The sequence below is a fragment of the Aeromonas sp. 95A genome (genome assembly GCF_051919235.1).
In the GTDB taxonomy this organism is placed as follows: Bacteria; Pseudomonadota; Gammaproteobacteria; order Enterobacterales; family Aeromonadaceae; genus Aeromonas; species Aeromonas veronii.
In genome coordinates this window covers 4,310,500-4,686,291 of sequence record NZ_JBQBFC010000001.1, presented here as the reverse complement: position 1 = coordinate 4,686,291, position 375,792 = coordinate 4,310,500, and the positions used below count along the sequence as shown (strand labels likewise).

Genomic DNA, 375,792 nt, shown 5'->3' with positions numbered 1-375,792 from the left:
AGCTCTTCCCACTGCACCAGACAGGCCAGCACCATGCCGATAGCCAAGGTGAAAGCGACGGAGCAGGTTGAGAAGATCACGGTCCAGATGAAGATCTGCAGGAAGGGTGACTGGATGCCCGGATCGGTGACGATGCGCGCGAAATTCTTCCAACCGACGCTCACCACAAAGCCCGGAGCAATGCCCTTGCCGACAAACTGACCCTGTTCGTCGATGTACTGATAGAAGCCGGTCTCACCATTGGGCAGCATCAGCTCGCCATTCTGGGTATCACGCAGCAGGTTGCTGTCTTTGATCACCACGCCGGACTTGAGCACGGCACCATCCATCAGACGGGTGTAGTGCTGCTTCTGGGCGGCAAACTTGCGCAGACTGCTCAGGGTCAGGTGGGTACCGCCATCCGGCAGTACCAGATCAAGGTCACTCAGATGAGTACGATGCTCAACAATGGCGCGGATCGGTGCGGCCTTGCTGGCAGCTTCGCCAGTGAAGGGCTGCAGCTCGACCACTTGCTGGGTGTTCTGCACACGGCCCTCGCGGGACGCCAGCTCACGGGCCTTGTTGGTCATCAGGGAAACAGGTTGGCTGATAAAGGATTGATCATCCTGTGTCAGCAGCAGCTGGAACTGGCCATTGTCGCCACCCAGCAGGGTAAAATCGAATTCACCGCCCGCCACCTTGTAGGTTTTCTTCAGGTGGTAGTCCCGCGCCTGCTCCACGGAGAGCAAGTTGGACCCCGAATAGTTGGTGAAGGCAATGCCAATGGTGTAGGCAAGAGGGAAGATGATAAACACAACCATGCCCGCAACACCCGGAAAGATGTAGCGATGGGCATAGGTCTTCTTGTTCATGAAGACATACAGACCGACGGAAACCACCACCAGATCCAGCAGCGCGAATACCCACTCGCCACTGGCGTACATCATCACGGCTGCGTAGCCGTTGAGGATGGCAACCAGGGCCGCTATGGTCCACTTAAGCCAGGTGTGCTTATCCTTCGGACCGGCATAGGACTCAACAGAAGGTACTACTTCCATGCCAATTAACCTTTATAACGCCAAGAGAGATTTGAGAGAGTGGGAGGCCATGACGGCCTCCCGGGTAGTGCGTGCTTACTGAACGATACGCTTGGCAGCGGTATCCAGAGCTTCGTCAACACCCTGACGGCCGGAGGTCACGTTCTTGAGGGCAGTTTCGAAGGAAGACCAGAAACGGCTCATCTCGGGAACGGATGGCATCGGCTCGCCAGCCTGGGCGTTCAGCATGGTGGCCTTGATGTGCGGATCGGATTCCAGGGTCTTCTGGAAGGATTTCAGCGCAACGGCACCCAGCGGCTTGTCGGCGTTAACCGGCGCCAGACCGGCATCGGTCAGCAGGTAGTTTTCCAGGAACTCGATAGCCAGATCCTTGTTCGGGCTGGCGGCGTTGATGGTGGCACCCAGTACGCCAACGAAGGCTTTGGCCGGCTTGCCGTTCAGGGTCGGCAGCGGCGCTACGCCGTACTTGATGCCGCTCTTGTCCAGGTTGCTCCAGGCCCAGGGACCGTTGATCATCATGGCCACTTCGCCCTTGTTGAACTTGGCGTCCATCACACCGTAGTCGATGCCTTTTTCCAGGTGACCGGACTTGATCATCTCGGAGATGTAGCCCACGCCCATCTTGGCACCTGCGTTGTTCACGCCGGTATCTTTGACGTCATAACCGGTAGCGGTTTTCTTGAAGGCGTAACCACCGTTGGCAGCCACCAGCGGATAGCTGAAGTACGGGGTGTCATAAGCCCACATGATGGCGCGCTTGCCGTTTTTCTTCAGAGTCTCGTCAATCTTGGCGATCTCTTCGAAGGTTTTCGGCGGCTCGGGCAGCAGGTCCTTGTTATAAATCAGGCTGACAGCTTCCATGGCAACCGGGTAACCATAGGTTTTGCCATCAACAGTCATGGCATCCCATGCCAGCTGTTCAAATTTGCCTTTGGTGGCAGCGTTCGGCGTTACCGGAACCAGCAAACCGGCTTTGACCCACTCACCGTAACGGTCGTGAGCCCAGAAGAAGATGTCCGGGCCGTTGCCAGTGGCGGCGGCTTGCTGGAATTTCACTTCAACCTGATCCGGGTGAGCCACAGTAACCTTGATGCCGGTTTCTGCTTCAAACTTCTTACCCACTTCAGCCAGACCGTTGTATCCCTTGTCACCGTTGATCCAGATGGTCAGCTGGCCTTCATCGATGGCAGCAGTAGCAGAGCAAGCGACGCCAAGAGTGGCCAGACCGATCAGGGATGACAGCAATTTCTTTTTCATGAGCCTTTCCTTGTATTAGTTCCGCGCTGTAAGAGCATTGTGTGCGAGATGAATATTATCCCAAGCGGCAAACGGCTCACATGACGCAACTCGCATTTTTGAAATGCAATTACGTATTTCCTTCCAGAAAGTTTTGAAAACATTTTCTTATTTCAGGGAATTACGGCCATTTATCGGCTTAATTCCAGACAACCACAGAATAATAATTACCAAAATGAAATAAAATTTCACGAGTGAAAGGGTTTTCACCTCAATGAAAACCCTTTCAGATGGTTTATTTTGTTTGATTTGTTAACAAAGTACCGCGCCAGTTTCGAGGTCTGCCCGGCGCAATAAAAAAAGAGACCCCGCCGGGGCGGAGTCTCTTTTTGCGAGAAATGACGACCTGATCACACTCGGGAGCATGACTACGACTGGCGCAGCAGCTGATCCTTAAGATTGGGCGGCACACCCTTGATGGTCAGGGTGTCGGTCTGAGGGTCGTAAAAGATCCGGCTGTTCAGCAGCTTTGCTCAAAGCTCAGAGTCAGACCGCCGCCGGAGCCAACAAACTTGGTCAAACCACGCAGGGTAGAGCGATCCGCCGGGAAGCGCTCTTCCAGCTCATACTCCTGACCGATAAAGCTGTAAAAATCGAGGTCACCGTCGCCAGGCAATTCTGCAGACAACTCCTTGATTTCGATCTCTTCACCGGCACTCGCCTGTTCGGTGCAATATTTGAAGACCTGCTTTTTATAGTCATTGCGCTCGGTCGGTTCGAGCTGACGACTGTCGCAATAATCTTCGACCGCCTGCAGCAAGCCTTTATTTTGTACCTTGGCATCCATGCCCTCGCGGGCGCCCAGCAGATCCATAAAGAAGTCGCCCAGTTTGCGACCAATGCGCCCCTTGCTGAAGGTGATATAACGGCGCGAATCAGGTTGGGTTTTCCATTCGGTCAAATCAATGCGGGCCACCAGATTGAGTTTGCCGATATCCAGATACTGGATATGGCGCAATTCCAGCGCTTCGCTGACGGTGACGCTCTCCTTGCCCTCCAGCAGGGCAATCAGCAGATAATCGACCCCGACGTAGTTATATTTGGCAAACAGCAGCACCCCTTGCTCATCGAGGGCGTGCTCCACCAGCTGCTTGACCAGCATCTGGGTCACGGTGACCGAGAAGGGAACGAATTCGGTCTGCTCGTCGAGCAGCTGTTCGAGGGCGATACGAAACGCGGGTGAAGGCTGCTTGGGAGCCTCTTCACCGTCGGCCAGCTCGGCGACGGCGGCCTCGGGGTCAGCAAAGAAGCCAAAGCCCTTGCCACCCTTGCCGTTGTAGATCCGATGCAGTTCCGCCATCAGTCCCTGTACCGCCTCATCAGGGAGCAGGGTCTGGCTGCGGGTATCGGCGTGGGGTTGACCATCGCCGCCCTGGCGCAAGGAGTGAAGAATGATCTTGTCGATATCGAGACTCATGTCACAAAGCCATAGTGTTAGCCGAAAGGGTGAAGTATTATAAGGCGCTTTGAACCGAGATGAACTGAAGATTATGCCTATCGTATCAAAGTACAATAACGAGCAATTTGACGCCCTGATGAACGACCTGATCACCGCGCTGGAAAAGCATAAAGCGCCGGTAGATCTCAGCCTTATGGTGCTTGGCAATCTGACCACCAATATCATCAACGGTATGGCACCGGCCCAGCGCCAGGCCATCACTGAAAAGTTTGTCCAGGCCCTGACCGCATCGGTCGATAATCGCCACGACGCACACTGAGTCCCCGACTCTGTTGATTTGACGTTTCTCAACGCAGATGGATCACTATGGTCGAAACCGGTAACCCCTATCGTGATAATGTCTCTCGCCTGATCACCTGGGGGCATTGGTTCTCCTTCTTCAACATTATTCTGGCCATGCTCATCGCCACCCGTTATCTGGGTGCCATCAGCTGGCCATCGACCACGCTTGGCGTGATCTACCTCGTTGTAAGCTGGATTGGCCACTTTTCGTTTCTGAGTTTTGTCACCTACCTGTTGACGATCTTCCCGCTCAGCTTCGTGCTGCCCAAGGAGAAGTCGTTGCGGTTCATCTCGGCCATCATCGCCACCCTGGCGCTGGTGCTGCTGCTGATCGACACCCAGGTATTCCGGCTGTTCAAGTTCCACCTCAACAGTCAGGTATGGCAGTTGCTGCTGGATCAGGCGCAAACCGAAGAGGGCTCAATCTGGAGCATCATCTTCGTTGCCGTGCCCACCATCTTCCTGCTGCAACTGCTGCTGTCGGCCTATGTCTGGCGCAAGATCAACAAGCGCAAGCGCCGCCAGTACGGCAATCAGGTGGGGCTGGCCCTGCTGATCTGCTTTATTCTAACCCACGTGGTCAACAGCTGGGCGGATGCGACCCTCTATCAGCCGATCACCATGCAGAGAGCCAACTTCCCCCTCTCCTACCCCATGACGGCCCGCTCCTTCCTGGCCAAACATGGCTGGCTGGATCTGGATCAGTACGAGAAGCAGGCGGCCTCCCAGGGGGATAACAGCGACAGCCGGATGCACTATCCGCTGCGCCCGCTCAACGTCAACGCCCCCCTGACTCACAACAATCTGCTGATTGTGGTGGTCGATTCGCTGCGCTTTGACATGCTCAACAACATCAACATGCCCAATCTGCAGCGCTATGCGGATCAGCATCTGACGTTCCGCAATCACCTGAGTGGCAGCAACGACGACCTGATGGGCATGTTCAGCCTCTTCTACGGGTTGCCCGGTCACTACTACAAGGACATCAGCAGCGACAAGCGTCCGCCGGTGCTGTTCGATGAGATGCTGCGCCAGGATTACCAGTTCGGGCTGTTCGGCGCGATGGAAGATGCCCAGAAGTATCGCAAGAGCATCCTCGCCGGTCTGCGCAAACAGGTGTTTGTCTCAGAGCAGAGTGACGATGGCAAGCTGCTGACCGACTGGCAACAGTGGCTGGAGAAGCGCTCTCCCGAGCGTCCCTGGTTCTCGCTGGTCTATCTCTCGAGCCCAGGCGACTACCAGTTACCCGCCACCATGAAGGGGCCGTTCCAACCGGAGCTCGCCAACTTCAATCCGGCGACCGCCTATCGGGCGGAGAACCTGCAAAAACTCGAGAACCGCTACAAGAACTCGGTCTTCTATACCGACCAGTTGCTTGAACAGATGCTGACCAAATTGCAGTCGCAGGGGATGGACAGCAACACCATCGTCGTCATCACCTCCAACCACGGTCAGGAGTTCAACGACACCCGCAGCAACAGCTGGGGCGCAGGCAGCAACTACTCACCCTATCAGGTGCAGGTACCGCTGGTACTGGCCTGGCCGGGGCGCGGCAGTGACGTTCGGGAGCAACCGAGCAGCCATTTCGATCTGGCGCCGACCCTGATGCAGGGGATGCTGGGCGTGCGCAATCCGGCGCGCGATTACAGCGTTGGCCGCTCGCTGTTTGATACCAGCCCGCGCAACTGGCTGCTGGCCGGGGATCAGAATGACTTCGCCATCTATGAAGGGGAGACCATCACCCACTTCAACAAGCAAGGTGACTTCGAACTGCTGGAGCGCAACAGCTATCGCCCGATCAAGCACGGCACCCCGGATATGGGCGCCATGATCCAGGTGATGAACGAGCTGAACCGCTTCTATCGCAACCAGTGAAGCGCCCGTTGATGGCTTGATACCATAAAAAACGCCCCGAATTCGGGGCGTTTTTCGTTGTATAGCCGGCCACGTTCACGACAGTTAGCCACCCCACCCTTGCGGGTACTTGTAGCCGACGAAACGCTTGGCTGCATAGGCTTTGAAAGCCGCCGAGTTGTAGGCTGCCGCCACATCTTTGGCAAACGGCTGATCCGCATCTGCGCTTTTCACCACCACCCAATTGATAAAATCGTAGCTGCGCTCCAGAAACAGTCCTTCAGTGAACGGGATTCCGCTGGAGGCGGCAAAATTACCGTTGATCACCGAGAAGTCCACATCCTCGCGCGAGCGGGGCAGTTGCGCCGCCTCCAGCAACACCAGCTTGAGATTGTGCGGATTGTTCACCACATCAAACTCGCTCGCCTTGAGCGGGTTGATCCCCTCCTTGAGGGTCAGCCAACCGAGATCCTGCAACATCAGCAGAGCCCGCGCCTGATTGGTGGGATCGTTGGGGATGGCCACCGTGCTCCCCTTTTTCACCTTGTCGAGTGCCGCCAGCTTGCCGGAGTAGAGCCCCATCGGGCCAGTTGGCACTTGGGTAATGGGTGCCAGCGACAAGCCGCGATCTTTGGCAAAACTCTCCAGATAAGGTTTGTGCTGGAAGCAGTTCACATCCAGTGATCCGTCAGCCAGAGCAATATTGGGAGTCACATAGTCGGTGAACTCCACCAGCTTGACCTTATACCCCTTGGCCTCCAGCTGCGGCTTGATGGAGTCGGTCACCATGTCGGCAAAATCCCCCACCGTAGTACCAATCACAATCTCCTGTTTGGTCGGCAAGGACGCATCGGCGGCAACCGCGGAAAAAGAGAGGCTCCCGACCGCCATCGCGGCAATAAAGGTGCTGGCGCCAGCAGTGGCACGCAAGGAAGCAGTGCAAGAAGAAGGTAAGAAGGAACGAAACGGCATAGGGACTCCCTGTCAGGTACGCATCAAGCTATGGGCCTGCGGCGGGGCCGCCCTCAGAAGTAACGCCCTTCACACCGCAGCAATCTAGCCATCCAAACGGCCATTTCAATTACCATAACAGAGCCATCCACCGCCGCCAAGCAATAAACTGCTGGTTCCACCTCATCACCCTTGCTGTCATCCCCGAATGCATAGCGGCTCTCACGTTGGCACACACAACCATGCCGCTCACGTTCAAGAGCGCACGAGCTCCCCTCGGGATTGTCCCGAATCGGGATGGCTGCGGCGAAGGAGAGTCGCGAGAGGAGTGAATTACAGATAAAAAGATCAGTAGTGGGCGGTGAGAACCATTCTCAATAGAACACATAACCAGCGTCATTGGAATACCTACCATAAACCAGATCGGATTTCTTTGAACCTCATTGCGTTTTTTGAAAATGGCTCTTTTTGAACCCCTGCCACCCGTGTATAGATTTCCGTCGCACTCAGGATGGTGCGATCCAAGATGGAGTTAAAAAAATAATGAAGCAAACATCGTTAGCACTGGCGATCACAGCACTGCTGTCGACCCTGCCCAGTGCGCTCGTTCAGGCAAATGAAGGTTGTGCGCCGCTCACCGGCAAGGAGAGCGGCATGGATATCGGACGCAGCAGCACCGAGCGCTGCCTGCCAGGTGCCAATCCCCTGCAGGATCAGCAGTGGTATCTGCTCAACAGCGGCCAGGATGGATTCAGCGCCCGTGGCGGTATAGCGGGCAATGATCTCAACCTCTGGTGGGCTCATCGCACCGGCGTGCTGGGCCAGGGAGTCAATGTGGCCGTGGTGGATGATGGTCTGGCCATCGCCCATCCGGATCTGGCGGACAACGTGCGTCCGGGTTCGAAAAACGTGGTGACCGGCAGCGATGACCCGACACCGACCGATCCGGATACGGCCCACGGCACCTCGGTCTCCGGCATTATTGCGGCGGTGGACAACGCCATCGGGACCAAGGGGATTGCCCCGCGAGCCCAGTTGCAGGGTTTCAACCTGCTGGATGACAACAGCCAACAGTTGCAGAAAGATTGGCTCTACGCCCTTGGCGACAGCGATGCCAGCCGCGACAACCGGGTGTTCAACCAGAGCTACGGCATGAGTGTGGTGGATCCCCGCTCTGCCAACTCTCTGGATCAATCCCAGCTTGATCGCCTGTTTGAACAGCAGACCCTCAAGGCGCAGGGCGCGGCCTATATCAAGGCTGCCGGCAACGGCTTCAACAAGATAGCGGCGGGCGGCTATGTGCTTAACCGCACCGGCAATGGCCCCAAATTGCCGTTTGAAAACAGCAACCTCGATCCCTCCAACAGCAACTTCTGGAACCTGGTGGTAAGCGCTCTCAACGCCGATGGCGTCAGATCCTCCTACTCCAGCGTCGGCAGCAACATCTTCCTGAGCGCGACCGGCGGCGAGTACGGTACCGACTCTCCGGCGATGGTGACCACGGATCTGCCCGGCTGCGACATGGGTTACAACCGCACCGACGATCCCAGCACCAACCGGCTGCACGGCAACCCGCAACTGGATGCCAGCTGCGACTACAACGGCGTGATGAACGGCACCTCCTCCGCCACCCCCAGCACCTCCGGCGCCATGGCGCTGCTGATGTCCGCCTACCCGGATCTGTCGGTACGTGACCTGCGGGATCTGCTGGCGCGCAGCGCAACCCGGGTCGATGCCACACAGAAACCTGTGATGGTCAGCTACACCAGCAGCACCGGCAAGGTGCGTGATGTGAAAGGGCTGGAAGGGTGGGAGCGCAATGCCGCCGGCATGTGGTTCAGCCCCACTTACGGTTTTGGTCTGATCGACGTCAACAAGGCCCTTGAGCTGGCTGCCAATCACCAGCCCCTGCCCCCGCTGGTACAGCTGCCATGGCAGAAGATCAATGTCACCGGCAGTGCCGCCGCCATTGCGGATGTGGGCAACAGCCCGACCAGCTCAACAACCCGCATCGCGACACCATTGACGGTAGAAGCGGTTCAGGTGATGGTGAGCCTGGATCACCAGCGTCTGCCCGATCTGCTGATCGAACTGGTCTCCCCCGCCGGCACCCGCAGCATCCTGCTGAGCCCCTTCAACAGCCTGGTCGGCCAATCTCTCGACCAGCAGCAGCTGGGCTTTGTACGAACCAAGGGATTGCGCGACATGCGGATGCTATCCAACAAGTTCTACGGCGAATCGGCGCAAGGCACATGGCGACTGGAAGTAACCGATGTTGCCAACGGTACCCGTCAGGTCTCTCTGCTCAATCGCGAGACTCGTGAGCGTACCACCCTGACCGAGCGCAACAATCGCCAACCGGGCAAGCTGATCTCATGGTCCCTGCGGGTCCTGGGTCACGATGCCAACCGCAGCTAACACGCTAGGAGTATTACCATGAACAAACCTGTTACCTTGCTTCTGGCAACCCTGCTGGCCCCCCTCTCGGGACAGCTCTGCGCACAGGAGTCCATCACCATGGATGGCAAGCAGTACAGCACCATAGAGGTGAACGGCCAGACCTACCTCATTCCTGACAACGGCAGCAAGAAGCGGGTCGCCCGCAGCCTTGACAGCAAGGTCCCGCAACAGACCCTGCGCCGCGGTGACGTGTTGATGCAAGGGGCCGCCAGCCCGGAGCTGACTGTAAGCGGCACCCTGCTGGTGGAAGCTGACGATGCCAGCGCCAAGGCGCTGGCGACTCGCCACGGCTTGAACTTCAAGCAGAGCAGCGGCGGCATCGCCCTGCTGGAGGCCAAATCGGGCACCGATCTCAACGCCATCGCCACCAAGCTCAAGAGCGAAGGGGTGAATGTGCAGATCGAGCTGTCAGGGGCCGAACAGCAGCCAAAATAGGCAAATGATGGAAAATACGAAACCACTTTGATGTCTGCATCTATATCTAAAATATCGAGGGGGCTTGAAAGCCCCCTTGTCATTACTGATATCACTCTGGTCCCTAAAAGCGCCAACTTAATACATCCGTGAAGACTGTCGATCTCGCCTGAATGGATAAAAAGGCCCCTATCGGGGCCATTTTCAGCATTTAGTTCAAGATAATGGGAAGGCAGGATGAACAAATCCCTGGTAACCATCGATATGCAACTTGGAAAGCAGTTCCACTTGATGTTGATCCTCGACACGGGTCGCAATGGTGGTCACACCGGCATTGTGTGCGGCGCGACACACTGCTGCCAGGAATGAGGTGTCTGCCCCCGGCTCCATGACCTGACTGGTATAACCGTGATCGACCTTGACATAAGCAGGCGACAACTCCTCCAGATAGCCCAGAGACTGGAAGTGACGACCATAGTGGTCAACCCCCCACTGGAAGCCATGAGCTTGCAAGGTGCCCACCAACGCAGCCACGTTGTCTTTATGTTTCATGATGGCAGCTTCAGGTATTTCAAATAACAACCGCTCTTTGAGCTCTGCATGTTCGGTCAGATAGCGCGTCAGCCAGGTTAAAAACTCATCCGAGCAGAGCGAGCCAGCAGTGATGTTGATCGCCAGTACCAGATCAGACTGTTTTTGCAGTAATGGAACGCAAGCATCAAGCACCGCCTGGTCAAACTCGCCCCCCAATTTGAACTGTTCAATCGCGGGCAAGAACTGACCGGCAAAATAATCTGTGCCATCCCGAGAGATAGAAGCAAACAGCTCGGCATGCAACCTTGCTCCATTATCAAACCGGCAAGCTGGTTGGGCTTTGAAGCGCCAAAGTTGACGTGAAATGGCATCTTGTACCAGATCTCGCCAGGCCAAACGCCCCATCAAACCTTGCTCAGTCCCCCCTTCCATCACCACAGCACCGCGGCGTTCATTGCGCGCCTTGCCAAGCGCATTATCGGCTTTGGTCAACAAGGCAGAGAGATCATCATTGCCATCACGACCGGCAATACCAATGACGGAGAGCGCATCCCCTTCGCCCATTGGATTCACCACCAGATCAGCAATGCGGCTATTAATCACTTCAGCCAACTCTTTTAGCTGAGTCAGATCGTCAGTTGGACAGAGCAGCGCATATTCCGTCGCGGAGATCCGTGCCAAGGCGGCGCCATCCCACCCTTTTAATTGCTCTTTCAAAGCCTGAGCTATCGATTTGACCATGTTGTCACGGGCAGCAAAGCCTTCATCGCGATAGATATCATCCAGCATGTCGACCGCAACCAGCATGACGCCACCTTGGCCAGCCTCCGCTATCCATGCGTTTACCTGACCCACAAAATAGGCTCGGTTGCCAAGCCCCGACACGGCATCGACATAAACCCGCTCACGCAATTTCTCGGCCTCATCGGCTTGCTCTTTGAACTGCAACGCCAACTTGCTTGAGAGGGTGTTGATCGCCTGAACGACCTGCTTCAATTCATGAGTTTTAGGCTCCGGGATCGTATGACCGAAATGGTGCAGCTCGATCTCTACGGCTTGATCACAGATCTGTTTGAGTGGCTTGAGCAAGTAGTTGAGTGCTCTCATCAACAAAATGGTGGTGATCAAAAAGCCGACCAGAAACCAGCTCGCCAGCTCACTCATCCCACGCCACAACTCGTAATAAGCCTGGCCGGGGTGACCCACTACTTTTAATTTTCCAAGCTGCAACCAGCCAGACGTCAGAATTGACTCGTTAGATACCTCAGGAAACAGTCCCAATTTCACAAACCACTGCGGCACCCCCTGAATATTGTTGGTATTTTCCTGCTCGATGACATCCTTTGATGCCAGCAGATCAAGGCGAACCAGTCGATAATAGCCACCATCAAAAATGGCCTGGATCACCGACTCGGCACCAACCTTGTCACCGTTTTCCAGATAGGGGGTGAGCGCAAGCCCCAGTGAGGTTGCCGTATTGATGACCGTTGTTTCCTGTTGCTGCGCCAGATAAGTGCGGGTTGAATTGAATTGCACCCAGTATGTGGCCGCAAATAACAATCCAAACAGCAGCAGCATAGTGGCTAATAACTGTCGATAGAGCGTCATAGGTTAATCATCCAAATTCACCACTGGCCGAGCCAATCGCCCCGAGGTCATGCGATTGCGTAAATCATTCCATAATCCCAAGCGGGATGATTGACCAGCCAGTTCCCCTTGGCCTCGTGCCTTCATCAACCACAAGTGACTACCGTTAAAACTGTAAATAGGCACCAGATCACGCCGCTGTGTGGCAGGGCGAATCGAGCCTATCAAATTATCCAAAATCACCGGAACGGAAGAGGGTGTCTCATAATATGCCACCACCATGTGAAACTGGTTGTAATCAAGAGCCTTGACGTACACCATCCGCATTTTATCATCCGGGATCCCAAGCTCGAGCAGCGTAGAGTATTTGGCGATACTGAAATCTTCACAGTCTCCCCCGGCGGCTCCCAAAAATTCCAGCGGGGTTGCCCAATAATCCTTTTTGCGCCACAACTTGATATCGTCAATAAAACGCATCCGATTGAAAAAATTATTAACCCGCTCAAGCTTTTTTTCTTCGCTCAGGGCCCTGCCCTTCGTCTCCATGACCAACATACGCCAACTGGTTACACGCTTGCCGGCTCTGGCGCCATAGGTCTGCTCCGCCCGCTTGATCAAGTTGAGATCTTCCTGTGGCAGAGGCTGACTGGCACAGAGCAGAAGTGAGAAGGGTAACAGCAGGATCCATAAGGAGTGGCGCAAAGCGCGTAGCGATCGGTATCTCCATTCATTGAGAAGATAACACCATCGGCTACCGGTACCACGCTGGAGTGTCACGTCATATTCCTGCTGCATTATTACTACTGCACTCCTCAAAGCCCGTACAACAACCTGCGTTAGCCAAACATGGTGACTGCCAGCAGCAGTCACCATGTTGGCGTTCATGATCCCTGCGGGATCATGAACAAACGGTTATTGCCTGGCCTGCCATTCAGCGGGTTGTTTGACGCTAAATGCATTGAGCAAGCTGCCTGTCGCGTTGAGAATGCGATAGTCCGCCAGCAGTGCATCATACTCGGCAGTGATATAGCTGCGACGCGCCTCAAACAGTTCGTTCTCGGTGTTCAATACGTCCAGCAATGTCCGTTGACCCAACCCAAACTGCTTCTTGTACGCCTGTACGGTGTCATAGCTGGCGTCAACATGCTCTTTCAGGAAGGTCTTTTGCTTGGCCAACGACTCTTTCGCGTTCCAGGCCAGACGAGTGCCTTCCTCCACTTGGCGGAACGCATTCAAATGAATGTCTTTCGCCTGAGAATAGAGCGCCGATGTTGCATTGCTCTCTGCCACATCAGAACCGCCACGGAACAGGTTGTAACGCATCCGCACCATTGCGGTCAGATCATCGTTGCGCCCTTTTACCGCATCGATATCCTCATTCCAGTTCTGATCGACCTCGAATGTTACATTCGGGTAGAAACCGGATTTGGCGCCTTCATGTTGATACTTGGCCGCTTCGATATCCTGCAGGGAAGAGAGCAGGGTCGGGTGGACTTCGGTCGCCGTTTTCAGCGCACTATCGAGGCTGGTCGGGATAAGTTCGGTATTGGGAACCGGCTGAACCAGATCTTTGGGCACCTCGTTCACGACACGAATAAATTCACTCTCTGCGTCGCGATAGTTGTTTTCAGCCGCAGCCTGATTTGAATAGGCCCTGGCAACACGACCTTCAATCTGGGTCTGATCCGCAGTAGAGCCAAGCCCTGAATCAGTCCGCTTGCTGATGTCGCTGCGGATCTGTTCGTGGGTTTCCAGGTTCTGTTTGGAAAGCTCCAGGATCTCCTGCTGACGCAGCATATTGAGGTAGACCTCAGCTACTCGAAGCGCGGTATTCTCTGCTTCAGAGATCATCGCCAGACGCTGGGCATTGGCTTCTGCTTCGGTTCTGGAGACGTTGTTGCTGACATCAAAGCCATCAAACAACATTTGCCGCAGGCTGAGTCCAGCCTCTTTGCGAGTCAACGAGTCATCACTAGTTGGATCACGACGCGTTGAAGGGCTATCAGTTTTTTCATAGCCTACGCCGCCACGCAGATCGATCGTAGGATAATAGCCACCCTTGGCTCCATCATGCTGATAGAGTCGTGCCTGATACAGATCAAACGCTTCCTTTATCTTGGGATGCGTAGCAAGTGTCTGTGCCACCGACTCTTCCAGAGTCTGGGCCTGACCCAAACTCGGGATCAGGATGCAGCCACTGACCAGCATGGCAACAATCGTTTTTTTCATGTTATCTCCAGTCATGTTTTGTTTTTAGATTGTTGGCTTATCGTTCTCTCAGTGCCGACTGCTTTGCCCGTAAAATCGGCTTAAGCAAATAGTCTAGGACACTTTTTTTACCAGTAATGATATCAGCACTGGCTAACATACCGGGGATGATGGGAAGTGCGTTAAGCTCATCGCCCAAGTAACTCTTCTCTGTTCGAACACGAACCAGATAAAAGGAGTTCCCCTCCTCATCCTGGATAGAATCCGCACTTATCTGTTCAACCTTGCCATGCAATCCTCCATAGATTGTAAAGTCGTAGGCAGTAATCTTGACGATGGCATCCAGCCCCGGTCGCAGGAAGGCGATATCTTTCGGTGACACCTTGGCTTCTACCAGCAAAGTATCCTCCAGCGGCACAATCTCCATCAGATCCATGCCGGGCTGAACCACGCCGCCCAGGGTGTTGATCTTGAGCTTCTTGATGGTGCCCTTGAGCGGTGCAATCACGCTGGTCCTGTCGACCCTGTCTCGCAAGCCAACCTGCCCTTCTGACAACTGGCCAAGTCGCCCCTGCTTCTCGTTCAGTTCAGTCTGGGAGTCTGCTCTGAATTTTAGCGCAATATCATTACGCTTGGAGATGGTCTCACGCAGTACCGAATTGAGTTTTGGGATCAGCAGACGGTTGCTCTCCAGCTCCCCCTGCATCTCGTTGACCTGCCGCTCCAGCTTGATTAGCTCCACTTGAGGCACTATACCTTCTTTCGCCAACGGGCGGCTAATATTCAGTTCCTGTCTGGCCAGATCCACACTGCGATTCACGGTGCGGATCTTGGCATTCAGTTCAATCAGCTCCTGCTCTTTCTGTTCGATTTGCTGACCAAGAATATAGAGCTGGTTCTTCAGGTTATTGAGGCGATCCCGCTGTACAGACCGCTCACGGTGTGCGTATTCGGCAAAGACGGTTTCATAACCATCGGGAAACTGGATTGGCGCTTCACCTACCACGACCTGTTCACGCCACCCCAGTGCCGGGTCGTTTTTCACCTCGACGCTGGCCATCTCGGCGCGCAGACGGGCCACATCCCCCTTCAGGGTGACGACCTCTTGCTCCCGTTCTCTAAAGTCGGAGCGGAAACGGGTGTCATCAATGCGCAGCAGCGGCTGCCCCTTTTCGACGATATCTCCCTCTTTGACGAAGATCTCTTTGACGATCCCCCCTTCCAGGTTCTGGATCACCTGCAGCTGACGGGATGGAATAACCTTGCCCTGACCCACGGTGACTTCATCCAGTTCGGCCCAGGCCGCCCAGACGATGGCACTCATGAAAAAGAGGAAACAGCACCACAACAGGATGCGAGCTCCGGTCGGCGTGGTCAGCAGTACAGCTGCCGCGCCGTCATCGACAAACTCCAGATGCTCGGGTGCTGGCAATACCTCGCCGGAAGGCATCTTTTTGCTGCGCTTGAACCAGTCCATGAGCCCCTTAACCATGGGACACCTCCTGCACGCGCACCTTGCCTTCCTTCAACTGCTGCAACACCACCTCTTTGGGGCCATCAGCAACGATCTGCCCCTGCTCGATAACGATCACTCGCGATGCCACATCCAGCATCGAGGTTTTGTGAGTGATGAGGATCAATGTGGTTTCCGGGCCCAGTCTGGCGAGCTCCTGTTTGACCTGCATCTCGGACTGGTTGTCCATGTTGGAGGTCGGCTCATCCATCACCAGAATGGGGGGATCATTGAGCAGGGCGCGTGCCAGCAGGATCGACTGACGCTGGCCACCGGATAGCTGACGGCCACCCTCGCCTATCTGCCGATCCAGCCCGTTAGGATCCCGGTTGGTAAAGTTGGTGACACCCGCCCGCTTGGCTGCGCGCAAGACTCTCACATCATCCACCAGCGGATTACCCAGCATGATGTTGTCCCGCACCGATCCGAAAAAGAGAATGACATCTTGCGGAACACAGCCGATATTGCGACGGATCACCGCAGGTGGCAGTTGATCGAGTTCAAAGCCGTCGATACGTACCGAGCCATCGGTCGGTCGATACAGTCCCATCAACAACTTCTCGAGGGTCGTTTTACCCGCCCCAATCCGGCCGATAATCGCCACCTTTTCGCCCGGCTGAATGCGCAAATTGATATTGTGCAGAGTGCTGGTTTCCATTCCCGGATATTTGAAGGATACATTTTCAAATTCAATGCGACCGGCAATCACCGGATGATGGATATATTGCTTGCCCTCCTCCTGCTCCCCCGGGGTTTGCATGATTTTTTCCAGAATATCCAGTGCTGACTTGGCCTGGTTATAACGGGTCGACAACACGGAGAGTTGCACCATGGGCGCAATGGCGCGGCTGGAGAGCATCACGGCGGCAATCATGCCCCCCATGGTGACCAAACCTTCTGAGATCTGGTAAACACCGACGATCACCAGACCGACCGTCACCACCTGCTGGATATAACTGGCTAGCGAGGACATGGAGTTGGTAATGCGGCGGGTCTGTACGCCCCAGGTGGAAATATGGGAAACGGCCTGTTCCCAGCGATGCTGGAACATGCTCTCGGCGCCGAAAATCTTGACGGTTTCCAGCCCGGAAATACTTTCAATCAGGTTGGCGTTCTTCTGGGACGCAAGGCGCGACCCTTCTTCGATGGACTGCTTGAGGGGCTCCTGAATATAAAAGCTGTAGGCGATGAGGATCAGCATGGCGACGATGGGAACCACCACCATTACGCCTGCAAACATCCAGATAATAAAAAGGAAGAAGACGGCAAAGGGCAGATCGATAAGAGTAGAAACCGTTGCGGAGGTGAAAAACTCCCGCACCGATTCAAATTCCTGCAGATGTTTTGCGAACGCGCCAGTGGAAGCGGGACGAGACTCCATCCTCATGCCCATCACCTTGGCGAAAATCTTGGCGGACAGTAGCACATCAGACTTTTTGCCAGCGATATCGATAAAGTAACTGCGCAACTGCCGCATCACAAAATCAAAGGTAAAGACCACCATAGCCCCGACCGCCAGCACCCAGAGTGAATCAAACGCCAGATTGGGCACAATCTTGTCATAGACGTTCATGGTGAAAAGAGGGCTGGCGATGGCAAACAGGTTGATCAGAATGGAGGCGATCAGCACATCGCGATAGATGCCGCGGGATTCGAACAAGGTGCTCCAGAACCAGTGTCCATCACGGGTTTCAAGCACCTTGGGCGAGCGTTCGTCAAACTTGAACTGCTTCTTTACATAGAAGAGGCGCCCCAGATACTCATCACCCAACTGGGCTGAAGTCAGCCATTGCGCGGCATCACCGGCCTGCGGGAAAATCACTTTCCCCTGGCTGCGATCTTCGTTCCACTCCAGCAAAATGCAGGCGCCACCACTGCGCATCTGCAATACACAAGGCAGCAGCAAGGGAGAGATATCAGCCAGTGGCTGTATCACTTCACGGGCGGATAACCCGCCCCGCTCGGCAGCACGGCAAAAGAGTGCGGTTGTCAGGCGTCCGGAGACCAGTGGCAACCCGGTCGTCAGGGCATCCTGACTGTTGGGCACACCATAAAAACGGGTCAAGAAGACCAGACACTCCAATAACTCATCAATACGACTTGTTTCTGCTTGCATAGCATCCTGTCACTGCATAAATGAGGTAGATAAGAGCGTTCATCGCTCATATTTCCCTGCTATAGCCACGCTAAAACCGAGTGGCCTTCCCGCTGATGAGACTGATCAGGGGATAAACCTGTCCAGATAGATCGCGACACTCATCGCCAATTTCCCGGCACAGCAGCAATGGCGGCATGATTCGTTATTGGTAAAAATAATCGGCTCATCAATACCATGCTAACACTGCAATCAGGGTGAATGTCGGAGTTAATTGATAATGACATTTATTATGGCGCACCACTATATCAACCGGCACGTACCAAAACTATAGTTTAGGGTATGAAGTTTTTTATATAACCCTATGTTTTACGTGAAAATAATAATCTGGTGCTCAATTATAGGTCAGGAAGTATGAAGGGTCTGCCCAACGCGTGACCTTGCGGGCCGCTCAATGAGAGTGCTTTGGCAATATCCGCCATGGCCGTCCAGCGATTTTCACACCAGGCTGGCGCCAACAGAGTTGGACGGCGCGCGGAGGCCGAAATCCGGTGATACACCACCTCGGGCGGCGTGTGCTGGATCATGGCGACAGCGGCTTCCACATACTGCTCCAGCGTCAATACCTCAAGGCGCCCCGCCTGCCACGCCTTGCCGAGAGTACTGCCCTCTACCACATGAAGCGGATGCAACTTGATCCCCTCAACACCGGTCTCAACGATGCGATGCAGGGTATCGAGGCTGTCCATCGGCACTTCGCCCGGCAGGCCGACGATCAGATGAGCACATACCTTGATGCCGCGCTGATGGGCACGTCTTACCGCATCCTCATAGGCGGCATAACCATGGCCGCGGTTGATCCGTTGCAGAGTCTTGTCGTTGGCGCTTTGCAGCCCGAGCTCCAGCCACACCTCGTAACCCCGGGCCTGATAGCCCGCCAACAGATCCAGCACCGCATCCGGCACGCAATCGGGACGAGTGCCCACACAGAGCCCCACCATATCGCTCACTGACAGCGCCTCTTCATACATCCGCTGCAGATATTCGACCTCGGCATAGGTGCTGGTATAGGCCTGAAAATAGGCAAGATAGCGCTTGGCACGGGTGACTTCGTCCCGGCGAGCCAGCAGTTGTTGCACCACGGAGAGTTGCTGAGCCGACTCGTCAGCAAAAGAGGATACGTTGCAGAAGGTGCAGCCACCACGGCCCAGGGTGCCGTCACGGTTCGGGCAGGTGAAGGCCCCGTGGATGGAGAGTTTGTGGATCTTCTGACCATGACGCTGCTTGAGATCCTGACCGAATGTATTGACGAGTTCGTGTAACTGCATGACACCTCCGCTAAAGGAGCGCCATTGTACGAGCTTGCGCAAAACAGGGGCTGAGCTGGATCAAGCTAGCGGAGAGGGGAAAACATATAAATACCCGACCAATTTTGAATAAATATAGAGAAAAAGCGCAAAAAAAGGATTTTTACAGTTCTTTGACGATTCAAACAGTAAACATCCATATGAAAATGAGACCTGATAACCCACTGTTGAACAATGAAAAATTCAAAGAGACCCGACAGCACACAATTGCAAGCATGGGATATTGAAAATGTGATCCCTTCCGCTGTCGGCCACATCGGGTTGGTAAAATTACTACATTCGCCCATCGTCGCCGAGCGCACCATTGAGCCCGTCAATGGCGATATATTTAACCAACAAAATCAAGCAACACAGAATAAATACTCCATAACTGCGAGCGAATCCCCCTAACCCGACATTTTGTTATGCGAATGTAACCATGAAGACAAACCTGACCTGCGATTGACCTCGCCAGAAAATCCCATTAGTTTGGAGATTCGCCACGTCAGGCAGACGGAACCACAAGAGCCAATCGCAATTTATGCAGTCAGGTGATGACTGTGCGATGCAAGGCCGAGCAAGGGAGAAATGCAATGTCACTATATGATCCAAAGCTGGAGAGGGATAACTGTGGCTTCGGCCTGTTGGCCCACATGGAAGGGGAAGCCAGCCACAAGCTTGTCCGTCTCGCGATGTCAGCATTGGCTCGCATGCAGCACCGCGGCGGGATCTCCGCCGATGGCAAGACCGGCGATGGTTGCGGTCTGCTGCTGCAAAAACCGGACAGCTTCTTCAGAGCTGTCGCCGAGGAGAAGGGATGGCACCTTGGCCGCAACTATGCGGTCGGCATGCTGTTTCTCAACCCTGACCCCGTATTGGCCCAGCAGACCCGCGACATCATCGACGAAGAGCTGGAAAAAGAGACCCTGAGTCTGGTCGGCTGGCGCAAGGTGCCCGTCGATACCAACGTACTGGGTACTATCGCAAAAGCCTCCCTGCCCAGCATTGAACAGGTCTTTGTCAACGCCCCGCCCGGCTGGGTCGACAAGGATCTCGAGCGCCGCCTCTATATCGTGCGCCGCCGCATCGAAAAGCGAGTCAACGACGACTACTTCTATGTGGTCAGCCTCTCCAACCTGGTCACCGTCTATAAAGGACTGTGCATGCCGGTGGACTTGCCGCGCTTCTATCTGGATCTCGCCGACATCCGTATGCAGGCGGCCATCTGCGTCTTCCACCAGCGTTTCTCCACCAACACCAGCCCGCGCTGGCCGCTGGCCCAGCCGTTCCGCTATCTGGCCCACAACGGCGAGATCAACACCATCGCCGGCAACCGCCAGTGGGCCAAGGCACGCAGCTACAAGTTTGCGACGCCGCTGATCCCCGATTTGCAGGAAGCGGCTCCCTTCGTCAACACCACCGGCTCTGACTCCTCCAGCCTCGACAACATGCTGGATCTCTTCCTCGCCGGTGGTATGGACCTGTTCCGCGCCATGCGCCTGTTGATCCCGCCTGCATGGCAAAAACACCCGAACATGGATGACGACCTGCGCGCCTTCTACGACTTCAACTCCATGCACATGGAGCCGTGGGATGGCCCCGCTGGTATCGTCATGACCGACGGTCGCTACGCCACCTGCGCACTTGATCGCAACGGTCTGCGTCCGGCCCGCTACGTCATCACCAAGGACAAGTTCATCACCCTCGCCTCCGAGGTCGGCACCTGGGACTACACCCCGGACGAAGTGCTGGAGAAGGGCCGGGTCGGCCCGGGCGAGCTGTTCGTGGTGGATACCAGCAACGGCAAGGTGTGGACCAGCTTCGAGATCGATGACGATCTCAAAAACCGCCACACCTACAAGCAGTGGATGGATAAACATTGCCGCCGACTGGTCCCCTTCGAGCAGATGGACGACAGCCAGACCGGTAGCCGCGAGTTCTCCGACGACCAGCTGAAAACCTATCAGAAGCTGTTTGGCTACTCCTTCGAGGAGCTGGATCAGATCATCCGGGTGCTCGGTGAAAATGGTCAGGAAGCGGTGGGCTCCATGGGGGATGATACCCCGATGGCGGTGCTCTCCTCCGGCCCGCGTACCCTCTATGACTACTTCCGCCAGATGTTTGCCCAGGTGACCAACCCGCCCATCGATCCGCTGCGGGAAAACCACGTGATGTCGCTGGCCACCTGTATCGGTCGCGAGCAGAACGTCTTCAACGAGACCTTCGGCCACGCCCACCGGGTGCTGTTCCAGTCGCCGATTCTGCTCTACTCCGACTTCCACCAGCTGCTGGCACTGGAAGGTGAGTACTACCGTCATCAGGTGATCAGCCTCAACTTCAAGCCCGAAGAGGGGCTGGAAGCGGCCATCGTGCGCATCTGCAACGAGGCCAAAACCGCTGCCAGGAGTGGCACCGTGCTGCTGGTGCTGTCGGATCGCGATATCAGCGCCGACACCCTGCCGATCCCGGCCGCCATGGCGGTGGGTGCAGTGCAGCGCACCCTGGTGGACAACAACCTGCGCTGCGACGCCAACATTCTGGTGGAGACTGCAAGCTGCCGCGATCCGCACCACTTCTCGGTGCTGCTGGGCTTTGGCGCGACCGCCATCTACCCCTATCTGGCCTACGAAACCCTGGCCAAACAGGTTGAAGAGGGCGTGCTCACCATGTCCCTGCGCCAAGCCATGGTCAACTACCGCAGCGGCATCAACAAGGGGCTCTACAAGGTGATGTCCAAGATGGGCATCAGCACGGTCGCCAGCTACCGCTGCTCCCAGCTGTTCGAAGCAGTGGGTCTGGCCAAATCGGTGGTCGATACCTGCTTCCGCGGCGTATCGAGCCGTATTCAGGGTGCCGATTTTGCAGACATCCAGCAGGATCAGCACAATCTGGCCCGTCAGGCATGGCTGGTGCGCAAGCCCCTCCCCCATGGCGGCCTGCTCAAGTTCGTCCACGGCGGCGAGTACCACACCTACAACCCGGATGTGGTGCAGACCCTGCAAACCGCGGTGCGCTCCGGCAACTATGCCGATTACAAGGAGTACGCCCGTCTGGTGAACGAGCGCCCGGTTGCCACCCTGCGCGATCTGCTGGCCCTGAAGAAAGTCGACAATCCGGTCGCGCTGGATCAAGTGGAGCCGGCCGACAAGCTGTTCCCCCGCTTCGACTCCGCCGCCATGTCCATCGGTGCCCTCGGCCCTGAGGCCCACGAGGCGCTGGCTGTCGCCATGAACCGCCTCGGTGGTCAGAGCAACTCCGGCGAAGGGGGCGAAGATCCCAAGCGCTTCGGTACGGAGAAGAACTCCCGCATCAAGCAGGTGGCTTCCGGCCGCTTCGGTGTCACCCCCCACTACCTGATGAACGCAGATGTGGTGCAGATCAAGGTGGCGCAGGGGGCCAAGCCCGGCGAGGGTGGCCAACTTCCCGGTGACAAGGTCACCGCCCAGATCGCCCAGCTGCGCTATTCCGTGCCCGGCGTGACCCTGATCTCGCCGCCGCCGCACCACGATATCTACTCCATCGAGGATCTGGCCCAGCTCATCTTCGACATCAAGCAGATCAACCCGAGCTGTCTGGTGTCGGTGAAACTGGTCTCCGAGCCTGGCGTCGGCACCATCGCCTGCGGCGTGGCCAAGGCCTATGCCGACTTCATCACCATCTCCGGTTATGACGGCGGCACTGGCGCGAGCCCCCTCACCTCGGTCAAATATGCCGGCTCCCCGTGGGAGTTGGGTCTGGCTGAAACCCAGCAGGCGCTGGTCGCCAACGGTCTGCGCCACAAGGTGCGGCTGCAGGTGGATGGCGGTCTCAAAACCGGCCTCGACATCATCAAGGCGGCCATCCTCGGCGCCGAGAGCTTCGGCTTTGGCACCGGCCCCATGGTGGCGCTCGGTTGCAAATACCTGCGTATTTGCCACCTGAACAACTGCGCCACCGGCGTTGCCACTCAGGATGAGAAGCTGCGTCGCGAGCACTTCACCGGCCTGCCGGAGATGGTGATGAACTACTTCAAGTTCATCGCCGAAGAGACCCGCGAGCTGATGGCCCAGCTCGGCGTCACCCAGCTGACCGACCTGATTGGCCGCACCGATCTGCTGGAAGCCCTGCCCGGCCTCACCGCTCGTCAGGCCAAGCTGGATCTCTCTGGCATTCTGGCCCGTCCGGTAGCACCAGCAGGCTCCAGCCTGTTCAGCCAGCAGCACAACCCCACCTTCGACAAGGGGCCGCTCAACCTCAAGATGGTGGAAGATCTGCTGGAAGCGGTGGAAACCTCAAGCGGTGGCGAGTTCCGCTACGACATTCGCAACACCGACCGCTCGGTGGGTGCGCGCCTCTCGGGCGAGATCGTCAAACGTCACGGCAATCAGGGGATGGCGGCGGATCCGGTCAAGGTGCACTTCAACGGTACCGCGGGCCAGAGCTTCGGCGTCTGGAACGCGGGTGGCCTTGAGATGATCCTCACCGGTGACGCCAACGACTACGTGGGCAAGGGGATGACCGGCGGCAAGCTGGTGATCAAGCCCCATGTCGGCGTGGCGTTCAAATCCCATGAAGCGGCCATCATCGGCAACACCTGCCTCTACGGCGCCACCGGCGGCAAACTCTACGCCGCGGGCACTGCCGGCGAGCGTTTCGCGGTGCGCAACTCAGGCGCCCTGGCGGTGGTCGAGGGAATTGGCGACAACGGTTGTGAATACATGACCGGCGGCATCGTCACCGTGCTCGGTCAGACTGGCGTCAACTTCGCGGCGGGCATGACCGGCGGCTTTGCCTACGTGCTCGACGAGTGCGGCAACTTCGCCAAGCGCACCAACCCCGAGCTGGTGGAACTGCTGGACGTGGCGGATCTCGCCATCCATCAGGAGCACCTGCGCGGCATCATCACGGCGCACCTCAATGAGACCGGCAGCTCGCGCGCCGAGGAGATCCTGGCCAACTTTGACTCCTATGTGCCCAAGTTCAGGCTGATCAAACCCAAGTCCAGCGACGTGAAATCGCTGCTGGGTCACACCAGCCGTTCCAGTGCAGAACTCAGAATCCAGGCGCAATAAGGAGGGAACCCTATGAGCCAGAACGTATTTCAGTTTATCGATGTCCAGCGGGTCGACCCGCCCAAGAAGCCGCTCAAGATCCGCAAAATCCAGTTTGTGGAGATCTACGAGTCCTTCAATCAGCCGCAGGTACAGATGCAGGCTGATCGCTGCCTCGAGTGCGGCAACCCCTACTGCGAGTGGAAGTGTCCGGTCCACAACTACATCCCCAACTGGCTGAAACTGGCCAAAGAGGGGCGCATTCTGGAGGCGGTGGAGCTCTCCCACCAGACCAACAGCCTGCCGGAAGTGTGCGGTCGGGTCTGCCCGCAGGATCGCCTCTGCGAGGGCTCCTGCACCCTCAACGATCGCTTCGGCGCGGTGACCATCGGCAACATCGAAAAATACATCACCGACAAGGCGTTCGAGATGGGCTGGAAGCCCGATCTCTCGAACGTGGTCAAGACCGGCAAGCGGGTCGCCGTCATTGGTGCCGGCCCCGCGGGTCTCGCCTGCGCCGACGTACTGGCACGCAACGGCGTCACCCCGGTGGTGTTTGACAAGTATCCGGAGATCGGTGGCCTGCTCACCTTCGGCATCCCCTCCTTCAAGCTGGAAAAAGAGGTGATGCAGCGTCGCCGCGAGATATTCCAAGGGATGGGCGTGGAGTTTCGTCTCGAGACCGAGGTGGGCCGTGATGTCACCTTCGCCGATCTGCTCGGCGAGTTCGATGCGGTCTTCCTCGGGGTAGGCACCTACAAGTACATGAAGGGCGGCTTTGCCAACGAAGAGGCGCCGGGCGTCTATGATGCCCTGCCCTACCTCATCGCCAACGCCAACCGGTTGCTGGGGTTCGAGAAGGCGCAAGCCGACTATATCGACTTCGCCGGCAAGCAGGTGGTGGTGCTGGGCGGTGGCGATACCGCCATGGACTGTGTACGTACCGCCATCCGTCAGGGGGCCGCCAAGGTGATCTGTGCCTATCGCCGCGACGAGGAGAACATGCCGGGTTCCAAGCGGGAGGTGAAAAACGCCCGCGAGGAGGGGGTTGAATTCATGTTCAACCTGCAACCGGTAGCTGTCGAGCTGGATGCCCATGGTCGCACCGTCGGCATCAAGGTGGTGAGCACCGAGCTGGGTGAACCCGACGCCAATGGCCGCCGCAATCCGGTGATCATCGAGGGCTCCGAGCAGGTGCTGGCTGCCGATGCGGTGGTGATGGCGTTTGGCTTCCAGCCCAACCCCCAGCCCTGGATGGCGGAGTTCGGCATCGAGCTCGACAACCGGGATCGCATCAAGGCCCGCGAGCAGGCGGAGTATGCCTTCCAGACCAGCAACCCCAAGGTGTTCGCCGGTGGCGACGCGGTACGTGGCTCCGATCTGGTGGTGACCGCCATCTACGAAGGGCGCAAGGCGGCCGAAGGGATCATGGACTATCTGGCGGTCTGATCCGACCGGCCAAGACCGTGATGCACTTTCACTATCAGCCCCGCCAATGCGGGGCTGATTTCTTTGACATGCCGCCAGTGAATAGCGATGGCTAACTCTTTGGCATCGGACAAACCCAAGAACTGCGCCATTCTGGCGCGGCATACTCATCGGGCCAATACTCGGTCTGCTGTTGAATTTTACCTTCCGCAACATGGTGAAATGTGATGGCGCGAGCATTTACGACCCCATCGCTGACCAGCACCTCACTGACCACCTCACTCCCTTGTGCCAGAAGACGGACAATCTCGAAGCGCCACAGGCCAGCTGCGGGGTAGCGACGATTGATCTTGATGAAGTTCTCTCGCCCCACAATCCGTTCTCCCGATTGGGGCCAGTCACAGAAAAAATCATCTCCCAGCCAGCTTGCCGCCTTCGCAAAGTCATTGCTCTGCATCTCCTGCCAATAGGCCTCTACCACTGCTTTTGGCTCCATGGTGTTCAATTCCATACTCACTCTCCCTACACACGCACCACCAGCCACTCCCCCTTGCCGACCGGCACCAGCGAGGTGGCAAAGGCCGGATCCTGCCCGACCTCGTTCATCCACTCCACCATCTCGCTGCGATGGGAGATGGCGTTGTCGACCACCAGCAGGCCACGGGGTGCCAGCAGGCGGCGGATCTGCGGCCACCATGCCCGGTAGTGCTGACGATCCGAATCGAGGAAGATGAGCTGATAGCCGCCTTGCGGCAAGGTCGGTAGCAACTCGCCCGCATCCCCTGCCAGCAAGGTTACCCAGGGGGCCAACTCTGCCTGCTGAAAGTTGTCATGGGCCAGCACGCGCTTATCCTCATCCAGCTCAATGGTTGTAACGTGCCCCTCCAGCCGACGCACCGCTTCTGCCAGCCAGAGTGTGGAGTAACCATTGGAGGTGCCGATCTCCAGCACCGCCTGCGCCCCACGGGTCTGCACCAGCACTGACAGCAACTCCCCCGTGTCGCGGGTGATATTGAGCAGCTTGCGGTGGCGTGCCTGCTGCATGCTGTCATTGCGCTCGCCAAGCTGCTCCAGCTGGCGTTTTAACTGTTCCAGTTCCATTGATATCCCTCTCGTCCTTGCCCAAAACCGTTAGCCCACACCTCCAAGCTTGGCATTTGGGAGTCAAATGATTGCTTTCAACCGCCATTCACACCACAAAGGATGAGAAAAGGACAACCATTTGAGGCAGAATTTGTGACGTCTATCTGTTACACTTCGCGCCCGCCATTTTCCGGCTCACTCTCTGACTTGATGTCAGGCGCAGCCGTCGGTGGTTACAACCTCCGTCTCGCTCATGCCGAGCTAACCAAGCCAAACACAGCCCAGCTGGAACACAGGAACCCATTATGAGATTTGAATCGTTCGATTTTGCCCCCGAGATTTTGCGTGCTGTCTCAGATTGCGGTTATCAGGAGATGACCCCTGTGCAGCAACAGGCGATCCCGGCCATTCGCCGTGGCCGCGATGTGCTGGCCAGCGCCCAGACCGGTACCGGCAAGACCGCCGCCTTCGCCCTGCCCATCTTGCAGCGTCTGGTAGACAATCCGGCTCCGGTCCAGCCTTCCAACGCCCGTGTGCTGATCCTGACCCCGACCCGCGAGCTGGCGGCTCAGGTGGCGAGCAACATCAATGACTTCGCCAAGTATCTCGATATCACCACCATCACCATCGTCGGCGGTGGCAAGCAGGACGTGCAGGCCAAGAAGCTCAAAGCGGGCGCTCACATCATTGTGGCCACCCCGGGCCGTCTGCTGGAGCACCTCACCGCCTGCAACCTCAGCCTCTCTGGCGTCGAGTGTCTGGTGATGGATGAAGCGGATCGCATCCTCGACATGGGCTTCAGTGCCGATGTGCAGAAGATCCTGCAAGCGGTCAACAAGACCCGTCAAAACCTGCTCTTCTCCGCCACCTTCTCCGACGCGGTGAAGAAGCTGGCCAACCTGATGCTGGATCGCCCGCAGATCGTCAGCGTCAACAAGCAAAACTCCACCGCCGACACCGTCAGCCACACCGTCTATCCGGTCGAGCAGAAGCGCAAGCGCGAGCTGCTCTCAGAGCTGATTGGCAAGCAGAACTGGCAGCAGGTGCTGGTATTCGCCAGTACCCGCGAGAGCTGTGATGTGCTGGTCGAGGAGCTGAACCTCGACGGCATCAAGTCCGCCGTTGTCCATGGCGAGAAGGCCCAGGGCAACCGTCGCCGCGCCCTGCGCGAATTCATGGAAGGCAAGGTACGGGTACTGGTCGCCACCGAAGTGGCCGCCCGTGGTCTGGATATCCCGAGCCTGGAATACGTGATCAACTATGATCTGCCGTTCCTGGCGGAAGATTACGTGCACCGCATCGGTCGTACCGGTCGTGCCGGCAAGCGCGGCATGGCCATCTCCTTCGTCAGCCGTGAAGAGGAGCGTACCCTGCTGGAGATCGAGGCCCTGATCGGCCAGAAGATCCGCCGCATCATGGTGCCTGGCTATGAGGTGAGCAGCCGTGACGAGCTGATCAAGCAATTGCAGGAGCGTCGTCGCTTTGGCAAGCGCCCGCAGCGTGAAGATAACGCCGTGGCCCAGGTGATGGCCGAAGCCAAGCTGCAGGGTCAGCGCCTCAAGCGTCTGGCTGCAGCCAAGAAGCCCCGTCAGCCGAAATAAGGCGGGCCGTTGCTCTATTGAACCGCAAAGGCGCCACTGGCGCCTTTGCCATCTCTGTCATCGGTGTTGGCCCCAGGTGGTCAACTCAAGGATTGCTTATGACCTCTCCTACCTACAATCAGGCCCTGCTCGAGATGGCCACCCAGAGCCTGGCCGAACTGGCCCGCACCGCCGAGCAAAAGGCGGGCAAGCGCACTCCGGCGCAAGAGAGCCACTTTCTCTGCACCTGGATGGCCGACTCCCTCAAGGAGAAGCGCTTCTCCCGTCTGGTGATGGAAGATTTGAAAGCTTGGGTGCAGCTTGGCCGCACTCTGGGTGCGGGCGCCGATCTCAAGGGATTGCTGGAGCGCATCGCCTTCCAATACCAGTGCGCCATGACCAATCCGCAGCAACTGGGGGCCAAGCTGGCGGCGCTGCTGGAGGAGCTCTCAGCGGCAGGCTGGCTGGTGCTGACCGAGAGCGAGGTGAACGCCAAGCTGCGCCTGCAATCGGGCGGTCAGGCGAGTCTGGTGGTAAGCCATAGCGAATATGAAGGCCATATCGAGGACGGTGAGCTTGTCAAACCCCTCACCCTCTATGTGCGCGGTGACGAGAAGGTGCTGGCTGAGGCGGCCTTCAAGCACGGCCTGCTGCTGAGCCAGGGCAACAAGAAGACCACCCTGGTCAAACATCACAAGGCCTACCGGCTGATGCCAGACAACGCCCAACCGGCGCTGGCACTGCTGGGCGAGGCCCGCCAGAGCGCCTGATCCCGCCTGTCTTCAGCAATAAAAACGGCAGACCCTCATTTAATGCAGGGCCTGCCGTTTTTTATTGTTCGCTCTTTGGTGATGAGGTCTGGTAGTCGTTTAGCGGATCTTGATGCCAATCTGGCCCGCGTCACACCACTCGAACATCACCTCCTCGCTCTTGCCGCAGCAACTGCCACCACAAACCCGACTCTCGCGCTTGATGACCCGCCCCTTGCGCATCCAGACGCCGAGCATGGCCTCCACCGCATCTTCCGAGGTGTGGAAGTGGCGAGCCAGATCACGCCGGCTCACCTTCTGCTGCGCGGCGAGGTAATCCCCCAGCTCGCGCAGGATCATAAGGTCACCACCTTGCGGGCGACGATGTCACCGTGACGGCGACCGGCCCACCAGAGCAGTACCAGAGAGAGGCCGTAGCTGACGATCCAGAACAGGCTCTGCTCCGGATGAGCGGCAAAGGTCGCGATCTGATAGAAGAGGGTGGCGCACATAAAGGCCATGTAGTTGCACCATACCGCCGTCATCAGCGCCCACTGGCGACCGGTTTCCCGCACCAGCGCGCCCATGGCGGCGGCGCAGGGCATGTAGAGCAGCACGAACAAGAGGTAGGCAAAGGCACCGGCCGCCCCGTCGAAGTGAGTCTGCATATTGCCGTAGGTGGAGACATCCACCTCCTGCGCCTCGGCGGCAGCTTTCTGATCGTCGAGGTTGCCAACATCAAGCCCCATGGGGTCGCTCGGGTTGATCTCCGCCAGATTGGCCGCCACGGCATCGATCGCCTCGTGGAAACTGGCCACCAGCGAGAACTCGCTCGCCTCCTCTTCATCTGCGCCACCACCGGCGTAGAGGCTGTTGAGGGTACCGACCACCGCCTCTTTGGCGAAGATACCAGTGACAATACCGACCGTGGCTTGCCAGTTGTCATCGCGCACACCGATGGGGTGCAGCACCGGCGTGACGGCCTGGCTGATTTTGCTCAGCACCGAGCTCTCCTGCTCCTGATGGCCAAAGCTGCCATCGGTGCCGAGCGAATTGAGCACGCTCAGCACGGCAACCACCAGTACGATGGTTTTACCGGCGCCAAAGACGAAGGATTTGAGCTTCTGCCAGGTCTTGATGGCAACGTTGACCGGACGCGGCCACTCGTAATCCGGCATCTCCATCAGCATGGAGTCGCTCTTGCCCGGCAGCAGGGTGCTACGCAGCAACAGGCCGGTGAGCACCGCCACCAGAATGCCGATGAGGTAGAGACCGAACACCAGGTTCTGGCCAGACTCGGGGAAGAAAGCCACCGCAAACAGGGCGTAAACCGGCAGACGGGCACCGCACGACATGAAAGGCGCCATGGCGGAGGTCATCAGCCGCTCCCGCTCGGAGTTGAGGGTACGGGTCGCCATCACCGAGGGGACGGTACAACCAAAGCCCATCAGCATCGGCACGAACGCCTTGCCCGGCAGGCCGAGGCGGCGCATCAGGGCATCCACCACGAAGGCGGCACGGGCCAGATAGCCGGAGCTCTCCAGCACCGCGAGGAAGAGATAGAGGCAGCCAATCACCGGAATAAAGGTGGCCACGGTCTGCAAGCCAACGCCAAAGCCATCAGCCAGAATGGCGCCCAGCCATTCGGGGGCATTGACCAGCCCCAGCAGGTGATGCACCCCATCGACAAACAGGGCGCCACCCATGATGTCGAAGAAGTCGATAAAGGCGCTGCCGACGTTGATGGCAAACAGGAACATCAGGTACATGACAAACAGGAAGAAGGGGATGCCAATCCAGCGATTGAGCAGCACCCGATCCAGCCACTCGCTCTGGGCCTCGGTGAGCTTGCCCTTCTGCTGACGAGCCTGTTGTACCCACTGGTGGATATGGCCGTAGCGAATATCCGCCAGTTGCAGGTCGATATCCTGTCCCTGATGGGCGCGAGCCACTACATTAGCTGCGGCCGCCTGCTGACCGGGCAGCAGGGTCTCCTGCATCACCGCATCCTCTTCCAGCAGGCGCAGGGCGCGGCCACGGGTAGTGAGGTGATGCGGGGCGAGCAGGGTTTCCAGCTCCGCCAAATCGGTTTCAAGCGCGTGGCCGTAATCGAGCTGCAAGGCGGCTTGCGGCTGACCGATAAACTGCCGGATCTGCTGCTTGAAGGCGGCAACCTGCTTGCTGTTGTGGGCAGAGAGGGCCACCACCGGGCAACCGAGGGATTTGCCTAGCTTGCTCTCGTCGATGACGATGCGGCGCTTTTGCAGGATATCCAGCTTGTTGAGCACCACCACCATGGGCAGGCCCAGTTCGCGCAGTTGCAGCGTGAGGTAGAGGGAGCGCTCCAGATTGGCGGCGTCGATGACGTTGAGCAGCAGGTCGGGTTGTTGGCCCTGGGCAAAGCGGCTGGCGATCTGCTCGTCCAGACTGCCATCCTGACTGGCCAGGCTATAGATGCCGGGCAGATCCATCAGCTTGAAGTGATGCTCACCCGCGCTGAACTCACCCATCTTCTTGTCGACGGTGACGCCACTCCAGTTGCCTACCTGCTGGCGGGCGCCGGTCAGGGCGTTGAACAGGGAGGTCTTGCCGCTATTGGGGTTACCTACCGTTACCAGAGAATAATTCATACCAGCTCTACCTCTATTTTCTTCTGAACCCGCCGCGTGTGTGGCAAGCCGCTTTGCAGGTTCGACTTCTTGTCTCTGAACCGCTCCCGGTGACGTTTCTTGACCGGAGCGGTAGCCGAGCAGGGGGTTATACCGGCTCGACTTCTATTTGCTGGGCCAGACTCTTTTGCATGGAGAGACAGATCCCCTGGCACTGGATCTGGAGCGGGTCCCCCAGGGGGGCGGAGCGCAGATAGATGACTTCAGTCTGGGGCAACAGGCCCATCACCATCAGTTTGCGGCGCAGCGGCCGGGCGAGCTGATTCATATTCTTGATGCGAGCACTCTGTCCCGGTGACAACTGCGTGAGTACCATGACTGACTCCTGAAGTTAAACAATAATAATTCGCTTTTACTTGGGGCATTATAAGCTGTGTCTTCAACTTTTATTTGAGTAAAATCAAACTCCGCTTAGCTAACCCATAAAGTATTGCCATGAGTCACGACAACAACAGCCGCCTCGTTTACAGCACAGATGGCGGCATGATCAAGGAGCAGAGCGCTCCCCAATCCGCCTCCCCCTTCCCCACCGACGGCACCGTGCGCATTCGCCGCGAGACCAAGGGGCGCAAGGGCGCCGGGGTGATCACCATTCATGGCGTACCCGCCGATCAGCAAAAATCCCTGGCCACCCTGCTCAAGAAAAAGTGCGGCACCGGAGGTGGTATCAAGGAGGGAGTGATCGAAATCCAGGGGGATAAACGGGACCTGATCAAAACCGAGCTGGAGAAAGCCGGTTTCAGCGTCAAGCTGGTGGGTGGCTGATCCCCTTGTCACTCATGCGGTTTTTCCCTAGAATGCCCGCTCCCATCGAGGGGGAGTAGTCTCGCACGCCGGTGCCATCCATTGCATGAATACCGGTTTGCGACCCTGATCAACATACTTGGTGCCAAATCACCATGGTCAGGGTGATCCATGCCAACCATGGATTTGACAAGACCTTTGACGGGCCAGTGCCAATACCGGGGACGGATGGCGCAGGCTTGTCTTTGGTTTATAACAATTCCGTCCCCCGGTCATTTTTATGGAAGCCTTGTTAACCTCAACCCTCAGCGTCGCTATTGCCGAAATCGGCGATAAAACCCAGCTGTTGGCGTTGCTGCTCATCTGCCGTTTTCGCAAGCCCTGGCCCATCATCGCCGGCATGCTGGCGGCTACCCTGCTCAACCATGCGGGCGCCGCCTGGATTGGTGAGTTCATCAGCCGCTGGCTCGATCCCAAGATAATGACCTGGCTGGTCGCCATCGCCTTTATCGCCATGGCTATCTGGATTTTGGTGCCGGACAAGATGGATGACGAGGAGAGCTCGCTGGATAAATACGGCCCCTTTATGGCCACCTTCGTGCTCTTCTTTATTGCCGAAATTGGCGACAAGACCCAGATTGCCACCGTGCTGCTGGCCGCCAAATATGACTCGCTGGTGCAGGTCATTACCGGGACCACCCTCGGCATGATGCTGGCCAACGTGCCTGTGGTGCTGATCGGCAAGCTGGGGGCAGACAAGCTGCCGCTCAAGGGGATCCGCATCGCCTGCGCCATCCTCTTCGTCGGCCTCGGGGTGAGCACTCTGATCTTTGCCTGATCGCCTTTTCCGCTGCTCAAGCCCTCCCCTGTGGAGGGCTTTTTTGTTTGCTGCTTTGTTTGCTACGTAATCCGCTGTCGCAACCACCAGCCGCAGAGCCAAGGGACAGTGCACGGTTGCGGGTGCCTCATGCCATAATGGGGCAAACCTCGTGGAGTCCCCCCATGCACAACGTATCAAGAGAGACGCTTCTCGAATGGGTCAAACAGGGACGGCTGGCGCCAGAGAAGCTGGCGGACGCCCTGACCCTCGCCGATCTTCCCCCCATCCGGCGCGCTGGCAGTGGCTGTTTGACCGGCTGCTGCTCTGGCTCGGCGCCATCTGTATCGGGGCTGGCCTCATCTTCTTCGTCGCCTTCAACTGGCAAGAGCTGGGCCGGGTCTCCCGCCTCGCCCTGCTGGAGGCACCGCTGCTCGCCATGCTGCTTCTGCTGTGGCGCAAACCGCTGGGGGATACCCCCCGTCAGGCGCTGCTGCTCGCCATCGCCCTCAATATCGGCGCCCTGCTGGCGCTGGTGGGTCAGACCTACCAGACCGGCGCCGATCCCTGGCAGCTGTTCGCCACCTGGGCGCTGATGCTGGTGCCGCTGGCGGTATTTGGCCAAAGCCCCCTGCTCTGGACCTTAAGCTGGCTGCTCGGCCAGCTGGCGCTGGTGCTCTACTGGCGGCTCGGTTTGTTCACGCTCTTCTTTACCTTTGATGAAGAGGGATTGGGCTGGTGCCTTACCCTGCTCAACGCCGCCCTCTGGGGTCTGCTTCTGCTGGCGCCAAACCGCTGGCGCCTGATGCCAAGCTGGCTGGCGGGTCTGGCTGCCGGTCTGGGGGCCACCCTGCTCACCCTGCTGGCGCTGTTTGATGCCGCCTCCCCGCTGGTGTGGCCGCTCTGGTTTGGCTGGCTCGCTGCGGCCTATGCCCTGTGGCACCACAAATTTATCGCCGGACTCGCCATGGGGTGCCTCAGTCTGATTGCCGTCATCCTCGCGGCGCTGGGCAAGTGGATGGAGCCCGACATCAACGGCTTCTTGCTGCTGAGCCTGATTGCCATCGGCCTTTCGGTCACCGCCGCCCGCTGGCTGCAACAACAACGGAGGTCTCATGAGTGATCTGACCTTTTGGCAAGCACTGCAACAGGCCAATCTGGTAGAAGGGGAGATGCCCCGCAACAACCAGCCCCACTGGTCGAGCCGCTTTCTGCTGGGGCTGGTGGGCTGGATTGCCGCCCTGTTCCTGCTCTTTTTCCTGTTTCTTACCTTCGAACAGCTGACCCGCGAGGCCAACAGCGCCCTGCTGCTGGGGGCCGTGCTGCTGGCGGGGGCCTACGCCCTCAATCGCAGCCAAAGCGGCGATCTCTGGGATCAGTTCGTGCTGGCCCTCACCCTGGCGGCTGATGCCTGGCTGCTCTATGGCCTGCTCGATCAGCTGGACCTTCATCACGCCCTGCTCTGGTTTGGGTTGTGCCTGCTGTCCCTTGCCATCGCCGTGCTGTTCGATCACTGGCTGGTGCGGCTGTTTCACAGCGTGGCGGCGGCCCTGCTGCTCACCCTTGGCCTCGCCTGCCTCGGGCTGCAACTGCTGGCCCTGCCGCTGGTGATGGCGGCCATCACCTTCTGCTGGCTGCGGGCAGATAGGGATCCAGAGCGTCACCAGCTCTACCACTCCATCACGTTGGGGCTCGCCCTCTCCCTGCTGGTGCTGGGCCGTCTGCACCACCCGCTCTGGGACGGCGGCAGCAGCATGCTGGACGAACTGGGGCTGTCCCGCCTGCCGCTCTGGCTCAATCCCCTGCTCTGCGCCGCCCTGCTGCTGGCGGTGATGGTGAAACTCAAGCTCCCCCTGCTGTTTGGCCTGCCACTGGTGCTGATCAGCGCCGTTATCCCCGGCATGGGGGCAGGCGCACTGGTGCTGATCCTCGGGTTTTATGCCGGCAGTCTGGGGCTGATGACCCTCTCGGCCCTGCTGCTGCTCGGTTATGGTTCGCTCTATTACTACGATCTGGGGCTCACCCTGATGACCAAATCCTGGCTGCTGCTGGGCTCCGGCATCCTGCTGCTGGGGGCCCGCCAACTGCTCACCACCTTTGCGGCAAGGAGCGACTCATGAAACCTGTCACCCGACAACTCGCCCTGTTGCTGAGCGGCCTCGCCATCCTGGCAGGCATCAATGCCACCGTCTGGCGCTATGAGCACGCCATGAGCAGCGGCGAAGTGGTGCTGCTGCGGCTCGCTCCGGTCGATCCCCGCTCTCTGATGCAGGGGGATTACATGCGGCTGAACTACGAGATTGCCCGCGAGCTGACCAGCCGCGATGCCCGTGCGACTCAAAACAAGGGCAGCGATACCCTGGTGATCCGCCTCGATGCCCATCAGGTAGCCACTCTGGTGGCCGCTGGCAAACCGGATCGACTCGCCAGCGATGAGCGGCTATTGCAGGTGCACCAGAGCGAGCGGCAGTGGCAGATTGGCCCCGATGCCTACTTCTTTGAAGAGGGCACGGGGGGGCAGTACGAAAGAGCCCGCTACGGCGAGTTCCGGCTGCAGGCGGATGGCAAGACCCTGCTGGTGGGGCTGCGGGATGAGGCCTACCAACCCATCGGGCAGATCCGCGCCCGCTGGTAACGGCAGTGAGTGGCTATTTACGCTGTTCATGGTCACACTCAAGAGAAGGTTGATCGCTAAGGATGTTCCCAATGAGGATATGGCTGATCTGTCATCTGTTGCTGCTCTGCTGGGCCTCGACGGCCCGGGCTGATCTGGGCAAGCTCGAGTACCTCACCGAAGAGTACCCCCCCTACAACTTCAGCGATCCGCAAGGCCAGCCCACCGGCCTTGCGGTCGATCTGCTGCAGATGATCTGGCAACACAGCGGCATGACACCCCAGCCGGTGCGCATCCTGCCCTGGGCGCGAGGTTATTACTTGCTAACCCAGAAGCCCAACGTGGTGCTCTTCTCCACCGCCCGCACCCAGGCGCGGGAGGATCTCTTCAAGTGGGTCTGCCCCATCGGCTACTCGGAGTACATACTGCTCGGCCGCAAAGCGCAAAACATCACCCTGACCGCCTTCGAACAGATGAGCCAGTACAAGATCAGCGCGGTGCGCTCGGACGCCGCCGAGCAGTTGCTGCTCAACAACGGCATGGATGACAACAACATCATCCCGGCCAACCGCCTGTCGCAGGGGTTGAAGATGCTGCTCTCCGGCCGCGCCGACCTGCTCGCCACCAGCAAGCTGGCGGGATATGACGCCATCCGCGAACTGAAGCTCAATAGCGACGACTTCAACGTGGCCATGGTGCTGAGCGCCGAGCAGCTCTGCTACGCCTTCAGCCGTCAGGTGCCAGACAGCGAGATCACCCTCTTTCAGCAGGGCCTGACCCGCGCCCTCGCTTCGGAGGAGTTTCGCAAATTGCAGGCCAAATACCTGCCGGTGCGCTGAGCACTCACCCGATGGGCAGCAGTTCGCTGCCCATTTTATTGATGAAAGATGCAATAGAGGTGGCTAGCTATTCCCGCCGCAAGCAGTCAAACTGGGCTACATAGTTGATTGCGAAGGATCTTTCCCGTGCGGACATGGCACCTACCTCATCTGCTACTGCTCTTGTGGGCCACCTTCGCGCAGGCCGATCCGGGCAAGCTTGAGTATCTGAGCGAAATCTCTCCCCCGTTTAATTTCAGCGACCAACAAGGGATGCCGACCGGATTGTCGGTGGAGCTGATGCAGCTTATCTGGAAAGCGCGGGGCGTATCGCCCCAGCCCATCCGCATTCTGCCCTGGGCCCGGGGCTACAACCTGCTGCAACAAAAACCCAATGTGGTGCTCTTCTCCACCGCCCGCACCCCGCAGCGGGAGGCGCTTTTCAAGTGGGCCTGCCCCATCGATCACTCGGAGTTTGTGCTGCTGGGGCGCAAGGCGGACAACATCACCCTAGGCTCCGTGGCCGAGATCAGCCGCTACAAGGTCGGCGTGGTGCGCTCTACCGTCTCCAGACAGCTGCTGCTCGAACGCGGTATCGATGAGCGCCAGCTGATGCTGGCCAACCGCCTCACCCAGGCGGCCAAAATGCTCACCTCAGGTCGCGCCGATCTCTTTGCGACCAACAAGCTCGCGGGCTATCAAACCCTGCAGCAGCTCGGCTTCAAGCCGGATGACTTTCATGTCGCCTTCGTGCTGGATGCCAGACCGCTCTGCTACGCCTTCAGCCGTCAGGTGCCCGACAGCGAGGTCGCCCTCTTTCAGCAGGCGCTGACCCAGGTCGTCGCCTCGGCAGATTTCTCGGCCCTGCAAGCCAAATACCTGCCACTGCGCTAACGCCCTGATCGCCGCCGACACAGGGCGCAAGATGGCGGCCGCCCCTCGCGCTTTTTTGCCAAACATGCTCCATCGCCTTGGCGAAATCGGCCAGCTTGGTCACACTTGAGCAGATATTCCCTTGATCAGGATGGCAAAAATGAAACCATGGATTGGATTGGCCGGGGCGCTGCTGGCCACCCTCGCACAGGCGAGTCCTGAGCTCGGCAAACTGCACTACATCACCGAAGAGTACAAACCCTACAACTACGCCGATGCCAGCGGTGCCCCCACCGGCCTCGCGGTCGAGCTGCTGCAACTGGTGTGGAAAAAGACCAATACGCCGGCGCAGCCCATCACCATCATGCCCTGGGCGCGCGGCTACTACCTGCTGACCCAAAAGCCCAATGCGGTGCTCTTCTCCACCGCCCGCACCCAGGCGCGGGATCCCCTGTTCAAGTGGGCCTGCCCCATCGGGTATGCCGAGATCGTGCTGGTGGGGCTGGCCGATCGCAATATCACCATCACCAAGCTCGACGATGCCAAGGCGTTCAATATCGGGGCGGTGCGAGCCGATGTGGGGGAGCAACTGCTGCTCAACAACGGCTTTGACGAGACCAAACTGATGGCCGCCAACCGGCTGGCACAGGCGCTCAAGATGCTCACCTCAGGCCGGGTCGATCTGGTCTCCACCAACAAGACCACCATGGAGCAGCTGATCGTCGAACAAAAACTCGATCCCGCCCGCTTCAAGGAGCAGTGGGTACTGAGCTCGGAGCAGTTCTGCTTCGCCTTTAGCCATCCGGTGAGCGACGAGCTGGTCAAGGAGTTCCAGACCGGCTTGACCCAGGTGCTGGCGAGCAGCGAATACCCGCTTCTGCACAGCAAATACTTCCCAACCCCTACCGCCAAATAGCGGCGCGGAGTCGAGCGCCAACAACAAGGGGCCCATTGCGGGCCCCTTCGCTTTTTCCGTTTGCGCTCCCCTCTTTTTACCTTTTGCGTCCCCCTCGCGGCGTCATCCCACCGCCCCGCTACGACCAAACCCCGACAATCATCAACTAATCGCGAATTAATAAAAGTTTGTGCCAGCGCAAAAAATCACTCTTTTCTGATAGTTAGCTCATCAAAACCATAGATAAGACCACTCTGGCTCCGTAATATGGCGACGGGCGTCTGTTGACCCCTTTTCCGAGATCAATGGTCAACGGCGCAATCTGGTAGCGAGAGTCAGGGGCGGTAGCCACTTTAACGTAGGGTCGATTAGCGAAGCGTAATCGTCCGCGGTAACCGTCCCCTCTCCCCTTGCGGGAGAGGGCTAGGGTGAGGGGGGTCGGTAACGTCATTACATGGCGGAATATCGCCAGCCTAAATGGCATGGCTTCGCCATGCAGGACACGAGGACTCCGTCCTCGATGGGGTTTCGCCGCCGCTGCGCGGCTTGGCGAGTGACTTTTCTTTGCGTGGCCAAAGAAAAGTCACCAAAAGAAAGGCCACCCCCACTTGTTCGCCCTCCTACGGCGGGTTCCCTCGGTTCAGGCAAAAGGTTGGCGGAACGACACAGACGGTACATCCCTGTACCGCCTGCGTCTGCGCCGTCGTCCATGACGGCGCTCCTGACCTTGTGCCCTCACCTCGGCGAACAACAGGGGGCAACACCCAACCCGCAGCACCGAGGCCAGTTAACAAGCGTAGGGTGCAATAAGCGCAGCGCATTGCACCGCGCTAACACTTCCCTGCCTATTCGGGGCAAAGATCGGGCGGGTTGTTATCTCGCAGCCAACCCCTAGCCCACCCCATGGCGAGAGCAGATTGTCGCAGCTATGCAACAAGCACCATCGACATGATTGCATAGGTGAAAAATCATATTGGGTACAGTACAAGTGGCATACATCTCTATCGGGAAACAGTTTTTATTGAAGGCCCGATAGTGAGTGTTTAGTAGTGATAACGACCTTATTTCTCGAACGTTCTAATCGAACCTACGACCCTGAAATAATATATAACAATATATTAGGAGAGATTACAGTGTATTTAGAGAGCCTTAAAATTGAAAACTACAGAAAGTTTCGAAACGAAAACAATCTTGTGAGATTTGTAGAGCCAAGTAACATTACTACTACGCAACAAAATGTAGATAACCCCAAATCAGTTATTGGCCCATCTACAACGCTTATCATTGGTAAAAATAATGCTGGCAAGACAACTATAGCCAATGCATTAAAACTAATACACGAGAATCGGCAACCCCGCTCTACCGATTTCAATAATAACTACTTATCAGAACTACACGATCAATACCTTACTACAGACGATGTAAACATTAGCCTGCCAGAGTTAGCTTTTACTATTAAAGTCGTGGTCGACATGGATAAAAACGACCTTATGTCTGGCTTAATAGAATTTGCCCATACACAAGCTCGCACTGATGGATTGAACAGTATTTTAATAAAAATAAGAATAGAGATTACTGAAGCATCAGTTTATAAAGATGCAATAATAAAACTGGTTGAATACTCCAAGAGGCATAGTTTAAGCCGCAATGAAAGCATTCAATTATTTTACGAGTTATTAGATCAATCATCTGATTTTCTAAATCAGGACTCTGAGAAAAAACTTTTCACTATAAAATACTACAATTCTAATGGACATGAGGCAAAAAAGTTTTCATTAAAAGAACTAATTAACCTTAGAGAAATTAAAGCTAACAGGCATTTAAAAGATGGTGTTTTAAGTGAGGTTTTCAATAAAATTATTAAATTCCAGTTTGACAATGATTTAACTAACAAAGGGATTTTGAAAACGGAAGTCAGTGGTATAAACCAAGTATTAACAGAAAAAATAAAGGCAAAAAGTGATAATGTTTCATCTGTGCTCACACAAATAGAGGATAAAAACCATGTCGACTTGAATTTAAGTGGCAACGTTACTTATGATAAAGTCGTGAAAGAACTAATAAAGTATAATTTTTCTGATAATGGCGATTACATACCTGAAAGTCAGTTTGGACTAGGCTACATCAATCTTTTAAACATTATCGGCGAGATTATTTACTATGTTGATAGTTATAAAAAAGATAGCCAAAACAGTTCTATTAATTTACTGTTTATAGAAGAGCCAGAAGCATTTATGCATCCTCAGATGCAAGAGTTTTTCATCAACAGAATTGATAATGCAGTACAAAAGGCTTTGGAAATTTCTAAAGGCTCTGATGAGGATAGCAAAATATTAAATTGCCAAATAGCTATAACTACCCACTCATCTCACATTGTCAATAGTAAGATACATAGCAGCAACTCGTTTAATAATATTAACTATCTCAACATTATAGATAAATCAGCCAACGTTATAAATTTAAATGATGATGTTATATCAGCTGATTTAGATGATAGCAAAGATCTTAAGTTTATTAAAAAACATATAAAATATAAAGTTTCCGAGCTATTTTTCGCTGATGCAATTATTTTTGTTGAAGGTGCAACTGAAGAAACCCTTCTTCAGTTTTACATAGATAAAGACCCGATTTTAAAAAATAGCTACATATCTATTTTTAATATAAATGGAGCGCATGGGAAAGTTTATTTCCCATTAGCAAAAAAGTTAAAAATCCCATGTTTAATTATCACGGACTTAGACATTAAAAGGTCTCCCTGTCAAAAAAACAAGCCCCATAATATATCTGATGACGATTGTATAATTTGTGGGCATAAGAAAGACATTGCTGACACCCCTGAAATTAAAGAAAAAATAAATTACTCTCAGATAAAAGATTTGGATGGATTCCAGACTACAAATGCAACTATAAAATTTTTCATGAGCAAAAAACCTTCTGTATCTACAGAAAAAGATCTGAAAAACATAGACTATATTAATGATGAAAATATTTTTGTTGTTTTTCAGAAAGACATAATCAATGATTATTATGCAACTAGCTTGGAAGAAGCATTTATACTTGAAAACTTTAATAACTCAATCCTAAATTCAGCTCTAGAGTCCTGCAAGCCACGTACATATCATCAGATTGTAAAAGCTAAAAGCACTAAAAATTTCGAGGCATTGAAACACAGGTCGTTTGAAATTCAACGTGCACTTTCAGATAGTAAAAGTGACTTTTCTGGTGAGTTACTCTATCAATCTATCATTTCAGACGACAATAGCTACCCAACACTACCTAGATATATTTTGGATGGATTTGCTTGGGTAAAAAATAAATTATCAGAATAGCCTTATATGAGGTTGGCAATGTCCAATAAATTAATAGATGAAGCTCAAGTCACTCAGACCTTATTTGATACCATAGACAGAAATGATAGTTTCATATTTAGTGCCGGTGCAGGTTCAGGAAAAACCTACGCATTGATAGAATGTTTGAAATATATACTAAGGAATAACTTTGAACGCCTTCGCAATAATAATCAACAAATGGTATGTATTACATATACTAACGTTGCTGTAAATGAAATAAGAACTCGACTCGGAAATTCAGATACTGTTATAGTTTCAACAATACATGAGATGCTCTGGTCAATTATTCAAAGATTTCAGTCAGAGCTTGTCTTGATTCATCTTAGCAAGATCAGTAGCGAACTAGAGAAACTAGATGCGGAGTTATCGAGTGATCCAAATGACAAACTTGGTTTTTTTACTTTTTTATCACTAGAAGAGCAAAATTCTTGTATCGAACTAATCAGAAATACCAAAGAAATTTATTATGCACATCAGAACTCAAATTCAGCAACTTTCAAAGCCGCTTATACACCTTTTGAAGATAAGTACGGTAAAAGTAAAATCCATTCATGGCTAAGGAACTACAAGGTATTTCAAGAAGTAGCAAAGCGCATATATAGAAAAGATCGATATACTCAGTGCATTGAAAATATAAAGTCATATAAAAATGGCTATACAGCGGTCATTTACGATAATAAGTTTAACGCAGATAGATTAGATAAAATGAGATTTAGTCACGATACTTTATTAGAGTATTCCTATAGCCTCATTAATACTTATCCATTGCTAAGTAGATTGATTATTGACAAATATCCATATTTTTTCATTGATGAATACCAAGACACTAATAAACATGTAGTGAATTTGATAAGGCTAATATATGACTTCTCTATCAATAATAAAAGGGATTGGTTAGTAGGATATTTTGGTGATACTGCTCAGACCATCTATCCTGATGGCATAGGCATTAAACTTGAAACTATTTATAGCGATTTAAAAACCATAACCAAAATATATAATCGCCGTTCACATCTACAAATCATCGATACAGCTAACGCAATAAGAAATGATGATATATCTCAAGTCCCAATCAATGATGGCAGGAACCAAGGAAATGTCATATTTTATTACGCACCACCTGAAAATGATAAGGCTAGAGTTGATATAGCAAAGAAATTTATAGAGAAGTATATAGTTCAAGTCGGAGATGATGATGGTATTGACTGTTTGGTACTAACAAACAAATTAATGGCTGAGATGAATGGATTTGGTGATATTTATCATGCATTTAAACTGGCAGAGAATATATATTATGATGATTTGAACACAAAATTATTATCCAATGAACTTGATAAATTAGACCCCACCATACGAATCATATATAAGATAGTCAATCTTTATTTATTGGTTAATAATCATAATTCAACATACTACGAACTTTTTGGTGATAAGGGCAGAATAGTTAAGTTTTCGGAAGCTAATGATTTTCTAAAAAAGATGCGTGCATTTAAAGCCATAACATTAGGTGACTTCCTATCTGAAATTTCAAACTACTATATTGATAGTCCCAATCCCCCCCCTTTAAATATTTTTATAAATTCTTTTTTGGGTTCAAATTTTGATGATGTACTGAAACATAAAAATATTCAATCATTTATAAAGTATTTACTGAAAGAACTAATGTTGCCCCGTAGTGAAGGCGGGCATGAAAATGATGACCTAGAGATAGCAAGAGTCGACAACATTCTAAATATCAGACTCGAAACATGGGCCCTCTGGGTCAATTATATTAACGAAACTATTCCTGGCCCTATAAGATATCACACATACCACGGAACGAAAGGTGAAGAATATAGTAATGTAGCTATTATTATGGAACATAGCTTTGGTCGAAATAGTAAAGGGAGGGATAAATTTAAAAAATTTTTCTTATACAGAGCATCAACAGATGAAACTACCTTGCCCACCCCTGATGATGATGACATTTTCAATACTAGAAATTTAATTTATGTTGCGTGCTCAAGGGCGATTAAAAATTTATGGGTTCTTTATTTAGATGACATTAATGAAATAGAAGGTGGTCTAAATAAAATTTTCAAAAAAATTGAACCATGGAAAAATTCATAACCTATGGCGATTGAATTCGCCAAACACGCTTCTACCCCCACTAAAAAACTATTTCGTCAACCCCTTGCACCGCTCTTCCCCTGCGGAGTAATAAACCATCGACCAGAAAAATAAAACCACGGGCGGGCACGGTATTGGTTCCCCCTTCAAGCCGCTTGGTCGAGTTCAACGGGTCAGGAGCGCCATCAGGGATGATGGCGCAGCCGCAGTCGGCATATGGGCCAAATCGGATCAGGGCGAGCACTGCTCGTCCCCGATTTGGCGCGAGAACAAGGAGGTTCGAAGCGGGCTTTGGTCGAAGCCAGGGATGGCGTAGGACAAAGTGCAGTCTGCGGCGACCCGTTGGACGAGACGAGGGAACCCGCGAAGCGGGCGGTTTACCGGGGGAAAAGACTTTTGGTGACTTTTGGTCTTTCAAAAGTCACTCGCCCCAGCCCGAAGGGCGGGCGAAACACCTTCGAGGGCAGCGCCCTCGCATCCTGCATGGCGAGGCCATGCCATTAAGGCGTAGGACGATATTCAGCCGAGAAATGACGTTAGCCCCCTCACCCTAACCCTCTCCCACAAGGGGAGAGGGGATCAGAGCCTAGGCCACCGAGGCTTAAAAGGTGTCTAGGGAAAAGACAAACAAAAACCGCAGCCCTAGGGCTGCGGTTTTTTATTGGCTCAACCTGTTGGCACCAGACGCCAACAAGGCCAACCGGCCTTAGGCACGGCGCCAGCTGGTCTTGCCGGCGCTGTCTTCCAGCACGATGCCCATCTCGGTGAGACGGTTGCGAGCGGCATCGGCAGCAGCCCAGTTCTTGTCGGCACGGGCCTGATTGCGCTCGGCGATCAGGCGCTCGATTTCGGCAACCTCTTCGTCCGCTTCGTCACCCTTGAGGAAAGCCTCGGGGTCTTGCTGCAGGATGCCGAGCACGGCGCCCAGCTCGCGCAGACGGGCGCCGAGGCCAGCGGCGACAGCGATGTCTTCACCCTTCTGGCGGTTGATCTCGCGCACCAGATCGAACAGGGCGGAGTAGGCTTCCGGGGTGTTGAAGTCGTCGTCCATCGCTTCCTTGAAGCGAGCCACCTGCTCGTCACCACCGGCAGCCGCGGCTACCGGCAGATCGCGCAGGGCGGTATACATGCGCTCCAGCGCGGCGCGGGCTTGCTTCAGGTTATCTTCCGAGTAGTTGAGCTGGCTGCGGTAGTGGCCAGACATCAGGAAGTAACGGACGGTTTCGGCGTCGTAGTGAGCCAGCACATCGCGGATGGTGAAGAAGTTGCCAAGGGATTTGGACATCTTCTCTTTATCGACCATCACCATGCCGCTGTGCATCCAGGTGTTGACGTAGTCGCCACCGTGGGCGCAGCAGGACTGGGCGATCTCGTTCTCGTGGTGCGGGAACTGCAGATCGGAGCCGCCGCCGTGGATGTCGAAGTGGTTGCCAAGGTGCTTGGAGTTCATGGCGGAGCACTCGATGTGCCAGCCAGGACGGCCCGGGCCCCAGGGGCTTTCCCAGGTCGGCTCGCCGGGCTTGGACATCTTCCACAGCACGAAGTCGAGCGGGTTGCGCTTGGCATCGACCACGTCAACGCGGGCACCGGCTTGCAGTTGTTCCAGATCCTGGCCGGAGAGCTTGCCGTAGTCGGCGTAGGATTCGACGATAAACATCACATCGCCGTTATCCGCCACATAGGCGTGCTCTTTTTCCAGCAGGGATTGCACCAGCTCGATGATCTCTTCGATGTGCTGGGTGGCGCGCGGTTCGATATCCGGGCGCACCATGCCGAGGGCGTCGAAGTCAGCGTGCATGTCGCCAATCAGACGCTCGGTCAGCTCGTCGCAGGTGACGCGGGTTTCAGCGGCGCGCTTGATGATCTTGTCATCCACGTCGGTGATGTTGCGCACGTAGGTGAGGTCATAACCGGCGTAACGCAGGTAGCGAGCCACCACATCAAAGGCGACGAAGGTGCGGCCGTGGCCGATATGACAGTGATCGTAGATGGTGACACCACACACATACATGCCCACCTTGCCCGGGTGGATAGGTTTGAATTCTTCTTTTTGACGAGTGAGTGTGTTGTATATCTTCAGCATCTTCTAACCACTGCCTGTGAGTAAAATGGTTGGTCATAATACCCCGTTCAGGGGCAGAAAACGAGGCAGAAAAGAGGGCCAATCCCGCCTGCCAGCACGGTTACGGCGCCAGAGAGACTATGCCGCCAGCCCCTGATGGGCTAGAATTGCCACCACTTTATGCCATACACCTGCGGGCACTTCGTCGTCCGCATCAAATGAAAGGACATATCATGGTCACTCTGCACACCAATCACGGCGACATCACCCTCACCCTGAATGCTGAAAAAGCCCCGGAAACCGTGGCCAACTTCCTGCAATACTGCCGTGACGGTCACTACGACAACACCATTTTCCACCGCGTCATCGACGGCTTCATGATCCAGGGCGGCGGCTATGCCCCGGGCTTTGAAGAGAAAGACACCCGCGCCCCCATCAAGAACGAAGCGGCCAACGGTCTCTCCAACAAGATCGGCACCATCGCCATGGCCCGCACCATGGAGCCGCACTCTGCCAGCGCCCAGTTCTTCATCAACGTGAACAACAACGACTTCCTCGACTTCAAATCCGCTACCACTCAGGGCTTCGGCTACTGCGTATTCGGTGAAGTGACTGCCGGTATGGACGTGGTCAACAAGATCAAGGGCGTCAAGACCGGTAACTACGGCCGCATCCACCAGGACGTGCCGGTAGAAGATGTAGTGATCACCAAGGTGACTCTTGCTGACTGATCTCTGCCGACTCGGCACTGACAAAACTGCGGCCCCGGCCGCAGTTTTTCCATCTGCCTCGCCCACAGCCAGTCCGAACTGGCGCCGCCTCGACTATCTGGCCCACGGCAACCCGCGTCAGCGCTCGGCCCATGCCCTGCTCACCGCCGGTGTGTGGGATGATCTGGCAGCGCAGTGCGCCGATCTGGCGCTGGTAAGCACGCTGGCCATCGGCCTCGATCGGCCCGGCAGCGATCTCGATATTCTCTGCCAGCATCCCGATCCGGCGGCATTTGCAGCTACTTTTGCAGAGCAAGGCTGGCAGGCGAGCCCCAAGGGCGACAATATCTGGCTGCTGGAGCGCACCTTTTCCTGCCTCGACCAAAAGAGCATCGATAGCGATTGCTCCAAGAGCGAGGCCCGCTGGCCGCTGGAGCTCTACGTGACCCCAGCTCCCATCGAGACGCTGAACGGCTGGCGCCACCTCACCCTGATGGCAACTTTGCTCGAGCGGTTTGGTGATGCCTTCTACCGCGAAGTGCTGCGCCTGCGCCTTGAAGATGGATTGAAAGGGGAAGCAGCCATGTGCCGGTTGCTGGGGCTGGCGGGCGATCCTTATGAAGCGCTGCTGACGCTGGAGGGATGCAATCTGGCCGAGCTGTCATGGCAGCCGCCATCCCGTGACGATATCCATACCTTAACTGGCGCGATGGCGCCCGCAGCGCACTATTCGTCCGCTGTTGTTTCTACTACCTCTGCCACCCCCGTTTGCCCTGTTTCGACCGAGAGCCCGACCCCCACATCATGAGCACCCTTTTTATCAGTGACATTCACCTCTCTGCCCAGCGGCCCGATATGACCGCGGCACTGGTGCGCTTTCTCGAGCACGACGCCCCCGGCGCCGATGCCCTCTATGTGCTGGGGGATCTCTTCGAATTCTGGATTGGCGATGATGACCCCAATCCGCTTCATCAACAGATGGCCGATGCCTTCTTGGCCCTGAGCCAGCAGAACGTGCCCATCTACTTTATCCACGGCAACCGTGACTTTCTGCTGGGGCAGCAGTTTGCCAAGCGCGCGGGGATGACATTGCTGGGTGACCCCTGCGTCATCGACCTCTATGGGGAGCGGGTAGTGCTGAGCCACGGCGATCTGCTCTGCACCCTGGATGAGGGGTATCAGAAGTTTCGCCGCATCACCCAGCTGAAATGGCTGCGCTGGCTCTTTTTACGGCTGCCGCTTGCCCGCCGTCAGGCCATCGCCTGCAAGATGCGCGGCCAAAGCCAGATGGAGAACGCCCACAAGAGCCAGATCATCATGGATGTAACGCCCGCGGCGGTGGACGACACCCTGCGCGCCCACGACTGCCGGATGATGATCCACGGCCACACCCACAGACCCGCCATCCACGACTTCACCCTTGATGGCCAGCCCGCCCGCCGCATCGTGCTGGGAGACTGGTTCGAGCAAGGCTCGGTGCTGGTCTGTCGCCCCGGCGAGCAGCGGCTGGAAATGCGGGCGCTGGCAGAGGCTTGATAGCCCGCCAGTCCGGTTGACCACCAAGCGCCGGCCCCCCATCACTCCCCATCGTTCGCGCTATCCGGTTCACAGCGCATCAGGCGCGAGCGAATAAGTGGTGATCGCTCACAGATCAGCAAAGCAAACCTGCACTCCTCCTTCAGTCCCCGGGTTGTGTGAACCCCGTCACCTTGCCCCTTGCCAATTGAGAGGATGATGGCGCTCAGGCAGAAACATCTTTCTCGCCAGCTATTTCAACAAGTTGAGGTTTATATGCCTGACAGCAATGCGGTCGCTCACCCGTTCGATGCCAAGAAGATCAATGTCAACGATCCCTATGAGATGAAGCAGTGGATCAAAATGTTCGAGTGCACCGAAGTCCAGCTGAAACGGGCGGTCAAGGCAGTCGGCACCTCAGGCAAGGCGATCAGAAAATACCTCAAGAAGTGAGGGGGCAACCCCGTCACAAACCCGGCCCCGCTCGCGGGGCTTTTCTCATCTTGGCCTTTACGTGGGCCATCCCCGCCCCTGTTTGGCGGCGCACATACCGCCATTCAACCTCTCATAACCGGACTGTGCAGCCCGACCAGCGCCGGCCGCCGTCCGACAGCTTGTGACCAGCCAGCGCCGTCCGGCCCTTCGCATCCCGGCATCCCTGCCTATAATGCGGGCTCAAACACACAGAGAGGATTAATCCATGGGCTTTATCAGCTGGATCGTATTGGGACTGTTGGTGGGTATTCTGGCGAAGTGGATCATGCCGGGCCGCGATGGCGGTGGCTTCTTCATGACCGCCCTGCTGGGGATTGTCGGTGCCATGGTTGGCGGCTATGTGGGTACCCTGCTGGGGCTGGGCTCGGTGACCGGTTTCAATATCCCGAGCATCGCGCTGGCGACCGTGGGTGCCCTTATCGTCCTGTTTGTCTTCAACAAGATCCGCAGCTGACCCCCAACGCCATCTATGTGTAGATAAACAGGGCACCGCGAGGTGCCCTCTCTTTTTTATCGCCCTCACGATGTTGCCAGCGGCAAGATCAGCCTCACCTGCAAGCCCCCCAGCTGGGTCGCTGGCAGCAACACCACTTCGCCGTGGTGGTAGTGGGCGATATCGCGCACCAGCGCCAGACCAAGCCCCGCTCCCGGCTGTTCGCTCCCCTGCTCGAGGCGCTGGAACGGCTGCCAGACTCGCTCCGCCAACTCGGGGGCGATGCCGGGGCCGCTATCCTCCACCTCCAGCCAGATCTGCCCGTGGCTTCGCACCACCCGCGCCGTCACGGTGCCGTGGGGCGGGGTGTATTTGATGGCGTTGTCGAGCAGGTTGGCGCAAAGCTCCCCGAGCAACAGCGGCTCCCCCGCCACCATGATGGCGGACTCCTCCCCCTCGTAACCGAGATCGATTCCCTTGCTGCGGGCCTGCGCCAGCCGTGACAGACAGGCCTGCTGCACCAGCGCCGTCATCTCGATGGGCTCACGCTGGCGCAGCCCGGAGCACTCGTCCGATTTGAGCCGGGCCAGCAGCAGTAACCGCTCGGTCAGGGCAATGGTGTGATCGAGCAGTACGGCCATGGCATCGAGACTTTCGCTCATCAGGACCGGATCGCCACTGCCGCGCGCCACCTCAACTTGGGTTTTCAAAATGGTGAGCGGGGTGCGCAGCTGATGGGCTGCATCGGCGCTAAAGCGCTCCTGCCGGGCCACCAGCTGGCGCAATCGGGCCAGCTGGCGGTTGAACGCCTGCACCAGCGGCCGGGTCTCCTGCCAGGGGAGCAAATCCGGTAAGGGTGCAAGATTGGCGGCATCGCGGCGCAAGATTTCCCGCGACAAACGGCGCATCGGGGTGAGCAGCCGCTTGAGCAACAGATAAGCGAGCAGCAGGGTGAGCACCACCAGCGCCCCCTGTGTCAGCAGGGCCGACCAGAGCAATTGCTCCGCCAGTTGCTGGCGGCCGAGCAGGGTTTCCGCCACAGTGATGCGGGCCATGCCGTTGACGCCCCCCTCACCTACCGGTTGCAGCAGCATCACGGCACGGATCGGCGCCTCCTGATAAAGCCCGTCGTAGAAGTAGGCGAGCGCCGGATAGCGGTCGGTCAGCGGCGTACCCTCCGGCATGGGGGGCAGATCGTCAAAGCCGGAGATGACCCTATCGTCGATGCCGCGCACCTGATAGAAGAGGCGATCGCGCATGTTGCGCTCGAAGCTGTCGAGCACCACGTAGGGCACATCCACCCTGAGGCTGCCTTCGGCTGCCGTCAGCCGCTCGGCGACGGTGCGGGCCGAAGCGAGCAGGGTGCGATCATAGGCCGAGGTAGCCGCCGCCAGCGCGCCGTAGTAGCTGTACCAGGCCGAGGCAGCCCAAAGGATCAGCAGGGGGCCCCCCAGAAACAGCAGCAGTTGATGGAGCAGGGAGCGACTAATGGGAGGCCTCCGGCGCCGCTTCCAGCAGATAGCCCAGCCCGCGCAGGGTGGTGATCGCCACCCCGCTGCCCACCAGCTTTTTGCGCAGCCGGTGGATATAGAGATCGATGCTGTCGAGCCCCACCTCGTCATCGAGGTTGAACACCTGCTCGAACAGCTGCCCCTTGGCGACGGGCCGCCCGTGGCGATACATCAGCGCGGTCAGCAGCGCCAGTTCGCGCGGAGTCAGGGCAAGGCGGGCATCGGCCAGCAGAAAATAGCCGTCGGGGTGCAGGGTCAGGCGCCCCAGCCGCAGCTCGGCACCACCGCTTTCGCTGCGCCGCAGCAGGGCTCGCAACCGGGCATCCAGCTCCCCCAGATCGAACGGCTTGGCCAGATAGTCATCGGCACCGGCATTGAGGCCGCAGATCCGCTCCTCCACCGCGCCGCGGGCGGTGAGCAGCAGCACCGGCACCCCCTGCCCCCTACTGCGCAATCGGCCGAGTACCGCCAGCCCGTCGAGCTTGGGCATCTCGATATCGAGCACCGCCAGCGAGTACTGTTCGTGGCGCAGCAGGTGGTCAGCCTGAGCCCCGTCAGCCACCCAATCCACCGCGAAACCGGCGGTGGTGAGTGCCCGCGACAGCCAGTGGGCCAGTTCGTGATTATCTTCCGCCAACAGCAAGCGCATCCCTCTCCCCTTGTTCCTAACCACGGCATTCAGCCGCACTGCTTCAACTGCATCCCTTCGTCACTGCCATTGCGGGAGAAGGTGCGATCAGGGTCACACTCCCGGCTCTTGGTCAGTGATTGAAAGGTGAATGAAAGGTTGTTGTTTTAACAATTTCGCATCACTTCGTCTATCGACGGAGTCACACCCAGGAAAAACAACGACAAGATGGAGCACACAACCATGAAGCAACGCACACGTCATGCCCTCGCCCTGCTGACCCTGCTCGGCGCCCTGCCACTGCAGGCGGCCGAAAGTGCCACGACCCCGAGCCGTACCGAATGCATCGCACCGGCCAAACCGGGCGGTGGTTTCGATCTCACCTGCAAGTTGCTGCAGGTGAGCCTGCAGGAGACCGGCACCATCGACAAACCGATGCGGGTCACCTATATGCCGGGCGGGGTTGGCGCCGTGGCCTACAACGCCATCGTGGCCCAGCGCCCCGCCGAGGCGGGGACTGTGGTCGCCTTCTCCGGTGGCTCCCTGCTCAACCTCTCCCAGGGCAAGTTTGGCCGTTACGGGGTGGACGATGTGCGCTGGCTGGCGGCGGTGGGCACCGATTACGGCATGATTGCGGTGCGCCACGATGCCCCCTATCAGAACCTCAAGGAGCTGGTGAGCGCCATGGAGCGCGATCCCAACAGCGTGGTGATCGGCGCGGGTGCCTCCATCGGCAGTCAGGACTGGATGAAGACGGCTCTGCTGGCCAAACAGGCCGGGGTTGACCCGCACAAGATGCGCTACGTCGCCTTTGAAGGGGGTGGCGAGCCGGTCACCGCGCTGCTTGGCAACCATGTGCAGGCGGTCTCCGGCGATCTGAGCGAGATGGTGCCCTATATCGGCGGCGACAAACTGCGGGTGCTGGCGGTGTTCTCTGACGAGCGGCTGCCCGGCAAGCTGGCCACTATCCCCACCGCCAAGGAGCAGGGTTATGACCTGGTGTGGCCGGTGATCCGCGGCTTCTATGTCGGCCCCAAGGTGAGCGACAGCGAATACCAGTGGTGGAAGCAGACCTTCGATCAGCTGGTGAAGACCGACACCTTCAAGGCGCAGCGGGATCTGCGCGGCCTGTTCGAGTTTGACCTCACCGGCGAGGCCCTCGACAGCTACGTCAAGGAGCAGGTGGCGCAATATCGCGAGCAGGCCAAAGCCTTCGGTCTGGCCAAATAGGAGCCGCTGCTATGAGCGATCGCATCTTCGCCGCCATCTGGCTGCTGCTCTGTCTGGCAGGCGCCGCCATCGCCTGGCAGATCCAGAGTGAATACAGCTATGAGCCGCTGGGGCCACGCCCCTTCCCGCTCGGCATCATCGGCCTGATGGCGCTCTGCGCCCTGTTGCTGCTGCGCCGCCAGCCGGACACCGTCAGCTGGCCGCCGCTGCGTACCCTGCGCCACCTCGCCATCATGGTGGTGGCGCTGGCCGGGTACGGTGCCAGCTTCGAGTGGCTGGGCTTTCCGCTGGCCACCACCCTGCTCACCTTTGTACTGGGGCGCCTGTTTGGCGCCTCTGCCAAAGCCGCCCTGCTCTCCGGCGTCGTCGGCGGTCTGGTGCTCTATCTCGCCTTCGACCGGCTGCTGGATGTCACCCTGCCCCTCGGCGTCTGGTTCTCTTAAGGAGTCAATATGGATACCTGGATGTACCTCTCCCAGGGCTTTGCGGTGGCACTCACCCCGGAAAATCTGGTGATTGCCCTGATCGGCTGCTTTGTCGGCACCGTAGTCGGTCTGCTGCCGGGCCTTGGCCCCATCAACGGGGTCGCCATCCTGTTGCCGCTGGCTTTTGCCCTGAAACTGCCCCCCGAATCGGCGCTCATTCTGCTCGCCACCGTCTACATAGGTTGCGAGTATGGCGGGCGGATCTCCTCGATCCTGCTCAACGTGCCGGGGGATGCCGCCGCCATCATGACCGCGCTGGATGGCTACCCCATGGCCCAGCAGGGCAAGGCGGGAGTGGCCCTCTCCATCTCGGCGGTCAGCTCCTTTGTCGGCTCCATGCTCGCCATCGGTGGGATCATTCTGTTCGCCCCGGCGCTGGCGCGCTGGTCCCTCGCCTTCGGCCCGGCGGAGTATTTCGCCCTGATGGTGTTCGCCATCGCCTGCCTCGGCAGCATGATGAGCCAGAACCCGCTCAAATCCTTTATGGCGGCGCTGATTGGGCTCGGGCTCGCCACCGTTGGAGTGGATGCCAACACCGGCGTCTATCGCTTCACCTTCGACAGCGTTCACCTCTCGGACGGGGTGCAGTTTATCGTGGTGGTGATCGGCCTCTTCTCGGTGAGCGAGATCCTGCTGATGCTGGAGCACACCAGTGGCGGCGGCAAGCTGGTGCGCACCACCGGACGGATGCTGTTCAACTTCAAGGAGCTGGTCCATTGCACCGGCACCATGTTGCGATCCTCCACCATCGGCTTCTTCGTCGGCATTCTGCCCGGCGCCGGTGCCACCATCGCCAGTGCCATCACCTACATGACCGAGAAGCGCCTGGCGGGGCCCAATGCCAAATTCGGCGAGGGGGACATTCGCGGCGTTGCCGCACCGGAGGCGGCCAACAACGCCTCAGCCTGCGGCTCCTTTATCCCCATGCTGACACTGGGAGTGCCGGGGTCGGGTACCACAGCAGTGATGATGGGGGCGCTGACCCTCTATAACATCACCCCCGGCCCCACCATGTTCACCGAACAGCCCGATGTGGTGTGGGGACTGATCGCCGCCCTCTTGCTGGCCAACGTCATGCTGCTGGTGATGAACATCCCCATGGTGGGGCTCTTTACCCGCATGCTCTCCATCCCGCTCTGGTTTCTGGTACCCGCCATCGCCAGCGTCTCGGCGGTGGGAGTCTATGCGGTGCACAGCACCACCTTCGACCTGTTGCTGATGGTGGGCCTCGGGGTCTTTGGCTACCTGCTGCGCAAGATGCACTTCCCCATGTCACCGCTCATTCTGGGCTTCGTGCTGGGTGAAATGCTGGAGCAGAACCTGCGCCGCGCCCTCTCCATCAGCAATGGCGACACCGCCATCCTGTGGAGCAGCGGCATCAGCAAGACCCTGCTGGTACTGGCCATTGCAGTGATCACCCTGCCCCCTCTGATACGCCTGCTGCGCCGCCGCAAAGCCGCTCCGCTGATCCCGGACGCCCGCCCGGAGCAGGGAGCCTGACCTGATAAGACAGAGATGACGGGTTTATTGATACAAAAGGGCGAGATCTGAACGATCTCGCCCTTTTTAACAGACCGCATCCATCTGTCACTGACGATATAAAAACACCCAACATATCAACACTAATCGCCCCGCTTTCTCTGACACTTCAAGAGCCTCAAATTGACGTCATTCAACAAGTGTTATGAGCAAGCTGAAACGTTGCACGGAGGAATTCAAACTGGCCGCAGTATCCCTTGTACTCGCTCTGTATTCCCCACCGAGTCAGGAGGTGGGCAAGCCTGATAGTGAGCTTGAGCTGGCAAGTAAAAGCCGCAGGCTCTACCGGACTACACCTGTGTGGCTCAAATGTGGACTCGGAGGAAAAAGAAAAAGGCCACTATTTCTAGTGGCCTTTCGTAACTCTTTGATTTTAATGGTGCCCGAGGCCGGAATCGAACCGGCACGACGCGAACGTCGAGGGATTTTAAATCCCTTGTGTCTACCGATTTCACCACTCGGGCACCGCAATCGGTATCAAGCTCGCGTGGCGGGCTTGTCAATATGGAGGCACGTTCCGGAGTCGAACCGGACTAAACGGATTTGCAATCCGCTGCATAACCGCTTTGCTAACGCGCCATGCAAAAGAGAGTTGGCTCTCTATTGTCTGAATTTGGAGCGGGAAACGAGACTCGAACTCGCGACCCCGACCTTGGCAAGGTCGTGCTCTACCAACTGAGCTATTCCCGCATTGGTCTGGCTGACTGCCTGACTACGAGGACGCATTCTAGCGATGTTCCTCGTCCAGTCAACCAGAAATATTTAATTACCTGATCGTTCGGGCATTTTTTGCCCTTTTTGAACAGTTTTAGCGCCTTTGCTCATTTCCTGTCTCAAATCAGCGGAAACCTCACCTTGCGGCGCAAGTGACTCACAGGTTGGCGTGGTGGGTCAAATCGCCCCAGGCGGCCTTCATGTACTGGAACATCGACCAGAAGGTGAGCACGGTAGCGACATAGAGCATCACATAGGCGAGCCACACCATCCAGACGTTGTATTGCCAGATAAGACCGGTGAGCGACACCATCTGGATCATGGTCTTCCACTTGCCAATCCAGCTGACCGCCACCGAGGAGCGTTTACCGAGCTCGGCCATCCACTCACGCAGGGCGGAGATGATGATCTCGCGGCCAATCATGGTCATGGCGGGGATAGTAACCCAGATGGTGTTGTAGTGTTCGACGATGACCACCAGCGCGGCGGCAACCATGATCTTGTCGGCAACGGGGTCAAGGAAGGCGCCAAAGGCGGTGGACTGATTGAGCTTGCGAGCCAGATAGCCATCAAACCAGTCGGTGGCAGCGGCCAGAATAAAGATGATGGCGGCAGCCAGATAGGACCATTGATAAGGCAGATAGAACAGGATGACGAAGACGGGAATGAGCAAAATCCGGAAAAACGTCAACAGGTTAGGTATGTTTGTCATTATTTTCAGCCACTTCTTGTACGTCGCTACATAGTGCGCCAAAGCCGATTTGCGATGCAACCGCACTGGCGCCCGTCTTGGTCTTTTTAATCCATCAATCTTCTCAAAATGCGAGGGCCATTATGGCATTTACGGCCCCCCCGCGTCACGGCTCTTGTGCATCAAGGAGTTAGCGATTTTGCCATGCCGCTAACCCTGCTCAGGCGCTGTGCAAGCCATCGTGGATGGTCTGGGCCAGCTCCTGACTGATGCCGGGTACCTTGGCCAGTTCATCCACGCTCGCCTTTTTGACCTCCTGCAGGCCGCCCAGATATTTGAGCAGCGCCTGCCGCCGCTTTGGCCCCACCCCCGGAATATCCTCCAGACTGCTACTGGTGCGGGCCTTGGCCCGTCTGGCCCGGTGGCCAGTAATGGCAAAACGGTGGGATTCATCGCGAATATGCTGAATAAGGTGCAAAGCGGGCATATCTGCCGGCAAATGCAGCTCTTCGTGGCTCTCCCCCATGATGAGAGTTTCCAACCCCGCCTTGCGGGTGACCCCCTTGGCAATCCCCACCAGCAGCGGATATTTGCCGCCGAGAAACTCCAGCTGACGGGCCAGGATCTCTTCGGCGCGGCGCAACTGGCCGAGGCCACCATCAATAAACAGCACATCAGGCACCTTGTCCGGCTCCTGCTGCTTGCCAAAGCGGCGCTCCAGCGCCTGCTCCATCGCCGCGTAGTCATCACCGCCGGTGATGCCGTCGATGTTGAAACGACGATATTCCGATGAGAGCGGCCCCTCCCGGTTGAACACCACGCAAGAGGCCACAGTGCGCTCCCCCATGGTGTGGGAGATATCGAAACACTCCATGCGGGCGATGGGGCGCTCCAGCTCCAGCAGCTCTTCCAGCTGGTCGTAGCGGGCGGTGATGGTGCTCTTGTGAGCAAGCCGCGAGCGCAGCGCCGTCTCGGCATTGATGGAGGCAAGCTTGATAAAACGGGCCCGCTCGGCGCGAGTTCGGCTCACCACCCGCACCTTGTAACCGGCGGTCTGGCTCAGGGTCTCGGCGATGACGCTCTCGTCCTCCAACGCCACGTCGAGCAGCACCTCGCTCGGGATCTGCCGTCCCCCCTGCCCCGACAGATAGAACTGCAGCAGGAAGGATTGCACCACCTCGTCGAGCTGGGTATCGGCCGGCACTTTCGGGAAGTAGCTACGCGAACCCAGCACCTTGCCCTGACGAATAAAGAGCACGTGGATGCAGGCCGCACCTTGCTGGAAGGCGACCCCCACCACATCCAGCTCATCCAGCACGTTGCCGCTCACCGACTGCTGCTCGGTGACCCGGCGCAGCGCCAGGATCTGATCCCGATAGCGGGCCGCCTCTTCAAAGCGCAGATCACCGCTGGCGGACTCCATCTTGCCCACCAGTTCGCCAATCACCTGCTGGTTCTTGCCCGCCAAAAACAGCTTGGCCAGCTCCACCTGCTGGGCATATTCGGCTTCGCTCACCAACCCGGGCACGCAAGGACCGGCGCAGCGCTTGAGCTGATAAAGCAGGCAGGGACGGGTGCGGTTGGCATAGACCGCATCCTCGCACTGGCGCACCGGAAAAATCTTCTGCATCAGATGCAAACTCTCGCGCACCGCACCGCCAGAGGGGTATGGGCCGAAGTACTCTCCTTTTATCTTGCGGGCACCGCGATGCACGCCGATGCGTGGATGCTGGTGCGCTGTGATGATGATCCAGGGGTAGGATTTGTCGTCCCGCAGCAGCACATTGTAACGGGGTTGGTACTGCTTGATCAGGTTGTGCTCGAGGATCAGCGCCTCAGTCTCGGTGTGGGTGACGGTGACCTGAATATCGGCGATCTGGCGCACCAGAGTGCGGGTCTTGATGCTGTCGACGTTGGTGCGAAAGTAGGAAGCGAGCCGCTTTTTCAGATCCTTGGCCTTGCCCACATAGATCACGGTGCCACCGCTGTCATACATGCGGTAAACGCCGCTCTGATGGGTGACGGCGCTCAGAAACGCCTTGCTGTCGAAGAGAGGTTCGGGAGAGAGGGTCATCAGCTACTCGGCTCACACAAAGGCAAAAATTAACGGGCAGAGCATACTGCCCTCGCAGCCCGAAAAGCAAAGGGGCAGAAAAGCAAAAAGGCGGCACTCGCCGCCTTTGTGACCACACGCCACCCGATTAGAGGGTATCGGCATCCAGCATGCCATAGCGAATGGCCAGATGGGTCAGTTCCACGTCACCGTTGATCCCCAGCTTGCTGAACAGACGATAGCGGTAGCTGTTGACCGTCTTCGGGCTCAGGTTGAGCTGCTCGGAGATATCGGTCACCTTCTGCCCCTTGGTGATCATCATCATGATCTGCAGCTCGCGCTCGGAGAGGGACTTGAAGGGATTCTCGTCAGCGGAGGCAAACTGGCTGAGGGCCATCTGCTGGGCAATCTCCGGGGAGATGTAGCGCTGACCGGAGTGCACCAGCCGGATCGCTTGGATCATCTCGTCGGGGGCTGCCCCCTTGGTCAGGTAACCGGCGGCGCCCGCCTGCATCACCTTGGTGGGGAACGGATTTTCTGAATGAATGGTCAGCACTATGATGCGCACATCGGGGCGGATCCGCAGAATTTTGCGGGTCGCTTCCAGACCACCAATACCCGGCATGTTCATGTCCATCAGGATCACGTCCGGATGGTGTTGGCGACAGAAAGTGACTGCGGTCTCGCCGCTCTGTGCTTCGCCCACCACCTTGATCCCGCGCACATCTTCAAGAATGCGTCTTATCCCTGTACGCACCAGCTCATGATCATCGACCAGGAATACATTTATCACCCAAACACCCCGTTTTATCTCGTTTTAGCCGCCCGGTTAGGGTTAACAGGGCGTCTTGCATCATAACCAAACTCGTCGCTTTGGCAAACCATGCACGCCAAAAGTTTGAGAAAACCCATGTTTAGCGTTTAAAATCAAATAATTATATAAATTTTCAAAACAAAAAACGGTGCCTTGCGACACCGTTTTTCATGACGTTAGTGCTGTGGCCATCACTTGGCCAAAAAGGCCCGCACCTTCTCCAGATCGGCCTGGGTATCCACCCCGACCGGCGGCGCTTCAAGGGCCTGGGCGACGTGGATCTTCTCCCCGTACCAGAGCACCCGCAGCTGCTCCAGCGCCTCGACCTGCTCCAGCACGCTCGGTGCCCAGTCTACGTAACGCTGGATAAAGCCGGCACGATAGGCATAGATACCGATATGACGCTGGTAGTGGTCACCAATCTGCTCGTGGCTGTTGGCAAAGCGATCCCGATCCCAGGGGATGGTGGCGCGACTGAAGTAGAGGGCGTAGCCATCCTTGTCAGTCACCACTTTCACTGCGTTCGGATTGAACGCCTCTTCGGCATCCTTGATCGGCACCGACAAGGTCGCCATCGGCGCCGTGGCGGCGGCCAGATTATCCGCCACCTGACGAATGATGGCGGGCGGAATGAGCGGCTCATCCCCCTGCACATTGACGATGATGGTATCGGCGGCAAAGCCGTAGTGACGGCACACCTCGGCCAGACGCTCGGTGCCGGACTGGTGATCCGGTGAGGTCATGCACACCTCGACGCCGGTGCTCAGCAGTGCCTGCTGTACCCGGGCATCGTCAGTGGCGACGATCACCCGATCGGCCCCCGATTGCAGGGCTTTCTCCACCACGTGCTGCACCATGGGCTTGCCATGGATATCCGCCAGCGGCTTGCCCGGCAGACGAGTTGACGCATAGCGGGCAGGAATGACGACGACGAAACTCATGACGGCAGCTCATCGCTGTTGAGCGGACGGGCACGGTTCTCCAGCAGCACCGGGATCCCCTCCTCCAGCGGATAGGCCAGCTTGTCAAAGCGGCAGACCAGCTCATGCACGGCCTTGTTGTAGTGCAGCTTACCCTTGCAGACCGGGCAGGCGATGATGTCGAGCAACTTGATGTCCAAAGCCAAAACGATACTCCTTCAACGATGTCGCGCTGGCGGCTTCATCACGCCAGCGATGGATGTCGAGCAACCAGATATTCCATGCGGGGCATATCAAGCCCCTGCTCCCCCGCCGAGGCGAGAGAGCTTAATCTTGCGCCCTGGCCGCGCCCTTTGCCTTCGCCCCCAGCTTGTGCAGCAGGGCATCGAGCAGGGAGGCGGGCAACTCGGCGCTGACCGGCAGATACCACCAGTTATCGAGGGCAAACGCGCGGCACTTGACCGCATCCTTCTCGGTCATCAGCAGCGGCTTGCTGGCAAAGCGCCCCACCAGCTCATCCCGATCGAAGGGGTGATGATCGCCGTAGGCGGCCTGCTGATCCAGCTGATAGCCGAGCCCTTCCAGGGTGGCAAAGAAGCGGGGTGGATGACCGATCCCCGCCAGCGCATCGACCGGCCCCGACAAGGGGGCAGCCAGCGGGGCATCGTCGCGCACCCGGCGCGGGGTGTCGGCGACCAGTTGCATGGGGTACTCCCCCTTGCCCGGCTCGCCGCCGTTGCAGATGATGGCGTCCACCCGTTTGAGACGAGTGATCGGCTCGCGCAGCGGCCCCATCGGCAGCAAGCAGGCGTTGCCGAAACGGCGCGCTCCGTCCACCACCACCAGCTCGATGTCGCGGGCCAGCGCATAGTGCTGCAGACCGTCATCGGTGATGATGATATCCACCTCACCGCTCTGCTCCAGCAGTCGTACCGCGTCGGCCCGTTTTGGGGCAACCACCACGGGGCAGCCGCAGCGCCGGGCAATCAGCACCGGCTCATCCCCCGCCTGCGCCGTGGTGCTGGTTTCATCCAGCCGATAGGGGTAATGGGGCGCCTTGCCACCATAACCACGGCTCACCACCCCGGGGCGATAGCCGCGGGCTTGCAACTGCTCCACCAGCCAGACCACCACCGGCGTCTTGCCGTTGCCCCCCACCGAAATATTGCCCACCACGATCACCGGCAAGGAGGCGCGATACCCCCTGCGCCAGCCATGACGATAGGCGTAGCGGCGGCTGCCGCTGATAACGGCGAACAGCAGGGCAAAGGGGGCCAGCAACCAGCGCCAGCCACTTTTGCGATACCAGAGCCGTTCCAGCATCAGGCCTTGCTTCCCGCGTTGCCAAACTGAATGGCGCGCAGCTGGGCATAGGTGCCACGCTGCTCCATCAATGCTTCGTGGTTACCGCGCTCGACGATATGACCTTCGTCGATCACCAGGATCTCGTCCGCCTTCTCGATGGTAGAGAGACGGTGGGCGATCACCAGCGAGGTACGCGCCTTGCAAAGCTCGTCGATAGCCGCCTGAATGTGGCGCTCGGATTCGGTATCGAGGGCCGAGGTGGCCTCATCCAGCAGCAGAACCGGTGCATCGCGCAGCAGGGCGCGCGCAATGGCAACACGCTGGCGCTGACCGCCGGAAAGGGATGCACCGTTTTCGCCAACCACAGTGTCATACCCGTTGCTCATCTTGCTGACGAACTCGTCGGCGTGAGCGATACGGGCGGCCTGCACGATCTGGTCGCGGCTGTATTTGTCTTCTGCCGCGTAGGCGATGTTGTTGGCCACCGAGTCATTGAACAGGTGGACATGCTGGGAGACCAGCGCGTACTGCTTGCGCAGCTCGCTCAACTTGTATTCGCGGATGTTGATGCCGTCCAGCAGGATCTCGCCCTGATCGATGTCGTAGAAGCGGGTCAACAGGCTGGCAATGGTACTCTTGCCAGAGCCGGAACGGCCCACCAGCGCCACCGATTTACCCGCCTCCACCTTGAAGCTGACGTTGTGCAGCGCCGGGGTATCCTTGGTCGGGTAGGTGAAGGTGACGTTGCGAAACTCGATCTCGCCGCGAGCACGCTCCAGAGTACGGGTGCCGGTATCCTGCTCCGGCTCGGTGTCGAGCAGGCCAAACAGGCTGTGGCAGGCGGTGATGGCACGCTGGAACTGGTTGTTGACGTCGGTCAGGCTTTTCAGCGGCTTGAGCAGCATCATCATGGAGGTGATCATGACGGTAAACGTACCGGCCGTCAGAGTTGACTTGACGCTGTCAATGGTCGCGACGTAGAGGAAGGCCGCCAGCGCGATGGAGGCCACCATCTGCACCACAGGGCTGCCGATGGCATCGGCGGCGACCATCTTCATGGTCTGCTGGCGCATGTTGTTGCTGACCTGGAAGAAGCGTTTCTCTTCCACCTTCTGGCCCCCAAACATCAGCACCTCTTTGTGCCCTTTGAGCATCTGCTCGGTGGAGGTGGTGATATCCCCTACCGCCTGCTGGATGTGACGGCTGATCTGGCGGAAACGGCGGCTGATAAGGCCGATGATGATGCCCACCAGCGGGCCAACCACCAAAAAGATCACTGACAGCTGCCAGGAGTGCCAGAACATCAGGCCGAGCAGACCGACCACGGTCGCCCCTTCCCGCACCAGGGTCACTAGCGTGGTGCTCGCCGCCGAGGAGACCTGACTGGCGTCATAGGTCACCTTGGAGAGCAGATGACCGGTGTTCTGGCGATCGAAGAAGCTCATCGGCATCGCCACCATGTGATTGAACACCTGCTGTTGCAGACGCATCACGACATGGTTGCCGACCCAGGCCATGCAGTAGTTGGAGAGAAAGTTGGCGACACCGCGCAGGGCCACGATGCCGAGGACGAAGAAAGGCATCCATTTCAAAACGGTGCTGTCGTTGCCATTGATGCCCTGATCGATCAGCGGCTTGATGGAGTAGACAAAGGTGGTATCCACGGCGGCGTAGCCCAGCATCCCGATGATGCCACCGACCAGGCCCAGCTTGCGATCACGGACATAACCGAGCAGGCGTTTGAATACTGGCCAGCTCTCTTGTGAGGTTTCTTGTTGCATGAATAGCCGTTAGTAATGGAAATGACGGGCTATTCTAGCCAAAGCGCAGGCTTACACCAAGCGCCGCCACCTATATCGCATTCCTACACGGCAGAAATGGCCGATTATTGCTCAAACCACACTCGCGGTCGCCACCACTCACCACTTCGTCGATACCAGGGCCCCAGATCTCGCTCGGCGGTGACGCTCAAGCCCGCGGCGGTGGGTTCGACCAGCATCGCCCCTTGCTGACCGGTGATCCACTGGCGGGCATCCCGATAGCGGGCCACCACATCGGGACGGGGAAAGCCCCACTGATTCATAAAACCGGCGCTGTGGATCACCTCCTTTGCCGCTACCGCCGCAACAAAAGGGGGCGTGGAGGAGGTGCGACTGCCATGATGGGGGCTCACCAACAAGGTACTGGCCAACCCCTCCCCCTCCAGCGCCACTAGCCGCTGCTCGGCCTGCCGCTCGATATCTGCACTGAGCAGCACGCTGCGCTGCCCATCGCTGATGCGCACCACGCAGCCATCGTTATTACGCCCGCCACCGGGGCGCTCGGGCCAGAGCACTGCAAACGAGAGCCCCTGCCAGCGCCACTGTTGCCCACGCTGGCAGAGCGTCGTTCTCTCACTGAAGGGGTAAGAGGATAGCTCGTGACGCACCGGCATGGCGCTGAGCAGTCGCTTGCGATTGCCTGCATGATCCCGATCCTTGTGGCTGATGATGAGGCGATCGATGACCCGGATCCCCAGATGGCTCAGCTGGGGCAGGATCACCGCATCCGCCATGTTGTAGCCTCCGGGATAACGATCGCCGGTGTCATAGAGGATGGCTCGCTCCCCCTTGCTGATCAGCACCGCTAACCCTTGCCCCACATCCAGCACCCGCAGTTGCCAGCGGACTGGCGTTGGCCAGAGCGCCAACAACAGCGCACACAGACCCGGTAGCCAGAGCCAGCGTGCCGGGCGCCACTGTGCGGCGAACCAGAGCAGCAACAGCAAGGTGCAGAGTGGCAGCCACCAGGCGGGTAGTGGCCACCACAGTTGCAGTTGATCGGAAAGCCAGCTCAGGATCGTCAGCACCCACCCGAGCCCCAGATCCGCCAGCCAGAACAGGCCGTAGGCGAGCAAAGTGGAGATCGGCGCCAGCAGCACCCCAATCAACGCCAGCGGTATGATGGCGATACAAAAGAGCGGCACCGCCAACAGGTTGATCACCATGGCAAGGGGCGCTATCCCCTCGAACAACGCCAGTTGCAGCGGCAGCAGACCGAGCAGCAACCAGAGCTGGATCTGCCAGAGCCCCGGCTTGTCGTGGACATATCCCACTAGCAGCAAGATGGCCACCGCCAGAAACGAGAGCCAGAAGCCGGCCGAATAGAGGGCGAATGGATCCCAGAGGGTCAATACCACAAAGGCCCACAGCCAGATGCGCCAGGCCGGCCACTCTCGCCGGCTCCAGCGCAATACACTCCACACCAGCACCATGATCAGGGCCCGCTCGGTGGCCACCGCAAATCCGGCCAACGCGCTGTAGACGGCGGCAAACAGCAGGGAGGTGATGATGGCGCCGCGCAGACCAAACAACCTGCCCAGCCACCATCCGAGCACCGCCACCAGCGCGATGTGTTGCCCTGAGATGGCGATGATATGGGTCAGGCCGCTGCCGCGAAACAGCTCCCACTGGGCATCCGTGATGCCGCTCTGCTCGCCAAAAGTGAGCGCCGCCAGCAAGGGAGCATGATCAACCGGACGCCAACTCTCGGTCGCGGCCCCCAACCAGCGTTCGCGCCAACCCGCAGGTACCTGTTGAATGTCGATCACCCGCCGCAGATTGCCGGTGGCGGTGATCCCCTTGCCCAGCAGCAGACGCCGCCCATCCAGCCCCGCCTCGTTGGCCAGACCGTGAGCCGGTTTCAATGAGGTCACCAGGGTGATCCGGCTGCCTACTGTCATGGCGGGCAATGCCTGATAGGCATTGACCCGGATCAGGGGCTCAGGTGTCACCGGTTGCTCGTCGAGGGTGCTCACCCGTAGCAGCAGCCGGACAAATTTATCCCCCTCGGGCTCTGCACTTTGCAGCTGTGCGGTTATCATGTGGCTCGTCTGATCGCCCAACCGCTCCAGCCAGGCCAGCCGATAGGCAAGATTGGCCTGCATCCAGAGGATGCCGAGCAGGAGAAACAGCCACCGCCAGGCACGGCAATATGCAAGGGGGATCAGCAGGGACAGCAACAGGCCCCCCCATGCGAGTGAAGGTAACCATGGCCAGAGCAGTGAGGAGCTTGCCCCTAGGGCAAACGACAACAGACGCAGATCCATGGAGCAAGTATTTAGCAAGGTTTCAATATGCCCAAACGACTCATTAAACGCTGGATGCCCGATCAGCAAACCCTGAAAGAACACAAGCACCTGCGGCTGTTCGGCAAACTGCTGCTCGATGCCAACCTCTGGCACCTCAACCGCCGCTCGGCAGCCGGGGCATTTGCGGTGGGCCTCTTCATGGCCTGGGTGCCGCTCCCCTGCCAGATGCTGCTGGCCGCCGGTGGCGCCATCCTGTGCCGGGTCAATCTGCCGCTCTCGGTGGCGCTGGTCTGGCTCTCCAACCCCTTTACCATGCCGCCCCTGCTCTATGGCGCCTATCTGGTAGGTTGCCAGTTGCTGGGACATTCGGCGCAGCAGATAGAGATTGAGTTCACCTGGGAGTGGCTGGTCTCGGTACTGGGCACAGTGGCACCGCCGCTGTTGCTGGGCTCGCTGATCCTGGCACTGCTCAGTTCCCTTATCGGCTACACCCTGATCCGCACCTTCTGGCGGATCAGCACGGTGCGCCAGTGGCAAAAACGCAAGATGGCCCGCCCATGCTGAGTCGCTGGTTTGCCCGCTTCAAGCTAGATCCCGACACCCTGCGCCAGCAGAAGTGGTTTGCCCTGTTTGGTGAACGGCTGCTTGCCCCCGCCCTCTGGCAAGGGGGCACCCGCGCCCTGAGCGGCGCCGTAGCGGCCGGGATCTTCGCCTGCTGGTTCCCCATCCCGATGCACTCGCTCATCGCAGTCGGTCTGGCGCTGGCATTCAGCCTCAACCTGCCACTGGCGCTGCTGGCGGTCTGGTTCAACAATCCGCTGACCCTGCCGTTCATGTATCTCTACGCCTATCGCACCGGTTGTCTGGTACTGCACCAGACGCCGGAGCCTTTCCACCTCAGCTGGACCCTGCACTGGCTGGAGCAGGAGGCTGCCACCCTGGTGCCTCCCTTCCTGCTCGGCAGCCTGCTGCTGGCGGTACTCACCGCCCTGAGCGGCGGCGCCCTGACCGCGCTGCTGTTGCAACTGCGCAAGCTGTGGCAAGGTGCCCGCCACCACTGAGTCGCCCTTACCCTTGTTTGGCGATCAGCCGTTGGCGATCAAAAAAGCCCGTCACCAAGGTGACGGGCTTTTCCATGGCATAGAACCAGAGCGCAAGGTGATGCGATTACAGCACCTTGGCAATGGCCTCGCACAGGGGATCGATATTGGCGCGGGTAATACCGGCTACGCTGATCCGGCCGGAGCCGACGATGTAGATGGCAAATTCGCTCTTGAGGCGCTCCACCTGATCCTTGGTGAGACCGGAGAAGGAGAACATGCCGTTCTGCTCGCGGATAAAGCTGAAATCCTGGCTCACGCCGAGGGCCGCCAGCTTCTCTACCAGCAGCTCGCGCATCTCGCGAATACGCACCCGCATGGCGGCAACTTCTTCGACCCACTCGGCATAGAGAGCCGGATCGCTCACCACGGCGGTGACCACAGCGGCGCCATGTGACGGCGGGTTGGAGTAGTTGGCACGAATGACGGTCTTGACCTGGGTGAAGGCCACATCGGCGATCTCCTTGGTCGCGCTCACCAGCGTGAAGGCGCCGACCCGCTCGTTGTAGAGGCCGAAGTTCTTGGAGAAAGAGCTCGCCACCAGCAGCTCGTCATGGCACTCGGCGAAGATGCGCAGGCCTTCGGCATCCTCTTTGATACCACGGGCAAAACCCTGATAGGCGAAGTCAAACAGCGGCAGCCAGCCGGCGGCAGCACTCTGCTTGGCCAGCGCGCGCCACTGATCGCTAGTGGGGTCGATACCGGTCGGGTTGTGGCAGCAACCGTGCAGCAGCACCAGCTCACCCGGCTGCACTTCGGCCAGCGAGGCCTGCATGGCGGCAAAGTCGAGTCCCTTGGTGGCGGCGTCGTAGTACTTGTACCACTTGACGGTCAGGCCCGCGGCCTGGAACACGCTTACGTGGTTGGCCCAGGTGGGATCGGAGATCCAGATGGTCTTGGCCAGACCGTTGCGCACCACGAATTCGGCCGCGATACGCAGGGCACCGGTACCGCCCGGCGCTTGCGCGGTCTTGGCGCGGCCACTGGCAACCAGCGCAGAGTGCTGCCCGAACAGCAGTTGCTGCACGATGCGGCCATATTCGATATTGCCTTCAATACCGAGGTAGTTCTTGGTCTTCTCGTCGGTCAGCAGCTTCTGCTCGGCTTTCTTGACGCAGTGAAGAATGGGGGTGGCACCGGACTCGTCCTTGTAGATCCCTACGCCCAGATTGATCTTGTGGCTGCGAGAGTCAGCGCGGAAGGCTTCGGTCAGGCCCAGGATCGGATCCGCTGGGGCGGCAACAACCTTTTCAAACATGGTATTCCCTGTATTCCGTTGAGTTCGTTGGGTGGCAAAGCGGCTTGATAAACAAAAGCGCTCATCTGGCGAGCGCTTCGTCAACTCTTTATATCACCGCGTTCAATGGGGGAAAACCGCTTTTTGCCTCGCTTTCAGGCCAATTTCAACCAACGGCATGCCACGCTGGCGCCAGCGCACACACCTCGGCCGACAAGCCACCATTGGACTCAACCAAACCGCTACAAACTGCTAACAATGGCTTGGGGATCCGGCTCGGCTCCCAGGGCCGAGCCTCAGTCAAAGGCTGGGCATACGCGCTGAGGATGGGGGCCAGATCACGGGGCAACCACCAGCTGGCCGGACGACCCAGCCGCTGGGCCAGCGCCTGCAGCCGATCCACCCCGGCAGGGTCGAGGGCGGTGAGATGACTCCACAGCACATTGGGGGGCAAGGCGGCCACCACCTGCTGCAAGGCTAGAGGAGCCGATGGGGGGGCCCACACCAGCAAGGTGCCGGGTTCAAGAGGCAGCTCGGCAAAGGCGCCAACGCTGTCGGTGGTGATCACCCGCTCGATACTCCCCTCCCCCCACAGGATCTTGCCAAGACCCGCCAGAGTGCGCTCGGGTAGGGCCACCTCCCCCAGCGTCTGCAACCAGGGGGCTGCGTCGATCAGGGTGCCGCCGCTAAAAAAGAGGCTGAACGGCTGGGCGGCGCGCAAGCGCAAAAGCTGATCGGCGCAGAGCCGGATCCCCTTGTCCTCGAAATCGATCTGCTCGTTGGGGGTGAAGTTCACCTCGCTCTTGCGATAGAGCGCCGCCAACACTCGCTCGTTGACCTGCTCCCCCAATTGCCAGCCCTGAGCATGCAACCACTCCTCAGGCTCGGGGGGGGCAGTTGCGATCTCGGCCAGCATCAGTTCGCGGGTGAGATAGCGCCGCCCGGCCGGGGTGAGCTCATAGCTGTGGCTGCCATGGGCGAGCAGCAGCTGGTTATCCTTGAGCAGGCCCACCAGCGGTTGCCACTGGCGGCCACGGATCACCACAGGTGAGTGGCTCAGCAACTGCTGCGCCAGCGCCCGCCATTCGGGGTGACTAAAGTCGATCAATTACAATCCATCCCTGTCAGTGCTCAATCGGATAAACAAACAGCCTGAAAAGGTACCGTTACAGACCGATGACGCCAAGCCTCCCGCGCCAATTACGTGACCTCGCTCCCTGCAATATTCCCCAAACAGAAGAGCCCACCGTGGGGTGGGCTCTTCCTTGGATCACACTCGATGCTTATTCGATGTTGAGGCGCAGCTCGGCATCGTGCCAACCCAGTGGCAGGGTCAGCAGCTGATCGATTAGCTCCCGGCGATCGGATTTCTCCAGATAGGCAAGATAGAGCGGACGGCTCAGCGGCTGGCCCCCCTCCACCAGATGGAGCGCCCCCTTCTCGAGGAAGGGGCTGACCATCCGCCGTGGCAGGTAGGCAGCGCCACCGTTGGCCAGCACGAACTGCAACGCCATGCTGGCGGAGCTGGAGTGCAGCACCGGGGTCTTTTGCAGGCTCTGCAAGCGGCTGGGTTGCGGCTCGAAGCTGGTGCCCCAGTCGAGGTGGATGTGCGGCATCTGCATCAGGTTGTCGGCATTGGCGGCCGGATCCCGGCTCACCAGCTCGAACACCAGCTCACCGATGGGATGCAGGGCAATCTCGTCGATCTTGGTGGGCTCGGAGAGCAGGGCCAGATCGAGGGAGCGCTCCAGCAACTGGCGGCAGAGATGCTCGCGGGAGGCTGTTTCCAGCCGCACCGCCAAACCGGGCGCCAGCGCATAGATGTGATTGAGCCAGTCGTTGAAATCGAGCTCCCAGAACACCGCGGGCGCGCCGATGGCCAACTGCTGGCTGAATCCTGGCGAGAGCGCCACATCCTGCTTGGCACGACCAAGGGTGTGCAAGATGGCGTCTGCGTAGGGCAGCAGACGCTCACCGGAGGCGGTCAGGCGGATGTTGTTGCGATGACGGGCAAACAGACTGACACCCAGTTGCTGCTCTAGCTGGCGGATCCGGAAACTCACCGCCGACTGGGTCAGGTAGAGATTTTCAGCAGCCCGGCCAAAGTGCCGGGTCTTGCTCACCTCGATAAAGGTCCGAAGCAGCTCGGTATCCATTAATCGATGGACTCGTCACTGCCACCGCCGCTGCCACCACCGACATCAAAGCTGCCGCCACCGCTGCTCTCTTCGCTGGCGCCGCCAACGACGGTGCAGAGGCGATGAACGCGCTTGGGACCGATCACCTTGAGGTATTTGAACCACACCTTGGCATGGGGGTTGGCACCGGCTTCGCCGGATTTGACCTGCTCGACGAAGGCGGACTCGACATCGTCACGGGGTGCAAGGTTGCCCTGGTAGAGTGCCAGCATGGCGGTACCATACTTTTCCAGACTGTCCGCTTCGGCCACAGTGAATTCGCCACTGCGACGCAGGCCACGGGGAAAATGTTTGAAGTCGTTGAAACGCTTGTCTGATTCGAAGCTCATAGTGCTCTTTTTTCTGGTTAGTTTGACCTTTGCGGGCAAGTATCATCAGGCCATCGCCGAGTGCAAAATCAATTTTCTCACTATGTTAATAAATATCTTTTATCGAAGTCACTTTGCCCCATAGCTGACGCCGATTTTGTGGCATAACACACAAAAAACGTTGACAAATAATAAACTTATGTAAACGTGCAGCCAATTTGCACGTCACTTTTTGGACTGTGCAGGCAAAAATAAAGCGCCATACGGCGCTTTATTTATCACATCAGGTGAACCAGCTGAACCTTTGGTTCAAACATGCTTACTCAATCATGGCCGGTTGGGCCAGGTTGTCGGCACGCCACAGACGGTAGCGCACTTCATACTCCTGCGGCACGTAAATCACGAACGGCAGTTTTGAGTTGTAGTTCACGAAGAAGCCCTGACCGTAGATCTGGACGAAGGTTTCTTTCTGCTGGTTATCCGGGCACATCATCAGGGTGCTGATGGGGTCGGAGACTTTGCCCAGTTTCAGGTAGTTGTAGCCCCAGCCTTTGACGCTGTGCTGTTCCAGGTTGCCTGCAAAACGCGGTACGTTGCAATCAACCATCATCTTTTTGCCGACCTGCAGCTCGACCATCATGTCGGCTTCTTTCTCGACTTCAGGCAGGCGGATCACCACACGTTCCTGATTCACGTCAGCGGCTGGGAACATGCTGATATCAAATTTTTTCGGCTCGGCGGCGAAGGCATGGCCACCCAGCAACAAGGCGCCCAGCAGGCTAAAACGCAATACGGTTTTCATCTGTACCTCATGGGGTTGGTTCAACGCCGCTAGACTAACCGCTCTGCCGATTTCATGCCAGCGATCTGCTACGTAAAAACTGCGTAAAATGATGCAGATCCGGCACACCATGACGTGAACTGGCTATTTTCTGACAGGGCGCACACTCCCATTACGGGAACCTGAAACAAAAAGCGAGGCCAATTGGCCTCGCTTTGCATTCAAATGGCGCCAGAGTGCTATTTAGCCGCCTCTTGATGGGCCTTGATGACGGCAACCGCCTTGTCGGGGAAGTCGCTGAACACCCCGTCCACATCGGCCTGATAGAGGAAGATGTTAAGGAGGTCGGTGAAGTCCTTGGCATAGGCCGGGATCTGCCCCTCATCCTGACGGAAGGTATAGGGGTGAACTTTCAGGCCCGCCGCATGGGCTTCTTTTACCATGCCGGTGAAGACCGGCTTGCCCAAAGTGCCAGGCTCGGTGACGATCATCGGCTTCCACGGGCCAATCCCTTCGGCATAGCTGGCGATGGTTTTCATCGCCCCCGGCTTGAACATCCAGTCATAGTTGTAGGGGGTCGCCTTGCCCTTGGCGTCGTAGACCATGGTCTCGTTCCAGTCGGTCTCGGCCATCAGCTGCACCAGTTTCAGATCCATACCCATGGCGGGCATCAGTTCGTTGTTGATGCGCTTGAGTTCATCGGCATCGAAGCACTGCAGATAGACCTTGTCATCCTTCCCGGTGTAGCCGTACTCCTTGAGCACCTTCAGCACCGCCTTGGAGATATCCTTGCCTTCGTGACGGAACAACCAGGGCGCCTTGATCTCCGGGTAGATGCCGATGTTCTTGCCGGTGCTCTTGTTGAGCCCCTGGATCATCTCGATCTCCTCCTGGAAGGTATGGATCTTGAAGTCTGACTTCCAGAGCGGGAAACGGGCCGGATAGACCGGCACCTGCTTGCCATCCACCAGCTGGAACGGCTCGGTCATACGCAGGGAGCGCACCTCGTCCAGGGTGAAATCCACCACATAATAACGGCCGTCCGGACGGGCACGGCCGGGGAAGCGCGCCGCCACATCGGTGATACCGTCGAGGAAGTGATCGTGCATCACCACCAGCTGGTCATCCTTGGTCATCACCAGATCCTGCTCCAGATAGTCAGCCCCCATGCCATAGGCCAGCGCCTTGGACTCCAGAGTATGCTCGGCCAGGTAGCCGGAAGCGCCACGGTGGGCGATAACCACCTTGCCTTCATCGGCAGCCAACACGGGTAATGAGAGGGATGCCCCAAGGCTCAAGGCGATGAGGGAAACGGCGAGTTTTTTCATATGTGATGCTCTTTATTATTGTGTGTAGGTAATTGTTCTATCAGAGGTTTGTTGCATATTTACGGTGGAAAGCGGTGGGCAGCAACGCACTGCCCACCGTCACTCATCAGCTCGCCTTGCGCAGAGCCAGATGGTATTGGTCGAGCCAGACCTGCAGCATCTGCTGCTCTGAGTCGTTCAGGCGCAGCCCCAGCTTGCTGCGGCGCCAGAGGATATCGTCCAGTGAACAGGCCCACTCCCGCTCGATGAGATAGCGCACTTCCGACTCGTAGAGACCGCCACCGAAGTGAATGCCGCGATCCTCTTTCAGCCAAAGACGGGCATGGGCGCCATAAGCTTCGGCAATGCGCAGGGCGCTGCGATCATCGAGCCAGTCAAACTCCAGCGCAAAGGCGCGGGCCAGCTCGCGTACCGAGCAGTCAAACTCGCCACCTGGCAGCCGGCTGGTCGCCGTCCAGTCATCCCCCATCTGGCTGAACCAAGGCTTGAGCTTGTTGCAGGCGGCCTGCGCCAGCTTGCGATAGGTGGTGAGCTTGCCGCCAAACACCGACAAGAGCGGCGCACCGTCAGACTCGCCAGAAAGTTCGAGGGTGTAGTCGCGGGTCACCGCCTGCGGCGAGTCTGACTCGTCATCACAGAGCGGACGCACCCCGGCATAGGTCCAGATCACATCTTGCGGCGCAATTTGGCGAATGAAGTGGGCGTTGACCACCTTGCACAGGTAGGTAATTTCGGCCTCGCTGATCTTCGCTTCCCGCGGGCTGCCGTGGTGCTCCACATCGGTGGTGCCGATAAGGGAGTAGTCCTGCTGATAAGGGATGACGAAGACGATACGGTTATCTTCGTTTTGCAGGATATAGGCCTCTTCGCGCTCATGGATGCGCGGCACTATCATGTGGCTGCCTTTAATAAGGCGAATACCACGGGGTGATTTCTCGTGCAGGCTCTCGTCGTAGAAGGTCTTGACCCAGGGGCCCGCCGCATTGACCAGACCACGGCAGGTGATGGTGAACTGCTCGCCCCCTTCACGCTCCAAAGTGAGCGTCCAGTGTTTGGAACCGCGCACCGCCTTGATGCAGCGGGTGCGGGTCTGCACATCGGCCCCCTTGTCACGAGCCATCATGGCATTGAGCACCACCAGCCGGGCGTCGTCGACCCAGGCGTCCGAGTATTCAAACCCCTTATTGATCCCCGAGCTCAACCCATCTTGCGGCAGGAAGCGCACGCCACAGCTCCCCTTGAGCTTGTCGCGCTTGGCCAGATTGTCATAGAGGAACAGACCGGCACGGATCATCCAGGCCGGACGCAGGTGCGGGCGGTGCGGCAGGCGAAAACGCATGGGACGGGCGATGTGGGGCGCCATACCGAGCAGCACCTCACGCTCCGCCAACGCCTCTTTCACCAGCCGGAATTCGTAATGCTCGAGATAGCGCAAACCGCCGTGGATCAGCTTGCTGGAGTTGGACGAGGTGGCAGAGGCGAGATCTTGCGCCTCAAACAGGGCAACCTTCAGACCCCGTCCTGCCGCATCGGCTGCGATGCCGACCCCGTTGATGCCGCCACCGACGACGACCAGATCATAATGTTCGCTCATGTTCACCTACTTTCATTTTTATGATTGCTATAACAGCAATGTTTGATTTCGCTCATTTTAGAACATGAAAATACAACAAACGAACATTTTATGATGAAAGTGTGATCGCCACAGCCCGCCAGAGGTGGCAAAGGGGACAGGTCAGCGGAGCAAATGGCGTCGGGCCAACATCGGCGAGTTAATAGCCAAAAAAGCCAGATTGAATAGTGGTTTTGGCAATACCTATAAAGGGGTGAGATGGTTGCAGGGATGGGGGAGAGAAAGAGAAAGGAGGCCGCCCTGACGGGCGACCGGCACAGCCTTGGCGTGTTTCGCCGTCAGCAGATGTGGCAGGCTATCTGGTGTTGCGCCATCAATCGCGTCAGCTTTTCCGGTGGCTCCTGATCGGTAAAGAGGGCGTGGATCTGGCTGAGATTGCCCAGATTGACCATGGCATTGCGACCGAACTTAGTGTGGTCGGCGGCCAGGAACACCTGACGGGAGTGAGCGATGATGGCCTGGGCAATCTTCACCTCGTGATAGTCGAAATCGAGCAGGGAGCCGTCGTTGTCGATCCCCGAAATCCCGATGACACCATAGTCCATGCGAAACTGACCAATAAAGTCGCGGGTCGCCTCCCCCACGATGCCGCCATCGCGGTTGCGGATCTCGCCGCCGGCAATGATGACGGTGAAGTCATCCTTGGCCGTCAAAATGCTGGCTACGTTGAGGTTGTTGGTGACGATGCGCAGCTCGCGGTGATCGAGCAGGGCACGGGCAATGGCTTCGGTGGTGGTACCTATGTCGATAAAGAGCGATGAGCCGTCGGGAATATTGGCCGCTACCTCGCGGGCGATGCGCTCTTTCTCCTTGAGTTGCATCACTTTACGGGCGCTGTAGGCGGTATTGACGGTACTCGAATGCAGGGAGGCACCGCCATGATGGCGCCGGATCTTGTTCTGTTCGGCGAGATCGTTCAGATCCCGGCGAATGGTCTGGGGGCTGACGTCAAAGTGGGTCACCAGATCGTCGGTCGAGACAAATCCCTGCCGCGTCAGGACGTCCAGGATCTCCAGATGTCGTTGGGTTTGCTTCACGCTTGCACTCCGATGATGAGACAAAAAAAGGCCCCGGCAGATGCGGGGCCTTTTGGCAGTTTACCTGATCCCCTTTGGGATCAATAAGCTGAGGATCACGTTTTATGCCTTATGGGCAGCCGCTTTCTTGGCCGCAACGGCAATGTTCTCATGCTTGAGGGTCATCGCCAGCAGGATGATGGAGAGCACACAGGAGACGGTCAGCACCATGAAGCCGCCATCCCAACCGAAGTGGTCAACGGTATAACCCAGCATGGCGTTGGCTGCCACGGCGCCGCCCAGATAACCGAACAGACCGGTGAAACCTGCCGCAGTACCGGCTGCTTTCTTCGGTGCCAGCTCAAGAGCATAGAGGCCGATCAGCATGACAGGGCCGTAGATCAGGAAGCCGATCGCCACCAGCGCCATCATGTCGATGGTCGGGTTGCCGGCCGGGTTGAACCAGTAAACCAGTACAGCCAGGGTCACCAGCACCATGAACAGGATACCGGCCGGTGCACGGCGGCCCTGGAACATCTTGTCAGAGATCCAGCCACACAGCAGGGTGCCCGGAATACCGGCCCACTCGTAGAGGAAGTAAGCCCAGGAGGAGTTGTCGACGGTGAAGTGCTTGGCCTCTTTCAGGTAGGTTGGCGCCCAGTCCAGCACACCGTAACGAATGAGGTAAACGAAAGCGTTGGCGATCGCGATGTACCACAGCAGTTTGTTGTGCAACACGTACTTGACGAAGATCTCCTTGGCGGAGAACTCCTGCTCGTGGCTCTCGTTGTAATCCTTCGGATAGTCGTTCTTGTACTCCTCGATGGGAGGCAGACCGACCGATTGCGGGGTATCACGCATCACGAAGAAGGCGATCACCGCGATGGCGGCCGCCGCTGCCGCAGGCACATAGAAGGCGCTGCGCCAGTCGTTGAACCAGCCCATCCCGAGGATAAACAGCGGGCCAATCATGCCGCCACCCACGTTGTGTGCCACGTTCCAGACCGCAACCACTTCGCCGCGCTCTTTCTGTGACCACCAGTGCACCATGGTGCGACCGCAGGGCGGCCAGCCCATGCCCTGTGCCCAACCGTTCAGGAACAACAGCACAAACATGATGGCAATGCTGGAGGTGGCCCAGTGCATGGTACCCATCATGAACATGATGGCAGCCGAGAGCAGCAGACCGGCGGAGAGGAAGTAACGGGCGTTGGAACGGTCAGAGACGTTCCCCATCAGGAACTTGGACAAACCGTAAGCGATGGAGACCCCGGAGAGCGCGAAACCGAGATCACCACGGGAGAAGCCCTGCTCGATCAGATAGGGCATCGCCAGACTGAAGTTTTTCCGTACCAGATAGTAGCCGGCGTAACCGAAGAAGATCCCGAAAAACACCTGCCAACGCATGCGTTTGTAGAAGGGGTCGACCTTGTCAGCCGGGAGCCTGTCGATGTGTGCCGCAGGCCTGAAGAGACTAAGCATGTTCTGCTTCCTTATTGTTGTTATGGGCGGTTGAGGATGCCCTGACCATTCCGACGAATCATGTGAGTCCGCTGATTCGCAAGCGAGCCTATTGTGCTCATATGCGCTCATTTAATCTGTGATGCATGCTCAAATATTGCAGTTTTATTACAAATAAAAGCTCCAAATGAGAAATCACTCAGCAAGCGCCAGCCCTTGTGTGGCAAGGGTTGCAAGCTACCCCCTAAGTGGTAACTGGCGGTTATCAAGATGCTTTACGTCACATTTTCTTAGCAATGAGTGGGATCTTGTCCACATTTCCTATGGAGGGGGGATGGTGAAATTATTGGGAAGGGTTATTTTCTGTCACGACCGATAACGAGCGCAAACGAGCGTAACGTTTGCGCAAGACGCAAAAACAACAAGGAAACGTTTTCGGCGGCAACGGATAGACACAAAAAGATAAAACGGAACATCAAACCTCTACGGGTGGATATAAGGAACAAAAGTATGAGCATACAAAGACCCAATACCCTGCTTGGCGAGTGCATCGCCGAGTTTATCGGAACCGGCCTGCTGATATTTTTCGGCGTCGGATGTGTGGCGGCACTGGTGCTGGCAGGCGCCAACTTCGGGCAGTGGGAAATCTCCATTACTTGGGGTCTGGGTGTGGCCATCGCCATCTATGTGACCGGCGGCATTTCAGGTGCCCACCTGAACCCGGCTGTAACCTTGGCGCTGATGACCTTCTGCGGGTTCGACAAGCGCAAGGTGGTGCCCTACATCATCGCCCAGATGGCCGGAGCCTTCTGCTTCGCGGCCCTTGTCTACTTCCTTTATGGTAACCTTTTCACCCAGTGGGAAGTGACCCATAACGTGGTGCGCGGCAGCGTCGAGAGCCTCGGCACCGCCGGGATCTTCTCCACCTACCCCAATGCCCTGCTGACCAATATGCAAGCTTTTGCCGTCGAGCTGGTGATCACCGCCGTCCTGATGCTGGGCATCATGGCGCTGGGTGACAACAACAACGGCGCCCCCAAAGGTTTCGCTGCCGCTCTGCTGATCGGTATCCTGATCGCGGTGATCGGCGCCTCCCTTGGCCCGTTAACCGGTTTTGCCATGAACCCGGCCCGTGACTTTGGTCCGAAACTGTTCGCGTTCTTTGCTGGCTGGGGTGATGTTGCCCTGACCGGTGGTCGTGACAACCCCTACTTCTGGGTTCCGATCCTTGGCCCCATCGTTGGCGCCCAGATTGGTACCGCTCTGTATGTCAAAGTGCTGGCTCCCTGCGTCCCGGGCAACCGTGTCGTCACCACTGAGCAAGCGACCCAAACCGCCAAAGAAGAGGCTGCCGCATAAGAGCGGCCCCCTCCAACGTATAAAAACGTGGAAAATAGAAACGTGGAGAACATCATGTCTGCTGAAAAGAAATATGTCGTCGCTCTGGACCAGGGAACCACCTCTTCCCGCGCTATCGTGTTTGATCAGGATGCCAACATTGTCGGTACCTCCCAGCGCGAATTCACCCAGCACTACCCGAAAGCGGGCTGGGTAGAGCACGATCCGATGGAGATCTGGGCAACCCAATCCTCCGTCTTTACCGAAGTGCTGGCCAAGACCGGCCTGCGCAGCGAAGAGATCGCCGCCATCGGTATCACCAACCAGCGTGAAACCACCGTTGTCTGGGAAAAGGCCACCGGCAAGCCCATCTACAACGCCATCGTCTGGCAGTGCCGCCGCACCGCCGCCATCTGTGAAGAGCTGAAAGCGCGCGGTCTGGAAGAGTACGTTCGTGAGAACACCGGCCTGGTGCTGGATGCTTACTTCTCCGGTACCAAGGTGAAGTGGATCCTCGACAATGTGGAAGGTGCCCGTGAGAAAGCGATGAATGGCGAACTGCTGTTCGGCACCATCGATACCTGGCTGGTCTGGAAGATGACCAATGGCGAAGTGCACGTCACCGACCCGACCAACGCCTCCCGCACCATGCTCTACAACATCCGCGAGCTGAAGTGGGACGAGAAGATGCTGGACGAGCTGGGCATCCCCATGTCCATGCTGCCGGAAGTGAAACCCTCTTCCGAAGTGTACGGCTACACCACCCGTGGTGGCGGCTCCCGCATCCCCATCGCCGGTATTGCCGGTGACCAGCAGTCTGCCCTGTTCGGCCAGCTCTGCTTTGAAAAAGGGATGGCCAAGAACACCTACGGTACCGGCTGCTTCATGCTGATGAACACCGGCACCGAGCCGGTTCGCTCCAGCAACGGCCTGCTGACTACCGTTGCCATCGGCCCGAAAGGGGAAGTGAACTACGCGCTGGAAGGTGCAGTGTTCATGGGCGGCGCCACCATCCAGTGGTTGCGTGACGAGCTGAAGATCATTCACGATGCCCGCGACACCGACTACTTCGCCTCCAAAGTGGGCGATACCAACGGCGTCTATCTGGTACCGGCCTTCGTCGGTCTGGGCGCTCCCTACTGGGATCCGTATGCACGCGGCACCATGGTCGGCCTGACCCGCGGCGCCAACCGCAACCACATCATCCGTGCCGCGCTGGAATCCATCGCCTATCAGAGCCGCGATGTGCTGGATGCGATGCAGCAGGACTCCGGCATCAAGCTGGCAGCCCTCAAGGTAGACGGTGGCGCGGTAGCCAACGACTTCCTGATGCAGTTCCAGTCCGACATGATGCACACCCCGGTGGTGCGCCCGACCCGTATCGAGACCACCGCTATGGGTGCCGCCTTCCTGGCAGGCCTGGCCGTCGGCTTCTGGAAAAGCTCGGACGAGCTGGAAGACAAGTTCAGCGTGGACCGTGAGTTCATCCCGCAGATGGACCGCGACGACCGTGCCAAACGCTACAGCGGTTGGAAGAAAGCGGTCGAGCGTTCACGCCGTTGGGCTGAAGAGGATTGATCGGGCACCCGACATTCCGTTGAGATAAACACCAGAGAGGCCGACCGCAATGTCGGCCTCTCTTTTTATGCTTTCCCTTGCCGCTTTCTGCCCCCTTCCCCGCTCATTGCTCCCTCCTGTTTTTCTGCCGCCCTCTGTTATCACCATCCGCCACAACGCAATTGAGTTCTCTATCTATAATCATCATCTGGGTCGCATATGCGACCTTATTTATGAGGAGAGCGATATGGAGAGGGCGATACACCGTTTTACACTGCACTCACTCTGGTCAGGGCTCGGGATCCGCACCCGGATCCTCGCTGGCGTGGCGATACTGATGGCCATCGCCATCAGCTGCATCACCTTGATCCTCGAGCAGATATCCCACAGTCAGGCCCAGCAGCGGGTCGAACGCTACGAGCTGCCAAGCAGCGTGGATCGCATTGCCAACCAGCTGACAGCCCAGCTTATCCAGCACCTGACCGAAGCGCAGGCGCTGGCCAGCAACCGTTTTGTCATCGACTGGCTGACCGCTGGCATGCCAGAGCAAGAGTGGCCCGCCATGGAGCGCTACTTTCAGGATCTGCAACGGCGGATCGGCGGCAACGTCTTTATCGCCCCCCGCCAGAGCAACACCCTGATCAACTTCAGCGGCGGCCCAACAGCCCAAAAATCACTGAGCGAATCAGACCCGAAAGATGGGTGGTTTTTCGGCTTTCTCAAACGCAGCAAACCCTATGAGCTGAACCTCGACATCTCGGATTTTGACAAGCGCGCCTCCCTCTATATCAACACCGCCGTCACCCACGAGGGCAAGACCCTGGCGGTGGCTGGCACCTCCATCGATATGAGCGCCCTGAGCAAACTCATCAGCGGCTACCGGATCGGCAAGAGCGGTCAGGTCTATCTGGCGGATATGGAGGGCAATATCGAGATCCACCCAGAGCAGGAGGTGGAAGGCGCCGCCCACCACCAGCAATCTTTCCTCGATACCGTCAAACGGCTTATTCCCAATGCCCGGGAACAGGTGGCCGTAGAGGCGTTAACACTGGAGGGGCAAACCTACCTCATCGCGGTGCGTTACATCCCCACCCTCAACCGGCTGCTGATTGGAGAGATCAACAGCGCCGAGCTGGAAGAGGGACTGCAGGAATCCCGCCAGCTCATCATCATGGTCTCGCTCGCCATCGGCGGGATCGCCATGCTGGCCTCCGCCTGGCTGGCTCACTCCATCAGTCGCCCGATTCGTCAGGCAGCCGATGGCATGCACCACATCACCGCCGATCGGGATCTTGCGACCCGCCTCGACTTCTCTGACGAGTCGGAGCTGGGCATGATGGCCCAGAGTTTCAATCGGCTGATCCAGAGCCTGAACCAGAGCTTCTCCCGCTTCCAGCAGTCGGGCAGCGCCCTCTCCGCTCAGTCGTCCCAATCCATGCAGCAGGCCCAGGCACTGGCAGGAGAAGCGTGCCAGCAGGCCCAGAGCATTCAGGAACTGACCACTGTAGTCACCACCATCGGCGACAACGCCGAGCAGATCGCCAGCCGCTCTGAAAGGGTCAACGACGTAACCCAACGCATCGCCAACCATATGCTCAGCATCGAGCAGGATGTGACCCAGAGCGCCGCGCAACTCGACACCTTGCGCAGCAGCATCGGCAGCTCCTCGGCCCTGCTCGATGAAGTGGTGAAAGACAGCAACAACATCACCCAGATCATGAACCTCATCCGCGATGTCTCGAACCAGACCAACCTGCTGGCCCTCAATGCGGCCATCGAAGCGGCCCGTGCTGGGGATATGGGACGGGGCTTTGCGGTGGTGGCCGACGAGGTACGCCAACTGGCGGTGCGTACCCAGACCGCCACCAAGGATGTACAGGATCTTATCTTGCGCCTGCAGGAGGGAACCCGGCAGGCCAGCAGCTCGATGGCAGACTCCCGCAACCTGAGCGAAGAGGGATACAACCGGATGAATCAGGCCAGAGAGGTGCTGGTGGATGCCACCAGCCAAATCAACCAGACCGCCCTCGAGATCAACGAGATCAGCTCACTGGCGCAGGCACAGAATCAACAGATGGGGCAAGCCAGAACGGCGCTTGACGAGCTGGCCATGGTGGCCGAACACCAGCGGGAACACGCGCAGGAGAGCAATGCCGCCAGCCGCGAACTGTTCGAACTGGCCAAAGCCATCGACGAGCAGATCCGCCAATACAGGATTGGCTAGACCCGGCGCTTCCACCTCTCCCTCTCAATAACCAAGACGCCACCACCGGGTGGCGTTTTCATTTTGCAAATCATTTTGCCTGCGCTATCGAAACGGGAATGACGAAAAAACTCGCAAGATATTGATAATTAACATGAAAAAATGTGGAACGGCCATTGCTTAGTGATATCAGACTCAACAGAGGGATATCGCCATGAAACCGACCACCACTCAAGCGCCCCTAGCCCACGTCGCCACTCAAAAAGAGACACTGACCCCCCGCGAAGGCACCTTCCTGATGATGGTGGCGCAGCTGGTGGTGCTCACCTGCATCGTACTGGCCGCCACCGTCGGCGGCCTCTCCTGGCAGTGGACCCTGCTGCTGGCCATTCCGCCGGTGATCGGCGGCGCCCTGCTCAGCCGGGTATGGGGCAAAGTGCCCCGCTAACTGCGCTTCACCTCACACACCTTCCCGAACCGGCGGCCGACCCTCAAGTCGGCCGTCTGTTTATCTGCCACCAGGCTAATGCTGATTGGCCGCAACGAAGGCGCGGCTTGTTCTTCGCCAAGCAAACCGCAGCGACGAACCGTTCAAACAAACCGTACAAACCAACCTGCACTACAGGGTATGGCTGCCAAGCTGCTCTTTAAGAAAGTCGAGCCAGACCCGCAGTCGGATATCCCGCTGGGCATCGGAGTAGAAGACTGCATTGATGGGGCGCGAGGCGCCGCTGTTACTGCGGGCCAGCACCTCCACCAGCGCGCCGCTCTCCCGATCCGGCCCGGTCATGAAATCCGACAGACAGACGATCCCCTGCCCCGCCAGCGCCAGCTGACGCAAGGTTTCACCGCTGCTGGCACGCAGGCTGGGGGTGATGGCAAAGCGATCCCCCTGCTCGGCACTGAGCAGCGGCCAGTGGTTGAGGTGATCGGGATGCAAAAAGCCGAGCAACTCGTGACCGCTCAGCAGATCCACCGGTTGGCGCGGGGTGCCGCGCTCGCTCAAATAAGTGGGGGAGGCCAGCAGCCGAAGCCGCGAACGGCCAAGGGGCAGCGCGCGCAGAGAGGAGTCGGTCAGCTCGCCGATGCGGATGGCCATGTCCACCCGCCGCTCCATCAGATTGATAAAGCCCTCCGAGCTGTGCAGTTGCAGCTCGATGGCAGGATAGCGACGTCGAAACTCGCCGATAATTGGCACCAGCCGGTGCAGAATAAAGGGGGTAGCGGCATCTACCCGCAAGATCCCCTCTGGTTGCTCCCGGCGCATCAACAGATGCCCCTCCGCCTCGCTCATCTCGGTCAGGATCTTCACCGCCCGCTGATAGAACCAGCTCCCCTCCTCGGTCAGGCTGACCCGGCGGGTGGTGCGATTGAACAGCACGGTGGAGAGCTTCTCCTCCAGCCGCTTGATACCGCGACTCACCACCGAGTTATCCATGCCGAGGTTCTCCGCCGCTTGGCGAAAACTGCCCGCCTCCACCACCGCCACAAACAGGGTCAGTTCATCAGAATGGGTCTTCATTGCTGTTATCCGGACAAGAGTTATGGGCCTTTATAGGCGTAGCTGCTGTGGATTGGCAAGCGTGCGGTGAGGCCAGTTCTTTTTTTCTACAGAGAAAGAACGTGACCGCGAGCCCACATCATACCCGCGATTTGTCAGTACAATGCAGCCAGAAAAGCACCGTATGGCACCACTTATTTCACAAGGATCAATACCATGACATTTGAAGAACGGCTGGCCGCCGCCCATCAGGAGCTGGCTAACAAAGGGGTATGGCATGCCAACTACAATCCACCGCTGTGCAGACTGCTGCGCAGGTTCGGTTATCCCGTCAAACCGCCTCACTATGAGGGTTGGCTAACCAACGTTCTGGTATTCGGGGTAGGCATTGGTCTGGTATGGGGCATGGCGATGTGGTTTTTCAGTTGGCACCCCAAGGGGATAGATCCGCTATTTGCCCTGCGCCAAACAGCCCTGTTTGCGGGATTCTTCGGCCTGACCATGGCATCTTGGCTCTGGCTACGGCGCAAGCAGCTTAAACTGACCCCGTGGGAGCAACTTGCTGAACCCACCGATGCTGATGATGAGGGAGAAAAACGGCATTAACATCCATGAAAAACTGAACTATGTGGAGTTTTCTGCGCGGGATCTTGCGGCGACTAGGCTGTGCCCCTAGTGTAATTAAAATATCAACTTAAAAACTTAAATTTTTCAAAGGTTTAACGCCAGCACAGTGTCCGGATTTAGTTGGCAACGACAAATTGACCAATACACCATGAGGACTCATCGTCCCCCCCTTATTTCTACCTCACCGCATAAGCGATGAGGTATGAAAAGCTGGCGGGAAGTGTTGCTGCATTTATCCAGCTGACTTTCTGCATTCATTACCTATAGAAACTATTGGTAGACAGAAAACCAGCATTTTGCGAACGCAGCCTAGGGGTCTCTATCGCATCAACCAAGCGACGCTGGCGCTGGGTCGATGGCGATACAAGAAAGGGGCCGTCAATTGACGGCCCCTTTCTGTTGCTGATGGCGATGAGAGTGATGGCCTGGTGGGCTCAGGGATAGATGCTCACTTCTATCAGGTTCTGGTCTGGATCGAGAAAATAGACAGATTCTATCGGCCCGCAGGCGCCGCTTTTGGTCACCGGCCCCTCGACAATCTCCACCCCGTGGCAGGCAAGCTGGGCCATCACCTGCTCCAGCGGCCAGCGGGTGATAAGGCAGACATCCCCCGACCCCACCTGCGCCCGATTGCGCGGCTCCTGCCCAAGCAGTTGCAGATTGATCTTCTGGTTGCCAAACCCTACCGCCCGGCGCCCCGCACCGAAGGTGATGGCCTCCATATTGAGCACCGAACTGTAAAACGCCACGGCCCGTTCGATATCACTGACCGTCAATACCAGATGGTCGATATGGCTGATCATGGTTACCTCCTGGTGGTGATCTGGCTGATGTGACCGACATATGCCCGCAAACATCCGACTGTTGCCGCTACAGCGGGCTACCCCATCATACCCGGCAAGGGGAAGCCCATGTGTGCCGTGGCGCGCAAAGCGAGCGCAAATGTTCTGGTCAGATAAATTCGCGTTACTGCACCGCTGCGCACGCTTTGTCACGCTGGGCCAGCAGGGCTTCATCGTCACTGTCCATTGCCGCCAGAATCGCCTGATTGCAGGCACGCTCCACCAGCTTGGCAGGACTCTGCTTGGCATCCCCAATCTCTGCAATCATCGGCCGATAACTGATGGCAGCCGAGCAGTACATGGTGCGAAATTTGGGCAGTTGCCAACTGCTGTCATCCTGCTGGGTCAAGTCATCACACAGCTTGTGAAAAAGGGCGGACGCCTTGACCGTGCACTGGCTAAAACGCCGAACATCCTGCTGGTAGGGACGACAAACGCTCGGCTGCTGGATCTGCCACAGCTGAAAAGAGAACGGGACCGACTCCCCCTCATACTGCACCACCAGCGTCTTGGCCTCGGTGCCATAGATATCCGCAACCTGCTGCTGTACCAGATTGAGGTAAGCCGAAAAAAGATAGGAAACCGGATCCATCACCACCTCCCTGTGGTTGTTACTGCCGCGCTCTCTTACCGAAAACCAGGGCGATCTTCAAACGAGTAACAGGCGACAACAGCTTACTGATTTGGTTGGAAAAAATGATACTCTTCTCGCCACCCTCATGTACAACGTTCAAGGCTAAAGTGCGATGCAACAATGCGGTATTTATGAACAGCTCATTACTCAACTGCTGACATCTCGACTCGACCGCGCGCGCTTTTACGTAGGGGAACGCCAACTTGAACCTGCCGAAGCGGCAGTTTGGTTATCCAGATTTCTGAGCCGGGTTTTGGAATATGCGGTGGGTTCGGTCACTGGAGAGGATCAGCTGCAACGGCAGATCGAGCTGGCTAACCAGTTATTGCTTTGGCTAAAGGATCGCACCCAAGACCCAGACTTTATTGGCGAGAACCTCATCGATAGTCAGGGGAAAATTCTGACCGCGCTCTACCAGTTGGATAACCCCATCTCCGCCAATTTAAAGCAATATGCCGAGGATATTTTCCCTCTGACAGGTCTCACTCAGAGCGAACTGTTTTGTGGCAGCAATGCGGGTTTGTCGATGGAGTCGGAGATTAAACGGGAGATATTATCTGCAGATAACATCTGCTGGCTGGTCTCATTTATCAAATGGGCAGGTATCCGGATTTTCCGTCATGAGCTGGAAGAGTTCACTCGCAGCGGCCGCCAATTAAAAGTAATTACTACCTCTTATATGGGAGCGACCGATGCCAAGGCAGTTGAATTTTTAGCCAGCCTCCCAAATACCGAAGTCAAACTCAGCTATAACACCCAGCGCGAGCGGTTGCATGCCAAGAGCTATCTCTTTTGCCGAAATACCGGCTTTCATACCGGCTATATAGGTTCCTCCAATCTCTCTCACTCTGCCCTCACCAGCGGCTTGGAGTGGAACCTAAAAATCACCTCGCAAGAGATCCCTCATATTATCGAGAAATCCCTGAGTACCTTTGAAACCTATTGGGAATCCGATGATTTTGAGCTGTTTGATGGCAAGCTCGAAAGCCGTACAAAATTGCAGCATGCACTGCAAGAGGCGCGTGGGGATGGGGACAAAAATAGCCCTGCCTATTTCTTTGATATCACGCCGTTTCCCCATCAACTGGAGATCCTTGAACAATTGGCGATGGAGCGCGCTTTACACCAGCGCTTCCGTAACTTGGTGGTTGCGGCCACCGGTACAGGGAAAACCCTGATCTCCGCTTTTGATTTTGCGCGTTTTCTGAAAACCAAACCCGACGCCAAGTTCCTGTTTGTCGCCCACAAAGAGGAGATCTTGCGCCAAGCATTGGCCTCATACCGCGGAGTGCTTAAACAATCCAATTTTGGCGAACTCTTGGTCGGCGGCGCCGTGCCGACCCACTACCGTCAGCTATTTGCCTCGGTGCAATCCTTAAATAACCAGCTGGCTACGTTGCGCCTTAGCCCAGACTATTTCGATTACATCGTCATTGATGAGGTTCACCATATTGCGGCGGCCAGTTATCGCGGTCTGCTCGCCGCCTTTGAACCTCACATTCTGTTGGGATTAACCGCAACGCCAGAGCGCCATGATGGCGGTGATATTCTTGCCGACTTTTGTGGTGTCATCGCAGCAGAGATCCGCTTGCCCGAGGCCATCAATCGTCGCCATCTCTGTCCGTTCCAATATTTTGGTATCGATGATGATACTGACTTGCGCCAAGTGGCTTGGAAAAATGGCCGTTATGACATCACTGAACTCACCAATATCTATACCCACAATCAGCAGCGAGTACAGAAGATAGTCCAGAGCCTCAATGAGATCGTCACCGATATTACCAAGATCAAAGCGCTGGCATTTTGTGTGAGCCGTGAACATGCCGACTTTATGTGCAAGGCATTTTTATTGAAGGGCATCAAGGCTGACATCCTCACCAGCGATAATCGAGACGAGCGGCATAGTAAACAACAAGATTTGCGCACTGGGGTTATCAATATTCTCTGCGTGGTGGACATCTTCAACGAAGGGGTTGATATCCCGGAAGTCGATACCTTGCTGTTTTTACGACCAACGGAAAGTCTCACCATCTTCTTACAGCAATTAGGGCGCGGCCTGCGGCTGGCGAGCGATAAAGAGTGCTGCACCGTGTTGGACTTTGTTGGCAATGCCCGCGCGGAGTATGACTTTGCCCAGAAATTCCGGGCTCTGGTGGGCAAAACCAACAAGGCGATCAGCCACGAAATCAAACAGGGCTTCCCTCACGCCCCCTTGGGCTGCCGCATCGAACTCTCAAAACAAACCCAAGAGTTAATTCTGAGCAATATCAAAAAGGCGACCCTCAATACCTCACGCCTCATGGGCCTGATCCGCCGTTTCTCACAGGACTGTGATTTACCACTGACGCTGGCGAACTTTTTGAAGTTCTACCCTCACATCAGCCTTGAGGAGATCTACAAGCGCGGCAATTGGAGCACCTTGGTCAAACAGGCCCGCAACCATACCATTTCTGAAATGAGCGATGAGAAGTTGTCGACTCTCTACACCCGGGCCATCAAAACCCGGCTATTGGGCTGCGATGCGCTCCATTACTTGAACTTCTTACAAACCTTGGTGGCAGACGCATTTACCTTAACGGCCAAGCACGATGCACGCATGGCCTTGATGTGCTATTACGACTTCTGGCAACAAAGCGGCCCTACTGCTGGCTTTAGCTCCTTGGCGCACAGCCTGAAACAACTCAATCAACCTGAATTAAGGGCCGAGCTGGCAGATCTGTTGCCCATGCTGATCAACCGGGTGCAACACGAACAAAGCGCCATGCCAAACCTTCCCGGTAATCCGCTGCAACTGCATGCTCGCTATGCCAGAGAGCAGGTGCTGGTTGGCTTTGGCGCGACCACCTTCGCGCAGCAACCCACGGCTCGTGAAGGGGTCTATCTCATCGCAGAGCAAAATATCGAGTTGCTGTTCGTGACCTTGAACAAAACGGAACAGCACTTCTCCCCCACTACCCGTTATCACGACTACGCCATCAACGAGTCGCTGTTTCATTGGCAGAGCCAAAACAGCGCTCGCCCAGAACGGGGTAAGGGGCTGAGTTACATAAACCACAGAGCAGAAGGTAAGCGCTTGTTTCTGTTCGTCCGCGAGCAGAGCAAAGATGAATTTGGCCGCACCCTTGGCTTTGTGAACTTTGGTGAGGTGGAGTACGTATCCCACACAGGCAGCCAACCGATGAACATAAAATGGCGTCTCACTACTCCGATGCCGCCATTTATGTGGAAAGAGGCCGCCAAACTAGCTGTTGGTTAGTAAGGCTTCTCACCCGGTGAGGATATGACACAAAACCCACCGGAATATTGCCCAAAACCCCGGCTAAATTATCCAGTTGCATAATAACCATGCGGCCTTGCGGTTGTTTAACTGGCCCTAACGTCAGATAATACCGCCCGCCTTCAAACCCCGATAACCCGACTTTCAGTGACGGTAATTGATGACTGAGTACCTGCTTTTATTGATCGGCACCGTGCTGGTTAACAACTTCGTGCTGGTGAAATTCCTCGGCCTCTGCCCCTTTATGGGGGTCTCCGGCAAGCTGGAAACCGCCATCGGCATGGGGCTGGCGACCACCTTCGTGATGACCCTTGCCAGTGCCAGCTCCTATCTGGTGGAGCACTATATCCTGCTGCCGCTGGATATCGCCTATCTGCGCACCCTCGCCTTTATTCTGGTGATCGCCGTGGTGGTGCAGTTTACCGAGATGGTGGTGCGCAAGAGCAGCCCGACCCTCTATCGCCTGCTGGGGATCTTCCTGCCGCTCATCACCACCAACTGTGCGGTGCTCGGGGTGGCGCTGCTCAGCATCAATGAGCGACACGACTTTATCCAGAGCGTGATCTACGGCTTTGGCGCCGCCACCGGCTTCTCGCTGGTGTTGATCCTGTTTGCCGCCATGCGCGAGCGTCTGGTCGCCGCCGATGTGCCCGCTCCGTTTCGCGGGGTGTCGATTGCCATGATCACCGCCGGTCTGATGTCGCTGGCCTTTATGGGCTTTACCGGCCTTATCAAGATATAACCATGATCCATATTCTCTTTGCCATTCTGGTGCTCACCCTGCTGGCGCTGGCGTTCGGGATTATCCTGGGCTTTGCCGCCGTGAAGTTTCATGTGGAAGCAGACCCCATCGTCGATCAGCTCGATGCCCTGCTGCCGCAAACCCAGTGTGGCCAGTGCGGTTATCCCGGCTGCAAACCCTACGCAGAGGCGCTCGCCAACGGCGATCAGATCAACAAGTGCGTACCCGGTGGCGAGGCCACCATGCGCAAGATTGCCGATCTGATGGGGGTCGAGCCCCAGCCGCTGGGGGGCAGTGACGAAGCCGCAGTGCCGGTCAAGAAGGTCGCCTTTATCCACGAAGATCAGTGCATCGGCTGCACCAAGTGCATTCAGGCCTGCCCGGTGGATGCCATCGTCGGCGCTACCAAGGCGATGCATACCGTGATTGCCAACGAGTGCACCGGTTGCGATCTCTGTGTCGATCCCTGCCCGACCGACTGCATCGAGATGATCCCGGTGCCCACCACGGTCGATAACTGGAAGTGGGATCTCAATAACGTGCATGTTCCGGGCAAGATTCCGGTCAAGATAGTGGAATAAACAGCGGAGCAACCATGCATTCCTTACTCGAACGTATCAAAGCCGGCACGCTCTGGGACTTTCACGGCGGCATTCACCCCGCCGACAACAAGCTGCAATCAAGCCAGAGCCCGGTGGTAGACGCCGGTCTGCCGCCGCGCCTCATAATTCCGCTGCGCCAGCACGCAGGCCCCGCCGGCGATCTGCTGGTGCAGGTGGGCGACAAGGTCAAGAAGGGTCAGCCGCTGACCCGTTATGCCAAGGGGCGGGTCGTCCCTGTCCATGCCTCCACCTCGGGCACCATCACCGAGATTGGCAACCACACGGTTGCCCACCCCTCCGGACTCGGCGATCTCTGCGTCATCCTCACCCCGGATGGGGAGGATGAGTGGGGCGAGCGCAATGGCAAAGCCGATTACTGGAATCTGGAGCGGGGCGAGCTGCTCGAGCGCATTCAGCAGGCGGGGGTAGCGGGCCTTGGCGGCGCCGTGTTCCCGACCCACAGCAAGCTCGATGGCCGCGGCCAGCTCACCGAGATCCTGATCGTCAACGGGCTGGAGTGCGAACCCTATATCACCACCGACGATCGGTTGATGCAGCAGTACTCGGGCGAGATCATGGATGGCATCCGGGTGCTCAAGCACCTGCTCAAACCGAAACTCACCCTGATCGGAGTGGAAGACAACAAGCCAGAGGCAATCGAGCAGCTGACCCGCCACGCCACCGACGAAGATGTGCTGGTCAAGACGGTGCCGACCAAGTACCCCTCGGGCGGTGCCAAGCAGACCATCGAACTGCTGACCGGCCGTCAGGTACCCAAGGGGGGCCGCGCGGTCGATATCGGCATCATGGTGCTCAACGTCGCCACCGTGTTTGCCATCAAGCGCGCCATCATCGACGGCGAGCCCCTGATCGAACGGATCGTCACCCTCACCGGCGACAGCTTCAAAAAACCCGGCAACGCCTGGGTGCGCCTGGGTACGCCGGTACGCTGGCTGTTGCAGCGTTTCGAACTGCAACCGGAAGCAGAGCAGCGGGTGATCATGGGTGGCCCCATGATGGGCTTTACCCTGCCCCACGCCATGGTGCCTGTGGTCAAGGCCACCAACTGCCTGCTGGCGCCGACGCAGGCCGAACTGCCCGCCCCCGGCCCGGAGCAACCCTGCATCCGTTGCAGCGCCTGTGCCGACGCCTGCCCGGCCACTCTGCTGCCGCAAGAGCTCTACTGGTACAGCCGGGCCAAGGAGTATGACAAGGCCGAGAAGCTCAACCTGATGGACTGCATCGAGTGCGGCGCCTGCGCCTGGGTCTGCCCAAGCGAGATCCCGCTGGTGCAGTACTACAAGATCGCCAAAGACGACATTCGCGAAGCCCGTGCCGAGGCCGAAAAAGCCGAGCGCGCCAAGCAGCGTTTCGAGGCCAAGCAGGCCCGTTTCGAGCGGGAGAAAGCGGCCCGCGAAGCGCGCCACGCCGAGGCCGCCGCCCAGCGCCGTCAGACCATGACGGCCGCAGGCGGCGAAGATCCGGTGGCAGCCGCCTTGGCCCGTATCAAGGCCAAGCAGGATGCCCCCATCACTGCCATTACCGCCACCGCCGAGGGCTTGCCTGACAACAGCGCCGTGATTGCCGCCCGCGAAGCCCGTAAACGGGAAGCGGAAGCGCGCCGCGCCGCCAAGCTGGCGGAGAGCGCAAACAGCGACACTGCCGCCGCAGCGCCGCGATCCGCCGAGGCGGTTGACCCCGCCAGCGATCCCAAAAAAGCAGCCATCGCCGCCGCACTGGCGCGCGCCAAGACCAAGAAAGCCGCTCAGGCTGGCGATAGCGCCGAGCCTGTGGCTGCCGAAACCGCTGCTGCCCCTGCGGTAGATGCTGATCAGCAAAAGGCAGAGGTTGATCCGAAAAAAGCAGCGATTGCCGCCGCCATTGCCCGTGCCAAAGCCAAAAAGGCCGAAGCCAGTGGTGAGCCGGTAAGCGCAGCCAACAGCGCGGTAGCAGACGCAGACTCGCAAGGCGATGCGCCATCTGCTGCCAGCGAAGCAGTTGATCCCAAGAAAGCGGCTATCGCTGCCGCCATCGCCCGGGCCAAAGCCAAAAAGGCCGCCCAGCAGGGTGACAGCGCTGAGGGCGATCTGACTGCAAATGCTGGCGCCAGCGAATCCGCTGCAACCCAAAGTGATGCGCCATCTGCGGCCAGCGAAGCGGTTGATCCCAAGAAAGCCGCTATCGCCGCTGCCATCGCCCGCGCCAAGGCCAAAAAGCTGGCCCAGCAGGGCGAAAGTGCCGGTGCTGAGGATGCGCAGAGTGAGCCAGCTGCCAGCGCACAGACCCGCGACATGACGGTAGCCAAGAGCGAAGTAACCACCAGCCAAAGCGATACAGCTGCAAGTGAAGCGATCGATCCCAAGAAAGCCGCTATCGCCGCTGCCATCGCCCGTGCCAAGGCCAAAAAGCTGGCCCAGCAGAGCGCAAGTACCAGTGCTGAGGTAGAAAATGCCGGTGCTGGGGTAGAAAGTGCCGGTACTCAATTAGAGAGTGCCGGAACTGAGGGTGAGCGCGCGCCGGCTGAGCCGATGCAACACGATGCAGCCAGCAGTGAGCAACCACTTGCCGTCACTGCCACGCCTGAAGCGAGCGCCCCTGCGGCTGATGCCCCGGTTGATCCGAAAAAAGCGGCCATTGCGGCTGCCGTGGCCCGCGCCAAGGCGAAGAAGCTGGCGGCCGAGGCAGCCAGAGCAGCAGAGACCGCCGCTGAAGATGCCCCGTCAGCCGACCGAACAACCACAAGGTAATCGACAGACTCATGTTCAATATTGCGACTGCGCCGTTTGCCCATAACCGCAAACAGACCCGAACCCTGATGCTGCTGGTGATCCTGGCCTGCGTGCCGGGCTTGCTGGCCCAGACCTGGTTCTTCGGCTGGGGCTCCTTTATCCAGATCCTGCTGGCGCTGGTCACTGCGCTGCTGTGCGAGGCGCTGGTGCTCAAGCTGCGGGGCCGCGCCATCAAGCCAGCCCTTATGGATGGCAGTGCGGCGCTCACCGCCGTGCTGATCGGTCTCTCCCTGCCGCCGCTGCTGCCGTGGTGGATGCTGGTGGTGGGCACGGCCTTTGCCATCATTGTCGCCAAGCACCTTTACGGCGGACTGGGCCAGAACCTGTTCAACCCGGCCATGGTCGCCTATGTGCTGCTGCTGGTCTCCTTCCCGGTGCAGATGACCAGCTGGCTGCCGCCGGAGAGCGTGCGCGCCTACAGCCTCGGCTTTGGCGATGCCGCATCGGTGATCTTCACCGGCTTTAGCCTCGACGGCTACAGCATGGCGCAGCTCAAGCAGGGGGTGGATGGTCTCACCATGGCGACCCCCCTCGATACCCTGAAAACCGGCCTGACTCAGGGGCTCACCACCGGCGAGATCCTGAGCGGCCCGCTGTTCGAGGGTTGGGGCGGCATCGGCTGGAGCTGGGTCAACCTCGGCTACCTGCTGGGCGGCCTCTTCCTGCTGCAACAGAAGGTGATCAACTGGCGCATTCCCACCGCCATTCTCGGTGCCCTGCTGGCGGCCTCCACCATCGGCTATCTGGTGAGCCCGGATGCGACCGCCACGCCGATGTTCCATCTATTCAGCGGCGCCACCATGCTGGGAGCCTTCTTTATCGCCACCGATCCGGTCAGCGCCTGCACCACGCCGCGCGGCCGACTGGTCTATGGCGTGCTGATCGGGGTGCTGGTCTACATCATTCGCCGCTTTGGCGGCTATCCCGATGCGTTCGCCTTTGCCGTGCTGCTGGCCAACCTCTGCGTACCCTTTATTGACAGCCTGACTCGCCCGAAAGTGTATGGAGCCCGTCGCCAATGATGTTTCTGCCCTTTTCCACCATCACAGCTGACGGAGCCCGGACATGTTAAAGAGCATGCGCAAGAACGGCCTTATTCTGGCGATGTTCGCGCTGGGCTGTACCGCGCTGGTGGTACTGACCAACGAGCTGACCAAGGATAAAATCGCCCACCAGCAGCAGCTGGAGAAGCAGCAGACCCTCTCGGTATTGCTGCCGGAGGGGAGCTATGACAACGATCTGGTGGCCAGCTGCAAGCAGGTGACCAGCAGGAAGTATCTCGGCAGCGATCAGCCGCAGGCTCTCTATACCGCCAGCAAAAATGGCGTGGTGACCGGCTATGCATTGGAGGCGATTGCGCCGGATGGCTACAGCGGGGCGATCCGCATCGTGGCGGGTTTTGATGCCAAGGGCACCATCACTGCCGTGCGCGTGCTCGCTCACAACGAGACCCCCGGCCTTGGTGACAAGATCGAGCTGAAGAAATCGGACTGGATCAACAGCTTTGCCGGAAAATTCCTGACCCATGACAACGAGCCCCAGTGGGCGGTGAAGAAGGATGGCGGTGAATTCGATGCCTTTACCGGCGCCACCATCACCCCGCGAGCCGTGGTCAAGGCGGTGAAGAACCTGCTTAAACTGCAGCAGGAGCAACCCGAACTGCTCAGCAACGCCCCGGCTTGTCCGGCGGCGAACTAACGGAGTCGAGCCATCATGAACCAGATGGAACAGATTGAAACGGGCGCAACCCCGATTGCCGAGCTGGAAAGCCGCAAGGGCGAGCTCAAGGAGCTGATGAGTCAGGGGCTGTGGAAGAACAACCCCTCGCTGGTGCAGGTGCTGGGGCTTTGCCCGACCCTTGCCGTCTCCTCCACCTTCACCAACGCGCTGGGGCTCGGCCTTGCCACCATGGCGGTGCTGGTCTGCTCCAACCTCGCCGTCTCGCTGGTGCGCAACTGGGTGCCGAAGGATATTCGCATCCCGGTCTACGTGATGATCATCGCCTCGCTGGTGACCAGCGTACAGCTGCTGATGAACGCCTACACCTATGGCCTCTATCAGGCGCTCGGCATCTTTATCGCCCTCATCGTCACCAACTGCGTCATCATCGGCCGCGCCGAGGCCTATGCCTCCAAGAACCCGCCGCTGCTGGCGGCCCTCGACGGCCTGATGATGGGCCTTGGTTTTACCCTGGTGCTGCTGGTACTGGGCGGCATGCGCGAGATCATCGGCATGGGCACCCTGTTTGATGGCGCCGAACTGCTGCTGGGCGAGTGGGCCAAATCCCTGCGCATCGAGCTGTTCCACGCCGATGCCAGCCTGCTGCTGGCGATTTTGCCGCCGGGCGGCTTTATCGGGCTGGGGCTGCTGATCGCCGCCAAGAACGCCATCAACGACTGGCGGGACCGCAAACAGGCCGCTACCGTGGCCCACTGCAACGTTGCCCCGGCCCGCGTCCGGGCGACCGAACTATGATCGGACGCAAGGCATGAACAACCAGAAACGCAGAGAGATCCTCGAGCGACTGCGGGAAAACAACCCCCACCCTACCACAGAGCTCAACTTCAACTCGCCGTTCGAGCTGCTGATTGCCGTGCTGCTCTCGGCACAGGCGACCGATGTCAGCGTCAACAAGGCGACCGACAAGCTCTATCCGGTGGCCAACACCCCGCAAGCGATGCTGGAGCTCGGGGTGGACGGGCTCAAGGAGTACATCAAGACCATTGGCCTCTTCAACACCAAGGCCGAGAACGTCATCAAGACCTGCGCCATCTTGCTGGAGCGTCACGGCGGCGAGGTGCCGGAGAACCGCGAAGCGCTGGAAGCCCTGCCCGGCGTCGGCCGCAAGACCGCCAACGTGGTACTCAACACCGCCTTTGGCTGGCCCACCATCGCCGTCGATACCCATATTTTCCGGGTCTCGAACCGTACCGGTTTTGCGGTGGGCAAGAACGTGGATCAGGTGGAGGAGAAGCTGCTCAAAGTGGTACCCGCCGAGTTCAAGCTGGATGTTCACCACTGGCTGATCCTGCACGGGCGTTACACCTGTCTGGCTCGCAAGCCCCGTTGTGGTTCTTGTATCATCGAGGACTTGTGCGAATACAAAGAGAAGGTCTATCCAGAGAGCTGAATGACTGGGCGCCACAACCGTCCTACCTGTCTCGCTCGCAAACATCCACTGCAGTGGTTCCTGTATCATCGAGGACTTGTGCGAATACAAAGAGAAGGTCTATCCAGAAAGCTGATGGCCTCGCAACCGAGATTGAAAGCAGTACACATCACCAACCCGGAGAACTGAGCAATGAGAATTCTGCATACCATGCTGCGTGTCGGCGATCTGCAACGCTCCATCGACTTCTACACCCGCGTCCTTGGCATGAAGCTGCTGCGCAAGAGCGAGAACAGCGAGTACAAGTACACCCTGGCTTTCGTCGGTTACGGTGACGAGAAGGATGAAGCGGTGATCGAGCTGACCTACAACTGGGGGGTGAGCGAGTACGAACTGGGCTCAGCCTATGGCCACATCGCGCTGGAAGCGGACGACATCTATGCCACCTGCGATGCCTTGCGCGCCGCCGGTGCCAAGATCACACGCGAACCGGGCCCGGTCAAGGGCGGTACCACCGTCATCGCCTTCGTCGAAGATCCGGACGGTTACAAGATTGAACTGATCGCCAAGAAAGATGCCGGTACTGGCCTCGGTGACAGCTTCTAAGCTGCCCTAATCTCACGGCCTAATGGCAGGATCAAAAAAGAGCGCAGATGCGCTCTTTTTTATATCCGGCTGCCGGGGACGGCGCTAGATCTCGCCATTGCGCCCCATGCTGATCACCACCCGCCGGTTCTTGGCACGACCCTGCTCCGTTTCGTTGGAGGCAACGTGCTGCTTCTCGCCATGCCCCTCCACCGAGATCTTGCCGGGATCGATCCCCAGATCGACAAACACCTTCTTGATGGCATCGGCCCGTTTCTCGGAGAGTTTCAGGTTCGGCCAGCGGCCGCCATAGCTATCGCTGTAAGCATCGATCACCACCACGTCGATGCTCTTGTCCGCCTTGATAAACTCGCTGATCATCGCCAGCCGCCGCTTGGAGGGGATGGAGAGCTGATCGCTGTTCTTGTCATAGGTGAGCACGCTAAAGGCGATATCGTTGAAGCTGTAGGGCAAGAGCCCGCTCAGACAGTCGATAAAGGCCTGATATTTGACCCGAAAGTTGACCGACGAGAGAGACACTCGCACCGCGCGGTTCTGGCGATACCAGTCCCGATACTGGAAGGTCGGCATCCGCCCCCCCTCCAGCTCGTCGAGCATGGTCCAGGCGGTTTGCCCCTCCACCAGCCCATCGAACTGCTGATAGAAACGCAGTTGACTCACTTCTCGCCCGGCTATTCCCGGGCGCCATACCGGCGGCATGATGCCAAGACTCACCGTCTGGGTCTGGGCCTGCGGCCGCTTGCCCTTGAGCTCAAAGTCGAGGTTGATCTTGCGACCGGCACGACTGACAAAGGCCCCCGTACCCCAGTTGGGGATCGGGTGCTCGAGGCGACACTCAATCTGGGTATCGGAGGTCAAACGCCAGACGGATTGATCCAGACCGGCACCAAATTCGGTGACCCCAGCCTGTAACTGCATACTCACGGATATGCTGACCAACCCCAACACCCAAGCGTTCAATTGCTTGCCCTCCACACGATCTCACAAGAGATATCGGCGGCAAGAGGCCAAGCTTTAGCGACAAACTGCAAAGACGTGCCGTTGGTGTGGCAAAGGCTTGCCCCTCAGCGGCAACCGACCGCAAGCGGCGCTTATTCCCCCCCTCTTAGCTCCGTGCCAACCGGCAGGAAGCTCGCTACAGTAAAGCCAGGGCAATCAGACGCCGCTTATCGGGAACCACACTCATGCACAGCTCTTGCTTCTCTTTATGGCAGATGTTGTTGCCAATGCTGCTGGCGCTATCCGGCGGCGCCGTCAAAGCCGCAACACAGGATCAGGAGTGGGCACAGGAGCGCGCCAATGCGGTGCTCTCGCTGATGACCTTCACCGTGGTGCCCGACATCACCGCCAGCAACCTCGATATCGGCAGCGGCACCAATCAATCTGCCGCCCTCAACATGACCCAGATCGGCGGCGGCGCCACCATGAGCGAAGCCGTGCCCATCTATCTGGAAGGGGCGATCGGCTTTAGCCGCTACGATCCCCAGTTTGTGGTGAGCAACGGCACAGAGAGCCGCACCCTCCCGACCAAGTGGAACAGCCTGACCGCCTCTGGCGGGATCGGCTGGGATATCGCCCTCCATGAAGACCCGCGCGGTGGCCACTGGGTGCTGCGCCCCATCGCCAACGTCTCGCTCGGTACCATGGCCAGCGATCTGCGGATCGGCAACTGGCTGCTGGAGCGAACCAAGGGCTATTCGCTGGATTTTCTCGATGGTGGACAGCTCAATATGTACGGACTGGGGGGCTCGCTGATGCTCGACTACGAGCTCTTTTCAAAGACGCAGGATATCGATATCGAAGTGCGCTACTCCTACCAGCACCTGCAGAGCTTTGGCGGCACTTCGACCAGCGTCCGTGGTCACGCCGAGGCGGAGAACCTCGGCCTCTATCTGCGCCGCCGGGCCCCACTGTTTGACTGGACACTGCTCGACAGACCGGTGCGCTATGTACTGGAGGGGGCCCATACCGCATATCTGGGGGAGCAGCGGGGGTTGCTTGGCTTTGACTCCCTCAACTCTATCGGCGCCGGTCTGGAGCTGGACAGCAGCAAATACGACATCATAGTCACCCGTACCCCTCAGAGATCCCCTCATTTTTAGAGACTCAAATAATTCCAAGTGTGCGGGTATATAAGCGGTGTTGCTTCAGGTAGTAGATAAATTTATCCATCAACAAGACCGCATTGGCTTCTTTCATTTTAGGTAACAACTGGTAATAGATGACCCCTTGCCGAAAGAACGAATAGGTTCGGCTCTTGCTGGTATTGACCTTGATCGTTCTCTCTAGACCGACACTGTCTCCAGCCTTACCCAGCAGCGTCAGCAAGACGATGGCCAGGGCACTGAATAAAAACAGTCGGTCGCGCCGGACCGGATTACTGATGTGCACATCTCCCATACCCATGCCGAATTTGTAATCTTTGATATCACGAAAACTGGTCTCGATACCCCAGCGCTGGCCGTATAGTTGCAACGCCTTGGCGGCGCTCAGGTCGGTCCGGTTACTGGCCAGAAACCACGCGTCTTTCATGCCACTCTTATGACAACAATAGACCCGTTCGACAGGCTGTCGCTGCCCAGTTAGCTCCACCGCTTTGAGGGTTCGGGTGCGCCCGGTCGGCGTTAGCCAGTCCCGAGCTGGAACCTGCTCTACACCAGGGTAACCAACCAAAACATTTCCTTTAAATCTAATGAGATAAGCAAAGCCTAGCTCTTGCTCCAGGCGTTCGAACAGCTCCATGTAACCAAAGCCGCGGTCAGCTACTACCGTCACGAAGATACCCTCTGGCAACGTCTGCTTGAGCTTGGTGAGCAGCTCTTTCTCATGGGCATTGCGTTGCCCTTTGAGCAACGATTTCCGATGGGTTTTCCACAGCAGCGGAGTACTGCGACCGTGGTTGGTTTGCAGGCTGATAACCAAGGTACTGTGATCATCGGCATCGAATTCGGTCCAGTCCATGGAGACTACGATCTCGGTACGTTCACCGACCACATAGGGCACCCAATCGTCAAAGAGGCTCCAGACATTGAGCTTGGTGTTAGTGAGCAGGCGATCCACCTGTTTAACCGCATGTTTACGTTCGAGACCGTTGGCCAAGGAGAGGCCACTACCGATGGCGTGGATGGCCAGTGAACCTGACTCGATAACCCCGAGGGTAGCATTGGCGAGGGAAAGAACACGCTTAGCATGCATGTCCTGTCCAAATATATCGTCGATGTGGTTGAGGATTAGTTCGTGGTTAAACATGGGGATAGTCTGTTGGGTATTAGCTGGTCAAGGATGGCGATCATACCTCAGAAGCCGCGCCACGCCTCGCTCATATGAGGGGATGGTTAAGCCCGTACCCGGCTGGTTGCCCGCTATATGTTCAGCCACAACACCAGCGGTTATTCCATCGGGTTGGCCATGAGTTTCTAAGTCGTTATATTTTCCTGCCACGAGTGGGCAATCCTCAGAGAAAGCACAGTAACACTCCAGATAATTATGCCCGTATTGATGGAGGATTTATTGATCTGCCCCCTTTCATATTTCTCACGTTCCAGTCATATCAGGTAAAAATATCTTCCTGCTGGCAGGCCAAATTTTCCACCCTCACACACAGAATATTGGAGTTTTTATCTGTATATTTACGGTACGCAATGGCTCAGTGGCCCAGTGATGTCGCCAGCCTGCGCCCGCTTGCAACAGAAAAAATACCAAACGCCCGACATCACTGACCGATGGCCAACCTTATCGATGCCCATAAGGAACCAACCCGGAGGTCCCCCATCTTTTGCACAGTGACTTGAACAGCACCTAAATCATTGTTTTAAATGATTTATAGTTTTTCATATTTTATGAATCCAATTAATCCTGTTTTATTTTACTTAGATCACCCGACTGCTAAATTTGGCGTCATCCCGGCAGGACGAGGCGCACTGAAACGACTGACTGCGGGCTACCGATAACAGGTGTGCAATGAGCACAGAAATAACGTTCAGGCATAGCAACCGTTATTTTGACGACATCACACTTGCTGATCCTTGTTGATTTGAGGTTATCTGATGAAAAAAACGCTGCTTGCTCTCTCTGTATTGGTCATGACCGGAACCGCATATGCAGGGGTGCCTGATTTATCCGCCAGCTGTCCTGGACATATTAATCTTCGCGTCGAAGATGGCACGGCTTATATCAATAACCAGCAAGTTCCACTTAAAAAAGTGAATTCAAATTTCTACGAGGCGAGCAAGGGGCGCACCACCCTCTCCATGGTGAAAAATGGCGACTGGGGCATCACCTATTTTGTCAAAAATGGCGACAGCGGCGCCTGCCAGCTCAATGACGATGAGAACGATGACGACGGCGATGGTGAGAGCGCCAGCAGCAGTGCCTACAACGGCAGCACTGCGCAAACCAAGGTTGCCGAGAACGCCTGCATGAACGCCGTCGCCAGAAAAGCGGGCGTCAGCCGCAGCAAACTGACCCTCGACTATGTGGCCGACTCCCAGGCGGGGATGATGATTGATATCAAGGGGCCCCATGACCGGCTCTGGCACTGCCTCACCGACGCCCGCGGCCATATTTCTGGCATCAATCAGGACTGATTTCGAGCCACGGCTCAACGGGGCCCACACCGACCGTGGGGGCTCCACCCCTTATCCATTGCAATTATTTGATACAGGTAAATGAAGATGAAATCCAAACAGACTCTGCTCAATATCACCCTCGGTTGCCTGCTGGCGGTCGGTATCTCCGGCTGCGCCGTGGCCAAAAGCCATCACGGCCACAAGACCCATGCCCAAGAGCACGCTCAGGAAGGGGCCGTGCAGTATGGTGACGAGAGCCCGTGGGCTGGCAACTATAAGGCGGTCACTGACGATGGCCGCACCGTGGCCGAAATTCACGTCGATACCACAGGGGAGACCTATATCGATGGCAATCAGGTAAAACCAAGCCACAGCGGCAGCGACTACCTGAAATTCAAGCAGGAGACCATCACTTACACCCTGCGCAAAAGCGGTGCCAGCTGGAAAGACAGCGATGCCGGCACCAGCGGCCGCATCCTGTTCGATTGATAACCCCGACACCGGCCTTGCCAGACACCAAGCCCCACCAAGGGGCTTTTTTGCACCTGTGATTTACCATCCCGCCCCAAAAAATCCAGCCTTGTCACAGAGTTAGTGCAATCTGTCACATATTCCTGTTGATGAAATTGTTAGGATGGCTCAATTCGGCACCTCATAGCCCAATTCCAAAGCGAGTTGAAATGGACTTCACACCCGTTATTGCTGTTCTGCTAGACCAGTTCTGGTATCTGCTGCCCCTGTTGTTGATTGCCACCCTGATCAAAACGCCCAGGTTCAAGGGGATGGTTGGGGAGACATTTATCAACTTGGGCATCCGGCTTTTTCTCGACAAGCGGGAGTACCACCAGCTCAAGAACGTGACCCTACCGAACCCGCAGGGTACTACCCAGATCGACCATGTGATCGTCTCGCGCTTCGGGCTGTTTGTGATCGAGACCAAGAACATCAAGGGGTGGATATTTGGCAATCCGGCCCATAAGAGCTGGACCCAGCAGCTCTATCGCCGCAGACATACCTTTCAAAATCCCCTGCGCCAAAACTATCTGCACCTGATGACGCTCAAATCCTTGCTGGGTCTTGCTGATCATCAGCTCCATTCGATTATCTACTTTATTGGCGACTGCACCTTTAAAACCCCCATGCCGGATAACGTGATGAACCGTGGGCTTATTCGCTATATCAAGAGTAAAACCACGCAGGTGTTGACCCCTGTCGAAGTCACCAGAGTGATCGACACCATCCAGCGGGGACGACTGGCCGCCAATTGGCAGACCCATAAACAGCATGTGGCTCAGTGGAAAGCACGTCACAGCGAGGTTCCCCGCCCGCCTTTATCCGTAGCTGCAATGCCTGTGGTCAATCAGGTGGTGAACGCCGCGCCAACCATCACCGAATCGCTCACCCAAGCAAATCCACTATGGCCCAGATGCGGCAACCCGATGGTATTGCGTACCGCCAAACGGGGGGATAACCGAGGCAATCGGTTTTGGGGATGCAGTAGCTATCCAACATGTCGGGGGATTACACCACACCAATAAACATACCGACCTGAAGTACGGCCAAAACCATAAAAGGTTCACCCATATTCACAAACCAAAACACATCTATTCAAAGGGAGTTGATTAATGAACATCAAGAAAATGTCGGTATTAGCAGTAGTGGCCAGCATCAGCATGCTAATGACAGCTTGTGCATCACCACCACAACCGACATGGAAAAAAGAAGGTGTTACAGATGACGATACCCTCACTGCATTATCTCAATGCAGATATGAGATACGTCTTAACGATATTTCTGCCGAAGAAAAAAACGAAGTAATCACGGATTGCATGCAAGCGAAAGGCTTCCGTTGGAGGGTCTATTAAGCATGCGTGCGGGTTGCCATTAACAATGGCAACCCGCTTTGCAACTAGTCTCGAAGCAAATCCAGTCCTACCTAATCGTCGCCATCTGCCGCACACATCGCTGCTCTCTGTCATCCACCCGCTTGGCAAACCAGGCGGTGGTGAGGTTGCGGGTAATTTTCGGGCTCTTTAGCTGAATGCCGGGCAGGATGGCGCGGGGCAATCGCTTGCCCGCTTGCTTGTCGGCCAGAGTAAAGATGCGATGGTAGAGATCGGTCTCGGCAAATTCGGCGGTATCCCCTTTGCGCAGGCTCTGGTGGATCGCCTGTTTGCTCATATTGACCCGGTTGGCGAGGGTGTAGACGGCAAGCTCGGTATTGCCCGGCAGATCCGAGTCATAGCGGATCAGATCCCCGTCCAGCGCCAGAGTTTTGCCACTTAGGCGGCTGACGGCGGCCTGAAAAGCAGCATTGCGACTGGCGTACCAGCCGGCGTTGAAATCGGCAAAGCGGTAGAGGGTATCCGGGTAGTCGGCGGGATAACCGAAGATATGTTTGGTGCCAAACCAGATGCCGCCGCGACGGGTAAAGACTTCGTGGCGGATGGAATCCTTGATTGGATAGGGGTAGCCACGGGCGTTGGCCTCTGCAAAGGCGATGCTCACCTGCATCGGGCCGCCAGTATGCACCGGGTTGAGGTTGCCAAACAGCGTCTTGCCCATCGGCAGCATGCTGATCATATCTTCGAAGATTTCACTCATCTCCCGTTCGGTACGCAACTTGTCGATGCGCTCGGCATAGCTCTTGCCGGTGGGCGAGTTGATGGAGAGCGCGGCCCGCACCATAAATTCGGGGATCAGCAGCTTGGCTGCCCGTGAGTTGATCTCTTTCCAGGCGATCTTGCCAAGGCCCGGCACCACGGGGTCGGCCTGATAAGTGGCTTCCTGCTCCGCCACCGCCAGCACGCTACAGACATTGTGATCATTCACCGTCACCCCCTGGGTGGTGAGCGCCGTCACCACGTCGTTGGCCCACCCTTGTTTGTCAGGCACCTGACGGGGCAAGAAGCGCACGATGCGGCTCTTCATATCCGCCGGTTTGCGCGGCTGCATGGCAGGCGGCGTTTTGGGGTTGCTCACGCTCACCTCTTTGGCAGGCGCGGAGGCGGGATCACTGGCACAACCAGCCAGCAGCAAGGCGGAGCAGAAGGCAAGAAGACGACAGGAAGGCAAAGCGGTCATAAGCATGTCCATTTTTTGTTGGCCAGACAGGCAGCGCCGCTGGCACTGCACTGACAAGCAAAGTGGGGCCATTGTAGAGGATTGCCTGCTGCAGTTGAAACCCGCGCTCGCAGCGTCCCCTCCCCTTGCCAGCTTTTGCCACCCCACGCGCCATCCGTTGTCTCCGATGCGGAACTCATGACCTTCCTCAATGACTCACCCGGCCCGAACCGAACGCTTAGCGACAGATAAAAAGAAACCCCCGCCATCGCTGGCGGGGGTTGGGCGTCTGGCAAGTCGGGCTGATGCCCGCTGCAAACTCTTAGCGGTTTTTCACCTTCTGGTGCAGCTCCTGCACCGAGTTGACATTGGCGGTGGCATCCACGCTGATGGCCATGCAGGTGGCAAATGCCTCATTCATGGTGGTGGTATACGCCACCTTGTTCTGCAAGGCTGCGCGACGCAGCTGCTTGGAGTCCTGGATCGCCACCCGCCCTTCGGCGGTGTTGACGATGTAGGTGTACTCGCCATTCTTGATGCGGTCGAGAATGTGCGGGCGACCTTCGTGCACCTTGTTGACCAGGCGCGGGTTGATGCTCGCTTCACCCAGCGCGACCGCGGTGCCGTGAGTGGCATCCAGCTCGTAGCCCAGCTCCAGCAGCTTGGCAGCCAAATCGACCACCTGAGCCTTGTCACTGTGACGCACAGACAAGAGGGCACGACCCTCTTTCGGTACGGCGTGGTTGGCACCCAGCTGCGCCTTGGCATAGGCCTCGGCAAAGCTGCTGCCCACTCCCATTACCTCACCGGTGGAGCGCATCTCTGGCCCCAGCAGCGGGTCAACTCCCGGGAACTTGGCGAACGGCAGTACCACCTCTTTCACCGAGTAGTAGGGCGGGATGATCTCTTTGGTAAAGCCCTGTTCTTGCAGCGACTGGCCGGCCATCACACGAGCGGCAATCTTGGCCAGCGGGGCACCGGTCGCCTTGGAGACGAACGGCACGGTACGGGCGGCACGCGGGTTCACCTCGATGAGGTAGATGTCATCGCCCTTGACCGCGAACTGCACGTTCATCAGGCCGATAACGCCGAGCTCCAGCGCCAGCTTGCGCACCTGCTCGCGGATCTCGTCCTGAATCTTCCTGGACAAGGTATAGGGAGGCAGGGAGCAACCGGAGTCACCGGAGTGGATACCGGCCTGCTCGATGTGCTCCATGATGCCGCCGATGACCACATCGGTACCGTCGCAGATAGCATCCACGTCCAGTTCGGTCGCATCGTCCAGGAAGCGGTCCAGCAGTACCGGCGATTCGTTGGAGACGCTCACCGCCTCGGCGAAGTAGCGACGCAGATCCTGCTCGTCATAGACGATTTCCATGGCGCGGCCACCCAGCACGTAGGAGGGGCGAACCACCAGCGGGTAGGTGATACGCTCGGCCAGCAGCACGGCCTGCTCCAGCGCGGTGACGGTGCCATTTTCCGGCTGCTTGAGGCCGAGGCGCTCGACAGCAGACTGGAAGCGCTCGCGGTCTTCGGCGCGGTCGATGGCATCCGGGCTGGTACCGATGATCGGTACGCCGTTGGCTTCCAGTGCACGGGCCAGTTTCAGCGGGGTCTGGCCACCGTACTGGACAATCACGCCCTTGGGTTTTTCGATGCGCACGATTTCCAGCACATCTTCCAGGGTCACCGGCTCGAAGTAGAGACGATCCGAGGTGTCGTAATCGGTAGAGACAGTCTCCGGGTTGCAGTTGACCATGATGGTCTCGTAACCATCTTCGCGCAGGGCCAGCGCCGCGTGCACGCAGCAGTAGTCGAACTCGATACCCTGACCGATACGGTTCGGGCCGCCGCCGATGATCATGATCTTGTCGCGGTTGCTCGGGGCCGCTTCGCACTCCTCGTCATAGCTGGAGTACATGTAGGCGGTGTTGGTGGCGAACTCGGCGGCGCAGGTATCGACCCGCTTGTAGACCGGGAAGATGTTGTGACGGGCGCGCAGTTTGCGCACTTCCCCTTCGGCCACACCGAGGATCTTGGCCAGACGGGCATCGGCAAAGCCTTTGCGCTTGAGGGCACGCAGGAAGTCGGCATCGAGACCGGCCATGCCGCGCTCTTTCACCTCTTCTTCCAGCTTCACCAGGTCTTCAATCTGTACCAGGAACCAGGGGTCAATCTTGGTCAGCTTGAAGATGCCGTCCATGGAGAGACCGGCGCGGAACGCATCGGCGATATAGAAGATACGGTCGCTACCGGCGTCCTGCAGCTCGTGGCGGATGCGGGTCAGGGAGTCCGGGGCATTGAGGTCAACCATGGGGTCGAAGCCGGTTTTGCCGGTTTCGAGGCTGCGCAGCGCCTTGTGCAGGGACTCCTGGAAGTTGCGGCCGATGGCCATCACTTCACCGACCGACTTCATCTGGGTCGTCAGACGGTCGTTGGCACCGGCGAATTTTTCGAAGTTGAAGCGCGGCACCTTGGTCACCACGTAGTCGATGGCCGGCTCGAAGGAGGCCGGAGTGCGACCACCGGTGATGTCGTTCATCAGCTCGTCCAGGGTGTAACCGATGGCGAGCTTGGCTGCGATCTTGGCGATGGGGAAACCGGTCGCCTTGGAGGCCAGCGCGGAGGAGCGCGACACCCGCGGGTTCATCTCGATGATGACCATGCGGCCATCTTTCGGGTTGATACCGAACTGGACGTTGGAGCCGCCGGTCTCGACGCCGATTTCGCGCAGCACCGCCATGGAGGCGTTGCGCATCAGCTGGTACTCCTTGTCGGTCAGCGTCTGGGCTGGTGCGACCGTGATGGAGTCACCGGTGTGAATACCCATGGGGTCGAAGTTTTCGATGGCGCAGACGATGATGCAGTTGTCGTTGCGATCCCGCACCACCTCCATCTCGTACTCTTTCCAGCCGATCAGCGACTCGTCGATGAGCAGCTCTTTGGTCGGTGAGAGATCCAGACCGCGCTCGCAGATCTCGACGAACTCTTCGGTGTTGTAGGCGATGCCGCCACCTGAACCACCCATAGTGAAGGAGGGACGGATGATGCAGGGGAAGCCCACCATCTGCTGCACGCCCCACGCCTCTTCCATGTTGTGGGCGATGCCGGCACGCGGGCACTCGAGGCCAATGCTGCGCATCGCCTTGTCAAAGCGGGAGCGATCTTCGGCCTTGTCGATGGCATCGGCAGTGGCACCGATCATTTCGACACCGAACTCGGCCAGCACGCCATGCTTCTCCAGCGCCAGTGCGCAGTTGAGTGCAGTCTGGCCGCCCATGGTAGGCAGGATGGCGTCCGGGCGCTCTTTCTTGATGATTTCGCGCACTACTTCCCAGGTGATGGGCTCGATGTAGGTGGCGTCCGCCATCTCCGGGTCGGTCATGATGGTGGCCGGGTTGGAGTTGACCAGAATGACGCGGTAGCCCTCCTCGCGCAGGGCTTTGCACGCCTGGGCGCCGGAGTAGTCAAATTCGCAGGCCTGGCCGATGACGATGGGGCCGGCGCCGAGGATCAGGATGCTCTGAAGGTCGTTACGTTTTGGCATGAAACTCTTTCCTCTATTTCTTAGGCGCGATACTGCTTAATCAATTCAATAAAGTGGTCAAAGAGACCGGCACAATCGTGCGGGCCCGGGCTCGCTTCGGGGTGCCCCTGGAAGCTGAAGGCCGGGCGGTCGGTGCGATGGATACCTTGCAGGGAACCATCGAACAGGGAGACGTGGGTGGCGCGCAGGCAATCCGGCAGGCTGTTCTCGTCTACCGCAAAGCCGTGGTTCTGGGCGGTGATCATCACAGTGTTGTCATCAAGGCTCTTCACCGGATGGTTGGCGCCATGGTGGCCAAACTTCATCTTGACGGTCTTGGCACCGGAGGCCAGACCCAGCAGCTGGTGACCCAGACAGATACCGAACACCGGCGTGTTGGTATTAAGGAAAGCCTTGATGGCCTCGATGGCGTAGTCGCACGGCTCGGGGTCGCCGGGGCCGTTGGAGAGGAAGATGCCATCCGGGTTCATAGCCAGTACCTCGGCGGCCGGGGTCTTGGCAGGCACCACGGTCAGGCGGCAGCCACGGTCAACCAGCATCCGCAGGATGTTGCGCTTGACGCCAAAGTCATAGGCTACCACGTGGTATTTCAGCTGGTCGGCATCCGGGGTGACGTGCCCCTTGCCAAGCTGCCAGCTCCCGGTCGTCCAGTTGTACGCCTCACCAACCGTCACCTCTTTGGCCAGATCCATCCCCTTCAGACCGGGGAAGGCGCGGGCCTGTTCGAGAGCATAGGCTTCATCGACCTGTTTCCCGGCCAGAATGCAGCCAGCCTGAGCGCCTTTCTCGCGCAGGATGCGGGTCAGTTTACGGGTGTCGATGTCGGCGATGCCAACGATGTTGTGAGACTTGAGGTATTCGGAGAGGGATTGCTGATTGCGGAAATTGGAGGCAAGTATCGGAAGGTCCCGGATGATCAATCCCTGAGCATGGATCTGACTGGACTCTTCATCTTCGCTGTTGGTGCCGGTGTTGCCTATATGGGGGTAAGTGAGGGTGACGATCTGACGGGAATAAGAGGGATCGGTGAGGATTTCCTGATAGCCCGTCATCGACGTATTGAAAACCACTTCACCAACGGAACATCCCTCGGCGCCTATCGACACGCCTTTGAACACAGTTCCATCTTCCAGCACTAGCAATGCAGTGTGATTCAAGACAACCTCCAGTTATTTAGCTTTAAATTCAGCAATTTACCTGGGTATTGCGGGCTCGGTTCCGGTCTTGGACAGGACTCGAACCCGGCAGATTTCTGGCAAATTGGGCGCATTCTACTTAAAAAAAGTGGCATTTCAACGTCTTTTCTCAGATGAAATGCATCTAAATTCAATAAAAAAGCAACATTACCCATTATCTATGCACTTAATCGCTTTGCAACCCCCTCCCGCGAAAGAAAAGGAAAAACCACCACCAAAAGATGCCACCAAGCCAGAGATAACGACAAAAACAAACAAAAAAACCAATTAAAACAATGGCATTTATTTTTACACAAAAAACATTAATGACAAATTTAACGCTTTTACGATGACAAGAGTGAACATGAAAAATGGAAAACGTTTTTCCTCATTTGAATTTTTAGTCTTTTTCAGCCCATGTAAAAAAATGGCTTTATCCGCCATAAAGATGCTCAAATCTGTTACCTGGTGATGACATTCAGGAAGGGAAAATCTGGTAGATAACACAATAGTGTGATTTATAAGGCGTTCAGTTAAAAATTGCAGGCAGCGTGTCTTTTTACACAAACTCTGGCTGACTGACAGCAAAAACCCCGGCAAGCCGGGGTTTTTCACTGGATAGCAGTAGTACGAAAGTGCCGCTCAGAGGCATCACTTGAGATTGAGCACATCCTGCATGTCATAAAGGCCGGCACCCTGCTGACCAAGCCACTTGCCCGCCCGCACAGCACCGTTGGCGAAAGTCAGGCGACTTGAAGCTTTGTGGCTGATCTCCACCCGCTCGCCGATATCGGCAAACATGACGGTATGCTCCCCCACCAGATCGCCGGCGCGAATGGTGGCAAAGCCGATAGTGTTGCGATCCCGCTCGCCAGTGATCCCCTCGCGACCATAGACGGCACACTCCTTGAGATCACGACCCAGCGTTTTGGCGACCACTTCACCCATGGAGAGCGCAGTACCGGATGGCGCATCTACCTTGTGGCGATGGTGGCCTTCGATGATCTCGATGTCGGTATAATCCCCCATCACCTTGGCGGCCTGCTCCAGCAGCTTGAACACCAGGTTGACCCCGACCGAGTAGTTGGAGGCAAACACGATACCGATCTGCTTGCCCGCCTCTTTCAGGGCGGCCTTGCCTGCATCGTCAAAACCGGTGGTGCCAATCACCATCTGCTTGTGGTGGGCCAGCGCAAAAGCCAGATTGGCAAGGGTCACCTCGGGGCGGGTGAAGTCGATGATGAGATCAAACTCATCGCGCACCTTGTCCAGACTATCGCTGATGGCCACACCCAGATGGCCCAGCCCATTGAGCTCACCGGCATCAAGGCTGATCACCGCCGAACCCGGCCGCTCCAGCGCGGCACCGACCACTACGCCATCGGTGTTGGTGATGGCCTCCAGCAGCACCTTGCCCATACGACCATTACAGCCCATCACGGCCACACGGATCGGATTGTCCATCTCCACCCTCTCATCTCTTTTAATTATGGAAAGAGACCGTTTTACCAGCCCGCGCCGGGTTTGAAAAGCCATGATGCCACCACTCCTTACTGCACTCGCCAACGGCAGCGCCCGCTGGCTGGCCAAGAACTTCCTTTTGGTCACAGGCCGTTTTTCATCGTCTCACTCCATCATTTGGCAGACCGGGTGCCATCTGATAGGTTCGAACGAGTGAAATGCCAGCATAAGCAAAATCAGGGCAACGCCCGTGTCGATATCAAATGAGGTGCAAGGATGAGCGCAGGATTGCTGTTTGCTGTGGGGTTGATATCACTGACCCTGGTCATGCTGGCCGCGGCTCTGCTGTTTGGCGGGCCGAGTCCGGCACCGGCGATGGCCAGCATCAACGACCCTTTCAAGGGGAGTGACTGGAGCAACATGCCACCTCTCTCAAGATACCCGGCGCATGACGGCACACAGTTGGCCTATCGGCACTATGGCGCAAAGGAGCACGCAGAGAACAACAAGGTCAAGGGCAGCGTGGTACTGGTTCACGGCTCTTCTGCCAGCAGTCAGAGCATGCACAAGATGGCGAGCGCCTTTTCGCAAGCGGGATACGACGCCTACGCCCTCGATATTCGCGGCCATGGCGCATCGGGCAACAAAGGCACCATTGCCTACATCGGCCAGCTTGAGGACGATCTGGAAGATTTCATCAAGTCGGTAGCCCCCGACAAGCCTGCAACACTCGTCGGCTTCTCGTCAGGGGGTGGCTTTGTCCTGCGTGTTGCTGGCAGTGCGCGACAAACTCTGTTCGAGAGCTATCTGCTGCTCTCCCCCTATCTTGGCCCCACCGCCGCCAACTACCGGCCCAACAGCGGTGGCTGGGTGCGTGTCGGCTTGCCTCGCCTCATCGCCCTGAGCATCCTCAACGGTTTCCATATTTCCGCACTCAACCATCTGACCGTGCTGAACTTTGCCCTTAATGATGAGGCGAAATCCCTGCTGACCCCATCCTACTCCTTCAACCTTGCCTCGAACTTTCAGCCAGAGCGCGACTATCAGCAGAATTTGCGCAATGTGCAACGCCCCTGCGCCGTGATCGCAGGTGCAAATGACGAAGCCTTCCAAACAGATCAACTTGAACCTGAGTTAAGACGTCTCGGCATCTCCTGGCCTGTCACCCTGCTGCCCGGAATTGGCCACATTCCGCTGACGCTGGAACAGGACGCCATCACAACAGCCGTTCAGGCGGTGGAGAAATTGACACAGTAACCACACAGCCCAGGTCTTGTGTCCACGCGTTCTGGGAATATCCTCACCATGCTCACGTAGAGATAGAGAGAGGTGCGGCTGACGTTTAGCAGCGGGAGAAATCCCCAAGATGGCATGCAGAGATCTTATCGTTTACCTCTTTCCTTATTAAAGGCACGCGATACCCCCAGATACCCGCGGACTGCGCCAGAACAGCAATGAACAATAAACAACACCAACTTCTTTTTCCGAATATTCTTTGGATATCTCAATAACACCAGAATCATCAAACAAAAACACCTATCCATCTGGACGTCTATCTTGACCAAGCGAGGTTGACTCACTACTGTGGGCACCCCAATGCGGCAGGATGCCCGCCCTGTTTTCCCCCTATCCCTATCCGATACAGGTTCAAAGCAGTTTATGACAGGAGGTCATTGTTCAATTTCAGAGGAACACATGATCCAGATCCAACCCAGTGCCAGGGCCTTGTTGCCACTTCTGGTTTTTCTCGCACTCTTTATCGGTACCGGTACCTGGCTGACCCTGCAGGGGGTCGAATTCGCCTTCTATCAGCTCCCCGCTCCGGTTGCAGCCCTGCCTGCGGTGATGCTGGCCCTGCTGCTTGGCAAAGAGAGCTTCAACAGCAATCTGGAGACCTTCTTCAAGGGGGTCGGCCACAGCAATATCATGGCGATGTGCCTTATCTATCTGCTGGCGGGCGCCTTTGCCAGCGTGGCCAAGGCCACCGGCGGCGTTGATGCCACCGTAGCGCTGGGTCTGTCGCTCATCCCCGGCTGGGCGCTACTGCCCGGACTGTTCCTCATCTCTGCCTTTATTGCTACCGCCATGGGCACCTCCATGGGCACCATAGGTGCCGTGGCGCCGGTGGCCCTCGGTGTGGCGCAGGCGGCCGGTATCGATCCGGTGCTGATGGCAGGTACCATTCTCTCCGGCGCCATGTTTGGCGATAACCTCTCCATCATCTCCGACACCACCATAGCAGCAACCCGCAGCCAGGGGTGCGAGATGAAGGACAAGTTCCGCGAAAACTTCAAGATTGCGGCCCCAGCTGCCATCGCGGTGATCCTGCTCTATCTGACCCTGGGGTCAGTGGGTGAATCCCCTGCCAGCGGCAGCGCCATCGAGCTGTTCAAGGTGATGCCTTATCTGCTGATCCTGGGGCTGGCGCTCGCCGGAGTGAATGTGTTTGTGGTGCTGGGGATCGGCATTCTGGCCGCCGGAGTGGTGGGCATGATCAACGGCTACGCCATCGGTCAGTTCAGCAAGGATATCTATCAGGGCTTTACCGGCATGCAGGAGATCTTCCTGCTCTCCATGCTGATCGGCGGCCTCGGCGCCCTGATGGAACGTCAGGGTGGACTGGCATGGATCAGCGAGCGCATCAGCGCCCTGATTGCCCGTTTCACTCGCGAGCACAACGGTGAACAGAACGAGAAAGCGGCCGAGCTCGGCATCGCCGGGGTGGTGAGCCTCACCAACCTCTGCACCGCCAACAACACGGTGGCTATTATCGTCGCCAGCAAGGTAGCCCGGGATCTGGCCGAACACCACGGTGTCACCCCGCGCCGCGCCGCCTCCATGCTCGATATTTTCTCCTGCGTGGTACAGGGTCTGATCCCCTGGGGCGCACAGGCGCTGCTGCTGGGCTCCATCTTTGCCCTGTCACCGCTGGCGGTAGTGAGCATGAGTTTCTACCCGATGGCACTCGCTGTAGCGGCACTCATTGCAGTGTTTGTGAAGCACCAGATGCGCGGCAAAGCTGACAAGTAACAGACCAGAGGCTGGCGCGCCGACATGCCATCAACAGGGGCCACCCCCTGGCCCTTGTTGACTCACTATCGGATCCGCCAGCATTTATCCCACCGTCCCGGGCATCAGCCGTCCGGGACGGGGTTTCCCTGCCCCCCTTAACGTCAAGAGTGAATGTGCTAAGGTAGAGCGCGTTCAAGCCATCGATGCGCAGCTATACCAGAGGTTCCCCATGCATGAGTCCCAACCCGAACGTCAATCCCTGCGCCAACTGGTTCGTCAACGCCGCAAAAATCTGAGTCCGGCCGAGCAGCAAGCGGCGGCCCAACAGCTGCTGGCCCAGTTCAAGCAACACCCCGAGATCCTCGCCGCCAAACGCATTGCCCTCTATCTGGCCAATGACGGGGAGATCAACCCCTTGCCCACCATCCATTGGCTGTGGGCCCAGCACAAAGAGGTCTACCTGCCGGTGCTCCACCCCTTTACCCCGGGTCACCTGCTCTTTTTGCGCTATACCGCCACCAGCCCCATGGTACGCAACCGCTACGGCATCGAAGAGCCGGAGCTGGATATCCTGCAGGTGGTGCCCCACAGCACGCTCGATCTTATCTGCACCCCGCTGGTCGCCTTCGATGCCCAGGGTAATCGCCTTGGCATGGGGGGCGGCTACTACGATCGCACTCTCGCCATCTGGCATGAGCACAAGCTGGGCCCCAAGCCGCTCGGCATTGCCCACGACTGCCAGCAGGTGGATGCCGTCCCGCAAGAGGAGTGGGATGTGCCGCTGCCCCAGATCATCACCCCGAGCCACTGCTGGCGCTTTGAATAGGCTGTTTTTGGCCGGCAATCCCGGCTTTGTGCGCGCAAACGCAGAATAAACAGGCAAACGATTTACAAAGTCCCTCTTTTTGCCCAGGAACGTGAGCAACAAGGTCGCGATGGGGTACCGGGTTGGATATAATGCGCCCGCTTTTTTCTTAAGGAACGATCATGACTCAAGATGAAATGAAGAAGGCGGCCGGTTGGGCTGCGCTCAAGTATGTGGTTCCCGGCACCATCGTCGGGGTGGGCACCGGCTCTACCGTCAACCACTTTATCGACGCGCTGGCGACCATGAAGGACGAGATCAAGGGGGCGGTATCCAGCTCCGTGGCCTCTACCGAGCGCCTCAAGGGCTTCGGCATCACCGTATATGATCTCAACGAGATCGACGCCCTCTCCGTCTATGTGGATGGCGCCGACGAGATCAACGCAACCCGCGACATGATCAAGGGCGGTGGCGCAGCCCTGACCCGCGAGAAGATCGTTGCCGCCGTCGCAGACAAGTTCATCTGCATCATCGACAACACCAAAACCGTCGACGTGCTGGGCCAGTTCCCGCTGCCGGTGGAAGTGATCCCGATGGCCCGCGAATACGTGGCCCGTGAAATCCGCAAACTGGGTGGCAACCCGGTGTGGCGTGAAGGGGTGGTCACCGACAACGGCAACCACATTCTGGATGTAAAAGGCATGGCCATTACCGACGCCAAGGCGCTGGAAGTGCGACTGAACGCCATTGTTGGCGTGGTCACCAACGGCCTGTTCGCCGCCCGCGGCGCCGATGTTGTCCTGATCGGTACGCCGGACGGCGTGATTACCCAGTAATCCCGACACCGGCAGCACAGTGCAGCGGCATCCTCCCTCGCCCGCCAGCGCCACACTGCCAGCCCTGACGCAATAGCGGCGTTGATTGAGCCCCGGGATGGGATATGACCCAAACATTGCACTGTGAATAAATGACGGCGCCTGATGGCGCCGTTTTTATTTATCCCTCAACAAGTTGCATACGGATGTTTACAACATTCGTTGATAACTTCAAAGAATTTGACTTTCGTCACAAATATTCCCTCTCCCAAACGTTTTTGCTACTTTACGGTTTTCTTCGCACACCAAATCTGCACTTACGTTTGCACATACAGAGGGATCGTCATGACTGCCAAGTTTTCGTTGGACAAGGATAAAATCAAGGTTCTGCTGCTTGAGGGGGTTCACCCCAACACCGTAGAGACCTTTCGTGCCGCAGGTTACACCAGTGTGGAGTATCTCAAGACCTCGCTCTCCGAAGAGGAGCTGATCGAGCAGATCCGGGACGTGCATTTCATCGGGCTGCGCTCCCGCACCCAGATCACCGAGAAAGTCCTCGACGCCGCCAACAAGCTGGTCGCCATCGGCTGCTTCTGCATCGGTACCAACCAGGTCGAGCTGGAAGCGGCCCAGATCCGCGGTATTCCGGTCTTCAACGCACCCTTCTCCAACACCCGTTCGGTCGCCGAGCTGGTTCTGGGCGAGATCCTGCTACTGCTGCGCGGCATCCCCGAGAAAAACGCCAAGTGCCATCGCGGCGTGTGGGAAAAACTGGCCAACCGCTCGGTGGAAGCGCGCGGCAAGAAGCTCGGCATCATCGGCTACGGCCACATCGGTACCCAGCTTGGCATCATCGCCGAAAGCATCGGCATGAAGGTTTATTACTACGATATCGAGAACAAGCTCTCGCTGGGTAACGCCATTCAGGTGCCGAGCATGGTCGAGCTGCTCAATATGTCTGACGTCATCAGCCTGCACGTGCCGGAGACAGCCTCCACCAAGAACATGATCGGAGCCGAGCAGCTGCGGATGATGAAACCGGGCGCCATCTTCATCAACGCCGCCCGCGGTACTGTGGTGGATATCGACGCCTTGGCTGACGTCATCAAGAGCGGCCATATCGCCGGCGCCGCCATCGACGTCTTCCCGGTCGAGCCCAAGTCCAACGACGAGGAGTTCCAAAGCCCGCTGCGTGGGCTGGAGAACGTCATCCTGACCCCGCATATCGGTGGCACCACCCATGAAGCGCAGGAGAACATCGGGCTGGAAGTGGCCAACAAGCTGGTCAAATACTCCGACAATGGCTCCACCCTCTCCGCCGTCAACTTCCCGGAAGTGTCGCTGCCGGGCCATAAGGGCTCCAGCCGCCTGCTGCACATTCACCGCAACCAGCCGGGCGTGATGAACCAGATCAACCAGATCTTCGCCGAAGAGGGGATCAACATCGCCGGTCAGTACCTGCAGACCAGCAGCCATATCGGTTACGTGGTGATCGACGTGGAGACCGAGCACAGCGAGAAGGCGCTCGCCAAGCTCAAGGAGATCAACGGCACCATCCGTGCCCGCATCCTCCACTGATAGCCCCTTATCTGCGCAGTAAAAAGCCCGTCGTGATGACGGGCTTTTGTATGAAGCAGAACCTCAAAGCAGCGTGATGGCTTACCACCACCCCAACAGGTTGCGGCCCACCAGTGCCCCCCACACCAGGGCATTGAGGGCCAACGCGATAAAGACGGCGGCGGAGCCCAAATCCTTGGCGCGACCGGAGAGCTCATGATGCTCGGAGCCAACCCTGTCTACCACAGCTTCAATGGCGGAGTTGAGGATCTCGACGATCACCACCAGCCAGCTGATGACGATAAGCAGCAGGATCTGGTTGAGAGAATCCCCCAGCCAGAAGGCAAGTGGCATCAGCAACAGGATCAGCATCAGCTCCTGCCGAAACGCCGCCTCGTTAATCCAGGCTGACTTGAGCCCCTTCATGCTGTAACCGGTTGCGTTGATGATGCGGGTGACCCCGGTTGCCCCTGGCTTTGCCACGCTAACTACCTCATTTGGAATCGATTTTGGCCTCACATCCTATCAGAGCCCCCCAAGGTTTCAATCAGGGGACTTTTGCTTTATTTTATCTCTTTGCTTTTTCGCCCCTTGCGGCTGACACCACCCACTCGAGACTTGAGTTGTATGTCCATTCACACAGATGAATTGCGCACCCGTCGCCTGGAGTCACTGATCACTCCGAGCGAGCTTGCACACGCGTTTCCGATCACCGATACCATTGCCCAGAATCTGCTGGATGCCCGTCGCGAAGTGGAAGCCATTCTGGCCGGAGACGATCAGCGCCTGCTGGTCATTGTCGGCCCCTGCTCTATCCATGATCCCGCTGCTGCTCGCGAGTATGCCCAGCGCCTCAACGCCCTGCGCGAGCAGTATAAAGAGAGCCTCTGCATCGTGATGCGCACCTATTTCGAGAAGCCGCGCACCATCGTCGGCTGGAAAGGGCTCATCAACGATCCGCGCCTCGATGGCAGCTTCGATGTCAACGAAGGGCTGAAACTGGCGCGCAAACTGCTGGTCGACATCAACGAGATCGGCATGCCAACCGCCACCGAATTCCTCGATATGGTGACTGGCCAGTATATTGCCGACCTCATCACCTGGGGCGCCATCGGCGCACGTACCACCGAATCCCAGGTACACCGCGAGATGGCCTCGGCTCTCTCCTGCCCGGTCGGCTTCAAGAACGGCACCGACGGCAATACCCGCATCGCCATCGATGCGGTGCGCGCCGCCCGTCACAGCCACATCTTCTATTCGCCAGACAAAGACGGCAAGATGACCATCTACCGTACCGCCGGTAACCCCTTTGGTCATGTGATCCTGCGTGGCGGCCACCGACCCAACTACGACACCGCCAGTGTCGATGAAGCCTGTGAAGCGTTGGCCGATGTGGGCCTGCCGGAGCGTCTGGTGGTCGATTTCAGCCACGGCAACAGCATGAAGGATCACCGCCGTCAGCTGCTGGTGGCGCAAGATATCTGCGATCAGCTGCGCCGCGGCCGTACCGGCATCGCCGGCATCATGGCAGAAAGCTTCCTGGTGGAAGGGCGTCAGGATGTGGAGAACGGCTGCGCCGCCACCTTTGGCCAGAGCATCACAGATGCCTGCCTGTCATGGAGCGACACCGAAACCCTGCTGGCGATGCTGGCAGAGGCTGCACTGGTACGCCTTGCCAAGCGGCAAGCCTGAGCCCCGATGACGAATATCGGCTGGCAAATAGTCCCCCTCGACGAGACGCTGCTGGCGCAGTGGGCAACCCTGCGCCAGCAGCTGTGGCCACACCACGCACTTTCGGCCCACCTGCAGGAAGGGGTTGAGATGTTGGCCAATGCACATCTCAACGCCTTTCTGGCGCTGGATGAACAGAGTCAGGCGGTAGGCTTTGCCGATGCAGCACTGCGCCACGATTACGTGAATGGCTGCAACAGCAGCCCTGTGATGTATCTGGAAGGGGTCTATGTGCAACCGGCCTCGCGCCAGCGTGGGGTGGCCCAAGCCTTGATCGCTCAGGTGGCGCAGTGGGGCCGCGAGCTGGGTTGCCAGGAACTGGCCTCCGATGCCGCCATTGACAATCTTGACTCGCAGCAGATGCACCAACAACTCGGCTTTGCCGAAACGGAGCGAGTCGTATTCTTCAAAAAGGCCCTCGGCTGACGCCAAGGGCCTTTCTTGTTTCTCACAAACTGGGCATAAACCACACGCGCCCCGCAGCTTCGATGCGGTCGGTGCGGATCTGGAATACCTGTGCCAGCAGCGCCTCATCCACCAGCTCGACACCCCCTTCGCGCACCACCGAGCCCTGTTGCAGGCAGAGAATGCGGTCGGCCCAGTCGATGGCCAGATTGATATCGTGGATGGCGAGCACCACCAGCAAGCCTTGCCCGGCCAGGGTTTTCAGCAAGCGCAATAGCGCCAGCTGGTGATGCAGGTCGAGCCCCGCCAGCGGCTCGTCCAGCAGCAGCACCTTGCTGGTCGGATTGAGGCCCGGCCACACCTGCAGCAGGGTGCGGGCAATCAGCACCCGCTGCTGCTCGCCCCCCGACAACCGGCTGAAGTCCCGGGCCAGCAAAGCTTCCAGCTCCAGTGCCTCGCACAATGCATTTATCGCCTCGTTCTGTCTGGCGGGCGCAACCGCCTCATCGAGCCCCAGGCTCAACACCTGAAACACCGGAATATGAAACAGCTGGGGCTGACGCTGGGGCAACATGGCGCGCCGTTTGGCAAGCTCGGGCCAACTCATGTCAGTAAGCACGTCCCCCCCCAGCAGCACTGTGCCATCGGCGGGTAAAATCCCCGCCAGCGCCCCGAGCAGAGTCGACTTGCCACTGCCATTGGGGCCAAGCAGCGCCACCAGCTGGCCGCCATGCCAGCGGATATCTAGGGGAGAGAGCCGTCCGGCAATGGCGAGTGCGCTCGCCTCCAGCAGCGGCGCAGCAGCACGAGAAGAAACCGGCATGGGATCAGCGGGTGACATCGGCATCTTGCCTCAACAACGGGTAAATAAGGAGACTGCGCGCCCCGACCAAATCATGCAGATATTTATGCAGCACCATCGGCAGTTTGCCTCAATAGCAGGTAGATAAAGAGCGGCGCCCCCACCGAGGCGGTGATGACGCCGATAGGCAACTCCCCCGCGCTCAGGGTGGATCGAGCAACCAGATCGGCCGCCAGCAGCAGGGCCCCGCCGCCAAGCGCCGAGGCAAGCAGCAGAAAGCGCTGATCGCTGCCACCGCAGAGCCGCAGCAGATGGGGCACCACCAACCCGACAAAACCGATCACGCCGCACAGCGACACCGCCACACCGGTCAGCAGACAGACCGCCAGCACCAACCGCACCCGCATCCTGTCGACATCCATCCCCATCAGGCGGGCCTGGGTCTCCCCCAACAACAACTGTTGCAGCGCCTTGCCCTGCCAGCAGAGCCAGCACAGGGTGAGCGGCAGCACCTGCCACCACCAGCCGAACTGCTGGCTGCCGTAAGAGAGGCTCCCCATCATCCAGAACATGAATTCACGCAAGGAGCCATCGTCGGCAAAGTACATCAGCCAGGTCATGGCGGCATTGGTGAGAATACCGATGGCGACGCCAAACAACAGCAAGCGGGCATGGCCGAGGCGTGCCCGGCGAGCCAGCCGAATGAGCAGCATGGTCACCAGCAGGGCGCCACCGAAGGCCGCCAGAGACAACCCCCAGCCGGGCAGATAGAGGCCGAGGGACTTGGCCACCGCCATCGCCACCATGGCAGCCAGTCCTGCTCCGCTCGAGACACCAAGCAGCCCGGGTTCGGCCACCGGGTTGTGCAGCATCACCTGCAATACGGCGCCGCCACAAGCAAGCGCGGCGCCAGCCAAGAGGGCCAGCAAGGCACGCGGCAGACGCAGCTCCAGCAGGATGCGCTGTTCGAGATCGCCAAGGGGCTGCCAGGGCAGCAGCACAAACTCGCCCCAGACGAGGGAGAAGAGAAACAGCAGCAGGGTCAGCAGCGTCAGGCCACAGAGCCAGCGCCGCTGCCAGCGCTGCTGGCGGGCGATAAGGGAGAGGTACAAGGAGGATCCCCGACAATAACAAGGCTTCATCCCCGGCCCTGTCGCAGCGCCGGGGGAGAAGCAAGAAAAGGGCATGATAACAGTGGCTTGCCACCCAAGGTCAAGGCTGGTAACGCTTGGCCATCACCCTTATCTCGCCGCTGGCCACCAGATTTTGCAGCGCCACCAGCAAGGGCTGGCGCAGCGACTGGTGAGGTGAGTGCTTGCTCATCCCCAGATAGAGGGTCACCGGCGTGGCGGGGCGGTAGTCCGCCTTGCCTATCCGGCTGGCATCTCCCTGACTCAGGGCATAGTCCACCTGACAGTCGGTACCAATCATCAGCGGCAGGTGACCACGCTGCACCATGCGCAGCAGCTGATCTTCGGTGGGTACTCCGTGCTTGTCGAGGCGGCTGTCAGAGTTGAAGGGCTCAAAGTAGGCGGAGTTGAGCACATAGCCCACCTTCACCCCCAGCAGATCGCGGTATTGGTGGATCCGGGCCACATTGACCGGCTGACCATAAAACGCGGGCCAGCACTGGTAGTAGGCAGGCTGCAGATAGTCGATAAACTGCGCCCGCTCGGCGGTATAGGCGAGGCCAATCATCAGATCGACCTGACCGGTCTGCATCTGCTTGAGCGCCCTGCCCCACGGCATCCGTCGTACCTGCAACTCAATGCCGCTCGCCTGTTGCAACCGGCGCAGGATGTCCATGTCGAGCCCCTGCAACCGGCCATCCGCTTGCAGGATGCGAAATGGCGGCCACAGATCGGTGGCCACCGTCAGCGTCGGGGCCGCACGCACCGGCATGGCAAATAACAGTAACAACACAATCCCGCATAACTTGCCCATCCCGTCGCATACCTCGCACGGCTTATCCTGTTGGTTAAAAATACCCTCCCGCACCACGTATGAAAACCCGTGGTTCAGGGATAAAATGCGCCGGATTTTCAAGGAGAACCCTATGAACCCGATTTTCACCAGTATCGGTCTGCTGCTCTGCAGCAACGTCTTTATGACCTTCGCCTGGTACGCTCACCTCAAGAGCATGAACCATAAACCCTGGATCATTGCCGCCCTGGTGAGCTGGGGTATCGCCCTGTTCGAATACCTGCTGCAAGTGCCCGCCAACCGCATCGGCCATACGGTGATGAGCGTGGGCCAACTTAAAATCCTGCAAGAAGTGATCACACTCACCGTATTCGTCCCCTTCTCTATCTTCTATCTCAAGGAAGATCTGAAATGGGACTATCTCTGGGCAGGGCTCTGCATTCTCGGTGCGGTCTTTTTTGTCTTTCGCGAGAAACTGACCGGCGCCTGAGGCTGTACACTCAATATCATCCCGCTCATGGCATCTCATTGATCGAAGAGGCAAAAAAATGGAATTGCGAGACATGTTACAGATCCTGGCCAAGCAGGATGGCTCAGACCTCTATCTGTCGACCGGCGCGCCCCCCTGCGCCAAATTTAACGGCGGCCTGCGCCCCCTCAACGAAACGCCGCTGGAGCCGGGTGAAGTGGCGCGGATCGCCGCCGAGATCATGGATGGCGAGCAGAAGCAGCAGTTCGAGAAGGATCTGGAGATGAACCTCGCCATCTCCCTGCCCCAGATCGGCCGCTTTCGGGTCAACATCTTCAAGCAGCGCAACGAAGTCTCTCTGGTGGCCCGCAACATCAAGACCGAAATCCCCCGCTTTGAAGATCTCAAACTCCCGCCTGTGTTGCTCGACACCATCATGGAGAAACGCGGTCTGGTGCTGTTTGTCGGCGGTACCGGCTCGGGTAAATCTACCTCGCTGGCGGCGCTTATCGACCACCGCAACCGCAACAGCGGCGGCCACATCATTACCATCGAGGATCCGGTGGAGTTCGTTCATCGCCACCGCAAGAGCATCATCAACCAGCGGGAGGTGGCGTGGATACCCGCAGCTTCCACGCCGCCCTGAAAAACACCCTGCGTCAGGCGCCGGACGTCATTCTTATCGGCGAGATCCGCGATCGCGAGACCATGGAACATGCGCTGGCCTTCTCTGAAACCGGCCACCTTGCCATCTCCACCCTGCACGCCAACAACGCCAACCAGGCGCTGGATCGCATCATCAACTTCTTCCCCGAGGAGCGCCGTCCACAACTGCTCAACGATCTGGGCAACAACCTCAAGGCCTTTGTCTCCCAGCGATTGGTGAAAACCACCGATGGCGGCCGCCGGGCCGCAGTGGAGATCATGCTCGGCACCCACACCATCCGCGACATGATCAAGCGCGGCGAATTTGGCGGCCTCAAAGAGGTGATGGAAAAATCCAAGGCCCTCGGCATGGTCACCTTCGACAGCGCCCTGTTTGATCTGGTGGTGGAAGGGGTAATTGAGGAAGAAGAGGCGGTGAAAAACGCCGACTCGGCCAACAACCTGCGCCTCAAGATCAAGCTGTGGAAGGAGAAGGGACAGATTGCCAGCAGCAGCGATGCCACCGGCTGGAGCCTCGAACCCACCAAGGACGAGAAGGGCGATTTTTTCTAACCTGTCCCTTGAGAACCCCGGGCCAGCCCGGGGTTCTCTTTATCCAGCACGGCTGGCCCGACTTATCCCTCAGCTCACGAAGATCACTGCCAGTCAGCACCAACGGCGAACGCGCTGGCAATACGCCACATACTCGTCGCCGAAACGGGCGCGCAGCAGCCGCTCCTCCGGCATGATCTGGAAGCGAGTCAGCCAGGCCACCAGCACGATTGGCCCAACCCAGACCCAACTTCCACCAAGATAACAGCCCCAGGCGGCCAGCCAGCAGAGCAGCCCCAGATACATGGGATTGCGACTGACACGATAGACGCCACAGGTCACCAGACGACTGGTGTGCTGAGGTTTGGTGGGGCTGACCGTGGTCTGGTGGTGACGAAATCGTTGCAGTGCCCCAAAGCCCATGATGGCCCCCGCCACGACCAGCACAGCCATCAGCGCCATTGCCCAGATGCCGGGCTGGCTCTCCCCTCTTAGCCACCACATGGCCCCGGCACAGAGCAGGAAGATCAGCGGTGGTGGCAAACGTAACTCAAGATTGACCATTTTATTCCCCTGACGAGTGTCGGCCGAACCCGTGTTGCGGTAGACTCCCAACCAGTCAGCGCCTGTTGAGAGTGACAAAGATCATAATAATAACAACAAGTTGTGGTTAAACCACCACCAATGTGGCCGACCCCGTCCAAACTATCCAACGCGAACAACAAAAAGGAATCACCATGCACAAGAAAACTCTGCTGGCTACCCTGATCTTCGGCCTGCTCGCGGGCCAAGCCGTTGCGGCTCCCTATCTGCCCCTTGCGACGGATCATCGCAGCGGCCAGGAGCAAACCGCCAGCAACGCCTGGTTGGAAGTGGATCTGGGCGCCTTTGAACACAATATCCAGACCCTCAAGGATCGCCTCGGCGAGAAGGGCCCGCAGATCTGCGCCATCATGAAGGCCGACGCTTATGGTCATGGCATCGACCTGCTGGTCCCCTCCGTGGTCAAGGCCAATATCCCCTGCATCGGCATCGCCAGCAATGAAGAGGCGCGCGTCGCCCGCGAGAAGGGCTTTACCGGCCGTCTGATGCGGGTGCGTGCTGCCACCCCGGATGAAGTAGAGCAGGCCCTGCCCTACAAGATGGAGGAGCTGATCGGTAGTCTGGTGAGTGCCCAGGGCATCGCCGATATCGCCCAGCGCCACCACACCACCATTCCGGTGCATATTGCACTCAACTCCGCCGGCATGAGCCGCAACGGCATCGACCTGCGTCTGGCCGATGCCAAGCAGGATACGCTGGCCATGCTCAAGCTAAAGGGGATCACCCCGGTCGGCATCATGACCCACTTCCCGGTTGAAGAGAAAGAGGACGTCAAGATGGGGCTGGCCCAGTTCAAACTGGACTCCCAGTGGCTGCTGGAAGCGGGCAAACTGGATCGCAGCAAGATCACCATCCACGCCGCCAACTCCTTCGCCACTCTGGCCGTGCCGGACGCCTACTTCGACATGGTGCGCCCGGGTGGCCTGCTCTACGGTGACTCCATCCCCTCCCACACCGAGTACAAGCGGGTGATGGCGTTCAAGACCCAGGTCGCCTCGGTCAACCACTATGCAGCGGGCAACACCGTCGGTTATGACCGCACCTTTACCCTCAAGCGTGACTCCTGGCTCGCCAACCTGCCGCTGGGCTACTCCGATGGCTATCGCCGCGCCCTCAGCAACAAAGCCTATGTGCTGATCCAGGGTCAGAAGGTACCGGTGGTCGGCAAGACTTCCATGAACACCATCATGGTGGATGTGACTGATCTGAAAGGGGTGAAACCCGGCGACGAGGTGGTGCTGTTTGGCCGTCAGGGTGAAGCCGAAGTGAAACAGGCGGATCTGGAGGAGTACAACGGCGCCCTGCTGGCGGACATGTACACCATCTGGGGCTACACCAACCCCAAAAAGATCAAACGCTGATCACGCGATATGAAAAAGGGCTCCCGCGGGAGCCCTTGTTGTTATTGCTTAATTGTCTGCCGCGCTCAAGCGGCCTTTTTACGGGTCACAAACAGACTCAGCCCCATGGATGCCAGCAGGATCAACGCGACTACGCCCAGTGCTATGCCGGTCGGGATCTTGAAGATATCCAGCAGCAGCATCTTGACCCCGATAAACATCAGGATCAGCGCCAGACCGTATTTGAGCAGGGCGAAGCGATCAGCCACACCGGCCAGCAGGAAGTACATGGCACGCAGACCCATGATGGCGAAGATGTTGGAGGTCAGCACGATAAAGGGATCCGTGGTCACCGCGAAGATGGCCGGGATACTGTCCACCGCGAAGATGAGGTCGCTCACCTCCACCAGCACCAGGATCAACAGCAGCGGGGTGGCATAGCGCACACCGTCACGCCAGACGAAGAACTTCTCCCCTTCCAGGGTCTCGGTCACCTTGAAACGACGGCGCATCCAGCCCAGCAGCGGGTTGTTGGCGAGATCAGGCTCCTTGTCGGCCGCCCACAGCATTTTGGCACCGGTCAGCAGCAAGAAGGCGCCGAACAGATAGAGGATCCAGTGGAACTGCTCGATGAGCCAGCTACCCGCGAACACCATACCGGCACGCATCACGATGGCACCCAGCACCCCGTACAGCAGCACCCGGCGCTGCAGCTCGGCCGGAATGGCAAAGTAACCGAACAGCATCAGCCAGACGAAGACGTTGTCCACTGCCAGCGCTTTCTCGATGAGGTAGCCGGTGAGGAACTCCAGCCCTTTCTGGTTGGCAATCTCACGGCCCGCGCTGTGATCGAGCCAAAGCCAGATGGCCAGGTTGAAGAGCAGCGCCACGCTGACCCAGATGAGGGACCAGACACCCGCCTCTTTGAGGGACACCTTGTGTGACTTGCCGCCACCGACAAAGCGTATGTCTATCCATAACAGGACCAGCACTATGCTGAAGAAACCGGTCCACATCCACCATTCACCCATGTTCACTTCTCCCAAAAACGACAAAACCCACGACCGAGAGGCGTGGGTTTGCGTTTGGAGCAGATACACCTTGCCTCTCGGCAAGGTCTCACTTACAGCTGATTTGCATCGACTGCCCGGCTGCCGGGTGCACTGCAGGAAATGGGTGCACCGTAATGACGACAAACCGGCGAGAAGTTACTCCCCTTGTTGCGCGGATAGTAGCAGCGGTAAAAGATAACGCCAAGAGGCATCTTCACTGCCGTCAAAAATAAATCGGGGCCCCATTAAGGAGCCCCGCAAACAGGTTCAACACATCCCCATCAGAGCGGATCGACCTTGAGGCAGGAGACCGCGTGATCGAAGTTCCCCTCCAGCACAGGGCGGGTCTTGGCGCACTCGGGGCCAGCCACCGGGCAGCGGGTGCGGAACACGCAACCGGACGGCGGGTTCATCGGTGAGGGCAAATCCCCCTCCAGGATCTGGATCACCTTGTTGCGCTCCAGCTCAGGGTCCGGGATCGGCACCGCTGACATCAGCGCCTTGGTGTAGGGGTGCAACGGGTTGGCGAAGATCTCCTTGCGGGTCCCCAACTCGACGGCGTTGCCCAGATACATCACCAGCACCCGATCGGAGATATGCTTGACCACCGACAGGTCGTGGGCGATGAAGATGAGCGACAGCCCCATCTCCTTTTGCAGGGATTTGAGCAGGTTGACCACCTGCGCCTGAATGGATACGTCAAGCGCCGAGACCGGCTCGTCGCAGATGATCATCTTGGGCTCGAGGATCAGCGCCCGGGCAATCCCGATCCGCTGGCACTGGCCGCCGGAGAACTCGTGCGGATAGCGGTTGACCAGGTTGGGCAAGAGCCCCACCTTGCTCATCATGGCGCGCACCTTCTCCTTCACCTCTTCCCGCGGCAGGTTGGGGTAGAAGGTGATGAGCGGCTCGGCGATGATGTCGCCGATGGTCATGCGCGGGTTCAGAGAAGCCAGCGGGTCCTGGAAGATCATCTGGATCTCTTTGCGCTTCTCGCGCAGGGCATTCTGATCGAGCTTGGTAAGATCGTCACCCAGCCACACCACCTTGCCATCGGTGGCAGGTACCAGACCAATGATGGCGCGGGCAAAGGTCGATTTGCCGCAGCCGGACTCCCCCACCACACCAAGGGTTTCACCCTCATAGAGACGCAAGGTCACCCCATCGACCGCCTTGAGATCGGACGGTTTGGCCCAAGGCCACGCCTTGCCACTCTTGATACTGAAGTGGACCTTGAGGTCAGACACTTCCAACAGCAATTTTTTGTCGGCACCCATTTAGTTGGCCCCCTTGTTCATGGCATCCGAAACCCAGTGACAAGCACGCTCCCGACCGTCGTTGAACGGGGTCAGGATCGGTGACTGCTGGCCGCAAATCTCGCTGACCCGGTGGCAACGCTCCTGGAAGGGGCAACCGGTGGGCAGACGCAGCAGGTTGGGCGGATTGCCCGGGATGGTGGGCAGCACTTCCCCTTCGGTATCGAGACGAGGAATGGCGCGCAGCAGGCCTTCGGTGTAGGGGTGGCTCGGGCGATAGAAGATATCGTCTACCTTGCCGTACTCCATGGTACGACCGGCATACATCACCAGCACCTTGTTGCAGATACCGGCGACCACGCCGAGGTCGTGGGTGATCATGATGATGGCGGTGTTGAACTCGCGCTTGAGCTCGTTCATCAGGGTCATGATCTGGGCCTGTACGGTCACGTCGAGCGCGGTGGTCGGCTCGTCGGCGATCAGCAGTTGCGGCCGGCAGAGCAGCGCCATGGCGATCATCACCCGCTGGCGCATGCCGCCGGAAAACTCGTGGGGATACATGCCCATCCGCTTGCGTGCTTCGGGGATCTTCACCGCATCGAGCATCCGTACCGACTCTTCGAACGCTTCCGCCTTGCTCACCCCTTTGTGCAGCATCAGCACTTCCATCAGCTGATCCTGCACCTTCATGTAGGGGTTGAGCGAGGTCATGGGGTCCTGGAAGATCATGGCGATCTTCTCGGAGCGGATCTTGTTGAGCTTGGACTCCGGCAGGTTGAGGATCTCTTCGCCCTGAAACTTGGCGGAACCGGTAATAATGCCGTTTTTGGCCAGCAGTCCCATGATGGCAAAGGCCGTCTGGGATTTGCCGGAGCCGGACTCGCCGACGATCCCCAGAGTTTCACCCGCAGAGAGAGAAAAGTTGAGGTCGTTGACCGCCACCACATTGCCGTCCGGGGTCTTGAACTCGACCCGCAGATCTTTCACATCCAGTAACTTCATATAAAAACTCCTTATCGATCTTTCGTGATGCTTTCCTGTCGACCCGATGCTCGATTAACGATCTTTCGGATCGAGGGCGTCACGCAGACCATCCCCGAGGAAGTTGAAGCAAAACAGGGTCACCACCATAAAGCAGGCGGGAAACAGCAGTTGCCAGATGGCCACTTCCATCGACTTGGAGCCTTCATCCAGCAGGGCACCCCAGCTGGTCATCGGTTCCTGAACCCCAAGGCCCAGGAAACTCAGGAAGGATTCAAACATGATCATCCCCGGCACCAGCAAGGTGGCGTAGACGGCCACGATACCGAGTACGTTTGGTACGATGTGACGGGTGATGATCTTCCACTTGGAGACGCCACAGACGTGGGCTGCCTCGATAAACTCCTTGCTCTTGAGGCTGAGGGTCTGACCGCGCACGATCCGCGCCATGTCGAGCCAGCTCACCGCCCCGATGGCGATAAAGATGAGCGCCAGATTGCGGCCAAAGAAGGTGACCAGCATGATGACAAAGAACATGAAGGGGAAGGCGTTGAGGATCTCCAGTACCCGCATCATCAGACTGTCGACCCGCCCGCCGATAAAACCGGAGGCCGCGCCATACAAAGTACCGATGATGACCGCCACCATGGCCCCCATGATGCCGACCATCAGGGAGATGCGACCGCCCAGCAGGGTGCGCACGAACAGATCGCGCCCCAGACTGTCGGTTCCGAAGTAGTGACCCGCTTCCATATCCGGCGGCGACTGCATGGCGCCCCAGTCCGGATCGTCAAAGGTGTATTGGGACAGATGGGGGCCAAAGATGACCGCCAGACCGATGATGGTCAGAATGATCAGGCTGGTCAGGGCCGCCTTGTTGCGCAGGAAACGGCGACGGGCATCCTTCCACAGGGAGCGCCCCTCCACCACTTCCACTTTTTGCGCGAACGCCTCGACGGCATCGCGTTTTTCAGTTGAAACAACCATGATGAACTCCCGAATTAGTAACGGATCTTGGGATCGATAAAGGCGTAGAGAATATCGACCACAGCGTTAAAGGTGATGGTGAGGGCGCCGACCAGAATGGTCAGACCGAGCACCATGGAGTAATCACGGTTAAGAGCACCGTTGACGAACAGCTGACCGATCCCCGGCAGGCCGAAGATGGTCTCGATCACCACGGAACCTGTGATGATGCCGACAAAGGCCGGGCCCAGATAAGAGACCACCGGCAACATAGCCGGACGCAGCGCGTGTTTCAGGATGATGTGGCGCAGCGGCAAGCCCTTGGCACGGGCGGTACGGATGAAGTTGGAGTTCATGGTCTCGATCATGCTGCCCCGCATGATCCGCGAGATGGCAGAGATGTAGTACATCATCATGCCGAACACCGGCAGCACCATAAACTGGATGCCACCCCCCTGCCATCCACCGGCAGGGAACCAACCCAGATGAATACTGAAAAACAGCACCAGCAAGGGCGCCAGCACAAAGCCCGGGATCACCACCCCGGCCATGGCCGACGACATCAGTAGATAGTCGATGATGGTGTTCTGTTTCAGTGCCGCTATGGTGCCGAAAGTGACCCCCAGCAGCACGGCGAAGAAGAAGGCCGTGGTCCCGATCTTGGCGGAAACAGGCAGCGCCTGGCTCACCAGATCATTGACGGTGAAATCCTTGTATTTGAAAGAGGGGCCCAAATCACCCTGCACCAGGTTGCCCAGGTAGGTGAGATATTGCATGCCAATGGGTTTGTCGAGCCCGTATTTGGCCTCAATGTTGGCGATGACTTCGGGGGGCAGTGAACGCTCGCTGGTAAAGGGGTTACCGGGGGCGAAACGCATCATGAAGAAAGAGACGGTGATCAAGACCAGCAGAGTCGGGATCGCTTCCAATAGCCGTTTAAAAATGAATTTCAACATAGACATTTCCTGTCCTGTACTGCTTCCAAATGGTCGCGGTTGTAATAAAGGCCCGCCGTCCGGCGGGCCCTGCTTGTTATGCGACTTGTTGCTTTAAATCAGTGAGCAATGATGTACATATCTTTGCTGTAGAGGTTATCCAGCGGGTTGGCCGGGTAACCGCCTACATAGGGTTTGACCATACGGGCAGTCACGTACTGGTAGATGGGGGCAATCGGCATGTCCTTGGCCAGGATCTCTTCAGCCTGGACGTAGAGCTTGTTGCGGGCAGCCACATCGACCTGATCACGGGACGAATCCATCAGCTTGTCGAACTCCGGATTGGAGTACTTGCCGTCGTTGTTGCCGTGGGTGGTCTGCATCAGATCCAGCATGGAGGAGGCTTCGTTGTAGTCGGCGATCCAGCCGGCACGACCTACGTCAAACTGACCCTGTTTCTTGGTTTCCAGGTAAGTTTTCCACTCCTGGTTGACCAGGCTCACCTGCACGCCCAGCTTCTTCCACATGGAGGCAACGGCCACAGCCACTTTCTTGTGGTTGTCGTCGGTGTTGTAGAGCAGCTCGAACTTCAGCGGTTTGCTGGCATCGAAACCGGCCTCTTGCAGCAGCGCCTTGGCCTTGGCATCACGCTCGGCCTGGGTCATCTTCGACCACTCGGGGGCGACCGGCTTGAAGCCATCGACGAAGTCCGGCACCAAGGTGTAACCGGGCGTCTGACCCTGACCCATCACCTTGTCGGCGATCACGTCGCGATCGATGGCATAGGAGAGCGCAGTACGGACACGCACATCGTCAAACGGCTTCTTCTTGACGTTGTACTGGTAGTAGTAAGTACCAACATAACCGGTCACTTTCAGCTCGTCCGGCTTCTCTTTCTTCATCTGCTTGAAGCGCTCGATGGGCATCTGATAGGTGATGTCCACTTCGCCCGCCAGATAGCGGCTCAGGTCAGCGTTGGTAGACTGGATGGGCAGATAGACCACCTTGTTGATGACGGTCTTGCCATCGTTCCAGTAGTGCTTGTTGCGCTCCACTTCGACGCGCTCGTTCACCACCCAGTTCTTCAGGGTATAGGCACCGTTGGATACCATATTTTCCGGCTGGGTCCACTTGTCACCGAACTTCTCGATCACCTTCTTCGGTACCGGATAGGTGGTGGTGTGGGAGAGCATGCTGACGAAGTAAGGGATCGCTTTCTCGAGCTGCACTTCGAAGGTGTAGTCGTCGGTCGCCTTCACGCCCAGCGTATCAGCCGGCTTTTTACCTGCGATGATCTCGGAGGCATTGGCAATGGTCGGGATCTCCAGATACCAGGAGTAAGGAGAGGCGGTTTTCGGATCAACGGCACGCTGGAAAGCAAAAACGAAATCGTGGGCAGTGACCGGGTCACCGTTGGACCACTTGGCATCTTTGCGCAGGTGGAAGACGTAGTGCTTGTTATCCTTGGTTTCCCAGGATTCAGCCACAGCCGGGAGAATTTCCCCTTTCGGGCCGGAAGCAACGAGACCCTCGAACAGGTCGCGCAGGATATTGGATTCGACCGTTCCTTCGGTCTTGTGCGGGTCAAGGGTCGCAGGCTCGGAGCCGTTGCCTTTTACCAGTTGCTGGACTTCAGCCAGCTTGGTTCCCGCCGGGACATCGGCAGCCTGAGCCACATTTACGCCACCAAACAGTGCAGCCACCAGCAATGTGTTAATCATTGTTTTTTTATGAGTCATTTCCCTACTCCAACAAGAACATTCCATGCGTTTTTAAAGTGACGGGGTTAAAACCCGCTCCCAGCATAATTCCCTGCCAATTCCGATAATGCAATAGATATTGTCAGGGTAATCGTCATTTTCTGGTCAAAAAATCAGCTAGCATGCGCTTTTTCAGTATTAAAACACCAGCAAAGCGCTCATTTTTCACACAAACGACCGATTCTAGAAAAGACCGGGCAAAAAGCAACCAATAAAAAGCCGGTCACGAGGACCGGCTTTCATAAAGCGGAGCTGGCTCACATCAGGCTGGGGAAAACCCCCTTGATACCGGCCACCATGATCTCGATACCCAGCGACATCATGATAAGACCCATGATACGGGTCACCACGTTGATGCCGGTGTTGCCCATGATCTTGAACAGCAGCGGCGCGGCGCGGAAGATGAGCCAGGAGCAGAAGGAGAAGACCACGACAACCACTGACATGCCGAGCAGCTGCTGCCAGTGGCTCTGGCTGGCGTAGACAATCACCGAGGAGATGGCACCGGGACCAGCCATCAGCGGCAGCGCCAACGGCACCACGGCGATAGACTCGCGCACAGCCAGTTCACCCTTCTCCTGTTTGTTGTGCTTCACCTCGCCCAGCTTGCCCTGCAGCATCGACCAGGCAATCAGGGTAATCAGCGACCCACCGGCAATACGGAACGATGCCAGCGAGATGCCAAAGCCATCGAGGATCAGCTGCCCCATATACATGGAGACCAGCAGGATCACCATCACCGCGATATTGGCGGTGGTATTGGTTTTCATCCGCTCGGCCTGGGTATGGTGGCTGGTCAGGCTGACAAACACCGGCAACAAACCAAGCGGGTTGATAATTGCGAACAAACCGACAAAAAACTTCAGATACAACGAGACGTCAATTGCTGCCATAGGCGCCTTCCAATAGAGTTTCGGGCCCAGCGGGCCAGTCCATTAATTTCGTGCGTAAATTTACATCATAGCCAGAGCGGGCACCAATCAAATAATCTCACCATTTTGAGGGTTTTTTAGTTAGTTCATCTAATGCATCCGCGCTAACTGGCATAAACCGATGCCAAAAGCCCTTTCTACCGCCCGACACGCGCCAGAAAAGTGAGCGCAAGCCTGCTTAATCATGACCAGAGAGTCCGACGATGACTGACCGAATGACCAAGCGACTCGAGAGAATCCAAGCTTTGCCTTCCTACTATTTCAGGCCAGACATCACTTCATTGACTCGGCAATAGAGCCACAATGCAAAAACCGGGAAAGGGGGCAGAAATGGCCCCCTTGGGGAATAAAGCGGATTAGTCATGGATTAAAACAACAATCATTTTTGCAACAAACGCTGGAATAAAGTGCGTTTGTCGGTGATTTTGAAACCAATTCACTCATATTTGCTAACCTATACCGCCACAATAGCTCTGTAACACTATGGCTGAGTGCAATTAACCACTTGATAAATGTGGTTTATTGCACTGCATTAACAAGTCTCTCACCTTTCCCTTTGATGCACATTCCGATAACATCAGTCAAACAAGGATTGTGAAATAAAATTTCTTTTGTTCTTTTGTTACACATGATCCAGATCAAGTTTTTCTGAGTCAGCCCCGCTCTATAATCGACTCAGAAAGCGATTTAGTAAGGCATGTGAAAAAGCTGTTGCAACGATACCGTCTTGACAGGGCGACTATAATTGCCGGGCATTGCCAACGTCTTACTAAACAGTTTTCAAATAATCAGGAGATAAACATGGCAGTAACCAATTTGGCTGAACTGGATGCACTGGTCGCCCGCGTTAAGGAAGCCCAGCGTGAATTCGCCAGCTTCTCTCAAGAGCAGGTAGACAAGATCTTCCGTGCCGCCGCCCTGGCCGCCAACAACGCCCGTATCCCCCTGGCCCAGATGGCCGTGGAAGAGTCCGGTATGGGTATCATCGAAGACAAGGTTATCAAGAACCACTTCGCCTCCGAATACATCTACAACAAGTACAAAGACGAGAAGACCTGCGGCATTCTGAGCGAAGATGATCAGATGGGTACCATCACCATCGCCGAGCCGGTAGGTATCATCTGTGGTATCGTTCCGACCACCAACCCGACCTCCACTGCGATCTTCAAATCCATGATCGCGCTCAAGACCCGCAACGCCATCATCTTCTCCCCGCACCCCCGTGCCAAGAACTCCACCAATACCGCTGCCAAGCTGGTACTGGATGCAGCTGTTGCCGCTGGTGCACCGAAAGACATCATCGGCTGGATCGACCAACCGTCTGTTGAGCTCTCCAACGCCCTGATGAAGCACGAAGACATCAACCTGATCCTGGCCACCGGTGGCCCGGGCATGGTGAAAGCAGCCTACTCCTCCGGTAAGCCTGCTATCGGTGTGGGTGCCGGTAACGTACCTATCGTTATCGACGAAACCGCCGACGTGAAGCGTGCCGTTGCCTCCATCCTGATGTCCAAGACTTTCGATAACGGCGTGGTCTGTGCTTCCGAGCAGGCAGTCATCGTTGTTGATGCCATCTACGACCAGGTTAAAGAGCGCTTTGCATCCCACAAGGGCTACGTGCTCTCCAAAGAAGATGCTGACAAGGTACGTAAAGTCATCCTGATCAACGGTGCCCTGAACGCCAACATCGTTGGCCAGCCAGCCACCAAGATTGCCGAGATGGCAGGCGTAACTGTACCGGCTGATACCAAGATCCTGATCGGTGAAGGCGTCAAGCTGTGTGCAGAAGACGAGTTTGCTCACGAGAAATTGTCCCCGCTGCTCGGTATGTTCCGTGCAAGCAGCTTCGAAAACGCCGTTGATATGGCCTGTGACATGGTCAACATCGGTGGTATCGGCCACACCTCAGGTCTGTACACCGACCAGGACCGCAACGCTGACCGCATCAAGTACTTCGGCGACAAGATGAAGACCGCGCGTATCCTGATCAACACTCCGTCTACCCAAGGCGGTATCGGTGACCTGTACAACTTCGCAATGGCTCCGTCCCTGACCCTGGGTTGCGGCTCCTGGAGCGGTAACTCCATCTCCGAAAACGTGGGTCCGAAGCACCTGATCAACAAGAAGACAGTCGCAAAACGGGCAGAAAACATGCTGTGGCACAAACTTCCGAAATCCATCTACTTCCGTCGTGGTTCCCTGCCGATCGCTCTGAGCGACCTGGAAGGTAAAAAGCGTGCCATGGTCGTAACTGACCGCTTCCTGTTCAACAACGGCTACGCCGATGAACTGGTCAGCCTGCTGAAAGCACAGAATATGGAAGTGGAAGTGTTCTACGAAGTAGAAGCTGACCCGACCCTGGCTGTGGTTCGCAAGGGTGCCGAGATGGCCAACTCCTTCAAACCGGACGTTATCCTGGCGCTGGGCGGTGGTTCACCGATGGATGCGGCCAAGATCATGTGGGTGATGTACGAGCACCCGAACACTGCGTTCGAAGATCTGGCCATGCGCTTTATGGATATCCGCAAGCGTATCTACAAGTTCCCGAAAATGGGCGTGAAGGCCGAACTGGTCTGTATCACCACCACTTCCGGTACCGGCTCTGAAGTCACTCCGTTTGCAGTAGTAACCGATGAAGTGTCTGGTCAGAAGTATCCGCTGGCTGACTACGAGCTGACCCCGAACATGGCCATCGTTGATGCCAACCTGGTCATGGGTATGCCGAAGTCCCTGTGTGCATTCGGTGGTATCGATGCCGTGACTCACGCCATGGAAGCCTATGTTTCCGTACTGGCTAACGAGTACTCCGACGGCCAGGCGCTGCAAGCCCTGAAAATGCTGAAAGAGTACCTGCCGTCCAGCTACCAGAACGGTGCCAACGACCCGATCGCTCGTGAGAAGGTGCACAATGCTGCCACCATCGCCGGTATCGCGTTCGCCAACGCCTTCCTGGGTGTGTGCCACTCCATGGCTCATAAACTGGGTGCCGAGTTCCACATTCCGCACGGTCTGGCTAACGCTCTGCTGATCAGCAACGTCATCCGCTACAACGCGAACGACAACCCGACCAAGCAGACTGCGTTCTCCCAGTACGACCGTCCGCAGGCTCGTCGTCGTTACGCCGAAGTCGCTGACCACCTGGGTCTGACTGCTGCCGGTGACCGCACCGCAGCCAAGATCGAGAAGCTGCTGACCTGGCTGGACGAGCTGAAGGCTACCCTGGGTATCCCGGCCTCTATCCGCGAAGCTGGCGTAACTGAAGCTGACTTCCTGGCCAAGGTTGACCAGCTGGCTATCGAAGCTTTCGATGACCAGTGCACCGGCGCCAACCCGCGCTACCCGCTGATCAGCGAGCTGAAGCAGGTTCTGCTGGACTCCTACTACGGTCGTCCGTTCACCGAAGCCGCTCCGGTAACTGCTGCCCCGGTTGAAGCCAAGGTTGAAGGCAAGAAGAAATCCAAGGCCTGATAACCAGCCCTGAGATAACAAGCCCGCGCACTGCGCGGGCTTTTTTTTATCTGCCACTTATCACAGAGCTCCTCTCTCCACCCGATTGCGGTAGTGCAGCCCCTAACGTCCCAACCAACCAACCAACCAACCAACCAACCAACCAACCAACCAACCAACCAACCAACCAACCAACCAACCAACCAACCAACCAACCAACCAACCAACCAACCAACCAACCAACTCGCCCCAGCCAATCCGTTATCGACATCCCAACCTGTGACTCTGTATTGATGGGCACCTCTGATAACAAGAGCACGCCCCATCACCTCCTCTCCCCTACCCGCAACGCAATTACCCTGACGGGCAGATGTGAGCAGTCAACGCAATCTCAAGAGCTAAAGGTGTGATAAACAGGATAAGCGGAGCCTCGCTAACGCAACGCAGCAGAACTGCGACTGGCGTACGTGCAGGGCCAACCGACTGGCAGGGACAGAGCAATGATAATGCGCAGAGAAAGCGGGAAAGACTGTCAGGGAAGAGAATTGTTGCACCGGATGCTCAACTGACACATCAGCAGTTGCCACGATGCAAAGATAAAAAAATGGCAGCTATCAGGCTGCCATCGGGAGAGCACAATTCAGCGATCAGAGGGTCGCAGCGACTTCATCGGAGATGGAGCCGTTGTGATACACCTCTTGCACGTCGTCCAGATCTTCCAGCATGTCGATCAGACGCATCAGCTTGGGTGCAGTTTCTGCATCCAGCTCCGCTTCGGTGGAGGGGATCATGGTCACTTCGGCGCTCTGGGCCTTGAAGCCGGCAGCTTCCAGACCGTCCAGCACGGTACCGAAGTCGTTCGGGGTGGTGTACACCTCGATGGTGCCATCCTCTTCGGTCACCACGTCATCGGCGCCCGCTTCCAGCGCGGCATCCATCAGGGCATCTTCGTCTACGCCCACGAAAGTCAGCAGACCTTTCTTGCTGAACAGATAGGCAACGGAGCCGTCGGTACCCAGGTTGCCACCGCACTTGCTGAAGGCGTGACGCACTTCGGCTACGGTACGGTTACGGTTGTCGGTCAGGCACTCTACCATCACGGCAGAGCCAGCCGGGCCGTAACCTTCGTACACGATGGTCTCGAGCTGTTCGCCATCGCCACCACCGGCGCCACGCTGAATGGCACGGTTGATGGTGTCGCGGGTCATGTTGTTGGTCAGGGCGGCAGTCACCGCAGCACGCAGACGCGGGTTGTTGGCCGGATCGGCATCACCCAGACGCGCGGAGGTAGTGATTTCGCGGATCAACTTGGTGAAGATCTTGCCACGCTTGGCGTCCTGAGCGGCCTTGCGGTGTTTGATGTTGGCCCATTTACTGTGACCTGCCATAGAGACTCTCCGTTATTTTTTAAATGTCAGTAACACTGATCATGACTAACCCAAGGGAAACACAGAGGCCGCACGGCGGCGGCCTCCGGTGCCGGTATCGGCTTACTCGTCGCCCTTGACGGTGGTTGCAATCGCCAGCTCACCCAGTTGGGCGGCATTGGCAAGGCTGGGGGCGTCTGTCATCAGACAGGCAGCCGCGGTCGTTTTCGGGAAGGCGATGACATCCCGAATGTTTTCGGTGCCGGTCAGCAGCATGCTGAGACGGTCCAGACCGAAGGCCAGACCGGCGTGCGGCGGGGTGCCGTACTTCAGGGCATCCAGCAGGAAGCCAAACTTCAGGCGTTGCTCGGCCGGGGTGATACCCAGGATATCGAACACGGTGGATTGCATCTCGCTGTTGTGGATACGGACAGAGCCGCCACCCACTTCGTAGCCGTTGATCACCATGTCGTAGGCGTTGGCGTAAGCACCCACCGGGTTGGCTTTCAGCTCGGCCGGGCTCATGTTGCTCGGCGCGGTGAACGGGTGGTGCATGGCGGCCAGACCACCTTCACCATCTTCCTCGAACATCGGGAAGTCGATGACCCACAGCGGTTTCCAGCTGTTCTCCAGCAGGCCCAGATCGCGACCCACTTTCAGACGCAGGGCGCCCATAGCATCGCAGACCACTTTCTTGCTGTCAGCGCCAAAGAAGATGATGTCGCCGTCGGCAGCGCCGGTACGAGCCAGGATCTCGCGCACGATGGCGTCAGAGAGGAACTTGGCAACCGGAGACTGCACGCCTTCGATGCCGTTGGCGGCTTCGTTGACCTTCATCCAGGCCAGGCCCTTGGCACCGTAGATGCCGACAAACTTGGTGTATTCGTCGATCTGCTTGCGAGAAAGCTCGGCACCGCCCGGGACTTTCAGGGCAGCCACACGGCCTTTCGGATCGTTGGCGGGGCCCGCGAACACGGCGAACTCGACAGCAGTCAGCAGATCAGCCACATCAACCAGCTCCATTGGCAGACGCAGGTCCGGCTTGTCGGAGCCGTAGCGACGCATGGCTTCGTCGAAGGTCATGATCGGGAAGTCGCCCAGATCCACGTTCAGGATGTGCAGCCACAGTTTGCGGATCATCTCTTCCATCACTTCACGCACTTGCGGCGCGGTCATGAAGGAGGTCTCCACGTCGATCTGGGTGAATTCCGGCTGGCGGTCAGCACGCAGGTCTTCGTCACGGAAGCACTTGACGATCTGGTAGTAGCGATCGAAGCCGGACATCATCAGCAACTGCTTGAACAGCTGGGGTGATTGCGGCAGAGCGTAGAACTTGCCCTTGTGCACGCGGCTCGGCACCAGATAGTCCCGGGCGCCTTCCGGGGTGGCCTTAGTCAGCATCGGGGTCTCGATATCGAGGAAGCCGTGCTCGTCCATGAAGCGGCGTACGAAGGCGCTGGCCTTGGCACGGGTCTTCAGGTACTTGGCCATCTCGGGACGACGCAGATCCAGGTAGCGATACTTGAGGCTGATCTCTTCGCTGTTGACCTGATTGAAGTCCAGCGGCAGCGGCTCGGCACGGTTGATGATGTTGAGTTCGTGGGCGAACACTTCGATGGCGCCAGTGGCCATGTCGCTGTTGCGCTGGGACTCGGGACGGGTGCGCACCACGCCGGTCACCTGGATGCAGAACTCGCCGCGCAGCTCGGAGGCCAGGGCGAACGCGTCCGGCTTGTCCGGATCGAAGAACACCTGAACGATCCCTTCCCGGTCGCGCATATCGATAAAGATCAGACCGCCGAGATCACGACGACGATGAACCCAACCGCACAATGTAATGGTCTGCCCTGCATGGGCCTCATTGACCTGTCCGCAATAGATAGAGCGCATGGACTTCTTCCTTCGAAATTGTAGAGAGACGGTTAACCTTGGGCCGCCGGGCACGACTGGCAAGCACCGTCTGTCTCACAGCTGGCCAGATTCTTTTTCTTACCCGGTTTGAAATCAGTCTCGTACCATCCGGTTCCCTTGAGCCGGAAGCCTGCCGCCGATATCAGCTTGACCAGATTCGGCTTGCTACAGGCCGGACAGTCGGTCAGGGGGGCATCGGAAAGCTTTTGCAGTTTTGCCAATTCATGGCCACAGACGTCGCAACGATATTCGTAGATAGGCATGGGTCACAAGAAATTGAAAAACAAAAGGGCTGGCATTATAGAGGAAAACCCCCTTTTGGGTAAAATGGCCAGCAGCCTCCTTTCGCCAGTTTTTTGCGCTCGATGGCAAAAAGCGGGCAAAAAATCGGCACGAATGCACCAAGAGCGAAGAGAATAGCCATCATGAGCCTCTATTTGGGCCTGCCACAGTGGTCCCACCCCAGCTGGCCCGGCCAGTTGCTAGGCCTTGGCGCCAAGCCTGCTGAACACCTCGCCCACTACGCCACCGTGTTCAATTCGGTGGAGGGCAATACCACCTTCTACGCCCTGCCGACCCCCGATACGGTACAGCGCTGGGCCGATGCGGTGCCCGATCACTTTCGTTTCAACTTCAAATTTCCGCAAACCATCAGCCACCAGAGCGATCTGGTGAGCGCAGACAAACAAGTCGCCGACTTTATTCGCCTGCTCGCCCCACTGCACGACAAGCTGGGGCTGCTCACCCTGCAGTTGCCCGCCCGTTTTGGGCCAGAGGGGCTGGCCAGACTGGCGGCCTTCATCGATCGGCTGCCGCGGGCGTTTCGCTACGCCCTCGAAGTGCGCCACCACGACTTCTTCGCCAAGGGGGAGGCCGAGCGGGCATTGAACCGACTGCTGATGGAACAGGGTGTGAACCGGGTGATGCTCGACAGCCGGCCACTCTTCTCGGTGCAAGCAACCACGCCAGCCCTTGTCGATGCCCAGGGCAAGAAGCCACGCCTGCCGGTACATCTGCTGGCCACCGCCAACGCCCCCATGGTGCGCTTTATCGGCCTGCCGGATCCGGCGGCCAATCACCCCTTCCTACCCAGCTGGTTCCCCCACTGGCGCCAGTGGCTCGCGGAGGGCAAGGACCTCTACCTCTATATACATACTGCCGACAACGCCCAGGCACCTGAGCTGGCCCGTCAGATCACCCGCTTGCTGGAGCAGGAGATGGCCCCCTGGCCGGGGGAAAACGATCGCGCACGGCAGGGAGTGCTGCGCTTTTAGCCAACCCATTCTGCGGCCATCGTTTCGCTGCAAAAAAAGTGCTTTTTTGTGGCGTGGCAAGCCCTGGCGTCAAGACAAACGGCCATCAATCCTCTACACTACCGCCCCAAGTAAGGGTCCGGAACATGGCCCGTACGAACAGGAACGGTCCAAAGGATTTCACGACCAGCCACCCCGTTCGTAAACAGGTGATAAATCTACTCTGATGGGTGTCACCCAACGACTCAATTGAACAATACAGCCGGGTGATGTCCCGACTGTCAGGTTGCGCCAGCATGCATACCAAAGATCAAATTTTTGCCGCCCCGATCGCCCGATTGGGAGACTTCTGTTTTGACGAACAGGTCGTCGACGTATTTCCCGATATGATCCAGCGCTCGGTGCCGGGTTACAGCAACATCATCTCCGCCATCGGCATGATGGCCGCCCGCTACGCCCAACCCGAGAGCCGACTCTATGATCTCGGCTGCTCACTGGGCGCCGCGACCCAGGCGATGCGTCGCCATGTCAGCCAGTCCGGCTGCCGCATCACCGCGGTGGATCTCTCCCACCCGATGATTGAGCGCGCCCGCGCCCACCTCTCCGGTTTCAAATCCGAGGTGCCGGTGGAGCTGGTGGAAGCAGATATCTGCGACATCGAGATCGAGAACGCCTCCGTGGTGGTGCTCAACTTCACTCTGCAATTTGTCGAGCCAGAAAAACGGGCCGCCCTGATCCAGCGCATTCACGATGGTCTGCGCCCGGGCGGGATCCTGATCCTGAGCGAAAAGTTCCGCTTCGAAGATGAACCGGTCAACGAGCTGCTCATCGATCTGCATCTCGACTTCAAGCGGGCCAATGGCTACAGCGAGCTGGAGATCAGCCAGAAACGCACCGCCCTTGAGAACGTGATGCGCACCGACAGCCTGCCGGTGCATCAGGCCCGTCTGCGGGATGCCGGTTTCGTCCATCAGGATCTCTGGTTCCAGTGCTTCAACTTCGGCTCCATGATTGCCATCAAATCCAGCGACGCCCAGCCATGATCGACTTTGCCAATTTCTATCAACTGATTGCCAAAAACCGGCTGAGCCACTGGCTGCATACCCTGCCCGCCCAGCTGCACGCCTGGCAACATGACAACCAGCATGGTGACCTGCCGCGCTGGAATCGCGCCCTCAACAAGCTGCCGCAGGTGGCTCCCGGCAACATCGAGCTGAAAAGCCGGGTCGAGATTGGCTCGGCCGAGAGCCTTGGCGAAGGTGAGCGCAAGAAGGTCGAGAGCCTGCTGCGCCACTTCATGCCCTGGCGCAAGGGGCCGTTCACCGTGCACGGCATCCATATCGATACCGAGTGGCGCTCTGACTGGAAGTGGGATCGGGTGCTGCCCCATATCAGCCCGCTCGAAGGCCGTTACGTGCTGGATGTGGGTTGCGGCAGCGGCTACCACCTCTGGCGCATGGTGGGTGAAGGGGCCAAGCTGGCGGTCGGCATCGACCCTAGCCCGCTGTTCCTCTGCCAGTTCGAGGCCATTCGCCACTTCGCAGGCAATGATCAGCGCGCCCACCTGCTGCCGCTCGGTATTCAGGAGCTGCCGGAGCTGCGTGCCTTTGACACCGTCTTCTCCATGGGGGTGCTCTATCACCGCAAATCCCCCATCGAGCACATCGAGCAGCTGCGCAATCAATTGAAAGATGATGGCGAGCTGGTGCTGGAGACGCTAGTGATTGACGGCGGTGTCAACGACGTGCTGATGCCCACCGATCGTTACGGCAAGATGCGCAACGTCTGGTTTATTCCCTCAAGCCACGCCCTCAAGCTGTGGGTCGAGCGCTGCGGCTTCACCGACGTGCGGATAGTAGACGAGAATATGACCAGCACCGACGAACAGCGTCGTACCGACTGGATGATTAATGAATCCCTGAGTGACTATCTGGATCCAGACAATCCGGCACTCACGGTAGAAGGACACCCGGCGCCGAAACGTGCCGTACTGATTGCCCGCAAGGCCAAAGACTAGCCGATGGCGATTCAGGAAGTTACACTGACCCAATTCCAGGAAGCACAGTTAAATGAATGACATGAAAAGCAAATTAAAAGGAATGACCCTGCTCTCCCTGCTTAGTCTCGGCGGGTGTGTCAATATGGAAAAAGCGCCTCAGGTCCCTGCTCTGACGCTGGCCGAGCTTCGTAGCGAGCTGAGCCAGAGCGAGCAACGCCTGCAAACATCCATGGAACAGCAACAGAAGCAGTATGTGCAGCAACAGCACCTGCTGGTTCAGCTCAACACAGATGTCACCAATATGAAAGAGTCCGTCAAGCAAGTAGACCACAAGCTCGCCACCCTCCCCTCCGAGCCGCCCAAGCCGATGGCCATCCCCACCGAGAAGTGCCCGGCCCCCAATCAGGGTCACACCATCGATGGCAAGCTGATGGTCGGTGAAGCCGAGTGGATCTGGGTTGATGCGGCCAACGACGCCTTCCAGGCGCGGGTCGATACCGGTGCGACCACCTCCTCCATCAGTGCGCAGGAGATCACCATTTTCGAGCGCAACGGCAAAAACTGGGTGCGCTTCTTCCTAAGCCATCAGGAAGTGGACGACAAGATCCAGATCGAAGCGCCGCTGGTACGCCATGTGCGGGTGCGTCAGGCCTCTGCCGACGATCTGGACCGCCGTCCGGTAGTGCGTCTGGCCGTGCGCATTGGCGACATGACCGAGAAAGCCGAATTTACCCTGAAAGACCGTAGCGACATGACCTTCCCTGTGCTGCTGGGTCGCGAATTTTTGAAAGACATCGCCGTGGTTGATGTGGCCCGCGAATATATCCAACCCAAACCCAAGCTCAAGGATGTGAAATAATCCATGGTTTCCCGTAAGCCGTTCTATTTGCTGGTAGCCCTGCTGTACATTGTCGGCCTGGGGATGACGATCTATCACCATATCGCGTTGGATGTGCCGCTGACGCCCGGTGAAAAGCGCCAGATCTGGTCCATCGAAGCCAAGCTGGAGTTTGAGGCGACCGGTGAGCCGGTGATCGCCTCCCTGGCCATTCCGGGCACCCAGCCCGGTTTCACCCTGATGAACGAGAACGCCGCCAGCCCCGGCTACGGCCTCTCCTTCGTCGAGAAAGATGGCGATGCCCGCGCCGAGTGGTCCATCCGCACCGCCTCTGGCCGTCAGGAGCTCTACTACCGCGTCGACATGATGGCGGATGCCCATGCCAAACCGGCCGCCAATCCGCAGCCGCCTGCCATCGAGAAGCAGATCGAGAGTGAGCCTTACGCCACCGCGATGAAGCAGATCCTCGAGCGGGCACAGGAGCGCTCTGCCGACGGCTACACCCTGACTCGCGAGATCATCAAGGAGATCGAGAAGCAGGAGCAGAACGCCGAGCTGCTGAAAAAGCACAAGAGCCGCGCCAACCTGATCGCCGAACTGCTCAACAATGCTGACGTCCCCACCCGCGTGGTGCATGCCCTGAATCTGGAAGATGGCCGCCGTCGTCAGGAGCTGGTGGATTACCTGCAGGTATTCAACAGCCCGACCGACTACAAGCTGTTCAACCCGCAAACCGGTGAACAGGGTCGTCCGGCCAACCTGCTGCTGTGGGAATACAACTCCGGCGCCCTGCTGGACGTAACCGGTGGTCACAACTCCCGTGTCAGCTTCTCGATGATCGAGCAGGAGCAGCCGGTGAGCGTTGCTCTCGCGCAGAAGTTCGAAAAATCAGAGATGATGAACTTCTCCATCCACAGCCTGCCGCTGGAAGAGCAGACCCTGTTCAAGGGCTTGCTGCTGATCCCGATCGGCGTGCTGATGGTGGTGTTCCTGCGGGTTCTGGTGGGGATCAAAACCTCCGGTACCTTTATGCCGGTGCTGATCGCGGTCGCCTTTATCCAGACCTCGCTGGTCACCGGTCTCATCGGCTTCCTGCTGATCGTCGGTACCGGTCTCATCATCCGCTCCTATCTGTCGCGGCTTAACCTGCTGCTGGTCGCCCGAATATCGGCCATCATCATCATGGTTATCTCGATGATCGGTATCTTCTCCGCGTTCGCCTTCAAGCTGGGGCTGACCGACGGCATGAAGATCACCTTCTTCCCGATGATCATCCTCTCCTGGACCATCGAACGGATGTCCATCCTGTGGGAAGAAGAGGGCCCGAAAGAAGTGTTCCGCCAGGGCGGCGGCTCTCTGCTGGTTGCAGTCATCGCCTATCTGGCCATGGATAACGAGCTAATTCGTCACCTCACCTTCAACTTCCTCGGCCTGCAGCTGGTGCTGATGGCGACCGTGCTGTTGATGGGTAACTACACAGGCTACAAGCTGAGCGAACTGAAGCGCTTCAAGCCGCTGGTAGACGAGATGAAATCTGGCGTCACCCCGGGTAAGGACAAGTAACCGATGTGGTTCTGGGAAAAATACACCACCCCGTGGAGCCTGTCCCAATCAGGCATCCTCGGCATGAACAAGCGCAACCACTCCTACATCAGCCGCTACAATCCGCGCAGCCTCTATCCGCTGGTGGATGACAAGCTGCAGACCAAGCAAATTGCGCTGGATGCAGGGGTCACCGTGCCTGAGCTTATCGGTACCATCCGTGCCCAGCACGATGTGGGTCGCATCACCGAGCTGGTAAAAGATTGGCCGGGCTTCTGCATCAAGCCGGCTCGTGGCTCGGGCGGCAAGGGGATCCTGGTGATCCTGCGTCAGGAAGATGGCCTCTTCTACAAGCCCAACGGCAGCGCCTCCAACGGTCAGGATCTGGAGCGCCATGTTTCCAACATTTTGGCGGGGCTCTATTCGCTTGGCGGCAAGCCAGACGTGGCACTGGTGGAAGGCCTCATCAACTTTGATGATGTGTTCGACGGCTACTCCTTCGAAGGGGTACCCGATGCCCGAGTCATCATCTTCAAAGGGTTCCCGGTGATGGCGATGATGCGCCTCTCCACCGCCGCCTCTGACGGCAAGGCGAACCTGCACCAGGGCGCCGTGGGGGTGGGTCTGTGCCTGCGTACCGGTCGTGCCCTGCGGGCAGTGCAGTTTGGCAATCCGCTGCGCCACCACCCGGACACCGGCCTCGACCTCTATGAGCTCAAGGTCCCACACTGGGATACCCTGCTCACCCTGGCGGCCTCCTGCTATGAGATGTCGGGTCTGGGCTATATAGGTACTGACATGGTGCTGGACAAGTTCCGCGGCCCCATGCTGCTGGAGCTCAACGCCCGTCCCGGCCTTGCCATCCAGATCGCCAACGGTCGCGGCCTGGTGCCCAATCTCAAGACCATCGAGAAGCTGGGGCAGGTGAAGATGAACGTGGAGCAGCGGGTCAATTTCGCCAAGGATCACTTCGGGATCTTTGAGGAATAACACCTCCGCTTGTGAACTGAGCGCGCCTATGGCGCGCTTTTTTTATGGCTCATGTTTGTCTGTCGGCATATCCCCCATCCAGCCATAGGGGCAGCACCTCATTTCGAAACAACGAGTACGCCAGCGAACGGCTGCTTGGAATAGCGATGGAGTGAGAAGAGTGTGACCGCAATGTCAGGGGATGGATAAATCTCAGATATAAAAAAACCGGCGCCAAGACGCCGGTTCTTCAAGGAGAGTACGACCCGATTACAGGGAGTCAGCATTCTCGGACAGGTACTTGGCAACGCCGTCCGGAGAGGCTTGCATACCTTTTTTGCCTTTTTCCCACTGAGCCGGGCACACTTCGCCGTGCTCTTCGTGGAATTGCAGGGCATCGACCATGCGCAGCATCTCGTCGATGTTGCGGCCCAGCGGCAGATCGTTGACAACCTGGTGACGAACGACACCGTTCTTGTCGATCAGGAAGGAGCCACGGAACGCCACGCCGGCTTCCGGATGCTCAACGTCATAGGCTTTGCAGATTTCGTGTTTCACGTCGGCGATCAGCGGGTACTTGACCTGACCGATACCGCCATCTTCCACTTTGGTGTTGCGCCATGCGTTGTGGGAGAACTGGGAATCGATGGAAACACCGATCACTTCCACGCCACGCTTCTGGAACTCTTCATAACGGTGATCGAAGGCAATCAGCTCGGACGGGCAGACGAAGGTGAAATCGAGCGGATAAAAGAAGACAACGGCAGCTTTGCCTTTGATGTGGGATGACAGGTTGAATGAATCAACGATCTCGCCATTACCCAGAACAGCTGCGGCGGTAAAATCGGGTGCGGGACGGCCTACCAATACCATATTCAATTCCTCTTTATGTGAAGTGAACAATCCGGTGAGGATTGGGCTACCTAGAGCCAAGTCCATCTAATTCAAGCGACAAACTATAGACCCGGTGGTAGATTAGTTAAATCAAATTAAATAGATAGCATTAATCGGGTTTTTCTATGCAACGTTGGCCCAGCCTCAAACAGCTGCAATATCTGGTCGCTCTCGATGAGCACAAGAACTTCAACCGCGCCGCCAAGGCCTGTCATGTCAGCCAGTCGACCCTGAGTACCGGGATCCAGACGCTGGAGGACATGATGAACCTGCAACTGGTGGAGCGGGACCACAAGAGCTTCATTATGACCCCGGTCGGCATGGAAATCGTCGAGCGCGCTCGCAATTTACTCTCCGATGCGCGGGATCTCATGGAGCTCGGGCAACATCAGGGCGGCGTGATGCAGGGGACGGTACGTCTTGGCTGCATTCCCACCATCGCCCCCTTCCTGCTGAGCAAGCTGCTGAAAGAGTGCAGCAAAACCTATCCTGACCTCGAATTGTTGCTGCGTGAAGACACCACCAGCAATCTGCTCAAGCAGCTGGAACAGGGTCAGCTCGACTTGCTGATCCTCGCCCTGCCCATCGAGATCGGGGGATTTCACTGCAAGACCGTCGGCCAGGATCCGTTCCACATGGTGATGCCCGCCAGCATGGCGGCCGGTCTGCATACCCCGTTCGACTACAAGGAGCTGCCCAACCAGAGCATCTTCCTGCTGGAGCGGGAGCACTGCCTCACCGAGCACGCAGTGAGCGCCTGCCGCCTGCGGGACAAGAGCAAGATCAACCCGTTCGCCGCCACCAGCCTGCACACCCTGGTACAGATGGTGGAAGCGGGTCTTGGCACCACCTTCCTGCCGCAGATGGCCATCGATGCTGGCATCCTTGCCAACTCCGATCTGGTGGCCATCCCGCTGCCGGGAGAGACCTCCTATCGCGAGATCGGGCTGGTCTGGCGCCCCAGCACCACCCGGGTGCAGACCTTCTACAAGCTGGCCGAGCTGCTTAAACCGCTGATCAGCCACAACGAGTGACAACAAACGCCAGCCCTCGGGTTGGCGTTTTTCAGTTCCCCACCACATTTTTCCTCTCGAGACTAGGTCTGGAGCCAGATCCCTGTTTATGATGGAAAAGTTGTCGCGTGCCCTCCTGCCCCCAGAACGATTTGGCAGGATATGGCGCTCGATAAATGTCTCGTTTGGTAGACCCGTCCGTGGAGAGAGCCCGATGTATCGCAAGCTGCTGCTATCCCTGCTGACTCTGCTGCTGGCCGCCTGTTCCAGCACGCCGGAGCCGCCTCCGGCCCCCCGGCAGAGCAGTGCCTTTGATGGCTTCTACCAACAGTGGCGCGGTGTTCCCTACCGCATGGGCGGCGCAAGCCGCGCGGGGCTAGACTGCTCCGCCTTCACCCAGCTCGCCTACAGTCAGGTGCTGGGCTTCAACCTGCCAAGAACCACCGAATCTCAGGCCAGCATTGGCAAACCGGTGGATCGCTACCGGCTGCAACACGGGGATCTGGTCTTCTTCAAGACCGGCTGGCAGCAATACCATGTGGGGGTCTACACAGGTGCCGGCGAGTTTATTCACGCCTCCACCAGCAAGGGAGTGATCCGCTCCCGCCTCGACAACGTCTACTGGAACAGTCGCTACTGGCAGGCACGTCGGGTGACCCAGTAACCGCTCAAACGCCTGCTTGCGGCACAAGTCGCGTGCCGATACTCTCCGTCAATCCCTGTCGCGATGTCGGGACACACAACCCGCGCTTATAACTCAATTGGACCCAAAGCCTGCATATCACACCATTTTGTGATAAGGTGGTGGCCAATTTTTAACACTTTTGCCTTTTTCTCATACGCTCTCTGTCCTGATTGACAACACGCGCGGCGAAAGTGGAGTGTGGCGCAACACTGCCGGACGGGTGTCCCACAGCTGCAGTATCAAGGGTTAAATAGATAAGGAGATCGTGCAATGAAACAGTATCAAAGCTGGCTGGGGCAATACCTGATGAGTCGCCGTGACGGTGACCACGCCATGGCATGCGAGATGGCGAGTTCCATCTGCGAGTTCTGGCAGCAGCAGGGTGATGAAAACGAACTGGACAAGTGGCAGCAGATTTATCAGAACCATCTGGAAAAGACCACCTGATCCCAACCGTTGCCTTGCTGCCAGCCACGGTTGGCAGCAAGGCCACTCGCGACCAACCACCATCAGCCAACCCCTCTCCCCCAATTTTCCCGCTACGTTAAACCGCAACCTTCGTTAACTCGCGTTTTGCCGCCTGCATGTTGCTCTCTTGCGTACCAGCCTCTGTTCATTCCATCTCGGCAGCCATTTCCTGCGCCCAGTCGATAAAGGCCTGGATCTTGGGACACGCCCGATTGGGCAGGGTCGCCATGTAATAACGCTGCTCGCACTTGATCTCCAGCCCGGCAAAAGGGGCCACCAGCTCGTTGCGTGCCAGTCGCTTGCTCACCAGATTCTTGCGCCCCATGGCGATCCCGGCGTGATTCATGGCGGCGATGATGGCGAGATCCGAGCGATCAAAACCCATGCTCAGCTGGCATGCCTCGAGGCTGACCCCGGCGTGGCGAGCCCAGCAGCTCCATTCATCGGTATCCGAGTCAAATCCCCATGCCTGCCGATCATGAAGCAGACGGCACAAAGACAAGTTGGCGGGATTACCGACAAGCCCGTGCTGCTCGGCATATTCCGGGCTGCAGACCGGCAGCATGAACTCATCCATCAGCGGGTGGATGGCAAGCCGCTCCGGGCTCTTCTCATCGAAATAGAGGGTCAAATCGATGCCATAACCATGCAGGTTGATGTTCTCGTTACCGGTGATGATATTGAGCTCGATCTGCGGATGCAGGCGGGAGAAATCCGCCAACCTGGGCACCAGCCAGCACTGGGCGATGGAGGGACGCGAATAGATGGTCAGGGTACCGGAGAGCTCCTGATTCTTGATCTCCAGGATCTCCTGATTGATGAACTCCAGCGAAGATTTGAGCGCCCAGAACACCCGCTGCCCATCCGCCGTCAGTACCACCTTGCGGTGAAAACGCTCAAAGAGCTTGAACCCCAGCTCCTCTTCCAGCGCGCTGATCCGGTGACTCACGGCACTGGGGCTCAGCGACAGCTCATCAGCTGCCATAGCAAAGGATCCGTGGCGGGCGGCCGCCTCGAAGGTGTGCAGCTTGGCCAGCTGGTAGCCACTCAGCAGCTTGTTGCGCGATATGTAATTATCCCCGTTATACATTCATCCCCCTCTTCGCAATGGCCGCCGATGATACACCCACAGGCCACCTTCAGGATGAAACCAAAAGACCCAAAGAGTGTGATTTCGATAAATTGTGACCAATGTAGCGCCTTTGCATCACCTCAGCTCATCCAAGTGGTCGATTTCATCATTTGTCAGCCCCGCCTCATTTTCATTCAATAAGCGCATAAACAATCACACACAACAGATGTCGAGGCGCAGTATGAGTTCAGAGGTATGGGTCATCGCTACCTTGCTAAGTAGCATCATTCTTATCGTGGTTACCATAGTGAAGGGCAAGGTGCATCCTTTCCTCGCCCTGCTGCTGGCGAGCTTCTATGTCGGCACCCTGATGGGGATGAACCCGGTCAACATGGTCAATGCCATGGAAGCGGGCATTGGCGGCACGCTAGGCTTTCTCGCCGCCGTCATTGGTCTTGGCACCATACTTGGCAAGATGATGGAGGTGTCAGGGGCGGCGGAGCGCATCGGCCTCGCCCTGCAGAGATGCCGCTGGCTCTCGCCGGATGTCATCATGGTACTGGTGGGTCTGGTGTGCGGCATCACCCTGTTTGTCGAAGTCGGGGTAGTACTGCTGATCCCGCTCGCCTTCTCCATCGCCCGCAAGACCAGAACCTCGCAGCTGACCCTGGCCATTCCGCTCTGCACCGCCCTGATGGCCGTGCACTGCATAGTGCCGCCGCACCCGGCAGCCCTCTACGTCACCAATCAGCTGGGGGCTGACGTCGGCTCCGTCATCGTCTATGGCCTCGCGGTCGGGCTGTTTGCCTCGCTGGTTGGCGGCCCGCTGTTCCTCAAACTGCTGGGCAACCGGCTCCCGTTCAAGGTGGTACCCGATGCCTTTGCCGACATCAAGGCCCGCGATGAAGCAACTCTCCCGACTTTAGGCGCCTCGCTCTTTACCGTGCTGCTGCCCATCCTGCTGATGCTTGCCAAGACGGTCGCCGAGCTCAATATGGAGCACGCCAGCCACCTCTACACCGTGCTGGAGTTTATCGGCAACCCCATCACCGCCATGTTTATCGCCGCCTTCACCGCCTACTACTTGCTGGGGATCCGCCAGCAGATGAAGATGAAAGGGCTGCTCAACAAGACCGAGGAGTGCTTCTCCTCCATCGCCAATATCCTGCTCATCATCGGGGCGGGTGGCGCCTTCAACGGCGTGCTCAAAACCAGCGGGCTGGGCGACTCTCTGGCCACTATCCTCTCACAGTTGGATATGCACCCGATTCTGCTCGCCTGGCTGGTGGCTATCGTGCTGCACGCCGCCGTGGGCTCCGCCACCGTCGCCATGATGGGCGCCACCGCCATCGTCTCCCCCATCATGGCGCACTACCCGGATATCAGCCCGGAGATCATGACCCTGGCCATCGGCTCCGGTGCCATTGGCTGCACCATGGTGACTGACTCTCTGTTCTGGCTGGTCAAGCAGTATTGCGGCGCCACCCTGAACGAAACGCTCAAGTACTACACCACCGCCACCTTGGTCGCCTCCCTGATGGCGCTGGCCGGTACCTTCCTGCTCTCCTTTATCGTGTAACAAGACCGAGAACACTATGAAAAACATCGACGTACAACAGCTCACAGCGCAATTTCCACTGGTGCAATCCCTGATCGCGCTTGAGCCAGTCACCTGGTTCAACCCCAACACCACCACTCTGGCTGCCGGTCTGCCCTATGTGGGGCTCGATAACAACAATGTGGCGGACGCTTCCGCTCGGCTGGCCCGCTTCGCCCCCTACATGTGCGAAGCCTTCCCCGAGACCCGCACCAGCAACGGTATTCTGGAGTCCGAGATCGCTGCCATTCCGGCGATGCAGGCTACGCTCAACCTGCGCTACGGGGTTGAGGTCACCGGTCGACTGCTGCTGAAAAAAGACAGTCACCTGCCCATATCCGGCTCCATCAAGGCGCGCGGCGGTATCTACGAGGTGCTGACTCACGCCGAACAGTTGGCGATCAAGGCGGGACTGCTCTGCGAAGAGGATGACTATCGCAAACTGTTCAGCGACGAGTTTCGCCAGTTCTTCAGCCAGTACAGCATCGCAGTGGGCTCCACCGGCAACCTTGGCATGTCCATCGGCATCATGAGCGCCAAGCTCGGCTTTACCGTCACCGTCCACATGTCAGCCGATGCGCGGGAGTGGAAGAAGCGCAAGCTGCGTGAACACGGCGTCATCGTGGTCGAATATGCCGAAGATTACGGGGTGGCGGTGGAGCAGGGGCGCAAAGAGGCCGAGCGCGATCCCAACTGCTTCTTTATCGACGACGAGAACTCCCGCACCCTGTTCCTCGGCTACTCGGTGGCGGGCGAGCGGGTGAAAACGCAGTTCGACCAGATGGGCATCAAGGTGGATGCCGACCACCCGCTGTTTGTCTACCTCCCTTGCGGCGTGGGTGGCGGCCCGGGCGGCGTGGCCTTTGGTCTCAAGCTCGCGTTCGGAGACAACGTCCACTGCTTCTTCGCCGAGCCCACTCACTCCCCCTGCATGTTGCTGGGGGTCCACACCGGATTGCATGATGCCATTGCGGTGCAGGATCTGGGCATCGATAACCTCACCGAAGCCGACGGCCTCGCGGTAGGTCGCGCCTCCGGCTTCGTCGGCCGCGCCATGGAACGACTGCTCGATGGCTTCTACACCCTGAGCGATCAGGAGATGTATGACCTGCTCGGACTGCTGGCGCGCGATGAGCAGATCACACTCGAACCTTCTGCTCTGGCGGGTATGGCTGGCCCGTGGCGGGTGGCAACCAATCCCGAGTGGCTCACCGGGCGCGGTTGCGATGCCGCAACCATGGCACAGGCCACCCATCTGGTGTGGGCCACCGGCGGTGGCATGGTGCCCGCCGAAGAGATGGCAAAGTACCTGGCCAGCGCCAAGATCTAGGCTGTTTTGCCACTTTTATCTGCAAATCAACCCGCCATCACGGCGGGTTTTCTGTTTTGGGAACAAGGGGATGGGGCAGTTCTGTCGCAATCCATGGCGACAATTTCCCCAAGTTGGTCAGTTTGTGCTAAAATGGCGCTCATTTTTTGACATCTCGCGTCACGTTCGCCGCCAGATTGCCCATCGGGCTCTCTGCCCGGGTCGTGACTTTGCACCATCATGCCTGATGATGCTCCCCCCAGGATGAGCCGACAGGCTCCCATCAAGGTGGGCACCCTCAAGGGCACATGAGATAAGGAGATCGGGTAATGAAACAATATCAAAGCTGGCTGGGAGATTATCTGATGAGTCGACGTGACGGAGATCACGCGATGGCTTCGGAACTTGCCAACACCATCTGCGCCTTCTGGAAGGCCCAGGGTGATGAAGCAGAAACCAGCAAATGGCAGCAACGCTATCAGCAACACGTAGAGCAGGCGCAATAAGCCCCTTCACTCTTTCGCGATAAAAAACCGGCGCACATGGCGCCGGTTTTGCGTTTCTGGCAAGCAGCAGATTACATCTGGTCGATCATGTCCTGAGCAAACTGGGAGCAGGAGCGCAGGGTGGCCCCTTCCATCAGACGCTCGAAGTCATAGGTGACGGTCTTGTTTCGGATCGCCGCTTCCATCCCCTTGATGATGAGATCGGCCGCTTCGACCCAACCCATGTGGCGCAGCATCATCTCGGCAGAGAGGATCAGGGAGCCCGGATTGACCTTGTCCTGACCGGCATACTTCGGTGCAGTACCGTGGGTCGCTTCGAACAGGGCCACGCCGTCACCGATGTTGGCACCCGGCGCGATGCCGATACCGCCTACCTGAGCGGCCAGCGCGTCGGAGATGTAGTCGCCGTTGAGGTTCATACAGGCGATGACGTCATACTCGGCCGGACGCAGCAGGATCTGCTGCAAGAAGGCATCGGCGATGACATCCTTGATGACGATGGTCTTGCCGGTTTTCGGGTTCTTGAAGGAGCACCAGGGGCCGCCATCGATCAGCTGGGCACCGTACTCGTTCTGGGCCAGAGCATAACCCCAATCCTTGAAGGCACCTTCGGTGAACTTCATGATGTTGCCCTTGTGCACCAGAGTCACGGAGTCGCGATCATTGTCGATGGCATACTCGATGGCGGCACGCACCAGACGCTCGGTACCGGCTTTGGACATCGGCTTGATGCCGATCCCGCAGGACTCGGGGAAGCGAATTTTCTTCACGCCCATTTCGTTTTGCAGGAAGGCGATCACCTTGTTTGCTTCGGCGCTGTCGGCCTTCCACTCGATACCGGCGTAGATGTCTTCGGCGTTTTCGCGGAAGATCACCATGTCGGTCAGATCAGGACGTTTCACCGGGCTCGGGGTGCCGTCGTAGTAACGCACCGGGCGCAGGCAGATGTAGAGATCCAGCTCCTGACGCAGAGCCACGTTGAGAGAGCGGATACCGCCACCGACCGGCGTGGTCAGCGGGCCCTTGATGGCTACGCAGTATTCGCGAATGAAATCGAGGGTTTCGGCCGGCAGCCAGGCACCTTCGCCATAGACATGAGTCGACTTCTCGCCGGTGTAGATCTCCATCCAGGCGATCTTGCGCTCGCCCTTGTAGGCTTTCTCGACCGCAGCATTCACCACATTCAACATGGCCGGGGTTACGTCAACACCGATGCCATCCCCTTCAATAAACGGAATGATCGGATGGTTGGGAACCTGCAGCTTGCCGTTGGCATCGACTGTGATTTTCTGACCTTGGGTCGGGATTACTACTTTGCTTTCCATCGGCATCTCCTAACTTCCGTTTGTTATCAACTTGTTTGTTGCGCGCGGCCATCTTAGCCCATTCATTTTCATAATAAAACGACAAGAAAGCATGTCAGACCAAAGAGGTAGCCACCCGCCAGTGCGCCGTCACCACGCCTTCCCGACACAGCCCCGTTATCCCTCCAGCTCGCTGGCCGCAGCCTGCGGCTGACTCAGGGAACGGTACTGGGAAGGGGTCAAGCCGGTCTTCTGTTTGAACACCCGGCAGAAGTAGTTCACGTCACTGTAACCGCAGCGACTGGCCACCTCTTCAAGACGAAAGCGGTACTTTTTCAGCATGAATTTGGCCCGATCGATCCGCACCCAGCTGATGTAATCGGCAAGGCGCATATGACCCTGCTCGCGGAACAGGTGGGAGAGATGGCTGGCCGAGACGTTGAAACGATGGGCGATGGAGTCACGGGTGATGGAGCGGTGAAAGTTCTCCTGGATATAGATGCAGATCCCGTGAAAGAGCTCTGCCCCCCGTGGCCGATCCGTGGCGGACTCCAGCAACAGCTGACGGGCACTCGCCAGCAGAGCCTGCAGCAGGTGATCATCGGTGGGGGAGCGACCGGGATCCTCGGTCAGTACGTTCAGCGCCGCCAAAATGTGTTCGATCACATGGCCCACCCGCGCCATGATGCTGTGCTTTTGCACATCGAAAAAGTCCGGATCTTCACGGCGCTTGCTCACCAGACTGAACCCCAGCTGGCGTTTGCCAAACAGCAGGCTCAGCACCGAGCAGTCGGTGGTCCAGAGCGGCTTGTTCCAGCCGTTGGGAGGGATATAGAGCGCCTGTCCCGGCAATACATTGATCTCTCTGACCCCCTCCTCCCTGTCCCAAATTTGGTTGAGATACTCGCCGCTAAAGACCAGCTCGAGGCGGGGAAAGTTGACCTGATAGCTGAAACTGGGTGGCACCCCCTGTTCACTGGCAAACCAGATTTGGTCAAATGGAACCTGTTCGCTCAGGGCTCCGTCGAGCAGTTGGCTGAAGATGAGAGACATGGTGATCCTGATCAAGAGAGAGGCAAGCGGTTGCGGCGCGCGCGACCGCCCATGTTATAGTCCGGTCCACAGCAGTAATGCCACCCTTTTCTGCACCCGATTTTCTTCAAACTAGACGAGGCGTCCCTTATGAGCAGTAGCGATCTGCCCTCCTTTCTGTTGATGCAAAACCCGATTCAAGGCTATGACTGGGGCAGTCATGACTCCCTCACCACCCTGTTTGGCATTCCCAACCCGCAAGGCAAACCCCAGGCCGAGCTGTGGATGGGGGCTCACCCCAACGGCTGCTCCGAGGTGACGCTGGCGGGCAGTGTGCAAAAGCTCTCTAAGGTGATCGACAGTGCTCCGGCCGCCGCGCTGGGTGAGGCCACCTTTGCCCGTTTTGGCAGCCTGCCGTTCCTGTTCAAGGTGTTGTGTGCCGAGAAGGCTCTCTCCATTCAGGTGCACCCGAGCAAGGCTCAGGCCGAAGCGGGCTTTGTCAAAGAGGAGGCCGCAGGCATCGATATCAAGGCGAGCAATCGCAACTACAAGGACCCGAACCATAAGCCGGAGCTGGTCTTTGCCCTCACCCCCTATCAGGCGATGAACGGCTTTCGCGCCATCCCGGCCATTCTGGCACTGTTCGAGCGGGTCAATCTGGCGGCCATAGCCGATCTGACCGCAGCCCTTGCCGCCAGCCAGAATGAAGCGGGCCTGCAGCACTTCTTCCACCAGCTGCTGGTACTGGAAGGGGCGCGCAAGGAGGATGTGTTGGAAGGACTGCTGGCCTATGCCGCCGCCCATCAGGATGAGGAGACGTTTGCCCTCATCACCAGTCTGGCGGCCCAGTACCCGGGAGATGTAGGCCTCTTCTCGCCGCTGCTGCTCAACGTGGTGACGCTTGAGCCAGGTCAGGCGATGTTCCTCGATGCCTGTACCCCGCACGCCTATGTGCGCGGCACCGGCCTCGAGATCATGGCCAACTCCGACAACGTGCTGCGCGCCGGCCTCACCCCCAAATACATCGACGTGGCAGAGCTCTTGGATTGCACCCGCTGCTTGCCCAAGCCGGATGACCAGATCCTGCTGGCCCCCCGCTGTGATGGTGCGGTACAGCACTTCGACGTGCCGGTACCTGACTTCACTTTCAGCGTCTACCCAGCTGGCGAGCATCAGCTCACCACTGCCAGCGCCGAGATCCTGTTTGCCATCGATGACACAGTGACCCTCAAGCAAGGCGAACAGTCACTGCGTCTGGATAAAGGGCAATCAGCCTTTATTCCTGCAGCGACTGGCAGTTATCAACTGCTGGCCGAAGGGCGGGTCGCCCGCGCCGGCAACCGCTGCTAATCAGCATAAGAGCCGACTCTCGTTGGAGGGGGAATATGCCTCCCCCTCCCAACAGAGCAATATGGCCTACCAGTCAAGTCCGTCTGTATCTCTACTGCTCTCTTATGCCTACCTTCCTTCAGGCATCTCGCTCTGAAGTCCATCCCTGACTGCATCCTGACCACAACCAGCTCCACAGGTTTGTCGCCTGAGCTTGGCGCACCCCTGATGCAGATGACTGGGTCTGCTGAAACGAAGAAAATTCCAGCCTGCACAAGCAACGGCGACACTCTGAGTATCCGAAAAAATGGAGGCAATAAAAATAACAACTCTACTCTCTACTATTTTCATCCCCTGATGAAAACTAAAACAGCACATTGATGCATCGCCATTAAACCTTTCCCAGGCCATCATCATTCGGTCTGTAAACATTTAGCAGCCGTAGTCATACAGAACCATTAATAATGCAAACGAAAGGAATCTCTTTTGAATTTTCGAGATGCGGCCCTATTTTTTAGTCGTTCTATAATTTAACTCCAAGCAGATCATTCGAAATTTGTCGAAAATAATAACTCAATAAAAAAACAAGCTGTTGATATATAACTCCTTTCTTTTACGCCACACCTTCAGGCTGACATAATCCGTAATAAAGCCAGGCTGCATTAACTGACAATCCAATCAATTTAAAGGCAGGATAATGAGAGATTTGATATTTATTTTTTGATATGCCAGCCAAACCTCATTGCAGTAAAGAAATAGACCTTAAATACCCTCTGTGATTAAGATCTCTTTTATTTGATTTATTTTTAAGGTATCACATCTATTCGCCGCTATAAATTTCACACAAAGATCCCCTGACAAAAATAGATAAAAGAGGATATATGCTGACAAAAATGACAATTGGGCAAAAGCTGACCATGGCGTTTACCACTCTCGCTTTGTTGATGCTGGGTTTTGCCTGGTTTGCCACTTTACAACTCTCCAATATTTACCGTGACGCCAGTGAGGTCAGCGATAATATCGTTCCCTCCATCCGGGCATCCAGCCAGATGCATGTGTCCTTGCTGGACGCGCGCCGTGCCGAACTGAACATGGTGATAGATGCACTGGGCAAGGATCCCGACTCCCTCAACAGCAGCACACAGTCTTTCGAAGCGGCAAAGAGTCAGTACATGGCCGCCGAGCAACGGTATGGATCGATGCCTTTCGTGTCGGAGCGAGATCGCAACATGTTTGCAGAGCTGAAAACTGCAGCAGCCAAATATTTTTCAGCCCATAGTGACTTGGAAACAGCCATACGGCAGGGAGATATTGCCAAGGTGCAGTCGCTGATCAAAAACGAATCTCGTGCAGCCCTCGAGCAGGCCGGACAGGATGGTCTGGAGCTTCGCAAGGAGAACGATCGGGTTGCCAACCTGCTGACCAAGCAGAGTGAGGCTTCCTATGAACGGGCAAAACTGCTGAGCACTACAGTCGGTGCGCTAACCTTGCTGTTCGTCGTTATTGTGGCCTGGTTGCTGATCCGGCAGATCCGAAATCCTGTGATGACCCTGCTGGAGCAGACCCGCCAGGTGGCGGCAGGCAACCTCACCAGCCAACTCGACATGAAGCAATTCTCCCATGACGAACTGGGTAAGCTGGCTCAAGGGTTCAACGAGATGCAATCCAATCTGCGCATGCTGGTCAACGAGGTCTCCGGCTCGGTAGTGCAGTTGGGCGCGGCCGCCGAAGAGATCAGCGCGGTGGCACAGCAATCGGCCAACAACATGGGCGCCCAGCAGCATGAGCTCAATCAGCTGGCCACAGCCATGAACGAGATGCAAGCCACGGTACAGGAGGTGGCCCGCAACACCAACGACGCCGCCAGCGCAGCAACGTCGGCCAGCGACACAGCCGCACAGGGCAGCGAGACCGTCAATGACTCAATCGGCAGGATTGAAAAGGTGGCTACCGCCATCGAAGAGACTGCTCTGGTGATCCGCCAGCTGGGTGATGACAGCCGAAATATCGGCATGGTGCTTGAAGTCATTCAGGGGATTGCCGAGCAAACCAACCTGCTGGCACTGAATGCGGCAATCGAGGCAGCCCGAGCCGGTGAACAAGGTCGTGGTTTCGCCGTGGTAGCAGATGAAGTCCGCACTCTGGCCAAACGAACCCAAGACTCCACTTCCCAGATCAACCACATCATCTCCGAACTGCAGCAGCGTGCTAACGAAGCGGGCGTAACCATGCAACAGAGTCAGGATATGATGTCCGAGACGGTCCACACTGCTCGCGAAGCGGGAGCCTCTATTGCCGAAATAAGCAGCTCGGTTAACAGTATCTCCCACATGAATATTCAGATTGCCACCGCAACTGAAGAGCAGGGGGCGGTAAGCGAGGAGCTCAATCGCAATGTAGTCAACATCAGCAATGCCTCGGAAGAAGTGGCGACCGGCGCCAAACAAATGGCTCAGGCTTGCAACGACCTCAACCTGTTGGCAACACAACTGCAGGAGGTTGTACGCAAGTTTCGGACATAACGCCCGATTCTCCTCCCCTCATTAATCAGCTCAATAAGGCTGAAGCACTAAACAGCCCGCCATCCATAAAAGTGGCGGGCTTTGTTAAATAAGGGCTCATGCAAAACCCAAGGACACCGATGATGAACATAACAAGTGATCAGTAGATGGATTAACTCACATCAAGAGCTGCTCTCCCTCTTTCTGATTGTTCTCTCAACGCGTTTTGCCAGCACCTTCACATTTTCCGCCCTCAAAGTAGCACACAAATCTCCATACCTCCGAAGGCAAAACCTTTTCGACGCACTCATGCAAGTAGCAAGACGCATTCATAATTAATTGTTTTTATTAAAAAAATAAAAACATCGGTATGAGTTGGCTTTCATGATGATATGCGAGCTGGGTCACATGACGACTTGCACAGCACAAAAATCCAGTAAACGGCACATTTGTCCGATTTCGGCACCGCGCCAACGGGAGAACAATATCCAGGTCAATCGTTCCCCCCATCATGCGGCTCGGCAACGGAGCCAGGAGAGTAATATGTTACCCACCATGACCAACGGCAGACTCATCTGCCTGGAGTTGAAGGCCACCAGCAAGGAGGCTCTGTTCGACGAGATGGCACAGATGCTGGCGCGCGATGGCGCCGTGTCTGATCAACAGCAATTCGTCAAGGATATCTGGGCCCGCGAGCAGCTGGACTGCACCGGCTTCGAGCAGGGTGTCGCCCTGCCCCACGCCAAGAGCAAGGCGGTCAGCCGTCCGGCCATAGCCATCGGTGTCAGCCGTCAGGGTATCGAGTACGGCGCCGAAGATGGCAAACCGACCCAGCTTATCTTCATGATCGCCTCCCCGGATGGCGGTGCCAACCACCACATCGAAGTGCTGGCCGAACTCTCTACCCGTCTGCTGGAACCCGGTTTTATCGAGCAGATGAAGGCGGCCACTACCGTCGAGCAAGCCCTGACTCTGCTCAAGCAAGGCCCGAAAGCGGAAAAACCGGCGCCAGCCGCCAAACCGGCAGCCACTGCCCCGGCGGCCCCTGAAGAGCGCACCTTCAAGGATCGCCTCAATACCATGAAGCAGCACCTGCTGTTTGGTACCTCCCACATGATCCCCTTCATCGTGGCAGGCGGTGTGCTGCTCTCCCTGTCGGTGATGATGAGCGGCAAGGGCGCCGTGCCGGAAGCGGGCTTCCTCAAAGACATGGCCACCATGGGTATCGCCGGTCTGACTCTGTTTACTGCCGTACTGGGTGGCTACATCGCCTACTCGCTGGCTGACAAGCCGGGCCTGGCCCCGGGCATGATCGGCTCCTGGATTGCCGTTCAGCACTATCAGACCGGTTTCCTCGGCGCCATTCTGGTGGGCTTTATCGCAGGTTTCGTGGTCAATCAGCTCAAACGGATCAAGCTGCCTGACTCCATGACCTCCCTTGGTTCCATCTTCATCTATCCGCTGATCGGTACCTTCCTGGTGTGTGGCATCGTGATGTGGGGGATCGGTGCCCCGATCGCCGCCATGATGGAAGGGATGAACCACTGGCTCTCCAGCATGGCGGGCTCAGGTAAAGTGATGCTGGGTGCCATTCTGGGTGGTATGACTGCCTTCGATATGGGCGGCCCGGTCAACAAGGTTGCTACCCTGTTTGCCCAGACTCAGGTCAACACCCAGCCCTGGCTGATGGGCGGCGTCGGCATCGCCATCTGTGTGCCGCCGCTCGGTATGGCACTGGCGACCTTTATGTCTCCGAAGCGTTACAAGAAAGAGGAGCGTGAATCCGGCAAAGCGGCCGCCATCATGGGTATGATCGGTATCAGTGAAGGTGCTATCCCGTTCGCCGCCGCTGACCCCATGCGCGTTATCCCGGCCATAGTCGCAGGCGGCATCGTCGGCAACATCACCGGCTTCATGATGCACAGTATCAACCACGCCCCCTGGGGTGGCTGGATTGTCCTGCCGGTTGTTGAAGGCAAGATGGGCTACATCCTGGGTACCATCCTCGGCGCCCTGACCACCGCCATCATCGTCAACCTGCTGAAGAAGCCGGTGAGCGAAGAAGATGACGTGACCGCCACCCAAACCAACTTCGAAGTCATTGAAGCGGAAGGAGAAGCGGACGTACTGGCCATCACTGCCTGCCCCTCTGGCGTGGCCCACACCTTCCTGGCCGCCAAGAGCCTGCAGAAGGCCGCCGCCAAGCAGGGGATCAAGATCAAGGTCGAGACCCAGGGAGCCAACGGCATCATCAACCACATCACCGCCAAGGATGTCGCCAACGCCCGCTGCGTCATCTTCGCCCACGACGTGGCTATCAAGAACCGCGAACGCTTCACCAATATCGAGGTCATCGATGTGAAGACCAAGGAGGCGATTCACAATCCGGAAGCACTGCTGGCCCGCACGCTGGGCAACAAGGCAAACGCCGCCTGATAGCCGTCAGACACCACCTATAACAAGGGGCCCATCGCGGGCCCCTTTTCGTTGCCTGCCGAGCAACCGCATATCATCCCACCGACCAAGCCACTGATTTAAAACATATTAACCAGTCACATCACGGATCTTGGCGAGCCGTCACAGAACGGTGACGTGTAAAAAAACAGCAATTGAAGCGCTGGTCAGATCTCATGTCAAATGGCTCCACCTACTAAACTGGAGCATCACAAAAATGATAAAAATCAATAAATTGGTTCTGGCTGTTACCCTCACCCTCACTGCCCCCCCCTTGCTGGCCGCCCATTGGGAGTGCGGTGAGCATGTGCGCTTCGGCCTGCCCTCCGAATCGGATCAGAAGCTCTGCCGTGAAGGGTATGCCGTCGGCTACAACTACGACTACAAGGTGGCGGACTGGGTCTCCTACCGGATGACCGCTCAGAGCGCACAGGGCACAGTGCCGCGCAAGGATGCCTTCGCCGAGGACAGAGAGATCCCGGTTGCCTACCGCGCCACTCTCTCCGATTACAAGGGCTCGGGCTACGACCGTGGCCATCAGGCCCCGGCGGGGGACATGAAATCGAACAAGAACACTATGAAAGAGAGCTTCCTGCTGAGCAACATGACGCCGCAGATCGGGGTGCTCAACCAGAAGGCGTGGCGCGTGCTGGAGGACAAGGTGAACAAGTGGGCGGTCTCCCGCAAGGATGTGCAGGTGATCACCGGCCCCATCTTTACCGGCTCTGAAGAGTCCATCGGTCAGGGTGTGGCGATCCCGAGCGCCTACTACAAGATCGTGATGGACCCGGCCAGACTGCAGGCCATCGCCTTTATCATGCCGCAGGAAGAGGTGCCCATCAGCCAGATCGCCGACTACCGGGTCTCGGTACGCGAGGTGGAAGAGCAGACCCAGCTCAACTTCTTCAGCGATATGCCCGAAGAGCAGCAAGAGACGCTGGAAGCCCGCGTCTCCCAGATGTGGAACTGACCGCGAATACTCATCAGCAGATAGATTGACACCCCATCTATCTTGCATCGCGATAGATAGAGGGAGGGGCCAGCGCCCCTCCGAGCAGGGGGAGTCACGCTCCCCCTGTCCCTTTCAGATGGCTGCTGAACCGTTGCGGCCACAGGTGTGGCATCACTCGACGACTCGCCCCGACTCACAGTTTGCCACGCCGTTAGCTGGTATATTGCCCTCTCTTTGGCACTAACAGACTGAATTGACGCACATTTGCCTTATCCCATCGGCCCACAAGCCGCTGCGCCACGGCGCGATTCAGCCCGACAGAGGACCTTTTGATGAAACAGACCCTTCTAGCCCTCACCCTCGGCGGCCTGCTGGCGCTCTCGCCCCTCGCCCTGCAAGCGGCCGAGAGCTCGATGCAAATGGAGCACGACCTCAATACCCTGGTCAGCAAACGCCAGGCGGTGGACATGTTGCTCGGCGAAGCGCTGCAAATCTACAAGTCGCCAGCCAAGATCTCCCACGCCGGTTTTACCGCCAAGATGCCGAGCAATATGGAGCTGGTGACCGAGCGGCTGCTGGCCGCCTACCAGCTTGAACCCTACCGCACCGACCTGCTCATCTCGGCGGCCAACGCCCAGATCTACAATGGCAACCTGAGCCGCGCCATCACCTTGCTGGAGCAGGCGCAAGCCGTCGCCCCCGATGATCTCGACATCAACAGCTATCTCGCCATCTGGCAGCTGGTGAAGGGTAACAAGGAGGCTTCCCGCAGCTATCTGGCGAAAGTGGCGGATCGCAACAGTGGCCGCGCCGCCGATCTGGAGGAGATCATCGCCCGGGTGCAGCGGATCACCGCCGCCCCGCTGCAGACCGAACTGACCGAGGATCAGGTCAAGGCCAGCAGGGAGGGCAAACGCGCCATCGTCACCCTGGGCTACGCCCTCAATCCCGACGGCAGCATGGACAAAATCCTGCTGGGCCGCCTGCAAACCACCCTTGAGCTGGCCAAAGCCGATCCGGAAGCGCTGCTCATCCTGACCGGCGGCGTGCCCCAGAACCGCCAGACCGAGGGCAAGCTGATGGCTGACTGGCTGGCCAACCACGGCATCGACCGCAGCCGCCTGATTGAAGAGAACTACGCCACCAGCACGGTGGATAACGCCCTCTACAGCGCCTATGCCCTCGCCCGCCACCAGATTGACTATGCGGTGCTGGTAAGCTCCGCTAGCCATGTACGCCGCGGCCAGACGGTGCTGGAAATCGCCTGCGACCAGATTGGCCCGGCCAACCTCAAGGTGGCGAGCGTCAGCTACCCCGACAAGCCCCTCGAGGAGCTGGCCACCCCGAGCGAGAGCGAGCTGCTCGGCATCTATCGCGACGCCCTGCGCACCTACGGCATGTGGAGCTACCGCTCCGCCCCGCTGATCGAGCGTTGATCGGCCATCAAAACGAAAAAGAGAGGGAGGCGTGATGCCTCCCTCTCTTTTTATTGACCGATGATTGGCCAAGCCGCGCCCGTTAGCTGACGATAAAGCCCTGCGAGGGGGCCGCTTTGGGATCGTCACCGAAGCGGTTTGGCCCCTTCTGGCCATTGCAAACCATAAAGTAGATAAGCACCAGGGTGCCGATAATGGGGATGAGCCCGAGCAGCAGCCACCAAGCGCTGCGGTCGGTATCGTGCAGGCGACGGGACGCCACCGCCAGCGATGGCAGCAGCACCGCCAGCGAATAGATGGAGCTGATCAGCTCATTGTCGCCGCCAATCAGCTTGTCCACCATGCCGAGCAACAGCATGACGATGACGTTGCACAGCACGAACATCCAGTATTCGGTGCGACGGGCCCGCCCGCTGAATACCGCATATTGCTTGAGGACCGAGATATACCAGTTCATTGCGCCTCCTGAGTGGCCTTTATGCCTATGAATAAAAAAGAGAGTCGATAAAACAAGTAGTTAAGAGCTTAGCGCGATCATCCCCCCGAGTCGACAATGATGCCCGAACGTCTCCCAAACTAATCAGCTGCGGCAATCATTGACCGACCGAGCCGGAAGATAATTTGCCCTGCAACAGGGAAAATCACCCCCATCAGCGCATCACTCTCGTCACAAGCAGGAAAATGGTGCTTAATAATCCATTAGCAATCGTATGGACTCAGCGTGAGGATAGCGGTAGATTCGGCGCCCAATCCTGAACAGGATCTGTGTCTCCCTCCCATAATGAATCCACTTATTCATTACTTCTCCTAACACAGGGATAGCCATGAGTATTACACGCAGAGATTTTCTCAACGGCGTTGCCATCACCATTGCGGCAGGCGTCGCCCCCATCAATCTGCTCAAGGCTGCCGAAGGCGGCAGCACGCTGGCGGATAAAACCCTGGCCTACCCGCCCGCCCTCACCGGCCTGCGCGGTAACCACCCGGGCTCCTTCGAACCGGCCCACAGCATCGCCCGTGACGGCAAGCAGTATGATTTTGCCAATATTCCCCTAGAGGGAGAGTACGATCTGGTGATCGTCGGCGCCGGGATCAGCGGTCTGGCCGCCGCCTGCTTCTACCAGCAACTGCTCGGCGCGGATAAAAAGATCCTGCTACTCGACAACCACGATGACTTCGGCGGCCACGCCAAGCGCAACGAGTTCACCACCCCCGATGGCCTGCGTCTGGGTTACGGCGGCAGTGAATCCCTGCAATCGCCGCGTTCGGTCTACAGCCCGGTGGCGCTCGGTCTGCTCAAGGCGCTGGAGGTCAACATCGACGAGCTGGCCGCCGGTTTCCAGCAGACCTTCTATCCGGATCTGGGGCTCAGCCGCGGCGTCTATTTCGATGAGAAGCACTTTGGCGTCAACAAGATAGTGAACGGCGATCCGGGTCACAACGTGGCGGACGATATCCCCCGCGATCGCCTGAACGGTCGTCCGCTGGCAGAGTTTATCGGTGACTTCCCCCTCGATGATGCCGACAAGGCCGCCCTGTTGGCCCTGCACGAATCGAAGATCGACTACCTGAGCGGCATGACCCGCGAGCAGCAGGACGAGTGGGTGACCCGCAACAGCTACACCACCTTCCTGCGCGATAAAGTGGGCCTGAGCGAGCGGGCGATCACTTACTTCCAGCAGCGCACCAACGATTTCCAGGCGGTCGGCATCGACGCCACCGCCTGCGCCGATGCGCGTCTGTGCGCCTTGCCGGGGTTCGACGGCCTCAATCTGACGCCACTGGATGCCGAGGAGCAGGCGGAACTGGACGACCCCTACATCTTCCACTTCCCCGATGGCAACGCCGGTCTCACCCGCCTGATGGTACGCAAGCTCATTCCGCAGGTGGCGCCGGGTCACACCATGCAGGATGTGGTGCTGGCCAAGTTTGACTACAGCAAGCTCGACCTGCCGGAGCACAAGGTGCAACTGCGCCTTGGCAGCACGGCGCTGCAGGCCAAAAACGTGCGCCTCGCCGACGGCAAGCTGGCGGTGGATGTCACCTACATCAAGGAGGGGAAACTGCACCGGGTGCGGGCCAAGCAGTCGATCATGGCTGGCTACAACATGATGATCCCCTACATGGTGCCCGAGATGCCGGAGCCCCAGAAGGAGGCGCTGCGCCAGAATGCCAAGGCGCCGCTGGTCTACACCAAAGTGGTGATCAAGAACTGGCAAGCTTTCGTCAAGCTGGGGGTACACGAGGTCTACTCCCCCGCCGCACCCTACAGCCGGGTCAAGCTCGACTATCCGGTCAGCATGGGTGGCTACGAGCATCCCAAGAGCCCGGATCAGCCGATGTGCCTTCACATGGTCTATGTGCCGACCCTGCCGGGCAGCGGCCTCTCGGCCCGCGAACAGTCCCGCAAGGGGCGCGCCATGATCCTCGGCATGCCGTTCGAACAGCATGAGCAGATGATCCGCGAGCAGTTGCAGGGGATGCTGGGCAGCGCCGGTTTCAACCATGAGCAGGATATCCTCGCCATCACGGTCAACCGCTGGTCTCACGGTTACTCCTATGTCACCAACACCCTGTTTGATGACGAAGCGCAGTGCGAAAAATGGATTGAACTGGGTCGCCAGCCGATCGGCAACATCACCATCGCCAACTCGGATGCAGGCTGGAGCCCCTACGCCCACGCCGCCATCGACGAAGCGTGGCGCGCCGTCAACGAGCTGGTAGCCATGAGCAAGGGAGGTGCCCAATGAGCCGCGCCCTGTCACTGACCGCCAGCGCCCTGCTGCTGGCCCTGCCCGCCCTTGCCGCCAACGCAGCCCCCGCCATGTCGGCGGGGGAATACGTGGCCAAGCTGGGCGATTGCGCTGCCTGTCACACCAGCGAAACCAGCAAGCCGCTGGCGGGCGGCAAAGGGTTCCCGACCCCTATCGGTACCGTATTTGCCACCAACATCACCCCCGACAAGACCCACGGTATCGGCAACTACAGCCTGCCGGAGTTCATCAAGGTGATGCGCGAAGGGGTGGCCCGCGATGGCCATCGCCTCTATCCGGCCATGCCCTACACCGCCTACGCCAAGATGAGCGATAAGGATCTCGAAGATCTCTATCACTACCTGATGAAGGAGGTGCAACCGCTGGCCATCGCCAACAAGGAGAGCGACATCCCCTGGCCCCTCAACATGCGCTGGCCGCTGATGGGCTGGAACTGGGTCTACCACGATGACAGCCGCTTCACCCCGGTGGCGGGCAAAAGCGAAGAATGGAACCGTGGCGCCTATCTGGTGCAGGGTGCCGGTCACTGCGGCAGCTGCCACACTCCGCGCGGGCTCGGCATGCAGGAGAAAGCGCTGACCGAGGCGGATCCCGTCTACCTGAGCGGGGCGGCGCTGGATGGCTGGTATGCCCCCGACATTCGCGGCAGCCGTTACAGCAAGCAGGCGCTGATCGACCTGCTGAAAACCGGCCGCAGCCAGCATGAAGCGGTCGCGGGCCCCATGGGGGAAGTGATCACTCACAGCAGCCAGTATTTCAGCGACGCCGATCTGGCCAGCATCGCTACCTATCTGACCGATCTGAAAGATGAACCGGTGGCGGAGAAAGGGGCCCGCGCCTACGCCAGTGCCAGCGGCAAGGCGGACTACGCCATGTACTGCTCCACCTGTCACGGGGTCAACGGCCAGGGCAATGACCACGTCATCCCCTCGCTGGTCAACAACCGCACCGTGCTGGCGAGCGATCCGTCGAGCCTGATCAACGTGCTGCTGCACGGCGCCGAAACACCGGTCACCCACGGCCATCTGGGTTACCACATGCCGGGCTATGGCTGGACCATGGATGACGAGCGGCTCGCCGAGCTGGTCAACACCCTGCGTGCCTCCTGGGGCAATGAAGGCACCGCCGTCAAGGCGGCAGCGGTCAAGGCCCAGCGCGAGCTGCACGGCAAGGAGTAAGGGCTGTCAGCTCTCTCTTGGCCAAGTGCCATAAGAAAACGGGCCTCCACTGGAGGCCCGTTTGCTATTGATGAACCACGTTCCGGTGCTTATCCCTTGCGGGATTTGGGCCCCGGCAGCGGCGCCGTTGGCTGGCGGTAATCGCCATAGGGGAAGATATTGCGAAACCGCTGAGCCACCGGCTCGGGGATGGAGCGGGAGAAGATCAGCTTCACGCCATCGCCATCGCGCTGCCCCACAATGCGCCCACGCACCGTGTCGTGGCGCAGGATCTGCTTGGCGTGCTCAATAAAGGCGGGTGACACCTTGCCCTGCTTGACCACCACCTTGCCGGGGGCAAGGCGGATCTCGAACAGGGCGCCACGCCCCAGCTTCATCAACCACCAGATCAGCGCAATCGCCACTATCAAGGAAATCCAGGCCATCTTCATCCCTCCCAAGCTCTTGATATAAGGCAGTATAAGCGGCCGTGCGCTCCGATTGTTTGGCGCCGATCACAGCCCCCGCGTCAGCGCAATAGCGCCTCTTTGCTCAGCAATCCTTCCCCCAGCCCACCAGCGTCTCGCGATAGAGCGCCAGCAAGGCTTCATCGCACACCGCCACCCCGACCTGCTGCGGGCGATAGGCTGCCCAGTCATCGTGGGAGTGGCGTTTGCCATCGAACTTTTGCAGGGTGTGGCCGATGGCCGGGCCGCTGGTGATCACCCGCACCGGCCCTTCCCGCAGGGTAAAGAGGGTCGGGTCAATGACATAGGCGATAGCGGACGGGTCGTGAACGTGGCAACCGGAGAGCCCCAGCTTCTCCGAGTAGAAGCGCAGGTAGAAGCGGCTGACATCCCACAGGAAGCGGCCCGGCTCCCCCGCCTTGTCCCTGAGTTCATCCAGATAGGCGCTGCTGAAGAAGCTCTGCTGGGTCACGTCCAGCCCGATGATCACCACCGGCCAGTCGGCGGTAAAAACCCGGTCGGCGGCATCGGGATCGTCGTGGATATTGGCTTCGGCATAGGGGGTCACGTTGCCACGATGGCCGTTGACGCCAAAGGCGCCGCCCATCACTACCACCTGTTTCACCAGCGAGACAATCTCGGGCGCCTGTTGTAGCGCCAGCGCCAGATTGGTCAGCGGGCCGATAGTGACTATGGTGATCTCCCCCGGCGCGGCTTTCACCGCATCGACAATATATTGCCAAGCGGGGCGAGGATCCGGAGCGATAGTCACCTCCCCCGCCTCCATATCGCCAAAGCCGCTCGGGCCGTGGACTATAGTGGTGGGGCCAACCGGCTCGCGCAGCAGCGGGGCAGCCGCGCCTTTGGCCACATCTGCTTTCATGCCGTACTTCTGCTTGAGCCAGAGGGCGTTGCGGGTGCCATTGTCGATAGTGGCGTTACCAAAAACTGTGGTGATGGCGAGCAGCTCGATGGCGGGGTGGGCCTCGGCAAACAGGATGGCCATGGCATCGTCGATACCCGGATCGGTATCCAGAATGATTTTATGGGTCATGAGAAATTCCTACGGTGACAAACCCTGCGACAAAAGGGAGAGTCTACCCGGCTGACGGCCCCATATCCCGGCATGGGATCACAGAGCGGGCCTTTGCTCCCGACAACGACACGCTGCTGACGACAATCTGCATAAAAAAACGCGGCCCTGTTGCCAGCACCGCGCCCTTTATCGTTGTTCGTTATCTGCTATCTGGCAGTGATCTGCCTTACTCCGCCCCTCAGTGCTTGCGGTGCCAGCGCGGTGAGGTCGCCTTCTCCCCCCAGGGGGTGACGCAGGGGAGCAGCGCCCCTTCAATCACCATCTCGCTGCCTGCCAGCGCTTCGGCGATCTTCTGGTGCAGCACCCGCAGTACCTTGCCCTCGTGCTCGGCCAGAGAGTGGCCCGCGGCAAAGAATTCCGGCTGATATTGCAGTGCCAGCTTCTGGGCGAATTCGTAGGTGTTGAAGCAATCCGGCATCCGCTCAACCACATCTTCAAGCCGGGCCAACAAGCTGTTCAGTTCCCTGGTCATAGTGCTCTCTCCGTGTAGGTTAATAGCCAAAAACTACCCCTTATTAGATAAGCCACCAACGAGCAAACCACAAAAGTGTGGGGAGACACACAGTTCTCTCTTGCGTCGGGATATTGGTGAACGGCAGACAGCTTGCCAGCTTTACATTCCGGTAACAAACAGCTAGATTTAGACCGACTAATCAGTCGGTCATTTTTCATGCGGAGAACAACATGGGTGCGGCGCAGCTTCAACACACTCCTGAGGATATCCTCGCCATCAAATTGTCCCTGCCGGATCAGCTGGCACGGCTCAAGCGGGCGAGTCTGGCTCACCCCATGCCTACCCTGGCCGAGCGACGGGTGCAGCTAACCAAACTCAAACAGGCGTTGCTCGCCCACAAGGGGCAGCTGTGCAAGGCGCTGGCGGCAGATTATGGCCAGCGCAGCCACTACGACAGCCTGATCGCCGATGTGCTGCCCTGCATCATGCAGATCAACTACACCCAGAAGCGGCTCAAACGCTGGATGCAGCCCCACCGCCGCCACACCGGCCTGCTGCTGGCCCCCGCCAAAGTAGAGGTGCACTTCCAGCCACTCGGGGTGGTCGGCATTATCGTGCCGTGGAACTTTCCGGTGATGCTGAGCCTTGGCCCCCTCATCACCGCCATCGCGGCGGGCAACCGGGCGATGCTGAAACTCTCCGAGTTCACCCCCCATACCAATGCCGTGCTGCGCACCATGCTCACCAGCGTATTTGACGAAAACGAGATCGCCATCATCGAGGGGGATGCCCAGATGGCGGCGGCATTCAGCTCACTGCCGTTCGATCACCTGCTCTTTACCGGCTCTACCATGGTAGGCAAGCTGGTGATGGCCGCCGCCGCGCCCCAGCTCACCCCCCTCACCCTTGAGCTGGGTGGCAAGAGCCCTTGTCTCATCGCCCCCGACATGCCGATCGCCACTGCGGTCGAGCGGATGATCTTCGGCAAGAGCCTCAACGCCGGACAGATCTGCGTCGCCCCCGACTATGTGCTGCTGCCCCGTAGCGAGGTGGATAACTTTATCGCCGCCTATCGCCGCCACTTCCGCAAGCTCTACCCGCAGGGGCTCAATAGTGCCGACTACGGCGCCATCATCAACGACCGCCAGTATCAACGTCTCGTCAGCTGGCTCGATGAAGCCGAGCAGGCGGGTGCCCAGCTCCACCCCTGTGGCAGCCCGGCCCGCGATGACCAGCGTCGCCTGCTGGTGCCCCACCTGCTGACCGGGGTACCAAGTCAGTGTCAGGTGATGCAGCAGGAGATCTTCGGCCCGCTGCTGCCGCTTATCCCCTACGACACCCTGGAGGAGGCGCTCGCCTATGTGGCTGAGCGGCCCCGCCCGCTGGCACTCTATCTGATGAGCTTTGACCCCGAGCTGCAGGCGCGAGTGACCCGGGAGACCCACTCCGGCGGCATGGCGATCAACGAGAGCCTGTTTCAGGTGGCGGCCGACGATGTGCCGTTTGGCGGCATCGGCGCCTCCGGCATGGGCCACTACCACGGCCACGAGGGGTTTCTTACCTTCTCCAAGGCGAAAACCGTGCTGACCCGCGGCAAGTTCACCACCGGCTCCCTGATCCATCCGCCCTACCACAGCTGGATCCAGAGGCTGATGATGGCCTTCTTCCTGCGCTGATGGAGATGACAATGAATCAGGCTATCCCACAGCCACAAACCATGACCGACAAGCGCCGCCAGATCCTGGATGCCGCCCTCGCCCTCTGCGCCGAAGATGGCCTGCAGGGGGCTGCCACCGCCCGTATCGCCAAGGCAGCCGGGGTGGCCAACGGCACTCTGTTCCACCACTTTCCGAGCAAGGAGGCACTGATCCTCGCCCTCTATCAGGATGTAAAGACCCGGATGGGGAGCGCCATCCATGAAGCAGATCCCACCCTGCCGCTGTACGACCAGACCCGCCACTACTGGCAGCTGGCGATGGAGTGGATGCAGGCTAACCCCAATGAGCTCAAATTTGTGCTGGGTTTCTTTCACTCTCCGCTGCTGGCCAGACCGGCCCGCAGCCAGATCCTGAACGATGCCCTGCGCTTTCTGCCTGCCCTGCTGGCAAAGGGGCAGGCCAGCGGCGAGCTGATGCAGGCCCCCGCGCCACTGTTGCTGGAGGTGTGTCAGGGCCAGTTCCTCGCCTGCGCATCACTGTTTGTCGATCAACCGGAGCTGGGAGAGGACGACTACTGGCAAGCCAGTGCGTTCGCCCTCTTCTGGTCAGCCATCTCAGGAGCCAATCCCCATGCAAACACGGATGTTTGAACCTGTGGCCGCCCTTGGCCGCCGCCTCTGGATCACCACTCTGCTCTGGGTGGTAAGTCGTACCCTCTGCCGCGCCGCCCGCACCGATGAGGCGGTACGCCGCGAATTGGCGCCGTTGCCGGACGGGCTGGCAATCCGCCTCGAAGTAGGCGGCATCGGCTACTCCATGAACATGCACAAGCAGGGTGGGCGCTGGTATCCCGGCGCGCCAGTCGCCCCTCATGCCACCATCCATCCGCTGCGGGTGCGCTTCAAGCATCCCAATATCGCCTTTCGCGCCCTGAGTTTTCGGCTCGGGGTCAATCAGGCATTTGGCGAAAACCGGCTGCTGGTGGAGGGAGACCTGACCGTTGCCATGCATCTGGTGCGGGGGCTTGAGCAGTTGCAGTCCCTGATCCTGCCCGCCTTTATCGCGCGGCCGCTGCTGCGCCACTATCCCGCCCCGACCAACAAGATCGGCCGGGCCTGCAACATCTATCTGGGTCTGGTGACCGGCTAACGCGCAAGGAGCCTTGAAATGAGCCGCTATTACGATTTTTTCTGCCCGGTCAAACTGCTGGCCGGTGAACAGGCGCTGGAGCAACTGGCCAGCGAGCTGGCCAGCCTCGGGGCCCGTTGCCCGCTGCTGCTGACCGACAAGGGGGTCAATGCCACCGGCCTTGCCACCCTGCTGGCCAATGTGCTGGCCGAGGGGGAGCTGCCGGTCGCCGCCATCTGGGACGAGATCCCGGCCGACTCTTCCACCGCCGTGGTGGAGCGGATCGCCAAACGCTATCGCGAGCTCGACTGCGACAGTCTGGTGGCGCTGGGGGGCGGCTCGGTCATCGACACCGCCAAGGCAGTCAACATTCTCACTTCCATGGGGGGTGATCATCTGCTCGACTACTCGGGCGCCGGTTGCCTGACCCGTCCCCTCAAGCCGCTGGCGGTGGTACCCACCACGGCGGGCACAGGATCAGAAGTGACATTGGTTGCAGTGATCAAGGATGAGGCGAGCGGGCGCAAGGTGCCCTTCACCTCCCCCTTCCTGCTGCCCCAGCTGGCGGTGCTCGACCCGCGCCTGACCCAGGGGCTCCCCCTCAATATCACCGCCGCTACCGCCATGGATGCCATGACCCACGCCATCGAAGCCTTTATCGGCACAGCGAAAAACCCGGTGAGCGATGCGCTGGCCCTGATGGCAGTGGAGAAGATCGCCAGCGCCCTGCCGCAAATCATCCACGACCCGCAAAACAAACAGCTGCGACTGCAACTGGCGGAAGGATCCACGCTGGCTGGCATGGCATTCTCCAACTCCATGGTGGGGCTGGTGCACGCCCTCGGCCACAGTCTGGGAGCCCGCTGCCATCTGCCCCATGGGCTGTGCATGAACCTCTTTTTGCCCACCGTGCTCGACTACAACCGCCCCGAGGTGGATAACGAGCTGGCCCGGCTGCTGTTGCCGCTGGTAGGTGCCGAGCGCTTTGCCGCCACCCCGGCCCATCAGCGGGCGGAGGCGACCATCACAGCCATTCGCACCCTGCGCGACACCTTGTGGCAAGCGGTCAAGCTGCCGCGCACCATGAGCGAGGCAGGGGTAAGCGATCGCTCGCTACTGACCGAGATCCGCGATCTGGCGGTCAACGACGGTGCCCTGCTGTTCAATCGCAAGGATGCCGACCGTGAGCAGTTACTTACCCTGCTGGAGCGAGCCTGGGCCTAGTGGCTAATCGGCCGCAACCTCACAAATAAACTGGAATGGCGCATCAGGATGGTGCGCCAACAATGAAAAGAGTTGATCAAAATCCTCTTGGTTCTTTTTGCTCGCGTGGTTGTGGCTATACCAAATAGCCCCCGTATCCCCCATCCACAATGAGATTCTCTTGGCCAACAACAGCCGAATTTTTCTATTTTTACCTGCCGTTTCAAACTGAACCTTGAGTTCAGGGTTGGATGCATCAGAAATCGCAATCTGCCGCTGATCTGGGCAGTTCTGACTTTGAGCCAACACCTTCCGGGTAACTTTCAACATTACCGTGTCCATTTTTACCTCTTCCGAACTTGCTGATTATTGCCACATCGATTCGTGCCAAGATAAAAGCCAGAGAGCAAGAGCTGGCTCAATAATCCTGATAACAATCGATACATCATCCACTATCTGTTCTATACCTTGGCTAACAGTTATGTTGTGCCGAGAGACCCAACTTTATGCCAGAGGTGCCCACCATGAGCGACATCATCCATCAGGCCAACCAGCAGCAGTTCATCTGTATGGTGGAGGGGAAAGAGTCGAGACTGCGCTACCGGCGGCTCGATGCCAAGACCATCGACGCCTACAGCACCTTCGTGCCGCCCGAGCTGCGGGTGCAGGGGATTGCCGATCAGCTGGCGCGTGCCTTCTTCAACTGGACTCAGGCGGAGGGGCTCACTATAGTGCCGAGCTGCCGCTACATTGATGTCTGGTTACGCCGCAATGCCAACAACTGAACCTCTGAACACCGTCCTCGAACAGCAATTCCAAGCCAAAACAGAAGCCCTGCTGCGGGCCGATCCGCAGCGGATGGCCTGCCTGCAAGCCGCGGCCGAGCTCAATCTGCCCGACTGGGCGCTGGGAGCCGGTTTTATCCGCAACCTCATCTGGGATCACCTTCACCACAAGGCGGTGCCCACCCCGCTCAACGATATCGACCTTATCTATCTCGATAAAAGCGATCCGCAAGGGCTGGCTGAAGCGGAGCACGAAGCTTGGCTCGCCAAACGCCTACCCGGCCAGCGGTGGGAGGTACGCAATCAGGCCCGCATGCACACTCGTCAGCTGGTAACGCCGTTTGCCAGCAGCCTTGAGGCGCTCAGCCACTGGGTCGAAGTGCCCACCTGCATCGGAGTGCGCCTGAATCAGGATGGCGAGTTCGAGTGGCTCGCCCCCTACGGCTTTGCCATTAACTGGTCGCTGCAAGTGAGTGCCAACCCCAAATGTCGTCAGGACAAACAGATTTTTACCCAGCGCATCAAGGAGAAACGCTGGCAGGCTATCTGGCCTGACCTTCAGGTAAACTGGCCATAACCTGATTGCAATCTTTCGATAACCTTGGGCACACTAGGGGAAAAGCTGGTTGTAACTCAATGGGTTAAATAATGCGCGACTTCTTCTCTCTCGATCGCTGGCTACCGGGCCTCGCCGCCCTGCTGCATTACCAGCGCGCCTGGTTGATGCCAGACCTTCGCGCCGGACTCTCGGTGGCGGCCGTGGCACTGCCCGTCGCCATCGCCTATGCCGAGCTTGCCGGGGTGGGTGCCATCGTCGGCCTCTACTCCTGCATCCTGCCCATGCTGGTCTATGCCCTGTTTGGCACCTCCCGACAGCTGATTGTCGGCCCCGATGCCGCCACCTGTGCGGTCATCGCCGCCGTGGTGACGCCGCTGGCCGCAGGCGACCCCACCCGTCACTGGCAACTGGTGATGACCATGACCGCCATGACCGGCTTCTGGTGCCTGATTGCCAGCCGCTTCAAGCTGGGAGTGCTGGCGGACTTTCTCTCCCGCCCGATCCTGATGGGGCTGCTCAATGGTGTGGCCATCACCATCATGGTGGGCCAGCTATCCAAGATCTTCGGCTTCACCTTTAGCGAACGTTACCTCATCGAGCGGATCGCCAGCGGGGCCACCTATATCACCCAGACCCATCTGCCGACCCTGGCCATGAGTCTGGTGGCTCTGCTCACCCTGCTGCTGGCCAAGCGCTACAAACCGGCATGGCCCTCCTCCATGGTGGCCATGGTGGTGACCGCTGCGCTGGTGTGGGGCTTTAATCTCGGCCAGTTTGATATCGCCACCCTGGGGACGGTGGGCTCCGGCCTGCCCGCGTTCCAGATGCCGGAATTTCCCCCCGGCCTGATGCGGGAGCTGGTGCTGCCCGCCCTTAACCTCGCCATGGTGAGCTTCGTCTCCATGATGCTGACCGCTCGCAGCTTTGCAGCCAAAAACGGTTATGAGATAGACGCGGACAAAGAGTTTCGGGCCCTCGGTATGGCGAACCTCGCCTCCGCAGTCTCCCAGGGGTTCGCCATTAGCGGCGCGGATTCGCGCACTGCGGTCAACGACGCCAACGGCGGCAAGAGCCAACTGGTCTCCATCATCGCTGCGGCGGTGATCGCCCTCATCACCTTCTATCTGACGGCGCCGCTCAAATATATTCCCACCGCCGCCCTCGGGGTGGTGCTGGTGATGGCCTCACTGTCGCTCACCGATTTTCGCGGTCTCTGGGCCCTGCGCCACTCCGATCGCTCCGCCTTCTGGCTGGCGCTGGTCACCTTTATCAGCGTGCTCACCATGGGAGTGATCCCCGGGATCACCCTCGCCGTGTTGCTGGGCTTGTTCCAGTTCCTGCGCAATGTGATGCGCCCCACCGACCAGCTGCTTGGCATGGATGACGAGGGGGTAGTACGTACCCTGGGGGACAACGAACAGGCCAAAGCCATTCCCGGCATTCTGGTCTATCGCTTCAACTCGCCGCTCACCTACTTCAATGCCCCCTATTTCAAGCGGCGGGTGCTGGCCCTGCTGGTGCAGGATCCCCGAGCCCCCAAGTGTCTGGTGATCGATGCCGTCGCCTGCTTCACCCATCAGGACATCAGCGTGATGAGCATGGTGGGAGAGCTGCACAAAGAGCTGAAACGGCGCGGCATCCATATGGTGATGGCGGGTCGCCACGGCCAGATGACTCACTGGCTAAAGCAGGCGGGCGTGCGGGTCGGCGATGAGGGGATCATCCTCTGCCCCGACATGTATCAGGCGCTGCGCCTGACCCGCTGCTACCGCGAGCCGGTGTTCAAGGATGATGCGGTGGTGGAGAGCACCACAGATGCCATCCGCTCGAATTGGCCACAGGATGATGCCCTGCCCAACTCGGCTCGCCTCACCCTGCCAAGCGAACAGGAGGCGGGCGCCACGCCTGCCTGACCCCTTGGCCTGCTCCCTGGCCGGTGCAATCCTGCACAAGGATTGCACCGGCCTTGGCCTTGGTGTTAAATGCGCCCCCAGAGGGCACTCCCCCGTGCCCTCCCAGCTGTTGGACATGCCATGCAATCTCAATCCCATGCAGGCCCGGGCACGCTCTTTGCGCTGACCTGGCCGCTCTTTATCGATCTCGCCCTGCACTTTCTGACCGGTGCCCTCAACACCTTCATGGTGGGTCACGTCTCCTATCAGGGAGTGGCCGCGCTGGCGGTCGGCAATCAGGTGTTCGATCTCGCCATCACATTGTTCAGCTTCGTCAGCATCGGTACCAGCGTGGTGATCACCCAGTATCTGGGGGCAGGCGATCGGGAGAAGAGTCGGGTGGTGATCCACACCGCCATCGGCTTCAACCTGCTGATCGGTCTGGTAGCGGCCATTGGCGTGATGGCGGGGGCCAGCACCATGCTGGCGCTGATGAACCTGCCTGCCAACCTGATGAGCGACGGGACGCTTTACTTGCAGATCATCGGTCTCTGCCTGTTGCCGGAAGCGGCAGCCCTCTGTCTGGCAGCCACCCTGCGCGCCCACGGCCACACCCGTCAGGCGATGTATGTGACCCTCATCGTCAACCTCATCACCTTCGTTGGCAACCTGCTGCTGCTCTACGGCTGGTTCGGCCTGCCCCAGCTTGGTGTCGCCGGTGTCGCCATCAGCACGGTCGCGGGGCGACTGGTGGGTGTGGTGCTGCTGGTGTGGCTGGTAGCCCGCAAGACCAGTATTCGACTGGTGGTGCGCGATATCGTCCATCCCAGCCGGGAGATGCTGGGCAAGGTGCTCCATATCGGCCTGCCGGCGGCGGGGGAGAACCTCTCCTGGATGCTGCAGTTCATGGTGGTGACAGCCTTTGTCGGACTGCTGGGTGACAAGGCGCTGGCAACCCAGTCCTACTTCTTTCAGATCTGCCTGTTTATCCTGCTGTTTGGCCTCTCCATCGGCCTTGGCAACGAGATCATCATCGGCCATCTGGCGGGAGCAAGACAGTTCGATCGCGCCTATCAGCAGCTACTCAAAAGCCTCAAGCTGGGGCTGGCGGTCACCTGCGTCATCGCCGTGGCGGCGGCCCTCAATGGCCGCACCATCATCAGCCTCTTTACCGATGATGCCGACATCATCACCCAGGTGGCGCAACTGTTTCTTATCAGCCTTATCCTCGAACCCGGCCGCACCTTCAATCTGGTGGTGATCAACGCCCTGCGGGCCACCGGGGATGCCCGTTTCCCCCTCTACATGGCGTTGCTCTCCATGTGGGGAATTGCCGTGCCACTCTCCTATTTCCTCGGTATCATGCAGGGTTATGGACTGGTCGGTATCTGGCTGGCGCTGGCCTGCGACGAGTGGGTGCGCGGTCTGGCCATGTTCTGGCGCTGGCGCAGTCGTCGCTGGCAAAACAAAATTCTTGTTGAAACAAAAGCGGAATCACAATGAAGAAGATAGGACTCTTGCTGGCTGCCATCCTGCTCAGCCCCCTGGCCATGGCGCAAACTGCCCCTGCCGCTCCCAAGGCTCAAGCCACCCAGACCTGGTATGTGGCCCCCATCGCCATCGATGAAACCAGCGACGCCCAGAAGGCGCTGACCAAGGACTTCATGGCCCAGATGATCAAGACCATCAAGATCAACGAGTACCAGACCGGCAAGGCGGTGGGCAACACCAAGAAGCCTAAGTGGCTGATCCGCACCAAGCTGATCCCCGCCAGCAACGAGCCGCTGGTCGGCAAGAAGCACCCCCAGGGTCTCACCTACGGCAAGGGCAATCCGACCCAGGAGATCGTCGGCGAGCTGCTGATGAACGGCACCCTGGTGGCCCACATCGGCCAGGGCTGGCGCGAGCCTATCGTCCCGGGCACGCCGGTGGCTGACAAACTCTCCATCGCCAACTATCGCTACGCCATCGGGGATCAGGCCAAGTCGGCGGATCTGGAGGAGCTGGCGGCCCAGATTGGCTTTGAAGCGGGCAAGGTGATCCACCGCGATGGCAAGCCGCTACCCGAGAAGAAAAAGAAAAAAGAGCAGGCGGACGAAGATAAAGAGTAACGTTGCCTGCATCCATAAAAAGGGGCCACTCGGCCCCTTTTTTGATCCTGCACCCTCACGCCAACACTGCCCCTGTTGTGACTTGTCGCACAGTTTGGCTCACCATTCAGATTGATAAATTACTTATCTTGTTTTGATTCAACAAGTTATAAATATCCCGCCGAATACTCCAAATCATTGCCCCCAAATCCGATCAGGATCACATTTATCCCCGGCACTAAGGGGTAGCTTTGGTCTTACAGGCACAATCAAACGAAACAAAGGAGGCTCCATTACATGTTCCCAGAGTACAGAGAACTCATCTCGAAACTGAAGAGCAGTGATGTCCATTTCCAGAAGAAGTTTGACTTGCACAACGACTTGGATGCGGAGATTAGAAAGTTGGAAAAGCATCACGCCAGCGACTATAGCGCCGAGGTGAGAGATCTGAAAAAACAGAAACTCAAACTGAAAGAGGAGATATACGACATCCTCAAACAACATCCACAATAGATGCCTCGAAGAATATGCGGATAAGCAATTTATCCCCCAGCCCGGCCCACGCGCCGGGCTTTTTGTTGTTTCAGTCAATTAGTTGACACTCGAGCCTACCGATCTTGCTGGTAGTTTGTTACATTTTTCCCTTGGAATTCAGGGCATAACGGTGATGATAACATGAGCAAAAAACGATCTTTTTATCATCTCTTGCTGCTTTGCCTGTTCGCATTGAGCCACCCCCTGCAGGCTCAGGAGCCTGAACTGGAGCTGTGGCACTCCCAGCAAGCCGGTTACGTGATCGACGACGTGATCGCCCGCTTCAATCAGGAGGGGAACCACAGAGTGCGGGTCACCCAGATTGAGCCGGGCAAGATCAAGGCAGATCTTCTGCTGGCAGCTCAGGCCAGGGGACTGCCCGATCTGATGCTGATCCCCTCCGATTTTATCGGCCTCTATCGCCAGATGACCCTCGCTCCCCTCCCGGCCGAGTGGTTTTCCCCCTCATTGATGGCCAGTGCCTTGCGTTATGTCACCCTAGATCGGCAACGCTGGGGCATGCCCATGATGCAGGGCAACCATCTGATGCTGTTTTACAACAAGGCGCTGGTCTCGACTCCGGTGACCCAATGGCAGCAACTGACTGCTATCACCCCGGCCCTCAAGGCCAAGGGGGTTTACCCCGTCAGTTGGCCCTATCACGATATGTACTACTTCGCCGCCTTTTTACACACCTTTGGCGGCTCGCCGGTGACCGAAGGGCGCATCACCCTCGACAGCCCGGCCATGGTGCAGGCGCTGGAGGCCTACCGCACCGTCGCCAGCGAACAGTGGGTCGATCCCGAGTGCGACTATGACACCGCCCTCGCCCGCTTCAATGAGGGCAAGAGCGCCTACCTCATCAATGGGGACTGGGCGTTCAATGATCTGGTGAAGAACATGGGGGATAAGCTGGGCGTTGCCCTGCTGCCCCGCTGGCAAAGCCATCCCATGCACTCCATGAGCGGCGCCTACGTGATGGGAGCCTCCCGCTGGGCGATGGATGATGAGGATCGGCAACCCGTCATCAAAGCACTGGTGGCCTTTATCCAGCGTCAGGATATTCAGCAGTTCATCTATCATCAGGGGGCGCTGCTGCCGGTCAATCAGCAGGCTTTTACCGCCATCAGCCGCCGTCCCACGCCTCAGGAAAAAGTGCTGCTGGAGCAGTTCACCCTCAGTACCCCCATGCCCTCCGACAGCGCCATGTCCATCGCCTGGCAAGCGATGGAGAAAGGGTTCGAGCGCTTTAAAGAGGGGATCAGTGCCGCCGACACCGCCCGCTATATGCAGCAGCTGGCCGATCAGCAGTACCGGCAGGTCAAAACACCATGAAACATCGCACCTTTCGGCTCGGCCCGACCCTCATCATCACCCTGTTCACCGTCGCCTTGCTGCCAGCACTGCTGGCCAGCACTGTGCTGCTGATCCGCCAGCACCAGATCATCGCCCAGAGCGAGCAGTCGCAGCTGGAGCGGGCCCTCACCAGCATGACCCGCGAGGCCCGCTTTCGCAGCGAGCTGATCGGCACCCAGCTCAATCAGCTCAGCCAGGATCGGGTGCTACATCAGGCCCTAGACAACTTTCTCTTCTCCAGCCATGCCCGGCTGGCGCTGGCCACCTTTGTCAAATCCAACAGCCTGCTGACCTCGGCCTACCTCATCGATGACAAGGGGTCGGTGGTGGAGTACATCAATGGCCAGGCCTCCCACCTCGAGTCGAGCAACCTGATGCCGCAGCTGATGGCCTGGGGCAAGACCCGCGAGGCAAAACAGGGCAAGCATCTGCTACTGCCCGTCGATGATCCCGTGCTGGTCGACGACATGGAGCAAAACCGCAGCGGCGGGCTGGCGCTGGTGGCCCCCATCTATCGCAACCACCAGCGCGCTGGGGTGATGCAGACCCCTTCCGGCTTCGTGATGGCCATTCTCCCCTGGCGGCAGATGGCCCAGTTGCTGGAACCCTATCTCAAGGGGAGCGAATATCTGGTGATCTCCCAGGGCGAGAACCGTCTTTATGAAGGGGCTCACCAGAGCGCCAACGCCATGGATGACAGGGAGCCAAGCAAGATGGCGCAGCCCCTGGCTATTGGCTGGCCCCAGCTGGAGCAGGAGATCACCCCCACCATCACCCTCTACAGCTACAGCAATGACAGGGTCAGCGAGCTCAACAAATCCCAACAGCTGCTGACCGTCAGCATCGCCGTCATGTTGCTGCTGGTAGCCATCGGCTGCGTCTGGCTCACCCGCTGGCTCACCCGACCGCTGCGCTCGCTGGCCGCGCTGGTGCGCAGCTATGGCAAGGGCAATTACCAGCAACGGCAGGCGCCGCTGCGCTTTGTGGAGTACGACGAGGTGCGCCAGCTGCTGCAGGAGATGGCCAGCACCATCTCGGATCAGGTGCGGGCGCTCTATCAGCAAAATGAACAGCTGCAGCAGGCCAATAGCGAGAAAGAGGCCTTCAACCAGCGGCTGCTCGGCTTCAACGACGAACTGGAGCAAGAGGTCGCCTCGCAAACGACCGCCCTGCGCTCGGCCCTGAGCCGGGAAGAGCGCAGCCGCCATATCCTGCAATCCTGGTTGCAGTTCGGTCTGCACCAGCAGCTGGATATCGATATTGCCGAGCTGGCCAGCTCCGCCCTGCTGCAGCTCTCGCAGCTCTATCCTGGCCACCGCTGGGGACTGGTGATCCGCCGAGACGGGCAGCCCCACTACTCCCTGACCCAGGGTGTCGATGCCCCCTTGCGGGATGCCTTGCAGGAGAAACTGGCTCAACTGATGGATGAGGAGGTTAAACACTCCGAATGCCAGTGGGATAACGCACTCTGGAAGATCATGACCCTGCCCGGTAGCCAAAGTGGCGTGCTGTTTGGTTATCTGATGGTGAGCGCAGAAGGGCTGGAGTCCGAAGACAGGGCCATCTTGCGGCTGTTTGCCAAGCAGTTGGCGGTGGGCATCGAGGGGCGCCTCTTCACCGACGAGCTGGCGCGGGTCGCCCGCACCGACAACCTCACCGGGCTGCCCAACCGGCAGGCGTTCGAAGAGACCTTCCATCACTATCAGGCGGTGCTGGCACGCCATCCCGAGCGTCACCTCGCCCTCTTCATGCTCGATCTCAACGGCCTCAAGCGTACCAATGACCAGTATGGGCACGAGGCAGGCGACGCCCTGCTGATCCAGATGGCTCACCAGCTACGCACCCTCTGCCGTCAGGATGAGAAGATTTTCCGCATCGGCGGCGACGAGTTCGTCCTGCTGGCGGAGGCGGATCACCTCGCCAGCCAGCTGCTGGCAGGCAGGTTGGAGGCAAGCCAGCAGCACGCAACAGTGCAGCATGGGGAGCACAGCTTCCCGCTGCGTTTTGCCATCGGCTGGAGCAGCAGCGACCAGACCCCGCTGGCGGAGCTGAGCCGGGTGGCTGACGACGCCATGTATGCCAATAAGGCGCGCTTCTATCAGGGGCAGCGATAAAAAGCAGAGGTCTCTGGCGTTGGCGAGCCTTTCGCCAACCCCCTGATCAGCTCGCAAAAATGGCGCGCAACGCTAGACGCGGCGCGGACCATGACTAAGATAGGGGCTCTTGATGTCTCGATTTGGAAGGGAGTAGGAAATGGAGTTAGTACTTGGCCCGCTGGAAGCCCGCGTCATCGGCTGTCTGATTGAAAAAGAGATCTGCACCCCGGATCAATATCCTCTCTCCCTTAATGCACTGGTCAATGCTTGCAACCAGAAGAGCAACCGCGAGCCGGTGCTGGAGCTCTCCGAGCTCGATATCCGCGCCGTGGTAGACGAGCTGATCCGCAAGCGGCTGGTAGTCAACACTGCAGGCTTCAACGCCCGGGTGCCCCGCTACCAGCACAGATTCTGCAACACCGAATTTGGCGAGCTGAAATTCAGTGCCCAGGAGCTCGGCATCGTCTGCGAACTGCTGCTGCGCGGCCCGCAAACCCCGGGGGAGCTGCGCTCGCGCACCAACCGCCTCTGCAGCTTCGATGATGTCACCGAAGTAGATGCGGTGCTGACCCAGCTTATCGAGCGTGGCCCCTACGTGGTCAAGCTGCCGCGCGAGCCGGGCAAGCGCGAATCCCGCTACGCCCACCTGTTTAGCGGCGAAGTGGATATTCAGGCGATGATGGATGCCGCTCCCGCCGCGGCCTATGCCTCCCCTGCCGCCGACCGCCTGAGCGAGCTGGAGCAGGAGGTGAACGAGCTCAAGAGCCGTCTCGCCGCAATGGAAGCTCGGCTGGCAGCACTGGATGGTCAGGGCTGATCGCCTTTACCATCGCCAATCTATATCAGGGAGCCGGGGCTGATGTCCCCGGCTCCCTGCGTTTTTTTATCGTGAGGAAGTGCCCGTGATCACCCTGATTAAAGAGTCTGACCACCAGAAGATGCCCTGGAAAAACCAGCAGGGAACCACCAGCCAGATCCTCATCTCCCCCAAGGGGAGCAACCTTGCCAAACTCGACTTTGACTATCGACTGAGCTCGGCCCCCATCAAGAGCGCGGGCCCCTTCTCCTCCTTTCCCGGCTATCAGCGCATTTTGCTGCCGGTGAGCGGGGCTGGCTTTGTGCTCAATGGTCACCCCTACGCCACCTTCGAGGCGGCGCACTTTAGCGGCGATGAGGAGACCCACTGCGAGTTGCTGAAAAAAGAGGTGACCGATCTGGGGCTTATCTACCATCCGGATCGCATCAGCGCCAACGTGCGGGTGCTCAACCTCCCCTTTCCGCTGACCCTTACCCTCGAGCCAGAGAAGACCTACCTCTGTCACCTGCTGAGCGGCCAGCTGGCCGTGCAGGGCAAAGAGGTGGCCATCAACGAGACGCTGGTGGTGACCGGTGAAGAGAGCATTCACTTCGAATGCCAGAAGAAGACCGCCATCGCCTTCTTTACCCTGCAGACTAAATAGCGCAAAAGTCGGCGGTGTGCAGTCATGCCACGTCACACACAAACAGCAGAGATGAAAAAGCCGGGAAATCCCGGCTTTTGCTATTGAGGCAACCGGCTCGTGCCGGTCAGCACCTTAGTTGACCTTGAAGGAGCCCTTCATCATGGCAAAGTGGCCGGGGAAGGAACAGAAGAAGGTGAGATCCTTGCCCGCCAGACCGTCGGTCTTGAAAGTGACGCTGCTGCTCTCGCCGCCGCCAATCAGCTTGGTGTGAGCCAGCACACGGGGATCATCCTTGGGCAGATAACCGTTCTCGGCCCCGGCGCTCATCCCGGCAGTTGCCACGGTCTGATAGTCGGCGGTGCTGGCCAGCACCCAGTTGTGACCCATGGCGGTCACAGGCAGCTTGCCGGTGTGGTTCAGGGTGACCGTCACCTCCTTGCAGGTGGCCAGCACGCTCATCTCTTTGAGGTTGTACTGCATGGCATCATTGCCTTCGATAACCAGTGCACACTCATCCGCCAGCACGGGGGCAGCCAGGGTACTCAGAAACAGCAGGGTAATCGCCTTTTTCATCATCTTCTCCTTTGATTGGCAATGGATGGCAACGACTTGGCGGATGCGGTGAACGCTTCGCAAAGATGCCGTCTAAATCGACCTTCATTTTACTCAATTGTCTTCAATCGGCTATGGCTTTTGGCCAAAGCTGCGGGCCAGGTCACCAGACGGTGCTCTACTCGCCACTCTCTCCCTCACGGATGGACGATACGACCCGCTCCCACCACAGGTTCAAAACTGTTTAATTTTTTCTGCCATTTCCCCTCCGATTCCCCCCATCAGGGCTCGCCCGAAGGGCGCCCCTTGGCTAAGCTAGCGCCCCGATATGAACCTTCTCCAGATGAGAGCGCCGGATGATTGCGATAACCCCCGTGGCGGCCCTGCGCGGCCTGCTGCTGACCCTGCTGCTGGCGCTGGCCGGCTGCCAGCCCACCCCGCCTGCCCAGACCCGTATTCAGGGCAAGACCATGGGCACCTACTATGTGGTGACCCTGAGCGATAGCTACCCCGGTGGGGAGCCCGCCCTCAAAAGCGACGTAGAGAGCCTGCTGGCCCGGATGAACAAGGAGATCTCCACCTACGATCCGGGTTCGCTCATCTCCCGTTTCAATCAGGGGCCCGCCAACACCCCGTTTGCCATCCCGCCCGCTATGGCCATCATAGTCCAGCAGGGGATGGATGCCGGTAAGCTGACCGACGGCAAGCTGGATGTGACCGTGGGGCCTCTGGTCAATCTGTGGGGCTTTGGCCCGGACAAACGGCCGGTCAAGCGGCCCGATGAGGCGGCCATCGCCGCCGCCCGCCACAAGGTGGGCATCGACAAGCTAACCCTGACCTCGCAGGGTGATCACTTCCTGCTCGAAAAAACGATCCCGGATCTCTATCTCGACCTATCCACTCTCGGCGAAGGGGCTGCTTCGGATGAAATCGCCGCCCTGCTCGAGGGCAAGGGGGTACGCAACTACCTGATCGAAGTGGCCGGTGCGGTGCGCAGCAAGGGCAACAACAGCAAGGGCTCGCCATGGAAAGTGGCCATCGTCGAACCCTCCGATCAGCCGGGAGCGTTTTCCGATATCGTCATCCCCAACGGCATGGCGCTCAGCACTGCGGGCAGCTATCGCAACTACTACGAGCTGGATGGCCAGCGTTACTCCCATATCATCGATCCCGCCACCGGCCAGCCGGTCACCCACAAGCTGGTCTCCGCCAGCGTCATCACCCCGACCGCGCTGGAGGCCGATGCTCTCGATACCGCGCTGATGGTGATGGGGCCTGAAGCGGGGATGGCATTTGCCAAACAGCACCAGCTGGCGGTCTATCTCATCATCAAGACCGAACAGGGGTTCAAGGCTGAGTACACGCCGCAATTTGCTCCCTATCTGGCAGAGAAAAAACGGTGAGTTCAAGGCCCTGGCAACAGGGCCTTTTTCTTTCACTCATCGCGGACAAAAGGCGGACAAACGGAGATGGTTCGCAATCGACAACTTGGCCAATTGCCTCTTCGGGCGCTTTGGTGGCACACTTTCTCCCATCAGCCCGCAGCGCCTCGACCCAGACAGATGCAGACACCTGAACAAGAGCCAGAAAAAAAGAGCCCAGCCAAGCCACAACGCATTCTGATGGTCAATGAGCAGCGCTCGTTTCAGGTGATGATGAAGGCGATGCTGCTCAATCTGGGGATCAGCAACATCACCTACTCCAATACCGCCGAGGATGCGCGGCGCCGCTGCCAGAAGGGCAGTTTCGACATCTATCTCATCGATTACGATCTCGGGGTTGGCGAGAATGGCCGCCAGTTGCTCGAAAGCCTGCGCGACAAAGACCTGATCCCGCCCCAGAGCGTGGTGATCATGGTGAGTGGCGACAGCTCCCGCGCCATGGTACTGAGCGCGCTGGAAGCCGAGCCCGACGAATACCTGATGAAGCCCTTCTCCCAGGAGCAGTTCTCGTTTCGCTTGAAGCGTGCCCTCGCCCGGCGCAACGCCCTGGCCAGCGTCTTTACCGCGCTGGCCGATGACAATCTGGCAGGCCTCATTACCGCCTGTGCCGAGCGAGCCGATGCGGTGCCCCGTTTTGCCAACTACTGCCGTTGCCTGCAGGCCGATACCCACCTCAAGCAGGGTCAGGCACAGGAGGCGCGCGCCCTGATGCGCCAGCTGCTGGCCGGGCAGGAGAACAGCTGGGCCCGCCTGACGCTGGGCAAGGCGTGCAACACCCTGGGGCTCCACGAAGAGGCGGTCAGCCATCTGCAGGCGACCCTCAAAAATACCCCGCTGATGGTGGAGGCTCACCTCTGGCTGGCAGAATCCCTGCTGGCCCTTGGCAATGACGAGCAGGCGCAGCAGGAGCTCAGACGGGCGGTGGATATCTCCCCTCAGTCGGTGCAACTCTCCCGCCGGCTGGCGGAGGTGTGCCTGCAGCGCCACGACTACGCCCAGGCCAAGGATGTGCTGATGTCGCTGATCGACCTGTCGCGCAACTCGATCCATCGCACGCCCCATTATCTGGGGGCCTATATCCAGACCCTGACCCTCTACGCCCTCAATAGCAACGACAGCTACCACATCGCCAACCTGCAAAAGCAGGTCAATTCTGCCCTGTCGCGCATCCGCGATTCGCTGATGATGTCGGAGTTCAACTACCCGGTGTTCGAGCAGATCTGTCAGGCCCGGGTGCAGATTGCGCTGGGGGAGCTGCTCAAGGGCAAGAAGATGCTCTATCGCGCCAATCAGAACTGGCTCGATGAACCGGCCACCATGCCCCCCGCCCTGCTTGGCGAAACCATCCTTGCCCTCTACCAGCTCGGCGAGTTTGAATATGCCGAAAGCCTGCAAGGGCTGCTGGCGGAGGACGAAGATCGGCTGCTCACCACCTGCATTCAGGCAACCCGGGATGACAAGACGGTGCTGGAGCGACGTCAGCGCTACCAGCAGCTCAACGATCTGGGCATCAAGGCCTATCAGAGCGGCGAGCTGGAGCAGGCCCTCGGCCATTTTCGCGAGGCCCTGCGCCGCGCCCCCGCCAATACCGGTGCGGCTCTCAACAAGATCCAGGTCCTGCTGCAACTGATGCAGAAAAACCGCAAGAGTCCGGAATTTGGTGCCGAGTGCAAAGACACCCTGGACGTGCTCGACGGCATCCCCCTCAACCCGGCCCAGCAGGAGCGTTTTCGCAAGCTGCGTCAGGAGTTCAACCAGTTCAGCTAAGACGCCGCCGCGCCCCCCTTTCCCCGCCTATGCTGAAACCAGTTCGGCAATGCGAGGGAAACGAAGATGGCGATGTGTCGTTATCTGGTGGCCGATGGCCGCCACTGCAGTGAAGAGGCTGGCGAGCACGATCTCTGCCACTGGCATGATCCCCACCATACCCATCAGGAAGCCCACACCGCCGAGGCGCTTGAACAGTACGTTCGCGCTGGCGGACTCTGCCACGGCCTGCAGCTGTCACGGGCCAATCTGGCGGGCCTCAATCTGGTCAACAAGGAGTCCGATCAGGGATTTTTGCTGGAGCAGTGCAACCTCTATCGCGCCAACCTGCGCGGTGGTCACCTCTACGGCCTGCGCATGAAGGGCGGCAGCCTGATGAAGGCCGATCTCAGTGATGCCAACCTCCAGTGCGCCACCCTCGATGACGTCAACCTGCTCGGCATCCGCTGGCACAACACCCGGCTCGACAACATGCAGACCGGCAAACGGGTGATGCAGGATCGCAAGGGGCGCCGCGAACGGGATCCCAAACAGGCGCGCATCTGGTTCAAGGAGGCGGAAGAGACCTACCGGGATCTGCGCAAAGCCTCCGAGGCACAGGGGATCTTCACCATGTCCGGCAACTATATCCAGCAGGAGCTCACCATGCGCCGCCTGCAACTGCCGTTCTGGTCGACCCAGCGCTTCACCTCCTGGGTGGTCGATCTCTTCTGCGGCTATGGCGAGGCCCCGATGCGGGTGGTGCTCTTCTCGTTGCTGCTCATCTTTATCTGCAGCATTTTTTACTTCTTCTGCGGACTGCATTTTCAGGGCGAGCACCTCATCTACCAGCCCGGTGCCCCGCTCGAGCAAAATGCCATCTTCCTGCTCGAATGCCTCTACTACAGCGTGGTCACCTTCACCACATTGGGGTACGGCGACTTCACTCCGGTCGGGCTCTCCAGGATCTTCGCCGCCTTCGAGGCCTTCACCGGCAGCTTTACGCTGGCGCTGTTTGTGGTGGTTTTCGTCAAAAAGATGACCCGCTGACACCTCTGCCCACCCCGCGGTGCCTGCCACTGACGCAGGCCCGCGGCCAAACTTGCATCCACCGCCGATTCCTAGTCCAATAGCCACTTATAAAAATGACATGAGCATCCCGGACATGAAGATCATCTCTTTCAATATCAACGGCCTGCGCGCCCGTCTGCACCAGCTGCAAGCCATCATCGACAAGCACCAGCCCGATGTGATCGGCCTGCAGGAGATCAAGGTGCACGATGAAGCATTCCCGCTGGCCGATGTGGAGGCCATGGGCTATCACGTGGAGTTTCACGGCCAGAAGGCCCACTACGGGGTCGCCATCATGAGCAAGCAGAAGCCGGTCAAGGTGGAGAAAGGCTTCCCCACCGATGATGAAGAAGCCCAGCGCCGGATGATCATGGCCACCTTCGAGCGCGAAGACGGCTCCCTCATCAAGGTGATGAACGGCTACTTCCCGCAGGGTGAAAGCCAGGATCACGAGACCAAGTTCCCGGCCAAACAGAAGTTCTACGAGGATCTGCAGCACTACCTCGAGGCCAACCACACCCCGGACGACCAGCTGGTGCTGATCGGGGATATGAATATCTCCCCCACCGATCTCGACATCGGCATCGGCGAAGCTAACCGCAAGCGCTGGCTGCGGGATGGCAAGTGCTCCTTCCTGCCCATCGAGCGCGAATGGATGGAGCGCCTGAAAGGGTTCGGCCTCACCGACACCTTCCGCGCCGCCAATCCCACCGAGTGCGAACGTTTCTCCTGGTTTGACTACCGCTCCAAGGGCTTTGACGAGAACCGCGGCCTGCGCATCGACCTCATCATGGCCTCCGACGCCCTCAAGGACAAGGTGACCGAGACCGGTATCGACTACGAGCTGCGCGGCATCGAGAAACCCTCCGACCACGCCCCCATCTGGGCCTGCTTCGCCTGATGCGGCGCAAGATTAACCGATGAGCCGCGGCGAATTCGTAAACTGTGAAGCGGCTCGCGGTTGCCCGCGATAAAAGGGCGTAAACAGCCTATCCAGAAAAGGTGCCTCAGGGCACCTTCTTTTTGCAGCAAGGAGTGGCTGGCGTGATACGGTTGCGAAAAGCCCTGGCCCGGGATGAACATCCCCGAAGCCCCCCGCCCATATCGGAAAAGTCAGACTTTTTTCGTCAATCGGCAACCTTAATTGCCACTTTGAGAAGGTTGTGTTCAAGGTTGCCGCCCTATCATCTCCCATTCCAATCATAAAGAAGTTGTTTTTTTAATCATGAAGTTAATGATGTGTATGGAGAAACATGCTGAACGCAGCAGCCGAAATCGATCCAACAGGAGTGTGATGATGAAGGTGCCCAATGCCGGAAGAGAGGTTTACAAACGCAGCTTGCTGACCCTGGCGCTGATCAGTGGTCTGAGCGCCTGTGGCGGCGAGACGACCCAGACGGCCCAGACCATGCCCGCCGTCCCTGTGGTGGTCGCCGAGGTCAAGCTGACCGATGTGCCGCTCACCACCGAGATGGTGGGAGAGACCGCCGGTTTTCGCGAGATCGATGTGCGCTCCCGGGTCAGTGGCATCCTGCTCAAGCGCACTTATGTGGAAGGCCAGCCGGTTACCGCCGGTCAGGAGCTGTTTCTGATTGACCCGGAGCCCTACAAGGTGGCACTGGAGCAGGCCAAAGGGACTTTGGCTCAGGAGCAGGCCCGTCTCAACAAGGCCCGTGCCGATCGGGATCGCATTATTCCCCTCTTCAAGCGTCAGGTGGTGAGCCGCAAGGACTATGACGACACCATCGCCAACTACGAGGCGGCCATCGCCAGTCATCAGGCCGCTCAGGCCAAGGTGAAAGAGGCGGAGCTCAACCTCAGCTACACCCAGGTGACCGCCCCCATCAACGGCATGGCGAGCAAGAGCTCCCAGTCCGAGGGGAGCCTTATCTCCACCAGCGGCGACAACGGCCTGCTCACTACCATCACCCAGTTTGATCCGCTCTACGTCAACTTCTCCTACTCGGAGCAGGATCGCCTCAACTTCGAAAACTCGGTAAAGAAAGGGGTGATTGAGGCGAAGGATGCCACCACCTGGCGCACCCATATCCGTCTGGCCGATGGCTCCCTCTATCCGGAGGCGGGCAAGCTCAACTTCTCCGACAACCGGGTCGATCCCCAGACCGGCACCATCCGTGCCCGCGCCATCTTCGACAACAAGGACGGCGTACTGCTGCCGGGCCAGTTTGTCCGTATGACCATCGATCTGGGCACCCGCAAAAACGCCATCGTGGTGCCGCCGCGCGCCATCGTCCAGTCCCAGGCTGACCGCATGGTGATGGTGGTCGATGCCGACAACAAAGTAGTGCCCCGTCCGGTGACCCTAGGCGCGGCAGTCGACTCCGGCGTGCTGATCGAGAACGGCCTGCAGGCTGGTGAGCGCTATATCGTCGAAGGCTTGATGAAGGCTCGCCCCGGCGCTGTGGTAAAACCTGTCTCTGCCGACGAGATGAAGGCGATCACCGGCAAGGTGGTCAGCCAGTCTGCGGCCAAGTAAGGAGCCCGTATGTTTTCCAAGTTCTTCATAGAACGTCCCATCTTCGCCAGCGTGATTTCGATCATTATCGTGCTGGGCGGATTGGCGGCGATGCGAGCGCTCCCCATCGAGCAATATCCCCAGATCACCCCGCCGGTGGTCTCGGTCACGGCGTTTTATCCGGGCGCAACCCCGGAGGTGATCTCCCAGACCGTGGCAGCACCGCTGGAGCAGCAGATCAACGGCGTCGAGCGGATGATCTACATGCAGTCGGGGTCGGCCTCCAACGGCCAGATGAACCTCAACGTCTACTTCGAGATCGGCACCGATCCGGATCAGGCCACCATCAACGTCAACAACCGGGTCTCGGCCGCCATGGCCCAGCTGCCGGAAGAGGTGAAAAAGCAGGGGGTGACGGTCAAGAAGAAATCGACCTCCATCCTGCAGGTGGTTACCCTCCAGTCACCGAACGGCTCGTTTGATACCACCTATCTGTCGAATTACGCCCTGCTCAACATCATCGACGAGCTCAAGCGGATTCCCGGCATCGGTGATACAACTCTGTTTGGCGGTACCGACTATGCGATGCGTATCTGGCTGCGGCCGGATCGACTGGCCCAGCTCGAGCTCACCCCGAGCGACGTGATTGGCGCCATTCGCGAGCAGAACACCCAGTTCGCGGCAGGCAAGATCGGTGCCCAGCCCACCACGGCCCCCATCGACTTCACCTACACGGTGCAGACCAAGGGGCGCCTTGAGGATGTGAAGGAGTTCCAGAACATCATCGTCCGCTCCATGCCCGATGGCTCCAAGATCCGGGTCCGCGATGTCGCCCGGGTCGAGCTGGGGGGCAAGGATTATGATCTGGTGGCCCGCGCCAACGGCAAACCGGCCATCGGTATCGCCACCTATCTGCAACCGGGCGCCAACGCCGTCGCGGTCGCCGATGCGGTACACGCCACCATGGAGCGACTCAAGGAGCGCTTCCCGCAGGATATCGAGTACCAGATCCCCTACGACACCACCGAGTTCGTGAAGATTTCCATCGAAGAGGTGGTTCACACCCTGTTCGAGGCGATCGTGCTGGTGTTCGTGGTGGTCTATCTGTTTCTGCAAAACTTCCGCGCCACCCTGATCCCCTGTATCGCGGTGCCGGTGTCGCTCATCGGGACCTTCGCCGGCATGCTGGTGCTCGGTTTCTCCATCAACCTGCTGACCCTGTTTGGCATGGTGCTTGCCATCGGTATCGTGGTGGATGACGCCATCGTGGTGCTGGAGAACGTCGAGCGGATCATGAGCGAGAAGAAGTGCTCCGCCAAGGAGGCTGCCATCCTCGCCATGCAGGAGGTCTCCGGTCCGGTGGTCGCCATCGTGCTGGTGCTCTGCGCCGTGTTCCTGCCGGTCGCCTTTATGGGCGGCATGACGGGGGTGATGTACAAACAGTTCGCCATCACGGTCGCGGTCTCGGTCGCCATCTCCGGTCTGGTGGCACTGACTCTCTCCCCGGCCCTCTGTGCCGTGTTGCTGAAAGAGGGACACCACAAACCGGCCCGCTTCTTCGTCTGGTTCAACGAAAAATTTGACCAGCTGACCCGCGGCTATGTACGGGGTGTGGCCTTCCTGAACCGTCGGGTGGGGGTCGCCTTTGCCATCATCGCCGTGCTAATCCTCTCCATCTACGGCCTCTTCCTGAAAGTGCCGGGCGAACTGGTACCGAACGAAGATCAGGGCTACCTCATCTCCGCCGTCATGCTGCCGGATGCCGCCGCGATGAGCCGGACCCAGGCGGTAGCGGATCAGTTCGACAAGATCGCCATGGCCAACCCCCATGTGAAGGATGTGATCACCTTCTCGGGCTTTGACATTCTCTCCAATGCCATCATCAGCAACAGCGGCATGACCTTCATTACCCTGAAGGACTGGAGCGAGCGTCAGGGGGCCGGACAGGACTCCTTCTCGCTGGCCAAGACCTTCCAGGGCTTGAGCCTGATGGGGCTGGCGGATGGCTTTGTCGCCTCCTTCAACCCGCCTCCCATTCAGGGGATGTCCACCACAGGTGGCCTTGAGGCCTATCTGCAGAACCGTGGCACCGGCAACGCCCAGGCCTTCTCCGGCGAAGTGCAGCGCTTCCTCGAAGCGGCCAAGGCGCGCCCAGAGTTTGCCAGCGTCACCAGCACCTACCGCGCCAACGTGCCACAGGTCTATCTGGATCTGGATCGCGAAAAAGCCAAGGCGCTGGGGCTGCCCATCAACGCGGTGTTTGACACCATGCAGGCCACCTTCGGCCAGGTCTATGTCAACGACTTCAACCAGTTCGGCCGTACCTACCGGGTGCAGTTGCAGTCCGAGGCCGACTACCGCGCCAAGAAGAGCGACATCCGCAACGTCTATGTCCGCTCCGACAAGGGAGAGATGATCCCGCTCAGCAGTCTGGTGACGGTGCGGGATGCCACCGGCCCCGAACTGGTCGAACGCTTCAACATCTTCCAGGCCGCCAAGATCATGGCCCAGCCCGCCCCTGGCTACAGCTCGGGTCAAGCCATCGCCGCGCTGGAAGAGGTCGCCAATGAGGCTCTTGGCAACGACGCCAAGCTGGAGTGGACCGGCTCCGCCTATCAGGAGAAAGCGGCCGCAGGCAGCGCTGGTATGGCCTTTGGTTTCGGTATCGTGATGATCTTCCTCATTCTGGCCGCCCAGTATGAACGCTGGAGCCTGCCGTTTGCGGTGATCACCGCGGTACCGTTCGCCCTGTTCGGTGCCCTGCTCGCCACCTGGCTGGTGGGGCTGACCAACAACGTCTACTTCCAGATCGGGCTGGTGACCCTGGTCGGCCTTGCCGCCAAGAACGCCATCCTGATCGTGGAGTTCGCGGTGATGAAGCACGAAGAGGGGATGAGCCTCATCGAGTCAGCACTGGAGGCGGCGCGCCTGCGTTTCCGCCCCATCGTGATGACCTCGCTCGCCTTCATCCTCGGCTGTGTGCCGTTGGTCACCTCCAGCGGCGCCGGTGCGGCAAGCCGTCACGCCCTCGGCTGGCCGGTCATCGGCGGCATGCTGGCGGCCACCTTTATCGCCATCTTCTTTATCCCGCTCTTCTTCCGCCTCATTATGAGAGGATCGGAAAAGCGCGCCAAGCAGTAACGCTCTCCCCAGGCGTTCCACCGATAACAAACTACCCCCGCCCGTGCGGGGGTATTTTTTTGTCTGCGGTGTGCTTCAATGACACACATCGAGACTTTTTTGCACAGGATCCGGATATGCTGGCTCAGCTCTGGCTCGCGACGACCTTGACGACCACTACCCTCTCCGCCTGTGGTCATCACGATTATCCCCCCTGGAACTGGCTGAGCGATGGCAAGATCATCGGCGTTTGTGCCGAAGTAGTCAGTACCCTCTATCAACGGTTGGGTTTCAATGTGGATCTCTCCTATGTGGGCCCCTGGGCCCGCTGTCAGCAGAAAGTGGCGAAAGGAGAGGTCGACATCAATATCTGTGCGCTGCGCAACGAAGAGAGAGCGCACTACTCCCGCTTTACCCGAACCCCCATGGCCATCAATGACATGGCGGTGTTCGTGCGCCAACCCGGCAGCCGCTTGCTGCAGCGACGGGAGGATCTGACCGGACTGCGGGGAGCCATGATGATAGGCGTCAGCCTTGGCAGCGAAATGGATGATTTTTTGCAAGCAAATACCCGCATCTACAGGGTCAACTCCCTCAAGCAGGTATTTGGCCTGCTGGCCAGTGACCGGGTCGACTTCGTTCCCTATGGCCGCTCTTCCGGCCGACTGTTCCTGAGAGAAAATTACCCTGATAGCGGGCTGGCGGATCTGCTTTGGCCACTGCAGCGGGGCGAGCTCTATATTTCCGTCTCGCTCCGTTCCCCCCATCTTGGCACCCTGGAACAACTGGAACCCATGCTGCAGGCGCCGGGCATGAGGCAGTGGATAGATCAGCTGCTGGAGAAATACAGCGACATCTATCTGCAACAACAGCGCCAGCCCTCGCCTTGACCTTCTCCCAGAAGCAAGGTTTAGAGTCTGGATACCAGATCCTGAAGGATGACCGGATTGTCACTCACCCAGCTTGCGACAAGATTGCCCTCTGCCCTGCTAGCCCGGCTATTGCTGGCGCTGCTGCTCGTGTGCAATCTGACCCTCTGCATCAGCTGGCATGCTTCTCCCCTCTCCTCCGAGCCGACCCAAAGCAGCCCCCTGCCAATGGTGATGTTGGATTCATCCATGGCGATGGCGGATGGCGAGAGCTCTCATGCGATGCCCGCAATGTCTCACCCGAGCGATACCATGGCCCTCTCCTGCCATCAGGGAGACGAGGGGTCGGCCATGGGCGATGAGTGCCAGATGCAGACCGGCGTCAATGCCCTCTCCTTCGGCGCGATGGCTCTGCTGGGTGTATTGGTCGCCCTGCTGATCTTCCCCCTGCTACTTGGCAGTAACTTCGCAACTGCACTGCTTGATAACTGGTTGCGGGATCCCTTCCTGCGATCACGCGGTACCCATCCCCCCTCCTGGCCGCGCCGACACCTGATGTTGTCGGTGCTGCGACACTAGAAAGATCTTCTCTTGCGGCAGCGGCAAGCCTCGGCTTGCCCGTCTCCTGCCGCCTTGCCTGACCCTGTGCCCCGGCCAAACCGGCCCGCTCACTGGGAGCCGTGCGCGCTGATACAGCTGCGCCCCGTTTGCCGCCAATCCCTTAGGTGATGCCTTGTCCATCTCCGATCCGGCGGCCTGCACAAGAGAAGAGATATGATGTCACTTGTCCCTGTTACCGGCCTTATCGCCGCCAAGAACTTTGCCACCCTGCCACTAAGTGGGGGTGTGCGATGAGCCAGAAACTGCTGGTATCAGCCCTGCTGCTGGCCCTCGGCGCCGGTGGCGGCTACTGGGCTGCCAAACAGACCACTGCTAGCACCGTGGCCAAGGAGAAGACGCCGCTCTACTGGGTCAACCCCATGGATCCGCGCGACAAGCGCAATGCCCCGGCCAAGGACAACATGGGGATGGACTTTATCCCCGTCTATGAGGAAAAACAGGGCGGCTCACCGGGCACTGTCACCATCAGCCCCGAGATCCAGCAGAACCTGGGGGTGCGGCTTGCCAAGGTGGAGAAGCTCCCTATCCACCAGCAGATCGAGACGGTGGGCTACGTCGGCTATGACGAGGACAAGCTGGAGGCGGTCAACGCCCGCATGGCGGGCTGGATCCGCACCCTCGCCATCAAGAGCGAGGGGCAACAGGTGAGCAAGGGGAGCCTTATTTACGAGCTCTACGCGCCGGATCTGGTCAACGCCCAGCACGAATACCTGCTGGCACTCAACACGGCCAACCCACTGCTGCTGCGCGCCGCCGAGGGCAAGCTCAAGTCTCTGCAGGTACCGGCAGATCAAATCTCAGCCCTCAAACGCACCCGTCAGGTACGCGAAACCATCAGCATTTACGCCCCCAGCAGCGGTTATGTCTCCGAGCTGAAGGTGCGCGAAGGGCAGTATGTGGAGCCCGCCGCAGCGCTGTTCAACATCAGCACCCTCAAACAGGTGTGGGTCAGCGCCGAGGTGTTCGAACGTCAGGCCGCCCAGCTGAAGGTGGGGGATCCGGTCACCATGACCCTCGACTATGCACCCGGCCGCCACTGGCAGGGCCGGGTCGATTACCTCTACCCGACTCTGGATGCCACCACCCGCACCCTCAAGGTACGGCTGCGCTTTGCCAACCCGGACGAGTTCCTGAAACCCAATATGTTCGCCAAGGTGACGATTCAGGCGGGCAAGGGAGAGCCGCAATTGGTAGTGCCGAGCGAAGCGGTGATCCGCACCGGCAGCCAGGACCGGCTGGTGCTGGCGCTGGGGGATGGCAGCTTCAAATCGGTCGCTGTCACCCTGGGCCCCCAGTTTGGCGACAAGGTGGCCATCAAGGCAGGGGTAGAGGCTGGGGATAACATCGTCAGCTCGGCCCAGTTCCTGCTCGACTCCGAATCGGCCATCAATTCGGACTTTCAGCGCATGACGGCGGTGCGCCCCGCCCAGGTGTGGACTCAGGGCGAGGTTGAAAGCATCGATCTGGCCAACCGTACCCTGATGGTCTCCCACCAGCCCATCCCCGAGTGGCAGTGGCCCGCCATGGAGATGGAGTTCACCGTCGCCGAAGGAGTCGACATCAGCAAGCTGGTCGAGGGGGAGACCCTCCATCTTCAGGTGATGCAGGAGGGGGATGAGTACCGCATCACCACCATCCATCAGGAGAAAGCACCCGCTACTCACGGCGACGCCAAGCCTGCAACGGATGAGATGGGGAAGATGGAAGGAATGGACCATAGCCAGCACAATATGGGAGCCAAGCCATGATCCCCTCGATTATTCGCTGGTCCGTGGGCAACCGCTTTCTGGTGCTGCTATTGACCCTTATGCTCACCGCCTGGGGGCTCTGGTCGGTCAAGCAAACCCCGGTGGATGCCCTGCCGGATCTCTCCGATGTGCAGGTGATCATCAAGACCTCCTATCCGGGCCAGGCGCCACAGGTGGTGGAAGATCAGGTCACCTACCCGCTCACCACCGCCATGCTGGCGGTACCGGGGGCCACCACGGTGCGCGGCTACTCTTTCTTCGGCGACTCCTTCGTCTATGTGCTGTTTGACGACAACACAGATCTCTACTGGGCCCGCGCCCGGGTGCTGGAGTACCTAAGCCAGGTTGCGCCCAATCTGCCCGCCTCCGCCCGTCCCCAGCTCGGCCCCGATGCCACCGGGGTGGGCTGGGTCTATCAGTACGCGCTGGTGGACAGAACTGGCAAGCATGACCTCAGCGAGCTCACCTCGCTGCAGAACTGGTTCCTCAAGTACGAGTTGCAGACGGTTGAGGGGGTCTCCGAAGTCGCCACCGTCGGCGGCATGGTGCGCCAGTATCAGGTGCGGATCGATCCGGACAAGCTGCGCGCCTACGGCATCCCGCTCTCTCTTATCGAGACCGCCATCAAACAGGGCAATCAGGAGACAGGCGCCTCCGTCATCGAGATGGCGGAAGCGGAGTACATGGTGCGCTCCAACGGCTATCTCAAGAGCGTCGAGGATCTGAAGCAGATCCCGCTCGGCACCACGGTACGCGGCGCCCCGCTGCTGCTGGGGGATGTGGCAGATGTGGTCACCGGTCCCCAGATGCGGCGCGGTATCGCCGAGCTCAACGGCGAAGGGGAAGTAGTGGGCGGCATTATCGTCATGCGCTACGGCGAGAATGCCCAGCACACCATAGACGGGGTCAAGGCACGGCTGGCTGAGCTGAAAAGCAGCCTGCCAGAGGGGGTGGAGATCGTCACCGTCTACGATCGATCCGACCTTATCCAGCGCGCTATCGACAACCTCTCCGGCAAGCTGCTGGAGGAGTTCGCGGTGGTGGTACTGGTCTGCCTCGCCTTCCTGTTCCACCTGCGCTCGTCACTGGTGGTGGTCATCACCCTGCCCATCGCCATTCTGGTGGCCTTTATCGTGATGCATCTGCAGGGGATCAACGCCAACATCATGTCGCTCGGGGGCATCGCCATCGCCATCGGCGCCATGGTGGATGGCGCCATCGTGATGATCGAGAACGTCCACAAGCACATGGAGCGGGAGGCGCTCACCGACAAGAACCTCTGGCGCATCATCACCGAGGCGAGCATCGAAGTGGGGCCTGCCATCTTCTTCTCCCTGCTCATCATCACCATCAGCTTCCTGCCGGTGTTTGCGCTGGAGGCACAGGAGGGGCGGATGTTCCACCCCCTCGCCTTCACCAAGACCTACGCCATGGCGGCGGCCGCCGCGCTCGCCATCACGCTGGTGCCGGTGATCATGGGTTACTTCATCCGTGGCAAGGTGCTGGCGGAGCAGGCCAACCCGCTCAACCGCTGGCTAAGCCAGGGCTATGTGCCACTGCTCAAAGCCGTCTTGGCCCGTCCAAAAACCACTCTGGCTGTCGCCGCCGTGGTGACGGTGGCGGGCTTCTGGCCGCTCAAGTACTTGGGCTCCGAGTTCATACCGCCGCTCGATGAGGGGGACATCATGTATATGCCCACCACAGCGGCCAATATCTCGGTGGGCAAGGCGCGGGAGATTTTGCAGCAGACCGACAAGCTCATTCGTACCGTGCCCGAGGTGCAAAACGTGTTCGGCAAGGCGGGGCGCGCCGAATCGGCCACCGACCCCGCCGATCTGGTGATGATGGAGACCAGCATCCAGCTCAAGCCCCGGGATCAGTGGCGCCCCGGCATGACCCCGGAGAAGCTCAAGGAGGAGCTCGACTCCCTCATCCGCTTCCCCGGCCTCACCAACGCCTGGGTGCCCCCCATCAAGACCCGCATCGACATGCTGGCCACCGGCATCAAGACCCCGGTCGGCATCAAGATAGCGGGGCCGGATCTCAAGGTGATCCAGCAGCTCGGCCAGCAGCTGGAACAGATCGTCGGCAAGGTGGAGGGCGCCTCATCGGTCTACGCCGAGCGGGTGGCCGGTGGCCGCTACGTCAAGGTGGATATCGACCGACTGAAAGCGGCCCGCTATGGCCTGAACATCGCCGATGTGCAGGCGGTGCTCGCCACCGCGGTGGGCGGCATGGAGGTGGGCCAGACCATCGAGGGGCGTGAGCGCTACCCCATCAACCTACGCTATCCCCAGAGCTATCGGGATTCGGTGGCCAGCCTCGAGCTGCTGCCGGTGGTGACCCCGAGCGGGGCGCGCATCGCGCTGGCGGATGTAGCCCGGGTCTACATCAGCGATGAAGCCCCCATGCTGCGCAGTGAAAACGCGCGGCTCAACGGCTGGGTCTACGTCGATATTCGCGGCCGCGATATCGGCTCCTTCGTCGATGAGGCCAAAGCCGAGGTGGGCAAGCAGCTGGTGCTGCCGGCGGGCTACGCCCTCACCTGGTCTGGCCAATACGAGTACATGGAACGGGCCAAGGCGCGCCTCGCCTACGTGGTGCCGCTGACGGTCGCCATCATCGTGCTGCTGCTCTATCTGGCGTTTCGCCGCGTTCAGGAGGTGCTGCTCATTCTCACCACCTTGCCGCTGGCGGTGGTGGGCGGGATCTGGACCCTCTGGCTGCTCGACTTCAACCTCTCGGTGGCGGTCGGGGTGGGCTTTATCGCTCTGGCGGGGGTGGCGGTAGAGACCGGCGTCTTGATGCTGGTCTACCTCAACCATGCCTGGGATGACCTGGTGGCCAGTGGCAAGCCGGACAAGGCGGGGCTGCACCGTGCGGTGATCCAGGGCGCCGCCCTGCGCCTGCGTCCCAAGATGATGACGGTGGTGACCATTATCGCCGGCCTCTTGCCTATCATGTGGAGCCACGGCACCGGATCCGAGGTGATGCAGCGCATCGCCGCCCCCATGATCGGCGGCATGGTGAGCGCGCTGGTGCTGACCCTCTTGGTGCTGCCCGCGGCCTACTACCTGTGGCGCAGTCGCAGCCTTGGCAAGGGCGCGAACCCGCAATCCGAATAACCCGATTTCACGATCCATATTGACTGAACGATGAGGAAACCATCATGAACTACAAGACGCTGACGCTGACCCTGACCCTGCTGCTTGGCCTTGCCACCCAGACCAACCTGCAAGCCGAAGAGATGATGCACCATGAAGGGCACGATATGAGTCAGACGGGTGAGATGAGCGAACAGGGCGCAATGGTGATGACCAAGGGGGTCATTACCCGCCTCGATGAGGGGAGCGGCAAGGTCGGCATCAAGCACGAGGCGATCGAGAATCTCAAGATGCCCGCCATGACCATGGTCTTTCGAGTGGCAGATCCGGCCCAGCTCAAAGGGCTCAAGGTGGGGGATGCCATCCACTTTCATGCCGAAAGCCAGAGCGGCAAGCTCACAGTGACAGCCATCCAGCCGCAATAAACGGCTCTGGCTCGCCGAAAAGGTCACGATAGACAGTGACAACGCAAGAGGGAGGCATCAGCCTCCCTCTTCTGTTGATCAACCTGTTCATGTGGTCAACCTCTGGCGCGCGATAGCACTCAGCTGCGGGTTGCCAGCAACTGCTCCACATCCTCGATCACCTTGAGGGCCGCCTGCGGGCCGCCGCTGGAGGTCCAGAGCGACCCGTCCACAGCGCCAAAGCGCTTGGCTTTGATCACCGGCAGTTGCTGGAACGCCGGGGTCTGCTCCGCCTGACGCATGGCATCCACCGCATCACCGGTGGCGCTCAGAGTACCGACCACCAGCCAGTCAGCATCCAGCAGATTGAGGGACTCCAGACTCAGCGCCGGTGAGTGGGGCGCGCCGGTACCCTGCTGCTTGCTTGGGCGCACCAGCCCCATCGACTCCACTACGCTGCTGGCAAAGGTGCCCTGATACATAAAGCTCGGCCCCTTGGGGTTCCAGCGCACTATGCTGATGCTCTCCCCCTGATGCTTGGCCAGCTTGCTGCGGGCCTGAGTCAACCGCTCGGCATACTGCAGCAAGAAAGTATCCCCTTGCTGGTCGCGGTTGAGGGTGTGGGCGGTGCGGCGGAAGCTATCCTGCCACGGCTCACCCCACTTGCTGGTCACCACGGTCGGCGCGATCTCCCCCAGCAAGGTCAGCAGCTCGGGACGGGTCTGGCCGGTCAGGATAAGGTCAGGCTCCAGCGCAATCAGCGACTCCAGATTGGGGCTGTCGAGATCGCCGATCACCTGGATCCCCATGCCCGCCTTGTTCAGCAAATAGCGAGGCAAGGTGGGTTGACCACGGCCATTGACGGCGCCGATGGGGGTCAGCCCCAGGGTCAGGGTGCTGTCGAGTTCGAGCTCGCTCAGCACCACCACCCGCGTTGGCTGGACTGGCACCTGCACCTTCTGGCCAAACGCATCAGTCACTTCACGCATCTCCTGTGCCTGAACCAGCGGCGCGGCCAGCATCAGGATGGCTGCTGCCAGGGCGGCAAAACGCTTCATCATCTCACTCCTTCTCGTTGCACGGCCCGGATAATCGGCCGCGTGGATACACTCGGTGAGCCCACAGAGCAGGCCCATATGACTCAACTCGCCGAACGCAGGGCACGGCCATGTTCGTGGCGACGGGGCACGATAATGGGCGCCCCGTCGCCGGGGGCATGCAGAATGTCGACACTGGTCTGGTAGAGCCGGTCGATCAAGGACTTGGTCACCACCTCCCGGGCCGGGCCCATGGCGGCAATGGTCCCCTCGCCGATGGCGATCAGCTCGTCACAGTAGCGGGCCGCCATCGCCAGATCGTGGATCACCAGCAGCACGGTTTTGCCTTCGGCAGTGATGCGGTGGATCGCCTCCATCACCTCGGTCTGGTGACCGATATCGAGGGCGCTGGTGGGCTCGTCGAGCAGCACCATGTCGCTGTCCTGCGCCAGGATCATCGCCAGCCACGCACGCTGTGCCTGCCCGCCGGAGAGGGACGCGGCGCTCTGCTGCCAGATCCCCTCAAGCTGCATTCGCTCGCAGGCAATACGCACCATGCGGGCATCCTCCTCACCCCACTGATTGAACCAGCCCTGATGGGGGTGGCGGCCATACTGCACCAGCTGCTCAACCAGAATGCCGGCAGGCAGGGTCGGCCGCTGGGGTAGATAAGCGAGCTCCCGCGCCAGCCCCTTCATGGGGTAGCTGGCAAGCGGCTTGCCTTTGAGCAGGATCTCGCCGCGTTGGGCTTTCATCTGGCCGGATAACAGCTTGAGCAGGGTCGATTTGCCGCAGCCGTTGGGGCCGACGATCCCCACCAGCTTGCCCCTCGGCACGCTGAAAGAGATGTCCCGCAAAATGGGGGTCTGCTGATAGGCGAAGTGGAGGCGATTTACGGTGAGCGTCATCAGTCAGCCCTCTGGCGATCGTTAACAAGAAGAAACAGCAGCAACAGGCCGCCGAGAATGCGGGTCATGATGCCGGTCGCCACCTCGTGGGGGCTGGCCAGCACCCGAACCAGGGTATCGCTGGCAAGCAGCAGCAGGGCGCCGCTAAGCGCCGCCAGCCAGAGCGGCACCACCCGGTCTTTCACCAGCCAGGAGGCAAGAATGGGGGCCGCCATGGCGATAAAGACCACGGGGCCGCCGATGGCGGTGCCGAGCGCCGCCACCAGAATGGCCTGGGCCAGAATGCCCAGTTGTACCCGATCGCCGTTGACGCCAAGCCCTCTGGCCATCTCGGGGCCAAAGCGCAGCACCGCCAGCGCGCGGGAGAGGTAGACGATCCACGGGCAGAGCAGCAGCAACAGGATGACAATCGGGGTGATGGTGCTGTAACCCACGGCGATAAAGCTGCCCATGTTCCACAGATAGAGAGAGCTCAAATGCAGCAGGGCCTGGGTGGACATCACAAACTGGCCGAGCGCCTCGAACAGCTCGGAGAGGCCGATACCGATCACCACGAACAGATAGCCCTGCTCGCCCGGTTTGCGGCAGAGGGCATAGAGCACCAGCGCCGCGAAGATGGCTCCGATAGGTGCCGCCCACCAGGGCCAGCTGCCCACGGTCAGGTAGAGGGAGAAGACGATGATGGCCAGAGAGGCCCCGTTGTTGACCCCCACCATATCGGGTGTGGCCAGCCGGTTGCGAACCAGCGTCTGCACCAGACAGCCGGAGAGCCCCATGGCGGCCCCCGCCACCATGACCCCAAGAATGCGCGGCAGCCGGATCTTGAACAGGGTGAGCTGCTCAAGCCGCGTCCCCTCCCCCAGCAGAGTGTTGACCACCCCGGCCAAGCCAAGCTTGCCGCCGCCAACGCTCAAGGCCAGCAGAGCAAGCGCCAGCAGCGCCATGGCCAACAGAACCAGCCGGCGCCAGCTCGGCAGATGAACCAGCACAGAGCGGTTGCCGGCCCGCAGACAGAGCATATCGGTAGGTGTGCGCATCAGCCCCTCACTTGACGGTCAGCAGGGTACGAAAGCCCCCGCGATGAACAATGGCGATCAGCACAGGTGCGCCAATCAGGGCCAGAATGACGCCATTGGGCAGCTCGAACGGCTGGATCAGCCAGCGCGCCAGAATGTCGGCCAACAGCAGAAACAACATGCCGAACAGGGCGGAGAAACAGACCTGCACCGACAACCTAACCGGCTCTACCAGTCGGCCACAGTAGGCGGCCAGAAAGCCGACAAAGCCGATGGGGCCGGCGATGGCGATGGCACTGGCGGTAAACAGGGTAGCGGCCAACAGCACGCCAATTCGCACCCGGTTTGGGCGGATCCCGAGCGCCTGGGCCTGACTGTCCCCCATCTGCATCAGGGTCAGCTGGCGACAGAGGAGCAGGGTGATGACAAACGCCGCCAGCACGAAGGGCAGCACGGCGATGATGGCATCGAGATTGGCCGCCGACAGGGAGCCGAGGTTCCAGAAGCGGTACTGCTCCAGCACCATCTTGTTGGAGAGCAGCAAAAAGCTGGAGAGACCGCCGAAGGTGGCGGAGAGCGCCACCCCGACCAGAATGAGCTTGAGGGGGTTGGAGCGGCCAATCATCATGCCAAGCCCCAGCACAATAACGTTACCAAGCAGCGCGCCGAGGCCGGCCCAGAGCAGATAGCCGTAGGCGGACTCCACCCCGAACCAGGTGAGCCCCACCACCAGCGCAAAGACGGCCCCGGCGTTGACCCCGAGCAGACCGGGCTCCGCCAGCGGGTTGCGGGTCGCGCTCTGCAACAAGGAGGCCGCCAGAGATAAAGAGGCGCCGACCACCATGGCGCAGAGGGTGCGCGGCAGTCGCAAGGTATTGAGCACCATGGCGAGCTTCTCGTCACTCGCCCAAGGCGCGTCACCCATCAGGTAGCCGAACACCTCGCGGGCACCATAAACACCCGCACCGGTGGTGAGCGAGAGGCAAAACAGCGTGCAGAGAAGGAACAATGCCAGCCAGAACAGAGGGGTCTGGTACTTAACCACCCTTTACGACTCCTTGCGTTGGGTCTGACAACATGCAGCCAAACCGACGTGAAAACAGGGCGCTCTTGTGTCAACGGAAATAAAAACGCCGCCCGGACGAATACCCGGACGGCGCAATACTAAATGCAAATCATTTTTATTTGCAAGGATGAATCAGGTATTCTTTCGCATCCGCTTAATTATCCATCACATCATGACGGGTCTGGTGATAGGCCTCTTCACTCTTGCCCCGGCGCCAGTACGGCACGGCGTAGAGCGACTGACGATCCACCTCGAGCACGGAACGAAAATGGCGGCGCAGCGGCAGCACCAGCGCCTCTTCCCCACCCAGCCAGAAGAAGCCACCATCGCGCACCAGCGGCAGAGCAATCACATGCTCCAGCAGGCCGCTGGACTCGGGCTCGCCGACAAACCAGTGACAGCGCACCCCGACCGGTAGCGTCAACGGTTGAGCATCGGCCTGATCCGGCACCAGAATCGCAATTTCCCCTCTGGCATCTGCAGGCATCACCTCACACATCGCCATGATGGCGGGCAAGGCGGTGAGATCCCCCACCAGGCAGTAGTGATCGGCCGGTTGCAGCATGGGGTTGGGGCCACCCGGCCCGGAGAGGATCACCTTCTCTCCCGGCTTGGCATGGGTAGCAAAGGCGCTGGCGGGCCCGCCGTCACCGTGCAGCACGAAGTCGATATCAATTTCCTGCTCATCACGGCGAAACGCACGGATGGTGTAGGTGCGGATCACCGGCTTGTCAGCCGGGTTACTCCAGCGCGGGCCGCTCGGGGTCATTGCAGGCAGCACCGGCTCTACCTGATGGGGCTGGGCCAGCATGACCTTGATATGGGCTCCACCGCAAGTATAGGGATAGTCAGCCAACTCGCGGCCACCAAAGGTGATGCGACGCAAATGGGGGGTGATCTGGGTAATGGCTTTGACAGTCAGCAGACGGGGACGATTGGGAGGCAGAGATGGGGACACGATGGGGCTCCTCGTTGAGTGTGTCGCCCATGCTACACGCAAATAGGAATTACTATCAAATAAGATTGCTTCTCGTCTAATAGCTACAAGCCGGATTCAAACATCCCCAACCACTGGCGTCCACACCCCAATCCAGACAGAGGCTTTATGCACGCTAGCTCCATGATTGGGCAAAGAAAGCAGCCGGACAACGCCACAGTTACAAAGGGTTCCATTTGCTTATTTCGACCATAGTTTTTCGAGATCAAATTTTATTTCCCAATAAGTTTCCTATCCTTAGTGAAGCAGTTAATGTAAGCACAGGATGCCAAACAGGATTGTATGATGGATGACCAGATCCTGATTATTGATGATGACGATCTCTCCCTCCCCGACGCACAGCAAGCGGGCTGGAAGGTGATGATTGTTGACGATGAGCCTGAAGTGCATCGCATCACCAAGATCACCTTGAACAAATTCGAGTTTGACAATCGCCCCATCGATTTTTTGCATGCCTATTCCGCGGCACAGGCCAAAGAGTTGCTGGCCACCACCCCGGACGTTGCTCTGTTGCTGCTGGACGTGGTGATGGAGGTCGACCACGCTGGCCTAGATGTCGTCAAATACGTCCGGGAAGATCTGCAAAACAAGATGGTACGCATCGTGTTGCGTACCGGCCAACCCGGCCAGGCGCCGGAAGATGACGTGGTCACCAACTACGACATCAACGACTACAAGGATAAAACCGAGCTCACCTCCCAGAAGCTGCGCACCCTGCTGCGGGCCAGCCTGCGATCCTATCGGGATATTCGCACCCTGGAGAGTAACCGTCAGGGGCTGGAAAAAGTCATCGAAGCCTCCAAGGGGATCTTTGAGAAACGGGCCTTGCGCCAGTTTGTCGAAGGCGCCCAGGAGCAGCTCAGCGCCCTGCTCCATCTGGGGGAAACCCAGATATACGACGTCAAGCAATACGCCTATGAGGTGAAGGATCAAGTATTGGAGCCCCTGCTCCCCGGCCATCCCGCCATGCTCCTCACAGAAGCGCCGGAGATCCTGCGCCAGGCCATGAGCAAGCGCAGCAACGTCTATAACGCCACCCAGATGGTGCTCTACTGCCAGAATCCGCGCCACCACCTGCTGTTCCACATCGAGACCACCCGTCAGCTCAGCCAGATCGATACCAGTCTGCTGACGCTGTTTACTGAAAACATCATAGTGGCGCTGGAGAATATCCGGCTCAATGAGGTGATCGCCGACAACCAGCGGGAGATCATCTATCGCATCGGCGAACTGGTCGAAACCCGTTCCAAAGAGTCAGGGCTGCACGTCAAGCGGGTCGCGCTCTATACCGAACAATTCTGCCACCTGATGGGTATGAGCGAAGAGCAGAGCGAGCTGGTGAAACGCGCCTCGCCGCTTCATGACATTGGCAAGGTGGGAATTCCCGATGCCATCTTGCACAAGCCGGGCAAGTTGACACCGGAAGAGTGGGAGATCATGAAAACCCACGCCCAGCTCGGGCAGGATATGCTCTCCGGCAGCGATCTGGCGCTGTTTCAGATTGGTGCCACCATCGCTGGCAATCACCATGAGAAATGGAATGGCAGTGGCTATCCCCGCGGTTTGAAGGGGGCCGATATTCCGCTGGAGGGGCGGATTGTGGCGCTGGCTGACGTGTTCGATGCTCTGGGTTCGGATCGCTGCTACAAGAAGGCGTGGCCGCTGGACAAGGTGCTGGCCCTGATTGAAGAGGAGAAGGGGCAGCATTTCGACCCCCAGCTGGTCGAGCTGATGATGGCCAATCTGGACAAGTTCCTCGAGATCCGCGAGCAGAACAAGGATGTCTATATCGGCGAACACTGATAGCCAGCTTGTTCTGTTTATGAACTAAAAAAAACCGCCCTGCTTATCAGGGCGGTTTTTTATCTCTGGCATCACGCCACTTCAGTACGAGGGTTACTGCTCTGGCAGATTGAGATCCAGCTTGGCAGCAGGTTGTCCGGCTTGCTGATTCTCGGCCTGCGCAGCGGCCAGAGCACGCTTCAGGGCACGCCGTTTTTGTATCACCACAAACCCGACCCCACCCAATACCGCCAGCAGCACACCACCACCCGCCAATGCCCAGATCAGCCAGCCCATTTCCTCCTCTGCCGGAGCTTCATGGGTCGCCTCGGCACTGGAGGCCGGTGCGGCGGCCGACACCACCTCTACAGGAGGCGGCGGTGGCGGGAAGACATTGAAGGTTTTCACCGGCAACTCGATTTTCAGCTCACGGCCGAGGCGAGTGGTGCCATAGAGGGTTGCTTTCACCTCATGCTGACCGACCTCCTTGATGTTGGAGAGATCGATATCAAGCTTGGGATCGCTGGCGATCTCGCTGAACTCGTAGAGGCCGCCCACATTGCTGGTCACACTCCCCTTGACCACCACGGAAGCGGGATCCAGCTCATCACGGTCGATTAGCAGTGAGAGCTTGGCACCGAGCTCATCCGAAGGCGGCGACAAGTTATAGCTGAACGGGTAGGGGTAAAGCAGTACATCCTGATAACGGGCACGGACAAACACCTGATTGCCCGTACTGAACATGGCGCGGTACTTGCCACCGGGAATATCCTGCAGCGTCACTTCCGCCGTCATGATGCCATCACCCGGCACTTCGTCGAGCCCCTTGCCATCATCGCGATAGTGGCCAAGTACTTGATCCAGCACGACCTCTTTCTTATCGGCATCGCTGAACGATTGCAGCTTGACGGTCATGCCAAGGTCAGAGAGATAGTATTTATCTTTCGGCTGCTGACCATTGATCAGCAACCACGCCTTGAGCTTGACCACCTCCCCCTGATAGAGCTGCATCGGCAGGGCGGCGATATCGAGCCGGATATCGGAGAGAATGCGCACCCGGTTGTCGGGATCCACCTCGCCAATCGCCTGCCAGGGGCCCGGCATGGGATTGCGCAGGGTAATCAGATCATGCTCTGGCAGCGCCAGCCAACCCACATCGGCAGGTTTGACCTTGCCCACGTAAAGCTTGCTGCCATCGGGGCGAACCAGGATCACGGACGGAGTGCCCGGCTTGCGCTTGATGATGAAGGTGATCTCCTTCACGCCGTAATCGATGCGAAAGCGGTTATCCAGCAGCGGAATATCGGAAGGGGCAAATACCTCGGTCGCCGTCGCCCCCAGCGAGAGCAATAGCAGCAGACCTGCACACCACTTGCTCATTGCCGCCACAGACAACTTCCTCCTTTCTTCTGTACCAGATCCAGTCTCGCTTCGTGCAGGGCCTGAACCTCGGCACTGGCACGCACCACCTTGAGGGCGGGTCGGTTGCTCTCCAACCGGCGAATACTGGTGTCCTGATTGCTTTCGTTTTCGTTGCTCTCGGTGGCCAGATTGAGTTTGGTCTGGCCGCCGGTCATCAGCAGGTAGACGTCCGCCAGGATCTCCGCATCGAGCAGAGCCCCGTGCAGGGTACGGTGGGAGTTGTCGATACCGTAACGATCGCACAGCACATCCAGGTTGTTGCGCTTGCCGGGGAAGAGCTCCCGCGCCATCGCCAGGGTATCTGTGATGGTGCAGATATCCGCCGTCTTGAAGTTGAGTCCGAGCTTGCTGAACTCGTAGTCCATGAAGCTCACGTCAAACGGCGCGTTGTGGGCGATCAGTTCGGCGCCGCGGATGAACTCGAGGAATTCGTCGGCAATCTGGCTGAACGACGGTTTGTCACGCAGGAACTCGTCGGTAATACCGTGCACCTGGATCGCTTCCGGGTCGACCAGACGATCAGGCTTGATATAGACGTGATAGTGGTTACCGGTCAGCTTGCGGTTGATCACCTCCACACAGCCGATTTCGATAATGCGGTGCCCCAGATAGACAGGGCCACCCGCCGTATTCATACCTGTGGTTTCAGTATCCAGAATGATCTGGCGATTCAGTTGGGGTGTGTTCATGATCCAATCTATGTCAAACTTCGGCTTTACTTACTCGCTAGTTTACCCCAAGCCTCATGTTAAAACAGATTGATTGCTCATGTTAAAACAGATTGATGTCTATACCGACGGCTCCTGCCTCGGCAATCCGGGCCCGGGTGGTTACGGGGCCGTCATGGTCTACGGCAAGCACCGCAAAGAGATTTCCGCCGGATTCAAGTTGACCACCAATAACCGGATGGAGCTGATGGCCGCCATCATGGGGCTGCGCACCCTCAACGAACCGTGCAAGGTGCGCCTCACCACCGACAGCCAGTATGTCCGCCAGGGGATCACCCAGTGGATCATCGGCTGGAAGAAGAAAGGGTGGATGACCGCCAACCGTCAGCCAGTCAAGAACGTCGATCTCTGGAAGGAGCTGGATGCGGAAGTGGGTCGCCACCAGATTGAGTGGCTCTGGGTAAAGGGTCACTCCGGCCACCCGGAGAACGAACGGTGCGACGAGCTGGCCAGAGAGGCTGCCTGCGGCAAGGATCTGGCCGAGGATACCGGCTACCAGCCCTGACGGGCCATTCCCGGTGTGGCGAGGGACTTTGGCAGTTGCCAGCGCCGCCGCACCGGGATCAGTGGAAAGCGCCGTTTACGGGCCGCAATCACGTATACCGATGCAAATGCCCTGCAATAATCCCGCCCGATACTCTCTCGCCACCAACTGTGCCAGCTCTGTTTTCCCATAAACGAATAACCGAAACGCTCGTCGAACATCACCTCGCATCCCAGCAGATGCAACCAGTCCGTCACCCGCCCCGGGGTGAACATCCGTGCCGACCAGGGCATTCTGCGCCGCAAGAACGGCACACAGTGACCGATCCCGACCAGACTCATGGGGTTATAACCACTGATGATCAGCCAGCCATCGTCGGTCAGCACCCTTTCGGCTTCGCGCAACACCTGATGAGGATCGGCAGAGAAATCGAGGCAGTGGGCCAGCAGGCAGGCATCGACGCTGCCGGTCCGCACCGGCAGATCGAGGGGATCGCCATACATGTCGAGCAACCGCCCGCCGGGGGCGACCCCGACCTGGTGACGAATGGAGGAGCGTTTGCAGGAGAGTTCAGCGCTCAGGGCGCCAATTTTCAGCAGATGATACCCAAACAGATTGGGGCACCAGTTGTCGAGCCGATCCTGGATCTCGGCCGCCACCCAGTCCCCCATAGGCAATGCAGACCAGCTGGTCGGGATCTCGATTTGTTGTTCGGTACGTGCCACCTGCATAATAGGGCTCAACTCGGGGTTTCGAACGCCATCCTGTTATATAAGATACCCTCCCTAAAGAGAAGCAGACTCATGTATCCAGTGATCACAGTTCCAGCCTTTAATGACAACTACATCTGGTTGATCCGCCACGAAAATCACTGTCTGGTGGTCGATCCGGGCGATGCGGCCCCCGTGCTGGAGCGGCTTGAGGCATTGGGGCTGGTGCTCGATGCCATCCTGCTGACCCATCACCATCACGACCATGTCGGGGGCGTCACCGACCTGCTTGCCCACTTCCCCCACGCCCGGCTCTATGGCCCCAAACTTGACCCGATGCCGGATCACCACGGTCAGTGGCTGGAAGATGGCGATCAGATCAACTGGCACGGCCTCGCCCTCGAGGTGATCCATGTGCCCGGGCACACTCGCGGCCACATCGCCTACCACGGCAACGGCATGCTCTTTTGTGGCGATACCCTCTTCTCAGCCGGTTGTGGCCGCCTGTTTGAAGGGACGCCGGAGCAGATGTACCACTCGCTGCAACGACTCGCCGCCCTGCCCGATGAGACCCTCATTTATTGTGCACACGAGTACACCCTCTCCAACCTGCGTTTTGCCTATGCGGTCGAGCCGGACAACCCGGCGATCCGCCGCCAGATCGGGCTGATCAGCAAACTGCGGCAACAAGGGCTGCCAAGTCTGCCAACCCGGCTGGGTGACGAACGCACTTTCAACATTTTTCTGCGCTGCGAACAGGATTCAGTGAAATTTTCTGCTGAAAAACATGGACTAAAATGCGTGGAAAATCCGGTAGATACCTTCACCATCCTGCGTCAGTGGAAGGACGTTTTTTGAACAAACCTTGATCAGGGGGCCATTGCCCCTTATGATGCGAGCTGTTTTTCCTAAAAATGACCGGAACGAGATGAAGGTACGAACGGCCTTATTGGCAGCGCTGTTGCTCAGCGGCTGCCAAAACCTGAGCCATCAGGATGACCGGGCGCTAACGGCAATCGAGCCGATCAAGTCCCCCCAGGTCAAGAAAAAAGCGCATAAAAAACACTCTTCCCATTTCCTGTTTGGCGATGAACAGCTGGACGAAATGGAAGATACGGACAATCTGTGGGTGCGTATCAGCGATGATATGCAACTGGAAACTCCGGACAATCCGCGCATCCGCCAGCAACGTGAGTGGCTGTTGCGCAATGATAAGCATCTGGCGACCATTGCCAGCCGGGCTGAACCCTACCTCTATCTGATGGTAGAGGAGATTGAACGGCGTGAGCTGCCAATGGAGCTTATTACTGTCCCGATGATCGAAAGCATGTTTGATCCTCATGCCCGATCCCGCAGCAATGCTGTCGGACTCTGGCAGTTTGTGCCAGCGACAGGCAGAAACTTCGGTCTGCGCCACGACAACTGGTATGACGGACGGCGCGATGTGCTGGCCTCCACCAATGCGGCGCTCGACTATCTGGAATACCTGAACCGCTTCTTTGACGGTGACTGGCTGCAAACGCTGGCCGCCTACAATGCCGGTGAAGGACGGGTGCGCAACGCCATCCAGCGTAACCAGCGCGCAGGCAAACCGACCGACTACTGGTCGCTCGATCTGCCCCGCGAAACCCGGATGTATGTGCCCAAGATCCTCGCCATGGCTGACATGATCAGCAATGCGGACAAGTACAATATCCAGTTGCCGGTACTCGCCAACGAGCCGAAGCTGCGTGTGGTGGAGACTGGCAGCCAGATCGATCTGAATGTGGCCGCCCAACTGGCAGGTCTGCGCACCTCACAGCTCAAGGAGGTCAATCCGGCCCTGAGCCGTGGCGTGATGTCGCCCCGTGGCCCTTACCGCCTGCTGGTACCGGTAGAATATGCCGATACTCTGGAGCTGGCACTGGCCGATCTGCCCAAGAGCGAGCGTATTCGTACCCGCTCCTATCAGGTCACCAGTGGCGATACCCTGTCGCGCATCGCCCAGAATCATGGCGTCAGCGTGAACGAGCTGAAGCTGGCCAACAATCTGCGCAGCAACAACCTGCGTCGCGGTCAGCAACTGGTGATCCCGACCCACGGTCAGGTCAGCAGCAAGGCCAGCTCTGCCAGCAAACCGCAGCAGTTGGCAAGCCGTGGCAGCAGCCAGAAGGCCAAAGTCAGTTACAAGGTGCGCTCGGGTGACAACCTGTGGAGCATCAGCCAGGCACACGGCGTCTCCCACGAAGAGCTCGCCAGGTGGAATGGTCTGACTGCCAAGTCGGCGCTCAAGCCAGGCATGAAGCTGGTGGTCTATCCCAAGCAAGGGAAGAAGAGCGACAAATCGATGGTGTATCAGGTTCGCCGTGGCGACTCCATCTCCTCCATTGCGGCTCGCTTCCAGGTGGCCATCAATGATGTGATGCGCTGGAACCAGCTGGATAAAGGGGATTACCTCAAGCCCGGCCAGGAGCTGACCCTGTTTGTGAAGAACAACAGCTAAGACACACCACTTGAACCCGATAAAAAATGGGGCCAGTCATCTGACTGGCCCCATTTTTTATTACTGCGGCTAACCGCTGCTGTGTCTGAGCCACCGACTAAAACAATGGCTTGGCGCCGCCTGCGGATGCATCACCGCTCTGCAGGCAAAACTATCACCGCTATTCCCAAAGCCTTGTCGGCACCACCATCAGCACGGTGCGCTGACCGATCGCCACGTTGGCATTGGGGAAGACCACCGCCTCACGCGGCTTCTCGACCGTGTAGCGAAGCTCGCCATCCTCGGCCAGCACGAACCCTTGGGGGAATTCGGTGAAGTTGTCGACATCGCTGGCAAACAGGAAGCGAAAGTCCGCCGATTTTTTGGTGATCACCCGATCGATGGCAAACAGGGTGAAATCATCCGCCCGCCACGGCTCCAGTGCCACTTCATCCTGAGTGACCAGCTCCTGCAGCGCCTGACGGGTTTCGATAAAGCGGGTCATATCGTTCTCGCCAAACGGGCGCACCTTGCCCAACTCCACCGTAAAGGCGTGGGCACCATGCTGGCGGGAGCTGTAGTAGCTGAAGGTCGTGGTCGGGCTGGCGGAGAGCAGAATAGTACGTACCCCGCAGGCGCCGAGGAACTGCACCTGCTCGCGGCAGTGAGGCCGCTCGTGGGGGAAGGGGTAGACGGCAAACTTCTCGTGGCGCGAACCGCGAATGGCGGTGTGCAGATCGTAGTGGTAACGGGGACGAGCCGGATCGGCAAAGAAGCGGCTCACATACTGCTCGAGGCGCATGGCGCGGATCCGCTCCCGATTGCAGAGCCCCTCTCCCTTGCTATGGGCTCCGGAGAAGAGCCGGTTCATGTTCTCCTCCACCTCCCGCAGCCCGAGGTTCATCGCCGCCGGATTGCCAAACAGAAACAGCACCCGATGGCGGGCACTCAGCTCGCCTGAGAGCAGACGACTCAGCAGCTGGTTGCAGATCTCGATGGGGGCCGTCTCGTTGCCGTGGATACCGCAGGAGAGGACGATATCCTTGCGCCCTCCCGGCTGGCCGCCCGCGCCACTGGCAGGCTCCAGACAGAGTACGCCAGTATCCCAAATGCTGACCTGCGCACCATCGGGCAGGGCAAATTCAAAGGGCTCAAGCTGCCACTCATGGCTGCGGGTCAAGGCTAAAAAATCGTGCTGGGGAATCATCCGTCTCACCCTCTTGCGCTGGAATACTATGGCCGGATTATACGCAAGGCATCGCGGCTTAAAATCGTTTTTAAACAAATTCAAACATTAACGATACAAGTGTGATAACAATCGAACGATGACAGCAATGGCAGTAGCGATGTGTAATAAAGAGGAGAGGAAAAAGGACCAACAAATAACAGGGGGAAAACGGGGGATATAAAACAGACAATGACAGACTTGGCGGCCAGGAGCCACGGGGCAGAACAGCAAACGACTCAGCAGAAAAACAAGGCATCCATGCCCGGTTGATTAACCACGCCAGAACGGCTTGGTGGTCTCTTGATAACGGTCAGCTTCGTTCAGGCCGATGTCTTTGAGCAGGTACTCGGGCAGCTCGGAGAGCTGGCGACGGCTGCGGCTGCGCTCCAGCCAGGTCAGAACGGTCATTTTTACGCGAGCAGCCAGATTCAGTTGGCTGGAATGCTGGTAACCGGTTTCGGTATAAGTCATGTTGGCCATGATGTGGCTCCTCTGAATATTTGTTTACGCACTGGGCTTTATTTGATGCGCAAAGCTTAGTCAGGGAGCAGGGCCGACTCAATTGACGAATTTTGATACGTTACATTAGGAAAACTAATAGTAATAAACTGACTGATACAATTTTAATACTTTGATTTATAAAGAATAATTAAGTCACTATTCGACCATCAACGGCCCGCAGCATATTGTGCTGCATGGCACCACCTTACATATGCAATTTACCGCATTGCCTATGCACTCGCCAATGGATTCGCCATTGGTGGCAACCACGTAATTACATTCAATTGTTAATTTGGTGATCTTTTTGCGATCTCAAATTAACACCATGAAACATAAAACAAACTTACTTTTCTTCACTCGCCGCTCCCTCGATGAAGACCCGAAAACGACCCTCTTGGCGCGCAACCGGCATACTGGTATGGTTATTTATACAGTAGTTTATTCCCCTGCCCTGACGCCATCGTTTATGCCGTCGGCGGCGGATGAAACCACAGGATCATCGATGGATACCTTTACCCCGACCGCCGCCCTGCGTCAACAGATGGCCGCCATTGAAGGCGCTCTCAACCAGCTGGCCGATCTGCTTGGTCAGCTCGACCTGCAGGAGGCTCATGTCTATCCCCTCCCTCCGGTTGCGCAGGGGGAAGAGCACGACCCCATCGAGCAAATTGAGGTGGGCTATCTCAACGGTGAAGCCGCGCTGGCGGCCACCCTCGCCGCCTATCGGGACCACAGCGCCCGCCCCGGCTGCTCCACCAAGGCAACTCATCGGCTGCCCGGCTGGTTGCGCTTTCCTGCCGCCGCAGCCCCCTTGCTGCAACCGCTGATCGACCAAATCAACCAGCACAAACTCGATTTCAAGGCGCTGGTGCAGCAGGCGGGGGACGGGACGAGAAGTTCGAGCTGGTACATACTGCCCTGCCCGGCGTGATCACCCTGCAGGTCTACCGCAAGCTGACCCTGTTGGCGGGGGAGCTGCAATCCCTCGGCTTTACCTGGGCCGACAAACAGACCATCAATCGCCTCAGTCGCGAACAGGTGCTTGAGATGCTGGAGCGCAGCCGCCGCTACATACCGGCCCTCTCCAACAACGAGGAGTGGAGCAAGATGGTGGATCAGGAGGTGTACGACATTCGCCGCCTGCCGGCCGATGCCGAGTTGCGGATCCGCCGCCCGGTCAAGACCCACCCGATGATCAATCTGCTCTGGCTGGAGCGCACCCCGCGTAAGCAGCAGATCAAGGCGAGCCTGCCACTACTGCTCTGCTCCGATACCCCGCCCGCGGTCACTCATCTGGGCAACTATCCCCCCAAGAGCCGGCAGGCGCGGCGGGATCGCAAGATTGGCGGTGAACCCATCATCGAGCGGCTGCACCTCTATCTCTATCAGGGGTGACTGGATCAGGGATAGCTGGGCCGCCTTGCCGCGATAAACGAAGTATCCCGCATCAGCACCCCAAATAAGAAAGGGGAGAACATCTCTGGATGTTCTCCCCTTTTCTGTATCGATAGGCGGTATGAAAGGTGGCGTCGCCAATCAACCCATCAGCAGGGCCCGCAGGCTCTCCACATCCAGCCCGCGCACCTCGGACTGGCCGCTCAGCAGGCCATCGGCCAGCGCCCGCTTCTCGTCGTGCAGGGCGACGATCTTCTCCTCCACCGTCTGCTCGCATACCAGTCGATAGACGGTCACCGGCTGGGTCTGGCCCATCCGGTGGGCCCGATCGCTCGCCTGATCTTCCACCGCCGGGTTCCACCAGGGATCGAGGTGCAGCACGGTATCGGCCTGGGTGAGGTTGAGGCCGGTCCCCCCTGCCTTGAGGCTGATGAGGAACAGCGGTACCTCCTCATGACGAAAACGCAGGATGGAGTCCTGACGGGACTTGGCGGAGCAGCCCCCATCCAGATAGCAGTAGTCCCAGGATTTTTGCTCAATGCGGGCCCGCAACAGACTCAGCAGATCGACAAACTGGCTGAACACCAGCACCCGATGACCACCGTCAATAGCCTCCTCCAGCAGCGCCATCGCCTCATCCAGCTTGCTGCTGGTTTGCGACCACTCGGGCATCACCAGCTCCGGCGAACAGCAGAGCCGGCGCAGTCGGGTTAACCCGCTCAACACGTGCATCAGGGCACGGCCATCGGCACTTTGCACCTGCTGCACCACTTCCCGCCGGGTCGCCTCGTAGAGCTGGCGCTCCTCAGGGGAGAGGCTGATGTGGTGGATGATCTCGGTCTTGTCCGGCAGCTCGGTCAGCACCTGCTGCTTGAGACGGCGCAGGATGAAGGGGCTGATCACCGCCCGCAGCAGCGCCATGTGCTGGGGATCCTTGACCGCCTTGCCAAAGCGACGCTTGAACTCGCCAAGGCTGCCGAGCAGCCCCGGGTTGATAAAGGTAAAAAGGCTCCACAGCTCCCCCAGATGGTTCTCGATGGGGGTGCCGGAGAGGGCGAGGCGAAAATCGCCGTCGAGCTGGAACAACAGCTTGGCGCGCTGGGTACCGGCGTTTTTGATCTGCTGCGCCTCATCGAGCACCATGGAAGACCATCGGCGGGACTTGAGCGCCTCCGCCAGGCTGCCGAGCATGCCGTAGTTGATGAGGATCACCTGACCGGCCTTGGCCTCGCGAATCATCCCCTCCCGCTCGGCCGGATTCTCGAACACCACCACATCCAGTTCGGGGGCGAAACGGGTCACCTCCTCCTGCCAGTTGGTGACCACTGACTTGGGCACCACCACCAGCGCAGGGCCAAGGTGTTGGCGCATCCGCAGCACAATCAGCGCCTGCAGCGTCTTGCCCAGACCCATGTCATCGGCCAGACAGGCACCAAAACCGTGATGGGCCAGGGTCGCCATCCAGCGCACCCCCTCTTTCTGATAGTCCCGCAGGGAGGTGAGCAACTCATCAGGGCAATCGACCTCCTGCTGCCACTCCTGCTGCAGGGATTGCCACGCCGCATCCCCTTCGGTGGTAATGACCGAGAGCAGGCGAGTGAGCGGATAGGCCAGCTTGTTGTTGATGCGCTGCTCTTCATCGAGCATGGCCCCCAGCATGGTGAGCCGCTCTACCAGCTTGTCGCTCAGCATCAGGCTGGTCTTCTCGTCGAGCTGAACGGTGCGCTGCCCCGGGGTCATCTGGCGCAGAATAAGGCGCAGATCGAGGATCTGGTGCTCATCGAGGGCCAGTGCCCCTTCGACCTGGAACCAGTCCTGCCGCCGCTCGATGCGCAGGCTCAAAGCCGCTTCATCAAGGCTCTTGAGGCGAGCGCTGTCTTGATGCCAGTGAATGACCACACCGGCATCCACCAGCTCGGGCAGGGCATTGACCAGTGCCAGCGCCTGTTCCCCCTGCAGCAGCCACTCGCTGCCGGGCAGGCCGATGGGCAATTGATTGCGCAGTAGCTGGGCCTGCTGCTTCTCGGCCGCGAGATCCCGGTGCCAGTAGTGGTACGCCTTGATCCCCTGCCGCACGATCGCCTCCCCCTTGCCAAGGGGCTGGGGCGGCAGATCCTCAAATCGGGTCACCAGCTTGACCGACAGCTGACCATCCTGCCAATCCAGTTGCACCGAAGGAATGCCCGGCCAGGGAGCCAGTTCGGCGTTGCCACTAAGCCCCGCAACCCGACTATGCCAGGGCAGCTCGGGAATGGCGTCCAGGGTGCGTTGCAGCTCGGCCAGCCCCTCGGCGGGCAGCAGTGGGATGGATTCGAGCGCTGGCAAGCGGTCGAGCAGCGGCTGCGGGGTGAGGATCAGCTGCCACAGATCCTGCGCCAGCGGCATGATATGGGCCCCGCGGGCGGCCGCATCGGGGCAGAGCTGCGCGCTCATCCCCTGCTCGGTGGCCACCACCTGCAGCAGGGGGGCGCTGATGGCCAGTTGCAGCTTTTGCCCCTTGGCGTTGAACAAGCGGGGGTGATCGGCCAGCGGCGCCCAAACATCCCGCGGCAGTCGTCCCATCACCCGTGGCAGGGTGCGAACCAGTGCCCAGTCGTGCTCATCGAGCATGGCGGCATACTGGGTAGAGAGCAGGGCCGGATCGACCCGGCGACCGGCGGTCCACTCCCCCTTGGTACTCAGCTTCTGGATCTTGCACTCCAGCTCGGGGCCGTCAGCATGGAGCAGCCACACCAACCGCTCCTGCGGCTTGCGTACGCCACTGGAGCGTCCCAGCCCCTGCAGCCAGTTGAGCCAGCTGGCAGAGGCCGCGGTTTTATCCTCGTCCCCGTCATCATCCTGCTCGTCACTGCCCTCTTGCGTACTCTCCTCACTGCCGCGCAGTTGGCACAGGGGCGCCCCTTTGGCCGCCTCGCCCAACAAGATGCGCAGCAGATCCTGACAAAACGCCATCAGGCGATGATGGGGCTCAGCATCGAGCAGATGGGAGAGATCCCACTTGTGCAACATGGCCACCTGCGGGCTCTGGGCACCGTGACGGGCCAGCGCGCAGAGATCGAGCCAGAGATAGCCCCAGTGGAGCTCCTCCACCGGCAGTTGCAGGGTATCAAACAGGCCAACCGCCTGACCGTGGCGATCACCCGCCCACTGGCTGAGCAGGTCGGCAAGCAGGGGGAACTGGCCAGTCAGGCTGCGCTGCCACTTCTTGCGCTGTTCGCTGGCGATAACGGGATCGGCCTGCTGCAACCAGCCAAGCCAGAGCAGGGCGCTGAATGAACGGGGCCACTGGCCCGCCTCACCCTCATCGGTTGCCTGCCACTGGCCCAGCGCGGTGAGCAGCCGCTCGCCAAGCGGGCCGCTCTGGCTCTGCTGGGCCAGCGCCTGCAGGGCTGGCCAGCCGGGGGCGGCATCCTTGTCCTCGCCGGTTGGCGATGTGCTCTCGCCATCCCCGCAGAGCCAGCGCCACTCCGCCTCGAACGCTTTGGCCCGGGCCTGTACCTCGGGGGCGCAGCGCACCAGCGCATTGGCCAACGGCCAGCGCTCTTCATAGGGGGCATCAAGCAAGAGTTGCAGCGAGAAGTGCTCCAGCAACATTTGCTGCCAGGCGGGGCTGGAGCCCGCCAGCAACTGGTGAGCGTCCGGGGTATCGAGCAGGGTCAGCAGATCGCTGGCCGAGAAATAGGTGGGGATCTCCCCCGCCTTGCCGCGGCAGAGCTCGCGCACCACCGCATGGGTGAGATCCTGTCCGGTCAATGAGGGCACCCGGCTCCAGTCCGGCGCCGGGCAGAGACCGGCACGCACCCCCAGGATCAGCGCCAGCGTCCCCTCGGCGGTCAGGCTCCACTGCTGCTCCCCGCGCAATCTGACCAGCCCCGCATCCTGCAATCGGGTCAGTTTATCGATCAGGGCATGGCCTATCGCCAGTTGTTCTTGCAGCAAACGGGTACTGGCAACGCGCTGCAATTGCAGGGTGGCGAGCAGGGCATAACTATCCGAAGAGAGGGTGGACGCAGACATCAAGACTCACGGGCAAGTGCAAAAGCGGAATTTTAACGGTAAAGCGCCAGCGGCTCGACCCTTTACCGTGAAATAACTCAAAAAAAAACGGCCATCCATGATGACCGTCGAAAGTAACGAAGGAAATAGCCGGATCATCCGGTTACCTCCCACAGCGGGAAAATCGGGAGCGCTAGCCCCTAATTCGTGGAGCCAATGCTAGAGGTTGGCGCCCGAAAAAGCTTTGAAGCGGATCACAGTTGAAAAGGATTTCTGAAAACGGTTTCAATTTTTGACGGCTAAAAACCATGATTTCGCGCCAAATGAACCATGTCCAAACCCCTCCTGCTCACCCGGCACAAGCGGTAGAAAACCCTATAACGGTCGCTTGTCGAACGCCCCTGTGCGGGCAGCTGTAAGCTGTATAGCTTCATCAGAACCTGCCGCCCGCAGGTTAGGTTTCAGGGCAACCGGACATGGCCGAGATGGGCCAGGAGAGCACGAATCGGCTCCCTCCCCGTCCGGTAGATTGGCAAACCGCACTGCCGCCGTGGGCCTCTGCAATCGCCTTGACCACGGCGAGCCCAAGTCCGCTACCGCCGCTCTTGCGCGAGCGTGACGGATCTCCCCGACGAAACGCATCGAAGATACAGGCGGCGATCTACTCGCTGATGCCTGGCCCCTCATCTTCCACACTCAGGACGCACACACTCTCCGAGCGATACAGCCGCACGGTCAGCAGGCCCGGCAGCGCGTGCTTCTGGGCATTTTCCAACAGCGCCATCAGGGCCTGACGGATACGAAACAGATCGCAGCAGACATGAAGTTCGCTATCGAGCTCCCGCTGCAACACAAATCCGCTCGCCGCCAGAGGGCTGGCAAACGCCTCAAGCACCACGGCAAGCTCGTCGGCCAGCCTAACCTCGGTCCGCTGCAACTCCAGATGGCCGCTGTCGTTGAGGCTCAATACCCGCAAGTCCTCGATCAGGTGATTGAGCCCCTCCACCTGACGCAGCAACCCCTCGAAGAGTTCGCTACTGGGAGGAAATACCCCTTCGGCCAGCCCCTGCAAGCGGCCGCGCAAAATGGTCACCGGAGTGCGCAATTCGTGGGCAATGGCGGCATTCCAGAACTCCCGCTCGCGGGTCATGCTCTGCAGCCGCTCGGCCATGGTATTGAAGTCGCGCACCAGCTGCGCCGTCTCCCCGATCGCCTGCTCATCCTCCGGCACACGGGCATCGAGTTTGCCCTCGGCCACCTCACGCAGGCTGGTTGCCACCGAGTTGAGGGGAGTCAGGATGCGGCGAGAGAGGCGAACCGCCACGTACAACGCCATCCCCAATGCAATGAGAATGGTGGAGCCGATCCATAACATCTCGACTCTGGAGGGCACCCAGGTCTCGGAGATGCTGCCCGGTACAAACGCCACGGCGATGCCATAAAACACATAGGTGCCGATCACCGCGAGGGAGATGATACCAAGCGTCATCAAGCCCAGAGAGCGGATGATCTGCCTGCGAAGGCCGGGCGCCGATTTCATGCATCGCCCCCGAAGCGATAGCCAACGCCCCAGACACTGGCGGGGACCCCCTGAATACCGTGTGTCTCCAGTTTTTTGCGCAACTTGCTGATGTGGCTATCCACCGTACGCTCCTGGGTATCCCCCTCCGGCAAGCAGTGAGTCAGCAGTTCGGCGCGACTGAACACCCGTTTCGGCGCCCGCATCAAAGAGGCGAGCAACTTGAACTCGGTCAGGGTCAGCTCCAGCACCTGCTGCTGGTCATCGCGGAAAATGCTGGCCTCGTGGCTCTCCAGATCGATCTGAAACTGGCCGACCCGCAGCACGTTCGCCGTGGCAGGCTTTACGGCCTGGGTGCGCCTGAGCACGGCCTGCACTCGCGCCACCACTTCGGCCGGATTGAAGGGTTTAACCACATAGTCATCCGCCCCCATGCGCAGCCCCATCAGCTTGTCGAGATCCTGATCTAGGGCGGTCAGCATGATCACCGGCGTATCGCCGCGCGCCCGGATCTCGCTGAGCACCTGCCAGCCATCCAGCTGCGGCATCTGCACATCCAGCAGCAGGAGATCGGGTTTGAATGCCTGATGCATGGCCAGCGCTTCACGGCCATCGGCGGCGTGCAGGGAGCGCAAGCCATGACGTTGCAGGTAAGCGGCGAGGATGTCGGCGATCTCGGCTTCATCCTCTGCAATCAGTACCAGTGACTGGCCCGCCGGGCTGGCGGAAGCATTGAGATGGGACATAGTCGGACTCGAAAAAAGGTGGCGTTGAACTTTATCATCGCCTCCATGGATTCTCCACAAAGCCTCGAATCATTCGCAATAGCCCCTCGCCATAATAGCCGCTCGATGCACTCTCCGGTCACATCACACCGGAGAGACGGTTTAACGAGGTGAGTGGATGATGTTTGTCAAACAGCGGTATGCGGGCGCCCTGCTCGCCGTCATTGCCGCATTCGGGTTGGCGGGTTGCGATGTCGCGCCGCAAGAGCAGGAGGCCCCCGCCCTTCCTCAGGTGTCGGTGCTGACTCTGACTGGTCGGGAGCTGGTCATCAGCGAGGATCTGCCCGCCCGGGTGGCGGCACTGCGCAGCGCCGACATTCGCGCCCAGATCAGCGGCATCGTACAGCGCCGCCTGTTCGAGCAGGGCGCCGAGATCAGCGCAGGCACAGTGCTGTTCCAGATAAACCCGGCCCCCTTCAAGGCCGATGTCGACAGCGCCGCCGCCGCATTGCAACGGGCCGAGGCCGTGCTGGCCCGCGCCCGCATCCAGATTGAGCGCCTGCGGCCGCTGCTGCGCACCGACGCCATCAGCCGCCAAACCTATGACGATGCGATCTCCCAGCGGGATCAGGCGGCCGCCGATGTGGCCCAGGCCAGGGCGACTCTGGCCCGGCACCAGCTGAACCTGCAATTTGCCAGCGTGGAGGCCCCCATCGCCGGACGCATCGATCAGGCGCTGGTGAGTGAAGGGGCCCTGGTGTCGCCCACCGATGCCACCCCCATGGCCCGGATCCAGCAGATTGATCAGGTCTACGTCGATGTGCGCCAACCGGCCTCGGTGCTGGAATCCCTGCGCCAGCAGACTGGCTCAACGGCACCGGAACTGACGGTGGAGATCCTCGGCAGCAATGGCACACCGCTGGGCATGCAGGGGCACATCCTCTTCTCCGGTATCGAGGTCGATGCCGGAACCGGCGACGTGCTGCTGCGGGTGCTGGTGGATAACCCTGAGCGGCGCCTGTTGCCCGGCCTCTATGTGCAGGCGCGCATCCCCCGTGCCCGCTATGCCAACGCCCTGACCGTGCCACAGCAGGCGGTAGTTCGCACCTCGGGTCAGACCAGCGTGTGGGTGGTGGATGGCCAGGGGCAGGCACAGCTGGTTCCGGTCAACACCGCTGAACTGGTGAATAGCCAGTACCGCATCGCGTCCGGTCTCAGTGCCGGGCAACAAGTGGTGATCGAAGGGATCGATCGTCTGACCCCGGGGGTTCAGGTCACAGCTTCCCCCTGGCAACCACCCGCTTTCAGCCAACCGGCTGACGGTGGCATTCGCTGAATCGGAGAGTTATCCATGCCGCAGTTTTTTATCCATCGCCCGGTGTTTGCCTGGGTGATCGCCCTGTTCATCGTGCTGGCAGGGGTCATCGCCATACCCAAGCTCCCCATCTCCCGCTATCCCTCGGTGGCGCCGGTGTCGGTGACCCTCTATGCCACCTATCCGGGCGCCACGCCGCAGACCCTGAACGATGCGGTGGTGAGCCTTATCGAGCGCGAGCTGTCGGGAGTGAAGAACCTGCTCTACTTCGAGTCGTCGGTGGACGCCTCGGGCAGCGCGCAGATCACTGCCACCTTCAAGCCGGGCACCGATCCGGAGCTGGCCCAGATGGACGTGCAAAACCGCATCAAGGCGGTCGAGCCTCGCTTGCCACAAGCGGTGCGGCAAACCGGCCTGCAGGTGGAGTCCGCCTCATCCGGCTTTCTGATGATGGTCGGCATGACCTCACCGGATGGCCGCTTCGATGAGGTTGCCCTCAACGACTACATGGCACGCAATATTGTGCAGGAGTTGCGCCGCATCGACGGGGTAGGACGAGTGCAGCTGTTTGGCGCCGAACAGGCCATGCGCATCTGGGTAGATCCGGCCAAACTCGCCGCCTACGGGCTGACCATCGGCGAGGTGGCGCAGGCCATCGAGCAGCAGAACATCCAGATTGCCCCGGGGCGCCTCGGTGACGACCCCGCCCTGCCGGGGCAACGCCTGACGGTTCCCCTCACGGTTCAAGGGCAGCTGACGACCCCCGAGGCATTCGCCGCCATCGTGCTGCGAGCCGGTGGCGATGGCGCCAAGCTGGTGCTGGGTGATGTCGCACGGGTCGAGCTGGGGGCGCAATCCTACGCCTTCTCCAACCGGGAGAATGGCGTGGCCGCCACCAGCGCCGCCATCCAGCTCTCCCCCGGCGCCAACGCCGTGCGTACCGCAGATGCGGTGCGCACCCGTCTCGCCCAGCTCGCCCCCACGCTGCCGGCGGGCATGGCCTATTCGATCCCGTTTGACTCGGCCCCCTTCGTCAAGGTCTCCATCGAAAAGGTGATCCACACCTTGCTGGAAGCCATGGTGCTGGTGTTTCTGGTGATGTTTCTCTTCCTGCAGAACCTGCGCTACACCCTGATCCCGGCCATCGTCGCCCCCATCGCTCTGCTTGGCACCTTCGCGGTGATGCTGCTGGCCGGTTTTTCGATCAACTCCCTCACCATGTTCGGCATGGTGCTGGCCATCGGCATCATAGTCGACGACGCCATCGTAGTAGTGGAGAATGTCGAGCGCCTGATGGCCACCCGGGGGCTCTCGCCCAGGGAGGCGACCTCGCAGGCCATGAAGGAGATCACCGGGGCGGTGATCGGCATCACCCTGGTGCTCACGGCGGTGTTCCTCCCCATGGCGTTTGGCAGCGGCTCAGTGGGGGTCATCTACCAGCAGTTCACCCTGTCGATGGCGGTGTCGATCCTGATTTCGGCCTTCCTCGCCCTGACCCTGACGCCTGCGCTCTGCGCCACCCTGCTGCGTCCGGTCAGTCCGGATCATCATGAGAAGCGCGGCTTCTTCGGTGCCTTCAACCGGGGTTTCGAGCGGTTCACGGCAGGCTACGGTGCGCGGGTAACCCGGCTGGTCGGGCGCAGCGGACGGATGATGGCAACCTTTGCCGCCCTCTGCGCCGTGCTAGCCATCGCCGCCGCCCAGCTGCCCTCCTCTTTCCTGCCGGACGAGGATCAGGGCTACTTCATGACCTCCATCCAGCTGCCGACCGGCGCCACCAGCGAGCGTACTCTTGAGGTGGTCAAGGCCTTCGAGGCTCACGTCGCCTCTCGCGAGGTGCTGGACACCAACCTGGTGGTGCAGGGCTTCAGCTTCTCCGGCGCAGGCCCCAATGCCGCCATGGCCTTCACCATGCTCAAAGATTGGGATCAGCGTCATGGCGCCACGGCAGCCGAAGAGGCAGATCTGGCACAAGCAGCCATGGCAAACATTCCTGAAGGCACGGTAATGAGCCTGCTGCCACCCGCCATCGACGAGCTGGGCACCGCCTCCGGCTTCACCCTGTTCCTGCAAGACAGAGCCAACCGGGGAGATGCCGCGCTGCTGGCCGCCCAGGCACAACTGCTGGAACTGGCCGCCAAAAGCCGGGTAGTCAGTGATGTGTATCCCGACAATCTGCCTCCCGGCGAGAGCATTCACCTCGAGATCAACCGACAGAAGGCCGAAGCCATGGGACTCTCGTTCGCCAGCGTGAGCAGTACCCTGTCGGCCGCAATGGGGTCGCTCTACGTCAACGACTTCCCCAACGGCGGGCACATGCAGCAGGTCATTCTGCAGGCCGACGCGTCGGCGCGCATGCAGCTCGATGATGTGCTCGGCCTGCGGGTGCGCAATGCCAGCGGTGGCATGGTCCCCCTGCGAGAGGTGGTGACACCGGAATGGTGCGAATCGCCGCAACAGATGATGCGCTTCGATGGCTTCCCTGCCGTGCGTATTGCCGGGGGGGCAGCGCCCGGCATCTCCAGCGGAGCGGCGATGGCGGAGATGGAGCGTCTGGTGGCGCAATTGCCGCCAGGCTTCGCATTGGCCTGGACGGGACAGTCGTTGCAAGAGCGCCAGTCGGCCGAGCAGGCCCCCCTGCTGATGCTGTTGTCGGCGCTGGTGGTCTTCCTGGTTCTGGCAGCACTCTATGAAAGCTGGTCGATCCCGCTCTCGGTGATGCTGGTGGTGCCGCTGGGCCTGCTCGGCGCCGTCGCGGCCGTGATGCTGCGCGGCATGCCCAACGACGTCTTCTTTAAAGTAGGCATGATCACCATCATCGGTCTGTCGGCCAAGAACGCCATCCTCATCGTGGAGTTTGCGCGCCAGTTGCACGGCGAAGGGCGCTCGCTGCTTGATGCTGCTGTCACTGCTGCCCGCCTGCGCCTGCGCCCCATTCTGATGACCTCGCTGGCCTTCACCCTCGGCGTGGTGCCGCTGATGCTCGCCAGTGGCGCCAGCGCGGAGACCCAGCATGCCATCGGCACCGGCGTGTTTGGCGGCATGATCAGCGGCACCCTGCTGGCCATCTTCTTCGTACCGGTCTTCTTCGTCTTCGTCATCGGCACCCAGGCGCGCATTCAGGCCTGGCGGGCACGACGAGCAGCCAACAGCATTCATCCGGATCGATGACCACAGATACACAGGCGGCCGGATAGTCCCTCAGCACATCACCAAAAGAAAAAACCCAACCTGCTAAACAGGTTGGGCTTGGTATGTGGCGGAGAGACAGGGATTCGAACCCTGGGTGGCATTGCTGCCACAATTGATTTCGAGTCAATCCCGTTCGGCCACTCCGGCATCTCTCCGTGGGGAGAGAGTTTTACCCAAGCTGGGCCGAGGATGCAATAAAAATTTCTTATATATCAAATGGCTGAATCAGATATCTGGGAGCAGGCTCACAATGCGGCGCGTACTGTTCGCGTTGCGAGGCCACCCTGTATAGCCCTGCATCCACCCGACATTAACCCGCTCACACACTCGGCGATTATCCATATCGTGATATTCACCCATTGCCATCAGGCGTCTCTTTTTCCTGCTTGGCGCTCAAATTTATGGGTGATGCCGATTTTGGCCGGTTTCCTATGTATCCCCACATCATTGCTTGTGCGCGACAAGCTGGTAATCATGGGCGGATTGAGGAACAATCGCGCCATTCTGGCGGCTGTGTTGATGATGTTCCGCCCCGATTGAACTGATGGATCTCCTTATGCGATTGCCGAAACTCAAGCCCCTACCCTTAACGCCCGCCCTTTCCATGCTACTGGCAGCGATCCTGCTCTGCGCCGCGCCGGCAGAGGCCAAACGCTACCCGCTGCCACCTGCCGGGAGTCGCCTTATCGGTGAGCTGGAGGATTACATCATCCAGCAGAATGAACATCTGGAACTGGTTGGCAAAAATACGCAAATTGGATTTTTGGCGCTACTTGAGGCAAATCCGGGTGTAGATCCCTATTTACCCAATCCAGGTACCCGCTTGACGCTGCCCACCCAGATGCTGCTGCCTGATGTGCCTCGCGAGGGGATCGTCATCAATCTGCCCGAACTGCGCCTCTACTACTTCCCCAAAGGGAAGAACGAAGTCATCGTGCTGCCCATCGGGATTGGTGATATCGGCCGCGAGACTCCGGAGATGACCACCACCGTCATCGAGAAGAATCCCAACCCGACCTGGGTGCCCGGCCCCATGGTGCGCAAATCCTGGCTGGAGCAAAAAGGGATCACCCTGCCCGCCGTGGTGCCCCCCGGCCCGGAGAATCCCCTCGGCAAGTTCGCCATGCGCCTTGGCTATGGCAAGCGCGACTACCTGATCCACGGCACCAACAAGGATTTTGGCGTTGGCCTGCGGGTAAGTGCAGGCTGCATCCGGCTGCGACCTGACGATATTGAGGCCCTGTTCAAGATTGTGCCGATCGGCACGCCGGTACGGGTCATCAATCAACCGGTCAAGGTAGCCATCGAACCGGATGGTCGGCGCTGGCTGGAGGTACACTCCCCGCTCTCTCGCACCGAAGAGGAGCTTGAAAATGGCGCCCCGCTGATGTTATCACCGGCCATAGAGAGCTTTATCAGCGCACCTGACGTGATGCAGGATGAGGTGACGGCGGCGCTGGAGAGCAAAAACGGCCTGCCCCGCCCCATCAGCAGCCAACTTGTCAGTGGCTAAGTCACCAGCGCCCGAGTCGCACCGGAGTCACCTTACCTCATGAAATTCCTGCCCCTCCTACTCCTGTTGGCCTGTCACTCCTTGTGGGCCAAGGACATTCTCTGGATGAACAATGGCGATCGTCTGACCGGTACCATCGAAGAGATTGGCGATGAGTCGGTACGCATCTCTTTGCCCTATACCGGTGCCGTTACCGTCAAGCGGGATGCCATCAAACGCTGGCGCATCGATAAAGAGGACAAACCCAAGGCAACGGCAAAGGGTGGGCTCAAGCTGTTCGAGGATGACCAAGATGAACGCAAGGCCTGGCTCTGGACCGGTAGTGGCGATCTCAACATCAAGCTCAAACACAAGGACAAGCACACCAACAACGTCAACTTCAAGGGCAAGACCGAGTTGGCCAATCTGGACTGGCGCTACAGCTTCTCCGGAGAGTACTCCTACGAAACGTCTGACAGCGTCACCGATAACCACGACTACAAACTGAACCCGACCATTGACTACTTTTTCGATCAACAGTGGTTTGTGCGCAGCTCGCTCAATGCCGAATATGACATGCTGGAGAGCAACTACCTCAGCCTCGACTATGGTACCGGGCCGGGTTACCGCTTCTGGAACGAGAAGCGCCGTCGGCTGGAGTTCGTAGCGCAGGGGGGTCTGCGTAAGACCTACTTCAGGGAAGAGAGCGGGATTGGGTTGCTCTTCAAAGGCAACCGGATCATCGACTATCCCTTTGCCAGCATGAACTGGGATTATCGCCAACCCATCCCGATATGGCGGGAAAAACTGGAGCTGTTCAGTCAAGGGCGCTATCTGCTCTATCTGGATCAACCCTCCCCCTATATCACTCTGAATCGAGATGTGACCGGCAGCGTGGGCTTGCGCTACTACTTCAACGACCACCTGCGCCTCTCCTGGTCGAGCGAGATGGAGTGGGAAGATGGCGAAGTGCATTTCGTCGGTCTCGAGCAAAAGTACAAAGAGACCGAATTCAGGCATTTTCTCAATCTGGGTGCCAGTTTCTGAGTCGCTCGCAAACAGCATGCACGCTCTATCGCCTCAAAAAATAGAAAAATGCATTTTTCCACTAAAACTTGCATTGGTTTCCCCCACTCTTCAAGGAGGCGATAAGGCCCCCCGCCTCCAGCAAGCGAAAATCAGCAACTCCTTCACTGTCAGTTGGTAAAGAAATTGAGCGCGGTCATCTTTATCCGCACTTGTTCAGCTGATCCGCCCTTAATTTGTCCCCACGGCCTTCATCAGTGAGTTTCCCTTCCTATACTCTCAGAGCAAAAAGCCTTGCCAGCCATTGACTTGGCGATGCTCCATACGACACTCAGCCATAGGGAAAGGACGCCCATACCATGGAACAGAACAAGCCCGCCTTTCAGCTCAACCTGCTGCTATCCGTCATCACCCTGATCCTGCTGTCACTGGTGTTTTTCGCCTACAGCTGGGCGGGTAAACAACTGGAAGAGAGTTATCGACAACAATATGTCTCCTACCTGCTGGCCGACGAACTGCGCCAATCCTCCGATGATCTGACCCGACTCGGGCGCACCTACGTCATCACCAAGGATCCAGCCTACGAGCAGCAGTACATGCGGATCCTGGCCATTCGCAACGGCGAACAGCCGAGACCGGATGGCTACAACCGTATCTACTGGGACTTTGTCGCCGCCAACGGCCAGAATCCCCGCCCCGACAGCAATGTTCGCCGTGGTCTGATCGACCTGATGAAGGATGCCGGTTTCACCGACGGCGAACTCGCCAAACTGAACGAGGCCAAAAACAACTCGGATGCGCTGGTCAACACCGAGGTCGCCGCCTTCAAACTGGTGCAGCAGACCGATGGCGACCCGGTTGCCAACCAGCAAAAAGCCATCGCCATGATGCATGACAAGGCTTATCACCAGAATAAGGGGCGTATCATGTCCCCCATCGATGACTTCTACGTGATGATGGAGCAGCGCAACCAGGAGGCGGTCGAGAGCGCCATCGCCAATACCGACATGCTGCGCTATCTCTTTATCGCCCTCGGTCTGGTGTTGATGTTCTTCCTCTGGCGCACCTATCGCTCCCTGCTCGATCTGGTGGGCACCTCGGTCGAACAGCTCAAGACCGATCTCCATATGATGGCGGAAGGGGACTTCTCGCGCCCCATCAAGGTGCCGCCAGGATCGAAAGAGAGCCTGATCGGTCTGCTCGGCGGTATGCAGACCACCCTCAAGGGGATCATCGCCAAGGTCTCCCACTCCACCGAGGAGCTGTCCCACTCTGCTGACAGCATCGCCCAAATTGCCGAGCAGACCGCCCAGTTTGCCACCGATCAGCAAACCAGCACCCAGACCATGGCCGCCGCCATCGAGGAGCTGGTGGTGAGCATCAGCCACCTCTCCGACAATGCCACCCATGCCGACGAGCTGAGCAAGGTCTCAGCCAATACCCTGGAGGAGGGTTCGGGGGTCATTAAAGAGACTCTCGGCAGCATCGAGAATATCTCCACCACAGTGGGGGATGCAGCCAGCACCATCTCCGAGCTCAACGGCCATACCCAGCAGATTTCGGAGATCATCGGGGTGATCCGCGGTATCGCCGATCAGACCAACCTGCTGGCCCTCAACGCAGCCATCGAGGCCGCGCGAGCCGGTGAACAGGGTCGCGGCTTTGCGGTGGTGGCCGACGAGGTGCGCAATCTGGCCAGCCGCTCTGCGGCCTCAACCCAGCAGATCACCGGGATGATCAGCAAGATCCAGAGCGGGGCCGATGCCTCCATCCGCAGCATGGAGAACACGGTCAACAACGTCTCCCGCGGGGTCACGCTGGCCAACCAGACCGGCGAGGCGATCGCCAGCATCCAGAGCCACGCCTCCAACCTCACCGGCCTGATGGGGGAGATCAGCCACACCCTGCGCGAGCAGTCCACCGCAGCCAACGAGGTGGTCTCTACCGTCGGCAACATCACCTCCCTCTCCGAACAGTCCGGGGATGCCGCCCGCCACGTGTCGCAAGAGGCGGCCAAGCTCAAGCAGCTGTCACGGGTGCTGCGCCAGGAGATGGGGCACTTCAAGCTTTAAAGAATGCTGAAATGCAAAACGGCTGCCCGAAGGCAGCCGTTTTTTATTCGGGGTCATCCCCCGTCATTCAGTATCTATCAACCACGCAGGGCGGCGATACGCTGCTCGATGGGCGGGTGGCTCATGAACAGCTCGCTCATGGAGCGCTTGCCATTGATGCCAAAAGCCATCATGGAGCCTTCCAGCTGCGGCTCGGCACCGCGGGAGAGGCGCTCAAGGGCGGCAATCATCTTATCGCGACCGGCCAGCTTGGCGGCACCGGCATCGGCACGGAACTCGCGCTGACGGCTGAACCACATGACGATGATGGAGGCCAGTATGCCAAACAACATCTCCAGCACGAACACGGTGATCATGTAGGCAAAACCGCCGTTGCTGCTGCTCTCTTCCTCATTGTTGGAGCTGAAGAAGTTGCTGATGACGCCAGCCACGATACGGGCGAAGAACATCACGAAGGTGTTCACTACCCCCTGGATCAGGGTCAGGGTCACCATGTCGCCATTGGCCACGTGGCTCACCTCGTGGGCCAGCACCGCTTCCGCCTCGTCACGGCTCATGCTGTAGAGCAGGCCGGAGGAGACCGCCACCAGCGAATCATCGCGGCGGGCGCCGGTCGCAAAGGCGTTCATCTCGGGAGAGTCGTAGATCCCCACTTCCGGCATCTTGATACCCGCTTCGCGGGCCTGACGGGCAACTGTGCTCACCAGCCAGTGCTCGGTCTCGTTACGGGGTTGCTCGATGACCTGGACGCCATAGCTGCGCTTGGCCATCCACTTGGACATCAGCAAGGAGATAAAGGAACCCCCAAAACCGAACACGGCACAGAACACCAACAGCCCGGAAATGCTGGACTTGTTGATCCCCAGAACCGAGAACAGGATATTGAGTACCACCCCCAGCACCAGCATGACGGCCAGGTTGGTCACCAGGAATAGCATAATTCGCTTCATATAGACTCCTTGTGAAGATAAGGGACATGACCGGGGATCACTCGGGATCCCCACCTGATCATGTTAATGTCGACATTCTAGGGAGATTCGATGAATGTTCGCTGAATATGCCGTCAAAGTAGCGGCGAGATATCGAGACGCCCCTGCAAATCGGCTTCAAGTGGATTGTTTATAAACGGAATTTCGCCGAGGAAGGGGGCTGGCAGCAAGCCCCTCAGGGTGTCCAGATTTTCCTGATAATGGCTCATGGAACCATGGAGCCGATTAATTACCCACCCCGCCACCGGCAGCTGATCATTGCGAATGGCGGCAAAGGTGAGCAGCGCATGGTTGAGGCAACCCAGCTTGGCCCCCACGACCATGATCACCGCCATGTTCTCCTGCTTGACCCAGTCCGACAGCAGATGCTTGCGATCGAGCGGCAGATACCAGCCCCCTGCCCCTTCCACTACCACCAGCTCGGCCCCGGCCTGTTCAATCTTGCGCAGCCCCTCGCTCAACCCCTGCATGGTGATAGGCTGGCGTGCCTCGCTGGCGGCGATGTGGGGCGCAATCGGCGGCTCATAGGCAAACGGATTGACCACCTCATAGGGCAGCGGCAGGCTCGCCGCCTCCTGCAACAGAACGGCATCCAGGTTGCGCAGCCCGTCCGGGGTGCGGGCACATCCGGCCGAGACCGGCTTGTAGCCCGCGCACTTGATCCCCTGTGCGCTGAATTCACGCAGCAGGGTGCGCGCCACCAGCGTCTTGCCCACATCGGTATCGGTACCGGTGATAAAGAATGATTTCATACGGTTCTCTCCTTGGCAGGGCCCGTTGACTACCCTGCACACACTGCGATTCCCGGCGCTCAGCGAGGCTTGCTGAGACGGCCGAGGCACACTCGATAACTGGCGACCAGCCTGCCATCGGGCTGGCGAAACGCCTCATACGCCTGCGCCAGCCGCTGCAATCTGGCGCGACCGCTCAGACCGGCCGGGGCGGCGCCCCCCTGATTGTCGTTGACCTGATTGGCCCCGATCCCCTTGAGATCGCGCAACAGCTGCGGCAATTCAAGATAGGCGAGATCCCAGGTGATACAACGCAGCTCGGGAGCAGATACCCCGGCGCTAGCAAGCGCCTGCTCCAATTGTGGCAGGCTGAGGAAGCGATTGACATGGGCGCGACCATCAAGCTGCTGCCAGGCGGCTCGCAACTGCCAAAGCGACTCATCGAGCAGGGTCGAGAAAAAGATCTGGCCGCCCGGTTTGACCACCCGCAGCAACTCGCCAAAGGCGTGAGCCGGACGCTCGCACCACTGCAACGCCAGACTGGAAAAGACCCAGTCGAACACGTTATCGGCGAAAGGAAGCTGCTCCGCATCACCGCAGAGCAGGCGGGCGCCGCTGTCACGCAAGGCGGCCTGCGCCAGCATGCCGGGGGCGAGATCCAGCCCCACCAGCTGGTGACAACGGTTCGCCAGTTGGGGCAAGAAAAAGCCAGTGCCGCAGCCCAGATCCAGCCCGCTCACCGTCAGATCAGTGCCAACCAGCCTGTCTGGCATCCATTCCAACAGAGCCTGACCCACCTCCTGCTGAAAGCGGGCATGGGCATCGTAATGACGAGCGGCGGCGCCGAAACGGCGAGCAAGCTGCGCCTTGTCGACCGTTTGAAAACGCTCAGCCATAGTGAGCCTCCCCAAGCGCTGTAACTGCAGGGCAGACCCCCAAGGCATCGAGCAAGCGATCCACATCCAGCTCGCGGTGAGCCGCACTCAGAGTGATGCGCAGCCGCGCCGTACTGACCGGCACAGTGGGCGGGCGGATGGCGCTCACCCAAACGCCGCGCTCCCGCAGCCGTTCAGCCAGTTGCAGGGCAACACTGCTCTCCCCCACCAGCAGCGGCTGGATGGGAGTGTTGCTCGCACCAAGCTGCCAACCCAACGCCCGTGCCCCTTGCCGGAAGCGAGCGATCAGCTGGCCAAGATGGGCGCGGGACTCCTCAGCCGCGCGCACCAGTTCGATGCTCTTGCTGACCGCGCAAGCCTGGGCGGCGGGCATATGGGTGCTGTAGACATAGTGGCGGGCGAAGTTGACCAGATACTCCACCAGTTCGCGACTGCCGCCGACAAAGGCACCGGCAACCCCGAGCGCCTTGCCAAAAGTGCCCATCTGGATGTGTACGCTGGCAGGAGGAACCCCCTGCGCAGCCAGAGTGCCGCGCCCCTCGGGCCCCTGCACGCCGAGGCCGTGGGCATCGTCGATCATCAGCCAGTTGCCGCTCCGGGCTGCCAATGCCGCGAGTTCACCCCAGGGGGCCTGATCCCCGTCCATGCTGAACACCCCCTCCGAGACGATGAGCCCGCGATTGGGCTCAAGCTGCCGTTCAAGGGCCGCCATATCGTTGTGGGCAAAACGCTTCATCTTGCAAGGGAGCTGGCTGCCCATCTCCTGCAAAGAGGCGTGGTTGAGTTTGTCCTGCCACAGCAGGTGTTCCTTGCCAAGCAGCGCTTTGAGCACCGCCTGATTGGCGGAAAAACCGCAATTGAACAGCAGTACCGCCTCCACCCCGAGCCACTCGGCCAGGGTCTCCTCAAGCTCTTGGTGGGCACGGCTATAACCGGTCACCAGCGGCGAGGCGCCGGAGCCCGTACCATAACGCTCAATCCCCGCGTTGAAGGCGGTCTTGATGGCGGGATGATCTGCCAGCCCCAGATAGTCGTTGGCGGAAAAATTGAGGTATTCGCGCCCTGCAACCCTGAGCCGCCCGCCACTCGCCCCGTCGGTCGCGATGCGGTTGCGCAGCAGGCCAGCCTGTTCGCGCCCGGCCAGCGCAGTGCCCAACCCAAAGGGGCCCGTTACTGCAGGGCCGTTCATGACCGCGTAGCCCCTGCACGGGGGCGGGTGGCGTCATAAAACATTTCGGCAGGTTCGCTCTGGCGGCTCACCTCGGCCAGCAGCTCCTCTTCTTGAACCTGATCCGGCTTCTGGGCCCGCTGGGCGGGACGAATGCCGAGCCGCTTGAACAGCTGCATGTCGCTGTTTTCGTCCGGGTTGGGGGTGGTCAGCAACTTGCAGCCATAGAAGATGGAGTTGGCCCCCGCCATAAAGCACATGGCCTGCATCTGCTCGTTCATCTTCTCCCGCCCGGCAGAGAGGCGCACATGGGAGGCGGGCATCATGATGCGCGCCACGGCGATTGTGCGGATAAATTCGAACGGATCGAGGTTCTCCTCGTTCTCCAGCGGCGTTCCCTTCACCTTGACCAGCATGTTGATGGGCACACTTTCGGGGTGACGGGGCAGGTTGGCGAGCGCCATCAAGAGGCCCGCCCGATCCTTGGCCTGCTCGCCCATGCCGACGATGCCGCCGGAGCAGACCTTCATGCCGGCGCTGCGCACATGCTCCAGGGTATCGAGACGATCCTGATAGGTGCGGGTGGAGATGATCTCGCCGTAAAACTCCGGCGAGGTGTCTAGGTTGTGGTTGTAGTAATCGAGCCCCGCAGCGCCAAGACGCGCCGCCTGATCGGCGGTGAGCATCCCTAGTGTCATGCAGGTCTCCATGCCGAGCCCGCGCACCTCTTCAATCATCCGGATGATGTAGGGCATGTCTTTTTCTTTGGGGTTGCGCCAGGCGGCCCCCATGCAGAAACGGGACGAGCCGTTGGCCTTGGCTTCGCGGGCCCGCTCCAGCACCTTCTCCACCTCCATCAGCCGCTCGGCCTCAAGCCCGGTGTGATAACGGGCGCTCTGGGGGCAGTATTTGCAATCTTCCGGGCAGGCGCCGGTCTTGATGGAGAGCAGGGTGCTCACCTGCACTTCATTCGGGTCAAAGTGGGCGCGGTGGACGGTCTGGGCCTGAAACAGCAGATCGTTGAATGGCAGGGCAAACAGGGCCTGAACCTCGGCGAGGGTCCAGTCATGACGAAGGGCGTGACCGCCCACGGTGAGAGCATTCATACATGGCTTCCGGTTGTTATTAGTGGGATCCTGCGCCCGCCATCTTGGGATGGACGGCCACAAAACCCGCCGCCGGGCCCGCGCGCTCAGGGTGATGCGCAGTGCCAAGTGGCTGAAATTGTTGGCTAGTGTAGAGAGCACGCGTAGACTGTCAACACCGACCAGATCAAACCAATTGACAATAGAACAACAAATGACCAATCAAGAATTCGACCTGCACCACATCTGGCACCCCTATACCTCCCTCACTCACCCTCTGCCCTGCTATGAAGTGGCCAGCGCCAAAGGGGTGACCATCACCCTCAGCGATGGCCGCGAACTGGTGGATGGCATGAGCTCCTGGTGGGCTTGCGTGCACGGCTATCAGGTGCCGGAACTGGACGCCGCCGCCACCGCCCAGCTCGGCAAGATGTCCCACGTGATGTTTGGCGGCCTCACCCACGCCCCGGCGGTCGAGCTCTGCCGCAAGCTGGTGGAGATCACTCCAAAGGGGCTTGATCGGGTCTTTCTGGCCGATTCCGGCTCGGTGGCAGTGGAAGTGGCGCTCAAGATGGCCCAGCAGTACTGGCACGCCAAGGGAACGCCCAGAGCCAAATTTGTCGCCCTGCGCAGCGGCTATCACGGCGACACCTTTGGCGCCATGAGCGTCTGCGATCCGGACGGCGGCATGCATGAGCTCTACAAAGGATTCCTGCCGGAGCACAATTTTGTCGAAGCACCCCGCTGCCGCTTCCACGCCGAGTGGGATGAACAGTGCGTGGTGGAGCTGGCGACACTCATGGCCGATCATCACGAAGAGATCGCCGCCATCGTACTTGAGCCCATAGTGCAAGGGGCTGGCGGCATGCGCTTCTATCACCCCCGCTACCTGCAGTGGGTGCGCGCCCTGTGCGACGAGTTCGGTGTGCTGCTGATTGCCGACGAGATCGCCACCGGCTTTGGCCGTACCGGTCAGCTGTTTGCATGCGACTGGGCGGGGATCAGCCCCGACATCATGTGTCTGGGCAAGGCGCTTACCGGCGGCTACCTCACCCTCTCGGCGACCCTGACCACCGAGCATGTCGCCCGCACCATCTGTGACGGCAAAGCCGGCGTCTTTATGCACGGCCCCACTTTTATGGGCAATCCCCTCGCCTGCGCGGTGGCCAACGCCTCCATCGATCTGCTGCTGGCCTCACCGTGGCAGGAGCGGGTGCGCACCATCGAGCATCAGCTGCGTACCGAACTGGTAGAGCTGACCCTGCACCCGGCGGTCGCGGATGTGCGGGTGCTCGGCGCCATCGGGGTGGTGGAGATGAAAGAGCGGGTGGATGTAGCGCGCATCCAGCGCAAGTTTGTCGAACTGGGCGCCTGGATCCGCCCCTTTGGCAAGCTGGTCTACCTGATGCCCCCCTTCGTCATCACCCCTGAAGAGCTACGGGTATTGACCGGCGCCATCCGTCAGGCCATCGCCGAAGGCGAGTTTTAATGCATGCAGCGGGCGGCCATCGCTGCCGCCCGTTTGACTACCGGCATTTGATATATAAAGAGGGCAACTTTATCCACTTCAGTGCGCTTTCACTTGCCGTAATGTGAGCAAAACACCAGACCTGAGGCCCCAAGAGGGGTAAACTGCTGCGGTTTTACCATCAAGAAAGACTGCTCATGCGCCTCTCCATTGCTGCCAAAATCAACTTTTTCCTGCTCTTCATCTTCTCCATGGTACTGGTCTTCTCCGCAGCCTATCAGGCGGTGCGCGAGCGCGATCTCATCCTGACCCTCATCAAGGAGCAGAGCCGCGAGCAGACCGAAGCCTATTTCGACGGCCTCAACATGCTGATGCTGACCGGCAAGATGGATGCCCGCGATACTCTGCGCGGCAAGTTTCTCGACCACGCCCATGTGGAGGATGCACGCATCGTTCGTGGCGACGCGGTGAGCAAACAGTTCGGCCCGGGACGGGAGACAGAACAGGTAAAAGATGAGTTTGATGAGCTGGCTCTGGCGGGCAAAGGGAGCCTGGAGGTGGTGCACAACGGCATGCACAGCCGTCTGGTGGTCACCCGACCGCTGCTGGCCAAGAAGGATTTTCGCGGCACCGACTGCACCAGCTGTCATCTGGTGCCGGAGAACACTGTGTTAGGGGCCGTGCGCTTTGACTACTCCCTCGATTCGCTGTTTACCCGGGTCGAGCAGAATATTCTCACCTCGGCGCTCATTCTCACCGGCATCTTCGGGATGGGACTGCTGCTGACCCTCTGGGTCATCCGCACCTGGATCGTGCGCCCTCTCAACCAGTTGACCCGCTCCATGGAAGAGGCGACTGACTTGCACGACTTCGGCCACCGGCTGGAGGGGGATGACGGCGACGAGATTGGCCGGGTGGCGGTGGCCTACAACCAGATGCTCGACAGTGTGGAGCGCCAGCTCGGCAAACGCACCAAGGCCAGCAGGCAGGAGCCGGATCAGCCCCGCTAAGACGAACGCTTAACCGACGTAGTAGAAAAGCAGACTGGCGATCAGCACCAATAGCAGGATGGCCAGATTGACATGTCGGGAGTCATCCTGACGGCGGCTGCGCTTGCGCTCCAGCAGCAACACCGCCAGCGTCAGGGCGCAGCAGCTCCAGAGCCCGTAGACCAGCCAGGGGGTTAGAGCCGGGTCCCAATAATCGCGCACCTCGATCCCGCCATAGACCAGAAAACCGTAGGCAATTTCGGGCCGGGCATAGTGGTAAAGGGAGAGCAGCACGATAAAGCCGCCCCAGCAGAGCATCACCAGCCCCTGCAACACCCGTGTCAGCCAATCTGGCCCCTGCCGCCGATCTTTCACCCACCGCTCCTGCGCCCGTGACACTCTTGTTGAGTGAACCATGCCGAAAACCCCACCAGAGTCCGACATTTTTGCTTGTTTATCAAACCCGCGCGGGTAAGATTGACGGCTTAGTCTGCCATGGTGGGCCATCTGTGCCCGGGCCAGACTCCCTAGTGTTGCAAATAGCGCTGCAAGAACAAGCTGGAGACAATATTTCGATGACGCACGCATCCGTAGTAGATGTGCTGGCCGGTAAGTATCCGGTCGGCACCACCCAAACTGTCAAAGGGTGGATCCGGACTCGCCGTGATTCCAAGGCGGGGATCTCATTTTTGGCCATTTCCGATGGCTCCTGTTTCCATCCGGTACAGGCAGTTGTCCCCAATACCCTGGCCAATTACGAGAATGAAGTGCTGCGTCTGACCACTGCCTGCTCCGTGGAAGTGACCGGCATGATTGCCGCCTCTCAGGGCAGCGGCCAGGCTTTCGAACTGCAGGCGACCGAGGTGAAGGTAGTCGGTTGGGTCGAAGATCCGGACACCTACCCGATGGCTGCCAAGCGCCACAGCATCGAATACCTGCGTGAACAGGCCCACCTGCGCCCGCGCACCAACATCGTTGGCGCCGTGACCCGCGTTCGTCACTGTCTGGCGCAAGCCATCCACCGCTTCTTCCACGAAGAGGGTTTCCTCTGGGTTGCGACCCCGCTCATCACCGCCTCTGACACCGAAGGTGCCGGCGAGATGTTCCGCGTCTCCACTCTGGACATGGAAAACCTGCCGCGCACCGACGCCGGCAAGGTGGACTACAACGAAGATTTCTTCGGCAAAGAGGCTTTCCTGACCGTATCCGGCCAGCTGAACGCCGAAACCTATGCCTGCGCCCTCTCCAAGGTCTACACCTTCGGCCCGACCTTCCGCGCTGAAAACTCCAACACCAGCCGCCACCTGGCCGAGTTCTGGATGGTTGAGCCGGAAGTGGCCTTCAACGATCTGGAAGATAACGCCGCACTGGCCGAAGCCATGCTGAAGTATGTCTTCAACGCCGTACTGACCGAGCGCCGCGACGATCTGGAGTTCTTCGCCCAGCACGTGGACAAGGATGCCATCGGCCGTCTGGAGCGTTTCGTCTCCTCCGACTTCGCCCAGATCGACTACACCGACGCCATCGACGTGCTGCAAAACTGCGGCAAGAAGTTCGAGTTCCCGGTCTCCTGGGGTATCGATCTCTCCTCCGAGCATGAGCGCTATCTGGCCGAGGAGCACTTCAAGTCTCCGGTGGTGGTGAAGAACTATCCGAAAGATATCAAGGCCTTCTACATGCGCCTCAACGACGACGGCAAGACCGTTGCCGCGATGGATGTACTGGCACCGGGCATCGGCGAGATCATCGGTGGTTCCCAGCGTGAAGAGCGTCTGGACGTGCTGGATGCCCGCCTGGCCGAGATGGGCCTGAACAAGGAAGATTACTGGTGGTACCGCGATCTGCGTCGCTACGGCACAGTCCCGCACTCCGGCTTCGGTCTGGGCTTCGAGCGTCTGGTAGTCTACGTGACCGGTATGGGCAACGTCCGCGACGTGATCCCGTTCCCGCGTACTCCGCGTACCGCCGAGTTCTGATCAGCGGCATCTTGCCACTGCATTGCAAAAGCCGACCTGTGGGTCGGCTTTTTTATTGTCACCATTATGGGTGATACTCAGGATCAATCGGCACAAGGAACTCGTCGCCTATGGGATATCGCCTGCTGCTTTCGCTATTGCTGTCCTGCATGCCTGTTCAACTGTGGGCCGAGCCCGTTCGTCTGACCACCCTGGAGTGGCCCCCCTACACCAGCCAGAGCCTGCCCGATGGCGGCCTCACCGGTCATATCGTCAAGCGCGCCTTTGCCGAAGCGGGACTGGAGGTGACGTTCGACTTCTACCCCTGGCAGCGGGCGGTGCGGCTGGCGGCCGATCCAGCCCAGCCTTATAGCGGCTATTTTCCCGAGTATCTCTCCGACACCCTGCCCACCCTGTGGCGCAGCTCCCCCAGCGTGGGGGACAGCGTGCTGGGCATGGCGCAGCGCTCAGGCCCCCCCATCCCCTGGCAGCAGCTCACGGATCTCGCCCCCTACCGGATCGGCGTGGTGGAGGGATACGTCAACACCCGTGAATTCGATGCCCTGATGGCCAGCAAGCGCCTCAACACTGCCGCCGTCGATGCAGACCTGCTCAACCTGCGCAAATTACAGCGCGACCGGCTCGATCTGGCGGTGATCGACAGGGATGTCTTTCACTGGCTCATCAACCATGATCGCAAGCTGAGCAGCGCCGGATTGCAATTTCACCCGAAGATCCTCGAACACAAGAGCCTGCACATCATGTTTCGTCCCGATCAGCAGGCGTTACAGCAACGGGTGGCACAGGCCATTGCCAGACTCGATATTGCCAAGCTGAGCGAGGATTATCAGCGCCGCTATCTGCAGCAAGCACCTGCGGCCAAGTGAGCCAACCCGCCGAAGTCAGACCTTGTTGGCAAAAATAGCCTGAGCGCTGGTTTTTTCACCCTCTTCTGCCGCAATCGAGCCCTTTTTATGCCCCTCCCCTGCAGCTCTGTTGCCGCTCTGTGCTGCCACCATGACCACCCAATGGCTTGACCCCGAGTGATACCACTTGGTGACAAAAATGATGTTTTTGTTAGTACATGGTTTTTAAGTGGTTTAATCAAAAATTCATCGAGTTATTGAAGTAACTCAATTTTTTCACTTTTTCAGGGGAGCAGAATAGCAACTAACCCTTTTGGGCTAAATAAAACAGACAATGACAATTCATGGTTCAGGCTACCCGCGGCAATATGGGTTGAATCACACGAGGTAACGGAATGATCTTGATGGAATTTTTAGTGGTACTCGGCTGCTTGCTGCTGGGTACCCGCTTTGGGGGCATGGGACTCGGTCTCATCAGTGGTATCGGTCTCTTCCTGCTGACCTTCGTCTTCGGCCTGGTGCCGGGCGAACCGCCTGTTCAGGTAATGCTGACCATTCTGGCGGTGATCGGCTGTGCCGCTACCCTGCAGACTGCCGGTGGCCTCAACCTGATGATGCAAGTGGCCGAGCGTCTGCTGCGCCGTCACCCGCAATACATCACTATCCTGGCGCCGCTCACGACCTGGACCCTCACCTTCCTGTGCGGTACCGGCCACGTGGTCTACACCATGTTCCCCATCATCGCTGACATTGCGCTGCAGAAGAACATCCGTCCCGAGCGTCCGATGGCCGTGGCCTCCGTTGCCTCCCAGATGGCCATCTGCGCCTCCCCGGTCTCCGTTGCCGTGGTCTCCATGGTCTCCATTCTGGCGGCCGGTCACGGTATCGGTCAGGCTTACGGCCTGCTCGACATCCTGATGATCGCCATCCCCTCCTCCCTGACCGGTGTCATCGTGGCGGCCCTGTGGAGCCTGCGTCGCGGCAAGGATCTGGACAAAGACGAAGAGTTCCAGGCCAAGATCAAAGACCCGGAGCAGCGTGCCTTCATCTACGGCGGTGGTGAAACCCTGCTCAACACCAAGTTCCCGAAAGAGGCCTACTGGTCTACCTGGATCTTCTTCGCCGCCATCGCTGCCGTGGTATTGCTCGGCGCCAACGAAGGTCTGCGCCCGGTGTTCACCATCAAGGACAAAACTGGCCCGCTCTCCATGAACCTGGTGATCCAGATGATGATGCTGATCGCCGGTGCCATCATCCTGATGCGCTGCAAGGTCAAGCCGGGCGAGATCGCCAACGGTGCCGTCTTCAAGGCAGGCATGGTCGCCATCTTCTCCGTATTCGGGGTTGCCTGGATGAGTGAGACCTTCTTCCAGGCCCACATGCCGCTGCTCAAAGAGACCCTGGCCCATGTGGTACAGGCCCAACCCTGGACCTACGCCCTGGTACTGTTCCTCATCTCCAAGCTGGTAAACAGCCAGGCCGCCGCCCTCACCGCCATCGCTCCCATGGGTCTGGCGCTGGGTGTCGAACCCAAGCTGCTGATCGCCTTCCTGCCGGCGAGCTACGGCTACTTCGTGCTGCCGACCTACCCGAGCGATCTGGCCTGTATCGGTTTCGACCGCTCCGGCACCACCCGCATCGGCAAGTTCATCATCAACCACAGCTTCATCATTCCGGGGCTGATCGGGGTGGTGACCTCCTGCTCGCTGGGCTTTATCCTCACCAGCATCCTGCTCTAATCGCAGTCGCGTTTACCACGCTATTGCAATACAGGCCCCCACTTCGGGGGCCTGCTTTTTTCCCCGCTCAGTTACCTCAACCACTTCCCCGCCGCCATTTCCGGACACTATGCCTTTACCTCTGCCCCCGTCGCTGGGTAGCATGCCCCCTCGTTCACCACTGGAATCTCATCCATGTCTCGCGTCATCCTGCTCTGGAGCGGTGGCAAAGATGCCATGCTGGCCCTCTGTCATGCCCGCCAAGCGGGCCATCAGGTGATGGCACTGGCCACCTTTGCGCCGCCAGAGCCCCGATTTCTGGCTCACCCCTTGCCGCTCGTGCGCCGTCAGGCGGAAGCCCTCGGGCTGCCCCATCTGCTGGTCACCATAGAAGCGCCGTTCGATCTCGGTTATGAGCGGGCACTGGCACGGCTCAAGGAGGAGTGGCAACTCGATGGCGTAGTCACCGGCGATATCGACAGCGTGGGCGGTGCGCCTAACTGGATCCGCGAGCGCTGCCGCCCGCTTGGTCTCACCGTCCACACCCCGCTCTGGCAGCAATCTCGTCAAGCCTTGCTGGCGGATATGCTGGCCCGCGGCATCGTCGCCCACCTCTCCTGCGTCGATACCCGGGTGCTGGCCCCCGAGTGGACTGGACGCACCCTTGATGCCGCCACCCTCGCCGCGTTGCAGAAACTGGCCGAGCACGAGGGCTTCGATGCCTGCGGCGAGCAAGGGGAGTACCACACCATGGTGACCGACGGCCCGGGCTTTGCCGCCCCGCTGCGCCTCGATGGCTGGCTGGTGGCGCGGCAGGATCACCTGGCCTATCTGGCCGAGCCACAGAGGTAACGGCCTCAAGCAAGCAGCCAACTCACTTAGCGCGCGAAAAATCGAGATAAAAAAACGGGAGGCAACAGCCTCCCGTTTGGATTTGAGCGGACCAGTTTTGAGCGGGCCAATAACGACCCGAACAAGGGATAAACCGGCTTATTTCGCCAGCTTGCCCAGCACCCGCTGCAGCAGGCGGATGCGCGGCTCGATGCTCTCCAGCAGCAGGAACTCCGCCTCCGAGTGGAAACCGCCCCCCATGGGGCCGAAGCCATCCAGCGACGGCACCCCCGCGGCGGCGGTGAAGTTGGCATCCGAGCCGCCACCGGCCTCCAGCCAGTTGAAGGGGATCCCCTCCTCTTTGGCTGCCGCCTCCACCAGTGCCATCAGCGCCTCGGTGTCACCGCTCGGTCGCATCGCCGGCTTGAAGGTCTGGCGATCCACCTCGACCCGACAACCCGCGAGGAAGGGGTTGTTGGCCATAAAGGTGAGCCGGTCGTGTACCGCAGCGGCCTCTTCGTTGCTCCAGAAGCGCAAATCCACGATCGCCTCGGCAAAATCCGGCACCACGTTGACGCCGGTGCCGCCCTGTACCACGCCGACGTTCATGGTGGTGCCCGTGGTCATGTTGACCTGCTCGTTGATGGCCAGTACCCAGTGCGCCAGCTCGGTGATGGCGGAGATCCCTTCGGTGAGGGCCGAACCGGCGTGGGACGCCTTGCCGTGGAAGGTGATGCGGTACTTGGCATTGCCCTTGCGGGCGCTGATGAGATCCCCGTTGGGACGAGCTGCCTCGGCCACCAGCACGCAGCCGCTCTGTTTGGCCTTCTCCACCAGCCAATCTTTCGACCAGGGGGAGCCAATCTCTTCGTCGCAGTTGTAGCAGACCAGCACCTTGAGCTTGGCAAGCAATGCCGGATCCATCTCTTTGAGTGCATACCAGATAGAGAGCAGGCCGCTCTTCATGTCCGAGACACCGGGGCCAAAGGCTTGATTGCCTTCGATTTTCAGCGGGCGCTTGGCCGCCGTCCCCTCGGGGAAGACGGTATCCATGTGGCCGCACAGCATCACATCGTAGTGGTCGGCACCCGGCGCATTGGTGATCTCGAGGCAGGGGCCGCACTCGGCAGCGAACTGATGGCGGGTCACCTGCCAGCCGATGACCTCATATTTCTCGGTCATGATGTCGGCCACTTTCGCCACCCCGGCCGGGGTGCGAGTACCGCAATCGAGGTTGATGAGCGGGGCCAGATCGGCCAGATAGCTATCGAGGGAAAACGGGCTCTTTACAACTGTCATTATCTTCTCCATGCGACAATCAGCGTTGATGGCCGATCGTCTATTGCAACAATGCGACACAGTGAGAAAAAGGCGGGCAGCCATGCCACCCGCCCGACCGGTAAATTCCAAACACCACTACATAACCCACATCACTACATGAACAGCAGATAGTTGAGGGTCAGCGCCGTCACCAGCGCCCCCGCCATCGGCACGCTGGTGCGCTTGACCACGGTAAAGGGCGATACCTTGGCAATCCCCGCACAGGCGATCAGTACCGCAGCGATGGGGGAGACGGTGCGGCCGATACTGGAAGCAAGCTGCATCGGCAGCAGCATGGTCACCGCCGGTACGCCAAACTTGGCTGCCACCGCCGGTGCCAGGGTCGAGAAGCTGAGGAACGCCGCGTTGCCGGAGCCCATGATGACCGCCGCTACCATGATCAGCGCCACCATCACCAGGGTCATCAGACCGCTGCCGATACCGGCATTGCTGGCAGAGTGCAGCAGGGTATCGATGGCGCCGATGGCCTTAAGAGATTCGGCAAACAGCTCGGCACAGACGATAAGCGCCACCACGGGGCCAAACACCTTGCCCATGCCGTCGAGGAAGCTCGACAGCCCGGCAAACGCGGTACGCACCGAGCGGCTACGCAGCAGCTCGCACAGCATGCCGATAAAGACCGACAGCAGCATGGCCACCTCCACGCTCATCTTGATGTCGCTCACCAGCAGCTTGGAGAAGGTCATCATCAGCACGAAGGGGATGATCGGCAACAGGGCATACCAGGTGGGCGCCTGCACGCTCTCGGTGCCCTGCTCGTCCAGCTCGGCGTGATCGCCGCGATGCAGCGCAGGATCCCAGCCATCCTTGCGATCGCAGTGACGCTGCCAGAAGAAGTGCAGCACCATGGTCACCAGCAGCATGGGGGCCACCAGCCAGATCTGGTAGTCGACAAAATAGCTGGTCGGATCCATGCCGGATTGACCGGCGGAGAAGATGGCGTTGGTCTGGGTCGGGCCAATTTCAAACGCCTGTGAGGTGGCAATGACACCACAGGCGGAGGCCGGGCTGATGCCGAGGTTGCGCATCACCGGATACATGGTGACCATCAACAGCAGGCCAAGGCCGGTGGCGGAGGTGACGAACAGGGAGACGAATACCGCCACCAGATAACAGATGGAGAGCATCAGGTAGCTGGACTGGATGCCCGCCACCGGTTTGACCGCCACTCGCACCAGCGCCTGGGAGGCCCCGATATGGGACATGTAGGTGGCAAAACCCGCCACCGCCATGATGGTGAGGCCGAGGCCCGCCGCGCGGTAGGAGAAGATCCCCTTGAACACTTCGAACAGGTCGAACAGGGCAAAGCCGGTGCTCTTGTCAGCGGGAAGAATAGGGTGCAGCCCCAGCCAGTAGGCCACTGCAAAAATGGCCATGCCCGCCAGCGCCAGCACCGCCTGCGGGTTGTAATCCTTGATAATGCCGTAGACCACGGCGACCAGAACGAGCAAGACGAATAAAAGTTCCAATATTCACTCCTGATAAATTTATCGAAGAGCGAAATCTAGTGATCTGACCACTGTTTGCCTTTGATCCCTATCAATAAAGGTGCCGTCACCGTGATTCATTAGCATAATATGTCGGCCATGTAACAATTTTTCGTTATTTCAACTGCCGGAAAACCTTTATCACCCCATATCCGGGAATTGTGTGACGCGACTCCCCTCTTTTTTGCGTTGGATCAACATATGACGGCGCCGAACTGGCGAAGATGCGCTTCGACATATAGCGACCATTTCGCGCCGGAGAGAGTTATGACAAGCCAAGCCACCGCAGGTGCTTCGACCTGCGACTACAAGCTGTGGGACATCCTCGTCGAGTCTGCAAAGGAACGCACTACCATTCGTTACTCCAAACTGGCCAAGCAGGCCGGGCTGGAGCAGTGCCAGGATGAACTGCGCACCCTGCTGCAACGCATCCGCATGTACTGCACCGAAAACAACCTGCCGATCCTCTCCGCCATCGTGGTGGACGACGTGGGCAAATACACTGGCCTCTCTTCCAGCCTGCCTGATGCACCCTGGGAACGGGCCCGGGTCTTTGACCATGAGTGGACCACCCTGCACTGATTGAGGTGCTTGATGATGCCGGCCAAAACGCGCCCGCTGGCGCGTTTTGGCTATCTGGCGTTTGCCCCCTTCTCTTTTTCTCCTGCAATAGTCGATCTTCTCCCGCAATACCCAACCCCATTGGGCATGCCAGCCCCACTGCTTCTGACCTTGTGCTCAAAATCGCCGTTCAGGTGTGACCAGTTCCGGTAAAACCCGCGAGCCAGACCATCGGCGTTGCCATGGGATTGCCACAATGCCAGAATCGGGCCCTTGCACTGCGTTGATTTGGATTTTCGGGCACGGCCACGGCCAGCGCCCACAAGAGAAGGACTCCCCATGGCCATCACCCTCTATGGCATCAAGAACTGCGACACCATCAAGAAAACCCGCAAGTGGCTGGATGAGGCCGGTATCGACTACCGCTTTCACGACCACCGCGCCGACGGCCTGAACCCGGACGATCTGGACAGCTGGCTGGCACAACTCGGCTGGGAAGCCCTGCTCAACAGCCGCGGCACCACCTTCCGCGCCCTGCCGGATGAGGCCAAACAGGGACTCGACACCGCCAAGGCTCGCGCCCTGCTGCTGGAACATCCGGCCATGATCAAGCGCCCGCTGCTCGACCGTGACGGCGAACTGACTCTGGGTTTCAAGGCTGATCACTACCAATCCCTCTTCTCCCGTTAAGGACAACTAAGGACAACTGATGTCGGATGTCATCGCACTGGCCAAGGATCTGATCCGCCGCCCCTCCGTTACCCCTCTCGATGGAGGGTGTCAGACCCTGATGGCGGAGCGCCTCGCCAGGATCGGGTTCGTTATCGAGCCCATGGTGTTTGAGGACACCACCAACCTCTGGGCCCGCCGTGGCAGCGAGGGGCCACTGTTCTGCTTCGCCGGCCACACCGACGTGGTGCCCGCCGGGCCGCTGGAGAAATGGCACACCCCGCCGTTCGAGCCGACCATCAAGGATGGCGTGCTTTACGGGCGCGGCGCCGCCGACATGAAGGGTTCGCTGGCTGCCATGGTGGTAGCGGTCGAGCGCTTCGTGGCCGAGCATCCGGATCACACCGGGTCCATCGCCTTTCTCATCACCTCCGATGAGGAGGGGCCCTTTATCAATGGCACCACCCGGGTGATCGACACCCTGGAGGCCCGCAACGAGAAGATCCGCTGGTGCATCGTCGGTGAACCCTCCTCCACCGCCGTGGTAGGCGATGTGGTGAAGAACGGCCGCCGCGGCTCCATCACCGGCGATCTGCTGGTACGCGGGGTGCAGGGTCATGTCGCCTACCCCCATCTGGCGGACAACCCCATTCACAAAGCCGCGCCAGCGCTGGCCGAGCTTGCCGCGACCGTGTGGGATGAGGGCAACGCCTACTTCCCCCCCACCAGCTTCCAGATCGCCAACATCTCGGCCGGCACCGGCGCCTCCAACGTCATTCCGGGCGAACTGCACGTCCAGTTCAACTTCCGCTTCAGTACAGAACTGACCGACATGGATATCCGTGAGCGGGTCGAAGCGCTGCTGGATAAACATGGCCTCGATTATCAGCTGAACTGGACCCTCTCCGGCCAACCTTTCCTCACCGATACCGGCGCGCTGCTTGATGCGGCCGTGGCGGCCATCGAACAGGTTAATGGTCAGCGACCGGCCCTGCTCACCACCGGCGGCACCTCCGACGGGCGCTTTATCGCCCCCACCGGCGCCGAGGTGATTGAGCTTGGCCCCGTCAACGCCACCATTCACAAGGTGAACGAGTGCGTGAAGGCGGACGATCTGGATCTGCTGGCCGACATGTACCAAGGGGTGCTCGAGAGATTGCTGGCATGACGCAGGAACAACTGCTGGGGCTCGACAAGAGCCACCTTATTCTGGTGGGGCGCGGCCCCCATCGTCTGACCGCCGCCACCGCGGCGGCCTTCAACGACATGCAGGTGGCGGCCGCCTACGAGGGGTTCAACCTGCAGGCGGCCTCCAGCTGGCGGGGCTTTGAGCGCCAGCTCGCCATCTGGAATGGCAAGTGGCGCGGCGAACGACCACTGCTCGATGCCAACAGCCAGCCCATCGATGCCCTGCAACTGGGCGAGATAGAGCGGCTGCACGCCATTTTGCGCTGGAGCGCCCTGCCCGGCACCAGCCGTCACCACTGGGGGACCGATCTCGATATCTACGACCCGGACTGCCTGCCCGCCGATACCAAACTGGCGCTGGAGCCGTGGGAGTATGAAGCCGGGGGCTGGTTTGCAGATCTCAGCGAGTGGCTCAGCGATCATATGAGCGACTTCGGCTTCTTCCTCCCTTATGCCAAGCCGGTCGGGGCACAGAGCGGGGTCGCCTACGAGCCCTGGCATATCAGCTTCTCGCTGGAGTCCGATGAGCAGCGGCTCGATCCCGCGGCACTGGCGCTTTGTCTGCAACAGGCGGATATTGAAGGCAAGTCGACTATATTGGCCAACCTTGATGAAATTTTGGCCCGTTATGTCACCACCTGTCCTGACGAAAGGAAAATCCCATGAATCTCTGGCTGTGGATAGGGTTGCCGCTGCTGTTCCTGCTCGGGCTGTTTCTCAATGCCATCAAAGACATGAAACGGCTGGAGAAGCAGTTGCCCAACTACAAGGACAAGATCCGCGAAGTGAAGGATGACGAGGACGACTGAATACCGCCCCCATCCCGTGGGGAGCGCCCTTGTGCTCCCCTCTCCCTCTGCTGTGCCGTTTCGCTTTTCCCCGCCCTCTCCTCCCTGCGCATCCTGAAATCGACGCTCCTTTGACTCCGCTTTCGTTAACCCCGTCACTGTCAGAATATGGCGCGGCCATGCTGAAAAAAAGGATGAAAAATGTAAGAAAGTGCAAATTGATGCACAAATAAGCCACACAAGGGGGGCCTAACTGCATATAATGTGCCTACTTTGCACATTACCAGGAAGGAGTTCGCCCTTGGATGCCGCTACCATCAACAGTTTCTTTTTTGTCGCTGCCCTGTTGGTGGGAGCCAGCGTACTGTTGAGCGCCCTCTCTTCCCGCCTCGGGATTCCCATCCTGGTCATCTTCCTCGCCGTCGGCATGCTGGCGGGTGAGGATGGCCCCGGTGGCATCCACTTCGCTGACTACTCCATCGCCTATCTGGTGGGCAACCTGGCGCTTGCCATCATTCTGCTCGACGGCGGCATGCGCACCCGGGTCTCCTCGTTCCGGGTGGCGCTCTGGCCTGCCCTGTCGCTGGCGACGGTCGGGGTGGCCATCACCACCGGCCTGACGGGGCTTGCCGCCGCCTGGCTGTTTGACCTCAACCTGATGCAGGGGATGCTGATCGGCGCCATTGTCGGCTCCACCGATGCGGCGGCGGTCTTCTCCCTGCTTGGCGGGCGCAGCCTCAACGAGCGGGTGAGCGCCACTCTGGAGATAGAGTCAGGCAGCAACGACCCCATGGCGGTGTTTCTCACCGTCACCCTGATCGAGGTGCTCGCCACCGCCCAGCAAGGGCTGGATGGGGGCTTCCTGCTGCTGCAACTGGTCAAGCAGTTTGGCCTTGGCGCCGGGATTGGCCTTGGCGGCGGCTGGCTGCTGTGGCGCCTCATCAACACCGCCCGCTTGGCGCCGGGGCTCTATCCGCTGCTCACCGTCAGCGGCGGTCTGCTGATCTTCGCCCTCACCACGGCGGTCGGTGGCAGCGGCATTCTCGCCATCTATCTCACCGGTCTGTTGCTCGGCAACCTCGCCCTGCGCAGCCGCAGCACCACATTGTCGGTGCTGGACGGTCTGACCTGGCTCAGCCAAATCGGCATGTTTCTGGTGCTGGGGCTGCTTGCCTCCCCCACAAGCTGCTGCCCATCGCCCTGCCCGCGCTGGCGCTGGCGATGTGGATGATCCTGTTTGCCCGCCCGGTGTCGGTCTGGATCGGGCTGCTGCCGTTCAAGAACTTCGCCCCCCGCGAGCGCTGGTTTATCTCCTGGGTCGGCCTGCGCGGCGCCGTGCCCATCATTCTGGCGGTCTTCCCCATGATGGCGGGGCTGCCCAACGCTCAGCTCTACTTCAACGTCGCCTTCTTTGTGGTGCTGGTCTCGCTGATTTTGCAGGGCAGCTCGCTGCCGCTGGCCTCAAAACTGGCGCGGGTGGAGGTGCCGGCACCACCGTCGCCCATCAACCGCTCCGGGCTCGAGATCGATCTCGACAGCCAGTGGGAGACCTTCGTCTACCAGCTGGGGGAGGAGAAGTGGTGCATCGGCTCGCCACTGCGGGATCTGCAGATGCCCGCCGGCACCCGGATCTGCGCCCTGTTTCGTGGCCGCGAGCTGCTCCACCCCTCGGGCAGTACCTGTCTGCAGGCCGATGACATCCTCTGCGTGATCGGTCACGAACGTGACCTCCCTGCCCTCGGCCAGCTCTTTAGCCAAGCGCCGGAGCAGGATCTCGGCCCCCGCTTCTTCGGTGACTTCCTGCTGGAAGCAGCCGCGCGGCTGGTGGATCTCGCCCCTCTCTACGGGCTGGATGTGAGCGAGGTGGCGGATCAGACACTGGGTGATTTTATTGCCAGCCAGTTGGGCGATAATCTGGTGGTCGGTGACAACATCGAATGGCAGGGCCTGATCTGGACCGTGGCCGAAATGGACGAGAGCGTGCCGAGCAAGATCGGGGTGCGCTTTCAGGAAGAGGACCCGGTCTGACCGACCGTCCCGTATCAAGTCCCCAGCAAGAAGGGAGAGAGTTATGCCATATCAAAGTTTGCTGTCCGGCCCCCTGCCCCCCGCTGCCAATCTGGGGGTGATTGAAGGCTTTTTTGGCAAGGGATGGAGCTGGCAGGCCCGCGTCCGCTACGCCCAGTGGCTGCCACGCCATGGTTACGGCTTCTATATCTATGCACCGAAAGAGGATGGCTATCTGCGCAAGCACTGGGCCCTCCCCTGGCCCGAGCAGCAGCTGGCCGATCTCGCCGAGCTGGCGCGCCAGTGCCGCGCCAACGGACTCGCCTTCGGGGTGGGCTTGAGCCCCATGGGGGCTCATCACGACTACGATCGCAAACGCTCGGCGCTGCTTGAGAAAGTGCGCCTCATCGACGAGATGCTCCAGCCCGATATTCTGGCGGTGCTGTTTGACGATATGAAGGGAGATACCCCGGACCTGGCCCGTCACCAGCTCACCATCGCCCACGACATCGCGGCCCACAGCAAGGCGACCCGCCTCATCTTCTGCCCCAGCTACTACTCGACCGACCCGGTGCTGGAGAAGGTGTTTGGCGCCATGCCTCCCCGCTATCTGGAGGAGCTTGGCGAGCAGCTCGACCGCCGCTTCGAGATCTTCTGGACCGGCCCCAAAGTCTGCTCGACCGAGTATCCGGCGGTACACCTCAAGCAGGTGACCGATCTGCTCGGCCGCAAGCCCTTCCTGTGGGACAACTACCCGGTCAACGATGGCAGCAAGGCGAGCAGCTACCTCCACCTGCGCGCCTTCGAGAATCGCCCTGCCGAGCTGGCAGAGCTGGTCTCTGGCCACGCGGTCAACCCGATGAAGCAGGCAGCACTCTCCGCCCTGCCCCTCGCTACCCTGCCGATGAGCTACCGACTCGGCAAGCAGTACGACCCCGACAAGGCGCTGCATGCCGCCCTCAACGCCACCTGCGGCCCGCAGATCTCGGCGATGATCGAGGCCGACCTGCCGCTGTTTCAGGATCTGGGGCTGGCACAGCTCACCCCCGAGCAGATTGCCGCCCTCAAGGCGCGCTATCTGCCGTTTCGTGACCAATCCTGCGTTGACGAAATCGTGCGCTGGCTGGACGGGGAGTATGTGTTCGATCCCGACTGCCTGACCGATTAAACCGCCCCTGCGGGGGCAGAAAGGAGGTTGTATGGATGCACACCTGCTTTACCAGAATCTGGCGGTGATCGCCGCCTTCTTGCTGATCTACAGCCTGATCGCGGGACGCTTCGAGTCAAAACTGGTCAACGGCCCCCTGCTCTTTCTGCTGACCGGCTGGTTGCTGGGGCCGGGAGGGCTGGAGCTGCTCTCCCTCTCTATCGACAGCGCTGGCATCAAGCTGCTGGCCGAGCTGACGCTGGTTATCGTGCTGTTCAACGATGCCGCCAACACCAACTGGCAGGTATTGCTGGCCAATCGCCAGCTCCCCATCCGGCTGCTGCTGATTGGCCTGCCCCTCACCCTGCTTTGTGGCACCCTGTTTGGCCACTGGATCTTCCCCGACCTGCCACTGCTGGAGATGGCTATCCTCTCCACCATTCTCGCGCCCACCGATGCGGCGCTCGGCAAGGCGGTGGTAAGCAACCCCGCGGTGCCGGCACCGGTGCGTGAAGGGCTCAATCAGGAGAGCGGCCTCAACGACGGCATCTGCGTACCGGTGCTGCTTCTGCTGCTGGCCCTTATCGCCCCCACCGAACAGCATGCAGGCACAGCGACGCTGGCTATCACCCTGATGCTGGAGGAGATCGGCATTGGCCTGCTGGTCGCCTTTGTGCTGACCAGCCTCACCATACGGCTGCTGAAAATCTCCTATCTCAACGGCTGGCAACTGCCGCTCTGGCGCCAGCTCACCATGCCGGGCCTAGCCCTGCTCTGCTTTGCGCTGGCACAGACTCTCGGGGGGAGCGGCTTTATCGCCGCCTTTGTCGGTGGCCTCTTTATCGGCCACCGCCTCGGCGAGCACAAGCACGCCTATATGGACAGCTGCGAAGGCTACGGCGACCTGCTCTCCGTGGTGATCTGGATGGTGTTTGGCGCGACCCTTATGCCCATTCTGCCGGAGCTGCTGCACTGGCAATACTGGCTCTATGCCATTGCCAGCCTCACCCTGCTGCGGATGGTGCCGGTTTGGCTCAGCCTCATCGGTACCGGCCTCAAGCCGGAGCTCAAGCTCTTTATCGGCTGGTTCGGCCCGCGGGGCCTTGCCAGTATCGTCTTTGCGGTGATGGTGCTGCAAAACGAGCCTGCCCTGATTGGCCAGCGCCCCATCATCGCCACCGTGCTCTGCACCATCATATTGAGCGTCATCCTGCACGGCCTCACCGCCAACCCCTGGGTCGAGCGTTTCAAGCCTCGCTGAGCCACCCGGCGCCCATTAAAAATGCCACCGACCGGTGGCATTTTTCTTGTATGGTGCGGGTCACTGACAGCTCTTACCCGAGCGCCAGCCAGACTCCCACCCCCAGCATCAGAGTACCGGCGATGCGGTTCATCAGAGTGACGTTGCCGCTCTTGGCGAGGAAGTGGCGCAGAGTGCGGCCACCGCTGGCGTAGAGCAGCAGACAGGAGAACTCGATAACCAAAATCAGCGCCACCAGCGCGCTGATCTGCGGCGCCATCGGCTTGTCGGCAGAGATAAAGGGGGGCAGCAGGGAGATCATGAAGGCCCACCCCTTGGGGTTGGCGATGGCGGTGACAAAGCCCTGCAGCGCCAGCCCCATGGCGCTGGTCTGTTGACCGGCCGAGAGATCCGCCGGAATGGCCATCTTCCCTTTAGCCTGCCACATCTGGATGCCAAGCCACACCAGATAGGCGCCCCCCACATATTTGAAGGCGGCGAAGATCCCCGGATAGTTGAGCATGATGGCTGCCACCCCGATCACCGAGAGCACCGAGACCAGCCCGACCCCAATCAGCTCCCCCCACATCATGTGCAGGGTACGGCGCACCCCCAGGCTCATCCCCAGGGTCATCGACAGGGTCATGCACATGCCGGGGGTCACCGAGACAAAGAAAAAGGTCGGGATAAACAGAGCCAGAATGGCCGGATCGATCCAGCTGGACACAACACACCTCCATATGACGAGAGCGGGAAATCACGAAAACGGGACAGGATTGACACAACCCAGCCAGTTGTACCACATATTCAGGGGATAAAGCGCTCAATCATGCCTAAATGGCTCCTTTCTCACAAGAAAAAACCTTTTCTTCAGCACATTTCAGCAATAAAAGCCTGTGACAGCTCCTGACGTGCATGTGTAAGATGTCGGCTCCTCCAATTCCGGATTAGAGCCATTTATGTCATTGAATAATCTATCAATACGTGTCCAGGTCTTGATACCTTTGCTGCTGGCCAGCCTGCTGATGATGGTGATGATCGCCATCAGCAAACAGGGTCTGGATGAAGCCATCAATGACATAGATGAGACGACCCAGACCGTGGTCCAGCACAAGGACGATATTGCCAAACTGATCCACGCCACCTACCGGCTGCGCACCAGCGCCATCTATGGCCTCTACGATGCCAAGCTGTTTGCCGCACTGCCCGCAAACCTCAACAGCGCCGAGCAGGAGATCAACGCCATCCTCGGCCGTCTGGTGCTCCCCGGTGCCGAGCAGGATAACCGTCAGGTCGCTGCCGCCCTGCAGGCCTACCTCAGCCATACCCGCAGCAACATGCTGCCGCTGCTGGCGCAAAAACATCAGGGTGGCGGCGATCCGGTCGCCTACGAGGCGGCTCGCCTCCATTTCCGCGAGCTGGGTGAACAGCTGATCAAGCAGATCGACAGCATGTCCGCCCACATCAACCAGCTGATCCAGCAAGAGCTGGCCGAAGAGCAGGCCCACTACGACGCCACCCTGCTGCGTACCCTGCTGCTCACCGCCGGTACCCTGCTGGCGGCGCTGATCTGTGGCTGGGTCCTCTCCGGGCGCATCGTCAGCCCCATCGGTCAGTTGCAAGAGGTGATGCACGCCGTGGCGCAAGGGCGCTTCAACGTGCGCGCCAAAGCGGAGGGCAACAACGAGCTGACCCGTCTGGCCAAAGATATCAACCTCACTCTGGTGCAACTTGGTAGCACCATCGAGAACCTGACCGGGATCAGCAACAGCGTCGCCTCCGCCGCCACCGAGCTGGCCGCCGTGATGACCCAGTCCGAGGCCAATGCAAAGCAGCAGCACAGCGAGATCGAACAGGTCGCCTCCGCCGTAACCGAACTATCCAGCACCGCTGACAATGTCAACCACAATGCCGCCATCGCCGACGAGCTGGCACGGGATGCCAATGGCCGGGTCGAGCAGGGGCTCGCCCTCTTTACCGAAAGCATCGCCGCCAACAGCCGGATGGCAGGCAGTCTGGAAGATGCCGCCGCCATCGTGGCCCAGCTCAAATCCCAGTCCGAGCAGATCGGCAAGGTAATTGAAGTGATCCAGGGGATCTCCGAGCAGACCAACCTGCTGGCGCTCAATGCCGCCATCGAAGCGGCCCGTGCCGGTGAAACGGGTCGTGGTTTTGCGGTGGTGGCCGACGAGGTGAGAATGCTGGCAGCCCGTACCCAGGACTCCACCAAGGAGATCCAGGCCATCATCGAGCGGCTGCAGAGCCAGTCCCAATCCGCCAACAACGGCGTGCAGGAGACTTTGGAGATCCTCAGCCATAACCAGCGTTTGTCCGCTCAGGTGCAGGACCTGCTGAGCGGCATTACCGGTGCCGTGCGCCAGATCAACGACGCCAACGCCCAGGTCGCTACCGCCGCCGAGGAGCAGTCCTGCGTTACCGCCGACATCAACCGCAACATCACCAATATTCACGAGATCGTGAGCCAGAGCGCCGCCGGCATCAGCCAGAGCGCCAGTGCCAGCAACGAACTCTCCCAGCTCGCCGAGCAGCAACGCAAGCAGCTGGCCCAATTCCAGCTGTAAGCGCACAAAGTGAACCAGACAAAAAGGCCCGCAAGGGCCTTTCTTGTTGGTTAGCTGATACGGTATATGGCTTATACCTGATGAAAGTAAAAAGGCTCCCGCGGGTAATGCCGATAAGTTAAGGATCCATTGACCGCTCCTTCTGCTGTGTGAAAATCCGAAACCTGTTGATTGGTTTCGGATTTTTTTATGCGTATCGCCCAGGCTCTCGACTTCCTCCACGCCAGCAATGCAGCTCAGTTTGAGTCACTCTCAGACCTCATTGCTCCCGAGCTCATCACGACGCGCTTGCCGAAGAGGATGTCGTGACCCTGCGTCGCCGTCGTATGCCCATGGAGCGTCTGGTCTGGGCTATCATCGGCATGGCCATCTTCCGCCATATCCCCATGACCCAGCTGGTCAATCAGCTTGATATCCTCTTGCCCGGCGACCGCCCCTTTGTCGCCCCCAGCGCCTTTTTGCAAGCTCGCCAAAAGCTTGGCCACAAGAGCATTGAGCGGCTGTTTCACGACACCGCCGCAGGCTGGCACCAGCAGGCCAATCACCCCGGTTGGGCCGGGCTGCAACTGCTCGCCGTCGATGGCGTGATGTCGCGCACGCCTGATACCCCGGACAATGCTGCCGAGTTTGCCAAGCCCGGTACCCAGCATGGGGAGACCACCTATCCGCAGGTGCGCATGCTTTGTCAAATGGAGCTGACCAGTCACCTGCTTGTTCAGGCGGTCATGGAGAGTTGCGCCGTCAACGAGATGGTGCTGGCCGAGCGGCTGGTCGCGCGCACGCCGGACCACTCGCTGACCCTGTTCGACAAGGGGTTTTACTCCCTCGGTTTGCTCCATGCCTGGCAGACCACTGGCAGCGAGCGGCACTGGCTGCTGCCGCTCAAAAAGGGCACGCAATACGAGGTGGTGCGCAAGCTGGGGCGTCAGGATGCACTGGTCTTGCTGAAAACCAGCCCACAGGCGAGGAAGAAGTGGCCGCACCTGCCGGATACAGTGGAAGCCCGCTTACTTACCCGCACCATCAACGGCAAAGAGCGGCAAGTGCTGACCTCAATGGTCGACCCGACGCGTTTCCCGGGCGCCGACATCGTTGAGCTCTACAGCCACCGCAGGGAAATCGAGTTGGGCTATCGGGAGATGAGGCACAGCCTGCAACAACACCGGCTGACCCTGCGCAGCAAGAAGGCGGCGGGGATACGGCAAGAGCTGTGGGGCGTGCTGCTGGCGTACAATCTGCTGCGCAGCCAGATGGTAAAGAGGGCAGCGAGTCTGAAGGGATACACGGCGAGCCAGCTGAGTTTTCACATGGCATCGGTGTACCTCATCCATGAACTGAGCTGCATGCCGTATCTGTCACCGGGGAGTATCCCGAAGCGGGTGGCGGAGCTGGATAAGCAGGCGGGGCAGTTTGTATTACCGGAGCGAAGGGAGCGGAATTATCCCCGCAGTGTGAAGGCAAGACCACAAAAGTATGCGGTGCAAAAAGCCAATAAAAACAATGCCAGTCAGGCTTAACTGACTGGCATTAGGCTCCCGCGGGAGCCTTTTTGTTATCTGTGGTTTTATCCGTGCCATCAGCCGTGCAACAGGGCGCCGGCCACCAGCACCGCCATGGTGATGAGGGCCACCCCGATGATAAAGGGCAGCACCCAGCGCACGAAGCGATCGTAGGGGATCTTGGCGAGCGCCAGACCGGCCACCAGATGGGCGGCAGTGGGGGCGAACAGGTTGATCCAGCCGGAGGCGGACTGATAGGCGGTGATCACCAGATCCCGGGAGATGCCGGAGAAGTCCGCCAGCGGCCCCATCAGCGGCATGGAGACGGTCGCCAGCCCCGAGGTGGAGGGGATAAAGAAGCTCAGGATGATATGCACCAGATAGGCCATCAGGATGAACACCGACGACGACAGCCCGCTCACCAGCCCCTCGGCCCAGTGCAGTATGGTGTCGATGATGACGCCATGCTCCATCACCACATAGATGCCACGCGCCACCGCCACCACCAGCGCTACCCCGATAAGGTCTCGCGCCCCGTTGAGGAAGGTCGCCACGTAATTGGACTCCGGCATCCGGTTGATCAGCGCGATCAGGATGGAGGCGCTGAAGAACAGGGTGGAGAGCTCGTCGAACCACCAGCCCAGGGTGGGCAGCAGGTCGATGCCCAGATCCGACCAGGGCACCACCGCATAGATCATCAGCAGGAAGGTGCCGAAGAAGACCAGCATGGTGAGCTTTTGCTTGCCGGTGAAGGCGAGGTTGCCGCTCTTCATCTGGGAGAACTCGTCGTCATAGGTGATGTCGGCCAGCACGGAGCGGGATTTGTCCTGCTGCACCTGCTTGGCATAACGCATCACGAACCAGGAGGCAAAGATCACCAGCAGCAGCCACTGGATGACCCGCAGGCCAATCCCCTCACCGATGGGGATACCGGCAAAACCGGAGGCGATGCCGGTGGCAAACGGGTTGACGGTGGAGGCAAGTACCCCGACCCCGGAGCCGAGCAGAATGATCCCCGCCGCCACCATGCGATCGAAGCCCGCCGCCATCATCACCGGCACGATCAGTGCCCAGAAGGCCACCGTCTCCTCCGCCATGCCGAACGTAGAGCCGCCGAGGGCAAAGAGTGCGATCAGCACCGGGATCAGCAGCCGCTCACGCCCGGCGAAGGCACGCACTATAGCCCCCACCCCGGCATCGAGCGCCCCGCTTTGCATGGTCACCGCCAGAAAGCCGCCGATGATGAGCACGAACAGTGCCACGTCGGCCGCCTTGTGAAAGCCCTGGATCGGCGCCTTGAGCACCTCGAACACCCCTTGCGGATGAGAGGGCAACTCGGTGTAGCTGCCGGGCACCGGCAACAGCCGCTCGTCGCCGCTGTAATCGGCCACGGCCGCTGCCGCCACCGGCTGCTGTGTCTTGGCGGTGACGTAGTCATATTTGCCCGCTGGCAGCACCCAGGTGAGGGCAGCCATCAGGGCGATGATGATGAAAAGCAGGGTATAGACTGTGGGGAGTTGGCGCTTCTTGGGCGCCTCGTTTGGAGTGGTCATAGCTTCCGTTCCTCGGCAATGCCGTCTGTGATCCGATCAGCGCAAGACTAGCGGGTTTGATATGGGAAAAAGGTGATCGCTGATAATAAAATTCCGCTAATTAGCGGAATGTTTGCCAAAAAAACAGGGCCCCGCAGGGCCCTGTTTTCACTTGAGTCAGATTCAGAGCTCGACCACGTCGAATTTCACATCCGGATTCACATCCGCATCGTAATCGACCTCGTCCAGACCGAAACCGAACAGGCGCAGGAACTCCTGCTTGTAGCCGGTGTAGTCAGTCAACTCGGAGAGGTTCTCGCTGGTGATGGACGGCCACAGGTCGCGGCAGGTCTGCTGCACGTCTTCGCGCAGTTCCCAGTCATCCATGCGGATGCGGGCCTGCTCGTCCAGCGCCATGTCGGACGCGTAGAGACGGGTGCGCATCATGCGATCCACCTGCTCCATGCAGCCCTCGTGAATCCCCTTCTCCTTCATGATCTTGAAGGCCATGGAGATATAAAGCGGCATCACCGGAATGGCGGAAGAGGCCTGGGTCACCACGGATTTCAGCACGGCCACGTGAGCGGTGCCGCCCTTGGCAGCCAGGTCGCCACGGATGGCGGCAGCGGCGCGGTCCAGATCTTCCTTGGCGCGGCCCAGAGTACCGTGCCAGTAGATTGGCCAGGTCAGATCGGTACCGATGTAGGAGTAAGCCACCGACTTGGCGCCGTCGGCCAGCACGCCTGCATCACGCAGGGCCGCCATCCACAGCTCCCAGTCCTGACCGCCCATCACTGTGATGGTGTTCTGGATCTCTTCCTCGTTCGCCGGCTCGACGGTGGCGGTGATGATCTGATCCTTGTTGGTGTCGATGGCGGTGGTGGTGTAGACCTCACCGATCGGTTTGAGGGCAGAGCGCACCACTTCGCCGGTGTCCGGCATCTTGCGCACCGGAGAGGCCAGGGAGTAGACCACCAGATCGATTTGACCCAGATCCTGCTTGATAAGCTCGATCACCTTGGCACGGCACTCGTTGGAGAAGGCATCGCCGTTGACGCTCTTGGCGTAGAGGCCCGCCTCTTTGGCGGCCTTGTCGAAGGCGGCGGAGTTGTACCAGCCAGCGGTACCGGTCTTGGACTCGGTGCCCGCTTTTTCAAAGAAGACGCCGAGGGTGGCGGCGCCGCTACCGAAGGCAGCCGCAATCCGGGAGGCCAGGCCATAACCGGTGGAAGCGCCGATCACCAGCACCTTCTTGGGACCATTCTCGATGGTGCCCTTGGCTTTGGTATAAGCAATCTGGCGACGAACATTGGCTTCACAACCGACCGGATGAGTGGTGGTGCAGATAAAGCCGCGAACCTTGGGTTTGATGATCATATGGAGTCTCGGATCCGTTTAATGGATGAAATCGGGGCATAAGATACCTCATCTTGCCGCGATAAGGTGCTCTGATGTGTTGAACGGCGGCAAAAATGGCCATTCAGGGTGACGGCTGCCGTCAAAAATGCACAATTTTTCGGAAAACGTCACTTCATCAGTCCGGTAATGAATCTTCCCATATCTATGGAAACCGATGACATGTTTCAACGCAGGTGCAGTACGACCAACATGATACAAAAAGGCCCCGAACTCTCGGGGCCTGGGGGTAATGTCATCGAACTATATCAAGCGGCATGTGAGCGCCATTTAAAATGATTAATCTGTGTTCTCATTGACTTGGCCATCTCATCAAGACGCTGACACTTGGCCGATACATGGGCTGCCGAGTCCGAGGTATGTACTGCGATATCGGCAATATTGACCATGCTGCGCGTCATCTCTTCGGTGACTTTGCTTTGCTCTTCGGCTGCAGCAGCGACTTGCACATTGAGATTATTCAGATCATCCACCGCACTCACAATTTCTTCCAAAGAGACGCCGCAGGTCAGCATCAGGGTATTCGTCTTCTCCACTTCAGATAATCCGATATTCATACTATCAACAGCCATAGTTGCATTCTGTTGCAGGCGATTGACGGTGTTCTGGATTTCTCCGGTAGAGTTTTGGGTGCGCTGAGCAAGTACCCGGACTTCATCAGCCACAACAGCGAAGCCACGCCCCTGCTCACCCGCTCTGGCGGCTTCAATTGCCGCATTCAGTGCCAATAAATTGGTTTGTTCGGCAATCGAGCGAATAACCCCCATCACCTGGGTAATGTTATTGCTTTCGATAGCCAGGTTTTGCAGTACAGTGGATGTATTTTGCAATTGACCAGAGAGCAGAGCCATATTCCCAATGGTCTCCTTGACAACCGCTTGCCCCTCTTCTGCCTTGTTTTCAGCCTGACGGGCGGCAATTGCAGCACTATTTGTATTCTGGGCGATTTCGTTAACCGTTGCGCTCATCTCATTCATCGCCGCAGCGCTCTGATCTGTCTCCAGACGCTGCTGGGCCATTTGCTCTGCACTGGTTAGCCCCAACTCGTTCAGTGCATCGGCGCCTGTCGATAACTGTTCGGCCACGTCATCCATTTCGCCAATCAATCTGCGGAAATGGCTCACCATATCATTCAGCGCCCGTGCGACTTGCCCCAATTCATCTTCCCGAATGACGGGGACGGTGACGGTCAAATCCTGCTCATGCTGCAATTTGTAAAGCGCTCTGCGCAAAGCGGTGAGCGGTTGACTGATCCCGCGAAAAATCCAGATCCCCAGCACGGATAAAGCGAACAGGGCAATCCCGGTGATGGAGAGGAAGGCAAATGAAAAATCAACGGCCAGACTTTCCAGGGTACCAACATGCTCATCTGCAAATCTCAGCTGGAGTTCAACCAGCTTGCCCAGCTCCTCATTAAAAGGATCAACCGTGCTGTATAACTGATGAATTGCCTTATCAAGAGGAGCTTTTAATGAAAGATCACTCTTAATACCATCCAGTGTAATGTCGGCTTTGTTCATCAATACTTGGGCAGACTCCGCAATCGCCCGCTCTTCCGCAGACATCTTCTGGGCCATGTAACGCTTCCATTCCGTTGCTGCTTTTAACTGCGCTTCAGTAACGGAACGTTTTGCTTCTTCACGGGTGATTAATCCAACATGCGCTTTATTGATCGCATCAACGACACTGACCGCATACAAGTCTGAAATCAGCTTCAGTTCGGATAACTGCTGCACCTCCTCTTCATTCACCTGATGGGCAGCCTGATTCATCAGGCGCATCCCCCAAAGGGAGAGAGTGCACAGCAAAATCATACAAAACAGCGGTACCACAACCAGCATCAATAATTTGCTACGAACCGAGATCCCTTTCATGGTGTCGTCCTCATACTCAGGCCACTGGTCGTTTAATATGCAATTGATACACCAAGCATCACGCGACCACTCATTTCAATACAATCTCCCGCTTACCTCATTAAAAAGCGCGGTCTGTGCACCATAGTGCAATGCAAGTTGCAACCTGTTCGCAAAACCAGACCTTAAACACATCACCGCAGGAGAAGGGCTAATGCCCTTATTGATAATGCGCTTTTTGAGTCTATTCATCATTTCGTTGATGTCTAATCTTCGCAAAGCAAAATCCGTAGCGCGTTGCAGCCTGCGTCGTCCATGCACTGATGGCGGCAACGTCCACGAAACTAGCAAGCAATGCGGGTGATGTGGCCATCCTGCAGCTTATAGAAGGCATCTTGCGGCAACTCCTGTGACCAGGTCGCTTCATAGTCGAGATCGGCATAGACGCCACGCAGCATGGCACCGAGCAGACCGTGGGATATAACGATGGCCCGCTCGGCGATGGCAGGATCCTGCAACCACTGGTGTGCCCGGCGCTGAATGCTCTCGAAGCTCTCGGCCCCCGGTGCCTGCAGATACCAGTCCCCCTTGCCGGTATCGAGCTCGGGATGGGCAAGACGCAGCGCCGGTATCTGGCAGCTCTCCCACTCCCCCATCCCCAGCTCCATCAAGCGATCGTCCCAGCCGATGCGATCCGCCGCCAGCCCCAACTGCTCGCACACCAGCAGCGCAGTCTGACGGGCACGCCCGAGCGGGCTGGCATAGATGGTCCAACGGGCGGGTTCCGCCAGTTCGCCAGCAAGCCGCCGCCCCATGGCGATGGCTTGCGCCTCGCCCTTGTAGGTCAGCTCGGAGTTGCAACGCCCCTGCAGACGCTGCTCGGCATTGAAGCGGGTCTGGCCGTGGCGCAGCAGATAGATGAGTCGAGACATGATTTCTCCAGCACGTTCAGAGAGATAGAAAAATAAAGGGGGGGGATGATAGCAGATGAGCCCGAAGGATGGCCCAAACAGAGAGGCTAAAACGGGCGTAAAAAACGGGTCAAGGCTGACCCGTTTGCTGCCAATTCGGCCAGATTAAACCGGCTCAGCCCTTCTTGATCTCCCGCAGATAGCGGTAGATGGAGTGGACCGAAATGCCGAGCTGGCGCGCCGCAATCTGGGCACTGTCTTTTAACTCGAAGATCCCCATATCGTGCAGCTGGTTGACGATGACCCGTGTCTTCTGGGACAGGGGCACCGCCTCGTTGCCACGCACCTCGGCACTGACTGTGTCGATAGTGCTGTTGAGCGCTTCGTCGATGTTGCGGGCGAACACCTCCGGGGTGGCATGGCTCTCGTGGGGATGCATGCACTCCGGCATCATGGTGCGCAGCACGGATTGCAGCGGGGCATCCATGTCGCTGTTGATGCAGAGCAACCCGATGGCCCTGTGCTCCCCGTTGCGAATAACGGTGGTGATGGAGCGCAGCGTCTTGCCGGTGGCACACTTGGTCATGTAGGGGCTGGAGATATCCTGCCCGCTCTTGAGCTTCATCATCGCCAGGTTGGTGATGGGGGCGCCGACACTGCGGCCGGTGATATGGCCGTTGGCAATCTTGACGATCGAGGGATTGCGCGCATCCAGACTGTGGAGCAGCACTTCGGTGTGCTGACCATACATGGCGGCGATGCCGTCCACAATGTTCTCCATCGACTTGAGGATCTCAAAATCGCTCGGACTCAACTCTTGCAGCTTCACAATGGGACCTTCTTGCAAGGGTTGCTGCCGGACAATGGGAGCCGGGCAGCAACCGACAGGGACATCAGGCGGACATGATATCAATAATGGTGCTGTCTGTGGCAGACATGCCCTCCTTCACCATCTGGCCGACGTTGCGGATGGTCTGATCCACGTCGCCGGCGACGATCCCCTGCCCCGACACCGAGTGGCTGTTGAGGGCCATCAGGAAACCGCGCACCGCCGCACCGGAGGAGGTACTCACCTTCATGGCGCAGGAGGCTTTAGCCCCGTCGCACACCATGCCGGCACTGTCGCTCAGTACGTTCTGGATGGCGAAGCAGGATTGCTCGAAGCTGCCGCCCGCCAGATAGACCATGGCCATGGAGGCGGCCGCGCTGGTCACGGTATTGCCACAGAAGGCCGACAGCGGCGGATAGTGGGACTTGATATAGATGGCGCCCAGATGGCTCATGATGAGGGCGCGAGCCAGCTGCTCTTCGCTGGCCGCAAAGCGCTCGGCAATCACCATCACCGGAATGGTGGCGGCAATGCCCTGGTTGCCGCTGCCAAAGTTGCTCATGGCTGGCAGGGTCGCGCCCCCCATGCGGGCATCGGAGGCAGCCGCCGTCATCATCACGATGCGGTTCATCACATCCTCGCCGATAAGACCGGCATTGATGTTCTGCTGCATGGTGCGGCCAATCTCCAGGCCATAGGGGTTGTTCATCCCCTCGGCGGAGAGCTTGCCGTTAAGCTCGGAGGCTTTGAGGATGAACCTGATCTGCTCGAACTCCACCTGAGTGGCGAACTCGTAGATGGCGGCGATGCTGATATCGACGCCATCGCAGATGGAACCGGTGGCACCGCCCTGGCTCTGATCGGCGGTGAAGGTTACCTCGCCATCGCGGCGCTGCTCGACGATGCGGGTATGACCGCCGCACAGAGTCACTTCGGCGCTGTGTTCTTCACCCTTGCCATCAGTGCCATAAACGGTCACGCGGCAGAAGATAAACTCGGGGGCGGCGGTGCGGCTCACCTGCACCTTGCCGGCATCGATCAGCTGCTGGGCACGATCCACCTGTTCTGGCTGGATCGCGGCCAGCACCTCCAGCCCGGCATCGGCGTTGCCACCGATGGCTCCGGCCGCAGCCGCAATGGCCAGACCGATCTTGCCGGTGCCCGGCACATAGACACCCATCGAGTTTTTATAGAGATTGTCCGACACTGCAACCTCGAGGCGACCGGGCTCACAGCCCAGTTGCCGGGTGGCGACAGCCGCGGCATAAGCGGCGGCGATTGGCTCGGTACAACCCAGCGCTGGTTTGACAACCTGTTGAATAATCTGCAGATACTGCTGCCACGCATGTTTCATCACTTGAACCTTTTTATCAGCATTAACGAGCGATATGGGCGATCGCTTCCACTTCAACCTTGACGCCCATCGGCAGATCCTTCACTGCGAAGCAGCTGCGCGCCGGACAATCTTTCTGGAAATAGGCTTTATAGACCTCGTTGAACGCGGCAAAATCGCTGATCTCGGCGAGGTAGCAGGTAGTTTTGAGCACGGTATCCAGCGAGCCGCCAGCGGCTTCCAGCACGGATTTCAGGTTTTCCAGTGACTGGCGGGTCTGGGCGGCAATCCCCCCTTCCACCACACCACCCTGTTGCTTGCAGACCGGCAACTGACCGGAGGTAAAGATAAGGTCGCCATAGGCAGTGCCGTGGCTGTAGGGACCGATAGCGTCAGGTGCCGCTGCTGCTGTGATGATGCGTTTCATATAGCCACTCCTGTTTGTGCAATTTTTTTTGCAATCATGAATCTCATTCCGTTCAACATTATTTGCTTTTTATTTTATCCATTCAACAAAAAGATACAAAAATGGCGTTTAAAGACACCTTTCGGCCTCAATATAAACCGTGATCACCATCCTGATTTGAACAAAAGTACTCTTATGGGCATTGTTTATGACAGTTTTATTCAACTATATTTGCGCCGCTTTCCCACATCCCTACAAAAAAGAAGGTTTTAATGGACGCGCATAGCACTACACTCGCCAGCCCCGTGATGGGCACGCTGGAATGGAAAGAAGCGGTTCGCTTCGACAGCACCGACTGGGGCTGGATCATCATGAGCATCGGCATGGCCATCGGCGCGGGGATCGTCTTCCTGCCGGTACAGGTGGGTCTGATGGGTTTGTGGGTCTTTCTGCTCTCGGCAGTGATCGGCTACCCCGCCATGTACATGTTCCAGCGCCTCTTTATCAACACCCTGGCCACCTCGCCGGAGTGCAAGGATTACCCCAGCGTCATCACCGGCTACCTTGGCAAGAACTGGGGTGTGCTGCTCGGCGCGCTCTACTTCGTGATGCTGGTGATCTGGGTCTTCGTCTACTCCACCGCCATCACCAATGACAGCGCCTCCTTCTTGCAGAGCTTCGGCGTCACCGACGGCCTGCTCTCTGAAAACCCGCTCTACGGTCTGGTGCTGATCTGCGGTCTGGTGGCACTGGCCTCGCGCGGCGAAAACCTGCTGTTCAAGATCTCCACCTTTATGGTGCTGACCAAGATCAGCGTGGTGGCCGTGCTCGGCCTGATGATGGTGGACAAGTGGGATGCGGCCAACATCACCGCCATGCCCGCTGCCGGTGACTGGATGAAGGATGCCATCATCATGCTGCCCTTCACCCTCACCTCCATCCTCTTTATTCAAAGCCTGAGTCCCATGGTGATCTCCTACCGCTCGCGGGAAAAGTCGCTGGAAGTGGCCCGCTTCAAGGCGATGCGCGCCATGAATATCGCCTTCGGCATCCTGTTCGTGGTGGTGTTCTTCTACGCGGTCTCCTTCACTCTGGCCATGGGCCACGATCAGGCGGTCAAAGCCTCTGAAGAGAACATCTCCGCGCTGGCCATGGTAGCCCAGGGGATGCCCGGCCAGACCCTCAAGCTCCTGAGCCTCACCCTCAACATCTTTGCGGTAATGACCGCCTACTTCGGCGTTTACCTCGGTTTCCGTGAAGCCTGTCAGGGTCTGGCGATGAACCTGCTGCGCCGGGTGCTGCCGGAAAACCGCATCAACAAAGGATTGGTAGGCAAAGGGATCATGGTGTTTACCGTCATGCTCTCCTGGGGGGCCATCGTGCTCAACGCACCGGTACTGAGCTTCACCTCCATCTGCAGCCCCATCTTCGGCATGGTGGGTTGCCTCATCCCGGCCTATCTGGTCTATCAGGTACCGGCGCTGCACAAGTACAAGGGCACCTCCCTCTACATCATCATCGTCACCGGCCTGCTGCTCTGTGTCTCGCCCTTCCTGGCGTTCAACTGATCGGTTTCCCCTTATCGACCACGGGTCACCTTCGGGTGGCCCGTTTTCTATTGGTGCGGCTGACCGCGCCCCCGCCCGGAAGTAAAAAGCCAAGGGGATCACAACTTGCAACCGGCCATCACCCAAGGGAGGCCGCTCGGAGTACTATTCAGGCAACACGAACCACGCCCGCACTCAGGTATCGAGGCTTAACATGAAATGGATTTTCAACCCCGCCATCCGGCTGGGCAATCAGCTCTCCTTCAAATACAAATTCCTGCTCTGGTCCTGCCTGATGCTGCTGCCACTGGCCTACAGCATGACCAATCTGCTGGGGCGGCTGCAGGATGACAACGTCCAGGCCAACCGCGAGCTGGCGGGAGTGGTCAATCTCACCCCCGTGCCCGCTATCGAGCAAGCCCTGCTCACCCATCGCAATCTGGTAACCCGTCACGCCTATGAAGTGGATCCGGTCGGTGATGATCAGGTCAAGGCAGCCGCACAAACAGTTGATCAGAGCCTGCAAGCCTTTGCCAACACCCGCCAGAACAACCCCTCCTTTGAGGTGATCCAGCAGGGCTGGGCCGCCCTGCAGAGTGAAGCGGGCAAGCTGGAAGTGGAGCAGAGCAACCTGCGCCACGACAAGCTGTTGACCGAGGTGCGCCACCTCTACAAGCACATTACCGCCAGTAGCAGCCTGATCCAGGATCCGGCGCTCGGTACCTACTACATGGTGATCCTCGCCAGTGAGCGGTTGCCGCAACTGCGCGACCTGCTGGCTCAGGTGCGGGATCGCGCCGCCACCATCGCCGATTTCGGCCTGTTTCAGGCCGAGGGCTACAGCGGCCTGCGTTTTCGTCTTGACCTGATCAGCGCCACTCTGCAAGAGCTGGAGGCCGACCTGACCCTGCTCTACCAGATTGAACCGGCCTACCGCGCCGAGCTGGGTCAGCAGACCGATGCTCTGATACAGCTGGTGCGTCAGGGGGTCGAGACCATGGAAAACAAGATGATGAAGGATCAGCTGGTGCAACTCCCCACCAAGGAGGTGCAAGCGCTGGGGGATAAGATGGACGAGGCCATCACCGCACTGGCAGGCCAGGTACGCCAGCGGCTGGAGGCCGACTTACATCAGCGGCTGGCCGCCAACCAACGCCACTTCTGGTGGGTCACAGCGCCGCTGACCGTCAGCTTGCTGCTCTACCTCTACCTGATGATCGGTGCCTATCTCTCCCTGCGCGACACCGTGGGGCGGGTGCGTGATATTGCCGCCCGGGTCAACGCACAGGATCTCAGCCAGCATATCGAGATCGTCGGTCAGGACGAGCTGGCCGCCATCAGCCGGGATTACAACGTGACCCTGGAGACCCTGCGCACCCTGATGCTGCGAGTGCGTGAAAATGGCGTCACCGTGGTGGAGAGCGCCACCGAGATCGAAGCGCGCACCTGCCGCTCACAGGAGGTCATTGCCGATCAGCAAGGGGAGACCCATCAGGTCGCCACCGCCATCAAGGAGCTGGCCGCCACTTCACAAGACATGGCGGGCAACGCCCTGCAAGCCGCCCGCATGACCCAGGAGGCGCAGGCCGTGGTGGGTCAGGGCGAGGCGGTGGTCGAGCGTACCATCACCGCCATCGACCACATCAACCGCGAGGTGTGCTGCGCACCGCCGAGGCCATCGGCCAGCTGGAGCAGCAGTGCAGCCAGATTGGTGGCGTCATCGGGGTGATCCGCGGCATCGCCGAGCAGACCAACCTGCTGGCCCTCAATGCTGCCATCGAGGCAGCCCGCGCCGGCGAGCAGGGGCGTGGCTTCGCGGTGGTGGCCGACGAGGTGCGCTCGCTGGCCAGTCGCACCCAGGGGGCCACGGTCGAGATCCAGCAGATGATCGAGCAGTTGCAAACCGGCGCCCGCGCCTCGGTCAGCGCCATGTCCGCTGCCAGCCGCGAGGCGCAGGAGGGGGTCGGTCTGGCCCAGGAGGCCCAGCAGGCCTTCGGCGCCATCACCGAGAAGGTGGATCGGATGGTCGATACCAACGCCATTATCGCCAGCGCCATCGAGCAGCAGGGCGCCGTGGTCAACGAGATCGAACGCAACGTGGTGCGCATCTCGGATGGCAGCGACGAGGCGCTGCAAGTGGCCAACGCCGCCCGCGATGCCGCCCGCCAGATCCACCAGCTCACCGAACAGCTGCGCGCCATGGTACAGAGCTTCGTGCTGTAACAGAGCGCTGACAAGCCGGGCTCAACGTGAGCCCGGCATTATCCCGGTCTCGCCCCTGCCTACAACGTCTCAGTTGCACGGATCATCCAGAAAATCTCTGCGCCCCACTTGCTGGGCAAACGCCAACAAAGTAGTCTCGAACGAAAACAAAATGCGGCATCCCCGACACGCACGGTCTGCGATGTCGAGGGAAACCAAGCCGCCTGCGAACCACAGATTAAAACCAGCGTCACGTCATCTATCACCCGCTTCAAGCGAGGATTTACCCATGGCCAGATACCAGTTTTTTACCATTCCGGCGTCCAATCGGCAGCAATACACCTTTATCGACATGGCATCTCCGACTTTTCTGAGTGAAAAGGCGGCACTGCTGACCCAAGGATTCGAGGTGGAGGAGGACTTTATTGACGCGACCACTCCACAGGAGGCCGTCGAGAAGTACCAGTCCAATTTTCTCTATATAGCGGATGAGATAGGCAAGTCCGATAGCAGCTACGCCGCGGCCGTCGCCATGCTGGAGATTGGCAAGGGGTTATTGGGCAATAAAAACCGCTGAGATAAGGTACAGCGGTGAAGAGTAGTGGCCATCGTGGCAACGCGCCCGATGGCCATATGGCAAGACATCAATTCGGTAAGTCAGAAGCGCCCCAGCTGCTGGAGCATCTCGATCAGCTCCTCTTCGCTGCTCGGCTCATAGGCCAGCTGAAGGCTCGGCGCGGCGCCTCCCATCAGCATGTAGACGTTGGTGCTGCAGTGGTCGTAGTGATACCACTTACCGTCGATACAGACGTCGGTATAGCATCTCGGGTCCCTTTTCAGTTCCATATGTACATCCTTTTGTTACATTCCATCAACATCACTCCTGACCGTAAAATAACCACCTAGGTTCACGCTTGATGCAGATCAAAGGAAGCGACTGAAAGGGACAGATATCAGCCAGATCTGTGGCCTACGGATCCCCCGAGCCACCATAGTTATCCGAATGAAGACAGGCCGAGTGCCCCGTCATATCGCCGGATGGCCCCCAGTAACAAAAACGGCGCCCGCAGGCGCCGTTTTTTCATTCCCGTCATGTTGTTTCCACCGACGGGGTAAACAAGCAAGAGGCTTATTCGTCTTCCAGATAGGCGTAGCCTTGCAGACCCAGCTCCAGCTCGTCGAGCAGGGCTTTACGGGTTGCGTCGTCCAGCGCCGGGTGGGAAGCGATCCGCTGGTAGTTCTCACGGATAACGGACGGGTCGATGTTGACGTAACGCAGCAGCTGGTCGACGGTATCGCCGCGCACCACGTTGCGAATGTCCATCTTGCCCTCTTCGTCCAGCCACACTTCCGCGCAGTGGGTGTCACCGAACAGGTTGTGCAGGTCGCCCAGGATCTCCTGATAGGCACCGACCAGGAAGAAGCCGACGTGGCACTCTTCGTTCTCGCCGTAGACCGGCATTGGCAGGGTGCTCTCGACCCCCAGACCGTCGACATAGTGCTCGACCTGACCGTCGGAGTCACAGGTGATATCCATCAGGATACCGCGACGGCTAAGCGGACGATCGAGACCAGCCAGCGGCATCACCGGGAATACCTGGCCGATACCCCAGGCATCCGGCAGGGACTGGAACAGGGAGAAGTTGGCAAAGCACTTGTCCGCCAGCTTTTCACTCAGCTCGTCAGCCAGCGCACGGTGGTTGCGGTTGACCGGGTTGAGCAGCTCTTTGAGTGCCAGACAGGTGTTCTGGTGCAGCATCTCGGCCCAGGCACGCTGTTCAAGGTTCAAGAGGCCCATGGTGTACTGGGTATTCACATCACCCAGATCGGCCACCGAGTCATGGAAGATCTCCAGCAGGGAGGGATCTTCGCTGCGCAGATCCAGCCAGCCTTTCCACATGTTCTGCAGAATGGTCGGTGCATCTTCGTCCGGCGCGCTGATGTCGTTCATCTCCACCCCTTCGGCACCAATGATATTGGTGACCAGAACGGCGTGGTGGGCGGTCAGGGCACGGCCAGACTCGCTGATGATGGTCGGGTGCGGCAGATCGAACTCGCGGCAGACATCGCCGATGCCCCATACCACGTTGTTGGCGTACTCGGAGAGGCTGTAGTTGGCGGAGCAGTGGCTCTGGGAACGGGTTCCCTCGTAGTCCACACCCAGGCCGCCACCGACGTCCACTACCTCGATGTTGGCACCGAGGCGACGCAGTTCAGCATAGAAACGGCCGCACTCACGGATGCCGCCCTGAATGTCGCGGATATTGGCGATCTGGGAGCCCAGATGGAAGTGCAGCAGTTGCAGGCAATCCAGCTTGCCCAGCCCGCGCAGACGTTCGATCAGCGCCAGGATCTGGGAGGCGGAGAGACCAAATTTGGACATGGAGCCGCCGCTCGATTCCCACATGCCGGAGCCGGTGGAAGCGAGCTTGGCACGCACCCCGATATTGGGCTTGATGTTGAGACGAGCTGACTCGTCCAGCACCATTTCCAGTTCGGAGGGCTTCTCCACCACGATGTAGACCTTGTGGCCCATCAGGTTGCCCAAGAGGGCGTGGCGGATATATTCGCGGTCTTTGTAACCGTTGCAGACGATCACCGAGCCTTGCTCATGGTGATGGGACAGCACGGCCAGCAGTTCCGGTTTGGAACCAGCTTCCAGGCCAAGCCGGGGCTTGTCGCTGTAGGACTGGCTGATGGTCTCGATGACACGACGCTGCTGGTTTACCTTGATCGGGTAAACGCAGAGGTAGTCCCCTTCATAGCCAGACTTCTCGATGGCCTGACCAAAGGCGTTGAACAGCGCATCGACCCGACTCTTGAGAATGTCGGGGAAGCGCAGCAACACGGGGGTGGTCAGCCCGGACTGACGCAACTGTTCGATGGCGTCAGAGAGCACGATATGCGCGTCAGGGCGTGATTTGTCGGGGGCGACGGTCACATGACCGGCGTCATTGATATTGAAAAAACCCGCACCCCAGTAGGGAACGTTGTAGACCTTCAAGGAGTCCTTGCTGGACCAGTTAGTCATGGGCTATGCCTCGCAAATGAGCGACCCAAAGTCGCCTTCGTTACCCTCAATCACATCCAGACCATCTAGTGCAGAGTACGGCGAGCGCTGCCATCACGAGACGCAGTCACCCAAACCAACGCTTTGCACATCGCGGCAAGCCAGAGGCTGCCTGGTGGATCTTGGGGAAGTAACGAGTCTTGATGTGGGGCTGGTGGCTTTACATCAAGCTCAACGGTATGCGGTGCCACTATGCCGTAGCGCCGCGGTACTTTGATGACAGACGACATCAGCCACGCCGTCAGTTCATCATTCGGCAGCGATCCCGACAGAAGGAGAGGGTTCCAAGGAAGAGAAGCGAAGGCGCCAGCACGCATGCGTGTTGATAGACGACAACAACCACAGCCCACCTCACCGTCAGTGACCGCCCATGACAAGGGAAGATGATGAGCCGGTGGCCCACTCGGTCAAATGAAGGATGAGAGTCTGTTGTTCTCCCTGATACCGGAGCCTAACCGGTATTAAAGAAACCATTCCCCAGCAGTGTCTGTCGTTTCTGCGTGCCTCGCCCTATAGGCGTATGATCGGTCGGGTTTCTGGCGGCTCTGCCTGCTTCAGGGTTGCCCTTGGATCGGCGCGGAGTGTACACACTTACCGCGGGCAGTGACAATAAAAAATAGTGTTCAAAATCCCCTTTTAATAAGTCGATCAAATCTTGCTGGCGGGCAGGCGGGCTCTGGGATGGCGCAGGTTATGCGACAGCCCGATTCCCCCTTGAAAAGTGTGCGAAAACGCCATGGTTGGGCTGACGCCTTGCTGTGCGGTCGCTGAGGGGAATTTGGTTGCCACCGCCAGCGCCTAAATATCGTAATAAATGCCACATTTATGCGATCTCCCTCCCGGACGTTGCGCCGCGCGCCGCACATCACCCACTCTATCCTTGCGTCAAAAAATGGGAAAAACCTGCGCTGACGCAATGAGTACCCCGCACGGATTGGCCACAATGACCGCTCACAATCGGTTAGAGGCTGACTAATGGATACCCTGCTTGAGCGTTTTCTGCGTTACGTAACTTTTCATACCCGCTCCGATGAGACCAATCCAGCCTGCCCCAGCAGCGAAGGCCAGCTGATCTTTGCCCGCGCCCTGCAAGAAGAGATGAAGGCGCTGGGGCTGAGCCAGGTCACCCTGGATGAACACGGCTACCTCACCGGCTGCCTGCCAGGCAACCAGCCGGACGCCCCCGCCATCGGCCTGATTGCCCACATGGACACCGCCGACTACGAGGCGGAACACGTAGTACCACAAATCATCGAAAACTATCAGGGCGGCGACATCTGCCTTGGCAAGGGTGACGAGGTGCTCGCCATCCGTGACTACCGTTTCCTGAAAAACTACCTGGGTCAGGATCTCATCACCACCGACGGCACCACCTTGCTTGGCGCCGACGACAAGGCGGGTATCGCCGAGATCCTCACCGCCATCGACCACCTGCAGGCCCATCCCGAGATCCCGCGCGGCGATATCTGGGTCGGATTTACCCCGGATGAAGAGATCGGCCGCGGCGCCAACCTGTTCCCGCTAGAGAGATTCCCGGCCAAGTGGGCCTATACCGTGGATGGCGGCGAACTGGGCGAGCTGGAGTATGAAAACTTCAACGCCACCAGCGCCACGGTGCGTTTTATCGGCAATAACGTCCACCCCGGCACCGCCAAGGGGAGCATGATCAACAGCCAGACTCTGGCCGCCCGCTTCCACGCTGCCATGCCTGCCGAGCAGACCCCGGAGTGCACCGACGGGTATGAGGGCTTCTTCCATCTGGCCCAGATGAACGGCACCGTGGAGGAGAGCACCCTCCACTACATCATCCGTGACTTCGACGACGAGCACTTCGCCGCACGCAAAGCCGAGATGCAGAGCCGGGTCGCCGCCCTGCAAGCCGAGTATCCGAAGGCCCGCATCGAGCTGACCCTGACCGACAGCTATCGCAACATGCGCAGCCAAATAGAGCCGCACATGCATATCGTCGAGCTGGCTCGTGCCGCCATGGAGGCCGCCGACGTGGTGCCCAAGATCAAACCCATTCGCGGTGGTACCGATGGCGCCCGCCTCTCCTTTATGGGTCTGCCCTGCCCCAACCTCTTCACCGGTGGTCACAACTTCCACGGCAAGCACGAGTTCATCCCGCTGCAATCCATGGAAAAAGCGGTCGCCACCCTGGTGGAGCTGGTGCGCCTCACCGCAGCCTGGCGCGGTTAATCGGTAGCTGTCATTACCAGGGCAAAGGGGGGAGCCGGTCAACCGGCCCCCCCTTGCTATCTGGCCATCCCCCATCAGGAAAGAGAAACAGGGAGAGTCGCTCAGGAGCAACTGGCTGCCACTGCCATCAAACTGTCATCCCGCTGACATGTCGCGGGAACAGTGTCACATCATGCTGGGAGCAACGGATCGCCGGAGCCCTCCAGATGTTCACTATCGATACCCTGCTAACCCAACACTTCCCCCGCCTGCTTGGCTACCCCCTGCTCACCCCGCTGTTAAAGCGGCTGCGGGCTGGCTGCTCAACGAACGTGCCTTTGCCGACTTTGCCACCCGCTACCCGCACCTGCGCGGCCTCGACTTTGTCGAGCAGGCGCTGACCCAGCTCGATTTCGACTATCGGGTCAGCGAGGCGCAACTGGAGCATATTCCCGCCAGCGGCCGGGTCATTCTTGTCGCCAACCACCCCATCGGCTCGCTGGACGGACTGGCGCTGCTGCAACTGCTCGGTCGCATTCGCCCCGATGTAAAGATCGTCGCCAACCAGCTGCTGGCCCAGCTCGCGCCGCTGCGCCCTTTGCTATTGCCGGTGGACAATATGGAGGGCAAGACCGATCGACAGGCCATCCTCGCCATGAACGAACACCTCGCCCATGAAGGGGCGCTGGTGATCTTCCCCGCAGGTGAAGTCTCGCGGCTTGGCCTCAAGGGGGTGAAAGACGGCCCCTGGCAGGCAGGCTTTATCAAACTGGCCCAGCGCACCCGCACCCCGCTGGTACCCATCCATCTGGGGGGGCGCAACAGCCTCTGGTTCTATCTCGCCTCCTGGCTCAACAAGCCCGCCTCCGCCCTGTTGCTGGTACGCCAGCTGTTTCGCCAGCAGGGGCAGACCCTGCCGGTGACCATAGGAGCGCGCATTCCGCTCGGCAGTTTTCAGGAGCTGCCCGCCAAGACGGCGGCGCGGCTGGTGCGCAACCACCTCTACCGGATTGGCCGTGGCAAGGCGGGGCGCCTGCAGACCGAGGCCCCCATCGCCCTGCCGGAGGATCGCCGCCAGCTCAAACAGGCCATCGAAAGCTGCGAACAGCTCGGCACCACCCCGGATGGTCAGGGGATCTACCTCTACCGCCGCCATGAACTGAGTCACTCGGTGATCCTGCGCGAGCTGGGGCGACTGCGGGAGATCGCCTTTCGCGCTGTGGGGGAAGGGTCTGGCAAGCGGCGGGATCTCGATGGCTTTGACAACGACTATCACCACCTGATCCTCTGGGATCCGGCCCGGCTCGATATTATCGGTGCCTACCGGTTCGCCCCGGTGGCGGAGCTGCTGGCCAGCAAGGGGAAGGATGGCCTCTACAGCCACACCCTGTTCGGCTTTGAGGATAAGCTGCTGCCCCGGCTGGAGCAGGCCATCGAGCTTGGCCGCAGCTTTATTCAGCCCGCCTACTGGGGCAAGCGGGGGCTCGATTATCTCTGGTTCGGCATCGGTGCCTATCTGGCCCGCTATCCCCGCTACCGCTACCTGTTTGGCCCGGTGTCGCTCTCCGGCAGCCTGCCGCCGGCGGCCAAGGATCTGCTGGTGAGCTTCTACCGCCAGCACTTTGCCCCCGAGCTGGCGCTGGCTCCCTCCCGCCGTCCCTACCCCGAGACGCAACCTCTGTTCGAGGGGGTGGATTACGGCGCCGATCTCAAAGCTCTCAAGGCCCGCCTCGACAATTTGGGCTGCGCCATCCCTACCCTCTACAAGCAGTATTCCGAGCTGTGCGAGCCGGGCGGCGTCCAGTTTATGGATTTTGGCATCGACCCCGACTTCAACCACTGCATCGATGGGCTGGTGTGGGTCGATGTGAGCCGCATCAAGTCCCACAAGCGGGCCCGCTATATCGGCAGTCATCTGGCCGAGTCGCGCTTATAACCCTGCTGGAGCCAGGCAAACAGCCAAATGCAAAAAAGGAGAGAGAGGCCATGGCCTCCCTCTCCTTTCGCTCTCATGCTCAGCACCTTTTCGAGGCGCTCGGCCCATCTGGCGTTACTCGGCCGCCTTGCGATCCGAGTGGCCGAGATCCCGCTCAGGGGCGATGACATCGCGCACCCGCTGCTTGATCTCCTTGGCCTCGGGGAAGCCGTCATCGACCACCCGATCCCACACCTGCACCCCGCTCACCAGAATGCGGAACTCCCCCTTGCTGGCCGGCACCAGCGCCACCTCCCCCAGATCGCTGTCAAAGGTGGAGAGCAACTCCTGCGCCAGCCAGGCAGCGCGCAGCATCCAGCGACAGAGGGTGCAGTAGCGGATTTCGATGCGGGGTTTGCTGATCAGGGTTTCAGACTCGGTCATGAGTGACTCCATAAAAAAGCGACAATGGCGGGAAGTGGCGTACTGCCGCCCAATGGTCGATCCCGATTCGGTCAAATCAGTGCTGATCAACCCCATGAAAATCGGCCAGCCAATGGCGGGCAATGGTACGCATCGCCGATTCTGGCAGCTCGAACAGGCCAGGAGCAAGAGGGCCTGCCGCCAGCATCCGGATCCCTTCCATGATCTCCGCCAGCACCAGATAGACATATTCGCCAATCACGGCGCCATGGACGAAGTTGACCGCCTCACCCCGGTTGAGCAGGTAGATCTGGGTACCATCCGGCCGGTTGAGGGCCAGCACATGGGGGCACACCTCTTCGCTCGGCCACGGCAACTGGGCCAGCGAGAAGGCGAACTCGTCGTCAGCCGAGGTGACTGAGGCGACCATGGTGCCGGGGCGCAGCGCCTGCAGATCCGCCAAGTCCAGCGAGCCGTTGCCGGTAGAGCAGATCACCAGCTCGGCGCGGCTCAACGCCTCGGCCTTGGTGATCAAGCGAAAACCGTGAGAGAGCGCTTCGACCTGTCGCAGCACATCTGTTTCCACCAGCCCGAGATGGAGGTTGCGACAGCGCAGGTCGCGAGCGATGCTGCGCCCCACCTTGCCATAGCCAAACAGCGCCGCCTCGCAGACGTTGAAAGTACGGTTGAGGTTGCGGGCCAGCGACTCCGCGGAGTAGACCACGCTCAAACCAATCTGGATATCCTCGGCCTGCTTGAGGGGACTGCGTGCCACCGACACCACCGGAGTCGCCAGCACCTCCTGCTCATAGCGTTGATGGCCGTTCTCGGTCATCTCCACCACCCCGAGGAAACGGGGGCCGAAGTATTCACTCAAAATCACCTGAGTTTTGGCAAAGTAACCGCCAATATCGAGGATCAGCAACCGCTCGTGAGGGGCCACCAGCGGCGCAATCTGCTGGATGATACTGTCGGGATCATTGGTCCAGCGCCGGTTGAGGGGCAGCACCGGATAGTGCTGGGATACCCACTCCAGGGTCGGGCCGTGTACCGATTTCGGTTTGGGTAAAATGGCACCAATCCGCCCAATCCGGGAAAGCGCTTCGATAAAACGGGGGCGATCGGGAAGCAGGTGAGTGACCAGCAGAATACAGAGACCATCGATACGTCCCTGTCCGGTGAAATGGCGAAAAAACAGATGCTCAGATCCTTGACTGCGCAACTGTGGCCTCCTTATGTGCCGCAAAGCAGGCAAACAGAACCCGGCGCGGCCGGGTTCTGTGTGTGTCCAAATAAAATGAAAAACCTTTTTATCTGAAACACATAGGTGGCTCAATCATTATCTGCCAAGAGTATGAGCGGGTATGCAAAAATGACTGTAATTGCCTGTTTTTCATGCAAAAATCAGTACAAAGAAGCAGCAGGCCACACCCACCACAGGCTAAGCCCGGTTCCTGCCGCGGCGAGCAAGATCAGCCCCCCCCAACGCACTGGCCAGGGTTTGTCACGCAACGCCCACTCCAGCAGCGGCAGCAACCAGACCGGCAGCAACACCACCAGCGGCACCTCCACATATTGCCAGGCGAGCATCTGGACAAAGGCGAGGGCCAGCGCCAGACCGGCTGGGGCTACATTGATGCCAACAAAGGTGGCGAGCAGGGCGCGAAAACCGGCGAAAGCGGCCAGAGCACCGGCCAGCTGGGCAATCAGCAGGCTGCCATCGATGCCGATCACCAGCGCCAGCCAGATAAAGCCGAGGGCAAACCCGAGCCCCTCGCGGCTGTCACAGCGCAAGGTGCTCCAGCCAAACCAGAGGATGGCGGGCAGTAGCGCCAGCCAGATCCCGGGTTCGCTCGCCAGTACCGAGGCCAATCCCTGCCACCACACCAGCGCACTGAACACCGCAAAGAGCAGCAGCGAGCCACGCAAATCGTTCACCTGAGCCCCAATGGCGGGCACCAGCAGGGTCAGCGGCAGCCACTGCCACGCCTTTTCCGGTATGCCATAGAGGCCACCGAGCCAGGATCCCACCAGCCAGAGCGCCAGCGCGCCCCACGGATAACCCAGTCGCGGCCAGCGCCACGATAGCAAAGCGGCTCCCAGAGGAGCCGCCAGGGTTTGCAGCAGAAGTTCCGCGCCCATTACTTGCGCACGCCTTCGACAAACAGGTTGATGTTCATCTCGTCCGGAATGCCGGGCAGCATGTAGCTCACGCCAAAGTCACTGCGCTTGATGGTGGTGGAGGCGTTGAAGCCGCTGCGGTAGCCGCCCCAGGGATCCTTGCCTTCGCCAATTTTGACCAGATCGAAGGCCACTTCCTTGGCGACGCCGTGCAGGGTCAGGGTCCCTTTCAGCACGCCTTTATCCTTGGTGCCCTCGTAAGCGGAGCTGACGAAGGTCATCTTGGGATACTGCTTCACGTCGAGGAAGTCAGGGCTGCGCAGGTGCTTGTCGCGGGCCTCGTGATTGGAGTCGACGCTGGCGGCATCCACTTCAAAGCTCGCCTTGGCGGCCGCCGGGTTGGCGTCATCCATGCTGAAGGTGCCGCTGAAGGTGTTGAAGCGACCTACCAGCTCGGAGAAGCCCAGGTGACCCACCTTGAACTGCACCGTGGTGTGCGCCGCATCCACATCGTAATCCGCCGCCATCAGAGGGGTAGCCATAAACAGGCAGGAGGCCAGCAGAGCCTTGGTCATTTTCATCCGTTCGTTCCTTCATCTTGGGGTTCACATCAGTGGTTAAAATGCTAACCTCGTTCTGAAGATGAATAATCAGTGATTTATTAAATTCATTATTTACTGAGGATAGAAAATGGACCAGATCGCCGCCATGCGTACCTTTATCAAGGTGGTGGAGTGCCAGAGCTTTACCAAGGCCGCCAACCAGCTCGGCATCTCGGTCGCCATGGCCTCCAAGCTAATGCAGCAGCTGGAGGAGTCCCTCGCCACCCGGCTGCTGTCGCGCACCACCCGTCAGGTCAATCCCACCGAAGCGGGCCAGTTCTACTACCAGCGCTCCCTCGCCCTGCTGGCGGAGTTGGAAGAGACCCACAGCCAGCTGACCCACCACAACCAGCAGCCGAACGGTACCCTCAAGCTCTCGGTGCCGATGGATTTTGGCTATCTGCACCTCTCCCCCGCCCTGCCGCTGTTTCGCCAGCGCTTTCCCGACCTCAAACTCGATATCGAGTACAGCGACCGGCGGGTAGCACTGGTGGAAGAGGGGTTCGATCTGGCGCTGCGGATCGGCCACCTCAGCGACTCCTCGCTGGTGGCGCGCCAGCTTGCCACCATTCGGGTCGAGCTTTGCGCCAGCCCCGCCTATCTGGCACGCAAGGGCAGACCGGGAAAACCCGAGGATCTCAAGCAGCACGACTGTCTGATCTACACCCTGACCCAGCCGGAGTGGCACTTCAAACGGGGAAGCGAGCAGCAGAGCATCCGGCCACAGGGGCCGCTGCGGGCCAACAACGGGGTGGCGCTGACCCGCGCCGCTTGTGATGATCAGGGCATCATATTGCAGCCCACCTTTATCGTGGGGGAGGCCCTGCGGTCAGGGCAACTGGTCAGCCTGCTGCCAGAGTGGGACAAGGGAGATGTGGGACTTTATGCGGTCTATCCGCACCGCCGCTTCGTCTCGGCCAAGGTGCGCTGCTTTATCGAGTTCGTGCAGGAGCGCTATCTCGCCCCGCAACAGTGGGATGCGCCGACCTGATTGCCAGAGCAGACTGTCCGGCCTGAATGTCAGGCCTGCTGGCCCGGCCTGAAACCTAGCGCTGGCCAGGGGCCGCGGCAGGAACCAGCTTCGCCAGCAGACGCTCCTGCTCGAGGCTTAACTGCCAGCGTGGCAAACGGGTGCGGACAACCGACAACTGCTGCTCACTCAGGGCATAAGGGAGCGCCACTTCAATCTCGGGGCAGTCAAACATGGCTGCCAGCTGCAGGATCAAAATGAGGTTTGCCTCGTCGGTCTTGTGCTTGTTGACCCGTTTGCGGATCTCGTGGCGCAGCTGGGTTTCGGGGTCCTGGGTCATCGCCTGCCAGCCGAAACCGAACAACGGCACCAGCGCGCTGACAATCCCCAGCGCCGTCATCGGCTGCTTGGGGGGATGATAGAGTGCGTTGAGATCCAGCAGAACAGGATTCTGACGAACCTCACTCTCACCAAATAAAATCGTTTTCGTCATTGGATTACCCGTTATATTCAACTAGACTGCGCCGCATATTTTACCCCGATATGCCAACGAGGTGCTGATGCTAAGCGATATCGAAATCTCCCGCCAGTCCCCCCGTCTCTCAATCCACGCGCTGGCCGAACGCCTCGCCATCCCCCAGCACCTGCTCAGCCCCCATGGCCACTACAAAGGCAAGCTCAGCCTCGACCTGCTCAAGTCTCAGCCCAAACAGCGCGGCAAGCTGGTACTGGTGAGCGCCATCACCCCGACCCCGCTCGGTGAAGGGAAGACGGTGACTACCCTTGGCCTCTCCATGGGGCTCAACCATATCGGCCAGCCCAGCATCGCCACTATCCGCCAGCCGAGCCTCGGCCCAGTATTCGGGGTCAAGGGGGGCGCTGCCGGTGGCGGCCACGCTCAGGTGGTGCCGATGGAGGAGATGAACCTCCACCTTACCGGCGATTTTCACGCTCTGACGGCGGCTCACAATCTGGCGGCGGCAGCCCTCGATGCCCGCCTGTTCCATGAGCGCAAACTCGGCGACCAGTTCACCGCCAAAACCGGCCTGCCGCGGCTCGATATCGATGCCGACAACATTCTCTGGCCACGCACCCTCGACATGAATGACCGCGCCCTGCGCCACCTCACGATTGGACAGGGGGGCACTGCCGATGGTGTGGAGCGCAGCGATCGCTTCGTCATCACCGCCGCCTCCGAGCTGATGGCCATTCTGGCGCTGGCGAGCGATCTGAAAGACCTGCGCCAGCGCATCGGCCGCATCCAGCTGGCCCGCGATATTCACGGCAAGCCCATTACCGCCGAACAGTTGGAAGTAGCGGGCGCCATGACGGTGCTGCTGAAAGACGCGCTACAGCCAACCCTGATGCAGACCACCGAGCAGACGCCGGTGCTGGTGCACGCCGGCCCCTTTGCCAATATTGCCCACGGCAACTCCTCGGTGATCGCCGATCGCATCGCTCTTGGCCTGACCGACTATGTAGTAACCGAAGCAGGTTTTGGCTCCGATATGGGGCTGGAGAAGTTCTTCAACATCAAGAGCCGCCAATCCGGCATTACCCCCGCCTGCGTGGTGCTGGTGGCCACGGTGCGCGGCCTCAAGGCCAACAGCGGCCTGCTCGATATCCGCCCGGGCCAGCCGCTGCCAGCCAGCCTGCAAGGGGAAGATCTGCCAACCCTCAAGCAGGGCTGCGCCAACCTCGCCTGGCATATCCGGAACGCCCGCCGCTACGGGGTGCCGGTGGTGGTCGCCATCAACCGCTTCCCCACCGACAGCGAGGCCGAACTGGCGCTGCTGGCCCATGAAGCGCAGCAAGCCGGTGCCTGTGGTACGGCCATCTCCAACGCCTTCACCCAGGGTGGTGCCGGTGCCAGCGAGCTGGCCAGCGCCGTGGTGGCCGCCTGCGAGCAACCCGGCAAGGTGAAACTGCTCTACCCCGATGAGATGAGCCTCGACGCCAAGCTGGCGACTCTGGTGGAGTGCGGCTACGGCGGTCGCGGAGTGCAGCTCTCCGACAGAGCGCGCCAGCAGCTGGCCCAGCTCTCCGCCGAAGGGTGGGCTCACTTGCCCATCTGCGTGGCCAAGACGCCGCTCTCCATCAGCCACGACCCCGCCCTCAAAGGGGTACCGACCGATTTCGAGGTGCCCATCGACGAGGTGAAGCTCTGCGCCGGTGCCGGGTTCGTCTATGCGCTGGCGGGCCCCATCATGACCATGCCGGGGCTGGGCAGTCTGCCTGCTTATCGCCATATCGATATCGATGAAAACGGCGAGATAGTCGGCCTGAGCTGAGCCCTTCCACAACGCCAGCAACAACAAGGCCCCGCCAATTGGCGGGGCCTTCTGTTATCCATGCATCAACCCTTAGAGGGTGAAGCGCTGGGTCATATGGTGCAGGGTGTTGGCCAGCTTGCTCAGCTCGCCACAAGCCTGGGCGATCTGATGAGCGCCCTGGGCATTCTCGTCAGCGGCATTGTGAATGTTGACAATGCTGCGGTTGAGCTCTTCGGTCACCGCATTCTGCTCTTCGGTGGCGGTGGCGATCAGGGTATTCATGTCGGTGATGCGCACCACGGCACCGTTGATGGTCTCGATACTGGTACCGGCATCCCGCGCCAGACCAACGCTCTCCTGCATCTGGTGACGGCTCAGTTGCATGGCGTTGCCCGCCTCGGCGGCGCGGCTCTGCAAGAGCTCGATCATCTTGCTGATCTCGGCGGTGGAGTCCTGGGTACGCTGGGCCAATGAACGCACTTCATCCGCAACGACCGCAAAACCACGGCCCTGCTCACCGGCACGGGCTGCTTCGATGGCGGCGTTAAGGGCCAGCAGGTTGGTCTGACCGGCGATATCGCGGATCACATCCAGCACTACGCTGATGTTGGCGCTGTCGGCCTCCAGCTGCTGCACTACTGTGCCAGCCTGCTCAATCTTGACCGACACCTCCTCGATGCTGGCAATGGAGCTGCGAACCACTTCGCTGCCAGCAGCAGAGGTGCGGGAGGCATCCTTGGCGGCGCTCATGGCATCCGTGGTGTTGCGGGCCACTTCGTTGACGGTGGACTGCATCTCGTTCATGGCGGTCGCCACCTGGGAGACTTCGTTCTGCTGGATGGCCATGCCGCTGGCTGACTGGCTGGAGATGGCGCTCACCTCCTCCACTGCGCTGCTGAGTTGGCTCACGGAGCCGGCGATCTCGCTCACCAGATCGGAGAGGGAGCCCTGCATCCGGTTGATGGCAGAACCCAGCTGACCCAGTTCATCGCGGTTGAAGCGGCTGTCACGGATCCACTGCTGCAGTTCGCCCTGACCCAGATCGCCATTGGCAATACGCTGGGCCTGACGGGCCAGCATGATCAGCGGGTCGCGGATCTGGCGGGTCAGTACCACGGAGAGCACCACCACCAGGATCAAACCGATCACCAGCGCGATGGTGACACTCAGATTGGCGGATTGATAAGAGTCGACAATATCGCTGCGGGATTCAGACGCATAACCATGGTTAATCTGGATAAGGGAGGCCACTGACTTGCTCAGCGCGGTATAAAGGGGAACCCCCTCCTCAAGGAAGATGCGTTGGGCTTCGGCAAGCTGATCGCTGTCTTGCAGCTGTGTGACTCGCTGGTGCAGGGCGACGTAACGATCCCAGTCAGATTTCACCGTATCGAAGGTACGGCGCTCCGCCACATCCTCAGGCCAGATCGTCTTGTCATGGGCAATCAGCTGCTGCGCGATCGAGTTAAGCTGCTGACTGGCAATATTCCGATATTCAGCCCTTTTCAGCGGCTCGGCTGCCACCACGAAATAACCCAGCTCATAACGACGCAACTCACCGAGAGAATCCCCGATCGCGCTGGTGCGATTGACCGCTGGCAAGATGCTGTCGGTAAACCGGATGGCAACATCATTCATGTTGCCAAACTGGACAAGGGCAAAACCGCCGATAAAGGCGACCATCAAACCGAGCACGGCAAAGCCGGCGGTGAGTTTTTTACCTATGGTCATGGTACTGGTATTCATGGGATATCCTGGTGGTCGTTAAATTCGTAGCACTCGTCCGGTTCACGCCCTCCTGGCATGAACTATCTGGCCACCTGTTCAGTGGCGCACCATCCAACCTTGATGAATATCTCTGAATTCCATGAGCGGCAGCGAGAGCCGTGAGGGGGCGCTAGAGTAACCGGATTGTGACGGTTCGGAAAGAGTCTGTCCGGTTACTTTTTGTAAGGTGAAAACGAGGGATTTATCGTACTCGATTAAATATACCGCTCAGATGAATAAATCGAAAAAATGCATAACGTTTGCATAAGGCAAGCCGCGCGGGTCAAGCCGTTGCAGGCCGCCACTCTCATCCGGAACCAATGAAAAACGCCAGCAATAGCTGCTGGCGTCTCGTTTATTCAGCGTGGCGGTTACAAAATAACCGCCATCTTATCCACGCAGGCCGCCCAGAAATTCGGCCCGGGTATCGGGCTGGGTCTTGAACACCCCGCCGAGGGAGGTGGTGGTGGTATAGGAAGTGGAATCCATCACGCCGCGCGCCTTGACGCAGTAGTGGGTCGCCTTGATGCTGATGGCCACATCCTTGGTACCGAGCAGGGTCTGCAGCGCCAGCAGGATCTGCTGGGTCAGTCTCTCCTGCACCTGGGGACGACGGGCGAAGAACTGCACGATACGGTTGATCTTCGACAGGCCAATCACCTTGCCGCGAGGGATATAGGCCACATGAGCCATGCCATCGATGGTGACGAAGTGGTGTTCGCAGGTGCTGGTGAGGCTGATGTCCCGCACCATGATCATCTCGTCCACCTGCATCTTGTTCTCGATCACTGTCACCTTGGGGAAGGTGGAATAATCGAGGCCGGAGAAGATCTCGTTGACGTACATCTTGGCGATGCGGTGCGGCGTCTCGGCCAGACTGTCATCGGTCAGATCCAGCCCCAGTGTCTCCATGATGGAGCGCATATGGCCTTCGATCTTCTCCCGCTTCTGCTGGCTGTTCAGCTCGTTGGTGACCAGGGGGGTTTCCAGTCCCTGGGCTTCGAGGGCAGCCCTGACCAACAAGGCCTCCTGACTTAAGGTTGTCATTATCTTCTCTCCCACGCTCAGGGACTGTGAGGGCCGCTCAAGGAGCAACCCCTTATGTTATTGCGGCGTACAAGGCCGATGGTATCGCTGTAATGGTCGCCACACAGGATGTGACAGCCATCTTATGGCGGCATAGTAAACGGCCATTGCCGCCAAGATTCAAGTCAACTTGTGCGTCACCTCATACTTTATGGCCATCTCCCCCCGTTTTTGCGCCGATTACCCCGAGATTCCCTTGAGATAACCTGCCCATCCCCGGGGATTTTTGTGATAATCCCGCCTTCAATCATAGAAAGAGGTCATGACGATGGGATTTGATACCAGCGGACTACTTCCCTTAAGCGATGCCCTGCAAGGGATGCTGGAACAACTCGCTTGCTGCTGCGACAGCGAGCAGCAGCCCCTGCCAGAGGCCCTTGGCCGGGTTCTTGCCAGCGACATCGCCTCTCCCCTCGCCGTGCCCCCCTTCGACAACTCCGCTATGGACGGTTACGCCGTGCGCCTTGCGGATCTCGCCAGCGGCACCCCGCTCATCATGGCGGGCAAGGCGTTTGCCGGTCAGCCCTATCAGGGCGAGTGGCCCGCCGGCCACTGCGTGCGGATCATGACAGGCGCCCCGGTCCCCGCAGGCACCGATGCGGTGGTGATGCAGGAAGAAACGCAGGCCGACGGCGATCGGATCACTTTTCTGGCACAACCCGAACCGGGCCAGAATATCCGCCGCGCCGGCAGCGATATCGGCAAGGGCGCCTGCGTGCTGCCAGCCGGTACTCGCCTCACCCCAAGAGAGATGCCACTGCTGGCCTCCCTCGGCGTGGCTTCCGTCGCGGTGCGCCGACCGCTGAAAGTAGCTATCTTCAGCACCGGCGACGAGCTCAAGCCGGTTGGTACCCCGCTTGCCCACGGCGATATCTATGACTCCAACCGCTACGGCGTGCGGGCCATGCTGGCGCGCATGGGCTGCGACTGCCTCGACCTTGGCATCATCCCCGACGATCCGGCCCAGCTACGCGCTGCCTTTATCCGCGCCGATAAAGAGGCCGATGTACTCATCACCACCGGCGGCGTCTCGGTAGGGGAAGCGGACTTCACCAAACAGCTGCTGGACGAGCTCGGCGAGATTGGCTTCTGGAAGCTGGCCATCAAGCCGGGCAAGCCGTTTGCCTTCGGTCGTCTGCCCCACGCTTGGTTCTTCGGCCTGCCGGGCAACCCCGTCTCCGCCATGGTCACCTTCGATCAGCTGGTGCAACCGGCGCTGGCCAAGCTGGCGGGCCAGCAGTTCGAGCGCCCGCTCCAGCTGCAAGCCATTGCGGCCGAGCCACTCAAAAAGAGCCCCGGCCGACTCGACTTCCAGCGCGGCATCATGAGTCAGGGACCAAACGGCCTCGAGGTGCACAGCACCGGCTCGCAGGACTCCGCCGTGTTCAGCTCCCTGTCGCGAGCCAACTGCTACATCGTTCTTGAACGGGAACGGGGCCGCGTCGCCGCGGGCGAGACGGTGACCGTGGAGCCATTCGGGGGATTGCTGCTGTGAGCGAGATCCTGAGCGACGCCGAACTACTGCGCTACAACCGCCAGATCATCCTCAAATCCTTCGATTTCGAGGGGCAGGAGGCGCTCAAACAGGCCCGTGTGCTGGTGATCGGTGCCGGAGGCCTTGGCTGCGCCGCCAGCCAGTATCTGGCGGTGGCCGGGGTTGGCCAGCTCACCCTGGTCGATTTCGACAAGGTGGAGCTCTCCAACCTGCAGCGTCAGGTGCTGCACAACGATGAGCGCATCGGTCACTACAAGGTGGACTCAGCAGCGCAATCGCTGCGTGCCCTCAACCCCTGGCTTAACGTGGAGACCCACGCTGCCGTGGCCGACGATGCGCTGCTCGATACCCTGTTGCCCCAACACCAGCTGGTATTGGATTGCACCGACAACCTGGCCATTCGCAACCTGCTGAATCAAAAGGCACGCCAGCATGGCGTGCCACTGGTCAGCGGCGCCGCCATCCGGCTGGAGGGTCAGCTCTGCAGCTTCACCTGGCAGGAAGATGAGCCCTGCTACGCCTGCCTCAGCGCCCTGTTTGGCGAGCAGGCCCTCACCTGCGTCGAGGCGGGTGTACTCGCCCCCGTAGTGGGATTGGTGGGCAGCCTGCAAGCGCTGGAAGCTATCAAACTCTTGGCAGGCATGGGCAAAAGCTACAGCGGCCGCCTGCTAATGATCGACGGCCTAAGCGGCACTTTCCGCGAGATGAAGCTGCCCAAGCGCCCCGACTGCCCCGTCTGCTCCCATCCTTGACGCAAACGGGATCAAAAAAGCCGAACCCTGTGGTTCGGCTTTTTGGTACCTGCACCTAACAACCCCTTCCTCAATGGGTCGTGAGGATCCGTTGCAACAGGTGATTAAAGCCCGAGGGATCTTCCGCGGGCCAGGCGTGGTGGCCATTGGGGGTGTGGATGGTGGCATTGGGAAGGGCAGCAAACTGCTCTACCCGTTTGGCCAGCGGCAGGTAGTCGTGACTGGTGGAGATGATGGCCACCGGCTGCCAGATGGAGCCAAGCCGGGCGCGTACCGACCAGCCGGGTAACGCCTCCAGCAGCGCCTTGTAGGTTTTCTTTTTATTGCGCACGAAACGCAGCCGGAAGGTGTGGCGCACCTGTGCCAGATCCGGGCCCGGGAAGAGCTCGCGTCCCAGCCACCAGGCGAGCGGGCGCATACCGAACCAGCGCAGCCACTTGAGGCGCTGGGCGTAACGCTCCTGCTCTTTGGGGCTCTCCAGCAGAAACTCGCTAAAACCGTTGACCAGCACCAGCCCCTGCACCTTGTGGGGCAGTTGCAGCGCCAGCTCCAGCGCTACCATGGCCCCCAGCGACAATCCCACCACCCAGGCGGGTTCTGGCTGTGCATCGAGCCAGTTCACCACATCGGCTGCCAGGGTCGCCACGTCAAACGGCCCCTCCTGCATGCTCTGGCCGTGGCCGCGCAAGTCCAGCGCCACCACCCGGTAGTGTTCGGAAAACCGTTCGATCTGCGCCTGCCAGTCGAGGCTGGAGGAGCCCAGCCCATGCAGCAGCAACAGCAAAGGGCCCTCTCCTGCGCTGCGCAGGGCAAGACCATTGAATTTCATCACCTGATTGCGGCGCATCAGTGTATTGCCTCTCGACTCATCACCTGAACCATCTCTTGTTGTTATGTCACCCGTGGTTATCCTGCCACTGCACGGCGCCCAATCAGCCTTCGCTGACCAGACTCACCGCCTTGATATAAGCGTAGATCTGCTGATCCGGCGCCAGCGCCAGCCGCCTGGCTGAGCGGCTGGTGATCCGGGCCAGCAGTATCTGCTCACCCAGCGCCAACTGCAACAGGGTCTGGCCAGGGCGCACCTCGCGCACCGCCAGCAGACGGGTGACGAGACAGTTGGAGAGACTGGAGTGCTCGATGGGGGCTGTGGCAATCACCACATCCCGCCCCGCCACCTTGATCTGCAAGGGGCCGCTCTCATCCGGCACCTGGGTCATTGTGACCCGCAGTTGCTGCTCACCAAGCTGCAGGGTCGCCATCTGCTCCTCTTCATCGTAGTGAGAGAGGGTCGCCGCCAGCATCACCCCGGCATCGTCACGGCTAGCGAGTGACAGGTCAGTACGGGCGAAAATCTCGCTCGGCCGGCCTTGCGCCTCCACCCTGCCACCTTCCAGCAGCACCAGCTGATCGCAGAGCAGGCTCACCTCCTCCATGGCGTGGCTGACGAAGATCATCGGGATGCCGCTCTCCTGCTGCAAGCCCTTTAGCACATGGGCCTGATGGATGCGGCTGCGCCGATCGAGCGCAGAAAAAGGCTCATCGAGCAGCAGCAAATCAGGCTCGGCCAGCAGCGCCCGCCCCAGCGCTACCCGCTGGCGTTGGCCGCCAGAGAGGGCATGGGCAGGCTGCCCCAGCAGATCGACAAAACCGAGCCGAGCCGCCAGCGCTTCGGGCTGCCAGCGCCCTCGCCCCTTGCGGGCCGCCAGTTGCAGATTGCCGAGCACCGTCAGATGGGGGAAGAGGCGCGCGTCCTGAAACACCAGTCCGATCCGGCGCGCTTCAGGCAGCAGCGCGGCGCACTCCCGCCCGAGCCACCGCAAGCGATCCCCGCTTCGGCGATCGAGTCCGGCTATGATGCGCAGCAGGGTGCTCTTGCCACAGCCCGAGGGGCCGAACAGGCCAAGGATCCCCCCCAGTTCGAGAGTCAGTGCGCAATCGAGAGTAAAGGGGCCAAACTCACGCCGAGCATTGAGGCTCAGGGCATGGCGGTGCAGGGCGTTGTCTTGCGGAATAGTGGCTGGCTGGTTCATCCGAACACTCTCCGCTGTCGGCGCTGCAACACACCATAGACCAGCACCAGCATCACCAGCGAGAAGGCCATCAGGCCGCCAGCCAAAATATGGGCGTTCTGGTAATCCATCGCCTCCACATGATCAAACAGGGCGATGGAGAGTACCTGGGTTTCGCCGGGGATATTGCCGCCAATCATCAGCACCACGCCAAACTCCCCCAATGTATGGGCAAAGCCGAGGGCTGCCGCCATTACGAAGCTGGGCAGGGTCATCGGCAAGATGATGTGGAAAAAGCGCTCCAGCGGGCCGAGCCCCAGGGTCGCAGCAGCTTCCAGCTCCTTGTTGCCCATGTTGACGAAGGCGGAGGTGAGCGGCTGCACCACAAACGGCAGCGAATAGAGGATGGAGGCAAACAGCAGGCCGAGAAAGCTGAAGGCGAGCGGGGCGCCAAAGGTGTCGCGCCACCAGGCGCCGAAACCATATTCGGGGGAGAAGGCGAGCAGCAGATAAAACCCCAGCACTGTGGGGGGCAGCACCAACGGCAGCGCCACCAGCGCCTCCACCAGCGGCCGCAGGCGGTTCTGACTGCGCGACAACCACCAGGCCAGCGGCGGAGCCAGCAACAGCAAAATCGCTGTGGTACTGGCTGCAAGCTTCAGGGTGAGCCAGACCGCCAGCAGATCCCCTTCACTCATTGCCGACCTCCCGGTTGATAAATGCCCCCAACGGCATGGTATCCATCCTTATTGCAAAGAGTGGCCGACCCGAAGGCCGACCACTCAGGGTATCGCATCAGGCCCATCCCCTTATTGGGGCAAGGCATAACCAGCTGCCTTGATCTGCGCCTGACCCGGCCCCTTGAGCCAGGCCACCAGTGCCTCGACCGCGGCACCTTTCTTCAATACCAGCCCCTGCTGCTCGATGGGGGGATAGAAGCTCGCAGGCACTGCCCAGGCTTCACCGGTCTTGCCCGCTTCCACCAGATTGGCCCAGGCGACAAAGCCCAGCTCGGCATTGCCGGTGTCGACAAATTGCCAGGTCTGGCCGATGTTGGCGCCGGTCAGCAACCGGTACTGCTTGGGATCGATCTTGAGATGGGTGAGGGTCGCCATGGCGGCAGCACCATAGGGAGCAGTGCGGGCATTGGCGATGGCAAGGTTGCCTTTCCAGCTACGCAGGGTCGCCTCGTCAGGGGCCGGCCCCCCCTTCTTCCACAACCCCAGCTGGCCGATGGCGTAGGTGAAGCGATCGCTCCCCATGCCCTCTTTTTCCAGCTTCTCGGGGGTCGCCGCATCGGCGGAGAGGAAGAGATCGAACGGTGCGCCGTGACTGATCTGGGTGTAGAGCACGCCGGTGGCGGCAGACGAGATTGCCAGAGTGTGGCCGGTCTTGGCGGTGAACTCCTTGCCGATACGCTCTATGGTGCCCTTGAAGTTGGCCGCCACGGCCACTTTTACTTCATCGGCCTGCACGGCACCGGTATGCAAGGTGGCGGCGCAGACGCCGGCGATGACAACAGATAACAGCGGTTTCATTCCCTTTCTCCTGATGGGGCCCGCACATCCGCGCCCCTTGGCGGGGCCGTGGTTCCCGTTGAACCTGTGCCCCTCGTGATGAACAGGTCAGGCTTGCCAGCGGGCAGCGGCGGCGTTGTCGCTCTCCTTGGCCTCGACCCAGCGTTGCACACCCTCGGCGGTCAGCTCTTTTTTCCAGAACGGCGCCCGGGTTTTCAAGAAATCCATGATGAAGTGACAGGCGTCAAAGGCGGCGTCGCGGTGGGCACTGCTCACCGCCACCAGCACGATCTGATCGCCAAGCCACAGCTCGCCGATACGATGAATGAGGGTACACTCCTGCAGCGGCCAGCGGCGGCGGGCCTCCTGCACGATATCGGCCAGCGCCTTCTCGGTCATACCGGGGTAGTGCTCGAGGGCCAGCCCCTTCACCTCCTCCCCCTGATTGAAGTCGCGAACCTTGCCAACGAAGGTGACGATAGCGCCACTGTCGGGGCGGGTGGCGAGGCGGGCATATTCGTCCGCCAGCGAGAAATCCTCCCGCTGCACCAGAATGCGATCTGTGATGGCTACGACGTTCATGGCTCAGCCTCCGGTCGTTACTGGAGAGAAAGTGAAGAAGGCCACTTCGTCACCACCGCACAGCTCAGTGGTGCGATCCACGGTCATTATCTCGCTCATCATCAACCTCCGGTCACCGGCGGGAAGAAGGCCACCTCATCGCCATCATTGATGGGGGTATCGAGGGGCACCAAGGTCTGATTGACCGCGACCAAGAGCTTGCCTGCTTCCAGCGCCAGCGCCCACTTGTCGCCGCGTTCACAGAGCGCCGCGCGCAGTTGTTCGGCGGTGGCGTAGTCGCACGGCAGGCTCAACTCGTCGCAGGCCACCAGCTCTCTTACTTGCGCAAAAAACAGTACCTTGATCATGCTTGCTCCCCGCTATTTGACCCCAGCTGAAAATGGCCGGACTTGCCGCCCTTTTTCTCTACCAGCCGCACCTGTTCGATCACCATGTCCTTTTGCACCGCCTTGCACATGTCGTAGATGGTCAGCGCCGCTACCGACGCGGCGGTCAGCGCCTCCATCTCCACCCCGGTCTTGCCGGAGAGCTTGCAGAGGGTGCGGATATGCACCCGATTCTGCTCGGCCAGCGGCACAATCTCCACCTCGACTTTGGTCAAGGCCAGCGGATGGCAGAGTGGGATCAGATCAGAGGTCTTCTTGGCGGCCATGATGCCGGCGATGCGGGCGGTGGCGAACACGTCACCCTTGTGATGCTGGCCGCTCAGGATCAGCGCCAGCGTCTCGGGGGACATGGCAACAAACGCCTCGGCACGGGCTTCACGCTCGGTTACCTGCTTGTCGGTCACATCCACCATATGGGCTTCGCCGCTCTGGTTCAGATGCGTCAGGTTGGGCTGGGTCTGCTTGGTATCAGTCTGGTTCATCACTTGCTCTCAGAGGTGGGAGACAAAGTTGCACGGCTTGGTGCGGGCATCGAGCTGATCGCGGATCAGTTGCTCCCAACCCAGCTGACATGCGCCGGTGGAGCCCGGCAGACAGCAGATCAGGGTGCGATTGGCGAGTCCCGCCAGCGCACGGCTCTGCATGGCGGAGCCTTTAATCTCGGCAAAAGAGAGTTGACGGAACATCTCGCCAAAACCCTGTACGGTGCGCTCGAACAGCACACCGACCGCTTCCGGTACCCGGTTCTGTTCATTGAAGCCGGTACCGCCGTTAATCAGTACCACCTGCACCCCCTCATCGGCGATCCACTCGCTCACCCGCGCGCGGATGCGAAACAGGTTGTCCGGACAGAGTGCCCGATCGGCCAGCTGATGGCCCGCGTCGGTAAGGGCCGAGACCAGATAGTCGCCCGAGCTGTCATCGGCGGCGGTGCGGCTGTCGGAGACCGTCAGCACGGCGATCTTGAGGGGAATAAATGCGTTGTGTTTCTGTCCCATCGGGCAGCTCCTTGTGGCTATGGGCCGTCAACGAGGCAGGAAGAGAAGGGGTATGAGAGGCCAGCTGTCAGGACGCAAAAACGGACGCAGACAGGGGGACCAACTTGCTCAAGCGTGTGACGGCGGGCTGATTCTATCAAAGGTTTCACGAGATATGGGATTTAAAAGACACACAAATCTGATGCTTGTCCCATATATGAACAAAACGCAGGCCGGGTAAACCCGGCCTGTCGTCGCAGGATCAGAACCCTTTCACCCCGGTCATGTCGGGCAGCTGGTGGGCTATCCCCTTGTGACAGTCGATGCAGGTACTTTCACCACTGGCCAGATTGGTAGAGTGCATCTTGGCGGCACGCTGCCCCTGCAGGGAGAAGTCCATGTACTCGAAGTTGTGGCAGTTGCGGCACTCGCGCGAATCAGTCTCTTTCATCCGCTGCCACTCCCGCTCCGCCATCTCGCGTCGGTGCGACTCGAACTTCTCGCGGGTATCCACCTTGCCGGTGATCATGCCCCACAGCTCCTTGGAAGCCTGCACTTTGCGGATGATCTTGTAGGTCCACTCATGGGGTACGTGACAATCCGGGCAGCTGGCCCGCACACCGGAGCGGTTAGCGTAGTGGATGGTATCGCGATACTCCTCGAACACGTTGTCCTTCATCTCGTGACAGCTGGTGCAGAAGGCCTCGGTGTTGGATGCTTCCATGGCGGTGTTGAAGCCACCCCAGAAAATCACGCCACCGAAGAAGCCCATCAGCAGGATGACCCAGAGAGCCGCCTTCGATGGTGACTTGAAGGTGGTCCACAGACGCTGGATAAAGCCGGGTAATTTCATCTATGGATTCCTCAGTTCAGCGCTTCAACCGGTTTAAAGGTATTTTCCACCAGCGGCTTGGCATCCGCTTGCGGCACATGGCACTGCAGGCAGAAGTAGCGACGCGGCGACACTTCACCCAAGGTCAGGCCGTCGCGGGTCTCGAAGTGAGTCGGACTGATCTTGGGGGCCTTCATGGCGCTGGCGTTCTTGAAGCTGTGGCAAGCCAGGCACTTGTTGACCTTGGTATCCACCTCGTAGTTGCGAATGTCGTGGGGGATCAGCGGCGGCTGATGCATGTACTGGCGATCGTAGGGCGCGCCATCCTTGCGGAAGTTTTTCAGGGGTGCGGCGGTGGCATCGGTCACCAGATCGGTGGCGCCACGCTCGGACTTGAGGCCACCGGTACTGTTGGTGATCTCGGGGGCCGCTGCCATCAAGGATCCCGCCATCAGGCAGGCCAGCATTGCTCCAATCAGCTTTTTCATTATTTGTTCTCCGACGTTTTTTCTGCCTTGACGGCAAAACCTACAGTGATTTCAAAAACTTGTTCCGCGCAGACATCGATGCAGCGGCCACAGTTGGTACACTCCTGAGCCGCAATCAAGGGCCCGTGACCGCGCTTGGCACCGTGAACAGGCCCGCGCAGGATGGGACGCTCCGGGCAGACCGCATAACAATCCATGCAGTTGTTGCACCGCTCGCGCCCCTTGGCAGAAATCTTGATAAATCCGACCCGGTTGACCAGGGCATAGAAGGCCCCCACCGGACAGAGATGACCGCACCAGCCCCGCTCAACCACGAAGAGATCGAACAGGAATAGCGCCGCCAGCAGAGCCCAGCCCGTCCCCATGCCAAACAGCAGACCGCGCATGGCGAGCGACACCGGATTGACCAGCTCCCACGCCATCACCCCAACAACCGCTGGCACCACCAGCACCATGGCCAGCAGCCAGTAGCGGGTCGCACGGCTGAACTGGCCATTGCCCTTGAGGCCAAGTCGCCCCCGGAGCCAGGCTGCGGCATCCGTGATGAGGTTGACCGGACAGACCCAGGAGCAGAACACCCGCCCCCCGACCAGCCAGTAACCGGCCAGCACAATGGCAGCCCCCAGCCAGAGGGTGGTGATGGGCCAGTGGCCCGCCGCCAGCGACTGCAACAGCGTGAGGGGATCGGTCAGCGGCACAGTCTCCAGCAACAGCGAGCTGGAGAGGTTGCCCTTGAGGATCCAGATGCCCGCCAGCGGCCCCAGCAAAAACAGACCGAGCACACTGAACTGACTCAGGCGACGCAGCAGCAGGAAGCGGTGGGAACGCCACCACCCCAGCTTGATGCGAGCCTCTTCCCCCGGATAACGACTCATAACCCCTCCGGTTTGCGGGTGGGCAGGGTGAGCCTGTCGCCGATGAGCGACTTGTTCCCCGCCTTGGCCTTCTCTTCCCAGCCGAGCCTGTAGTGATGACCCAGCTCACCTTTGGCAAGCTGGCGTGGCACCACCTTGATGGCCGCTTCCTCCAGCACGCAGGCATGCTCGCACTTGCCACAGCCGGTACAGACATCGCTGTGTACCGTGGGCAGGAACATGGCGTGTTTGCCGGTACGCTGGTTATGCTGCAGCTCAAGAGTGATCGCCTTGTCAATCAGCGGGCAGACCCGATAACAGACATCGCAGCGCAGCCCCAGATAGTTGAGGCAGGTCTCGTGATCGATGAGCACTGCCACCCCCATCCGGGCCTGATCGATGTCGGTCATCTGCTGATCCAGCGCCCCGCTCGGACAGGCCACCACACAAGGGATGTCATCACACATCTCGCAGGGCACGGCACGCGCCTTGAAATAGGGGGTGCCGGTGGTCACAGGGTCAAACAGCCGGGCGAGCTTGAGGGTGTCGTAGGGGCACGCCTCGACGCAGAGCCCGCAACGCACGCAGGCGCTGAGGAACTCTGTTTCATCGAGAGCGGCGGGCGGACGCAGCGCCTGGGCAGGCACGGCTTGTGCCTGCTGGCGGGCCACGCCACCGAGCCCCACACCAAGCAGGCCCACACCGCAGGCCCCCTTGGCCATGTCGGCCAGAAACTGGCGACGACTACGACTCATCTCGCACTCCCCCGCCTTAAGCCTTCATCACCTTGACGGCGCACTTCTTGTAATCGGTCTCTTTCGAGAGCGGATCGGTGGCGTCCAGGGTCAGCTTGTTGACCAGCTGGCTGGCATCAAAGAAGGGCATGAAGACCAGTCCTTTCGGCGGACGGTTGCGACCACGGGTCTCGACACGGGTCTTCACCTCGCCACGGCGGGAGGAGACGATCACCTCTTCACCACGGCGCACGCCGCGAGCCTTGGCATCGTCCGGGTGCATGAAGAGCACCGCATCCGGGAAGGCGCGATAAAGCTCGGGTACCCGACGGGTCATGGTGCCGGTGTGCCAGTGCTCCAGCACGCGGCCGGTGGAGAGCCACAGATCGTACTCTTTATCCGGCGACTCGGCAGCGGGCTCGAACGGCAGGGCGAAGATGACCGCCTTGCCATCGGGCTTGCCATAGAAGCGCACTCCCTCGCCCGCTTTCACATAGGGGTCGAACCCTTCGCGATAGCGCCACAGGGTCTCTTTGCCATCTACCACAGGCCAGCGCAGACCGCGCGCTTCGTGGTACTGATCGAACGGTGCCAGATCGTGACCGTGACCGCGACCGAAGGTGGCGTACTCCTCGAACAACCCCTTCTGGACGTAGAACCCGAAGTGTTCGGCTTCGTCGTTCAGCATCCCCTTGCTCTGCTCTTTCGGGAACTGGTTGACCTGACCGTTGGCATAGAGCACGTCGAACAGGGTTTTGCCCTTCACTTCCGGCATCTTGGCAATCAGCTCAGCCGGCCACACTTCCTCAACCTTGAAGCGCTTGGAGAACTCCATCAGCTGCCACAAGTCGGACTTGGCCCCTTCCGGCGCTTTCACCTGCTGGTGCCAAAACTGGGTGCGGCGCTCGGCGTTGCCATAGGCCCCCTCTTTCTCCACCCACATGGCGGTGGGGAGGATGAGGTCAGCGGCCTGGGCTGTGACGGTCGGGTACGGGTCGGAGACCACGATGAAGTTGCGCGGATCGCGATAGCCAGGCAGGCGATCGGTATTCATGTTGGGGCCGGCCTGCATGTTGTTGTTGCACATCACCCAGTAGGCGTTGAGCTTGCCATCTTTGAGCATGCGATCCTGCAGCACGGCGTGGAAACCCACCTTGTCGGGAATGGTCCCCTCCGGCAGTTTCCAGATCTTCTCGGCAATGGCGCGGTGTTTGGGCTCGGTAACCACCATGTCGGCAGGCAGACGGTGGGCAAAGGTACCCACTTCACGCGCGGTGCCACAGGCAGAGGGCTGACCGGTCAGTGAGAAAGGACCATTACCCGGCTCGGAGATCTTGCCGGTCAGCAGGTGGATGTTGTAGCAGAGGTTGTTGGCCCAGACGCCACGGGTATGCTGGTTGAAGCCCATGGTCCAGTAAGAGACCACCTTCTTGCTCGGGTCGGCATAGAGCTTGGCCAGCTTTTCCAGCTTCTCTTTGGAGACGCCGGAGAGCTTGGAGACCGACTCCACATCGTAATCCGCCACGAACTTGGCAAACTCGTCGAAGGTCATCGGTGTGGCATCACCGCTGTCCGGGTTTTTCGCTTTCTGCTGCAGCGGATCGGTCGGGCGCAGGCCGTAACCGATGTCGGTGGCCCCCTTCTTGAACACTGTGTGCTTGTTGACGAAGTCCCAGTTCACCTTGTCGTTCTGGATGATGTAGTTGGCGACATAGTTGAGGATCGCCAGATCGGTCTGCGGAGTGAACACCATGCCGTTGTCCGCCAGCTCGAAGCTGCGGTGCTCGAAGGTCGAGAGCACGTGCACCTGCACATCCGGGTTGGAGAGACGGCGATCGGACATCCGCGACCAGAGGATGGGGTGCATCTCGGCCATGTTGGAGCCCCACAGCACGAACGCATCGGCCTGCTCGATATCGTCGTAGCAGCCCATCGGCTCGTCCATGCCGAAGGTACGCATGAAGCCGACGACCGCAGAGGCCATGCAGTGACGGGCATTGGGGTCAATGTTGTTGGAGCGGAAACCGGCCTTCATCAGCTTGGCGGCGGCGTAACCTTCCCAGACGGTCCACTGGCCGGAACCGAACATGCCGACAGCGGTGGGCCCCTTCTCTTTCAGGGTTGCCTTGAACTTCTCGGCCATGATGTCGAACGCCTGATCCCAGCTGATGGGGGCGAAGTCGCCATCCTTGTCGAACTGGCCGTTCTTCATCCGCAGCATCGGCTGGGTCAGGCGATCCTGGCCGTACATGATCTTGGAGAGGAAGTAGCCCTTGATGCAGTTGAGGCCACGGTTGACCGGTGCATCGGGGTCGCCCTGAGTCGCCACGACCCGACCATCCTGAGAGCCCACCAGCACGGAGCAGCCGGTACCGCAGAAGCGGCAGGGAGCCTTATCCCAATGGATGGCCGTCTTGTCGGTACTGGTGATGAGATTGGCTGCCAGCGTGGGGGCACTGACACCGGCCACGGCAGCGGCAGCTGCCACCGCGTTGGCCTTCATAAAGTCGCGTCGACTCAGCTTCATGGCATATCCTCACATTGCTTATCGCGTAATAGTTGTCGAATCTGTCGAACGGGAGCCAGCCATCAGCGGCAGAGGGCGCGCCCGGCATCCCATCACTCTTTTCAGTGACCGCCCAGTTCATCGAACTGGTGGTAAATCAGGGCGGCTGAGAGCACGCCCGGCATCGCCTGTATCGCATCAATGGCCGCCATGATCGGCCGCTGGCTCGGACCTTCCAGGGTCACGACCAGCTTGCCCTCGTCACTGACGGCGTGGATCTCGGCCCCCTCAAGGGCGCCAATCTGCTCGGCGAGCTGATGGCGCAAGGGGGGCTGGGTCAGCACCACCAGACTCGATACATGGAACTCCTGATCCATTGTGGCTTCTGTGTCACACGGCTTCTGACTCATTCTGACTCCTGCTTGAGGGTGGGCTGGCTCGCACCACCGGATGGGGCGGCTCGCCCGTCGACCTTGATGCTGCCAACCGGACAATCCTGCACACAGGCGCCGCAGCCATTACAGCGATCCGGCTCGACCGTCGGGGTAGGCACACGCCCCAGCACCGGAATAAAACGAATGGCATTGGGCTCACAGCTGTCCTGACAGCGCTGGCAGAACACCTGACCATTGGCCAGACAGTTGGCTTCGATATGGGCCTTGTAGTGCCAGGGGGACTCGCTGGTCGGGCGAAACACAGGCGCCTTGCAGACCGTGGCGCACTCGGTGCAGAAGGTGCATTCGCCACGCTGGAAATCGACCACCGGAAAACCACCCTCGCCATTCACCAGGATCTGCTCCGGACAGGCCGCCAGACACTCCCCGCAGCGGGTGCAGTCGGCGACAAATGCCGACCAGTTGACTGACCAGGGCAACTGCACCGGCGGTTCGGCAGTTCTCAGCCGCCCCCGGAACAGGCCGCGGCGGGCAAGATCGATCTCATCCGGCATGTTGACTCCTGTTCTGGTGAAAAAGGGGACAGTCCGAGTCCATGATTGGCATTCTTGATACCAATTATAAGAGTGGGTGTATATTGCGGCCCTGACAAGGTAAGGGATATACCACCAGGGAGATAAACAGGGGGGATTCTTGCGCCAGATCAAAGCCTTGCAGCGCAATAAAAAAGGAGGTATCGGTTAAAATACCTCCATGTGAGGATTGCTATTTAATCGTTGGCGATTTTTTGCGGTTATCCGCCGATCGAGGCGAGATGAGGGGTGATGCCGGCATTGCCCTCATGGAGACGATGGGTGGCACTCTTGCCCGCCAGTGCCGCGCGAATGCGCTGTTGCAGCTCATCAGATTGTCCATCTGCGCCGAGCAGATCCCGCAGGTCGATGCCGTTGTCGCCAAACAGGCAAAGATGCAGCTTCCCCAGCGAGGAGACCCGCAGCCGGTTGCAACCGGCACAGAAATCCTTGCTATAGGGCATGATGAGCCCCACCCCACCTTGCGAATCGGGGTGCATAAAGACCTGCGCCGGACCGTCATCCGTGCCCCGCAACTGCTGCACCCAGCCGCTCTCCAGCAAGCGCTGTTTGATCTGCTCGCCGCTGACATGGTGGTCACGAAACAGGGTATCCATCTCGCCGGTCTGCATCAGCTCGATAAAGCGCAGCTCGATGGGCTTGTGCCTGATCCAGCCCAGAAAGGCATCAAGCTGGTAGTCGTTGAGCCCCTTGAGCAGCACAGCATTGATCTTCACCGATTTGAAACCGGCGGCCAGTGCTGCTTCGATCCCCTCCATCACCTCGGCCAGCTTGTTCTCACCGGTGATCTGGTGAAACTGGCGCGGGTCGAGACTGTCGACACTGACATTCAGCGCGTTGAGTCCGGCATCAAACCACTCCTGGGCCCGCTCCTTGAGGCGATAGCCGTTGGTGGTCATGGCGACCTTCTCGATACCCGGGGTGGTGGCAATCACCTTGACGATCTCGGTGAAATCGCGGCGCAGGGAGGGCTCGCCCCCCGTGATGCGCACCTTGCGGGTGCCCATGGCGGCAAAACCGCTGACCACGCGGCGGATCTCGTCAATCGAGAGAAAGGGTTGACGCCCCGCTTTGTGACCTTCGGGGGGGCGATAGCCGTCAGGCAGGCAATAGGTGCAACGGAAATTGCACACATCGGTCACTGACAGACGCAAATAGTAAAAACGACGGGAAAAACCATCTTCAAGTGGCAACATAAACACCTTTCCAAATACGGGAGGCCAGGGCATTTCTTTCCTGACCCTTACAGCTCGAACGTCGGCTGACGGCTGGTTTCCCCCTATCGCTAGGACTTAGGCAAAACCGCTCGGAGTTCATCTAGTTTTTCGATGCTAACACAAGTTGGAGTACACTCCCACGCATCTTGCGGGGTCCTTATCACTATTCAGAGGTGCGCATCAGTATGGGAAAACGGTTCAGGGTCCATTCGGTCAGCAGTGCCATCGGGCGCGCCATGGTGTTGATCCTCTTCATGGCCAGCCTGATCGCGCTGGTCGCCATGGTCACCCTTTTCTACTCGGTACCCGATGCCAAGGCGATCAACCTCTCCGGTTCGCTGCGGATGCAGGCCTACCGGATGGCCTACGAAATCGAGCGGGGCGACAGCGTGCTGGGGCGCCTCTCCCAGTTTGAAGAAACCCTGCATGCCGAAGAGCTGCAGGAGACCCAGCGCTGGATCACTCCTGCCTCCCTGCGTCGCACCTATGGCGAGGTGCTCGGCCAGTGGCAGGTGATGCGCCAGCACATCGAGGATCGCACTCCCAGACGTTACACCGATAACACCGAGCAGTTTGTGGCGGCCATCGACAATTTCGTTAATCAGATGCAGTACCACGTGGAATTCAAGGTGAGGATGCTGGCGCTTGCGGAGGGGCTCGGCCTGCTGGCCATCATCACCATCGCCTGGTTCACGGTGCGCTTCACCCGCCAGCAGGTGGTCGCCCCCCTCAACCAGCTGGTCTACTGCGCCCGCCAGATCCAGCGGCAGGATTTCGATCTTAAGCTGCCCGCCCACGGCGAAAACGAGCTGGGGGAACTGTCACGCGCCTTCGTCACCATGGCCGACGAGCTGGGCAAGCTCTATCGGGAACTGGAAAACAAGGTGGAAGAGAAAACCGCCAAGCTGCAGCAGGCCAATGACACCCTCTCGTTTCTCTACTCGACCGCCCAGAAGCTACACGCCGCCCCGCTCAGCACCCGCACCCTCATCAAACTGCTGGACCGTGCTGCCGCCCACCAGCATATCGACCATATCCGGCTAACCCGCTTCGAGCACAACGCCATGCCGGTCTACATCTCGGGGCGCACCGGCTGGCCCGGCGATCTCGATGCGGTCGCCAGCTTTTATCTGCAGATGGATGAGCAAGAGTTCGGCCGCCTCGACATCATCAGCCAACACCCCATCGATGAGCGGTTGATTAAAAACTTCACCATGCTGCTGGCTCAGGTGCTTCACAAAGACCAGACCCTGCTGCAACAGCAGAGACTGCTGCTGATGGAGGAGCGGGCGGTGATCGCACGGGAGCTGCACGACTCGCTGGCGCAGGCCCTCTCCTATCTCAAGATCCAGTCCACCCTGCTCAAGCGCTCTTACGCCAAGGGGCAACATGACAAGGCGCAGGAGGCGATGCAGCAGATCGACGAGGGGCTTAGCAATGCCTATACCCAGTTGCGCGAACTGCTCGGTACCTTCCGTCTCACCATTGGCGATGCCAATCTGGGGGAAGCGATCCGGGTGATGCTCGATCAGCTGCAACCCCAGACCCAGGCGGAAATCCGGTTCCATTACGGACTGGCGGACAACGATCTGGAGGCGGGCCAGCATATCCACATTTTGCAGTTGATCCGTGAGGCAGTGCTCAATGCCATCAAACATGCCAACGCGCAAGTGATTGATGTTAGCTGTGAGACCCTCGCCAGTGGTAACATTGAGGTTCAGATTTCAGATGACGGTGTCGGGATCGGACTCGCCAGCTCGGCGATCAACCATTACGGGTTGAGCATCATGAACGAGCGCGCCAGCAAACTGCACGGTCTGCTGACCATCAACGAGCAGCAACCACAAGGCACCTGCGTGCATCTGACCTTTCCCACCAGTCTAGCGAGAGACGCCTGATGGACGAGATGAAATACACAGTTCTGGTCGTAGATGACCATCCCCTCATGCGCAAAGGGATTGTGCAGTTGCTGGCTCTAGAAGAGAACATGGAGGTGACCGGTGAAGCCTCCAACGGCACAGATGCCGTGGCGCTGGCCAAAGAATCAGAGCCGGACCTGATCCTGCTCGACCTAAACATGAAGGGGCTCTCCGGCCTCGATACCCTCAAGGCGCTGCGGGCCGAAGAGATCACCTCCCGGGTGGTGATCCTCACCGTCTCCGATGCCCGTCAGGATGTGGTGGCTTTGCTCAAGGCCGGTGCCGACGGCTACCTGCTCAAGGATACCGAGCCTGATCTGCTGTTGGCCCAGCTGGCCGACGTGATGACTGGCAAGCAGATCCTGAGCGAACCGCTGCGCCCCTATCTCGAAAACATCTACGAGCTGGATCACCTGCAGCAGAAGCTGGAAAGCTTAACGCGTCGCGAAATGCAAATCCTGCGCGAAATTGCAAAAGGCCTCTCCAACAAACAGGTCGCCTCGGTGCTCCATATCTCCGAGGGAACGGTCAAGGTTCACGTGAAGAGCCTGCTGAAGAAACTCGAGGCGCAAAGCCGCGTGGAAGCGGCTGTCATGTATCTGGAGCAGCGCAACTAAGCGCCCTCAACCGCCCGAAAAGCCACCCTCCGGTGGCTTTTTTCATTCTCTGGCACAGTCGCTGCATTGTCATATTCAGCAACTACTCAATGGAGGATGGAACATGAAACTACAACCTTTGGCACTGTTCCCCTTGCCTTCCCACATACTGCCGGGCGGCAAGCTTCCTCTGCGTCTGTTCGAGCCACGCCACCTGCAGATGCTCAAGGAGTCATTCATCAACGATCAGGGCTTTGGCATCGTGATGGAAGAGTCGACCACCTCGGGACAATCCGGCCGCATTCTGCCGGTGGGCACCCGGGTCAAGGTGACCGACTTCTACACCCTCAATGATGGCCTGCTGGGGGTGACGGTGCTGGGACTGGAGCGCTTCTGTATCCACGAGATGGAAACAGACGAGATGGGCCTGCGCCGGGCCAAGGTGGAGATGCTGCCCAACTGGCCGAGCACCCACTCAGATTTCAACGACAAGCTGCTGGTCAATCGCCTGCGGGAAGTGTTCGAGCAGTATCCGGAGCTTGATGAGCTCTATCCGGACAAGCGCTTTGAAGATGCCGCCTGGCTCTGCCAACGCTGGCTCGAGATATTGCCGATGCCGATTTATGAAAAGCAGATGCTGATTGCCAAACAAAACAGCGAAGCGGCCCGTAAATTCCTGCATCGCCTGATTTCACAATGACAAAAACAGCGTTGCAAAATGCAATTATTCCAACAATGAAAATGTGAAATTCGCATTTTGCGAGTAAGTAGGAACGCAAAACACCATAACAAGAGAGAGCCGCTGCGCTAAACGGCCAAAATTGAACACAAAAGAGTCCCAGAAAAGTTGGCACAGATTTTTCATATAGATTGATACAACCCGATTTATCCCGTGCTCTCTTCAGTATTTGCTGAAGAACTGGTCAACCCACAAAGTTGACCATTTTTTTTATCCGCGCGTCGGCAACCGCTGACCAAAGTGACGCTGCAAACACTCTCTCAGCCGTGACAAGGTGATTGGCTTGGCGAGAAAGTCATCCATCCCCTGCGCCAGACAGCATGCCTTGTCCTCCGCCATCGCATTGGCTGTCAGGGCGACGATAGGCATAGTGCATCCCAACTCACGCAAGCGCCGGGTGGCTTCCAGTCCGTCCATCAGGGGCATCCGCATATCCATCAGGATCAGATCCGGGAGCTGCTCATCCACCTGCGCCAGCGCCTCCAGACCATTGGCTGCCAGCCGTACCTTGCCCACCAGTTTTTGCAGCATCAGCGACACCACCAACTGGTTCACCGGGCTGTCCTCCACCACCAGCACATCCAGGGGCAGCAGTGCCGAAGCCCCCTCCTCCCGCTGCGGCTGGCTATGGCAAGGCAACGCCATGCCGGGCAGCTCGAACCAGAAACAGCTTCCCTTGCCCGGCTCGCTCTTCAGGTGGATCTCTCCCCCATAAGCGTCACCAGACGCTTGCTGATGGCAAGACCGAGGCCGGTACCGGAAAAACGCCGGGTGGCCGAGTTGTCGACCTGGGAGAAGGGTTCAAACAGCAGCGCCTGATCCGCATCAGCGATCCCGATCCCGGTGTCGGAGACCGAGATCAGCAGCTTCTCATCCTGCCAACCCAGGTGCAGTGTCACCTGCCCCTGCTCGGTAAATTTGAGGGCGTTGTCCAGCAGATTGCCCATCACCTGCGACAGACGCATCGGATCCCCCTGCAACTCCCGGGGGACCGACTCATCGACCCGATAAACCAGCGCAATCCCCTTGGCGGTCGCGCGAGCTTGCAGCGGCTCGACCAGGGATTGGCAAAGCTGGACGGGTTGCAGAGTCTCGCAGTGAAACACCAGGGTTTGCGACTCGATTTTCGAAAAATCGAGCACGTCGTCGATGATGGTTTGCAACAATCTGGCCGAGTGGGTGGCATGGCGCAGCAGGCTCTGTTGCTCCGGCGCCAGCTCGGCATGCTGCACCAGATCGAGCATCCCCAACACCGCATTCATAGGCGAGCGGATCTCGTGGGTCATCATGGCCAGAAACTGGGACTTGGCACGGTTGGCCGCTTCGGCCTCATCCCGTGCCCGCGCCAGCTCCTCTTCCCGGCGAATCTGGTTGCTGATATCCCGGGCAGTGCCACGATAACCGATAAACAGGCCATCATGGTCAAAGCAGGGCTCGGCGCTCACCTCCATCCAGCAGGGGCCGTGTTGCAGCGCAACCTGCATCCGCACCCCTCGCACCGGCTGGCGCAGCTCCAAAAGCTGCAGGTATTTCTGGGCATCGCAGCTCTGCTTGTTGCAGACGTAGTCATAGAGGGTCGGCCGGGTCGCCTGCGGGGTCATCTCATCCAGATAACCCGGCTCAGAGGCGTAACTAAGGCGATGCTCGGCATCTGTCTCCCAGAACCAGTCCGAAGCCATGGCGGCAAAGCTGCGAAAACGGCGTTCGCTGGCCTGCAGCGCCTCGGTTTTTACCGCGACCTGCTCCTGCAAGCGGGCCCGATAGGTGATGTTGACCAGCGCCTGGGCGATAAGAGGACGGCAACGCTCCATGGCGGCCTTGCTGGTGAGATCGAAGGTGCCCGCCCGAGCGTGGCGGCAGATGAGGGTAGCGGTAAAGCCGGGGGCCTGCAGCCCGGTCAGCATCACGCTGGCCCAGCCCGGCTCGCTCGCCAGCGGCGCAAGCTCAGGCAGCTGGGCGGGATCGTAAATCACCAAGGTTTCACCCGAAATGGCGCGGGCAAATGCCGGGGTCATGCGCCAGCTGCGGGCTGATAGCATTGGCTCGGTACTGAGGTGGGTACTCCCCTGCTCCCCTTCCCAGGCCACTACATCCGCGTGATCAAAGCCGATAAAGGGTTTGAGCACCTGGATAAGGCTCTCCAGCACCTGCTCCAGCGTCTTGGCATCGGCGAGGGTGGCAACCCCCCCCAGCAGTGTCTGGGACTCGTGACGATACTTGGCCTCGCGCTCGCGGCAACGCATAAGGTCGACCAGCGTGGTCTGCAATTTGTCGCCGAGGGCTTCCAGTTCACTGTTGCCAATCATCTTGTTGCCTGCTCTGTTATGTTCTGCCGACTCAACGGGTCAGGAAAATCACGCTCGATACCATCAGGTTGCCGTGGGCCAGCTCGCCATTGGGCAGCCGCCCCTGCTCGCCGAAGGTAAAGGGGGTGATAAAGGGGATCTTGCCGAGGCGAGCCTGGCTCTGCTCGACAAATTGGCACAACATATCACCTAGCGCCAAACGGCAACCAGCACAAAAGATGATGAGAGCGCCGATAGGCTGCAATTCCACATCGACCCCATACCCTGGCTCAACGCGCATGGCATTGAGGCTGCGCTGCAGCAACCCTTCCTGACTGCTGTACATCAACAGCAGACGCTCCCCTTGCACCACATCGGTAAAGAGCCGCAGCCCGCCCTGTTCGGTCACAGCTTCGGGATGGGAGAGTTTGTAGTAAGGAATGCCATCCAGCGCTCCCACCTGACGAGCCAGCGGGGTGAGCGTGGTCTCGCGCAAAATCGCCCCCACCGGCCAGGGCTGCTCGCGCCCGCACCAGCGGGCATAGACCTCGGCAGCAGGCTGGTGATCGATGGTGAGTACCTCCCGCCCGTTGCAGGCTGTGATCTCGCCACTGAATTCGGCAGGCACATAACCGGAGTGAAACTGAAAGGCCAGCTGGCAATCGGGATAGAGCACCGCCAGACCGATGCCATCCTGACTCATCGCCTCATCCCAGCAGATCTGCCAGTCACCGCTGACACTGCTATCAGCCGCCGATCCACCGACCACCGGCACCGAGGCACCGAGTTCGGCCTCGATACCGGCCAGCAGCCCCTCTTCCTTGCCGGGACTGGCATGAAACAAGATCAGCTGGGGCAGCTCGCCCGGCCGACCACAGTCGCTCATGGCTCGGCGCAGCAACTGCCGCACATCCACCCCGTCACCGCTGGCACCGGCTACCCCGAATGCCCCTTTCTCATCGTACAGGGCAGCAACGGCCAGCCCATATCCGTCTCGGGCGTGGTGTCCCATCTCGGTCATGACACCACCGCAAGAGCTGCACCCAAGCAGGCGGGTCGTCGGGAACTGGCGTTTGAGCGCATCGCGCAGTATCGCCCCGTCATGGGCTTGGGTAAAATAGAGTAACAGCAGGGAGGGGGCCTGATCGGCATGGTGGCGCAGCTGCGCGCAGATATCTTGGGCCGCCAGCGATGAATTCTGGGCGAGGGAGTGAACGGTCAGAAATTTCAACACCATCTCCTTGTTTTATCGAATGGCTGCCTCAAGCAAAAATCATACCTTTATCAAACAATTATCTCGCTTCGCTTGCTAACATAGCGGTCAACTGAGACCAATAACAGGACGCCCATATGTGGCAAAAAAACATCAATGACTTCGATCGGGTCGTTGCCATCGGTGGTGGCCATGGCATGGGACGAGTGCTTTCGTCCCTCTCGTTTCTCGGTCAACGGCTCACCGGCATCGTCGCCACCACAGATGATGGTGGCTCGACCGGACGCCTGCGCAAGAGTCAGGAGTGCATCGCCTGGGGCGATCTGCGGAACTGCCTGAACCAGCTGGTGACCGATCCCAGCATCGGCAGCCTGTTGTTCGAGTACCGCTTCGCCGGCAAAGGCGAGCTGGCGGGCCACAACCTTGGCAACCTGATGCTGCTGGCGCTCGATAATCTCTGTGTCCGTCCTCTTGATGCTATCAAGCTGATCAGTGACATGCTCAAAATCGAGTCACAATTGCTACCCATGTCTGAATTTCCCACCGATCTCTGCGCCCATATGGAGTGTGGCACCCAGATCCTGGGAGAGGTATCCATCGATCAACTGGCAACCCCTCCCCTATCCCTCGGCCTGATGCCGGAGGTGCAAGCGACCCGGGAAGCGGTGCTGGCACTGCAGCAGGCGGACATGATCATTCTGGGGCCGGGCAGTTTCCTCACCTCCATCATGCCGCCATTGCTGCTGGCCGAGATCGCCCAGGCCATCAACGAGAGCAGCGCCATGCTGGTTTTCGTCTGCAATCTGGTGGCGGAAAACGGCCCTGCCAGTCAGCTGGATCTGATGAGTCAATGTCGCTGGCTGGAATCCCGGGTCGGTCAGGGTCGGCTGGATGCCATCCTGGCCCCACAAGGCGCGGGTGATGCTGGGGACTGGCAAGGGCGAGTGATCGAAGCCGAGCTGGGCGAGCTTGAGCTGCCCCATCGGCACGATCGGTTGAAGCTGAAACTGGCGCTGGACCGGATCATCCAGCAACTGCTCAACCAGCGTTAGGCTACGGTCACGGCGCCCCGGCATCCCTGCATGGCGCCGTTACTGATAATCGGCAAGAAACGCGAGCACCTGGGGCAAGGAGGCCTCCAGCAGTTGCAACTGGCGCTCTGCCTCGGCCACATCGGCCTGCTTGCTGGCCATCTCCAGCGCCATCACCTGCTGATAGCTCGGCATGGCGCCGTAGCTGCCACAGGATGATTTCATGCTGTGCGCCACCCGAGCCAGCGCCTCCCACTCCCCCTGCTCATAGAGGGGCCTGAGCTGACTCAGCTGCTCGCCCACCTCTTCAATAAAGACTGCGATGACCACGGGCAGCATATCCGGACCGATATCCTCTGCCAGCTGCTGCAACACCTTGCGATCCACCCACTCCATGCGAGGCTCCTCCAGAACGGTATTCAAACAGACCATACTATAGATAGTTTTCGATGTCGTGGCTCACGACCAGGCTGTGATGAAGCACCCGATTGGATGGCTCAGGGAATAAAGTGGCAAAAAATGTGATCAGTATCGAAATTGCGATGCTGAAACGCCCGTCAAGACAACAACTTGATTGCCAAAAATTAACAATTGATCAACAATCAATGCCGTCAGAGTGATGATGCTCAGCAACACCTCTCATCCCTTTTGCCTTTTATGGCTGCTGCGAAGAACCAGGGTAGGTATCTACCCTGGTATTTTTTTATCTTGCTCAAGCGCGACCTGGTTGGTCGCCACCCGCTCCCCCATGCGAAACAGATTGAATTCGCCGGGCGCCATTTTGACCCAATTCTCATTGCCGGTCAGCGGACGGGTGGTGATCAGGGTCACCACATCGTTGGGGGTGGTCTCGCTTTGAAAGTCGATCACCACCTCCTCATCCAGCAGGCTCGCCTCGCCAAAGGGCGCACAGCGAGTCAGCCAGTGCAGGTTGTTGCTGCAGTAGCTCATCACATACTCCCCATCCGAGAGCAGCATGTTGAACACTCCGAACGCTCTGAGCTCGTCACACAGGGTAGCGAGATAGCGAAACATGGCGGGAAAGTTGGCCGGACGCTTGGGATATTTTTGCTCCAGCCGATCGAGCAGCCAGCAGAAGGCGTGTTCGCTGTCGGTATCCCCCACCGGCCGGTGGCGGCCGGTGGGCAGCTTCTTGTAGCCGGTCAGCTGACCGTTGTGGGCGAAGGTCCAGTAACGGCCCCACAGCTCACGGGTAAAGGGGTGGGTATTTTCCAGCAACACGCAGCCACGGTTGGCCTGCCGAATGTGGCTGACCACGGCGCAGCTCTTGATGGGCAGCGCCTGTACCAGTCTGGCGATGGGAGATTGGGCACTGGGCTCGGGATCCTTGAAGGTGCGAAAGCCCTTCCCTTCGTAAAAGGTGATCCCCCAGCCATCCTTGTGGGGCCCGGTCTTGCCGCCGCGCAGCATCAACCCGGTAAAGCTGAAGCAGATATCGGTCGGCACATTGGCACTCATGCCGAGCAGTTCGCACATATCCGGCAGACTCCTTTCATGATTTGGCTTGTGTCATGTTCGACTAGCACGCTGGTTCGACAGACAGCAGGGGAAGGCACAATTCCTTCCCCTGTGACTGGCAACAACCGGCCGATGGCGAACCATGCTACCGGCGCAGCCCTTATCTGGTAGTTATGGCCTGATTACTTGACCATCTCTTTTTCGACCAGCTGGATCAGGATGTGGATCACCTTGATGTGCACTTCCTGAATACGGTCGGCATAGCCAAAGTGCGGCACGCGGATCTCGACATCCGCCAGACCCGCCATCTTGCCGCCATCCTTGCCGGTCAGGGCGATCACTTTCATGCCTTTGGCGCGGGCAGCCTCGATGGCTTTCAGGATATTGCCGGAGTTACCGCTGGTGGAGATGCCAAGCAGCACGTCGCCACGGCTGCCGACCGCTTCCACATAGCGGGAGAAGACATAGTCATAGCCAAAGTCGTTGGAAACGCAGGAGAGGTGGCTCGGATCTGAGATGGCGATACCGGCATAACCCGGGCGGTTCTCGCGGTAACGACCGGTCAGCTCTTCGGCGAAGTGCATGGCGTCACAGTGGGAGCCACCGTTGCCACAGGAGAGCACCTTGCCCTCTTCTTTGAAAGAGTCAGCCAGCAGTTTGGCGGCCGCTTCGATGTTTTTCAGGTTCTGCTCATCAGCCAGGAAGGCCTGCAGCACGCTGGCAGCTTCGGTCAGTTCATTGCGGATCAATTCTTGGTACATGATGTCTCTTCCACTGTTTTTAGTGTGCGTGTAGATCGCGGCTATTCTCGCACAAGCGAATCGCACAGTCGCCCCCCTGCGAGCCACAGCGCTGGCGGCGCGTGAGCGTTATGGGGATCACAGAGAGAAGGTAATGAAGATGTAAACAGCTTGATAACTTTGTGCGTATGAATTACAACAGGGGCCATATCCAACAGGTCAGACCTCTGGATCAGTTACGCCACGTTGGCAACTTAACCACGCAAGGAGCAAGCAATGACGACGACCCTCACTCTGCTCGGGGTGATCCTGGTTATCGGAGCCCTAGCCTATCGCCGGGCATCCCTGTTCATCTCCACCCTGGTCACCGGCGCCGCCCTGGTGCTTGGCGCCCTCTATGGTCATGTGCCCTTGCTGGTATGGGCGCTGTTCGCGGTGATCGCCATCCCGCTCAATCTGGTGGAATTTCGCCGCAATCAAATAACCAAGCCGCTGTTCAAGATCTACAAATCGATCATGCCGGAGATGTCCCGCACCGAGAAGGAGGCGATTGAAGCGGGCACCACCTGGTGGGAAGCCGATCTGTTCGCAGGCAACCCGGACTGGAAAAAACTGCACGCCATCCCGGTCAGCACCCTCTCTGCCGAAGAGCAGGCCTTTATGGATGGCCCGGTCGAGGAGGTGTGCCGCATGGTGAGCGACTGGGAAGTGACCCACGAGCGCGCGGATCTCTCCCCCGAGGTGTGGCAATACCTGAAGGACAACAAGTTCTTCGCCATGATCATCAAGAAGAAATATGGCGGTCTGGAGTTCTCGGCCTACGCCCAGTCCTGTGTCCTGCAAAAGCTGTGCGGTGCCAGCGCCGTGCTCGCCTCCACCGTCGGCGTGCCCAACTCGCTGGGCCCGGGCGAACTGCTGCAACACTATGGCACCGACGAGCAGAAAGATTACTACCTGCCCCGCCTGGCGGTAGGTAAAGAGATCCCCTGCTTCGCCCTGACCAGCCCGGAAGCGGGTTCTGATGCCGGCTCCATCCCCGACTTCGGTATCGTCTGCAAGGGCGAGTGGGAAGGCAAAGAGGTGCTCGGTATGCGCCTCACCTGGAACAAGCGCTACATCACCCTCGCCCCCATTGCTACCGTGCTGGGTCTGGCCTTCAAACTGCGTGACCCCGAGCACCTGCTGGGTGAAGAGGAAGAGCTCGGCATCACCTGCGCCCTCATTCCCACTCACATCAAGGGTGTCGGCATTGGCCGTCGCCACTTCCCGCTCAACGTGCCGTTCCAGAACGGCCCGACCCAGGGCAAGGATGTGTTCGTCCCGCTCGATTTCATCATCGGTGGTCCGGCCATGGCCGGTCAGGGCTGGCGCATGCTGGTCGAGTGTCTGTCGGTCGGTCGCGGCATCACCTTGCCCTCCAACAGCACAGGTGGCGTCAAGATGCTGGCCCTGGCGAGCGGCGCCTACAGCCGCATCCGTCGCCAGTTCAAGCTGCCCATCGGCAAGATGGAAGGGATTGAAGAGCCGCTGGCCCGCATCGGTGGCAATGCCTACATCATGGGCGCCGCAGCCAACCTGACCGTGACCGGTATCGACCTTGGCGAGAAGCCCTCGGTCATCTCCGCCATCGTCAAATACCACCTCACCGACCGAGCCCAGAAGTGCATCATCGATGCCATGGACATCCACGGCGGCAAGGCAATCTGCATGGGCCCCAACAACTATCTGGCCCGTGGCTATCAGGGTGCGCCCATCGCCGTGACGGTGGAAGGGGCCAACATCCTGACCCGCAGCATGATCATCTATGGTCAGGGCGCTATCCGCTGCCACCCGTATGTACTGCCGGAGATGCTGGCTGCCAGCCATCCCGACAAGGAGCAGGCGCTGAAAGATTTCGACAAGGCGGTATTCAGCCACGTCGGCTTTGCCATCAGCAACCTGGTACGCAGCTTCTGGCTCGGTATCACCGGCGCACGCTTTGCCGCGGCTCCTTACAAGGACCAGACCAAGGGCTACTACCAGCAGCTCTCCCGCCTCTCGGCCAACCTGGCGTTCCTGTCAGACATGGCGATGGGCACCCTGGGTGGCGAGCTCAAGCGCAAGGAGCGGGTCTCCGCCCGCCTTGGCGACGTGCTGAGCCAGCTCTATCTCGCCTCCAGCGCCCTCAAGCGCTATCAGGACGAGGGACGCCAGCAGGCCGACCTGCCGCTGCTGCACTGGGCACTGCAAGATGCCATGTTCAAGGCACAAGAGGCGATCGACGAACTGCTGCGCAACTTCCCGAACCGCTGGATTGGCCTTGCCCTGCGCGCCGTGGTGCTGCCGCTGGGTCGTGACCTGAACCGTCCATGCGACAAGCTGGATCAACAGGTTGCCCGTCTGCTGCAAACCCCGAGCGAGACCCGTAGTCGCCTGGCCAAGGGGCAGTATCTGACCCGCGAAGAGGGCAACCCCTTCGGTCTGCTGGAGCAGGCGCTCGATGACGTACTGGCCGCCGAGCCGCTGTTCGAGAAAGTCTGCAAGAGCGATGGTATCAAGCGTCCCTTCATGGCGCTGGACAAGGTGGCCGACATTGGCCTGGCCGCTGGCGTACTGACCCAGAGCGAAGCGGAGCTGCTGCGCCGCGCCGAGGTAAGTCGCCTGCGCACCATCAACGTCGATGATTTTGACCCCATCGATCTGGTGGCCAACAAGAAGCTGTTTGAAGCCTCCGCTTACCATCACGCGGCCTGATAACCACGCCTCGACAACGCCTCCCTTGTGGAGGCGTTTTTTTATGGGCGCTCACCACTATTCACGGCCCTCACAGACATCACTCGCAATCACAGCTCCCCCGACCAGCTGCAGGCCCCGTGTGGTCAGCCGGGAAAAAAGGCACAATAGCCGACAAATCGAATCACCAAGGAAGCCAAGATGACCCTTGAGCACCTGATCCTGTGGCGCCGCGACCTGCACCGCCTGCCGGAAGCCGCCTGGAAAGAGTTTCGCACCACCAGCCTGATTGCCCACCACCTGAGCGAGCTCGGTTATCGCATCGTGCTCGGCGACAAACTGCTGGCCAGCAATCTGATGATGGGCCGTGATGTGGATGTGCCGGCCGAGAAGGCTCGCGCCCGCCGTCAGGGAGCCCATCCCGACTGGCTGGAGCGGATCGGCGATGTCACTGGCCTGATGGGGGAGCTGGATACCGGCCGTCCCGGCCCGACCCTGGCCTTTCGCTTCGACATAGATGCGGTGGAGGTGGAAGAGTCCGACGCCGAACAACACCAGCCGCAGCAAGAGGGTTTTGCCTCCCACAACAAGGGGTGGATGCACGCCTGCGCCCACGATGGCCACACCGCCATCGGCATGGGGCTGGCCAGCCGCCTGATGGCGATGAAGGAGCAGCTGTGCGGCCGCATCAAGCTCTTCTTCCAACCCGCCGAAGAGGGGTGCCGCGGTGGCAAGGCGCTGGCGGCCGGTGGCGCACTCGATGACGTGGATGCCCTGCTCTCGCTCCATATCGGCATTCACGCTGGCAGCGGCGAGCTGGTGATCAATCCCACCGAATTTCTCTGCTCCACCAAGTTCGACGTCCACTTTATGGGCACCGCCGCCCACGCGGGACTCGAACCCAATGCTGGCAGCAATGCGCTGGCCGCCGCCTGCATGGCCACCACCGCCATGCTCGGCATTCCCCGCCACCGCGACGGCATGACCCGCATCAACGTCGGCCAGCTTCACGCAGGCAGCGGCCGCAACGTCATCCCCGATCATGCCGAGCTACGCGGTGAAACCCGCGGCGCCGACAGCGCGCTCAACGACTACATGTTCAGTCAGGTACAACGCATCGTCGAAGGTACCGCCCTCGCCCACGGTGTCACCTATCGCATCATCAAGCAGGGTGAGGCCATTGCCCTCGACAACAGCCCGGCGCTGCAAGCCGAGCTGGCGGCGCTGGCCCGCAAGCAGGGGCTCGCCACCATCCAGACTCGCCGCTTTGGCGCCAGCGAAGATGCCGGTTTTCTGATGGAGCGGGTGCAAAAACAGGGGGGCGAAGCAGCTTACCTCATTCTGGGGGCCGATCTGGCGGCACCACACCATCACAACGAATTCGATTTCGATGAGCGGGTGATGCAAAGCGGGGTCGAGCTACTGGCAGCCTGGGCACGCGCACGGCTGGGTGTGATAGAAGCAGCCCTCTCTTGATATCCCCTTGGCCAGCTCACCGGCTAACGGGATCAAAAAAAGGCGCCTCGGCGCCTTTTTTCTGCAAGAAAAACCTGAGCGCTACTCGCGGTGCTTGCGATGCACATCGGGGCGACCACCGGTCACGCTATCGGCTCTTCCCTCCTCTTTGGCCTTCTCGGCGCGCTTTTTACGCATCTCGCGGGGATCGGCGATGAGCGGGCGGTAGATCTCGATACGATCCCCGTCGTGCAGCGGTTCGCTCCCTTTCACCGGTCGGCTGTAGATGCCGAGCTTGTTGACCGCCAGATCGATCTCGGGGTGCTTTTGCACGATGCCGGACTGCTCGATGGCCGCCTGCACGCAGGTCTCGGGCGCCACCCGCAGGGCAATCACCGTCTGCTGCTGCGGCAAGGCATAGACAACCTCGATATTGAGCTGGTCAGACACCGTATACCTCCTTCGCCCGGTTGGAGAAGGCGGAGACCATGGAGCTCACCAGATCGCGGAATACCTGACCAAAGGCCACCTCGATGAGCTTGGAGGTAAACTCGAAATCGAGATCGAACTCCACCTTGCAGGCGTCGACATCGAGCGGGGTAAAGGTCCACCAGCCCGCCAACTTGCGGAACGGGCCATCCACCAGCTCCATCCTGATCTGGCGGTTCACATCCAGCTGATTTCGGGTAGTGAAGGTCTTGGCAATCCCCGCCTTGGCCACATCGACCGACGCCATCATGTAGTCATCGCCAGCCTCGTGGACACGGCTGCCAACACAGCCGGGCAAAAACTGCGGATAGGCATCCACATCGTTGACCAATTTGAACATCTGTTCGGCACTGAACATCACCAGGGCACTGCGCGTAATTCGGGGCATGGCTTTTCCTCATCCAATCGGCGCGATTTTATCACCATGTTTGGGGTTGTGGAGGTAAAACCTCAGCCAAACCGCTCAGAAAGCCACCACTTGACCTGCTGCGCGTTTTACAGCCGCCCCTGCCTACGTATAATACGAGCCTCCTAGTCATTGCCGGAAATCGCCCGTCATGAGCAAAAAAAACAGTAAAAACAAAGCCGGGTCCAGCACCATTGCACTCAACAGAACCGCGCGCCACGAATACTTCATCGAAGAGAAGATCGAAGCGGGTCTGTCCCTGCAAGGGTGGGAAGTCAAATCCCTGCGGGCGGGCAAGGCCAACATCAGCGAAGCCTATGTCATCTTCCGCGATGGCGAGGCCTATCTGTTCGGCTCCAGCTTCCTGCCACTGCAAGCGGCCTCCAGCCATGTGGTATGTGACCCGACCCGCACCCGCAAACTGCTGCTGAGCCGTCGTGAACTCGACAAGCTCGAAAGCCTGATTGCCCGTCAGGGCTACACCATAGTTCCCCTCGCCCTCTACTGGAAACAGTGCTGGGTCAAGGTCGAGATCGGCCTGGTGAAGGGCAAGAAAGAGCACGACAAGCGCGAAGATACCAAGGCCCGCGAGTGGGATCGGGAAAAAGCTCGAATCATGAAGAACAAGCATCGCGGCTAACCCGCTACTGGCAGGATCAGGACGCCGGTTCACCTCCCCCCAGCGCAGCTGGCTCTTCAGGCTCAGCTGCGTACAATAAATCGGCAAACAGACTGGCTGCCAGAGGGAATGGGTATCAACGCCTTGCTATGACAGCATTTTTGCGTACAATCGCAATTAACAACTTGGGGCTGATTCTGGATTCGACAAGATTCACGAAACCCAAGGTGCATGCCGAGGTGCGGTAGGCCTCGTTAATAAACCGCAAAAAAATAGTCGCAAACGACGAAAACTACGCACTAGCAGCTTAATAACCTGCATAGAGCCCTTCTACCCTAGCTTGCCTGTGTCCTAGGGAATCGGAAGGTCATCCTTCACAGGATCGTGTGGAAGTCCTGCTCGGGGCGGAAGCATTAAAACCAATCGAGCTAGTCAATTCGTGGCGTGTCTCTCCGCAGCGGGTTGGCGAATGTAAAGAGTGACTAAGCATGTAGTGCCAAGGATGTAGTAATTTTGGACGGGGGTTCAAATCCCCCCAGCTCCACCAAATACCGGTCCAACAGTGACCAACGAAGTCCAAGAAACCCGCATAGCATAAGGCTTTGCGGGTTTTTTGTTGTCTTATGCTGTCCAATGGGGTGCGTTGCCATCCAGCCCTTTTAGGCATATCGTTAGGCATATCGTTTTGTATGCCTTCCGGAGCGTATGCCTATGCCTCGTATCACCCGCCCATTGTCCCCAACCGAGATCAAAGCAGCCAAGCCCAAAGAGAAGGAATACACCCTCTGTGACGGGGCAGGCCTGGAGCTCGTCATCAAGCCCAATGGTTCCAAGCTGTGGCGCCTGCGCTACTATCGCCCCCTTAGTAAACAGAGAAACATGATCAGCTTTGGCTCCTGGCCGGAGATGTCGTTGGCTGAAGCGAGAGAAAAACGCTCCGAAGCCAAATCCCTGTTACTGCAAAGCATTGATCCTCAGCATCATCGTGATGAGCAAGCATCCGCTGCGTTATCACAGAGCGAGCACACCTTTGAAGCCGTTGCCAAGCGCTGGCTTGATGTCAAACGCCCTTCCGTTACCCCGGCATATGCTGAGAATCTTTGGCGCTCGCTCGAAATGTACCTGTTCCCCGAGATAGGCACAGTGCCCGTTATGGAAATAAAGGCACAGCGAGCCATCAAGATCATCGAGCCTATCGCAGCAGCAGGAAAACTCGAAACCGTGCGCCGCCTCACCCAGCGGGTGAACGAGATCATGACCTTTGCCGTTAACTCCGGCCTGATCGATGCCAACCCTTGCTCGGGGATCAGCAAGGTGTTTCAACGGCCAGCCAAACAGCACATGCCCAGTATTAACCCCAACCAGTTACCAGAGCTGATGAACCGACTTTCCAAGGCCAGCATCAATTTGCAGACCCGCTGCCTCATCGAGTGGAGCCTGCACACATTGGCTCGCCCCAGCGAGGCGGCCGGAGCAAGGTGGGCAGAGATTGATATGGAGAAGAAACTCTGGCGGATCCCACCAGAGCGAATGAAGAAGCGCAGGAGCCATGACGTGCCCTTGACGCCACAGACCCTTGCCTACCTTGACCTAATGCGACCGATCAGCGGCCATCGTGAATTTATCTTCCCTGGGATCCGAAATCCCAAGACACACACTAACGAACAAACCGCCAATGCGGCTTTGAAACGGATGGGGTATGAAGGAACCTTAGTCGCGCACGGCCTGCGAGCCTTGGGTAGTACGACACTCAACGAAAGGGGATTCGATCGAGATGTCATCGAATCCGCCCTAGCACACTCAGACAAAGACGAAGTGCGTAGCGCCTATAACCGCACGGATTATCTGGAACGCCGTAGGAAAATGATGATCTGGTGGTCAGAGCATATTGATGCAGCAGCGAAAACTGGCTCTGCATTGACCTGGCTGCCGACCACAAAAGCAGGTTGAGCATAATTCGGTGAGGTCTCGCAGGAAATCCTCACCGCCCAATTGTGCGGGTGTGTCCTGAAATAACAGCCCTTTGACTCTATTCTAAGGAAAATGAATTAGGTTCGATTATTACCTATCAGTTGACTATGCCCGAAATTACGTTCACCTCGTACTTTCGAACGTAATTTAAATAAATACGCAATCCTCTCCAAAAATTTATAAAACATCTCATTGTGCAGCACCGCATCTCGGTGATCAAATCGATACTCTGCGTCATCAGGGAAATGCACCAAAGACGCATAATCAGGGTATGCGAGCCTCAATGCACTACACCAAGCTTTACGGATACGCGCAGCCATGTTATCTCCATCGAGATTAGAGTAGTCACCAAGATGACCGTAATCATCCCGGTTAAATAGTAGCACCACGTGATAATGAGGGTACTGGCTTGTTACTTGCTCCTTCACCCAGATAAATCCCAAGAAGAATGATTTACCAGCCTTACCCTTACGGTGACGTGCTGCCTGTATCTGGCTTTTTAGTGAAGCAATAAAGCGCGTAATAACCTTTTCCTCTTCTACCTCCGGTGGAAAGCCTGTCGGCATGTCCGGATCATCCATAACTGGTATATGAGGGAAACGCAGATCAACGCGTACAGCAAATACTCGTGGGTAACGATGCAAGAAGTTAGCGATCACCTCCACGGATGTTTTCAACTGCCCAAAGGATATTTCACCATACTTGGCCTCAGCCACAACTCGCAAGTTGTCTAGCTCGTTGCCTATTAAATAATATCCGCCATTTGATTTCATATACGGCCCTATGATTTACATGGAACACCCATGCCAATTGGTTAAATACTCAGGTGACAGTACTCATCGTCATTAATGAGGACCGCTGCGTAAAACTTTACGGTCAACTGATACCTTGCTCTCTTATCAAACCACTAGGTTGATATACCAACCTGCATTTAGCACTCTGTGCTTTGCATAGGCTGCGCTATGCTGATGTATACGGCTAATGGCTTGTATCTGACGTACAAGCCTGATGTATATCTGATTGGTATACACTTCGTGTATATATCACATGCTCTCGTTGGTATACCCTGTGATACATCCTAGTGGTGTATCACTATCATCCTCGATATATCTCCTACACCATCTACCTTGTTATACACCTTGTGTGTATATCCTCTACGCCGCATTTACCTTGTTATACACTTCGTGTGTATAGTAATACTATTACCGAACTTGGCGACCGCCTAAATCACCGGAGAACACGTGATTATTTTAAATAAAACCCCAGCAGCTCCGGATGTTAAGGCAAAAAAGTTACTCTGAACTTAGCTTATCCTCTGTTCTCTGGTTGGAGCCATAAAATCACTCAGACTATTGCAAAGTGACCGTTATAGATATAGCTAGAGCTAGATCCTTATTATCAACTTAAATCCCGGTCACGATGCCGTTATTCTGGCTGATGTGGACGAACCAAGTTTTTTTGATTTTATAAACTTGGACCTTCCCCTTCATCTGCAAGCGCTCCAGCGTTCGAGCCAGACGCTGACTATCCCGGAGTCGATTCGGGCCATGCTGGCGAATATAATTCTTAGGGATATCGAAATAATTAAAGCGGCGATGGTTTGCTTGCAGCCAGGTTTCCAATTTCATTTCATCTTCCATCTCTTCTGGCAAAGCGTCATCAGCCATCAGGTGAATAAATGAATCCAGATAGTAACTAGCCAACTGAATCGCCGCGTGCATAGTGTGCTCAGATATGACCACATTACCCGTTACAAACGCCTCCAGCACACCCGCAATTCTGGCCACATGTTCGAGCTGTTTGGAGGCATAGTCACGATATTCACGCAATGAGCCCGTTTGGCCGCACATCAGTTCAATCCGGTTGTACTCGGCATGCCACTTGGCTGCCGCCTCGGGTGACAGTGTCAGACAAGTACGCACAGCATCTTCTTCCCGACGTTTAAATGATTGATTCAAAAGCTCCAGGACTCGCGCATGGAACCATTCCAAATGTTTGCCAGAAACAGGGGGCGGAAAAACTTGTTGCGGACCGTGGAGCCGTGCGCCAATGGTTGATGTCGGCTGGCACAGCAGTGTTCTGGCAAAGAAACCAGAGGCCCGAGCATGTCGCCCCTGGCGGTTGACATACTCCTTGAACAAGCCGGGTTGCACCATCAACATAGCCCCAAAGCGGGCATCTTCGATACGAAACGTATCGCCGGTTGCACGGTCCACTTCAATCGGCTGGGCGCTCCACAGCGAGTTCAGGAGCGGCGTATCGTGGAGCAGTTCGCCATTGAGGATGCTGCCCGCTTCATCCGAGAGCAGAACCAAAGAGGGCCAGCCTTTACCCAACGCCAGCTTTACCGCCGCTCGGGTTGCATCGCTGACCAACAGGCGCTTACGCAGTGGTGCTATCGGTTGACGACCCAAACACTCTGCCAAGCGCTGTTCACTCTCTGTCTTGGCCCCCCCTTTGACCACCTCTCGCTCGAACGCCTTCTCCAATGTTTTTTGTTCGCTCTGCCACAGACGCATCGCGATATTGTATCGCTGCTTATCCTCCTGATACTGCTTCTCCAACACTCCTTCGAGGTCACGAACAGGCTTCATCAGCATCTTGTCTACCGTGGACTTGCGCTCCCCGGATTCAGCCAGCACAACCTGATACAACGACATTGGAATGCGCAATCCAGCCTTGGGAGAGACGTCATAGAAGTCCTGACAGGATTGTGCCATCCCACCGAGCAACGAGGTGGCAATCAAGTCCGCTGATGCCTGGGTTTCCTGCTGGACATAACGAATGATCTTTTGTAATTCCTCAGGCATTACGTAGACAGGGAACACAGGTACAGGCTTTGTCCCAACATTCTGCGAAAGGGGGATTTTCGGCGTAATGGGTGCTACAGGTTGAAGAGAGTGGTAATAATTCATCATACTTGGTCCTTGAGTACAGGGATCGGATTGGCTTGCGGGCGTGCGGCGATCCAAGCCATGACTTCGTTCAAACTCCAGCCCACTGAGGCTGCTCCGAGTTTGATGGGTCTGGGAAAACTCGGGTCAAAGCGCTTGGACTTGGGGTTGAGGCGATCGTAGACAGTGGCCCGGCTAAGTGCGATCAGTCGGAGCAGCTCTTTAAGCCTGATAATCCTGTCACAGACTTCGGGCTTAGGTGCTGCACATTTATCTTTGGTACTCACCAACATCTTCTTTGGCTCTCCTATACAGGCCTGTGAATTGATGAAGTCAGAATAATTTTTCGCAACGCCTTTAGACACGAGGATCTGGTGGGGTACCAGATCCTCGTGTCGAAAAGTAATCATTTCATTTTTAGGCCAAAGCGATCACATTCCCTGTGTCTTGCACAGATGTTCATGGATGGTTGTTTTTTGTTCAGCCATGTGGTGCCACATCCTCTGGTGAGGCTCCTTATTTCGAGCACCTACCTAAATGCGTACATTCTAGATATCCAATGGTGGATATATTTGGTATTTTAGGACTAATTAATATTTTTTCATCAGAGGAGTTAAGTGTGAAAATTGTGGATACTATTAATGCATCTCAGTACCAGCACATATTGATTAATGTGTTAGACAGACTAGTCGACTTTTATATCACTCTATATGTCGCAAGGAAGAGCGATCATGAAGTAGTTTCTGTGCTTACCGCCATCAGAAATGCTACCGAAAGCTACCTCGTTGACTCGGGATTTACTCAGCAAGACCTAATTGATATAAATGCTGTTGACGAAGCCTTGGACATTTTCCAAGTTAACTATTCTTATTGTCGCTCTATATCTAAAAAAATTATCAATGTGAACCCTAGGCTAGACGCCATCAACAAAAGATTCGCAAGATATATATATGAAATAAACTCTGGCAATTCAGTTGAGTTAGTTGAAGATGAACTAATTATTCATAAACTTCAATCTGAACAACAATCTATCATGAAAGATTTTATTTCTTTCCTTAAAGAATCTCACCCGTGCCTTCACCTAATCAGAATTATTGACATCGTTAATGCGCCTAAAATAGAAAAGTTAATCCCCCTCATTAATAACGTTATTCAATCATGGAAAGAGCTCAACCATATTGGCAATGATAATAAAAAACATGATAATGAATGTATTGTTGAGACAGCTATCGATAACATAATCAAACTAGCAGCATTCTACCCTGAACGTCTCTATCCTGGGTTGCGCTATGCATTCCCTCAATACGAAGATGCAGAGAATTACGATAGCCTTGCCATTTCGTTTAGCCATAAAACATCCACAAAAGATATGCAAAGCGCACTAAATGATATCAATTTTCAATTTGAAAAATTCAAGATATACTACCATAATCACGAAATTAATTTCATCGATGACATTCGCCTTGAAAGATTAAAGCCATTCATATCCAAACCTGTTAGGGATAATGAATATATAAAACAATTAAATAGCATTGAGGGCACATTCCATGCTTTATTTGCATGGGAGAGGTGCCATTTAGATGGTTTATCTAAAGCAGATGCGATTAATGAAACTCACCTTTTATTCAATGAATCCAGAGACCTAACCATCCCGGCTGAAGATTATAAAAGAAAAGTAAGAGAAAGATTTAAAAACATTGAAGGTTACATTAAAGATAAAGCATCATACATACACTCCTTAACCTAAGCGTTGAGATCAGCAAGGTTTAAAATACAACATTCAAGATTTTTAAACCTTGTCTGAAACTGTAGTGGTCAACTAAATCCGGACACTTGGTTAGGCCGAACCTCGGCTTTTGCTGGCGGTATCCCGTCATTGTATTGATGTGGACGCCGCCAGTTGTAGTAATCCATCAGGTAATAACTGATATCCCGCTTTGCCTCCCGCACGCTCATGTATCCCATAGCCGGAACCCACTCCGTTTTAAGACTTCTGAACAATCGCTCCATCGGGGCATTATCCCAGCAGTTGCCACGCCGACTCATGCTCTGGGTCATGCGATAGCGCCACAGTCGTTGCCGAAATGCCCTACTGCCATATTGGCTGCCCTGGTCAGAGTGAAACAGCACACCAGATGGGCAACCACGCTGCTGATAGGCCATCTCCAGTGCTTTGATTGCCAATTCTGCATCAGGTTTATCAGACATCGCCCAGCCCACGACCCGCCGGGTGTGCAGGTCAAGCACCGCTGCCAGGTAATGCCAGCGTCCACCTGCCCAGACGTAGGTGATATCGCCACACCACACCTGATTGGGTTGCTGGACATCAAATTCGCGAGCCAGCAGATTGGAAATGTCCGGTCGCTCAGACTGGGCGACCTGATAACGATGAGCGCCCGGCTGTTTGGATACCAGCCCGGCTTCCTTCATCAGGTTACGTACTTTGAATCGACCAATCTGATACCCCAACTCCCGCATCATCGACATCAAGGCGCGGCTGCCTGCAGAGCTCCTGCTCTCTTTGAACAACCGGCGCAACTCACTGCGTTGCTGTATCCGCTCACGGTTAATCGCCCGTCTGCGGGCCAGATAGTCGTAAAAGCAGGATGTTGGAACATCGAAAGCGCAGCAGACCAAGGTGATGGGGGCTTGCTCCCTTAATCGGTCTATCAGCGCGTACGTGTGAACTCGTCCGCCATCAAGAGAGCAGTAGCCTTTTTTAGAATGTCCTTTTCACGTTCGAGCCGGTTGATACGGGCTTCCAGCTCCTGAATTTTTTGCTGCTCCGGAGTCAGTGCTTTGCCGATTGGGGTTGTGCCAGTTCGTTCGGATTGCAGTTGCTGAACCCAGCGGCGAAGTACGGTTTCACCGACATCCAGTGAACGGCTGGCTTCAGGGACAGAATATCCCTGGTCGAGCACCAGGGATGCGGCTTCGAGTTTGAATTCGGCAGTAAATGAGCGACGTAATCTTGTCATTGAACACCTCAGGTCATGGTGGCGACTGTACCACCTAAAATGGTGTCCGGGATGATTAGACCATATATGGACGCCCCCGGGTTGTGCAAGAACTGAACTGATACGGTTTGCGACCATATATCCGGCGTTATGATGGGATTAACTCCCTCGCCATGATGTCATCCGAGCCTTGCTTCCTTATCACTACACCGGTATATGCATACCCAGGTCTAATTCAGGCTGTTACAAGGACGGTACCCGTTTCTTCATCAGTGCCTGCAAACTCAGTAACGTAGATTTTCTAAGCAAATATCAAATTAACTTCCTGCAAAAGCTCTGTTCATACTGAAATCAACCGAGTCAGTTAGTACACGCCAGATGATCCGAGTTAACTTATTTGCCAGGGCGACAGTGGCTTTCAAGAAGCCACGCCGCAATTCAATTGCCTTAACCCATCTCCCTAAACTGTCATCCCGTTTTTGCACACAACGCATCACCGCTCGAGCGCCATGGATGATCAAGGTCCTCAAGTTACGATTACCGTTCTTGGTCATGGATGAAAGCCGTTGTTTTCCACCTGAACTGTGCTGTCGAGGGACTAAGCCACACCAAGCAGAAAGCTCACGGCCGCTGGAAAACTGGGTGGCATCAACCTCACTGACCACCGCAGCGGCAATCAGTGGCCCGACACCAGGAATGGTCAATAAGTGGTGATAGGCAACCTGCTGGCTGGACAGTTCAGCTAGTTCCTTATCCAAGACATCAATCCGTTCAGTGAGCATCTGCATATCTTCTCGTAACAGGCTCAGTAGTCGGCGAAGCGTGAAGGTTATCGTATTGTCTCCGTCTTCAAGCACTTCTGGCAGTTGTCGTTGCAGGCGTTGTAACCCGGCTGGAATAATGACTCCGTACTCGGCAAGTAATGCCCGTAGTTGGTTAGCCAGAGCGGTTCGCTGCTCAACTATGAGCTGGCGAGCACTACGTAACGCCTTGATATCTTGTTGTTCTGTAGTTTTAACTGAGACGAAGTGGATCCCTGGTCGGCAAGCTGTTTCACAAATAGCTAATGCATCGTTGGCATCATTCTTCTGGTGTCTTGCAAAGGCTTTGACATGCTGTGTGGGAATGAGCTTTACGTCATAGCCCATCGATATCAGTGCTCGTCCCCAGAAATGAGATGTTGAGCAAGCTTCCATAGCAATCAGTGTTTGCGGTGGAAACTGGCGCAACGTGTGGAGCAGTTTCTGGCGAGATATTTTACGATTCCAGGCAACAGAACCATCAGCCATCCATACACACACCTGAAAAACAGACTTAGCAATATCGATTCCAACTACTTTGATCGTGTTCATGTGGTGATCCCCCAAGTTGAACGCTGTCAGCCTAAGTATGAAACTGACCGCGCAGGGAGGGGGCGTCCATCACATCACTACAGGTCCAGCCTCATGAGGTGCTGCACTTTTATCAAGACTTGGTAGAGGTAGGCGGCTTTGAGTTGGAAACTGCAGGTTCGCTCAAGGGCGGCCGCAAATTATGGGCACTGGCCAAAACGGGTCAAGATATAAAATTGAAAGGGGGAGACAGGGTAAAATTCTACCTACTGCTCGCCACCAGTTGTGATGGTACGCTGTGCACCACAGCACAATTTACCTCGCTACGAGTCGTCTGTAATAACACATTGCAAATAGCACTACGGGATAATACCGGGGCGATCAAGGTTCCCCACTCCACTCAATTTAATGCTGCTGCCGTCAAAGAGGCATTGGGCCTTGGCATGGCAAATTGGGATCGTTTCCAACAAGAGATGGCGGCGTTGAGCAATCGTCCAATATCCCCAGTAGAAGCCCTTAATTTCTTCGGTGAGCTACTCAATGATCCGGCTGGCGATGATGAGAATATTATTCTCAGTCGTCCCGCCCAAAAACTGCACGAGCTGTATATGGGCGCAGGCATGGGCTCTGAGCTTGCCAGTTCCCGCAATACCGCCTGGGGGCTGGTCAATGCGGTCACTGAATACGTGGATCACCACCGCCGTGCCCGCAGCCAAGATCACCGGCTCGACTCCGCCTGGTTTGGTCAGGGGGCCCAACTCAAATCCCAAGCCCTGAATCAGGCACTCACTCTGCTGCAGTAATTACGCTTCCCCATTCAAATCGCATAACGACCTCACCCGGACTGGCGCAAGCCAATCCGGGCGTAGCCATTTATGCCGTCAACAAGGAATAGTCATGAAAGCAAAAGCCAAATATGGCCAAGCCCTGCGGCTAGCCTCTACTACCCAGTTAACCCGCGAGCAGTGGCTCGCTATCCGTAAACTCGGCATTGGTTCCTCCGATGCCGCCGTCGCAGTGGGGCTCTCCCCCTACAAATGCCCGCTCAGCCTCTGGCTGGAGAAGACCGGTCGCAAGGAGCCGGAGGATATCTCACACAAGGAAGCCGTGCTGTGGGGCATTGAGCTGGAGCCTGTGTTAGCGCAGGTCTATGCCAAACGCACCGGCTTTCGTGTGCGACGGGTCAATGCTGTGCTGCAACACCCCGAGCAACCCTTCATGCTCGCCAACCTCGATCGGGAGGTAGTCGGCCATCCCGATGGGCCGGGCATTCTGGAGATCAAGACCGCCAGCTATCACAGCGCCCCCCAGTGGGAGGAAGGTGTGCCGGTGGCTTATCAGTGTCAGGTACTGCATCAATTGGCGGTTACCGGCCATGCCTGGGCTGAGGTGGCAGTGCTGATCGGCGGCCAGGATTTTCGGATTTACCGCATCGAGCGCGATGAGGAGAAGATCCAGGATCTCACCGAGCGGGAAGCGCAGTTCTGGCAGATGGTGCAACAAGACCAGCAGCCCGATCCTGACGGCTCCAGCGATGCCGCCAATGCCCTGAGCTGGCTCTTTCCCCGCGATGATGGTCAGACGCTGGATCTCTCGGATTCTCCCGAGTTTAACCAGCTGTTTGGGGAGCTACTGCGCTTACGTCAGCAAAAGGAAGCTGTCGAGCTGCAGGAGTCACAACTCAAACAGCGGCTGCAAGCGACCTTGGGTGAAGCGACAGCCGGGCTGTTTGCCGATGGCAAGATCACCTGGAAGCGCAGCAAAGACCGGCTAGCACCGGATCTCGAAAAGCTCGGTCAGGATCATCCCGACCTGCTCACCCGTTACGTCAAACCGGTGCCCGGCGTGCGCCGTTTCACCATTCAACCCTTGAGGCAAACACCATGATCAAAGGACTGGCGATCACCCCGCCCGTGATCGGGCGGATCTGCATCGGCAAGCTGGTGCAAAAACAGGATAAGTGGGTACCGGAGAAGGACGACAGCTTCACCCTCACCACCCAGATACAGCACAAGGGGGGATGGTTGCTCCATCCCCTGCATCAACACTACTCATCGCAAAAGAGTGGCCAAGGGCAGGAGCAGACCAAGATCCGCGCCATTCCAGTGAGGGTGCTGTTCAACGACAGCGACTTGAATCTGCGGGCGGAATACAGCGCCTTTGACCGGCAAACCGGCAGGCCGCTCTGTGTCGGGAATGGGGAGGTGGCAAGACGTGTAGGGGCACAAGGCATGGAGGAAGTCAGCTGCCCTGGACCAGAGCGCTGCGCCTTTGCAGGGCAACAGGGCTGCAAGCTGTACGGACGACTGAACCTGTTTGTGGAGGGGCAAGGGGATGAGCTGGGTAGCTTTATCTTCCGCACCACCGGCTACAACTCGGTGCGCACTCTGGCGGCTCGACTGAAGTACCTGGAGGCAGTGAGCGGGGGCCATACCCGCTATCTGCCGCTCACCCTGCGGTTGCGGGCCAAGAGCACCACCCAGTCGTACCGCACACCGGTCTACTACGTGGATTTGACCTTGCGGGAAGAAACCAACCTGACTGAGGCAGTCAGGCAAGCACAGGAGGCCGCCCGGCGTGATCAAGAGGCGGGGCTCGCCATCGACCAGATGGAGCAGGCCGCTCGCGACCTGCTGCGCAATGGCCAATTTGAGGATATCGATGAAGAGGTGCCGATGCTGCTGGAAGAGTTCTATCCTGAAGCAAACAGCGACGATACGGCGAATGGAAACGTAGGGGCAGTGGAGGTTGCCTCACATAACGCACCGCAAAGCCAAGTAACCAGAATGCCGCAGAGGCCACAACCAAGAAGGAGTCCACTCACCAACAAATTGGGGAAAGGGAGCCCATCCTCTCCCCAGTGAATGGCGGGCGTTCAGCCGGGACGGGCTAACCGCTCAACCAACCGCTCAACCGTTTCCAGCAACAGGGTTCGGTCAGCATCATCGAGCCGGGCCAGTTGCTGGCTCAGCACAATGCCCTGCTCGGTCGGGCGGTTACTGGTCTCGCGCAGAAAGTCCGCCAGCTCACAACCAAACAGTTGAGCGAGCTCCGCCAGCCGCACCACGGTCGGCACCACAATCCCTCGCTCCATTCGAGAGACGGCCTCCATCCCGATATTGAGGTGTTCAGCCACATGCTCTTGCGTGAATCCGGCTTGAGTACGCTTGTGGCTAATCGCCTTGCCAACGCTCTTGGCTAACAGCTCAAGGTTGATATCTGTCATGGTTCCTCCAGTCAACCCGTATGGTTGACCATGGACTCATTGACGATAAGGACTCAAAAAGGCGAGTATCAACTAAGTTGGTTGTAATTGGCCGTAAATCGATGATCGCTACGCTGACCGCCTCACCGACAACAAACATCAATCCTCGTTTGTGGCATCCCCTCCCATCTCGGGTAAAGCGCTTTTACGCGAGCGGTTAGGGCGACTGCCATTGTTACTATTACTCTGTTACATAAGGAAAAGTACATGGCTCGTTATCCCGTTATTGCCACCCTGTTTTTTCTCGTCGTCACCATTTATTCACTCTGGACCGGTAGCTCTCCGCAGCTCGGGTTCTGGGGCCATATCTGGCACTTTGTCTTTGGCTCGCTTTTCACCTCACTTGGCCTGATGGGCGGGGAATTGTTCCGCCGCTTTACCCAACCAGACATGCTGTTTGCTGACGGCGCACAGGAGATGTTCAAGAAAAAGTTGTTTTGGAAAGTTGGTCCCCAGCTCATCGGGGGCGTGGTGGGCTACATCGCGGCAGGTGGCTTTTTACAAAATGTGTTGGGGTACTACGTTGGATAAGGAGAGCTAACCATGAACAAATGTTGGATCACGTTGACGGCCATCCTGCTATGCAACAACGCCCTAGCCTATGGCGAGGCCGGACGCTGGAGCAGCGGCTGGGGTCAGGGCACCAGCGAATATACGGCGGTGGTCAACGAACAGAACCATCTCTATATCGCCTGTAATGACACCCGCAAAGTCAGCATGACGGCCACCGTGCAGGGCAAGGAGTACGGATCTTATGCTGGGCAGGCTTTCACCATCATCGTCGATGGCAGCCAATACGATGCGCCCTATGAGACCGAGTCCCGTGTCGGTGAGAACAATTTCTTCGACATGTGGGGCAAGCTGCGCAAGGCCAAGTCGATCAGCATTTTAACGGCTGACGGCAAGCAACTGGCCCTGCCAACCAAAGAGGTCGCATCTGTGCTGCCCGCCACCAATACCCCCGAGTTTGACTGCTTGATGTGGGACCAATAGCTCATACCCATTCCTATCCAAGAGGAGGCATTTGCCTCCTCTTTTTATTTCTGCCATTCACTCACCCGTGAAGGAGACGCACTATGCCCCCCTGTATTCCCCCTGAATGCGAGCCGTTCGATCACCAAGGCTTTTGGCACAAACTCTGGGCCTTTGCCAAACGTGCCGGTCGGCCTTTGATCGAGACCTGTCTGCTGCTCTACTACACCAGCCAGAAGGATGATCTGCCGCTTTGGGCCAAACTGCTGATCTACAGTGCGCTGGCCTACTTTATATCGCCCATTGATGCGATCCCGGATGTGTTGCCGATGGGACTCGCCGATGACATCGCGGTACTGAGTGCAGCTCTCGCCAGCATTGTCGCCTTTATTGATGAACAGATCCGTGCCCGTGTGGCCAGAAAAATGCGCGAGCTGTTCGGCCAAGATTAACCCCCACAAGGAGTACACCATGACCATTCCCTTTTTCCGGGACGGCTTTGCCCTGCCCGTTGCACAAGCATTGCTGGTTCTGCTCGACCAAGAAGTCGCTAAAACCGAGCTCAATCTTGAGCGCTTAACCCAACTGACTTTCAACTTTCGCAATCCCGGCTACAGCGCTGAGCAAGGCGGCGTGCACCCAGTCGAGATCCGCCTGATCCGTGGGCTTGATGGCTGGCTATTCGATTACGTCACCGATTTCAGTTATCAGGGGCTGGGCTCGGATGCCGAGCTCAGCAAGGAGCTCGATTTCAACTTCCTCGATGGGGAACACACCATGCTGGGCTGGGGGCCTCTGCGGCTGGCCGAAGCGCGGGAATTGTTCAACATCTGGCAAAGCAACTTCATTGCCTACTACCGGTTGGAATGCTTCAGCGTCACCGTCACAGGAGATTAGGAGGACACCATGAGCCAAGAATTAGCGATCTCCCACTATACACGTCAGTGGTTGGGACACGTAGCGACCAGCGCCAAGCTAACCCCCACCTGCAGTGGTCAGCGCTGGTTGCTACATCTGACCCCGGATAGTCCACACATCCGCACAGTCACCCTGCAAGTGCGCTGGTCTGGGGCGCAGTGGCAATTGCTCTCCCTCAGCAATGCCGAGGACTGGCACACAATGAGCCAAACGGTGGATGAGATCTGCATTGACCCCAAACGTCGCTGTTTCTGGCGCAGTCAAGCAGGCCCCGTGCCACTCACCGAGCAACCCCGCGTGCTGGCCAGCTTCTTGGCTGACCTGCAGCGCATCTGCATCCATCGCGGCTATGCCGTGGCGAGTGACCCTATCCCCAACCAGGAGGCAGAAGATGATTAGTGCTGTGCTTGCTATTGAGCTGGAGGCTTATCGTGAGTGCCATGGCCAAATTGAAGTGGTGCATGACCGAGGCGCACAGGTAGACGGTTATGCCCTCTACCTGCGCTATGAAAACGAACGGGGTGACAGACTGGCGCAATGGCTGTGCGACCACCCGGATCACTGCTGGCTGACACGGGTAGGTAACTTGCTCTCCACCAGTTACCACGTTCCGCTACACGACTACACCCAGCACACACTGGCGGCCTGAACACTTCCAGCCAAGTCAGCGCTCACATTCCATTCAGTAACCCATTAACCAACCACCTCGCCAACCCTGCTGCGTCTGACGCGGTGGGGCGATGGCGTATGGAGTACCATCATGCTGCATCACAAACTGATCGCCGGGGAGATCCCCGGCACCTATCTCGTCACTGAGTTGATTAACGAAGAGGAGCTGTTGACTATCGCCAACCAGATCGCCCGTCAGAAACTGGCCAAGGGAGAAGCTATTACCGACAAACACTTGGCACAGCATGCACTACAAACCCTGTTGCAGAGCAGAGAGCACGAAGTATTTGCCATGCTGTTCTTGGATAACCAGCATCGGATCTTGGCATATGAGGAGCTGTTTCGCGGTACGCTAAGCAGTGCCTCCGTCTACCCACGGGAAGTAGTGAAACGTGCGTTGGCGCTTAATGCTGCTGCCCTGATGCTGGTGCATAACCACCCGTCGGGATACCCAGAACCCAGCCGGGCAGATATCGAAATAACCCACCGATTGCAGACCGCGCTAGAGCTGGTCGATATCCGGCTCCTGGATCATCTGGTGGTTGCCACAGAGGGGATTGTATCGCTAGCCGAGAGAGGGTACTTGGGTTGAGCACTCCCGCTGTGGTTCAGTCACCATTTTTGCTAGACTCTGCACTTTAATTTTCTCCAAAAAATCCGATGATGAAACTCTTAAACACCTACGATGACAAAGATGAAGCCGAAGAAGCGCTGACCAAACTCCTTGGTGAAAAACGCCTAGCCAGTGAACGAGATAGCACCGTGGTGGTCTATAACCTATTTGGCGAGCCTACCTGGGGCAACTTCCATCGTCTTGGCATGTTCAATTTGCCGGAGCTACAGACGATGTTGGAGCAGCGCAAAGCTGGGCATGTTATTGATCAAGCCCGGCACAGCGAAATTTTGAGTATGCTACGCTATGCAGCGAAGTCTTTTGATATCACGCTTCCCGCTCATTGGCTATAAATAAACGCCGGAATATCCGGCGTTAATTTATAGCCCACTTTAAATAGATGTTGCTATTAATCGTTTCACTTATATAAAAATAATCGCATCATTAGCCTGATGATGGACATCTAGGCGAAAATTTGATGTTAAGCGATTCTCATTGAAGTTAATATAAAAAGGAAACCAAGCCGGGTCATTACTAATAGCAGAAAGACTTTTACTTGAGTTTCCTTCTGCTCTCACAGACACTTCCGCCAACCAAGACTTTACATCATCATGAGCGATTGAAATGGGCTTTCGTAACTGATATACACCTTGCTTGGGATTAGACAATAACTCCAAATTGATCAATGTCCTAACAACAAATTGAATACAACGCTTAATAGTTGATGTATCGCCATAGACTTCGGTTATACGCTGCTCCAGCTGCTTGTAGATAAATAAGCCTTCATGCTTAGCCATTTTTCCAATTTGTGCCGTAACATTATAAAAAAATGGATACTTAACCAGCATCATTCCCCAATGAATCGCAATATTTACCTCACTGTATTCAATAAGCAGTCTACAAGCATCGGCATGAAATGCTTTGGGTACGGAATTTGATTCTGAATCCCAAATTCCAAAGAGCAGGTTTCTAGTCTTATCTTGGGCAACTTTGCTATCAAAGCTGGGCGCAAGTAATACATCAATTTTATTTTTTAATGCTTGGCCGTGAACCCCATTTGCTGACCAAGATGCGGTTTGAACTAGCCAGTCCATCTCTAAATGCCGATTAAATCCAATAGCTGGTTTCATAACTCAATATTCCTTTTTAAAAATCACAATTGAGTTTCCTTGTTGCAGACATTCAAATGCCGACATATCAAGATTGGATAGGTTAATATCAAGATGGAAGGGAAAGAGAGCCTGATCATTCAAGGCATCATCAAGAGCAATACTCTCTTTGCTTGATGAAATGAGCAAAGCATCAAGCAGCCAATTTGCTAGATGACTATTTATGCTGACTCGTTGACTAACAATGGAGTAAGAGGCCGGACTCATATTTCGCTTTAATATGCCTAATTCCATTATGGTTCTTAATACGGCACTTAATGCTCTGCTGGTGGCTTCAGTTTCACCATAAAGCATACTCATACGCCGAAGCGCTTGGGCATAAGTAAAAGTATTATTCAGCCTTGATTGTCGGCCGATAAAGCGAGCGACTTCGGCAAAGAACGGCTTTCTCGCAATTAACATGCCCCAATGAATAGGTAAGGAAAATGATTCAGCCTCTTTATGTAATACAATACCTTTATCAAAAAAATTCTTTGTGTAATGGTCTACTGGCTGACTCCACACCGAGGTGAGCAAATTCCGCGCTTTACGGCGGTTTTCTTTGGAAACAATATACGCGCTTAAAAAGTTATCAAGATTATCATTAAGTTGTGCATATTCAGCCCCGTTTGCTACCCAACGAAGAGATTGTTCAAGCCACTCTTTTTCAACATGGCGACAGAAACCGGGAGTTTTAACCATAACTTATTGTTTTCTATTAACTATTATTAATGGAACGATAACCTCGTGGAGACTGATCCCCCCGTGCCCCACAACGACATCACCTTTGCCTTTAAAAGCACAATCAGCATTGGCGAGTAGTGGGTAGGTCGCTTTGGGAAGCCCTAGTTCAGGACCAGGCCATGCTATCACAGATCCATGGCAGGCTTGAGCAGTACTGTCACGTAATGCAGGATCGTGGTAGATCCGTACTCGTTCGCCTCTGGTATCAGCTTTCACTCCCTCATTGATATATCCGATTCCCGTCGCTTCCTGGCTGCCATGATCTGAAGTAATGATAATTTCAAAGCCTTTGTCTAATAATTCTGCAATTTTCTCTTTGAAATTCCAGTCGGTTAGCCAGCCATCTACGACCATATTCAAAGCAGACATTCCATTTTTTATACCGTGCATTTGCTCATCAATAAAATTTATGACGAACCCGGCTACTTTAACGCTTGGTGGAGTTATCAACTCTTGCCATGCGTCATTTGATAACGACTCAATTTTTTTGGCATAATTTATTTCTCGTTTGGCGAAACCTTTACCCTGCCAATAATCCAGCCATAGCTGCTCCTCTTTGCTGGTAGTCAGTAAAGACTCTGCAAAGGCAAAAGGTTTCTTGCCAGAGAATAAGGCCTGTCGTGATATTGATGTAATCGTTGGAACCCAAGAGAAACAGGCATGTTCTTCCAAAGATATATTGGCACACAACTGCAAGTGATTACGCAATAATGGCCACTGTCGAGCTCCCATGCCATCTAAAACCAATAAACATATTTTTTTGCCACTATCCACGCGCCGTGATAGCCAATCAGGGACTTTATGCAACATTGCAGGATAGCGAACCGTGGGAGTAGTTTGTAACTTTATAAAATTTAAACGTAGCCATTTTTGAAATAGAAAATCTGCAGTGGTGTTTAATTTCTTTATTTCTTCGAAAAGAGCAGCAACAGGAGGTTGTTTTTTGTTTTCATAAAACAATGCATTCATAATCCCAAGCGAGTGGGATTGTTCAAACCAAAATTCAGTATTAATACTTTCTAATTCACATTTTTCAAAGTAAACCTTGGCATTTTTCAATAAAAGGCTTATCCGTTCTCGCTCGGTTATCTCAGGCTCTTTGGCTATACCAAACCAGGCCCAATGTCCTGCGGGCAGGCCGTCTGTTTTCACCGGTTTGATAATGCCCTCGGCAAACAAGTTGTCGATAAAAACACGAATGTCACTATCTGCAAATGGTACTACAAGTTTCTCGCTTGGCCACGCAGTACTTGCAATAGCATTAGGTAACTCACTATGCAGATACATTTCCCATTGTTGCTGCAAGAAATCAAAAAATGCACTCTTGTTTGGAATTAATGCATTAAAGTCCCAATATTTAAATTTCGGCGAAAGACTGAGTAGACGAATGAGGCGCTCTTCAATCTGCGTTGGCATCTCAATACCAACATAGTGTTTTCTGATTAACAGCCTAACAAGGTCTGTATTAGTTTGGATCGTCTCAGGGGCTATGCGATAAATATGACGAAGTAAGAAGTCGAGGCTGGACTGCAGATTTAGTTTGCCAGGCGTATATAATTTCAGTGCATCCATTGCCGACTGGAGTAACGACGCCGGGAGCAATCTGATGGCCGATAAATCAATGTCTTGAAAAAACTCAGATAAGTGAAAGTTAATTTCACTTGATTCGACCTGAATGTCACAAGGGATAAATAGCTCTCCCTCTTGACCCAGACGGATTAAGAGGGAGTTTTTTTTCGTCCGTTTTCTCCATGCTTCATACGTTAGTCGAAGTGCGAGAGGATCCTTGTCATCAAATAAAATTGCATCTTTTTTTTGCAAGGCAGAGGATATTTTAGGCTCAAAGAGCAGTCCATCAGGATCGTTAACGATGTAAACAAACGAACCATCCAAGTTTACTTTTTGAATAACATCATCCTGCCAAGTCATATTTATCCTTTAATTTCAAAAACGGCGTGCAGCATCATGTCCGGAATCGCGTTGCGCTTTTTGTCCAGGTCCTGACGCCACTGTGCATATTCACTATTAAGTTGACGCAAACGGTATTGACGAACCTCTGGTAATCCAACGCGCTCTATCGCGCGTTTTCGTGCGTTAAACGAGTATTCGCCTTTCTCATAATGGTTATCTAAATCGGCCTGAGTGGCTGCCAACATGCTCTCGAACATCGCTTTGCCTTCCTGTTGCGCTGCCTGATGTAGCAGGGCATAGACTGACTGATGTTCAGCCGGTGCGGCGGCCAACTCATGAGGCAAGATGTCGAACTCTTTACTACAGACCGCATCCCAGACTCGCTGTGACGCTGTAGCATAATACTGACCATTCGGTTTTATATAGACAGGCATGTATTGGCAGCGACGCTCTTGGCCTGCCACCAGGCGGATACTCCACAATGCCCAGTAACCATTGGCTCCCGCTGGTAACGACTTTACCCTGACACAGGGGATCGGTTGTGCTTCACTCCAGACCGGCAATTGGCTACATAGCCCTCTGATCTTGGGATTTTCCAATGTGAGATGGGTAAGCTCGGGTCGTTGCTGGGCCTCTTTACCCATAAAGGTGACGCCACTCCATGCTGTGCCATCAGGCCAGATTAGGGTATGTCCACCTTCCTGATCCTCAATGAAATCCGCGGATTGCTGCATGCTGCGTTGCCAACGCAAGTAATTGGTAACCATGCTCTGTATCCAATAAGGCAGCGGGTGGTTCAGGGCTTGGCGATAGTCGTCGGCAGATAAGGGATCATCACCGCCAAACAGCGCATCCTGCTGCCGCTTATCGACTGCGCCGTCTCTTAATGTAGCCAAGGCTTTGGCTAGCTCCTGATCCATTAACGCAGGATCCGTGATAGAAGCGATAAACAATTCATCGAACAAATGATTGGCGGCGGAGGAGTCCAATACATCGCTGGTCTTATCAACACCAAACTCATCCAGGATGATCTGCAACTTGGTCTCGAGAACTTCACGAACCCTGTGCTCGACAGTATCTTCAAGCACGAAATTCAGGGCTCGAACGATATGCCGTTGGCCGATACGGTCGACGCGGCCAATACGCTGTTCCATGCGCATCGGGTTCCAGGGCATATCGTAGTTCACAATTACATGGCAGAACTGCAGGTTCAAACCTTCACCACCGGCATCGGTGGAGATCAGAATGCGGATGTCACTAGCAAAGGCGGCTTGCACTTTTTTGCGCTCTGCCAGATCCATGGAGCCGTTGAGACAGACCACACTGATCCCCCGTTCAATAAAAAACTGGGCTAGCATCTCTTGGGTTGGCACAAACTCGGTAAACACCAACATCTTCAGATGTGGGTTACCCTCTTCTTGCTGGAGTCGGTATAACCACTCGAGCAGCGCTTCGGCTTTGGCATCATTTTCGGCACTGACGCACTGCTCCGCTAACGTCAGTAGGCGGCGAACATCATTCTTCTCATTCTCCAGCGAGGCTTGGCATTGTGCTAATAACTCATCTAACTGGGCTTGACCATCCAGATCGGCCCACTCATCGGCAAAGGCAAGGGGCAACTCCTCTTCAACCCGCTTGTTTTCCAACACATTGAGTCGGCGAGCAAGGGTGCGGGCGATGGCCGCACTGCTGGAGCTTACTAAGCGCTGCATCAGGATCATTAAAAAGCCAATGGCATTTTGCTGTTTGGCTTGCGCCTGGTTGTAACCCTCCTTGATGTACTCGGTGACCTCTTCGTAGAGATGACGCTGCAAGGCATGCTGATCTTGCCAAGCCACCGCAACCAGTTCGGTTTGTCGGGGGTTAAACAGCGGTTTGCCTTCGCCATCAATGGCGATCCGCTTTTCAGTGCGGACTACAAAGGGTTGAACCCGCTCTTGGGTCACAGAGCCGACATCTGGGAAAGCCTCAGCATCCAGAAGCGCCATCAGGCGATGGAAGGCATCGCTTTTGCCTTGATGGGGAGTGGCGGAAAGCAGCAACAGGTAGGGGGCGGCTTCGGCCAGTCCCTGACCCAACTTGTAGCGGGCGACCTGATCGGTACTGCCGCCGAGCCGATGGGCCTCATCAATGACGATCAGATCCCATCCTGCGGCCAACAGATCATCAAACCGTAACTTGTTGTATTCATTTAGCTGTTTAAGTGTCCAGCCTTTGCGGCTTTCGATGGGCTTGATACTGTCAACCGGGCAGACCACCTGATCATGGCGCGACCAGATATTCTCCTGATCATGTTGCGATTTTTGCTCACTGGGCAGCAGCAGCTGAAATGACTCGTTAAAGTGAGTCTGCATTTCGCTGACCCACTGACTAACCAGCCCTTTCGGCGCACAGACCAGAATACGCTTGGCCAAGCCGCGCAATTTCAACTCGCGCATCACCAGCCCAGCTTCGATGGTTTTTCCCAGGCCAACTTCATCGGCAAACAGATAACGCACCTGTTTTTTACTCATCGCCTTGGTGAGCGCCTTGAGTTGATGTGGTAGCGGGATCACATTTGATTCGATCGGGGCTAACAGTGTGTCTTCTTGCTGAGCGTTGGCAATTTTCGCGGCAGTGGCTAGATAGCAGAATGCCTCAGCCGTCACCACTGGCTGTGCGGGCCGAGGGGTGAGATCGACAGCCGGTACCTTGAGCACCACATCTTGTTGCTGCAACCAGACGCGATAAAACTGCTGGCCCCAAAGGCCAGCGGTTTCGATCACTTTGACATATTGTTGATGGGCCTGACTCCAGGCCCAGTCTCCTACCTGCCACATGACGGTTTACCACTCATCGTCGGTATCGACCTGACTCAGGGTCACGGCCTGGTCGTAATACATCAGCAGTACCGGATCCTCTTCCAACACATTGCTGGGCAACTTCTCGGCCACGGCGATCAAAGCGGCAAACTCCTGCTGTTCCCAGAGTGTCTTAAAGCCTGTGCGCACTGCTTCAATGCGGAACACCTTGAGCTTCTTCTTGGCTGCCTTGTACTCTTCAAACTCTTTAAGCAGCGATTTTTCTCGCAACTTTTCCAAGTCACCCGCTTTATTGGGATCAGGGACATACCATCGATCTTTGGCTTTGGCTATCAAGGAAGAATCATTTTTCGCCAGGTTACGCAGCTCTTTCCAGTTACTGGATAGATAACTATGTATTTGATCTGGTACCTCATCCTGACCGTCATAACAGAGAAAGTTTTGGCTTAGCAGTTCGCGCAGGTCTAGGGTAACTTCATGCTTACTAAAGCCACTGAGTTGTTGCATATATTGAGGATTAATATCAGCAGATATCTGTGGCTTGTTTTTGAGAAGCTGGCGAAGCCAATCAATTGCAGAAGCTTCGTCCTTGACAAAAATCGAAGCTTGCATCAACTCTCCAGATATCAGCTTTTTCTTATCGTACTCAGCAACTTGCTCCGGCAGGAAATACATACCATCTCGTTCAATAAATCTTTCCAATAAGCCAAGTTGAAATTCTTTGCTATCAATAGGTAATTGGTATCCTTTTCTAACATAAAAGGATACCAATTGATCAAACAAAATTCTATGGTCTCGTTCTGGGATTTTTTGAAGCTGATCCCCACTATTTTTAGATGCGGGTAAAAAGCTTAGATGTGAACGAATAAAATCCCAAACCATACTAACCTCCCCCGAATTTAAAGCAATTTTCTCTTCAATTTTTTTATCAGGTTTGTAAGCAGATATAACAAGATCTTGCTTTACAGAGGTCGTATTTGTTACCGCATTAAAACTACCTTGTTGTTTATCTAGTGCTGCAACATTTGCGACAACAAAACCCGCCTCTTGAAGTCCAGATTGAATGGCATTCCAAACATTAGCTTGTGTATTAGAAAACTCAACTGTCATCCAATGACCTGTTTTTAACACTCTGAAAAATTCTTTAAAAGCAGATCTCATAGAGTGCATGTAAAATAGATGATCTTTTTGATGTACATAATTCATTACGAAGTCGTGAATTCAGATAATAAGTGCAATGCCCATGGTGCATAGGAGAGAGGCGGTCAACTACCAGTTAGGGTACGCTTCTTCTCGCCAAAGAAACAAAGCGATACACCATGAAATACCAGCAGTTGACCGAGGGGCTACGATACCAGATTGCCTGCCTCCGTGACCATGGCCTGTCACAGGCCCGCATTGCCAAACAGCTCGGGGTTCATCCATCGACTATCAGTCGTGAGCTTCGTCGTAATTGTGCTGGGCAGGCCTATCAGCCGCAGCAGGCTCACCAACTTGCCACGGCACGACGGCTGACGAGTCAGAAGCGTACTGTCCCGTCTGATACCATCGACTTTGTTTGCATGGCGCTGGTCGCGGACTGGAGTCCCGAGCAAATCAGTGGCGTTGGAGACATGATTAACTGCCCGGTTAGCCACGAGTGGATATACCGCTATGTGGCACGCGACAAGGCCAACGGTGGCACGCTATACCGGCATCTGCGTCAGGGTCACAAACGCTATCGCAAGGGTAAGAACAGCAAACGCAGTGTCATTCCCAATCCGGTATCGATTGATGAACGCCCTGCGATAGTCAATGAGCGGAGCCGTGTGGGAGATTGGGAAGTCGATACCGTGTTGGGTAAGCAAGGCAGCGGTGCAATAGTGAGTCTGTTGGAGCGTAAGAGCCGGCTCTACCTGGTTCAATACGTTCCCAGCAAAACAGCCAGCGCGGTGGCGGACACCATTATCAGCATGCTGAAACCCTACCAGGCACATGTCCATACCATCACAGCTGACAATGGTAGCGAGTTTGTCGAACATGAACGTGTTGCAGCAGAGCTGGAAGCGCAGGTGTACTTTGCGCATCCATACAGTGCATGGGAACGGGGACAGAATGAGAATAGCAATGGTCTGCTGCGGCAATATGTGCCCAAAGGCAGTGATTTGAGTGTGGTGACAGCAGAGGCACTGTCAGCCGTCGAAAAGCGGCTGAACTTCAGGCCGCGCAAATGCTTGGGATTCAAACAGCCACAGGTGGTTTTTGACGAACTTCTGAAAGCAGCCTGATTTTTAATCGGGAATTGCACTTCGAAGTTGAATTCGCGGTCATTTGGTGTGTTTGTTTTTACTTTTATCCACGCTTCAGCAAAAGAGTTAAGTTCTGCATATTGGAAATTTTCGCCAAATGGTGGATCGATAAAAATATAATCAACACTATCTGTTTTAATATAACCAAGCTTACCTGCACTCTGCGTTGAAACACAGCTATTACCAGTCATATTCCGACTTAGACTCGAGACTCCTTTCAATTTCCGTCTTAATACATCAAATACATTTCTTTCTAAATGAATTGATGGTGTAAATAAAGTTCCTGCGACACCACCACCACCACCGAAGTAGCCTTGCTTGCGGGAAATATAGTTATTTATGCCTGTAAGGCAAAATCTAAATAATGATGTGTAGTCAGGGTTAGATAATTCCAGCTTCCATAAAGACCCGTAAACATATAGTGCTCTTGGCGTATACATCCAATGGACATGACTGATTCCGCTGCCATTAATTAATTTATTAGTCTGTCGGCCATTTTCAAACTTACAAACTGGAACGGAGGATAGCTTTGGTAAATCATCTATTTTTTTAATTAACGCATTATATATTTCCTGTGTTATTTTTATTTCTTGTGATTTCGTACCGGACTTGACTGTCTGTTCTACCAATACTAGTTTTGGTTTTTTGACAGTGGTCCCTGTATATTTATCAAAGATATATTCAAAAGCTCGTTCCAATTTGGCAGCACCATCATTTTTTGATGTTGCCTTTCCTACAACCCCTTTACAAGATGGACATTTGAACGTTTTTTCAATATTCCCGCTGACCACAGCTGAACTCCAATAAATAATTTCAGATGTACAGTGTGGACAATGGAAAACATCAGACCAAACGCCATTCAAAACCCTCTCGGAATCCATTTCATACATCCAGCCAATACTTTCCTCAAGTATTGAAATTGCATTTAATGCCTCTGTATAAAAACCTTCAATATTGAATAATTTACCGTAGGTGTGCGTTATGAAACTTGCGATAGGGGATAAATCATTTAAAATCGGATTTCTTAATCCGATTTTTGAAATTTTTTCATTGTTAGCTTGCGAGATATAACCTTCATTATCGACGTTAAATCCTAATTCCCGAATAAAAGAAACATCTCCGCATAATTTAGATGCCACGCCTGTCATACCTGTACCAGAAAAACCATCTAAAACAATGTCTCCTGGATTGGTATAATGAAGAATATATTTAGCTATTGCTTTTGGTGGAACTTTAGTGTGGTATGTGTGTGCATTATATATTGGATCATTTTTACCTTCGCTAACATCTGCGGCAAATGGCTCACGATGATATTCCTCATCGCATTTTGGTTTTTGTGTTTCCCATTCCGCCACCAAATCGCCAATCCAAGGATTAGGGCAAGCCGTGTAATAGGGGGGATCGCTTAAATTTAAAATGTCCTCATCGTTACCTATCGGAAAGCCTTCAATCTTCCGAAACTCAGGATCTTGCAACTTTTCTGCTAACAGACCTAAAAAATAATCACGGCGAGCCTGATCGTTGGCAAAAGTTTTGCCCAAGCAGGTCACCGGGCCTGCCGTCTGATCTTGTTGTGGGCAATCACTGGAAAATAAGCTGTCTTGCTGCATGGTGCTTCCTATAGCGGGTGCAGTTTATACCGCACCCGCGACTCTTGATTAATCGATGATGATGCGAACTTTCGCGATGTCTTTGCCCTGACAGAGTTTGCTGAGCAGGCGGTTAAAGCGTTCAGCGATTTCGTCACGGCCCTGAGGCAAACCTTGACCGAGTGCATGCACGAGTTCGGCTGCGCTGACTCGCACCTCCTCCAACCCGGCGAGAACCAGATTGACCGCCTGAACAAAGGCGGAATCCAGTGGGTCAGGTAGCTGCCCTTGCTGAATAAAATCACGAATTAACTGTGCCTGTTCGGCTTTGAGCAGATCCAGATTAATAAAGGGGTCATCAAGCAGGCTGCTCAGGTTACTGAGCCAATCGCTTTGCAGGCTGTCAAGCCGCTGTTCCAGACTCTTTAATTGTTCACTGGCTGGCGCCTTGCCGCTCTCTTGGCGAGCATTAAACTCCATGGGGTTGGCATTCATCGCCAGCAGCTTTGGGTCGATAGGCTTGGCGGCTTGCAATTGCGCCGCCTCCTTACGCCACTCAGCCAGTTGTGTGGCCGGGAGCAAGGCGATACCGCTTAAGATCTCCAGCTCAGCCAAGCGTTGGTCATTCAACAGCTTGGCTTTGATCTTCTCTTCGTTGCCGTCGAGTCGCGCTCGCATATAGAGCTCAACATAGTATTTGGCATAGTCGGTTTTCAGCGCCGACAATGTGCTGAGCTGCGCGGCCTTAAAGCTGTCATCACCGCGCAGTGAGGGGTTGGCCAAACCTTGGCGTAGGGCATCCCGCGCCTGCTTGACTTGCTCTTGCCAAGCGTGAGATTCGGGCAATACCTGCTGCGCCTCTTTGAGATAGGCGCAGAAGGGGGCTAGATCGCCCACTACGGTTTTGAGCTGCACAAAGTTGTGCCATGTCTGCAGCATCTGTTGGTATGTGGCGATGTCAGCCGCCGTCACCTTAAGATTTTTCAGCTTGCCCGGTTTGTCGTAGCGCGCAATGGTTTCCAAAAAGTTCTTCAGCTCGCTCAGCTGGGTGGAGAGCGTCTGCTCCTCGCTCTCTTCCAGTACTGATTGCCCCCACAGCGGCAAGCGATCCTTAACGCTCTGCTGCCCCTTGACCAGCTCGTTAATCAGCGCCTCAGTGCGCTTTAACATTTCCCGCACCACGCCTTCATCGCCTTGCTGGATCGAAGTGGCTAGGCCATCATTCATCTCCAGCAGGGTGAGCAAAGCTTTTAATGCGGTGATATTAAAATCCTTGGGCGCCTGGATATGTTTAAAGTCTCTGAGCACATCAAAGGCAATGGACTTGAACTTGACCACATCGCTGGCGGTCAGGGTGTGGCCGACTACCACCAACTCGAGCTCGCCGCTGTAAACCAAACAGGCGATCAGCACTAGCAGCCATTCAGGCTCCAGGCGGAAGCTATCGGGCTTAAAGTAGAGGCGGGAGTTGATGGCCTCCAGCAATTCGGCTTGATTGACCACTTGCCCTTGCTGCTTGCTTTGCAGGACGGCCAAAACGGCTTGGGCATAACGCGATTGCAGCGGAGCGATTTTATCACCATCCAATAATTCCAACGCATCGAGCACGGCATTGGCGCGCTTGGTTGCTGCCCCACCGGAGACGACACTTAACGCATCCTTGGCTGCGCTTTCGATGTTATCGTAGGTGATCCATTGGCTAAAGCTGGGATACTCGGGTGCCAACGCTTCAAAGTGATTGGCCAAAATATGGCTGGCAACGGCTTCGAAGATATCTTTGAGACTGCCGATCTGGCTATCACCAAGTCCGGAGATGTTGCGCACCGAGGTGCCTTTTAGCCAGTCCATCATCGGCTTGTTTTGCCCGTTATATTGGGCAATGTAAGCCTCTTTGAAGTGGCTCTTGAGCCAGGTCTGCATCTCTTTGAGATAACCATCAGCCTTGAGTTTGTAGACATTCTTAGCGTTACCGGTAGCCGAAGCATGCAAGTCGATGGCTGCTGCGTAGTAGTTCAAGCAACGATCAAACTCGGCATCGGCGTTTTGCAAAACAAACAGCACTTCATCGCTACGGATAAACTCTTTTTTCAGCTTGGGCGGGTTATAGGGCTGAATAAAGTACATGTAATAGTCGAGCGGAGGTTTGGCTGTCTCGCGCTCATTGGGAGAGCCGAGGAACATCCAGCCGGGGCGGTTGACGTTACGATCCAACCATTTGAGCTCGTGCCGCCACATCTGAATATTAGGCTGCTGGGTATCAGTTTCTTCCAGGATCTGCAGCATGGCTTCACGATAAGCACCATTACGGCTGTCATCGGTCAGCAAGGGCACCTTGTTTTCGATATAGGCATCAAAATCTTCGGTCTTTTTCAAATCCAAAAAGAATTGATCGTTGGCCTTGTTCTTGGAAAAGAACTGGCCGTTGACGGTTTTACGGATCTTGGTCAATACCGCGACGATCTGGGTTTCCAGGTTTTTGCTCTTTTCCCCTGGCAACTGTTCGATACCGGGTAGATAGAGGCAAAGAGAATCACGTAGCTCGGCAGCCGTAGCCCCCATCTCGTTATAAACATCGCCGACGGACAAACGATGGATGGCCAGTCCGGCGACCAAGCGCTTGGCAAAATCGATCTCCGTAGCGGTGGGATAGGCTTGGTCGATACGCGTAAACAGGGTTTCACCGACCTCAATAACCTGACCGATCTCCGGGTTGGTTTTGGCGCTCGGGTCGCCTCTAAGCTCATCCCAGTAGGTGTCGTAAGAAAACACACCTGGCTTATCGGTAGGCACCACCTGCTCCATCAAGGCTTGCATCTGCCGCGACAGGCTACGCAGTACCTGGCGTTGCTCTATACCCGCGCCCCGCACGCGCTCGAAGGTATTGATGTAGTCAGGGTGCACTGGGAACATGCGCACAAACTCATCGAGGCGTTCGTTCATGCGGTCAAAGCAGGGGGTGAATTGCTGCAGGTACTCGCGGATCCAATGCAGTTGCTGGGCATCTTTTTTGAGCAGACGCTCGGCGACGACATATTTGATATCGTCACGGGTAATCAGCACCTGCTCGGCCCGGTCACGGATGCGTTTGACTTCTTGGGTGGCGAATGCAAGTTGCGTGCTATCAAAGATAGCTTCTTGCACACCACAGATGAAACGGAAACGGGTACCATCGATCACTTCACCCATCACACGCATCATGGCCATATCCAACGGCAGCTGCTGCTGATTACGAGAGCGCAGGTAATCGAGGATTTCGTCACAGATCAGCAGCAAACCTTGGTCGGGATAGCGCTCGTGAAACAGCGCCATCATCTTTTCAAAGTAGGGTTTGTGATTGGATGAGATTTCCTCCATGGCCGGGAATTGGTAGTCGATACCCATCTCAGCCAGGCCTGATGTCAAGTTGTCGGTGACAATATCGGCAAAGGCTTTTTTGCTAGCACCGACTTCAAAGCGGATGACTTTGAACTTGCCAGCAATCTTGTTCGCGGCTACACGCACCTTGTCGTTAGTGATGAATTGGGCCAATTCTGGAAACTCGGCGACGGCCGAGATCACCGACATCAAATGTGATTTACCGGAACCGTAGTTACCGACCACCCAGAGAGATTTGTTATCAACGGATTCGTCAAACTGAAGCTGAGGAATGATGATGTCCGCCAGCTTTTGCGACATTTTGTCCGAGATGACATATGAGGCCACCAACTGTTGAGCCTTTGACTGTTCTGCCGACTCTTTGAGTTTGATGATGGTGGTGACGGGCTCAAACTGAATGAGCTCCCCGTACTTTTTCATTTTTATCCCCTTTGCTCGGTAACGTGAATGATGGGCACGTTGGCCAAATCATTCGCAGAGTAAGATTGATAGTCGTCCCGTCCGGGGACGGAAAAGGTTAGAAATCGTTCTGTAATCTGACCAGGCCAGATGGCCACGATAGGTTTGAGGCGAGCTAAATCCTGGAGCTGACGCAGTGGGTCTAGTTCCAACGTTGGCTCAAACAAAACTTGGATCCTGTCTAGCCATACAACATCAGACGCTATGCCATTCAGCATTTGAGCAATGATGTCTGAAACATGGCGAGACCGGTCATTGCATGATAGCGGTAACAGCCGCTCACATAACTGTTCTGAAAGCTCAAGATATGTCAGCCCTTCTGTTTCACGAGCAGACCTGATGATTTGTGTAGGTGAGTTGATGACTAGCACCAAGGCGCTAGATTGGACACTCATTCTCAACAGGGCCTTGTTGGCTTCCGCTTGCAGCTCGTATGCCGAAGATACGCTTGTTACATGGATTGGTTGCCCGAGCATCGCTCTCTGCTTAATGACACAAATAAATTGGCATATTCTAGCGATTTCAACTTGGTCTGTCTCATCAGAAACCTTGAGATAGCGTGTCTTTATGAATCGCCCCGGCTCTCCAACTGACTGGGGATCCACATAACCACCCAGCTGGATTCAAGGCTGAGACACAGATTGTGACTCATACTGACCTCTTTGTTATCTATTAGCGCCATGGTACGCCATCATTGGCATGCGGGACTTGCGCTGGTTCAAAGGTGGTGCGCTATAATACCTGTATATAAATACAGGCATTGTTACCATGAAGTTGTTAACCCCAGACCCATCACCCGCCGAGGTGACCATCCAGCTGTTCTTGCACCGCGCCTCTTGCGGATTTCCCAGCCCAGCCAGCGACTATCTGGAAGGGAAGTTGGACCTCAACACCCACTGCGTGGCGCACCCTGCAGCAACCTTCTATCTGCGTGCCGAGGGGGAGAGCATGACCGGGGTCGGCATCTTTCCCGGTGACTTGCTGGTGGTCGATAAGAGCCTCACCCCGCGCCATGGTGATGCGGTGATTGCACTACTCGATGGCGGCTTCACGGTAAAGACCCTGCAGCTCAAGCCGAGGTTGCGGCTGTTGCCAGCCAATCCGGCGTTCGCGCCTATCGACCCTTGTATGAGCCTCTCCCTGGAGCTGTTCGGAGTGGTCACCCATGTGATCGGCAATCTGAGGCAGCGTGATGGCCATAGCGCTCGTTGATGTAAACAACTTCTACGCCAGCTGTGAGCGGCTGTTTCGCCCTGAGCTACGTGGCCGCCCGATCGTGGTGCTTTCCAACAACGATGGATGCGTGGTGTCACGCAGCCCCGAGGCCAAGGCGATGGGCATCAAGATGGCCGGGCCCTACTTCAAGATCCGCGAGCAGTTCGAGACGCATGGCGGTGTGGCGTTCAGCTCCAACTACGCGCTCTATGGGGATATGTCTGGCCGGGTGATGAGCACGTTGGAGACCATGGCCCCCGAGCTGGAGGTCTACTCCATTGATGAAGCATTCCTGTCACTGTCGGAGTCGTTTGCCGGGGACCTGACAGCCTATGGGCAACAGATCCGGCAGCGAGTGTGGCAGTGGACCGGCCTAACGGTAGGGGTCGGGATTGGCCCCACCAAGACCCTCGCCAAGCTGGCCAACTATGCAGCCAAGAAGTGGCCTGCCACGGGCGGCGTCGTGGACTTGCGTGACGAGCTGCGCCGTGCCCGGCTGATGGCTATCACCCCGGTGGACGAGGTGTGGGGCATAGGACGGCGTTTGGGAGCCAAGTTGGTGGCACAAGGCATCAACACCGTGGCTGACCTGGTGGCTAGCGATGCCAAAGGGTTACGCACCCAATACGGCGTGGTGGTCGAGCGTATCGTACAGGAGCTGCGTGGACTGCCTTGCGCGGAGCTGACCGTTGAACCGGCGGCGAAGCAGCAGATCCTCTCGAGCCGTTCCTTTGGGGAGCGCGTGACAGACCGTGGGGAAATGGCCCAAGCGTTGTCAGGCTTTATGGCTCGCGCAGCCGAGAAGCTGCGAGCCGAGGGAATGTGTTGCCAACGGGTACACCTGTTCGTGCGGACCAGCCCCTTTGACGAACGAGCCCCTTACTACAGTGAGCAGGCTGGCGTCCGGCTGGTCTGCCCTAGCGATGATACTCGGTTGCTGCTGCAGCAAGTGAACGTGCTGCTACCGCAGATTTGGCGCGACGGTTACCGCTATCAGAAGGGGGGCGTCATGCTGAGTGAGTTCACCCCCAAGGGGCAGCAACAGGCTGACCTGTTTGCCCCGTCCTCCGCTCAATCAGATGCGCTGATGGCCGTGATGGACCAGATCAAAGCCAAGGGATTGGGGCGCGTAGGCTTTGCCAGTCAAGGCACGGGGTCAGCCGAGTGGATGATGCGACAAGAACACTTGAGCCCCTGTTACACCACCCGCTGGGAGGACCTGCCGGTGGCGAGGTAAAAGCCACCGAAGGTTGAACAGTCTATTCAAAGCTCGCTGGACAGGTAAATTTTGGACGGGGAATTTTTTTCCAAACGAGGAACTGATACAACAGAGAGCGCCAACTTTCGCAAGAGTCAGTTACCTTTATGAGGAAGGTGAGAGTTAACATTTCCTCCACTGCCAATTAACCACATATGGCCATGCCAACCCCGATAACACTATGTTACTGCAGAAGTTCTGATGTTAGGCATACGGTTAGGCATATTAAAATTTTCTGAATTGGCGATTTTTATTTTAAATCAGTAAATTAACCATCCAGTTCAACCTCCCCCAGCCCAAACGTTTGGAAAGGGCCACCTCGCAAGAGGTGGCCCTTTTTATTTGTCCATGTCCATGTTGTTTACCGATATCAAACTGGTTGGATTTTTTCCAAAATCCCCCTTGAACTAACCTTTGGCAAAAAATCAGGCGCATCACCGCGCAGGCTTTATCATCAGGTTGCCATCCCGGTACTAGCCGGACTCACAGCCGCACAGTGGCATGTCATGACCCAATATTGAGTAAATTGATGTTGGCCGCTGCATTTTAATGCACTTACAATATGCGCCCAATTCTGTTGGATTCCTTCTGATGCTCCGCCAATGTGATCGTCTATTCCTGTTTCTCCTGCTACTGCTCTGGGGCGTGGCGGCGCACGCCATTACCAGTCTGAATGAAGACGAGTTTGATCTGTCTGAACGCGCCTGGCTGTCATCACACCAGGAGTTGGTCATCGGCATGCCGATGATGGGTGATCCTCCATACAGCTATAAAGATGCAGATCAACGCTTTACCGGCCCAGTCCCCGACATTGCGCAGCAGATTGCCAGAACGCTCGGGTTGACCCTGCGCTACAAGGTTTACCCCTCCTACGTGGATGCGCTAACCGGGCTTGGCCACGGCGCAATCGACATACTGGTGAACGACCAGCCAAGCGAACAATGGCGATCCAATATTGTCTCCCTCCCGTTTTTGCTCTCCATGCCGCGCGGCGTGCTGCTCAACAATGGCAAAACGAAGTTGTCACGACAGGATGCCCATGGTTTGCACTGGGTCTGTGTCACGGGAGTCAATGCTTGCAGTGAATTGAAAAAATTGGGATTTCTCCGTGTGACCGAGGCCGAGAGTCGCAGCGAAGCAGCCTTTATGCTCAAAAAGCGCATGGCTGACGCCTATCTTGCCGACATGCCGTCACTGGTGATGGTAAAAGATCAGCACCCCAAGGCTGGCTTCACCATTGCCACTCCGGAATGGGTAAGCGGCACGTCTCTCTCCATCAATATGCACAAGAGCGACCCGGCACTGGTCAGCCTGGTGAGCAAGGCATTCAACGAGATACCGGTTGAAGATCGTCGTCATATGCTGGCCGCCACCACGACTAGCCAACATGCGGACTCAGGAGCGGTGAAGTCTGTGCAGTTTACCCCTGAGGAGCAGGAGTGGCTCAACCAGCATCCTGAGCTGACTTACGGCGTCTCTCCGGACTGGACCTCCATGAGCGAATTCAATTACCGGGGCAGGCTGGTCGGTTATGTGGCAGACCTGATGGCGCTGATGCAGCAAGTCTCCGGGCTGAAGTTCTCTCTGGTTCGCACCAATAGCTGGGGGGAAACCCAGAATATGCTGAAGCTGCGGCAGATCGACTTTATTCCGGCCATCTCCCCCAACCACGATCGCGGCCAGTTTGCGCTGTTCACCCCCGGCTATCTGTTTGTCGATCGGGTAGTCATTGCCCCCAAACGCAGTGCCGATATCACCGATCTCTCACTGCTGCGAGGGAAACGGGTCGGCATGGTGCATGGCTCGCTGGATAAAGATCTACTGACCCACATCGGCGCCCATCCGGTAGAGGTCAACAATGACAACCGCTTGCTGGAACTGCTGGACACGGGCGATGCCGACTACGTGATGGTCACCCTGCCATCCATCAACAAGCGGGTGAGCGAACGCTATCAGGTGGTCTATGCCGGCAAAGACTTGCGCCTGCCGATCGCCATGGCCACGCGCAAAGATCCCATGCTGCAGCGGATCCTCACCAAGGTGCTCTATTCGATACCGCCGGAGGAGCTCAATAAAGTGGAGAGACGCTGGCTCTCCATGAGCGTGCAGACCGGCATCAATAACGAAACAGTGCTGTTCTGGTTCGTAATGAGCGGCGCAGCTGCCACCCTGCTGTTTACCCTGTTCTGGGCCTGGAACCGTACCCTGAAACGGGAGATCGTGCAGCGACAACGGGCCGAGAAGACGCTCAATGAACAGTTGGTTTTCATCCAGACCCTGCTCGACTCCCTACCCAATATGGTGGCGCTGCGGGATCGCGATCATCGCCTGACCCTCAGCAACCGGGCATACCGCGAGCTGTTTGTCGGTGATGGGGAAGAAGGTGATCGCTGGGGCTATATGACCGAGGACGAGCGGCAACAGATGCTGCGCGAGGAGCGTGCGGTCTGGGAAACCGGCGAGATCTTCCAAGGATCGGGTTATACCCAGCGCGATGGGGATGTTCCCCTTCACGTGGTCTACGTCAAGTTGCCCTATCGCGCAGCAGACGGCGCGATTCAGGGGGTGCTGACGGTATTGACCGATGTCAGTGCCCTCAAGGCCGCCGAAAACAAGGTGCGGGAAGTGGAGGGCAGGCTGCGGGACATCACCGACAGCATGCCGGGTCTGGTCTATCAATATCTCTGGCAAGGGGCCGGCAAGGGGAAATTCCTCTATCTGTCCCAAGGCGCCAGCGACATTCTCGGGATGACCCACCAAGAGTTGATGGCAGCCGAGTCTGGCGGCGTGATCCTCGGCTTGAACGACGAGGCGTTGGCAACCTTTATCGATAAGGTGGCCAAACATGCGCAAACCCTTGAGCCGCTCGATATGGAGGTGCTGGTGCCCTCTGTTCAGGGGGAGCGCTATATCCAGATCCGCGGCAACTTTGTGGCGCAACAGGGCCATGATCGCCTGCTCAACGGCGTGGTGCAGGACATCACCGCCATCAAGCAACAGGAGCATGAGCTGCGTGAGGCGCGCGCCGCGGCCGAGCAGGCGATGCAGGCTCGCAGCCTTTTTCTGGCCACCATGAGCCATGAGCTGAGAACCCCCATCTCGGGCATGCACGGCATGCTGGAGCTGCTGCGCATGAGCGAGCTCAATGATGACCAGCGCTATCTGCTGCGCAATGTGGAGAGCTCGGCCAACCACCTGCTCTATCTGGTCAACGATATCCTCGACTTTTCCAAAATCGAGGCGGGTCAGCTGCACCTCAATCGCCAATCCTGCCGTCTGCAACCTGTGGTGTGCGATGTGATCCGCGGCCATGCCGCACTGGCCTACAGCAAGGGGCTGAAGGTCACGCTCCAGTGGGAGGATCAACTCCCCGACCTGGCCGATATCGATCCGGTAAGAGTGGGCCAAGTGATTTCCAATCTGCTCAACAACGCGGTGAAGTTCACCGAGCAGGGCGCCATTTCGATCCAGGCCAGCTATCACGACCAGCAGCTGGTTATCGCGGTGACAGATACCGGCATCGGCATCGCCGAAGAGAAGCAAGCGCAGCTCTTTACCCCGTTCGAGCAGGTGGAATCCGATATCAATCGCCGCTTTGGTGGCACCGGTCTGGGCCTGGCCATCTGTGATCAGCTGGTGAAGAAGATGGGCGGCACCCTGACGGTCAAGAGCCAGCTCGGTGAAGGAGCCTGTTTCCGCTTCAGCATCCCGCTGTTCAATGTCCTGTGGGAACCACCCGCACTTGCGGGCAGCGAATGGTGGTGGCTGGGTAGCGATGCCGTCTTGCAGGCCACCATGGCACGGCTCGGCGCCCGGTTGAGCCCCCTCGATATCCACCAGCTCACCGCCGATCTCGACGGACTGCTGCTGGCCGAGGAGGCCTCACTAGAGTCCCGACTAGGGAGCAATTGGCACACCTTGCTACAGTCCGGCACTCTCAAGGGGGTCATCCTCTCCCCCCGCGAAGCGTTGCGGGGGCGCATGGGCTCGGAGAACTGGTGGCGCCTCGGCCAATCCCCCCTCTATCCCGATCTGTTGCTCGAAAGCTGCCGCGAACTGATCACCGGGCGAGCCGTGACCCCCCATGCCGCCAGCATCGAAAAACTGGGCGGGCGGGTGCTGGTCGCCGATGACCATCTGGTCAATCGCGCCCTGCTGACCCGTCAGCTGGCGATTCTGGGAGTGGAGTGCGAGGTAGTGGAAGATGGCGAGAAGGCGTTGCGCGCCTGGCAAACCCGGAATTTCGCCCTGCTGATCACCGACTGCCACATGCCGCACATGGATGGCTACACCCTGACCCGCCACCTGCGGGAACAAGGGGAGCAAGCCCCCATCATCGGCGTCACTGCCGATACCTCGGAGGAAGCGGCAGCCAATATGACGGCAGCCGGCATGAACGACATGCTGTGCAAACCCTATTCGCTGGAGTCACTGCGCCAGATGCTGCTGCGGTGGTTGCCCGCGACTACGATCACAGAGAGAGTGCCCGCACGACAGGCCATCAATCTCGACATGATCGGTCGCTGGCAAGATCTGTTTGGCGATGAAGGGATTGCCAAAAGCATGGCAAGGGAGTATCTGGCCTCCAACCGGAAAGATTGCCACGCTATGATGAACGCGCTCTCCTCCGATGATAGCCAGGAGCTGGTGGAGATCGCCCACCGCATCAAAGGGGCAGCCAGAATGGTCGGGGAGCTCTCCTTGGCCGAGCAGGCGGCGCAACTGGAATCGGCGGCCCGCCTCAAACAGTTGAGCGAGCTCGCGCTGCTGACACAGAGAGTGGAAGAACAGATGAACAATATTGAACGTGAAATGGGATTGTGGCTCGATGAGTAGAACGGCAGACGAGTTGGTCATCATGGTGGTCGAGGATCACGGGTTTCAACGCAAGACCCTGATGCACCAGATCCGGGCGCTCGGTTATCAACAACTGCTGGAGGCCGCAGACGGCATCGAAGCCCTGGCGCTGTGCCAGAGCCACACTGTCGACATCCTGTTCTGCGATCTGCGGATGCCCGGCATGGATGGCATGGCGCTGCTGCGCCGCCTCTCGCTGGGTGGCTTTCGGGGCGGCATCATCCTCTCCAGCGCGCTGGAAGATGACGTGGTGGAGGCCGTGCTGCGCATGAGCGCGGCCTATGGTCTCCATGTGCTGGGTCGCATCGAGAAACCCTCCAGCCCGCAGCGGCTGCGCCAGTTGATCGACTCCTGGGCACCCAAGTCGGCCCCGTCCGGCAAAGAGGATGGTCTCACCTTCTCGGTGGACGAGCTCAAACGCGCCCTCGACAACGACCAGTTGCTGCCCTGGTATCAACCCAAGGTCGGCTTTGCGTCCGGCCAGTGGGTGGGGATGGAGGCGCTGGCCCGCTGGCAGCATCCGGAATACGGGCTGATCTCCCCCGGCATGTTTATCCCGCTGGCGGAAAACAACGGCCTTATCGATCAGCTGACCGATGTCATCATCAACAAGTCGCTGCAGGATTGCCATCTGTGGGGACAGACCGGTCTCTCCCTCAATCTGTCTATGAATCTCTCAACCACCTCGCTGATTGAGGGAGATCTCTGCCACTTCCTGATCAACCAGTGCCAGCGCTGGGGCGTCAATCCCGAGCTGATCACCCTGGAGGTGACCGAAAGCTCGTTTGTCGAGGATATCGGCAAGGCACTGGAGGTGCTGACCCGGCTACGGATGCACGGCTTTGGCCTCTCCATCGATGACTTCGGTACCGGCTACTCCTCGATGCAGCAGCTGGCGCTGCTGCCGTTTACCGAGCTCAAACTTGATCGATCTTTTGTCGATCGCTGCTATGCCGACCCCTCCCGTCTGGCCATCATCGAATCGAGCATCGAGCTAGCCCGCAAGCTGGGGCTGAAATCAGTCGCCGAAGGGGTGGAAGATGTGCAGACCTGGCAACTGCTGGCCAAGCTGGGGTGCGATATCTGTCAGGGCTTTTTTACCGCCCGCCCGATGCCGCGCAGCGAACTGCAGCACTGGCATCAGATCTGGCAAGCCCGACTGCCGACCCTGATATCCGGCTGATCTCCCGCGACCACCCCTTTGGGCCAACAGCGCGCCGATCGACAACGTGAATGGCCGCCTTGGAAAAGGTGGCCATTTTCTTTGTGTCGGGCTCGCCACTCACGCATGCCCGCCCCCGATCCACCAACCTTTTATCCAACCGAGTGCCCCCCTTTGCTCTGCATGCGCCGCATGCCTTTATCAGAGCCACCATTTATGCAAAATAAGTTGCATCACAAATGGTGCTACTGACGGATAACACCTATCGCGAGCGAGAGCAGCCTCTCTTCTACCAGACGCATAAACTGACAATAAGACAATGAATCACCTGCTGTAACAGGAATGGTTCTCAACGATGCGCCGTGCCGATGAGGTAGACAAGACAACCTGAAATCGTTTTCCCTTTTGAACAATAAGCTGTCTAAAATCAAATAAAGTTGTAAATAATCTTTGTTATGGTGAGCGTATAGCAAGCGGCCTCCCTGTCGCTTCCCCTGCTGGCTCCGCCAGATGCAGCATTTTCTGCGCCTTGAAAGCGAGTTTATGACGCCATGATCACCATCACCCTCGATGGGGCTCAGTTGACGGTTGACCCGACCAGAACCCTGCTCCAGATAGCCAAACAGCACCAGACTGATATCCCCTCCCTGTGCGGTGACAACACCAGCGGCCCCAAGACGCCGTGCGATCTCTGCGTGGTCGAGATTGCCGGTCTCGGCATCCGCCGCGCCTGCGAGACGCACCCCGAGGCAGGAATGACGATCACGACCCAAAGCGATGCCCTGCGTGCGCACCGCCAGCAGGCGCTCGGTCGCATCCTCGCAGATCACTACGCCGATTGCGAAGCCCCCTGCCAGCGTGCCTGTCCGGCCGGGGTGGACATTCAATCCTATCTGCACCACATCGCCATGGGGGAGCACGAAGCGGCGATGGCCGTTATAAAACAGACCCTGCCGATGCCCCTCTCCATTGGCCGGGTCTGCCCCGCTTTCTGTGAGGCGGAGTGCCGCCGCGCCTTGGTAGATGAGCCGCTCGCCATTCGCCACCTCAAGCGCCATGCCGCCGATCTCGAGCTGGCAGAGATTGCCCCCTATCAACCGGCAAAGAAGCCCGCCAAGGGCAAGCGGGTGGCAATTATCGGCAGCGGCCCGGGCGGCCTCACCTGCGGTTATTATCTGGGTTACGAAGGGTTCGAGGTCGATCTGTTCGAGGCGATGCCCAAAGCGGGTGGCTGGCTGCGCTACGGCATCCCCGAGTACCGGCTGCCCAAGGCGATCCTCGATCAGGAGATCGACCTGATGTGCCAGAGTGGCATGCGGATCCACACCCAGCAGCGACTGGGCCACCAGATCACCCTCTCGGCGCTGTGCCGCGACTATGATGCGGTCTGTCTGGCGGTTGGCGCTTCCAAGGCGGTGCCGATGGATTACCCGGGCAGCACCCTGGCCGGTTGTTATCTCGGGGTCGATTACCTCAAGGATCGGATGCTGGCCAAGCGGCTCACCACCGGCAAGAAGGTGGCGGTGATCGGCGGCGGCAACACGGCCATCGACTGCGCCCGTACGGCTGTCAGGCTGGGAGCAGAAACCACCCTTATCTATCGCCGCACCCGTGCCGAGATGCCTGCCGAAGCCTACGAAATCGACGAGGCGGAGCACGAAGGGGTGCGCTTCATGATGCTGACCAATCCGGTAGAGAATCTGCCGGACAGTCGTGGTCGCGTCTGTCAGGTGCGCCTCGAGAAGATGGCCCTCGGCGAGCCGGACGCCTCCGGCCGCCGCCGCCCGGAGCCCACTGGCGAGTTCCTCATTGAAGAGTTTGATACCGTGATTGCGGCGGTGTCACAGCAGCCGGATCTGAGCTTCATGGAAGGGGAATCCCTCACCCTCCCCTTCACCCGCTGGCAGACTTTAGAGTCCCACCCCGAGACCATGCACAGCGGCCACGGCAACCTGTTCGCCATCGGCGATCTGCGCCGCGGGCCTGCCACCGCCATCGAAGCGGTCGCCGATGGTCGCAAGGCCGCGCTGGCCATCGACCAGTTCCTTCACGGTGACATGATCGATCCGGTTCGCCCCTTCAACGCCTGCAAGGCACCCACACTCAAGCAGGTCGATCCCGCCCAGTTTGCTCACCTGAAAAAAGTCGCCCGCAGCATCATGCCCCATCTGGCAGAGCAGGATCGCGAGGGCAGCTTTGCCGAGGTGGAGCGTGGTTTGAGTGATGCCGATGCCCGCAGCGAAGCCAGCCGCTGCCTCGAGTGCGGCTGTCAGGCCAACACCGATTGTGCACTGCGCGACTACGCCACCGAATACAAGGTCGAGCAGAGCGCTCTCGACACCAGCCAGTGCCAGAAGTTTGCAGTGGATAACAGCAGCGAATTTATCGTCTTTGATGCCAACCGCTGCATCGGCTGCGGCCAGTGCGTGCAGACCTGTGGCGAACAGGCGGTACAAGGGGTGCTGCGCTTTGCCAAAAACAACGATGGCACCCTCTCGAACCGGCCGCAGTTCGACACGGGGCTCTCGATGGGCGACTCCCACTGCGTGCAGTGCGGCGCCTGTGTACAAGTCTGCCCCACCGGCGCTCTGGTGGATGCCCGCGACAAGTCGCAGGGACGCACCGAGCTGCTCACGCCGGTCAATACTATTTGCACCTACTGCGGGGTCGGCTGCGGCGTCACCCTCTACGTCGATGAGGCGAACAACCGCATCCGCTATGTGGAGGGGAATCGCAACTCACCGGTCAATCAGGGGCTGCTCTGCGTCAAGGGACGCTTCGGCTTTGACTTTATTCAGAGCGAGGAGCGCCTCACTACCCCGCTTGTCCGTAAAAATGGCGAGCTGGTGCCCGCCAGCTGGCAGGAGGCCATCGCCCTGGTGGCCGAGCGTTTCACCGCCCTGCGCCAGCACTATGGCAGCGATGCGCTGGCGGGTTTTTCGTCGGCCAAAACCACCAACGAAGAAAACTACCTGTTTCAGAAGTTCATGCGCCGGGAGCTTGGCACCAACAACGTGGATCACTGCGCGCGGCTCTGCCACGCCTCCACCGTCACCGGGCTGGAGGCGTCACTCGGCAGCGGCGCCATGACCAACGACATCCCGAGCATTGATCACTCGGATCTCATCTTCATCATCGGCTCCGACACCTCTGCGGCCCACCCCATCATCGGCTCCCATATCAAGCGGGCCGTCACCATGGGCAAGGCGCGGCTGGTAGTGGCCGATCCGAAACGGATCGAGATGGCGGACCATGCCAGCCTCTATCTGGCCCACCGCCCCGGCACCGACGTGATGCTGCTCAACGGCCTGATGCAGCAGATCATCCAGCACGACTGGCACGACAAGGCCTATATCGCCGAGCGGGTGGAAGGGGTCGAGGCGCTGCAAGCGGAGGTGCTCTCCCCCGCCTATGCACCGGACAAGGTGGCCCTCGTCACCGGCGTACCGGCCGAGCAGGTGATCGAGCTCGCGCGCCTTATCGGCACCGCCGAACGCACCGCCGTCTACTACTCCATGGGGATCACCCAGCACACCACCGGCCACGACAATGTGCGAGCCATTGCCAACCTGCAACTGCTGTGCGGCAACATCGGCATCGAAGGGGGCGGCATCAACCCGCTGCGGGGCCAATCCAACGTGCAGGGTGCCTGTGACATGGGGGCGCTGCCCAACTGCCTGCCCGGCTATCAGAAGGTGGCCAACCCCGAGGTACATGCCCGCTTCGCAGCAGCCTGGCAGCAGCCAGACTTGCCGCGCACGCCCGGCCTCACCCTTACCGAGACCATCGATGCCGCCTGCGCGGGCAGCATCAAGGGGCTCTATGTGATGGGGGAAAACCCGGTGCTGAGCGATCCGGATCAGCACCACGTCATCGAGGGGCTCAAGCAGCTGGAGTTTCTGGTGGTGCAGGATATCTTCCTCTCGGAAACTGCCCAGCTGGCCGATGTGGTGCTCCCCTCCTGCTCCTTTGCCGAAAAGAGCGGCCACTTCACCAATACCGAGCGGCGGGTACAGCGCATCTCCCCCGCCCTCAAGGCACCGGGTGAGGCGCGGGAGGATTGGTGGATCATCCAGCAGATCGCCAACGCCATGGGTGGCGACTGGCGCTATCAACACCCGAAGGAGATCACCGCCGAGATCTGCCAAGTCACCCCGCAATACGCTGGCATCCAGTGGGACAAGGTGGGAGCGCAAGGGCTACAGTGGCCCTGCAACGATGCGGCGCCCGAAGGCACTCGCCTGCTCCACGGCAAGCAGTTCACCCGCGGCAAGGGGGAGATGGTCGCGACCCCGTTCCGCTATGCCGCCGAACTGCCCGACGAGACCTATCCCATCGTGCTCACCACCGGCCGCCTGCTGGAGCAGTTTCACACCGGCACCATGACCCGCAAGACCAAGGGGCTCGACAAGCTGGCCGGCCCGCGGGTGATGATGAGCGTGGCGGATGCGCAGCGGTTGGGGATCAGCAACAGCGAGCGGGTGAAAGTCACCAGTCGCCGCGGCCATATCGAACTGCCCGCCTTCGTGACCAAACGGATGCAACCGGGTGTAGTCTTTATCCCGTTCCACTTCGCCGAAGCCCCGGCCAACCGGCTCACCATCAATGCCACCGACCCCCACGCCAAGATCCCCGAGTTCAAGGTAGCTGCGGTGCGCATCGACAAGCTGACCAGCCAACACACCTCGACACAACAACCAGAGATGGAGATAGCCTGACCGGAGATCAGGTAACACGCAGGATAATCCGCAATAAAAAGAGCCACCCGACGGGTGGCTCTTTGCGTTCACCAATATCACAAGCCAGATCATTATCAGCCCCCGGATGCCACTGTCAGGGTCATACCGATACTCATGCGGTCACCTCTGGCGAGTAGCCGCAAACCGGGGTGACCGGCCAGGTGGTGGGCATTGGCGGCATGACTCTGGGGCTCCAGACAGACGAAGCCACTCCCCTCATCGGGCTGATAGAGCATCAGGAAGGCACACTCGCTTGAAACCAGCAGCCGCTGCTGGCGGGCAGGATGGTCAAGCTCGGCCTGACCGCGCCAGCCACCGTAACAGTGGTTGAGCCACCCTTGCGGGCGAGCCCACTGACGAAAGTCGTGGTGGGGCGCCAGCTTGCTCGACCAGTCGATCGGCAGATGATCTGCTCCCTCTTGCCAGACGCCGCTCGCCAGAAAACAGATGCGGGTATGCTCGTCGCGCCAGAAGAAGGGGTGAAAACCCGCGCCGTAGAGACAGGGGCTCTCCCCGAGATGGGTCAGGCTGATCCGCGCCACCAGGCTCGCCCCCTGCAACCGATAGTCTATCTCCGCCAGATAGTGAAAGGGACCATTCTGGCTGTTGAGCTGCAAAGTCACCGAGCTGTCGGTCAACGCCACCGGTTGCCATCGCTGTAGCCAGCCATCCCCATGCAAAAAGAAATCGGGATCGAGCTCACTCGCGGGCAATGCACACGCCTCTCCCCACAACTCAAAACGGTTGCCTGCGACCCGGTTGGCCAGCGGCAACATGGGAAACAGCGCGCTCTGGCCGGGATGCCAGGGCTGCGCCGGGTCAGTGTCGCGCAACAGCGGGCGCCCCTGCTCATCCTCCAGCCCCAGCAGACAGGCCCCTTGTGCAGAGACCCGCATCCGAAGATGCGGGTTGCCCAATGTGTAAACCGTCATGCCGAGGCGCTCGCCTTGGTCGGCGTCAGTTCGACCTTGCCCTGGGCCAGTTGGGCTTCCAGTGCCTCCAGCGTCACCCCTTTGGTCTCGGGCACCTTGCGATAGATAAAGATGAGACCGGCAAAACAGATAAGGCCATAGAGCAGGAAGCTGCCCGCAGCCCCCAACCCGGCATTGAGCAGCGGGAAGGTGTAGGTCAGCACGAAGCAGGCGATCCAGAGCGCCAGCGTACCGGCCGACATCGCCAGCCCACGCACCCGATTCGGGAAGATCTCCGAGAGCAGCACCCAGGTGACCGGCGCCAGGGTCAAGGCATAGATGGCGATGGCCGCCAATACCAGCAGCAACACTGGCAGCCCCAGTACGCCTGTGGCGTAGGCCGCCGCCATCATGCCGTAGATAATGGTCAGGCCCGCCGAGCCAATCAGCATCAGCTTGCGGCGGCCAATCTTGTCCACCATGGGCAGCGCGATCAGGGTAAACAGCAAGTTGATAAGACCGGTGGCGACGATGGATTTGAGGGTGCTGTTGATGTCAAACCCTGCGGAGGCAAAGATCTCCTGCGCATAGTTGAAGATGACGTTGATGCCGCACCACTGCTGGAACACCGCCAGCACAATCCCGATGATGAGGATCGGCCGCACCGAGGGTTTGCCCAGCTCCGCCAGCGAGACCTTATGGGTCTCGCCCACCAGAGTCTGGCGGATATCGGCCAGGGTCTGCTTGGCATAGGCATCCCCGCCAATCTTGCCGAGCATGCGGGAGGCTTTCTCATACTGACCATCTTTGGCCAACCAGCGCGGCGACTCCGGCACGAAGAACATCAACACCAGAAACGCCAACGCAGGTACCAGTTCGGCACCGAACATCCAGCGCCAGCCGGACTGTCCATTCCAGGTCGCCAGAATATCGGCCTGCGTCGCATTGCTTGCCACCGGATCGGCGATCATCAGATTCACCAGCTGAGCCGCCAGCACACCGATGACGATGGTGAGCTGGTTGATGGCCACGAACTTGCCGCGCTTGTTGGCCGGGCTGATCTCGGCGATGTACATGGGCGAGAGCGCAGAGGCCAGGCCGATGCCGATCCCGCCGATGATGCGATAAACCACAAACAGATCGAAGTTGCTGGCCGCAGCCGTGCCCCACGCCGAGATGGTGAAGAGGATGGCGGCCAGGATCAGCGGCTTCTTGCGACCGAAGCGATCGGCTGACCAGCCGGAGATGGCGGCCCCCAGCACACAGCCCACCAGCGCCGAGCTCATGGCCCAGCCGGACTGGGCCGGATCCGTGATGGCGAAATAGGCCTCATAGAAGGGCTTGGCCCCGCCAATCACGACCCAGTCATAACCAAACAGCAGGCCACCGCAGGCGGCCACCAAACAGATCATCCAGATGTAGCTCATATTGAGCCCATTCGTATCCAATTGATTTTTCGTGCGTTCCATGACTCATCCTTTCTATCTTGTCGATTGTAGGGTGCAGTGGCGCCCCTCACCGTGGCGGGGCGCCGGTTTTTGTTATGAGAGTTATGAGTGGAGTGACAGCTCGCGGCAGATCAGGGCAAAGAGGTGTCCCTTGTCGTGAGCCGGGTTAAGGGTGAGCAGCTCTCGCAAGGTCTGTTCACAACCATCCAGCTGACCCAGCCCTAACAGACCGAGTGCTCTGACCAGCAGACAGTGCTGGCGATGTTTGTGCTGCGGGTCGTCATCCAGCACGATGAGATCCGGCAGTGAGACGGCGAAGAAGTCCGCCTCGATCGACTCGCCCATCGCCTGCTCGGCCCAGCCGACCATTCCTTCAAAGAGACGCTGCGCCTCCGCAACCCGACCAAGACGTGCCAGCGCCATACCCTGATAGAAGAGATAATCCACCGGCTGATCGTTGTAGTAGCGGCTGGCCCCCAGCGAACCCTGACCCAGACAGGCCAGTTGCAGGCACTGGGCCGCCAGACTCTGGTTGTCACAGGCCAGATGGCAGAGCGCCAACAGGTAATGGATATCGTTGTCGGTCTGTCCAACCAGACGTCCCTCCCCCAGATTGAGGGGGTAGTGCAACGCCTGTTGCAGCAACGGAATAGCCTGCTCGTGGCGCCCCTGAATCATCAACGCCAACGCCCGGCGTTGCTGATTGATGAGGTACTGACCGGTCACCTTACCCTCGCCCCCCTCCCAGGGGTGGAATTCGCGCAGCCGCAAGATCTCTGCCGCCGCCTCCAGCTGGCCGGTGATGTGATAGAGGCTGAGCAGTTCAGCGGTCAGATCGTCGCGCTTGAGGACCACCTCACGATGCGCCTCCAGCAGCACCAACCGCTCGCTTGGCGCCATGGCGCAGCGCTTGTGCAGCTGATCCAGTTCAAACAACAAGCGGGCATCATCCGGCTTGAGGGCAAAGGACCGGCTCAGGCACTGCTCGGCCGCCACCGGATCGCCGCTCTTGTTGAAGTGATAGATGCCAAGGTTGCGCCATGCCGGGGCAAACCCGGGCGCCTGCTCGCACACCTGCTGCCATAGTGCGATAGCTTGCGGGTAGCTGCGCTTGCTGTAGTGGAAGCAGCCCAGCAGGTAGCTGGCAAACCAGCTGTGTGGCAGTTGCGCCAGCATGGCCACCTCGCCAAGGGTATTGGGGAAGCGCACCTTGCGGCCAAAGGCCTGCTCGGCCCGTTGCAGCAGGGCATCCTGCGCCTCACCTTCCGGCAACAATGCAGCCTGGAACAGCAGCGGCAGGGTCTCCTCCACCGGCAGTGTTGAGAGCAGTTGCTGCGCCAGCTCGGGGCGTCCCAGCGCCAGCAGATCGTTTGCAAGGAAGCAGAGATTCACCCCGCGCCCGTTGCACAGGGTGCGCAGCGCCTCGAGATCGGTCGGCTGCTCGCTTGCCAGCCAGCGCAAGAAGGCCAGCTGATAGTGAAGTGGATAACGAACGCGCTGCTCGTCGATATAGGCGATGGCCGCCTCCTGCTCACCAGATTCCAGCAGCGCCAACCCCTTGAGGGCGATAGCGCCGTAGTGGGTACCGTTGACGGCGAGGCTGCGCTCGACAAATTGCAGCGCTTGCAAGGCATCGCGGCGCACCATGGCGATACGGGCCAGCCCGAGGAAGCCGCTGTCGCGGCAGTTACCGCTCCAGGTCGCCTTGTAGAAGTCATCGAAAGCGGCATCGAACTGCCCCAGACGCTCCTCGATGTGGCCGCGCAGCAAGCTCGCCTTGCCACACTGGGGGTTCTTGTTGAGGCGATGGGCACGGACCAGCGCCTGATTGACGTAGGTCAGCGCCTGCTCATAGTTGGCACGGTTGTACTCCAGCGTTGCCAGCGCCAGGTTGCAGCGATAGTCGCCGCCATCCAGCTCCAGTGCCCGCAGGTAGTAATCAAAGGGCGAACGGCTGGCGTGCAGATACTGCTCAAGATGCTGGCCGATGAAGTAGAGCTCGTCGACCGAGTCGAGATTGACGGCGGGCTCCGGCGCGGTGGCAGGATCAGGCAGGGCTTCGCCTGCGGGCTGATGCTCGAGATAGCTCAGGATCGGCTGGCCCTGCTCATCCAGCAGGCGTACCTGCAAGCGTCCCTCGCTGGTGATGGCCTGCGACTCAAGCCAGGCCTGACCCGGCTGCAAATCCAGAGGTTGCGTAAACCGCACGCCCCCCTCGTCGCTTACCTCGAACCGGGCCCCGCGAAGTGGCGCTACCGCATAGACCCCGCAGACGAGGCCGTCATCGCTGCGCTCCAGCTTGATGGCGGCGCGGGTGTTGGCATTTTGCAGGGTGCCGAGGGTGTTGTAGGGCAGGAAGTTCTGCACAAACACCTTCTCCTCCCCCGCATCCAGCCAGGTAAAGTCAGGCTGGTTGTCGGTATAGACCCCGGTCATCAGCTCGATGTAGGGGCCGTTGTCATCGGTCAGGTTGCGATCCCAGGCCAGACCGAAGTCACAGTTGCCCCAGCTCCACTGCTTCTTGCCCGGCGAAACGTGGTGATCCGCCACGTGCAACAGGCCGCCCTGCTCGTCATGGCAGTAGGCACCGACAAAGTCGTAGTCAGACTTGTCCGCCATATAGGAAGTGGGTACCGGAATATTGCGGTAACGGGAGATATCGACCCCGGCGGAGTAGTCCACCTTGTAGTAGGTGCCGCGGGCGATGGGGAAGGCACTGACGTCGCGCTTGCCGTGGTCATAGACGGCGGTCACATCGGGCGGGAAGACGCTCTGGTGGGCATCGCCCCCTTTCACCGCCGGGTTGGACCACCAGAGGAAGTGGCGCGGCGTGTCGTTCCCGTTGAACACCTTGCCAGTGATTTCGATGAGCGCCTTGTCGGGATAGAGGGTAAAGCCCGCCATCACCTGCAGACCACGCATCGGCTCCACCTCGCCGAGCCAGACGGTCTTGGCGCCCCCCTCCCGCTCCGTAATGGTGAAATCCACCGGCATAAAGGTGGTGGGCCTGTGGTGCTGGGGCCAGTTGAACTCGATGCCGCCGGAGATCCAGGGCCCCACCAGCCCCACCAGCGCCGGTTTGATCACCTCGTTGTAATAGACGAAGTCGCGATTCATCACCTTGTCGTAGGCACGGTGGATACGGCCACCCAACTCCGGCAGCAGCATCACCTTGATAAAGTCGTTCTCCAGCCAGACCGCCTGATAGGACTTCATCTGCTTCTGGCCGGTGAGGGTGTCGATCACCCCATAGGGATAGACAGCCCCCGAGGAGCCCTGATAGACCCGCTTCTCGAGAAACATGGGGTTGGGATCTTCGGCGCCTACCTCGTAGGTCGGCAGTGAGATGGTCTCTACCCAGACCTTGACATCAGCTCTCATTAATCTCGCCTCACTCAACATTTGTTAGTAAAGTTTTCAGTGAGACCAGATTAGAATGGTTAAACCTGCATTAATTGCTGAAAGATCACGCAATACAGTAAGCGGAGTTTAGTGAAGCGATGAGCATAGGGTTGAACAACCAGAAGGTCCGCCACCACAACAAGCAGGTGCTGCTTGCCCTGCTCTATCAGTTAAAAGAGGCGAGCAAGTCCACCCTGGCGCGCCACTGCGAGCTCTCCATTCCGGCGGTCAGCAAGATCCTTGACGAGTTGGTGGCCGATGGCGCCATCAGCCACAGCGATCAGAACCTCTCCCAGCGCGGCATCAATGGCGGCAGCTACCGCATTGCCAGCGGCCAAGGGGCCATTCTTTGCCTCAATATCAGCCCCACCCATCTGGAGAGCATCCTGGTGGATAACCTGATCACCCCGCTGGGTGAGTTCAGCGACCAGAAGATTGCCCCACAAACCCCCGATGAGCTGCTGCACCTGATTGAAGCGCACTACTACCAGCACAAGCGCCGCCACAAGGGACTGGCGATCCGGCTGGCCTTGGCGGTACACGGTCAGGTCAACCCGGCGACCGGGGTATCGCAAACCATGCCGCAAGCCCCTTGGCACGCGCCGGTCGAGCTCAAGTACCTGCTGGAGGAGCGGCTAGGTTGCGAGGTGATGGTGGATAACGACTGCATCATGCTGGCGCTGGCCCAGAAGTGGCAGGACCGGGAAGGGAACGGGGATTTTTGCGTCATCAACGTCGATTACGGTATCGGCTCGGCCTTTATCATCAACGACCAGATCTACCGAGGATCCCTGTTTGGCAGCGGCCAGATAGGGCACACCATCATCAATCCGGACGGCAGCGCCTGTGCATGCGGCCGCTATGGCTGCCTGGAGACAGTCGCCTCGTTGTTTGCCATCAAGAAACGGGCCCGGGTCTTTCTCAAACAACAAGCCAGTGCCGACAACCCGGCGCAGACTGGTGTAGAGCTGGAGACCGCCCAACTGCTTGCGCTCTACCATCAGGGGGATGCAATGATCCGCGCCCTGGTGGACGAAGGGGCCCGCGCCATTGGCCTGAGCCTCTACAACTTCCTCAATATCCTCAACATCAACCGCATCTGGCTCTATGGCCGCAGCTGCCACTTTGGTGAAACCTGGCTGCAAACCATCGTCAGTCAGACCGGCGCCAACCCGTTCGACTGCAGCGATGCGGTCAACGCCACCCATATCCGTTTCGGCCAGCTCAGCCGCGCCCAGCAGGTGATGGGGATTGGCTACCTCTATGTGGAGCGAGCCTTGGCAAAAGCCATGTAAAAAGGGCAGGTTTCACAAATGAAACATGCCCTCACGATCTGGTGCCGATAAGGGGAATCGAACTCCTGACCTTCGCATTACGAAGTCAATAAACTGACGTTTAATCCTGTCTTGATAAATCCAACAAACAAATTAATTCACATTAAATTCAATGATTTAAATACACATCAAATTCACTCTTGTCCAACGACATACAACCCTATACGATGCCAAATGTGGTACCCCATGTGGTACCCCAATACGAGGTTTTAGGATGATTTCTCAAGATCGACAAGTCGCGGCAGCAGAGCTTAAAGAAGGTGCAACCGCAACCCGATTTGCTATCAGCTCTAAACATGGTAACGGGTTATCACTCGAGGTTCGGGCCGGTAAGCAAAAACGCTTCGTGTATAGATTTAGGCTACTTGGCAAGCAACAAACCATGGTACTTGGACTATACCCTGCGATGGGACTTGCTCAAGCTCGTGAGCGACATTGTGTTGCGGTGGGGCAAGTCAAACAGGGCATCGATCCCCGTCAGGTTGTTGCAGAAGCTAAACAAAAGAACGAACAGATGCTCGTGCTTGATGAACTGTTTGAGCAATGGCTTAGCCACAAGGCCAGCGTAAAACGCCGTGATGGCGTTCGATCAGAGATTAGCCTTCGAACCGTCACTGATTATCGTCGAATCTACCAAACACACTTGCAAAAGGTCCTTGGTAAATATCGAGTTTGCGATATCACCATGGCCGTCCTCCACCAACACTATCAGAAGCTACAGAAGGTCTCTCTGGAAGGGCTTCGCAAAGCAATGGGGATAATGAACCAGGTGATGGAGGAGGCTATGCGACGACAGCTTATCGAGATGAGCCCCACGTTGGCACTCAAACCCAAAGTGTACAATGCGACCCCCAATCCACCTCGAGATCGCTGGCTACCAATCTCTGAATTACGAGCCTTGTGGCATGCATTAGAAGAGGGCGTTGAAGGTGGCGGAGCGTTAACAGCTGGTGGCCGTGGCATTGCTACGACTTCTGTTCTTTCTGGAAGTGTCGCCAATGCAATTAAAATCGTCATATTGAGCGCGGTTCGTCGAGGTGAAGTGATATCGATGCAATGGGCACACTTGGATGGTGATCGCTGGACGATCCCGGAAACCAAGAATGGGCGCCCGCATGTGGTGACCTTGTCGCCTTTGGCTCAGGAAATCATTTCAGAGCAGCGAATTATAACCTCCTCTACCAGTCCATATGTGTTCGAATCCACGACGAAGCTGGGTCATGCCATCACTGGTGACGCACTTATGCGTGCCCTTGACCGGCTACAGAAGCGTAAGCTGGCTGAACTTGAGCCTTTTAGCGTACACGACCTGCGGCGCAGTGTTGCAAACTGCTGTGGAATTGAACTTGGTGCAGGACCTCTAGAGATAGAGCATATGCTGAACCACCAGATCAGTGACAAACTCCTGCGAACTTATCAGGCGGGTGCTTTACGTAACCCTGAAAAACTGAGGAGTTTATTTCTTCGGTGGGGGGATATTGTGAAACATCAAATAGCCCAACATGAAGTAGAAAAATCACCTGATGTTATGGGGAACGTAATCCAAGGGACATTCGGTAAACGCTGAGTTTTCAGCTCAATCAGACCTAAGAAGGAAGCGGCCGATGGCCGCTTCCTTCTATGAGCCTGTTTAGCCTGATATGCTACGCAGCCACCTGATGGGCACATAGCTGATGCGGCGCCTGCCCTGGCCATTAGCCCTGCCTGTCAGGTGGTCTGTTGCAGGTGCTCCTGATAGACCTTCTGCCACTTGGAATGCTCAGCCTTATCGCCTCTGGCCAGCCAGAAAGCACAGATATGAGCAATACTTCGCTCGAGCCATGAAAGTATAACGCCAAAAGCTGCGAATTTAGTTTTTTAGCGTGCTTGAGTAATCCATTGCTAAATTTTGTGGATTTACTTTCATCCTTAGGCTGTTGCTAAAATTTATATTTAGATCTATTCCTTACTGGCTTGCGTTGCGCTCCCTTACCAAAAGAACGTGCTTTTTTACCATTTGGAAGGATTGTGTCCACATGGGCTAAAATATCCTGCCTAAATAGAGATTCTAACTCTTCATATAAAGCATGACTACTATTACCACCATCCATCAAATTAAACTCATACCGATCTCCAGGATAAGCAAAAACATCCCCTTCGCCGTCTTTTATGATAGTACTTTTCCAGAGCTGCCCGATCGTCTCTCTTATGTCAAGTTTATGCTCCCACCCTCGACCTAAAAACAAAAAAACATGCATGTAGTATCCTCTGACAGAGCAATAGTCCAACTTCCAAATATATCCATCTACATGCCTAAACAATGGATTTCTCGAGCAGTTTATGAAAAGCTTGCGCCGTCCTTCTACTAACTCTTCTAGCTTATCTTTGAAACCTTCGGTTTGGGAAGCAATTTTCAATGGTTCCTTATCCAAGCCTTTTGTTTCAGGCTGTGTAGCTACATTGCTTGACTCAATATGGATGTCATCATCTTTAGCATACATATTCTCTATTTTTTGTTTGAAACCCAAGCTAAACCTGACCACATAACGAGCTTTCCCTTCTTCTTTTTCTTTTACGTAGCCAAATATGGATTTAATATTTTGCTCAACATTAAACACTCTCACCCTTACACTTTCTTTATAGCTATTCGAGTCAAAGACAACGTTAAGAAAGCTTACCACCCCACCAATAACATCATCTGAGTAATATTCATTGAAATCAGTATCGCAACCAATTGACAGCCTATGAAACTTTATAGCTTTAATAAAATATGGCACTGCAGGGTGCACATTGAAACGCCTCTCAAAATCTTCATCTGAAATAAATGCATTAATATTTGATGAAATTAACCTTCTAAGTATTTTTCTAATCTCTTTCTTCTGTACCGCACTATACACAGGCAATAAATCTTTTTGACTTGCCATTCTATCCTTTATTAGTTCGAATGCTTTATTAACACTCTGCTCATCTTCCAAATTACTTATTTCAAAAATCCGCCGACCAATCATAGGCAAGTGGTAATAACTGTATTCTCGAATAGTCCCAATATATCTAAGCAACATAAAAATTTGTTCAAAGAAATCAGCGTCACCCGAAACAATCCGACTTTTTTTCAGGTAATGGCGTCTATTCACCCCAAGAGATTTTATAAAACGAAGTCTATAGTCATCAATTTCAGATGTTTTGAGCATAAAACCTCTACTGATCGTAGCTGCAATATGGGCATATGTCCTATTTCTTTTGGCTGCTTTCAGTAGGGAGTCACTATATTCATAAATTGAAAACTTTTTAAGTATCTCTTCTGTTTCTCCCTTATCTACCTTCCTCCTTTCTTCTTTTGCTATCACATCAATTTCGTCAGTCATGAGTATTCTCCTTTTACGCCTCTAGCTGTGATGATGAATTACTTGTCTATCAAATAACCATAACTCCTGCTGAATATCACGATAAAAATGCAAAGAAGTAAATGTCGGACTTCCAGATGTCCGTCTTGCACACTTAGCTACAAATCATGATACATAACCATGATCACACTTAACATGGTAAGTGACTTTGCATGGCAAAGCGAAGCTCATCTGAATTTTCACTCATTCTCCATGGGCTATGTGCATGCTCCTACCTATGGCTACTACTCCGGCTATCGCTACCTATGTGCACCGAGAGGTGTGACCATTCCAAACCATAGAAAGTTACCAATATGAAGGCACATACTTGTATTTGGCATCATGACCACTCAGCTCGCTGAACTACCATCTTTTTTTTCACTGGCCCGCTCTTCTGATGAAACAACCCACTACATCATCAGGAGTACACACCATGAACAACACTATCAAAGTCCTGCGCATTAAGGACCTCACCAACAAGATTGGCATGGCTAGGTCTACTATCTATGACTGGCTTAACCCCAAGTCTCCTCGTTATGACGAGACATTCCCCAAACCCTTCAAGATAGGTCAGTCCTCTATTGGCTGGTTTGAGCACGATGTTGACAGCTGGCTTATTGGTAGAAGCCAGTCTTGAATGTACTTTTCCATCCCTAGTGAGCTCCATAACTTCCAGTGTTATAAGTCATGCCTTGATAGGATAATGGATTAGGGAAATAACCATTCTTTCTTATATATGTTTTTTGGTATTTTCGTAGGTGAGGCAGGCGTATCACGTTTAGGTATATTTATTATTTAATATCACTTCTATTCAATACTATTCCTACGCTATGTACAGCCACCCCATATACAACCAATAACCATTACCACTATCGCGTACCATTACACCACTCCCATGTGGTGGTCATGCTACCACCAGCATAGTTAGCCAATACCACTCCACTAATCGCCCCTATATGCGCGTGTGTCTATCACACAGCGTAGGGTTACTCCTGCCTAAGCGAGGCCATCATGTTTAATTCAGTCAGGCTATTAGATATCCTATCCATAACAGACCTGCTCCAAAATACAACGTTCCCTATTGTCAGGGCTGTTGATTCAGCCCCTGGTAAGTCACGCATCACTTGCATTGACCGTAGGCTATCAACCCAACTGTTTAATGCGTTGGATACCGTGTGTGATTATTTTTATTGTCATGAGGAGGTATCTTCAGCGCATCCAACGGTAGCGCTATTCCTAACGCATATGCGAGAGGTTTATGGATTGCACCTCATCCATGAGAGATCTCTCGATAGTGATGTCGGTGACGAATTAGCCAGGGATATCAATAACGTTCTGTATGCGTTTCTAAGAGAATTCAAGAGTAAGGCGCACCGTAAGTGCCTCAAGAACCTTAAACGCGTTGAAAGCCGCAATCAGCTCAGTATAGCGACGTATGTTAATAGCCTATTCGACCAGCATGCCAAACTATTAGTCATCCGATTGGATATCGGCTATCACGAAGACTACTACGACCAGCTCACGTTAGACCTCGTGACGAATGACCGGAATGGTTACCTTCGTCGAGTACAGAACAATTATCCTGCATTGGTAGGCTATATCTGGAAACTGGAGTACGGTGTTGATAGACGTTTTCACACCCATATTACGTTCATTTTTAATGGGGCTATTCACCAACGAGATATCTCGCTGAGTAGAGCGCTGGGGGAGCGGTGGGAGGATATAACCGACAATAGCGGGGTCTATTACAACTGCCAAGTCAGGCGGGAGGAATATCGGGGATGGGGCACTGATGGGATTGGGATGGTTCACTACAGCGATACAACCAAGCGCATAAACCTGATTAATGCGCTGAGTTATCTGACCAAGCTGGATACGCAAATATTGGCGATATTGCCAGCCAGACGCCGGACCTTCGGACGCATGGAGACACCATCGTCCCAACCTCGCCTTGGCAGACCAAGGGTACCCAAAATACACCTAGCCTAAACACAAGGAGCGGGCATAATCATTATGCCCACCCCTGTTTATTATTGCTTCAGACAACAGCCTGTATTAGGGGAGATAGAAGAGTGATGTCAGTTCTGTGCTGATCGGGCTGTTGTCAGGATGCGATGGCATTATCTCCTGCATGTAAGCCCACCACTGCTGGCAGATGGCCGTGCTGGCCACCTCGCGCCAGCGTCCCTCATCTTCAATCTCGACGTAACCAAACAGCTGACAGCTCTCCGGGTGGAGAAAGATGCTGTAGTTGCTGGCCCCGTGCGCCTTCAGGGTTGCTGCCAGCTCGGGCCAGAGTTCATCGTGACGGCGACGGTATTCCACCTCGCAGCCGTAACCGTTCACCGGGACTGGGTTGACTTTCGCCTCAGAGGACTGTCAGCCCCAAAGTGGCAGAGGAATTTTCTGCCTTACCGGCTTATTGGCACGATGAAATGGATGATTCATCTACGACCTACAAGAAGATACAGCTGTCAATATGTCCCCGGTGAACAGTTACTCGCAGCCTAGGTGCACCGACATCAGGAAT

Annotated in this window: 304 protein-coding genes, 4 tRNA genes, 1 other RNA gene, 13 pseudogenes and 1 riboswitch (1 of these 323 only partly in view); of the genes and pseudogenes, 168 read left to right on the top strand and 154 right to left on the bottom strand. The window is 58.2% G+C overall.

The window, feature by feature from the left end; genetic code table 11:
- The 3 genes and pseudogenes from malF to yejK all read right to left on the bottom strand — a co-directional run.
- Positions 1 to 1,037 (bottom strand): annotated as a pseudogene (gene malF / locus ACTG2U_RS21400) (maltose ABC transporter permease MalF); the annotation flags it as partial.
- 75 nt (positions 1,038 to 1,112) lie between these two features.
- The gene (gene malE / locus ACTG2U_RS21395) at positions 1,113 to 2,294 is read right to left on the bottom strand and encodes a maltose/maltodextrin ABC transporter substrate-binding protein MalE (protein WP_005333871.1); all 1,182 of its coding nucleotides are present in this window, start codon (positions 2,292 to 2,294) and stop codon (positions 1,113 to 1,115) included.
- Between the two features lie 407 nt (positions 2,295 to 2,701).
- Positions 2,702 to 3,750: pseudogene (gene yejK, locus ACTG2U_RS21390) on the bottom strand (nucleoid-associated protein YejK).
- 73 nt (positions 3,751 to 3,823) lie between these two features.
- Here yejK and ACTG2U_RS21385 point away from each other — a divergent pair.
- Positions 3,824 to 4,051, top strand: coding sequence for a YejL family protein (locus ACTG2U_RS21385; protein WP_005333874.1), 228 nt, complete (start codon positions 3,824 to 3,826; stop codon positions 4,049 to 4,051).
- Between the two features lie 47 nt (positions 4,052 to 4,098).
- A complete protein-coding gene (locus tag ACTG2U_RS21380; RefSeq protein WP_439973842.1) occupies positions 4,099 to 5,949 on the top strand; it encodes a DUF3413 domain-containing protein in 1,851 nt (616 codons plus the stop codon).
- An 84-nt stretch (positions 5,950 to 6,033) separates the two neighbouring features.
- On the opposite strand, the gene ACTG2U_RS21375 is transcribed toward ACTG2U_RS21380, so the two are convergent.
- Positions 6,034 to 6,819: a MetQ/NlpA family ABC transporter substrate-binding protein gene (locus ACTG2U_RS21375; protein ID WP_429011565.1), complete on the bottom strand. Its 786-nt coding sequence runs from the start codon at positions 6,817 to 6,819 to the stop codon at positions 6,034 to 6,036.
- Between the two features lie 603 nt (positions 6,820 to 7,422).
- Between ACTG2U_RS21375 and asp the strand changes: the two genes are divergently transcribed.
- Positions 7,423 to 9,297: a serine protease Asp gene (asp, locus tag ACTG2U_RS21370; RefSeq protein ID WP_429011491.1), complete on the top strand. Its 1,875-nt coding sequence runs from the start codon at positions 7,423 to 7,425 to the stop codon at positions 9,295 to 9,297.
- 18 nt (positions 9,298 to 9,315) lie between these two features.
- Complete coding sequence (locus ACTG2U_RS21365; RefSeq protein ID WP_064342001.1) at positions 9,316 to 9,774, top strand: serine protease chaperone; 459 nt, start codon at positions 9,316 to 9,318, stop codon at positions 9,772 to 9,774.
- Between the two features lie 195 nt (positions 9,775 to 9,969).
- On the opposite strand, the gene ACTG2U_RS21360 is transcribed toward ACTG2U_RS21365, so the two are convergent.
- The 6 genes from ACTG2U_RS21360 to ACTG2U_RS21335 form a co-directional block, all read right to left on the bottom strand.
- Positions 9,970 to 11,895 (bottom strand): EAL domain-containing protein, encoded by a 1,926-nt coding sequence (locus tag ACTG2U_RS21360; RefSeq protein ID WP_088869235.1) that lies wholly within the window; start codon positions 11,893 to 11,895, stop codon positions 9,970 to 9,972.
- Positions 11,896 to 11,898: 3 nt separating this feature from the next.
- Positions 11,899 to 12,651 carry a transglutaminase-like cysteine peptidase gene (locus ACTG2U_RS21355; protein WP_005350994.1) on the bottom strand — a complete coding sequence of 251 codons (753 nt, stop codon included), beginning with the start codon at positions 12,649 to 12,651 and terminating at the stop codon, positions 11,899 to 11,901.
- Between the two features lie 135 nt (positions 12,652 to 12,786).
- Complete coding sequence (locus ACTG2U_RS21350; protein WP_058059334.1) at positions 12,787 to 14,103, bottom strand: TolC family outer membrane protein; 1,317 nt, start codon at positions 14,101 to 14,103, stop codon at positions 12,787 to 12,789.
- A gap of 37 nt (positions 14,104 to 14,140) precedes the next feature.
- Complete coding sequence (locus tag ACTG2U_RS21345; protein ID WP_335812239.1) at positions 14,141 to 15,574, bottom strand: HlyD family type I secretion periplasmic adaptor subunit; 1,434 nt, start codon at positions 15,572 to 15,574, stop codon at positions 14,141 to 14,143.
- Positions 15,567 to 17,711 carry a type I secretion system permease/ATPase gene (locus tag ACTG2U_RS21340; RefSeq protein ID WP_106843946.1) on the bottom strand — a complete coding sequence of 715 codons (2,145 nt, stop codon included), beginning with the start codon at positions 17,709 to 17,711 and terminating at the stop codon, positions 15,567 to 15,569. The genes ACTG2U_RS21345 and ACTG2U_RS21340 overlap by 8 nt, the downstream gene beginning before the upstream one ends.
- A gap of 377 nt (positions 17,712 to 18,088) precedes the next feature.
- Positions 18,089 to 19,018, bottom strand: coding sequence for a TIGR01212 family radical SAM protein (locus tag ACTG2U_RS21335; RefSeq protein WP_005337371.1), 930 nt, complete (start codon positions 19,016 to 19,018; stop codon positions 18,089 to 18,091).
- 611 nt (positions 19,019 to 19,629) lie between these two features.
- On the opposite strand from ACTG2U_RS21335, the gene gltB reads away from it, so the two are divergent.
- Both gltB and ACTG2U_RS21325 read left to right on the top strand, forming a co-directional pair.
- On the top strand, positions 19,630 to 24,087 hold the full coding sequence (gene gltB, locus ACTG2U_RS21330) for a glutamate synthase large subunit (RefSeq protein ID WP_439973841.1): 4,458 nt from the start codon (positions 19,630 to 19,632) through the stop codon (positions 24,085 to 24,087).
- Positions 24,088 to 24,099: 12 nt separating this feature from the next.
- A complete protein-coding gene (locus ACTG2U_RS21325) occupies positions 24,100 to 25,515 on the top strand; it encodes an FAD-dependent oxidoreductase (RefSeq protein WP_064341967.1) in 1,416 nt (471 codons plus the stop codon).
- A gap of 91 nt (positions 25,516 to 25,606) precedes the next feature.
- Here the strand turns inward: ACTG2U_RS21325 and ACTG2U_RS21320 are convergent, their stop codons facing one another.
- A complete protein-coding gene (locus ACTG2U_RS21320) occupies positions 25,607 to 26,005 on the bottom strand; it encodes a nuclear transport factor 2 family protein (RefSeq protein ID WP_439973840.1) in 399 nt (132 codons plus the stop codon).
- Positions 26,006 to 26,016: 11 nt separating this feature from the next.
- Entirely contained in the window at positions 26,017 to 26,595 is a 579-nt protein-coding gene (locus tag ACTG2U_RS21315; protein ID WP_439973839.1) for an O-methyltransferase, read from the bottom strand.
- A 287-nt stretch (positions 26,596 to 26,882) separates the two neighbouring features.
- On the opposite strand from ACTG2U_RS21315, the gene ACTG2U_RS21310 reads away from it, so the two are divergent.
- Together ACTG2U_RS21310 and ACTG2U_RS21305 are read left to right on the top strand one after the other, a co-directional pair.
- The gene (locus ACTG2U_RS21310) at positions 26,883 to 28,178 is read left to right on the top strand and encodes a DEAD/DEAH box helicase (RefSeq protein ID WP_439975097.1); all 1,296 of its coding nucleotides are present in this window, start codon (positions 26,883 to 26,885) and stop codon (positions 28,176 to 28,178) included.
- 98 nt (positions 28,179 to 28,276) lie between these two features.
- A complete protein-coding gene (locus ACTG2U_RS21305) occupies positions 28,277 to 28,927 on the top strand; it encodes a DUF2913 family protein (protein WP_439973837.1) in 651 nt (216 codons plus the stop codon).
- A gap of 99 nt (positions 28,928 to 29,026) precedes the next feature.
- Here ACTG2U_RS21305 and ACTG2U_RS21300 read toward each other — a convergent pair whose 3' ends face one another.
- The 3 genes from ACTG2U_RS21300 to ACTG2U_RS21290 form a co-directional block, all read right to left on the bottom strand.
- The gene (locus ACTG2U_RS21300; protein ID WP_005350974.1) at positions 29,027 to 29,266 is read right to left on the bottom strand and encodes a FeoC-like transcriptional regulator; all 240 of its coding nucleotides are present in this window, start codon (positions 29,264 to 29,266) and stop codon (positions 29,027 to 29,029) included.
- Positions 29,263 to 31,536 (bottom strand): Fe(2+) transporter permease subunit FeoB, encoded by a 2,274-nt coding sequence (gene feoB / locus ACTG2U_RS21295; RefSeq protein ID WP_236768262.1) that lies wholly within the window; start codon positions 31,534 to 31,536, stop codon positions 29,263 to 29,265. The genes ACTG2U_RS21300 and feoB overlap by 4 nt, the downstream gene beginning before the upstream one ends.
- Positions 31,537 to 31,663: 127 nt before the next feature.
- Positions 31,664 to 31,891, bottom strand: coding sequence for a FeoA family protein (locus ACTG2U_RS21290; protein ID WP_005337384.1), 228 nt, complete (start codon positions 31,889 to 31,891; stop codon positions 31,664 to 31,666).
- Positions 31,892 to 32,010: 119 nt separating this feature from the next.
- On the opposite strand from ACTG2U_RS21290, the gene ACTG2U_RS21285 reads away from it, so the two are divergent.
- From ACTG2U_RS21285 to ACTG2U_RS21240, 10 genes and pseudogenes are all read left to right on the top strand, one after another.
- Positions 32,011 to 32,340 (top strand): translation initiation factor, encoded by a 330-nt coding sequence (locus tag ACTG2U_RS21285; RefSeq protein WP_005337385.1) that lies wholly within the window; start codon positions 32,011 to 32,013, stop codon positions 32,338 to 32,340.
- A gap of 259 nt (positions 32,341 to 32,599) precedes the next feature.
- Positions 32,600 to 33,157, top strand: coding sequence for a TMEM165/GDT1 family protein (locus ACTG2U_RS21280; RefSeq protein WP_005337386.1), 558 nt, complete (start codon positions 32,600 to 32,602; stop codon positions 33,155 to 33,157).
- 164 nt (positions 33,158 to 33,321) lie between these two features.
- Positions 33,322 to 34,259, top strand: a pseudogene (locus ACTG2U_RS21275) (DUF2157 domain-containing protein).
- Positions 34,252 to 35,256: a DUF4401 domain-containing protein gene (locus ACTG2U_RS21270; RefSeq protein WP_439973836.1), complete on the top strand. Its 1,005-nt coding sequence runs from the start codon at positions 34,252 to 34,254 to the stop codon at positions 35,254 to 35,256. The pseudogene ACTG2U_RS21275 and the gene ACTG2U_RS21270 overlap by 8 nt, the downstream one beginning before the upstream one ends.
- Positions 35,253 to 35,771, top strand: coding sequence for a GDYXXLXY domain-containing protein (locus ACTG2U_RS21265; RefSeq protein ID WP_323977781.1), 519 nt, complete (start codon positions 35,253 to 35,255; stop codon positions 35,769 to 35,771). Before ACTG2U_RS21270 ends, ACTG2U_RS21265 begins: the two co-directional genes overlap by 4 nt.
- Positions 35,772 to 35,842: 71 nt before the next feature.
- Entirely contained in the window at positions 35,843 to 36,589 is a 747-nt protein-coding gene (locus ACTG2U_RS21260; RefSeq protein ID WP_150389310.1) for a substrate-binding periplasmic protein, read from the top strand.
- 126 nt (positions 36,590 to 36,715) lie between these two features.
- Positions 36,716 to 37,462: a substrate-binding periplasmic protein gene (locus ACTG2U_RS21255; protein WP_439973834.1), complete on the top strand. Its 747-nt coding sequence runs from the start codon at positions 36,716 to 36,718 to the stop codon at positions 37,460 to 37,462.
- Positions 37,463 to 37,601: 139 nt separating this feature from the next.
- On the top strand, positions 37,602 to 38,357 hold the full coding sequence (locus ACTG2U_RS21250; protein WP_429207633.1) for a substrate-binding periplasmic protein: 756 nt from the start codon (positions 37,602 to 37,604) through the stop codon (positions 38,355 to 38,357).
- A gap of 1,112 nt (positions 38,358 to 39,469) precedes the next feature.
- On the top strand, positions 39,470 to 41,665 hold the full coding sequence (locus ACTG2U_RS21245; RefSeq protein WP_439973833.1) for an AAA family ATPase: 2,196 nt from the start codon (positions 39,470 to 39,472) through the stop codon (positions 41,663 to 41,665).
- A gap of 18 nt (positions 41,666 to 41,683) precedes the next feature.
- Positions 41,684 to 43,795, top strand: a complete 2,112-nt coding sequence (locus tag ACTG2U_RS21240; RefSeq protein WP_439973832.1) for a UvrD-helicase domain-containing protein — start codon at positions 41,684 to 41,686, stop codon at positions 43,793 to 43,795.
- Between the two features lie 706 nt (positions 43,796 to 44,501).
- Here ACTG2U_RS21240 and cysS read toward each other — a convergent pair.
- Complete coding sequence (gene cysS / locus ACTG2U_RS21235; RefSeq protein ID WP_439975096.1) at positions 44,502 to 45,878, bottom strand: cysteine--tRNA ligase; 1,377 nt, start codon at positions 45,876 to 45,878, stop codon at positions 44,502 to 44,504.
- 212 nt (positions 45,879 to 46,090) lie between these two features.
- Here cysS and ACTG2U_RS21230 point away from each other — a divergent pair, with 212 nt between their 5' ends.
- The 5 genes from ACTG2U_RS21230 (at position 46,091) to ACTG2U_RS21210 (ending at position 49,031) form a co-directional block, all read left to right on the top strand.
- Positions 46,091 to 46,588 (top strand): peptidylprolyl isomerase, encoded by a 498-nt coding sequence (locus ACTG2U_RS21230; RefSeq protein WP_005337417.1) that lies wholly within the window; start codon positions 46,091 to 46,093, stop codon positions 46,586 to 46,588.
- Complete coding sequence (locus ACTG2U_RS21225) at positions 46,578 to 47,375, top strand: DUF4269 domain-containing protein (RefSeq protein ID WP_429011500.1); 798 nt, start codon at positions 46,578 to 46,580, stop codon at positions 47,373 to 47,375. The genes ACTG2U_RS21230 and ACTG2U_RS21225 overlap by 11 nt, the downstream gene beginning before the upstream one ends.
- On the top strand, positions 47,372 to 48,103 hold the full coding sequence (gene lpxH / locus ACTG2U_RS21220; protein ID WP_216962110.1) for a UDP-2,3-diacylglucosamine diphosphatase: 732 nt from the start codon (positions 47,372 to 47,374) through the stop codon (positions 48,101 to 48,103). Before ACTG2U_RS21225 ends, lpxH begins: the two co-directional genes overlap by 4 nt.
- 255 nt (positions 48,104 to 48,358) lie before the next feature.
- Positions 48,359 to 48,535, top strand: coding sequence for a DUF3606 domain-containing protein (locus ACTG2U_RS21215; RefSeq protein ID WP_005337420.1), 177 nt, complete (start codon positions 48,359 to 48,361; stop codon positions 48,533 to 48,535).
- A 247-nt stretch (positions 48,536 to 48,782) separates the two neighbouring features.
- Complete coding sequence (locus tag ACTG2U_RS21210; protein WP_005350930.1) at positions 48,783 to 49,031, top strand: GlsB/YeaQ/YmgE family stress response membrane protein; 249 nt, start codon at positions 48,783 to 48,785, stop codon at positions 49,029 to 49,031.
- Positions 49,032 to 49,096: 65 nt separating this feature from the next.
- On the opposite strand, the gene ACTG2U_RS21205 is transcribed toward ACTG2U_RS21210, so the two are convergent.
- Together ACTG2U_RS21205 and tctD are read right to left on the bottom strand one after the other, a co-directional pair.
- Complete coding sequence (locus tag ACTG2U_RS21205; protein ID WP_439975142.1) at positions 49,097 to 50,446, bottom strand: sensor histidine kinase; 1,350 nt, start codon at positions 50,444 to 50,446, stop codon at positions 49,097 to 49,099.
- 49 nt (positions 50,447 to 50,495) lie between these two features.
- Complete coding sequence (gene tctD, locus ACTG2U_RS21200; protein ID WP_429011501.1) at positions 50,496 to 51,170, bottom strand: transcriptional regulator TctD; 675 nt, start codon at positions 51,168 to 51,170, stop codon at positions 50,496 to 50,498.
- A gap of 222 nt (positions 51,171 to 51,392) precedes the next feature.
- Here tctD and ACTG2U_RS21195 point away from each other — a divergent pair, with 222 nt between their 5' ends.
- From ACTG2U_RS21195 to ACTG2U_RS21185, 3 genes are read left to right on the top strand one after another with little or no spacing between them, the layout of a single operon-like run.
- Positions 51,393 to 52,379, top strand: a complete 987-nt coding sequence (locus tag ACTG2U_RS21195) for a Bug family tripartite tricarboxylate transporter substrate binding protein (protein WP_439975095.1) — start codon at positions 51,393 to 51,395, stop codon at positions 52,377 to 52,379.
- Positions 52,380 to 52,390: 11 nt separating this feature from the next.
- Positions 52,391 to 52,822 carry a tripartite tricarboxylate transporter TctB family protein gene (locus ACTG2U_RS21190; protein ID WP_005350923.1) on the top strand — a complete coding sequence of 144 codons (432 nt, stop codon included), beginning with the start codon at positions 52,391 to 52,393 and terminating at the stop codon, positions 52,820 to 52,822.
- A 9-nt stretch (positions 52,823 to 52,831) separates the two neighbouring features.
- Entirely contained in the window at positions 52,832 to 54,364 is a 1,533-nt protein-coding gene (locus tag ACTG2U_RS21185; RefSeq protein WP_302246127.1) for a tripartite tricarboxylate transporter permease, read from the top strand.
- Between the two features lie 416 nt (positions 54,365 to 54,780).
- Here ACTG2U_RS21185 and ACTG2U_RS21180 read toward each other — a convergent pair.
- The 11 genes from ACTG2U_RS21180 to ACTG2U_RS21130 form a co-directional block, all read right to left on the bottom strand.
- Positions 54,781 to 54,867: transfer RNA gene (locus ACTG2U_RS21180), tRNA-Leu, on the bottom strand.
- A 41-nt stretch (positions 54,868 to 54,908) separates the two neighbouring features.
- A tRNA-Cys gene (locus tag ACTG2U_RS21175) sits at positions 54,909 to 54,982 on the bottom strand.
- Positions 54,983 to 55,017: 35 nt separating this feature from the next.
- A tRNA-Gly gene (locus ACTG2U_RS21170) sits at positions 55,018 to 55,093 on the bottom strand.
- A 181-nt stretch (positions 55,094 to 55,274) separates the two neighbouring features.
- Entirely contained in the window at positions 55,275 to 55,829 is a 555-nt protein-coding gene (pgsA, locus tag ACTG2U_RS21165; protein ID WP_031227442.1) for a CDP-diacylglycerol--glycerol-3-phosphate 3-phosphatidyltransferase, read from the bottom strand.
- Positions 55,830 to 56,028: 199 nt separating this feature from the next.
- Positions 56,029 to 57,882, bottom strand: a complete 1,854-nt coding sequence (gene uvrC, locus ACTG2U_RS21160) for an excinuclease ABC subunit UvrC (protein WP_139472809.1) — start codon at positions 57,880 to 57,882, stop codon at positions 56,029 to 56,031.
- 127 nt (positions 57,883 to 58,009) lie between these two features.
- Positions 58,010 to 58,654 carry a UvrY/SirA/GacA family response regulator transcription factor gene (gene uvrY / locus ACTG2U_RS21155; RefSeq protein WP_005337448.1) on the bottom strand — a complete coding sequence of 215 codons (645 nt, stop codon included), beginning with the start codon at positions 58,652 to 58,654 and terminating at the stop codon, positions 58,010 to 58,012.
- 212 nt (positions 58,655 to 58,866) lie between these two features.
- Positions 58,867 to 59,616, bottom strand: a complete 750-nt coding sequence (gene kdsB / locus ACTG2U_RS21150) for a 3-deoxy-manno-octulosonate cytidylyltransferase (protein WP_042056295.1) — start codon at positions 59,614 to 59,616, stop codon at positions 58,867 to 58,869.
- Entirely contained in the window at positions 59,613 to 59,801 is a 189-nt protein-coding gene (locus ACTG2U_RS21145) for a Trm112 family protein (protein WP_005347033.1), read from the bottom strand. The genes kdsB and ACTG2U_RS21145 overlap by 4 nt, the downstream gene beginning before the upstream one ends.
- A 121-nt stretch (positions 59,802 to 59,922) precedes the next feature.
- The gene (gene lpxK / locus ACTG2U_RS21140; RefSeq protein ID WP_439975094.1) at positions 59,923 to 60,918 is read right to left on the bottom strand and encodes a tetraacyldisaccharide 4'-kinase; all 996 of its coding nucleotides are present in this window, start codon (positions 60,916 to 60,918) and stop codon (positions 59,923 to 59,925) included.
- Positions 60,918 to 62,681 (bottom strand): lipid A ABC transporter ATP-binding protein/permease MsbA, encoded by a 1,764-nt coding sequence (msbA, locus tag ACTG2U_RS21135; protein ID WP_005350892.1) that lies wholly within the window; start codon positions 62,679 to 62,681, stop codon positions 60,918 to 60,920. The genes lpxK and msbA overlap by 1 nt, the downstream gene beginning before the upstream one ends.
- A gap of 104 nt (positions 62,682 to 62,785) precedes the next feature.
- Positions 62,786 to 64,987: a DNA internalization-related competence protein ComEC/Rec2 gene (locus ACTG2U_RS21130; protein ID WP_439975093.1), complete on the bottom strand. Its 2,202-nt coding sequence runs from the start codon at positions 64,985 to 64,987 to the stop codon at positions 62,786 to 62,788.
- Positions 64,988 to 65,014: 27 nt separating this feature from the next.
- Between ACTG2U_RS21130 and ACTG2U_RS21125 the strand changes: the two genes are divergently transcribed.
- Together ACTG2U_RS21125 and ACTG2U_RS21120 are read left to right on the top strand one after the other, a co-directional pair.
- The gene (locus tag ACTG2U_RS21125) at positions 65,015 to 65,533 is read left to right on the top strand and encodes a DUF2062 domain-containing protein (protein WP_005350890.1); all 519 of its coding nucleotides are present in this window, start codon (positions 65,015 to 65,017) and stop codon (positions 65,531 to 65,533) included.
- Complete coding sequence (locus ACTG2U_RS21120; RefSeq protein ID WP_042081972.1) at positions 65,527 to 66,030, top strand: DUF2062 domain-containing protein; 504 nt, start codon at positions 65,527 to 65,529, stop codon at positions 66,028 to 66,030. Before ACTG2U_RS21125 ends, ACTG2U_RS21120 begins: the two co-directional genes overlap by 7 nt.
- A gap of 106 nt (positions 66,031 to 66,136) precedes the next feature.
- On the opposite strand, the gene ACTG2U_RS21115 is transcribed toward ACTG2U_RS21120, so the two are convergent.
- From ACTG2U_RS21115 to glpT, 9 genes are all read right to left on the bottom strand, one after another.
- A complete protein-coding gene (locus tag ACTG2U_RS21115; protein WP_439975092.1) occupies positions 66,137 to 67,327 on the bottom strand; it encodes an amino acid aminotransferase in 1,191 nt (396 codons plus the stop codon).
- 145 nt (positions 67,328 to 67,472) lie between these two features.
- Complete coding sequence (locus tag ACTG2U_RS21110; RefSeq protein ID WP_439975091.1) at positions 67,473 to 68,414, bottom strand: hypothetical protein; 942 nt, start codon at positions 68,412 to 68,414, stop codon at positions 67,473 to 67,475.
- Positions 68,415 to 68,589: 175 nt separating this feature from the next.
- Positions 68,590 to 69,462, bottom strand: coding sequence for an HTH-type transcriptional regulator HdfR (gene hdfR / locus ACTG2U_RS21105; protein ID WP_042081968.1), 873 nt, complete (start codon positions 69,460 to 69,462; stop codon positions 68,590 to 68,592).
- Positions 69,462 to 69,833, bottom strand: coding sequence for a DUF413 domain-containing protein (locus ACTG2U_RS21100; RefSeq protein ID WP_005350885.1), 372 nt, complete (start codon positions 69,831 to 69,833; stop codon positions 69,462 to 69,464). Before ACTG2U_RS21100 ends, hdfR begins: the two co-directional genes overlap by 1 nt.
- A gap of 298 nt (positions 69,834 to 70,131) precedes the next feature.
- A complete protein-coding gene (eco, locus tag ACTG2U_RS21095; protein ID WP_005337529.1) occupies positions 70,132 to 70,614 on the bottom strand; it encodes a serine protease inhibitor ecotin in 483 nt (160 codons plus the stop codon).
- 218 nt (positions 70,615 to 70,832) lie between these two features.
- The gene (gene glpQ / locus ACTG2U_RS21090) at positions 70,833 to 71,921 is read right to left on the bottom strand and encodes a glycerophosphodiester phosphodiesterase (protein ID WP_005350877.1); all 1,089 of its coding nucleotides are present in this window, start codon (positions 71,919 to 71,921) and stop codon (positions 70,833 to 70,835) included.
- A 106-nt stretch (positions 71,922 to 72,027) separates the two neighbouring features.
- Positions 72,028 to 73,515, bottom strand: coding sequence for a glycerol-3-phosphate dehydrogenase (gene glpD, locus ACTG2U_RS21085; protein ID WP_439975090.1), 1,488 nt, complete (start codon positions 73,513 to 73,515; stop codon positions 72,028 to 72,030).
- A 317-nt stretch (positions 73,516 to 73,832) separates the two neighbouring features.
- Positions 73,833 to 74,591: a DeoR/GlpR family transcriptional regulator gene (locus tag ACTG2U_RS21080; protein ID WP_005347045.1), complete on the bottom strand. Its 759-nt coding sequence runs from the start codon at positions 74,589 to 74,591 to the stop codon at positions 73,833 to 73,835.
- A 102-nt stretch (positions 74,592 to 74,693) separates the two neighbouring features.
- Positions 74,694 to 76,052: a glycerol-3-phosphate transporter gene (gene glpT / locus ACTG2U_RS21075; protein ID WP_005337540.1), complete on the bottom strand. Its 1,359-nt coding sequence runs from the start codon at positions 76,050 to 76,052 to the stop codon at positions 74,694 to 74,696.
- Positions 76,053 to 76,541: 489 nt separating this feature from the next.
- Between glpT and ACTG2U_RS21070 the strand changes: the two genes are divergently transcribed.
- From ACTG2U_RS21070 to ACTG2U_RS21055, 4 genes are all read left to right on the top strand, one after another.
- Positions 76,542 to 77,390: an MIP/aquaporin family protein gene (locus ACTG2U_RS21070; RefSeq protein WP_005350866.1), complete on the top strand. Its 849-nt coding sequence runs from the start codon at positions 76,542 to 76,544 to the stop codon at positions 77,388 to 77,390.
- 54 nt (positions 77,391 to 77,444) lie between these two features.
- Complete coding sequence (gene glpK / locus ACTG2U_RS21065; protein ID WP_227094823.1) at positions 77,445 to 78,947, top strand: glycerol kinase GlpK; 1,503 nt, start codon at positions 77,445 to 77,447, stop codon at positions 78,945 to 78,947.
- Between the two features lie 226 nt (positions 78,948 to 79,173).
- On the top strand, positions 79,174 to 81,150 hold the full coding sequence (locus tag ACTG2U_RS21060; RefSeq protein WP_227094824.1) for a methyl-accepting chemotaxis protein: 1,977 nt from the start codon (positions 79,174 to 79,176) through the stop codon (positions 81,148 to 81,150).
- Between the two features lie 193 nt (positions 81,151 to 81,343).
- Entirely contained in the window at positions 81,344 to 81,577 is a 234-nt protein-coding gene (locus ACTG2U_RS21055; protein WP_227094825.1) for a hypothetical protein, read from the top strand.
- Positions 81,578 to 81,748: 171 nt separating this feature from the next.
- Here the strand turns inward: ACTG2U_RS21055 and ACTG2U_RS21050 are convergent, their stop codons facing one another.
- Entirely contained in the window at positions 81,749 to 82,651 is a 903-nt protein-coding gene (locus ACTG2U_RS21050) for a LysR substrate-binding domain-containing protein (protein WP_439975089.1), read from the bottom strand.
- Between the two features lie 195 nt (positions 82,652 to 82,846).
- On the opposite strand from ACTG2U_RS21050, the gene ACTG2U_RS21045 reads away from it, so the two are divergent.
- Entirely contained in the window at positions 82,847 to 83,236 is a 390-nt protein-coding gene (locus ACTG2U_RS21045) for a DUF6404 family protein (protein WP_439975088.1), read from the top strand.
- Between the two features lie 455 nt (positions 83,237 to 83,691).
- On the opposite strand, the gene ACTG2U_RS21040 is transcribed toward ACTG2U_RS21045, so the two are convergent.
- Complete coding sequence (locus ACTG2U_RS21040; RefSeq protein WP_005347086.1) at positions 83,692 to 84,060, bottom strand: VOC family protein; 369 nt, start codon at positions 84,058 to 84,060, stop codon at positions 83,692 to 83,694.
- 163 nt (positions 84,061 to 84,223) lie between these two features.
- Positions 84,224 to 84,691, bottom strand: a complete 468-nt coding sequence (locus tag ACTG2U_RS21035) for a hypothetical protein (protein ID WP_439975087.1) — start codon at positions 84,689 to 84,691, stop codon at positions 84,224 to 84,226.
- Between the two features lie 154 nt (positions 84,692 to 84,845).
- Between ACTG2U_RS21035 and ACTG2U_RS21030 the strand changes: the two genes are divergently transcribed.
- The 9 genes from ACTG2U_RS21030 (at position 84,846) to gloA (ending at position 95,858) form a co-directional block, all read left to right on the top strand.
- Complete coding sequence (locus ACTG2U_RS21030; protein WP_439975086.1) at positions 84,846 to 87,989, top strand: DUF3427 domain-containing protein; 3,144 nt, start codon at positions 84,846 to 84,848, stop codon at positions 87,987 to 87,989.
- 181 nt (positions 87,990 to 88,170) lie between these two features.
- Positions 88,171 to 88,752 carry an electron transport complex subunit RsxA gene (gene rsxA, locus ACTG2U_RS21025; RefSeq protein WP_005337600.1) on the top strand — a complete coding sequence of 194 codons (582 nt, stop codon included), beginning with the start codon at positions 88,171 to 88,173 and terminating at the stop codon, positions 88,750 to 88,752.
- A 2-nt stretch (positions 88,753 to 88,754) separates the two neighbouring features.
- The gene (gene rsxB / locus ACTG2U_RS21020; protein ID WP_005350799.1) at positions 88,755 to 89,333 is read left to right on the top strand and encodes an electron transport complex subunit RsxB; all 579 of its coding nucleotides are present in this window, start codon (positions 88,755 to 88,757) and stop codon (positions 89,331 to 89,333) included.
- A gap of 14 nt (positions 89,334 to 89,347) precedes the next feature.
- The gene (gene rsxC / locus ACTG2U_RS21015) at positions 89,348 to 92,101 is read left to right on the top strand and encodes an electron transport complex subunit RsxC (RefSeq protein ID WP_439975085.1); all 2,754 of its coding nucleotides are present in this window, start codon (positions 89,348 to 89,350) and stop codon (positions 92,099 to 92,101) included.
- An 11-nt stretch (positions 92,102 to 92,112) separates the two neighbouring features.
- Positions 92,113 to 93,165, top strand: a complete 1,053-nt coding sequence (gene rsxD / locus ACTG2U_RS21010) for an electron transport complex subunit RsxD (protein ID WP_005337606.1) — start codon at positions 92,113 to 92,115, stop codon at positions 93,163 to 93,165.
- Positions 93,166 to 93,208: 43 nt separating this feature from the next.
- On the top strand, positions 93,209 to 93,841 hold the full coding sequence (gene rsxG / locus ACTG2U_RS21005; protein WP_005359614.1) for an electron transport complex subunit RsxG: 633 nt from the start codon (positions 93,209 to 93,211) through the stop codon (positions 93,839 to 93,841).
- Positions 93,842 to 93,856: 15 nt separating this feature from the next.
- A complete protein-coding gene (locus ACTG2U_RS21000; protein ID WP_005350792.1) occupies positions 93,857 to 94,618 on the top strand; it encodes an electron transport complex subunit E in 762 nt (253 codons plus the stop codon).
- 13 nt (positions 94,619 to 94,631) lie between these two features.
- Positions 94,632 to 95,273, top strand: coding sequence for an endonuclease III (gene nth, locus ACTG2U_RS20995; protein WP_042080150.1), 642 nt, complete (start codon positions 94,632 to 94,634; stop codon positions 95,271 to 95,273).
- A 171-nt stretch (positions 95,274 to 95,444) separates the two neighbouring features.
- Positions 95,445 to 95,858 carry a lactoylglutathione lyase gene (gene gloA, locus ACTG2U_RS20990; protein WP_005347113.1) on the top strand — a complete coding sequence of 138 codons (414 nt, stop codon included), beginning with the start codon at positions 95,445 to 95,447 and terminating at the stop codon, positions 95,856 to 95,858.
- An 84-nt stretch (positions 95,859 to 95,942) separates the two neighbouring features.
- Here the strand turns inward: gloA and ACTG2U_RS20985 are convergent, their stop codons facing one another.
- Complete coding sequence (locus ACTG2U_RS20985; RefSeq protein WP_005337611.1) at positions 95,943 to 96,818, bottom strand: flagellar protein MotY; 876 nt, start codon at positions 96,816 to 96,818, stop codon at positions 95,943 to 95,945.
- Between the two features lie 266 nt (positions 96,819 to 97,084).
- Between ACTG2U_RS20985 and ACTG2U_RS20980 the strand changes: the two genes are divergently transcribed.
- The gene (locus ACTG2U_RS20980; RefSeq protein WP_439975141.1) at positions 97,085 to 97,960 is read left to right on the top strand and encodes an autotransporter domain-containing protein; all 876 of its coding nucleotides are present in this window, start codon (positions 97,085 to 97,087) and stop codon (positions 97,958 to 97,960) included.
- A gap of 4 nt (positions 97,961 to 97,964) precedes the next feature.
- Here ACTG2U_RS20980 and ACTG2U_RS20975 read toward each other — a convergent pair whose 3' ends face one another.
- Complete coding sequence (locus ACTG2U_RS20975) at positions 97,965 to 99,107, bottom strand: IS4-like element ISAs18 family transposase (RefSeq protein ID WP_041204923.1); 1,143 nt, start codon at positions 99,105 to 99,107, stop codon at positions 97,965 to 97,967.
- Positions 99,108 to 99,904: 797 nt separating this feature from the next.
- Here ACTG2U_RS20975 and ACTG2U_RS20970 point away from each other — a divergent pair.
- From ACTG2U_RS20970 to ACTG2U_RS20955, 4 genes are all read left to right on the top strand, one after another.
- A complete protein-coding gene (locus ACTG2U_RS20970; RefSeq protein ID WP_244774166.1) occupies positions 99,905 to 100,444 on the top strand; it encodes a hypothetical protein in 540 nt (179 codons plus the stop codon).
- An 87-nt stretch (positions 100,445 to 100,531) separates the two neighbouring features.
- Positions 100,532 to 100,915 (top strand): hypothetical protein, encoded by a 384-nt coding sequence (locus ACTG2U_RS20965; protein WP_043825653.1) that lies wholly within the window; start codon positions 100,532 to 100,534, stop codon positions 100,913 to 100,915.
- Positions 100,916 to 101,106: 191 nt separating this feature from the next.
- Positions 101,107 to 101,964 (top strand): NERD domain-containing protein, encoded by an 858-nt coding sequence (locus tag ACTG2U_RS20960; RefSeq protein WP_439975084.1) that lies wholly within the window; start codon positions 101,107 to 101,109, stop codon positions 101,962 to 101,964.
- 87 nt (positions 101,965 to 102,051) lie between these two features.
- Entirely contained in the window at positions 102,052 to 102,291 is a 240-nt protein-coding gene (locus ACTG2U_RS20955; protein WP_005337622.1) for a hypothetical protein, read from the top strand.
- Between the two features lie 67 nt (positions 102,292 to 102,358).
- On the opposite strand, the gene ACTG2U_RS20950 is transcribed toward ACTG2U_RS20955, so the two are convergent.
- The 4 genes from ACTG2U_RS20950 to dapB form a co-directional block, all read right to left on the bottom strand.
- Positions 102,359 to 103,510 carry a DUF1615 domain-containing protein gene (locus ACTG2U_RS20950; protein ID WP_042056536.1) on the bottom strand — a complete coding sequence of 384 codons (1,152 nt, stop codon included), beginning with the start codon at positions 103,508 to 103,510 and terminating at the stop codon, positions 102,359 to 102,361.
- 301 nt (positions 103,511 to 103,811) lie between these two features.
- Positions 103,812 to 107,036, bottom strand: coding sequence for a carbamoyl-phosphate synthase large subunit (gene carB / locus ACTG2U_RS20945; protein WP_005361584.1), 3,225 nt, complete (start codon positions 107,034 to 107,036; stop codon positions 103,812 to 103,814).
- Positions 107,037 to 107,056: 20 nt separating this feature from the next.
- The gene (gene carA / locus ACTG2U_RS20940) at positions 107,057 to 108,193 is read right to left on the bottom strand and encodes a glutamine-hydrolyzing carbamoyl-phosphate synthase small subunit (protein ID WP_005361585.1); all 1,137 of its coding nucleotides are present in this window, start codon (positions 108,191 to 108,193) and stop codon (positions 107,057 to 107,059) included.
- Between the two features lie 669 nt (positions 108,194 to 108,862).
- Positions 108,863 to 109,675, bottom strand: a complete 813-nt coding sequence (gene dapB, locus ACTG2U_RS20935; RefSeq protein WP_439975083.1) for a 4-hydroxy-tetrahydrodipicolinate reductase — start codon at positions 109,673 to 109,675, stop codon at positions 108,863 to 108,865.
- A gap of 273 nt (positions 109,676 to 109,948) precedes the next feature.
- Here dapB and ACTG2U_RS20930 point away from each other — a divergent pair, with 273 nt between their 5' ends.
- The 5 genes from ACTG2U_RS20930 (at position 109,949) to serA (ending at position 115,882) form a co-directional block, all read left to right on the top strand.
- Positions 109,949 to 110,929: an alpha/beta hydrolase gene (locus ACTG2U_RS20930; RefSeq protein ID WP_374809937.1), complete on the top strand. Its 981-nt coding sequence runs from the start codon at positions 109,949 to 109,951 to the stop codon at positions 110,927 to 110,929.
- A 438-nt stretch (positions 110,930 to 111,367) separates the two neighbouring features.
- Positions 111,368 to 112,702 (top strand): Na+/H+ antiporter NhaC family protein, encoded by a 1,335-nt coding sequence (locus tag ACTG2U_RS20925; protein WP_042056531.1) that lies wholly within the window; start codon positions 111,368 to 111,370, stop codon positions 112,700 to 112,702.
- 211 nt (positions 112,703 to 112,913) lie between these two features.
- A complete protein-coding gene (locus ACTG2U_RS20920) occupies positions 112,914 to 113,510 on the top strand; it encodes a 5-formyltetrahydrofolate cyclo-ligase (protein ID WP_005337635.1) in 597 nt (198 codons plus the stop codon).
- A gap of 161 nt (positions 113,511 to 113,671) precedes the next feature.
- Positions 113,672 to 114,325, top strand: a complete 654-nt coding sequence (rpiA, locus tag ACTG2U_RS20915) for a ribose-5-phosphate isomerase RpiA (RefSeq protein ID WP_005353106.1) — start codon at positions 113,672 to 113,674, stop codon at positions 114,323 to 114,325.
- A 324-nt stretch (positions 114,326 to 114,649) separates the two neighbouring features.
- On the top strand, positions 114,650 to 115,882 hold the full coding sequence (gene serA, locus ACTG2U_RS20910; RefSeq protein ID WP_005337639.1) for a phosphoglycerate dehydrogenase: 1,233 nt from the start codon (positions 114,650 to 114,652) through the stop codon (positions 115,880 to 115,882).
- A gap of 81 nt (positions 115,883 to 115,963) precedes the next feature.
- On the opposite strand, the gene ACTG2U_RS20905 is transcribed toward serA, so the two are convergent.
- Positions 115,964 to 116,344 carry a diacylglycerol kinase gene (locus tag ACTG2U_RS20905; RefSeq protein WP_005337641.1) on the bottom strand — a complete coding sequence of 127 codons (381 nt, stop codon included), beginning with the start codon at positions 116,342 to 116,344 and terminating at the stop codon, positions 115,964 to 115,966.
- 144 nt (positions 116,345 to 116,488) lie between these two features.
- Between ACTG2U_RS20905 and ACTG2U_RS20900 the strand changes: the two genes are divergently transcribed.
- Both ACTG2U_RS20900 and aac(6') read left to right on the top strand, forming a co-directional pair.
- Positions 116,489 to 117,553: a 3-deoxy-7-phosphoheptulonate synthase gene (locus ACTG2U_RS20900; protein ID WP_005353109.1), complete on the top strand. Its 1,065-nt coding sequence runs from the start codon at positions 116,489 to 116,491 to the stop codon at positions 117,551 to 117,553.
- Positions 117,554 to 117,559: 6 nt separating this feature from the next.
- Positions 117,560 to 118,018 (top strand): aminoglycoside 6'-N-acetyltransferase, encoded by a 459-nt coding sequence (gene aac(6'), locus ACTG2U_RS20895; protein WP_245148262.1) that lies wholly within the window; start codon positions 117,560 to 117,562, stop codon positions 118,016 to 118,018.
- 22 nt (positions 118,019 to 118,040) lie between these two features.
- Here the strand turns inward: aac(6') and ACTG2U_RS20890 are convergent, their stop codons facing one another.
- From ACTG2U_RS20890 to ACTG2U_RS20880, 3 genes are all read right to left on the bottom strand, one after another.
- On the bottom strand, positions 118,041 to 118,838 hold the full coding sequence (locus ACTG2U_RS20890) for an ATP-binding cassette domain-containing protein (RefSeq protein WP_429011568.1): 798 nt from the start codon (positions 118,836 to 118,838) through the stop codon (positions 118,041 to 118,043).
- 65 nt (positions 118,839 to 118,903) lie between these two features.
- Entirely contained in the window at positions 118,904 to 119,911 is a 1,008-nt protein-coding gene (btuC, locus tag ACTG2U_RS20885; protein ID WP_429011516.1) for a vitamin B12 ABC transporter permease BtuC, read from the bottom strand.
- Positions 119,912 to 120,011: 100 nt separating this feature from the next.
- A complete protein-coding gene (locus ACTG2U_RS20880; RefSeq protein ID WP_429011517.1) occupies positions 120,012 to 120,743 on the bottom strand; it encodes a substrate-binding periplasmic protein in 732 nt (243 codons plus the stop codon).
- Positions 120,744 to 120,855: 112 nt separating this feature from the next.
- Between ACTG2U_RS20880 and ACTG2U_RS20875 the strand changes: the two genes are divergently transcribed.
- Together ACTG2U_RS20875 and tapW are read left to right on the top strand one after the other, a co-directional pair.
- Positions 120,856 to 121,212, top strand: a complete 357-nt coding sequence (locus tag ACTG2U_RS20875; RefSeq protein ID WP_005337656.1) for a DMT family protein — start codon at positions 120,856 to 120,858, stop codon at positions 121,210 to 121,212.
- Between the two features lie 58 nt (positions 121,213 to 121,270).
- A pseudogene (tapW, locus tag ACTG2U_RS20870) lies at positions 121,271 to 122,409 on the top strand (type IVa pilus ATPase TapW).
- Between the two features lie 93 nt (positions 122,410 to 122,502).
- On the opposite strand, the gene ACTG2U_RS20865 reads toward tapW, so the two are convergent.
- Positions 122,503 to 122,952, bottom strand: coding sequence for a methyltransferase family protein (locus ACTG2U_RS20865; RefSeq protein ID WP_005361602.1), 450 nt, complete (start codon positions 122,950 to 122,952; stop codon positions 122,503 to 122,505).
- Positions 122,953 to 123,125: 173 nt separating this feature from the next.
- Here ACTG2U_RS20865 and alr point away from each other — a divergent pair, with 173 nt between their 5' ends.
- Positions 123,126 to 124,352 carry an alanine racemase gene (gene alr, locus ACTG2U_RS20860; protein ID WP_429011518.1) on the top strand — a complete coding sequence of 409 codons (1,227 nt, stop codon included), beginning with the start codon at positions 123,126 to 123,128 and terminating at the stop codon, positions 124,350 to 124,352.
- Between the two features lie 65 nt (positions 124,353 to 124,417).
- Here the strand turns inward: alr and ACTG2U_RS20855 are convergent, their stop codons facing one another.
- The 7 genes from ACTG2U_RS20855 to ACTG2U_RS20825 all read right to left on the bottom strand — a co-directional run bounded on the left by ACTG2U_RS20855 (position 124,418) and on the right by ACTG2U_RS20825 (position 132,174).
- Positions 124,418 to 125,362 (bottom strand): TerC family protein, encoded by a 945-nt coding sequence (locus ACTG2U_RS20855; RefSeq protein ID WP_005337664.1) that lies wholly within the window; start codon positions 125,360 to 125,362, stop codon positions 124,418 to 124,420.
- Positions 125,363 to 125,664: 302 nt separating this feature from the next.
- Positions 125,665 to 126,660 carry a murein tripeptide/oligopeptide ABC transporter ATP binding protein OppF gene (gene oppF / locus ACTG2U_RS20850; protein WP_005337666.1) on the bottom strand — a complete coding sequence of 332 codons (996 nt, stop codon included), beginning with the start codon at positions 126,658 to 126,660 and terminating at the stop codon, positions 125,665 to 125,667.
- Positions 126,661 to 127,641, bottom strand: a complete 981-nt coding sequence (locus ACTG2U_RS20845) for an ABC transporter ATP-binding protein (RefSeq protein WP_005337668.1) — start codon at positions 127,639 to 127,641, stop codon at positions 126,661 to 126,663.
- 54 nt (positions 127,642 to 127,695) lie between these two features.
- Positions 127,696 to 128,607 (bottom strand): oligopeptide ABC transporter permease OppC, encoded by a 912-nt coding sequence (oppC, locus tag ACTG2U_RS20840; RefSeq protein WP_005337670.1) that lies wholly within the window; start codon positions 128,605 to 128,607, stop codon positions 127,696 to 127,698.
- Positions 128,608 to 128,621: 14 nt separating this feature from the next.
- Positions 128,622 to 129,542: an oligopeptide ABC transporter permease OppB gene (gene oppB, locus ACTG2U_RS20835; RefSeq protein WP_005337672.1), complete on the bottom strand. Its 921-nt coding sequence runs from the start codon at positions 129,540 to 129,542 to the stop codon at positions 128,622 to 128,624.
- Positions 129,543 to 129,640: 98 nt separating this feature from the next.
- Positions 129,641 to 131,260 (bottom strand): ABC transporter substrate-binding protein, encoded by a 1,620-nt coding sequence (locus ACTG2U_RS20830; protein WP_005337675.1) that lies wholly within the window; start codon positions 131,258 to 131,260, stop codon positions 129,641 to 129,643.
- Between the two features lie 278 nt (positions 131,261 to 131,538).
- The gene (locus ACTG2U_RS20825) at positions 131,539 to 132,174 is read right to left on the bottom strand and encodes a YchE family NAAT transporter (protein ID WP_005337678.1); all 636 of its coding nucleotides are present in this window, start codon (positions 132,172 to 132,174) and stop codon (positions 131,539 to 131,541) included.
- An 840-nt stretch (positions 132,175 to 133,014) separates the two neighbouring features.
- On the opposite strand from ACTG2U_RS20825, the gene adhE reads away from it, so the two are divergent.
- Positions 133,015 to 135,681, top strand: a complete 2,667-nt coding sequence (adhE, locus tag ACTG2U_RS20820) for a bifunctional acetaldehyde-CoA/alcohol dehydrogenase (RefSeq protein ID WP_005361612.1) — start codon at positions 133,015 to 133,017, stop codon at positions 135,679 to 135,681.
- A gap of 626 nt (positions 135,682 to 136,307) precedes the next feature.
- Here adhE and ACTG2U_RS20815 read toward each other — a convergent pair.
- From ACTG2U_RS20815 to ACTG2U_RS20805, 3 genes are all read right to left on the bottom strand, one after another.
- On the bottom strand, positions 136,308 to 137,048 hold the full coding sequence (locus ACTG2U_RS20815; protein WP_005337681.1) for a YebC/PmpR family DNA-binding transcriptional regulator: 741 nt from the start codon (positions 137,046 to 137,048) through the stop codon (positions 136,308 to 136,310).
- A 102-nt stretch (positions 137,049 to 137,150) separates the two neighbouring features.
- Positions 137,151 to 138,917 (bottom strand): aspartate--tRNA ligase, encoded by a 1,767-nt coding sequence (gene aspS, locus ACTG2U_RS20810; RefSeq protein WP_005337684.1) that lies wholly within the window; start codon positions 138,915 to 138,917, stop codon positions 137,151 to 137,153.
- A 32-nt stretch (positions 138,918 to 138,949) separates the two neighbouring features.
- Entirely contained in the window at positions 138,950 to 139,201 is a 252-nt protein-coding gene (locus tag ACTG2U_RS20805; RefSeq protein WP_005337686.1) for an FmdB family zinc ribbon protein, read from the bottom strand.
- Positions 139,202 to 139,363: 162 nt separating this feature from the next.
- On the opposite strand from ACTG2U_RS20805, the gene ACTG2U_RS20800 reads away from it, so the two are divergent.
- The 6 genes from ACTG2U_RS20800 to ACTG2U_RS20775 all read left to right on the top strand — a co-directional run bounded on the left by ACTG2U_RS20800 (position 139,364) and on the right by ACTG2U_RS20775 (position 145,560).
- Positions 139,364 to 140,212, top strand: coding sequence for a DUF72 domain-containing protein (locus ACTG2U_RS20800; RefSeq protein ID WP_257724811.1), 849 nt, complete (start codon positions 139,364 to 139,366; stop codon positions 140,210 to 140,212).
- 275 nt (positions 140,213 to 140,487) lie between these two features.
- The gene (cmoA, locus tag ACTG2U_RS20795; protein ID WP_069529805.1) at positions 140,488 to 141,234 is read left to right on the top strand and encodes a carboxy-S-adenosyl-L-methionine synthase CmoA; all 747 of its coding nucleotides are present in this window, start codon (positions 140,488 to 140,490) and stop codon (positions 141,232 to 141,234) included.
- Entirely contained in the window at positions 141,231 to 142,208 is a 978-nt protein-coding gene (gene cmoB, locus ACTG2U_RS20790) for a tRNA 5-methoxyuridine(34)/uridine 5-oxyacetic acid(34) synthase CmoB (protein ID WP_198303909.1), read from the top strand. The genes cmoA and cmoB overlap by 4 nt, the downstream gene beginning before the upstream one ends.
- 52 nt (positions 142,209 to 142,260) lie before the next feature.
- The gene (locus ACTG2U_RS20785; RefSeq protein WP_005337698.1) at positions 142,261 to 143,049 is read left to right on the top strand and encodes an ATP-dependent zinc protease family protein; all 789 of its coding nucleotides are present in this window, start codon (positions 142,261 to 142,263) and stop codon (positions 143,047 to 143,049) included.
- Between the two features lie 3 nt (positions 143,050 to 143,052).
- Positions 143,053 to 144,591, top strand: coding sequence for an inactive transglutaminase family protein (locus ACTG2U_RS20780; protein WP_005337699.1), 1,539 nt, complete (start codon positions 143,053 to 143,055; stop codon positions 144,589 to 144,591).
- Positions 144,592 to 144,594: 3 nt separating this feature from the next.
- Positions 144,595 to 145,560, top strand: coding sequence for an alpha-L-glutamate ligase-like protein (locus tag ACTG2U_RS20775; RefSeq protein ID WP_005337700.1), 966 nt, complete (start codon positions 144,595 to 144,597; stop codon positions 145,558 to 145,560).
- Between the two features lie 249 nt (positions 145,561 to 145,809).
- Here ACTG2U_RS20775 and ACTG2U_RS20770 read toward each other — a convergent pair whose 3' ends face one another.
- Positions 145,810 to 146,412: a peroxiredoxin C gene (locus ACTG2U_RS20770; protein ID WP_005337701.1), complete on the bottom strand. Its 603-nt coding sequence runs from the start codon at positions 146,410 to 146,412 to the stop codon at positions 145,810 to 145,812.
- Between the two features lie 146 nt (positions 146,413 to 146,558).
- Here ACTG2U_RS20770 and ACTG2U_RS20765 point away from each other — a divergent pair, with 146 nt between their 5' ends.
- The 3 genes from ACTG2U_RS20765 to ACTG2U_RS20755 all read left to right on the top strand — a co-directional run bounded on the left by ACTG2U_RS20765 (position 146,559) and on the right by ACTG2U_RS20755 (position 148,578).
- Positions 146,559 to 147,467 (top strand): hydrogen peroxide-inducible genes activator, encoded by a 909-nt coding sequence (locus ACTG2U_RS20765; RefSeq protein ID WP_005337702.1) that lies wholly within the window; start codon positions 146,559 to 146,561, stop codon positions 147,465 to 147,467.
- A gap of 193 nt (positions 147,468 to 147,660) precedes the next feature.
- The gene (locus tag ACTG2U_RS20760; protein ID WP_005337703.1) at positions 147,661 to 148,110 is read left to right on the top strand and encodes a C40 family peptidase; all 450 of its coding nucleotides are present in this window, start codon (positions 147,661 to 147,663) and stop codon (positions 148,108 to 148,110) included.
- 291 nt (positions 148,111 to 148,401) lie between these two features.
- Entirely contained in the window at positions 148,402 to 148,578 is a 177-nt protein-coding gene (locus ACTG2U_RS20755) for a hypothetical protein (RefSeq protein ID WP_005337704.1), read from the top strand.
- 166 nt (positions 148,579 to 148,744) lie between these two features.
- Here ACTG2U_RS20755 and dsdC read toward each other — a convergent pair whose 3' ends face one another.
- On the bottom strand, positions 148,745 to 149,689 hold the full coding sequence (gene dsdC / locus ACTG2U_RS20750; protein ID WP_194495761.1) for a DNA-binding transcriptional regulator DsdC: 945 nt from the start codon (positions 149,687 to 149,689) through the stop codon (positions 148,745 to 148,747).
- A 223-nt stretch (positions 149,690 to 149,912) separates the two neighbouring features.
- On the opposite strand from dsdC, the gene dsdX reads away from it, so the two are divergent.
- The 3 genes from dsdX to ACTG2U_RS20735 all read left to right on the top strand — a co-directional run bounded on the left by dsdX (position 149,913) and on the right by ACTG2U_RS20735 (position 153,083).
- Complete coding sequence (gene dsdX, locus ACTG2U_RS20745) at positions 149,913 to 151,250, top strand: D-serine transporter DsdX (RefSeq protein ID WP_439975082.1); 1,338 nt, start codon at positions 149,913 to 149,915, stop codon at positions 151,248 to 151,250.
- Positions 151,251 to 151,266: 16 nt separating this feature from the next.
- Positions 151,267 to 152,598, top strand: coding sequence for a D-serine ammonia-lyase (locus ACTG2U_RS20740; RefSeq protein WP_439975081.1), 1,332 nt, complete (start codon positions 151,267 to 151,269; stop codon positions 152,596 to 152,598).
- Between the two features lie 308 nt (positions 152,599 to 152,906).
- Entirely contained in the window at positions 152,907 to 153,083 is a 177-nt protein-coding gene (locus ACTG2U_RS20735) for a hypothetical protein (RefSeq protein ID WP_005337712.1), read from the top strand.
- 71 nt (positions 153,084 to 153,154) lie between these two features.
- On the opposite strand, the gene icd is transcribed toward ACTG2U_RS20735, so the two are convergent.
- Positions 153,155 to 154,408 carry an NADP-dependent isocitrate dehydrogenase gene (gene icd, locus ACTG2U_RS20730; protein ID WP_005347179.1) on the bottom strand — a complete coding sequence of 418 codons (1,254 nt, stop codon included), beginning with the start codon at positions 154,406 to 154,408 and terminating at the stop codon, positions 153,155 to 153,157.
- Positions 154,409 to 154,564: 156 nt separating this feature from the next.
- Positions 154,565 to 155,440: a helix-turn-helix transcriptional regulator gene (locus tag ACTG2U_RS20725; RefSeq protein WP_439975080.1), complete on the bottom strand. Its 876-nt coding sequence runs from the start codon at positions 155,438 to 155,440 to the stop codon at positions 154,565 to 154,567.
- Positions 155,441 to 155,569: 129 nt separating this feature from the next.
- Between ACTG2U_RS20725 and manA the strand changes: the two genes are divergently transcribed.
- The 5 genes from manA (at position 155,570) to ACTG2U_RS20700 (ending at position 164,091) form a co-directional block, all read left to right on the top strand.
- The gene (manA, locus tag ACTG2U_RS20720) at positions 155,570 to 156,769 is read left to right on the top strand and encodes a mannose-6-phosphate isomerase, class I (RefSeq protein ID WP_439975079.1); all 1,200 of its coding nucleotides are present in this window, start codon (positions 155,570 to 155,572) and stop codon (positions 156,767 to 156,769) included.
- 860 nt (positions 156,770 to 157,629) lie between these two features.
- On the top strand, positions 157,630 to 159,270 hold the full coding sequence (locus ACTG2U_RS20715) for a methyl-accepting chemotaxis protein (protein WP_439975078.1): 1,641 nt from the start codon (positions 157,630 to 157,632) through the stop codon (positions 159,268 to 159,270).
- Between the two features lie 522 nt (positions 159,271 to 159,792).
- Positions 159,793 to 161,685 carry a PTS fructose transporter subunit EIIC gene (locus ACTG2U_RS20710; protein WP_123172768.1) on the top strand — a complete coding sequence of 631 codons (1,893 nt, stop codon included), beginning with the start codon at positions 159,793 to 159,795 and terminating at the stop codon, positions 161,683 to 161,685.
- 235 nt (positions 161,686 to 161,920) lie between these two features.
- On the top strand, positions 161,921 to 162,673 hold the full coding sequence (locus tag ACTG2U_RS20705; RefSeq protein WP_421266949.1) for a DNA/RNA non-specific endonuclease: 753 nt from the start codon (positions 161,921 to 161,923) through the stop codon (positions 162,671 to 162,673).
- A 314-nt stretch (positions 162,674 to 162,987) separates the two neighbouring features.
- On the top strand, positions 162,988 to 164,091 hold the full coding sequence (locus ACTG2U_RS20700; RefSeq protein ID WP_149152559.1) for a YdcF family protein: 1,104 nt from the start codon (positions 162,988 to 162,990) through the stop codon (positions 164,089 to 164,091).
- Between the two features lie 82 nt (positions 164,092 to 164,173).
- Here ACTG2U_RS20700 and ACTG2U_RS20695 read toward each other — a convergent pair whose 3' ends face one another.
- The gene (locus ACTG2U_RS20695) at positions 164,174 to 164,548 is read right to left on the bottom strand and encodes a DUF805 domain-containing protein (RefSeq protein ID WP_439975077.1); all 375 of its coding nucleotides are present in this window, start codon (positions 164,546 to 164,548) and stop codon (positions 164,174 to 164,176) included.
- 367 nt (positions 164,549 to 164,915) lie between these two features.
- Here ACTG2U_RS20695 and ACTG2U_RS20690 point away from each other — a divergent pair, with 367 nt between their 5' ends.
- Together ACTG2U_RS20690 and ACTG2U_RS20685 are read left to right on the top strand one after the other, a co-directional pair.
- On the top strand, positions 164,916 to 166,841 hold the full coding sequence (locus ACTG2U_RS20690; RefSeq protein ID WP_043821315.1) for an NAD(P)-binding protein: 1,926 nt from the start codon (positions 164,916 to 164,918) through the stop codon (positions 166,839 to 166,841).
- Positions 166,838 to 168,043, top strand: coding sequence for a c-type cytochrome (locus tag ACTG2U_RS20685; RefSeq protein WP_042656989.1), 1,206 nt, complete (start codon positions 166,838 to 166,840; stop codon positions 168,041 to 168,043). The genes ACTG2U_RS20690 and ACTG2U_RS20685 overlap by 4 nt, the downstream gene beginning before the upstream one ends.
- Positions 168,044 to 168,132: 89 nt before the next feature.
- On the opposite strand, the gene ACTG2U_RS20680 is transcribed toward ACTG2U_RS20685, so the two are convergent.
- The 3 genes from ACTG2U_RS20680 to ACTG2U_RS20670 all read right to left on the bottom strand — a co-directional run bounded on the left by ACTG2U_RS20680 (position 168,133) and on the right by ACTG2U_RS20670 (position 170,057).
- Positions 168,133 to 168,468, bottom strand: a complete 336-nt coding sequence (locus ACTG2U_RS20680; RefSeq protein WP_005353195.1) for a DUF3634 family protein — start codon at positions 168,466 to 168,468, stop codon at positions 168,133 to 168,135.
- 106 nt (positions 168,469 to 168,574) lie between these two features.
- On the bottom strand, positions 168,575 to 169,543 hold the full coding sequence (locus ACTG2U_RS20675; protein ID WP_439975076.1) for a nucleoside hydrolase: 969 nt from the start codon (positions 169,541 to 169,543) through the stop codon (positions 168,575 to 168,577).
- A gap of 220 nt (positions 169,544 to 169,763) precedes the next feature.
- A complete protein-coding gene (locus ACTG2U_RS20670) occupies positions 169,764 to 170,057 on the bottom strand; it encodes a hypothetical protein (protein ID WP_005353197.1) in 294 nt (97 codons plus the stop codon).
- 212 nt (positions 170,058 to 170,269) lie between these two features.
- Between ACTG2U_RS20670 and ACTG2U_RS20665 the strand changes: the two genes are divergently transcribed.
- The 4 genes from ACTG2U_RS20665 to ACTG2U_RS20650 are packed head-to-tail and all read left to right on the top strand — an operon-like array spanning position 170,270 to position 174,049.
- On the top strand, positions 170,270 to 171,715 hold the full coding sequence (locus ACTG2U_RS20665; protein WP_439975074.1) for a coniferyl aldehyde dehydrogenase: 1,446 nt from the start codon (positions 170,270 to 170,272) through the stop codon (positions 171,713 to 171,715).
- A gap of 11 nt (positions 171,716 to 171,726) precedes the next feature.
- The gene (locus ACTG2U_RS20660; RefSeq protein ID WP_005337741.1) at positions 171,727 to 172,347 is read left to right on the top strand and encodes a TetR/AcrR family transcriptional regulator; all 621 of its coding nucleotides are present in this window, start codon (positions 171,727 to 171,729) and stop codon (positions 172,345 to 172,347) included.
- Positions 172,328 to 172,846, top strand: coding sequence for a hypothetical protein (locus ACTG2U_RS20655; protein ID WP_439975073.1), 519 nt, complete (start codon positions 172,328 to 172,330; stop codon positions 172,844 to 172,846). The genes ACTG2U_RS20660 and ACTG2U_RS20655 overlap by 20 nt, the downstream gene beginning before the upstream one ends.
- Before the next feature lie 18 nt (positions 172,847 to 172,864).
- Positions 172,865 to 174,049, top strand: coding sequence for an iron-containing alcohol dehydrogenase (locus tag ACTG2U_RS20650; protein ID WP_439975072.1), 1,185 nt, complete (start codon positions 172,865 to 172,867; stop codon positions 174,047 to 174,049).
- Positions 174,050 to 174,052: 3 nt separating this feature from the next.
- On the opposite strand, the gene ACTG2U_RS20645 is transcribed toward ACTG2U_RS20650, so the two are convergent.
- The gene (locus ACTG2U_RS20645; RefSeq protein WP_182963575.1) at positions 174,053 to 174,358 is read right to left on the bottom strand and encodes a hypothetical protein; all 306 of its coding nucleotides are present in this window, start codon (positions 174,356 to 174,358) and stop codon (positions 174,053 to 174,055) included.
- 194 nt (positions 174,359 to 174,552) lie between these two features.
- Between ACTG2U_RS20645 and ACTG2U_RS20640 the strand changes: the two genes are divergently transcribed.
- The 10 genes from ACTG2U_RS20640 (at position 174,553) to ACTG2U_RS20595 (ending at position 184,800) form a co-directional block, all read left to right on the top strand.
- Positions 174,553 to 174,813 (top strand): GNAT family N-acetyltransferase, encoded by a 261-nt coding sequence (locus tag ACTG2U_RS20640; RefSeq protein ID WP_005337747.1) that lies wholly within the window; start codon positions 174,553 to 174,555, stop codon positions 174,811 to 174,813.
- Positions 174,800 to 175,390 (top strand): nucleotidyltransferase family protein, encoded by a 591-nt coding sequence (locus ACTG2U_RS20635; protein ID WP_439975071.1) that lies wholly within the window; start codon positions 174,800 to 174,802, stop codon positions 175,388 to 175,390. Before ACTG2U_RS20640 ends, ACTG2U_RS20635 begins: the two co-directional genes overlap by 14 nt.
- Before the next feature lie 71 nt (positions 175,391 to 175,461).
- Positions 175,462 to 177,285, top strand: a complete 1,824-nt coding sequence (locus ACTG2U_RS20630; RefSeq protein WP_439975070.1) for a SulP family inorganic anion transporter — start codon at positions 175,462 to 175,464, stop codon at positions 177,283 to 177,285.
- A gap of 120 nt (positions 177,286 to 177,405) precedes the next feature.
- Positions 177,406 to 178,767: an MATE family efflux transporter gene (locus ACTG2U_RS20625; RefSeq protein ID WP_439975069.1), complete on the top strand. Its 1,362-nt coding sequence runs from the start codon at positions 177,406 to 177,408 to the stop codon at positions 178,765 to 178,767.
- On the top strand, positions 178,764 to 179,375 hold the full coding sequence (locus ACTG2U_RS20620; protein WP_040094762.1) for a hypothetical protein: 612 nt from the start codon (positions 178,764 to 178,766) through the stop codon (positions 179,373 to 179,375). Before ACTG2U_RS20625 ends, ACTG2U_RS20620 begins: the two co-directional genes overlap by 4 nt.
- 276 nt (positions 179,376 to 179,651) lie before the next feature.
- Positions 179,652 to 179,867: a YdcH family protein gene (locus ACTG2U_RS20615; RefSeq protein WP_005337763.1), complete on the top strand. Its 216-nt coding sequence runs from the start codon at positions 179,652 to 179,654 to the stop codon at positions 179,865 to 179,867.
- 162 nt (positions 179,868 to 180,029) lie between these two features.
- Positions 180,030 to 181,223, top strand: coding sequence for a sugar ABC transporter substrate-binding protein (locus ACTG2U_RS20610; RefSeq protein WP_439975068.1), 1,194 nt, complete (start codon positions 180,030 to 180,032; stop codon positions 181,221 to 181,223).
- Complete coding sequence (locus tag ACTG2U_RS20605; RefSeq protein WP_439975067.1) at positions 181,220 to 183,358, top strand: diguanylate cyclase domain-containing protein; 2,139 nt, start codon at positions 181,220 to 181,222, stop codon at positions 183,356 to 183,358. Before ACTG2U_RS20610 ends, ACTG2U_RS20605 begins: the two co-directional genes overlap by 4 nt.
- Positions 183,359 to 183,497: 139 nt before the next feature.
- Positions 183,498 to 184,157, top strand: coding sequence for a YceH family protein (locus ACTG2U_RS20600; protein ID WP_064336484.1), 660 nt, complete (start codon positions 183,498 to 183,500; stop codon positions 184,155 to 184,157).
- Positions 184,158 to 184,242: 85 nt separating this feature from the next.
- Positions 184,243 to 184,800 carry a HutD family protein gene (locus ACTG2U_RS20595; protein WP_439975066.1) on the top strand — a complete coding sequence of 186 codons (558 nt, stop codon included), beginning with the start codon at positions 184,243 to 184,245 and terminating at the stop codon, positions 184,798 to 184,800.
- Between the two features lie 114 nt (positions 184,801 to 184,914).
- Here the strand turns inward: ACTG2U_RS20595 and azu are convergent, their stop codons facing one another.
- On the bottom strand, positions 184,915 to 185,355 hold the full coding sequence (azu, locus tag ACTG2U_RS20590) for an azurin (protein WP_439975065.1): 441 nt from the start codon (positions 185,353 to 185,355) through the stop codon (positions 184,915 to 184,917).
- Positions 185,356 to 185,690: 335 nt separating this feature from the next.
- On the opposite strand from azu, the gene ACTG2U_RS20585 reads away from it, so the two are divergent.
- The 11 genes from ACTG2U_RS20585 (at position 185,691) to ACTG2U_RS20535 (ending at position 201,956) form a co-directional block, all read left to right on the top strand.
- Positions 185,691 to 186,737: an FAD:protein FMN transferase gene (locus ACTG2U_RS20585; RefSeq protein WP_439975064.1), complete on the top strand. Its 1,047-nt coding sequence runs from the start codon at positions 185,691 to 185,693 to the stop codon at positions 186,735 to 186,737.
- A 159-nt stretch (positions 186,738 to 186,896) separates the two neighbouring features.
- Positions 186,897 to 188,543 carry a tetratricopeptide repeat protein gene (locus ACTG2U_RS20580; RefSeq protein ID WP_439975063.1) on the top strand — a complete coding sequence of 549 codons (1,647 nt, stop codon included), beginning with the start codon at positions 186,897 to 186,899 and terminating at the stop codon, positions 188,541 to 188,543.
- A gap of 66 nt (positions 188,544 to 188,609) precedes the next feature.
- A complete protein-coding gene (locus tag ACTG2U_RS20575; RefSeq protein ID WP_005353221.1) occupies positions 188,610 to 189,572 on the top strand; it encodes an ion channel in 963 nt (320 codons plus the stop codon).
- 115 nt (positions 189,573 to 189,687) lie between these two features.
- Complete coding sequence (gene xthA, locus ACTG2U_RS20570) at positions 189,688 to 190,494, top strand: exodeoxyribonuclease III (protein WP_139473801.1); 807 nt, start codon at positions 189,688 to 189,690, stop codon at positions 190,492 to 190,494.
- A 396-nt stretch (positions 190,495 to 190,890) separates the two neighbouring features.
- A complete protein-coding gene (locus tag ACTG2U_RS20565; protein ID WP_323917574.1) occupies positions 190,891 to 192,090 on the top strand; it encodes an efflux RND transporter periplasmic adaptor subunit in 1,200 nt (399 codons plus the stop codon).
- A 9-nt stretch (positions 192,091 to 192,099) separates the two neighbouring features.
- Positions 192,100 to 195,210, top strand: a complete 3,111-nt coding sequence (locus ACTG2U_RS20560) for an efflux RND transporter permease subunit (protein WP_139473795.1) — start codon at positions 192,100 to 192,102, stop codon at positions 195,208 to 195,210.
- 116 nt (positions 195,211 to 195,326) lie between these two features.
- Positions 195,327 to 196,079, top strand: coding sequence for a substrate-binding periplasmic protein (locus ACTG2U_RS20555; protein ID WP_439975062.1), 753 nt, complete (start codon positions 195,327 to 195,329; stop codon positions 196,077 to 196,079).
- A 57-nt stretch (positions 196,080 to 196,136) separates the two neighbouring features.
- Positions 196,137 to 196,637 (top strand): hypothetical protein, encoded by a 501-nt coding sequence (locus tag ACTG2U_RS20550; RefSeq protein ID WP_439975061.1) that lies wholly within the window; start codon positions 196,137 to 196,139, stop codon positions 196,635 to 196,637.
- A 272-nt stretch (positions 196,638 to 196,909) separates the two neighbouring features.
- Complete coding sequence (locus tag ACTG2U_RS20545) at positions 196,910 to 198,427, top strand: efflux RND transporter periplasmic adaptor subunit (protein ID WP_439975060.1); 1,518 nt, start codon at positions 196,910 to 196,912, stop codon at positions 198,425 to 198,427.
- On the top strand, positions 198,424 to 201,552 hold the full coding sequence (locus tag ACTG2U_RS20540; RefSeq protein ID WP_439975059.1) for an efflux RND transporter permease subunit: 3,129 nt from the start codon (positions 198,424 to 198,426) through the stop codon (positions 201,550 to 201,552). The genes ACTG2U_RS20545 and ACTG2U_RS20540 overlap by 4 nt, the downstream gene beginning before the upstream one ends.
- Positions 201,553 to 201,596: 44 nt before the next feature.
- The gene (locus ACTG2U_RS20535) at positions 201,597 to 201,956 is read left to right on the top strand and encodes a copper-binding protein (RefSeq protein ID WP_376890224.1); all 360 of its coding nucleotides are present in this window, start codon (positions 201,597 to 201,599) and stop codon (positions 201,954 to 201,956) included.
- A gap of 119 nt (positions 201,957 to 202,075) precedes the next feature.
- Here ACTG2U_RS20535 and ACTG2U_RS20530 read toward each other — a convergent pair whose 3' ends face one another.
- The 5 genes from ACTG2U_RS20530 to ACTG2U_RS20510 all read right to left on the bottom strand — a co-directional run bounded on the left by ACTG2U_RS20530 (position 202,076) and on the right by ACTG2U_RS20510 (position 206,920).
- A complete protein-coding gene (locus ACTG2U_RS20530) occupies positions 202,076 to 202,993 on the bottom strand; it encodes an ABC transporter substrate-binding protein (RefSeq protein ID WP_021231222.1) in 918 nt (305 codons plus the stop codon).
- A gap of 83 nt (positions 202,994 to 203,076) precedes the next feature.
- Entirely contained in the window at positions 203,077 to 203,880 is an 804-nt protein-coding gene (locus ACTG2U_RS20525; protein WP_100645522.1) for an ABC transporter ATP-binding protein, read from the bottom strand.
- Complete coding sequence (locus tag ACTG2U_RS20520) at positions 203,880 to 204,917, bottom strand: FecCD family ABC transporter permease (RefSeq protein WP_439975058.1); 1,038 nt, start codon at positions 204,915 to 204,917, stop codon at positions 203,880 to 203,882. The genes ACTG2U_RS20525 and ACTG2U_RS20520 overlap by 1 nt, the downstream gene beginning before the upstream one ends.
- A gap of 7 nt (positions 204,918 to 204,924) precedes the next feature.
- Positions 204,925 to 205,941, bottom strand: a complete 1,017-nt coding sequence (locus tag ACTG2U_RS20515; RefSeq protein ID WP_439975057.1) for a FecCD family ABC transporter permease — start codon at positions 205,939 to 205,941, stop codon at positions 204,925 to 204,927.
- A gap of 175 nt (positions 205,942 to 206,116) precedes the next feature.
- On the bottom strand, positions 206,117 to 206,920 hold the full coding sequence (locus ACTG2U_RS20510; protein WP_157162287.1) for a siderophore-interacting protein: 804 nt from the start codon (positions 206,918 to 206,920) through the stop codon (positions 206,117 to 206,119).
- A 324-nt stretch (positions 206,921 to 207,244) separates the two neighbouring features.
- Here ACTG2U_RS20510 and ACTG2U_RS20505 point away from each other — a divergent pair, with 324 nt between their 5' ends.
- Positions 207,245 to 208,762 (top strand): HD domain-containing phosphohydrolase, encoded by a 1,518-nt coding sequence (locus ACTG2U_RS20505; RefSeq protein ID WP_042055501.1) that lies wholly within the window; start codon positions 207,245 to 207,247, stop codon positions 208,760 to 208,762.
- 93 nt (positions 208,763 to 208,855) lie between these two features.
- On the opposite strand, the gene ACTG2U_RS20500 is transcribed toward ACTG2U_RS20505, so the two are convergent.
- Together ACTG2U_RS20500 and dnaQ are read right to left on the bottom strand one after the other, a co-directional pair.
- The gene (locus ACTG2U_RS20500) at positions 208,856 to 210,121 is read right to left on the bottom strand and encodes a TIGR03503 family protein (RefSeq protein WP_439975139.1); all 1,266 of its coding nucleotides are present in this window, start codon (positions 210,119 to 210,121) and stop codon (positions 208,856 to 208,858) included.
- Positions 210,118 to 210,852 (bottom strand): DNA polymerase III subunit epsilon, encoded by a 735-nt coding sequence (gene dnaQ / locus ACTG2U_RS20495; protein ID WP_439975056.1) that lies wholly within the window; start codon positions 210,850 to 210,852, stop codon positions 210,118 to 210,120. Before dnaQ ends, ACTG2U_RS20500 begins: the two co-directional genes overlap by 4 nt.
- A 79-nt stretch (positions 210,853 to 210,931) precedes the next feature.
- Between dnaQ and rnhA the strand changes: the two genes are divergently transcribed.
- Positions 210,932 to 211,396, top strand: coding sequence for a ribonuclease HI (gene rnhA, locus ACTG2U_RS20490; protein WP_005353268.1), 465 nt, complete (start codon positions 210,932 to 210,934; stop codon positions 211,394 to 211,396).
- Here rnhA and ACTG2U_RS20485 read toward each other — a convergent pair.
- Entirely contained in the window at positions 211,384 to 212,106 is a 723-nt protein-coding gene (locus ACTG2U_RS20485) for a methyltransferase domain-containing protein (protein WP_005353269.1), read from the bottom strand. The genes rnhA and ACTG2U_RS20485 overlap by 13 nt on opposite strands.
- 72 nt (positions 212,107 to 212,178) lie before the next feature.
- Between ACTG2U_RS20485 and gloB the strand changes: the two genes are divergently transcribed.
- Together gloB and ACTG2U_RS20475 are read left to right on the top strand one after the other, a co-directional pair.
- Positions 212,179 to 212,943 (top strand): hydroxyacylglutathione hydrolase, encoded by a 765-nt coding sequence (gene gloB, locus ACTG2U_RS20480; protein ID WP_005337817.1) that lies wholly within the window; start codon positions 212,179 to 212,181, stop codon positions 212,941 to 212,943.
- 70 nt (positions 212,944 to 213,013) lie between these two features.
- Positions 213,014 to 214,567, top strand: a complete 1,554-nt coding sequence (locus ACTG2U_RS20475; RefSeq protein WP_005337819.1) for a LysM peptidoglycan-binding domain-containing protein — start codon at positions 213,014 to 213,016, stop codon at positions 214,565 to 214,567.
- A 160-nt stretch (positions 214,568 to 214,727) separates the two neighbouring features.
- Here the strand turns inward: ACTG2U_RS20475 and astE are convergent, their stop codons facing one another.
- A complete protein-coding gene (gene astE / locus ACTG2U_RS20470) occupies positions 214,728 to 215,753 on the bottom strand; it encodes a succinylglutamate desuccinylase (RefSeq protein WP_335813271.1) in 1,026 nt (341 codons plus the stop codon).
- A gap of 291 nt (positions 215,754 to 216,044) precedes the next feature.
- A complete protein-coding gene (locus ACTG2U_RS20465) occupies positions 216,045 to 216,254 on the bottom strand; it encodes a DUF1127 domain-containing protein (RefSeq protein ID WP_042083987.1) in 210 nt (69 codons plus the stop codon).
- 523 nt (positions 216,255 to 216,777) lie between these two features.
- Here ACTG2U_RS20465 and ACTG2U_RS20460 point away from each other — a divergent pair.
- Positions 216,778 to 217,670, top strand: a pseudogene (locus ACTG2U_RS20460) (DNA replication terminus site-binding protein).
- A 141-nt stretch (positions 217,671 to 217,811) separates the two neighbouring features.
- On the opposite strand, the gene ACTG2U_RS20455 reads toward ACTG2U_RS20460, so the two are convergent.
- The 3 genes and pseudogenes from ACTG2U_RS20455 to ACTG2U_RS20445 all read right to left on the bottom strand — a co-directional run bounded on the left by ACTG2U_RS20455 (position 217,812) and on the right by ACTG2U_RS20445 (position 223,931).
- Positions 217,812 to 221,687: an SNF2-related protein gene (locus ACTG2U_RS20455; protein WP_439975055.1), complete on the bottom strand. Its 3,876-nt coding sequence runs from the start codon at positions 221,685 to 221,687 to the stop codon at positions 217,812 to 217,814.
- A gap of 433 nt (positions 221,688 to 222,120) precedes the next feature.
- A pseudogene (locus tag ACTG2U_RS20450) lies at positions 222,121 to 223,206 on the bottom strand (ATP-binding protein).
- Positions 223,203 to 223,931 (bottom strand): response regulator, encoded by a 729-nt coding sequence (locus ACTG2U_RS20445; protein WP_005353280.1) that lies wholly within the window; start codon positions 223,929 to 223,931, stop codon positions 223,203 to 223,205. The pseudogene ACTG2U_RS20450 and the gene ACTG2U_RS20445 overlap by 4 nt, the downstream one beginning before the upstream one ends.
- Before the next feature lie 157 nt (positions 223,932 to 224,088).
- On the opposite strand from ACTG2U_RS20445, the gene ACTG2U_RS20440 reads away from it, so the two are divergent.
- Together ACTG2U_RS20440 and ACTG2U_RS20435 are read left to right on the top strand one after the other, a co-directional pair.
- The gene (locus tag ACTG2U_RS20440) at positions 224,089 to 225,246 is read left to right on the top strand and encodes an efflux RND transporter periplasmic adaptor subunit (protein ID WP_439975054.1); all 1,158 of its coding nucleotides are present in this window, start codon (positions 224,089 to 224,091) and stop codon (positions 225,244 to 225,246) included.
- Positions 225,247 to 225,261: 15 nt separating this feature from the next.
- Positions 225,262 to 228,396 carry a multidrug efflux RND transporter permease subunit gene (locus ACTG2U_RS20435; protein WP_439975053.1) on the top strand — a complete coding sequence of 1,045 codons (3,135 nt, stop codon included), beginning with the start codon at positions 225,262 to 225,264 and terminating at the stop codon, positions 228,394 to 228,396.
- Positions 228,397 to 228,482: 86 nt separating this feature from the next.
- On the opposite strand, the gene ACTG2U_RS20430 is transcribed toward ACTG2U_RS20435, so the two are convergent.
- A tRNA-Ser gene (locus ACTG2U_RS20430) sits at positions 228,483 to 228,572 on the bottom strand.
- 449 nt (positions 228,573 to 229,021) lie between these two features.
- Here ACTG2U_RS20430 and ACTG2U_RS20425 point away from each other — a divergent pair.
- The 3 genes from ACTG2U_RS20425 to ACTG2U_RS20415 all read left to right on the top strand — a co-directional run bounded on the left by ACTG2U_RS20425 (position 229,022) and on the right by ACTG2U_RS20415 (position 233,007).
- The gene (locus ACTG2U_RS20425) at positions 229,022 to 229,930 is read left to right on the top strand and encodes a L,D-transpeptidase family protein (protein WP_255912630.1); all 909 of its coding nucleotides are present in this window, start codon (positions 229,022 to 229,024) and stop codon (positions 229,928 to 229,930) included.
- A 39-nt stretch (positions 229,931 to 229,969) separates the two neighbouring features.
- Positions 229,970 to 230,956: a DUF481 domain-containing protein gene (locus ACTG2U_RS20420; protein ID WP_439975052.1), complete on the top strand. Its 987-nt coding sequence runs from the start codon at positions 229,970 to 229,972 to the stop codon at positions 230,954 to 230,956.
- A gap of 338 nt (positions 230,957 to 231,294) precedes the next feature.
- Entirely contained in the window at positions 231,295 to 233,007 is a 1,713-nt protein-coding gene (locus tag ACTG2U_RS20415) for a methyl-accepting chemotaxis protein (protein WP_069554722.1), read from the top strand.
- A gap of 77 nt (positions 233,008 to 233,084) precedes the next feature.
- Here the strand turns inward: ACTG2U_RS20415 and htpX are convergent, their stop codons facing one another.
- The 5 genes from htpX to bioB form a co-directional block, all read right to left on the bottom strand.
- Positions 233,085 to 233,957, bottom strand: coding sequence for a protease HtpX (gene htpX / locus ACTG2U_RS20410; protein WP_439975051.1), 873 nt, complete (start codon positions 233,955 to 233,957; stop codon positions 233,085 to 233,087).
- A gap of 113 nt (positions 233,958 to 234,070) precedes the next feature.
- Complete coding sequence (gene bioD, locus ACTG2U_RS20405) at positions 234,071 to 234,748, bottom strand: dethiobiotin synthase (protein ID WP_199416116.1); 678 nt, start codon at positions 234,746 to 234,748, stop codon at positions 234,071 to 234,073.
- 59 nt (positions 234,749 to 234,807) lie between these two features.
- Complete coding sequence (gene bioC, locus ACTG2U_RS20400) at positions 234,808 to 235,623, bottom strand: malonyl-ACP O-methyltransferase BioC (RefSeq protein WP_439975050.1); 816 nt, start codon at positions 235,621 to 235,623, stop codon at positions 234,808 to 234,810.
- Positions 235,616 to 236,812: an 8-amino-7-oxononanoate synthase gene (gene bioF / locus ACTG2U_RS20395; protein WP_439975049.1), complete on the bottom strand. Its 1,197-nt coding sequence runs from the start codon at positions 236,810 to 236,812 to the stop codon at positions 235,616 to 235,618. Before bioF ends, bioC begins: the two co-directional genes overlap by 8 nt.
- The gene (gene bioB, locus ACTG2U_RS20390) at positions 236,809 to 237,897 is read right to left on the bottom strand and encodes a biotin synthase BioB (protein ID WP_111899644.1); all 1,089 of its coding nucleotides are present in this window, start codon (positions 237,895 to 237,897) and stop codon (positions 236,809 to 236,811) included. The genes bioF and bioB overlap by 4 nt, the downstream gene beginning before the upstream one ends.
- Positions 237,898 to 238,090: 193 nt before the next feature.
- Between bioB and bioA the strand changes: the two genes are divergently transcribed.
- A complete protein-coding gene (gene bioA / locus ACTG2U_RS20385) occupies positions 238,091 to 239,365 on the top strand; it encodes an adenosylmethionine--8-amino-7-oxononanoate transaminase (RefSeq protein ID WP_439975048.1) in 1,275 nt (424 codons plus the stop codon).
- Positions 239,366 to 239,541: 176 nt separating this feature from the next.
- Positions 239,542 to 240,354 carry a HAMP domain-containing protein gene (locus tag ACTG2U_RS20380; RefSeq protein WP_005350472.1) on the top strand — a complete coding sequence of 271 codons (813 nt, stop codon included), beginning with the start codon at positions 239,542 to 239,544 and terminating at the stop codon, positions 240,352 to 240,354.
- Positions 240,355 to 240,363: 9 nt separating this feature from the next.
- Here the strand turns inward: ACTG2U_RS20380 and ACTG2U_RS20375 are convergent, their stop codons facing one another.
- On the bottom strand, positions 240,364 to 240,708 hold the full coding sequence (locus ACTG2U_RS20375; RefSeq protein ID WP_335841598.1) for a hypothetical protein: 345 nt from the start codon (positions 240,706 to 240,708) through the stop codon (positions 240,364 to 240,366).
- A gap of 200 nt (positions 240,709 to 240,908) precedes the next feature.
- Here ACTG2U_RS20375 and asnS point away from each other — a divergent pair, with 200 nt between their 5' ends.
- From asnS to ACTG2U_RS20355, 4 genes are all read left to right on the top strand, one after another.
- Positions 240,909 to 242,309, top strand: a complete 1,401-nt coding sequence (gene asnS / locus ACTG2U_RS20370) for an asparagine--tRNA ligase (RefSeq protein ID WP_439975047.1) — start codon at positions 240,909 to 240,911, stop codon at positions 242,307 to 242,309.
- Between the two features lie 149 nt (positions 242,310 to 242,458).
- Entirely contained in the window at positions 242,459 to 243,175 is a 717-nt protein-coding gene (locus ACTG2U_RS20365) for a substrate-binding periplasmic protein (protein WP_439975046.1), read from the top strand.
- A gap of 374 nt (positions 243,176 to 243,549) precedes the next feature.
- A complete protein-coding gene (locus ACTG2U_RS20360; RefSeq protein WP_005337916.1) occupies positions 243,550 to 244,893 on the top strand; it encodes an anaerobic C4-dicarboxylate transporter in 1,344 nt (447 codons plus the stop codon).
- Positions 244,894 to 245,067: 174 nt separating this feature from the next.
- Positions 245,068 to 245,724, top strand: a complete 657-nt coding sequence (locus ACTG2U_RS20355) for a hypothetical protein (protein WP_439975045.1) — start codon at positions 245,068 to 245,070, stop codon at positions 245,722 to 245,724.
- Between the two features lie 138 nt (positions 245,725 to 245,862).
- Here the strand turns inward: ACTG2U_RS20355 and ACTG2U_RS20350 are convergent, their stop codons facing one another.
- Together ACTG2U_RS20350 and dcuC are read right to left on the bottom strand one after the other, a co-directional pair.
- Complete coding sequence (locus tag ACTG2U_RS20350) at positions 245,863 to 247,002, bottom strand: M20 family metallopeptidase (protein WP_439975044.1); 1,140 nt, start codon at positions 247,000 to 247,002, stop codon at positions 245,863 to 245,865.
- 134 nt (positions 247,003 to 247,136) lie between these two features.
- Complete coding sequence (dcuC, locus tag ACTG2U_RS20345) at positions 247,137 to 248,513, bottom strand: C4-dicarboxylate transporter DcuC (RefSeq protein ID WP_005350454.1); 1,377 nt, start codon at positions 248,511 to 248,513, stop codon at positions 247,137 to 247,139.
- Positions 248,514 to 248,798: 285 nt separating this feature from the next.
- Between dcuC and ACTG2U_RS20340 the strand changes: the two genes are divergently transcribed.
- The 8 genes and pseudogenes from ACTG2U_RS20340 to ACTG2U_RS20305 all read left to right on the top strand — a co-directional run bounded on the left by ACTG2U_RS20340 (position 248,799) and on the right by ACTG2U_RS20305 (position 256,152).
- Positions 248,799 to 249,113: a hypothetical protein gene (locus ACTG2U_RS20340; RefSeq protein ID WP_005337929.1), complete on the top strand. Its 315-nt coding sequence runs from the start codon at positions 248,799 to 248,801 to the stop codon at positions 249,111 to 249,113.
- A 318-nt stretch (positions 249,114 to 249,431) separates the two neighbouring features.
- Complete coding sequence (locus tag ACTG2U_RS20335) at positions 249,432 to 249,782, top strand: ArsC family reductase (RefSeq protein WP_267529064.1); 351 nt, start codon at positions 249,432 to 249,434, stop codon at positions 249,780 to 249,782.
- Positions 249,783 to 249,801: 19 nt separating this feature from the next.
- Positions 249,802 to 250,929, top strand: a complete 1,128-nt coding sequence (dapE, locus tag ACTG2U_RS20330; RefSeq protein ID WP_439975043.1) for a succinyl-diaminopimelate desuccinylase — start codon at positions 249,802 to 249,804, stop codon at positions 250,927 to 250,929.
- Complete coding sequence (locus tag ACTG2U_RS20325) at positions 250,926 to 251,615, top strand: M15 family metallopeptidase (protein WP_439975042.1); 690 nt, start codon at positions 250,926 to 250,928, stop codon at positions 251,613 to 251,615. Before dapE ends, ACTG2U_RS20325 begins: the two co-directional genes overlap by 4 nt.
- Positions 251,612 to 251,758, top strand: a complete 147-nt coding sequence (locus ACTG2U_RS20320; protein WP_005337933.1) for a hypothetical protein — start codon at positions 251,612 to 251,614, stop codon at positions 251,756 to 251,758. Before ACTG2U_RS20325 ends, ACTG2U_RS20320 begins: the two co-directional genes overlap by 4 nt.
- A 280-nt stretch (positions 251,759 to 252,038) precedes the next feature.
- A pseudogene (locus ACTG2U_RS20315) lies at positions 252,039 to 253,765 on the top strand (potassium/proton antiporter).
- Positions 253,766 to 253,808: 43 nt separating this feature from the next.
- Positions 253,809 to 254,912 carry a beta-N-acetylglucosaminidase domain-containing protein gene (locus ACTG2U_RS20310; RefSeq protein ID WP_439975041.1) on the top strand — a complete coding sequence of 368 codons (1,104 nt, stop codon included), beginning with the start codon at positions 253,809 to 253,811 and terminating at the stop codon, positions 254,910 to 254,912.
- 31 nt (positions 254,913 to 254,943) lie between these two features.
- A complete protein-coding gene (locus ACTG2U_RS20305; RefSeq protein ID WP_439975040.1) occupies positions 254,944 to 256,152 on the top strand; it encodes a cation:proton antiporter in 1,209 nt (402 codons plus the stop codon).
- A gap of 73 nt (positions 256,153 to 256,225) precedes the next feature.
- Here the strand turns inward: ACTG2U_RS20305 and ACTG2U_RS20300 are convergent, their stop codons facing one another.
- A complete protein-coding gene (locus ACTG2U_RS20300; RefSeq protein WP_005344345.1) occupies positions 256,226 to 256,858 on the bottom strand; it encodes a LysE family translocator in 633 nt (210 codons plus the stop codon).
- A gap of 232 nt (positions 256,859 to 257,090) precedes the next feature.
- Here ACTG2U_RS20300 and ACTG2U_RS20295 point away from each other — a divergent pair, with 232 nt between their 5' ends.
- Complete coding sequence (locus tag ACTG2U_RS20295) at positions 257,091 to 258,713, top strand: methyl-accepting chemotaxis protein (RefSeq protein WP_439975039.1); 1,623 nt, start codon at positions 257,091 to 257,093, stop codon at positions 258,711 to 258,713.
- A gap of 189 nt (positions 258,714 to 258,902) precedes the next feature.
- Positions 258,903 to 260,230: pseudogene (locus ACTG2U_RS20290) on the top strand (IS4 family transposase).
- A 59-nt stretch (positions 260,231 to 260,289) separates the two neighbouring features.
- Here ACTG2U_RS20290 and ACTG2U_RS20285 read toward each other — a convergent pair.
- The 7 genes from ACTG2U_RS20285 to ACTG2U_RS20255 form a co-directional block, all read right to left on the bottom strand.
- Positions 260,290 to 261,765 (bottom strand): YfcC family protein, encoded by a 1,476-nt coding sequence (locus tag ACTG2U_RS20285; protein ID WP_439975038.1) that lies wholly within the window; start codon positions 261,763 to 261,765, stop codon positions 260,290 to 260,292.
- Positions 261,766 to 261,927: 162 nt separating this feature from the next.
- Positions 261,928 to 263,121 (bottom strand): enoyl-ACP reductase FabV, encoded by a 1,194-nt coding sequence (gene fabV / locus ACTG2U_RS20280; protein ID WP_005344170.1) that lies wholly within the window; start codon positions 263,119 to 263,121, stop codon positions 261,928 to 261,930.
- A 287-nt stretch (positions 263,122 to 263,408) separates the two neighbouring features.
- Positions 263,409 to 265,034: a methyl-accepting chemotaxis protein gene (locus ACTG2U_RS20275; protein ID WP_021229324.1), complete on the bottom strand. Its 1,626-nt coding sequence runs from the start codon at positions 265,032 to 265,034 to the stop codon at positions 263,409 to 263,411.
- A gap of 323 nt (positions 265,035 to 265,357) precedes the next feature.
- Positions 265,358 to 265,945: a histidine phosphatase family protein gene (locus tag ACTG2U_RS20270; protein ID WP_439975037.1), complete on the bottom strand. Its 588-nt coding sequence runs from the start codon at positions 265,943 to 265,945 to the stop codon at positions 265,358 to 265,360.
- Between the two features lie 154 nt (positions 265,946 to 266,099).
- Positions 266,100 to 266,753, bottom strand: coding sequence for a helix-turn-helix transcriptional regulator (locus ACTG2U_RS20265; RefSeq protein ID WP_319889913.1), 654 nt, complete (start codon positions 266,751 to 266,753; stop codon positions 266,100 to 266,102).
- 64 nt (positions 266,754 to 266,817) lie between these two features.
- Positions 266,818 to 268,107: an L-cysteine desulfidase family protein gene (locus ACTG2U_RS20260; RefSeq protein ID WP_439975036.1), complete on the bottom strand. Its 1,290-nt coding sequence runs from the start codon at positions 268,105 to 268,107 to the stop codon at positions 266,818 to 266,820.
- Positions 268,108 to 268,129: 22 nt separating this feature from the next.
- Positions 268,130 to 268,513, bottom strand: coding sequence for a Rid family detoxifying hydrolase (locus tag ACTG2U_RS20255; protein WP_005344164.1), 384 nt, complete (start codon positions 268,511 to 268,513; stop codon positions 268,130 to 268,132).
- Positions 268,514 to 268,764: 251 nt separating this feature from the next.
- Here ACTG2U_RS20255 and ACTG2U_RS20250 point away from each other — a divergent pair, with 251 nt between their 5' ends.
- The 3 genes and pseudogenes from ACTG2U_RS20250 to ACTG2U_RS20240 all read left to right on the top strand — a co-directional run bounded on the left by ACTG2U_RS20250 (position 268,765) and on the right by ACTG2U_RS20240 (position 272,818).
- Positions 268,765 to 270,060 carry an amino acid permease gene (locus ACTG2U_RS20250; protein WP_021229327.1) on the top strand — a complete coding sequence of 432 codons (1,296 nt, stop codon included), beginning with the start codon at positions 268,765 to 268,767 and terminating at the stop codon, positions 270,058 to 270,060.
- Positions 270,061 to 270,253: 193 nt separating this feature from the next.
- Positions 270,254 to 272,262: pseudogene (locus ACTG2U_RS20245) on the top strand (methyl-accepting chemotaxis protein).
- A gap of 268 nt (positions 272,263 to 272,530) precedes the next feature.
- On the top strand, positions 272,531 to 272,818 hold the full coding sequence (locus ACTG2U_RS20240; RefSeq protein WP_139734328.1) for a hypothetical protein: 288 nt from the start codon (positions 272,531 to 272,533) through the stop codon (positions 272,816 to 272,818).
- Between the two features lie 80 nt (positions 272,819 to 272,898).
- On the opposite strand, the gene ACTG2U_RS20235 is transcribed toward ACTG2U_RS20240, so the two are convergent.
- Positions 272,899 to 273,087 (bottom strand): hypothetical protein, encoded by a 189-nt coding sequence (locus ACTG2U_RS20235; protein WP_005334402.1) that lies wholly within the window; start codon positions 273,085 to 273,087, stop codon positions 272,899 to 272,901.
- A 283-nt stretch (positions 273,088 to 273,370) separates the two neighbouring features.
- Entirely contained in the window at positions 273,371 to 275,272 is a 1,902-nt protein-coding gene (gene speA, locus ACTG2U_RS20230; protein WP_439975035.1) for a biosynthetic arginine decarboxylase, read from the bottom strand.
- A gap of 1,014 nt (positions 275,273 to 276,286) precedes the next feature.
- On the opposite strand from speA, the gene pepT reads away from it, so the two are divergent.
- Entirely contained in the window at positions 276,287 to 277,510 is a 1,224-nt protein-coding gene (pepT, locus tag ACTG2U_RS20225; RefSeq protein ID WP_439975034.1) for a peptidase T, read from the top strand.
- Positions 277,511 to 277,716: 206 nt separating this feature from the next.
- A pseudogene (locus ACTG2U_RS20220) lies at positions 277,717 to 279,425 on the top strand (lysophospholipid acyltransferase family protein).
- Positions 279,426 to 279,539: 114 nt separating this feature from the next.
- Here the strand turns inward: ACTG2U_RS20220 and ACTG2U_RS20215 are convergent.
- The 4 genes from ACTG2U_RS20215 to ACTG2U_RS20200 form a co-directional block, all read right to left on the bottom strand.
- Entirely contained in the window at positions 279,540 to 279,848 is a 309-nt protein-coding gene (locus ACTG2U_RS20215; RefSeq protein WP_043821170.1) for a SelT/SelW/SelH family protein, read from the bottom strand.
- Between the two features lie 76 nt (positions 279,849 to 279,924).
- The gene (locus ACTG2U_RS20210; protein WP_203117468.1) at positions 279,925 to 281,049 is read right to left on the bottom strand and encodes an adenosylhomocysteinase; all 1,125 of its coding nucleotides are present in this window, start codon (positions 281,047 to 281,049) and stop codon (positions 279,925 to 279,927) included.
- A gap of 182 nt (positions 281,050 to 281,231) precedes the next feature.
- The gene (locus ACTG2U_RS20205) at positions 281,232 to 281,969 is read right to left on the bottom strand and encodes a hypothetical protein (RefSeq protein ID WP_439975033.1); all 738 of its coding nucleotides are present in this window, start codon (positions 281,967 to 281,969) and stop codon (positions 281,232 to 281,234) included.
- Positions 281,969 to 282,529, bottom strand: coding sequence for a YceI family protein (locus ACTG2U_RS20200; protein WP_042021159.1), 561 nt, complete (start codon positions 282,527 to 282,529; stop codon positions 281,969 to 281,971). Before ACTG2U_RS20200 ends, ACTG2U_RS20205 begins: the two co-directional genes overlap by 1 nt.
- 109 nt (positions 282,530 to 282,638) lie before the next feature.
- On the opposite strand from ACTG2U_RS20200, the gene ACTG2U_RS20195 reads away from it, so the two are divergent.
- The gene (locus tag ACTG2U_RS20195; RefSeq protein WP_005353428.1) at positions 282,639 to 283,541 is read left to right on the top strand and encodes a LysR family transcriptional regulator; all 903 of its coding nucleotides are present in this window, start codon (positions 282,639 to 282,641) and stop codon (positions 283,539 to 283,541) included.
- A 55-nt stretch (positions 283,542 to 283,596) separates the two neighbouring features.
- Here ACTG2U_RS20195 and ACTG2U_RS20190 read toward each other — a convergent pair whose 3' ends face one another.
- Positions 283,597 to 284,013 carry a hypothetical protein gene (locus ACTG2U_RS20190; protein WP_439975032.1) on the bottom strand — a complete coding sequence of 139 codons (417 nt, stop codon included), beginning with the start codon at positions 284,011 to 284,013 and terminating at the stop codon, positions 283,597 to 283,599.
- A gap of 67 nt (positions 284,014 to 284,080) precedes the next feature.
- Between ACTG2U_RS20190 and ACTG2U_RS20185 the strand changes: the two genes are divergently transcribed.
- Entirely contained in the window at positions 284,081 to 285,811 is a 1,731-nt protein-coding gene (locus ACTG2U_RS20185; RefSeq protein WP_439975031.1) for a formate--tetrahydrofolate ligase, read from the top strand.
- A 72-nt stretch (positions 285,812 to 285,883) separates the two neighbouring features.
- On the opposite strand, the gene ACTG2U_RS20180 is transcribed toward ACTG2U_RS20185, so the two are convergent.
- Both ACTG2U_RS20180 and folE read right to left on the bottom strand, forming a co-directional pair.
- Positions 285,884 to 287,539: a methyl-accepting chemotaxis protein gene (locus tag ACTG2U_RS20180; protein WP_439975030.1), complete on the bottom strand. Its 1,656-nt coding sequence runs from the start codon at positions 287,537 to 287,539 to the stop codon at positions 285,884 to 285,886.
- A 411-nt stretch (positions 287,540 to 287,950) separates the two neighbouring features.
- Positions 287,951 to 288,607, bottom strand: a complete 657-nt coding sequence (gene folE / locus ACTG2U_RS20175; protein ID WP_139410598.1) for a GTP cyclohydrolase I FolE — start codon at positions 288,605 to 288,607, stop codon at positions 287,951 to 287,953.
- A 307-nt stretch (positions 288,608 to 288,914) separates the two neighbouring features.
- Between folE and moeA the strand changes: the two genes are divergently transcribed.
- Together moeA and moeB are read left to right on the top strand one after the other, a co-directional pair.
- Entirely contained in the window at positions 288,915 to 290,141 is a 1,227-nt protein-coding gene (gene moeA, locus ACTG2U_RS20170; RefSeq protein ID WP_439975138.1) for a molybdopterin molybdotransferase MoeA, read from the top strand.
- Positions 290,138 to 290,893 (top strand): molybdopterin-synthase adenylyltransferase MoeB, encoded by a 756-nt coding sequence (gene moeB / locus ACTG2U_RS20165; RefSeq protein WP_439975029.1) that lies wholly within the window; start codon positions 290,138 to 290,140, stop codon positions 290,891 to 290,893. Before moeA ends, moeB begins: the two co-directional genes overlap by 4 nt.
- Before the next feature lie 70 nt (positions 290,894 to 290,963).
- On the opposite strand, the gene ACTG2U_RS20160 is transcribed toward moeB, so the two are convergent.
- The 16 genes from ACTG2U_RS20160 to moaA all read right to left on the bottom strand — a co-directional run bounded on the left by ACTG2U_RS20160 (position 290,964) and on the right by moaA (position 303,965).
- Positions 290,964 to 291,740 carry an alpha/beta fold hydrolase gene (locus ACTG2U_RS20160; protein WP_186301897.1) on the bottom strand — a complete coding sequence of 259 codons (777 nt, stop codon included), beginning with the start codon at positions 291,738 to 291,740 and terminating at the stop codon, positions 290,964 to 290,966.
- Between the two features lie 85 nt (positions 291,741 to 291,825).
- On the bottom strand, positions 291,826 to 292,926 hold the full coding sequence (gene modC / locus ACTG2U_RS20155) for a molybdenum ABC transporter ATP-binding protein (RefSeq protein WP_323968753.1): 1,101 nt from the start codon (positions 292,924 to 292,926) through the stop codon (positions 291,826 to 291,828).
- Positions 292,923 to 293,603 carry a molybdate ABC transporter permease subunit gene (modB, locus tag ACTG2U_RS20150; protein WP_005353447.1) on the bottom strand — a complete coding sequence of 227 codons (681 nt, stop codon included), beginning with the start codon at positions 293,601 to 293,603 and terminating at the stop codon, positions 292,923 to 292,925. The genes modC and modB overlap by 4 nt, the downstream gene beginning before the upstream one ends.
- A 111-nt stretch (positions 293,604 to 293,714) precedes the next feature.
- Positions 293,715 to 294,443 (bottom strand): molybdate ABC transporter substrate-binding protein, encoded by a 729-nt coding sequence (gene modA, locus ACTG2U_RS20145; RefSeq protein WP_088869494.1) that lies wholly within the window; start codon positions 294,441 to 294,443, stop codon positions 293,715 to 293,717.
- Between the two features lie 87 nt (positions 294,444 to 294,530).
- A complete protein-coding gene (gene moaE / locus ACTG2U_RS20140) occupies positions 294,531 to 295,004 on the bottom strand; it encodes a molybdopterin synthase catalytic subunit MoaE (RefSeq protein WP_021229349.1) in 474 nt (157 codons plus the stop codon).
- Between the two features lie 101 nt (positions 295,005 to 295,105).
- Positions 295,106 to 295,351: a molybdopterin synthase sulfur carrier subunit gene (moaD, locus tag ACTG2U_RS20135; protein WP_005353453.1), complete on the bottom strand. Its 246-nt coding sequence runs from the start codon at positions 295,349 to 295,351 to the stop codon at positions 295,106 to 295,108.
- Entirely contained in the window at positions 295,348 to 295,872 is a 525-nt protein-coding gene (gene moaC / locus ACTG2U_RS20130) for a cyclic pyranopterin monophosphate synthase MoaC (protein WP_421294054.1), read from the bottom strand. The genes moaD and moaC overlap by 4 nt, the downstream gene beginning before the upstream one ends.
- Positions 295,873 to 295,881: 9 nt before the next feature.
- Positions 295,882 to 296,388: a molybdenum cofactor biosynthesis protein B gene (gene moaB / locus ACTG2U_RS20125; protein WP_005344126.1), complete on the bottom strand. Its 507-nt coding sequence runs from the start codon at positions 296,386 to 296,388 to the stop codon at positions 295,882 to 295,884.
- A gap of 241 nt (positions 296,389 to 296,629) precedes the next feature.
- Positions 296,630 to 297,220, bottom strand: a complete 591-nt coding sequence (locus ACTG2U_RS20120) for a cytochrome c3 family protein (protein ID WP_005353459.1) — start codon at positions 297,218 to 297,220, stop codon at positions 296,630 to 296,632.
- Between the two features lie 11 nt (positions 297,221 to 297,231).
- The gene (locus ACTG2U_RS20115) at positions 297,232 to 297,687 is read right to left on the bottom strand and encodes a nitrate reductase cytochrome c-type subunit (protein ID WP_005334452.1); all 456 of its coding nucleotides are present in this window, start codon (positions 297,685 to 297,687) and stop codon (positions 297,232 to 297,234) included.
- Entirely contained in the window at positions 297,687 to 298,562 is an 876-nt protein-coding gene (napH, locus tag ACTG2U_RS20110; RefSeq protein WP_236398166.1) for a quinol dehydrogenase ferredoxin subunit NapH, read from the bottom strand. The genes ACTG2U_RS20115 and napH overlap by 1 nt, the downstream gene beginning before the upstream one ends.
- Complete coding sequence (gene napG / locus ACTG2U_RS20105; protein ID WP_058059905.1) at positions 298,559 to 299,296, bottom strand: ferredoxin-type protein NapG; 738 nt, start codon at positions 299,294 to 299,296, stop codon at positions 298,559 to 298,561. Before napG ends, napH begins: the two co-directional genes overlap by 4 nt.
- Positions 299,297 to 299,312: 16 nt before the next feature.
- Positions 299,313 to 301,802: a nitrate reductase catalytic subunit NapA gene (gene napA / locus ACTG2U_RS20100; protein WP_439975028.1), complete on the bottom strand. Its 2,490-nt coding sequence runs from the start codon at positions 301,800 to 301,802 to the stop codon at positions 299,313 to 299,315.
- A 101-nt stretch (positions 301,803 to 301,903) separates the two neighbouring features.
- Complete coding sequence (locus tag ACTG2U_RS20095; protein ID WP_031227438.1) at positions 301,904 to 302,158, bottom strand: chaperone NapD; 255 nt, start codon at positions 302,156 to 302,158, stop codon at positions 301,904 to 301,906.
- A gap of 29 nt (positions 302,159 to 302,187) precedes the next feature.
- Entirely contained in the window at positions 302,188 to 302,730 is a 543-nt protein-coding gene (gene napF / locus ACTG2U_RS20090) for a ferredoxin-type protein NapF (RefSeq protein ID WP_139493418.1), read from the bottom strand.
- Positions 302,731 to 302,969: 239 nt separating this feature from the next.
- A complete protein-coding gene (gene moaA, locus ACTG2U_RS20085) occupies positions 302,970 to 303,965 on the bottom strand; it encodes a GTP 3',8-cyclase MoaA (RefSeq protein WP_041202199.1) in 996 nt (331 codons plus the stop codon).
- Positions 303,953 to 304,093: riboswitch (molybdenum cofactor riboswitch) on the bottom strand. Its footprint overlaps the gene before it by 13 nt.
- A 78-nt stretch (positions 304,094 to 304,171) precedes the next feature.
- On the opposite strand from moaA, the gene narQ reads away from it, so the two are divergent.
- The 3 genes from narQ (at position 304,172) to ACTG2U_RS20070 (ending at position 307,201) form a co-directional block, all read left to right on the top strand.
- Entirely contained in the window at positions 304,172 to 305,884 is a 1,713-nt protein-coding gene (gene narQ / locus ACTG2U_RS20080) for a nitrate/nitrite two-component system sensor histidine kinase NarQ (RefSeq protein ID WP_005334468.1), read from the top strand.
- On the top strand, positions 305,884 to 306,522 hold the full coding sequence (narL, locus tag ACTG2U_RS20075; protein WP_005334471.1) for a two-component system response regulator NarL: 639 nt from the start codon (positions 305,884 to 305,886) through the stop codon (positions 306,520 to 306,522). Before narQ ends, narL begins: the two co-directional genes overlap by 1 nt.
- Before the next feature lie 103 nt (positions 306,523 to 306,625).
- Complete coding sequence (locus ACTG2U_RS20070) at positions 306,626 to 307,201, top strand: LON peptidase substrate-binding domain-containing protein (protein WP_005334473.1); 576 nt, start codon at positions 306,626 to 306,628, stop codon at positions 307,199 to 307,201.
- 249 nt (positions 307,202 to 307,450) lie between these two features.
- Here ACTG2U_RS20070 and ACTG2U_RS20065 read toward each other — a convergent pair.
- Both ACTG2U_RS20065 and ACTG2U_RS20060 read right to left on the bottom strand, forming a co-directional pair.
- Positions 307,451 to 309,546, bottom strand: a pseudogene (locus tag ACTG2U_RS20065) (ATP-binding protein).
- A 31-nt stretch (positions 309,547 to 309,577) separates the two neighbouring features.
- A complete protein-coding gene (locus tag ACTG2U_RS20060; protein ID WP_439975027.1) occupies positions 309,578 to 310,762 on the bottom strand; it encodes an FIST signal transduction protein in 1,185 nt (394 codons plus the stop codon).
- Positions 310,763 to 310,875: 113 nt separating this feature from the next.
- On the opposite strand from ACTG2U_RS20060, the gene ACTG2U_RS20055 reads away from it, so the two are divergent.
- Positions 310,876 to 311,790: a gluconeogenesis factor YvcK family protein gene (locus ACTG2U_RS20055; RefSeq protein ID WP_047438497.1), complete on the top strand. Its 915-nt coding sequence runs from the start codon at positions 310,876 to 310,878 to the stop codon at positions 311,788 to 311,790.
- 39 nt (positions 311,791 to 311,829) lie between these two features.
- Here ACTG2U_RS20055 and ACTG2U_RS20050 read toward each other — a convergent pair whose 3' ends face one another.
- The 3 genes from ACTG2U_RS20050 to lpcA all read right to left on the bottom strand — a co-directional run bounded on the left by ACTG2U_RS20050 (position 311,830) and on the right by lpcA (position 314,009).
- Positions 311,830 to 312,165, bottom strand: a complete 336-nt coding sequence (locus ACTG2U_RS20050; RefSeq protein WP_005353511.1) for an Hpt domain-containing protein — start codon at positions 312,163 to 312,165, stop codon at positions 311,830 to 311,832.
- Between the two features lie 291 nt (positions 312,166 to 312,456).
- Positions 312,457 to 313,266, bottom strand: a complete 810-nt coding sequence (locus tag ACTG2U_RS20045) for a class II glutamine amidotransferase (protein WP_439975026.1) — start codon at positions 313,264 to 313,266, stop codon at positions 312,457 to 312,459.
- Between the two features lie 164 nt (positions 313,267 to 313,430).
- On the bottom strand, positions 313,431 to 314,009 hold the full coding sequence (gene lpcA, locus ACTG2U_RS20040; RefSeq protein ID WP_439975025.1) for a D-sedoheptulose 7-phosphate isomerase: 579 nt from the start codon (positions 314,007 to 314,009) through the stop codon (positions 313,431 to 313,433).
- A 255-nt stretch (positions 314,010 to 314,264) separates the two neighbouring features.
- Here lpcA and fadE point away from each other — a divergent pair, with 255 nt between their 5' ends.
- The gene (gene fadE / locus ACTG2U_RS20035) at positions 314,265 to 316,721 is read left to right on the top strand and encodes an acyl-CoA dehydrogenase FadE (RefSeq protein WP_129503606.1); all 2,457 of its coding nucleotides are present in this window, start codon (positions 314,265 to 314,267) and stop codon (positions 316,719 to 316,721) included.
- Between the two features lie 180 nt (positions 316,722 to 316,901).
- A complete protein-coding gene (locus ACTG2U_RS20030) occupies positions 316,902 to 318,176 on the top strand; it encodes an amidohydrolase (RefSeq protein WP_439975024.1) in 1,275 nt (424 codons plus the stop codon).
- Between the two features lie 81 nt (positions 318,177 to 318,257).
- On the opposite strand, the gene ACTG2U_RS20025 is transcribed toward ACTG2U_RS20030, so the two are convergent.
- On the bottom strand, positions 318,258 to 318,605 hold the full coding sequence (locus tag ACTG2U_RS20025) for an RnfH family protein (protein WP_439975023.1): 348 nt from the start codon (positions 318,603 to 318,605) through the stop codon (positions 318,258 to 318,260).
- Positions 318,598 to 319,032 carry an SRPBCC family protein gene (locus tag ACTG2U_RS20020; RefSeq protein WP_005334496.1) on the bottom strand — a complete coding sequence of 145 codons (435 nt, stop codon included), beginning with the start codon at positions 319,030 to 319,032 and terminating at the stop codon, positions 318,598 to 318,600. Before ACTG2U_RS20020 ends, ACTG2U_RS20025 begins: the two co-directional genes overlap by 8 nt.
- A 169-nt stretch (positions 319,033 to 319,201) precedes the next feature.
- Between ACTG2U_RS20020 and smpB the strand changes: the two genes are divergently transcribed.
- From smpB to ACTG2U_RS20005, 3 genes are all read left to right on the top strand, one after another.
- Positions 319,202 to 319,690: an SsrA-binding protein SmpB gene (gene smpB, locus ACTG2U_RS20015; RefSeq protein WP_005334498.1), complete on the top strand. Its 489-nt coding sequence runs from the start codon at positions 319,202 to 319,204 to the stop codon at positions 319,688 to 319,690.
- A 166-nt stretch (positions 319,691 to 319,856) separates the two neighbouring features.
- Positions 319,857 to 320,216, top strand: a transfer-messenger RNA (tmRNA) gene (gene ssrA / locus ACTG2U_RS20010).
- Positions 320,217 to 320,380: 164 nt separating this feature from the next.
- Complete coding sequence (locus tag ACTG2U_RS20005) at positions 320,381 to 321,619, top strand: integrase domain-containing protein (RefSeq protein ID WP_439975022.1); 1,239 nt, start codon at positions 320,381 to 320,383, stop codon at positions 321,617 to 321,619.
- 98 nt (positions 321,620 to 321,717) lie between these two features.
- On the opposite strand, the gene ACTG2U_RS20000 is transcribed toward ACTG2U_RS20005, so the two are convergent.
- The 3 genes from ACTG2U_RS20000 to ACTG2U_RS19990 all read right to left on the bottom strand — a co-directional run bounded on the left by ACTG2U_RS20000 (position 321,718) and on the right by ACTG2U_RS19990 (position 324,827).
- Positions 321,718 to 322,413 (bottom strand): inovirus Gp2 family protein, encoded by a 696-nt coding sequence (locus ACTG2U_RS20000; RefSeq protein WP_439975021.1) that lies wholly within the window; start codon positions 322,411 to 322,413, stop codon positions 321,718 to 321,720.
- A 630-nt stretch (positions 322,414 to 323,043) separates the two neighbouring features.
- Positions 323,044 to 324,558: a YfjI family protein gene (locus ACTG2U_RS19995; RefSeq protein WP_439975020.1), complete on the bottom strand. Its 1,515-nt coding sequence runs from the start codon at positions 324,556 to 324,558 to the stop codon at positions 323,044 to 323,046.
- Positions 324,555 to 324,827, bottom strand: a complete 273-nt coding sequence (locus tag ACTG2U_RS19990) for a helix-turn-helix transcriptional regulator (protein WP_439975137.1) — start codon at positions 324,825 to 324,827, stop codon at positions 324,555 to 324,557. The genes ACTG2U_RS19995 and ACTG2U_RS19990 overlap by 4 nt, the downstream gene beginning before the upstream one ends.
- 326 nt (positions 324,828 to 325,153) lie before the next feature.
- Between ACTG2U_RS19990 and ACTG2U_RS19985 the strand changes: the two genes are divergently transcribed.
- A complete protein-coding gene (locus ACTG2U_RS19985; protein ID WP_439975019.1) occupies positions 325,154 to 326,281 on the top strand; it encodes a hypothetical protein in 1,128 nt (375 codons plus the stop codon).
- 68 nt (positions 326,282 to 326,349) lie between these two features.
- Here the strand turns inward: ACTG2U_RS19985 and ACTG2U_RS19980 are convergent.
- Both ACTG2U_RS19980 and ACTG2U_RS19975 read right to left on the bottom strand, forming a co-directional pair.
- A protein-coding gene (locus ACTG2U_RS19980) for an IS3 family transposase (RefSeq protein ID WP_429070639.1) occupies positions 326,350 to 327,512 on the bottom strand; the annotation gives its coding sequence in 2 pieces (ribosomal slippage) (positions 326,350 to 327,257 and positions 327,257 to 327,512; 1,164 coding nt in all).
- 296 nt (positions 327,513 to 327,808) lie between these two features.
- Positions 327,809 to 328,843 (bottom strand): IS110 family transposase, encoded by a 1,035-nt coding sequence (locus tag ACTG2U_RS19975; protein WP_201035198.1) that lies wholly within the window; start codon positions 328,841 to 328,843, stop codon positions 327,809 to 327,811.
- A gap of 83 nt (positions 328,844 to 328,926) precedes the next feature.
- Here ACTG2U_RS19975 and ACTG2U_RS19970 point away from each other — a divergent pair.
- From ACTG2U_RS19970 to ACTG2U_RS19960, 3 genes and pseudogenes are all read left to right on the top strand, one after another.
- Positions 328,927 to 329,625, top strand: a pseudogene (locus ACTG2U_RS19970) (DUF932 domain-containing protein); the annotation flags it as partial.
- A gap of 94 nt (positions 329,626 to 329,719) precedes the next feature.
- The gene (locus ACTG2U_RS19965; RefSeq protein WP_042081036.1) at positions 329,720 to 330,709 is read left to right on the top strand and encodes a YqaJ viral recombinase family nuclease; all 990 of its coding nucleotides are present in this window, start codon (positions 329,720 to 329,722) and stop codon (positions 330,707 to 330,709) included.
- The gene (locus ACTG2U_RS19960; RefSeq protein WP_290071313.1) at positions 330,706 to 331,686 is read left to right on the top strand and encodes a recombination directionality factor; all 981 of its coding nucleotides are present in this window, start codon (positions 330,706 to 330,708) and stop codon (positions 331,684 to 331,686) included. The genes ACTG2U_RS19965 and ACTG2U_RS19960 overlap by 4 nt, the downstream gene beginning before the upstream one ends.
- A gap of 11 nt (positions 331,687 to 331,697) precedes the next feature.
- On the opposite strand, the gene ACTG2U_RS19955 is transcribed toward ACTG2U_RS19960, so the two are convergent.
- Positions 331,698 to 332,048 (bottom strand): helix-turn-helix domain-containing protein, encoded by a 351-nt coding sequence (locus tag ACTG2U_RS19955; protein WP_024945016.1) that lies wholly within the window; start codon positions 332,046 to 332,048, stop codon positions 331,698 to 331,700.
- 246 nt (positions 332,049 to 332,294) lie between these two features.
- Here ACTG2U_RS19955 and ACTG2U_RS19950 point away from each other — a divergent pair, with 246 nt between their 5' ends.
- The 8 genes from ACTG2U_RS19950 to ACTG2U_RS19915 all read left to right on the top strand — a co-directional run bounded on the left by ACTG2U_RS19950 (position 332,295) and on the right by ACTG2U_RS19915 (position 335,612).
- Positions 332,295 to 332,618, top strand: a complete 324-nt coding sequence (locus tag ACTG2U_RS19950; protein ID WP_024941032.1) for a hypothetical protein — start codon at positions 332,295 to 332,297, stop codon at positions 332,616 to 332,618.
- Positions 332,619 to 332,630: 12 nt separating this feature from the next.
- Positions 332,631 to 333,080: a hypothetical protein gene (locus ACTG2U_RS19945; protein ID WP_279489621.1), complete on the top strand. Its 450-nt coding sequence runs from the start codon at positions 332,631 to 332,633 to the stop codon at positions 333,078 to 333,080.
- 83 nt (positions 333,081 to 333,163) lie between these two features.
- The gene (locus ACTG2U_RS19940; RefSeq protein ID WP_160882158.1) at positions 333,164 to 333,511 is read left to right on the top strand and encodes a YkvA family protein; all 348 of its coding nucleotides are present in this window, start codon (positions 333,164 to 333,166) and stop codon (positions 333,509 to 333,511) included.
- A 19-nt stretch (positions 333,512 to 333,530) separates the two neighbouring features.
- Positions 333,531 to 333,956, top strand: a complete 426-nt coding sequence (locus ACTG2U_RS19935) for a DUF2787 domain-containing protein (protein WP_160882159.1) — start codon at positions 333,531 to 333,533, stop codon at positions 333,954 to 333,956.
- Positions 333,957 to 333,965: 9 nt separating this feature from the next.
- Positions 333,966 to 334,376, top strand: a complete 411-nt coding sequence (locus tag ACTG2U_RS19930; protein WP_439975018.1) for a hypothetical protein — start codon at positions 333,966 to 333,968, stop codon at positions 334,374 to 334,376.
- The gene (locus ACTG2U_RS19925) at positions 334,369 to 334,626 is read left to right on the top strand and encodes a hypothetical protein (RefSeq protein WP_156852394.1); all 258 of its coding nucleotides are present in this window, start codon (positions 334,369 to 334,371) and stop codon (positions 334,624 to 334,626) included. Before ACTG2U_RS19930 ends, ACTG2U_RS19925 begins: the two co-directional genes overlap by 8 nt.
- A 111-nt stretch (positions 334,627 to 334,737) precedes the next feature.
- On the top strand, positions 334,738 to 335,238 hold the full coding sequence (gene radC, locus ACTG2U_RS19920) for a RadC family protein (RefSeq protein ID WP_156852395.1): 501 nt from the start codon (positions 334,738 to 334,740) through the stop codon (positions 335,236 to 335,238).
- A 68-nt stretch (positions 335,239 to 335,306) separates the two neighbouring features.
- Entirely contained in the window at positions 335,307 to 335,612 is a 306-nt protein-coding gene (locus ACTG2U_RS19915; protein WP_232354301.1) for a hypothetical protein, read from the top strand.
- Positions 335,613 to 335,681: 69 nt separating this feature from the next.
- Here the strand turns inward: ACTG2U_RS19915 and ACTG2U_RS19910 are convergent, their stop codons facing one another.
- From ACTG2U_RS19910 to ACTG2U_RS19890, 5 genes are read right to left on the bottom strand one after another with little or no spacing between them, the layout of a single operon-like run.
- The gene (locus ACTG2U_RS19910) at positions 335,682 to 336,389 is read right to left on the bottom strand and encodes a hypothetical protein (RefSeq protein ID WP_335815395.1); all 708 of its coding nucleotides are present in this window, start codon (positions 336,387 to 336,389) and stop codon (positions 335,682 to 335,684) included.
- Between the two features lie 3 nt (positions 336,390 to 336,392).
- Positions 336,393 to 337,109 carry a hypothetical protein gene (locus ACTG2U_RS19905; RefSeq protein ID WP_139730806.1) on the bottom strand — a complete coding sequence of 239 codons (717 nt, stop codon included), beginning with the start codon at positions 337,107 to 337,109 and terminating at the stop codon, positions 336,393 to 336,395.
- 3 nt (positions 337,110 to 337,112) lie between these two features.
- Entirely contained in the window at positions 337,113 to 339,080 is a 1,968-nt protein-coding gene (gene pglZ / locus ACTG2U_RS19900) for a BREX-3 system phosphatase PglZ (protein ID WP_439975017.1), read from the bottom strand.
- Positions 339,081 to 339,082: 2 nt separating this feature from the next.
- Positions 339,083 to 341,881, bottom strand: a complete 2,799-nt coding sequence (locus tag ACTG2U_RS19895) for a DEAD/DEAH box helicase (RefSeq protein ID WP_438417121.1) — start codon at positions 341,879 to 341,881, stop codon at positions 339,083 to 339,085.
- 6 nt (positions 341,882 to 341,887) lie between these two features.
- Positions 341,888 to 343,069, bottom strand: coding sequence for a hypothetical protein (locus ACTG2U_RS19890; RefSeq protein ID WP_439975016.1), 1,182 nt, complete (start codon positions 343,067 to 343,069; stop codon positions 341,888 to 341,890).
- 113 nt (positions 343,070 to 343,182) lie between these two features.
- Here ACTG2U_RS19890 and ACTG2U_RS19885 point away from each other — a divergent pair, with 113 nt between their 5' ends.
- Positions 343,183 to 344,130 (top strand): IS30-like element ISAeca1 family transposase, encoded by a 948-nt coding sequence (locus ACTG2U_RS19885; RefSeq protein ID WP_012564931.1) that lies wholly within the window; start codon positions 343,183 to 343,185, stop codon positions 344,128 to 344,130.
- 1,151 nt (positions 344,131 to 345,281) lie between these two features.
- Here the strand turns inward: ACTG2U_RS19885 and ACTG2U_RS19880 are convergent.
- The 3 genes and pseudogenes from ACTG2U_RS19880 to brxF all read right to left on the bottom strand — a co-directional run.
- Positions 345,282 to 345,761: pseudogene (locus ACTG2U_RS19880) on the bottom strand (DNA methyltransferase); the annotation flags it as partial.
- Positions 345,762 to 345,809: 48 nt separating this feature from the next.
- The gene (locus ACTG2U_RS19875) at positions 345,810 to 349,535 is read right to left on the bottom strand and encodes a DUF6079 family protein (RefSeq protein ID WP_439975015.1); all 3,726 of its coding nucleotides are present in this window, start codon (positions 349,533 to 349,535) and stop codon (positions 345,810 to 345,812) included.
- A 2-nt stretch (positions 349,536 to 349,537) separates the two neighbouring features.
- Positions 349,538 to 350,179: a BREX-3 system P-loop-containing protein BrxF gene (gene brxF, locus ACTG2U_RS19870; protein ID WP_156852402.1), complete on the bottom strand. Its 642-nt coding sequence runs from the start codon at positions 350,177 to 350,179 to the stop codon at positions 349,538 to 349,540.
- Between the two features lie 163 nt (positions 350,180 to 350,342).
- Here brxF and umuD point away from each other — a divergent pair, with 163 nt between their 5' ends.
- From umuD to fdhF, 5 genes are all read left to right on the top strand, one after another.
- Positions 350,343 to 350,786: a translesion error-prone DNA polymerase V autoproteolytic subunit gene (gene umuD, locus ACTG2U_RS19865; RefSeq protein WP_439975014.1), complete on the top strand. Its 444-nt coding sequence runs from the start codon at positions 350,343 to 350,345 to the stop codon at positions 350,784 to 350,786.
- Positions 350,767 to 352,026: a translesion error-prone DNA polymerase V subunit UmuC gene (umuC, locus tag ACTG2U_RS19860; protein WP_439975013.1), complete on the top strand. Its 1,260-nt coding sequence runs from the start codon at positions 350,767 to 350,769 to the stop codon at positions 352,024 to 352,026. The genes umuD and umuC overlap by 20 nt, the downstream gene beginning before the upstream one ends.
- Before the next feature lie 612 nt (positions 352,027 to 352,638).
- Positions 352,639 to 356,883, top strand: coding sequence for an ATP-binding protein (locus tag ACTG2U_RS19855; protein ID WP_439975012.1), 4,245 nt, complete (start codon positions 352,639 to 352,641; stop codon positions 356,881 to 356,883).
- A complete protein-coding gene (locus ACTG2U_RS19850; protein WP_439975011.1) occupies positions 356,876 to 358,087 on the top strand; it encodes an EAL domain-containing response regulator in 1,212 nt (403 codons plus the stop codon). The genes ACTG2U_RS19855 and ACTG2U_RS19850 overlap by 8 nt, the downstream gene beginning before the upstream one ends.
- A gap of 530 nt (positions 358,088 to 358,617) precedes the next feature.
- Positions 358,618 to 362,784 carry a formate dehydrogenase subunit alpha gene (gene fdhF, locus ACTG2U_RS19845; protein ID WP_439975010.1) on the top strand — a complete coding sequence of 1,389 codons (4,167 nt, stop codon included), beginning with the start codon at positions 358,618 to 358,620 and terminating at the stop codon, positions 362,782 to 362,784.
- Between the two features lie 95 nt (positions 362,785 to 362,879).
- Here the strand turns inward: fdhF and ACTG2U_RS19840 are convergent, their stop codons facing one another.
- From ACTG2U_RS19840 to ACTG2U_RS19830, 3 genes are all read right to left on the bottom strand, one after another.
- Complete coding sequence (locus ACTG2U_RS19840; protein WP_439975009.1) at positions 362,880 to 363,737, bottom strand: aldose 1-epimerase; 858 nt, start codon at positions 363,735 to 363,737, stop codon at positions 362,880 to 362,882.
- Positions 363,734 to 365,185: a sugar porter family MFS transporter gene (locus ACTG2U_RS19835; protein ID WP_033136275.1), complete on the bottom strand. Its 1,452-nt coding sequence runs from the start codon at positions 365,183 to 365,185 to the stop codon at positions 363,734 to 363,736. The genes ACTG2U_RS19840 and ACTG2U_RS19835 overlap by 4 nt, the downstream gene beginning before the upstream one ends.
- A gap of 81 nt (positions 365,186 to 365,266) precedes the next feature.
- The gene (locus tag ACTG2U_RS19830; RefSeq protein ID WP_439975008.1) at positions 365,267 to 368,545 is read right to left on the bottom strand and encodes a DUF5107 domain-containing protein; all 3,279 of its coding nucleotides are present in this window, start codon (positions 368,543 to 368,545) and stop codon (positions 365,267 to 365,269) included.
- 119 nt (positions 368,546 to 368,664) lie between these two features.
- Here ACTG2U_RS19830 and ACTG2U_RS19825 point away from each other — a divergent pair, with 119 nt between their 5' ends.
- Both ACTG2U_RS19825 and ACTG2U_RS19820 read left to right on the top strand, forming a co-directional pair.
- Positions 368,665 to 369,861 (top strand): ROK family protein, encoded by a 1,197-nt coding sequence (locus ACTG2U_RS19825; RefSeq protein WP_439975007.1) that lies wholly within the window; start codon positions 368,665 to 368,667, stop codon positions 369,859 to 369,861.
- A 253-nt stretch (positions 369,862 to 370,114) separates the two neighbouring features.
- Positions 370,115 to 371,467 (top strand): tyrosine-type recombinase/integrase, encoded by a 1,353-nt coding sequence (locus ACTG2U_RS19820; RefSeq protein ID WP_042054129.1) that lies wholly within the window; start codon positions 370,115 to 370,117, stop codon positions 371,465 to 371,467.
- A gap of 352 nt (positions 371,468 to 371,819) precedes the next feature.
- On the opposite strand, the gene ACTG2U_RS19815 is transcribed toward ACTG2U_RS19820, so the two are convergent.
- Positions 371,820 to 373,244, bottom strand: coding sequence for a hypothetical protein (locus ACTG2U_RS19815; protein WP_439975006.1), 1,425 nt, complete (start codon positions 373,242 to 373,244; stop codon positions 371,820 to 371,822).
- A gap of 451 nt (positions 373,245 to 373,695) precedes the next feature.
- Between ACTG2U_RS19815 and ACTG2U_RS19810 the strand changes: the two genes are divergently transcribed.
- Positions 373,696 to 373,899, top strand: coding sequence for a helix-turn-helix transcriptional regulator (locus tag ACTG2U_RS19810; protein ID WP_024945106.1), 204 nt, complete (start codon positions 373,696 to 373,698; stop codon positions 373,897 to 373,899).
- A gap of 374 nt (positions 373,900 to 374,273) precedes the next feature.
- On the top strand, positions 374,274 to 375,251 hold the full coding sequence (locus ACTG2U_RS19805; protein WP_439975005.1) for a YagK/YfjJ domain-containing protein: 978 nt from the start codon (positions 374,274 to 374,276) through the stop codon (positions 375,249 to 375,251).
- 66 nt (positions 375,252 to 375,317) lie between these two features.
- On the opposite strand, the gene rhaM is transcribed toward ACTG2U_RS19805, so the two are convergent.
- Positions 375,318 to 375,587, bottom strand: coding sequence for an L-rhamnose mutarotase (gene rhaM / locus ACTG2U_RS19800; protein WP_231560942.1), 270 nt, complete (start codon positions 375,585 to 375,587; stop codon positions 375,318 to 375,320).
- 171 nt (positions 375,588 to 375,758) lie between these two features.
- A protein-coding gene (locus tag ACTG2U_RS19795; RefSeq protein WP_331428943.1) for an L-rhamnose/proton symporter RhaT crosses the window boundary here: on the bottom strand, positions 375,759 to 375,792 show its 3' end. 170 nt of this gene lie beyond the right edge of the window; 34 of the gene's 204 nt are visible here — the last part of the coding sequence; its start codon lies beyond the right edge, outside the window — the gene reads right to left on this strand; it ends in the stop codon at positions 375,759 to 375,761.

Bases quoted from the DNA above. Each gene is read 5' to 3' on its own strand.
- malE (WP_005333871.1), bottom strand. From the start codon at position 2,294: ATGAAAAAGAAATTGCTGTCATCCCTGATCGGTCTGGCCACTCTTGGC.
- ACTG2U_RS21385 (WP_005333874.1), top strand. From the start codon at position 3,824: ATGCCTATCGTATCAAAGTACAATAACGAGCAATTTGACGCCCTGATG.
- ACTG2U_RS21380 (WP_439973842.1), top strand. From the start codon at position 4,099: ATGGTCGAAACCGGTAACCCCTATCGTGATAATGTCTCTCGCCTGATC.
- ACTG2U_RS21375 (WP_429011565.1), bottom strand. From the start codon at position 6,819: ATGGCGGTCGGGAGCCTCTCTTTTTCCGCGGTTGCCGCCGATGCGTCC.
- asp (WP_429011491.1), top strand. From the start codon at position 7,423: ATGAAGCAAACATCGTTAGCACTGGCGATCACAGCACTGCTGTCGACC.
- ACTG2U_RS21365 (WP_064342001.1), top strand. From the start codon at position 9,316: ATGAACAAACCTGTTACCTTGCTTCTGGCAACCCTGCTGGCCCCCCTC.
- ACTG2U_RS21360 (WP_088869235.1), bottom strand. From the start codon at position 11,895: ATGACGCTCTATCGACAGTTATTAGCCACTATGCTGCTGCTGTTTGGA.
- ACTG2U_RS21350 (WP_058059334.1), bottom strand. From the start codon at position 14,103: ATGAAAAAAACGATTGTTGCCATGCTGGTCAGTGGCTGCATCCTGATC.
- ACTG2U_RS21345 (WP_335812239.1), bottom strand. From the start codon at position 15,574: ATGGTTAAGGGGCTCATGGACTGGTTCAAGCGCAGCAAAAAGATGCCT.
- ACTG2U_RS21340 (WP_106843946.1), bottom strand. From the start codon at position 17,711: ATGCAAGCAGAAACAAGTCGTATTGATGAGTTATTGGAGTGTCTGGTC.
- ACTG2U_RS21335 (WP_005337371.1), bottom strand. From the start codon at position 19,018: ATGCAGTTACACGAACTCGTCAATACATTCGGTCAGGATCTCAAGCAG.
- gltB (WP_439973841.1), top strand. From the start codon at position 19,630: ATGTCACTATATGATCCAAAGCTGGAGAGGGATAACTGTGGCTTCGGC.
- ACTG2U_RS21325 (WP_064341967.1), top strand. From the start codon at position 24,100: ATGAGCCAGAACGTATTTCAGTTTATCGATGTCCAGCGGGTCGACCCG.
- ACTG2U_RS21320 (WP_439973840.1), bottom strand. From the start codon at position 26,005: ATGGAATTGAACACCATGGAGCCAAAAGCAGTGGTAGAGGCCTATTGG.
- ACTG2U_RS21315 (WP_439973839.1), bottom strand. From the start codon at position 26,595: ATGGAACTGGAACAGTTAAAACGCCAGCTGGAGCAGCTTGGCGAGCGC.
- ACTG2U_RS21310 (WP_439975097.1), top strand. From the start codon at position 26,883: ATGAGATTTGAATCGTTCGATTTTGCCCCCGAGATTTTGCGTGCTGTC.
- ACTG2U_RS21305 (WP_439973837.1), top strand. From the start codon at position 28,277: ATGACCTCTCCTACCTACAATCAGGCCCTGCTCGAGATGGCCACCCAG.
- ACTG2U_RS21300 (WP_005350974.1), bottom strand. From the start codon at position 29,266: ATGATCCTGCGCGAGCTGGGGGATTACCTCGCCGCGCAGCAGAAGGTG.
- feoB (WP_236768262.1), bottom strand. From the start codon at position 31,536: ATGAATTATTCTCTGGTAACGGTAGGTAACCCCAATAGCGGCAAGACC.
- ACTG2U_RS21290 (WP_005337384.1), bottom strand. From the start codon at position 31,891: ATGGTACTCACGCAGTTGTCACCGGGACAGAGTGCTCGCATCAAGAAT.
- ACTG2U_RS21285 (WP_005337385.1), top strand. From the start codon at position 32,011: ATGAGTCACGACAACAACAGCCGCCTCGTTTACAGCACAGATGGCGGC.
- ACTG2U_RS21280 (WP_005337386.1), top strand. From the start codon at position 32,600: ATGGAAGCCTTGTTAACCTCAACCCTCAGCGTCGCTATTGCCGAAATC.
- ACTG2U_RS21270 (WP_439973836.1), top strand. From the start codon at position 34,252: ATGAGTGATCTGACCTTTTGGCAAGCACTGCAACAGGCCAATCTGGTA.
- ACTG2U_RS21265 (WP_323977781.1), top strand. From the start codon at position 35,253: ATGAAACCTGTCACCCGACAACTCGCCCTGTTGCTGAGCGGCCTCGCC.
- ACTG2U_RS21260 (WP_150389310.1), top strand. From the start codon at position 35,843: ATGAGGATATGGCTGATCTGTCATCTGTTGCTGCTCTGCTGGGCCTCG.
- ACTG2U_RS21250 (WP_429207633.1), top strand. From the start codon at position 37,602: ATGAAACCATGGATTGGATTGGCCGGGGCGCTGCTGGCCACCCTCGCA.
- ACTG2U_RS21240 (WP_439973832.1), top strand. From the start codon at position 41,684: ATGTCCAATAAATTAATAGATGAAGCTCAAGTCACTCAGACCTTATTT.
- cysS (WP_439975096.1), bottom strand. From the start codon at position 45,878: ATGCTGAAGATATACAACACACTCACTCGTCAAAAAGAAGAATTCAAA.
- ACTG2U_RS21230 (WP_005337417.1), top strand. From the start codon at position 46,091: ATGGTCACTCTGCACACCAATCACGGCGACATCACCCTCACCCTGAAT.
- lpxH (WP_216962110.1), top strand. From the start codon at position 47,372: ATGAGCACCCTTTTTATCAGTGACATTCACCTCTCTGCCCAGCGGCCC.
- ACTG2U_RS21215 (WP_005337420.1), top strand. From the start codon at position 48,359: ATGCCTGACAGCAATGCGGTCGCTCACCCGTTCGATGCCAAGAAGATC.
- ACTG2U_RS21210 (WP_005350930.1), top strand. From the start codon at position 48,783: ATGGGCTTTATCAGCTGGATCGTATTGGGACTGTTGGTGGGTATTCTG.
- tctD (WP_429011501.1), bottom strand. From the start codon at position 51,170: ATGCGCTTGCTGTTGGCGGAAGATAATCACGAACTGGCCCACTGGCTG.
- ACTG2U_RS21195 (WP_439975095.1), top strand. From the start codon at position 51,393: ATGAAGCAACGCACACGTCATGCCCTCGCCCTGCTGACCCTGCTCGGC.
- ACTG2U_RS21190 (WP_005350923.1), top strand. From the start codon at position 52,391: ATGAGCGATCGCATCTTCGCCGCCATCTGGCTGCTGCTCTGTCTGGCA.
- ACTG2U_RS21185 (WP_302246127.1), top strand. From the start codon at position 52,832: ATGGATACCTGGATGTACCTCTCCCAGGGCTTTGCGGTGGCACTCACC.
- pgsA (WP_031227442.1), bottom strand. From the start codon at position 55,829: ATGACAAACATACCTAACCTGTTGACGTTTTTCCGGATTTTGCTCATT.
- uvrC (WP_139472809.1), bottom strand. From the start codon at position 57,882: ATGACCCTCTCTCCCGAACCTCTCTTCGACAGCAAGGCGTTTCTGAGC.
- kdsB (WP_042056295.1), bottom strand. From the start codon at position 59,616: ATGAGTTTCGTCGTCGTCATTCCTGCCCGCTATGCGTCAACTCGTCTG.
- lpxK (WP_439975094.1), bottom strand. From the start codon at position 60,918: ATGCTGGAACGGCTCTGGTATCGCAAAAGTGGCTGGCGCTGGTTGCTG.
- msbA (WP_005350892.1), bottom strand. From the start codon at position 62,681: ATGCAACAAGAAACCTCACAAGAGAGCTGGCCAGTATTCAAACGCCTG.
- ACTG2U_RS21130 (WP_439975093.1), bottom strand. From the start codon at position 64,987: ATGGATCTGCGTCTGTTGTCGTTTGCCCTAGGGGCAAGCTCCTCACTG.
- ACTG2U_RS21125 (WP_005350890.1), top strand. From the start codon at position 65,015: ATGCCCAAACGACTCATTAAACGCTGGATGCCCGATCAGCAAACCCTG.
- ACTG2U_RS21120 (WP_042081972.1), top strand. From the start codon at position 65,527: ATGCTGAGTCGCTGGTTTGCCCGCTTCAAGCTAGATCCCGACACCCTG.
- ACTG2U_RS21115 (WP_439975092.1), bottom strand. From the start codon at position 67,327: ATGTTTGAAAAGGTTGTTGCCGCCCCAGCGGATCCGATCCTGGGCCTG.
- hdfR (WP_042081968.1), bottom strand. From the start codon at position 69,462: ATGGATACCGAGCTGCTTCGGACCTTTATCGAGGTGAGCAAGACCCGG.
- ACTG2U_RS21100 (WP_005350885.1), bottom strand. From the start codon at position 69,833: ATGAGCTTCGAATCAGACAAGCGTTTCAACGACTTCAAACATTTTCCC.
- eco (WP_005337529.1), bottom strand. From the start codon at position 70,614: ATGAAAACCGTATTGCGTTTTAGCCTGCTGGGCGCCTTGTTGCTGGGT.
- glpQ (WP_005350877.1), bottom strand. From the start codon at position 71,921: ATGAAAAAACTCGCCGTTTCCCTCATCGCCTTGAGCCTTGGGGCATCC.
- glpD (WP_439975090.1), bottom strand. From the start codon at position 73,515: ATGAGCGAACATTATGATCTGGTCGTCGTCGGTGGCGGCATCAACGGG.
- glpT (WP_005337540.1), bottom strand. From the start codon at position 76,052: ATGCTTAGTCTCTTCAGGCCTGCGGCACACATCGACAGGCTCCCGGCT.
- ACTG2U_RS21070 (WP_005350866.1), top strand. From the start codon at position 76,542: ATGAGCATACAAAGACCCAATACCCTGCTTGGCGAGTGCATCGCCGAG.
- glpK (WP_227094823.1), top strand. From the start codon at position 77,445: ATGTCTGCTGAAAAGAAATATGTCGTCGCTCTGGACCAGGGAACCACC.
- ACTG2U_RS21060 (WP_227094824.1), top strand. From the start codon at position 79,174: ATGGAGAGGGCGATACACCGTTTTACACTGCACTCACTCTGGTCAGGG.
- ACTG2U_RS21055 (WP_227094825.1), top strand. From the start codon at position 81,344: ATGAAACCGACCACCACTCAAGCGCCCCTAGCCCACGTCGCCACTCAA.
- ACTG2U_RS21050 (WP_439975089.1), bottom strand. From the start codon at position 82,651: ATGAAGACCCATTCTGATGAACTGACCCTGTTTGTGGCGGTGGTGGAG.
- ACTG2U_RS21045 (WP_439975088.1), top strand. From the start codon at position 82,847: ATGACATTTGAAGAACGGCTGGCCGCCGCCCATCAGGAGCTGGCTAAC.
- ACTG2U_RS21040 (WP_005347086.1), bottom strand. From the start codon at position 84,060: ATGATCAGCCATATCGACCATCTGGTATTGACGGTCAGTGATATCGAA.
- ACTG2U_RS21035 (WP_439975087.1), bottom strand. From the start codon at position 84,691: ATGGATCCGGTTTCCTATCTTTTTTCGGCTTACCTCAATCTGGTACAG.
- ACTG2U_RS21030 (WP_439975086.1), top strand. From the start codon at position 84,846: ATGCAACAATGCGGTATTTATGAACAGCTCATTACTCAACTGCTGACA.
- rsxA (WP_005337600.1), top strand. From the start codon at position 88,171: ATGACTGAGTACCTGCTTTTATTGATCGGCACCGTGCTGGTTAACAAC.
- rsxB (WP_005350799.1), top strand. From the start codon at position 88,755: ATGATCCATATTCTCTTTGCCATTCTGGTGCTCACCCTGCTGGCGCTG.
- rsxC (WP_439975085.1), top strand. From the start codon at position 89,348: ATGCATTCCTTACTCGAACGTATCAAAGCCGGCACGCTCTGGGACTTT.
- rsxD (WP_005337606.1), top strand. From the start codon at position 92,113: ATGTTCAATATTGCGACTGCGCCGTTTGCCCATAACCGCAAACAGACC.
- rsxG (WP_005359614.1), top strand. From the start codon at position 93,209: ATGTTAAAGAGCATGCGCAAGAACGGCCTTATTCTGGCGATGTTCGCG.
- ACTG2U_RS21000 (WP_005350792.1), top strand. From the start codon at position 93,857: ATGAACCAGATGGAACAGATTGAAACGGGCGCAACCCCGATTGCCGAG.
- nth (WP_042080150.1), top strand. From the start codon at position 94,632: ATGAACAACCAGAAACGCAGAGAGATCCTCGAGCGACTGCGGGAAAAC.
- gloA (WP_005347113.1), top strand. From the start codon at position 95,445: ATGAGAATTCTGCATACCATGCTGCGTGTCGGCGATCTGCAACGCTCC.
- ACTG2U_RS20980 (WP_439975141.1), top strand. From the start codon at position 97,085: ATGCTGCTGGCGCTATCCGGCGGCGCCGTCAAAGCCGCAACACAGGAT.
- ACTG2U_RS20975 (WP_041204923.1), bottom strand. From the start codon at position 99,107: ATGTTTAACCACGAACTAATCCTCAACCACATCGACGATATATTTGGA.
- ACTG2U_RS20970 (WP_244774166.1), top strand. From the start codon at position 99,905: ATGAAAAAAACGCTGCTTGCTCTCTCTGTATTGGTCATGACCGGAACC.
- ACTG2U_RS20965 (WP_043825653.1), top strand. From the start codon at position 100,532: ATGAAATCCAAACAGACTCTGCTCAATATCACCCTCGGTTGCCTGCTG.
- ACTG2U_RS20960 (WP_439975084.1), top strand. From the start codon at position 101,107: ATGGACTTCACACCCGTTATTGCTGTTCTGCTAGACCAGTTCTGGTAT.
- ACTG2U_RS20955 (WP_005337622.1), top strand. From the start codon at position 102,052: ATGAACATCAAGAAAATGTCGGTATTAGCAGTAGTGGCCAGCATCAGC.
- ACTG2U_RS20950 (WP_042056536.1), bottom strand. From the start codon at position 103,510: ATGACCGCTTTGCCTTCCTGTCGTCTTCTTGCCTTCTGCTCCGCCTTG.
- carB (WP_005361584.1), bottom strand. From the start codon at position 107,036: ATGCCAAAACGTAACGACCTTCAGAGCATCCTGATCCTCGGCGCCGGC.
- dapB (WP_439975083.1), bottom strand. From the start codon at position 109,675: ATGGACAATCCGATCCGTGTGGCCGTGATGGGCTGTAATGGTCGTATG.
- ACTG2U_RS20930 (WP_374809937.1), top strand. From the start codon at position 109,949: ATGAGCGCAGGATTGCTGTTTGCTGTGGGGTTGATATCACTGACCCTG.
- ACTG2U_RS20925 (WP_042056531.1), top strand. From the start codon at position 111,368: ATGATCCAGATCCAACCCAGTGCCAGGGCCTTGTTGCCACTTCTGGTT.
- ACTG2U_RS20920 (WP_005337635.1), top strand. From the start codon at position 112,914: ATGCATGAGTCCCAACCCGAACGTCAATCCCTGCGCCAACTGGTTCGT.
- rpiA (WP_005353106.1), top strand. From the start codon at position 113,672: ATGACTCAAGATGAAATGAAGAAGGCGGCCGGTTGGGCTGCGCTCAAG.
- serA (WP_005337639.1), top strand. From the start codon at position 114,650: ATGACTGCCAAGTTTTCGTTGGACAAGGATAAAATCAAGGTTCTGCTG.
- ACTG2U_RS20900 (WP_005353109.1), top strand. From the start codon at position 116,489: ATGTCCATTCACACAGATGAATTGCGCACCCGTCGCCTGGAGTCACTG.
- ACTG2U_RS20890 (WP_429011568.1), bottom strand. From the start codon at position 118,838: ATGTCACCCGCTGATCCCATGCCGGTTTCTTCTCGTGCTGCTGCGCCG.
- ACTG2U_RS20880 (WP_429011517.1), bottom strand. From the start codon at position 120,743: ATGGGCAAGTTATGCGGGATTGTGTTGTTACTGTTATTTGCCATGCCG.
- ACTG2U_RS20875 (WP_005337656.1), top strand. From the start codon at position 120,856: ATGAACCCGATTTTCACCAGTATCGGTCTGCTGCTCTGCAGCAACGTC.
- ACTG2U_RS20865 (WP_005361602.1), bottom strand. From the start codon at position 122,952: ATGGTCAATCTTGAGTTACGTTTGCCACCACCGCTGATCTTCCTGCTC.
- alr (WP_429011518.1), top strand. From the start codon at position 123,126: ATGCACAAGAAAACTCTGCTGGCTACCCTGATCTTCGGCCTGCTCGCG.
- ACTG2U_RS20855 (WP_005337664.1), bottom strand. From the start codon at position 125,362: ATGGGTGAATGGTGGATGTGGACCGGTTTCTTCAGCATAGTGCTGGTC.
- oppF (WP_005337666.1), bottom strand. From the start codon at position 126,660: ATGGGTGCCGACAAAAAATTGCTGTTGGAAGTGTCTGACCTCAAGGTC.
- ACTG2U_RS20845 (WP_005337668.1), bottom strand. From the start codon at position 127,641: ATGAAGTTACTGGATGTGAAAGATCTGCGGGTCGAGTTCAAGACCCCG.
- oppC (WP_005337670.1), bottom strand. From the start codon at position 128,607: ATGGTTGTTTCAACTGAAAAACGCGATGCCGTCGAGGCGTTCGCGCAA.
- oppB (WP_005337672.1), bottom strand. From the start codon at position 129,542: ATGTTGAAATTCATTTTTAAACGGCTATTGGAAGCGATCCCGACTCTG.
- ACTG2U_RS20830 (WP_005337675.1), bottom strand. From the start codon at position 131,260: ATGACTCATAAAAAAACAATGATTAACACATTGCTGGTGGCTGCACTG.
- ACTG2U_RS20825 (WP_005337678.1), bottom strand. From the start codon at position 132,174: ATGGCAGCAATTGACGTCTCGTTGTATCTGAAGTTTTTTGTCGGTTTG.
- adhE (WP_005361612.1), top strand. From the start codon at position 133,015: ATGGCAGTAACCAATTTGGCTGAACTGGATGCACTGGTCGCCCGCGTT.
- ACTG2U_RS20815 (WP_005337681.1), bottom strand. From the start codon at position 137,048: ATGGCAGGTCACAGTAAATGGGCCAACATCAAACACCGCAAGGCCGCT.
- aspS (WP_005337684.1), bottom strand. From the start codon at position 138,917: ATGCGCTCTATCTATTGCGGACAGGTCAATGAGGCCCATGCAGGGCAG.
- ACTG2U_RS20805 (WP_005337686.1), bottom strand. From the start codon at position 139,201: ATGCCTATCTACGAATATCGTTGCGACGTCTGTGGCCATGAATTGGCA.
- ACTG2U_RS20800 (WP_257724811.1), top strand. From the start codon at position 139,364: ATGAGCCTCTATTTGGGCCTGCCACAGTGGTCCCACCCCAGCTGGCCC.
- cmoA (WP_069529805.1), top strand. From the start codon at position 140,488: ATGCATACCAAAGATCAAATTTTTGCCGCCCCGATCGCCCGATTGGGA.
- cmoB (WP_198303909.1), top strand. From the start codon at position 141,231: ATGATCGACTTTGCCAATTTCTATCAACTGATTGCCAAAAACCGGCTG.
- ACTG2U_RS20785 (WP_005337698.1), top strand. From the start codon at position 142,261: ATGAATGACATGAAAAGCAAATTAAAAGGAATGACCCTGCTCTCCCTG.
- ACTG2U_RS20780 (WP_005337699.1), top strand. From the start codon at position 143,053: ATGGTTTCCCGTAAGCCGTTCTATTTGCTGGTAGCCCTGCTGTACATT.
- ACTG2U_RS20775 (WP_005337700.1), top strand. From the start codon at position 144,595: ATGTGGTTCTGGGAAAAATACACCACCCCGTGGAGCCTGTCCCAATCA.
- ACTG2U_RS20770 (WP_005337701.1), bottom strand. From the start codon at position 146,412: ATGGTATTGGTAGGCCGTCCCGCACCCGATTTTACCGCCGCAGCTGTT.
- ACTG2U_RS20765 (WP_005337702.1), top strand. From the start codon at position 146,559: ATGCAACGTTGGCCCAGCCTCAAACAGCTGCAATATCTGGTCGCTCTC.
- ACTG2U_RS20760 (WP_005337703.1), top strand. From the start codon at position 147,661: ATGTATCGCAAGCTGCTGCTATCCCTGCTGACTCTGCTGCTGGCCGCC.
- ACTG2U_RS20755 (WP_005337704.1), top strand. From the start codon at position 148,402: ATGAAACAGTATCAAAGCTGGCTGGGGCAATACCTGATGAGTCGCCGT.
- dsdC (WP_194495761.1), bottom strand. From the start codon at position 149,689: ATGTATAACGGGGATAATTACATATCGCGCAACAAGCTGCTGAGTGGC.
- dsdX (WP_439975082.1), top strand. From the start codon at position 149,913: ATGAGTTCAGAGGTATGGGTCATCGCTACCTTGCTAAGTAGCATCATT.
- ACTG2U_RS20740 (WP_439975081.1), top strand. From the start codon at position 151,267: ATGAAAAACATCGACGTACAACAGCTCACAGCGCAATTTCCACTGGTG.
- ACTG2U_RS20735 (WP_005337712.1), top strand. From the start codon at position 152,907: ATGAAACAATATCAAAGCTGGCTGGGAGATTATCTGATGAGTCGACGT.
- icd (WP_005347179.1), bottom strand. From the start codon at position 154,408: ATGGAAAGCAAAGTAGTAATCCCGACCCAAGGTCAGAAAATCACAGTC.
- ACTG2U_RS20725 (WP_439975080.1), bottom strand. From the start codon at position 155,440: ATGTCTCTCATCTTCAGCCAACTGCTCGACGGAGCCCTGAGCGAACAG.
- manA (WP_439975079.1), top strand. From the start codon at position 155,570: ATGAGCAGTAGCGATCTGCCCTCCTTTCTGTTGATGCAAAACCCGATT.
- ACTG2U_RS20715 (WP_439975078.1), top strand. From the start codon at position 157,630: ATGCTGACAAAAATGACAATTGGGCAAAAGCTGACCATGGCGTTTACC.
- ACTG2U_RS20710 (WP_123172768.1), top strand. From the start codon at position 159,793: ATGTTACCCACCATGACCAACGGCAGACTCATCTGCCTGGAGTTGAAG.
- ACTG2U_RS20705 (WP_421266949.1), top strand. From the start codon at position 161,921: ATGATAAAAATCAATAAATTGGTTCTGGCTGTTACCCTCACCCTCACT.
- ACTG2U_RS20700 (WP_149152559.1), top strand. From the start codon at position 162,988: ATGAAACAGACCCTTCTAGCCCTCACCCTCGGCGGCCTGCTGGCGCTC.
- ACTG2U_RS20695 (WP_439975077.1), bottom strand. From the start codon at position 164,548: ATGAACTGGTATATCTCGGTCCTCAAGCAATATGCGGTATTCAGCGGG.
- ACTG2U_RS20690 (WP_043821315.1), top strand. From the start codon at position 164,916: ATGAGTATTACACGCAGAGATTTTCTCAACGGCGTTGCCATCACCATT.
- ACTG2U_RS20685 (WP_042656989.1), top strand. From the start codon at position 166,838: ATGAGCCGCGCCCTGTCACTGACCGCCAGCGCCCTGCTGCTGGCCCTG.
- ACTG2U_RS20680 (WP_005353195.1), bottom strand. From the start codon at position 168,468: ATGGCCTGGATTTCCTTGATAGTGGCGATTGCGCTGATCTGGTGGTTG.
- ACTG2U_RS20675 (WP_439975076.1), bottom strand. From the start codon at position 169,543: ATGACCCATAAAATCATTCTGGATACCGATCCGGGTATCGACGATGCC.
- ACTG2U_RS20670 (WP_005353197.1), bottom strand. From the start codon at position 170,057: ATGACCAGGGAACTGAACAGCTTGTTGGCCCGGCTTGAAGATGTGGTT.
- ACTG2U_RS20665 (WP_439975074.1), top strand. From the start codon at position 170,270: ATGGGTGCGGCGCAGCTTCAACACACTCCTGAGGATATCCTCGCCATC.
- ACTG2U_RS20660 (WP_005337741.1), top strand. From the start codon at position 171,727: ATGAATCAGGCTATCCCACAGCCACAAACCATGACCGACAAGCGCCGC.
- ACTG2U_RS20655 (WP_439975073.1), top strand. From the start codon at position 172,328: ATGCAAACACGGATGTTTGAACCTGTGGCCGCCCTTGGCCGCCGCCTC.
- ACTG2U_RS20650 (WP_439975072.1), top strand. From the start codon at position 172,865: ATGAGCCGCTATTACGATTTTTTCTGCCCGGTCAAACTGCTGGCCGGT.
- ACTG2U_RS20645 (WP_182963575.1), bottom strand. From the start codon at position 174,358: ATGTTGAAAGTTACCCGGAAGGTGTTGGCTCAAAGTCAGAACTGCCCA.
- ACTG2U_RS20640 (WP_005337747.1), top strand. From the start codon at position 174,553: ATGAGCGACATCATCCATCAGGCCAACCAGCAGCAGTTCATCTGTATG.
- ACTG2U_RS20635 (WP_439975071.1), top strand. From the start codon at position 174,800: ATGCCAACAACTGAACCTCTGAACACCGTCCTCGAACAGCAATTCCAA.
- ACTG2U_RS20630 (WP_439975070.1), top strand. From the start codon at position 175,462: ATGCGCGACTTCTTCTCTCTCGATCGCTGGCTACCGGGCCTCGCCGCC.
- ACTG2U_RS20625 (WP_439975069.1), top strand. From the start codon at position 177,406: ATGCAATCTCAATCCCATGCAGGCCCGGGCACGCTCTTTGCGCTGACC.
- ACTG2U_RS20620 (WP_040094762.1), top strand. From the start codon at position 178,764: ATGAAGAAGATAGGACTCTTGCTGGCTGCCATCCTGCTCAGCCCCCTG.
- ACTG2U_RS20615 (WP_005337763.1), top strand. From the start codon at position 179,652: ATGTTCCCAGAGTACAGAGAACTCATCTCGAAACTGAAGAGCAGTGAT.
- ACTG2U_RS20610 (WP_439975068.1), top strand. From the start codon at position 180,030: ATGAGCAAAAAACGATCTTTTTATCATCTCTTGCTGCTTTGCCTGTTC.
- ACTG2U_RS20605 (WP_439975067.1), top strand. From the start codon at position 181,220: ATGAAACATCGCACCTTTCGGCTCGGCCCGACCCTCATCATCACCCTG.
- ACTG2U_RS20600 (WP_064336484.1), top strand. From the start codon at position 183,498: ATGGAGTTAGTACTTGGCCCGCTGGAAGCCCGCGTCATCGGCTGTCTG.
- azu (WP_439975065.1), bottom strand. From the start codon at position 185,355: ATGAAAAAGGCGATTACCCTGCTGTTTCTGAGTACCCTGGCTGCCCCC.
- ACTG2U_RS20585 (WP_439975064.1), top strand. From the start codon at position 185,691: ATGATTGCGATAACCCCCGTGGCGGCCCTGCGCGGCCTGCTGCTGACC.
- ACTG2U_RS20580 (WP_439975063.1), top strand. From the start codon at position 186,897: ATGCAGACACCTGAACAAGAGCCAGAAAAAAAGAGCCCAGCCAAGCCA.
- ACTG2U_RS20575 (WP_005353221.1), top strand. From the start codon at position 188,610: ATGGCGATGTGTCGTTATCTGGTGGCCGATGGCCGCCACTGCAGTGAA.
- xthA (WP_139473801.1), top strand. From the start codon at position 189,688: ATGAAGATCATCTCTTTCAATATCAACGGCCTGCGCGCCCGTCTGCAC.
- ACTG2U_RS20565 (WP_323917574.1), top strand. From the start codon at position 190,891: ATGAAGGTGCCCAATGCCGGAAGAGAGGTTTACAAACGCAGCTTGCTG.
- ACTG2U_RS20560 (WP_139473795.1), top strand. From the start codon at position 192,100: ATGTTTTCCAAGTTCTTCATAGAACGTCCCATCTTCGCCAGCGTGATT.
- ACTG2U_RS20555 (WP_439975062.1), top strand. From the start codon at position 195,327: ATGCTGGCTCAGCTCTGGCTCGCGACGACCTTGACGACCACTACCCTC.
- ACTG2U_RS20545 (WP_439975060.1), top strand. From the start codon at position 196,910: ATGAGCCAGAAACTGCTGGTATCAGCCCTGCTGCTGGCCCTCGGCGCC.
- ACTG2U_RS20540 (WP_439975059.1), top strand. From the start codon at position 198,424: ATGATCCCCTCGATTATTCGCTGGTCCGTGGGCAACCGCTTTCTGGTG.
- ACTG2U_RS20535 (WP_376890224.1), top strand. From the start codon at position 201,597: ATGAACTACAAGACGCTGACGCTGACCCTGACCCTGCTGCTTGGCCTT.
- ACTG2U_RS20530 (WP_021231222.1), bottom strand. From the start codon at position 202,993: ATGAAGCGTTTTGCCGCCCTGGCAGCAGCCATCCTGATGCTGGCCGCG.
- ACTG2U_RS20525 (WP_100645522.1), bottom strand. From the start codon at position 203,880: ATGACGCTCACCGTAAATCGCCTCCACTTCGCCTATCAGCAGACCCCC.
- ACTG2U_RS20520 (WP_439975058.1), bottom strand. From the start codon at position 204,917: ATGCGCACACCTACCGATATGCTCTGTCTGCGGGCCGGCAACCGCTCT.
- ACTG2U_RS20505 (WP_042055501.1), top strand. From the start codon at position 207,245: ATGGATGACCAGATCCTGATTATTGATGATGACGATCTCTCCCTCCCC.
- ACTG2U_RS20500 (WP_439975139.1), bottom strand. From the start codon at position 210,121: ATGAGCAAGTGGTGTGCAGGTCTGCTGCTATTGCTCTCGCTGGGGGCG.
- dnaQ (WP_439975056.1), bottom strand. From the start codon at position 210,852: ATGAACACACCCCAACTGAATCGCCAGATCATTCTGGATACTGAAACC.
- rnhA (WP_005353268.1), top strand. From the start codon at position 210,932: ATGTTAAAACAGATTGATGTCTATACCGACGGCTCCTGCCTCGGCAAT.
- ACTG2U_RS20485 (WP_005353269.1), bottom strand. From the start codon at position 212,106: ATGCAGGTGGCACGTACCGAACAACAAATCGAGATCCCGACCAGCTGG.
- gloB (WP_005337817.1), top strand. From the start codon at position 212,179: ATGTATCCAGTGATCACAGTTCCAGCCTTTAATGACAACTACATCTGG.
- ACTG2U_RS20475 (WP_005337819.1), top strand. From the start codon at position 213,014: ATGAAGGTACGAACGGCCTTATTGGCAGCGCTGTTGCTCAGCGGCTGC.
- astE (WP_335813271.1), bottom strand. From the start codon at position 215,753: ATGATTCCCCAGCACGATTTTTTAGCCTTGACCCGCAGCCATGAGTGG.
- ACTG2U_RS20465 (WP_042083987.1), bottom strand. From the start codon at position 216,254: ATGGCCAACATGACTTATACCGAAACCGGTTACCAGCATTCCAGCCAA.
- ACTG2U_RS20455 (WP_439975055.1), bottom strand. From the start codon at position 221,687: ATGTCTGCGTCCACCCTCTCTTCGGATAGTTATGCCCTGCTCGCCACC.
- ACTG2U_RS20445 (WP_005353280.1), bottom strand. From the start codon at position 223,931: ATGTCCCATCTCAATGCTTCCGCCAGCCCGGCGGGCCAGTCACTGGTA.
- ACTG2U_RS20440 (WP_439975054.1), top strand. From the start codon at position 224,089: ATGATGTTTGTCAAACAGCGGTATGCGGGCGCCCTGCTCGCCGTCATT.
- ACTG2U_RS20435 (WP_439975053.1), top strand. From the start codon at position 225,262: ATGCCGCAGTTTTTTATCCATCGCCCGGTGTTTGCCTGGGTGATCGCC.
- ACTG2U_RS20425 (WP_255912630.1), top strand. From the start codon at position 229,022: ATGCTACTGGCAGCGATCCTGCTCTGCGCCGCGCCGGCAGAGGCCAAA.
- ACTG2U_RS20420 (WP_439975052.1), top strand. From the start codon at position 229,970: ATGAAATTCCTGCCCCTCCTACTCCTGTTGGCCTGTCACTCCTTGTGG.
- ACTG2U_RS20415 (WP_069554722.1), top strand. From the start codon at position 231,295: ATGGAACAGAACAAGCCCGCCTTTCAGCTCAACCTGCTGCTATCCGTC.
- htpX (WP_439975051.1), bottom strand. From the start codon at position 233,957: ATGAAGCGAATTATGCTATTCCTGGTGACCAACCTGGCCGTCATGCTG.
- bioD (WP_199416116.1), bottom strand. From the start codon at position 234,748: ATGAAATCATTCTTTATCACCGGTACCGATACCGATGTGGGCAAGACG.
- bioC (WP_439975050.1), bottom strand. From the start codon at position 235,623: ATGGCTGAGCGTTTTCAAACGGTCGACAAGGCGCAGCTTGCTCGCCGT.
- bioF (WP_439975049.1), bottom strand. From the start codon at position 236,812: ATGAACGGCCCTGCAGTAACGGGCCCCTTTGGGTTGGGCACTGCGCTG.
- bioB (WP_111899644.1), bottom strand. From the start codon at position 237,897: ATGAATGCTCTCACCGTGGGCGGTCACGCCCTTCGTCATGACTGGACC.
- bioA (WP_439975048.1), top strand. From the start codon at position 238,091: ATGACCAATCAAGAATTCGACCTGCACCACATCTGGCACCCCTATACC.
- ACTG2U_RS20380 (WP_005350472.1), top strand. From the start codon at position 239,542: ATGCGCCTCTCCATTGCTGCCAAAATCAACTTTTTCCTGCTCTTCATC.
- asnS (WP_439975047.1), top strand. From the start codon at position 240,909: ATGACGCACGCATCCGTAGTAGATGTGCTGGCCGGTAAGTATCCGGTC.
- ACTG2U_RS20365 (WP_439975046.1), top strand. From the start codon at position 242,459: ATGCCTGTTCAACTGTGGGCCGAGCCCGTTCGTCTGACCACCCTGGAG.
- ACTG2U_RS20360 (WP_005337916.1), top strand. From the start codon at position 243,550: ATGATCTTGATGGAATTTTTAGTGGTACTCGGCTGCTTGCTGCTGGGT.
- ACTG2U_RS20355 (WP_439975045.1), top strand. From the start codon at position 245,068: ATGTCTCGCGTCATCCTGCTCTGGAGCGGTGGCAAAGATGCCATGCTG.
- ACTG2U_RS20350 (WP_439975044.1), bottom strand. From the start codon at position 247,002: ATGACAGTTGTAAAGAGCCCGTTTTCCCTCGATAGCTATCTGGCCGAT.
- ACTG2U_RS20340 (WP_005337929.1), top strand. From the start codon at position 248,799: ATGACAAGCCAAGCCACCGCAGGTGCTTCGACCTGCGACTACAAGCTG.
- ACTG2U_RS20335 (WP_267529064.1), top strand. From the start codon at position 249,432: ATGGCCATCACCCTCTATGGCATCAAGAACTGCGACACCATCAAGAAA.
- dapE (WP_439975043.1), top strand. From the start codon at position 249,802: ATGTCGGATGTCATCGCACTGGCCAAGGATCTGATCCGCCGCCCCTCC.
- ACTG2U_RS20325 (WP_439975042.1), top strand. From the start codon at position 250,926: ATGACGCAGGAACAACTGCTGGGGCTCGACAAGAGCCACCTTATTCTG.
- ACTG2U_RS20320 (WP_005337933.1), top strand. From the start codon at position 251,612: ATGAATCTCTGGCTGTGGATAGGGTTGCCGCTGCTGTTCCTGCTCGGG.
- ACTG2U_RS20310 (WP_439975041.1), top strand. From the start codon at position 253,809: ATGCCATATCAAAGTTTGCTGTCCGGCCCCCTGCCCCCCGCTGCCAAT.
- ACTG2U_RS20305 (WP_439975040.1), top strand. From the start codon at position 254,944: ATGGATGCACACCTGCTTTACCAGAATCTGGCGGTGATCGCCGCCTTC.
- ACTG2U_RS20295 (WP_439975039.1), top strand. From the start codon at position 257,091: ATGTCATTGAATAATCTATCAATACGTGTCCAGGTCTTGATACCTTTG.
- ACTG2U_RS20285 (WP_439975038.1), bottom strand. From the start codon at position 261,765: ATGACCACTCCAAACGAGGCGCCCAAGAAGCGCCAACTCCCCACAGTC.
- fabV (WP_005344170.1), bottom strand. From the start codon at position 263,121: ATGATCATCAAACCCAAGGTTCGCGGCTTTATCTGCACCACCACTCAT.
- ACTG2U_RS20275 (WP_021229324.1), bottom strand. From the start codon at position 265,034: ATGAAAGGGATCTCGGTTCGTAGCAAATTATTGATGCTGGTTGTGGTA.
- ACTG2U_RS20270 (WP_439975037.1), bottom strand. From the start codon at position 265,945: ATGTCTCGACTCATCTATCTGCTGCGCCACGGCCAGACCCGCTTCAAT.
- ACTG2U_RS20260 (WP_439975036.1), bottom strand. From the start codon at position 268,107: ATGAAACATGCGTGGCAGCAGTATCTGCAGATTATTCAACAGGTTGTC.
- ACTG2U_RS20255 (WP_005344164.1), bottom strand. From the start codon at position 268,513: ATGAAACGCATCATCACAGCAGCAGCGGCACCTGACGCTATCGGTCCC.
- ACTG2U_RS20250 (WP_021229327.1), top strand. From the start codon at position 268,765: ATGGACGCGCATAGCACTACACTCGCCAGCCCCGTGATGGGCACGCTG.
- ACTG2U_RS20240 (WP_139734328.1), top strand. From the start codon at position 272,531: ATGGCCAGATACCAGTTTTTTACCATTCCGGCGTCCAATCGGCAGCAA.
- ACTG2U_RS20235 (WP_005334402.1), bottom strand. From the start codon at position 273,087: ATGGAACTGAAAAGGGACCCGAGATGCTATACCGACGTCTGTATCGAC.
- speA (WP_439975035.1), bottom strand. From the start codon at position 275,272: ATGACTAACTGGTCCAGCAAGGACTCCTTGAAGGTCTACAACGTTCCC.
- pepT (WP_439975034.1), top strand. From the start codon at position 276,287: ATGGATACCCTGCTTGAGCGTTTTCTGCGTTACGTAACTTTTCATACC.
- ACTG2U_RS20215 (WP_043821170.1), bottom strand. From the start codon at position 279,848: ATGACCGAGTCTGAAACCCTGATCAGCAAACCCCGCATCGAAATCCGC.
- ACTG2U_RS20205 (WP_439975033.1), bottom strand. From the start codon at position 281,969: ATGGGCGCGGAACTTCTGCTGCAAACCCTGGCGGCTCCTCTGGGAGCC.
- ACTG2U_RS20200 (WP_042021159.1), bottom strand. From the start codon at position 282,529: ATGAAAATGACCAAGGCTCTGCTGGCCTCCTGCCTGTTTATGGCTACC.
- ACTG2U_RS20195 (WP_005353428.1), top strand. From the start codon at position 282,639: ATGGACCAGATCGCCGCCATGCGTACCTTTATCAAGGTGGTGGAGTGC.
- ACTG2U_RS20190 (WP_439975032.1), bottom strand. From the start codon at position 284,013: ATGACGAAAACGATTTTATTTGGTGAGAGTGAGGTTCGTCAGAATCCT.
- ACTG2U_RS20185 (WP_439975031.1), top strand. From the start codon at position 284,081: ATGCTAAGCGATATCGAAATCTCCCGCCAGTCCCCCCGTCTCTCAATC.
- ACTG2U_RS20180 (WP_439975030.1), bottom strand. From the start codon at position 287,539: ATGAATACCAGTACCATGACCATAGGTAAAAAACTCACCGCCGGCTTT.
- folE (WP_139410598.1), bottom strand. From the start codon at position 288,607: ATGACAACCTTAAGTCAGGAGGCCTTGTTGGTCAGGGCTGCCCTCGAA.
- moeA (WP_439975138.1), top strand. From the start codon at position 288,915: ATGGGATTTGATACCAGCGGACTACTTCCCTTAAGCGATGCCCTGCAA.
- ACTG2U_RS20160 (WP_186301897.1), bottom strand. From the start codon at position 291,740: ATGCGCCGCAATCAGGTGATGAAATTCAATGGTCTTGCCCTGCGCAGC.
- modC (WP_323968753.1), bottom strand. From the start codon at position 292,926: ATGAACCAGCCAGCCACTATTCCGCAAGACAACGCCCTGCACCGCCAT.
- modB (WP_005353447.1), bottom strand. From the start codon at position 293,603: ATGAGTGAAGGGGATCTGCTGGCGGTCTGGCTCACCCTGAAGCTTGCA.
- modA (WP_088869494.1), bottom strand. From the start codon at position 294,443: ATGAAACCGCTGTTATCTGTTGTCATCGCCGGCGTCTGCGCCGCCACC.
- moaE (WP_021229349.1), bottom strand. From the start codon at position 295,004: ATGAACGTCGTAGCCATCACAGATCGCATTCTGGTGCAGCGGGAGGAT.
- moaD (WP_005353453.1), bottom strand. From the start codon at position 295,351: ATGATCAAGGTACTGTTTTTTGCGCAAGTAAGAGAGCTGGTGGCCTGC.
- moaC (WP_421294054.1), bottom strand. From the start codon at position 295,872: ATGAACCAGACTGATACCAAGCAGACCCAGCCCAACCTGACGCATCTG.
- moaB (WP_005344126.1), bottom strand. From the start codon at position 296,388: ATGGGACAGAAACACAACGCATTTATTCCCCTCAAGATCGCCGTGCTG.
- ACTG2U_RS20120 (WP_005353459.1), bottom strand. From the start codon at position 297,220: ATGAAATTACCCGGCTTTATCCAGCGTCTGTGGACCACCTTCAAGTCA.
- ACTG2U_RS20115 (WP_005334452.1), bottom strand. From the start codon at position 297,687: ATGAAAAAGCTGATTGGAGCAATGCTGGCCTGCCTGATGGCGGGATCC.
- napH (WP_236398166.1), bottom strand. From the start codon at position 298,562: ATGAGTCGTTATCCGGGGGAAGAGGCTCGCATCAAGCTGGGGTGGTGG.
- napG (WP_058059905.1), bottom strand. From the start codon at position 299,296: ATGAGTCGTAGTCGTCGCCAGTTTCTGGCCGACATGGCCAAGGGGGCC.
- napA (WP_439975028.1), bottom strand. From the start codon at position 301,802: ATGAAGCTGAGTCGACGCGACTTTATGAAGGCCAACGCGGTGGCAGCT.
- ACTG2U_RS20095 (WP_031227438.1), bottom strand. From the start codon at position 302,158: ATGGATCAGGAGTTCCATGTATCGAGTCTGGTGGTGCTGACCCAGCCC.
- napF (WP_139493418.1), bottom strand. From the start codon at position 302,730: ATGCCGGATGAGATCGATCTTGCCCGCCGCGGCCTGTTCCGGGGGCGG.
- moaA (WP_041202199.1), bottom strand. From the start codon at position 303,965: ATGTTGCCACTTGAAGATGGTTTTTCCCGTCGTTTTTACTATTTGCGT.
- narQ (WP_005334468.1), top strand. From the start codon at position 304,172: ATGGGAAAACGGTTCAGGGTCCATTCGGTCAGCAGTGCCATCGGGCGC.
- narL (WP_005334471.1), top strand. From the start codon at position 305,884: ATGGACGAGATGAAATACACAGTTCTGGTCGTAGATGACCATCCCCTC.
- ACTG2U_RS20070 (WP_005334473.1), top strand. From the start codon at position 306,626: ATGAAACTACAACCTTTGGCACTGTTCCCCTTGCCTTCCCACATACTG.
- ACTG2U_RS20060 (WP_439975027.1), bottom strand. From the start codon at position 310,762: ATGGTGTTGAAATTTCTGACCGTTCACTCCCTCGCCCAGAATTCATCG.
- ACTG2U_RS20055 (WP_047438497.1), top strand. From the start codon at position 310,876: ATGTGGCAAAAAAACATCAATGACTTCGATCGGGTCGTTGCCATCGGT.
- ACTG2U_RS20050 (WP_005353511.1), bottom strand. From the start codon at position 312,165: ATGGAGTGGGTGGATCGCAAGGTGTTGCAGCAGCTGGCAGAGGATATC.
- ACTG2U_RS20045 (WP_439975026.1), bottom strand. From the start codon at position 313,266: ATGTGCGAACTGCTCGGCATGAGTGCCAATGTGCCGACCGATATCTGC.
- lpcA (WP_439975025.1), bottom strand. From the start codon at position 314,009: ATGTACCAAGAATTGATCCGCAATGAACTGACCGAAGCTGCCAGCGTG.
- fadE (WP_129503606.1), top strand. From the start codon at position 314,265: ATGACGACGACCCTCACTCTGCTCGGGGTGATCCTGGTTATCGGAGCC.
- ACTG2U_RS20030 (WP_439975024.1), top strand. From the start codon at position 316,902: ATGACCCTTGAGCACCTGATCCTGTGGCGCCGCGACCTGCACCGCCTG.
- ACTG2U_RS20020 (WP_005334496.1), bottom strand. From the start codon at position 319,032: ATGCCCCGAATTACGCGCAGTGCCCTGGTGATGTTCAGTGCCGAACAG.
- smpB (WP_005334498.1), top strand. From the start codon at position 319,202: ATGAGCAAAAAAAACAGTAAAAACAAAGCCGGGTCCAGCACCATTGCA.
- ACTG2U_RS20005 (WP_439975022.1), top strand. From the start codon at position 320,381: ATGCCTCGTATCACCCGCCCATTGTCCCCAACCGAGATCAAAGCAGCC.
- ACTG2U_RS20000 (WP_439975021.1), bottom strand. From the start codon at position 322,413: ATGAAATCAAATGGCGGATATTATTTAATAGGCAACGAGCTAGACAAC.
- ACTG2U_RS19995 (WP_439975020.1), bottom strand. From the start codon at position 324,558: ATGATGAATTATTACCACTCTCTTCAACCTGTAGCACCCATTACGCCG.
- ACTG2U_RS19990 (WP_439975137.1), bottom strand. From the start codon at position 324,827: ATGTTGGTGAGTACCAAAGATAAATGTGCAGCACCTAAGCCCGAAGTC.
- ACTG2U_RS19975 (WP_201035198.1), bottom strand. From the start codon at position 328,843: ATGAACACGATCAAAGTAGTTGGAATCGATATTGCTAAGTCTGTTTTT.
- ACTG2U_RS19965 (WP_042081036.1), top strand. From the start codon at position 329,720: ATGAAAGCAAAAGCCAAATATGGCCAAGCCCTGCGGCTAGCCTCTACT.
- ACTG2U_RS19960 (WP_290071313.1), top strand. From the start codon at position 330,706: ATGATCAAAGGACTGGCGATCACCCCGCCCGTGATCGGGCGGATCTGC.
- ACTG2U_RS19955 (WP_024945016.1), bottom strand. From the start codon at position 332,048: ATGACAGATATCAACCTTGAGCTGTTAGCCAAGAGCGTTGGCAAGGCG.
- ACTG2U_RS19950 (WP_024941032.1), top strand. From the start codon at position 332,295: ATGGCTCGTTATCCCGTTATTGCCACCCTGTTTTTTCTCGTCGTCACC.
- ACTG2U_RS19945 (WP_279489621.1), top strand. From the start codon at position 332,631: ATGAACAAATGTTGGATCACGTTGACGGCCATCCTGCTATGCAACAAC.
- ACTG2U_RS19940 (WP_160882158.1), top strand. From the start codon at position 333,164: ATGCCCCCCTGTATTCCCCCTGAATGCGAGCCGTTCGATCACCAAGGC.
- ACTG2U_RS19935 (WP_160882159.1), top strand. From the start codon at position 333,531: ATGACCATTCCCTTTTTCCGGGACGGCTTTGCCCTGCCCGTTGCACAA.
- ACTG2U_RS19930 (WP_439975018.1), top strand. From the start codon at position 333,966: ATGAGCCAAGAATTAGCGATCTCCCACTATACACGTCAGTGGTTGGGA.
- ACTG2U_RS19925 (WP_156852394.1), top strand. From the start codon at position 334,369: ATGATTAGTGCTGTGCTTGCTATTGAGCTGGAGGCTTATCGTGAGTGC.
- radC (WP_156852395.1), top strand. From the start codon at position 334,738: ATGCTGCATCACAAACTGATCGCCGGGGAGATCCCCGGCACCTATCTC.
- ACTG2U_RS19915 (WP_232354301.1), top strand. From the start codon at position 335,307: ATGATGAAACTCTTAAACACCTACGATGACAAAGATGAAGCCGAAGAA.
- ACTG2U_RS19910 (WP_335815395.1), bottom strand. From the start codon at position 336,389: ATGAAACCAGCTATTGGATTTAATCGGCATTTAGAGATGGACTGGCTA.
- ACTG2U_RS19905 (WP_139730806.1), bottom strand. From the start codon at position 337,109: ATGGTTAAAACTCCCGGTTTCTGTCGCCATGTTGAAAAAGAGTGGCTT.
- pglZ (WP_439975017.1), bottom strand. From the start codon at position 339,080: ATGACTTGGCAGGATGATGTTATTCAAAAAGTAAACTTGGATGGTTCG.
- ACTG2U_RS19895 (WP_438417121.1), bottom strand. From the start codon at position 341,881: ATGTGGCAGGTAGGAGACTGGGCCTGGAGTCAGGCCCATCAACAATAT.
- ACTG2U_RS19890 (WP_439975016.1), bottom strand. From the start codon at position 343,069: ATGAATTATGTACATCAAAAAGATCATCTATTTTACATGCACTCTATG.
- ACTG2U_RS19885 (WP_012564931.1), top strand. From the start codon at position 343,183: ATGAAATACCAGCAGTTGACCGAGGGGCTACGATACCAGATTGCCTGC.
- ACTG2U_RS19875 (WP_439975015.1), bottom strand. From the start codon at position 349,535: ATGAAAAAGTACGGGGAGCTCATTCAGTTTGAGCCCGTCACCACCATC.
- umuD (WP_439975014.1), top strand. From the start codon at position 350,343: ATGAAGTTGTTAACCCCAGACCCATCACCCGCCGAGGTGACCATCCAG.
- umuC (WP_439975013.1), top strand. From the start codon at position 350,767: ATGGCCATAGCGCTCGTTGATGTAAACAACTTCTACGCCAGCTGTGAG.
- ACTG2U_RS19855 (WP_439975012.1), top strand. From the start codon at position 352,639: ATGCTCCGCCAATGTGATCGTCTATTCCTGTTTCTCCTGCTACTGCTC.
- ACTG2U_RS19850 (WP_439975011.1), top strand. From the start codon at position 356,876: ATGAGTAGAACGGCAGACGAGTTGGTCATCATGGTGGTCGAGGATCAC.
- fdhF (WP_439975010.1), top strand. From the start codon at position 358,618: ATGATCACCATCACCCTCGATGGGGCTCAGTTGACGGTTGACCCGACC.
- ACTG2U_RS19840 (WP_439975009.1), bottom strand. From the start codon at position 363,737: ATGACGGTTTACACATTGGGCAACCCGCATCTTCGGATGCGGGTCTCT.
- ACTG2U_RS19835 (WP_033136275.1), bottom strand. From the start codon at position 365,185: ATGGAACGCACGAAAAATCAATTGGATACGAATGGGCTCAATATGAGC.
- ACTG2U_RS19830 (WP_439975008.1), bottom strand. From the start codon at position 368,545: ATGAGAGCTGATGTCAAGGTCTGGGTAGAGACCATCTCACTGCCGACC.
- ACTG2U_RS19825 (WP_439975007.1), top strand. From the start codon at position 368,665: ATGAGCATAGGGTTGAACAACCAGAAGGTCCGCCACCACAACAAGCAG.
- ACTG2U_RS19820 (WP_042054129.1), top strand. From the start codon at position 370,115: ATGATTTCTCAAGATCGACAAGTCGCGGCAGCAGAGCTTAAAGAAGGT.
- ACTG2U_RS19815 (WP_439975006.1), bottom strand. From the start codon at position 373,244: ATGACTGACGAAATTGATGTGATAGCAAAAGAAGAAAGGAGGAAGGTA.
- ACTG2U_RS19810 (WP_024945106.1), top strand. From the start codon at position 373,696: ATGAACAACACTATCAAAGTCCTGCGCATTAAGGACCTCACCAACAAG.
- ACTG2U_RS19805 (WP_439975005.1), top strand. From the start codon at position 374,274: ATGTTTAATTCAGTCAGGCTATTAGATATCCTATCCATAACAGACCTG.